The organism is Roseovarius confluentis, assembly GCF_002917925.1.
Classification (GTDB): Bacteria; Pseudomonadota; Alphaproteobacteria; order Rhodobacterales; family Rhodobacteraceae; genus Roseovarius; species Roseovarius confluentis.
Genome location: NZ_PPFE01000002.1, coordinates 335,042 through 659,300 on the forward strand (window position 1 = coordinate 335,042; position 324,259 = coordinate 659,300).

The 324,259-nt window shown below is 64.0% G+C and carries 292 protein-coding genes, 7 tRNA genes, 5 pseudogenes and 1 riboswitch (1 of these 305 only partly in view); of the genes and pseudogenes, 155 read left to right on the plus strand and 149 right to left on the minus strand.

Features of this window, described 5'->3' with window-relative positions:
• The 4 genes in view from C2I35_RS06515 to C2I35_RS06525 are tightly spaced (at most 28 nt apart) and all read left to right on the plus strand, a layout consistent with a single transcriptional unit that may run on beyond the window.
• Positions 1 to 752 carry the 3' portion of a formate dehydrogenase subunit gamma gene (locus C2I35_RS06515; protein ID WP_103762213.1) on the plus strand. It extends 481 nt beyond the left edge of the window, so 752 of the gene's 1,233 nt are visible here — the last part of the coding sequence; the start codon falls outside the window, past its left edge; its stop codon occupies positions 750 to 752.
• The gene (locus C2I35_RS06520; protein ID WP_103762214.1) at positions 753 to 2,051 is read left to right on the plus strand and encodes a c-type cytochrome; all 1,299 of its coding nucleotides are present in this window, start codon (positions 753 to 755) and stop codon (positions 2,049 to 2,051) included.
• A 28-nt stretch (positions 2,052 to 2,079) separates the two neighbouring features.
• Entirely contained in the window at positions 2,080 to 2,211 is a 132-nt protein-coding gene (locus tag C2I35_RS22585; protein ID WP_274592553.1) for a hypothetical protein, read from the plus strand.
• A gap of 3 nt (positions 2,212 to 2,214) precedes the next feature.
• Positions 2,215 to 3,597, plus strand: a complete 1,383-nt coding sequence (locus C2I35_RS06525; RefSeq protein WP_103762215.1) for a sigma-54-dependent transcriptional regulator — start codon at positions 2,215 to 2,217, stop codon at positions 3,595 to 3,597.
• A gap of 31 nt (positions 3,598 to 3,628) precedes the next feature.
• Here the strand turns inward: C2I35_RS06525 and C2I35_RS06530 are convergent, their stop codons facing one another.
• On the minus strand, positions 3,629 to 5,593 hold the full coding sequence (locus C2I35_RS06530; RefSeq protein WP_103762216.1) for a sensor histidine kinase: 1,965 nt from the start codon (positions 5,591 to 5,593) through the stop codon (positions 3,629 to 3,631).
• A gap of 368 nt (positions 5,594 to 5,961) precedes the next feature.
• Between C2I35_RS06530 and C2I35_RS06535 the strand changes: the two genes are divergently transcribed.
• The 8 genes from C2I35_RS06535 (at position 5,962) to C2I35_RS06570 (ending at position 12,713) form a co-directional block, all read left to right on the plus strand.
• The gene (locus C2I35_RS06535; protein ID WP_245890421.1) at positions 5,962 to 6,177 is read left to right on the plus strand and encodes a hypothetical protein; all 216 of its coding nucleotides are present in this window, start codon (positions 5,962 to 5,964) and stop codon (positions 6,175 to 6,177) included.
• Between the two features lie 5 nt (positions 6,178 to 6,182).
• Complete coding sequence (locus C2I35_RS06540; RefSeq protein WP_103762217.1) at positions 6,183 to 7,100, plus strand: 5-bromo-4-chloroindolyl phosphate hydrolysis family protein; 918 nt, start codon at positions 6,183 to 6,185, stop codon at positions 7,098 to 7,100.
• Between the two features lie 2 nt (positions 7,101 to 7,102).
• Complete coding sequence (locus tag C2I35_RS06545; RefSeq protein ID WP_103762218.1) at positions 7,103 to 8,299, plus strand: toxic anion resistance protein; 1,197 nt, start codon at positions 7,103 to 7,105, stop codon at positions 8,297 to 8,299.
• A 24-nt stretch (positions 8,300 to 8,323) separates the two neighbouring features.
• Positions 8,324 to 9,265: a DUF2927 domain-containing protein gene (locus C2I35_RS06550; protein WP_245890422.1), complete on the plus strand. Its 942-nt coding sequence runs from the start codon at positions 8,324 to 8,326 to the stop codon at positions 9,263 to 9,265.
• Positions 9,266 to 9,363: 98 nt separating this feature from the next.
• Positions 9,364 to 10,494, plus strand: coding sequence for an SPFH domain-containing protein (locus C2I35_RS06555; RefSeq protein ID WP_103762219.1), 1,131 nt, complete (start codon positions 9,364 to 9,366; stop codon positions 10,492 to 10,494).
• Positions 10,495 to 10,547: 53 nt separating this feature from the next.
• A complete protein-coding gene (locus tag C2I35_RS06560) occupies positions 10,548 to 10,934 on the plus strand; it encodes a hypothetical protein (RefSeq protein WP_245890423.1) in 387 nt (128 codons plus the stop codon).
• A 4-nt stretch (positions 10,935 to 10,938) separates the two neighbouring features.
• Positions 10,939 to 12,042 (plus strand): TFIIB-type zinc finger domain-containing protein, encoded by a 1,104-nt coding sequence (locus C2I35_RS06565; protein ID WP_103762221.1) that lies wholly within the window; start codon positions 10,939 to 10,941, stop codon positions 12,040 to 12,042.
• Complete coding sequence (locus tag C2I35_RS06570; RefSeq protein ID WP_103762222.1) at positions 12,039 to 12,713, plus strand: nitroreductase; 675 nt, start codon at positions 12,039 to 12,041, stop codon at positions 12,711 to 12,713. The genes C2I35_RS06565 and C2I35_RS06570 overlap by 4 nt, the downstream gene beginning before the upstream one ends.
• 10 nt (positions 12,714 to 12,723) lie before the next feature.
• On the opposite strand, the gene C2I35_RS06575 is transcribed toward C2I35_RS06570, so the two are convergent.
• On the minus strand, positions 12,724 to 14,622 hold the full coding sequence (locus C2I35_RS06575) for an acyl-CoA synthetase (RefSeq protein WP_103762223.1): 1,899 nt from the start codon (positions 14,620 to 14,622) through the stop codon (positions 12,724 to 12,726).
• 199 nt (positions 14,623 to 14,821) lie between these two features.
• Between C2I35_RS06575 and C2I35_RS06580 the strand changes: the two genes are divergently transcribed.
• Complete coding sequence (locus C2I35_RS06580; RefSeq protein WP_103762224.1) at positions 14,822 to 15,844, plus strand: Fe(3+) ABC transporter substrate-binding protein; 1,023 nt, start codon at positions 14,822 to 14,824, stop codon at positions 15,842 to 15,844.
• A gap of 159 nt (positions 15,845 to 16,003) precedes the next feature.
• Here C2I35_RS06580 and C2I35_RS06585 read toward each other — a convergent pair whose 3' ends face one another.
• A complete protein-coding gene (locus C2I35_RS06585; protein ID WP_103762225.1) occupies positions 16,004 to 17,569 on the minus strand; it encodes a 2-isopropylmalate synthase in 1,566 nt (521 codons plus the stop codon).
• Positions 17,570 to 17,832: 263 nt separating this feature from the next.
• Between C2I35_RS06585 and C2I35_RS06590 the strand changes: the two genes are divergently transcribed.
• Entirely contained in the window at positions 17,833 to 18,498 is a 666-nt protein-coding gene (locus C2I35_RS06590) for an SDR family NAD(P)-dependent oxidoreductase (protein ID WP_103762226.1), read from the plus strand.
• Entirely contained in the window at positions 18,492 to 20,021 is a 1,530-nt protein-coding gene (locus C2I35_RS06595) for a cryptochrome/photolyase family protein (RefSeq protein ID WP_103762227.1), read from the plus strand. Before C2I35_RS06590 ends, C2I35_RS06595 begins: the two co-directional genes overlap by 7 nt.
• A gap of 213 nt (positions 20,022 to 20,234) precedes the next feature.
• Here C2I35_RS06595 and C2I35_RS06600 read toward each other — a convergent pair whose 3' ends face one another.
• Positions 20,235 to 21,833 carry an MORN repeat-containing protein gene (locus tag C2I35_RS06600; RefSeq protein WP_103762228.1) on the minus strand — a complete coding sequence of 533 codons (1,599 nt, stop codon included), beginning with the start codon at positions 21,831 to 21,833 and terminating at the stop codon, positions 20,235 to 20,237.
• Positions 21,834 to 21,997: 164 nt separating this feature from the next.
• On the opposite strand from C2I35_RS06600, the gene C2I35_RS06605 reads away from it, so the two are divergent.
• From C2I35_RS06605 to C2I35_RS06620, 4 genes are all read left to right on the plus strand, one after another.
• The gene (locus C2I35_RS06605; RefSeq protein WP_103762229.1) at positions 21,998 to 23,656 is read left to right on the plus strand and encodes an NAD+ synthase; all 1,659 of its coding nucleotides are present in this window, start codon (positions 21,998 to 22,000) and stop codon (positions 23,654 to 23,656) included.
• 68 nt (positions 23,657 to 23,724) lie between these two features.
• The gene (locus C2I35_RS06610) at positions 23,725 to 24,258 is read left to right on the plus strand and encodes a hypothetical protein (RefSeq protein ID WP_146049977.1); all 534 of its coding nucleotides are present in this window, start codon (positions 23,725 to 23,727) and stop codon (positions 24,256 to 24,258) included.
• Positions 24,259 to 24,708: 450 nt separating this feature from the next.
• A complete protein-coding gene (locus C2I35_RS06615) occupies positions 24,709 to 24,915 on the plus strand; it encodes a hypothetical protein (RefSeq protein WP_103762231.1) in 207 nt (68 codons plus the stop codon).
• Positions 24,916 to 25,400: 485 nt separating this feature from the next.
• Complete coding sequence (locus C2I35_RS06620) at positions 25,401 to 26,066, plus strand: hypothetical protein (protein WP_211286115.1); 666 nt, start codon at positions 25,401 to 25,403, stop codon at positions 26,064 to 26,066.
• Positions 26,067 to 26,165: 99 nt separating this feature from the next.
• Here C2I35_RS06620 and C2I35_RS06625 read toward each other — a convergent pair whose 3' ends face one another.
• The 7 genes from C2I35_RS06625 to C2I35_RS06655 all read right to left on the minus strand — a co-directional run bounded on the left by C2I35_RS06625 (position 26,166) and on the right by C2I35_RS06655 (position 32,926).
• Positions 26,166 to 27,191, minus strand: a complete 1,026-nt coding sequence (locus tag C2I35_RS06625) for an extracellular solute-binding protein (RefSeq protein ID WP_103762232.1) — start codon at positions 27,189 to 27,191, stop codon at positions 26,166 to 26,168.
• A 31-nt stretch (positions 27,192 to 27,222) separates the two neighbouring features.
• The gene (locus tag C2I35_RS06630) at positions 27,223 to 28,029 is read right to left on the minus strand and encodes an ABC transporter permease (protein WP_103762233.1); all 807 of its coding nucleotides are present in this window, start codon (positions 28,027 to 28,029) and stop codon (positions 27,223 to 27,225) included.
• A complete protein-coding gene (locus C2I35_RS06635; protein ID WP_103762234.1) occupies positions 28,022 to 28,918 on the minus strand; it encodes an ABC transporter permease in 897 nt (298 codons plus the stop codon). The genes C2I35_RS06630 and C2I35_RS06635 overlap by 8 nt, the downstream gene beginning before the upstream one ends.
• Position 28,919: 1 nt before the next feature.
• The gene (locus C2I35_RS06640; RefSeq protein ID WP_103762235.1) at positions 28,920 to 29,981 is read right to left on the minus strand and encodes an ABC transporter ATP-binding protein; all 1,062 of its coding nucleotides are present in this window, start codon (positions 29,979 to 29,981) and stop codon (positions 28,920 to 28,922) included.
• Positions 29,982 to 30,043: 62 nt separating this feature from the next.
• Positions 30,044 to 31,489 (minus strand): amidase, encoded by a 1,446-nt coding sequence (locus C2I35_RS06645; RefSeq protein ID WP_103762236.1) that lies wholly within the window; start codon positions 31,487 to 31,489, stop codon positions 30,044 to 30,046.
• Positions 31,490 to 31,576: 87 nt separating this feature from the next.
• Positions 31,577 to 31,972, minus strand: coding sequence for a metallopeptidase family protein (locus C2I35_RS06650; protein WP_103762237.1), 396 nt, complete (start codon positions 31,970 to 31,972; stop codon positions 31,577 to 31,579).
• A 39-nt stretch (positions 31,973 to 32,011) separates the two neighbouring features.
• The gene (locus C2I35_RS06655) at positions 32,012 to 32,926 is read right to left on the minus strand and encodes an MBL fold metallo-hydrolase (protein WP_103762238.1); all 915 of its coding nucleotides are present in this window, start codon (positions 32,924 to 32,926) and stop codon (positions 32,012 to 32,014) included.
• A 138-nt stretch (positions 32,927 to 33,064) separates the two neighbouring features.
• Between C2I35_RS06655 and C2I35_RS06660 the strand changes: the two genes are divergently transcribed.
• Together C2I35_RS06660 and gltX are read left to right on the plus strand one after the other, a co-directional pair.
• A complete protein-coding gene (locus C2I35_RS06660) occupies positions 33,065 to 34,393 on the plus strand; it encodes an MFS transporter (RefSeq protein WP_103762239.1) in 1,329 nt (442 codons plus the stop codon).
• A 54-nt stretch (positions 34,394 to 34,447) separates the two neighbouring features.
• A complete protein-coding gene (gltX, locus tag C2I35_RS06665; protein WP_103762240.1) occupies positions 34,448 to 35,773 on the plus strand; it encodes a glutamate--tRNA ligase in 1,326 nt (441 codons plus the stop codon).
• 720 nt (positions 35,774 to 36,493) lie between these two features.
• On the opposite strand, the gene C2I35_RS06670 is transcribed toward gltX, so the two are convergent.
• Positions 36,494 to 37,084 (minus strand): gamma-glutamylcyclotransferase family protein, encoded by a 591-nt coding sequence (locus tag C2I35_RS06670; protein WP_103762241.1) that lies wholly within the window; start codon positions 37,082 to 37,084, stop codon positions 36,494 to 36,496.
• Between the two features lie 130 nt (positions 37,085 to 37,214).
• Positions 37,215 to 37,301: riboswitch (glycine riboswitch) on the plus strand.
• Between the two features lie 155 nt (positions 37,302 to 37,456).
• Between C2I35_RS06670 and gcvT the strand changes: the two genes are divergently transcribed.
• The 3 genes from gcvT (at position 37,457) to gcvP (ending at position 41,964) form a co-directional block, all read left to right on the plus strand.
• Entirely contained in the window at positions 37,457 to 38,581 is a 1,125-nt protein-coding gene (gcvT, locus tag C2I35_RS06675) for a glycine cleavage system aminomethyltransferase GcvT (RefSeq protein WP_103762501.1), read from the plus strand.
• A gap of 17 nt (positions 38,582 to 38,598) precedes the next feature.
• Positions 38,599 to 38,958 carry a glycine cleavage system protein GcvH gene (gene gcvH / locus C2I35_RS06680; RefSeq protein WP_103762242.1) on the plus strand — a complete coding sequence of 120 codons (360 nt, stop codon included), beginning with the start codon at positions 38,599 to 38,601 and terminating at the stop codon, positions 38,956 to 38,958.
• 153 nt (positions 38,959 to 39,111) lie between these two features.
• Positions 39,112 to 41,964 carry an aminomethyl-transferring glycine dehydrogenase gene (gcvP, locus tag C2I35_RS06685; RefSeq protein ID WP_103762243.1) on the plus strand — a complete coding sequence of 951 codons (2,853 nt, stop codon included), beginning with the start codon at positions 39,112 to 39,114 and terminating at the stop codon, positions 41,962 to 41,964.
• A gap of 348 nt (positions 41,965 to 42,312) precedes the next feature.
• Here the strand turns inward: gcvP and C2I35_RS06690 are convergent, their stop codons facing one another.
• The 3 genes from C2I35_RS06690 to C2I35_RS06700 form a co-directional block, all read right to left on the minus strand.
• Positions 42,313 to 43,188, minus strand: coding sequence for an inositol monophosphatase family protein (locus C2I35_RS06690; RefSeq protein ID WP_103762244.1), 876 nt, complete (start codon positions 43,186 to 43,188; stop codon positions 42,313 to 42,315).
• A gap of 94 nt (positions 43,189 to 43,282) precedes the next feature.
• Positions 43,283 to 45,784 (minus strand): ABC transporter permease, encoded by a 2,502-nt coding sequence (locus C2I35_RS06695; protein ID WP_103762245.1) that lies wholly within the window; start codon positions 45,782 to 45,784, stop codon positions 43,283 to 43,285.
• The gene (locus tag C2I35_RS06700; RefSeq protein ID WP_103762246.1) at positions 45,781 to 46,479 is read right to left on the minus strand and encodes an ABC transporter ATP-binding protein; all 699 of its coding nucleotides are present in this window, start codon (positions 46,477 to 46,479) and stop codon (positions 45,781 to 45,783) included. Before C2I35_RS06700 ends, C2I35_RS06695 begins: the two co-directional genes overlap by 4 nt.
• Here C2I35_RS06700 and C2I35_RS06705 point away from each other — a divergent pair.
• Positions 46,478 to 47,155 carry an arylesterase gene (locus C2I35_RS06705; RefSeq protein ID WP_103762247.1) on the plus strand — a complete coding sequence of 226 codons (678 nt, stop codon included), beginning with the start codon at positions 46,478 to 46,480 and terminating at the stop codon, positions 47,153 to 47,155. The genes C2I35_RS06700 and C2I35_RS06705 overlap by 2 nt on opposite strands.
• Positions 47,156 to 47,308: 153 nt before the next feature.
• On the opposite strand, the gene C2I35_RS06710 is transcribed toward C2I35_RS06705, so the two are convergent.
• Positions 47,309 to 47,872, minus strand: a complete 564-nt coding sequence (locus C2I35_RS06710) for a L,D-transpeptidase (protein WP_103762502.1) — start codon at positions 47,870 to 47,872, stop codon at positions 47,309 to 47,311.
• A gap of 117 nt (positions 47,873 to 47,989) precedes the next feature.
• Positions 47,990 to 49,156: an NAD(P)/FAD-dependent oxidoreductase gene (locus tag C2I35_RS06715; protein ID WP_103762248.1), complete on the minus strand. Its 1,167-nt coding sequence runs from the start codon at positions 49,154 to 49,156 to the stop codon at positions 47,990 to 47,992.
• 150 nt (positions 49,157 to 49,306) lie between these two features.
• Between C2I35_RS06715 and C2I35_RS06720 the strand changes: the two genes are divergently transcribed.
• On the plus strand, positions 49,307 to 49,630 hold the full coding sequence (locus C2I35_RS06720; RefSeq protein ID WP_103762249.1) for a BrnA antitoxin family protein: 324 nt from the start codon (positions 49,307 to 49,309) through the stop codon (positions 49,628 to 49,630).
• Positions 49,631 to 49,727: 97 nt separating this feature from the next.
• Positions 49,728 to 50,390 carry an REP-associated tyrosine transposase gene (locus C2I35_RS22725; RefSeq protein ID WP_425442893.1) on the plus strand — a complete coding sequence of 221 codons (663 nt, stop codon included), beginning with the start codon at positions 49,728 to 49,730 and terminating at the stop codon, positions 50,388 to 50,390.
• Between the two features lie 21 nt (positions 50,391 to 50,411).
• Here the strand turns inward: C2I35_RS22725 and ettA are convergent, their stop codons facing one another.
• Positions 50,412 to 52,067 (minus strand): energy-dependent translational throttle protein EttA, encoded by a 1,656-nt coding sequence (ettA, locus tag C2I35_RS06730; RefSeq protein ID WP_103762250.1) that lies wholly within the window; start codon positions 52,065 to 52,067, stop codon positions 50,412 to 50,414.
• 80 nt (positions 52,068 to 52,147) lie between these two features.
• On the minus strand, positions 52,148 to 54,001 hold the full coding sequence (locus tag C2I35_RS06735) for a putative bifunctional diguanylate cyclase/phosphodiesterase (RefSeq protein ID WP_170067137.1): 1,854 nt from the start codon (positions 53,999 to 54,001) through the stop codon (positions 52,148 to 52,150).
• A gap of 180 nt (positions 54,002 to 54,181) precedes the next feature.
• On the opposite strand from C2I35_RS06735, the gene C2I35_RS06740 reads away from it, so the two are divergent.
• The 3 genes from C2I35_RS06740 to C2I35_RS06750 all read left to right on the plus strand — a co-directional run bounded on the left by C2I35_RS06740 (position 54,182) and on the right by C2I35_RS06750 (position 57,107).
• Complete coding sequence (locus C2I35_RS06740) at positions 54,182 to 54,796, plus strand: nicotinate-nucleotide adenylyltransferase (protein ID WP_103762503.1); 615 nt, start codon at positions 54,182 to 54,184, stop codon at positions 54,794 to 54,796.
• 77 nt (positions 54,797 to 54,873) lie between these two features.
• Positions 54,874 to 56,376, plus strand: coding sequence for a D-alanyl-D-alanine carboxypeptidase/D-alanyl-D-alanine endopeptidase (gene dacB, locus C2I35_RS06745; protein ID WP_103762252.1), 1,503 nt, complete (start codon positions 54,874 to 54,876; stop codon positions 56,374 to 56,376).
• A gap of 170 nt (positions 56,377 to 56,546) precedes the next feature.
• Entirely contained in the window at positions 56,547 to 57,107 is a 561-nt protein-coding gene (locus tag C2I35_RS06750) for a helix-turn-helix transcriptional regulator (RefSeq protein WP_103762253.1), read from the plus strand.
• 15 nt (positions 57,108 to 57,122) lie between these two features.
• On the opposite strand, the gene C2I35_RS06755 is transcribed toward C2I35_RS06750, so the two are convergent.
• The 8 genes from C2I35_RS06755 to C2I35_RS06790 all read right to left on the minus strand — a co-directional run bounded on the left by C2I35_RS06755 (position 57,123) and on the right by C2I35_RS06790 (position 65,212).
• Positions 57,123 to 58,901 carry a TadG family pilus assembly protein gene (locus C2I35_RS06755; RefSeq protein WP_170067138.1) on the minus strand — a complete coding sequence of 593 codons (1,779 nt, stop codon included), beginning with the start codon at positions 58,899 to 58,901 and terminating at the stop codon, positions 57,123 to 57,125.
• Positions 58,888 to 59,322 (minus strand): TadE/TadG family type IV pilus assembly protein, encoded by a 435-nt coding sequence (locus C2I35_RS06760; protein ID WP_146049978.1) that lies wholly within the window; start codon positions 59,320 to 59,322, stop codon positions 58,888 to 58,890. Before C2I35_RS06760 ends, C2I35_RS06755 begins: the two co-directional genes overlap by 14 nt.
• A gap of 4 nt (positions 59,323 to 59,326) precedes the next feature.
• Positions 59,327 to 60,304 (minus strand): type II secretion system F family protein, encoded by a 978-nt coding sequence (locus C2I35_RS06765; protein ID WP_103762256.1) that lies wholly within the window; start codon positions 60,302 to 60,304, stop codon positions 59,327 to 59,329.
• Complete coding sequence (locus C2I35_RS06770; protein ID WP_103762257.1) at positions 60,297 to 61,238, minus strand: type II secretion system F family protein; 942 nt, start codon at positions 61,236 to 61,238, stop codon at positions 60,297 to 60,299. Before C2I35_RS06770 ends, C2I35_RS06765 begins: the two co-directional genes overlap by 8 nt.
• Positions 61,239 to 61,241: 3 nt before the next feature.
• Positions 61,242 to 62,906, minus strand: coding sequence for a TadA family conjugal transfer-associated ATPase (locus C2I35_RS06775; protein WP_103762258.1), 1,665 nt, complete (start codon positions 62,904 to 62,906; stop codon positions 61,242 to 61,244).
• Positions 62,903 to 64,111 (minus strand): CpaE/TadZ family protein, encoded by a 1,209-nt coding sequence (locus tag C2I35_RS06780; RefSeq protein ID WP_103762259.1) that lies wholly within the window; start codon positions 64,109 to 64,111, stop codon positions 62,903 to 62,905. The genes C2I35_RS06775 and C2I35_RS06780 overlap by 4 nt, the downstream gene beginning before the upstream one ends.
• An 88-nt stretch (positions 64,112 to 64,199) precedes the next feature.
• Complete coding sequence (locus C2I35_RS06785) at positions 64,200 to 64,412, minus strand: Flp family type IVb pilin (RefSeq protein ID WP_103762260.1); 213 nt, start codon at positions 64,410 to 64,412, stop codon at positions 64,200 to 64,202.
• A gap of 365 nt (positions 64,413 to 64,777) precedes the next feature.
• Positions 64,778 to 65,212: an Lrp/AsnC family transcriptional regulator gene (locus tag C2I35_RS06790; protein WP_103762261.1), complete on the minus strand. Its 435-nt coding sequence runs from the start codon at positions 65,210 to 65,212 to the stop codon at positions 64,778 to 64,780.
• 110 nt (positions 65,213 to 65,322) lie between these two features.
• Here C2I35_RS06790 and C2I35_RS06795 point away from each other — a divergent pair, with 110 nt between their 5' ends.
• The 3 genes from C2I35_RS06795 to C2I35_RS06805 all read left to right on the plus strand — a co-directional run bounded on the left by C2I35_RS06795 (position 65,323) and on the right by C2I35_RS06805 (position 69,885).
• A complete protein-coding gene (locus C2I35_RS06795; protein WP_103762262.1) occupies positions 65,323 to 66,453 on the plus strand; it encodes a type III PLP-dependent enzyme in 1,131 nt (376 codons plus the stop codon).
• A gap of 83 nt (positions 66,454 to 66,536) precedes the next feature.
• On the plus strand, positions 66,537 to 68,831 hold the full coding sequence (locus tag C2I35_RS06800) for a xanthine dehydrogenase family protein molybdopterin-binding subunit (protein ID WP_103762504.1): 2,295 nt from the start codon (positions 66,537 to 66,539) through the stop codon (positions 68,829 to 68,831).
• Positions 68,809 to 69,885 (plus strand): T6SS phospholipase effector Tle1-like catalytic domain-containing protein, encoded by a 1,077-nt coding sequence (locus tag C2I35_RS06805; RefSeq protein ID WP_103762263.1) that lies wholly within the window; start codon positions 68,809 to 68,811, stop codon positions 69,883 to 69,885. Before C2I35_RS06800 ends, C2I35_RS06805 begins: the two co-directional genes overlap by 23 nt.
• 75 nt (positions 69,886 to 69,960) lie before the next feature.
• On the opposite strand, the gene C2I35_RS06810 is transcribed toward C2I35_RS06805, so the two are convergent.
• The 3 genes from C2I35_RS06810 to metF all read right to left on the minus strand — a co-directional run bounded on the left by C2I35_RS06810 (position 69,961) and on the right by metF (position 73,064).
• The gene (locus C2I35_RS06810) at positions 69,961 to 71,010 is read right to left on the minus strand and encodes a phosphatase PAP2 family protein (protein WP_103762264.1); all 1,050 of its coding nucleotides are present in this window, start codon (positions 71,008 to 71,010) and stop codon (positions 69,961 to 69,963) included.
• Positions 71,011 to 71,154: 144 nt separating this feature from the next.
• The gene (locus C2I35_RS06815) at positions 71,155 to 71,652 is read right to left on the minus strand and encodes a PaaI family thioesterase (protein WP_103762265.1); all 498 of its coding nucleotides are present in this window, start codon (positions 71,650 to 71,652) and stop codon (positions 71,155 to 71,157) included.
• 545 nt (positions 71,653 to 72,197) lie between these two features.
• Complete coding sequence (metF, locus tag C2I35_RS06820) at positions 72,198 to 73,064, minus strand: methylenetetrahydrofolate reductase [NAD(P)H] (protein ID WP_103762266.1); 867 nt, start codon at positions 73,062 to 73,064, stop codon at positions 72,198 to 72,200.
• 101 nt (positions 73,065 to 73,165) lie between these two features.
• Here metF and C2I35_RS06825 point away from each other — a divergent pair, with 101 nt between their 5' ends.
• The 7 genes from C2I35_RS06825 to C2I35_RS06855 all read left to right on the plus strand — a co-directional run bounded on the left by C2I35_RS06825 (position 73,166) and on the right by C2I35_RS06855 (position 77,318).
• Positions 73,166 to 74,089: a LysR family transcriptional regulator gene (locus tag C2I35_RS06825; RefSeq protein WP_103762267.1), complete on the plus strand. Its 924-nt coding sequence runs from the start codon at positions 73,166 to 73,168 to the stop codon at positions 74,087 to 74,089.
• A 77-nt stretch (positions 74,090 to 74,166) separates the two neighbouring features.
• Complete coding sequence (locus tag C2I35_RS06830) at positions 74,167 to 75,051, plus strand: carbon-nitrogen hydrolase family protein (protein WP_103762268.1); 885 nt, start codon at positions 74,167 to 74,169, stop codon at positions 75,049 to 75,051.
• An 81-nt stretch (positions 75,052 to 75,132) separates the two neighbouring features.
• Complete coding sequence (infA, locus tag C2I35_RS06835; protein WP_005978431.1) at positions 75,133 to 75,351, plus strand: translation initiation factor IF-1; 219 nt, start codon at positions 75,133 to 75,135, stop codon at positions 75,349 to 75,351.
• Positions 75,352 to 75,365: 14 nt separating this feature from the next.
• On the plus strand, positions 75,366 to 75,953 hold the full coding sequence (locus C2I35_RS06840) for a Maf family protein (RefSeq protein WP_103762269.1): 588 nt from the start codon (positions 75,366 to 75,368) through the stop codon (positions 75,951 to 75,953).
• Entirely contained in the window at positions 75,950 to 76,972 is a 1,023-nt protein-coding gene (locus C2I35_RS06845) for a ribonuclease E/G (RefSeq protein WP_103762270.1), read from the plus strand. Before C2I35_RS06840 ends, C2I35_RS06845 begins: the two co-directional genes overlap by 4 nt.
• Complete coding sequence (locus C2I35_RS06850) at positions 76,969 to 77,163, plus strand: DNA gyrase inhibitor YacG (RefSeq protein ID WP_103762271.1); 195 nt, start codon at positions 76,969 to 76,971, stop codon at positions 77,161 to 77,163. The genes C2I35_RS06845 and C2I35_RS06850 overlap by 4 nt, the downstream gene beginning before the upstream one ends.
• An 80-nt stretch (positions 77,164 to 77,243) precedes the next feature.
• Positions 77,244 to 77,318, plus strand: a tRNA-Phe gene (locus tag C2I35_RS06855).
• 130 nt (positions 77,319 to 77,448) lie between these two features.
• On the opposite strand, the gene C2I35_RS06860 is transcribed toward C2I35_RS06855, so the two are convergent.
• The 5 genes from C2I35_RS06860 to C2I35_RS06880 form a co-directional block, all read right to left on the minus strand.
• Positions 77,449 to 78,804 carry a TRAP transporter large permease gene (locus C2I35_RS06860; RefSeq protein WP_103762272.1) on the minus strand — a complete coding sequence of 452 codons (1,356 nt, stop codon included), beginning with the start codon at positions 78,802 to 78,804 and terminating at the stop codon, positions 77,449 to 77,451.
• 5 nt (positions 78,805 to 78,809) lie between these two features.
• The gene (locus C2I35_RS06865) at positions 78,810 to 80,120 is read right to left on the minus strand and encodes a TRAP transporter small permease subunit (RefSeq protein ID WP_103762273.1); all 1,311 of its coding nucleotides are present in this window, start codon (positions 80,118 to 80,120) and stop codon (positions 78,810 to 78,812) included.
• A 79-nt stretch (positions 80,121 to 80,199) separates the two neighbouring features.
• Positions 80,200 to 81,300 (minus strand): TRAP transporter substrate-binding protein DctP, encoded by a 1,101-nt coding sequence (gene dctP / locus C2I35_RS06870; RefSeq protein ID WP_103762274.1) that lies wholly within the window; start codon positions 81,298 to 81,300, stop codon positions 80,200 to 80,202.
• Positions 81,301 to 81,480: 180 nt separating this feature from the next.
• On the minus strand, positions 81,481 to 82,446 hold the full coding sequence (locus C2I35_RS06875; protein WP_103762275.1) for an ABC transporter ATP-binding protein: 966 nt from the start codon (positions 82,444 to 82,446) through the stop codon (positions 81,481 to 81,483).
• Entirely contained in the window at positions 82,443 to 83,438 is a 996-nt protein-coding gene (locus tag C2I35_RS06880; RefSeq protein ID WP_103762276.1) for an ABC transporter ATP-binding protein, read from the minus strand. Before C2I35_RS06880 ends, C2I35_RS06875 begins: the two co-directional genes overlap by 4 nt.
• 191 nt (positions 83,439 to 83,629) lie before the next feature.
• Between C2I35_RS06880 and C2I35_RS06885 the strand changes: the two genes are divergently transcribed.
• Positions 83,630 to 83,842, plus strand: a complete 213-nt coding sequence (locus C2I35_RS06885; protein WP_103762277.1) for a hypothetical protein — start codon at positions 83,630 to 83,632, stop codon at positions 83,840 to 83,842.
• An 11-nt stretch (positions 83,843 to 83,853) separates the two neighbouring features.
• Here C2I35_RS06885 and C2I35_RS06890 read toward each other — a convergent pair whose 3' ends face one another.
• The 3 genes from C2I35_RS06890 to C2I35_RS06900 all read right to left on the minus strand — a co-directional run bounded on the left by C2I35_RS06890 (position 83,854) and on the right by C2I35_RS06900 (position 87,465).
• Entirely contained in the window at positions 83,854 to 84,810 is a 957-nt protein-coding gene (locus C2I35_RS06890) for an ABC transporter permease (RefSeq protein ID WP_103762278.1), read from the minus strand.
• On the minus strand, positions 84,810 to 85,796 hold the full coding sequence (locus C2I35_RS06895; RefSeq protein WP_103762279.1) for an ABC transporter permease: 987 nt from the start codon (positions 85,794 to 85,796) through the stop codon (positions 84,810 to 84,812). The genes C2I35_RS06890 and C2I35_RS06895 overlap by 1 nt, the downstream gene beginning before the upstream one ends.
• Positions 85,797 to 85,884: 88 nt before the next feature.
• Positions 85,885 to 87,465 (minus strand): ABC transporter substrate-binding protein, encoded by a 1,581-nt coding sequence (locus C2I35_RS06900; RefSeq protein WP_103762280.1) that lies wholly within the window; start codon positions 87,463 to 87,465, stop codon positions 85,885 to 85,887.
• 225 nt (positions 87,466 to 87,690) lie between these two features.
• Between C2I35_RS06900 and C2I35_RS06905 the strand changes: the two genes are divergently transcribed.
• The gene (locus C2I35_RS06905; RefSeq protein ID WP_211286116.1) at positions 87,691 to 87,831 is read left to right on the plus strand and encodes a DUF2256 domain-containing protein; all 141 of its coding nucleotides are present in this window, start codon (positions 87,691 to 87,693) and stop codon (positions 87,829 to 87,831) included.
• On the opposite strand, the gene C2I35_RS06910 is transcribed toward C2I35_RS06905, so the two are convergent.
• The 4 genes from C2I35_RS06910 to katG all read right to left on the minus strand — a co-directional run bounded on the left by C2I35_RS06910 (position 87,828) and on the right by katG (position 92,482).
• Positions 87,828 to 89,156, minus strand: a complete 1,329-nt coding sequence (locus C2I35_RS06910; RefSeq protein ID WP_103762282.1) for an ABC1 kinase family protein — start codon at positions 89,154 to 89,156, stop codon at positions 87,828 to 87,830. The two genes, C2I35_RS06905 and C2I35_RS06910, sit on opposite strands and share 4 nt — an antisense overlap.
• Positions 89,153 to 89,554, minus strand: coding sequence for a thiol-disulfide oxidoreductase DCC family protein (locus tag C2I35_RS06915; RefSeq protein ID WP_103762283.1), 402 nt, complete (start codon positions 89,552 to 89,554; stop codon positions 89,153 to 89,155). Before C2I35_RS06915 ends, C2I35_RS06910 begins: the two co-directional genes overlap by 4 nt.
• Before the next feature lie 2 nt (positions 89,555 to 89,556).
• Positions 89,557 to 90,111 carry a response regulator transcription factor gene (locus C2I35_RS06920; protein WP_103762284.1) on the minus strand — a complete coding sequence of 185 codons (555 nt, stop codon included), beginning with the start codon at positions 90,109 to 90,111 and terminating at the stop codon, positions 89,557 to 89,559.
• 151 nt (positions 90,112 to 90,262) lie between these two features.
• Positions 90,263 to 92,482, minus strand: coding sequence for a catalase/peroxidase HPI (katG, locus tag C2I35_RS06925; protein ID WP_103762285.1), 2,220 nt, complete (start codon positions 92,480 to 92,482; stop codon positions 90,263 to 90,265).
• A gap of 190 nt (positions 92,483 to 92,672) precedes the next feature.
• Between katG and C2I35_RS06930 the strand changes: the two genes are divergently transcribed.
• Positions 92,673 to 93,581, plus strand: a complete 909-nt coding sequence (locus C2I35_RS06930) for a hydrogen peroxide-inducible genes activator (protein WP_103762286.1) — start codon at positions 92,673 to 92,675, stop codon at positions 93,579 to 93,581.
• Here the strand turns inward: C2I35_RS06930 and C2I35_RS06935 are convergent.
• Both C2I35_RS06935 and C2I35_RS06940 read right to left on the minus strand, forming a co-directional pair.
• Complete coding sequence (locus tag C2I35_RS06935) at positions 93,575 to 97,831, minus strand: translocation/assembly module TamB domain-containing protein (RefSeq protein ID WP_103762287.1); 4,257 nt, start codon at positions 97,829 to 97,831, stop codon at positions 93,575 to 93,577. The genes C2I35_RS06930 and C2I35_RS06935 overlap by 7 nt on opposite strands.
• Positions 97,831 to 99,585, minus strand: a complete 1,755-nt coding sequence (locus C2I35_RS06940) for an autotransporter assembly complex protein TamA (protein WP_245890425.1) — start codon at positions 99,583 to 99,585, stop codon at positions 97,831 to 97,833. Before C2I35_RS06940 ends, C2I35_RS06935 begins: the two co-directional genes overlap by 1 nt.
• Before the next feature lie 416 nt (positions 99,586 to 100,001).
• Here C2I35_RS06940 and C2I35_RS06945 point away from each other — a divergent pair, with 416 nt between their 5' ends.
• Complete coding sequence (locus C2I35_RS06945) at positions 100,002 to 101,153, plus strand: AI-2E family transporter (protein WP_103762288.1); 1,152 nt, start codon at positions 100,002 to 100,004, stop codon at positions 101,151 to 101,153.
• 34 nt (positions 101,154 to 101,187) lie between these two features.
• On the opposite strand, the gene C2I35_RS06950 is transcribed toward C2I35_RS06945, so the two are convergent.
• The gene (locus C2I35_RS06950) at positions 101,188 to 102,114 is read right to left on the minus strand and encodes an isoaspartyl peptidase/L-asparaginase family protein (protein WP_103762289.1); all 927 of its coding nucleotides are present in this window, start codon (positions 102,112 to 102,114) and stop codon (positions 101,188 to 101,190) included.
• A 189-nt stretch (positions 102,115 to 102,303) separates the two neighbouring features.
• Here C2I35_RS06950 and C2I35_RS06955 point away from each other — a divergent pair, with 189 nt between their 5' ends.
• From C2I35_RS06955 to C2I35_RS06975, 5 genes are all read left to right on the plus strand, one after another.
• The gene (locus C2I35_RS06955) at positions 102,304 to 103,164 is read left to right on the plus strand and encodes a cyanophycinase (protein WP_103762290.1); all 861 of its coding nucleotides are present in this window, start codon (positions 102,304 to 102,306) and stop codon (positions 103,162 to 103,164) included.
• Complete coding sequence (cphA, locus tag C2I35_RS06960) at positions 103,151 to 105,793, plus strand: cyanophycin synthetase (RefSeq protein WP_103762291.1); 2,643 nt, start codon at positions 103,151 to 103,153, stop codon at positions 105,791 to 105,793. Before C2I35_RS06955 ends, cphA begins: the two co-directional genes overlap by 14 nt.
• 65 nt (positions 105,794 to 105,858) lie before the next feature.
• Positions 105,859 to 107,157, plus strand: coding sequence for an ATP-grasp domain-containing protein (locus C2I35_RS06965; protein ID WP_103762292.1), 1,299 nt, complete (start codon positions 105,859 to 105,861; stop codon positions 107,155 to 107,157).
• Between the two features lie 151 nt (positions 107,158 to 107,308).
• Positions 107,309 to 109,318: a CocE/NonD family hydrolase gene (locus C2I35_RS06970; RefSeq protein WP_211286117.1), complete on the plus strand. Its 2,010-nt coding sequence runs from the start codon at positions 107,309 to 107,311 to the stop codon at positions 109,316 to 109,318.
• A 615-nt stretch (positions 109,319 to 109,933) separates the two neighbouring features.
• Positions 109,934 to 112,570 (plus strand): phosphoenolpyruvate carboxylase, encoded by a 2,637-nt coding sequence (locus C2I35_RS06975; protein WP_103762293.1) that lies wholly within the window; start codon positions 109,934 to 109,936, stop codon positions 112,568 to 112,570.
• 488 nt (positions 112,571 to 113,058) lie between these two features.
• On the opposite strand, the gene C2I35_RS06980 is transcribed toward C2I35_RS06975, so the two are convergent.
• The 5 genes from C2I35_RS06980 to C2I35_RS07000 all read right to left on the minus strand — a co-directional run bounded on the left by C2I35_RS06980 (position 113,059) and on the right by C2I35_RS07000 (position 117,674).
• Complete coding sequence (locus C2I35_RS06980) at positions 113,059 to 113,478, minus strand: GlcG/HbpS family heme-binding protein (protein WP_103762294.1); 420 nt, start codon at positions 113,476 to 113,478, stop codon at positions 113,059 to 113,061.
• 63 nt (positions 113,479 to 113,541) lie between these two features.
• On the minus strand, positions 113,542 to 114,822 hold the full coding sequence (locus C2I35_RS06985) for a TRAP transporter large permease (RefSeq protein ID WP_103762295.1): 1,281 nt from the start codon (positions 114,820 to 114,822) through the stop codon (positions 113,542 to 113,544).
• Positions 114,822 to 115,364, minus strand: coding sequence for a TRAP transporter small permease (locus C2I35_RS06990; protein WP_103762296.1), 543 nt, complete (start codon positions 115,362 to 115,364; stop codon positions 114,822 to 114,824). Before C2I35_RS06990 ends, C2I35_RS06985 begins: the two co-directional genes overlap by 1 nt.
• A 108-nt stretch (positions 115,365 to 115,472) precedes the next feature.
• Positions 115,473 to 116,453 (minus strand): TRAP transporter substrate-binding protein, encoded by a 981-nt coding sequence (locus C2I35_RS06995; RefSeq protein ID WP_103762297.1) that lies wholly within the window; start codon positions 116,451 to 116,453, stop codon positions 115,473 to 115,475.
• Positions 116,454 to 116,486: 33 nt separating this feature from the next.
• Positions 116,487 to 117,674, minus strand: a complete 1,188-nt coding sequence (locus tag C2I35_RS07000; protein ID WP_103762298.1) for a pyridoxal-phosphate-dependent aminotransferase family protein — start codon at positions 117,672 to 117,674, stop codon at positions 116,487 to 116,489.
• A 401-nt stretch (positions 117,675 to 118,075) separates the two neighbouring features.
• Between C2I35_RS07000 and C2I35_RS07005 the strand changes: the two genes are divergently transcribed.
• The 4 genes and pseudogenes from C2I35_RS07005 to C2I35_RS07020 form a co-directional block, all read left to right on the plus strand.
• Positions 118,076 to 118,777, plus strand: coding sequence for a GntR family transcriptional regulator (locus C2I35_RS07005; RefSeq protein WP_103762299.1), 702 nt, complete (start codon positions 118,076 to 118,078; stop codon positions 118,775 to 118,777).
• A 133-nt stretch (positions 118,778 to 118,910) separates the two neighbouring features.
• Complete coding sequence (locus tag C2I35_RS07010; protein WP_103762300.1) at positions 118,911 to 119,687, plus strand: enoyl-CoA hydratase/isomerase family protein; 777 nt, start codon at positions 118,911 to 118,913, stop codon at positions 119,685 to 119,687.
• Complete coding sequence (locus tag C2I35_RS07015; protein ID WP_103762301.1) at positions 119,684 to 120,886, plus strand: CaiB/BaiF CoA transferase family protein; 1,203 nt, start codon at positions 119,684 to 119,686, stop codon at positions 120,884 to 120,886. Before C2I35_RS07010 ends, C2I35_RS07015 begins: the two co-directional genes overlap by 4 nt.
• A 162-nt stretch (positions 120,887 to 121,048) precedes the next feature.
• A pseudogene (locus C2I35_RS07020) lies at positions 121,049 to 121,180 on the plus strand (IS110 family transposase); the annotation flags it as partial.
• 201 nt (positions 121,181 to 121,381) lie between these two features.
• Here the strand turns inward: C2I35_RS07020 and C2I35_RS07025 are convergent.
• A tRNA-Cys gene (locus tag C2I35_RS07025) sits at positions 121,382 to 121,455 on the minus strand.
• Positions 121,456 to 121,531: 76 nt separating this feature from the next.
• On the opposite strand from C2I35_RS07025, the pseudogene C2I35_RS22410 reads away from it, so the two are divergent.
• The 4 genes and pseudogenes from C2I35_RS22410 to C2I35_RS07045 form a co-directional block, all read left to right on the plus strand.
• A pseudogene (locus tag C2I35_RS22410) lies at positions 121,532 to 121,956 on the plus strand (DDE-type integrase/transposase/recombinase); the annotation flags it as partial.
• Positions 121,957 to 122,134: 178 nt separating this feature from the next.
• A complete protein-coding gene (locus C2I35_RS07035) occupies positions 122,135 to 122,788 on the plus strand; it encodes a protein-L-isoaspartate O-methyltransferase family protein (RefSeq protein ID WP_103762303.1) in 654 nt (217 codons plus the stop codon).
• A gap of 74 nt (positions 122,789 to 122,862) precedes the next feature.
• The gene (locus tag C2I35_RS07040) at positions 122,863 to 124,248 is read left to right on the plus strand and encodes a TolC family outer membrane protein (RefSeq protein ID WP_245890426.1); all 1,386 of its coding nucleotides are present in this window, start codon (positions 122,863 to 122,865) and stop codon (positions 124,246 to 124,248) included.
• Between the two features lie 111 nt (positions 124,249 to 124,359).
• Positions 124,360 to 125,592: a hypothetical protein gene (locus C2I35_RS07045; RefSeq protein ID WP_103762305.1), complete on the plus strand. Its 1,233-nt coding sequence runs from the start codon at positions 124,360 to 124,362 to the stop codon at positions 125,590 to 125,592.
• On the opposite strand, the gene C2I35_RS07050 is transcribed toward C2I35_RS07045, so the two are convergent.
• On the minus strand, positions 125,589 to 127,016 hold the full coding sequence (locus C2I35_RS07050) for a cobyric acid synthase (RefSeq protein ID WP_103762306.1): 1,428 nt from the start codon (positions 127,014 to 127,016) through the stop codon (positions 125,589 to 125,591). The two genes, C2I35_RS07045 and C2I35_RS07050, sit on opposite strands and share 4 nt — an antisense overlap.
• Before the next feature lie 171 nt (positions 127,017 to 127,187).
• Between C2I35_RS07050 and C2I35_RS07055 the strand changes: the two genes are divergently transcribed.
• Entirely contained in the window at positions 127,188 to 127,763 is a 576-nt protein-coding gene (locus tag C2I35_RS07055; RefSeq protein ID WP_103762307.1) for a cobalamin biosynthesis protein CobQ, read from the plus strand.
• Between the two features lie 64 nt (positions 127,764 to 127,827).
• Here the strand turns inward: C2I35_RS07055 and C2I35_RS07060 are convergent, their stop codons facing one another.
• Positions 127,828 to 128,148: a DUF6280 family protein gene (locus C2I35_RS07060; protein ID WP_103762308.1), complete on the minus strand. Its 321-nt coding sequence runs from the start codon at positions 128,146 to 128,148 to the stop codon at positions 127,828 to 127,830.
• A 218-nt stretch (positions 128,149 to 128,366) separates the two neighbouring features.
• Here C2I35_RS07060 and efp point away from each other — a divergent pair, with 218 nt between their 5' ends.
• Positions 128,367 to 128,930, plus strand: a complete 564-nt coding sequence (gene efp / locus C2I35_RS07065; protein ID WP_103762309.1) for an elongation factor P — start codon at positions 128,367 to 128,369, stop codon at positions 128,928 to 128,930.
• Between the two features lie 48 nt (positions 128,931 to 128,978).
• Here efp and ygfZ read toward each other — a convergent pair whose 3' ends face one another.
• Positions 128,979 to 129,710, minus strand: coding sequence for a CAF17-like 4Fe-4S cluster assembly/insertion protein YgfZ (gene ygfZ, locus C2I35_RS07070; protein ID WP_103762310.1), 732 nt, complete (start codon positions 129,708 to 129,710; stop codon positions 128,979 to 128,981).
• 67 nt (positions 129,711 to 129,777) lie between these two features.
• On the opposite strand from ygfZ, the gene C2I35_RS07075 reads away from it, so the two are divergent.
• Positions 129,778 to 130,452, plus strand: coding sequence for a TIGR04283 family arsenosugar biosynthesis glycosyltransferase (locus C2I35_RS07075; protein ID WP_103762311.1), 675 nt, complete (start codon positions 129,778 to 129,780; stop codon positions 130,450 to 130,452).
• Positions 130,453 to 130,458: 6 nt separating this feature from the next.
• Here C2I35_RS07075 and C2I35_RS07080 read toward each other — a convergent pair whose 3' ends face one another.
• A complete protein-coding gene (locus C2I35_RS07080; protein WP_103762312.1) occupies positions 130,459 to 131,142 on the minus strand; it encodes a phosphatase domain-containing putative toxin in 684 nt (227 codons plus the stop codon).
• Between the two features lie 127 nt (positions 131,143 to 131,269).
• On the opposite strand from C2I35_RS07080, the gene C2I35_RS07085 reads away from it, so the two are divergent.
• Positions 131,270 to 132,466 carry a pyridoxal-phosphate-dependent aminotransferase family protein gene (locus tag C2I35_RS07085; protein WP_103762313.1) on the plus strand — a complete coding sequence of 399 codons (1,197 nt, stop codon included), beginning with the start codon at positions 131,270 to 131,272 and terminating at the stop codon, positions 132,464 to 132,466.
• On the opposite strand, the gene C2I35_RS22090 is transcribed toward C2I35_RS07085, so the two are convergent.
• From C2I35_RS22090 to C2I35_RS07095, 3 genes are all read right to left on the minus strand, one after another.
• A complete protein-coding gene (locus tag C2I35_RS22090) occupies positions 132,463 to 132,627 on the minus strand; it encodes a hypothetical protein (protein WP_170067139.1) in 165 nt (54 codons plus the stop codon). The genes C2I35_RS07085 and C2I35_RS22090 overlap by 4 nt on opposite strands.
• Positions 132,628 to 132,684: 57 nt before the next feature.
• Positions 132,685 to 133,791, minus strand: a complete 1,107-nt coding sequence (locus C2I35_RS07090) for a pyridoxal phosphate-dependent aminotransferase (protein WP_103762314.1) — start codon at positions 133,789 to 133,791, stop codon at positions 132,685 to 132,687.
• Positions 133,792 to 133,989: 198 nt separating this feature from the next.
• Positions 133,990 to 137,076 carry a valine--tRNA ligase gene (locus tag C2I35_RS07095; RefSeq protein ID WP_103762315.1) on the minus strand — a complete coding sequence of 1,029 codons (3,087 nt, stop codon included), beginning with the start codon at positions 137,074 to 137,076 and terminating at the stop codon, positions 133,990 to 133,992.
• Between the two features lie 237 nt (positions 137,077 to 137,313).
• On the opposite strand from C2I35_RS07095, the gene C2I35_RS07100 reads away from it, so the two are divergent.
• Positions 137,314 to 138,924, plus strand: coding sequence for a hypothetical protein (locus tag C2I35_RS07100; RefSeq protein ID WP_103762316.1), 1,611 nt, complete (start codon positions 137,314 to 137,316; stop codon positions 138,922 to 138,924).
• 40 nt (positions 138,925 to 138,964) lie between these two features.
• Here C2I35_RS07100 and C2I35_RS07105 read toward each other — a convergent pair whose 3' ends face one another.
• Positions 138,965 to 139,561 (minus strand): HD domain-containing protein, encoded by a 597-nt coding sequence (locus C2I35_RS07105; RefSeq protein ID WP_103762507.1) that lies wholly within the window; start codon positions 139,559 to 139,561, stop codon positions 138,965 to 138,967.
• 173 nt (positions 139,562 to 139,734) lie between these two features.
• Here C2I35_RS07105 and C2I35_RS07110 point away from each other — a divergent pair, with 173 nt between their 5' ends.
• Entirely contained in the window at positions 139,735 to 140,523 is a 789-nt protein-coding gene (locus C2I35_RS07110; RefSeq protein ID WP_103762317.1) for an inositol monophosphatase family protein, read from the plus strand.
• A 97-nt stretch (positions 140,524 to 140,620) separates the two neighbouring features.
• Here the strand turns inward: C2I35_RS07110 and C2I35_RS07115 are convergent, their stop codons facing one another.
• From C2I35_RS07115 to putA, 3 genes are all read right to left on the minus strand, one after another.
• Entirely contained in the window at positions 140,621 to 140,995 is a 375-nt protein-coding gene (locus C2I35_RS07115; RefSeq protein ID WP_103762318.1) for a GFA family protein, read from the minus strand.
• Positions 140,992 to 141,738, minus strand: a complete 747-nt coding sequence (locus C2I35_RS07120; protein WP_103762508.1) for a rhomboid family intramembrane serine protease — start codon at positions 141,736 to 141,738, stop codon at positions 140,992 to 140,994. The genes C2I35_RS07115 and C2I35_RS07120 overlap by 4 nt, the downstream gene beginning before the upstream one ends.
• Positions 141,739 to 141,967: 229 nt before the next feature.
• On the minus strand, positions 141,968 to 145,414 hold the full coding sequence (gene putA, locus C2I35_RS07125) for a bifunctional proline dehydrogenase/L-glutamate gamma-semialdehyde dehydrogenase PutA (protein ID WP_103762319.1): 3,447 nt from the start codon (positions 145,412 to 145,414) through the stop codon (positions 141,968 to 141,970).
• A gap of 123 nt (positions 145,415 to 145,537) precedes the next feature.
• On the opposite strand from putA, the gene C2I35_RS07130 reads away from it, so the two are divergent.
• The 3 genes from C2I35_RS07130 (at position 145,538) to C2I35_RS07140 (ending at position 146,724) form a co-directional block, all read left to right on the plus strand.
• Positions 145,538 to 146,008 carry an Lrp/AsnC family transcriptional regulator gene (locus C2I35_RS07130; RefSeq protein ID WP_103762320.1) on the plus strand — a complete coding sequence of 157 codons (471 nt, stop codon included), beginning with the start codon at positions 145,538 to 145,540 and terminating at the stop codon, positions 146,006 to 146,008.
• Between the two features lie 53 nt (positions 146,009 to 146,061).
• Positions 146,062 to 146,607, plus strand: a complete 546-nt coding sequence (locus C2I35_RS07135) for a tetratricopeptide repeat protein (RefSeq protein ID WP_103762509.1) — start codon at positions 146,062 to 146,064, stop codon at positions 146,605 to 146,607.
• A gap of 33 nt (positions 146,608 to 146,640) precedes the next feature.
• Positions 146,641 to 146,724: transfer RNA gene (locus C2I35_RS07140), tRNA-Leu, on the plus strand.
• Positions 146,725 to 146,973: 249 nt separating this feature from the next.
• On the opposite strand, the gene C2I35_RS07145 is transcribed toward C2I35_RS07140, so the two are convergent.
• The 8 genes from C2I35_RS07145 to C2I35_RS21825 all read right to left on the minus strand — a co-directional run bounded on the left by C2I35_RS07145 (position 146,974) and on the right by C2I35_RS21825 (position 153,550).
• Positions 146,974 to 147,594, minus strand: a complete 621-nt coding sequence (locus C2I35_RS07145; protein ID WP_170067141.1) for a tyrosine-type recombinase/integrase — start codon at positions 147,592 to 147,594, stop codon at positions 146,974 to 146,976.
• Positions 147,545 to 148,018 carry a hypothetical protein gene (locus tag C2I35_RS22095; protein WP_170067142.1) on the minus strand — a complete coding sequence of 158 codons (474 nt, stop codon included), beginning with the start codon at positions 148,016 to 148,018 and terminating at the stop codon, positions 147,545 to 147,547. Before C2I35_RS22095 ends, C2I35_RS07145 begins: the two co-directional genes overlap by 50 nt.
• Positions 148,015 to 148,218 carry a hypothetical protein gene (locus C2I35_RS07150; protein ID WP_103762322.1) on the minus strand — a complete coding sequence of 68 codons (204 nt, stop codon included), beginning with the start codon at positions 148,216 to 148,218 and terminating at the stop codon, positions 148,015 to 148,017. Before C2I35_RS07150 ends, C2I35_RS22095 begins: the two co-directional genes overlap by 4 nt.
• 284 nt (positions 148,219 to 148,502) lie before the next feature.
• The gene (locus C2I35_RS07155; protein ID WP_103762323.1) at positions 148,503 to 148,817 is read right to left on the minus strand and encodes a helix-turn-helix transcriptional regulator; all 315 of its coding nucleotides are present in this window, start codon (positions 148,815 to 148,817) and stop codon (positions 148,503 to 148,505) included.
• A 1,390-nt stretch (positions 148,818 to 150,207) separates the two neighbouring features.
• Positions 150,208 to 151,050 (minus strand): terminase small subunit, encoded by an 843-nt coding sequence (locus tag C2I35_RS07160; RefSeq protein ID WP_103762324.1) that lies wholly within the window; start codon positions 151,048 to 151,050, stop codon positions 150,208 to 150,210.
• 51 nt (positions 151,051 to 151,101) lie between these two features.
• Positions 151,102 to 151,797: a helix-turn-helix domain-containing protein gene (locus C2I35_RS07165; RefSeq protein ID WP_170067143.1), complete on the minus strand. Its 696-nt coding sequence runs from the start codon at positions 151,795 to 151,797 to the stop codon at positions 151,102 to 151,104.
• Between the two features lie 19 nt (positions 151,798 to 151,816).
• A complete protein-coding gene (locus C2I35_RS07170; RefSeq protein ID WP_103762326.1) occupies positions 151,817 to 153,217 on the minus strand; it encodes a replicative DNA helicase in 1,401 nt (466 codons plus the stop codon).
• 111 nt (positions 153,218 to 153,328) lie between these two features.
• Entirely contained in the window at positions 153,329 to 153,550 is a 222-nt protein-coding gene (locus C2I35_RS21825) for a hypothetical protein (RefSeq protein WP_146049980.1), read from the minus strand.
• A 470-nt stretch (positions 153,551 to 154,020) separates the two neighbouring features.
• Here C2I35_RS21825 and C2I35_RS07180 point away from each other — a divergent pair, with 470 nt between their 5' ends.
• The 5 genes from C2I35_RS07180 to C2I35_RS07205 all read left to right on the plus strand — a co-directional run bounded on the left by C2I35_RS07180 (position 154,021) and on the right by C2I35_RS07205 (position 162,365).
• The gene (locus tag C2I35_RS07180) at positions 154,021 to 156,777 is read left to right on the plus strand and encodes a class I SAM-dependent DNA methyltransferase (RefSeq protein ID WP_103762328.1); all 2,757 of its coding nucleotides are present in this window, start codon (positions 154,021 to 154,023) and stop codon (positions 156,775 to 156,777) included.
• A 1-nt stretch (position 156,778) separates the two neighbouring features.
• The gene (locus C2I35_RS21830) at positions 156,779 to 157,423 is read left to right on the plus strand and encodes a hypothetical protein (protein WP_146049981.1); all 645 of its coding nucleotides are present in this window, start codon (positions 156,779 to 156,781) and stop codon (positions 157,421 to 157,423) included.
• Positions 157,420 to 159,462, plus strand: a complete 2,043-nt coding sequence (locus C2I35_RS07190; RefSeq protein WP_103762330.1) for a DEAD/DEAH box helicase — start codon at positions 157,420 to 157,422, stop codon at positions 159,460 to 159,462. Before C2I35_RS21830 ends, C2I35_RS07190 begins: the two co-directional genes overlap by 4 nt.
• A complete protein-coding gene (locus C2I35_RS07195) occupies positions 159,455 to 160,639 on the plus strand; it encodes a GIY-YIG nuclease family protein (RefSeq protein WP_103762331.1) in 1,185 nt (394 codons plus the stop codon). The genes C2I35_RS07190 and C2I35_RS07195 overlap by 8 nt, the downstream gene beginning before the upstream one ends.
• A gap of 445 nt (positions 160,640 to 161,084) precedes the next feature.
• A complete protein-coding gene (locus C2I35_RS07205; RefSeq protein ID WP_103762333.1) occupies positions 161,085 to 162,365 on the plus strand; it encodes a DarT ssDNA thymidine ADP-ribosyltransferase family protein in 1,281 nt (426 codons plus the stop codon).
• Positions 162,366 to 162,409: 44 nt separating this feature from the next.
• Here C2I35_RS07205 and C2I35_RS07210 read toward each other — a convergent pair.
• Positions 162,410 to 162,550 (minus strand): annotated as a pseudogene (locus tag C2I35_RS07210) (integrase core domain-containing protein); the annotation flags it as partial.
• On the opposite strand from C2I35_RS07210, the pseudogene C2I35_RS22730 reads away from it, so the two are divergent.
• The 11 genes and pseudogenes from C2I35_RS22730 to C2I35_RS22590 all read left to right on the plus strand — a co-directional run.
• Positions 162,491 to 162,766: pseudogene (locus C2I35_RS22730) on the plus strand (hypothetical protein); the annotation flags it as partial. The pseudogenes C2I35_RS07210 and C2I35_RS22730 sit on opposite strands and share 60 nt — an antisense overlap.
• 6 nt (positions 162,767 to 162,772) lie before the next feature.
• Entirely contained in the window at positions 162,773 to 162,895 is a 123-nt protein-coding gene (locus tag C2I35_RS22305; protein WP_425442894.1) for a hypothetical protein, read from the plus strand.
• Positions 162,896 to 163,011: 116 nt separating this feature from the next.
• Complete coding sequence (locus C2I35_RS07220) at positions 163,012 to 163,494, plus strand: hypothetical protein (protein WP_103762334.1); 483 nt, start codon at positions 163,012 to 163,014, stop codon at positions 163,492 to 163,494.
• Positions 163,495 to 164,668: 1,174 nt separating this feature from the next.
• Positions 164,669 to 165,127: a curli assembly protein CsgF gene (locus C2I35_RS07235; protein ID WP_103762335.1), complete on the plus strand. Its 459-nt coding sequence runs from the start codon at positions 164,669 to 164,671 to the stop codon at positions 165,125 to 165,127.
• 71 nt (positions 165,128 to 165,198) lie between these two features.
• A complete protein-coding gene (locus C2I35_RS07240; RefSeq protein ID WP_170067145.1) occupies positions 165,199 to 166,113 on the plus strand; it encodes a CsgG/HfaB family protein in 915 nt (304 codons plus the stop codon).
• 157 nt (positions 166,114 to 166,270) lie between these two features.
• Positions 166,271 to 167,542 carry a hypothetical protein gene (locus C2I35_RS07245; RefSeq protein ID WP_103762337.1) on the plus strand — a complete coding sequence of 424 codons (1,272 nt, stop codon included), beginning with the start codon at positions 166,271 to 166,273 and terminating at the stop codon, positions 167,540 to 167,542.
• A 71-nt stretch (positions 167,543 to 167,613) separates the two neighbouring features.
• Positions 167,614 to 168,798 carry a hypothetical protein gene (locus C2I35_RS07250; protein ID WP_103762338.1) on the plus strand — a complete coding sequence of 395 codons (1,185 nt, stop codon included), beginning with the start codon at positions 167,614 to 167,616 and terminating at the stop codon, positions 168,796 to 168,798.
• A 73-nt stretch (positions 168,799 to 168,871) separates the two neighbouring features.
• Positions 168,872 to 169,477, plus strand: coding sequence for a hypothetical protein (locus tag C2I35_RS07255; RefSeq protein WP_103762339.1), 606 nt, complete (start codon positions 168,872 to 168,874; stop codon positions 169,475 to 169,477).
• 31 nt (positions 169,478 to 169,508) lie between these two features.
• Positions 169,509 to 170,120, plus strand: coding sequence for a hypothetical protein (locus C2I35_RS07260; protein ID WP_211286118.1), 612 nt, complete (start codon positions 169,509 to 169,511; stop codon positions 170,118 to 170,120).
• Between the two features lie 56 nt (positions 170,121 to 170,176).
• On the plus strand, positions 170,177 to 170,542 hold the full coding sequence (csgH, locus tag C2I35_RS07265; protein ID WP_146049983.1) for a curli-like amyloid fiber formation chaperone CsgH: 366 nt from the start codon (positions 170,177 to 170,179) through the stop codon (positions 170,540 to 170,542).
• Positions 170,543 to 170,716: 174 nt separating this feature from the next.
• Complete coding sequence (locus tag C2I35_RS22590) at positions 170,717 to 170,851, plus strand: hypothetical protein (protein ID WP_274592465.1); 135 nt, start codon at positions 170,717 to 170,719, stop codon at positions 170,849 to 170,851.
• A gap of 75 nt (positions 170,852 to 170,926) precedes the next feature.
• On the opposite strand, the gene metG is transcribed toward C2I35_RS22590, so the two are convergent.
• Positions 170,927 to 172,639: a methionine--tRNA ligase gene (gene metG, locus C2I35_RS07270; RefSeq protein ID WP_103762342.1), complete on the minus strand. Its 1,713-nt coding sequence runs from the start codon at positions 172,637 to 172,639 to the stop codon at positions 170,927 to 170,929.
• A 71-nt stretch (positions 172,640 to 172,710) separates the two neighbouring features.
• A complete protein-coding gene (locus C2I35_RS07275; protein WP_103762343.1) occupies positions 172,711 to 173,949 on the minus strand; it encodes an MFS transporter in 1,239 nt (412 codons plus the stop codon).
• 218 nt (positions 173,950 to 174,167) lie between these two features.
• Between C2I35_RS07275 and C2I35_RS07280 the strand changes: the two genes are divergently transcribed.
• Positions 174,168 to 175,433 carry an aminotransferase class V-fold PLP-dependent enzyme gene (locus tag C2I35_RS07280; protein ID WP_103762511.1) on the plus strand — a complete coding sequence of 422 codons (1,266 nt, stop codon included), beginning with the start codon at positions 174,168 to 174,170 and terminating at the stop codon, positions 175,431 to 175,433.
• Here the strand turns inward: C2I35_RS07280 and C2I35_RS07285 are convergent.
• Positions 175,421 to 175,942 (minus strand): hypothetical protein, encoded by a 522-nt coding sequence (locus tag C2I35_RS07285; protein WP_170067147.1) that lies wholly within the window; start codon positions 175,940 to 175,942, stop codon positions 175,421 to 175,423. The two genes, C2I35_RS07280 and C2I35_RS07285, sit on opposite strands and share 13 nt — an antisense overlap.
• Positions 175,923 to 176,627, minus strand: a complete 705-nt coding sequence (locus C2I35_RS07290) for a helix-turn-helix transcriptional regulator (protein WP_170067148.1) — start codon at positions 176,625 to 176,627, stop codon at positions 175,923 to 175,925. The genes C2I35_RS07285 and C2I35_RS07290 overlap by 20 nt, the downstream gene beginning before the upstream one ends.
• A gap of 720 nt (positions 176,628 to 177,347) precedes the next feature.
• Between C2I35_RS07290 and C2I35_RS22100 the strand changes: the two genes are divergently transcribed.
• The 4 genes from C2I35_RS22100 to C2I35_RS07315 all read left to right on the plus strand — a co-directional run bounded on the left by C2I35_RS22100 (position 177,348) and on the right by C2I35_RS07315 (position 184,411).
• Positions 177,348 to 178,913, plus strand: a complete 1,566-nt coding sequence (locus tag C2I35_RS22100) for a hypothetical protein (protein ID WP_170067149.1) — start codon at positions 177,348 to 177,350, stop codon at positions 178,911 to 178,913.
• Positions 178,914 to 179,022: 109 nt separating this feature from the next.
• On the plus strand, positions 179,023 to 180,957 hold the full coding sequence (locus tag C2I35_RS07305; RefSeq protein WP_103762347.1) for a hypothetical protein: 1,935 nt from the start codon (positions 179,023 to 179,025) through the stop codon (positions 180,955 to 180,957).
• Between the two features lie 32 nt (positions 180,958 to 180,989).
• Positions 180,990 to 183,038, plus strand: coding sequence for a type I secretion system permease/ATPase (locus C2I35_RS07310; protein WP_103762348.1), 2,049 nt, complete (start codon positions 180,990 to 180,992; stop codon positions 183,036 to 183,038).
• Positions 183,039 to 183,064: 26 nt separating this feature from the next.
• Entirely contained in the window at positions 183,065 to 184,411 is a 1,347-nt protein-coding gene (locus C2I35_RS07315) for an HlyD family type I secretion periplasmic adaptor subunit (protein WP_245890427.1), read from the plus strand.
• Between the two features lie 15 nt (positions 184,412 to 184,426).
• Here C2I35_RS07315 and C2I35_RS07320 read toward each other — a convergent pair whose 3' ends face one another.
• On the minus strand, positions 184,427 to 184,816 hold the full coding sequence (locus C2I35_RS07320) for a hypothetical protein (protein ID WP_103762350.1): 390 nt from the start codon (positions 184,814 to 184,816) through the stop codon (positions 184,427 to 184,429).
• The gene (locus tag C2I35_RS07325) at positions 184,817 to 185,437 is read right to left on the minus strand and encodes an ImuA family protein (protein WP_103762351.1); all 621 of its coding nucleotides are present in this window, start codon (positions 185,435 to 185,437) and stop codon (positions 184,817 to 184,819) included. It abuts the gene before it with no gap.
• A gap of 112 nt (positions 185,438 to 185,549) precedes the next feature.
• Between C2I35_RS07325 and C2I35_RS07330 the strand changes: the two genes are divergently transcribed.
• A complete protein-coding gene (locus C2I35_RS07330) occupies positions 185,550 to 186,593 on the plus strand; it encodes an aldo/keto reductase (protein ID WP_103762352.1) in 1,044 nt (347 codons plus the stop codon).
• A gap of 150 nt (positions 186,594 to 186,743) precedes the next feature.
• Here the strand turns inward: C2I35_RS07330 and C2I35_RS07335 are convergent, their stop codons facing one another.
• Positions 186,744 to 187,607, minus strand: coding sequence for a helix-turn-helix domain-containing protein (locus C2I35_RS07335; protein WP_103762353.1), 864 nt, complete (start codon positions 187,605 to 187,607; stop codon positions 186,744 to 186,746).
• Between the two features lie 106 nt (positions 187,608 to 187,713).
• On the opposite strand from C2I35_RS07335, the gene C2I35_RS07340 reads away from it, so the two are divergent.
• On the plus strand, positions 187,714 to 188,655 hold the full coding sequence (locus C2I35_RS07340; RefSeq protein WP_103762354.1) for a fatty acid desaturase: 942 nt from the start codon (positions 187,714 to 187,716) through the stop codon (positions 188,653 to 188,655).
• Between the two features lie 21 nt (positions 188,656 to 188,676).
• A complete protein-coding gene (locus C2I35_RS07345) occupies positions 188,677 to 189,582 on the plus strand; it encodes an EamA family transporter (protein ID WP_103762355.1) in 906 nt (301 codons plus the stop codon).
• 25 nt (positions 189,583 to 189,607) lie between these two features.
• Here the strand turns inward: C2I35_RS07345 and C2I35_RS07350 are convergent, their stop codons facing one another.
• The gene (locus C2I35_RS07350; RefSeq protein ID WP_103762356.1) at positions 189,608 to 190,324 is read right to left on the minus strand and encodes an NUDIX hydrolase; all 717 of its coding nucleotides are present in this window, start codon (positions 190,322 to 190,324) and stop codon (positions 189,608 to 189,610) included.
• A 28-nt stretch (positions 190,325 to 190,352) separates the two neighbouring features.
• Positions 190,353 to 190,790, minus strand: coding sequence for a DUF983 domain-containing protein (locus C2I35_RS07355; RefSeq protein WP_103762357.1), 438 nt, complete (start codon positions 190,788 to 190,790; stop codon positions 190,353 to 190,355).
• 248 nt (positions 190,791 to 191,038) lie between these two features.
• Between C2I35_RS07355 and C2I35_RS07360 the strand changes: the two genes are divergently transcribed.
• From C2I35_RS07360 to C2I35_RS07375, 4 genes are all read left to right on the plus strand, one after another.
• Positions 191,039 to 191,512, plus strand: a complete 474-nt coding sequence (locus tag C2I35_RS07360) for an EF-hand domain-containing protein (RefSeq protein WP_245890428.1) — start codon at positions 191,039 to 191,041, stop codon at positions 191,510 to 191,512.
• Between the two features lie 102 nt (positions 191,513 to 191,614).
• Positions 191,615 to 192,199, plus strand: a complete 585-nt coding sequence (locus C2I35_RS07365; RefSeq protein ID WP_103762513.1) for an RNA polymerase sigma factor — start codon at positions 191,615 to 191,617, stop codon at positions 192,197 to 192,199.
• Positions 192,196 to 192,588, plus strand: a complete 393-nt coding sequence (locus C2I35_RS07370; RefSeq protein ID WP_103762359.1) for a hypothetical protein — start codon at positions 192,196 to 192,198, stop codon at positions 192,586 to 192,588. Before C2I35_RS07365 ends, C2I35_RS07370 begins: the two co-directional genes overlap by 4 nt.
• A 2-nt stretch (positions 192,589 to 192,590) precedes the next feature.
• Positions 192,591 to 193,067 (plus strand): periplasmic heavy metal sensor, encoded by a 477-nt coding sequence (locus C2I35_RS07375; RefSeq protein ID WP_170067150.1) that lies wholly within the window; start codon positions 192,591 to 192,593, stop codon positions 193,065 to 193,067.
• Positions 193,068 to 193,090: 23 nt separating this feature from the next.
• On the opposite strand, the gene C2I35_RS07380 is transcribed toward C2I35_RS07375, so the two are convergent.
• Positions 193,091 to 194,482 (minus strand): diguanylate cyclase, encoded by a 1,392-nt coding sequence (locus tag C2I35_RS07380; RefSeq protein WP_103762361.1) that lies wholly within the window; start codon positions 194,480 to 194,482, stop codon positions 193,091 to 193,093.
• 86 nt (positions 194,483 to 194,568) lie between these two features.
• Between C2I35_RS07380 and C2I35_RS07385 the strand changes: the two genes are divergently transcribed.
• The 8 genes from C2I35_RS07385 to C2I35_RS07420 all read left to right on the plus strand — a co-directional run bounded on the left by C2I35_RS07385 (position 194,569) and on the right by C2I35_RS07420 (position 202,689).
• A complete protein-coding gene (locus tag C2I35_RS07385; RefSeq protein ID WP_103762362.1) occupies positions 194,569 to 194,853 on the plus strand; it encodes a DUF3572 domain-containing protein in 285 nt (94 codons plus the stop codon).
• A 21-nt stretch (positions 194,854 to 194,874) separates the two neighbouring features.
• Complete coding sequence (locus tag C2I35_RS07390) at positions 194,875 to 195,579, plus strand: HAD family hydrolase (RefSeq protein ID WP_103762363.1); 705 nt, start codon at positions 194,875 to 194,877, stop codon at positions 195,577 to 195,579.
• Positions 195,576 to 196,466, plus strand: a complete 891-nt coding sequence (locus C2I35_RS07395) for a DMT family transporter (RefSeq protein ID WP_103762364.1) — start codon at positions 195,576 to 195,578, stop codon at positions 196,464 to 196,466. Before C2I35_RS07390 ends, C2I35_RS07395 begins: the two co-directional genes overlap by 4 nt.
• A gap of 89 nt (positions 196,467 to 196,555) precedes the next feature.
• Positions 196,556 to 198,118 (plus strand): trimethylamine methyltransferase family protein, encoded by a 1,563-nt coding sequence (locus tag C2I35_RS07400; RefSeq protein ID WP_103762365.1) that lies wholly within the window; start codon positions 196,556 to 196,558, stop codon positions 198,116 to 198,118.
• Positions 198,119 to 198,221: 103 nt separating this feature from the next.
• Positions 198,222 to 198,815 (plus strand): heme NO-binding domain-containing protein, encoded by a 594-nt coding sequence (locus C2I35_RS07405; RefSeq protein ID WP_103762366.1) that lies wholly within the window; start codon positions 198,222 to 198,224, stop codon positions 198,813 to 198,815.
• The gene (locus C2I35_RS07410) at positions 198,812 to 199,861 is read left to right on the plus strand and encodes a diguanylate cyclase domain-containing protein (RefSeq protein ID WP_103762367.1); all 1,050 of its coding nucleotides are present in this window, start codon (positions 198,812 to 198,814) and stop codon (positions 199,859 to 199,861) included. Before C2I35_RS07405 ends, C2I35_RS07410 begins: the two co-directional genes overlap by 4 nt.
• Positions 199,862 to 199,940: 79 nt before the next feature.
• A complete protein-coding gene (locus tag C2I35_RS07415) occupies positions 199,941 to 200,954 on the plus strand; it encodes an NAD-dependent epimerase/dehydratase family protein (protein ID WP_103762368.1) in 1,014 nt (337 codons plus the stop codon).
• Positions 200,955 to 201,057: 103 nt separating this feature from the next.
• Positions 201,058 to 202,689 carry a SulP family inorganic anion transporter gene (locus C2I35_RS07420; RefSeq protein WP_103762369.1) on the plus strand — a complete coding sequence of 544 codons (1,632 nt, stop codon included), beginning with the start codon at positions 201,058 to 201,060 and terminating at the stop codon, positions 202,687 to 202,689.
• Between the two features lie 158 nt (positions 202,690 to 202,847).
• Here the strand turns inward: C2I35_RS07420 and C2I35_RS07425 are convergent, their stop codons facing one another.
• Positions 202,848 to 203,456 (minus strand): flavin reductase family protein, encoded by a 609-nt coding sequence (locus tag C2I35_RS07425; protein WP_103762370.1) that lies wholly within the window; start codon positions 203,454 to 203,456, stop codon positions 202,848 to 202,850.
• 95 nt (positions 203,457 to 203,551) lie between these two features.
• On the opposite strand from C2I35_RS07425, the gene C2I35_RS07430 reads away from it, so the two are divergent.
• Positions 203,552 to 204,037: a GNAT family N-acetyltransferase gene (locus tag C2I35_RS07430; RefSeq protein ID WP_103762371.1), complete on the plus strand. Its 486-nt coding sequence runs from the start codon at positions 203,552 to 203,554 to the stop codon at positions 204,035 to 204,037.
• A gap of 31 nt (positions 204,038 to 204,068) precedes the next feature.
• A complete protein-coding gene (locus tag C2I35_RS07435; RefSeq protein ID WP_103762514.1) occupies positions 204,069 to 204,857 on the plus strand; it encodes an EcsC family protein in 789 nt (262 codons plus the stop codon).
• Between the two features lie 45 nt (positions 204,858 to 204,902).
• Here the strand turns inward: C2I35_RS07435 and ptsP are convergent, their stop codons facing one another.
• From ptsP to C2I35_RS07460, 5 genes are all read right to left on the minus strand, one after another.
• Complete coding sequence (gene ptsP / locus C2I35_RS07440; protein WP_245890429.1) at positions 204,903 to 207,176, minus strand: phosphoenolpyruvate--protein phosphotransferase; 2,274 nt, start codon at positions 207,174 to 207,176, stop codon at positions 204,903 to 204,905.
• A 461-nt stretch (positions 207,177 to 207,637) separates the two neighbouring features.
• Positions 207,638 to 208,876, minus strand: a complete 1,239-nt coding sequence (locus C2I35_RS07445; protein WP_103762372.1) for an aspartate kinase — start codon at positions 208,874 to 208,876, stop codon at positions 207,638 to 207,640.
• Positions 208,877 to 209,018: 142 nt separating this feature from the next.
• On the minus strand, positions 209,019 to 209,663 hold the full coding sequence (locus C2I35_RS07450) for an SDR family NAD(P)-dependent oxidoreductase (protein WP_103762373.1): 645 nt from the start codon (positions 209,661 to 209,663) through the stop codon (positions 209,019 to 209,021).
• Between the two features lie 66 nt (positions 209,664 to 209,729).
• Complete coding sequence (locus C2I35_RS07455; RefSeq protein ID WP_103762516.1) at positions 209,730 to 210,191, minus strand: DUF1178 family protein; 462 nt, start codon at positions 210,189 to 210,191, stop codon at positions 209,730 to 209,732.
• Between the two features lie 78 nt (positions 210,192 to 210,269).
• Positions 210,270 to 210,740, minus strand: coding sequence for an NUDIX hydrolase (locus C2I35_RS07460; RefSeq protein WP_103762374.1), 471 nt, complete (start codon positions 210,738 to 210,740; stop codon positions 210,270 to 210,272).
• A 198-nt stretch (positions 210,741 to 210,938) separates the two neighbouring features.
• Here C2I35_RS07460 and modA point away from each other — a divergent pair, with 198 nt between their 5' ends.
• The 6 genes from modA (at position 210,939) to C2I35_RS07485 (ending at position 215,711) form a co-directional block, all read left to right on the plus strand.
• Positions 210,939 to 211,700 carry a molybdate ABC transporter substrate-binding protein gene (gene modA / locus C2I35_RS07465; protein WP_103762375.1) on the plus strand — a complete coding sequence of 254 codons (762 nt, stop codon included), beginning with the start codon at positions 210,939 to 210,941 and terminating at the stop codon, positions 211,698 to 211,700.
• The gene (gene modB / locus C2I35_RS07470; RefSeq protein ID WP_103762376.1) at positions 211,697 to 212,401 is read left to right on the plus strand and encodes a molybdate ABC transporter permease subunit; all 705 of its coding nucleotides are present in this window, start codon (positions 211,697 to 211,699) and stop codon (positions 212,399 to 212,401) included. Before modA ends, modB begins: the two co-directional genes overlap by 4 nt.
• The gene (gene modC, locus C2I35_RS07475) at positions 212,398 to 213,504 is read left to right on the plus strand and encodes a molybdenum ABC transporter ATP-binding protein (RefSeq protein WP_103762517.1); all 1,107 of its coding nucleotides are present in this window, start codon (positions 212,398 to 212,400) and stop codon (positions 213,502 to 213,504) included. The genes modB and modC overlap by 4 nt, the downstream gene beginning before the upstream one ends.
• 100 nt (positions 213,505 to 213,604) lie before the next feature.
• Positions 213,605 to 213,769 (plus strand): hypothetical protein, encoded by a 165-nt coding sequence (locus C2I35_RS22105; protein WP_170067151.1) that lies wholly within the window; start codon positions 213,605 to 213,607, stop codon positions 213,767 to 213,769.
• Positions 213,770 to 213,789: 20 nt separating this feature from the next.
• The gene (hemP, locus tag C2I35_RS07480) at positions 213,790 to 213,942 is read left to right on the plus strand and encodes a hemin uptake protein HemP (protein ID WP_371931639.1); all 153 of its coding nucleotides are present in this window, start codon (positions 213,790 to 213,792) and stop codon (positions 213,940 to 213,942) included.
• 104 nt (positions 213,943 to 214,046) lie between these two features.
• The gene (locus tag C2I35_RS07485) at positions 214,047 to 215,711 is read left to right on the plus strand and encodes an ABC transporter permease (RefSeq protein ID WP_103762518.1); all 1,665 of its coding nucleotides are present in this window, start codon (positions 214,047 to 214,049) and stop codon (positions 215,709 to 215,711) included.
• 143 nt (positions 215,712 to 215,854) lie between these two features.
• Here C2I35_RS07485 and C2I35_RS07490 read toward each other — a convergent pair whose 3' ends face one another.
• On the minus strand, positions 215,855 to 217,201 hold the full coding sequence (locus C2I35_RS07490; RefSeq protein WP_103762378.1) for a trimethylamine monooxygenase: 1,347 nt from the start codon (positions 217,199 to 217,201) through the stop codon (positions 215,855 to 215,857).
• A 103-nt stretch (positions 217,202 to 217,304) separates the two neighbouring features.
• Between C2I35_RS07490 and C2I35_RS07495 the strand changes: the two genes are divergently transcribed.
• A complete protein-coding gene (locus tag C2I35_RS07495) occupies positions 217,305 to 218,639 on the plus strand; it encodes an ABC transporter substrate-binding protein (protein WP_103762379.1) in 1,335 nt (444 codons plus the stop codon).
• A gap of 180 nt (positions 218,640 to 218,819) precedes the next feature.
• Here C2I35_RS07495 and C2I35_RS07500 read toward each other — a convergent pair whose 3' ends face one another.
• Positions 218,820 to 219,548: a FadR/GntR family transcriptional regulator gene (locus C2I35_RS07500; protein ID WP_103762380.1), complete on the minus strand. Its 729-nt coding sequence runs from the start codon at positions 219,546 to 219,548 to the stop codon at positions 218,820 to 218,822.
• Positions 219,549 to 219,642: 94 nt separating this feature from the next.
• On the opposite strand from C2I35_RS07500, the gene C2I35_RS07505 reads away from it, so the two are divergent.
• Positions 219,643 to 220,125, plus strand: coding sequence for a thioesterase family protein (locus C2I35_RS07505; RefSeq protein ID WP_103762381.1), 483 nt, complete (start codon positions 219,643 to 219,645; stop codon positions 220,123 to 220,125).
• Between the two features lie 187 nt (positions 220,126 to 220,312).
• Here the strand turns inward: C2I35_RS07505 and gatB are convergent, their stop codons facing one another.
• On the minus strand, positions 220,313 to 221,824 hold the full coding sequence (gene gatB / locus C2I35_RS07510) for an Asp-tRNA(Asn)/Glu-tRNA(Gln) amidotransferase subunit GatB (RefSeq protein ID WP_103762382.1): 1,512 nt from the start codon (positions 221,822 to 221,824) through the stop codon (positions 220,313 to 220,315).
• Positions 221,825 to 221,997: 173 nt separating this feature from the next.
• Between gatB and C2I35_RS07515 the strand changes: the two genes are divergently transcribed.
• Positions 221,998 to 223,233: a T6SS phospholipase effector Tle1-like catalytic domain-containing protein gene (locus C2I35_RS07515; protein ID WP_103762383.1), complete on the plus strand. Its 1,236-nt coding sequence runs from the start codon at positions 221,998 to 222,000 to the stop codon at positions 223,231 to 223,233.
• 355 nt (positions 223,234 to 223,588) lie between these two features.
• Here C2I35_RS07515 and C2I35_RS07520 read toward each other — a convergent pair whose 3' ends face one another.
• Positions 223,589 to 224,896 (minus strand): hypothetical protein, encoded by a 1,308-nt coding sequence (locus tag C2I35_RS07520; RefSeq protein ID WP_103762384.1) that lies wholly within the window; start codon positions 224,894 to 224,896, stop codon positions 223,589 to 223,591.
• A gap of 140 nt (positions 224,897 to 225,036) precedes the next feature.
• Here C2I35_RS07520 and C2I35_RS07525 point away from each other — a divergent pair, with 140 nt between their 5' ends.
• Positions 225,037 to 225,858, plus strand: coding sequence for a transglycosylase SLT domain-containing protein (locus C2I35_RS07525; RefSeq protein WP_103762385.1), 822 nt, complete (start codon positions 225,037 to 225,039; stop codon positions 225,856 to 225,858).
• A gap of 160 nt (positions 225,859 to 226,018) precedes the next feature.
• Here C2I35_RS07525 and pepN read toward each other — a convergent pair whose 3' ends face one another.
• Entirely contained in the window at positions 226,019 to 228,571 is a 2,553-nt protein-coding gene (gene pepN / locus C2I35_RS07530) for an aminopeptidase N (RefSeq protein ID WP_103762386.1), read from the minus strand.
• Positions 228,572 to 228,868: 297 nt separating this feature from the next.
• Between pepN and C2I35_RS07535 the strand changes: the two genes are divergently transcribed.
• Positions 228,869 to 229,645, plus strand: coding sequence for a gamma-glutamyl-gamma-aminobutyrate hydrolase family protein (locus C2I35_RS07535; RefSeq protein ID WP_103762387.1), 777 nt, complete (start codon positions 228,869 to 228,871; stop codon positions 229,643 to 229,645).
• A gap of 97 nt (positions 229,646 to 229,742) precedes the next feature.
• Positions 229,743 to 230,282 carry a flavodoxin domain-containing protein gene (locus C2I35_RS07540; RefSeq protein WP_103762388.1) on the plus strand — a complete coding sequence of 180 codons (540 nt, stop codon included), beginning with the start codon at positions 229,743 to 229,745 and terminating at the stop codon, positions 230,280 to 230,282.
• Between the two features lie 18 nt (positions 230,283 to 230,300).
• Here the strand turns inward: C2I35_RS07540 and C2I35_RS21840 are convergent, their stop codons facing one another.
• The 4 genes from C2I35_RS21840 to C2I35_RS07560 all read right to left on the minus strand — a co-directional run bounded on the left by C2I35_RS21840 (position 230,301) and on the right by C2I35_RS07560 (position 237,916).
• Positions 230,301 to 233,576, minus strand: a complete 3,276-nt coding sequence (locus tag C2I35_RS21840) for a Hint domain-containing protein (protein ID WP_146049985.1) — start codon at positions 233,574 to 233,576, stop codon at positions 230,301 to 230,303.
• A 223-nt stretch (positions 233,577 to 233,799) separates the two neighbouring features.
• Positions 233,800 to 236,625, minus strand: coding sequence for a Hint domain-containing protein (locus tag C2I35_RS22595; RefSeq protein WP_146049986.1), 2,826 nt, complete (start codon positions 236,623 to 236,625; stop codon positions 233,800 to 233,802).
• A 179-nt stretch (positions 236,626 to 236,804) separates the two neighbouring features.
• A complete protein-coding gene (locus C2I35_RS07555) occupies positions 236,805 to 237,161 on the minus strand; it encodes an MmcQ/YjbR family DNA-binding protein (RefSeq protein WP_103762389.1) in 357 nt (118 codons plus the stop codon).
• On the minus strand, positions 237,161 to 237,916 hold the full coding sequence (locus C2I35_RS07560) for an SDR family NAD(P)-dependent oxidoreductase (RefSeq protein ID WP_103762390.1): 756 nt from the start codon (positions 237,914 to 237,916) through the stop codon (positions 237,161 to 237,163). The genes C2I35_RS07555 and C2I35_RS07560 overlap by 1 nt, the downstream gene beginning before the upstream one ends.
• A gap of 431 nt (positions 237,917 to 238,347) precedes the next feature.
• On the opposite strand from C2I35_RS07560, the gene C2I35_RS07565 reads away from it, so the two are divergent.
• From C2I35_RS07565 to C2I35_RS07580, 4 genes are all read left to right on the plus strand, one after another.
• Positions 238,348 to 239,922: a Re/Si-specific NAD(P)(+) transhydrogenase subunit alpha gene (locus C2I35_RS07565; RefSeq protein WP_103762391.1), complete on the plus strand. Its 1,575-nt coding sequence runs from the start codon at positions 238,348 to 238,350 to the stop codon at positions 239,920 to 239,922.
• A 14-nt stretch (positions 239,923 to 239,936) separates the two neighbouring features.
• The gene (locus C2I35_RS07570) at positions 239,937 to 241,421 is read left to right on the plus strand and encodes an NAD(P)(+) transhydrogenase (Re/Si-specific) subunit beta (protein WP_103762392.1); all 1,485 of its coding nucleotides are present in this window, start codon (positions 239,937 to 239,939) and stop codon (positions 241,419 to 241,421) included.
• Between the two features lie 320 nt (positions 241,422 to 241,741).
• Positions 241,742 to 243,022, plus strand: a complete 1,281-nt coding sequence (locus C2I35_RS07575) for a DUF3422 family protein (protein WP_103762393.1) — start codon at positions 241,742 to 241,744, stop codon at positions 243,020 to 243,022.
• Positions 243,023 to 243,156: 134 nt separating this feature from the next.
• Positions 243,157 to 244,413 carry an MFS transporter gene (locus tag C2I35_RS07580; RefSeq protein ID WP_103762394.1) on the plus strand — a complete coding sequence of 419 codons (1,257 nt, stop codon included), beginning with the start codon at positions 243,157 to 243,159 and terminating at the stop codon, positions 244,411 to 244,413.
• Between the two features lie 94 nt (positions 244,414 to 244,507).
• On the opposite strand, the gene nusB is transcribed toward C2I35_RS07580, so the two are convergent.
• From nusB to ribB, 3 genes are read right to left on the minus strand one after another with little or no spacing between them, the layout of a single operon-like run.
• Positions 244,508 to 244,981, minus strand: a complete 474-nt coding sequence (nusB, locus tag C2I35_RS07585; RefSeq protein ID WP_103762395.1) for a transcription antitermination factor NusB — start codon at positions 244,979 to 244,981, stop codon at positions 244,508 to 244,510.
• Complete coding sequence (locus C2I35_RS07590) at positions 244,978 to 245,520, minus strand: 6,7-dimethyl-8-ribityllumazine synthase (protein ID WP_103762396.1); 543 nt, start codon at positions 245,518 to 245,520, stop codon at positions 244,978 to 244,980. The genes nusB and C2I35_RS07590 overlap by 4 nt, the downstream gene beginning before the upstream one ends.
• A 4-nt stretch (positions 245,521 to 245,524) precedes the next feature.
• On the minus strand, positions 245,525 to 246,676 hold the full coding sequence (gene ribB, locus C2I35_RS07595; RefSeq protein WP_103762397.1) for a 3,4-dihydroxy-2-butanone-4-phosphate synthase: 1,152 nt from the start codon (positions 246,674 to 246,676) through the stop codon (positions 245,525 to 245,527).
• 219 nt (positions 246,677 to 246,895) lie between these two features.
• Here ribB and C2I35_RS07600 point away from each other — a divergent pair, with 219 nt between their 5' ends.
• Complete coding sequence (locus tag C2I35_RS07600) at positions 246,896 to 247,231, plus strand: hypothetical protein (RefSeq protein WP_103762398.1); 336 nt, start codon at positions 246,896 to 246,898, stop codon at positions 247,229 to 247,231.
• 311 nt (positions 247,232 to 247,542) lie between these two features.
• On the opposite strand, the gene C2I35_RS07605 is transcribed toward C2I35_RS07600, so the two are convergent.
• Together C2I35_RS07605 and C2I35_RS07610 are read right to left on the minus strand one after the other, a co-directional pair.
• A complete protein-coding gene (locus C2I35_RS07605) occupies positions 247,543 to 248,337 on the minus strand; it encodes a COG3904 family protein (protein WP_103762399.1) in 795 nt (264 codons plus the stop codon).
• Positions 248,334 to 249,629, minus strand: a complete 1,296-nt coding sequence (locus tag C2I35_RS07610) for a hypothetical protein (RefSeq protein WP_103762400.1) — start codon at positions 249,627 to 249,629, stop codon at positions 248,334 to 248,336. The genes C2I35_RS07605 and C2I35_RS07610 overlap by 4 nt, the downstream gene beginning before the upstream one ends.
• Before the next feature lie 157 nt (positions 249,630 to 249,786).
• Between C2I35_RS07610 and C2I35_RS07615 the strand changes: the two genes are divergently transcribed.
• A complete protein-coding gene (locus C2I35_RS07615) occupies positions 249,787 to 250,236 on the plus strand; it encodes an MmcB family DNA repair protein (RefSeq protein ID WP_245890430.1) in 450 nt (149 codons plus the stop codon).
• A gap of 84 nt (positions 250,237 to 250,320) precedes the next feature.
• On the opposite strand, the gene C2I35_RS07620 is transcribed toward C2I35_RS07615, so the two are convergent.
• The gene (locus tag C2I35_RS07620; protein ID WP_103762401.1) at positions 250,321 to 250,506 is read right to left on the minus strand and encodes a DUF6324 family protein; all 186 of its coding nucleotides are present in this window, start codon (positions 250,504 to 250,506) and stop codon (positions 250,321 to 250,323) included.
• Positions 250,507 to 250,723: 217 nt separating this feature from the next.
• Between C2I35_RS07620 and C2I35_RS07625 the strand changes: the two genes are divergently transcribed.
• Positions 250,724 to 250,800: transfer RNA gene (locus C2I35_RS07625), tRNA-His, on the plus strand.
• A gap of 33 nt (positions 250,801 to 250,833) precedes the next feature.
• Here the strand turns inward: C2I35_RS07625 and C2I35_RS07630 are convergent.
• Positions 250,834 to 251,142 carry a DUF6476 family protein gene (locus tag C2I35_RS07630; RefSeq protein WP_103762402.1) on the minus strand — a complete coding sequence of 103 codons (309 nt, stop codon included), beginning with the start codon at positions 251,140 to 251,142 and terminating at the stop codon, positions 250,834 to 250,836.
• Between C2I35_RS07630 and C2I35_RS07635 the strand changes: the two genes are divergently transcribed.
• The 4 genes from C2I35_RS07635 to C2I35_RS07650 all read left to right on the plus strand — a co-directional run bounded on the left by C2I35_RS07635 (position 251,141) and on the right by C2I35_RS07650 (position 254,691).
• Positions 251,141 to 252,184, plus strand: coding sequence for an RluA family pseudouridine synthase (locus C2I35_RS07635; protein WP_103762403.1), 1,044 nt, complete (start codon positions 251,141 to 251,143; stop codon positions 252,182 to 252,184). The two genes, C2I35_RS07630 and C2I35_RS07635, sit on opposite strands and share 2 nt — an antisense overlap.
• Positions 252,185 to 252,351: 167 nt before the next feature.
• Positions 252,352 to 253,248, plus strand: coding sequence for an RNA polymerase sigma factor RpoH (gene rpoH / locus C2I35_RS07640; RefSeq protein ID WP_103762404.1), 897 nt, complete (start codon positions 252,352 to 252,354; stop codon positions 253,246 to 253,248).
• Between the two features lie 99 nt (positions 253,249 to 253,347).
• Positions 253,348 to 254,373 (plus strand): alpha/beta hydrolase, encoded by a 1,026-nt coding sequence (locus C2I35_RS07645; protein ID WP_245890431.1) that lies wholly within the window; start codon positions 253,348 to 253,350, stop codon positions 254,371 to 254,373.
• Between the two features lie 48 nt (positions 254,374 to 254,421).
• Complete coding sequence (locus C2I35_RS07650; RefSeq protein WP_103762405.1) at positions 254,422 to 254,691, plus strand: DksA/TraR family C4-type zinc finger protein; 270 nt, start codon at positions 254,422 to 254,424, stop codon at positions 254,689 to 254,691.
• Between the two features lie 89 nt (positions 254,692 to 254,780).
• Here C2I35_RS07650 and C2I35_RS22425 read toward each other — a convergent pair whose 3' ends face one another.
• The 3 genes from C2I35_RS22425 to C2I35_RS07665 all read right to left on the minus strand — a co-directional run bounded on the left by C2I35_RS22425 (position 254,781) and on the right by C2I35_RS07665 (position 257,834).
• Entirely contained in the window at positions 254,781 to 254,927 is a 147-nt protein-coding gene (locus C2I35_RS22425; protein WP_245890432.1) for a hypothetical protein, read from the minus strand.
• 96 nt (positions 254,928 to 255,023) lie between these two features.
• The gene (locus tag C2I35_RS07660; protein WP_103762407.1) at positions 255,024 to 256,844 is read right to left on the minus strand and encodes a M3 family oligoendopeptidase; all 1,821 of its coding nucleotides are present in this window, start codon (positions 256,842 to 256,844) and stop codon (positions 255,024 to 255,026) included.
• 105 nt (positions 256,845 to 256,949) lie between these two features.
• Complete coding sequence (locus C2I35_RS07665; RefSeq protein ID WP_103762408.1) at positions 256,950 to 257,834, minus strand: LysR substrate-binding domain-containing protein; 885 nt, start codon at positions 257,832 to 257,834, stop codon at positions 256,950 to 256,952.
• Positions 257,835 to 257,929: 95 nt separating this feature from the next.
• Between C2I35_RS07665 and C2I35_RS07670 the strand changes: the two genes are divergently transcribed.
• The gene (locus tag C2I35_RS07670) at positions 257,930 to 259,186 is read left to right on the plus strand and encodes a M24 family metallopeptidase (RefSeq protein WP_103762409.1); all 1,257 of its coding nucleotides are present in this window, start codon (positions 257,930 to 257,932) and stop codon (positions 259,184 to 259,186) included.
• A gap of 58 nt (positions 259,187 to 259,244) precedes the next feature.
• Here the strand turns inward: C2I35_RS07670 and C2I35_RS07675 are convergent, their stop codons facing one another.
• Positions 259,245 to 260,840: an ATP-dependent DNA ligase gene (locus C2I35_RS07675; RefSeq protein WP_103762410.1), complete on the minus strand. Its 1,596-nt coding sequence runs from the start codon at positions 260,838 to 260,840 to the stop codon at positions 259,245 to 259,247.
• Complete coding sequence (locus C2I35_RS07680) at positions 260,837 to 261,850, minus strand: ligase-associated DNA damage response exonuclease (RefSeq protein ID WP_103762411.1); 1,014 nt, start codon at positions 261,848 to 261,850, stop codon at positions 260,837 to 260,839. Before C2I35_RS07680 ends, C2I35_RS07675 begins: the two co-directional genes overlap by 4 nt.
• Before the next feature lie 101 nt (positions 261,851 to 261,951).
• On the opposite strand from C2I35_RS07680, the gene C2I35_RS07685 reads away from it, so the two are divergent.
• Positions 261,952 to 262,782, plus strand: a complete 831-nt coding sequence (locus tag C2I35_RS07685; protein ID WP_103762412.1) for a fumarylacetoacetate hydrolase family protein — start codon at positions 261,952 to 261,954, stop codon at positions 262,780 to 262,782.
• Here C2I35_RS07685 and C2I35_RS07690 read toward each other — a convergent pair.
• Together C2I35_RS07690 and C2I35_RS07695 are read right to left on the minus strand one after the other, a co-directional pair.
• Positions 262,706 to 263,725, minus strand: coding sequence for an alpha/beta fold hydrolase (locus C2I35_RS07690; RefSeq protein WP_342749718.1), 1,020 nt, complete (start codon positions 263,723 to 263,725; stop codon positions 262,706 to 262,708). The two genes, C2I35_RS07685 and C2I35_RS07690, sit on opposite strands and share 77 nt — an antisense overlap.
• Before the next feature lie 5 nt (positions 263,726 to 263,730).
• A complete protein-coding gene (locus C2I35_RS07695) occupies positions 263,731 to 264,018 on the minus strand; it encodes an SCP2 sterol-binding domain-containing protein (protein ID WP_057792812.1) in 288 nt (95 codons plus the stop codon).
• Positions 264,019 to 264,144: 126 nt separating this feature from the next.
• Here C2I35_RS07695 and C2I35_RS07700 point away from each other — a divergent pair, with 126 nt between their 5' ends.
• The 5 genes from C2I35_RS07700 (at position 264,145) to C2I35_RS07720 (ending at position 269,143) form a co-directional block, all read left to right on the plus strand.
• Positions 264,145 to 264,648, plus strand: a complete 504-nt coding sequence (locus tag C2I35_RS07700; RefSeq protein ID WP_245890433.1) for a tetratricopeptide repeat protein — start codon at positions 264,145 to 264,147, stop codon at positions 264,646 to 264,648.
• A gap of 26 nt (positions 264,649 to 264,674) precedes the next feature.
• A complete protein-coding gene (locus tag C2I35_RS07705; RefSeq protein WP_103762413.1) occupies positions 264,675 to 267,509 on the plus strand; it encodes a helicase-related protein in 2,835 nt (944 codons plus the stop codon).
• Positions 267,510 to 267,521: 12 nt separating this feature from the next.
• Positions 267,522 to 267,902 (plus strand): RNA-binding S4 domain-containing protein, encoded by a 381-nt coding sequence (locus C2I35_RS07710; RefSeq protein ID WP_103762414.1) that lies wholly within the window; start codon positions 267,522 to 267,524, stop codon positions 267,900 to 267,902.
• Between the two features lie 81 nt (positions 267,903 to 267,983).
• Positions 267,984 to 268,322, plus strand: coding sequence for a ferredoxin FdxA (gene fdxA / locus C2I35_RS07715; protein ID WP_103762415.1), 339 nt, complete (start codon positions 267,984 to 267,986; stop codon positions 268,320 to 268,322).
• 311 nt (positions 268,323 to 268,633) lie between these two features.
• Complete coding sequence (locus C2I35_RS07720) at positions 268,634 to 269,143, plus strand: CarD family transcriptional regulator (RefSeq protein ID WP_103762416.1); 510 nt, start codon at positions 268,634 to 268,636, stop codon at positions 269,141 to 269,143.
• 132 nt (positions 269,144 to 269,275) lie between these two features.
• Here the strand turns inward: C2I35_RS07720 and C2I35_RS07725 are convergent, their stop codons facing one another.
• From C2I35_RS07725 to C2I35_RS07745, 5 genes are all read right to left on the minus strand, one after another.
• Positions 269,276 to 271,204 (minus strand): cation:proton antiporter domain-containing protein, encoded by a 1,929-nt coding sequence (locus C2I35_RS07725; protein WP_103762417.1) that lies wholly within the window; start codon positions 271,202 to 271,204, stop codon positions 269,276 to 269,278.
• 230 nt (positions 271,205 to 271,434) lie between these two features.
• Positions 271,435 to 274,443, minus strand: a complete 3,009-nt coding sequence (locus tag C2I35_RS07730) for a hypothetical protein (RefSeq protein ID WP_103762418.1) — start codon at positions 274,441 to 274,443, stop codon at positions 271,435 to 271,437.
• Positions 274,444 to 274,573: 130 nt separating this feature from the next.
• Positions 274,574 to 275,875 (minus strand): O-acetylhomoserine aminocarboxypropyltransferase/cysteine synthase family protein, encoded by a 1,302-nt coding sequence (locus C2I35_RS07735; protein ID WP_103762419.1) that lies wholly within the window; start codon positions 275,873 to 275,875, stop codon positions 274,574 to 274,576.
• Positions 275,876 to 276,178: 303 nt separating this feature from the next.
• Entirely contained in the window at positions 276,179 to 276,580 is a 402-nt protein-coding gene (locus C2I35_RS07740; protein ID WP_103762420.1) for a hypothetical protein, read from the minus strand.
• The gene (locus C2I35_RS07745) at positions 276,580 to 277,581 is read right to left on the minus strand and encodes a GT-B fold glycosyltransferase domain-containing protein (protein WP_103762421.1); all 1,002 of its coding nucleotides are present in this window, start codon (positions 277,579 to 277,581) and stop codon (positions 276,580 to 276,582) included. Before C2I35_RS07745 ends, C2I35_RS07740 begins: the two co-directional genes overlap by 1 nt.
• A 107-nt stretch (positions 277,582 to 277,688) precedes the next feature.
• On the opposite strand from C2I35_RS07745, the gene C2I35_RS07750 reads away from it, so the two are divergent.
• From C2I35_RS07750 to C2I35_RS07790, 10 genes are all read left to right on the plus strand, one after another.
• On the plus strand, positions 277,689 to 278,171 hold the full coding sequence (locus tag C2I35_RS07750) for a hypothetical protein (RefSeq protein WP_103762422.1): 483 nt from the start codon (positions 277,689 to 277,691) through the stop codon (positions 278,169 to 278,171).
• Positions 278,172 to 278,301: 130 nt separating this feature from the next.
• Entirely contained in the window at positions 278,302 to 279,378 is a 1,077-nt protein-coding gene (locus C2I35_RS07755) for a coiled-coil domain-containing protein (RefSeq protein WP_103762423.1), read from the plus strand.
• Between the two features lie 3 nt (positions 279,379 to 279,381).
• Positions 279,382 to 279,543: a hypothetical protein gene (locus C2I35_RS22110; protein WP_170067152.1), complete on the plus strand. Its 162-nt coding sequence runs from the start codon at positions 279,382 to 279,384 to the stop codon at positions 279,541 to 279,543.
• Between the two features lie 5 nt (positions 279,544 to 279,548).
• Positions 279,549 to 279,791 (plus strand): hypothetical protein, encoded by a 243-nt coding sequence (locus C2I35_RS07760; protein ID WP_103762424.1) that lies wholly within the window; start codon positions 279,549 to 279,551, stop codon positions 279,789 to 279,791.
• On the plus strand, positions 279,788 to 280,912 hold the full coding sequence (locus tag C2I35_RS07765; RefSeq protein ID WP_103762425.1) for a hypothetical protein: 1,125 nt from the start codon (positions 279,788 to 279,790) through the stop codon (positions 280,910 to 280,912). Before C2I35_RS07760 ends, C2I35_RS07765 begins: the two co-directional genes overlap by 4 nt.
• 75 nt (positions 280,913 to 280,987) lie before the next feature.
• Positions 280,988 to 282,931, plus strand: coding sequence for an AAA family ATPase (locus C2I35_RS07770; protein WP_103762525.1), 1,944 nt, complete (start codon positions 280,988 to 280,990; stop codon positions 282,929 to 282,931).
• 18 nt (positions 282,932 to 282,949) lie between these two features.
• Complete coding sequence (locus tag C2I35_RS07775) at positions 282,950 to 283,318, plus strand: hypothetical protein (RefSeq protein ID WP_146049987.1); 369 nt, start codon at positions 282,950 to 282,952, stop codon at positions 283,316 to 283,318.
• 157 nt (positions 283,319 to 283,475) lie between these two features.
• Positions 283,476 to 284,864 (plus strand): DUF6638 family protein, encoded by a 1,389-nt coding sequence (locus tag C2I35_RS07780; RefSeq protein WP_103762427.1) that lies wholly within the window; start codon positions 283,476 to 283,478, stop codon positions 284,862 to 284,864.
• A 3-nt stretch (positions 284,865 to 284,867) separates the two neighbouring features.
• Positions 284,868 to 285,134: a hypothetical protein gene (locus C2I35_RS07785; protein WP_103762428.1), complete on the plus strand. Its 267-nt coding sequence runs from the start codon at positions 284,868 to 284,870 to the stop codon at positions 285,132 to 285,134.
• Positions 285,135 to 285,146: 12 nt separating this feature from the next.
• Positions 285,147 to 285,809 carry a DUF1523 family protein gene (locus C2I35_RS07790; RefSeq protein WP_103762429.1) on the plus strand — a complete coding sequence of 221 codons (663 nt, stop codon included), beginning with the start codon at positions 285,147 to 285,149 and terminating at the stop codon, positions 285,807 to 285,809.
• An 18-nt stretch (positions 285,810 to 285,827) separates the two neighbouring features.
• Here the strand turns inward: C2I35_RS07790 and C2I35_RS07795 are convergent, their stop codons facing one another.
• The gene (locus tag C2I35_RS07795; protein ID WP_103762430.1) at positions 285,828 to 286,688 is read right to left on the minus strand and encodes a hypothetical protein; all 861 of its coding nucleotides are present in this window, start codon (positions 286,686 to 286,688) and stop codon (positions 285,828 to 285,830) included.
• Between the two features lie 273 nt (positions 286,689 to 286,961).
• Positions 286,962 to 287,045, minus strand: a tRNA-Tyr gene (locus tag C2I35_RS22115).
• A gap of 107 nt (positions 287,046 to 287,152) precedes the next feature.
• Here C2I35_RS22115 and rlmB point away from each other — a divergent pair.
• The 3 genes from rlmB to C2I35_RS07810 all read left to right on the plus strand — a co-directional run bounded on the left by rlmB (position 287,153) and on the right by C2I35_RS07810 (position 288,981).
• A complete protein-coding gene (gene rlmB / locus C2I35_RS07800; RefSeq protein ID WP_103762431.1) occupies positions 287,153 to 287,935 on the plus strand; it encodes a 23S rRNA (guanosine(2251)-2'-O)-methyltransferase RlmB in 783 nt (260 codons plus the stop codon).
• A 27-nt stretch (positions 287,936 to 287,962) separates the two neighbouring features.
• Complete coding sequence (locus tag C2I35_RS07805; RefSeq protein ID WP_103762432.1) at positions 287,963 to 288,313, plus strand: hypothetical protein; 351 nt, start codon at positions 287,963 to 287,965, stop codon at positions 288,311 to 288,313.
• 194 nt (positions 288,314 to 288,507) lie between these two features.
• The gene (locus tag C2I35_RS07810) at positions 288,508 to 288,981 is read left to right on the plus strand and encodes a CoA-binding protein (RefSeq protein ID WP_103762433.1); all 474 of its coding nucleotides are present in this window, start codon (positions 288,508 to 288,510) and stop codon (positions 288,979 to 288,981) included.
• A 22-nt stretch (positions 288,982 to 289,003) separates the two neighbouring features.
• Here the strand turns inward: C2I35_RS07810 and C2I35_RS07815 are convergent, their stop codons facing one another.
• From C2I35_RS07815 to hisF, 3 genes are read right to left on the minus strand one after another with little or no spacing between them, the layout of a single operon-like run.
• Positions 289,004 to 289,294, minus strand: coding sequence for a Dabb family protein (locus tag C2I35_RS07815; protein WP_103762434.1), 291 nt, complete (start codon positions 289,292 to 289,294; stop codon positions 289,004 to 289,006).
• Positions 289,291 to 289,602, minus strand: a complete 312-nt coding sequence (locus tag C2I35_RS07820) for a phosphoribosyl-ATP diphosphatase (protein WP_103762435.1) — start codon at positions 289,600 to 289,602, stop codon at positions 289,291 to 289,293. The genes C2I35_RS07815 and C2I35_RS07820 overlap by 4 nt, the downstream gene beginning before the upstream one ends.
• Positions 289,599 to 290,363: an imidazole glycerol phosphate synthase subunit HisF gene (hisF, locus tag C2I35_RS07825; protein WP_103762436.1), complete on the minus strand. Its 765-nt coding sequence runs from the start codon at positions 290,361 to 290,363 to the stop codon at positions 289,599 to 289,601. Before hisF ends, C2I35_RS07820 begins: the two co-directional genes overlap by 4 nt.
• A 171-nt stretch (positions 290,364 to 290,534) precedes the next feature.
• On the opposite strand from hisF, the gene C2I35_RS07830 reads away from it, so the two are divergent.
• Positions 290,535 to 291,227 carry a hypothetical protein gene (locus C2I35_RS07830; RefSeq protein ID WP_103762437.1) on the plus strand — a complete coding sequence of 231 codons (693 nt, stop codon included), beginning with the start codon at positions 290,535 to 290,537 and terminating at the stop codon, positions 291,225 to 291,227.
• A gap of 164 nt (positions 291,228 to 291,391) precedes the next feature.
• Positions 291,392 to 291,844: a DUF302 domain-containing protein gene (locus tag C2I35_RS07835; protein ID WP_103762438.1), complete on the plus strand. Its 453-nt coding sequence runs from the start codon at positions 291,392 to 291,394 to the stop codon at positions 291,842 to 291,844.
• Positions 291,845 to 291,878: 34 nt separating this feature from the next.
• On the opposite strand, the gene hisA is transcribed toward C2I35_RS07835, so the two are convergent.
• Positions 291,879 to 292,601, minus strand: a complete 723-nt coding sequence (gene hisA, locus C2I35_RS07840) for a 1-(5-phosphoribosyl)-5-[(5-phosphoribosylamino)methylideneamino]imidazole-4-carboxamide isomerase (protein ID WP_103762439.1) — start codon at positions 292,599 to 292,601, stop codon at positions 291,879 to 291,881.
• Between the two features lie 138 nt (positions 292,602 to 292,739).
• Between hisA and C2I35_RS07845 the strand changes: the two genes are divergently transcribed.
• The gene (locus C2I35_RS07845) at positions 292,740 to 293,132 is read left to right on the plus strand and encodes a DUF2147 domain-containing protein (RefSeq protein ID WP_103762526.1); all 393 of its coding nucleotides are present in this window, start codon (positions 292,740 to 292,742) and stop codon (positions 293,130 to 293,132) included.
• Between the two features lie 124 nt (positions 293,133 to 293,256).
• The gene (locus C2I35_RS07850) at positions 293,257 to 293,616 is read left to right on the plus strand and encodes a DUF2147 domain-containing protein (RefSeq protein WP_170067154.1); all 360 of its coding nucleotides are present in this window, start codon (positions 293,257 to 293,259) and stop codon (positions 293,614 to 293,616) included.
• 3 nt (positions 293,617 to 293,619) lie between these two features.
• On the opposite strand, the gene hisH is transcribed toward C2I35_RS07850, so the two are convergent.
• The 13 genes from hisH to C2I35_RS07910 form a co-directional block, all read right to left on the minus strand.
• Entirely contained in the window at positions 293,620 to 294,258 is a 639-nt protein-coding gene (gene hisH, locus C2I35_RS07855) for an imidazole glycerol phosphate synthase subunit HisH (RefSeq protein ID WP_103762441.1), read from the minus strand.
• 4 nt (positions 294,259 to 294,262) lie between these two features.
• Positions 294,263 to 294,850, minus strand: a complete 588-nt coding sequence (gene hisB, locus C2I35_RS07860) for an imidazoleglycerol-phosphate dehydratase HisB (RefSeq protein WP_103762442.1) — start codon at positions 294,848 to 294,850, stop codon at positions 294,263 to 294,265.
• A gap of 145 nt (positions 294,851 to 294,995) precedes the next feature.
• Positions 294,996 to 295,070: transfer RNA gene (locus C2I35_RS07865), tRNA-Gly, on the minus strand.
• An 88-nt stretch (positions 295,071 to 295,158) separates the two neighbouring features.
• Positions 295,159 to 295,293 (minus strand): hypothetical protein, encoded by a 135-nt coding sequence (locus C2I35_RS22600; protein WP_274592391.1) that lies wholly within the window; start codon positions 295,291 to 295,293, stop codon positions 295,159 to 295,161.
• A gap of 167 nt (positions 295,294 to 295,460) precedes the next feature.
• The gene (locus tag C2I35_RS07870; RefSeq protein WP_103762443.1) at positions 295,461 to 297,032 is read right to left on the minus strand and encodes a GMC family oxidoreductase; all 1,572 of its coding nucleotides are present in this window, start codon (positions 297,030 to 297,032) and stop codon (positions 295,461 to 295,463) included.
• A 15-nt stretch (positions 297,033 to 297,047) separates the two neighbouring features.
• Complete coding sequence (locus tag C2I35_RS07875; protein WP_103762444.1) at positions 297,048 to 297,578, minus strand: gluconate 2-dehydrogenase subunit 3 family protein; 531 nt, start codon at positions 297,576 to 297,578, stop codon at positions 297,048 to 297,050.
• 91 nt (positions 297,579 to 297,669) lie between these two features.
• Positions 297,670 to 298,065, minus strand: coding sequence for a VOC family protein (locus C2I35_RS07880; protein WP_103762445.1), 396 nt, complete (start codon positions 298,063 to 298,065; stop codon positions 297,670 to 297,672).
• Positions 298,066 to 298,153: 88 nt separating this feature from the next.
• The gene (locus tag C2I35_RS07885; RefSeq protein WP_103762446.1) at positions 298,154 to 298,447 is read right to left on the minus strand and encodes a ribbon-helix-helix domain-containing protein; all 294 of its coding nucleotides are present in this window, start codon (positions 298,445 to 298,447) and stop codon (positions 298,154 to 298,156) included.
• Positions 298,448 to 298,574: 127 nt separating this feature from the next.
• Positions 298,575 to 299,393: a phosphodiesterase gene (locus C2I35_RS07890; protein WP_103762527.1), complete on the minus strand. Its 819-nt coding sequence runs from the start codon at positions 299,391 to 299,393 to the stop codon at positions 298,575 to 298,577.
• 113 nt (positions 299,394 to 299,506) lie between these two features.
• Entirely contained in the window at positions 299,507 to 302,950 is a 3,444-nt protein-coding gene (gene pyc, locus C2I35_RS07895) for a pyruvate carboxylase (RefSeq protein WP_103762447.1), read from the minus strand.
• Positions 302,951 to 303,151: 201 nt separating this feature from the next.
• Positions 303,152 to 304,162, minus strand: a complete 1,011-nt coding sequence (locus C2I35_RS07900) for a DMP19 family protein (protein WP_170067155.1) — start codon at positions 304,160 to 304,162, stop codon at positions 303,152 to 303,154.
• 43 nt (positions 304,163 to 304,205) lie between these two features.
• Positions 304,206 to 305,351, minus strand: a complete 1,146-nt coding sequence (locus C2I35_RS07905) for an alpha-hydroxy acid oxidase (protein WP_103762449.1) — start codon at positions 305,349 to 305,351, stop codon at positions 304,206 to 304,208.
• A 349-nt stretch (positions 305,352 to 305,700) separates the two neighbouring features.
• Positions 305,701 to 306,261, minus strand: a complete 561-nt coding sequence (locus C2I35_RS07910) for a hypothetical protein (protein WP_103762450.1) — start codon at positions 306,259 to 306,261, stop codon at positions 305,701 to 305,703.
• Positions 306,262 to 306,577: 316 nt separating this feature from the next.
• Between C2I35_RS07910 and C2I35_RS07915 the strand changes: the two genes are divergently transcribed.
• Together C2I35_RS07915 and C2I35_RS07920 are read left to right on the plus strand one after the other, a co-directional pair.
• Positions 306,578 to 307,036, plus strand: a complete 459-nt coding sequence (locus C2I35_RS07915; RefSeq protein WP_103762451.1) for a hypothetical protein — start codon at positions 306,578 to 306,580, stop codon at positions 307,034 to 307,036.
• Positions 307,037 to 307,180: 144 nt separating this feature from the next.
• On the plus strand, positions 307,181 to 309,526 hold the full coding sequence (locus tag C2I35_RS07920) for an ATP-dependent helicase (RefSeq protein WP_103762452.1): 2,346 nt from the start codon (positions 307,181 to 307,183) through the stop codon (positions 309,524 to 309,526).
• Between the two features lie 205 nt (positions 309,527 to 309,731).
• Here the strand turns inward: C2I35_RS07920 and C2I35_RS07925 are convergent, their stop codons facing one another.
• Complete coding sequence (locus tag C2I35_RS07925; protein WP_245890434.1) at positions 309,732 to 310,160, minus strand: MarR family winged helix-turn-helix transcriptional regulator; 429 nt, start codon at positions 310,158 to 310,160, stop codon at positions 309,732 to 309,734.
• Positions 310,161 to 310,265: 105 nt separating this feature from the next.
• Between C2I35_RS07925 and C2I35_RS07930 the strand changes: the two genes are divergently transcribed.
• Positions 310,266 to 310,694 carry an organic hydroperoxide resistance protein gene (locus tag C2I35_RS07930; protein WP_103762528.1) on the plus strand — a complete coding sequence of 143 codons (429 nt, stop codon included), beginning with the start codon at positions 310,266 to 310,268 and terminating at the stop codon, positions 310,692 to 310,694.
• Between the two features lie 171 nt (positions 310,695 to 310,865).
• Here the strand turns inward: C2I35_RS07930 and lipB are convergent, their stop codons facing one another.
• On the minus strand, positions 310,866 to 311,570 hold the full coding sequence (lipB, locus tag C2I35_RS07935) for a lipoyl(octanoyl) transferase LipB (RefSeq protein ID WP_274592706.1): 705 nt from the start codon (positions 311,568 to 311,570) through the stop codon (positions 310,866 to 310,868).
• Between the two features lie 67 nt (positions 311,571 to 311,637).
• Between lipB and C2I35_RS07940 the strand changes: the two genes are divergently transcribed.
• Positions 311,638 to 311,724, plus strand: a tRNA-Leu gene (locus C2I35_RS07940).
• Positions 311,725 to 311,885: 161 nt separating this feature from the next.
• Here C2I35_RS07940 and C2I35_RS07945 read toward each other — a convergent pair.
• The 13 genes and pseudogenes from C2I35_RS07945 to C2I35_RS08005 all read right to left on the minus strand — a co-directional run.
• Complete coding sequence (locus C2I35_RS07945) at positions 311,886 to 312,452, minus strand: PqiC family protein (RefSeq protein WP_245890435.1); 567 nt, start codon at positions 312,450 to 312,452, stop codon at positions 311,886 to 311,888.
• Between the two features lie 2 nt (positions 312,453 to 312,454).
• A complete protein-coding gene (locus C2I35_RS07950; protein ID WP_103762455.1) occupies positions 312,455 to 314,539 on the minus strand; it encodes a PqiB family protein in 2,085 nt (694 codons plus the stop codon).
• On the minus strand, positions 314,536 to 315,219 hold the full coding sequence (locus C2I35_RS07955; protein ID WP_211286119.1) for a paraquat-inducible protein A: 684 nt from the start codon (positions 315,217 to 315,219) through the stop codon (positions 314,536 to 314,538). The genes C2I35_RS07950 and C2I35_RS07955 overlap by 4 nt, the downstream gene beginning before the upstream one ends.
• The gene (locus C2I35_RS07960) at positions 315,189 to 315,818 is read right to left on the minus strand and encodes a paraquat-inducible protein A (RefSeq protein ID WP_103762456.1); all 630 of its coding nucleotides are present in this window, start codon (positions 315,816 to 315,818) and stop codon (positions 315,189 to 315,191) included. Before C2I35_RS07960 ends, C2I35_RS07955 begins: the two co-directional genes overlap by 31 nt.
• Positions 315,819 to 315,861: 43 nt before the next feature.
• Positions 315,862 to 316,533: a Dph6-related ATP pyrophosphatase gene (locus tag C2I35_RS07965; protein WP_211286120.1), complete on the minus strand. Its 672-nt coding sequence runs from the start codon at positions 316,531 to 316,533 to the stop codon at positions 315,862 to 315,864.
• Complete coding sequence (locus tag C2I35_RS07970) at positions 316,530 to 317,306, minus strand: cobalamin-binding protein (RefSeq protein ID WP_103762457.1); 777 nt, start codon at positions 317,304 to 317,306, stop codon at positions 316,530 to 316,532. The genes C2I35_RS07965 and C2I35_RS07970 overlap by 4 nt, the downstream gene beginning before the upstream one ends.
• Positions 317,307 to 317,380: 74 nt before the next feature.
• The gene (locus tag C2I35_RS07975; protein WP_103762458.1) at positions 317,381 to 318,802 is read right to left on the minus strand and encodes a 3'-5' exonuclease; all 1,422 of its coding nucleotides are present in this window, start codon (positions 318,800 to 318,802) and stop codon (positions 317,381 to 317,383) included.
• 1 nt (position 318,803) lies between these two features.
• A complete protein-coding gene (locus C2I35_RS07980; RefSeq protein WP_103762459.1) occupies positions 318,804 to 319,322 on the minus strand; it encodes a hypothetical protein in 519 nt (172 codons plus the stop codon).
• A 4-nt stretch (positions 319,323 to 319,326) separates the two neighbouring features.
• Positions 319,327 to 321,147: a DUF294 nucleotidyltransferase-like domain-containing protein gene (locus C2I35_RS07985; protein ID WP_103762460.1), complete on the minus strand. Its 1,821-nt coding sequence runs from the start codon at positions 321,145 to 321,147 to the stop codon at positions 319,327 to 319,329.
• A gap of 106 nt (positions 321,148 to 321,253) precedes the next feature.
• Positions 321,254 to 323,038: a sodium:solute symporter family protein gene (locus C2I35_RS07990; RefSeq protein WP_103762461.1), complete on the minus strand. Its 1,785-nt coding sequence runs from the start codon at positions 323,036 to 323,038 to the stop codon at positions 321,254 to 321,256.
• 3 nt (positions 323,039 to 323,041) lie between these two features.
• Complete coding sequence (locus C2I35_RS07995; protein ID WP_103762462.1) at positions 323,042 to 323,302, minus strand: DUF4212 domain-containing protein; 261 nt, start codon at positions 323,300 to 323,302, stop codon at positions 323,042 to 323,044.
• Between the two features lie 62 nt (positions 323,303 to 323,364).
• Positions 323,365 to 324,051: an adenylate kinase gene (locus C2I35_RS08000; protein ID WP_103762532.1), complete on the minus strand. Its 687-nt coding sequence runs from the start codon at positions 324,049 to 324,051 to the stop codon at positions 323,365 to 323,367.
• Positions 324,052 to 324,053: 2 nt separating this feature from the next.
• A pseudogene (locus C2I35_RS08005) lies at positions 324,054 to 324,259 on the minus strand (acetate--CoA ligase); the annotation flags it as partial.

The following is a 324,259-nucleotide window of genomic DNA, read 5'->3' on the forward strand; positions in this document are numbered from 1 at the left end:
CGGGGCGCACGGTCACGCGCTTCAAGTTTGTCGAGCGGTTCGCGCATTGGCTGATGGGCGGCTCTTTTATTCTTCTGGCGATCACTGGCCTGCTTGTGCTGATGGGGCGCAAGTTCATCATCCCGGCCTTCGGGCACGAGGCCTTCGCGACAGCCGCCGTGGCCTCGAAATGGATTCACAACAATGTCAGCTGGGCCTTCATGCTGGGCCTGATCCTGGCCTTCATCTTTTGGGTCGTCCATAACATCCCGAACAAGACCGACCTGAAATGGATCGCCGTGGGCGGCGGCATGTTCAAGAAAGGCGTCCACCCGCCGGCCAAGAAATTCAACGCCGGCCAGAAGCTTATCTTCTGGTCGGTGATGATCCTCGGCGCGTCGATATCAGTGTCGGGTCTGTCGCTACTGTTCCCGTTCGAGTTGCCGATGTTTGCCAAGACCTTCGTCATCCTGAATGACATGGGCCTGCCGCAGGCATTGGGCTTCGGCGCCCTTCCCGAGCAGTTGGCGCCCCATGAAGAGATGCAATACTCGCAATTGTGGCATGCCATCGTCAGTTTCGTGCTGATGGCCATCGTGATCGCGCATATCTATATCGGCTCGGTCGGGATGGAAGGCGCCTCGGACGCGATGGTCAGTGGCGAGGTCGAGGAACAGTGGGCGCGCGAGCACCACAGCCTGTGGCTCGACGAGGTGAAGCAGCGCGAGGATGAGCCGAAACCGGCCAACACCGCGACGACACCCGCCGAATAGATGCGCAGCCTGGTGCTGGCATGTGCGGGCCTGCTCGCCGTCGGTGCGCCGGCGGCGGCGCAGGAGTTTACCACGCTGAAAGGGCATGGCGGGCCGGTCATGGGGATTGACGTGAGTCCCGAGACGGGCCAGGTCGCCACGGCCAGCTTCGACAATTCCGTGGGCCTGTGGAAGGGCCGCGCGCCGCGCTGGCTGGAAGGGCATGACGCAGCGGTGATTACGGTGCGGTTCCTCGATGAACATACGGCAGCCTCGGGCGGCGACGATTTCGACGTGATCCTGTGGTCGTTGCCGGACGGCGCGGCGACGCGGCTGGAAGGCCACGAGGGCAAGGTCGCCGAGATCGCGCTGTCGCCGGATGGCGAAACGCTTGCGACGGCCAGTTGGGACGGTTCGATCGGGCTGTGGTCCCGCGACGGCGGTGCGGTGCGGTTCCTCAAGGGCCACAATGCGTCGGTCAGCGACGTGACGTTCAGCACGGACGGCACACGGCTTTATTCGGCTTCCGCAGACGGGACGATCCGCGTGTGGCAGGTAGAAGAACCGGACGGAGCGCCACGTGTGGTGGTGAATGCGGGCTTCGGGGTGAACCGGCTTGTCCTTGACCCGGACGACCAATGGCTGGCCTACGGCGCGGTCGATGGCGTGACGCGGGTCGTGGACCCGATGTCGGGTGAGACGATCCGGGATTTCTCGCTCGATCGGCGGCCGATCCTTTCGATGGCCTATCACGCGGCCAGCGGGCAGTTGGCCGTGGGCGACGGGCACGGGTTCATCATGATGATCGACACCGAGGGCTGGCAAATCGTGCGGGATTTCCGCGCCATGCGGCAGGGACCGGTCTGGGCACTGGATTTCTCGCCCGATGGCACGATGATATACGCGGGCGGGATCGAGGACGTGGCCTTTGGATGGCCCGTGGCGGACCTTGACGCGTTCGATCCGGCGGGCAGCACGCAGCGCAGCTTCCTGCGCGACCCCGAGGCGATGCCGAATGGAGAGCGGCAGTTCATGCGCAAATGCTCGATTTGTCACGCGCTGACCCCGCCGCCGTCTCGCAAGGCGGGGCCGTCGCTGCATGGTCTCTTCGGACGACAGGCAGGCAAGGTGCCGGACTACCCTTATTCGGAGATCCTGGACGGGTCTGATATCGTCTGGACCGACGAGACCATAGATGCGCTTTTCGACATCGGCCCGGATCACTATATTCCGGGATCCAAGATGCCGATGCAGCGCATCACCGCCAAGCAGGACCGGCAGGACCTGATCGATTACCTGCGCGAGGCCACGAAGCCGTGAACTGCGCATTGAAAGGGAGAACGGAGAAATGAAAGCGATGCTTTCCGCGTTTGCCGCCACGGCCATCATCGCCGTGGTCGCGTGGTACGGGCTGCACGAGGCGGGATTCTCTGCCGGTGAGCGCAATTCCGGGGAGTCGGTGCGGCTGGGAGACGAGTAAGGCATGTCGAAGCCCGCCGCCGCGCCAGCGCCCGGAGACCCGTCCGAAAAGGCGCGGGACGATTACGGCGAGAACCTGCAATTCGCCTCGGTTCTGGTGATCGACGACGAGCCGGGGATGCGAAACTTCCTGACCAAGATCCTTGAGCCGCGGGTCAAGCGGGTCGAGCAGGCGCGGTCGGCCGAACAGGCGGCGGAGATCCTGGACCTTGCGCATTTCGATCTGGTGATCCTGGACAACGTCATGCCGGGCAAGACCGGGTTGGACTGGCTAACAGAGCAGCGGCGCGTGGGGCTGTTCGCCGACACGATCATGATTACGGCCTATGCCGATCTGGACACAGCGATACGGGCGTTGCGGACGGGCGTGGCGGATTTCGTCCTGAAGCCGTTTCGCGCCAACCAGATCCTGAACGCGGTCGCCCGCGCGCTGGACCGCAAGTACCTGCGGCGCGAGAACTTTCTGCTGAAGCACGAGTTGAGCGAGGGCGGGCAGGCGGCGCGCGGGCGTCTGTTGGGCAATTCGCCGGCGATCCAGCAGGTGCGCGACGTCCTGGCCAAACTGGCGCCGACTCCGGCCTCGGTCCTGTTCACCGGGGCCAGCGGCACGGGCAAGGAGATCGCCGCGCGGACGCTGCACGCCATGTCGGACCGCGCCAGCGAGCCCTTCGTCGCGGTCAATTGTGCCGCGGTGTCGCCCGACCATATCGCGGAGGAGCTCTTTGGCGTCGTCGAGGGACGCGACCGCACCCGCGACGGGCTGTTCCTGCATGCCGATGGCGGCACGCTGTTCCTGGACGAGGTGGCGCAGCTGCCGGAACAGGTGCAGGCAGGTCTGTTGCGGGTACTGGAGGATCGTAAGATCCGACCCTTGGGGGCCGAGCGCGAGATCCCTCTGAACCTGCGGTTTTTCTTTGCCACCAACGCCGATTTGCAAGCCGAGGTCGATGCGGGCCGGTTCCGTGCGGACCTGTATCACCGCATCAACGTCGTGAACGTGGACATGCCGCCGCTGGCCGACCGCAGCGAGGATATCGTGGAACTGGCCGCGCTGTTCATGAGCGAGTTTTCCCGCGCGCTCGCGTTGCCGGCGCTGGATCTGAACGAGGAAATCCTGCTGAAGCTGAGCCGCTACGAGTGGCCCGGCAACGTGCGCGAGCTGCGCAACCTTGTCGAGCGGTCGGTGATCCTTGGCCAGTTCCCGGAAGAGTTCGCGGGCCATGGCACGGTGACCGGACAGGAGGCGATTGAGACCTTGGCGCTGGTGGAGCAGCGGCACATCATGAGCGTGCTGGACGCCTGCGACGGCAACCGGGCCGAGGCGGCGCGGCGTCTGGGTGTCAGCCGCAAGACGGTGGACCGAAAATGCGCCGCGTGGGATATCTGACCGGACCGGACCGGACCGGGCGCGGTGCCGGTTACGACTCGTCGGGATCCTCGGGTAGCCAGACGGTGAATTCCGCGCCGCCCGCATCGCGGTTGCGCACGGTGATAAGCCCGCCGGACTGGCGTATCAGGGTCTGGCTGACCGAAAGACCAAGACCGGTGCCTTCGCCCGGCTTGGTGGTGTAGAACGGGTCGAACACGGTGTTCAGACGCTCGTTCGCGATGCCGGGCCCGGTATCGGCCACCACGAGCGCAGTGCCGGACCGTCCGTCGCGCGCCTCGGCGCGGATCGACAGCGACAGTTCGCCTGGGCCGTCCATCGCCTGTACCGCGTTGACGACAAGGTTGATGATGACCTGCTGCAACTCTCCGGGATTGATGCGGACCGGAGGGGCGTCTTCGGCGCGATGGGTGGTGACGGTGACATTGCGACGCGAAATGACGTGATCGACCAGCACAAGGCAGTCGTCCAGTACGGCGGCGACATCGACATGCTCGGAGAAGGCGTTGAACTCGCTGGGGCGGGCGAATTGCAGCAGCTTGCCGACGATGGCGTTGATCCGGGCGATCTGGCGGTCGATCAGGTTTAGTTCTGTCATCAGCGGTGTAGCATCGTCGCCCAGTGTTTCGCGGATGACGTCGATATTGCCCTGGATGACCGCGACCGGGTTGTTGATCTCGTGCGCGACGCCGGCCGTGATCTCGCCGATTGAGGCCAGTTTCTCGCTCATCACGAGTTGCTGGTAGGTGGTTTCCAGCTTTTCGTTGGCGTCGCGCAGCTCGGCTGTACGGTCCTCGACCCGCGTGTTCAGTTCGTCCGCCCAGGAGCGCAGGGCGCGGTCGCGTTCCTGCACCTGGTCGAGCAATTCGTCGAGATGCGCCGCGACCTGGCCGATTTCGTCGCGCGAGGACACCGGCCCGATGCGCGCGTCGAGCTGACCGCCCTCGACGCGTTTCATGGTGTGGTTCATACGTTCGAGCGGCGAAAAGATGCCCCCGGCCATACGCAGGAACAATGGGATGGTCAGCAACAGAACACCGACGAAGGCCGAGAAAACAAGGATGAAGGCGCTGCGCTTTTCCGCGACGAAGGGTGCTTCGAGAAAGCCCACGTAGAGCATACCGACGCGGCGCGAAAAGCTGTCGGTCAGTGGCAGGTAGCCGGAGATGTACCAATCGTTAACTACGAAGGCGCGGTCGAGCCACGTGCGACCTTCGCCAAGCACCCGGTTGCGCACCACCGCCGAGACGCGGGTGCCAAGCGCACGCTCGCCTTCGAAGAGGCGCACGTTGGTCGAGACGCGCACGTCTTCGAGAAACAGGGTTGCGGTGCCCTGGCGCTCGACATCGGCGGCATCGTCGGACTGGTAGACGAGGGCGTTGATCGTGTCGATGAAATCGAGGTTGCGGTTGAGCAGGATGCCCCCGACCAGAACACCCGAGTCGCCAGCCGCGCGCAGGTCCGTCGCGGTGTGCACGACCATGCCGCGGTCCTCCACCACGCGGTCGGTGGGCACCGCGGCCTCGGTCGGGATGAGGGGCAGGCGCGCGCGCGCGGCCAGGGCCGGGTCTATACCGGCAAGCCGTTCGCCTGACAGGATGTCGATCTCGGTCGCGCTGCCGCCTTTCAGGGCGGTGGCGATGACCGGCCAGGTTTCGGCGGCGGCTTGGGCAGAGGGCTCCGGCAGGTAATAAAGGAAATCCAAGCCCAGCGCCCCGCGCTCGGTGTCGAGAAAACCGGCCATGCCGGAGCCGGGGCCGGCCATGGCCTCGCGGAACCGGGTCGACCGGGCCAGGGCGGCAACGTCGCCGCCCGTGGTTGCGAGGATCTGGTCGAGGTATTGCTCGGCGATGCGCAGATCGCTTTCGACATTGGCGATGAGAAGGTTGTCGTAGTTGGCGGCCCAGCGACTGACCGCAAACCACAACAGCAGCGGCAGCAGGACCACCAGCGGCAAAAGTGCCAGGATCAGAAGGCGCAGACGGACCGATGTCATGCCGGGGCGGGTCCCTTGTCGTTGTGCCCGGACTTTAGGCGATGGGGTGAAGGGCGTCCATTCCGGCAGCGCAGATCATTTGCTTACAGTTTTGATAAGGCCGATCGATTCCTTCGGGTCGCTCCAGTCGGATGCTAACCGCAAGCTCAAAGCCGAGCGGCGTACGCAATCCAAGCTGTGACGGCGGCGCAAATCTTTTGTCGAAAAAGATTTGCCAAAAGCTTTGACAAAGCTTTTGAGGCACCCCGAAAGGAGTGGAACCGTCGGGAACACGGGAAGCGGTTGCGATGTTTCCCCTAGCAACCCCCGAAGCGTTAACCTAAGTTTCGGGGTAGAAATGCGACATCGGGCGCGGGAGTCGGCACGGCATGACGCGACTTATCATGCTGGTATTCTTGATTGTTGCCGCGGTTGCACTGGCCGCGGTAGCGACGTCTGCTGTGGCGCGCGCGGCGCGTGATGCCGGCGCAGCCGGGCGTGACATCGTTGTCACCACGAAGGGAACAAGCATGCAGAAAATCGCCTACGTGGCCCTGTTCATCGTGATGCTGGGTGTCACCAGCGGCCTCTTGGGAGGGTTGTGACGCGCATGGCACGGAAGTTCGGCGGAAAATACAGCCCCGATGGCGGTGGCTCCGAGGTGGCGAAGCCGCGGGATACGTCGTCCTACCGTGGCGCGACGGTCGAACCAGCGGGCGCGCGGGCGAACCTGATGTTCGTGCCTGCCGCGTTGGTCCTGTTCACCTCGCTGACGTCGGGCGCGACCGGGCTGGCGCTTGGAGTGGTCTCCGCGGCAGTGCTGGCCCTGTCGGCGTGGCTGTTGCGCGACGGACTGAAGGCGGAGGCAGCCTATAATACACGCAAGGTGGCGCGACGGCCGGGCATCCCGCGCAAACTCTTCTCGTCGGTGCTGGCAGGGCTGGGGATTGCCGTGGCCGCCTACAAGGTCGAACCGGGGTTGGTGGCGCCGGTGATCTTCGGCGTGGTGACGGCGGCGCTGCATGTCTTTTCCTTCGGGCTTGACCCGATGAAGGACAAGGGCATGGAGGGCGTCGACAGGTTGCAGACCGACCGCGTGGCGCGGGTGGTCGACCAGGCCGAGACCTACCTGAGCGCGATGTCCGACGCGATCCGCCGCGCCGGGGACCGCACGGCGGAAGCCCGGCTGGAGCGTTTCCAGGTCAGCGTGCGCGACATGCTGCGCACCGTCGAGGACGATCCGCGTGATCTGACGGCGACTCGCAGGTACCTTGGCGTCTACCTGATGGGCGCACGTGACGCGACGGTGAAGTTCGCCGATATCCAATCGCGGGCGCCCGACCCGAAGGCGAAGGCGGACTACGTTGACCTGCTGGGCGACCTGGAGGCGAATTTCGAGGCCAAGACAAAGACGCTTCTGGCCGACAACAACAGCGATCTCGAGATCGAGATCGAGGTTCTGCGCGACCGGCTGGCGCGCGAGGGCCTCAGATACGACACGACCCAGGAATTTCAGGAAGGACATTGATCATGTCAGAAGACGTACGCACGAAGGCCGAGGCCGCCCTCGCGGAGGTGGAAGAAGTGAATCGCGTGGTGCTGCCCGAGCCGAAAGAAGCCGGGGCGGTGGTTGCCATGGCGGAAGCCGATCCTGCGGTGGGTGCCGAGATCCGGCAGCGGATGGACGAGATCGACATGGCCGACACCAACTCGATCGTGTCTTTCGGGTCGGCCGCGCAGGCGGAATTGCAGGAAATTTCGCAATCCATGCTGCAAGGCGTGCGCAACAAGGACGTGGGCCCGGCGGGCGACAGCCTGCGCGGCATCGTTACGACGATCCGGGGCTTTTCGGTCAGCGAGCTTGACGTGCGGCGCGAGCGATCGTGGTGGGAAAAGCTGATCGGTCGGGCCGCGCCCTTTGCCAAGTTCACCGCGCGTTTCGAGGACGTTCAGAGCCAGATCGACAAGATCACCGATGACCTGCTGAAGCACGAGCATATCCTGCTGAAGGACATCAAGTCGCTCGACCTGCTGTACGAGAAAACGCTGCAGTTCTACGACGAGTTGGCGCTTTACATCGCAGCGGGCGAGGAAAAGCTGAAGGAATTGGACGAGACCGACATCCCGGCCAAGGAGGCCGAGGTAAATGCAGCGCCCGAGGACGACCAGGTGATGAAGGCGCAGGAATTGCGCGACCTGCGCGCCGCGCGCGACGACCTGGAACGCCGGGTGCATGACCTGAAGCTGACGCGGCAGGTGACAATGCAGTCGCTGCCGTCGATCCGGCTGGTGCAGGAGAATGACAAGAGCCTTGTGACCAAGATCAACAGCACCCTGGTCAACACCGTGCCGCTGTGGGAGACGCAGCTGGCGCAGGCGGTCACCATCCAGCGCAGCGCCGAGGCCGCGGCGGCCGTGCACGAGGCCAACGACCTGACGAACGAGCTGTTGACCGCGAACGCCAAGAACCTGCGCGACGCCAACAAGACGATCCGCGAAGAGATGGAGCGGGGCGTCTTCGACATCGAGGCGGTCAAGCAGGCCAATGCCGACCTGATCGGCACGATCGAGGAAAGCCTGCAAATCGCCGACGAAGGAAAGGCGCGCCGGGCCAAGGCCGAGCAGGATCTGCAATCTATGGAAAAGGAACTGCGCGACACGCTGGCCGCGGCCAAGTCGCGCCGCGATGGTGTGGGCGAGAATACCGGAGGCTCGGTGCCGGCATGATCGGTTGGTGGTGGCTTGCGTAACTTGTACAGATATTTTCCCGGCGTCCTTGCGCTGGCCGGTGCACTTGCGCTGGCCGGGTGTGACGATGTCGTGTCCGAGGACCCCCCGACCAATCCCCAGGCGCGGCCGAACGCGATGGTGCGTGCGCCGCAGCCCAGCGGCCCGTCGGAGGCCAGCCAGGACCTTGCACGGTATTACAAGCGGCTTGAGAACGACCTTGTCATCCAGGGGCTGATGCGGCGGGATGGCGGCGGTGTCGACACGCCGTTCACCGACAACGATCTTCTGCGAAATTTCGTTCGGATCGGGTTTTTCGAGGAATACCAGCGCGACAAGGGTTTGCTGCCGTCCCAAAGCGGGCCGGTGGCGATCAAGAAATGGACCGGGCCCGTGCGGATCGGGGTCGAGTTCGGGCGTAATGTGCCTGCCGATGTGAAGGCCAGCGAACGCGCCCGGGTGGCCGCCTATGCCAGCCGTCTTGCGCGGGTCACTGGCCATCCGATCACGGTCAGCAATGCCTCGCCCAACTTCGTCGTGCTTTTCATGAGCAATGATGACAGGGCGCAATCGAGGGCGCGCGCGCTGGAAGTGATCCCGGCGATTGCCAAGTCGAACCTGGCGATCGTCACTAACCTGCCGCGGTCGACCCAGTGTTTCGTGATCTCCGCCGGGGTTCGAAGCGAGAACGATCTTGGCGTTGCATTGGCCTATATCCGGTCGGAGCTGACCGACCTGCAACGGCTGGCATGTATCCACGAGGAAATTGCGCAAGGTCTGGGCCTGACCAATGACAGCCCCCGGGCGCGGCCCTCGATCTTTAACGACGACGAGGAATTCGCGCTGTTGACGACCCATGACGAGATGCTGCTGGAGGCGCTCTACAATCCTGCGCTGAAGCCCGGCATGGGGCTGGAGGAGGCGCGACCCATCCTGCGGCGGCTGTTCGAGAAGGGTGCGTCGTGAGGGGCGTGACGACGAGAGATGTGGCGCCTCCGCCACTTGGGTTTATGATACACGCAGATGTCCGCTTGCCGGACGGGAACTAGCGCACGGAGATTACCATGGGCATTTTCGATTTTCTTTCAGGCGAATTTATCGACGTCATCCATTGGGTCGACGATACCCGCGACACGATGGTCTGGCGGTTCGAGCGGCACGGCCACGAGATCAAGTACGGCGCCAAGCTGACCGTGCGCGAGGGGCAGGCGGCGGTATTCGTGCACGAGGGGCAACTGGCGGATGTGTTCACGCCGGGTCTCTATATGCTCGAGACGAACAACATGCCGATCATGACGACGCTGCAGCACTGGGATCACGGCTTTCAGAGCCCGTTCAAGTCCGAGATCTATTTCGTCAACACGACGCGGTTCACGGATCTCAAGTGGGGCACGAAGAACCCGATCATGCTGCGCGATCCGGAATTCGGGCCGACCCGCATCCGCGCTTTTGGAACCTACAGCACGCGCGTCACGGACCCGGCGAAGTTCCTGACCGAGATCGTGGGCACCGATGGCGAATTCACGATGGACGAGATCAGTTATCAGGTCCGCAACATCATCGTGCAGAGCTTCAGCCGGATCATCGCGGGGTCTGGTATTCCGGTACTCGACATGGCGGCCAACACTGCCGATCTGGGCAAGCTGGTCGCCGCCGAGATTTCCGCCGTGGTGGCGGACTACGGGCTGACCATTCCGGAATTCTATATCGAGAACATCTCACTGCCGCCCGCGGTGGAAGAGGCGCTGGACAAGCGCACGTCCATGGGTCTGGCCGGAAATCTGGGAAAGTTCACCCAGTATTCGGCGGCCGAGGCAATGACGGCGGCGGCCAAGAACCCCGGCGGCGCCGGGGGTGGCATGGGTGCCGGGATCGGGGCCGGTCTGGGCATGGCGATGGCGGGTCAAATGGCCGGGCAGGGTGGCCCTTGGGGGCCAAGCGCTCATCAGCCGTCACCGTCTGCCTCGCCCGCGCCGCCCCCGCCGCCGGTCGAGCATGTCTGGCACATCGCGGAAAACGGCCAGACCCACGGACCCTATTCCAAGGCGGCTTTGGGCCGGATGGCGAGCGACGGCAAGCTGACTCGGGACAGCCATGTCTGGACCGCCGGGCAGGACGGATGGCTGAAAGCCGGTGACGTGCAGGAACTGGCGCAGCTCTTTACCATCCTACCGCCGCCGCCGCCCGGGGCGTGAGGGCGTTCAAGGCACGGCGGCTGACGACGCAGATTCTGCATTGGACGACCGGCGTGCTTTTGTACCTTTTATTGTCAGTCGATGACCGGATCTTCGGCGTGTTAGGCTGGACCTTTGTGGTCTCGGGCGGGGCGCTATGCCTGCTTTGGCTTTGCTTCGGTCTGCTGAACAAGGGGCCGGGCCCGGCGCTGGACGGTGTTTTGCGCACCGCGCATCCGTGGCTGAGCCGGGGCATGTACGTTCTATTGGCTTGGGCCGTGATGGCGCTGGCTGCCGGAGCGGTGGAGCGGCCCTTGCCGGGGCCGGAGGTCCGGACCGCCTTGCTGGTGCTGGGGGCGGCGGCGCTCTTTCACGCGATATTCCATCTTTGGCGTCACACGGCCTTGCGGGACGGCGCGCTGCGCCGCATCATCCCGGCCAAATTCCACAAGTACCTGTAGGCATATGCTCGATTCCCCGACCGTTGAACAACAACACCGCTTTCCCTGTGACCAGTGCGGCGCCGATTTCAGGTTTGATCCGCAGGCGGGCAAGCTGATCTGTGATCATTGCGGCAACGAGGCAGAGATGGAGCAGGCAGGCCCCTGGGCCGCGCCGCTGAAAGAGCTGGATTTCGGCGCGGCTATCAAGGGTGAACTGGACGCGTCGGAGATCGAGGAGACCCGCGTCGTGACCTGTCCCAACTGCGCCGCGCAGGTGGAGTTCGACGCGACGGTACATGCCGCCGAGTGCCCGTTCTGCTCAACACCAGTGGTCACGGACACCGGCACGCATCGGCATATCAAGCCGCGCGGCGTCTTGCCGTTCAGGGTGGATGAGCCGGCGGCGCGGGGCGCCATGACCGAGTGGCTGGGCCGATTGTGGTTCGCACCCAACGGGTTGCAGGACTATGCGCGAAAGGGGCGCAGAATGCAGGGCATCTATGTGCCCTATTGGACCTATGATGCCGACACGAAGTCCAGCTATACCGGCGAGCGCGGCACGGTCTATTACGAGACCAAGACGGTCATGCGCGACGGCAAGCGCGAGCAGGTGCAGGTGGCCAAGGTCCGATGGACGCCTGTGCGGGGCCGGGTGGCGCGGTTCTTCGACGATGTGCTGGTGCTGGCCTCGAAAACCTTGCCGAAACGCTACACCGACGCGCTGGAGCCTTGGGAGTTGGGCGAATTGCAGCCCTACAGCCCGGAGTTCCTGGCCGGGTTTCGCGCGGAGGGATATCAGGTGACGCTGGAGGACGGGTTCGTGCAGGCGCGGCAGATCATGGATGCCCGGATTGCGCGAGACGTTCGGTTCGACATCGGTGGTGATCGGCAGCGCATTCATTCGATCGACACGGCGGTCAGCGATGTGACTTTCAAGCACGTCCTGCTGCCCGTCTGGCTGGCGGCCTACAAGTACAGGGGCGAAACCTATCGCTTTGTCGTCAACGGTCGCAACGGCAAGGTGCAGGGCGAGCGGCCCTATTCGGCGATCAAGATCGCGATTGCCGTGGTGATCGGGGTCATCGTGGCGGCAGCGGTGGGTTACGGCGTGGCGATGAGCCAATGAGTGCGGACGGCGACGCCCTGAAGCGGCTGGTGCAGGCCCGCTATTCGTGCCGTGCCTTCAGGCCCGAGCCGGTGGCGGACGCGGTGATCGAGCGGATCGTCGACACGGCGCGACACACCGCGAGTTGGAACAACACGCAGCCTTGGGAACTCCTGGTGACGCGGGGCGCGGAGACGGAGGCGTTCCGGCAGGCCTTGCTGAGCGAGGTGCAGCCGGGAAAGCCGGGGCCTGATATGGACTGGCCAGAAAGCTATCCCGGCGAACTGGGCAAGCGGCGGCGGACCTGTGGCTATGCGCTTTACAACGCGGTTGGCATCGCGCGGGAGGATCGCGAGGCCCGGGCTCGGCAATCGATGCGGAATTTCGAGATGTTCGACGCGCCGCATGTGGCCATCCTGCATATTCCGCAAGTTTTAGGCCCCTATGGCGCGCTGGATGCGGGCGGGTTCCTGACCGCTTTCATGCTGGCGGCAACGGCGGAAGGGCTGGGAACCATCGCACAGGCGGCGGTCGCGGCCTATCCGGGCGTGATCCGGCGACATTTTGGCCTGCCGGAAGACCATGCCATTCTGTGCGCGATTTCCTTCGGCTATGCCGACGAGACGCAGCCGGTCAACCAGTACCGCACCGAGCGCGAAGACGTCGGTGCGATCCTGACATTCAGGGGCTGAGGCCGGACCTTCAGGCGGCGTCGGCCGTGCTCTTTGCGTCGGCCCACTCCCACGGGCGGGTAAATTCGCCAAGGCAATGCGAGATCGCCGCCTCGTCCGCCTCGCCGGTCTTCGACAGGCGGGCCACGAGGCCGCGTTTCTTGTCGTCGATCACCTCGGTCACCTCGGCGTTGATGCCGGCCTCTGCGAGCGCAGCGTTATAGACCCGGGTGATGGCCCGCTTGCGCAGGTCGGGCTTGAACACCTTGCCGACGGCGGTCTTGGGCAGCTCGTCCAGCACCTCGATATATTTCGGGATGGCGGCGCGTTCGTGGACGTGGATCTTGCAGTGCTCGCGCAGGGCCTCGGCGTCGACGGAGCCGCCGTCGACCAGTTCCACATAGGCGCAGGGCAGTTCGCCTGAATGCGCGTCGGGCTGGCCGATGGCACCGGCGCCCGCGACCTCGGCATGGGCCATAAGCGCCTCTTCGATATCGGCGGGGTCGATATTGTGCCCGCCGCGAATAATCAGGTCCTTGGCGCGGCCGGTGATCCAGAGGTAGCCGTCGCCGTCGATCCGACCGAGGTCGCCAGTGCGCAGGTAGACCTCGTGATGGTATAGGTCCTTGTTCTTGGCGGCTTCGGTATAGGTGTTGCCAGCAAAGACGCCCGGGTTGGCGATGCAGATCTCGCCCACCTCGTCAGGGCCGCATTCGGCGCCGTCGGTCTTGTAGATCTTGACGTCGGTGTAGGGCAGGGGCACGCCGACGCTGCCGACCTTCTTCTCGCCCGTGGGCGGGTTGCACGACACAAGACAGGTCGCCTCGGTCAGGCCGTAGCCCTCGATCACGGTCATGCCGGTGGCGGATTCGAAGCGCTTGAACAGTTCCAGCGGCATGGGGGCCGAGCCGGAGAAGGCGTTCTTCACCTTGGAAATGTCGGCATTCACCTTGCGCTGCATCAGCGCGGCGGTGGCGGTGGGCACGGTGATCACGAAGGTCGTGCCCCAGCGTTCCAGCAGTTTCCAGAAATTGTCGAACACGCCGTCGCCGCGATATCCGGCGGGGGTGGGAAAGACCACATGTGCGCCGGACTTGATCATCGCCATCAGGATGACGTGGCAGGCGAAAACGTGAAACAGCGGCAAAGGGCACATGATGCTGTCCTGCTCGTCAAACAGCAGGCGATGGCCGAGCCAGCCGTTATACACCATCCCGGAATACTTGTGCTGGGCAACCTTGGGCATGCCGGTGGTGCCGCCGGTGTGGAAATAGGCGGCGACGCGGTCGGCCTGTTTGTCCTCGAACGACAGCGTCTTGGGGTGCTTGCGCGCCTCGGCGTTGAAGTTCTTGACGTCGGCGTGATGATTGTCCGGGTTCTTGGGGCGGATCAGTGGGACGATCCAGCTTTTCGGGGGCGTCAGGTAGCTGACAAGGTCGACTTCAAGGACCGTGTGCACACGGGGCGCGTTGCGCACGGCTTCGGCCATTTTCTGGGCCACGTCGGTTTTCGGGAATGACCGCAGGGTCACGACGACGCGGGCGTCGGTTTCGCGCAGGATGGCGCCGAGCTGTTCGGGCTCGAGCAGCGGGTTGATCGGGTTGGCGATGCCCGCGACCATTGCGCCGATCGTGGCGATGGCAGTCTCAAGGCAGTTGGGCATGACGAGCGCGATCACGTCATCCTCGGCAATCTTCAGGCTGCGGAAGAGGTTTGCAGCCTGGCAGACACGCCCATGAAATTCGGACCAGGTTAGCGTCTGTGCCTTGTCGGTGGGCCCCGACAGAAGCTGATAACTGACGGCGGGGCGATCCGGGAAGGCGGCCGCGGTATCGGCCAGCATCTGGTGCACCGTCTTGGGCAGGTCGCGCGCCTCCCACGGCATTTCGTCCTGGATACCGATCACGTCCTGACGTGTGGAAAATGTCATGTTGTCTCCTCCCGCGGCGCGTCGTCATGCGCCCTATTCTCCCGTCAGGGCAGCATGATCACGAATTGCGGGGCGTGCAAGTTTTACGCTGCGTTTTCTTGCCGCTCCCCGGGTCGCCGAAAACGTCTCTTGACTCTTTTAGTCGGAAAATTCATCAATTGCTTACAAATTCACTCGGAAAAAGAAAGGCTTTTTCTTGATGGCTCATCTGACCTCTCGTTCTCTCGTTGCCGCGCTGGCGCTGACCGGTGTGGCTGTGCCTGCCGTCGCGCAGGAGGTGAACGTGTATTCCTCGCGTCACTACGACACCGACGAAGCGCTCTATGAGGCGTTCACCGAGGAAACCGGCATCACCGTGAACCGGATCGAGGCCGATGCGGACGAACTGATCGCGCGGCTGGAAGCGGAAGGCGAGAACAGCCCCGCCGACGTGCTGATCACCGTGGATGCGGGCCGCATGGCCCGGGCCGAGGAGCTGGACCTTCTGGCGGCCTACGAGTCGCAGACCATCGAGGACCGCATCCCCGACCACCTCGAGCACCCCGAGAATCTTTGGTACGGGATCGCGCAGCGCGCGCGGATCATCTATTATGACAAGGAAAAGGTGGAGAACCCGCCGCAGACCTACGAAGAGCTGGCCGATCCCGCGTGGGAAGGCAAGATCTGCATCCGGTCGTCCTCGAACATCTACAACCAGTCGCTGATGGCCTCGATCATCGAAACCCACGGCGAGGAAGCGGCCAAGGAATGGGCGCAGGGCATCGTCAACAACATGGCGCGGGACCCGCAGGGCGGCGACACCGACCAGCTGCGCGGAATTGTTTCGGGCGAGTGTGAAGTGGCGGTCGGCAACCACTATTACTTCGTGCGCGGCTTCGAATCCGACGTCGAGGGCCTGAGCGACGATATCGACAAGATCGGCTGGGTCTGGCCGAACCAGGACGGGCGCGGCACCCACGTCAACCTGTCCACCGCAGCCATGTTGAAGACGGCGCCGAACCCGGACAACGCCGTGAAGCTGATGGAATATTTCACCAGCGACACCGCGCAGACCAACCTTGCGACGGGCAACCACGAATACCCCGCCGTCGAGGACGCGCCCGGCACGGCGACCACCGAGCGCCTGGGTGAATTCAAGGCGGACGAGACCACGCCCACCGCGGCGTTCAGCCGGAATGCGTCCAAGGCGCAGGAACTGTTCAACGCGGTCGGCTGGGACTAAGAAATTCGAGCAGGCATGTCACGCGGCGTCCCCAATCGGGGGCGCCATTTTCGTTTGCTGGAACGTCCACTGAGGTTTCGGAGTATGCTCGGTTAAGAGCCGCGCGTCAGCCCCTTGCGCGGCTGCCCCGTCCGGCCTGATCCGGACGAGGCGTTTTGGTCAGCTCACGTCCTTGTAGCTGACTTCCTTTTCGTCCTCACCGAGTTTTGCACGGCGGGTCAGCAGACGGTTGAGGGCGTTGATGTAGGCCTTGGCACTCGCGACCACGGTGTCGGTGTCGGCGGACTGCCCCGTGGCGATGTTGCCGCCTTCCTCCAGCCGGACGGAGACGGTCGCCTGTGCATCGGTGCCCTCGGTCACGGCGTGGACCTGATAGAGCGACAGGTGCGCGTCATTGGGGTGCAACTCGCGCACGGCCTTGAAGGTGGCGTCGACGGGGCCGTCACCTTGTTGCGTCGCGGATTTCTCCTCGCCGTCGATGGTCATGACCATTTCGGCCTCGGCCTGGCCGCCGGTGCCGCAGACCACGCGCAGGGATTTCAGAACGAGGCGGTCATTCTCGGCATCCTCGCCGGCGGCGACCAGCGCGATCAGGTCCTCGTCGAACACCTCTTTCTTGCGATCGGCCAGTTCCTTGAACCGCACGAAAACGTCGCCAAGCTGGTTCTCGGCCAAGTCGATCCCAAGGTTCTTGAGCTTCGAGCGCAGGGCGGCGCGGCCGGAATGCTTGCCCATGACGATATTGGTTTCGGTCAGGCCAACATCCTCGGGGCGCATGATCTCGAACGTCTCGGCGTTCTTGAGCATGCCGTCCTGGTGGATGCCGGATTCGTGGGCAAAGGCGTTCTTGCCGACGATGGCCTTGTTGGGCTGCACCTGGAAACCCGACACGGTGGCGACCCGGCGCGACAGGTGCATGATCTTGGTGGAGTCGATGCGGGTGTGATAGGGGATGATGTCGTTGCGGACCTTCATCGCCATCACCACTTCTTCCAGCGCGGTGTTGCCGGCGCGTTCACCCAACCCGTTGATCGTGCACTCGATTTGCCGCGCGCCGCCTTCGACGGCGGCCAGCGAGTTGGCCGTGGCCATGCCGAGGTCGTTGTGGCAGTGGGTGGCAAAAACCACGTCGTCGGCGCCGGGCACCTCGGCGATCAGGCGGCGGATGAGGTCGGCACTTTCGACCGGCGCGGTGTAGCCCACGGTATCGGGGATATTGATCGTGGTGGCCCCGGCCTTGATCGCGATCTCGACCACACGGGCAAGGTAATCCCATTCCGTCCGCGTGGCATCCATCGGGGACCACTGCACGTTGTCGCAGAGATTGCGGGCGTGCGTCACCGTTTCGTGGATGCGCTCGGCCATTTCGTCCTTGGTCAGGTTCGGGATGGCGCGGTGCAGGGGCGAGGTGCCGATGAAGGTATGTATGCGCGGCTGGGCGGCGTGCTTTACCGCATCCCAGCAGCGATCGATATCCTTGAGATTGGCGCGCGCGAGCCCGCAGATCACGCTGTCCTTGGAGTTCTTGGCGATCTCGGAAACGGCCCTGAAGTCGCCCTCGGACGCGATGGGGAAGCCCGCCTCGATAATGTCGACGCCCATCTCGTCCAGCAGGCCGGCGATCTCCAACTTTTCGGCATGGGTCATGGTGGCGCCGGGGGATTGTTCGCCGTCGCGCAAGGTGGTGTCGAAGATCACCACGCGGTTATGTTCGGAATTGGTCATGTCATGTCTCGTGTTTTGGTCCTAAGCCTGTGGCGCGAAAGGCTACTCCTCTGAGCGGTCGCGCCGGATCAGGGCACGCTCAGAGGCGGCTTAGGAGCAGACGCGCGGAAAGGCAAGCCGCCGTGGCGGGGCTTGCGGGGCCGGAGATATGGCAGCGCGTAGACATAAGCAGAGCATAAGGACGATGGGTGGCTTTGAAAACCCCCGATCTGGCGACGATTTTCGTCTTGAAGCAGGTCGGTGGCCCGCTAGCTCTTGGCGACATGAAAGAAGCATTGGTGATAGGCGCCTCTGGCGGAATCGGGTCCGCGCTTGTGGCGGCGTTGGAAGAGCGCGAGGTGCGGGTGACCGGGCTGTCACGATCCGGCGACGGTTTGGATGTGACGGATGAGGCGTCGGTCGAGGCGCATCTGGGGGCGCTGGAGGGCGAATTCGACCTTGTTTTCGTGGCCACAGGCGCGTTGGAGTTGGACGGACGCGGGCCCGAGAAGTCATTGAAAGAATTGAGCGCCGAGGCGATGGAGGCGCAGTTTCGGGTGAATTGCGTGGGACCATCCTTGGTGTTGAAGCACGCGGTGCGGCTGCTGCCGCGTGACCGTGAATGCCGGTTTGCCGCCCTGTCGGCGCGGGTGGGGTCGATCGGAGATAACGGTCTTGGCGGGTGGTACAGCTACCGCACGGCCAAGGCGGCGGTGAACCAGATGATCCATGGTGCGGCGATCGAAATGAGCCGCACGCACAGGCAGTCGATCTGCGTGGCGCTGCATCCCGGAACGGTGGAGACGCCGCTGACCGAAAAGTTCGCGGGCGGGCACAAGACGGTTACCCCTCAGGACGCGGCGCAGAACCTTCTGGATGTACTGTCGGCCCTAACGCCCGAGAAGACCGGGCAATTCTTTGATTGGGCAGGGGAGCGGGTGCCGTGGTGAGGCGGCAGATCCTCGTGCTGGGGGACCAGCTGAGCAAGAACCTGTCGGCGCTGCGCGAGGCGGACAAGGCGAGCGACCTCGTGGTGATGGCCGAAGTGGCGGACGAGGCCAGTTACGTGGGCCACCATCCAAAGAAAATCGCGCTGATCTTCTCGGCGATGCGCCATTTTGCGCAGGAATTACAAGAGAGTGGCTGGCAGGTCGCCTATTCGCGGTTGGATGATGCGGATACGTCGAAATCCATCGTCGGCGAGCTGATGCGGCGCGGACAGGAGCATGACACGAGCGAGGTGATCGCGACCCAACCCGGGGAGTGGCGGTTGATCGAGGCGCTGGAGAATGCGCCGCTGACGGTGACGGTGCTGCCGGATGATCGGTTCGTGGCCTCGCTCGATGAGTTCAACACATGGGCCGAGGGGCGCAAGTCGTTGAGGATGGAGTACTTCTATCGCGAGATGCGCCGCAAGACCGGGCTGATGATGGACGGCGATGAACCGGCGGGCGAGAAATGGAATTACGACCACGAGAACCGCAAACCGGCCTCGGGCGACATGCTGCGCTCGAAACCTATGGCGTTTACGCCGGATGACATCACGGACGAGGTTCTGGACCTCGTCGAGAAGAAATTTGGAAACAATTTCGGGGCTTTGCGGCCGTTCACGTCTGCGGTGACGCGTGGCCAGGCGCTGCGGGCGCTGGATCATTTCGCCAAGAACCTTCTGGACTGTTTCGGGGATTACCAGGACGCGATGCTGCAGGACGACCGGTTCCTGCATCACTCGCTGTTATCTCAGTATTTGAACATCGGATTGCTGGATCCTGTGGAAATCTGCACCCGTGTGGAAGAAGAATGGAAAGCCGGGAACGTGCCGATCAATGCTGCCGAGGGCTTTATCCGGCAGATAATAGGCTGGCGGGAATACGTGCGGGGGATCTATTTTCGGGAAGGTCCGGACTATGTCACGCGCAATGCGCTGGGGCACAAGAGGGACTTGCCGTGGATGTATTGGGGGGGTGAAACGCATATGAACTGCGTCGCCCATGCCGTTGATCAGACACGGGAATTGGCCTATGCGCATCACATTCAGAGATTGATGGTGACGGGCAATTTCGCCCTTCTGGCGGGGGTGGATCCGCATCAAGTGCACGAGTGGTACCTGGCGGTTTACCATGATGCCTATGAATGGGTGGAGGCGCCCAACGTGATCGGGATGAGCCAGTTTGCCGATGACGGGATCATCGCGTCGAAGCCGTATGTGAGTTCGGGCAATTACATCGACAAGATGTCGGATTACTGTGGCTCCTGCGCCTATTCGGTGAAGGAAAAGACCGGCGAAAAGGCGTGTCCTTTCAACTTGTTGTATTGGGATTTCCTCGTGCGGCACCGGGAGAAGTTCGCCAGAAACCCGCGGATGGGGCAGATGTATGCCACGTGGGACCGGATGAAGGACGACCGCAAGGAGGCGGTTCTGGACGGGGCGAAACGCATCCTGGACAGGCTGGATGCGGGCGAAATCGTGTAAGGGTGCGACTCGAAGGTTAACGGCGCGGAAATCGGCGGATTCGGAACGTCGGTATTGCGTCGGTATCCGGGTGGTATGGCGACGGTGCGGTTTCTAGCGTTTTGCCGGGTTAACGGGGCGTGCGGAGTCGACGTTTGATTAACCGGGGCGCGCGTGGGTTTTCACCCACCCTACGAGGTCCCGGATCAGGTCCGGGACGGGCGGAGCGCGTGATTAGTTGCTTTCTTCGGTGGTCGCGTCGTCGGTCGTCTCGGCTTCGGCCTCCGTCTCGCCCTCGGCCGCGGTTCCGCTTTCGGCCTCGGTCGAGGTTCCCGCCGTGTCGCCGGTGTCAGATGTCTCCGCGCCGGTCTCTGCGCCGGAGGCCCCGGATGTGTCCTCGGGGACGGCCGGGGTCTCTTCCTCGGTGACCACGGTCGTCTGCTCGGCGAGAGCGCCGTCGGACCATTCGCCGGATGCCTCTTCGCCCGTGGCGTAGCGCATGGTGCCGGTGCCCTGCCGCTTGCCGTTCTCGAACGTGCCCTCATAGACGTCGCCGTTGGTGTAGGTCGCGACCCCTTGGCCCGAGATTTCGCCGTTCTGCCACTGACCGTCATAGACGAAGCCATCGGGCATCGTGATCTTTCCCTGGCCGTGGCGCTGGCCGTCGACGAACTCGCCTTCGTAGACCGTGCCGTCGGCATAGGTGGCCGTGCCTTGCCCGTGCCGCTGTCCATCCTGCCACGCGCCCTCGTAGCGGTAGCCGTCGGGATAGGTCATCACGCCCTGGCCGTGGTTCTTGGCGTTCTGGAATTCGCCCTCGTAGACGAGGCCGTTGGGATAGGTTGCCTTGCCCGTACCGTCGATCACGCCGCCGGACCACTCGCCCTCATACGTGGAGCCGTCGGGGTAGGTGACCTTGCCCTCGCCGTTGGCCAGATCGTCGCGGAACTGGCCTTCGTAGACCGAGCCGTCGGGATAGGTGACGGTGCCCTGGCCCGAGATCTTGCCCGCGACCCAGGACCCTTCGTAGCGGTAGCCGTCGGAGCCGGTGAAGGTGCCCTGTCCGTGGCGGCTGTCATCGGCAAACTCGCCTTCGTAGACATCGCCGTTGTTGTAGACCACGCGCCCCTGACCCTCGCGCCGGCCCGCCACAAGCTCGCCCTCGTAGACGTCGCCATTGGGCTGGGTCAGTTTGCCGGTGCCGTTGATCTGACCCTCGGCCCAGGTGCCTTCGTAGATCAGCCCGTCGGGCATGGTGAGCGTGCCTTCGCCGTCGCGGGCGCCGCGCTTGACCTGGCCTTCGTAGACCGCGCCGTCGGGATAGGTGATCGTCGCCATGCCTTCCTTGACGCCGTTCACCCAGTCGCCGTCGTAGATATAGCCGCCGGGGCTTTCCATTTTGCCCCGGCCGTGATGCTGGGCGTTGCGAAAGCCGCCCTGGTAGCGCACGCCGTTGGCATAGACCGCGACGCCCTCGCCGTTGATCTTGCCGTCCTCCCACGTGCCCTCGTAGGTGCCGCCGTCGGAGAAGGTGATCTTGCCCACGCCCTCGGGCTTGCCCTTGGCGAACTCGCCCTCGTAGACCGATCCGTTGGGAAAGCGCGCGGTGCCGGTGCCGCGGATCTCGCCATCGACCCATTCGCCGGAATATTCATAGCCATTGGGAAGCGTATATGTGCCGGTCCCGTGCTGAAGGCCGTTGCGGAACGTGCCCTCGTAGATGCCGCCGTCGTCATACTGCTTGGTCTGGACTTCGCCATCCTGCGACAGGGCGGGACCGGCCAGCCCAAGCATCGCGGCGAGGACGATAGATGTGACGGTTCTGCTTTGCATGTCGGCCCACTCACCCCGGTTCTGCGACAACCCCCCAATGGGTCCAAGAGAACGTAATTGACCCGGGCAGGGCTGACAACGGCTTTTCCCGGTTTCGGCTTTCCCTCGCGCGTCCATCTGCTAAATCACGGGGGAAGTGGGAATTGCGAGGGTTTCGAGGGCGTATGGCGGATCGGTTTCGCGTGACATTGGCACAGCTGAACGCCACGGTGGGCGACCTTGACGGGAACGCGGACCTGGCGCGCAAGGCCTGGGAGGCCGGGAAGGCCGCCGAGGCCGACCTTGTGGCGCTGCCCGAGATGTTCATCACCGGGTACAACACGCAGGACCTGGTGATGAAGCCGGTGTTTCACCAGGCGGCGATCGCGAAGATCGAGGAGCTGGCGAAGGACTGTGCGGTGGGGCCGGCGCTGGCCATTGGAGGCCCGGCGCTGGAAGGCGCGGAGCTGTACAACGCCTATTACATCCTGAAGGGCGGCAGCATCACCGCCTGCGTGCTGAAGCATCACCTGCCGAACGAGACGGTGTTCGACGAAGTACGGCTTTATGCGTCGGGCGACGTGATGGGGCCATATGCCGTGGGTAATGTGCGCATCGGCTCGCCCATTTGCGAGGACAGCTGGCACGAGGACGTGCCCGAGACGCTGGCCGAGACGGGGGCGGAGTTTCTGCTGGTGCCGAACGGCTCGCCCTATTACCGCGGCAAGCTGGCGCATCGGCACCAGTTGATGGTGTCCCGCGTGGTCGAGACGGGGCTGCCGCTGATCTACCTCAACCTGGTGGGGGCGCAAGACGACCAGGTGTTCGACGGCGGCACCTTTGCGCTGAACCCCGGCGGCAAGCTGGCGGTGCAGATGCCGCTGATGGAAGAGGACATCGCGCATATCGACCTCGTGCGCGGGGACGACGGCTGGCAGATCGAGAAGACCGACCTGGCGCATATCCCCGACACGCTGGAGAGCGATTATCACGCGATGGTGCTGAGCTTGCGCGATTACATGCGCAAGACGGGGTTCGGGAAAGTGCTGCTGGGCCTGTCGGGCGGCGTGGACAGTGCGATCGTCGCGACCATCGCGGTGGATGCGCTGGGGGCCGAGAATGTGCGCTGCGTGATGCTGCCGTCGGAATATACCTCGCAGGCGTCTTTGGACGATGCCAAGGCGTGTGCGAACGCGCTGGGTGCGCGGTATGATTTCGTGCCCATCGCCGAAGGGCGCGCGGCGATCACGAACACGCTGGCGCCCTTGTTCGAGGGCACCGAGCCGGGGATCACGGAGGAAAACATCCAGTCGCGGCTGCGCGGCCTGTTGTTGATGGCGCTGAGCAACAAGTTCGGGGAGATGCTGTTGACCACCGGCAACAAGTCCGAGGTGGCGGTGGGCTATGCCACGATCTATGGCGACATGGCGGGCGGGTACAACCCGATCAAGGATCTGTACAAGACGCGGGTGTTCGAGATCTGCAAGTGGCGGAACGCCAATCACCGCGAGTGGATGATGGGGCCCGAGGGCGAAGTGATCCCGGTCAACATCATCGAGAAGCCGCCCAGTGCGGAGTTGCGCGAGGACCAGAAGGACAGTGACAGCCTGCCGGATTACCCGGTGCTGGACGGTATCTTGCAGATCCTTGTGGACGAGGACGGCTCGATCGAGGATTGCGTCAAGGCGGGGTATGACCGCGCGGACGCGGTGCGGGTGGAGCATCTGATCTACATCAGCGAATACAAGCGCTTCCAGTCCGCCCCCGGCACGCGGTTGTCGAAACACGCGTTCTGGCTGGATCGGCGCTATCCCATCGTGAACCGGTGGCGGGACGGGGGTTAGGCCCGCCGGTTTTGCATGGCCGGGAGGTGTCTGTTACGATCCAGAAATATTATTTTCAGGAGGTTGATATGACACGCTTTTTTACCGCAATTGCCGCGATGATGCTGGCCGTGCCGGCGGGGGCGGCGGAGCTGAACGACGAGTACGAGGCCATAGGGACGATGACCGTCACGCTGGATGGCGAGGTTATGGAACTGGTCATTGCCTATGACATCGAAGACGAGGAAGCCTACGCCGAGCAGAAGATGATCATGGGGTCGTCCCTGTCGGTCAACGCCGTGGGGCAGACGGTCGGCGAGGACGGTTCGCCCGGACGGCCCATGGTGCAGGTGACGCTGCTGGAGCAGGGCGGAGAGATGCGGATGCTGTCGGCGGAGATATACGACGACCAGGGCTATGACGCGCCGTTGGCAATGGGGGCAGACGGCGGTGAAGGAACCTTGACCGCGTTCGAGATGACCGAGGACAACGTGATGACCGCGACGGTCGAGGGGACGTTCCTGCGGCTGACGAACTACATGGACGAGCCGCGCGTGGCCGACGGGGCCGAGCCTGTGGCGGCGACGATCAGTTACGAGGCGGAGCTGGCGCCGCTGGAGTAAGGGCGGCCCGGACTTGGGCCGCGCGCACAGCGTCAGGGTCAGGGGGCCATCGACGTGCGGGGTGGGCTCGAGGCTCTCGGAGTTGAAAGGCAACCACTCTTTATGCCTGGTTGCGCCGCGCGTGCCGCGCATGTGGTTGATGACAGCCGGGTTTCAATCCGGACACACGACATGCTTGCCGTTTGGGTACGGATGAACCGGACACAGGCAGGGTCCGATCCCCTTTGATCGTCGGACGGTTCAACGCTTGGCTCGAGGTGGCCCGACGTCCTCGACAGTAGCAGGTCCTTAAGCCGCCACCGCACTTTTGAAATGACGTGCGGCCCGGTTGTTCTGAGAATCGGTGTTATCGAGGGAAAGGAGACATAACCCCTGTCTGATGCGTCGTCCGAGGAATGGGACGTTCCCGCGCCCGAAGGCGAGGTCAAAACGATCGTTACCAGCTACGAGGTGGCGCAGGACAATATCGAGCGGGAGATCGGTTCGCTCTCCTTCGATATTCACAATCCGGTTTTCCTGGTTTCCTTCCTGACGGTCGTTGCCTTGGTGCTGTTGATCGGTGGCCGGCTTACGGCGTTTCAGGCGACGGTGAACGCCACGGGCATCGTTTTTCCCATCGTTCTGCTGTTCCTGTGCGGGACAGTTTTCAAGGTCTGAGCAGCGCGCCGCGGTCCCGGTGAATTGGCTGGCTGGTTGAAAAATGCCTAGTGAATTCTGCTTATTGTAGAGAAAAGCCGTTTCGGCGGCACCAGATGATGTGCAGGATATCGCCGGTTCCATCCGCGCAGGCGGTGGCGGGACGGCAGACGGAATCGGTGGGTGATTTCACGCCGATAGTTTTTTCGCCTGTTTAGAATCACTTAGTGGTTCTGGTCGGCGGAGCCTGCCGAAAGCCGCCGATTGTCAGGCCGCGGAATTGATTGAAAATTTGCGCTGTTCTAACCCAGATGACAACGCTCCCACGCCCAAATCGGGACTGCTGGAAAGCAGGAGGAGCAGGTGAGGGTGACCCGTGTACGAGGGGTCCATTCGCCGGTTAACCAGTGGTGTTTTCTTGCGAGTCAACCAGTCATTCCGAGTGGGGCCTGCGTGCCCAAAGTTTACCTATCGAAAACGGCAAGCTCTTAACAAGGAAGACAAAAATGGACTTCTCGCAACTGGTCGCCCTTTTCAGTTCCGATCCGCAGGCAACGGTGCGTACCGGGCTCAGGTTCGTTCACTTCATCGGCTTGGCATTGGGCCTGGGTGGTGCGATCCTGCTCGATCTCATGATGTTACGGTTCTTCGTCAGGGGCAGGATCATCAAGGAAACATCAGACATCTTCGAGTTCGCATCAAAGATCGTCAGCGCGGGGCTGTTCGTGCTGTGGATCACGGGCGTCGGGTTCCTGTTCCTATATGCCCTGACGAACCCCGAACTGCTGATGAACCCCAAGGTTCACGCCAAGCTGATGATCGTCACGATCCTGACGGTGAACGGCTTTTTCATCCACACGATCATCCTGCCGGGCGTCAAGCGGCAGATCGGCAAATCCCTGTTCACCGATATCAGTCCGCTGAAGCGGACAGTCTTCGTGACATCCGGGGCCATCTCGGCGGTGTCGTGGTTCCTTCCGGTGGCGCTGGGCGCCTTCCCGCAGCTGAACAACAACGTGCCGGTGATGGTGATCCTGACGGCCTACCTGCTGCTGATCGCCACCGCGGCGGTGCTGATGCACGGCGTGGTCTACATGCTGCACAAATCCGAATCCGAATCCGAGCCGGCGCCGGTCTTCCGTCTGCGTAACCCTGTGCGCAACCCTGTCTGAGCCAAGGAGGCCGGATGAGCCGGGAGGCAGAGGCATACTGCCGGTTGCAAGAAAAACGGGGGCCAATTGGCCCCCGTTTCCCGTCCCCCGTCGACTGGCTTATTTCTGCAGTTCGGTCCAGATCGCGGTGTAGAATTCCTGCGCCTCGGCGGGGCAGGCGGTGGTGAAGCGGCCCGCGGCCTTCAGCTCTTCGGGCACGACGATCTCGGGTGCGGTCTTCATGTCCTCGGGCATGAATTCCTCGGAGCCGTCGATGCCGTTGGCGTAGCGCGCAAAGGCCGACAGCATGGCCGCGTTTTCCGGCTCCATGATGAAATTCAGGAAAAGCTTGGCGTTTTCCACGTTCTGCGCGTCCGACAGGATTGCGGCGCTGTCCATCCAGACCGGGTAGCCCTCTTTGGGGTAGCCATAGGCCACATCTTCGTTGTTGTTGCGGGCGCGGAAGGTCGAGCCGTTCCAGTTGACCGAGGCCATGACGTCGCCGTTCGACAGCTTCTCGGTCATGCCGTAATCCATGCTCATCCACTTGGGCTTGGCCTCGATCAGCACGTCGCGGGCCTTTTTCAGCATTTCCTTGTCGGTGGTGCAGGGCTCGCCGCCGACGTAAAAGAGCGTGAGGTTCATCACGTCCTGCATTTCGGGCACGACGTTGACCTTGCCCACCAGTTCCTCTGGCGGGTCGAGGAAGATGGCGGAGGTGTTGATGTCGCCGTCATAGGCCGATTTGTTCACCGCGACGCCGGTCGTGCCCCATTGCCACGGCACGGAATATTCGCGGTTCGGGTCCCATTCGACGTTCTTCCACTGCTCGGAAATGTTGGCGTAGTTTCCCATCTCGGGGATGCCTGGCTGCATCAAGAGGTCCTTTTCGATATAGACCCCCATGTAGCTGTGGGTGGGCACCACGATGTCGAAGCCGTGGCCGCCGGCCTCGATCTTGGCGAGCGCGGTGGTGTTGCTGTCATAGTCCGTGATCGTGACGTCGATGTCGTATTCCTGTTCGAACTTCTCGATCATCTCGGGGCTGGTGTAGTTGCCCCAGTTGTAGATGTTGAGCGAGCCTTCGGCATGGGCCGCCCCGGCGAGCGCGATGGCCGCCACTGTGCATGTCAGATGTAGTTTCATCGTCTTTCTCCCTGTTGAGGTTTTGCGCGGGTTAGTCCCGCTTGCGGTTCAGTATAAAGAAGGCGGTCAGCAGAAGCACGGTCAGCGCAAGGAGCGCGGTGGAGATCGCGTTGACCTCGGGGGTGATGGCGCGGCGCAGCTGGCCCAGCATGTAGGTGGGCAGGGTGTCCTGCCCGGCGGATTTGACGAACTCGGTGATGATCACGTCATCGAGCGAAATGACGAAGGCCAGCATGGCGCCGGCGGCGATGCCGGGCATCATCAGCGGCAGGGTCACGTGGCGGAAGGTCTGCCAGGGCCGGGCGTAGAGGTCCGAGGCGGCGGTTTCAAGGGCCAGGTCCATGCCTTCGAGCCGGGCGCGGATCGGCAGGTAGGCGAAGGGCACGCAGAAGGCCGAATGCGCGAGGATGAGGTAGGCCAGCCCGGTGTAGCCGGTGGCGACCTTGATCGAGGCGAAGAAGATCAGGAGGGCGACGGCGGTCACGATCTCGGGCACCATCAGGGGCTGGTTGATCATCACGTAAATGAGCGTTTGCCCCTTGAAGCGGCCGCGGCGGGTGGTGCCGAGCGCGGCCATGGTGGCGACGGTGGTGGAGATGAGTGCGGCCGAGACGGCGATCACGAGCGAGCGCACGGTCGCCTCCTGCACCTGGGTGTTGTCCCAGGCCTCGACGTACCAGCGGACGGAGAAGCCGCCCCAGAGCGCCACGGATTCGGAATCGTTGAACGAGTAGATCACCATCGTGACGATCGGCGCGTAGAGCAGCACGAAGGTCGTGAGCGCGATGGCGGTGAAGCCGGGCAGGGTGGTGACGGAGAAGCTCTTGTTCCTAGCCATTGGAGTCATCCCTCGAGGTGACGCGGACATAGGCAAGCAGGGCGACGAGGACGATCATCAGCAGGAGCAGCGAGAGGGCCGCGCCAAGGGGCCAGTTGCGGCCCTGGCCGAACTGAAGCTCGATGAAGTTGCCGACCATCATGTTCTTGCCGCCGCCCAGGATGCGCGGCGTGACGTAGGCGCCCAGCGAGGGCACGAAGACCAGGATCGAGCCCGCGACGATGCCCGGTTTGACGATGGGCAGGATGACCCGGCGCAGCACCTTCATGCGGGTGGCGTAGAGGTCGTAGCCTGCTTCCACGAGGCGGAAATCGAAGCGGTCGATGGCGGCGTAGAGCGGCAACACCATGAGCGGCAGATAGACATAGGCCATGCCGATCAGCACGGCGGTGTCGGTATAGAGGATCTGCAAGGGGTCATCGATGATGCCGAAATTCATCAGGAAGGAATTCAGCAGGCCCTGGTTGCGGACCACTTCCATGATCGCGAAGGTGCGGATCAGCAGGTTTGTCCAGAACGGAATTGTGATCAAAAACAGCCAGAAGCCGCGTTTGTTGGGCGGGCGCGTGGCGATGAACCACGCGGTCGGAAAGCCGATGGCGAAGGCGATGAGCGTGGTCAGCACCGACAGTTTCACCGAGCGCCAGAAGATCGTCAGGTGCGCGTCGGCAAAGGTGACGGTGTCGTCGAAGATGTCCCGCTCGAAGAAGACGCGGAACCACGCCTCGGTCGTGAACTCCCAGACCACGCCGGAATATTCGCCCGGCTCGAGAAAGGCGTAGACCACAACGATCAGCAGCGGCCCGGCGGCGCCCAGGGCCAGCAGGATCAGCGCCGGGATCGAAAGGATCCAGCCGGTGCGTCCGCTGCCATGGGTGGTTCCCGCCATGCTAGTCCTCCAGCACCCGGACCGCGCCGGGGACGAAATCGAAGGCGACGGTCTGGCCTGCGGTCAGGCCGGTGTCGCCAGAGGGCGGGCTTTGCATCCGCGCGACGACCTCGGTGTCGTCGGACATGCGCAGGTGGCAATGGGTGTCGGTGCCGAAATAGACGGTTTCGGCCACGCGGCCCCGAAGCGCGCCGTCGCCGATGCGGACCTGTTCGGGACGCACGGCAAGGCTGACGTGGGCGCCTTGAGAGGCGGCGTCGAGGTTGTCCACGGCGATCACGTCGCCGGTGGGCAGGCGCACGCCGCCCGTCTCGACCGTGCCGGTCAGGACGTTGGTTTCACCGATGAAATCGGCGACGAAGCGATTGACGGGCTTGTTGTAGATCTCACGCGGGCCGCCGATTTGGAGGATCACGCCGTCGCGCATGACGCCGATGCGGTCGGACATTGTCAGCGCCTCTTCCTGGTCGTGGGTGACGAAGACGAAGGTGATGCCGGTCTCGGTTTGCAGGCGCTTGAGTTCCAGCTGCATTTCCTTGCGCAGCTTGAGGTCGAGCGCGGAAAGCGGCTCGTCCAGCAAGAGCACCTCGGGCGCGGGGGCAAGGGCGCGGGCCAGTGCCACGCGCTGTTGCTGGCCGCCGGAGAGTTGCTGGGGTTTGCGGTCTGCGAAGGCCTCCAGCTTGACCAGGGCCAGCATCTCGGCCACGCGGGCGTCGACCTGTGCCTTGGGCGTGCCCTGCATGGTCAGGCCGAAGCCGATATTGTCGGCAACGCTGAGATGCGGGAAGAGTGCGTAGCTTTGGAAGACCGTGTTCACGGGACGGTCGTAGGGGGCCATCGTGCTGATGTCCCGCGCGCCCAGCAGGATCATCCCGGATGTGGGCGATTCGAACCCGGCGATCAGGCGCAGAAGGGTGGTCTTGCCACAGCCCGAGGGGCCCAGAAGCGTGAAGAATTCGCCCTTGTTGATCACAAGGGAAACATCGTTGAGGGCGCGGACCTTCTTGTCGCCGGCACCGTATTCCTTGCGGGCCGATCGGGCCTCGACCGCGGCTTCGGTCATGCGTTGTCCCCCATGTTCATGACCTTAGTGTTTCCCGACAAGGCCACGACATTCAAGTATTTTCAGGTGTCGATACCGGGCAATGCCGGAATTTGATCAAACCATGGGCGGGCGCGTTCCAGATCGGCGCAGAGAGACATGAGCGCGGTGTCGGCCCCGAACCGGGCGGCGAGGTGGATGCCGATGGGCAGGCCGTCGGCGCCGCGGCAGAGCGGCAGGGAGACGGCGGGCTGGCCGGTGGCGTTGAAGGCCGCGGTATAGGGGGAGTAGGCGAAGATGCCATCCTCGCCCATGCGGTAGGCCACGTAATCCTCGGTGTCGTGGGCGAAGCGGCCGATGGCGGCCGGTGGCTCGGCCATGGTGGGGGTCAGCAGGATGTCGTGATCCTCGAAGAACGCGGCCATCTGGCGGCCATAGGCGTGCACGGTCTCCACGGCATCGAGGTAATCGGTGCCGCTGACGGTCTTGGCGTAGTCCACGGCGCCGCGGGCGACGCCTTCGAGATCGCCCAGGCGCAGGTCGCGGCCCCGTTTGGCCAGCGCCCGCCGCACCCAGGAGGCCGTGCCGCAGGCGACGATCTTGGTCCAGGCGTGCATCATGCCTGTCGTGTCGGCGGTGGGGCGGGCCGGGGTCACGTGGTGGCCCATCTCCTGCAGCAGGGCGGCGGCGTCCTGCACGGCGGCCTGGCAGTCGGGGTGGATGGCGTCGCCGGTGAGGGTGGTGTCGCAAAGGGCGATACGCAGGGGGCCGTTGGGCCGGTCGAGCGACTCGATGAAGGTGCAGGGCATCGGGGGCGCGACGTAGGGCGCGCCGAGGTCGGGGCCGCAGACGATATCGAGCAAGAGCGCCGTGTCGCGGACCGAGCGGGTGAGAAAGCCCTCGATCGCCATTCCCGCCCAGCCTTCCCCGGCATAGGGCCCGTCGGGGACCATGGCGCGGGTGGGCTTGAACCCGACGAGGCCGCAATTGGACGCCGGGATGCGGATCGAGCCGCCGCCGTCGCTGCCATGCGCGCCGGGGACGATGCCTGCCGCCACCGCCGCGCCCGAGCCGCCGGACGAGCCGCCGGGGGTGCGGGAGCTGTCCCAGGGGTTGCGGGTGGGGCCGCCATAGACCGCCGCCTCGGTCGCCGCGCCCACGCCGCCCTCGGGCGCGGCAGTGCGGCCGAAAGTAACGAGGCCCGACGATTCCAGCCGGTCGTAGATGGTGGAATTCATCTTGTAGCTGGTGTTGGCCAGAAGGCGGGAGCCGAGCGAGGCGGGATGCTGGGTGGATTCCGCGCCCATGTCCTTGAGCAGGAAAGGCACGCCGGTGAGCGGGCCCTTGGGCAGGCCGTCGGCGATCATCTGGCGGGCGGTGTCGGAATAGTCGTGCACCACGGCGTTGAGCGCGGGGTTCACGGCGTGCATCCGGGCAAGGGCGGTGTCGAGGAGGTCGTCTGGCGTGACCTCGCCCTTGGCGACGAGGCCGGCGAGGGAGGTCATGTCGTGGGAGCGGTAATCTTGCATGGGGTCAGAATGCACGGGGCGTGCGGGGGTGCAAGGGGATGTTGTGGGAGAGGTAGAGGTCCCGGGTCAGGCCCGGGACGGGGTTTGCTATTCCCACCAGCGGTCGATGCTGGCGATGTCGTCGTCGGACCAGCCGAAATGGTGGGCGAACTCGTGGACCGTCACATGGGCCACCAGATCGGCCAGGTCCACGTCGCCACGGTCGCGCCATTCCGCCAGGATGGGTTCGCGGAACAGCCAGACGATATCGGGGCCGGTGGGCTGGTCGAAAACCGACTTTTCCGTCATCGGGATGCCGTCATAGAGCCCCGTCAGCTCGGCTGGGTCGGTCATGTCGAGGCTGTCGAGCATCTCGTGATCCGGCCAGTCGGCGACGTGGATGGCGACGGCCCGCGCGGCCTCGGCAAAGGCCTGCGGAAAGCCCGCCACGGTGCGGCGGGCCACATCTTCCATCCAGTCGAGAGAGGTGTCGGGCGCGGGCATGGTCAGGATTTATGCTGCGCGCCCGAGAGGCGCAAGCGATCAGAGCCGCAGCTGGTAGGAGCTGGGCACGTAGGCGTAGCCGCTGTCCGATTTCTCGACGAAGCCGGTGGCGGGCCAGGGCATGTGATAGCCGACGAAGGGCATCTTCTCGGTGGCCAGCATGTCGAGGATCGTCTTGCGGGTCTGGGCGGCGGCGGATTTGTCCATGTCGAACTTCACCTCCCAGTCGGGATGGGCGAGGGACCAGACGTAATGATTGGCGAAATCGGCGGCGATCATCAGGCTTTCGCCTTCGCTTTCGATCAGGTGGACCATGTGGCCGGGCGTGTGGCCGAAGGCGGCCATGGCGGTATGGCCGGAAAAGCCCGCGTCGCCGTCGCCGATCATGCTGAACTGCTCGGCCAGCGGGCGGACCTTGGCCTCGAAGTTCTCGTCGCCGGCGGCGGCCCAGTGGTCGAACTCGGCCGATCCGGTGACGTAGGCGGCATTGGCGAAGGTGGGCGTGTCGCCGTTCATCAGCCCGCCGATATGGTCGCCGTGCATGTGGGTGATGACGACCGTGTCGATCATGTCGGTGCTGTAGCCCGCGGCCTCGAGCGCCGCGGTGGTGCCCTCGGCATTCAGGCCGGTGTCGAAGAGTACCAGCTCGGACCCGGTGTTGACCACGGTGGGGGTGAAGAAGAACTGCGCCTGATCGGTCGGAATCATCGCGGCTTCGGAGACGGCGTTGAACTCTTCTTCCTCGACATTCAGGCCGAAGATCGTGTGCGGATCGGGGCGGGTGGCCTCGCCTGCCAGCAGGGTCGTCACCTCGAACGCGCCCAGTTTGAACCGGCGGAAGGGGGGCGTGGCGGCGCCGAGCATGGGCGCGGTCGCCCAGGCGGGCAGGGCGGGCGCGGCGGAGAGGGCGGTGGCCGAGGCGATAAAGCCGCGGCGGGAAAGGCGGGTGGACATGTGAAACCTCCTGTTGTTGTCGCGCGAGAGGATAGGGCGCTGCGGGCGAAAGTCCCCTGCGACATGCCGCTTTCACGTGAATTTGAGGCGCGGCACCGGCGGCTTGGCGGCGGGCGGGCGGGGGGCTAGGCTTGGGCCATGTGGTCGATCCTGAAGCATCCCGTTTTCGCGCGGCTTTTCGCGGCCCAGGTCGTCGCCCTGCTGGGCACGGGCCTGTTGACCGTGGCGCTGGGCCTTCTGGCCTATGACCTGGCCGGGGGGCGCGCGGGCGTGGTGCTGGGGCTGGCGCTGACGATCAAGATGGTGGCCTATGTGGGCCTGTCGCCGGTGATGCAGGCGGCGGTCGAGGTTCTGCCGCGCCGCGCGGTGCTGGTGGGCGCGGACATGGTGCGCGCGGGCATTGCCCTGTGCCTGCCCTTCGTGAGCGAGGTGTGGCAGATCTACGTGCTGATCTTCGCGTTGCAGGCGGCGTCGGCCACGTTCACCCCGGCCTTTCAGGCGACCCTGCCCGACGTGTTGCCGGACGAGGGGAACTATACGCGCGCGCTGTCGCTGTCACGGCTGGCCTATGACATCGAGAACCTTGCGAGCCCGGCGCTGGCGGGGCTGCTTCTGACGGTAATGAGTTACAACTGGCTGTTCCTGGGTACGGTGGCGGGATTCTGTGCCTCGGCGCTGCTGATCCTGGGCGCAGCCGTGCCGCCGGTGGGCGCGGGGGTGGGGCAAAGACCGTTTCGCGAGCGGGTGACGCGGGGGATACGGATCTACCTGGCGACGCCGCGCCTGCGGGGATTGCTGGCCCTGAATTTCCTGGCGGCGGCGAGCGGGGCCTTCGTGCTGGTCAACACGGTGGTGCTGGTGCGGGGCAGCTATGGCGGGTCCGAGACCGACCTGGCGGTGGCGATGGGCTGTTTCGGGGCCGGGTCGATGGCGACGGCGCTGGCCCTGCCGCGCCTTCTGGACCGGGTGGAGGACCGGCCCGTCATGATGGCCGCCGCACTGGCGCTGGTGGCGCTGAGCCTGGTGCTGGCGGCCGGGCTGACGCTGGGCATGGGATGGGGCGCGATGCTGGCGGGCTGGGCCGGGATCGGGGCGCTATGGGCCGCGATCCTGACACCCTCGGGGCGGCTGTTGCGGCGCTCGGCCCATGCCGGGGACCGCCCGGCGATCTTCGCGGCGCAGTTCGCGCTGAGCCATGCGTGCTGGCTGGTGACCTATCCGCTGGCGGGCTGGGCGGGCGTGACAATCGGGCTGGGGCCGACGCTGGGCCTGCTGACCTTGCTGGGGCTGGGCGCGGTGGCGGTGGCGTGGCGGGTCTGGCCGCGAGACGCCGAGGGGGTGATCACGCATCGGCATCCCGACTTGCCGCCTGATCACCCGCATCTGGAGGCGCACGGACAGGGCGCGCGCCATGCCCACGAGGTGATCATCGACGATACCCATCACCGCTGGCCCACGCACGGCTGATACTGGACAAGCGCCCCCCCTTGTGACATTTGGCGCGGCAACAGGAGACACCCCATGACAACCACCCGTTTCGCGCCGTCCCCCACCGGGTACATCCATATCGGCAACCTGCGCACCGCGCTGATGAACTTCCTGATTGCCCGCAAGGCCGGGGGGACGTTCATCCTGCGGATCGACGACACCGATCCCGAGCGGTCGAAGCAGGAATACGTGGACGCGATCAAGGAAGACCTGGAATGGCTGGGCCTGACCTGGGACCGGGTCGAGCGGCAGTCGGAGCGGCTGGACCGCTATGCGGAGGCCGCCGACACCCTGCGCGGGATGGGGCGGTTCTACGAGGCGTTCGAGACGCCGACCGAGCTGGACCTGAAGCGGAAGAAACAGCTGAACATGGGGCGGCCGCCGGTCTATGACCGGGCCGCGCTGGGGCTGAGCGAGGAACAGAAGGAGGCACTGCGCGCCGAGCGGGGCGATGGCGTCTGGCGGTTCAAGCTGGATCACGAGCGGATCGATTGGGATGACGGCATCCTGGGCGACATTTCCATCGACGCGGCCAGCGTCAGCGACCCGGTGTTGATCCGGGGCGACGGGCAAGTGCTGTATACGCTGGCCTCGGTCGTGGACGACACGGAAATGGGCGTGACGCACGTCGTGCGCGGGTCGGATCACGTGACGAATACCGCGACGCAGATCCAGATCATCGAGGCGCTGGGCGGCAGCGTGCCGCAATTCGCGCATCATTCGCTGCTGACCGGGCCGCAGGGAGAATCGCTGTCGAAACGGCTGGGCACGCTGAGCCTGCGCGATCTGCGGGCGCAAGGCGTGGAGCCGATGGCGCTGTTGTCGCTGATGGCGCGGCTGGGCTCGGCCGATCCGGTGGAATTGCGGACGGACATGGCGGAGTTGATCGAGGGGTTCGACATCTCGCGCTTCGGCTCGGCACCGACGAAGTTCGATGCGAATGACCTGTTCCCGCTGACCGCGCGGGTGTTGCAGGGGCGCGACTTTGCGGACGTGAAGGCGCATATCGTGGCGCTGGGCGTGCCCGAGGACCAGGCCGAGCGGTTCTGGAGCGTGACGCGCGAGAACATCACCACGCTGCAGGACCTGGAAGGCTGGTGGATCATGTTCCGCGACGGGGCCGAGCCGGTGATCGACGACGAGGACCGGGAGTTCGTGGCCGAGGCGCTGGCGCTGTTGCCCGAGGGGCCGCATGACGGCGACACCTGGGGGCAGTGGACGTCCGTGGTCAAGGAACAGACCGGCCGCAAGGGCAAGGGCCTGTTCATGCCGCTGCGCAAGGCACTGACCGGGCAGAACCACGGGCCGGACATGAGCCAGGTGCTGCCGCTGTTGCAGGTGATCAAGGCGAAGGGCTGAAGGCTGGTCGTCGCGCGACGTCTGCTAGAGTGGGTGTCTATTGAGGCCCCGTCGACGTCCGGTGTTGGTCATTGTTGCCAAGCCCCCAGCCGGTTAACAGCCGCGAAGCGGCCCGGCCATCGTCAGCCCCTCCCTTGGGCTGGCGATTTGGCTGAGGCTGGGCGCAACGATCATTCCGAGGATGTATTTGGCAGGCATTAAATGCTTCAGAATTGCCGTCGGATCGCCACCCCAGAGGCTGACTGATTGCCTCCGTCGCGAACGGCGGCAAAGCCCGCATGGCAGACGCGCGGTTACGGCGCAGCGGATGGCCGGAGACCCTGTTTCGCCGCGTACCTGCCATCGCGAACGCTGCGCGTGACCCAGGTCAGACCCGCCTTCGGGCAAAAACGCGGCACCTTGGCGGCTGATCGGTGCTTCTTTGCCGATGCCCCGAGTTTTTGAGCAACACATCGATGCCGGTCTGCGCCGGGAGGCTTGTTGCCGGCCCTGATTCCACCTCATCAAGATGGTCTGCCAACACCGCTACCTGGGATCGAGATATGTCTAGCGCCATAGTACTGATCGGACTGCTGATCGTTGCCGTTCTGTTGTTCGCACTGCTGACGACGTCGGCGCGGGATCGCGTCTGACGGTTTCGCCTGTTGCATCGGCGGGGATCTCCCTGACGAGTGTCGTCGTGCGAGGTGGGGCAATGCCGACACTCGCGCGGGGTGCGGGTTAGTCCCTGAGCGGGCTGAAGGTCGACACCGGCTGCACCTTGGCGCCGACGCGATCCAGCATGTCGTTCACCAGCGCCGTCTCCTTGCGCTGAAGCTTTTGGTGGCGCGGGTAGAGCGGGCGGCGGCGGTCGTCGAGGATGGGGGCGTCCCAGCCGTCGGTCGTATCGAAGAAGCGCTGCACGCCGTCCTCGCCGAAGACATGCAGGTAGCCCTGGACCACCACGTCGATATAGCTGAGCAGAACCGGGCTGACGGCGTCGGGGGTCTGGTGCTGGCCGTCCTGGATGGCGAAGACCACGAGGTCGGCGTCCTCGGGCAAGTGGGTGCGGACCTGGTGGCGGGCGGGCACTCGTTTGTAGGCGCGCTCGCGCGCGTCGAGCGCAGCCCAGTCGGCACCGGGCACGCCGGCCACGAGGCCGTCGATCTGGGCTGTGGTGTCGGGCACGGCCGTGAGATACGCCACCTCGCGCAGCGTCGTCTTGCGCCAAGCACGCCGCCAGCCAGAAAGCTGTGCGGGGTGGGCATCTGTGTAGGCGTGGGTGCCGCGATTCACCAGGCTGCCATAGCCGAAGAAGAATCCGGGTTGCACGTGGGGTACCACCTTTCTCGATTGCCCTGATGTCAACAGGCGTGGGGGCAAAGGTCAATGGGGGCGACCAAACTGTGATCGGCGCCTGTCATTCTGCTTGCAGAGGTGCGGGGCGGTCACTACGCTACTAAAGTATCGGAACGGGAGAACCGGCGTTGCCGGTGCCGAAGGAGCAACCGCCCCGGAAACTCTCAGGCGCAAGGACCGGCCGATGGAAGACTCTGGAGAGATCGCGGGAAAACCCGCGGCGCCGAAGGGATAGCGATCTCAGGCGGAAGGACAGAGGGGGCATCGAACGCGTCATGCGAGACGCGGAACGGATGCCGGTTGCCCTGCCAGATGCGCCCGGTGCGAGATGCGAAGGAGAGCCACTTGGACGATCTGCGCGAGACGCCGCTGACGGGCCTGCACAAGGCGCTGGGCGCAAAGATGACCGGGTTCGCGGGCTATGAGATGCCGCTGCAATACGAGCGCGGCGTCATGGGCGAACACCTGCACACGCGGCAAAAGGCCGGGCTGTTCGATGTCAGCCACATGGGGCAGGTCCTGATCCGCCACGAAGCGGGATATGGCGGCGCGGCGCAGGCGATGGAGCGGCTGGTGCCGGTGAGCCTGTTGGGGCTGGGCGAGAAGCGACAGAGATACGGATTTTTCACCAACGAGACGGGCGGCATCCTCGATGATCTGATGCTGACCAACCGGGGCGATCACCTGTTGGTCGTGGTGAACGCGGCTTGCAAGGCGGATGATATCGCGTTGATGCGTGAAGGGCTGCCCGATTGCGAGGTGACCGAGGTGACGGACCGCGCGCTGATCGCGTTGCAAGGGCCGAAGGCGGTCGATGCGCTGGCGCCGATCGCCGCGGGCTGCGAGATCATGAAATTCCTGGATACCGGCATTTTCACCTCGGATTACGGGGAATTGTGGGTGTCACGCTCGGGCTATACCGGCGAGGACGGTTACGAGATTTCGGTGCCCAAAGCGCAGGCCGAACCGCTGGCGCGGGCGCTGCTGCTGCACGAGGCGGTGGAGCCGGTTGGCCTGGGCGCGCGCGACAGCCTGCGGCTGGAGGCGGGGCTGTGCCTTTACGGGCAGGATATCGACCAAGGCACCACGCCTGTGGAGGCGGGGCTGAGCTGGGCCATCCAGAAGGTGCGCCGCCGGGGCGGGGAGCGCGAAGGCGGATTCCCCGGCGCGGAGGTGATCCTGGACCAGTTGGAGAACGGCATGGCGCGGTGCCGCGTGGGGCTGCGCCCCGAGGGCCGTGCACCGATGCGCGCAGGCACGCAGATTTTCGGCAGCGAGACGGGCGGTGAGGCCGTGGGCCATGTCACCTCGGGCGCCTACGGGCCGAGCATCGAGGCGCCGATGTCGATGGGATATGTCGCGGCGAGCCACGCCTCGGCCGGAACTACGCTCTATGGCGAGGTACGCGGCAAGCGCCTGCCCGTGCGGGTGGCGGATATGCCGTTCACGCCATCAAATTTCAAACGCTGAGCATCAGGGAGACTTGCATGAAATACACCGAAGAACACGAGTGGCTGGACCAGGACGGGGATATCGTCACGGTCGGCATCACCAGCCACGCCGCCGAGCAGCTGGGCGATATCGTCTTCGTGGAGCTGCCCGAGGTGGGCGCCGAGGTGACCAAGGACGACGAGATCGTGGTGATCGAGAGCGTCAAGGCGGCCTCGGATATCCTGGCGCCGCTGGATGGCGAGATCGTGGAAGTGAACGAAGTGCTGGCCGACACGCCCAGCAAGGTCAACGAGGACCCCGAGGGCGACGGATGGTTCTTCAAGATCAAGCCGTCGGACACCTCGCCGATGGACGACTACATGGATGAAGCCGCCTACAAGGATTTCATCGACTGATCCGCGCCGCCGGGCGCAAAATTTTTGAAAAATTTTGGCAAAAATCTTTCGAAGATTTTTGTGCCTTCGGCGGGGATATTTAGAGCCAGAGGAAGCGGGGGCGGTGCGGCCGCCCCGGCACAATCTTTTGTCCGACACCCGGGAGTGCCTGCCATGCCGTTCGAGCCCACCGATTACCTGCCTTATGATTTCGCCAACCGGCGCCATATCGGGCCGTCGCCCGAGGAGATGGCCGAGATGTATGCCGCGTTGGGTGTGAAGGATCTCGATCAGCTGATCGACGAGACGGTGCCCAAATCGATCCGCCAGGCGGAGAAACTGGATTTCGGCAAGCCCAAGTCCGAGCGCGAGTTGATGCACGAGATGCGGATGGTCGCGAGTCAAAACAAGGTTTTGGTGAGCCTCATCGGCCAAGGCTATCACGGCACCGTCACACCGCCGGCGATCCAGCGCAATATTCTGGAGAACCCGGCGTGGTATACCGCCTATACGCCCTACCAGCCCGAGATCAGCCAGGGACGGCTGGAGGCGCTTTTGAACTTCCAGACGATGATCTGTGACCTGACGGGGTTGGAGGTGGCGAATGCCTCGCTGCTGGATGAGGCGACGGCTTGTGCCGAGGCGATGACCATGGCGCAGCGGGTGGCCAAATCGAAGGCGAAGGCGTTTTTCGTCGACCGGGATTGTCATCCGCAGAACATCGCGGTGGTGCAGACGCGGGCCGCGCCGCTGGGGATCGAGGTGATCGTGGGCGACCCGGAGAAGATGGAGGCGGACAAGGTCTTTGGCGCGCTCTTTCAGTATCCCGGGACCTACGGCCATGTGCGGGATTTCACGCCGCAGATGGAGGCGTTGCACGCCGAGAACGCGATCGGGATCGTCTCGGCGGACCCGCTGGCGCTGACCCTGCTGAAGGAACCCGGCGCAATGGGCGCGGATATCGCGGTGGGCTCGGTTCAGCGGTTCGGCGTGCCGATGGGCTATGGCGGGCCGCACGCGGCCTACATGGCCTGCAAGGACGCGATGAAGCGGGCCATGCCGGGGCGGATCGTGGGCGTGTCGGTGGATTCCCATGGCAACCGGGCCTACCGGCTGTCCTTGCAGACCCGCGAGCAGCATATCCGGCGCGAGAAGGCCACGTCGAATGTCTGTACCGCGCAGGCGCTCTTGGCCGTGATGGCGTCGATGTATGCTGTCTTTCACGGGCCGAAGGGCTTGCAGGCCATTGCGCAACGTATTCACCGCAAGACCGTGCGACTGGCCAAGGGGCTGGAGGCGGCGGGGTTCAAGGTGGACCCGCAGGTCTATTTCGACACGATCACGGTGGATGTGGGTCCGTTGCAGGCGGCGGTGATGAAATCGGCGGTGGACGAGGGGATCAACCTGCGCCGGGTGGGCGAGCACCGCGTCGGTATCACGCTGGACGAGGCGACCCGGCCCAAGAATATCGAGGCGGTCTGGCGGGCCTTCGGGATTGAGAAGGCGGACGAGGATTTTAAGCCGGAGTACCGCGTGCCCGAAAAGATGCACCGGAAGAGCGGGTACCTCGAGCATCCGATCTTTCACATGAACCGGGCCGAGACCGAGATGATGCGCTATATGCGGCGGCTGGCGGACCGGGACCTGGCGCTGGACCGGGCGATGATCCCGCTGGGGTCGTGCACGATGAAGTTGAACGCCGCCGCCGAGATGATGCCGATCAGCATGCGGGAATTCGCGCGGTTGCATCCGTTCTGCCCGAAGGACCAGGCCGAAGGGTACCGCGTGATGATCGACGATCTGAGTGCAAGGCTGTGCGAGATCACCGGCTATGACGACATGTCGATGCAGCCCAATTCGGGCGCGCAGGGAGAGTATGCGGGGCTGCTGACCATATCCGGGTATCATGCCGCGAATGGCGAGGGGCATCGCAATGTCTGCCTGATTCCGATGTCCGCGCATGGCACCAACCCGGCCAGTGCGCAGATGGTGGGCTGGAAAGTGGTGCCGGTGAAGTCGGCGGCGAACGGGGATATCGACCTTGACGACTTCCGCGCCAAGGCGGAGGCCAATGCCGCGAATCTCGCCGGCTGCATGATCACCTATCCCAGCACGCATGGTGTCTTCGAGGAAACCGTGCTGGAGGTGTGCAAGATCACCCATGATCACGGCGGCCAGGTCTATATCGACGGGGCGAACCTGAATGCCATGGTGGGGCTGTCGCGGCCCGGGGATCTGGGCGGCGACGTGAGCCACCTGAACCTGCACAAGACGTTCTGCATTCCGCATGGCGGGGGCGGGCCCGGCATGGGGCCGATTGGCGTGAAGGCGCACCTGGCGCCGCATCTGCCGGGCGATCCGCGCGGGCAGGACGACGGGCCGGGGCCGGTGTCGGCGGCGCCTTACGGCTCGGCCTCGATCCTGCCGATCAGCTGGGCCTATACGCTGCTGATGGGCGGCGAGGGGCTGACGCAGGCGACGCGGGTGGCGATCTTGAATGCCAACTACATCGCCAAGCGGCTGGAGGGCGCGTATGACGTGCTGTACCGGGGCCGCAACGACCGGGTGGCGCATGAGTGCATCCTGGACACGCGGCCTTTCGCGGACAGTGCGGGCGTGACGGTGGATGACATCGCCAAGCGGCTGATGGATTGCGGGTTTCACGCGCCGACGATGAGCTGGCCGGTGGCCGGCACGCTGATGATCGAGCCGACGGAATCCGAGACCAAGGCGGAGCTGGACCGGTTCTGCGATGCGATGCTGGCGATCCGCGAGGAGATCCGCGCCATCGAGGACGGCCAAAGCGACCGCGAGAACAATCCGCTGAAACACGCGCCGCACACGATGGAAGATCTCGTGCGGGACTGGGACCGGCCCTATAGCCGCGAGCAGGCCTGTTTCCCGCCGGGCGCGTTCCGGGTGGACAAGTACTGGCCGCCGGTGAACCGGGTCGACAACGTCTTTGGCGACCGGAACCTGGTGTGCACCTGCCCGCCGATGGAGGAGTATGCCGAGGCGGCGGAGTGACCATGTAATCAGGCGGCCTCCCGGAGGAGACCGCCCTTACTTTGGTACTGAAATCACTCTCTAAAATCCTTGGGTCGTGCCCGGGACAGGGGCGGGACCCTCGTTCGGAAGGTGGGAGAGCCCTTCGAACGATTGCCCATGGGTCGCGGCGGGGGCGCGACGGGTTCAAATTATTTTGCGGATGTGCAGAGGAGGGCGTGCAGAAGAGGTGTGGGGCTTGCGGGTTGCAAGCCGTGCCGCCAGCCGCGCTGCGTCTGACTGACGAGCGGGTGCGTGGTGCCGGAGGTCCCGGATCAGGTCCGGGACGGGGAGGCACCAGGCTTGCAGGTCTGGTGCGAAGGCTGAACGTTACGCGGAGTCGTCCTCGACCAGTATCGAGAACACTTCGTGCAGATTTTGCCAGCTGGCCTCGTTCGCGGCGGCAAGCAGGTAGCCGGTTTCGATGCCCGCGTTGTAATCGCGGCCGTCCAGCATCCGCACGACGCCGCCGGCGCGTTGGACGATCAGAACGCCCGCCGCGTGGTCCCACGGATTGAGCGTGGAAGAGAGCAGGAAATCGGCGTGGCCTTGCGCCAGCATCCGGTATTCATGGCACGAGCAGCGCAACGAGCCCGTGCGGCCGAATTTCGGGAGAAGCGGTGCCAGCTCTTCCTGCACCGCGCGGTCCATCAATGAGAAGTGAATGTAGCCCGAAAGGCTGTCGATCTCGCCGCCTTGCGAGGTCGAAACCGGGCGGGCGCGGCCGGTGGCGCGGGTCATCTGGGCGGCACCGTCCTCTTCGGCGGTGATGAAATCGTCCATCACCGGATCGTAGAGCAGGCCGAAGACCGGTTTGCCGAAGCGGGTGACCGAGACGATGACGCCGAACACCGCCAGACCATTGACGAAGTTCCACGTGCCGTCGACGGGATCGAGGATGAAGGCAAGTTCGGCCTCGGCCAGCTTGCCGCGCAGGGCAGGGTCGGCGGCGGCGGCTTCCTCACCCACGACGAGGGCGTGGGGGAACATTTTTTGAAGGCCGCGCGCGATCATGGCCTCGGCCGCGTGGTCGGCCTCGGTCACCAGGTCGTCGGGACCGGATTTCGAGGTGATGTCGGCGGCGGCAAGGTTGCGGAAGCGGGGCATGACCTCGGCCCGGGCGGCGCGGCGGACAAGGTTGACGAGCGCAGCCTTCTGCGCCTTTGTCAGCGGCGATGACACGGGGATGGGCAGGGTTTCCGTCATGGACGCTCCTTGTACGACTCGAAGGTGAGGGAATGCGGATTAAGTGCCACCGCGCGCGCCGGATCGCAACCGGATCGGGGTACGGGATGGGCGGTTATTCGCGGCTGCGCAAAACTTTTGCGGGGCGGGCCGAGATGGGGCCCAGGGCAAAGGCGAGGCCCGCCAGCAGGCTGATCAGTGCGCCGCCCGCGACGATGCCGAGTGCGGGGGGCCAGGCCACGGCGAAAGAGGTTTCCATCACGTAGTGGCTGACGGCCCAGGCGCCGGCGATGCCAGCACCGAGTGCGACGCTGCCCGCCGCTGCGCCGAGGAGCGCGGCGCGCAGGGAAAGACCCCAGAGGATGCGGGCGCGGCTGGCACCGAGCACCTTGAGGATCGCCGCCTCGTAGCTGCGGGCGCGGGCATCGGCGGCGGCGGCGCCGATCAGCACCATGAAGCCGGTGAGTAGCGTTGCGGCGGCGCCCCATGCGGTGGCCGAGGCGAGACTGCCCAGAAGGTCGCTGACGCGGGAGACGGCGTCGCGCACCGAGATGGCGGTGATGTTGGGGAACTGGCGCGAGAGGTCGCGGAGGATGGCGGTTTCCGATTCGGCGTTGGAGTAGACCGTGGCGATATAGCTGTGCGGGGCGTTCACCAGCGCGGCCTCGTTCAGGATCATGATGAAGCCCATGCCGGCGGTGGAAAAATCGACCTCGCGGAAGGAGGTGATTTCCGCCGTCAGGTCGCGGCCGAGGATGTTGAGGGTAATCTCGTCGCCAAGGCTCAGGCCCATCTCTTCGGCTTCCTCGGCGGCGAAGCTGACCTGGGGCGGGCCGGAGTAGTCCTCGGGCCACCAGTTGCCGTCCGTAACTGTGCTGCGGTCGGGCAGGGCGGCGGCATAGCTGACGCCGCGGTCGCCTTGCAGGACCCAGTGATCGCCGGCGACCTCGGCTGCGGGCTGGCCGTTGATCTCGGAAAGGATACCGCGAAGCATGGGGGCGGCGTCCACGCGGGTGACGCCGGTGTCGCTGTCGAGCCGGGCCGAGAAGTCGGGCATCTGGTCGCGCTGGATGTCGACGAAGAAGAAGCTGGGCGCACGGGTGGGCAGGTCCCGGGTGATGGCGTCGCGCAGGTTGCGGTCGACCTGGCCCACGGCGGCAAGGACCGACAGGCCGAGGCCGAGCGACAGGACCACGGCGCTGGCGGTGCTGCGCGGGCCGCCTATGGCGCCGAGCGCCCAGCCGAGCGCGGTGCGGCCCCGGGCCAGCGGGCGCATTTTGCGGGCGGCGGCGCGCAGGGCAAGGCCCGCGAGGGCCAGCACGACGAGGGCGGCGGCGATGGAGCCTGCCGTCCAGTAGGTCAGGGTCGCGTTGCCGGAGAACCATGCAGCGACCCAGACGAGAACCGCGACGAGGGCGGCGGTGGTCAGGATGAAACCCGCGCCGGGGATCGTGCCGGACGTGTCGGCGTCTCGGTAAAGCGCGGCAGGGCGGATATCTCGTGCCTGAGCGAGCGGCCAGAGCGTGAAGATGAGGATGGTGAGGGCGCTGTAGATCGCGGCCTCGGCCATGGGTCCCGGGTAGGGGGCGAAGACGGCAGGCACCGGCAGTTGCGCGGTGATGATGGGCGACAGCAGCACCGGCAGGCCGACGCCGAGGGCGAGGCCGAGGGTGATGCCAAGGGCGCCCAGAACGGCGACCTGCATCAGGTAGGTGAGGAAGATCGTGCGTTGGTCCGCGCCGAGACTGCGGAGGATGGCGATGGTCTGCGTCTTGCCCGACAGATAGGCGCGCAGCGCGGCGGAGATGCCGACGCCGCCGACGGCCAGACCGGAGAGGCCCACGAGGATCAGGAACGCGCCGAGACGCTCGACGAATTCGGCCACGCCCGGCGCGCCGTTTCGGGCGTCGGACCAGCGCATGCCGCTGCCTTCGAGGGCGTCCTCGGCCTCTGCCCGGGTGGCGTCGAGATTTGTGCCGGGGGGCAGGTCGAGGCGGTAATGCGAGGAAAAGAGCGTGCCGGGTTCGAGCAATCCCGCGCCGTCCAGCGCGCTGCGCATGACGATGGTGCGGGGGCCGAGGCCGAAGCCGCCGGTGCGGCTGTCGGGTTCCCGCTCGATCAGGGCGCGCAAGGTGAAAGATTTGGAGCCCAGCGTGACGGTGTCGCCGGGGGTCGCGCCAAGGCGGTCAGCCAGGGTGGGGTGCATGACGAGGCCATCATTCACCAGCGCCTCATTCAGGGGAATGTCGGGGGAAAGGCCCACCGTGCCCACGAGGGGATAGGCGGTGTCAACGGCTTTCACCTGCGTCAGGCTGCGTTCCTCTCCGAAGACGGCCATGGAGCGGAAATCGGCGATCTCGGAGACTTGCGTGGCGGTGTCTTGCATCCACGCAAGCTCGTCCGGGTTGGCGAAGCGGTAGGTCAGTTCGATTTCCGCGTCGCCGCCCAAGAGCGTGGCGCCTTCCTGGGCGAGGCCCTCGGTGATGCTCTGGCGGACGGTGCCGACGGCGGCGATGGCCGCGACGCCGAGGATCACGCAGGCAAGGAAGATGCGGAACCCGTGCAGGCCGCCGCGCAGTTCGCGGGCCGCAAGGCGTGCGGCGAGCCGGAGTTTCATGCGGTGCGGGCCTTGGGGGTCTGACGCTCGGAAAGGTGGCCGTCGCTGAGTTCGGCCACGCGGGCGCAGCGATCGGCAAGGCCGGGGTCGTGGGTGACGAGGACCAGCGTGGCGCCGTGGCGGTCCTGAAGACCGAAGAGCAGATCGATGATGGCGGTGCCGGTGGTGCTGTCGAGATTGCCTGTGGGCTCGTCCGCCAAGAGGATATCGGGGCGCGGCGCGGCGGCGCGGGCCAATGCCACGCGCTGTTGCTCGCCGCCCGAGAGTTGCGAGGGATAGTGGTTCAGGCGTTTGCCCAGGCCCACGGCGGTCAGCTCCTCCTCGGCGCGGGTGAAGGCGTCGGGATTGCCGGCCAGTTCGAGGGGGGTGGCGACGTTTTCCAGTGCGGTCATGGTTGGAATAAGGTGGAAGGACTGGAAGACCACGCCGATATGATCGCGGCGCAGGCGGGCGAGCGCATCCTCGGACATTGTCGTGAGGTCTTGGCCCAAGGCCGTGACCGTGCCACCGGTGGCGCGTTCCAGCCCGCCCATCAGCATCAGCAGCGAGGATTTGCCGGAACCCGACGGCCCCACCAGCCCGAGTGTGTCGCCGCGGTGGACATCGAGGCTGATCGCCTCAAGTATGTCGACGGGGCCTGCATTGCCTTGCAGCGAGAGTGCGGCCTCGCGTAGCGATAACACGGGGTCTGTCATGGGGTTCTGCCTGTCTGCTTTTCGTCGTTTCACATATGGGGTCCGGGCCTTGGCGGGCAAGGTTGCGGCGCTTGTTTTCCTTGGTTTACCGGCATTTGGTGAAGAGCCGGTGACGATCCTGGCGCTGGGTGACAGCCTGACGCAGGGCTACGGGCTGGCGCAGGACGACGGGTTCGTGCCGCAGCTGGAAAGCTGGTTGGAAGAGAACGACGTCGCGGCCGAGGTCATCAATGCGGGCGTGTCGGGAGATACCACTGCCGGGGGCGCATCGCGGGTCGAATGGAGCCTGACGCCCGAGGTCGACGCGATGATCGTGGCGCTGGGCGGCAACGACATGCTGCGCGGGTTGGACCCGGGCGAGGCGCGGGCGAACCTGAGGACGATCCTTGAGGTGGCCGAGGGGCAAGACCTGCCGGTGCTTATGGTGGGGATGCAGGCGCCGACGAATTTCGGGCCGGATTACAAGGCGGCGTTCGACGCGATGTACCCGGAGTTGTCGCAAGAGTTCGGCGCGCTTTATTTCGAGAGCTTCTTCAAAGGGTTGGGCGAGGGGGATCCATCCGAGCTGCAGGGGTATTTCCAGTCGGACGGGATTCATCCGAATGCCGAGGGCGTGGCCCGGATCGTCGAGGCGATGGGGCCGGCGGTCGCGGATCTGGCTGACCGGGTGGAGTGAGGTCGCGGGGCTTTCCTGCTTGGCCGGATCTCAGTCTGAACCCGAGGAAGCGGTCCCGGGTCAAGCCCGGGACGGGAAGTTTGGCGGCTGACGTTGGCGGCCCGTCGCTTGCGCGGGGCGCGACAAGCCGCGCCTTGGTTCCGCGCAGGTCTCTTAGAGAACCGTGACCACCGTGCCCAGCGGCACGCGTTCGTAAAGGTCGATCACGTGCTCGTTGATCATACGGATGCATCCGTTGGACACCGAGCGCCCGATCGAGCGGGGTGCGGTGGTGCCGTGGATGCGGAAATACGTGTCACGACCGTTCTGGAAGAGGTAGAGCGCGCGTGCGCCCAGCGGGTTGCCCTTGCCGCCCGGCTGGACGTAGTCGTTGCCCTTGAACTTGGCATAGGTCTTGGGCTCGCGCTCGATCATTTCCTGCGTCGGGCGCCAAGTCGGCCACTTTTTCTTGACGTCGATGGTGGCGCGGCCGGTGAACTCCAAGCCGGCTTTGCCGACGCCCACGCCGTAGCGGCGGGCGCGGCCCTGCTCGGTGATCAGGTACAGGAAATGCGCCTTGGGCAGGATCAGCATCTGGCCGGGGGCATACTGGGCCGAGATGTTCACATCCTGCGGCATGTATTTTGGAGCGATCTGGAACGACTGCGCGGCGGCAGGCAGCGCGGGCGCAGTGGCAGCCGCGGCCGCGGTGGCCACGAATTGGCGGCGATTCATCATGTTTTCTTCCCCTCGAAACGGCGGCATGTGGGTGTGGCGATATTCCGCCACATGAGCATTTAGAAATCAAAAACAAGTGAATGGCGGTAGGGCAAGCGATTCTGTGACCGTCAAGCGTCAGTTTCCCGAAGCTGCGGCAGAGAGGTAACGGATTGCCGCGCGCGGCAGGCGGAGACCGGTGCGGCGCAGGAGGGCCGGATACTCGATTTCGCCTGAAAGCAGGTGCATATAGTCGCGTTTGAGCGTTTGCGAGGCTGTAAAGGTACGGGCGAAGAACGGCTGCAGGCGCGCGGAGAAGATCAGCGGACGCAACAGGCGGGCCTGCGCGATCGCGCGGCGGATCGGCTTGGTCGCGGTCGTGTAGAGCGGAAGGGCGCGCTGGGCATCCCCTTGATCCAGCGCGGTTTTCGCGGCACGGGCGGCGAGGGCGCCGGAGTGGATGGCGTGGCCGATCCCCTCGCCGGTGATCGGGTCGACAAGGCCGGCGGCGTCGCCCGCGAGCAGGACATTGTCCTTGCCGGGGATGGGCCTTGGGGCGCCGAAGGGCAAAAAATGGCCTTTGACCTTGGCGGTCTGACCGGTTCCCAGCTTGTCCAGATAGGTGGCGAGGTGCGATTTCATGTCGGGGTTTTGGGCGTGAAGGCCACCCAAGCCTATGGTCGTGCTGTATTTTTTCGGGAAGGACCAGCCGTAGCCCCAGTCGGCGGCGGCAAAGTCGATGCGGATGGGCGTGGCCTCGGTCGGGGCTTGCGAGGGGCCTTCGACCTCCAGCGCGAAACCGATGGTGTCTTGGGAAAAAGGCTTGCCGAACAAGGCCTTGGCGGTGGGGCTTTGAACGCCGTCGGCGGCGATGAGGAGCTTGTAGGAGAGGGGTTCGCCCTCGGCCAGATTGACTTTATTGTTTTTGAAATCAAGGGCTTCGATGCGGTGACCGGTATAGTCGGCGGCCCCGGCGGCAAGGGCCTGTTTCAGCAGGTGATGATCGAAGTCCCAACGCATGGTGAGGTGCAGTGGCGGGACGTCCTGGAGGTCTCCAAGATATTGATCTTTCAGGTGAAATTCGAAATTCCGCCGTGTCTCGAAAAGGTCCGGGGTGATCTGCATGCCGAAAATGTCGGACAGATGCGCCGCACAGCGGCCTGTCACAAGCCCGCCGCAGAGTTTCTGGCGTGGAAACAATGCCTTGTCGACCAGCGCAACGCTCAGGCCAAGCGTGCGGGCCTGCATGGCGGCGGCGGTTCCGGCGGGGCCGGCGCCGAGGATGACAAGGTCGAAATCGGGCATCTTGGACAGGGGAGATAGAGCATCCCGAGGGGCGCGGAAAGACGTGTCGGTATCACGTCGGTATCCGGGTGGTAACGCGGCGGTGCGGTGGGGTTAAGTTCCGGTAAGGGTTTGGGGCGAGGATGCGGGCTCGCCACAGAGGAGCCCGCCATGCCCACCAAGACCGAACGCGCCGCCCGCGCCAGCCTGATGCAAAGCCTGATCTATCTGCAGCAGGAAAGCTGGATCCCCGACACGATCGCGGACGAGATCCCGGAGGCGTGGCACACGCTGGAGATGGACGTGCCGGTGGAGGAGCCGAAGGAGAAGGTGACGCTGTATCTGGACCGGTCAGTGGCGCGGTTCTACCGGGCGATGGGGAAGGGGTACCAGGGGCGGATCAACCGGCTGCTGGCGACGTATATGCAGATGCATCTGGCGAAGGAGGTGCGGTTGGAGGAGGTGTTGCGGGAGAGGGTTGGGATGGGGGAGTAGGGGAGAGGCAACCTTTTCTTAATCATGTTTCGTTCAGGGTTGGGGGATGTCTAATTACCTCCGACCGAACGTTCCCGGTGCAACGGTGTTCTTCACCATGACCCTTGCGGAACGGGGGAGCCGATTGCTGGTGGATGAGATCGCGCGTTTGCGTGCGGCGGTCCGGCGGACTCGGGTCGAGCGGCCGTTTCATATCGACGCCTGGGTGGTCTTGCCGGATCACCTGCATGCTGTTTGGACCTTGCCGGAGGGAGATCATGATTTCTCGACGCGGTGGGGCGCGATCAAGTCGCGGTTCACGCGGAGCCTGCGGGATGACTGTAGGGTGGGGTTCCACCCCACCTTGGCAAAGGAGACGGGACATGCGGTGGGGTGGAACCCCACCCTACGCCGGTCGGAGAGCAAGCGCCGGAAAAGGGATGCCGGGATCTGGCAGCGGCGGTTTTGGGAGCATCATGTGCGTGGCCCGGAAGACTACGATGCGGTGTTGCTGGATGAACCCGGTCAAGCATGGGTTCGTGGTAGAACCAACGGATTGGACGTATTCTTCGGTGCATCGGGACCTGGCATCCGGGCGTTTGAATCTCGGGTAGAATGCGTGGGTTTTCACCCACCCTACGTCATCCTCGGGTTTGATCCGAGGATCTTGGGGTCCGGAGGTCCCGGGTCGAGCCCGGGACGGCGAGGGAGCAGGTCAGTTCCCGGCAGATCGATGGGGTGGGCACGCATTTCCTGCGGAAACGCTTTCGCCCACTGGTGACATTTGGCCAGAGGCCAAAAGTCACCTCGCGAACTTCTTATGCTTGATCCTCTTCGGTTCTAGCGCGTCTGGCCCCAAACGTCTCTTCTTATCTTCCTCGTAATCCTCGAAGTTGCCTTCGAACCATTCGACATGGGCCTCGCCTTCGAAGGCCAGGATGTGGGTGCAGATGCGGTCGAGGAAGAAGCGGTCGTGGGAGATGACCACGGCGCAGCCGGCGAAGTCGACCAGCGCGTCTTCCAGGGCGCGGAGGGTTTCGACGTCGAGGTCGTTGGTCGGTTCGTCGAGCAGGAGGACGTTGCCGCCTTCTTTCAGGAGCCGGGCCATGTGGACGCGGTTGCGTTCGCCGCCTGACAGCAGCGAGACTTTCTTTTGCTGGTCGCCGCCCTTGAAGTTGAAGGATGAGCAATAGGCGCGGGAGTTCACTTGCGCGTCGCCCAGTTGGATGATTTCGGCGCCGCCGGTGATGGCCTCCCACACGGTGTCGTTGTCCTTGAGGTCGTCGCGGGACTGGTCGACATAAGAGAGTTCGACCGTGTCGCCGTAGGACAGCTCGCCCTTGTCCGGCTGCTCCTGCCCGGTGAACATCTTGAACAGCGTGGATTTACCGGCGCCGTTGGGGCCGATCACGCCGACGATGCCGCCGGGGGGCAGCGAGAAGGTCAGGTCCTCGATCAGAAGCTTGTCGCCCATGGCCTTTTGCAGGCCCTCGACCTCGATCACCTTGCCGCCAAGGCGGGGGCCGTTGGGGATGACGATCTGGGCGCGGGAGACCTTTTCACGCTCGGACTGGTTGGCCAGCTCGTTGTAGCGTTCGATCCGGGCCTTCTGCTTGGACTGGCGGGCCTTCTGGCCCTGCCGCATCCATTCCAGCTCGCGTTCGAGGGTCTTCTGCTTGGACTTGTCCTCGCGCTTTTCCTGTTCCAGCCGCTTGGCCTTTTGTTCGAGCCACGCGGAATAGTTGCCCTCGTAGGGGATGCCGCGGCCGCGGTCCAACTCGAGAATCCAGCCGGTGATGTCGTCCAGGAAATAACGGTCGTGCGTGACGATCAGGATCGTGCCCTTGTAGTCGATCAGGTGCTGTTGCAGCCAGGCGATGGTTTCCGCGTCGAGGTGGTTGGTGGGCTCGTCGAGGAGCAGCATGTCGGGCGCCTCGAGCAGCAGCTTGCAGAGCGCGACACGGCGCTTTTCGCCGCCCGAGAGTGTGCTTACGTCGGCGTCGTCGGGGGGGCAGCGCAGCGCCTCCATCGAGACGTCGACCTGGCTGTCGAGATCCCACAGGTTGTTGCTGTCGATCTCGTCCTGGAGGGCGGCCATCTCGTCGGCGGTTTCGTCCGAGTAGTTCATCGCCAGTTCGTTGAAGCGTTCGAGCTTGGCCTTGTGGGCGGCGACGCCGAGCATGACGTTTTCGCGCACGGTGAGGCTTTCGTCGAGTTGGGGTTCCTGCGGCAGGTAGCCGACCTTGGCGCCCTCGGCGGACCACGCCTCGCCGGTGAAATCGGTGTCGAGTCCGGCCATGATCTTCATCAGGGTGGATTTACCGGCGCCGTTCACGCCGACGACGCCGATCTTCACGCCGGGCAGGAAGCTGAGATGGATGTTCTCGAAACATTTCTTGCCGCCGGGGTAGGTCTTGGAGACGCCCTGCATGTGGTAGACGTATTGGTAGGCTGCCATGGTCCGTGCTCTTTTCGTAAAGGGGATACGTTGAGGCCCATGTAACCGCGCCGGGCGGCGAATTCAAACGGGATAACGCGTCAGGCGCGCGGGTGCAGGCGGGTGACGCGGGGGGTGTCCGGGCCCTTGTCGAAATCCGCGGGCAGGGGCAGGTTGGCGGAAAGCCAGGCGATCATGTCGTCGCAGGGCTGGGGATGGGCCAGCACGAAGCCCTGGATCGCGGGGCAGCGCGCGACGCGCAGGAGGCGCAGCTGCTCGGCGGTTTCGACCCCTTCGGCGGTGACATGGGTGCCCAGCTTGCGGCACAGCTCGATGATCGAGCGGACGATGGCGCGGTTGCGCGGATCGGTGGCGATGTTGGCGGTGAGCGAGCAGTCGAGCTTGATCTCGTCCACCTCGATTTCAGAGATATGGGCAAGGCCCGCATAGCCTGTGCCGAAATCGTCGAGCGCCACGCGGGCGCCCATGCGTTTGAGCCGGTCGACGGCGGTGGCGATGGTGCGGCCGCCGCCCTGGAGGATCGTGGTCTCGGTGATCTCGACGCAGATCTGCGCGGGCTTGAGCCCGCGTGATTGCAGCGCCCAGTCCAGCAGGCCTGCGTAGTTCACATCCGTGAGCGCCTCGGCGGAGACGTTGAGGGAGAGGGTCAGATCCTCGAAGCCGGCCTCGTGCAGGCGCTTGAGCGCGTCGAGCGACAGGTGCATCGACTGGTAGTCGAGATCGGCCAGCACGCCGGCGCGGCGGGCGGTCTCGAAGAACGCGCCGGGGGGCAGCTGGCCAAGGCGGGGATGGTTCCAGCGCAGAAGCGTCTCGCACCCGGTGATGCGCCCGCGCGTCAGGTCAAGCTGGGGTTGCAGGTGCACGGTCAGCTGCTTTTCCGTGGTGGCGAGGCGCAGTTCGCGGGCCATCCGGTTCTGCGCGATCTGAACCTGCCCCAGGGCGGGGGTGTAAAGCTGGACGCGGCTGCGGCCGCGGGTCTTGGCCTCGTAGAGGGCCTGGTCGGCGTGATGGATGAGGGTTTCGCCGTTTTCCTTGTTGTTCTGTGCCAGGCAGGCGCCGATCGAGAGGCCCACGCGGATTGCCTGGTTTTTCCACATCAACGGGTCGTCGGTGGCGCCGAGCAGCAGTTCGGCCCGGGTCAGCAGCGCCTCCTCGGTCGCCATGCCGAGGCAGACCAGCAGGAATTCGTCACCGCCAATGCGGCAGGCGAGGTCCTGCGGGCCGCAGAAGCGGCGCAAGAGGTCGGCCACGTGCAGGAGTGCGGCGTCGCCGGCGGCGTGGCCCAGCGTGTCGTTGATTTCCTTGAACTTGTCGAGGTCGAGATGCAGCACGCCGACGCGCCGCTCGGCCAGGGCGCGGGCCACGATGTCGGAGGCGAGGTATTGCGACAGCCGCTTGCGGTTGGCCAGCCCCGTGAGGTCATCGTGATGTGCGGCGTGTTGCAGGCGGGCCATGGCGCGGCGCAGGCCCTGTTCGGTCTCGACCGTGCCGGTCACGTCGCGGCAGGTGACGGCGATCTTGTGCCCCGTGGGCGTGGCCAGCAGCGTGAAGCTGTGCAGGTTCCAGAAGGTTTCACCAGTCGCGCGCTTGTGCCGGGCGAGGTGGTCGCGGTCGAAGATGGCGCTGTGGATGTCATAGCGGAAGGCGGCCACCTTGGCGGAGTCGACGCGGGCGCCGTCGGGCAGGACATGGGCCATGACCTTGATCCCGCGCACGCGGTCGAGAGAGGTGGCGAACATCGCCTCGGCGGCGGGGTTCATCCATTCGACGTGCCCTTCGATATCCTGGACGATGATGGCGTCCTGGGTCCGGTTCAGGAATTGCGGGCAGCAAGACAGATCGTCCACAGGGCGCGACGGGCCAGCCCTGTCCGCTGACGGACCCTGCGCCGCATCGGCGGGATGCGGGTGCGATATGTTGCTCTGCTCTGCCACGCCCATACTCTTGCGGTCCTCACCGAGAGCCGTCTTGCCACGCGGCGCTTAACATTCCGTGCGACTTCAAAGGCTAAATCCCTAAAATTGCGTCGAATCCCGGTGCAGGGGCGCGTGGCGAAAAGGCTGGACATCCCGCCACATCCCGGCGATTTCAGGGTCGACGCGAAGGGAGAGGACATGCGTGTGCGCTTGCCGATGACGCGGCCCGGCATGGTGATCGGGCTTTTGGGGGGATCGTTCGACCCGCCCCATGCGGGGCATGTGCATATCAGCCGCGAGGCGCTGCGGCGCTTTGGCCTCGATCGGGTGTGGTGGCTGGTGAGCCCCGGCAACCCGCTGAAGGCGCGGGGGCCGCAGCCCTTGGAGCGGCGGATGGCGGCGTGCCGGGCGCTGGTGGATCATCCGCGCATCCACGTCAGCGATTTCGAGGCGCAGGTCGGCACGCGCTATACCGCCGAGACGCTGGCGGTGCTGCAAAAGATGCGGCCGCATGTGCATTTCGTCTGGCTGATGGGCGCCGACAACCTGGCGCAGTTCGAGCATTGGCAGGACTGGCGGCAGATCATGGATACCGTGCCGATCGGCGTGCTGGCCCGGCCCGGGCAGCGCATTTCGGCGCGGATGTCGAAGCCGGCGCGGATCTATCGCACGGTGCGCATCCCGGCGCGGCAGTCGCGGGCGCTGCGCATGGCCGCCCCGCCGGCGTGGTGTTTCGTCAATGTCCCGATGAGCGCGCTGTCGTCGACGGCGCTGCGGGCACGGGGTGACTGGGGCGATCTTTCGGAAAGTTGATCGCACGCCCGCGACATGGTGCCGACAGGGGCGAATTGCGGATTGTGTGACCTGCCGCGCTTGGGTTAATTGGACCCATGCGTACGAACATTTCCCGACGGTTCCTGTTGACGACGGCGCTGGCCAGCCTGGCGGGCGGCGCGATGGCCGATGCGCCCAAGGTGTCGCTGCGCCCGCAGCTGCGCCCCGAAGGCGGCGCCGAGGCGGCGCGCATTCGCTCGGTTCCGAGCGTCGACGCGCTGATCGAGCGAGCCAAGCTGGGCGGGGACGTGGGGTTCGCGGTCATCGACGTGAAGTCCGGCAAGCCGCTGGAAGGCGTTGGAGCAGGCGACGGTATGCCGCCCGCGAGCGTGATGAAGGCGATTACCGCGCTTTACGCGCTGGAGACGCTGGGCGAGGGATACCGGTTCGAGACGCGGCTGATCGCGACCGGGCCGGTCAAGGACGGGGTGCTGGACGGCGACCTGGTGCTGGCGGGCGGCGGCGACCCGGTGCTGGACACGAATGGCCTGGCCGACATGGCCGCGCGGCTGAAGAAGGCCGGGGTGACCCGGGTGACCGGCAAGCTGCGGGCCTGGGCCGGGGCGCTGCCCTTTACCCGGTTCATCGACGACGAGCAGCCCCTGCACGTGGGCTATAACCCGTCGCTGTCGGGGCTGAACCTGAATTTCAACCGGGTGCATTTCGAGTGGAAGCGGTCGGGCGGGGATTACACCGTGGCGATGGACGCGCGGTCGGACCGCTATCGCCCGTCGGTGCGGGTGGCGCGGATGCGCGTCGCGAACCGCAAGGGGCCGGTCTATACCTACGAGGACGCGGGCGACCACGATGCGTGGACAGTGGCGTCGGGCGCGCTGGGCAATGGCGGGTCGCGCTGGCTGCCGGTGCGGCGGCCGGGGGATTATGCCGCCGAGGTGTTCACCGCGCTGGCGCAGGCGCAGGGCGTGACGCTGAGTGCGGGTGAGGTCTTTGAAGGCACGCCCGAAGGCAAGGTGCTGGTCAGTCACCTGAGCGAGCCGCTGGTGCCGATCCTGAAGGAGATGTTGAAGTATTCCAACAACCTGACCGCCGAGCTGGTCGGGCTGACGACCAGTGCCGCGCGGCTGGGCCGGCCCGCGGACCTGGCGGCCTCGGGCGCGGAGATGAGTGCCTGGGCACAGGAGACGCTGGGCATGACAGGGGCCAAACTGGTCGATCATTCGGGCCTGGGCGAGATGTCGCGGGTGACGCCGCTGGGCATGGCGCGGGCGCTGGCGCGGGTGCACGGGGACGGGCGGCTGAAGCCGATCCTGAAGCCGTTTCTGATGCGCGACAGCCAGGGCGGCATCATGCGGGACCATCCCGTCAAGGTCGCGTCAAAAACCGGGACGCTGTATTTCGTCAGCACGCTGGCAGGATATGCGACGGCGCCGGACGGCACCGAGCTGGCCTTTGCGGTCTTCACCCATAACGCCAAGCTGCGCGAGCCGATCGACAGCCGGTCGGACGTGCGCCCGCCGGGCGCGTCCAGTTGGAACCGGAGGGCCAAGCAGCTTCAGCAGGGGTTGATCGAACGCTGGAGCGTGATGTACGCGGGCTGAGCCTGATCCTTGGGCCGTGACGCTCGACGGTTGTGGTGACGGCGGGGCGCAGGTCTGATGCGTGAAAAAATCCCTAAAATTGTCGATATTCCAGAAACAGTTACCTCAAATTTGCCTTAATTCGAGGCAACGTTGACGCCGGAAATCAGCGCGAACAGGAGTAGCGATTAATGCAACGTATCTGGGTATTCGGATCTGTCCTCGTCACCGTCATTGCGGCCCTCAAGACCTTGCTGGTCGTTCATTTCGCCTTTGGGGGCGTCTCGGGCGCGCCGAGCCTGGTGGTGTTGTCGGGGCTTTTCGCGCTGTTCTTTGCGCTGACCGCGGTGGTGGCCTATGTCGCCTGCACGCAGCTGACCCGGCACGTGGTGCAGAAGCGCCGTGAAAAGCTGGCCCCGGGGATGAGCGAGCCCGTCGCCAAGGAAACCGTCATCTTGCGCCACGCGCCGGACTGGGGGCTGTCGCAGGCCGAGGCGGACGTGGCGATTTTCGTGGCCAAGGGATTTTCCAACGGCGAGATCGCGGACATGCGCGGCAGCGCGATCACCACGGTGAAATCGCAGTTGGGCCGGATCTATCAGAAATCCGGCCTTGAATCGCGCTACCAGCTGATTGCCTTCGTCACCGACGAGGTGGTGTCGATGGCGCGCGAGGCCGAAGAGCCCGCCGCGAAGATCAGCACCAAGGATGCCCTGCCGCTGGTCGGGCGCCGCAAGCAGCACGCGGCCTGATACCGCCGCCCGGCATTACTGGACCAACCGGATGAGTTCGCAGTGATGCCCGGTCAGGGTCAGCTCGCCCGATCCGAGCTCTAGCCCCACACTCGCCAACACGCTGTCCACCACGCCATCGACCGGCGTGGTGAGCGCGGCCAGAAGCTGGGCCGGAAGGTTGGCCAGCAGGGTGTTGACGACCGGGGCCGCGAGGCCGGTGACAAGGCCCTGCTGATCGGGCTTGATCCGGAGTTCCGTGTTCTCGGACGACAGGAGCGTGCTGACGGCGTTGGTCACCAAAAGTTCCGAGCCGTAACTGCGCTCGGTGTCGCCGCTAGCCACGTCGCCATGGGTGAATGTGATGCGGTCGGTGTTCGATCTGCCGACGGCGACGTGGCTGCGGGCCTGGACCACGAGGTCGGCCAGCACCAGGTCGGGCAGCAAAGGCACCGGGATGGCGATGCGCACGGTCAGAAGATCGGCAAAGCCGAGGCTCGCGGGATCAACGGGCGCGGTGGCGCTGGTGCCTGCGGGCAGGGTGCCGAGGTAGAGCGCGGCGACAGCGGTGCCGTTTTCCGGGTGCAAGGGCGTATGTGACACCAGGAAGGACGCGGCAGGGTCGGACGGGCGCGAGGCGCTACAGCTGATTTCGTCCAGCGTGGCGGTGGCGCCGGCGAGTTCCACGTAGAGCGGCACGTGCAGGTCGGTGGCGGTGACCTCGGCGGCCAGCCCGGTCAGCAGGCCGGGATCGGCGTCGATATCGAGGCCAAGGCGCGCGGCGGCGCGGTGCAGTTGCACGCCTTCCTCGCCCAGGGCGACCCAGCCCGATTGCGCGGGCGGCTCACCGGCGGTCAGTTGCGCGTCGACGCCGACGATGCCGGCGCCGTCGAGGTCCAGATCCAGAGAGGCGGCGTTTATATCTTCGCTGGCAACCACGGCCTTGACGATATCGAGGGCCGTGACGTCGATTCCGATCAGGAAATCGGTGGCGGTGAGACCAAGGCGGGTGTCGATGCCGCCGATGACCGCGGCCACGTCGATCTGTTGGCCCGCAGCGGCGCTGGCCAGCCCGGTGAGGCTGCCGGCGAGGGCGGGCGGCAATTCGGCGGCCAACGCGTCGAGCAGGGTGTCGGCGGTGGTGACGCGGTTCAGCACCTCCGCCGGGTTGCGGGAGGGGCCGCCGGTGAGCCCGTCGAGGGTATCCAACAGGGTGCCGAGATTGACCCGCGCGTCGGCCAGAAGGGCGAGATCACCCACCCCGATCGCGGCGCCGACGCCGTATTCCGCCGTCAGCACGGCATCGAGCGCGGCGGGGTCGAGATCGGCCAGATGGCTGTTCAGTGAAAAGCTGGCCGCGCCGGTCCGGGTGGCCATGGCGGTGCGGCTGAGGTCGACGGTGGGCGTGCCACTGAAGATCTGGGCGAAATGGAGCGGTGACGCGTCGCTGAGCGTGACCTGGGCGGCGTTCACGACGTCTGTGTCGTCGTCGAGCGGCATGAACCGCTCGGTCCGGGGAATGGCGGGGTTGCGGAAGTAGCGCCCGGTTTGCAGCTCGGTGAGCGTGGAGGCGGCGCGGTCATTTTTGGTTATGGCGTCGATGGCGCGGTCTTGCGCGGCGGAGGCGTCGGCGACGGCGCTCATCGCGCCGAGGTCGCTGGCGGCCTGAAGCCGGGCGCGGTCGCGGTAGAGCGCGGCGACGTCGACGCCGAGCGCCACGAAGCCGAAGAGCACGGTCAGCATCAGCGACACGATGATGGCGACGACGCCGGACTCGTCGCGCCGGAAGCGGGCAATGCGGTCAGTAAGCGACATAGGCCCGCCCCTTGATGGTGTCGATCCCGAGGCCGAGAAAGCCGTTGGCCGCGTCGAGCAATGTGCCTTGGGCGGCATAGGTGACGTTGACGGTGATGCTGCCCATCGCCGCGCCGGAATAGGCGAGCGAGGTGGAGAGCGCGTCGTCCGTCAGCAGGGGATAGCGGGTGGCGCCCTCGGCCAGATACGCGGTGGCGATATCGCGCCGCTCGGTCTCGTCGAGGCCCGCGACCGAGGCGCGGGCGGCCCCGGCGGCCAGCTGGTGCACGGAATGGCTGACGCCCATGTAGAAGCCAAGGGTGATGATGCCGAGGATCAGCGCGAAGAGGATCGGTGCGATGAGCACGAACTCGATCGCGACGGCGCCGGTGGTGTCGCGGGCGAAGCGGCGGGCGGCGATGGTCAGGGAATGCGTGGTCATGATCTCAGCGCCCCGCAAGGATGTTGTCGAAGATCGAAAGCCCGGCGGGCCCGACCAGCACCACGAAGACCGCCGGCATGATGCAGAAGATCAGCGGGATGGTCATCAGGACGGGCAGGCGGGCGGCCTTTTCCTCCATCGCGATCAGGCGGTTGGCCCGCTGTTCCGACACGAGGTTGCGCATGGCGCGGGCGAAAGGTGTGCCGTAGGTGTCGGACTGGTCCAGCGCCTGGGTGAAGATCGCGATCTCGGGCAGCGGCACGCGCGCGCGCAGCTTGTCATAGGCGGTGCGGCGGTCATTGGTCATGGCGATTTCGGCCACCAGTTGGCGGGTCTCTGCGGCAAGCTCGGGGGCGCTGCATTGCAGTTCGCGGGAGACGCGGTGCAGCGCCTGCTGCGGGCCTTGGCCCGCCTCGGACGCGATCACCAGCAGTTCCAGCAGGTCGGGAAAGCTGCGGCGGATTTGGCCCATGCGGGTGCGGCGGCGGGAATCGACCACCATGTCGACGCCCATCGACATGCCGAGCGCCACGGCCAGGACAATGGCCGAGGGGATGAGCGCAGGCATGCCGATGGGATAGACGGTCACCACCCAGACACCACCGGACAGGAAGGCACCGACGGGCAGGACCGTTTTCAGGAAAGCGTAGATCAGAAGGGTCTCGCGGCCCTGGTAGCCGGCCGAGCGCAGGTCGGCGGCGGTGTCGCGTGCCTCGCCGCCGAGGATCGCCGACAGGCGTTCGCCCATGCGCAGGACCACCCGGCGCAGCGCCGAGCAAATCCCGGCCAGCGCGCCGGACCGGCGGGCCTTCCCCGGCGCGGCGCTGCGGGGGGCAAGGGCCTCGCCGTTCGCGCGGCGCAGGCGCAGCATCAGGACGGCGCGGCGGCGTTCGGTATCGACCAGAGCGCCAAGGCCGAAGGCCACCAGAATCAGCCCTGCGAAGGCCATCCAGGACAGGATATCTACCGTGGACTCAGACATCCGCGCGCCCCATCCGGGCCATCACGAAGACCCCGAGTGCCACGCTGGTCAGCGCGCCGGCCGCCATCACCTGGCCGCGCGGATCGGTGAAGAGCGGCTGGAGATAGGCGCCGTTCAGCACGAAGAGTGCCAGCGCGATGCAAAAGGGCAGGGCCGCGAGGATCATGGCGCTGGCGCGGGCCTCGGATGACAGGGCCCGTGCCTTCTTGCGCAGCTTGCGGCGTTCGCGCAGCTGTTCGGCGAGGTTTTCCAGCGTCTCGACAAGGTTGCCGCCGGAATCGGCCTGAAGGGCGGTGGCCACGGCGAAAAAGCCAAGCTCGGCGGTACGCAGGCGCTGGTAGAGCGCCGCGAGGCTGTCCTGAAGGGACGTGCCGAGGCAGATCTCGCCATGGGTGCGGGCAAATTCGGCCTGCACGGGGCCGGTGGTGGTCTCGACCACGATGCGCAGGGAATCCGCGATGGGCCGTCCGGCACGCAGGCCGCGGGCGAAGATGTCGAGCGCATCGGGCAGCCCTTCGGTGAAGGCGGCCTGGTAGCGGGCGAGGGCGTGGCGCAGCACGGCCAGCGCAAGCAGGACCGGCAGGACCACGGCGAGCACCAGCGCGATGAGCGGGTTGAGCCCGGCGTAAAGCACCGCGAGGCCGTAAATTGCCAGCGCGGCGATGGCGATCTGGATGCAGATATCGGTGGGCGTCAGCCGCAGGCCGGTCTGGGCCAGAAGCGCCTCGATCCGGGGGGTGAGGCCGGTGATGTCGGGCGTGTCACGATTGGCCCGGCGCGGCTTTTTGGACGCCGCGGGGGCGGGGCCGGCGAGGCCCCGCTGCATCCGGGCCTGGTGACGGCGGCGGGTGCGGTCGGCATGGACCAGCGCGCAGAGCACGAGGGCGGTGAAGGTGACGATGCTAGCGGTGAGGACGATCAGGAACAGGCTCATGGGTTATCCTCTCAGCACGGCGTCGAGGTCGGCGCTGACACCGTAATCGGCGGCGCGGCCGGCGAATTTGGGGCGATAGCCGGAATAGCGGTAGGTGCCGCGCACTTCGTTGCGGGTGCTGTCGGGGTCGGTCTCGAAGGTGAAGAGATCCTGGAGGGTGACGACATCGCCTTCGAGCCCCGCGACCTCGGATATCGAAGTGATGCGGCGGGTGCCGTCGCGCATCCTGGAGATCTGGATCACCAGCTGCACCGCATCGGCCAGCTGCCGGCGCACGACGCCCGAGGCCATGTCGAAGCCCGCCAGTGCGGCCATGCTTTCGATCCGGGTCATCGCTTCGCGCGGGGAGTTGGCGTGCAGCGTGCTCATCGAGCCGTCGTGGCCGGTGTTCATGGCTTGCAGGAGGTCCAGCACCTCGTCGCCGCGGATCTCGCCGATGATGATGCGGTCGGGGCGCATCCGCAGCGCGTTGCGCACCAGCGTGCGCATGGTGACCTCGCCCTTGCCCTCGACATTGGGCGGGCGCGTCTCGAACCGGACGACATGCGGTTGCTGGAAGCGCAGTTCGGCGGCATCCTCGATGGTGACCAGCCGTTCGGTGGCGGGGATGAAGGCCGACAGCGCGTTCATCAGCGTGGTCTTGCCCGAGCCGGTGCCGCCCGAGACCAGCACGTTGAGCCGCAGGTAGGCGGCAAGTCCGAGAAAGCCCGCCATCTGTTCCGACAGGCTGCCGTTTGCCACCAGCGTTTCCATCTTCATCGGGTCGGCGGGGAACTTGCGGATGGTGATGGTGGGGCCGTCGATGGCGAGCGGCGGAATGGCGACGTTGACGCGGCTGCCGTCCTTGAGGCGGGCATCGACCATCGGCTGCGCCTCGTCGATGCGGCGGCCGACGGCGGCGACCATGCGGGAGGCCACGGCGTGGACATGGGCGTTGTCGCGAAAGCGCGTGGCGGTCAGTTCCAGCTTGCCGCGGCGTTCGGCATAGACCCGGTCGGGGCCGTTGACCATGATGTCGGTCACGGTTTCATCCGCCAGCAGGCGTTCCAGCGGGCCGAGGCCCAGCATGTCGGCCAGCACGGCCTGGACGAGGTCGGCGACCTCGCGGCCGTTGAGGTGCATCTTGCGCTGTTCGGACAGGCCGTGGATCGCGTCGTGGATGCGGCTTTCCTGCTCGGGGCGGGGCAGGCCGGCCACCTCGGTGAAGTCGAGCACGTCGGAGAGCGCCTGGATCATTTCGCCGGCCATGGCGGAGATGTCGGAGGCGGAGGCCGCGGCGGCGTTGACGGACTCGACCAGCGCGGGAAGTTTCGGCTCGGGCGCGGGGCGCGGTGCGGTATCGGACGCGCGGGGCGGTGCCGGGGCATGGGCCTCGGCATCGGCAGGAGTGTCGGCCGGGGCGTGGGCCGAGGCCGGTGGCACCGCGGTGGGCTGCGTCGCAGCCGCGGTGCGCGAGGGCGCGTCGCCGCCCAGTTCGGCCACGGCCTGCGCCAGGAGGGCGCGTTGGTGGGAGAGGGGGATCGGCGTCCCGGCGGCCTCGACCACGAAGGTCAGCGCCGTGTTCACCTTTTCCTCGACCGACAGCCCGTCGGCGTCGATGTGGCGTGCGATGTGCAGCACCCGGTCGAGCGCGGCCCGATTGTGATGCTCGATAACCTCGTGTTTCATCCGAACAGTCTCTTGCGGGGTTTGCGCAGGGCCGTGGCGGCGCTCGCCGGTTGCATGGCGGCCTCGAAGACGGTGCGCACGGCGCGGGACCAGGGCGCGCGCGGTTGCAGCGTGACGAGCGGCTTGGCGGCCTTGTGCGCGCGGGCCAGCGCCGGGGCGCAGCAGGGCAGCGTCGCGGTGAGCGGCATCTGAAGCGTCCTGGCGATGTCCTTGGGGCGCAGACCCGCGTCCTTGCGGGTGTCCGACAGCACGGCGAGGATCGGCAGGTCGGGATTGTCAGCCCGGATCCGGGCCGAGAGGCGGCTGGCGGCGTTGACCCCGGCAAAGCCCGCGGGCAGCACCAGCACCAGCCGGTCAAGCGTGCCGATCACGTCGGGCTGGCGCAGGGCAAGGCCGCGCGGCAGGTCGACGATGACGGTGTCGAACGCCTCGCGCAGGCGGGGTAGGAGGGCGGCGATGCCGGGCTCGTAGGCGGCGGCGGCCTGGTCGCCGCGCACCTGGCCGGAATAGAGCGACAGCGTGTCGCTTACCTGGTCCATGGTCGCGCCGATGAAGGTGGTGTCGACGCGGTCGGGGGCGCGCAGGGCGTCGAACAGACCGCGGGTTTCATCGCGGTCGAGGTCGATGGCCTGGCTGCCGAATTCCAGATCGGCATCCACCAGCGCGGTATTGCGCGCGGCACCCTTGGGGGCGGCGGCGTGGGCGGCGAGATTGAGGGCCAGAAGGCTGGCCCCGGTGCCGCCCTTGCAGCCGAGAACGCCGATGGTGAGGCCCCGGGACGCTTCGGGCGACGGCGTCGCCGGTGCGGCGACGGGGCCGGGCGTGGGGGCGTTGGTGGCGGCGAGGATGTCCGATGCGTTTGCCGGGAGGCAGAAATAGTCGCGGGCGCCGGCCTGGCGCAGGGCGCGGTAGGTGGCGATGTCGTCGACAGTACCCAGCACGATCACGCCGATACCGGCGCGGGCCAGTTCCTCGACGCATTCAATGGCCATGGGCAAGCTGATCTGGCCCATCTCGGCCAGGATGCATTTCACCGGCGAGGCGTCGGTCAGGAGGCGCGCCGCGCCGCTGAGCCCGCCGCCATGGATCGCCTTGGCCATCTGGCCGCTCTCGGCCAGGACGGCGCGGGCCGTGGCAGCCCCGGTATCGGTGCAGACATAGGCCTGAAGCGCGGGGGCGACGCCGTCTTGGGTATCGAAAGGCATGGGGCGGTCTCCGGGTAGCGGTGGGGTTGGGAAGGTGGATCGGGTGCGTGGAGCGGCCGACCGGGATCTGGCCGCTCCGTCGCGCGGCTCAGGTGCCGCCGCTCGTACCTTGGGCTTTTTCAAGCTCGGTGTTCATCGTTTCGAAGCCGGTGTTTGTGTTGGTGCCGAGCGTGGCGACGGTACCGACGATCACGGCGCCCACGAGTGCGGCGAAGAGGCCGTATTCGATGGCTGTGGCGCCGTCCTCGTCACGGGCGAAGGTGCGGGCGATGGTCTTGATGGATTTGCGTGCGATGGTCATGGTCGTGTCTTTCCGTGGTTTTGAACAGGTTTGTGGATGCGGGCCGCAACGACCCTGGTGTGCCCCGACACTGACGCCTGCCGGGACAATCCGAAATCCTCCCTCGGTCGGTGGGCGGGTTTACGACCCCATCGTCGGAAGGTCGTCCGACCAAGGTCGTACGGGTTTCGGGACGCAATGTGGCCGCTTTGTGGCGGTGCGGGCGCGCGGGTGATCCGGCGCCCGGAGGGTAGGATGCGGCGACGCGGGACGGTGTGCTGCGCCAAGGGGAAAAGTGCCCCGGTGGGCCGCAAAAAGGGGCGGTTCGTGGGCGGTGATTCGACTCTCGCGGCAGGTCCCGGGTCAGGCCCGGGACGGGGGATGGCCTAGCGGCTGCGGTCGAGCTTGGTCGCGAGGTGAATGAGCGATTCCGAGCCGCGCACGCCCTTGGCGTCGCCGATGCGGTCGAGCGTCTCGTCGAGTTCCTCGGTGGTTTCGGCCTCGAGCGTGACGATGAGGTCGAAGCGCCCGGACGTGGTGTGGACGCGGCGCACGCCGGGCAGGGATTGCAGGCGCGAGAGCACGGTGGGCTGGCTGCGGGCCTCGATCTGCACCAGCGCGGTCGCCCGCAGGGGGGCGCGGCGCGCAGCGTTGAGGCGCAGGGTATAGCCCAGGATGATGCCGGAGGTTTCCAGCCGGTCGAGCCGCGCCTGTACCGTGGTGCGTGCAAGGCCCAGCCGGCGGGCGATGGTGGCGACAGGAATGCGGGCGTTTTCCTGCAGGAGGGCGATCAGGGCCTCGTCAAGTTCGTCTGTTTGCATGATTCCCTCGGCGTTGTGCCGAAATTATACTGCATAAAGTGCAATCTGACCTGACAAAATCACCACGTTTCGCGGCACACTATGGAAAAGACGACCCGAGAGGCAGAGCGATGCAACATCAGACATCCCCGTGGGACACGCCCGTGGCGCATCTGACGCGCCAGAAACCCGATGCGCCGGTGCTTTATTTCAGTCCCGAGGTCCTGCAGGCCACCGCGCGGCGGTTCCTGACCGGCTTCGGCGGGCTGGTGACCTATGCGGTCAAGGCCAACCCGGGCGAGGAAGTGCTGGCGAACCTGGCCGCGGCCGGTGTGCGGGCCTTCGACGTGGCCAGCCCGGCGGAGATGCGGGCGGTGCGAAAGGCGGCGCCGGATGCGGTGCTGCATTACAACAACCCGGTGCGATCGGCGGCCGAGGTCGAGATGGCCGCGAAGATGGGCGTGGCGTCTGCTTCCGTGGATTGCGCGTCGGAGCTGGACAAGCTGGCGGGCCTGCCGCGCGACATCGAGGTGACGGTGCGGCTGGCGCTGCCGGTCAAGGGTGCGGCCTATGATTTCGGCGCGAAGTTCGGGGCGGGGCCTGACGCCGCGGCGGGGCTTTTGCGCAAGGTGGCCGATATGGGGTTTCGCCCCGGCCTCTGCTTTCATCCCGGCACGCAATGCGGCGATCCCGGCGCGTGGGGCGCCTATGTGCGGGCCAGTGCGGAGGTGGCGCGGGCCGCCGGTGTGACTTTGGAGCGGCTGAACGTGGGTGGCGGGTTTGCCGCGCATCGGTCGGGCGTGGCGCCGGACCTGGAGGCGATTTTCGATCATGTGGCGGAGGTGACCCAAGACGTGTTCGAGGTGCCGCCCCGCCTGGTCTGCGAGCCGGGGCGGGCGATGGTGGCCGAGGCGTTCACGCTGGCCGCACGCGTGAAGGCGGTGCGACCGGACGGGAGCCTTTTCCTGAATGACGGCATTTACGGCGCGCTGGCCGAGGCGCGGGACATCGACGCGCTGACGCGGGTGCGGGTCGTCAGCCCGGACGGGCGGTCGCGCGGGGGCGCCCCGGTGACGCGGGTGGTGTTCGGACCGACCTGCGACAGCCTGGACCGGCTGCCCGATCCGCTGGCCTTGCCGGGGGACGTGGCCGAAGGGGATTACGTTCTGTTCGAGGGGATGGGGGCCTATTCGCGGGCGCTGGCGACGCGGTTCAACGGCTACGGTCCCGAGGGGCCGGTGACGGTGGCGCGCCTGATCTGATCGGGGGTGGACACCGCGCCGTCGGGCGTTAGGGTCGCGGTAGATTTCCCGCGCAGAGGTGTCCCCACATGACCGAGCAGCGCATGGCCAAGTTCGGCCGCTCTCAGCCCGTGAGCCGGATCGAGGACCGGCGGTTTCTGACCGGGGCCGGGCGGTACACGTCCGATCTGTGGCCGGAGGGGTGTTTGCGGGCCTATCTGTTGCGGTCGGTCGAGGCGCATGCGGACATTTCGGTGGATGCGCAGGCGGCGCGCGAGGCGCCGGGCGTGCGTCTTGTGCTGACGGCGGACGATCTGGCGCAGGCGGGGATCACCGAAGGGATGCCGGCGCTGTTGGTGGAAAACCGGGACGGCAGCATGGGGGCGGCACCGAAGCGGCCCCTGCTGGCCGAAGGGCGCGTGCGCTTTGTCGGGGAGGCGATCGCACTGGTGGTCGCCGAAAGCCTGGACGCGGCGCGGGATGCGGCGGAGTTGATCGAAGTCGATTATGACAGCCTGCCGGTGCACCTGGAGCGGGCGCCGGGCGGTCAGGCGCTGCATGACGCGGCGCCGGAAAACCGGGCGTTCGATTTTGGCATGGGCGACGCGGACGCGGTGGAGGCGGCGCTGGCCGGGTCGGCGCATGTGGTGCGGATGCCGCTGGAGGACAACCGGGTGATCTCGAACCCGATGGAAACCCGCAGCGTATTGGCGCAGATGGAGAAGGGCCGTCTGCACATCGCCTATGGCGGGCAGAACGTCTGGAACACCAAGGCGCACGCGGCACGGATCCTGAAGATGGCGGAGGACGATATCCGGGTCACGATCCCGGATGTGGGCGGTGGCTTCGGCACCAAGGCGCCGGATTATCCTGAGACCCTGCTGGTGGGACAGGCGGTGCGGATGCTGGAGGCGCCCGTGGCCTGGGTGGCGGACCGGACTGAGGGGATGCTGTCGGACACGGGCGCGCGGGACCTGGAGCATGACCTTGTGATGGGGTTCGATGACGATCTGCGGATCACGGGCTACCGCGTGGATACCAGGATGAACCTGGGCGCCTATAACAGCCCGCTGGCCCAGAACATCCAGACCAACCTGTTCGCCAAGGTGATGATGGGGGTTTTTGATATCCGCGCCGCTTACCTGCATGTCGAGGGGTTCTACACCAACACCACGCCGGTCGATGCCTATCGCGGGGCCGGGCGGCCCGAGGCGATCTATGCGCTGGAGCGGCTGATGGACCACGCGGCGCGGGAATTGGGCGTGGATGTGTGGGAGCTGCACCGGCGGAATTTCATCCGTCCCGGGCAGTTTCCCTATACCACCGCCTTTGGCGAGACCTATGACGTGGGCGATTTCGCGCGGGTGCTGGACAGCGTCGCGCGGCACGCGGACCGCGACGGGTTCGCGGCGCGCCGTGCGGCAAGCGAGGCGCGGGGCAGGCTGCGTGGGATGGGCTTGTGTTTCTATATCGAGAGCATCCTGGGCGACCCGGCGGAGGGCGCGCAGATCGAGTGTACCGAAGAGGGCGTGCGGCTTTACGTGGGCACGATCTCGAACGGGCAGGGGCATGAGAGCGTCTATGCGCAATTCCTGAGCGACCAGACCGGGGTGCCGGTGGAGCACATCGAGATCGTGGCCGGCGACACCGACCGGATCGCGCAGGGCGGCGGCACGGGCGGGTCACGCTCGGTGACGGTGCAGAACAACGTGACGCTGGTGACGGTGGACGCGATGGTTGACGCGTTCCGGCCCTACCTGGCCGAGAAGATGGGCGTCGATGCCGACGCGGTGGAGTTCGACCACGAAACGTTCCGCGCACCGGGATCGAACCAGACGCCGACGCTGCTGGAGGCCGCCGCGTGGGCGCGGGCGGACGGGCGCGACGATTTGATGAGCCACAAGAAACGCGCGGAACTGGAGGCGCGGTCCTTTCCCAATGGCGCGCATGTCTGCGAGGTGGAGGTCGATCCCGAGACCGGCGCGGTCACGGTCGCGCGCTACACGGTGGTCGACGATTTCGGGAACCTCATCAACCCGATGCTGGTGGAAGGCCAGATCCATGGCGGCGTGGTGCAGGGCATCGGGCAGGCGCTGTGCGAACGGGTGGTCTATGACGCGGACGGGCAATTGCTGACGGCGAGCTTCATGGATTACGCGATGCCGCGGGCGGACAGCGTGCCGATGATCGGTTTCGACACCGAGCCGGTGCCGTCGACCACCAACGTGATGGGCATGAAAGGCTGCGGCGAGGCCGGGACCGTGGGGGCGATGGCCGCCACGGCGAACGCGGTGTTCGATGCGCTGCAGGGCCGGGGCGTGCGCCGGGCCGACATGCCCTTTACCCCGCACCGCGTCTGGATGATGTTGAACCGTGATGAGCTGGACGAAACGCGTTAGCCGGGCTGTCCGGCGGCTGGTTGGCCTGACCCGTGGCGAGCGGGCGCGGATCAAGCATGGTCCGCGCGGGGCGGTGACGCATGTGATCATCCTGGACGGCACCATGTCCTCGCTCGATCCGGGGCTGGAGAGCAATGCGGGACTGACCTTCAAGCTGTTGAACGAGGAGGTGGGGGCGGCGCTGTCGCTGTATTACGAACCGGGGGTGCAGTGGCCGGACTGGCGGCGGACCGGCGACGTGATGCTGGGGCGGGGCATCAACCGGCAGATCCGCCGGGCCTATGGCTATCTCGCGTCACGCTATCGGCCCGGCGACCGGATTTTCCTGTTCGGGTTCTCGCGCGGGGCCTATGCCGTGCGGTCGCTGGCCGGGGTGATCGACCGGATCGGGCTGTTGCGGGCGGAACACGCGACCGAGCGGCAGGTGAGGACGGCCTATCGCCATTACCGCGACGAGGCCAGGAGTACGGCTGCGGCGGCCTTTACCCGGGAACTGTGCCACGAGACCTCGCAGATCGAGATGGTCGGGGTCTGGGATACGGTGAAGGCGCTGGACTGGACCGGTCCGCTGATCTGGCGGCTGCTGACGCCGAAGAACGCCTTTCACAGCCATGCGCTGGGGCCGCATATCCGGCACGGCTATCACGCGCTGGCGCTGGACGAGACGCGGCGGGTCTATACGCCCGTGATGTGGGAAACCGGACCGGGACGTGCCGCGGGCGAGGGCCGGGTCGAGCAGGTCTGGTTCCGCGGCACTCATGGCGACGTGGGCGGGCAGCTGGACGGGTTTCACGCGGCACGGCCGTTGTCGAATATCCCGCTGGTCTGGATGCTGGAACGGGCGGAGGCGCATGGGCTGACCCTGCCCGAGGGGTGGCAGGCGCGGTATCCGACGGATGCGCAGGCGCCGTCGGTCGGCAAGTGGCGGGGCTGGGGGAAGATATTCCTGTTTCGCAAGGCCCGGGTGGTGGGGCAGGATCCGTCCGAGCGGCTGCATGAGAGCGTGCAGGGCCGCGCCGCACCGGATGCCCCGGATGCGCAGGCGGTGACGTAGGCGGGGGCAAAACTTTTGAGAAAAGTTTTGGCAAATCTTTTCTGAAAAGATTTGGTGCGAGGTGTCAGGCGGCGGCTAATACGCCTCGTGACGCGCCAGCTTTCGGGCCAGCCACCAGCATGCGACGGCGACCGCGGCGCCGACGTAGCCGTCGATTGCATAATGCCAGGCGAGATGCACGGACCCGATCATGGTGACCACGGCGAAGGCGGTCAGAGCCCAGCCTACCCATCGGTTCAGGCCAAACCCGAAAACGGCCATCAGGACCGCCGTCGCAACGTGCATGCTGGGCATGGCGGAAATACCGCTGATGCCGCGACCGTCCCGATAGGCGTCCAGCAGCATCTGGTGCACATCGAGCGCCCAGACAGGGCTGGTTTCGGCAAACTGGTGAAGTGTGCCGACAAGCGGCTTGAAATCTGCGCCGAACCCGAAAAAGTCATAATAAACCGGGCCGACAGACGAAAAGACCGTCGCCATGACGTTGCCGCCGATGGTCCAGGTCAGGACGTAGGCGATCAGGAAGGTATGACGCAGGGCCGGCTGGCCTTTCCAGAAGCAGCACATGAAAACGATGAAGTAGAGAAGAAAGAACCAGAAATGGTAGGCCGCGTTCAGGACGGTCGTCAGAAAGGGCGTGCCGAACACCTGCATCACCAGAACATAAGGATCGTATCCGCCATGCATGGCACGGTCCAATCCGGCAAAAAGCGGGTCCCATGAGAACGGATTCATCACGGGAATGGTTTCCTTGAGAAAGGTAAAGCTGCCGCAGAACACGGAGATCGACAGAAGGGCTGCACCGCCCGCCACCAGGCGTTCCGGATCGAGCAGCGTGTCGCGCGCATCTGCGAGAAACCGTCGTGCAGGGTTCGGGGGGCGGACCCAGATGGCGAGGTGGAAGAAATGCGCAAACATGATCAGGATCATGAAGACCGGCACAAGTACCTTGAAGAGCAGCATTAGGATCGGCACCGCGCTGGCGCGAAAGGGAACCCCGAGAAGCAGGCTGACACCGAGCGCCGACATCACGTGAAAAAGCGACAGTGAGATCAGGACGCGGTGCGTGCTGATGGCGCGGAGGAAGAGGTCGCCTCGCGCAGCAACATTTACAATCGTCGTCATTGAGCGGCCTCCACGCCAGATCTTGAAAAAGCGTGTAGCTGCGTAACAGGGCGTGTGTTTGGCTAGATTTTGCCGATTTGACGGCGGGCCGGGTGAAAGCGTCGGTGAAGGGTCACGAGCGTGCGCTGAAGGAAGGCCGCCGGATCACGCGGCGTCCATGATCAGGCAGGTGGTGCTCCCGGTGGCATAGAGCTTGCCATCGTTCTTGCCGCGCAGTTCACCGACCGCGGTGGCGGTGCGGCGGCCGCCGTGCCGGGTGGTGCCGGTGGCCACCGCGGCCATCCCCATGGGCAGGGCGCGGGTGAGGTTCACCTTGTATTCAAGTGTCGTGTAGACTTGGCCCTTGTCAAGCAGGGTCATCACCGCGCAGGCCATGCAGGAGTCGAGGATCGCGCCGTACCAGCCGCCATGCACGCCGCGCATCGGGTTGAGGGCGCCGAAACCGGGGGTGCCTTCGAACACCACGCGGCCCATATCGGCGGAGAGGGCGGTGAAGCCGAGCGTGGCGCCGATGGGCGGGGCGGTCAGGCGGCCCGCGATCATGTCGCGCATGAAGTCGAGGCCCGAGCGGGACAAGAGCGCGTCCATGTCGGGCATCTGCTCGAGCGATGTGGCGGTGAAGGGGCTGGGCGTGTCTGTCATGGCGGCACGCTAATCCCGGCACCGGGCGTGGACAAGCCCGCCCCCGGCGGCGGGGCATGAAAGCATCACGGCTTTCGCAGGTCGTGGCTGTGATGGAGGGTCCGCATTTTGATGCGCAGAAGGTTTGCGGTGCTTGTCGCGCAGCCTGACAAAGGTCGGCTGTGCGGACATGAAAGGCATTTGATCTAAGGCCCGAGCGCGGAATCAGGCCGCAGGCCCCGCGCCATTGACGGGCCGCCCCCACGGCCCGGCGATTGGGTGAAGTTCGGTGCATCGCTCAATTCTGTTTCGGATTTGGCTTGGATAAAACGCTGCCGAACGACCGTCGGATCGCCGCGCCGCGGCCCGTCAATGGCGCTCGAAGCTATAGATCACACTTGTCTCACCTTGGGCTCGATCCTGACATTCGAGCACGGGTCAAGCACGCGCCGCATTACCTGCGTGCCTGACAGGTGTGCACGAAAAAGCCCCGCCTTCCAGGGAAGGCGGGGTCAGGCTATTGCGACTGCCCCAAGAATGGGGAGGTCACAGGGATCGGGGGTGTATCAGGCGACGTCGCGCAGCGCGACCTTGGGCGTGATGCCGAGCGCGTGACAGACGTCGCGGGTCAGTTCGGGGCGGTTGAGCGTGTAGAAATGCAGGTGCTCGGCCCCGCCGTCGATCAGCTCGCTGCACAGCTCGGTGGCCTGCGCCGTGGCCAGCAGCGTCTCGCGGTCGTCGCGGGCGGCCTTGGTGAACGCCTCGTCGAGCCATGCGGGGATCTTGGTGCCGCAGGCGGCGGCGAAGCGCTTGGTGCCGGCCCAGTTCTCGATCGGCAGGATGCCGGGGGTGATGGGCGCGTCGATGCCCGCAGCGACACAGGCATCGCGGAAGCGGAAGAACGCTTCGGTGTCGAAGAAGAACTGCGTGATCGCCTCGGACGCGCCGGCGTCGATCTTGCGTTTCAGGTAGTCGATATTGGCCTGGGCATCCGCCGCCTCGGGGTGCACCTCGGGATAGGCGCCGACGCGGATCTTGAAGCGGTTCATGTCGGCCAGCGCCGAGATGAGTTCGCAGCTGTCGGCAAAGCCGTCGGGATGGGGCGTGAAACCGTCCGACCCCTTGGGCGGGTCGCCGCGCAGGGCGACGATCTCGTTCACGCCGGCATCGGCAAAGTCCTGGGCGATGGCGAGGGTCTCCTCGCGCGTTGCCTCGACGCAGGTGAGGTGCGCGGCGACGTTGAGGCCGCTGGACTTGTGCAGCGTGGCCACGGCATCGCGCGTGAGTTCGCGGGTGGTGCCGCCGGCACCGTAGGTCACGGAGACGAAGGTGGGGTCCAGCGGCGCCAGTGACTGGACGGTGTCCCAGAGGCGGAACGAGGCCTCCAGCGATTTCGGCGGGAAGAATTCAAAGGAAACGGTGGGGGTGCTCATGACGGATATCCTGCAATCTGTTGTTGGGTCTCTTGTCGCAGGTGCGCGTATGTGAGACAACTTCATAAAATTCATGGTTTGAATGAGGCTGGCTAATATTCATGCATATCGACTTTCGTCATCTGCGCACGATCCGGGCCATTCACCAGGCCGGGGGGCTGGCCCGCGCGGCGGAGCTGTTGCACATCACGCAGTCCGCTTTGTCCCATCAGATCAAGGGTTTGGAGGATCAGGCGGGGGTCGAGCTGTTCGTGCGGCGCTCGAAGCCCTTGAAGCTGTCGGCGGCGGGCCTGCGCCTGTTGCGCGTGGCCGAGAAAGTGCTGCCCGAGGTCGAGGCGCTGGAGGCGGAATTCAGTGGATTGCGGCAGGGAAGCGCGGGGCGGATGCATATCGCCATCGAATGCCACGCCTGTTTCGAATGGCTGTTCCCGGTGCTGGAGCGATTCCGGCAGACCTGGGCGGAGGTGGATATCGACATCCGACCGGGCCTCGCGTTCGACGCGCTGCCGGCGTTGCAGAAGGAAGAGGTCGACCTTGTGGTGTCGTCGGACCCCGAGGACCTCGATGGCGTGATCTTTCAGCCGCTGTTCGACTACGAGCCGCTGTTCGTGGCCTCCAGCCAGCATGTGCTGGCGGCCAAGGATTTCGTCGAGGCGGACGATTTCCGGGACGAGACGCTGATCACCTACCCGGTGGACCGTTCGCGGCTGGATATCTTCACCGAGTTGCTGACCCCCGCCAAGGTCGAGCCGCGCGCGGTGCGGCAGATCGAGCTGACGGCTGTGATCCTGTTGCTGGTGGCGTCGAACCGCGGCGTTGCGGTGCTGCCCGACTGGGTGTTGCGGGAACAGCGGACGAGTTCGGAATACGTCACGCGGCCGGTCACGAAGGATGGTCTGACCAAGCGGCTGTACGCGGCGATCCGCGAGGACGAGGCGGACAAGCCCTACATGGCGCATCTTCTTCGTCTGGCGCGGGAGATTCCGCTGCGGATGCAAAGGCCGGTGGAGACGGTCGCGGAGTGAGCGCGCGATTCCGGTGATGCGGCGCGGGGCCGGGGCCGGTAGGGTGGCGCCGAATCCGATCTGGAGAGTGAAGTGCGATGAAGATTGCGAGTGCGGCCTATCCGATGGACGCGTTGGACAGCTGGCAGGCCTATGCCGACAAGATCGAGGCCTGGGTGGCCGAGGCCGCCGGGCAGGGCGCCAATCTGCTGATGTTCCCCGAATATGCCGCGATGGAGCTGGCGATGCTGGCCGGGCGCGAGGTGGCGACGGACCTGGAGCCGTCACTGCGGGCGGTGTCGGACCGGATGCCCGAGGCCGACGCGCTGCATTCCAGGCTGGCGGGGCAGTACGGCGTGCATATCCTTGGCGGCTCGGCGCCGGTCTTTGACGATGCGCTGGGCTCGCGTCCGGTGAACCGGGCGGCGTTCTTTGGCCCCGGCGGGGGCAAGGGCGTGGTCGACAAGCAGATCATGACCCGCTGGGAACGCGAGCCCATGGCGTGCGTGGGCGGCGGGCCCTTGAAGGTGTTCGACACCGCGCTGGGGCGGGTGGGCGTACTCATTTGTTATGATTGCGAATTTCCGCTTTTGGGGCGTGCGTTACAGGATGTTGATATCCTGCTGGTGCCGTCCTGCACCGAGACGCTGGCCGGGTACTGGCGGGTGCGGATCGGGGCCATGGCCCGCGCGCTGGAGCAGCAATGCGTGAGCGCCATGTCGTCGCTGGTTGGGCCTGCCGACTGGTGCGAGGTCTGCGACGTGAACACCGGCGCGGGTGGCGTATTCGGCCCGCCCGACAGGGGCTTTCCGCCCACGGGCGTGCTGGCCGAGGGCGTGCTGGACGCGCCGGGATGGACCGTGGCGCAGGTCGATCTGGAAAAAATCGCGCAGGTGCGGGCGGATGGCGGGGTGCTGAACCGCACCCACTGGGCGGAGCAGGCGGGCCGTGACGGCGCGCCCACAGTTGAACGGCTGCAATGATATTTGACTTGAAAACCTTGGGGAATAGGGCCATTTAAACGCCTGTCCTGCAACCGGCAGGGCGGAAACCAAGGAGAGACCATGGCCAAGGAAGATACGCTCGAATTTCCAGGTGTCGTGAAGGAACTCCTGCCGAATGCGACATTTCGGGTCGAGCTAGAGAACGGCCATGAGATCATCGCCCACACGGCAGGCAAGATGCGCAAGAACCGCATCCGTGTTCTGGCAGGCGACAAGGTTCAGGTGGAAATGACACCTTACGATCTGACCAAGGGTCGGATCAACTACCGCTTCAAATAGCGCGAACCGCAGGTTTGCGCAGCCCCAAGCTCATCCTTGGGTCCGGTAGCCCGCGACGCCGAGATCTGCTGGCGCAGATCGGTGTCGTGGCAGATGACGTGCGCCCGCCGGATATCGACGAGACCCCCGAAAAGGCCGAACTGCCGCGCCCCTATTGCGTGCGCATGGCGCGGGAAAAGGCCTTGGCCGTCGAGGCCGGGACCGACGATATCGTCCTCTCTGCCGATACGACCGTGGCGCTGGGCCGGCGCATCCTGGGCAAGCCCGCGGATGCAGGCGAGGCCGAGGCGTTCCTGCGCAAGATGTCGGGGCGGCGGCACAAGGTGGTCACGGCAGTGGCCGTGCGGCGCGGTGACCGCATTTGGGAGCGCGACGTCGTCAGTGACGTCAAGATGAAGCGGCTGGATGACGACGAGATCGCGTTCTACCTGGCCAGCGGCGATTGGCAGGGCAAGGCCGGGGCCTATGGCATCCAAGGACCTGCGGGCGCGTTCATTCCGTGGATCCAGGGATCGTTCACGGCCGTTGTGGGCTTGCCGTTGAAGGAAACGGCGGGGCTGCTTCTGGCGGCCGGGTATCCGGTCTGGAAAGGGAAAACATGAAGGGACGCGTGGTGGCGCTGGGCCAGCTGGGCGCATTCGAGGCGGCGGCGCTGATGGAGGATGGCGTACTGTCCGACCTGCTGGTGGACACCGACCAGCCGCGCCCGGGCACGATTTATCGCGCCGTGATCGAGCGGCCGGTGAAGGGGCAGGGTGGGCTCTTCGTGCGCACGCCTGACGGCAATGGGTTCCTGCGCCAGGTCAAGGGGATGAGTGCTGGGGGCACGGTTCTGGTGCAGGTGACGGGCTATGCCGAGCCGGGCAAGGCGATCCCGGTCACGGCCAAGGTGCTGTTCAAGAGCCGCTTTGCGATCGTGACGCCCGGCGCGCCGGGGATCAACGTGTCGCGGGCGATCAAGGACGACGACCTGCAGGACCGGCTGATGCTGATCGGCAAGGACGTGATGGCGGGCGACGACAACGGCCTGATCCTGCGCTCGGCCTGCGAGAGCGCGGACGAGGACGCCGTGGCCGAGGACGTGGCGCGCATGGCCGAGTTGGCCCGCGCGGTCATGGCCGACGCGAGCGGCAAGCCGGAGAAACTGGTCGAGGGGTCAGGGCCGCACGAGTTGGCCTGGCGCGACTGGCCGGAGCCGGAGATCTGGGACGAGGACGGGCAGGCGTTCGCGCATCACGGGGTGTTGGATGCGGTCGAGACGCTGGGCTCTCCGCGCGAGGACCTGCCGGGCGGCGCCAGCATTTATGTCGAGCCGACACGGGCGCTGGTCGCGGTGGATGTGAACGCGGGCGGCGACACCTCGCCGGCAGCAAGCGTGAAAGCCAACATGGCCGCCGCGCGGGCCTTGCCGAGGGCCTTGCGGCTGCGGGGGCTTGGAGGGCAGGTGGTGCTGGACCTGGCGCCGATGCCGAAGAAGGACCGCAAGACGTTCGAGGCCGCCCTGCGCGCTGCGTTCCGCCGCGACACGGTGGAGACGGCCCTTGTGGGATGGACGCCCCTTGGGCACTATGAGTTGCAACGAAAGCGCGACAGGCTGCCGCTGCCGAAAGGTGTGATATGAGTTGCCCGATTTGCGGGGAAGACACGGTGAAGAAATACCGCCCCTTCTGTTCCGAACGCTGCGCCAACCGTGATCTAGGCGCGTGGCTTCGCGGGGATTATGCCATACCTTCCAGCCGGTTGGACGATGCAGAGGAGGTCGCCGACGCACTGGAAGAGGCGCAGGACGCGGGCTCGGGAAAACCCCACTGAAAAGTGGCAAAAACCCACTGGACAGTCGCGTGGCCCTCGCCTAGAAAGCCGGAACCCGAACGGTGCGCCCGTTCACCCGTGCCCGGGTAGCTCAGGGGTAGAGCAGTGGATTGAAAATCCTCGTGTCGGTGGTTCGATTCCGCCCCCGGGCACCACTTCTTCCAGATTTGGCAGAATGATATGCTCATTGGTCGCGTCGCGTGGCAATTGGCGTGTCATGGATGTGAAAACGGCCCCCGCAGTGCGGAGGCCGTTTGAGAGGGCCAGCCGAGTTTCGGCTCGGTATCAGCCGTAGATCAGCCTGGGCAGCCAGGTGATGATCTGCGGGAAGACCATGCAGAGCGCCAGCCCGACGATTTGCAGAAACAGGAAGGGCAGGGCGGATTTGAAGATGTCCGTCATCGGGATTTCCGGCGGCGCCACCCCGCGCAGGTAGAAGAGCGCGTAGCCGAAGGGCGGCGACAGGAAGCTCATCTGCATGTTCACGAGGTAGAGCACGCCGAACCACAGAACCAGATCCTCGGGGCTGTCGAGGCCGAAGGCGGCGGCGCCCAAGGCCTTGATGATCGGCACGAAGATCGGCACGCAAAGGAGCAGGATGCCGACCCAGTCGAGGAACATGCCCAGGATCACCAGCAGGATCTGCATCAGGATCAGGATGCCCCAGGGGCCAAGGCCGGTGGCCGCCAGCGCGTCCTGCACGAATTGCTGCCCGCCTTCCAGAACGTAGAGGCCGACGAAGATCGTGGCGCCGAACATGATCCAGATGACCATGGCCGAGGCCTTGAGCGTCGTGGTGCAGGCCTCGCGGATGGTGGGCCAGTCGAGTTTGCGGTGGATGGCGGCGACGATGAATGCGCCGAAGGTGCCGATGCCGGCGGCCTCGACCGGGGTGGCGACGCCGGAAAAGATGATGCCCAGCACCACCGCGACCAGCGTGATGGGCGCGGCCATCTTGCCGATGAGCTGCATCTTTTCGCGGTTCGACACGCGTTCCTCGACCGGGATGGCAGGGCCGAGGGCCGGATTGATGTAGCTGCGCACGACGACGTAGGCGATATACATGCTCGAGAGCATCAGGCCCGGGATGACCGCGCCGATGAAAAGCTCGCCCACCGATTGTTCGGCCACCACCGCGTAGATGATCGCAAGGATCGACGGCGGAATCAGGATGCCCAGCGTGCCACCGGCCATGATCGAGCCCATGGCGATCTTGGGGTCGTAGTGACGTTTCAGCATCGCCGGCAGGGCGATGATGCCCATGGTCACGACCGCCGCGCCGATCACGCCGACCATGGCGGCGAGGATCGTGGAGGCGATGATCGTGGCCGCGGCCAGCCCGCCCTTCAGCCCGCCCATGACCTTGTAGATCACGTCGAACATGTCGTTGATGATGCCTGCCCTTTCCAGCATGGCAGCCATGAAGATGAAGAGCGGGATCGCCGAGAGCTGATAATTGGTCATCAGCGGGAAGATACGGCTTGGCACGATGTTGAGCGCGCGTTCATCCCCGAGGATGAACAGGAACACGCAGGCCAGGCCGCCGGTGACGAAGGCCAGTGGCAGGCCCGCCATGAGCAGCGCCAGAAGGCTGCCGAACATGATGAGCGTGAGCCACGCGATGTCGATTTCAATACCCATGAGCCTCAGTTCCCCCGTGCGATTTCACGGATGTCTTTCGACAGTTTCGAGATGCCTTGCAGGACGAGCAGCAGCCCGCCCATCACCATGACCCATTTCATCGGCCAGAGCGGCACTTCCCATTCGTTGAAGCTGATCTCGCCCCAGCGGATATTGGGATCGGTCCACTGGTTCAGGCCGAAGCCCGAGACCATCTCGCCAAAGGTGATCTGGCCGCGTGCCCAGTCGGAGACGACCGCGTTGCCGGAGGGCACGGCGATGGCGTCCATGGCGAAGATCCATGAGGTGACCAAGAGCGTGCCGGCGAAGATGAAGAAGAAGATCGAGGTCAGCAGGTCGACCCACGCCTTGTTCTTTTTCCGCATCGGGGCATAGAAGATATCCACGCGCACATGGGTTTCGGTGAGCATCGCGTAGGCGCCGGCGATCAGGTACTGCATCCCGAACATCAGGTACATCGCCTCGTGCGCCCAGTTGGTGGGCGAGCCGAAGACGTAGCGGGCCAGAACCTCGTAATAATAGACGAAGACGGCGATGACGGCCCAGTAGGCCACGAATTCGCCGCAGAAGAGCGATAGGCGGTCGATCCAGTTCTCGGCGTAGTCGCTGTCGTGCTTGGGGCCTTCTTCCTGCTCGTGGGCGGCGAGGGCCTTTTCGGTCTCGGACACCTCCTCGGGCGGGATCTTTTCATTGGCGCGACGCACCAGCATGGGCATCAGCAGAAGGTCGATCGCCAGAAGCGCCAGAAGCGCGTAGAAGCCATAGCCCGCGGCATTGTCCCACCAGGCGCGGGTACGGAACGCCTCGATCTGTTGCGGGCGGATCTCTTCCAGCGTGGTCTGGGCTTCTTCGAGGCGGGCGGCCCCGCTGTCGAGCGTGTCCTTCGCCCGGTCCAGGCGGCGCTCGGCGGCGCGCTGGGTAAAGCTGCCATCCTCGGCCTCGTCATAGGCGGCCTGAAGGTCGGGCAGTTCGGCGCGGGCCTCTTCGACGCGGCCCTGTTCGCGGTCGATCACCCTTTGGGCCACGCGCAGCTCGTTGTCGAAGCCCGACAGGATCGTGCGTGCGTCCTGCGTCTGCGCGTTGGCGTAGAGGATGAACAGGAAGATCGGGATGAAGACCAGGCCCCACAGGCTTTTGAGATAAAAGCGGTGCAGGCCGAGGATGCCGCCGGTGACGGCGATCATGTAGGCCAGCGGCAGGGTATAGCGTTTCTCTTCGGGCTGTGGTCGGCGCGACAGGATCATCGCGATGATGGGAAAGACGATCAGTCCCACCCAGTACAGCCAATGCGGCAGCGTGAAGCTGAGCCCCGGCATTGCGGTCCTCACTCGTTGAAAGCGTTGGAAAATGCCGCCCGGGAGTATGAGACACCCGGGCGGCGGATGGGTCGGGGGATCAGAGCTTGAGCTCGAGTCCCTCGGTCAGGGCCGGGTCGACATAGCCCAGCGAACCGGACTGCATGTAATCAAGCTGAATCTTGAACACGCGTGCGGCCTGCGGATCGCGGTTGGCGTAGTCGAACCAGATCGGCACGGCGACCTCGGTCATCAGGGCCACGTCGTCCTGGCTGAGGCGGGTGACCTCGGTGCCGTCTGCCTCGAACTTTTCCCAGGCTTCCTGGTCGGCGGCCTGGATCGCGGCGTGGTGCATGTCGGAATAGACGTGGGTTTCCATCTCGACGAATTGCTTCATCTCGGGCGAGAGGGCCTCCCACGCGTCCATGCCCACGGTGATGTCCATGGTGTCGACCGGTTGGTAGAGCGACATGAAGCCCGGAGGGCCCATGACGATGTAGTCGGTGACCTGGCTGAAGCCGAGGGCATAGTTCACGGCGGGACCCACATAGTCGGCCACGTCGATGGTGCCCTTTTCCAGCGCCGGGAAGATTTCCGAGCCGGGCAGAACGGTGGTCTCGGCGCCGATCTCGTTGAAGATCTCGGCGACCATGCCGCCGGGCAGACGCATCTTGCGGCCCGCGAAGTCGTCGATCGAGCGGATCGGAACCTTGGAGTGGATGATGTTCGGGCCGTGGTGCACGGGGCCGACGAAATGCAGGCCTTGCGCCGCGTAAAGTTCGCGCGCGATGTCGATGCCGCCAAGGCCATAGTAGAACACGTCAAATTCATGCGGGTTGCGCATGCCGAGCGGGATGGACGTCAGGAACGTCGCCGCCGGAATGATGCCCTGGGCGTAGATGGTGAAGGGGTTCACGGCCTCCAGAACGCCGTTCTTCACCGCGTCGTAAAGCTGGAAGTCGCCCACGACGTCATTGGCGCCGAAGGGTTGGAACGTCAGTTCGCCGCCGGTTTTCTCGGCGATGGTGCCGCACCAGTCGCGGAAGATCTGAAGCCCGGCGCCGCCGGGCCAGCTTGTCTGGATTTTCCAGGTCGTGCCGTTGGCCTGTGCGCCCGCAACATGGGGCGCGGCCAGAGTGGCGGCACCCGCACCGGCAATCGTGCGCAGCGCGTTGCGCCGCGTGGTCAGTTTGTTGGTCATGTATTTCCTCCCATTCGTGCCGGTCCTGTATTTTCAGGTTTCCGACGCGTCCGAGCGTAATGGCAAACCGGCAAATTGGTAAAGTGATTTTTCCAATATGTGGTAAAGGCCCACTATGTCCGGCCTTGAAAACAAGGTCTGGCGCGCGGTCCGGAGGGGACGCCTCGGCCTTCGGGCCGATTATTCCGCCCGGTGGCAGGCGACGCGGGTCTGGCCCAGAAGGCGCATCTCGGGGCGTTCTTTGCTGCACCTGTCGATGGCGATGGGGCAGCGTGGATGAAAGGCGCAGCCCGACGGCGGGTTGATCGCGTCGGGGATTTCGCCCTTGGGGGGATCGACCTCGCGCCCGAAGGCATCCATGCGGGGGGCGGCGTCGAAGAGCATCTGGGTGTAGGGATGCTTGGGGTCGGTGAAGAGCGCGTCGCGCGGCGCTTCCTCGACCAGGCGGCCAAGGTAGAGCACGCCGATGCGGTCGGCCATGTGGCGCACCACGGTCAGGTCGTGGCTGATGAAAAGATAGGTCAGTCCGAATTCCTCGCGCAGGTCGGACATGAGGTTCAGGACCTGGCTTTGCACCGAGACGTCGAGCGCCGAGGTGGGCTCGTCGCAGACGATGATCTTGGGTTCGGACGCCAGCGCGCGGGCGATGCAGATCCGCTGGCGCTGACCGCCCGAGAATTCGTGCGGGTACTTGGAGGCGTCGGCGGCGGAGAGGCCGACCTGCTCCAGCAGGCGTTCGGCCAGTCCGGCGGTGTCGCCGCCCTTGGCCGCGACGGGTTCGGCGATGATGTCGCGCACCCGCCAGCGTGGGTTGAGCGAAGCGAAGGGATCCTGGAATATCATCTGGATCTCGTCGCGCACCGCTTCGATCTTGGCGGCGTCGGTCTCGGTCGCCAGATCGGTGTCGTTGATCTTCACGCTGCCCTCGGAGGGCGGGGTGAGGCCGACGACAATCTTGCCGATGGTGGACTTGCCAGAGCCGCTTTCGCCGACGAGGGCATAGACGCTGTTTTCCTCGATATCGAAGGAGACGTCGGAGACAGCCGTCAGATACGCCTTGTTCAGCCGCTCGATCACGCGGTTGAGCCACGGTTTCGAGACGTCGAAGCGGCGGGTGAGGTTGCGGATGGAGATCAGGGCGCTCATGCGACGGTGTCCTCCTTTTGCGTGGTGCCGAGCGGGAACCAGCAGGCCGCGCGGCCGTCGCAGGCCTCGATGCTGGGGCCGGGCTCTCGGCGGCACTTGTCCTGCGCATATTCGCAGCGCGGGTGGAAGGCGCAGCCGTCGGGCAGGGCGCCAAGGCGGGGCATGGCGCCGGGGATCTGTTTCAGGCGCTTCTGCCCCACGCTGGCCAGCGGGGTCGAGGCCATGAGGCCCGCGGTATAGGGATGGTGGGCGTTGGTGATGACCTCGCGTACCGGGCCAAGTTCGGCCAGGCGGCCGGCATACATGACGGCGACGCGGTCGGCGGCCTCGGCGATGACGCCCATGTCGTGGGTGACCAGCATGACGGCCACGCCGCGTTCGCGGCAGAGGCGTTTCAGCAGCGCCACGATCTGGGCCTGGACCGAGACGTCGAGCGCGGTGGTGGGCTCGTCGGCGATGACCAGTTCGGGCTCGGCGCAGAGAGCGAGGGCGATGACGACGCGCTGGCGCATGCCGCCGGAAAACTCGTGCGGGTAGCTGCCGATGCGGGCGGAGGCGGCGGGGATGCCGACCTCGTCCAGCGCCGCGATGGCGCGTTTGCGGGCCTCGTCCTGCCCGACGTTCAGGTGCTCGGTGATGGTCTCGGTCAGTTGGTCGCCGATGGTCAGGAGCGGGTTGAGCGATGTCAGCGGGTCTTGAAAGATCATGCCCATATGCTTGCCCCGCAGGCGGCGCAGCTTGCTGCGCGGGATGTCGTGGATGGGCTCGCCTTTCAGCAGCACCTCGCCGCCGGTGATGCGGGCGGGCGGGTCCAGCAGGCCGATCACGGCGTTGCCGGTCATGGATTTGCCCGCGCCGGATTCGCCCACCACGCCCAGGATCTCGCCCGCGCGGATGTCATAGCTGACCTGATCCACTGGGCGCAGGATGCCGTGGCGCGTGGGGATTTCCACGGTCAGGTCGCGAACGGAAAGGACGGGCGTGTCGGTCATGCGGTGCTGCCTTTTGCGATCTGCCGTGCCTGTTGTGCGGCGCGGACTGCCTTAAAAGCGGGCGATATTTTGCAATTGCAGCACTTTTGCTGCGGTGCGGCGTGGTTTTGGTGTGGCGTCGTGGGACTCCGCGTTAATCTGGGAGCAACCGAAGTCAGGGAGGAATATCGAGCAAAGAAAGGAGGCCATGCATGTGCCTTTCCAATGAAGCTTTTGCCTTGTTCCTCAACATGATCGGTACGGGCATTTTCACGATCGAGGGCGCGACCGTGACGGTCCATGCCACCGAGGGTGATGTCACCTGGCACGAGGTGGTCGATGAATGGTGCACCGCCGCGCCTTACACCGAAGCGCGGTTGCCGTTTACGACCGCGCCCCTGAAGCAGCCCTTCACCATGCGCTGAAAGCGATTCGGTCATCTCAGCCTCGGGTTCAATGCGTCGCGCAGCCAGTCGCCCAGCAGGTTGATCGACAGCGCCAGCGCCAGCAGGGTGCCGGCGGGGAAGAGCAGGATCCACCATTCGCCGGAGAACATGAACTCCTGTCCGATGCGGATGAGCGTGCCGAGCGAGGGTTTCGTGGGCGGGGCGCCGACGCCGAGGAAGCTGAGCGTGGCCTCGGCGATGATGGCGAGGGCCAGCGAAATCGTGGCGATGACCAGCACCGGGTTGAGCACGTTGGGCAGGATATGCTTGAGCATGATGATGATGGGCGAGCGGCCGATCAGGCGGGCGGCCTGGACATATTCCTTGTTCTTTTCCACCAGAGTCGTGCCGCGCACGACGCGGGCGAACTGCACCCAATCGGACAGGCCGATGGCGAGGATCAGCACCCAGAGCGCCATCTGGTCGCGATAGGCGGGCGGCGTGATGCCCTTGGCGATGCCGAAGATCAGCATGGCCACAAGGATCGCCGGGAAGGTCAGCTGCACATCGGCGATGCGCATGATGATCGTTTCGGTCCAGCCGCCGACATAGCCCGCGATCAGCCCCAGCGTGATGCCGATCAGCATGGCGAGGAAGACCGCCGCGAAACCCACGAAAAGCGAGATGCGCATCCCGTAGAGGATGGTCGAAAAGACGTCGCGGCCCTGGTCGTCGGTGCCAAGCAGGAAGGTGTCGCCGGTGAAGGCGTTCGCCTCGCCCGGCGGCGTGAAGCCGTTCATCAGGTTCAGCGAGGCCGGGTTGAACGGGTCAAACGGCGCGATGAGCGGTGCGAATACGGCCGAAAGGATCAGGATCAGCACCACCGCGAAGGAGGCGATGGCCACCGGCGCGTGCCGGAAGGACCACATGAAATCGCTTTCCCAGATGCGGCGGAAGCGGCTGTCGCGCACTTTCGGCGCCGGGGTCGTGACGGGTGCATCGGTCATCAGTGGCCTCCTGCAGCGCTGCGATCGACGCGCAGGCGCGGGTCGATGGCGAAATAGAGCATGTCGACGATGAGGTTGATGCCCACGAACATGACCGAGATCATCATCAGGTAGGCGGCCATCACGGGGATGTCGACGAACTGGATCGCGTTGATGAAGAGCAGGCCGACGCCGGGCCACTGGAACACGGTTTCCGTGATGATGGCGAAGGCGATGATGGAGCCCAGCTGAAGCCCCGTGATGGTGATGACGGGCACCAGCGTGTTCTTCAGCGCGTGGCGGAAGTTGATCGAGCGTTCGCGGATGCCGCGGGCGCGGGCGAAGCGGATATAGTCCATGCGCAGTACCTCGAGCATCTCGGTGCGCACCAGCCGCATGATCAGGGTCATCTGGTAGAGACCCAGTGTGATCGCGGGCAGGATGAGCGCCTGAAGCCCGGATTTGGTCAGGAACCCGGTGGACCAGCCGTTGACGAAGGTCACCTCGCCGCGCCCGAAACTGGGCAGCCAGCCAAGCTCGACCGAGAAGACGTAGATCAGCAGGATGCCGATCAGGAAGGTGGGCAGGGAGACCCCTATGAGAGAGGCGGTCATGATGATGTTGGCCGAGATCCCGCGCCTTCGGATCGCGGTGTAGATGCCAAGCCCGATGCCGCCGATGAGCGCAAGAAGCCCCGAGACGAAGGCAAGTTCCAGCGTGGCGGGCAGGCGTTCGATCAGGATGTCGGCCACGGGCCGGCCCTGCCGGTAGCTGAGGCCGAAATTGCCCTGAACGGCGTTGGTCAGGAACTTGTAGTATTGCACGGCGAAATTCTGATCGAGGCCGAGTTCGGAGCGCAGACGCTCTATATCGGCGACGGTGCGTTCCTGTCCCAGCATGTTATCGACCGGATCGCCGACGAAGCGGAACATGGCGAAGGCCACGAGGCCCACCACGAGTAGCACGAGCACGGACTGGGCCACGCGCCGGATGATGTAAGCTAGCATTTTTTGCCCCCGAAGCGGTCGTCACGCACGGTTGTTTTGCTGGCTGTGACGGCAGGCGGGCGGCCCCGGAAGGCCGCCCGCGATTGGCTTAGTTCATCTCGAAGAACTTGAACTTGGGATCGTCCTCGGGGCTGACTTCGGTGCCGACCGCATCGGTCATGCCCCAGTTCAGCACCTGGTGGTGGATCGGGATGTAGAGCTGTTCCTCCTGAACCACCTGCCAGATCTCGTTGATCGTGGCGTTGCGCGCCTCGAGATCGGTTTCCGAGGCAAGGCTGACGATCTTGGCGTCGACATCCGAGTTGGAGAAGCCGGTGCCGTTCCAGCTGCCGCGCTCCTCGCCGCGGGTATGAACGAGGAAGTTGAAGATGTATTCCGAATCGTAGGTCGGAACGCCCCAGCCCAGCATGTAGAAATCCGTCTCGCCGTTTTCGATGAGCGGGAAGTGCTGTGCCTTGGGCTTGGCGTCGAGGTTCACGGTGACGCCGATTTGCGCGAGCATCCCGACGGCGGCCTGGCAGATCGCCTCGTCGTTGACGTAGCGGTCGTTCGGGCAGTCGAGCTGGATGCTGAAGCCGTCGCCATAGCCGGCCTCTTCCATCAGGGCCTTGGCGCCTTCGATGTCGGTGGTGGCGCTGCTGTCCATCTCTTCGTTCCAGCCGTTGACGAAGGGCGGGGCGATCATGCCCGCGGGCTGCGACTGGTCGCGCATGACGACCTGCTTGATGGCGTCGCGGTTGATCGCCATGGACATCGCCTTGCGCACCTTGGCGTCGGCCAGCGGGTTGGCGCCATCGACGTCGTCATTCTCGATATCGTCGGCGCCCATGTTCATGCCGAAGAAGATGACGCGGTTCTGCGGCGCGGTCTTGACGACAAGGCCGTCGGTGTCGCCGACGCGGCCAAGGTCCTGTACGGGCACGTCCTGGATGAAGTCGACCTCGCCCGACAGAAGGGCGGCCACGCGGGTGGCGGCGTTCTGGATCGGGGTGTAGATGATCTCGGTCACGTCGAGGGGGAACTCGTCCTTGCCCCAGTAATTCTCGTTCGCTTCCAGCACGGTGCGCACGTCGGGCTCGCGGCTGACGAGGGTGAAGGCGCCGGTGCCGTTGGTATTGGACGAGGCAAAGGTGGTTTCGCCGCTGGCCACGTCCTGAACTGCGACGGCGTCGTTTTCCTCGGCCCAGCCCTTGTCCATCATGAACAGGTTGGTGAGGTTGGCGGGCAGGATCGGGTTGGGACCGTCGGTGACGAATTCCACGGTGTGGTCGTCAACTGCGCGGACCTCGGTGATCGAGGTCAGCAGTTCCTTCATCGCCGATGTTTCGGACTGGGCGCGGTTGATCGAAAAGACCACGTCCTCGGCGGTGAAGTCGGCGCCGTCGTGATAGGTGACGCCCTGGCGCAGGTTGAAGACCCACACGTTCGGGTCGCCTTCCTTGGGCGCCCAGTCGGTCGCCAGCGCGGCCTGGAACTCGCCCGAGTGGTCGCGGATGATCAGCGGCTCGTAGATCTGGTGCGAGAGGGTATGGGTCGGCCCCTCGTTCTGGGCGTGGGGGTCGAGCGTGAGCGAGTCGCCCGCGCGGGCCCATCGCAGCGTTTCGGCCGAGGCACCGGTCATCGCCGTGGTGGCGAGCAATGCGGCGGCAAGGACTGTCTTGGTTTTCATGAATATCTCCCTGGATATCGCCCGGGTTGATCCTCGGGCTGATCCCGAAAACATAACTTAGTGGTCCGGCGCTGCAAGCCAACGAATGGGCAGATGCCTTCACGTCACTTGAAAAACGGAAGGGCAAACCGCCGAGACGGGCGTTTGCCGGGATGACCGCGCGGCGTTTCGGTCTAGCTTTCGAGGCGAAGCCAGAGTGGCAGGGGGCGTGCGAAAGCTGTGAAAATGCGACGGAAATCGGATTTGCCCACGAAGGTCTGCGCGACCTGTGGACGGCCGTTCACGTGGCGCAAGAAATGGGAAAAGGTCTGGGACGAGGTGCGCTATTGCTCGGGACGGTGCAAGCGGGCGCGGCCCAAGGTTTAGGCGAAGCGTTCGAGGATCCGGTCGAGATCGACCCGGGCGCGGAGCCGCTCGGCCAGAAGGTAGCAGCCCAGCACCTTGCGTTGCAGCAAGAGCGTGTCGGTGGGCGGCGCGTGGATGTCGACCTGTTCATCGGCCACGAGCAACCCCTCGCGGCGCAGGCGGGCCAAGAGGCCGCAGGTCGCGAAATCGAGCGTGCCGCCGTGGCGCAGCGGTTCAGCGGCGATGCCGAAGAGGCGCAGGATGTGGGCGCGGTCGATGTCAGACGTGTCGGCGCCGACGAGACCGATGGCAATCATCGCATCCCAGGCCGCGGCATCGTCACCGGTCAGCGCAGCGTTGAAAAGGGCACGGTAGCTGTCCACGCGCCCGGCGTCGAATTGCAGCGTCGCGCCGAAATCCAGCAGCACGATATGGCCCGTGTCGGGCTGGTATCCGTAGTTGGCGAAATTTGGGTCGGTCTGCATGTCGTGCAGTTCGAACAGCTCTCGCAAGGTCAGGGTTACGAGCGCCGTCGCGATGCGGTCGCGGGTGGGCTGGTCCAGTTCGGACGCGGTGTCGATGCTTTGGCCATCGACGTAACTCATGGCGAGGATGTCGCGCGTGCTGAGGTCGTCGTGGACGGCAGGCAGGACGAAATCGGGGTCATCCGCGAGATGGGTGCGGAAGCGGTTGATGGCGACGGCTTCGCGCGCGTAGTCGGTTTCCTCGTGCAGCTGAGCGGCGGCATCGGCAAGTAGGCGGTCCGTGTCGAAGCTGGCGGGCATCATGCCGGACCGGCGCAGGATCAGGCCGAGGTTGCGCATGTCGCTGTCGATGCTGTCGCGGATGCCGGGATATTGCACCTTGATCGCGAGGTCGCGGCCGTCGCGGGTCTGCGCACGGTGCACCTGTCCGATGGAGGCGGCGGCGATGGGGTGCACGTCGAAGCGTTTGAAATGACGCAGGAAATCGCGGCCCCAGTTGGCGGCAAGCACTTTCTTCAGCTGCGAGGGCGGCATGAACTGGGCGTCGGCGCGCAGGCGGGCGAGGATCTTGGCCAGCTCGGGCGGAAGCATGTCGGCGGTTTCCATCGACAGAAGCTGGCCCGCCTTCATGGCCGCGCCGCGCATGTTCGCAAGATGATCGGCCACGCGGGTGACTTTGGACGGTGTCATCAGCAGGTCTTGCAGGCGGGGCTTGCGGCCGCGCATCAATTGCCACCCGCCGCGGGTGGCGACGTTGCCCGCCAGGACCGTGGCCATGCCGCCGGTGCGGGCCATGCGGTTTAATCGCCCGGTCGGGATGCGGGCGGCGCGTTTTTGGTCGGGCGGGTTCTGGTCGTTCATCGCGTGCCTTCGGCGCGTCGTTCCAGCCGCGGCCCAAGCAGGCGCACCAGCGCGGGGCGCAGGCGCAGGAAGGCGCGATAGGCCAGCTCGGCGACGGGTACGATACCGGGGATGCGCGACAGCTTGGCGAGATGGCGCCAGCCGGGCAGGCGTTTCCAGACCTCGAAGAAACCCGCGGCGCCGGAGACCAGTGTGCCGTCGGGGCGGCGGGTGTGAAACCGGCCCATGGCCGCGTCGCGATCGAGGTCCGGTGCGGGGTCCTCCTGGCTGCGCGAGATATCGGTGAAGGCGATGCGGTCTGCCCGGTCGCGTTTCTGGTAGAAACCGACTTCGGCCCGGCAAAGCGGGCAAGACCCATCGTAGTAGACCGTCAGCCGGGTATCTTCCGCACCCTGCACGATCAGCCCGGGTCCTTGCCCAGTTCGGGCTCGCGCTTGAGAATACGCTGAAGCGTGCGGCGGTGCATCTTGAGCAGTTGTGCCGTCTTGGTGATGTTGCCGTCGGTGCGCTCCAGGAAGCGTTCGATATGTACGCGCTTGGCCTCTTCGGGCGAAATCGGGTTTTCGGGCGCCGGGGGCTGAACCCCTTCTGCGGCCAGCAGGGCGTCGACGATCTCGTCCCCGTCGGCGGGCTTGGCCAGGTAGTCGATGGCGCCGAGCTTGACTGCCGCGACGGCAGTGGGTGTGTCACCGTAGCCGGTCAGGACGAGGGCGCGGGCGGAGGTACGCTGTTTCTTCAGCATCTCGATTACCTCGAGCCCCGAACCTTCGCCGAGATGCAGGTCGATGATAGCGAAGGCAGGTTGTCGCGCGTCGATCGCGGCGGCGGCCTCGGCCACGGTGCCAGCCGGAATGGGATCAAAGCCGCGGCTGGCCATGACCTTGGACAATTGCTCGCGGAAGACGTCGTCATTCTCGACGATCAGGAGCGTGGTGTCTTTGGGTAGCTTTGTCATATCATCCTCTCTTGCACGTGCTACGTGCGCGGGACAGGGTTGGATGACTGCCGGGGGCGGGGTGCGACAGTTTGCGCAGGGGCGCCGAAACGCCGACGGCGCCCCGGGATGATCCGGGGCGCCGTCTGTTTTTCAGCATGGCATCAGGCCCTTAGCCCGGTTGGACCCGGTCGGCATCCATGACCTTGGCCCATGCCTTGACGAAGTCCTTGACGAACTTGCCGCCATTGTCGGCCTGTGCGTAGACCTCGGCTTGCGCCCGCAGTTGCGAGTTCGAGCCGAAGACGAGATCGCAGCGGGTCGCATCCCACTTCTTGTCGCCGGTCTTGCGGTCCTTCCCGACGAAGGTCATGCCCTTGTCGTCGGTGGCTTCCCAGACGGTGCCCATGTCCATCAGGTTGACGAAGAAGTCGTTGCTGAGCGTGCCGACACGGTCGGTGAAGACGCCGTGCGCGGTGCCGCCGTAATTGGTGCCCAGCATCCGCAACCCGCCGATCAGAACGGTCATCTGCGGTGCCGAGAGGCCCAACAGATGCGCGCGGTCGATCATCAGTTCCTCGGCCGAGACGGTGAAGTCGCCGGAGAGGTAGTTGCGGAAACCATCGGCCTGCGGCTCCATGATCTCGAAGGACTCGGCGTCGGTCATCTCGTCGGTGGCGTCGGTCCGGCCCGGGGTAAAGGGCACGTTGACCTCATGACCGCCGGCCTTGGCCGCCGCCTCGACAGCGGCGTTACCGCCCAGAACGATGAGATCGGCCAGCGAGATCTTCTTGCCGCCCGAGGCGGACGCGTCGAAGTCGGCCTTGATGCCTTCGAGGACCTTCAGGACCTTGGCCAGTTGCTCGGGCTGGTTGACGTCCCAGTCCTTTTGCGGAGCAAGACGGATGCGGGCACCATTGGCGCCGCCGCGCATGTCCGAGCCGCGGAAGGTCGAGGCCGAGGACCATGCCGTGTAGGCCAGTTCGGAGACCGACAGGCCGGAATCGCGCAGCTTGGCCTTGAGGCTGGCCACGTCGGCGTCATCGACCAGCGGGTGATCGACCTCGGGCACCGGATCCTGCCAGATCAGCACTTCGTCCGGCACCTCGTTGCCCAGATACATGGAGCGCGGGCCCATGTCGCGGTGGGTCAGCTTGAACCACGCGCGGGCGAAGGCGTCCGCGAACTCGTCGGGGTTGGCATGGAAGTGGCGCGAGATTTTCTCGTACTCGGGGTCCATGCGCATCGCCATGTCGGCCGTCGTCATCATGATGTGCTGATTGTGCTTCGAGGGGTCCTCGGGGTCCGGGGCCATGTCCTCGGGCTTCTGGTCCTTGGGCTGCCATTGCCATGCGCCGGCGGGGCTTTTGACCAGTTCCCACTCATAGCCGAAGAGCACGTCGAAATAGCCCATATCCCATTGTGTCGGGCGAGGCGTCCATGCGCCTTCGATGCCCGACGTGATGGCGTCGCGGCCTTTGCCGGAGCCGTAGGTGGAGAGCCAGCCAAAGCCTTGGGCCTCCATCGCGCCGGCCTCGGGTTCGCTGCCGACATGCGATGGATCGCCCGCGCCATGTGCTTTGCCGAACGTGTGGCCGCCGGCCGTCAGCGCGACGGTTTCATAGTCGTTCATCGCCATGCGCGCGAAGGTTTCGCGGATGTCGCGGGCCGAGGCAAGGGGATCGGGCTGGCCGTCGGGACCTTCGGGGTTCACGTAGATCAGGCCCATCTGCACGGCGGCAAGCGGATCTTCCAGCTTGCGGTCGCCGGAATAGCGGCTGTTGGGTTTGTCGGAGGTGGCGAGCCACTCTTTTTCCGAGCCCCAGTAGACGTCTTCCTCGGGCTCGAACACGTCCTTGCGGCCGCCGCCGAAGCCGAAGATCGGGCCGCCCATGTCCTCGATCGCCATGTTGCCGGCGAGGATCATCAGGTCTGCCCAGGAAATGGCGTTGCCGTATTTCTGCTTGATGGGCCAGAGCAGGCGGCGGGCCTTGTCGAGGTTGCCGTTGTCGGGCCAGCTGTTGAGCGGGGCAAACCGCTGGGTGCCCGAGCGCGAGCCGCCGCGCCCGTCGGAGGTGCGGTAGGTGCCCGCCGAGTGCCACGCCATGCGGATGAAGAAGCCGCCATAGTGACCATAGTCGGCTGGCCACCAGTCCTGGCTGTCGGTCATGAGCGCCTTGAGGTCTTTTTTCAGCGCCTCCATGTCGAGGCCCTTGAAGGCTTCGGCATAGCTGAAATCGGGGCCCATCGGGTCGGATTCAGGGGTGTTCTGATGCAGGATCTTGAGGTTCAGCTGGTTCGGCCACCAATCGCGGTTGGATTGGACGCTGAACCGCGTCGCACCATGCATGACCGGGCATTTGCCGGAGTTTTCGAGATCGTTGCCGTCCATTGAGTCTCTCCCAGGGTTTGCTGTCTGACTGTGCCCGGATGCGTGTGATCCGGGGCCGATTGCTTGTTTAAAAGACGTAAGCATTGCCGCGCGCGATGCAACGCGGGAATCGCTTTCACAGGGCGAAGCATAGCAAGGCATTTCAATGAGAATAAGTTGCATTTATTGATTGGATTGATAAATCTTTCTTATGAAAAATCTCTCGCTGAAACAGTTGCGCTATTTCGAGGTGCTGGCCCGGACGGGCCATTTCGGGCAGGCCGCCGAGATTTGCGCGGTCACCCAGCCGGCGCTTTCGGTGCAGATCAAGGCATTGGAGGCGTCGGCAGGGGCGGCGCTGTTCGAGCGCACGACGCGCGAGGTGCGGTTGACCGGGTTCGGGGTGGAGTTCGCGGAGCGGGTGCGCGAGATCCTGCGGTCGGTCGACGAGCTGTCGGACCTTGCGCGCAAGGCGCAGGAGGGGTTGAGCGGGCGACTGCGGCTGGGGGTCATCCCGACGATCGCGCCCTATCTTCTGCCGCGGTTCCTGACGCGGCTGAACGGGGCGTTTCCCGATCTGGACGTGCAGGTGCGCGAGAGCATCACGCCGCGCCTGATCGCGGAGCTGGGTGAGGGCGGGCTGGATCTGGCGCTTGTCGCGCTGCCGGTGTCGGAGCGGTCGCTGGAAGAATACCCGGTCTTCGAGGAACCTATGGTGCTGGTCCGCCCCGAAGCCGAGGCGGATGCGCCGGTGCCGGACGTGACGACCCTGCACATGCGGCGCCTGTTGCTGCTGGAGGAGGGGCATTGCTTTCGCGACCAGGCGCTGGCGTTTTGCAACATCCCGGGCGGCGGGCCGCGCGACGGGCTGGAAGGCACGTCGCTGTCGACGTTGGTGCAGATGGTGGGTGCGGGGATGGGGATCACGTTGATCCCCGAAATGGCGGTGCCGGTGGAAACCCGGTCGGCGCCGGTCTCGGTGGCACGGTTCCGTGGGCCGCAGCCGATGCGGCAGGTGGGCATGGTCTGGCGCAAGACCAGCCCGCTGGCCGAACGGTTCCGGGCGATCGCGGACCTGCTGGCGCCGGATACGTCTGAACCGTCAGTGGACGCTCAGTAGTCCTTCTCAAAAAAGATGCCGACGCCGGTGTTGCCGGTGGTGCTGGTCGAGCCCTTGACCGTCAGGTTGCGCCCGATGTCGAGGTTGAGGTTGATCTCCTGGTTGCCTTCGCTGTCGGCGGTGACCTCGGAGTAGAGGTTTTCCGACAGGTAGGCGCCGGCGGTGACCTGTGTCGCGCCATCCTCGGAAGTCGACACGTCGAGATCGCTGAGGCCGAGGGCGCCGCGAATGTCCAGCCCGCCGGAGCGCTGGCCCGAAAGCGTGGCGGCGGCGGCGACAAGCTGGGCTGCCTGGAAGGCCGAGATGTCTTCGAGCCCACGACCGAAGAGCAGCCGCGCGACGGCCTCGTCCTGGGGCAGGTCGGGGACGGATTCGAACGAAACGGAAGGCGCGCTTGCCAGCCCCTCGATGATGGTGCGCACAAGGATGCCATCATTTTCCGTCTCGGCCACGAAGCGCAGGTAGGGGTCGAGCGCGCCGCGCAGGTCGATGACGCCTTCGGTCAGGTCGAGGCGGCGGCCCAAGATGTCGAGCCGGCCCCGGATCAGTTCGAAAAGGCCGCTGGGCACGACGTCGGCGGTGGTGCCCTGAAGGCGCACGCGGCCACCCAGTTCGGCGTCGAGGCCGCGGCCGCGCACGAAGATCCGGTTTGGTGCGTTGATGACAAGGTCCAGGGGGAAGGCGACGGGATTGCCGCCGCTGTCCTGCCCGATGATGCCGGCGCGGGCGCGGGTTCGGCGCACGTCGGCGGGTTCGCCCACATGGGTGATCTCGGGAATGTCGCCCGGGGTGCGGGTGCCGCTGCCCGAGGGCACGCGCAGTTCGGTCCGGCCCAGGTTGACCGTGCCGCCGATCGTGGCGCCGCCGGTGAGCGGGCCGTTGATGCCGACCTGACCCGACAGGGTTGTCGTGTAGAGGTCGGGATCAGTGACGACGAGATCGTTGAGCGCGGCTTCGAGATTGGCGTTGAACGGGGCCGACAGGGTGATCGGCCCGCGCACGCGGAAATTGCCGCCGGTGCCCATCGAGGCGGTAATGTTTGTTTCGGCCCGGCCCGAGGCCAGGCGGACAGCGCCGGTGATGCCGGTGATGGCGGTCGAAAGGGACGGCAGGGCGAAGCGGCCGTCCGATACGTTGACCACGCCCGAAAGGGAATTCAGCGCGGGCGGGCCGTTGACGCTGAGGTCGAAATTGGCAAGGCCGACAATGGACCGTGGCGCCAGGAACGGGTTGGCCAGCGCGAGGGGCGCGGAGCCGTTCACGTCGAGATCGAGGCTGTTGCCGTAGCTGTTGATCGACCCGTTCACGCGTGCATTGATGCCGCCGGGGCCGGTGGCATCGAGCGACAGGCGGATCCGTTCGCCGGCCCGGTCGACGATGGTGATCGTGCCGTTGGCCGAAACCGCGCCGGGGAAGGCGGGCACGAATATGCCGAGGTCGGCCAGCCGGGCCGACAGGTTGACGGGCGCGCCGGGGCCGCTGCCTTGGGCGTCGACGGTCACGCGGGGCGTCTGGATCTCGATATAGCGGATGCCGGGCGCGGACTCGCCCAGTGCGACGGAGGCGCGGGCGTCGATACTGCCGGCGATCAGTTGATCGACCTGGGCGATGCCGGTGCGCAGGTTGGAGCCATCGATCTCGGTCGTGATGTCGAGCGTGCGGCCGCGAACCTGGCCGGAGCCTTCGAGCGTCATGTCGAGCGTGCCGGTCAGCGGGCGGTTCAGGAGCGGCGCGAGGCGTGACAGGTCGCTGGCATTGAGCGTCATCTGGCCTTCGACCGGCAGCAGTGCATCCTCGGGGAAGGCGGCGCCGGTGGCCGACAGGGTCGTGCCTGCGCCGGAGGCCTCGAGCCGCGAGATGGTGACCGCGCCGCCCTTTTCCCAGGTGGCGGCGGTGTCGAGCGTGGCGGGGCCGGACATGCGCGGTTCGATCCGGGCGAGGTCGGCGATGGCGGCCTTCAGGGTCAGCTCGCCATCGTCGGAGTCGAGCCGGCCCGAGGCGTCGGCCTCGAGCGCCGGGGTGCGCACCGAGAAGCGTTCGAGCACGGTGCCGTCGGTGTCGCGCTGTGCGGCGATGGACACTGTGCCCGCGCCGTTCATCAGCGCGTCGACGCGCGGCTCGCCGATTTCCACGTCATTGGTTTCGGCGTCGAGCACGATGTCGAACGCGCCGCCGCGGATGCGTCCGGAGCCTTCGAGCACAACGGTCGCCGCGCCGTCCAGATCACGGCCCGCGAGTTGGGCAAAGCGCGACAGGTCCTGCGCGGCGAGGGTCACCTTGCCCTCGGCGGGCAGGTTCGGGTCTTCGGGGAAGACCGCGCCGCTGCCAGTGAGCGTGACCTCGGCCAGGGTGGCTTCGAGCGCGGAGATGTTGAGCGCGTCGCCGGTGCTCCAGTTGACCGATGTCGTCAGCGTGGCCGGGCCGGACAGCGTGGGCTCGACTTGCGCGACGTTCTGCAGCCGTGCCTCGATGTCCAGCTGGCCGTCATCCGCGTCGAGTCGGCCGGAAGCATTGGCGGCAAGGGCCTGTGTCTGGATCGTGAGGCGTTCAAGCACGGTGCCGGTGGTGTCGCGGCGCGCGACCAGCGACAGGGTGCCCTGGCCGGTCATGAGCGGGTCGAGGCGCGGTTGGCCGATGGCCAGATCGTTGGTTTCGGCTTCGAGTTCGATATCGAATGACCCGCCCAGAAGCGTGCCTGTGCCTTCCAGCGTGGCATTGGCGGCGCCGGAGATATCCTGGTTCGAAATGGCCGCAAAGCGCGAGAGGTCGGCGGCGTTCAGAGTCGCGCTGCCGGTGAAGGGAAAGCCGTCTTCGAGGCTCTCGAGTTCACCGTTGGCCGTGAGGGTGACGTTGCCGCTTTCGACGTCGAGCGCGTCGATCACAAGGGGCTGATCCTGTTGCCAGTCGAGGGTCATGCTGCCCGCCGGCGCGGCGCCGATGGCCTCGGCCAGCGCGGGGTCGGAATGATCCACGCCTTCGGCATTGAAGGTGATGTCGCCGGAAAAGGATCTGTCGGGTGCATCCGTGATCTGGCCGGTGCCCGAAAGGGTGGCACGGTCCAGTTGCACTCCGTTATCCTGAACGAGGTCGACGATCTGCATTTCGGCCTGCCACGCGTCGTCCTGTGCGGCATCGAAGCTGGCGGTGAGCCGGGCATTCTGAAGCGTTGTCGGCGCGCCGGAGATCGGAAGGCGCACGACATCGCCCTCGTCGCTGCCGATGCGGCCCTCAAGCTGGAGCGTTTCGGGCCAGCCGGAGGCGGAAAGCGCTAGGTTGCCCTGAAGCTCCAGCGCCTCGGAGGCGAGAGCCAGTTCGTCGAGTACCAGCCGACCGGTTGCCTCGGTCTGGCCGGAGACGGCGAGGCTTGTTGCTTCGCCGAAGAAGGGTTGGAACTGTTCTTCGAACAGCGGGCGCAGGTCGCCATCAAGGTCTGCGGCGAAGGTGTAGCCCTGGGCATCGTCGCCGTCGATGGCGCCGACATTCACGGTGCCGCCAAAGCGTTCCTGGCCATCGGAGCTGAGCAGGATGCGTGCGGAGAAATCCGACAGGGGGGCGTCGCCGGTCACCTGCAGACGCAGGGCGGGCGTATCCGGGATGCCGAGCAGGGTGGAGACGATGCCTTCGGGGCCTTCCTCGAAATCGAGATCGAGTGCGAGGACGCGGGTTTCGTTCGCAAAGGAGCCTTCGAAAGTCAGGCTGTCCTGCCGGTCCAGCCGCTGGATGGCGAGGTTGGCGGCGCCCTGACCGTCGGCCAGGTTGACGCTGCCTTCCAGCGACAGCCGGGCCGGTTCGCCAAGCACGGACTCCCCGAGTTCCACACTCTCTATCTGGACCAGTTCGACATTCACCGACACGGGCAGTTCAGGCAATGAGAACTGTGTGGCCTCGGCGTCGTCGGTGCTGACGGTTTCACCGCCGGCGGGCAGACGTTCGAGGATGACTTCGGCGGCAGTAAGCTCATCGACCTCCAGCCGGCCGCGCAGCAGGGCGGACCGGGACCAGACCAGCGATGCGTCGCGAAGGGTCAGCCAGACGCCATTCTCGTCGGCGATTGTCAGCTGTTCGAGCGTGGCATTGGACGAAAGAGCGCCGCGAAACCCGGTGACATTTACATCGCGGCCCGCGCCGGAGAGGTTGTCCTGCAGCCAGTTCTCGATGAAGGACTTGTCTTGTTCCTCCTGATCCTGGGCCAGCAGGGGCGTCGAGATCGCGAAGGTGAGAATGAGAAGGAAAGAAAGCAGTAGGCGCATCAGAATGCCTGTCCAATACCGATGTAGAACTCGTAATCCTCGCCCGCGTCGCCGTCGAGCGGGGTGGCCACATCAAAGCGGATCGGGCCAATGCCGGTGTCGTAGCGGATGCCGAAGCCGGCACCGGAATGCCAGTCGCCGTTGTCGCTGCCGAAGCTGTCGCGACCGACAAAGCCGGTGTCGGCAAAGCCCACAACCTGCCAGGCGTCGGCTACCCGGGCGCGTACCTCGCCAGAGAACGCGAGGAACGAGCGGCCGCCGCTGGTGTTGCCGCCGCCAAGATCGACGCCGAGCGACTGGTAGGGCTGGCCGCGCACCGTGTTGGAGCCGCCAGAGAAGAACAGCATGTCGGGCGGCACGTCCACGAGCGATGCGCCGGTGACCGAGCCGACCTGGGTGCGCCCGGCCAGCACGATCGTGTCGTTTTCGCCGAAGCCCACGTAGGTCCGCGCGTCGGCATAGAGGCGGAAGGCCGGGTCGCCCGCGTCGAGCGCAAGAAACGGCGTGGCCTCCAGCCCGACGTAAAACCCTTCCCTGGCGTCCAGCGGGTCGTCGCGATTGTCGAAGGTCAGCTTGCCCGGCAGCAGCAGCAGTTCGTTGGTGCGCGAGCCGAGGTCGTCGTCGATCTCGGCATATTGATAGGCGATGCCGATCTCGCCTTCCAACTCGTCCGAGAAGATGTGCGACACGCCGCCGCCGATCTCGAAGGTGCGCTGGCGGTATTCCTCTTCGTCCAGTTCCTCGGCCCGGGCCTGGAGAAAGGCGGTGGTGTCGGGCGTGAAGGTGGCGGGGCGCTCGAACCGGGCGGAGAGGCGATAGTCGATGCCGCCCGAGTCGCCGCCTATGCCGCCGACCTCGCCTTCGATTCGCAGGCGTTCGGCGCCGCCAAGAAGGTTACGGTGGAGCCAGAAGCCGCTGAGCGTCAGGCCTTCGAGCGAGGCGATTTCGGCGCCGAAGCCGATGCGGCGGGGCTTGGCGTCGATGACCTCGGCCTGGATATCGAGCGTGCCGTCGGGGTTGGGCACCTCGGCCTCGTTCAGCACGACCGAGCGGAACGCGCCGGTGCGGCGCAGGCGCTGGCTGGCATCTTCGAGTTCCTCGGGCGAAAAGACCTTGCCCGAGGGCAGGCCGGCGATGGCGCGGATGCGGTTGGCGCGCACGGCGCTGGGGCGGGTGATCACGAGGTCGCCGAAGCGCAGCTGTGGGCCGGGGGACAGGCGGATTTCGGATGCCAGTGTCGAATTGCGGTGGTCGGCGGTGATCGACTGGCCGTCGAGTTCGACCTTGGCGTGGCCGGCCTCGCGCCAGCCGGTGACGCCCGCCTCTGCCGTTCTGCGGATGACGCTGGCGCCGGCGCGCTGACCACGGGCATACCCCTCGGGCAACTCGGTTTCAGGGGCGACCGGGCCGATGGCAGCACGGGAAAAAGTGAAAGGTGTTCCGGGTTGCACGATCACGTCGACACGGTTCACGCGGCTGGGCCCGGCGATGGGCGAGATGTCGGCCGCCTCGCGCCCGTCGACGCGGATGCTGACCACGCCGCCGTAATAGCCCGCGTCGTAGAGCGCGCCAACCATGCGGGCGTAATCAGCGCGGGCGGCGGCGAGGATGTCCTGCGCCGTGGCGTCCTCGGTGCCAGCGGTTTCAACGGAAAGCGAGGACCTGCTGAGGTACTCGACCAGGTCCTGCGGTGCTCCCCGGACCTGGACCGTGGCTTCGACCGCCAGCACGGGGCGGATCAACAGCAAGGTCAAGATGACTAACCAGGGCGCGACGCGACGACATTCGAACAACAGGCAGCTCCGTTTCCGGGGCCCGCAGCGGGCCCAAGGCGTGACTATGGGCAGAATGCGTCATGCGCCAGTGCCGCGCTGCGCGTGTCCCCCATCCGCGAACAAACTAGAACGGGGACAGCGTCATTCCCAGCAAGAAAGTTCATTTTCAAGGCGATCGGGCGCAAACTCTTCCGTGATCGGCAAGATTTCTCCGAAGTGATGTTGACGCGGGAGTATCCGGACGTCCCTGTTCTTTCCCGGTAGGCGCGTGATGGCGTATGGTCGGCAAACGCCGTAACGCGCGGTATCGACGCAGCGCCTTTGCGGCCGGCTGGAGGTGCGATTGGAGCAAAACGCGCAGGGCAGGGCGATTGCTCATAGCCGCAAGAGGGAATATGACGTCAGGTAAGATAAGAGAACTCGAGCCGTTGAAAGGGCACTTGGGGGACACGCAGAAATATTCTCAGGTCCGGACGGTGGCGTTGGTGATCATCGCCTTCGCCGTGGTGCTGTTCCTGCTGGTGCAGGCCCGCTTCATCCTGATTTCGCTGGCGGTGGCCGTGATCCTGTTCACGCTGACCTCGGACGTGATCCGGCTGATCGCGCGGCAGAGCATCGGGCGGTTCCGCATTCCCAACTGGCTGGCGTCCATCGTGGCGCTCTTGCTGATCTCGACGGCGCTGCTGCTGTTGTCGTCGATCATCCTGGCACAATTGAACACGGTCCTGGGCACGACGCTGTCCTATGCCGAGCGTGCGCCGTCGGCGGTGGCGTCGCTGTTCGCGTGGATGGGCGAGGACGTGGAACGGGCGGTGCTGAACTCGCTCAACAGTGTCGAAGTGTCGGGATACGTGCGGACCGTGGCCGGGCAGGCGGGCAGCCTGATGCAGGGCACGGTGCTGGTCATCCTCTTCTTCGGCTTCCTGTTCGCGGAGCGGATATGGTTCGGGACCAAGATGTCGAACTTCTTTGACGACCCGGCGCAGGCGGAGCGGGCGAACCGGATCTTCAACTCGATCATTCACCGGGTGAATTATTACCTGCTGATCAAGTCGCTGGTCAGCCTGATCACCGGGGCCATGGTGTACGCAGTCGCGACGTTCTTCGGGATCGAGCTGGCGCTGTCACTGGGCATCCTGACCTTCATCCTGAACTACATTCCCAATATCGGGTCGATCGTGGCCACCGGCATGGTGGCGCTGGTGGGCTATGTCGAGACGGGCGAGGCATCGGTGACGGCGGGGCTGTTCGTGATGACCGGGATCATCCAGTTCGTGAACGGCAACGTGATCGACCCGTGGCTGATGGGACGGGCGCTGCGCTTGTCATCGTTCGGGATCATCATCAGCCTGGCGTTCTGGGGCGCGGTCTGGGGCATTCCGGGGATGTTCCTGTCGGTACCGATCATGGTGATGCTGCTGGTGATTTGCAGCCATGTGCCGCAATTGCGGAAGGTGGCCGTGCTGCTCTCGCGCGAAGGCCTGCCAGAGGACGACCGCGAGTTGGACCGGCTGAACGAGGAGATCGAAAGCCGGAGGGCCTCCTGAGGCAGGCGGACAGCGTCGCGCGCGGAGGGCCCGATCAGTAGATCAAGGTGTCGCGGCTCCTACCTTCGACCGACTGCCCGCGATACATGCCTTCGCAGTTGAAGGGCATGGTGACGGTGCCGTCCGCGCCGATGGCAATGAGACCGCCCGATCCCCCTATCGCCACGAGATCCTGCATCACCACCTGCGCCGCAGCGTCGGTGACGGTCTGGCCGGCCAACCGGATGCGGGCGTCGATTTCATGTGCGACGGACAAGCGGATGAACGCCTCGCCATCGCCGGTGGCGGAGACCGCGCAGCTTTCGTTGAGAGCGAGCGTGCCGGCACCGATCAGGGGGCTGTCGCCGATGCGTCCGGCGCTCTTGGCCGTCATGCCGCCGGTGGAGGTGGCGGCGGCGAGGTTGCCCGCGCGGTCGCGGGCCACGGCGCCAACAGTGCCGTGACGGCGGGAAGGGTCGTCGTCGAGCGTGCCGTCGGCTTCCATCTGCAAGGTCTCTTGCAGCGTGTCCCAACGTTCCTGTGTGAAGAAATAACGCTCTTCCTCGAACGGCAGGCCGGCCTCGCGGGCGACGTCGTGCGCGCCGTCTCCGGCCATGAGCACATGCGAGGTATGTTCCATGACCGCACGGGCGGCATCGATCGGGTGGAGCGGGCCGCAGATACCCGCCACGGCCCCCGCACGGCGGTCGCGCCCGTCCATGATGGCGGCGTCCATCTCGTGTGTTCCTGCACGGGTAAAGACGGCACCGCGCCCGGCATTGAACAGCGGCTCGTCCTCCAGCGCGCGCACGGCGGCGGCGACGGCATCGAGCGCGGTGCCATCGGCCGCCAGCACCGACTCACCTGCCTCCAGAACGCGGGCAAGCGCGGCATGGCAGGCCGCTTCACGCTCTGCGCTCATTTCCGATCGGGGCAGAACCCCTGCGCCACCGTGAATTGCCAGTGCGAATCCGTCAGCCATTTCTCGCTCCTGCGTTGTTTTCTGCCGTTTTGGCGGGCTTTGGTTGCCGAGAATCCCACATAACGCGGGATTCGTGACGTTGCGACCGCTTTTGCAGTTGCGGGGCTTGGTTAACGTGACATTCTTGTGAACGGGATGGTAACATCCACAACATATAGATAAGAATCCAGAGATGGATGGAGTTACTCGATGGATATGTCCGTGAAACCGAGGCCCCGGGGCAAACTTGTCGCAATTGGTGGCGCCGAAGACAAATCGGCGAAGGCGGCCATTCTTGGACGAGTCCTGAAGTTGTCATCTGCCGAGGCGCCGGTGGTCGGTGTGATCACCACCGCCAGCAGCATCCCCGATGAGGTCTTCCCAGCCTACGAGGAGGCGTTCAACGCGCTGGGCGCCGCCGAAGTGCTGGATGTGCGCATCCGCGAGCGGTCCGACGCCGACGATGCCAAGATGGTCGAAATGATCCGCAATTGCGACGTTCTTTTCATCTCGGGCGGCGACCAGATGCGTCTGACCAGCATTTTCGGCGCCTCGGCGGCGCTGGAGGCGATCCGATCCATTTACCACGAGGGCGCCGTGATCGCCGGGACCAGCGCCGGCGCGGCCTGCCAGTCGACGACCATGGTTTATGGCGGCAGCGCTATCGACAGCCTTCGCAAGGGCGCGGTCAAGATGAGCGCCGGCTTCGGCCTGATCGAAGGGGTCATCATCGACACCCATTTTCTGGAACGCGGCCGCTTTTCGCGGCTGATGGAAGTGGGGGCCACCAACCCCGAATACCTGGGGATCGGGTTGGGCGAGGACGCCGCAGTATTGTTCGAGAACGGTGTAATTAAGGCCTTTGGGCCCGGTCACGTAATCCTCGTTGACAGTTCGAGAATATCCAGTTGCAATGTATTTGATCTATCAGACGGTGAGGCGGTGAGCGTCCACAACGTCGTGATGCATGCGCTGGTCGAGGGTGATGGATACAACCTGGCGGACCGGCAGGTCCTGAGTGCCAAACAGCTTGGGGCCGAGAGCCTGGAGCTGAAGGATGCGTATACTTGAACACCGTGCGCTGCGCGGACCGAACTACTACAGCCGCTACCAGTCGATCTATATGCGGCTGGACATCGAGGAACTAGAAGACCGGCCGAGTGACAAGGTCGATGGTATTGCAGACAAGCTGCAAGCGCTCATTCCCACGATCTATGAACATCGTTGCTCGGTAGGAGAGGCCGGTGGGTTCTTGTCCCGGGTGAAAGACGGCACCTGGGCCGGTCACATGGTCGAACATGTGGCGATCGAATTGCAGAACCTGATCGGCTTTTCGGTGGGCTACGGCAAGACCGTCGATAGCTACGACAAGGGCGTGTACCACGTTGTCTACCGCTATCGCGACGAAGCGAGCGGACTGGCCTGCGGCGAAGAGGCGGTCGAGATCGTCCAGGCGCTTTACGACGGCAAGGACGTGGACCTTGAGCCGGTGATCGATCGGCTGAAAGAGGTGCGGGACGCGAACGCGCTGGGACCGTCGACCGGGTCGATCGTGAACGCCGCGAAGGCGCGCAACATTCCCTGGTACAACCTGACCGAGGGCACCAGCTATACCCAGCTTGGCCACGGCGTGAAGCAGCGCAAGTTCCAGGCCACCGTGACGGATGCGTCGGGGATCATCGGACACTCGATTGCCGACGACAAGGAATGGACCAAGCAGGTGCTCGACGATGCCGGCGTGGCGGTGCCCAAGGGCTACATCTGCTACTCCTGGGACGAGATCAAGGATGCCGCCGACTGGATCGGCTGGCCGGTCGTCACCAAGCCGCTGTCGGGCAATCACGGGCGGGGCGTGACCACGGACATCACCAACGAGGAAGAGCTGAAATCGGGCTACGAGGCCGCGCTGGCGCGCTGTCGCGACGATTACGGCGCGGTCATCGTAGAGAGCTATATCAAGGGCGAAGATCACCGCATTCTGGTGGTCGGAGGCAAGATGATAGCCGCCGCCCGCCGCCGTCCGGCGCATGTCGAAGGTGACGGCAAATCCACCATCCAGCAGCTGATCGACAAGGAAAACGAGGACCCGCGCCGCGGTGTGGGGCACGAGAACCTGTTGACCCAGATCATCGTGGACGAACAGACGATGCGCCTGCTGGAGCAGGCCGAGCTGACGCTCGACTCCGTTCCTGCCAAGGGCGACATCGTCTATCTGAAATCCACCGCCAATATCTCGACCGGCGGCACCGCGACGGATCTGACCGACGAGGTGCATCCCGAGATCAAGTTCGCGATGGAACGGATCGGACGGATTGTCGGTCTGGATATCATCGGGATCGACATGCTGGCCGAAACCTTGTCCAAGCCGCTGGACCAGCAATCGGCCGGGGTGGTCGAGGTCAATGCGGGCCCCGGCTTTCGGATGCATATGGCGCCCACGCACGGCACGCCGCGGCCGGTGGGCGAGGCCGTTGTCGACATGCTGTTCCCGGACCCGACGGATGACGGGCGCATCCCGATCACCGCGATCACCGGCACCAACGGCAAGACCACGACGACGCGCCTGATCACGCATATCCTGCGGCAGGCGGGCAATTCGGTGGGCATGGGCTGTACCGGTACGATCGAGATCGACAATCACGTCATCCTGCGGGGCGACTATTCCGGCCCCGCCGCCGCACACGCGGTGCTGCGGGAACCAACGGTAGAACACGCCGTGCTCGAGGTTGCGCGCGGCGGGATCATGCGCCGGGGGCTCGGGTTTGACGAATGCGATGTGGGCGTTCTGCTGAACATCGCGTCGGACCATCTGGGCGAGCGCGACATCCACACGCTGGAGGAACTGGCGCGGTGCAAGACCGTGGTGGTCGACGCCGTCAAGAAGATCGGCGGCTTCTGCGTGCTGAACGCCGACGATCCGCTGGTGATGGACCAGGGCACCTACTGGGCGCGGGGCGAGATCATCTATTTCACGATGGACCCCGAAAATCCGGACCTCAAGCAACACCTGGCCGACCACAAGATGGTCATCACCGTGCGCCAGGGCCGGATCGTGCTGTTGCGCGGCCAGGTCGAGGTCGAGGTGGCGGCGGTCAACGACGTCCCGATTTCCTTCGAGGGGCACGCGCCCTTCAACGTGCAGAACGCCATGGCGGCCACGGCTGCCGCGCTGGCGCACGGTCTGGAGATCGACGATATCCGCGCCGGGCTGCTGAGCTTCCACCCGACACCGGCGCAGATGCCGGGGCGGACCAACTATTTCGAGGCCGATGGCGTCAAATGCCTGATCGACTATGGCCATAACGTTCCGGCGCTGGAGGCGCTGGAACCGCTGGTCAACGGCCTGGGGCAGCAGCGCAAGATCGCCGTGGCCACGGCCCCGGGCAACCGCCGGGACGAGGACCTTGCGGCGCTGGGCGCGCAACTGGCGAAGATGTGCGATACGGTCTACATTTACGAGACCGATGCGCGCGGGCGCAGCGAAGGCGAGACCGCCGGGCTGATCGAGAAGGGCGCGAAAGACGCCGGATCCGCCGGGATGGTCGAGCTTATCATGGACGAGCAAGCCGCGATGGATCGTGCCATCGGTGACGCGAAGCCCGGTGATTTCCTGTTGCTGCTCGTCGACGACATCGAAGGTGCGACAGAGCGCCTGAAAGGGCGCAGCTACGGAGCGCAGTCGGACCTGGGCCAGACCTGAGCCAGCGTTGCGCAATCGAAAGGGAACAACGCCGGCTCAACGGCGTTGATAACCGAGGGAGTGATATGACAAAAAACGTTTTCGTCGTTGGAATGAACGAACTTAATGCGGCGCGGTTGAAGCGCCTTCGCGGCGTCGAGGACGTGAATTTCCATCCGTTGCTCACCTCCGCGGAAGTCTCCGACACCCAGATTTTCGACATTCCCGACATGCTGCGTCGGGCCGAGGAGACACTGGATGCGTTCGACGGCTCGATTGATGCTATCGTGGGCTATATCGACTTCCCCGTGTCCACCATGCTGCCGCTTCTGTGCGAGAAATACGGTACGCGGAACGCATCGCTGGAATCGCTTCTGAAGTGCGAGCACAAGTATTGGTCGCGCAAGGTCATGGCCGAGGTTATCCCCGATCATACGCCCAACTTCACCGCTTTTGACCCGTTCGACGACGAGGCTCTGTCCAAGATTGGCGAGGCGGGTCTGCGTTTTCCGTTCTTCGTGAAGCCGATCAAGTCTTCCGGCTCGCGTCTGGGCTTTCGCATCGACAGCCCCGAGGACTTCGCCTATGCGACCGAAGCCTTTCGCGCCGAGATCAACGAGATTTCCGAGCCATTCAATTATATCCTGAACAAGGCGAACCTGCCCGAAGACGTCAAGACGGTGGAAGGGCATTACTGCATGGCCGAGCGGGTGATCGGCGGGCGGCAATGTACCGTCGAGGGCTATGTGCATGACGGCGAGGTCGTGCCCTACGGCACGGTGGATTCGATCCGTTATCCGCAGGTTCTGAGCTTTTTCTACTATCTCTACCCGTCCACCCTGCCGCCGCGCATCCAGGAACAGATGGCCGAGATCACCAAGACGGTGATGAAGCACATCGGCTATGACAATGCCGGCTTCAATATCGAGTATTACTGGGACGAGGTGCAGAACCAGATCTGGCTGCTGGAGATCAACACGCGCATCGCGCAATCCCACTGCGACCTTTTCGAAATGGTCGACGGGGTCAGCCACCAGCAGGTGACGGTCGACCTTGGCCTGGGCCGCAAGCCGGACATGCCGAAGGGCGAGGGGCCGGAAACCGTCGCGGCGGAATTCTTCTACCGGGTGTTCTTCAATGACGCGACCGTGGCCCGTGCGCCGTCGCGCGCCGAGGTGGAGGTCGCGGCCGAGCAGGTGGAGGGGACACGCATCACCTCTTACGTCAGCAAGGGGTCCAAACTGTCGGAACTGCCGGAGCAGGACGCCTACAGTTATGCGGTGGCGTCGGTCTGGATGGGCGCGCAGAAACAATCCAAGCTGCTTTGGAACTACGAGCAGGTGATGAAGAAGCTGAACTACGAGTTCACGGATATCGTGGAATAAGCTGACAGGAGATCCCGCCGGCATCCCGCTCAGAACGAGATCCCGGGTCAGGCCCGGGATGGGGCGCGTTGGTTTCATCGGCTGGACATCCGCCGGCGCGGGCGGTACGCGGGCTCGGACACCACGTCGCCCCTAGATCCGAGCGTTTCTCATGATAATCGACCATCCGCTGCCGCAGACGATCCGCGAAATCGAGCATCTGGAAATCCCCATGCCGGACGGCACGCGGCTGGCGGCGCGGGTCTGGATGCCGGAGGGCGCCGAGGCAGCGCCGGTGCCGGCGATCCTCGAATTCATCCCCTATCGCAAGAATGACAAGACGCTCGAGCGTGACCATGCCCGTGCGCCCTGGATGGCGGCGCAGGGCTATGCCTATGTGCGCGTCGACCTGCGTGGCACGGGCGAGTCCGAAGGGTTGATGACGGACGAATATACCGAAGAAGAGCTGCAGGACGGCTGCGACGTGATCGCGTGGATCGCCGCGCAGGACTGGTGCGATGGCGGCGTCGGGATCGTCGGCATTTCGTGGGGCGGGTTCAACGGCCTGCAGCTTGCCGCGCTGCGGCCCCCGGCGCTGAAGGCGGTGGTCACGATCTGTTCGACCGACGACCGCTATGCCGATGACATCCACTACATGGGCGGCACGCTGCTGGGCGATCACCTGTCCTGGGCATCGGTGATGTTCGGGATCAATACCCTGCCGCCGGACCCTGCGCATGTGGGCGACCGCTGGCGCGGGATGTGGGAAGAGCGACTGGACGGGTCGGGCCTGTGGCTGGAGAACTGGATGCAGCACCAGACACGGGACGCGTTCTGGAAGCATGGATCTGTGTGCGAGGATTTTTCGGATATCGAGGTGCCGGTCTATGCCGTCAGCGGCTGGGCCGACGGCTATTGCCGGGCGGTGTTCCGGCTGGTGGAGAACCTGAAGAGCCCGGTGAAGGGGCTGGTGGGCCCGTGGTCGCATCGCTATCCGCATCTGGGCGAGCCGGGCCCGGCCATCGACTGGCTGACTGAAGAAGTGCGCTGGTGGGACCAGTGGATGAAGGGGCGGGACACGGGCATCGCGGATGAGCCGAAGCTGCGTGTGTTCCTGCAGGATCACGCCCGGCCACAGACGCATTATGACACGCGGGAGGGCGTCTGGATCGACGAGCCGGCCTGGCCGTCGCCCAACGTGGAGCGCCGCGCGTTTTCGCTGACTTCCGACGGGGGGCTTGGCGCGGAGGGGCCACAGGACGCGCTGGACATTTGCTCGCCGCTCTGGGTCGGGCGGCATGGCGGCAAATGGTGCTCTTACGGGCATCCCGGGGATCAGCCAGGCGACCAGCGGCGCGAGGATGCGGGCAGCCTGACGTTCCAGACGGCGCCCTTGACCGAGGATTGCCACATGGTCGGCGATCCGGAGCTGACCCTGACGTTCGAGGTGGACAAACCGGTGGCGCAGGTGGCCCTGCGGTTGATGGACGTGGCCCCCGACGGTGCGGCGACACGGGTGAGCTATGGCTTGCTGAACCTGACGCATCGCGACAGCCACGAGCATCCGGAAAACCTGGAACCCGGGCGCAAGTACACGGTGCGCGTGCCGATGAAGCATGTCGCGCAGACCTTCCGCGCGGGGCATCGTATCCGGCTGGGCGTTTCGACCAGTTATTTTCCCGTTGCCTGGCCCGCGCCGGAGCCGGTGACCCTGACCATGCTGACGGGAGAGTGCGTGCTGGAACTGCCGATGCGCAAAGACGCGCCCGAGGCGGTCGATGCCTTCGGCGCGGCCCGATCGGCCGAATTGCTGGAGTTGGACGTGACACGTGCGCCGGGCGCGACCTGGCGCCTGGGCGAGGACGTCGACACCGGAATGCTGAGTATCGAGGTGACCGACGACGAGGGAGCGGCGACGATCCGGAGTCAGGGGTATTTCCATGCGGCCGCGGCCAAGGAACATTACACGATTTTGCCCGAAGATCCGACTTCGGCCACCGGCGAGGTGACGTGGACTCACGAGATGGCGCGCGAGGATTGGAGCGTGAAAACCGTCACCCGGACACGAATGACCTGCACCGCCAGCGATTATCTGATCACGGCGCGGCTTGAAGCTTTCCTGAACGGCGATTGCATCCGCGAGCTTGACTGGGACGTCCGGATTCCGCGCGACCATAATTGACGGCGGCGTAAGACCGGCGAGCGCGTTCATCGCGCCCGAGGTTGTTTACCAGTTGATCGAATGCCCGCCGTCTTCGTCGAGCCGTTACGGGGGCTAGATGGTTGTTGCCGCTGGAGTCGGAGCGGTGGCGCATGCTCATCCGCTTTGCCGCGAAAGCAGATACCGGATTTTGTATAGGCTGAGCATGGGCCGGCCTTGTGTCGGGGCAAGAGCACTCGAACCGAGTTGCGTCGCCTGAAGAGACTACACACTCAAGTGTAGGTAGTCAGACGCGGGGGCACTGTGGCACCTTGCCGGGGCACATATTCTCGCCGGGCAGGTGGATTCACGTTGGGTTCTGTCGGAATCCGCAGGCCAATGTACGGACATGGGCAGTAGCCTCACGCGGAGGAACAGGGCGCCATTGCGCTAAAGTCAGGTGAAACGTGTGGCAGGAGAGCGTGTGGGACGGCTGGTGAGCGATACCAAGGGAAGGGAAGTCATGTACGGCATGCGGCTAAGCGAAAGCATCTGTTTCAGGACGTGTGAACATATCATCGGGTGCTGTTTCGCAAGGCCTGGCGGGCGTCACGTGCATGCGGGTCGCCGTTTGCGCGAAAACCGGGACATAGACTGATGCCTTCGGTTTTGCTGAACGCCGCCTGCGGTGTCACCGACAGTGACGAATCCTATGCCGCCGACCTGCGCAGGGAGCTTTTCGATCTTTGGGGCAACGTGCTGACGCGGCGCGCGCCGCATGTGGCCGAGTGGGCGCATAGCGACACTGAGCACGTGATTCCAGCAGGGCCTGGTGCCGTGCCCTATCTTCAGGCGCTGAACATCTGGTTTCAGCTTTTGCGGATCGTGGAGGAAAACGCCGCGATCCGGGACCGGCGCCACGTCGAGACGCAAAGCGGGGCAGAGACCGTTCCCAGCAGCTTTGCCCAGGCGCTGGCGCGTGAGGATCTGACGCGGGAACGCTTTGCCGAGATATCGCAAAACCTGTCTGTCGGCCCAACCCTGACGGCGCATCCGACCGAAGCCAAGCGTGTCACGGTGCTGGAGATCCACCGCAGGATCTATCGCAATCTGGTTTCATTGGAGGCGCAACGCTGGACCAGCCGGGAACGCGCCGCGATCCTTTCAGATATCGAGTGCGAGATCGACCTGCTGTGGATGACGGGCGAGTTGCGGCTGGAACGTCCTGATCTTAGCGACGAGATCGAATGGGGGTTGCAGTTCTTTCGCGACGGGATCTTTGACGCCGTGCCGCAGGTGTTCGAGCAATTCGAGCAGGCCGCCACGAACAGGTTCGGGACACCTGACGCGGTGTCCCCCTGCATCCGCTTTCATTCCTGGATCGGCGGTGACCGGGATGGCAACCCGAACGTCACCGCCGACAGTACCGCCCACGCGCTGAAACGGGCGCGCGACGCGGTGATGGACATGTACAAGGGGCATCTGCGGATTGCGGCCGAACGCCTGAGCATCAGCAACAGGATCGTGCCGCTTGATCCGGAGGTGCAGGGCGGGCTCGAGCGTCTTGCCTCGGTATCGCCGACGCATGATCGTAACCCCAACGAACTGTTTCGCCAGGCGATGTCGGCGATCCTGCATCGGTTGGAATCATATCGGCATATCAGCCATTTCATTGCCGACCTGGAAATGATCGAAAACGCACTTGAGTCAGTCGACGCGGGGCAGTTGGCGCGCCGCTACATTCGCCCGATCCGCTGGCGGGCCTCGGTTTTCGGATTCAGCATCTTTACGCTCGATATTCGTCAGAACTCCACGGTGACGACGGACACCATCACCGAAATCTGGCGGAGCCGGGATGATGGCGAGGTGCCGGAATATGGCGACCCCGCATGGTCGAAGCGGCTTCGGGCCGAGTTGGCGGAACCGCAACTGCCCGAGCCCGACCAGAACGCGTTGTCGGATCAGGCTGTTGAGCTTCTCAAGCTGCTGAACCTGATGTCGAAGCGGCAGTACGGCCCGGACCCGGCGGCGGTCGGCCCGTTCATTTTGTCCATGACCCGCTCCTCGGACGACCTGCTGGGGGTATTCCTGCTGGCGCGGTACGCGGGTTTTGGTGCTGAGACGCTGGAGCTCAAGGTCGTGCCATTGTTCGAGACCATCGAGGACCTGAGGGCGGGGCCGGATATCCTTGTCGACCTGCTGAAGGTGCCGCTGGCAAAACGCAGCCTGACGCGGGACGGGCCCTTGATCGAGGTCATGCTTGGCTATTCCGACAGCAACAAGGACGGCGGCTTTGTGTGCTCGACCTGCGAACTGGACCAAGCGCAGCGCAAGATCACGCGGGTCCTGGCGTCGCAGGGTCTGAAGCCTGTCTTCTTTCACGGGCGCGGCGGATCGGTCAGCCGGGGCGGCGCCCCGATGGACCGCGCCATCGCGGCCCAGCCGACAGATACCGTGAACGGCAGGATGCGTCTGACGGAGCAGGGCGAGGTCGTATCGGCCAATTATGCCAATCGTGGCACCGCGGCGGCGCATCTTGAGCTTCTGGCCTCGAGCGTTCTGAAACATACGGCGGATGCGAACGATCCGCCCCGTGCGCCGGAATTCAACGATGCGCTGGATGCGCTGTCGGGCCTGTCGCAGACCGCCTATTCCACGCTGCTGCACATGCCCGGCTTCATCGACTATTTCCAGCAGGCCAGCCCGGTAGAGGAGCTGGCCATGCTGAAGATCGGCTCGCGGCCTGCGCGTCGTTTCGGCGCGGCGTCGCTGGATGACCTGCGGGCCATTCCATGGGTGTTCGCGTGGTCGCAGAACCGGCACCTGATCACGGGCTGGTACGGGTTCGGCTCCGCTATCGAGTCGTTTCGAAAGTTCCAGGGCACCCGTGGCGAGGAGACGCTTCGCGCCATGTTCGAGAAAACCAAGCTGTTCCGGCTGATCGTGGACGAGGTGGAGAAATCACTCTTTCAAAGCGACCTCGACATCGCCTGGGAATATGCGTCGCTGGTTACGGATGACGACACCCGGAAGCGTGTCACGGACGCGGTCCGCAAGGAATATGCGCTGGCCTGCGAGGGGATCACCTTCCTGACCGGCCAGAAGACCATCGCCGAGCGTTTCCCGCGCATGAGAGCCCGCTTTGACCGGATACGCCCCGGTCTGGACCGGATCAATGCGCTGCAGGTGTCATTGCTGCGCGATGTACGGTCCCGGGATGAACCGAACCGGGTCTCGATTCCGTTGCTTCAATCCATGAACTCGATTTCTTCTGGCCTTGGGTGGACCGGCTAGGCCTATATCTGGCCGGCTGCCGGTGCCGTGGACATCTCGAGTGGGCCTGTCACCGTTTGATGCCACGTCTTCGACAGCATTTGCTGCACCAAAGAAGGTTAGCTATGGGTGAATTCCCGGGTACCCATGCCAAACTACGAGTGCGGTTTGGGATAGGCATTCAAGAAACTTGAGCGCTCAAGTGAGACTACGGGCGGAGAGCGGTTGTTCGCTGCGCGGTGCGTTTACGTCAGCCTGGCGGCAAAGCCAGCTATTGGCCGCAGTTCACCACTGGATATTATTAAAGAACATTTGGTGGGGTTTTCACTTCGAGACGAATGCCGGTAGGGGAATATCAATTCTCTGAGGATATGGCGCCCGACAGCCCCACCTGGATAGGTTTCGATCCCGTGGAGGCGTTTTGCTTTGAAGCCGGAGGTGTCTGGCCCAGGCCTTGCATTGCCGCACCGGAAACACCCTCTCGTCGGGCTGCGAACACCAGAGTTGGTTCAACCTGTTTGCGCAGTCAATCCATGAACGTTTATGGCGGACACGGCGCATGCTTCATCGTTATCCGATGAATCGCCTGTGATACCAATGGCCCCGATCAGCTTCTCGTCACGGTAAATCAGGACACCACCGGGAACAGGAACCAACAGGCCTTGGTTCAGTGCGTTCATGGCATCAATGAAGAACGGTTGTTCCTGTGCCCGCGTGTACAGCGCTCGGGATCCGAGGCCCATTGCCACTGCGCCTTTCGCCTTGCCCTGTGCGATCTCGGGTCGCAGGTTGCTGGTGCCGTCCTCGCGTTGAAGTGCAACAAGATGCCCTCCGGGATCTATGACGGCAATCGTGAGGGGTTTCATGTCATGCGCGCGCCGATACTCCAAGGCAGAGACGATCAGTGCATTTGCAAGTTCAAGGTTCATGTCAACATCTCCTCAACGTCTCGCCGGCTTGCAAGGTGATGCAAGCCGGCGAGACCTTCGCCCTCAATTGTAGAAATAATCCACCAGGAAGAGCGGAATCGATGGAATGTATGTGCACATCAGGAGCACGGTGAGCAGGACGGCGACGAAGTAGATGTTGACCTTGCTCACTTCCCATATGTTCGCCCGCGCCACCGCACATGCCGTGATCAGAACACTGGCGACGGGTGGCGTTTGTTGCCCGATGGCGAGGTTCAGCGTGACAACAAGGCCAAAGTGAATCGGGTTGATATCAACAGCTTCGATCAGCGGAATGACAATTGGCACGACGAGAATGATCGCGGCGGCCGAGTGCAGGAAAAAGCCGATGACGAGGAAGAAAAAGTTCAGGATCAACAGGATCAGCCACTTGTTTTCCGTGATGTTCAGGATCCCCGCCGCCAGTTCCTGAGGATATTGTGCGCGCGTCAGAAACCCGCCCATCACCACGGATGCCGCCACGAGCAGCATGACGACGGCCGTCTGCATGCCGCCGTCGAGCATCGACTGCTGCAGGTGTTTGAGATCTACCTGACGGTACCAAAGGCTAATCGCGATGGCCGCCAGAACGGCAAGGCCCGCGGCCTCGGTCGCCGTGACGTACCCGCCGAAGATGCCGCCGAGGATGATGACCGGCAACGCGAATGTCGGCAGCGCATCGACGAATGTTTCCCACACGCGGCGGCCCGAAAACGCCTCTTCGCGGGGCAGGTCGTAGCGGCGCGCGAAGTAATAAGCGACGCCCATCAGGCCTGCCGCGCCCATCACGCCCGGAACCACGCCGGCCACGAAAAGCTGCTCGACCGAAACATTGGCGGAGGTTGCGTAAAGGATCATCGGGATCGACGGAGGAATGATGATCGCAAGCGATGCGGAAGACGAGGTCACCGCCGCGGCCAGCGCGCCCGAGTATCCCCGTTTTTTCATCTGCGGGATCAGCACCGACCCCATCGCCGCGACGTCCGCGACGGCCGAGCCGGAGATTTCGGCAAAGAACAGAGACACGCCAATGTTCACATGGGCCAGCCCGCCCCGGATGAAGCCGATCAGGGCTGCCACGAAATTGATCAGCCGGTCGGTGATGCCCCCCGCGTTCATGATCGCGCCGGCCAGCACGAACATCGGGATCGCGATAAGAGAGAACTTGGTCGCGCCACCATACATGTCCAGCGCGACATTCACGAGCGAGTTGGTGCCCTCGAGCACCAGAAGCCCGCCGATCGCGGACACGGCCAGCGCAATCGCGATCGGCACGTTCAGACAGATCATCACGACCATCGCGATGAAGATACCGAGCATCAGCATCAGGCGTTCCCCGCTTTCTTCATTTCTGTTTCGACCTCTTCTTCGATATCGGCATGTTCGAGCGACACGCCCGCGGCCGTTTTGCGCCAGTAGTCAGGCAGGCTCAGCGCTTGGCATATCAGGAAAAGAATCGCGCCGATCGGGATCACCGATTGGGTAAAGCTGACCGGCACCCATGTGACCGATACAAGCGACATGCCCCCGAGGATCGACAGTACCGTGAAGCCCGCCCAAGCCAGCAGGATGAAAAAGCCGGCGGTGATGGCCTCGGCCAGCGCGACCGCCCACATGCGCGCAGGCATCGGGATCGCCAGCAGCACGGTATCGAACCCGATATGGCGACGTCGCAACGCGGCCAGCGCCGAGCCGTAATAGGTGATCCATGCCAGCAGGATGGCGGCAATCTCATCGTACCAGGCCAGGCTGGCCCCCAGAAGACGGTAGATCACCGCGACGACAACAACTGCGGTCAGGATGACCATGAGGAAGACCAGAAAGTACTCCAAGGCACTTTCAAAGAATTTGCGCAGTGATTTGAACATGATTGGTCCCTGCCGGGCAACGTACCCGGTACTGTTACATCCGACGTGTGATGAACTCGTGCAGCAAGGTATGCAGGGGGCCGCTGACGGCCCCCTGCGCATTCGGGGTCAGGAGCCGGACGCGAGGCTCTGAATTGTCTCGATCAGTTCCGCACCGCCCTCGACAGACGTAGAGAACTCTTCGTAGATCGGCGCTGAGGCATCGATGAAGGCCTGGTTGTCGGCCTCGTTGACCTCGACGCCGGCCTCGCGGATTACCTCGAGAAGCTCGGTCTCCAGCTTCGCCGCGTGCTCATAGACAAAATCCTGCGTCTCGGCACCGCACGCCTCGAGTTCGGCGCGCACATCTTCCGGCAGCTTCTGCCACTGGTTTTCGGCAACGAGGACATAACCCGGCGTGTAGACGTGCCCCGTGATCGACAGGTACTTCTGCACTTCCTGGAACTTCGCTGATGCGATCTGAGCGTAGGGGTTTTCCTGCCCGTCGATCACGTTGGTCTGCAGCGCGGTAAAGACTTCCGAGAACGCCATCGGCGATGGGTTCGCGCCGTAAAGCTGGAACATCTTCACACGCCACTCGCCGTTCGGCGTGCGCAGCTTGACGCCTTCCAAGTCCTCAGGCTTGTTGATCGGACGAATGTTGTTGGTGATATGGCGGAAACCGTTCTCGAAGTAACCGATGATCCGGTATCCCTCGCGCTGCGCCGCCGCCTGGAATACGTCACCCAGTTCGGCCTGAATGCGGCGCATGTGATCGCGGTCCTTGACGATGTAGGGCATCTCGAAAACGCCGAATTCCGGCGCGACCGACGACATCACCGACGACGGCAGCGAGAAATCCACCTGTCCGAGCTTCAGCTTCTGCAGCAGCTCGCGGTCCTTGCCCAGCTGGCTGGCGCCGAAAGTCTGCACTTCGGCCTTGTCGCCCAGCTTGCCGTTCGCGCACTCGGCAAAGGCATCCGCGGAGGCCTCGAAGAGCGATCCGGGGTTGCCGACATGGCCGAAGCGCAGTGTCAGGTCCGCGGCGGTTGCCGCCAATGGCATGGCGATCGCGGCCACGCTGGCCAGAATAGTTGCTTTGATAGTCATAGGTTCTCCTCCCTAAATGCTCCTCCCAGAGCGTTATTCCGCGGCAAACCGCGTCTTGTCGGATTCCTTCAGGTGGTCCATCGCCGCTTGCGCGCCTCCAGACTGGTGCGGGACGCCGGCTTTTCCCAGCCCCATTTCAACACCGGACAGCGTTGCCATCAGCATCAGGTCGTTGAAGTCACCCAGATGCCCGATGCGGAACACCTTGTCGGCCACTTTCGACAGGCCATTGCCGAGCGAGATGTCATAGTGTTTCAGCGTTGTTGCGCGGAACGCATCGGCAGAATGCCCTTCAGGGACCATCACCGCGGTCAGGACCCCGGATTCCTGCCCCTGCCGGGCACAGAGGACCTCGAGGCCCCATGCTCGCACCGCCGCCCGCGTCGCGGCGCCATGGCGCGCATGGCGGGCAAAGACGTTGTCCAGGCCTTCCTCGTGCAGCATGTCGATTGCTTCGTTCAGACCGTAAAGCAGGTTGGTGCCGGGCGTGTAGGGAAAATACCCCGTTGCGTTCGGCCCGACCATGTCCTGCCAGTCCCAATAGCTGCGCGGCATGGTCACAGACTTGGCATGCTCGAGCGCGCGCTCGCTCACGGCATTGAAACTCAGCCCCGGTGGAAGCATCAGCCCCTTCTGCGAGCCCGACACGCAAACATCCACCCCCCATTCGTCGAAGCGGAAGTCGATTGAGGCGAGGCCCGAGATCGAGTCGACCATCAAAAGCGCCGGATGCCCCGCCGCGTCGATCGCCTTGCGCACTTCAGCGATGGGCGAAACCGACCCCGTCGAGGTCTCGTTATGCACCACGCAGACCGCCTTGATCTCGTGGCCCTTGTCCTCGCGCAGGCGCGCCTCGATCCGGTCGGGCTCGGCCCCGCCGCGCCAGTCGCCTTCCAGGAACTCCGGCTCCAGCCCGATCTTGCGCGCCATCTTGTTCCACAGCATCGCGAAGTGCCCGGTCTCGAACATCAGTACCTTGTCGCCGGGCGACAATGTGTTCACCAGTGCCGCCTCCCACGCGCCGGTGCCCGAGGCCGGGAAGATGAATACGTTCTGTTCGGTCTTGAAGATGCTCTTCATGCCGTCCAGCGCCCTCTTGCCGACATCGGCAAAATCGGGACCGCGATGATCGATGGTTTGCTGTCCGATCGCCTTCAGTATCCGATCGGGAACAGCACTTGGGCCGGGGATTTGCAGGAAGTGTCTGCCAGCTTGGCGCATCGCAACTTGTCCTCCGTGGCGCACGTTGGCCGACGCTAATTTGTATTGCACGAACGTAATTATGAACTCATAATTCAGTCAACAAAAAAGTTCCGCGTTCAGGATCACGCCCGGAACAGGGAGGAAAATCAGAGTTGCATGCGTGAAAACAGCCGTCTTTCAAGCTGCCTGAGCGCTGCCGTCGAAGGTTCTGCAATGGCCAATGACGCGGCGCGCGCACGCTGTGCAACGGACGCATCAATCTACCAGACGTTTCCGGACGCGGTGCTTGTCCCCCGCAGCGTGAATGATATCGGGGCCATCAGGGACATCACCCGCGAAGAAGCCGTGCCGGTGCTTCCGCGCGGCGGCAGCACGCCTCGCGCTTGCCGGAGCAGGTCATCGATCATTAGGAGGCCTTCATGAGCTTGGGAGGAAATATCACCCGCCAGACCCTCCATCAGGAACTGGTTGAACGATTGCGCAACTTGATCGTGGAAGATGCCCTCAAACCGGGCGAGAAGGTGCCCGAAAAGGACCTTTGCGAAACCTTCGGCGTCTCGAGGACGCCGTTGCGCGAAGCGCTCAAGGTGCTCGGCTCCGAGGGGCTTGTCATCCTGCAGGCAAACCGGGGCGCGCGCGTTGCCGAGGTGACGCGCGCGGAGATCGAGAGCACGTTTCCCGTCATCGCGGCGCTGGAACAACTCATCGGCGAGATGGCCTGCAGCAACCTCAGCGAGGCCGAGGTCCAAGGCATCGAGAAAAGGCACGCCGCGATGGTCAGTGCATACAAAGCCGGAAATCGCAAAACCTACTTCAAGGCCAATCAGGACATCCACAACGCACTGCTGAAGGGCGCGCGAAACGATATCCTGGAACTGCACCACCGTATGCTCGGCGCACGCATCCGCCGAGCACGGTTTATGGTCAACCTGTCGGAAGAGCGCTGGGCACAGGCGATCGAGGAGCATGAGGAGATCATGGAGAAACTTCGCAACCGCGATGCGAAAGGACTTGGACAGGTAATGAAGACGCACATGATGAACAAGTTCGCGGCGCACCTGAAGGCGTTGGGCTCTGGCGTTCTCGACGTCGACACGCCTGAAACGCCGGCCCCGCGATGACAGCGCCACCTTCCGAACCGAAAGAGCAAGCGCCGCGCCGCCGCCACCCTCGGCCCGCCGACCTGCTCACACCCCGCATGCTGCTCGATTTCCGATCAGCAAATCCCCGTAATTCCGTGGAGACCTTCTCAAGATGACAAACGAACTTCACTCCCAGCGTCGCGACAACACGCTCTGGATCGCTTTCAACCGGCCCGAGGCGCGCAATGCCCTGACCTTCGCCATGTACGAGGAATTGGCCGACATCTGCGCCAACGTTCCGACAGACGGATCGGTGCGCGCGGTGGTCATCCACGGCGCAGGCGGCAAGGCCTTCGCGGCGGGCACGGACATGACGCAGTTCCGCGGCTTCAAGACGGCGCAGGACGCGCATGACTACGAGAACGAGATCACCCGCATCCTGACCGCCGTGGATACTTGTCCCGTGCCCACCGTGGCTGCCATCCACGGCGCTTGTACCGGCGGTGGTGCCTCGATCGCCGCGGCCTGCGACATCAGGATCGCGAGCGCGCAGCTGAAGTTCGGCTTTCCCATCGCCCGGACGCTGGGCAATTGCCTCAATGCCGGCAACCTCGCCCGCCTGAGCGAGCTAATCGGCGCCGGGCGCGTCCGCGAGATGATATTCACCGCGCGCCTGATGACCGCCGACGAAGCCCTGGCGACCGGCCTCGTTTCCGAGGTCCTTTCCGATGAAGAGGCTCTCCTGCAGCGTGCCCAAGCACTGGCCGACCACCTGGCTGACATGGCGCCGCTGACCCTGAGGGCCACGAAGGAGGCGATGCGCCGCAATCGCGAGGCGCTCGCTGTGGAGGACAAGGACCTTATCGCCATGTGCTACATGAGCGAGGATTTCAAGCACGGGCTGGAAGCCTTCCTGAACAAGACCAAACCCGAGTGGAGTGGAAAATGAGCAACCAAGGTCCCCTTGCCGGCATGAAAGTCATCGAACTGGCGCATATCATGGCCGGCCCTGCTTGCGGCATGATGCTCGCCGACATGGGCGCCGACGTGATCAAGGTCGAAAAGCCGGACGGCGACGACAGTCGCCGTTTTCTGCCGCCCGACATCAACGGCGAAAGCGCCGCCTACCTGATGATGAACCGCAACAAGCGCGGCATCGCGCTGAACCTTAAAGAACCGGATGCTATCGCGGCCCTGCGCAGACTTCTCGAAAGTGCCGACGTGGTGATCGAGAACTATCGCCACGACACGATGGAGCGGCTTGGTCTTGGCTATGAAAGCCTGCGCAAAAGCAATCCGAAGCTGGTCTATTGCGCAATCTCCGGGTTTGGGCGCACTGGTCCCTATGCCGAGCGTGGCGGCTTTGACCTGATCGCGCAGGGCATGTCGGGCCTGATGTCGATCACGGGCGAAGGGCCGGGCCGTCCACCGGTCAAGCCGGGCGCGCCGATTTCAGATATCACCGCTGGTTTTCTAGCGGCCCTGGGGTGCGTTTCAGCCTATTCGCATGCCCAAAAGACGGGCGAAGGACAGATGGTTGATACCTCGCTCTTCGAGGCGGGTATCTCCCTGACGTACTGGCAATCCGCAATCGCTTTCGCCACAGGCGAGTCGCCGGGCGCACTCGGTTCGGCCCATCCGCTCAACGCGCCTTACCAATCGTTCCGCACGCGCGACGGCTGGATCAATGTGGGCGCCGCCAACCAGCGCAACTGGATGCGCCTGCTCGAGATCCTCGACGCGCCCGAACTCGGCAGCGATCCCCGATTCGAGACCAACCACGCTCGTATGCAAAACCTGCAGGAGCTCGTTCCGATTCTCGAAAGCCATTTCGTACAGCAAGACACGAAAGACTGGCTGGACCGGATGGAGGCCGCGGGCCTGCCCGCGGGGCCGGTGATGACCATCTCCGAGATGCACCGCGACCCGCAGGCCCTGGCACGGGACATGATCGTGGAAACCGATCATCCGGAGGCCGGCGCGGTCAAGGCCATCGGGCTTCCGATCAAGTTCAGCGGCACCCCGGGCGCCGTTACCATCCCGGCGCCCACGCTCGGTCAGCATGGCGCGGAAATCTTGACCGAGCATGGGTATTCGCAAGACGAGATCCGTTCGCTCGAGGGGAAAGGGGCGCTTATCGTGTCGTAGTTGCTTGATCGAGTTTGCGCTCGCTACTGGTCGCGGCAATCGCGGGTTCAGGTTTTCTTTGGGACCTTCGCCGCAATCACCAGGAATGTCCGGCAATGGGATGTACCGGCTGCTTCACCGGCAGGTTCAGCTTTGCCTGCTTCTGCCAATTGGAGAAGTAGCATGGTGAAAAAAGACTTAAATGGGCTGATGTCGATCGGCATCGATATCGGCAAGGACACATTTCACATCGTGGGTTTCGATACGTCTGGGCACCGGGTTCTGCGCAAGCAGATCAGGCCACTGACGCTGGCAGCAACTTTTGAGAAGCTGGCCGCGCTGTATTGTTGGATTTGCCAGGATTTTGTGGAGAGCGTTTTCGCCGGCGGAAACCGACGCGGTATTGCGAAAGCTGGCGGATGCCAAAAGGGGCAGAGCATGAACAAAAGTGTAAACGATACTGTAAACGCTGCTGCCTGCGCTCACGTCGAAATATACTAAGTCATTGATATTAAATGGAGGCGAGTACCGGAATCGAACCGGTGTACACGGATTTGCAATCCGCTGCGTCACCACTCCGCCAACTCGCCATCCGTGGTGGGCCGTCTGGCCTGAAATGCTTGCTTAGTGTTTCGTCGGCGCGATGTCCAGACCTCCTGTGCAAGGTCGATAAGCGATCGGATGACATCGCGAATGGTCACGCATACGCTGGTCATGGTGATTTGGCTAAGGGGCAGGCCGAAAAAGCTCCTGCATCGTTCCGACCAAGGCAGCCAATACACGAAAGAACCATTTCAGCGCCTGATGGCGGATCACGGTATCATATGTTCGCCGCTCGGCGGCATGCCTTGTATACGCCTGCCCGGCAATGGATGAGCCGTTTCGTAAAAGTCCGGGACAACGCGGGGACGGAGAGCGTTTTTTTGTCGCAGAAAACAGAACGGAACAGGCGCAACGCTTACAATACCAGGAACCACGCTTGTGCATACGTCTTCGAAGACATCAAACGACTTTTCAATCCCAAGCTTCGGCACTCGACTATCGGCTATCCAAGCCCTGTCAACCTGAAGGAGCGGGCTATGAAAGCTTAAGTCGCCGTCCACGAAGCCGGCGGCAGACCCGTACGACAGACCTGGCTGGGGGGTGTTTTGCCGACTGTTTCCTGAACGGGGAAGGTGTGATCTGTACCGCTCGGTTTAAGCCCATTGTGAGGGGCGAGGGTTTGTGGCAAAACGTTAGGCAGGATTCTTCAACTACAGGGAAGACCAGATGACCGATTTCGCCGCGCGCCGGACCATGATGGTCGATACCCAGGTGCGCCCCTCTGATGTCACCAAGTTTCCCATCATCGACGCCATGCTGTCGGTCGCGCGTGAAGCATTCGTGCCCCGTCACCTGAGAGAGGCGGCCTATGTCGGGGAGAATATCGACCTTGGCGGCGGTCGGGTTGCCCTGGAGCCGCGGACGCTGTCCAAGATGCTGGATGCATTGGATATTCGTGCCGACGAATTGGTGCTCGATCTGGGGTGTGGCTATGGATATTCATCTGCCGTTGCCGCCCGCATGGGTGAAGCCGTGGTTGCCGTCGAGGAGATCGGGGACATGGCCGAGGAAGCCCGTGGGATCCTGTCGGAGCAGGGCTCCGACAACGTGATTGTTCACGAAGGTCCGTTGGCGGACGGTGCGGCGGAACATGGCCCCTATGACGTGGTGATGGTTCAGGGCGCGGTCGAACACCTGCCGGAAGCGATCATTGACCAGATCAAGGAAGGCGGGCGCATCGCCTGCCTTTTCGCAGAGGGCGGACTGGGCGCGGTGCGCGTGGGCTACAAGATCGACGGAGAGATGAATTGGCGGTTTGCTTTCAATGCCGGTGCGCCCGTTCTGGCGGGCTTCGAACGGCACGCGGCGTTTACCCTATGATCGGGCGAGGGCAAGCCGTGCAGAGGCCGGAAACGACAGCGAAAAACGCCCCCTTCCCGATGGTGAGGAAGTGGATGGCGGCCGGAATTCTTGTGCTGGCGGGCGCAACGGCGCTACCGGGTGCTGCGAAATCCGAGACGCTGGGTCAGGCGCTAGCCTGGGCCTATGAGCACAGCGGCCTGCTGGAGCAGAACCGTGCGCTGTTGCGGGCGGCGGATGAGGATGTGGCGCAGGCCGTCGCCGGGTTGCGGCCGATCATCAACTGGACGGCCGACACCACGCGGGACTTCGGCGAGGGCCGGGGCAACAACCTGATCAATACCACGCGCGATGTGACGTTCAGCACCGGCGTTACGCTGGAACTGTTGCTGTTCGATTTCGGTCAGACCCGGTTCCAGATCGACGCTGCAAAGGAGACTGTCCTTGCCACGCGGCAATCGTTGCGCAGCATCGAGCAGCAGGTTTTGTTGCGGGCCGTGGCGGCCTTTTACGACGTGCAACGCAATCGCGAGTTCGTGTCGCTGCGCCAGAACAACCTGCGCCTGCTGCGGCAGGAGTTGCGGGCTGCCCGCGACCGTTTCGAAGTGGGCGAGGTGACGCGCACCGACGTGGCTCAGGCCGAAGCGCGTGTCGCCAGCACGCAAGGGGAACTGGCCCAGGCGCAGGGCAACCTTGCGCAGGCGATCGAGGAATACATTGCCGTGGTGGGCCGGTCGCCGGGAGCGTTGCAATCTCCGCGCCAGCTGCCGAACCTGTCCGGCGGGGTCGAAACCTCGAAGAACATCGCGGTACGCAACCATCCCGACATCCTGGAGGCACAGCGCCGGGTGGCATCGGCTGATTTGACGATCCTGGCCGCCGATGCCGCGATGAAGCCGCGGTTTACCGCACAAGGCACGCTAGGCGTCAGCGAAAGCCTGGACAACAGCGATTACAACCGGTCGGGCAGTTTCGGGCTGAACATGCGGGCGCCGATCTACCAGGGTGGGCTGCTGAGTTCGGCCAAGCGGCAAGCGCAGGCACAGCGTGACGCGGCCCGAGGCAACCTTCACGTTGTGCGCCGCGCGGTCGTGCAGGACGTCGGCAACGCTTTTGCCATCTTGCAATCGGCCCAGGTTGTGCGTGAAGCCAGCCGTGAGCAAGTGCGCGCAGCACAAGTTGCGTTCCGTGGCGTCCGCGAAGAGGCGACGCTGGGCGCGAGGACGACGCTGGATGTGCTGAACGCCGAGCAGGAACTGCTCGACGCACGCAGCAACCTGATTTCAGCGGATGTCGACGTGGCCATCGCGGCTTACCAGGTACTTTCGGCCATCGGCCAATTGACGGCGAAGGACCTGAACCTGAACGTGCAGACCTACGACCCGGCGGCCTATTACAACCTGGTCAAGGATGCGCCGGTGCCGCTGAGCAAGCAGGGCAAGCAACTGGACCGGGTTCTGAAATCGCTTGGACGTAAATGACCGCCAAGCGGGCCCGGAGCGGCGGAAGCGCCTAAAAGGCGGCGTTCTAAAATGTTGTGCGAATATGCAGCAGCCGCTACAGTGACGCACAGGCAAGAATGGTAGTTGAGCATGTCTGATCCCGTCTCGAATGCGGAAATCGAAGACGTTTTGTCTTCTATTCGTCGGCTCGTATCCGTCGACAAACCCTCTGTTTCGAAGGACGCGAGCCCTGATCGTGCAGCCGAGGCCGAGAAAGCCACGAACCATTCTCTCCAAGATCACGGGCTGCCCGATGATGCCGCGCCCGTCAAGCCGGACGAGGCTGCGCCCAAAGGCGATGCGCGGCTGGTGCTGACCCCGTCGTTCCGGGTTGAGCCAGAAGATCAGAAGGACGACGCGGACAGCGCCGAGCATGACGTGAAAGCGCCAGAGGACGAGGACCCGCAGCATCTGACGCTTGGGCAATGGCAGGTCGATCCCGAAGATGCCGAGGCTGGGGCGCTAGAGCAGTCGGATGAAGGTGACCCGGATGACGACCACGAAACAACGCAGCCGGAGGCTCTGAGCGATCTGTCGCCCGAAGAGAGCGAGGAGTCGCCGCAGGGTGACGACGCGCAGCTGAAAGAGTGGCTGACCGCAGAGGGCGACATGGCCGCGTCCCCTGACGCTTGGCAAGACGAGAAGGAGGCGCCTGGCGACGGGCCCGAGGACCTGTCCGACGAGGATGATGATTTCGAAGCGGCGGCGTTCGCGGAAGATGTGGATGTCGCGCCCGGTGAGGCCGGCGTTGCCGCCGAAGGCGAATGGTCCGGACGTGAGACCGTGGGCTCAGAGCTTGAGGCGCGGATCGCGGAGGTCGAGGCCGCCGTCGCCGCGCGCGATGATCAATGGGAGCCGGATGGCGCGTCCGAAGACGCCTATGCGGGGGGGCAGACTGAACCGCTGCCTTGGGAAGATCATTTAGAGGCGGCCGTGCCCGTTTTCACGTCGCGCATGATGCATAAAGAGCCGGCGGATGCCGCCCAGGACGCGGGCGAGCCAGATGCTGACATGACCTTTGCGGAGCCGGACATGGCGTCCGGCCAGACCGCGCGCCCCGAGCCAGAGGCGGAGAAGGATGAGGGGCAGGCCTCGCACGCGCGCAAGTCCGGCACCGTCGAGGCAGAGAATGCCGGAAACGACAATAGCTGGTACCGCGAGGATACCGACGCGGTCCTGGACGAGGACGCGCTGCGCGACCTGGTGAGCGAGATCGTGCGGCAGGAATTGCAAGGCACGCTGGGTGAACGGATCACGCGCAACGTTCGGAAACTGGTACGGCGCGAAATCCACCGCGCGATGATGGGCCAGGACCTCGACTAGCCCCTGGGTGTTTCGGCCAGATCCAGAATCATATCTACGTTCAGTGTGTTTTCCAGGTGATCGGCCAGCGCGTCGAGCGCCGCCTCGACAGACATGTCGAAAGCGATTTCTGATCGTTGCCCGAAACCGGCGAGGAAAGCTGCGCGGAACGTGTCTGAAGCGAAAATCCCGTGCATGTAGCAGCCCATGATGCGGCCCGAGGGATCGGCGGCGCCCTCGGGGCGGCCGTCGATGGACAGCCAGGCCCGGGCACAATCGGAACCTTCCGTGCGGCCCATGTGGATCTCGTAGCCTGTCAGCGTTTCGCCTGTCGGCAGGTAGGTGGCTCTTGCCTGCGACAGGTGCTTCTCGGGACCCAGGACGGTTTTGCAGTCCAGATGGCCAAGGCCGGCAACGGTTCCAGCCGTGCCTTCGATCCCCTCTGGGTCGGACACCGAGCGGCCCAGCATCTGATAGCCGCCGCAAAGCCCGAGTACATGCCCGCCGCGACGGATATGCGCGGCAAGGTCTATGTCCCAGCCATTGGCGCGGAAGGCGGCAAGATCGGCGATGGTGGATTTGCTGCCGGGGATCAGCACGAGATCTGCATCGCCCGGCAGGGGGCGGCCGGGCGCAATGATCTCGACGCTGACTTGCGGCTCGCAAGCGAGCGGATCGAAATCGTCGAAATTGGCGATGCGATCGAGCTGAGGTACGGCCACGCGCAGCCCGGCGCCGGCGGACGGGGCGATGTCGATCACGTCTTCGGCAGGCAGGCGCCAGGCGTCGTGGAACCACGGGATGACGCCCAGCGAAGACCAGCCGGTGCGGGCGGCGATCTGTGCGAGCCCGTCGTCGAACAGCCGGGGATCACCATGGAACTTGTTGATGGCAAAGGCCTTGATGCGCGCTGCGTCGGAGGGCGCGAGCACCGCTTGGGTGCCGACAAGCTGGGCGATGACGCCGCCCCGCTCTATGTCGCCCACGAGGATGACGGGCAGGTCGGCGGCTTCGGCGACGCCCATGTTGGCGATGTCCGACTGGCGCAGGTTGATCTCTGCCGGGCTTCCCGCGCCCTCGACCAGGATCAGATCGGCAGTTCCACAGAGCCTTCGAAAACTGTCCATGACCAGAGGCAGGAGAGGCCGGGGATCGGTGCATCGTTGCCCGTGTACAATTACCTGCATGTCGCCCTCGGCCTGAGGCTTGAGCAGCACAGGGTTCATGTCCGTGTGGGGCGCGCGACCACAGGCCCTGGCCTGCAATGCCTGGGCGCGGCCGATCTCGCCGCCATCTTCAGTGACAGCCGCGTTGTTGGACAGGTTCTGTGGCTTGAACGGGGCGACGGACAGGCCGCGGCGCAGGCAGGCCCGGCCCAGACCGGCGACGATCAGGGACTTGCCTACATTCGAGGCGGTGCCCTGGATCATGATGGATTTTGCCACGGTGCCTCTCCATAAAGCGTTTCGCCTTTTACCTGAGCCAGCAGCGAAAGGCGAAACGCCTGCAACGATTGGCTGTTGTGCTGCGTTTCGCGATAAGCTGTGACACAGGGTTATCGCGAAACGCTTTAGTTCGTGCACAGGGGTACGGTTGCACCGGCGGGGAGGGAAGAGATGAACACGCCGGCCCACGTGATATTCGCGGCGGCGGCCTTTGCCCGACCGTTTGATCGGCGGCGCACGGTTGCCGCTGTGGCCGGCGGGCTGGCGCCTGATCTGTCGCTTTACGTGATGGTCGCGGTCTCGCTTTACCTGCTGGGGCTTGATCCGGGGTATGTTTTTGGCACGCTTTACTTTTCCGACGCGTGGCAACAGGTGTTCCGGATCGACAATTCGGTTCTTGTCTGGGGCCTGGGGCTGGTATTGTCGTGGTGGTGTGGCGCGCGGAACGGCATGGTGTTTGCCGCATCAGGCCTGATGCATCTGGCGCTGGATTTGGCCTTGCACCACGATGACGGACGGCCGCATTTCTGGCCGCTGACCGACTGGGTGTTTCAAAGCCCGATCAGTTACTGGGACAGGGCGCATCATGCCGGGGTGGTCGGGCCGATTGAAATGGGCGTGTCGGCGGTGCTGTGCGGCGTTCTGATATGGCGGTTTCCCAGTTTGCGGTCGCGGCTGTTGATCGCGGTGTTGGCGGGGTTGGAGCTTTTCCCGCTGTTCATCTGGGCCTTCGTGTTCGCCACGTAACCGTTGGAAACGAAAGAGCCCTGCCGCATCGGCAGGGCTCTTTCACTTTGGGGTTTGTCGCGTGTCAGGCGGCTTCGGCCTGCGCGGCGGCATTGCGACGCTCGCTTTCCTCGCGCGACAGGGCAACCGAGGTGCGCACACCTTTGCCCACGAAATCCATCAGACCGGTCACGACACGTTCGTTCGGGTCGATCCCGGCGCAGGACAACACCTCGCGTCCATCGCGGGAACGGGCCCAGCGGGCGATCTGTTCCGGCCCATTGCCATACTTCTTGTCGTCGGCAATGGCGTCGTCCAGAGCAGCCAGTACGACGGCTGCGAAGAGTTTGCGGGCACGGTTGCCTTGTTCAGCGTTGAAAGCCGTACCGTCAACGAAATCTTTCATGTTTCGTCCTTGTTTTTATTGCTCTTGTGCTTCAGGCGTGACGCCGGTTATGGAGAGTTTTTTGCGATTCGGATAGCCCCCAATCACATAACACCCTTGCATTTCCCGCATGGCTGGCTGCGCTTGCAGCACGATATGTCGTCGTCTTGCACGTCATCGCTTCGCTAGATATAGGGTTGGACTAATATCGATCAACCTCTTGTCATGGTTTCGTCACAATGCCCAAAATCAACGGAAACGAAATACGTCCCGGTAACGTCCTAGAGCACAATGATGGCCTTTGGAGTGCCGTCAAAGTGGATCACGTCAAGCCCGGCAAAGGCGGCGCGTTCGCCCAGGTGGAGTTGCGCAACCTTCGTAACGGATCAAAGCTTAACGAACGGTTTAGAAGTGCTGACAAAGTCGAGCGCGTCCGGCTGGAGCAAAAGGATCAGCAGTTCCTTTATGAGACGGACGGGATGCTTGTCTTCATGGATTCAGAGACTTACGAGCAGATCGAACTGCCTGCCGAGCTTTTGGGTGAGCGCCGTCCCTTTCTTCAGGACGGCATGACGATCACCGTCGAATTTTACGAGAACGAGGCGCTGAACGCGACTTTGCCGCAGAAGGTGAACTGCCGCGTGGCCGAGACCGAGCCTGTGGTCAAGGGGCAGACGGCCGCCAACAGTTTCAAGCCGGCGATTCTCGACAACGGAGTAAAGGTGATGGTGCCGCCTTTCGTCGGCCCCGACGAGGAAATCGTCGTCAACACCGAAACGATGGATTACGCCGAACGCGCCTGATCCTCTGGCGCACCGCCTGCGCCGGGCCGGCTGCGTCGAGACGTCGCGTCACTCGGGCAGGGTGACGGTCGCCGATCCCGCCTGCATCGCGCCTTTCGCACGATTAAATCGCAGATAGGCGATGGCGCGGTCGCCCGATTGGGTGAACAGCGTGCCCACGTCCTTGCCGTCCGCGGTGATCGGCGTGCCGACCGGGGCGCTGCCATCGAGCGCAACGGATGAGAGGCCCTTGCGCAGTTCGGTCTTGTGCTTCATTCGCGCGGTCACTTCCTGCCCGACATAACACCCCTTGCGGAAATCGACGCCGTTCAGTCGCTCGAACCCGGCCTCGAGGATGAAGGTATCAGGCGTCAGCTCGACATTCGTGCGGGGAATGCAATGCGCCACGCGGATGGCCTCGAAATCGCTGCCGTCATCGCCTGCCTCGGCACCGTAAAGGCGCCAACCGAGGGCAGGGTGGCGCGGATCGGCAAAGGCACCCTCGGGACGCTCGCCGGTCCCACGCCAGACGGCAAGGTCGGTCTGCGTGATCTGCACATCGGCGCGCAGCTTGTACATGTTGAGCCGTTGCAGCAGCCCGTCGGCCAGGCTTTCGTCGACGTCGAGCAGGATCGCGCCGTCCCACGGGACCAGAAGGAAGTCGGCGAGGTATTTGCCCTGCGGTGTCAGCATGGCGGCATAGACCAGACCCTGGTCCAGTTTCGCGATGTCGTTGGTGACCAGCCCCTGGAGAAAGGACCTGGCCTCGGCGCCGGTGATTTGAAATATCTTGCGGGTCATCGGGGGCCTCGTCTTTGTCATGGGCGTCATATAAGAAACCGGCAATGAAATGACAGGGTTTGCAGCGATGCGGGCAAAACTTTCCGTGGTGATGCCGACACTGAACGCCGAGGCCGGGCTGGCGCGGTCGCTGCCCGCGCTGGCCGAAGGGCTAGAGGCGGGGCTGATCCGGGAACTGGTAATCTCTGACGGGGGATCGGAGGATGCCACGAGCCAGATTGCCGAGGCCGCGGGCGCGGTGCTGGTCACCGGCGCGGCGTCGCGCGGCGGGCAATTGCGGCGGGGCGTGCGCGTGGCGCGGGGCGAGTGGCTGTTGGTGCTGCACGCGGACACGGGTTTGCCGCCGGGTTGGCCGGAGGTCGTGAAGGCGCATATCGCAAACGGGCAGGGACCGGCGGCGTTCCGGCTTTCGTTCGATTCGCGGGGGCTGATGCCGCGGGTCGTGGCAGGCTGGGCGAACCTGCGTAGCAACGTTTTCGGGCTGCCCTATGGGGACCAGGGGCTGTTGCTGTCGCGGTTCGACTACGATGCCGCCGGAGGTTATCCGGACATCCCCCTGATGGAGGATGTGGCCCTTGCAAGGGCGCTGGGGCGGCGGATCACGCTTTTGCCCGCGACGGTGACGACCAGCGCGGAACGCTACAGGCGCGACGGGTGGCTGCACCGTGGTGGGCGGAACCTGTGGTTGTTGATGCGCTACCTCGGCGGGACCCGGCCCGAGGACCTGGTGCGGCGGTACTGAATGCGCTCAGAACCAGGGTTTGTTGTTCGCTTGGTAATCGGCTTGCAGGGCCAGGTGGTCGTATTCGGTCTTCAGCCAGTCCTCGAACGAGATGGGCGTCTTGGCATTGCGGGCCTCATAGACGTCGAAGATATGGTCGAGCGTGCCTGTCTTGGAGCGCCGCACGTGCAGGTAACGCAGGCCAAGCTGGCGGCGGGCGACGTCGAGCGGTGCCCCTTCGATCACCAGCAGGTAGATCGCCGAGGCGAGTCCGGCACGATCGGCGCCCGACTTGCAGTGCATCACGAACGGCTTTTCCAGTGTCCGGAATGTGTCGATCAGCGCCAGCAGGTCCTCGGCGGGGGGCGCATGACGGGCCTGGAGGCTGATGCTGACGAGATCCAGGCCAAGGTCGCGGCAGGTCTCGACCTCGGTGAAGTAGTGGGCCGAGGGGTAGTCGCCGCGCAGGTTCAGAACGGTGTTGATGCCCTGTTCCTTCATCTTCGTGAATCGCTTCATCGTCGGGTGGTTGGAGCGGTAAACCCCCGGCGCGATTTGAAAGAAATTGGTCCAGACGCCGCGCAGGATCTCGTGGTCGAACCACAGGTTGTAGATGCGTGCCCGGCGGCGGTTTTCCGGCGTCGACAGGTCTGTGTTGTAAGAGGCGCGCAGGTTGCGCTCCCATTCGGTGATCCGCTTGATGAACTTCATGAAGACCCTTCGCCGTCTGCGATGACGCCCCCATGTAGGGGCAGGCCGCGCCCATGGCAAGCAAGCGCGATTGACGGCGCTTGTGATGCGGCTAAGTTGCACGCAATTCTTGAGATGGAGACGTGTGATGAGTGGAGCCGGCGGACGCCCTTACCTGGCCATTCCCGGCCCTTCGATCATGCCCGACCGGGTGCTGCGGGCGATGAACCGCGCCTCGCCCAATATCTATGCCGGCGAGTTGGTGGACATGATGCCGAAGCTGGTGGCGGACCTGTGCGGCGTGGCGCGGACCAAGGGACATGCCGCAATCTATATCGGCAACGGACACGCCGCGTGGGAAGCGGGCCTGGCAAACACGGTGCAGCCCGGGGAAAAGGTGCTGGTGCTGGCGACGGGACGGTTCGGGCACGGCTGGGCCGAGGTCGCAGAGGCGCGCGGGATCGAGGTGCAGATGCTGGATTTCGGACGGCAGGCGCCGGTCGATCCACAGACCGTCGAGGACGCACTGCGAGCGGATAAAGCGCATGATATCAAGGCGGTTCTGGTCACACATGTGGACACGTCCTCGTCGGTGCTGAACGATGTGGCCGCGGTGCGCGCGGCGATGGATGCGGCGGGGCATCCGGCCCTGCTGGCCGCCGACTGCATCGCTTCGCTGGCCTGTGACAGGTTCGAGATGGACGCCTGGGGCGTCGACGTGATGGTCGCGGGCAGCCAGAAAGGGCTGATGACGCCGCCGGGCTTGGGCTTTGTCTTTTTCAATGAAAAGGCTTCGGACGTGCGCCGGACGGTTCCGCGCGTCAGCCGGTATTGGGACTGGGGGCCGCGGACCGAGCCGGAGCTTTTCTACCAGTATTTCGGCGGTACGGCGCCGACGCATCACCTGTATGGCCTGCGCGAAGCCCTTGATATGCTTGGCGAAGAAGGCATCGAGGCCGTCTGGGCGCGGCATGACCGGCTGGCCCGCGCGGTCTGGGCCGCGTGCGAGGCGTGGGGCGCGGAGGGGCCGCTGAGGCTGAATATTCCGGATGCGGCGCATCGTAGCCGGGCCGTGACGTCACTGGCGATCGGCAAGCCGTTGGGCGAAGAGCTGCGCCAATGGGTCGAGGTGCATATGGGCGTCACGCTGGGGATCGGGCTGGGCATGCAGACCGAGGAGGACCCGCGCAGCACCGGTTATTTCCGGATCGGGCATATGGGCCACCTGAACGGTCACGCGCTGCTGGGTGTGCTGGGGGCGGTCGAGGCGGGGCTGACTGCGCTGAATATCGCGCATGGCGATGGTGCGGTGCAGAAGGCGGCGCAGGTTCTGGCCGCGGCCTAGGCGTTCGAACGGCTGAATCGCGTGATCAACAGGTTCAGCCCGTAGCCCACGGCCATGACCACGGGCAGGCCGAACATGATCCACAAGGCCATGAAAATCCAAAGCAAATTGACCAGCCCCATGACCAATGCGGCATTGGTATAGTTCGGTGCTTCTTGCATCTGGCCACGTCTCATACACGTGATTTTAGTGCAGGAAATGTTGCTGTCAGTTAAATTTTACGAACGGGCCGCCGCCAGCGCTTCGGGCAGGGCCTGTGCCAGCAGGTCGAGATCCTGCGGGCGCCCACAGCTGATGCGGATGCATCGGTTTAGCGGGGCGACACCCGGCATGCGCACGAAGAGGTCGCGTTCGATCAGTTCATTCAGGACCATGCGGGCGAAATCGCAATCGTGGCCACAGTCGACGGCGACGAAATTGGCCGCCGAAGGCAGGCTGTGCAGGCCGTTGGCGGCGGCGATCTCGGCGATGCGGTCGCGGGCCTCGGACATCCATGCGACCGTCTTGGTCAGCCACGCCTCGTCCTGCAAGGCCGCCAGTGCACCGGACTGGGCGATGCGGTTGACGCCGAAATGGTTGCGGATCTTGTCGAAGCTCTGGATCAGGTCAGGCGCGCCCATGGCATAGGCGATGCGGGCCCCGGCGATGCCGTAAGCCTTTGAAAAGGTGCGCATTCGGATGACGCGCGGGTCGTCTATGTCCAGCTCCGGCGCGGTGCCGTCGGGGGCGAATTCGATATAGGCCTCGTCGAGCATCAGAAGGCAGCCTTGGGGCAGATCATCGAGCGCGGCGCGGATCAGCGCGCCATCGTGCCATGTGCCCATCGGGTTGTCGGGGTTGGCGAGGTAGACGAGTTTCGCACCGACCTCTTTCGCCCTAGTAAAGAGCGCGGTCGGGTCTTCGTGATCGTCCTTGTAGGGAACCTTGTGGAGCTCCCCGCCGAAACCCGCGACGTGGTAGTTGAAGGTGGGATAGGCGCCTTGGGACGTGACGACGGCATCGCCGGGTTCGACCAGCAGGCGGACAAGATACCCCAGAAGGCCGTCAATCCCTTCGCCCACAACGATATTTTCAGGGGCTATACCGTGGTGCGCGGCCAGCGCGTGGCGCAGATCGTGGCTGGTGGCGTCGCTGTATTTCCAGATGTCGTGGACTGCCTCCTGCATCGCCGCGATGGCCTTGGGCGAAGGCCCGAAGACGTTCTCGTTGGCGCCGAGACGGGCGGCGAAGGGCGTGCCAGTTTCGCGCTCGCGGACCTCGGGGCCGACAAAGGGGACCGAGGCGGGCAGGGCGCGGACGATATCGGTATAGCGTGGGCCGGTCATGCGGAGAGGTAACGTCAAACCTGAGCCGGGTGCAAGGCGAAGGGTGGAGAGGTCAACGCTCGAAACCCGTGTCGGTATCGCGTCGGTATTTGGGTGGCATCGCGTCGGTGCCAATTTCCGGCACCCGGAAAAGTTAACGCCACGCCCGGGGCGGGCGTGGCGTTATGAGTATTTTAAGCAAGAAAAAGCCGGGATTTGTCAGCCCAGTTCGGCCAGCCGGTCGAGGGCGGCGCGCAGCTTGCTTTCTTCCTCTTCCCGGGCGGCGAGGTTTTCGCGGGCTTCCTCGACCACCTCCTCGGGGGCGCTTTCGACGAATTTGGGGTTGTTCAGCCGGCCGCGCAGGCCGCCCAGTTCCTTTTCCAGCTTGCCGAGGGTTTTTTCCAGCCGCGCCTTTTCCTCTGCCACGTCGATGACGTCGGCCAGGGGCAGGCCGAAGCTGGCGCCCTCGGCGGGGATGGTGATGCAGCCCTTGGGGAAGCTGTCGACGACTTCCAGCGCCTCGATCCGGGCAAGGCGCTTGATCATCGTGGCGTTGTTGTCCCAGGCAAGGCGCGCGGATTTCGAGAACTCGGTCACGAGGAGTGGCGTGTAGAGTCCCACGGGCACGTGCACTTGCGCGCGCGCGGAGCGGACCGAGTCGATCAGGGCGATGACCCAGTTCATCTCGGCATCGGCCTCGGCGTCGATCAACTCGTCGCCATAGGTGGGCCAGTCGGCGTGGATCAGCATGCTTTCGCGCTTGGCCAGTGTGCCCCAGAGCTCTTCGGTGATGAAGGGCATGATGGGGTGCAGCAGGATCAGGCACTGGTCGATGACCCAGGCCATGGTGTCTTGCGTCTCACGCTTCACCTCGCCCGTGCCGTCGAGCAGGAGCGGCTTGGAGAATTCCACGTACCAGTCGCAGACCGTGCCCCAGACGAAGGCATAAAGCGTGTTGGCGGCATCGTTGAAGCGATACTGCGAAAGGGCCGTATCGACGAGCGCCTTGGTCTTGGCGGTTTCGCCGAGAATCCAACGGTTTACGGTCTGTTTCGGCTGCGGGATCGCGCCGGTGCTGCCGACCGCCTCGTTCATTTCGGCGAAACGGGCGGCGTTCCAGAGCTTGGTGCCGAAATTTCTATATCCTGCAATGCGTTGCGGCGACAACTTCAGGTCGCGGCCCATGGCCGCCATGGCCGTCAGGGTGAAGCGGACGGCGTCGGCGCCGTAATCGTCGATCAGTTCCAGCGGGTCGAGCACATTGCCAAGCGACTTGGACATCTTCTTGCCCTTCTCGTCGCGCACCAGCGCGTGGACATAGACGTCCGAGAACGGCTTTTCGCCCACGACGGCGTATTGCATCATCATCATCCGGGCGACCCAGAAGAAGATGATGTCGAAGCCGGTGACCAACACGCTGGTGGGAAAGTATTTTTCCAGCTCGGGGGTCTTTTCGGGCCAGCCCAGTGTGCCGATGGGCCAGAGGCCCGACGAGAACCAAGTGTCGAGCACGTCGGGGTCGCGCCAGACCGGGTAGACGAGATGCGTCGGGTCCTGGCTGGCGGTGTAGTCGGCGAGGCTGGAGGCAAGCTGATGCAGGGCATCCTCGCGGTCCTTCGCCTCGACCACGGTCATGGATTGCAGGGGCGTGGGCAGGTCGGTGAGCTGCGCCGCGAAGGCTTGTGCGGTGGCCTCGAAATCGTGGCCGCATTCCATCAAAGGTGCGAAGTGGCTTTCGTTGAGAACGTCAAGCATTTCAACAAGATCGAGGGCCCCGTCGCCTTCGGCATCGCGGAAGTCCGGTGCGGCAAGGTCGAACCCGTACCAGACCGGAATCTGGTGCCCCCACCAGAGCTGGCGCGAGATGCACCACGGCTCGATGTTTTCCAGCCAGTTGAAATAGACCTTGCGGTCCTGCTCGGGCAGGATGGTGACCTCGCCGGATTTCACCGCCTCGATGGCGGGGCCGACGATCTTGTCGGTGGCGACGAACCACTGATCGGTCAGCATCGGCTCGATCACGACCTTCGAGCGGTCGCCAAAAGGCTGCATGATCGGCTTGTTTTCCACAAGCGGCACGGTCTCGCCTTGATCATTTTCAACATTGACCGCGAGACCCTCGTCGGTGATCTGCCGGACGACCTTTTCGCGCGCCTCGAAGCGATCGAGGCCCCGCAGATCGTCGGGGACGAGATTGATCGTGTCGGCCTCGGCCTCGGTCAGGGTGCGCTCGCCCTTGGCCACGGCCATGGCGATCTCTGCCATCCTGGCGTAAGGCGCGCCGTCGTCGCGCATCGCGCCCTTGGTGTCCATCAGGCGGTACATCGGGATGCCGCCGCGCTGCGCCACGCCGTAGTCGTTGAAGTCATGCGCGCCGGTGATCTTGACCGCGCCCGAGCCGAAATCGGGATCGGGATAGTCGTCGGTGATGATCGGAATGAGGCGGCGATGCTCTTTCGGTCCGACCGGAATTTCACAGAGTTTTCCGACGATTGGCGCGTACCGTTCATCTGACGGGTGAACCGCCACCGCGCCGTCGCCCAGCATGGTCTCAGGCCGCGTGGTGGCGATGGAGATATAGTCGCGCTCTTCCTCGAGGGTAACGTTTCCGTCCTCGTCCCGCTCGACATACGTATAGGTCGCGCCGTCCGCGAGGGGGTACTTGAAGTGCCACATGTGGCCCGGGGTCTCGATATTCTCGACCTCGAGGTCTGAAATGGCAGTTTCGAAATGCGGGTCCCAGTTGACCAGCCGCTTGCCGCGATAAATGAGGCCCTTCTCGAACATGTCGACGAAGACCTTGATGACCGCGTCGTGGAAATTGCCCTCCTCGCCCTCGGGGGCCGAGGGGGCGCCGGACATGGTGAACGCCTCGCGCGACCAGTCGCAGGAGGCGCCGAGGCGCTTCAGTTGCCCGATGATGGTGCCGCGCGACTTGATCTTCTGCTGCCAGACGCGCTTTTCGAACTCCTCACGGCCCATTTCCGTGCGCGTGGGCTCGCCATTCGCGGCCATGTCGCGCTCGGTTACCATCTGGGTGGCGATGCCGGCGTGGTCTGTGCCGGGCTGCCACAGCGTGTCGAAGCCGCGCATCCGGTGCCAGCGGATCAGGATGTCCTGCAACGTGTTGTTGAAGGCATGACCCATGTGCAGCGACCCCGTCACGTTCGGGGGCGGGATCATTATGGAATAGGTCTCGGCCCCTAGCTTGGCGTTGGCGCCGGCCTTGAAGGCCCCTGAGGTTTCCCAGGCTTCGGAGAGGCGCGGTTCGGCCTCGGCTGCGTTGAAGGTCTTTTCCATCGCCATGATGCGGGTCCCGTGATCGGAAAATGAGGTCTTGGCCGGAATACCCAAATGGCAGGGCGAGGGAAAGACGCGGGCGGCATTTTCTTGGGGTGCGGCGCGGCGGGGTTGGGCGGAACAATCTAAAGGTAAACAAAAAAATCAAAATAAACCTTAGCGGGAATCGCTGACTTACGTAAGGTTAGCCCATTGGTGCGAGTGACAGATGGGTTCATTTCAAGCAAACGAAGGGTTTTTCAGATGATGATAACGAGATTCACCGGACCGTCGGCCATTCTGGCCGCAGTTGCGGGACTGGCGGCGCTGCCGGTTCAGGCGCAGGACGGGCCGAACGGATTGCAGAAATTCATGCTGTACCGCAGTTTCGTGCAGGATGCCGACACCTGCGCGGTCACGGTCGAGAACGGCACGGCCGCAATCGCCGGGATCAACGCGGTGTCGGGGGCGGCGACCTGTCCCGATGCCTTTGCATGGGCGCAGCTGACCAACGCGGTGGCCGCCGAGTTCTGGACCTGGGGGATCGACCAGACGATCTGGCCCGAGAGCCCGCTGCCGCTGTGCAGCGCGGAGGTGACCAGCAATTGCTGCGATCCCGACGCGGCGCCGGTGCAGGGGGATCAGCCGACTCAATGCCCGGTTTTCAGGGCGGATTATGATCCGATCAGCCCGCTGCCCGCGACGCCCAACGGCAAGCCGGCGCAAGGGGTGATCAATCACAGGGGCCTTGTGCCCGCCGACGAGATCGACCCCGGGCGGCTGCTGCGGGACCTGGAGCTGGAGCTGGTGTTCCGCAACAAGTCGATGACCGACTACATCTATCGAAACGACCTTTATTCCCGCGAGGGGCTGGGCGCGCGCAACCGGGCGCAGAACGCGGCGATCAAGGCGGGCGACATCGCGGGCGCGCATGCGCTGGAGGTGCGATTCCCGATCGACGCGGTGATGGTGAAGGCGGATTTCCTGCACCAGGATATCCTGATGGACCAGGGTCTTATCCAGGATATCGACGGCAGCGACGTGCCGAACAACCCTGATTATCCCTACCTGACCGTCTACCTGGACGGCGATGGCGGGGAAGAGCAAGTGCCGGGCTATTACTACATGCTGGCGATGACGAACGCATCGAAGGACCTGCCGACGTGGCACTGGTACGCGATGGAGCATGTCGCCAACCAGGGACGCTGTGATTACATCGGGTGCAATGACAGCTTTGGCTACGACGCGAACCCCACGGCGCAGGCGGGCGCGAATTTCGGCACCGGGTTCATCCCGCCGAAGATCGAGCTGAACGACGACAAGGTGACGGGGAATGACCCGCTGTTCGTGAGTGGCGAGGTCTATGACCCAGCCGAGACGGGCGAGGAGATCACGGCGGAGTTGCAGGCGCTGTTCCAGGAGATGGGCATCGCCACGGCAGCCACCGATCCGGACCCACGGACGATCAGCGCCGAGGATCCGGCGTGGAAGAACTATCGCCTCAAGGGCACCCAGACCTCGTTCACCACGGCGACGGGGCTCCCGACGGGCACCGGCGCCACGATCACCGAGGGCGGGTTCGTCAATTCGGCCAGCTGCACGACCTGCCATTCGCAGGCGGCGGCGGACGAGGACGGCACCTCGACCCTGGCCGGTGTGGGCGCGGGCTGGCGGCCCAACCTGCTGGGCTATCAGCAGGTGGAAATGGGCACGCCCAATCCCAGCTGGTTCTACGGCGTGGGCGGACCCACGGTGACGGCGACGCAGGTGGATTTCATCTGGGGCATCCTGAACGCTGCCTGCCAGGACCCGGCGGGCAACCACGGGACCTGCACCAGCTATCCCGACGCGCCGACGATCGCATCGACGGACTAGCGCGCCAAGGTCGCGCCCCGGGTGACGGGGCGCGACGGTTTCAGCCGCGTTCGGCGGCTATCTCCGGATTGACCAGCGGTTCGCGCGCGCCGGGGCGGATGACGTCCGGGTCGTAGGGCGTGCGGGCGAAGACCTCTTCGACCATGGGCGCGAAAAACTCGAGCGGCAGGGTGTCGTAGCCGGGATCGAACGAGGCCTGGTCCCAGCGTTCGCAGAATTCGGCGCAGTCGTCGAAATAGGCGTGGCCGGCGTGGCGGTCGCGCTTGTTCGGGTCGGCGCCGTCGAGGTGGTGGCCGTAGTATAGCATCTGGAAATCGCCATGGGTGGCGACGCACCATGTGACCTGTTCGCGCACGAAGGGTTTCAGGATCGTGGCGGCGTATTCGTCGTGATTGTAGGGCGCGTAAATGTCGCCGATATCGTGCAGTAGCGCGCCCACGACCCAGTCGATATCGGCCCCGTCGCGCCAGGCACGGGTGGCCGATTGCACCGAATGGCCCAGCCGGGTGATCTGGTAGCCTGACAGGCTTTCGTCCAGTTCGACCAGCGCCTTGAGCAGGCGCTGCGCGGTATGCTTGGTGTGGTCGATCTCGTGGGCGGTCAGGAATTCGTAATCTTCCCTGGTGCCGTCCTTCATCTGGGTGAAGCTGACCTTGTCCAATACGCCGGACCTCCTTTGCTTTTGCCGCCATGCTAGGCGCAGGGCGCGGGAGTGGAAAGGGGGGGGGGGGCGCGCTGGCGCTTGCGGCCTCTTGCGGTGCGCGACCGGCGCGCGTATACGCGCGGCCTGACCCCAAAGGAGCCCGAGACATGCCCGGCAGTGCCAATCTCAACATCATGCTGAAAGCCGCACGCAAGGCGGGGCGGTCGCTGGTCAAGGATTTCCGCGAGGTCGAGAACCTTCAGGTCAGCATGAAGGGCGCGGGCGATTTCGTCAGCCGCGCCGACATCGCGGCCGAGGCGATCCTTAAAGAAGAGCTGATGGGCGCGCGGCCGACCTATGGCTGGCTGGCCGAAGAGGGCGGCGGCGAAGAGGGCAAGGACCCGACGCGGCGCTGGATCGTGGACCCGCTGGACGGGACGACGAATTTCCTGCACGGGCTGCCGCATTGGTGTGTTTCGATCGCGCTGGAGCACAAGGGGCAGGTCGTGGCGGGGGTCATTTTCGACGCCGCCAAGGACGAGATGTTCCTGGCCGAGAAGGGCGAGGGTGCGTTCATCAACGAAAAGCGCCTGCGGGTGTCGGGCCGGTCCAAACTGATCGAGTCGATCTTTGCCACCGGCGTGCCCTTCGGCGGGCGCGGCGACCTGCCTGCGACGTTGCAGGACCTGGCGCGGCTGATGCCGACCTGCGCGGGCGTGCGGCGCTGGGGGTCGGCGGCGCTGGACATGGCCTATGTCGCGGCGGGCCGCTACGAAGGGTTCTGGGAGCGCAGGCTGAACGCCTGGGACATTGCGGCGGGTGTCATCATCGTGAAAGAGGCCGGCGGCTTCGTCGAGTCGCTGACGCCCGGGGGCGAACTGTTGGAAGACGGGAACGTGGTCTGCGCCAACGAGGCGATTTTCGACAAGTTCGCCGGGATCATCCGCAATACCTGAGGCCGGTCTAGAGCGTTTCCTGGACACACTGGATCGCTTTTCACTGCCTCTTGAGAGGCAAAAAGCGATGCATGTTTCAGACTGACCCGGAAACGCCTTAGGTCTTTTTCGCGTCCGAGGGGTGGTTGACGCCGTCTTTCCACGGGATCGGCTCGTGGTCTGCCGGGTTCTGGCCGTCGATGCAGCCGAGATTGACGCCGTACTCGGTTGGGTCCGAGCGGCGCTGGTGGTGCGTGTAGATCCCGCAGGTCTTGCAGAAATAGTGCTGCGCCGTGCCGGTGCCCCAGGTGTAGAGGCTGAGGTTGTCGGCGCCTTGGGTGATGGTGAGGCGGGACAGGGGCACGCTGATATTGGGGGCCGCGCGGCGACGGCAGTACGAACAGGTGCAGCGCATCGCGCCCTGGATGGGCCCGTCGATATCGACGGTGAAGCGCACGGCGCCGCAATGGCAACTGGCCGTGTGCAGGGTCATTTGCGTGTGACCTTGGGGATGTTCGTGCGGCTGAGCTTGTATTTCGCTTCCGGGTGGGGCGGATGGCCCTCGGTGCGGTCCCAATAGGCGGGGCCGCCGCGGCGCAGGAAGAGCGGCAGGGTCAGAATGAGCCCGGCCACGAAGCCGCCCGCATGGGCCCAGTAGGCCACGCCGCCATCATCCGCGCTGCTGCCGGCGCCGCCGAAAAGCTGGAAGAAGAACCAGAGGCCCAGCATGATCCAGGCCGGGACCGAGATGATGCGGATGATGAAGACGAGAAAGATGAAGATGTCGATCTTGGCCTTGGGGAACAGGAGCAGGTAGCCGCCCATCACCCCGGCGATGGCGCCCGAGGCGCCGACCGTGGGCACCTGGCTGAGCGGCGCCGAAACGAGTTGCGCGCCGCTGGCGGCAAGCCCGCAGGCGAGGTAGAAGAGGAGGTAGCCCACATGGCCGAATTCCTCTTCCATGTTGTCCCCGAAGATCCACAAAAACAGCATGTTGCCGGCAAGGTGCATCCAGCCGCCGTGCAGGAAGGTGGAGGTGATCAGCGTGCTGTAAGTGCCTTCGCTGGTGACCCGCGCCGGGACCATTGCCCAGTCGTAATAGAACACCATCAACGCGCGCGGATCGCCCGAGAGCGCGGGGAAGTAACTGAGGAAGATCCCGATATTGAGGATCATCAGCCCGTAGGTGACGAATGGGATACGCCCCGAGGGGTTATGGTCGCGTATGGGGATCATTGACGCAAGGTGGCCGCGCGCCGCGGGAAGGTCAAGCGCGCGCGTGCGGCCGGGCGGGCAGAATTTGCGCAAATTCTGATTTGGAAAATTTGTATTTTCCAATCCATTTTCTGCGCAGAAAATGGGCGCGGTGGTCTTGGCGAGGTGTCATACGTCATATCCCGCGCCCGTGGCGGGCGGCGGGATATGAGTATTTTCAGCAAGAAAAAGCCGGGGCGCCGGCCTTTGCTCAGGCGACGCCACCCAGAAGGGCCGCATTGCCGCCTGCCGCCGTGGTGTCGACGCAAACAAGGCGTTCGCCCATGACGTGGCCGGTATCGGGCAGGCCGGTGATCAGCGGCAGGATCGGGCCATTGCGCTGGCTGAGCGCCGATGCATAGGCACGGGCCGTGTCGGCGTCACCCCACCAAAGCGCGCCGGAGAAGCCCGAGAGCGTGGTGAGGGCATCCGGCTCGACTTTGCCGGTGGTACGCAGGGCGCGGCCGCCCAGGGCCTCGACGGCCTTGGCCTGCGCCTCGGCCATCTCCTTGGTCGGGCCGAGGCAGAGGAGCGGCGGGCGGGCGTGGGCCGTCAGGCGGTTGGATTCGCCGGTGGGGCCGGGCAGGACAATGGCCTCGACCGGGTCGGGCGTGTGGCCCTTGGCGGCCTTGTCGAGCGCGGATTGCACAGCCTTGGCGTCCATGTCTTTGTCCCAGGTGGCATCCGTGTGATCCGCCGGACGGGACGTGTAGCGCGCGAGGTAGTTGGGGCCGCCCGCCTTGGGGCCGGTGCCGGAAAGGCCTTCGCCGCCAAAGGGTTGGCTGCCGACGATGGCGCCGATCTGGTTGCGGTTGACGTAGATGTTGCCGGCGTGCACCGCCTCGGTCACGTGCTGGACGCGGTCGTCGATGCGGGTCATCAGGCCGAAGGTCAGGCCATAGCCGGTGCCGTTGATGGCGCCGATCACCTTGTCGAGGTTGCGCGACTTGAAGGTGGCCATGTGCAGGACGGGGCCGAAGATTTCGCGCTGCATGTCCTCGATCCCGTTCACCTTGATCAGCGTGGGCGCGATGAAGCAGCCGGAATTGGGCGAGGGGATCTCGTGGATGAGGCGGCCGTCGGCGCGGGCCTGTTCGATATGGGCGGCGATGCCGTCGCGGGCCTCGGTGTCGATCACGGGGCCGACATCGGTCGAGAGTGACCACGGTTTGCCCATGGAAAGCGCGTCCATCGCGCCGGTGAGCATTTCGGTAAAGCCCTCGGCCACGTCCTCTTGTACGTAGAGGCAGCGCAGGGCGGAGCAGCGTTGGCCCGCCGACTGGAAAGCGGATTCGACGATCGCCTGCACGGCCTGTTCGGGCAGGGCGGTGGAATCGACGATCATGGCGTTGAGCCCGCCGGTTTCGGCGATGAGCGGCGCGCCGGGGGCGAGGTTCTTGGCCATGGTGGCGCGGATCTTGAGCGCGGTTTCGGTCGAGCCGGTGAAGGCCACGCCGCCGATGCGGGCGTCAGACGTGAGCGCCGCGCCCACGTCGCCCGCGCCGGGCAGGAGTTGCACGGCGGTTTTCGGCACGCCGGCCTTGTGCATGAGCGAGATGGCGTAATGGGCGATCAGCGGAGTCTGCTCGGCCGGTTTGGCGAGCACGGCGTTGCCGGCAGCCAGGGCGGCGCTGATCTGGCCGGTGAAGATCGCCAGCGGGAAGTTCCACGGGCTGATGCAGGTGAAGGTGCCCACGGGCGGGTCCTGCGGCGCGTTGGCGGCGTAATAGCGCAGGAAGTCCACGGCCTCGCGCAGTTCGGCCACGGCGTCCATCGGGGTCTTGCCGGCCTCGCGGGCGAGGATGGCGAAGATCTCGCCGAAGTTTTCCTCGTAGAGGTCGGCGGCGGCGTTGAGAATTTTCGCGCGTTCCTCGATAGAAGCGTCCCACGGCGTGGCGTCGGAAAGCGCGGCCTCGATGTCGGCCTTGCTGGCCGTGGCGACGGTGCCGGGGCTGTCGAACGGGTCGGCGGGGTTGGAGACCGTTTCGGGCTCTTCCGGGGCCGCTTTGCCCGCGATCAAGGGGGCTGCATCCCACGTGGCGTTGGCGAAGGGGCCGCGCGCGGCCTCGATCACGTCGAGCGTCGGCTGGTGCTTGAGGTCGAAGCCCTTGGAATTGGGGCGCTCCGGCAGGAAGAGTTCTGGCCCGGTGGGCAGTTGCGGGCGGTCGTCCTTGTACGCCTCGAACGGGTCGCGGGCGACGGTTTCGGGGGCCACATCCTCGTCCACGATCTGGTTGACGAAGCTGGAGTTGGCGCCGTTTTCCAGAAGGCGGCGCACCAGATAGGCCAGCAGGTCGCGGTGGGCGCCGACGGGGGCGTAGATGCGGCAGTTGGTGCCGTGGTCCTTCATGACGATGTTGTGCAGCGCCTCGCCCATGCCGTGCAGGCGCTGGAATTCGAAGGTCTCGGGGCCCTTGTCCATTTCCTTGGCCATGTCGAGGATGGCGGCCACGGTGTGCGCGTTATGCGTGGCGAATTGCGGGTAGATGTGATCGGTCATCGACAGGAGCTTGCGCGCGTTGGCGATGTAGGAAATGTCGGTGGCCGGTTTGGAAGTGAAGACCGGAAAGCCGTCGATGCCTTCGACCTGGGCCTGCTTGATTTCGGTGTCCCAGTAGGCGCCTTTCACCAGGCGGACCATGATGCGGCGGTTCAGCTTTTGCGACAGGTCATGCAGGTAGTCGAGCACATGGGAGGCGCGTTGCCCGTACGCCTGGACCACGACTCCGAAACCGTCCCATCCGGCGAGCGATGGCTCGGAGAGCGTGGCCTCGATCACCTCGAGCGAGAGCGACAGGCGGTCGGCCTCTTCGGCGTCGATGTTGAGGCCCATGCGGGCGGATTTCGCGAGGATGGCGAGAGAGCGCAGGCGGGGCATCAGAACGTCCATGACCTGATGCTGTTGCGCGACCTCGTAGCGGGGGTGGAGCGCCGAAAGTTTGACCGAGATGCCGGGGTTCTTGCGGATTTCCTTGTGCGTGCAGGCGTTGGAAATGGCGCTGATCGCGCGGGAATAGGCCAGGTGATAGCGGATGGCGTCGGCATCGGTGCGCGCGGCCTCGCCCAGCATGTCGTAGGAGTAGGTGTAGCCCTTCTTCTCCATCTTCGCGGCGCGGTCCATGGCGGACTCGATGGTCTCGCCCAGCACGAACTGGCGGCCCATTTCGCGCATGGCGCGGCCGACGGCGGTGCGGATGACGGGCTCGCCCAGGCGGCGGATGGCGCCGCGCAGGTGGCCGACGGGGCCCGGATTGTCGTCCTTCAGCACCTTGCCGGTCAGCATCAGTGCCCAGGTCGAGGCGTTGACTAGCGGCGAGGTGGAATGGCCCATGTGCTTGCCCCAGTCCGACGGCGCGATCTTGTCCTCGATCAGGGCGTCGATCGTGTCGGCGTCGGGCACGCGCAGGAGCGCTTCGGCCAGGCACATCAGCGCGATGCCCTCGTCGGTGGACAGGCCGTATTCGGCGAGGAACACCTCCATCAGCCCCGGGTCCGACTGGTTGCGGATGCGGCGCACGAGGTCGGCGCCGGATTTCGAGATGCGCACGCGGTCCTCTTCCGTGAGCCCCGCCACCTCGGTCAGGCGGGCGACGGTTTCGGCCTCCTCGGCATAGGTGGTCTGGTCGATCACACGGCGCAGGTCGGAATCGTAGGGCATTGCGGTCCTCTTGCTGGGGGGTGGCGGTTTGGACTAGTGTATCACTGTATTTCTGATCTGATTTCCCGATTGGTGTGGTTGCGCGGGATAAACGGACGGTAATTCACCGGGAGGACAAGTCAAATGGATGCAAGCGAGCTGGATCAGTTCGACAAGGCGATTCTTCGCGTGCTGGTTGCGGAGGGGCGGATCAGCATCACCGAACTGGCGGGGCGGATCGGCTTGTCGAAGTCGCCGACACAGGCGCGGCTGCGCAAGCTGGAGCGAGACGGCGTGATCTCGGGGTACCGGGCGCTGGTGGATCCGATCCGGCTGGGGCTGGACCACGTGAGTTTCGTGGAGGTCAGCCTGACCGATACGCGGGAAAGCGCGCTGGCGGAGTTCAACGCGGCGGTGAAGCGGATCCCCGAGATCGAACAGGTGCATCTGATCGCGGGGAATTTCGATTACCTGATGAAGATCCGGACACAGGACATGCAGGACTATCGCCGGGTGCTGGCCGAACAGATCAGCACCTTGCCGCATGTGTCGAAAACCTCGACCTACGTGGCGATGGAGGCGGTGAAGGAAAACGCGTTTTCCGAGGTGTTCTGAACCGGGCGGATTTGCGCGTTGATTTTGCGGGCGTGGGGCGCATCATTGATCCCATGAGACATTTGCTGATTGCCTGCGTGCTGGCCGGTCCGACCTGGGCCGAGACGTGCCCTGACGCGCCCGACCATGGGGCGGAGCTGTCGCGGCTGATCGAGGCGGCGCAGGATGCACCGGACGAGGCGGCGGGCCGCGCGCTGTCGGACGAGATGTGGGCGCTTTGGGCCGAGGCGCCGGACGACAAGGCGCAAGGGCTTCTGGACGAGGCAATGGCGCGGCGCGAGGCGTATGACTATGACGCGGCGATGGCGGCGGCGGAGGCGCTGGTGGCCTATTGTCCGGACTATGCCGAAGGGTACAACCAGCGGGCCTTTATCCATTTCCTGCGGCAAGATTTCGAGGCGGCGCTGACCGATCTGGAGCGGACGCTGGAATTGCAGCCGCGCCATGTAGCGGCGCGGACCGGACAGGCGCTGACCCTGCACGCGCTGGGCCGGCCGGGTGAGGCGGCACTGGCCCTGCGAGAGGCGCTGCAGATGAATCCGTGGCTGGGCGAACGACATTTGCTGCCGGTGCTGGAACAAAGCGAAGAAGAGTTGTGATCGCGACGCCTGCACGCTACGACGGGAACCTGAGCCCGCGTGGTGGAATGGTAGACACAGGAGACTTAAAATCTCCAGCCGCGAGGCGTCCCGGTTCGAGTCCGGGCGCGGGCACCACCTTGATGTTATTGAAAAAAGCACTTCGCTGCAAATGCCGTCGCGGACCGGCTCTAGGGGGGTGTCACACACTGGTGTCACACATTCAGGTTCCGTTTCCGTTCCGTTCCGCCACTCGATTTTCGCGCAGCTCCACGCGGATTTTGCCCCGGCATGGCCCGTTTTGCTTATCGGCGCGCTTCCCCCCCCCGCAGTTTATGCACGTCACCAAGGGGCGGAACTTGCGGTGTGCGAACCAACGGTGTCGCATCATGTCCTCCGTTCCTGCGCGGCTTTCGACAGCGCGCGCTTGCTGGCGCGCTTGCGGTAATAGGCCACCATCTGCGCGCTCTGGCCCGTCACGGCCTGTATCTCTGCGTCTGACGCGCCGGCTTCTGCCAGTTCGACAATCGACAGCTTGCGAAGGCCGTGAAGGCTGTATTTTTTCGCGTGCTCGCCCAAACTGTTGCGCCACTTGCGGAACGAGGCTTCGACTGCGCTATACCCCAGCGGCTCGGTCAGGTTCTTCGCCAGTACGTAGTGGCCCTGCCGGGGCAGCCCCTCGATGAAGGTGCGCAGAGAATCGGGGCAGTAAACCTCAAGCTCCTTATCGCCCTTCTCGTCATGCACAATCATCCACTCGCCCTGAAACTGGTCGCGGCGCATGGTGATGGCGGCATTCGGGCGCTGCCCGGTACCAAGGATGAGGCGCGCGGCGATCTGCAAACGCTCGGGCGCGGTGTCGAGATGGTTGACCATCCACTCGGGCCACGGCTCGTATTCTCGGGCTGGCTTGTATGCGCTTCCCAGCTTTTTCGCCGGGTTCGCTCCCAGCGGCCAATCAAGCTCCGTGGCGGCGTAATTCCCAAAGAAGGGATATGACCTGTGCATACCCCTTTGCTTTACGTGGCGCCTCAGCTGCGATCGCTCCGACAGCGGCGCGGACGGCCTGCCGTGTGGTGTCGCGCATGTCCTTGCCGCCATTTTTTTCCAGCAGGGCTTCCATCGTGCGCCGGTAATTTCGTTTGGTCCCGTCAGACAGTTTTTGCTGGATCGTCGGGTCTTGGCGCCATGCTTCGATGCACGCGCGCCAAGTGTATTTGTTGGGTGTGGCCTGCGCTTCATGTTTGCCGGCTTGCGCCAGCCAGTAGAGACGATCCAGCTCCTTTGGATCGTTTTTCCAATCTAAGCCTACTGAGCGGGTCCGCACCTTGCCATCTTCCGTCCAGGTGGTGCGATGGTAGGGACGCCAGCGGCCTTTCTGGAAGCGCCAGACAAGGCGTGGCTTTGTGATCCGTGGCTTGGACGGCTTCATAGCTCAAATTCCTGTTCGGGTTTGGACGCATCACGATCCACCACGGCTTCGAGCATGTCCACCAGCCAGCGTTTGTGCCCGCCGATCAGGCAGGGCTGGGGCAGGGCCCCAACTTCGACCAGCCGACGAAACTCGGGCGCTGAAAGGTCCAGCATTTTGGCGGCTGTGGTGTCTTTGACGGCAATGCACCAATGTTTCATTGCGGGCTCTTTCAGTAAAAATGAGGTAAGCTTATAGATATATATTGCAAATAAGTGTTAAAGTGCAACTCCTAACATCTCATCATGCACTCTCGAATTTTTCGCATCATGAGAGCTTGAAGAGGTTTAAAGCGCATTCCGAAAGTATAAATAAGTAATTGAAAACAGCATCTTGATGCGATTTTGAGGCGGCTGAGCAGAGCGGGCACCACAAAGATTCTTTAACTTGCAGGGTCAGTAATGCGCAGTCTTGCAAGCTACCAAATGGTTTGCTCCTATCTGGCTCACTCTTCCTCTTTGAATGTGGGATGAGCTGCCGCCCGTGCCGTATACAGCCATTCTCTCCGTCGCTCTGGCGGCAATGACCTGAATGCTTGCAACAGCTCTTCTTCATCGCGTGAGCTCGGCGCTTCGAAGTCGACCAAATCCACCGGTTTCACGCCAAGGACGTCGGCAATTTTCATCTGTAGTTCAGTTGTAAGCCGACGCTCGCCACGCTCGATTTGTGCGAAGTAGGGCTGCGACAGACCCACCTTGTCGGCCACTTCTTTTTGAAGCAGTCCCGCCGCTTTGCGGGCATCCTTAATCTTTAATCGCATTCCTGTCTCCGGTCAGACGTGAGCGTATGAAAACCCTATTGATGGTTTTGCCGGCATCGAAGCCTTAACTTACGATCATGCCAGTATTTCTGCACCCTAGCTTGGGCGAGTGCAAACGTGTTGTCCTGTTCCGTTCAATGGACTAGGCGGTAGCCGCACCTCGCAGGATTTCATTGCAAATTGCAATAAGGTGCAAGTGAGCCTAACGAAGTCAGGAACTTCCTTCCTCGAAAGTTTTAGCGTGTTACGCGAACGTATGTCAGCTCTGTGGCGAGCTTCGATGGTTATGCGCACTGACCTGCACCCCTGAAAAATCCTCGATTCGGGGTTGGAGGATTGGCAGCTCCTGAGCGTTACCTGTTCATTTTTACTTTAAGTAGTGAGGATACCTTTTCAAAAACTCAATTGGTATCATTGAGCCTCGGGCTTTGACCTTATCTCCACTTCTTTCACACAATTCTCGAAGGTACTTAGCTACTCCCCCCTCGTGACTGCTGTTTTCCTTCGTGTAGAAGCTCTTACAAGCTATTCGGAAGTTTGCACCCTTCGACTGATGTTCACACTGCGCACAGACAAACTCAGATCTCATCAAGTGAAATAAACCATCGCCATCAACAATAGAATTTGCGTATGATTTAATACTTACTTCTAGACCCTTGCACTCTGGACAGCCAAACTGAGCAATAGCGACATAGCTTCGTCCGTTCCAGTCGTGTTCTAAATCCGAAGTTATCATCTTTTTGGGCCCACATGTTGCTCCTTATTCTACATCGTATCCATCAGTCGCGCGAAAAAACCTGTCTTACGCCTAAGCAATTTTGCAACGCTACACACGGATTGAGGTTGCGGGTAACCCGTCAGCGACCATTCTAAATCTGCCTTAGGACTTATCTGACACCTATCGCGTGGCTTCATCATGCAGGTAGGATGCTATCCGACGTTGCACTAAGTACTCGACCTTGCTGAATGTCATTGTGCCACCGCGGCACGACGGTATCTTGGCGTCACGCAGTGCCGCATATAGCTTATGTGTGGCAGTTCTTGGATTATCCGCGCGGTACCTTTGATAGAGTTCAGCGGCGGCTCTCACGAACTGCTTGGAGTAAGAAGTGGCGAAAGTCGTTTCAGGGTGGAACGGCGGAACGTACTCACCTGAGTATTGGCGACAGACTTCGAGGAGCTCGGCCTCAGATTTCTCTTTTTTGGCCATGAACTATCCTCCGATTTCAGCCTCTGATTTTCTTACAAAGGCTTAATTGTGGTTTGCGGGCAGATATTTTTCAACCAGCGCCAGCAAGATAGCAGAGTTAATTTCCAAGCCGTACTTGGAACTGCACCCCGCAAACTGATACCTCCGGCGTCAGCCGGTTTGTCGTTTGCCGCCGCTTAATTAGTCCAGTTCGTCGAGGCGGTGCGCATTCTCGCGGACGTAATTGGGTGTGAGCGGCTCTGAAGCGGCGCTGATAGCGCGAGCAGCGGCGATCAAATCCTCGGACACGCCCAGCTTCACTTCATCTTTAAACATTTGCAGATGACGCGCGACCTGTTCGAGCGCCTTCGCTCGATCCGCGATCTTGATCTCGATACCGTCCTTGGTCTGCTTCACGCCCTCATACAGCGGATGTGAAAGAGCCTCGCGGGTATCGGCCACCACGACCTCTACAATGCCTTCGCCGGCGCATTCCGGGCACTCTGGATTGGGATTTGCTGTCTGGTCGAAGCCATAGCCGCCCGCGTCTGTTGGCAGGCCCGGGATTCTGTCACCAGCATCAACCTTGCGCCCGACCTCAACGAGCTTGTCAGGATCGTCTGTACCGAATTGTTTGCGGATTTCCTTGTCGTAGACTCCCCTGAACTCCCGAACAGTCTTCCACTGGTATTCATGGTCGACCCCGTGACAATAGCGGCAACAACGACGCTCGACGCGGACCAGTTCATTCACGTCAGCAGTGGCTTTATCCCACAAGCGTTGGAGAACGTCAGTTACTTCGATTTTCAGCTTTTGTGCATGTTCACGGCACAGCTTGTTAATTCGAGCCTTGATGTGAACATTCGTGAGCAGTCGGTATCCCTGCTCCTTTGCCGTTCGCTCCGAGTATCCAGCGCGGATCGCTGCTTGCGCGGCATTTCGATCCTTGAGGTATTCGGAGCAAAACGCGTCACGTTTCCAGGTCAGCCCGGACGGCGCGAGATTTCGTGTCTTGTTGTCGATAGTCTTTTTGCTCTTTGACATAGGGCGATCTTTCTAAGTTCGACTGCGCAGAGTTTACCTGCCAGGTCTTCTCTAGTCTTCTTGGGCCAGCGCTATATACTTGGATATTCGAGGATCCGCGTTAGCGCCAGTTTGGTCTTCATCGAGCCACCGGTGCCCGTTCAGATAAGTCGTCGGATGAATATCACTGGCTGTCGGGTTATTTTTCCTCCAGGACGTGGCCCAGCTGTAGACGTTCTCAATGGCCTTGATCTTGTTCAGCTTGGAGAGTCGCTTGAACGCTTGCGCAGCTTTTTGCTTTCCCTGCTTTTTAAGCGGCCACCTTTCCCAAAAATCTGAAAAGCATGGATCACCGTTGTGGTGATCTTCATTTTGACGGTTTTTGACGGTTCCTGACGGTTCGGGTGCAGCTCCTGCGGGGGTAGGGCGCATCTGCTGCGGGGGGGCTCGCATTTCCTGCTGGGGTGCAGAAACTGCGGGGTGCAGCTCCTGCGGGGGTCTAGCTGCTGCGGTTTGCGTGACGCGAGCTGGATAAACGATGAAGAGATTGCATCCCTTCGGACCTGCATTCTGATCGATGCGCAGCTTTCCCACTTCACACAACCGCTTGACTGCTGTCTGCACAGTACGCTCAGAAAAACCGGTCCGCTTCACCAGTCTCGCAACAGAAGGATAACAATATCCCTGATCGTCGGCATGATCGGCGAGGGAAATTAGAATGAACTTTTCGGTCGGTGAAAGCTCTTCATCATCCCAGACTTCGGACATAACTCTTATGCTCATAGCTTTACTCCCAAATCAGGTTCAAAGCAGGATTGAAGTGAAGCTTCGCTGTTCCGATAGCGCCCTGGCGCTGCTTCGCAATAATGATTTCGAGGCGGTTGCGCTGCGCCGCCATAGCTTTTTCCCAAGCAGCGTGTGTCTCGTGATCTTTCGGATCAGGCTCATCCCGTTCGAGATAATATTCATCGCGGTAGCAGAAGAGGACCCCATCAGCGTCCTGCTCAAGCTGGCCGCTTTCTCGAAGGTCCGACATTATGGGGCGTTTGTCATCGCGCTGCTCAAGCGCACGCGACAACTGCGACAGGGCGATAACAGGAATATCTAATCCCATGGCCATGCCCTTTAAGGCAAGACTCACATCAGTAATCTGTTCGTACCGAGTTGCCGCCTTTGAGCGGAGAAGTTGCGCGTAATCTACGATCACGAGTGGTATCTTTTCCCCATCCATTCGGCGCAGTGCTTGTTTGACACCAACCTGCAAGAGACTCGTGTCCTGATACTCACTGGGAAGGAAAGTGATAGGCAGATAAGTCACTTCATGAATGACCTTCTCCAAGGCGTCACGCTGCTTTTCCGAGAAATTCCCTGAGCGCAGATTTGCGTATGACACTGCCGAGGAAGTTCCGCCGGTCGCTTCGGACAATGCCCGCATCGCCATCGCCTCGGGTGTCATTTCAAGGCTGGCAATTACGACAGGGTGCCCAGAACGAGCAGCATTCAGTCCTATGGAAAGTGCGATTGCCGTCTTACCCATCGAAGGGCGTCCGCCGAGGAGCCACATTTCGCCAGGAGCGAACCCGGGAACAAAACGATCAAGTGAGTTAATCCCCGAAATAACGCAGCGACGCTCTTCGCCGCTGTAGGCGGCGTGTATTTCCTTCAAAGCGCCTTCGACAGCCTGCATCATCGAGACAGGTCTGACACGGCTTTCAGAGGCAGTGAGCGTCTGAAAACGGGCTTCCATTTGCGCAGCAACATCAGATGCGCTCAAGTCGCCGTCAGCGATGCCGTCTTTGGCATCGTGCATGATTTCGAGCAGTTTGCGTTTGGCGGCAGCCTCGGCCACGATCTCCGCGTAATCGCCCATTTGCGATGGGCAGATTGAACAACCTGCCAATTTGACGAGGTAGCCGACACCACCAAGCGGCTCCATTCTTTCTTTCAGCTCTTCCGATATGCTGGCTTTGACCGTGACGGATGAAACGAGCTTCTCTGCTTTTTCCAAGTTTCGGCATACTCGGTAAATTTCGGCATGAACGGGTTCGTAGAAAATGTCGGTGCCGCCTAACGATTCAACGGGTCCACATGAATGATTGAGAAGTATTGCACCGAGGATAAATTGCTCTGCCTCTACGAAATGCGGTTCTTCTTTTTCTCTTTGGATTTGGGTGGTGATCTTGTTCATGCGTCACCGCCTGCATTTTTCTTCAACCTTTCTGCGAGATCGCCGATAGACTGCCAGTTTTCCGACTTTTCAAGAGGCTTGACCGGGTTGTTAGGTTCCTGACTCATGAGATCAGTCCCCATCCGCAACTTGTTGTTTGCGGCGATAGGCGCCCAGCAAGACCCGCGTGGTGCCGCCAAAGCGGACAACTGGCCAATCTCCGTCGCGCACACGGCGCCAAGCGGTGGACATGGAGACGTCTTCGAGAGCCGCGATTTCGCGCACACGCACGCGCGCACCATCTGGCAGCTCTTGGATTTCACGGAGACGTTCAGGGGAGACTTTTTTCAACATGATGGAGCTTCCATGCTTCGGCACCGTCAAAAATGACGGACGCCTTGGGTGGAAGCCGCACATCATGCGCAGCAAGTAGACACAAAATACAGTGTCGTGCGCTACCCCGCAACACCAAATGCGGTTGGCTTCGTAAGTTTCTATTCTGCGGTTTAATTCACCGACGCTCTGAGATCGTCCGCCTAAAGCTCAAGCAAAACGGGTATATGCACAGACCTACGATTTAATTTGAAACATCTCTTTCGTTACTTCGAAAAAATGAGATTTCTGTTGTTAGTTACTGGTTTTGTTTCGCTCTTAGGGCGTGCTAGCGTCTCGGGAAGTTTTATTGCTCGCAGCAATAGAGGCTTTGGGAAATAGCAACGCATGAGTGCAGAAACCAAATCGCTTAGATCGTTCGTACACTCGGTCGCTAGGCTTTTTCGTCCATACCTCCTCGCTTCAGGTGCTAGCGAGATTAAGGTCTACTCATGAACGCCGTTGAAATTGAAGAAGCGATTTCCGCGCTTGCCGAGGCGCCGTTTGACGCAGAAAAGTTCCCTTTTATCTTCCTCGAAGCCTTCGGCAACAAAGCCACCACCATCAAGCGGCTGCGAAGCGGCACTTCGAACAAGTCCGACATCGGCGGCGTTCTCCAGACGGGCAATATCCACATCAAGGTCTGCGCCAAAGGAGAGGTCTCCGACACGATCCGCGAACTGCGGGAGAGCCCTGCAACCAAGAACAACCGCAATCGCGTCAAGTTCATCCTAGCCACGGACGGCGTCACTCTCGAAGCCGAGGACCTCGTGTCAGACGTTGCGCCAATCGTCACGCCCTTTGAAGACTTTCCCGAACATTTCGGCTTCTTCCTGCCACTGGCCGGCATCTCGACCGTCAAACAAATCCGCGAGAGTGCCTTCGACATCAAGGCAACGGGGCGGCTCAACCGGCTCTATGTTCAGCTCTTGAAAGACAATCCCGAGTGGGGCACCGCCGATCGCCGCCACGACATGAACCACTTCATGGCGCGGCTGATCTTCTGCTTCTTCGCCGAAGACACCGACATCTTTGAGAACGACGATCAATTCACCTCTACGGTCGAGCAGATGAGCGCACCGGACAGTTCGAACACCCATAAGGTGATCAGCTCGCTCTTCTTGGCCATGAACACTAAGAGGGCGCACCGCGCAGCCGCAGGGCTGCCCCGATGGGCCAGCGGTTTTCCCTATGTGAATGGCGGGTTGTTTTCTGACAGCGTGGACGTGCCGCGCTTCTCCAAGATTGCGCGGTCCTACCTGCTTCACATCGGCAACCTTGACTGGAAGAAGATCAATCCTGACATCTTCGGCTCGATGATCCAGGCGGTCGCCGATGACGAGGAGCGAGGCGCCCTTGGGATGCACTACACGAGCGTCCCGAACATCCTAAAGGTATTGAATCCGCTCTTCCTCGATGACTTGCGCGAGCAGCTTGAGGAGGCGGGCGACAACGCGCGCAAGCTTCTTAATCTGCGCAACCGCATGGCCAAGATCAGGGTCTTTGATCCGGCCTGTGGCTCCGGCAACTTTCTCGTGATCGCCTACAAGGAGATGCGAGCGATCGAGGCCGAGATCAACAAGAAGCGCGGCGAGATTGACCGGCGCCCCGCGATCCCGCTGACGAATTTCCGTGGAATCGAGCTGCGTGACTTTTCGGCAGAGGTCGCGCGTCTCGCTCTGATCATCGCCGAGTATCAGTGCGACGTGCTTTATCGCGGGCAGAAGGAAGCCTTGCAGGACTTCCTTCCGCTCGACGCCATGAACTGGATCACCTGCGGCAACGCCTTGCGGCTCGACTGGCTGAGTATCTGCCCGCCAACCGGCATGGGAGTTAGGGTGCACGGCGATGACCTTTTTAACACGCCATTGGATCAGGCCGAGATAGACTTCGAGAATGAAGGCGGAGAAACCTATATTTGTGGGAATCCTCCGTACTTAGGGTCAAAATGGCAGTCGAAAGAACAGAAAGATGAACTAAAGGAAATTTTTGACAATAAGACGCGCTCCTGGAAATCTTTGGATTATGTTGCAGGATGGTTCATGAGAGCTGCTGAATATGGCCTGCACACACCTTCGGCCACCGCGTTCGTTTCTACAAACTCAATATGCCAAGGCGTACAGGTGCCTATATTATGGCCGCTAATATTTTCAACTGGCCATGAGATTAAATTCGCGCACACAAGCTTCAAGTGGTCCAACCTAGCAAGTCACAATGCTGGTGTTACCGTTGCGATAATATCTATCGCGCGTGAGTTCTCAGGGTCTCCTACTATTTTTTCTATTGTCGAAGGTGAAACAGTCGCGAAGTCCGTTTCAGATGTCTCGGCATATCTTGTTCCTGGTCGAGGAATAAATATTCAGCCATCGAGAAAGCAAATATCCGGCTGCGCCTATATGGACCTAGGTAACATGCCGAAAGACGGTGGGCATCTCTTGCTCTCTGCCTCCGAGGCCGACTGGCTTGCCGAAAACGACGAGGTTGCTCGAAAGTACATCTTGGACTTTGTTGGCTCACAGGAGTTCGTAAAAGGTATTGTCCGAAGCTGCCTTTGGATTGAGGATGAACAAGTCGCTGATGCAGTTAAGTCACCCGAAATATCCAGAAGGCTGGATGGGGTCCGAAAAATGCGTCTGGACAGTGCGGCGGATTCTACACGCTCCTTTGCCGATCGGCCCCATAAATTTAAACAAATTCAGGGAAGGGGTTTAGAAAGGACAATAGTAGTTCCCAAAGTAACTTCTGAAAAACGCCCTTACCTTCCTGTAGGGCTACTTTCTCAGCACACAATTGTCTCAGACAATGCTTTCGCCATATACGATGAGCCAATTTGGAATATGGCGCTTATAGCATCGCGGGTGCATTGGGTTTGGGTGTCTACCGTTTGTGGACAGCTTGAAACGCGAATCCGCTACTCGAACACCTTAGGGTGGCACGCTTTCCCGATTCCAAAACTCACTGAGAAAAATATGGATGACCTGACCCGCTGCGCCGAGGACATCCTTCTAGCGCGCGAGGCGCATTTCCCTGCGACCATTGCCGATCTCTACGACCCGGAGAAAATGCCTGACGATCTTCGCGTCTCGCATGAGCGCAACGACGAGGTGCTGGAACGCATCTACATTGGTCGTCGGTTCAAGAACGATACGGAACGCCTCGAAACGCTTTTCGAACTGTACACCAAGATGACTAAGAAGGGGGCGGCGTAGGATGGTCAAACGGCGTGCTCACACTCGAACTAACAGCTACGGCACCACCTTCCAAGTTCGTGAACACGACTTCGCGCCGGGAGCCAGCGAGCACGAATACAAGCTTAGCTGGAAGCACGGGCAAGCACGGATCAACGGCTCTACAACCTATCAGATGCCATGTCCAAAATGCGCAAGACCGGTTTTTTACTATCGGAATGAGCATGGAAGTCGCGTCTTCTTCGACAAGCTTGGAATCCCTTGGCCTAAACATCCCTGCATGTTGGACAAAGACGCCAGTACCCTTCCTTTGGCCTTTGCAGAGATGGTTCCAGTTTCGGAGTCGATGTTATGGGATTCAGTAAATACGCTTGATTTGAACTCGCACCACAACGCCAACCTATTGGCAGAAAAGCTCGGGCGAGAAGACCCGCAGGTCGCTCGCCTTAGAGAAATGCGCAAGAAACGCAAGCAGGAGGAGGAAAAGCGCGCAAGAAAGGCGGATAAACTTAAGAAGGCCGAGGAGAAACGCGAGGACAAACTGCGGAGAAACAAGGCAAAGTGGGAAGCTGAGGGAAAGCCGATGCGAAACGCTGATAGCAAAGTGCAAATTGTTCGGAAGAAGCCTGGCAGACTGCGACTGTCGCCAAGAAAGGGATCTGAATGAAAAACGTTCCAGCCGTTTCAGTAACCTACGCGCAGACCGGCAGCTCCACCCAATCGAATGAGCTTGGCATGCGCCCGATGCAAGAACGGGCGTATGAAAAGCGTGGTGAGCAGTATCTTCTGATCAAGTCACCGCCCGCTTCGGGCAAGAGCCGCGCGCTCATGTTCATCGGGCTGGACAAGCTCCACAATCAGGGGCTTCGCAAGGCGATCATCACGGTGCCGGAGAAGTCAATCGGATCGAGTTTCGCGGATGAGTCGCTGTCTAAGTTCGGATTCTGGGCCGACTGGCATGTCGAGGCGAAGTGGAACCTTTGCAACGCGCCGGGCTCCGAGCGAAGCAAAGCGGATTCTGTGGGGTCGTTTCTGAACAGTGCCGACCAAGTGCTGGTCTGCCCGCACGCGACCTTCCGCAACGCGGTCGAGAAGTTCGGCGTGGAGGCGTTCGACGACTGCCTGGTGGCCGTGGACGAGTTCCACCACGTCTCGGCCAACCCCGACAACAAGCTAGGCGCGCAGCTCGCCGAGCTGATCGCCCGCGACAAGGTGCATGTCGTGGCCATGACGGGATCGTATTTCCGGGGCGATGCTGAGCCCGTGCTTTTGCCCCATGACGAGGCGCGCTTCGAAACCGTCACCTATACCTACTACGAGCAGCTCAACGGCTACACTTATTTGAAGACGCTCGACATCGGGTACTACTTCTACACCGGCGCCTATGCCGACGACATCTTGAAGGTCCTCGACCCGGACGAGAAAACGATCATCCACATCCCTTCCGTCAATTCGCGGGAGAGCACTAAGGACAAGATCAGGGAGGTCGAGCACATCATCGAGGAGCTCGGCGAGTGGCAGGGCACCGATCCCGCCACCGGCTTCCAGCTTGTGCAGCGGCCCGATGGCCGCGTGCTCCGCATCGCCGATCTGGTCGATGACGATGCCAAGCGCGAGAGGGTCTCGACCGCGCTCAAGGACCCAACCCAGAAAGACAACCGCGATTATGTAGACATCATCATCGCCTTGGGCATGGCCAAGGAGGGCTTCGACTGGGTTTGGTGCGAGCATGCCTTGACGGTCGGCTACCGCGCCAGCCTAACCGAGATCGTGCAGATCATCGGCCGCGCCACCCGTGATGCAAAGGACAAGACCCGCGCCCGCTTCACTAACCTGATCGCCGAGCCCGACGCCTCAGAGGAATCCGTAACCGAGGCGGTGAACGACACGTTGAAGGCTATCGCTGCGAGCTTGCTCATGGAGCAGGTGCTCGCGCCTCGCTTCAACTTCACCCCGAAGGCCGTAGCTAGCGGACCGCAGGAGGGCTTCGACTATGGTGAAGGTGGCTATGATCCCGAGAAGTGCAATGTCGGCTTCAACGAGGAGTCGGGCCAGTTCCAGATCGAGATCAAGGGTCTGGCGGAGCCGAAGAGCAAAGAGGCCGAACGTATCTGCCAGCAAGATCTGAACGAGGTTATAGCCGCATTTGCCCAAGACAAGACCGCAGTTGAACGCGGCCTCTTCGATGAGGAGCTGGTGCCCGAGGAGCTAACGCAGGTCCGCATGGGTAAGATCATCAAGGACAAGTGGCCCACGCTCGACGAGGACGATCAGGAGGTTGTGCGCCAACACGCCATCGCTGCGCTCAACTTGACCCAGAAGGCCAAGGAAGTGGCCCTCGAGCATGACACTCAGGAAGAACAGGCCGCCAACACGGCCCTGATCGACGGCGTGCGCAAATTCGCCATGGACGTTCGCGAGCTCGACATTGACCTGATTGACAGGATAAATCCGTTTAGCGAAGCCTATGCGATCCTGGCCAAGACCATGAGCGAGGAGAGCCTCAAGCAGGTCGCCGCGGTCATCTCGGCCAAGAAAGTGCAGCTCACCCCCGAAGAGGCGCGCGATCTCGCGCGGCGGGCGGTGAAATTTAAGCAGGAGCGCGGGCGGCTTCCCTCAATTACATCGCCGGATGCGTGGGAAAAGAAGATGGCAGAAGGCGTTGCTTTCCTCGCCCGCATGAAGGCGGAGGCCGCCAATGCCTAAGCAATTTACTGATGAAGATGATGCATTGCTCGCCGAGCTGGGCGTCGAGGTCGAAGAAAAGAAGGTGCCCACGCGCACCCCTCGTGAGGAACGGATAATCGCTGGCTTTGAAGAGATACAGCGATTTGTGGAAGAGCATGGGCGATCCCCGCAGTATGGCGACAATAGGGACATCTTCGAGAGGCTTTACGCCATTCGCCTCGACCGCATCCGAGCCCAGGCTGATTGCCGAGAGCTGATCGCGCCGCTCGATCATCAAGGATTGCTAGATGGCGGCGAGGCCGCGATTTCCGATGACGAAGAGCTCGACGATGATGCGTTGCTCGCCGAGCTCGGCATCGAAGGCTCACCGATAACCGAATTGAAGCACGTCCGGTCAAACGCGGAGAAGAAGGCTGCCGAAGAGATAGCGGGTCGGGATAAGTGCGAAGACTTCGAGACCTTTAAACCGCTTTTCGAGCAGGTGCAGAAGGAGCTCGACGCCGGCCTACGTGAGACCCGCCCATTTGAGATGAAGGCCGAGATCGAAAAGGGTCGCTTCTTCATCGTTGGCGGTCAGAAAGCTTACGTTGCCGAAAAGGGCGAAACCACTCTTACAGAGCAGGGCCGTACAGATGCGCGACTGCGGGTGATCTTCGACAATGGCACCGAGAGCAACATGCTCATGCGCTCATTGCAGCGAGCCTTGAACAAGAATGAAGCGGGCAGGCGGATCACTGACCCGACCGCGGGTCCCTTATTCTCGGATCAGACCATCGAAGGAGATGAGGCCAGCGGCACGATCTACGTCCTGCGGAGCCAGTCCGATCATCCGATGGTAGCAGAACACCGAGACTTGGTTCACAAGATCGGAGTGACCAATATGTCGGTCGATAAGCGCATCGCCGGCGCTCATCTTCAAACGACCTTCCTCATGGCGAATGTCGAAGTCGTGGCCACCTATGAGCTCTACAACATCAACCGCACCAAGCTGGAAAACCTGATTCACCGCATCTTTGCCCCGGCGCGGCTAGAGATCGAGATCATGGATCGCTTCAGCAGGCCAGTTGTCCCGCGCGAGTGGTTTCTTGTGCCGCTCTTCGCGATCGACGAGGCCGTGGAGAAGATCAAGGACGGGACGATCTCGGGCTATGTCTACAATCCGAAGGAAGCAAAATTATCAAAAAGGGCAGTTTAATGAGTGAATTAAATAGGTGCTTCAAGCGCCTGGATTATTATCTTGATGGGCTTTTGCACTTCATAGATTTAGGCGACATTGCGCTTCCCGACATCAGCGACCGTATCCGATGGAGCAGGCAAGGCACATCGTCGAGATTGTAACCGAGATCAATGCGGTCGAGGTCACATAGCGTGTCGTCTGAATCCAATGCGAGTAACCTTCCAACGCAGGATGAGCTTGAGCGGATTTTCGTGAACAATCCTGATTTTGTGCAGATCGAAAGCTATCTGAACCGCTTCAAACCGATCCGTGTCATGGGCACGAAACGGATGGAAATCAGGCACTCAACTATCCTAGCTTGGCTACTGAACCCGACAGACACCCATGGTCTACGGGGAGTAGCGGGTCTAGCCATTGAGCAGCTCATCGCGAAAGCTGGTAGAGATAGTTTGGAGTACTTGACGTGAAATGGCTGATAATTTTTGGTGGGATCATCGTTCTGTTGGCCTTAGTAGAAAAATTAAAGTTGTTTGGTGCTCCCCGTGATCCCAAGAGCTCGGACGACAGGCCACTTACTACCCGCGAAACGGCTGCTGGAATGGCCGCTGCGGGTGGTCATCTTCTCAGATCAGCGAATGAGGCAACGAACAAATTTTCTTCTGCGATACAACAGGCGGAAGAAATCAGTCAAAAGTTACGTGATGATGCCAAAGCTGACCTTGCGCATCTGGAAAGTCCTCTTGGTCAGAGCCTTTTATGTCGCAAAGCTTGGCTAAGTTCTTTGATGAAAGTCTCCAAGCATCGAATTGAACTCCAAGAAGAACTCGACGCTGATCCTGAATTTGCTAGAGAATTTGAGAAAGTCAGACAAGAGTTTAAGAAGGCCGCTAACGAGAAAAACGCTGGCAACCCTGCTCCAGTGAGTGCAAACGGCACCAGAGACACGTTAAGAGAATTGGGTTTTTGGGGCTTGCCGGCGGACCTTCGCATGATCTCAATTCCCTTTCTTTGCCATTTTACCCGTATTGAAAATCTTCCCTCTATACTTGAGCATGGGATTGTTCCGGTTGCTCTATGCCCTGAACACGGAATCAAACCGATAACTAACGACAATGCCCGCTTCGATAGAAGAACCCAAACTTCTTCTCTTTCTGTAGGTCACCCAAATGCACGAATGCTGCGCAAATACCGCCAGATCGATCCTAATAGCGATTGGGTCGTACTTGCGGTCAATGTTGCAATAGCCCTAAGCCTTGACACCCTATTCTGCCCTCATAACGCAGCCGATGCGAGGGTCAGCCGACTTCCAGATGCTGACCTGCTTGCGAACAAAGCTTTTCAGCGAATGTTCGAGAGACCACAACATTACACAGGCAGGGCAGGACTTAATCAACCGACGGATGACCAAGCTGAGATTCTCATTCCTCGGGTCATCCCCCCATCAGAGATCCAGGGCGTTTTCTTTCTTACCGGGAACGGCTGGGCGGAACACGCACCAGCTTGCGGGAACCGTGCAATATTTGATCCTAAGCAGAGTGAGGCGATTTTCGGCAGGCGTGTCAACGGAAGCCTTAACCATAACGCGCGAATAATGCGGGGTTTCGATCGTTTTATTGAAGAGATTACAGAGGACATTGAGGGCGATCCAAGATTGGTGAAATCTTTGAACGAGCTAATCAGGGAGCAAACTCAGCGCGATAGCACACCCGGGCTCATACAGGCTTTAAGCTGGTACCGGCGTTGAGGGTAAATGTATAAATACTGGCCTGCTCCCCTTGGAGTCCGCGTTCATAGGTTAGCTCTGTTCAGGTTTTGGTCCTCTTCTGACCGTTGGTGATACTCCCGCGGGGTGAGCCCGTCGAGGCTCGAATGTGGGCGGTGTTGATTGTACTCGTCGCGCCATGGCGCGATCATGCGGCAGGCATACTTTCGACGTGTCAAAGCGCCGATAACTCGCGTCCAACCCTTTATAGGAGTGATCGCAGAAAGCATCTGCAATACGGTCCGGCACTGTCGGCTCAGCCTTCCGAGAAAACTCATTTACGGAGTTTCGAAAGCCGTGTGTCGTCCACTCTGGGTCAAACCTTTTTAACATTGTCAGAATCGCCTTATCGGTCAGGTGGCCGATATATCCAAAGCTGGTTGAAGGTCTTGAAGAAAGACAAGCGGGTGATCTTCTCAGCTGCCGCCCATGCACAGCGCGCCGCAAATTTTTTGCACGGCTTGCAGCCGATGATCGATGAAGAAAATCACGAAGACGGAGTCGTCGTTTAAGGCGGCTACAAAAAGGAAAATTTTGCGTCCGCCTCTGGGCGGGCGCAAGTCCGATGTTTCGCCAGTTGGTTTCCGAGTTAGAATGACATCAAAATGCGCGCGCAGGAGGAATCACGATGGGCCGCAATACCTATCTCGGCGGCAGTACCATCGAGTCGGCACGCACTGACGCAAACCACCTCGACAACACCACACCGCAGCGCATCCCGGAAGAACCAGATCGGGCGAAGCCAATGATCGTACCGCTTGACCGCGATCTCTCCGTAGAAGTGGCGATGTGGGATTTCGATACCGTTGCTGCCTGGCTCGCAGGCTTCGATCATGCTTTCCGGCATGGCGATCTGACAGCGATCCCGAAACTTGAAGCAGGTGATGCGGAATACGAGAACTACCTCCTGCGGATCGCAAACCGCCTCATGGAAAACCGCAAGTTCCAGAGGGTTTCCGGCCATATTTCGATCCAGCGGAATGGTAAGCTTGGCTGGAGGCGCGACGAGTTTCGCAGCTTTGTTGAAGGCGTCAAACACTCGGCGCAGGAAATCGACGCGGAAATGCCTGAACTGTCACCGGAACTCACGCGCTTCCTGGACGGAGAATAGCCGAGCCTCTCGAAATGAGAGCGGCCGGCCGGCGAGACCTGACCGCTGAAAGTTAGAAGCCTTGGCCACGCGTGGCCAGCTCATCTTCGATATTGCGCAACGATTGAAGCGAGTTGCGACGTCGTTCAAAGCCGCGCGGGGCGGCTGCGAATGCATTGAAAGCCTAACGTAGAGGCGTGTCACACTTTCCCCCTTTGTTCACGGCATAAATGTGTGACACGGATAGGTCCAAGTCTTTGAATCTGCGTGCTTTCGATAAGACTTAAAATCTCCAGGCCGAAAGGCCGTGCCGGTTCGAGTCCGGCCGCGGGTACCACCTTGATGTTATTGGGAAAAACTCTTTACTTCAAATGCCTTGGCTAGAGGGGTTGTGGGGAGTGTCTCTATAGCTTTCACCTGGCGGAATGTGGGCCAGCCGATCAACGTGTGCGGAACCGAGCTTTGGCGCAGCATGATTGCGGCATGGCGCAACGACTCCTACCATCACCGCCCGCATAAGAGCCTCGACGGGCTTGCCCCGCGGGAGCATCATGTTCGAAGCCATCGCCGAAGGCTGCGATCTATATTCGCCTCAAGAATGTTGGAGCAATTACAAGACTGTTGGTTGTGGTTCGGGGTGAAGGTCGAACTCTTGTCAATGCATCGGACGCGCTGGAATGCAGTCAGACGTTTGCGAGACCGATTGATTCGACCAGACCTAATCCTGCAGCCGATAAAGCCACAATTCTGCTCGGCTTCACGATGCGCTTTTGTATAGCGAGGTGGCCGCGCTTCTATCTGAGCTAGAATTTTTCTTAACGAAGTCTTCCTTAAAGTGTTGTTGTGAAAAGATTTCGTTCGAGCCTCATTCGGCCGTGATGATTATGTGGACGGTTCACAAGTACTTCACTTCAAAACGAAATTTCCCACCTGTTACTCGATTGACATATACAGTCGCTTCGAGGTGATTCAAAAATGTCACGTATTTCGGATTGTCCTGAATGCAGCACCCAATTGTTTTCCTACAAAGGTTGAAAACTTAACGAATTTCATTAATGGTTTGTCAAAATGTGTCGACTTTGTGCCAGTAAGATTTTGGTTTTTGATTATTTAATGTGCGGTCTTTTAACGATCTCGTCGTAAGAAAACGATAATTTAGCGACGATCATAGGCCGCAACGTCTGGGGGGGCGGAATTGGGGTTTGTCTTGGTGGTTCCAAAGCTTTTACTGAAGCGCGCTGCGGTTTTGTTCGCTCTCGTTGCGAGTGCCGGGTCGGCGCTTTCTCAAGATCTCGTTTTCGAGTTCAACAATCCATCTTTTGGCGGCGACTCTTTCAATTCGGCGCACCTGCTTTCGCTGGCGGATATCCAGAACCAGCATGTCGATGATGGAGGCACCGTTGGTGTGACGGGCAACTCGCAATCTGACCTTTTCGTCCGTCAGCTTCAGAGCCGCTTGTTGTCGTCGCTTTCGTCGGGCCTTTCGGAGGTGATCACGGGTGCCCAGCCTGGGGATTCCGATACGATCGTCATCGGCGACCAAGAGATTTTTTACGAACGTACGCTGGATAATATCAGCGTGCGGATAACCAATTTGCTCGACGGTTCCAGCACAGAGATCGTGCTGCCCGTTGTACAGACCGCGCTGAATTGATGAAGTTAAAGGGCGAATTTGAAAGTATGCTGGGTAAGGCGAAAGTTGTTCTCGCTAACGGATGTCTCATCATGATGGCGCTCTTGGCATCGGGTTGCACCTCCTTCCAGGAGTTGGGTCGTGAAGAGCCGACGCTGCCGCAGATCACTGCCACGCGCAGCACACTGCTCGATATGCCGCCGCCGGACAACCGCGTTGACATCGCCGTCTACGATTTCGAGGATCAGACAGGTCAGTTCAAGCCGTCCGATACCGTGCAGACACTGTCGAAGGCCGTGTCGCAAGGCGGGGGCGCCGTCCTGATGAAAGCTCTGCGCGATACTGGCAACGGGAACTGGTTCCGCGTCGTCGAGCGCAGCAACCTCGACAACCTTTTGCAGGAGCGTCGCATCATCCAGGAGATGCGTCAGATCTATCTGAAGGAGAAGGAAATCAACCCCAAGGCTTTGCCGCCCATGCTGTTTGCGGGCGTGATCCTGGAAGGCGGGGTCGTGGGCTATGACACCAACGTTCTGACCGGGGGGGCCGGCGCCGCGTTGCTTGGCATCGGGGCAAGCGGAGAATACCGCAAGGACACGATCAGCGTGAACCTGCGCACCGTCAGCGTGAAGACCGGCGAAGTGCTGGCCTCGGTTGTGGTGCAGAAATCGATCCTTTCCACAAGCGTTGGCGCAAGCGTTTTCCGCTATATTGATGCGGACGAGATCCTGGAACTCGAGGCCGGGGTAACTTCGAACGAACCGGGCTTTGTCGCATTCAGGCGTGCGATCGAGTTGGCTGTTTTCTCGCTGATCCTGGAAATGGCTCACAGGGATTACTGGACATTCAAGAACCCCCGCGCCGGTCAGCGTTTGATAAGACAATATTTGGAGAACGACGGACGGATCAGACCCTCTGCCGTCACAGATCAAGAATACAGCGGCCTACGAACGCCGCTAAAACAATCGGGCGCTACATCGACGCCTGACAATAAAAAAATAACCTGAGCAGAGATGAATGTCGTCCCGACAGGGGCGAAACGAGGAGGCGTGGCGTCCGCTTGGCTGGACACCTGAGACACCACGCCTTGATTAGAGGTCGCATTTCGCGACCACCAACCCGGCACCAAAGGTACCTTTGGTGCTTTTAGAGGAGGTTTACCTCATGAAAAAGCACTTTATCACAAGTGTATCCCTGCTTGCGCTGACTTTTGCTGGCCAGGCTTTCGCAAATGACAGCACGATCGACCAGATCGGCCTCTCGAACACCGCAAATGTCGACCAGACCGGCGGCAACGAAGGCGTCTCGGCCATCTCGCAGGACGGCAGCGGCAACCTTGCCGAGGTGACCCAGTCCGAAGACCCGAACGGCATTCCCGGCTTTCAGATTCCGACCAACATGGCGACGATCAACCAGCTGGGTGGCAACGCCCGCGCCCGGATCGAACAGTCAAACCCGGACCAGCCGAACTCGCCGACCAACACGGCGTCGATCGACCAGAACTCGAACGGTACGCAGCAAGTTCCGCCGGATGGCATCCCCTCGGGCTTCAGCCTGAACGGCCGCATCATCCAGGACGGCTCTGGCAACGACTCGAGCATCGTGCAGTCGGGCAATCCGAACCAGCCGCCGAGCGACGGTGCCGGCTCGGGCGTGACCGCGCGCAACGACCAGATCGGTCAGGACAACACCTCGACCGTGTTGCAGAACGTGTTTGACCAAGATGCCAACCCGTTCACCGATGCCAACGTGTACCAAGACGGTGTCGGCAACGCGTCCAACGTGCAGCAGCGTGGCTCGGCCGCACTGGTTGACGTGTTCCAGATGGGTGAAGGCAACTTCTCGGACGTCTCGCAAGGACCGAACAGTGAGATGACCGCCTCGGTCACCCAGAACGGTGACAACAACAGCAGCGAGATCACCCAGCGCGCGCGCTCCGTCACCGCTACGGTCGAGCAAACCGGCACGGGGGATAGCTCGACCATCGATCAACTCGGGCAGAGCCGTTTTTCCACCGCGACCGTCACGCAGAGCGGAACGGGCAACACCAGCGATGTCGAACAGACCAACACCAGCTCCATGGCGTCGGTCACACAAAGCGGCACCAGCGGCATGAGCACCATCAACCAGTCTGATGGCGAGGGTGCTGAGGCGACGCTCACGCAGTCCGGTACGGGCAACCTGAGCACGATCATGCAGCAGGGTGATTTCCAAACCGCGATGGTCGATCAGTCGGGCAACATGAACGAAAGCATGATTACCCAGTCCGACGCGAACCAGATGGCAAGCGTCACGCAAGCCAGCGATGACAACTGGAGCTCGATCGCGCAATCGGGTGACGGGAACACGGCCACCGTCAGCCAGATGGTGACCAGCGGCAACATGTCGAACATCACGCAGACGGGTACCGGCAACACGGCTACGGTCAGCCAATAAGCTGATCAAACGCATCCCGCGCGGGCAATCGCGCGGGGTGCTCATCAATCCTTTTTCAATGGAACAGAAAAATGAAAAACCTTCTTCTGACCTCGGCCATGACCATCGCCTTCACGGCGCCGGCCTTTGCCAATGACAGCACCATCGAACAGATCGGTGCGACCAATACCTCTACCGTCACCCAGACAGGTGGCACCGGTGGCTCTTCCACCATTTTCCAGAACGGTGACAATGACGTCGCCGACGTGACCCAGTCCGACGGCGGCGGATCCGGCACAAACATCGCAGACATCGACCAGCTTGAAGGCTCGGGCACCCAGACCGCGTCGATCACGCAAGACAACGCGGCAAACGGTGCGGCGAACACTGCGACGATCCTTCAGGACTCGACGCAGGGCGGGAACACTGCCGGCATCAACCAGAGCGGATCGGGCAACACGGCATCGGCCCAGCAGGGTCCGGGCGCGGCGACAGTCACGATTCCGATCGTAGGTACATTTCCGGCCAACCCCGCCGATATCACCGACAGCACGGCTGATATCACGCAAACCGGCACGGGGAACGCCGCCAATACGACGCAGATCGTCGGAACGAACGGCGGCTCCAACAACCTCGCCACCATCGGCCAGGACGGCGACGACAACATAGCGTCCATCAACCAGGGCAGCGGAACCGGGTTGCTTAACCCGGCGTCGACCGACAACGACAACACTGCCGACATCTCGCAAACCGGCCTTGGCCACAACTCGGTCATCGAGCAGGGTGGCGAGTCCGGCTTTGCATCGAACGTTCAGGCGGGTGCCGACAACGCATCGACGATCACCCAATCGGGCGGCCTGCCTGGGCTGGGCAATACTGCGAACGTCACGCAAGATGGCGAGCGCAATACCAGCACGGTCACGCAGTCATCGGCAAATGGCGATCTGCCTGCCGTGCCCTCTGGCGCAACCGCGACCGTCACCCAGCTGGGCGACGACAACATGAGCACGATCAACCAGGCGCCGCTTGGCGGTCACCTGGCGACCGTGATGCAGACGGGCGACGGGCATTCGAGCCTGATCAGCCAGGACGGCTTGATCAACGTCGCCTCGGTGACTCAGGGCATGTCGGATAACACCAGCGAAATCGCGCAGACCGGTCCGAGCATCGTCGGTCCGCTGGGCAATACCGCGACGGTCAACCAGACCGCTACGGCCGGCAACTTCTCGGGCATCACGCAACAGGGCATCGGCAACAGCTCGAATGTGATGCAGTAACCTGCGCAGATGTGCTAAACTCACGCTGTCAGGCCTTCGGGCCTGGCGGTACCTTGCAGCAAGGTAGGACACCATGACCCGAACGACATACCTGTGCGCCGCCTGTCTTTTCCTGTGGCCAAATCTGTCCTTCGCCCAGGATAACCTCGACCAGATCAACCTGTCGGGGGAGGTGACGATTGACCAGATCGGCACGGACAACTTGGCGGAGGTGACCACGGATAGTGGCTCGAGCGTTCTGGCCATCGATCAGCGCGGTGAGGATCAAAGTGCACTTATCCGCCTGAGCGGTTCGAACAACCAAGGTAACATCGCACAAAGCGGTTTTGGCAACATTGCCGAAGTGCTGATCAACGGCACCGTCAACTCGTTTAGCATCAGCCAGTCCTCGACGAACAACCCGGTCTCGGATCGCAACGAGGCGACGCTGTCACAGGTCGGATTGAATAACGTGGCGTTCCAGACCCAGATCGGCGAGAACAACGCGATGACCCTTCGGCAGAATGGCGCGGACAACAGCGCGGACATGCTGCAGGAAGGGCAGAACAACATTATGGAACTCAATCAGTTTGACAGCAACAATGTTGCAAACCTTCAGCAATACGGCAACGGCGCGCCTCCGATTATCGTGACCCAGACCGGCGGCATGGTCGCGAATATTACACAGACGGGGAATTGAAACCGTGCGCGGTCTTCTGACAGCGCACATGATGTTTTGGCTGACCGCGGGTGGGGGGATCGCTCAGGATCTTCCGGAACTGTCCCAAGATCTTTCGTCGATAGATCAAGTCCCCGAGGTCGTACCCAACCCTGAACTCTCCTCGGATCCGGCAGGTCAAAACGATGTTCCTGGGCAGTACATTGCGCAGGAAATCGAGGCGGCGCAGCCGTACGGCCAAGCGGAAATCGATCCAGCCAGCGCATCCGATTCCGCGGAGGAGACCGACATTCTAGTAATGACACCTGGTGCGCCGGAAGCCGACCCATCCGAGGCGACAGCCAACAACGCTCGGTCAGACACTGTCGGTTCGGATGCAAACGCGGAGGAGGAGGCAGCATTCGAAGACGCATTGGACGCCGCTATAAGCGCGTGGGAGGCGGAGCAAGCGGAGCAGGCGCGCGCGTCGTCGCGAACGCCCGCGACGGCACCTGCGACAGACGATAGCGAATGCGAAGAACAGTCAGGCGCAACCTTGTCGACCAACGCCAAATGTCCTCTCACGACTTACCGTTCTCCGCGCTCTGGCTCAGAAAACAGTGACGGAATAATCGTGACCAAGGACGATGGCGTCTACCTGCAGGTGAAGCCAGGAAGCCAATAGATGACGAACTTAGGCCAAGCCTGCAATCGGGCATCGCCTATCCAAGGAGAAAGTCAATGAAAAGACATTTTTTTACCTTACCGATCCTGCTTGCGTGGCCAATGGTTTGCGGTGCTGAAGAGCAAAGGCAGGCATGGATCGAACTGTCTGAAGTCGAGGGTTTGGTCCAGATCGAAGTGTTTTCTCATCTAGAGGAGGGCATGAGCGGCAAGTACACCCTCGAGGTCGTGAAGGAAGGTCCGAGCGGTAGGTCGGTCAACAAGCAGGGCGGCAACGTGCCGAGTTCGGATGGGACGGCGGTCGGACCGCTGTCGATTTCGCGCGTTTCCGTGGAGCCGACTGCGACTCTGCAGGTCACACTCAATGTGACAGACGCATCGGGATTAACTTATCAGGACACAAAATCTGTGGCTGGGGATTAGTTGCCTGCGACCTGAGCATAAAGGCCGCTGAGGAGGTCCTTTCCGCGCTTCACAAAAGGTTTGACATAAGCCGACGACATCAACGGAACATCCCGCCTGACCCAATCGGACGAGGCGGTCCGAAAGGTCGCCGACCGCGTCCGGGAGCCGCCGGTCGGCGATGGCGAGGCCGAGTTGCAGGCCGCGTACGCGCATCTGTCCCAAGGTTTTGGCAACTGGAAGCGCAAGCGGCCTAAAATAAAGGTCGTACCGCGGCTGGAGGCGAAACAGTCCTTCGTGCTGCCGGAACGTTTCGTCGGCCTGTTCTGAGCGGGCGGGGCGTGGTGCCAAAAGCTTTGAGAAAGCTTTTGGCAAATCTTTTCAGAAAAGATTTGGCCCTGGGCGTCAGGTGCGGGTGCCGGCGAAGCGCGCGGCCCATTCCTCGCGCTGGTTGTCGGTGATCTTGGCGAAGAGCACGTCCGGTACGGTGAAGGCGTGGCCGGGTTCCAGGCTTTCCAGCGCCGTGTGCACGTCGTCGGGCCAGTGGCAATCTTCGGTTTGCATGGCTTGCAGCATCGCGGCGGAGGCGTCGGGGATGAAGGGGGCCGAGAGCACCGCGTAAAGGCGGATGAGGTTGAGTGCGAGGCGGATCTGCATGGCGGCGCGGTCTGGGTCTTCCTTGAAGGTCGACCACGGCGCGGCGGTTTGCAGGTACTCGTTGCCCGCGACCCAGATGGCGCGCAACTCGGTTGCCGATTTGCGCACCTCGATGGCTTCCATGTGCGCCTCGTAGGCGCGGATGCGGGTGGTCAGCGTGTCGATCAGCGCGGTCTCATCCGGGCCGTAGCTGCCCGCCTCGGGGACCTCTTCGCCGAACTTGGAGCGGCAGAACTTGGTCACGCGGGAAACGAAATTGCCCAGCACGTCGGCGAGGTCCTTGTTGACGTTCGCCTGGAAGTTCTCCCAGGTGAATTCGGCGTCCGAGCTTTCGGGGGCGTGGGACAGGAGCCACCAGCGCCAGTAATCCGCCGGCAGGATGTCCAGCGCCTGGTCCATGAAGACGCCGCGCCCGCGCGACGTGCTGAACTGGCCGCCGTCGTAGTTGAGGTAATTGAACGACTTGATGTAGTCGACCAGCTTCCATGGCTCGCCCGACCCGAGGATCGTGACCGGGAAGCTGAGCGTGTGGAAGGGCACGTTGTCCTTGCCCATGAACTGGGTGTAGCGGACATCCTCGGCGCCCTTGTCGGTGCGCCACCAGCGTTCCCAGTCGTCGCCCTTGCCCGCCTCGACCCATTCGGCGCCGCAGGCGATGTATTCGATGGGCGCGTCGAACCAGACGTAGAAGACCTTGCCTTCCATGCCCGGCCAAGGCGCGTCGCCGCGCTGAACCGGTACGCCCCAGTCGAGATCGCGGGTGATGCCGCGGTCCTGCAGGCCGTCGCCGTCATTGAGCCATTTCTTGGCGATGGAGGTGGTCAGCACCGGCCAGCCCTGCCGCGTGTCGATCCACTCTTCCAGCCGGTCCTTCATCTGGCTCTGGCGCAGGTAGAGGTGCTTGGTCTCGCGCATCTCGAGGTCGGTTGAGCCGGAAATGGTCGAATGAGGGTTGATCAGGTCGACGGGGTCGAGTTGCTTGGTGCAGTTGTCGCACTGGTCGCCGCGGGCACTCTCGAAACCGCAATTGGGGCAGGTGCCTTCGATATAGCGGTCTGGCAGGAAGCGGCCGTCGGCGTTGGAATAGACCTGTTTCTCGGTCACTTCCTCGATCAGGCCGGCCTCAAAGAGCTTGCCGGCGAAATGCTGGGTGAGCTTGCGGTTCTGCTCGGACGAGGAGCGGCCGAAATGGTCGAAACTGAGGCGGAAGCCCTGGCTCAGCTTGTCCTGTACCTCCCACATCTCGGCGCAATAGTCGGCGACTGGTTTGCCCGCCTTGGCGGCGGCCAGTTCAGCGGGTGTGCCGTGTTCGTCGGTGGCGCAGAGGAACAGAACCTCGTGTCCCCGGCCGCGCAGGTAGCGGGCGTAGAGGTCGGCGGGCAGCTGGGAGCCGACGAGATTGCCGAGATGCTTGATCCCGTTGATGTAGGGGATCGCTGATGTGATCAGGTGGCGGGCCATTGCGAGACGTCCTTGGAGGTTTGGGCGTTCGTGTAACGCAATGGCGCGGCCTGTGCCAGAGGCGGTTGGCGTCAGGGATCGGTGCGCGTGTCATCCTCGCGTGCGGTGCGCGTGAGTCGTCCGATCAGGAAGGATGTGCGGGGCGACCAGACATAGCGGGTGCGGGTGCCCGCGCTGGGGCGGGCCACCATCCGCACGAGGCTGAAGACGATGAGGACTGCATGGGCGACAGCGATCATGACAAACATCGCCTGCGGGCCGAAGCGGTCGATCAGGGCGGAGGCCACGAAGGGCGCGGCGATGGCGCCGAGAGCAAAGAAGAACATCAGCGCCGCCGAGAGTTCTACGCGCTGTTCGGAGGTGGCGAAGTCGTTGGCGTGGGCGGCGGCGACGGAATAGATCGGGAAGGCGGTGAAGCCGAAGAAGAAGGCGGCGATCATGGCGCCGTTGGGCGAGACGGTCCCGGCCAGCGCGGTGACGATGCAGCACAGGATGGCGGCGACCGAGAGCCCGATCATGACGTGGCGGCGGTCGAACTTGTCGGCAAGCCAGCCCGCAGGGTACTGCGCCAGTGCCCCGCCGAGGACGAAGGCGGCAAGGAACCACGCGATCTGATCGAGTGCGAGGCCGACCTGCTGACCGTAGAGAGGCCCGACCATGCGGAAGGTCGCACTGGAGAGCGCCGCGACGATCACGGCGGCGGCGGCGAGTGGTGAGCATTCGACCGCCAGCATGGGGCGCAGGCGGGGGGCCTTGGGCGTTTCGGGCTGGCGCACGGTGGTCAGCGTCAGCGGCAGCAGCGAGGCGCAGCAGATGATGGCGAGCAGGTTGTAGGAGACGTAGGACGCAGGCTCGAGCACCGAGATCAGCATTTGCGCGACGAGCGAGGCGCCCATGTCGGCCACCCGGTAGATGCCCATGGTGCGCCCGCGCGTCTCGTTGGTGACCTTGGCTTGCAGCCATGCCTCGACCACCGTGTAGCACCCGGCGATGCAAAGGCCCGAGGCGACGCGCATCAGCGCCCAGGCGATGGGGTCGATGATGATCATGTGCATCAGAAGGCCGATGGCGCCTGCGGCGGTGAAGGCGGCGAAGGCACGGGAATGGCCGACCGAGCCCATCAGACGCGGCGCGAACCAGCAGCCGATGAAGAAACCGAAGAAATGCGCCGAGCCGAGAAAGCCGATTTCCTGGGTGGAGAAGTCGAGCGTGATGCCCGACAGGGCATCGAGCGGCGCCACGCCGCCGGTGGACAGCTGCAACAGGATGACCGATAGGAAAAGGGCCGCGAAGGAGATGATCATGCGCATGGGTGCAGATTGGCATGGCGCGGCGCGGATGTCCTGCCGCGTTTTCGACAGACCGGGGTCGTTTTCGGCGCATGCGGGCGGATGGCCTTCGTGACATGCTGCGGATGGGGCAAGTGCCTGATTTTGCCGCGTTCGTCGGCCGGGATGCAGGCGACTTGTGCGCGATGAGAGAATCCCGGCATATGGCGCAAAAGCCCGCCAGGAAGACAGGAGACGTCATGATCGAGCAAAACCCCGATCTTATCCACGCAATCCGCGACCGGTTCGCCCATGTGGACCGCTGCCCGTTCCAGGGCGAGCGGATATTCTTCGAGAACGCGGGCGGGGCTCTGACGCTGAAAAAGGTGGTGGAGACGTCAGGCTTCTATGCCGCGATCCCGGACAATCCGGGACGGGCGAATCCGGCAGGGCAGGGAACGCAGACTGTCATCGACAAGGCGAAGGCGGACCTGGCGGTGTTCATGAACGCATCCTCGGGGCAGTTCTTTGCGGGCGAAAGTGGCACGGAGCTGCTGTTTCGGATGATCCGGACGGCCTGTGTGAACGCGCCCAAGGGCTCCAAGGTGATCGGGTCGTCGATCGAGCATCCGGCATCGCGCAGCGCGGCGCGGCGCTGGGCCGAGATGGCGGGGCTCACGTATGTCGAGGTGCCGCATGACGACTCGACAGGCATGGTCACGGCAGAGGCCTATGCCGAATGCATGACGCCGGATGTCGCGGTGGCGACCATCGTGCATGCGTCGCCGGTGACGGGGATGGGCATGGACGTGGCGGCGATCAGCGCGGCGATCCGGGCGGTGGCGCCGGAGGCGGTGATCATCGTGGACGGCATCCAGCACGCGGCGCATGGGCAGTTGGACCTCGACAGCTATCAGGCCGATGGATACGCGATTTCGCCTTACAAGGTGTTCTCGCGGCACGGGTTCGGCATCGGGTGGGTCTCGGACCGGCTGGCGGTGATGCCGCATGAGCGGCTGATCGGCTCGCCGGAAGACGCTTGGGAGTTCGGAACACGGGATGCGGGATCTTATGCCACCATCTCGGACGTGGTGGACTATTTCGACTGGCTGGGCGGCGAGGTTTCGGAGGAGATCGACCCTCGCCGTCGGATCGAGGCGGCGGGGCGAGCCATTCGCGCCTACGAGACGCACCTGACGAACGCGATGATCAACGGAACGGGCAACCTGCCCGGGCTGCGCGACATGGATCACGTCAGCATCTTGGGCGGGGCGGACAACCCGGCGCGCGAGGGGCTGGTGTCGGTGGTGGTCGCGGGCGTGCCGTCGGCCGAGGTGGTCGAGCGGCTGAACGCGCAGGGCATCCGCACGCATATCCGCAAGGACGATCATTACAGCGGCAACGTGCTGAAACCGCTGGGCCTGAGCGACTGTATCCGGATTTCGATGTGCCATTACAACACCGAGGCCGAGGTGGCGCGGTTGCTGACCGCGCTGCGCGAGATCGGGGACAGTCAGAGCGGGTAACCGAAGGTCGCGACGGTTTGCCAGATGTCGAGGTTGAGCCGCCGCAGGCGGTCGATCGAGGCGTCGATCCGCGCGACCTCTTGTGCGTCCGCGACTTCCTGCTTGCCGACGAGGATGCGGTCCTTGCGGTCGGCGATGCGCATCATGATCGTATTGAGCGGCCCGCCATCGGGGTTGAAGGAATAGATGCAGTGGTTGAACTTGTTGCGCAGGGTGGCCTCCTTGCGGAACCGCGCGGTCAGCGACAGCACCGCGTCGCGCTGGTCGGCCGGGGTGTGGCCCAGCTTGGCCAGCCTGTCGACAAGATCGAGTCGGGCGCTGGTGGTGTTGAGGGTCAGGAAGATGACCATCGCCACGTCCTTGTCGGTGTCGGCCAGCCCGGCAATGAGGTGGATCAACAGGCTTTCGGTGTTGGTCCAGTTGAAGTTGAGCTGGCCCACGCGCAGGAACATGTCGCGCAGTGCCTCTTCGTGCGCGGGCTGCGCCGGTTCAGAGCCTCGACGTGGCATAGAGCATCGCCGCCTCGGTGCGGTTATGGACGCCCAGCTTGGAAATGATGTGATGAATGTGCAGCTTGACGGTGTTTTCCGACAAGCCCAGCTGGGCCGCGATTACCTTGTTCTGTCGGCCGCGGGCGACATGTTCGAGCACCTCGATCTCGCGTCCTGTCAGCCGATCGAGCGCCGAGACGGCCGTGCCTTTGTCGGGCTTTGCCGGCGTCATGTCTTCGCCGCCGGCACGGGCGGGCGGATCGGTCGCCGTCAGCGTCGCCGACGTCAGCAGTTCGGGCGTCACGTAGGAATGCCCTGAAAGACAAAGCTTGAGCATCGAGATCCACGAGTCGAAATTCAGGTGCACCGGAAAGAAGCTGGACACGACAGTGGGATAGAGCGGGCTGGTGATCAGCGACCGGCTTTTGTCCGCATCGCCGTAGGCGCAGGCGATCTTCGCGCTGGATTGATTGCAGACCCAGGTTGCCAGATTTTCATCCAGCTTTTTCGCCGCAGATTGATCGAGCACGACGAGGCACAGACGATCCCGCCAGGACGGCAGCATCTCTACAAGCTGGTCCACGGAGTCGAAGCGTTTCACGGCGGTTCTGTCGATCTCGGCCTCGGTGACCCGGCAGAGCCTTTCGGAAAAGCTCTGATTGGCCGAAACCAATGCAATGACCGAATGCGTTTTGCGTTCCAATTTCAATAACTCTTTGGCGCGACCTTCGCGCGGTTCGGAAAAATGTTGCATGACAGTGCTCCCCCCGAAGTCGTCATCTTAAGGCACTGGTCGATAAATTTTTATCAACTGATCAAATGAAGAAAGTAATACGGCTAAACCTAGCACTATTGTCAGGCTGGCACAAATATTAGTCGAAAGAGCGCTTCGGCATATATCAATCGGTTTGTTTTCGGCCGTCGGTCTAGATCGTTTGAATGAGATCGGACGCCGCAGGACTACTCCGATTGTTGCGCAGGCACTGGACTGAATAGCCGGAACGGGCGAATCAATGCCATGCCAGACTTATGAAAACAAAAGAAAAAAATTGGAATCCAACTGGATTAACCAAGATTGACGGGTGTTTTCGACGTCCGATTCTCCCTCATCTTCGGTCGTGCACGACACCGTGCAGACAGGATCGGGGGATCCATCTTTAGCTGACGGACACGGCCGCACGGGGCGCCCGCAAATGTGGGACCGCATCTGCCCCATGCGCCATTGACCGGCACGCGAGACTGCCTCCGAAGAAAGGACAGGGTGAGGACCGGACCATTTCACGTCGTATAACGCGGGGCGTCCTAGACCGAGATTTCGTCGCGGCCCCCCGGATTTTTTCAACAAACAGATCCAATCGCATCCGGACGCATGTCACTTGTTAGAGAGCGGTGACCCTCGGATGCTCCATTCGGAGAAAATCCAATGTCAAAGAAAAATCAATACCTCTTCGGCCTTCAGGGCCAGGGCCAGCTTCAGGGCCAAGGTCAAGGCCAAGCTCAGGGGCAAGCCCAAGGCCAAGGCCAGGGTCAGGACCAGCACCAGTCAAGCCACAATGAGAACGTAAACCTCAGTGGTAACGGCAACGGCAACCTGAACGGCAACGGCAATGCCAATGGCAACCTGAACGGCAATGGCAACGCCAATGGCAACGTGAACGGCAACGCCAATGGCAACGTGAACGGCAACGCCAATGGCAATGTTAACGCCAACGCCAATTACAACCACAACGACGCGACCAACAATGCCACCAACACCGCCACGAATACGGCGACCAACGTCAGCACGACAGACGTCAAGGTGAACGTGGATGTCGGTCTGGAAGGCCTGCCGTCAGACGATGATTTTGCCGATTTCGACCTGTCAGGCGGCAGCTCGACCGGTGATATCATGATGGCGACCAACGGCGGTCACGTTCATGCCGTCTATGGGGCCGGCAACGACATCGTTCTGAAAGACGTGCTGGAAGACGCGCTGAACGGCGCTGGCAATGATGCCGGAACGATCATCGCTCAGTCCGCAACGCTGACCGACAACGACAAGGTCGACAACGCGCAGGTCCAGAACAGCGGCAACTTCCAGCAGAACGGCAACGCGACAGGCGGCACGGCGACGTCCGATGAAGGCATCGAGACCCAGCCAACCGGCGGCGGCGGCGGGTCCGGTGCGCTTTCAGCCGGCGGATGGGGCGGTGACGCCGCAGCGCTTGGCGGAATCGCGGCGGCTGACGGCGGTCAAGGCGGTCACGGCGGCTTCGCGGCCTCCGGCGGTGGCGACGGTGCCGCCGGTCTTGGCGGTGGACTTGGATCCATCGGCGTGGGCGTCGGTGTCGGCGGTGAGACCGGCAACGGCGGCGACGGCGGTGACGGCGGCAACGCGGCCTCTGGCGCGATCGGCGTGAACGACGCCGATGGCGGTGGCGCGGCGGGCCTTGGCGGCGGACTGGGCCTGGGTGGCCTTGGGCTGGTGCCGGTCGGCCTGGGTGCCGGGATCGGCCTTGGGGCCGGCGGAGACGGCGGAGACGGCGGCAATGCCGGGTCCGGCGCCATCGGTGCCTCCGACGCGGATGGCGGCAACAGCGGCGGCGCGAACGGGCTGGGCGCTGGCATGAGCACCGGCCTGGGCGTTGGCCTTGGTGCCGGCGGTGACGGTGGCGCTTCGGCGGCGCTGGCAGGCGGCGGCGGTGCCGGCTTGGGCGGTAAGGCCTTTGGTGGTGACGCTGGTGCCATCGGCGGCTTTGGCGGCGCGGCCGGCAAAGCGATGAACGGCGATGGCGGCGCGGCCGGACATGGCGGCCTCTGGGGTTCGAACAACGGTGACGACGGCTTCGTCAACGGCCTGAGCGAGGCGCAGGCCTCCGCGGTTGTCGACACCTCGGCGTTCAACCAGAGCATCGTTCAGGGTGCCAACATCCTTGGCAACACGGTCGACATGACCGTGGTCGGCGGCTCGCTGACCTCGACGCTGGTGGGCGAAGACGACACCGTCTAAGGCCCTGGCACGATACTGAAAACGGCCTGCGCGGTGGGCATCGCGCAGGTCACATTTCAAACCAGAATAGTAGGTCTGGTCTTCGATCTCTGACGAGTAGGAAGAACAAATGGCCTTTGATTTTACAACCGAAGCAATTGCCCATTTTATTGGGGCGTTCAACCAGATCATCGAAGAGGCGCGGTTGCGCACGGATCACGATCCGTTCGACAACGTCGGACCTGACTATGGTCTTGGAAACGGCCTTAACACGATCACGATCAACCTGTCGGCGCCGATGCAACCCGTCGCCGTCGATACCGGTATTTCCTACAGCATTCAGTTGCTGCCGCTGCCAGAACCATTCACGCCGGTTTCGGTTTTCATGCAGACCGGGGCCGATTCAGGTTTGCCGTTTTTGATCGGTGGCCTGCCGGTGGTACCGCAATCGATGACGGGGGTGCCCTTCGGATATGCGGCGCAGCCTTTCGTGGTGTCGCCGCCACCGCCGCCGCCTTCTTATGCGACGGTGGTCTATCAGCAAAATCTCCTGGCGGATTCCGACAGGCTGTTGGGTGGAGATACCGTGGCGGAACTGCCTCAAGAGGCGGCGGCCTTGGCGCTGGACTGGCTGGTGGAGGAAGGCACGGCGCTTGCCGGTCCGGATATTCCCGAGGTCCCGGAAAGCGGTGCCGATATCGCTGTGACGGGCCACGAGGTGTACGCCAGCGCTACGGCCTTTGTCCCCGATGGGCCGGAAGAGGCCCAGGTGGTGGCGCTGACCGGAGAGGACGCCGCCGGGATCCACGTGGACGGAGAAGAAAGCGAGACGCTGCCCGATCTGACCGAGGTGTTGCCGGTTCTGCCCGAAGCGGATGACGACACCGGACCGGCGCATGACGTGATCACCGGCGGCAACACGGTGGTCAACGAGGGCTACATTTCGTTTTCGCTGGCAGAGGCGCCGGTGATCGCCGTGATGGGCGACAGCCTGTCGCTGGTCAGTATCAGCCAGACGAACGTGATCAGTGACCTGGATACGGTGAACGGGATGTTGCGGGGCGCGGGCGGCGCCGACAACGTCGTCAGTAGCGTCGCGTCATTCCTGAGCACCAGCTCGGAGCCTGAGAGTGACGACGGGGACGGCGCGGAGGAGGACGGTACGGTGGAGGACGACGCGCCGGTCTTTCCGTCGATTGCGTCAGTGGTGCGGATCGAGGGAGACGTTGTCAACTTCAACTACCTGTACCAGCAGAACATGGTGGACGACGACGATGTCGTGAGCATGGAACTGACCGCTTCGAAGACTTTTATACAGAGCGGCGGCAATCTGACTGTGAACGCCACCAGCCTTTTGGAACTGAGTTATATCTATGATTTGATCGTTGTGGGCGGCGATATCATCAACGTCAGCATCATCAACCAGATGAACGTGCTGCTGGACGACGATTTCATCACCTATCCAGAGGACGAGGGCTGGGACGTGACCAGCAGCGGCAACGTGCTGTGGAACCAGGCCAGCGTAAATTCGATCGGCATCGACATTTATCAGGCCATGTCCGACGAGTTCGCGGCGCTTGGTGACAGCCTTGCCGCGGGGTCGGACGCGGTGTCCGGCAGCATCCTGAGGCATGAGGCGTTCGAAGGGCAGGACGAGGTTCTGAGCGTTCTCTACATCGAAGGCGACCTGATCAGCCTTCAGGTCGTCGATCAGGTCAACATTCTGTCGGATGTCGATCAGGTGCACGTCAGCGCGCAGGGCGATGCGGCGGCGATCGCCGGGGCGAACGCGTTGATCAACATCGCGGCGATCTCGGAATTTGGCATCGACTCGGAGGTCCAGGTGGGCGGCGAGGTCTATTCCGACGCGCTGATGCACCAGGCGGGCCTGATCGTGGAAGAGGACAGCCCGCTTTTGACCCAGGAGGGCGGGCTGGTGACCGAGGCGGTCGCCTTTTTGATGGATGACGTGGATCAGCAGGCCGAGGACGCGGACGGTGGATACTGCGGTTACGCCGCCGGCGACGATATGGGTGGCGATCCGATGGGGGGACTGCTGGTTTGAGCGAAAGCATTTTGAACAAGAGATATTGAAACATGGATAGTGACACATCACGGGCCGCGCATGGGGCCTCTGCCACCGCTCACGAAAAGGATCGCACCGGGGGGAGGGACCTTTTAACGCTTTCGCCCGACCTGCGCGTGCCCGGAACAGGGACGCCCGCCGCCGGCGGGCCCGATCCCGCCCCCGAAACCGTTGACGCATCGCCGGCTCCCGTGATCGATGCCAAGCGGGCGAACGAGGTTTCGCCCGCGCGCGATGTCCCGAAACCGCTTGTCCCCAAAGGCGGTGAGGGCGGCGGTGCCAATGGTGGCGGGGGCGGGGCAGGCTTTCACAAGCGGTCCGGGCCGGTAGATTTCAACCAGGACCTGAAATCCGGCATGGTGGCGGTGCGCCGGAATCTGTCCGTGGTGATGTTGTTCAGTTTTGCGACCAACATCCTGATCCTGGCGATTCCGGTCTACCTGTTCCAGATTTCGGACCGCGTGTTGACCAGCCGGTCGGTGGACACGCTGATCATGCTGACGGGCGTCATCGTCGGCGCGGTCGTTCTGCAGGCGTTCTTCGACGCGATGCGGCGCTTCGTGCTGATGCGCACGGCGGTCGAACTGGCCGCGCGGCTGGGCGCGTCGATCCTGAGTGCCGCGGCCCGGGCGGCGCTGGCCAGCAACGGGCGCGAGTACCAGACGCTGGGCGACCTGCAGCAGCTGCGCGGCTTTCTGGTGTCGGGCACGCTAATGGCGTTTCTGGACGCGCCGTTCGCACCGCTGTTCGTGCTGGCGATCTTTCTCATACACTTTCACCTCGGGCTAATCGTGGTGGGCACGGCGCTGCTTTTGCTGGTCATCGCGTTGATCAACCAGCGGGCCACGTCAGGGCCGTTCACGGTGGCCAACCGGCACCAGAGCGCGGCCAACATGCATCTCGACTCGATGTCGCGGAACAGCCAGATCATCAACGCATTGGCGATGATCCCCGAGGCGGTGTCGATCTGGGGGCGCGACACGGCGGCGTCACTGACCGCGCAGGTGCGCGCGCAGGACCGCAACATCACCTCGGCGGCGTTCTCGCGCGGGGTGCGGCTGTTGACGCAGGTGGCGATGCTGGGCTGGGGCGCGTACCTGGCCATCGACGGTCAGCTGACCGGCGGCATGGTGATCGCCGCGTCGATCATCGCGGGCCGGGCGCTGGCCCCGATCGAGGGCGCGATCGAGGGGTGGAACCAGTTCATCCTGTCGCGCGCGGCTTTCGGCCGGATTTCCGAGCTGCTGAAAGCGTCGCCGCTCAACCACGACCGGCTGGTGCTGCCGCGGCCCGAAGGGCGGCTGGACGTGGAGCGCCTGCTTTACGTCCCGCAGGGCACCAAGAACGTCGTGCTGAACGGTATCAGCTTCAGCCTGGCGCCGGGATCGTCGCTGGCTGTGATCGGCAATTCGGGCGCGGGCAAGACCACGCTGGGCAAGATGCTGGTGGGGGCGGTGCTGCCAACCTCGGGCTGTGTGCGGCTGGATCTGATGGACCTGCGCAACTGGGACCAGCGACAGTTCGGCGAGAGCATCGGCTATCTGCCGCAGGACGTGCAGCTGTTTCCCGGCACCATCAAGGACAATATCGCGCGGATGCGGGACGATGCCACGGACGATCAGATCTATCACGCGGCACAACTGGCGGACGTGCACCAGATGATCGCCAACCTGCCGCATGGGTACGAGACGGTGGTGGCCGCCGATGGCGCGCCGTTGTCGGGCGGGCAGAAACAGCGGATCGCGCTGGCGCGGGCGTTCTTCGGCAATCCGCGGCTGCTGGTGCTGGACGAGCCCAACTCGAACCTCGACGTGGCGGGCGACCAGGCGCTGGCGCGGGCGCTGCAGCATGCCAAGGCGCAGGGGATCACGGTGGTCGTGGTCACGCAGAAACCGTCGCTGCTGGCGCATGTGGACAAGATCATGGTGCTGGCGGGTGGCGCGGTTTCGATGATCGGCCCGCGCGAACACGTGCTGCAGTCACTGTCGGGCAATCCGCAGCCCGCGCCGGACCCCGGGACCGCCCCGGCGGCGGCGCCAGCCGCGGCTGCACCGGCCTGACCCCAGTTTGAACGGAGGATTTCATTGTGAGCCGCATAAAAATGCAGACCTTACCCGTCGAGACACGCTGGTTCGCAGAGGTGCCGCGCTCGATCCGGCGATTCACCTTTGTCGGCCTGACCGTAATGCTGACATCCTTCGGCGGTTTCGGGGCGTGGGCCTTCAAGGCGCCACTGGCGGCGGCGGTGATCACCCAAGGGTCGTTCGTGGCGATCGGCAACAACCAGTTCGTGCAGCACCTGGAAGGCGGCATCATTCAGGATATCCTGGTGTCCGAGGGCGAACAGGTCGCGCAGGGCCAGGCGATCATTCAACTGGACAAGACCGCGGCGCAGGCCAAGCTGCGCGAGCTGTACCTGCGGCGGGCGCGGCTGGAAACGGTGGCCGCGCGGCTCTTGGCGGAATACAGCGGCGCCGACAGTTTCGAGGTGCCGCCCTTCCTGGCGGGGGGCGCAAACGATCCGGCGGTACAGCAGATCTTGAGCAATCAGCGTCTGAACTTCGACTCGTCCAAGGCCAAGATCGCCAAGGATATCGGCCTTTTGGAAAGCAACATGCTTGCGCTGAACAGCCGCAAGGAGGGGTTCCTTGCGCAGCAGGATGCGCTGGAGCAGCAGATCGCTTTCCTGAAGGAGGATATCGCCGCGCAATCCGCCCTGTTGGACAAGGGGCTGACCCAAAGATCGCAATTGAACTCGCTGTACCGGGCGCAGGCCGACGGGCTGGGCCAGATCGGGCAGTTGCAGGCGGAACTGCACGAGGTCGACGCCCTGCTGGCCAAGCACGAGCAGCAGATCGAGCAGGTCGTGGTCGAGCATCGCAAGGCCGCGCTGGACGAGCTGCAGTCGGCGGAAAACGAACTGGACACCGTGCGCGAGAACTACAATCGCGCGCTGGAGGTGCATGCGCGGTCCTCGATCGTGTCGCCGGTGGCGGGGACCGTCGTGCGGATGACCTACAACACGCCGGGCGGGGTGATCGAGAGCGGCAAGACCATCGCAGAGATCCTGCCTGCCGACGCGCCGCTGATCATCGAGACCAAGTTGCCGCGCACCGATATCGACAGCGTCAAGATAGGCCAGCCTGCGACCGTGCGGCTGGTGGCGCTGAACCAGCGCACGACTCCGGTGCTGAACGGGACGGTCTATTACGTGTCGGCCGACGCGCTGCCCGACGAGTCCGAGCTGATGCCACAGGAGGTATACCTGGCGCGGGTGCGGATCCCGCCCGAGGAGATTGCGCGGGTGCGCAACTTTGCCCCCACGCCGGGGATGCCGGCGGAGGTGATGATCGAGACCGCCGAGCGGACGTTCTTTGAATATCTCAGCAAGCCGATCACGGATTCCATGTCGCGGGCGTTCCGCGAGCAATAACCCGGCGGGGCGGCGTTACGGGCCCGCGCGGCAGTCGGGCGCTTCGACCGCGTGGCGTGCGGTGACGCGCCCGGTGAAGTGGTCGGTCTGCACCCGCAGGCAGATCCGGTCGCCGGGCGCGAGCAGCGGGGTCAGGCGGTTCGGGGTGACGAGCGGGAAATGCCGTCCCGCGTCGGTGGTGGCGGTATAGGCGGGGCGGGTGCCGAAATCGGTCTCGACCTGGGTGATGCTGTCGATCCGGCCGGTCATGAAATCGACGCTGGCCGGGATGCGCACGAAGAAGACGACCAGCATTGCAACCACGCCCAGAAAGAGCAGGACGGCCCCCCACCAGGCCCTACGGCCCAGCAGGTCGCGCCAGAGCGCGGCGGTGAGGCCGGGCGTTTTGCGTTTCTCGTCTGTCACTTAGGCAGGATTGCCAGTTTCCTTGCAGGGATCAAGCGCAAAGCCGCCCCTGGCGCGGGTCACGGCCCATGTTGCCGGGGGCAGGGTGCGGGCGCGACGGCGCGAGAGGGTCCAGCCCAGCCGCCCGGGTGTATGGGCGGGGGCCATGTGCCAGCGGCTTTCGACGCCGGGGGCGCCGCCCTCGCCGGGGGTAAGAATGAGGCCGAGGGGCGCGCCGGAGCCTTCGGCCGCGCCGGTTTCCGCGGCGAGATGCAGGCGGCGGACCTGGGTGAGATTGGGCAGGTCCGGGAGTTCGGCAACGGCCAGCGGCACCGCGCCGGAGCGCAGCACCTCCTCGAGGCACCACAGCAGGTCAATGGGCTGGCGTGGCGACAGGAAGGTGAAGCGTTCGGGCCCCACCAGCGCCACCATGCCATCGGGGTTGAGCCGGTCGGCGACCCAGTCGGGGGCGATCCAGAACACCGGGCCTTGCGTGGCGGCGGCCGCCAGCATCGCCGCCATGTGCCGCGCCGGGCCGCAAAACTCGTGCAGGCGCGCGGGGGTCAGGGCCATCTCGCCCAGCACGGTGACGGCGGTGCGAGTACGGTGGCTGCTGCGGCGGGTGAGCAGGGTGGTGTCCATGGCATTCAATGTAGTTTGTTCGCTCTTTGTTCTCAATCTCGAAATACGGGGTGACGCCCGCGTCAGAGCCGCTACATATGGGGCTTTGACGACAGGCAAGACGGAGCGGGACATGCAGCGCAGGCAATTGGGACGGACGGGAATCGAAGTGAGCGCGCTTTGCCTCGGCTCGATGACATGGGGCAGCCAGAACACCGAGGCCGAGGGGCACGCCCAGATCGACCGGGCGCTCGACCGGGGCGTGGATTTCATCGACACCGCCGAGATGTACCCGGTGAACCCGGTCGCGAAGGAGACCATCGGGCGCACCGAGGAGATCATCGGCACCTGGCTTGCCCGGACGGGGCGGCGCGGTGACGTGGTGCTGGCCACCAAGCATTCGGGCGAGGGGATGCAGCACGCGAGGGATGGCGCGCCGATCTCGTCAGAGACCATCCCCGGGGCCATCGAAGGCTCACTGAAGCGATTGCAGACGGACGTGATCGACCTGTACCAGTTTCACTGGCCCAACCGGGGCAGTTACATGTTCCGCCAGAATTGGACATTCGACCCCTCGGGGCAGGACCCGGCCGCGACGCGGGCGCATATGGAAGATGCGCTGGGCGCGCTGGAACGCGAGGTCGAGCGGGGCACGATCCGGGCCTTCGGCCTGTCCAATGAGAGTGCCTGGGGCACGGGCCAGTGGCTGCGCGTCGCCGACGAGATGGGCGGGCCGCGGGTGGCGACGATCCAGAACGAGTATTCGCTGATGTGCCGTCTCTTTGATACCGACCTGGCGGAGCTGAGCGTGAACGAGGATGTGGGGCTGCTGGCCTTTTCGCCGCTGGCCGCCGGGCTGTTGACCGGCAAATACCAGGGAGGTGCGGTGCCCGAGGGGTCGCGTCTGACGCTGAACGAGACGCTGGGCGGGCGCAAAGGGCAGAGAGCCTTTGCCGCCGTGGACGCCTATCTGGAGGTGGCGCGGCGGTTTGGCCTCGATCCGGTGCAGATGGCGCTGGCCTGGTGCCTGACGCGGCCGTTCATGACCTCGGCCATTTTCGGGGCGACATCATTGGAACAATTGGACGTGGCGCTGGGGGCCGCGGAGGTGACGCTGTCGGACGAGGTGTTGGAGGCGCTGGACGCGACGCACAAGGCGCATCCGATGCCCTATTGAAGGGTGGCGGTGGGTTTTCACCCACCCTACGCGGTTTTCGAATGACGGGGTCTTTGTGGCGGGCGTTGCCGGGGGCTTTGCCCCTGCGGCGAAACGGTGTTTCGCCGCTCCCCCAGGATATTCCTGGCCAGAAGAAGAGGCGGGGTGGCCCTAGTCCGGGGCCTGTGCCCAGCAGTGGCGGATGTGGGCGGGCAAATCGCGGGCGCCGACGGAGGCTTCGCGGATGAGGGCGTCGAAATGCAGGGTCAGCGCCTCGACCCGTTCGGTGTCGCGGAAGGCGAGGTAGTTGCGGCCGATATAGAGCACGGCGAGCAAGGGGCCGAAGACGGTGATCGGCGCCGAGTAGAGCCGGCGGGCGTCGAACAGGTAGAGGCGCAGGCGGGGGTAGAGCTGTTCGGTGATCTCGAGCAGGTAGTCGACCTGGCCCTGGCGGATGTCGCGGGGCAGGCCTGCGTAGTAGCCTTCGCCGGCGATGAAGCTGTGCATCTCGAAGAGTGGCAGGGCGATTTCATAGTCCGACTGGGTGCCGCGCATCCAGGCCAGACGATCCTCGGAGGCGCCGATGGCCTGTTCGGTGGAGCGTCCGAGATGAGGCGCGTACTCCCATTCCAGCAGCGCGCGGGTTTTCAGCATGTCAGGCAGGCCGGCGGGGACATGGCGGATCTTGTAGCCCGCCGCCTCGCGGTGCCAGGCGAAGATCTGTTCGTCGACGAGCGCGCGGGGTGCTTCGGTCAGCGAGAGCGTGTTGGCGAGGATGTCGGCGGCGGTTTCGGGCCGGTCGGTGAGGCCCAGGAGCCAGTCGGCGGAGACACCGAGGGCACGGGCGCATTCGCCCACCACTTGCGCATTGGGCAGGCGGGCGCCGGTGCCCTTGAGCAGTTGCGAGATCGTCGAGCGGTCGACGCCGACGCTGCGGGCGAGGGCGCTTTGCGAGGTGCCGCGCAGGCGCAGCGCCTCGTTGAGGCGGGTGCGGAACAGGGTGGCGCGGTCGCGTTTGTCGGATTTCTGGATCATATGTTGGATTTTATCAACAAACGAGAGGTTTGTTAACCATTCTCTGACTGCCCCCCTGACAGGATCTGTCGTAACGGTTTTGTGAAGGACGAATATTGGGGACAAGATGAAAGTGGAATTCGAAGGCGGCGCCGGGCCGGTGCCGAGGCCGGGCGCGCGGACGCTCGCGGACGTGGAATGGCCGACATTGGGACTTTTGGCGGCCTGTTACGCGGCCTGGGGCGTGGCGCTTTTCTGGCTGGCAGGGCTGTGGCTGCCGGCAGGGGTTGTAGTGGCGGCGATCGGGATCACGCTGCATTCGTCGCTGGTGCACGAGATGATCCACGGGCATCCGACCCGAAACGACCGGGTCAACGAGGTGCTGGGGTTTTTCAGCCTTGGGCTGTGCGTGCCCTATCGGCGGTTCATGGAACTGCACCTTGCGCATCACCGCGACAGCCTGCTGACCGATCCCTATGACGATCCGGAGTCGAACTACCTGGACCCGGAGGTCTGGGTTCGGCTGCCGCGCTGGTTCCGGGCGGTGCTGCGGTTCAACAACACGCTGTTGGGGCGGATGATCGTGGGGCCGGTGCTGGGACAGGTGGTGTTCATGCGCGCGGACTGGGCCGCGATCCGGGCCGGGGACCGGGGCATTGCGCGGGCCTGGGTGTTGCATGGGCTGGGCGTGGCTGGGGTGTTGGCGATCGTCGCGGTCTCGCCGATGCCGGTCTGGGCCTACCTCGTCAGCGCCTACCTGGCCTATGCGGTTTTGAAAATCCGCACCTTCCTGGAGCACCGGGCGCATGAGCGCGCCAGCGGGCGCACGGTGGTGGTCGAGGATGGCGGGCCGCTGGCGTTTCTGTTTCTGAACAACAACCTGCACGTGGTGCATCACATGCATCCGAAGGTGGCATGGTACCGCCTGCCGGCGATGTGGCGGCAGAACCGGGAGACGTACCTGCGGCGCAATGGCGGGTATTATTACCGCTCTTACGCCGAAATTTTCGCGCGGCACCTGTTGCGGGCGAAGGACCCGGTGGCGCATCCGCTCTGGCGGAGGAAGTAAAACGCGGGCAAGAGGGGATCCATGGTCGAACCGTGGATCCTTCTTTCCATCATGGCGGCGTTTTTCCAGACGCTGCGCTTCATGTTGCAGAAATCGCTGAGCATGGGGACGTTGAGCGCCCTGGGCGCGACCTTCGCGCGGTTCGCCTATGCCGCGCCGATGGCCGCGCTACTGGCAGGGGGCTATGCAATGTGGTCGGGGCAGGGGCTGCCAGCGGTGGGCGGGCGTTTCTGGATCTACGTGCTGAGCGGCGGGCTGGCGCAGATCCTGGCGACGTGGTGCGTCGTGCTGCTGTTTGCAGAGCGGAACTTTGCGGTCGGGATCACCTTCAAGAAGACCGAGGTGGTGCAGACCGCGATGATGGGGTTGATCGTGCTGGGCGACCGCATCAGCCTGCCGGGGCTGGTGGCGATATTCCTTGGGCTGATCGGCGTGCTGGTGTTGTCGGACGTGCCGGGCGGCGCGGGCGGCTGGTGGCGGCGGGTGACCAGCAAGGCGCCGCTTCTGGGGCTGGCTTCGGGCGCGTTTTTCGCCGTGTCGGCGGTGACGTATCGCGGCGCGACGCTGGAGGTGGCCAGTGACGACGCGTTCCTGCGGGCGATGGTCGCGGTGGCGGCGGTCACGGCGGCGCAGAGCCTTGGCATGGCGGCTTATCTGCGCTGGGGCGAGCCTGGGCAGTTGGCCCGTGTCTGGGCGGCGCGGAGCCGCGCGGTGTGGATGGGGGTGACGAGCCTTCTGGGCAGCGTCGGCTGGTTCACGGCCTTCACCTTGCAGAACGCGGCCTACGTGTTCGCGGTGGGGCAGGTGGAGGTGATCTTTTCACTGGCTGCCTCGGTCCTGTTCTTTCGCGAGACAGTGACGCGACGGGAACTGGTCGGGATCGTTCTGGTGAGCGCCAGCATCCTGTTGCTGGTGCTGCTGGGGTAGCGGCGGCGCGCGTAAGTCGGGCCGTTCAATCAGGCAGCGGCGCGCCGTAGAGGCGTTTGAACAGGTTGCTTTCGTCGTCGTTGCGAAAGAACGGCACCGAGGCGGGGGGCGCCGGATCGTGGGCGCGGGCCTCGATCTCGGCCAGCACGACCTCGGTGATGAAGGGCAGGTCATAGTCGTGTCGGGCCGTGGCGAGAGGCACCCATTGAAGGTGGCTGAGTTCGTCGCAGGCGGGCGAGAAATCGTCCGGGTCGGAGGTGAGCGCCCCGGCGTCGACCAGGAAGAAGCGAGCGTCGAATCGCCTGGGGCGGCCCGGCGGGGTGATGGCGCGGAAGACGAACTGCAAAGCGGAGGCATCGGGAACGTGGCCGGTCGCGGCGAAACTTTCCCAGTCGGCGGGGGGTGGGCCGGACCAGTCGCCGGGTTGGCCGAGAACCTGCCCGGTTTCTTCCCAGAGCTCACGGATCGCGGCGGCAGCCAGCGCGTGGGAGCGGTCGGTCTCGCTGTCGTCACGCAGGCGGGCGGCGCAGCCGTCGGGCATCGGGCGGGCCAGCGGGATCGCGGCGTCGCCCGCATCCACTGCGCCGCCGGGAAAGACGAACTTGTTGGGCATGAAGACCGCCTTGGCGCCGCGCTGGCCCATCAGCACGCGCGGTTGCGTCATGCGGTCGCGCAGCACGATCACGGTCGCCGCGTCGCGGATGGCGCTCTTGTCGGAATGTTTCGGGTATGTTGCGGTCATCGGGTCCTGTCCTTCGGGGCCGAAGGGATCAGGTGTCGTCCCCGAAGCCGTGCATCTGGCGCGCCCACTGGAAGCCGACGATTGCCCCTTTCAGCCGGGGCAGAAGGTAAAGCGAGAGCGTGACGCAGCCAATAGCGAAAATGGTGAACAGCACCAGCGGTTCGGGCCGCCACGTCGTGAAGGTGACGTGCAGAAGCGGGGCCATGAGGTGCCCGACCAGAAGGATTGTCAGGTAGGCGGGGCCGTCATCGGCTCGGGCGTGACTGAGATCCTCGCGGCAGACCGGGCAGCTTTTGCGCAGCTTGAGATAGCTTTTCAGGATCGGGCCCGAGCCGCAATTGGGGCAGGTGCGACGAAACCCGCGAAAGACCGCGGGCCACAGGTCGCGTTCATTGGAGTCCTGTCCTTCGGGCGTGGTGTGCGCCACGGAAGCGGACGTGTGGGTGTCGTGATCGGTGCTGGTCATGTGCCCTCGCGCGTGGATGGCTGTAGACCTGCGCTTTCGGAGGCAAAATTGGAAGGTGACAGGCTGTCTGTGCGTCGGGATGTCGCAAAGAATGGCTTTGGTCTGCCCGGAAAAATGTCGAAGCCGCGCGACGGAAGGCGCGGGGGCCCGCGTTTAGACTGTATGATCGCGATGGCAGGCGCGGTCGCAAAGCAAAGGCGCGGCCGAAGATCGCGCCGCAACGAACCTGTCCGAGATGGAGCATGAAGATGAAGAACCTGATGATCATGAGCGCCCTTGGCATGTCGATCGCACTGGGTGGAGCCGTGCCGGGCATGGCCGGGTCGGGCGAGGGCAAGGGCCCGCGGCATTCGTTCGAGGACCTGGATGCCAATGGCGACGGTCAGCTGACGCGCGAAGAGATGCAGGCGCATATGAAAGCACGGTTCGATGCCGCCGACACCGATGGCGATGGCGTGATGAGCCTTGAGGAGATGCAGGCCCGGGCGCAGGAACGGGCGGCCAAGCGGGCCGGCAAGATGATCGAACGGCTGGACACCGACGGCGACGGCGGCGTGAGCTTCGAGGAAGCGCAGGCGCGGCGGGGCGGCAAGATGTTCGACCGGGCGGATGCGGATGGCGACGGCGCGATCAGCAAGGCCGAGTTTGACACCGCGCGCGAGAAGATGCGCGAAATGCGCGCCAAGCATCACGGCAAGAAGAAAGAGCAGAACGCGGAGTAATCCGCGCGATCCCGCCCCGGTCACGTTCGCAAGACTGGCCGGGGCGGGGTGTTTCGGCCTAGAACCGGACGCGAGTAACGGGGCAGGATGTACGACAGGGACATGACGATGCCGCTGGACGACCTGAACGACGTGGCCGACGAGGCGCTGCTGGTGCTGTTCGCCAATGGCGATCGGGCGGCGGCGCGGACGTTGACCTTGCGGTTGAGCCCGCGGGTTCTGGCCCATGCCTACCGCCTGCTCGGCAACCGGACCGAGGCCGAGGATGTCGCGCAGGAGGCGCTGCTGAGGCTGTGGCGGGTGGCGCCGGACTGGAGGCAGGGGGAAGCGAAGGTGACGACCTGGCTGTACCGGGTGGTGGCGAACCTGTGCACCGATCGTTTGCGCCGGGGCTGGCGCACGCGACCGCTGGAGGCGGCGGGCGATCCGCAGGACAGCAGGTCGAGCGCGGCAGAGGACATGCAGGAGCGGGCCCGGGCCGACGCGCTGCAGGTCGCGCTGCGCGAACTGCCGGAGCGGCAGAGACAGGCGGTGGTGCTGCGCCATATCGAAGAGCTTGGCAATCCGGAGATTGCCGGGATCATGGGGATCAGCGTCGAGGCGGTGGAAAGCCTGACGGCGCGGGGAAAGCGGGCCCTTGGCGACGTGCTGCGGGGGCGAAAGGATGAACTGGGGTATTCGGAATGAGCAAGACGGGCAAACCTGACGATGAGCTGAGCGCGGCCTTTGCCGCCGCGCGCCGCACCGCGCCCGAACCGGATGCCGATTTCCTGGCGCGGGTGCTGGGCGATGCGGAGGCGGTGCAGGACGCTCTGAAAGAGGCGGAGGTGGCAGAACGCAGCGCGCCACGGCGGCGCGGGGCGCGCGCCTCTATTGGGTGGCGCGGTGTGTTCCGGGCATTGGGCGGCTGGCCCGCGGTCACCGGGCTGAGCGCCGCTGCCATCACCGGGCTGTGGTTGGGCGCGGCGCCGCCGGATGGGGTAAGCGCCACGGCGCAGCTGGTCTGGGGCGAAGATATCACCCTGGCGCTGCAGCCCGACATCGGAACTGAACTTTTCCCGGACGAGGAGGGATGAGCATGAGCGACGAGACCGAAACCGGGCCGCGCACCGGGGCGCCGCGCTGGATGCGCGTACTTCTGGTGGTGTCGCTCGCGCTGAATTTGCTTGTCGTGGGGGCCGCGGCCGGGTTCGCGATCAAGGGCGGGCCGAAGATGCGCGGCGGCCCCCCGGGGGGCATGGGCGCGATGCACCGGGCGCTGAGCCAGGAGGAGCGCAGTGACCTCAAGAAGCAGATGATCCGGAACTTTCGCGACAGGACAGACGAACGCGAGGCGTTTCGGCAGGAAATGGCCGGACTGGTCGCGCTGCTGCGCGCCGAAGAGTTCGACCCCGCTGCCGCGGCTGACAGGATGACGCGGGTGCGGGCACTGTTCGATGACCGTGTCGCCGCGGCGCAGACGCTGCTGATCGCCTATTGGGGCGAGATGAGCCCGGAGGACCGCGTTGCCTATGCCGATCGGCTGGAGCAGGAATTGCAGCGGCGGCGTCGCTGAGGCCGGTGCCGGTGTGTCCCCGGTCAGGCGGCGGATAACTGGGAAAACGTGACGGTATCGCGCCCGCCGGACTTTGCGGCATAAAGCGCGTGGTCGGCCTCGGCCACCATCGCCTCGGGGTCGAGCCTGTCCCCTTGGTGCGCGGGGTTGGCCACCGTGGCGCCGATGCTGACGGTCAGCGAGACGGGCGTCTCGACACCGGGCAGGGCAATCCTTGTCTGTCGCACGGTATGGCACAGGTGCATGGCCATGGCGCGGGCGGCCGCGATCCCCGACTGGGGCATCAGCACCAGGAACTCCTCGCCGCCGATGCGCGACAGGCTGTCGCCGGGGCGCAACGCGTCGCGCAGAGCGTGGGCGATGCGGGTCAGGACCCGGTCGCCCGCGGCGTGACCGTAGGTGTCGTTGACCGCCTTGAAGTGATCGAGGTCCGCAACCATCACCGCGAAGGTTTGCCCGCTGCTGCGGGCCGTGTCGATCATCCGGGTCATCTGCGACAGGCCGTAGCGGCGGTTGTAAAGCCCGGTCAGCGGGTCGGTGACCGCCGCATGCAGCCCGGTGCGCAATCGGGCCTTCTGCATGTCGTCGGCCTGTTTCGCCCTGAGCAGCTTGTCCAGGCGCAGGGTGATCTCGCGCGGGTCGGCGTTGTGGGCGGCAACATCGTGCACCCCGAGGTCCAGCACCTTGGCGGCCAGCGCGTCATCGGCGGGGTCGACCAGGGCAAGCACCCTTGACTGGCGGGTCTGCGGTGCGCTGCAAAGCTCGGCCAGATGGACCAGATCGGGCTCGGTCGCGCGTGCGGGCAGGAAAACCAGCAGAACGTCGGGCGATGCATGCATTCTTGTGAGCAGACCGGACTGGCCGGTGCGGAGCATTTCGAACCGGTGCGGGGTGGTTTGGGCGAGGCGGCGACACATGGCCTGGTCTCGCGCGGCGCCGGTATGCAGCGTCGCGATCAGGCCTCGCGCGGCGAAGCCCGCCTGCGCCTCGGCGAAACCAAGTGCCTCGGCGGTGTCGTTGATCAGATCAAGATCGGCCTCGACCGGGGCGTGGCGCGACATCGAGCGCAGTCGCGCCAGCAGCGTCTTCTCGCAAAAGGGTTTGGGCATCACGTCAGCCGCCCCGGCCTGCAGCAGGTCGATCCGAAGCTGTGGTGTGCCGGTGGAGGTCAGGACCAGCACCGGCAGCTGGGCACAGCCGGGCAGGGCATGGATGTCGCGGATCAGGTCGCACGCGTCACGGTCGGGCAGATCGTCGGACATCAGGACCGCCTGCGGCTTGTCGCGCAGGATCGACGCGACCGCCTCTTTCGTGGTGCCGACCTGCGCAACGCTGAAATAGGCCGCCGACAGCTTGACCTTCAGCACGATGCGATTGGTCGCGAGACCATCGACGATGAGAATGGTGCCTGACATGTGCCGAGGCCTTTCCGACTTGTCCTTTCCGATGGCTAGACTATCCCTGTGATTAGTTAAGAAAACCTTGCCGGGAGTTAATCAATATGGCCGACCAGCGAGAAGCCGCCGAGACTGTCGCGCTCAAGGCGTTGGGCTGGATCGCAGGTCACGAGAACCTGCTGGACGTGTTCATGGGGGCCACGGGGGCAGGGCGGGATGATCTGCGCGATGGTGCGCAAGATCCGGATTTTCTTGCCTCTTTGATGGATTTTATCCTGATGGACGACGCGTGGATCATGGAGTTCAGCGAGGCCGCGAATGTGCCGCCCGAGGCGGTTGTCGAGGCCCGCGCGGCCCTTCCGGGCGGGATTCAGACCCATTGGACATGAATTAATTTTGAGGACCATAAGGTGAACAAACCCGCAAGAAAGATTGATGGGCTGCTCTTTGACAAGGATGGTACGCTGTTCGATTTTCACACCACCTGGAGCACCTGGGCCGGGGGACTGATCGAAGATCTTGCCGACGGCGATGCGGCTGTCAGGGCCAGGCTGGCGGCGGAAATGCATTACGACCTTGGCGCCATGCGTTTCGCGCCGACAAGCCCGATCATCGCGGGCACCAACCGCGAGGCGGCGGAATGCGTGGCGCGGGCGCTGCCGGGGCGAGAGGTGGCCGACCTGGAACTTTACCTGATGCAGACCTCGGCCACCGCGCCGCAGGCCGAAGCGGTGCCGCTTGCGCCATTCCTGTCTTCGCTGAAGGCAGAGGGCATCGCGCTGGGCGTTGCCACGAACGATACCGAGTATGGGGCCCGCGCCCATCTGGGCGAAGCCGATGTCACCGGATTCTTCGATTTCATCGCCGGGTTCGATTCCGGCCACGGGGCCAAGCCGGACCCTGGGCCGTGCCTGGCGTTCGCCCGTGCAGCCGGTCTGGACCCCGCGCGCGTGGCGATGGTGGGTGACAGCACCCATGACCTGATTGCGGGGCGTGCGGCGGGGATGCAGACGATCGCGGTGCTGACCGGACCGGCATGCTCGGACGAATTGCGCCCCCATGCCGATGTGGTCCTGACTGATATCGGGCAAATCCCGACCTGGATGACAACGTGAGCGCAGGTTTGTCCCGGGGCATTCTTCTGGCGCTTTTCGGCACGCTGGTGCTGACGCCCGATGCGATGCTGATGCGGCTGTCGGGCATGGAAGGCTTCCAGATGACCGGATGGCGCGGGCTTTTCATGGGCACGATGATGGTGCTGGCCTGGGCCGGTATCAGCCGGGACAGGGCGGGCGATATCGCCCGGCTGATGAGCGGGCCGGGGCTGTTGATCGTGGCGGCGCAGGTGCTGAACTCGATGCTGTTCTGCCTTGGCATCGCCTCGGCCCCGGCGGCGATGGTGCTGATGGGGGTGGCCGCGGTGCCGGTCTTTTCCGCGCTGCTGAGCCGGGTGGTGACCGGCGAGTCGACATCGGCGCTGACCTGGGCGGCCATCGCGGCGGTGATGACGGGGATCGGCATTGCGGTTCTGGGCGGCGGGCATGGCGACGTGGCGCTGAACCGGGCTGCTGCGACGGGGGCGATCTTTGGCCTTGGCGTGGCGTTCGTGCTGGCGCTGAACTTCGTGACGGTGCGCGCAAGCCCCGAGTTGCCGATCCTGCTGGCCATCGGGGTCGGCGCGTGGATCGCGGGTGTGATCGGCTGGTCGCTGACCGGCGTGGAGGCGATGTTCGAGGGCCGGGTCTGGGCCATGGCGATCACCGGGGGCGTGGTGCTGCCCGTGTCGTTCTTCATGCTGTCGCTGGCGGCACGATACACGCTCGCGGCCAATGTCAGTCTGCTGATGTTGCTGGAAACGGTGCTGGGTCCGCTGTGGGTCTGGATCGGCGTGGGCGAGCGGCCGACAGTGGCGATGCTGGTCGGCGGTGTCATCGTGGTGGGCAGCCTCGCCATTTACCTGTCGATCCTGCGGCGGCGGTCGGCGCTGATCGTGCCGAGATAGTTCACCTGCGACAGGTTCTGTCGCAAAGCGGCAAACGAGCGGGCCCGCGCGGTGATTGCATGGAAGGCAGCCTTTCGAGGAGACTCACCATGGCAGAGACAGCCACACGCAGGAAACGCAGCGGCGGACGGGCCGGAAACGCGACGCGACGGGGTACGGCCGTCATCGAGCAAATGCCATGGAACCCGCCGATCAACATCGACCGGCCGGTCGAGCCGTTGACGGACGAGGGCATCCAGGCAATCCACGATGGCGCGATGCGCATCCTCGAAGAGATCGGGATCGAGTTTCTGAACCCCGAGGCGATCGAAATCCTGCGCGGCACCGGCGGTTGCGACATCAACGGCGAGAATGTGCGGATGAGCCGCGATTTCGTGATGGAGATGATCGGCAAGGCGCCGAGCGAGTTCACCATCACCCCGCGCAACCCGGATCACGCGATCACGATCGGGGGCCGGCACCTTAATTTCGGCAATGTCTCGTCGCCGCCCAGCTATTGGGATATGGGCATAGGCCGCAAGGTGACGGGCACGCGCGAAATGTGCGCCAACCTGCTGAAACTCAGCCAGTATTTCAACTGCATCCACTTTGTCGGCGGTTATCCGGTGGAGCCGCAGGACGTGCATGCCAGCGTGCGGCACCTGGATGTGCTCTATGACAAGCTGACACTGACCGACAAGGTCGCGCATGCCTATTGCCTGGGCCGCGAACGGGTCGAGGACGTGATGGAGATGGTGCGCATCGCCGGCGGCCTGACGGACGAAGAGTTCGAGGCCAGCCCGCACATGTATTCCAACATCAACTCCACATCGCCGCTGAAGCATGATTTCCCGATGCTGGACGGCTGGGTCCGGCTGGCGAAGCGGAACCAGGGGCTGGTGGTGACGCCCTTTACGCTGGCGGGCGCAATGGCGCCGGTGACGATGGCGGGCGCCGTGGCGCAATCGCTGGCCGAGGGGCTGTGCGCGATCGTGCTGGCGCAGGCGATCCGGCCCGGCGTGGGCTGCGCGATCGGCACGTTCACCAGCAATGTCGACATGAAATCGGGCGCGCCGGCGTTCGGGACGCCGGAATACATGCGCGCGACGCAGATGACGGGGCAACTGGCGCGGTTCTATGGCCTGCCAATGCGGGCCTCCGGCGTGTGTGCGGCAAACATCCCCGACGGACAGGCGGTGTGGGAAACCTCGAACAGCCTGTGGTCGGCGGTGCAGTCGGGGGCGCACATGGTCTATCACGCCGCCGGCTGGCTGGAAGGCGGGCTGATCGCCAGTCCCGAGAAATTCATCATGGACTGCGAGATATTGCAGCATATCCAGCGCTACATGGACCCGCAGGTGACGGCGACAGGGCCGGACGAGATTGCCGTGGAGGCGGTGCGCGAGGTGGGCAACCAGGGGCATTTCTTTGGTATTCAGCACACGCAGGACCGATACACGACCGCGTTCTATCAGCCATTCCTGAGCGATTGGCGCAATTTCGAGGCGTGGGAGGCGGCGGGTGGCGTGTGGACGCCACAGCGCGCGCACCAGGTGTTCCGGGACATCATCGCGAGCTTTGAGGCGCCGCCGATGGACGAGGGCATCCGCGAGGAACTGGCGGCCTTTGTCGCGCGGCGGAAGGAGGAAGGCGGCGCTCCGACCGATTTCTGAGCGCCGTGCAGACCCGGCCGGTCAATTTTTTAAAGACAAATTGAAACGTTCAAGGCTTCTTAATTCGGTTGTGCAAACGCTTGACCGAATTCGGGAGCACAGGATGCATGGGCTGATCAACCGGGCCATAGAATTGTTTTTGCGGGATACCTACGGGCATGAGGCTTGGGAAGAGATCGCGCGCGGGGCGGACCTTGCGCCGCCGGAATTCGAGGCGATGCTGGATTACCCGGACGCGCTGACCGGCGATGTACTGGTGCAGGCCGCGCAGCTTCTGGACAAGGCGGAGGCCGAGATCCTGGAGGATATCGGCACCTACCTGGTTTCGCACCCCACCTCCGCCGCGCTGCGACGGCTGTTGCGGTTCTCGGGCGCGGATTTCACCGATTTTCTGCATTCGCTGGACGACCTGCCGGCGCGGGCGCGGCTGGCGGCGCCGCAGCTGGACTTGCCGCCTGTTGCGCTGGTGGATCGTGGGCAACAGGTGTTCTCGGTCACGGTCGGGAAACGGGGGACGGCGGGTTTTGCCTTCGGTCACGTTTTGCTGGGGCTGTTGCGGGCCATGGCGGATGATTATGGCGCCCTGGTTCTGCTGGAGCACAAGGGATGCCGCGATGGTGTCGAGACCATTGATGTTCAACTGTTGGAGGCGGCGTTTGCGATCGGGCGCAGTTTCGTGCTGGGCGCCGCCGGATGAGGCCCGGTGCGATCGCGAGCCTTGGGGCGCTGCTGGACGTGCTGTGCCCGATGCATCTGATCGTGGATGCCATGGGGCGCATCACGCACGCGGGTCCGACGGCGAGGAAGGTTTTGAATACCAAGGGTCTGATCGGGTGCGATTTCCTCGATCTGTTCGAGGTCAGGCGCCCGCGGCTGGAGCCGGGTGTGCCGGGGTTGCGCGCGGCGGCGGGGCGGCGGCTGCATTGCGTATTGCGCGGTCCTGTCGAGACCGAGCTGAAGGGTGTCGCGGTGCCGTTGCCCGAGGACCGGGCGCTGGGCCCGCCGGGTGGCGTTATCGTCGATTTGTCCTTTGGGATCGGCGTGATGGACGCCGTGGGCCGCCACGACCTGCGAAGCGCGGATTTTGCGGTGACGGACCTGGCGGTGGAAATGCTGTACCTGGTCGAGGCCAAGGCGGTGGTGACCGATGCCTGGCAGAAACTGAACCAGCGGCTTCAGGGCGCGAAGGCGGTGGCCGAACAGGAGGCTCATACCGATACGCTGACAGGCCTGGGCAACCGCCGCGCACTGGAGCCCGCGATACGTCGGCTGACCGAAAGCGAAGAAGCGTTTACGCTGATGCATCTCGATCTCGATTTTTTCAAATCGGTGAATGACACCCTGGGCCACGCGGCCGGCGATCACGTGTTGCGGCGGGTCGCGCAGATCCTGCGCGAAGAAATCCGCAAGGGCGACACGGTGATCCGCGTGGGCGGCGATGAATTCGTCCTGATCCTGGTCGGGTGCACCTCGGAAGAGGAGCTGTCGCGCATTTCCGGGCGGCTGATAGAGCGGCTGGAAGAGCCGGTCGCCTTCAACGGCGAGGTTGCGCGGATATCCGGCAGCATCGGCACGACGCGCAGCGGCACCTATGCCACGCCGCGGCTGGCGGTCATGATGGACGATGCGGATCTTGCGCTTTATGCCGCAAAGCAGGCAGGCCGGGGGTGCCACAAGGCTTTCGCGCCCGCGCTGCGCAAGGCAGTGGAATCACGGCCCGGGGACGCGGTGACCCCTGTCTGAGGCTCCCCGGGTCTTGTGCGGCCCGGCGGTGCCAGCTAACGAATGACCGGCGGAACGGGGCAGCGGGGACGACACGCGCATGACACGGGTTTTCATCACGGGAACGGCCGGTTTCATCGGATACCACCTGGCGCAGCTGCTGCTGGACGAGGGGATGGTCGTGCATGGCTTTGACGGCATGACCGATTATTACGACGTGTCGCTGAAGGCGCGGCGGCACCAGATGCTGTTGCAGTCACCCAATTTCACCGCGACCGAGGCGATGCTGGAAGATGTCGCGGCGCTGGACAGCGCCGTGGATGCCTGTGCACCGGATATCATCGTGCATCTGGCGGCACAGGCGGGTGTGCGCTACAGCCTGGAAAACCCGCGCGCCTATATCGAGGCGAACGTGGTGGGCACCTTCAACGTGATGGAGGCGGCAAAACGTCACGAGGTGCGGCACCTGCTGATGGCCTCGACCAGTTCGGTCTACGGGGCCGAGACCGACATGCCCTATACCGAGACGCAGAAGGCCGACACGCCGATGACGATCTACGCCGCCACCAAGAAGGCGACCGAGGCGATGGGGCATTCCTATGCCCATTTGTGGAACCTGCCGACAACGATGTTCCGGTTTTTCACGGTCTACGGGCCTTGGGGTCGGCCGGACATGGCGCTTTACAAGTTCGTGGATGCGATCCTGGAGGGGCGGCCGATCGACGTCTACAACCACGGCGAGATGTACCGCGACTTTACCTATGTCACTGACCTGGTGCGCGGAATCCGCCTGTTGATGGACGCGCCCCCGGTGCGACCCGAAGGCCCAGAGGCGATTGCCGAGGGCGACAGCCTGTCGCCCGTGGCGCCCTATCGCGTGGTCAATATCGGAAATTCCAAGACGGTGCGCCTGACGGATTTCGTCGATGCCATCGAGGCGGTGCTGGGCATGACCGCCGAGCGCAACCTGATGGAGATACAAAAAGGCGACGTGCCGGCCACCTGGGCCGATGCCAGCCTGTTGCAAAGCCTGACGGGGTACAGCCCGGATACCGACGTGCGCGACGGGGTCCGCCAGTTCGTGGCCTGGTTCCGTGAATATTACGACAAGTAATTTCGCTACGTTCATGGCCGGGTTCTGAAATTGGCAATGGTCAATCGCGCGGGTTCGCGTTAGGGGGACGCTCGCGCAGAGACACCCAATCAGGATAGCCCCCGTGAAACGCACCTTGCTGGCCGACTGGGCCAAACGCTTCGATTTGTCCGAGTTGAGCCTGACGCCCGGAGAGAGGCTGAGCGTGTCACGGTTGCGGATCGAGCTGTTGGCCGGACTGACCGTTGCGCTGGCGCTGGTACCCGAGGCGGTGGCCTTTGCCTTTGTCGCGGGTGTGCATCCGCTGGTGGGTCTTTACGCGGCCTTCATCGTCGGCCTGATCACCGCTTTGATCGGCGGTCGGCCCGGCATGATCAGCGGGGCGACGGGCGCGCTGGCCGTTGTCATGGTGTCGCTGGTCGCGCAGCACGGGGTGGAATACCTGTTTGCCACGGTGGTCCTGATGGGGATCTTGCAGATCACGGCGGGGGTGCTGCGCTGGGGCAAGTTCATCCGTCTTGTGCCGCACCCGGTGATGCTGGGCTTTGTCAACGGCCTCGCCATCGTGATTTTCCTGGCACAGTTGGGCCAGTTCAAGGTGCCCGGCACGATGGAAAACACGGGCCACGGCATGAGCGGGGGCGAATGGCTGTCGGGCGCGCCGCTATATACCATGCTGGCGCTGGTGGCGCTGACCATGGCAGTGGTCTGGCTGATGCCGCGGTTGACCAAGGCGATCCCGGCGCCGCTGGCCGGGATCGGGCTGGTGGCCGCGATCGTACTGATCTTCGGGCTGGACGTGCCGCGGGTGGGGGACCTTGCCTCGATCGAGGGCGGGTTGCCGGCCTTTCATATCCCGACCGTGCCGCTGACGCTTGAGACGTTCGAGATCATCCTGCCCTACGCGGTGATCCTGGCCGCGATCGGCCTGATCGAAAGCCTGCTGACGCTGAACCTGGTGGGCGAGATGACCAACCGGCGCGGTGGCGCCAGCCAGGAATGCATCGCGCAGGGCGTGGCCAACACCGTGACCGGCTTTTTCGGCGGGATGGGCGGCTGTGCCATGATCGGGCAGTCGATCATCAACGTGAAATCGGGTGGGCGGACACGCATCGCGGGGATTTGCGCGGCGGTGTTCCTGCTGATCTTCATCCTGTTCGCCGCGCCGCTGATCGAACAGATCCCGCTGGCCGCGCTGGTGGGCGTGATGTTCATGGTGGTGATCGGGACCTTTGCGTGGAACTCGCTGCGGATCCTGCGCAAGGTGCCTCTTTCGGACGCGCTTGTGATCGTGCTGGTGACGGTGGTGACGGTGCAATACGACCTGGCCATCGCCGTCGTCGTGGGCGTGATCGTGTCGGCGCTGACCTATGCGTGGAACAACGCCAAGCGCATTCACGCCATCACCGGCAAGGAGATGGACGGCACCAAGGTATATCGTGTGCAGGGCCCGCTGTTTTTCGGTTCGGCCAGTGGTTTCGTGGAACTGTTCGACCTTGAGAACGACCCAGACAAGGTGATCGTGGACTTTGCCGAGAGCCGGGTCGTGGACCAGTCGGCGCTACAGGCCATCGAGGCGGTGGCGGGCAAGTACCTGGCTGCGGGCAAGCGGTTGCAGCTGCGGCACCTGACACGGGATTGCCACCGCATGCTGAAAAAGGCCGGGCACCTGATGGTCGATAGTGATGACGACCCCGATTACGGGCTGGCCGTGGATTACGATGTGAAGACCGGGGTTCTTGGCGGGGGGCATTGAGGATCTGCCGGTCCGGGGCGCGTGGGTTTTCACCCACCCTACGCAATGTCGAATCCCGGACTTGATCCGGGATCCCTTTGTCATCGAGGTCCCGGGTCAGGCCCGGGACGGGGTCGTGTCCTTGATTTGAGCGCGGATGCGACGCGCGGCCGGTCCCTTTAGCTTTCGCCCGGACGCGCGATGGCGAATTTCTCGCGCACCACCGTGTAATCCTTGTAGCCCATCCGGGCCAGCGGGTTGAAGCTGAGCACGTCGAAGATGCCGTCCTTCAGGCAATCGTCACGCATGTAGACGCCTGTGACCTCGCCGAACACCACCTTGTTGGCCTTGCCGGGCAGGTCGACGATCTGCGTCAGTTTGCATTCAAGCGCGGCGGGGGCGGCGGCCACGCGCGAGCATGCTATGGTTTCGCAGGCCGCCCGCTCGATGGCGGCGTCGGTGAACTCGTCGGTCTCCATCGGCCAGGGGCCCGAGGTCTGGTTCATCGCGTCGCGCAGGGCATATTCCACGATGTTCACGCAAAAGACGCCGGTGTCGCGGATATTGGCGACGCTGTCCTTGGTGTCGCCCCGGTCGGGCTTGGCGGAAGTCGAGGAGAACATCACCTGCGGCGGCACGTAGGCCACGGCGTTGAAGAAGGAATAGGGCGCGAGGTTTTCCGAGCCGTCGCTGCCGCGGGTGGAGATCCAGCCGATGGGGCGGGGCGCGACGATGGCATTGAACGGGTTGTGCGGCAGGCCGTGGCCGTCTTCGGGGCGGTAGAACATGGGCGTCCTTCGGGGCTGTTTGCGATTGCGTTTGGACATAGGCCTAACCGCGTGCTAGGCGACGATCCACCTGTTTTTCGAAGGATAAAGCGCCTGTGTACAACCTGCGCCAAGAGACACGCGAGGATTGGTGGGAGGTCGAGGCGCTTTACGACCTGTGCTTCGCGCCGGGGCGCGAGGCGCTGTCGTCCTACCGTCTGCGCGAGGGCGTGGCGCCGGTGGCGGCGCTGTGCCTGGTGGCGCGGGATGCGGATGGCATCCTGGCCGGGGCGATCCGGGTCTGGCCGGTGCGGATCGGCACGGCGCGGGCCTTGCTGGTGGGGCCCATCGCGGTGCACCCGACACGGCAGGGCGAGGGGCTGGGCGGGTACCTCATTCGCGAGGCGTTGCGGATCGGGCACGAGGCCGGCTGGGACCGGGCGATGCTGGTGGGCGATGCGCCCTATTACGAGCGGTTCGGTTTCAGTCGGCTGGACAAGGTGAAGATGCCGCCGCCGACCAATCCCGAGCGGGTGCTTGGCATGGAATTGATCCCCGGTGCATGGGAGGGGATTGTCGGCAAAGTCACGCGTGCCGCTTGAAAAAGCGGGCGCGGTGACCGATCTTTTCACCATGGTCAAGAAAACCTATTCCGAGATCCTGCCGGCGGCGATAGATGCGACCGCGGTGGAGGCGCGCCTGAAGGCGCTGGCCGAGCGGCACCGGCGGGCCGGAAACGTCGGCATCCAGGTTCTGAACATGGTCGGCGGACAGGCCGAGGGGCTGTTGTCACGCCTGCCGGTGCCGGTGCGATCGCGGCTGGACGACAGCACCGAACGGGCGCTGCGGATGGCGATGGAGACCGCGCACCGTTCGCGTGGCTATTTTCCGGACAGTCCCGGCTGGCTGAGCCGCGCGATGACAACGGCGATGGGCGCGGCGGGCGGCGCGGGCGGGCTGCCCACGGCGCTGGCAGAACTGCCCGTCACGACCACGGTGCTGTTGCGCGCGATCCAGGATGTGGCCGCGGAATACGGCTTCGACCCGGACGAGCCGGGCGTGCAATATGACTGTATCAAGGTCTTTGCCGCGGCGGGGCCGCTGGACCATGACGATGGCAGCGATCTGGCGTTTCTCAGCACGCGGGTTGCGGTGACCGGCAAGGCGGTCCAGGCGCTTGTGGCAAAGGTCGCGCCAAGGCTGGCCACGGTGCTGGGCCAGAAGCTGGCCGCACAAACGGTGCCCGTGCTGGGCGCGGCGGCGGGGGCGGCGACGAATTATGCTTTTACCAGCTATTACCAGCAGATGGCGCATGTGCATTTCGGGCTGCGCCGTCTGGCGATAGAGGCCGACCGCGATCATGCAGAGCTGCTGGAAGACTTTCGCGACCTTGTGGAACTTCCGAGCGTCAAGCGGGCCTGAGGATCGGGGCCGGGCCCGAGAAAATTCGTACGAATTTTCTGAGCCTCAGAGCTTGCCCTTGAGATAATCCATCACAGCCGGGCGCACGGATTGGTCGCCCGCGTTGCGCACGCCGTCGATCACCGCGTAAAGCTCGCCCAGGTCGATGCGACGCAGGATGGATTTCACCGGCCCGATGGAGGCCGGGCGCATCGACAGGCTGCGCAGGCCGATGGCCGCCAGGCAGGCGGCCTCGACCGGGCGGCCGGCATCCTCGCCGCAGAAGCTGAGCGGGGTGTCGTGTGCCTCGCAGCGTTTCACGATGGATTCGATGAAGCTGAGAAAGCTGACATTGAGCGTGTCATAGCGCCGCCGTACCAATTCGTTCTCGCGGTCGGCGGCGAAGAAGAACTGCTTGAGATCGTTGCCGCCGATCGAGAGGAAATCGACTTCCCGGTAGAAGGAGTCGGGTGCAAAGGCCAGCGATGGCGTTTCCAGCATGGCGCCCACCTCGATCTCGGAGGGCAGGGGATGGCCGAGGATACGCTCGCGTTCCAACGCCTTGTTCATCTCGGCATTGGCGGCGGAAAACTCCTCGCGCTGGGCGACGAAAGGGAACATGACCGACAGCGGTCGGCCCTTGGCGGCGCGCACGAGCGCCTGAAGCTGCATGCGCATCACGCCGGGCTTGTCGAGCGCCACGCGCACCGCACGCCAGCCGAGCGCGGGGTTGGGCTCGTCCACCACCTTCATGTAGGGCAGCACCTTGTCCGAGCCGATGTCGAGCGTGCGGAAGCAGACGCGCTTGCCTTTGGCGGCGTCTATGACGTGGGCATAGAGCTCGCTCAGTTCCGACCGGCGGGGCATGTGGGCGCGCACGAGGAACTGAAGCTCGGTACGGAAAAGGCCCACGCCCTCGGCGCCGGAGCCTTCGAGGCTGGGCAGGTCGGCCATGAGGCCGGCGTTCATGTGCAGCGCCAGCCGGGTGCCGCAGAGTGTTTCCGCCGGCTTGTCGCGGATCGAGGCGTAGCGTTCCTGGGCCTGCGCCTGCATCGCCATCTTGTCGCGGAAGGCGGTGACGACGTTGTCGTCTGGGCGCAGGTGCACGATGCCCTGGTCGCCGTCGACCATGACGAAGTCACCGTTCAGCGCCTCGTTGGTGATGCGGCTGGCGTGGATCACAAGCGGGATGGCGAGCGCACGGGCCACGATGGCGGCGTGCGATCCGACGGAGCCTTCCTCGAGCACGATACCGCGCAGACGGCGGCCATAGTCCAGCAATTCGCCGGGGCCGATATTGCGGGCAATCAGGATCGGGTCGTCTGGCATTTCCGCGCCGGTTTCCGCGCCTTGGCCGGTGAGGATTCGCAAGAGACGGTTGCTGAGGTCGTCCAGGTCGTGGAGCCGGTCGCGCAAATACGGATCGGTGACCTGGGTCATCCGGGCGCGGGTGGTGGATTGTTCCTTTTCCACCGCGGCCTCGGCCGAGAGGCCACGTGCGATGTCCTCCTCCATCCGATTCATCCAGCCCTTGGAATTGGCGAACATGCGGTAGGCTTCGAGCACCTGAAGCTGTTCCTTGTCGCCGGTGGCCGCTGTGCTGAGCATGCGGTCGACACCGACGCGCAGGGCGTCCACGGCTTCTTCGAGGCGCTCCAACTCGCGGGTGGGGTCCTCGGCGATCGGGTTAGTGACCACGACGCGGGGTTCGTGCAGCCAGACATGGCCTTGGGCCGCGCCTTCCTGGGCGATGCCGCCGCGGAACAGCACCGGCTGTTGGTGACGGGCCGACATGGCCGCGCCCTCGCCGACGAAGGCGCCCAGTTCGGCCATCTCGGCGATGACCATTGCGACGACCTCGACGGCATAAAGCTCTTCGTCGGAGTATTCGCGGGACTGCTTGGACTGCACGACCAGTACGCCCAAGGTTTCGCCCAGCCGCTGGATCGGCACGCCCATGAACGAGCAATAGGCCTCTTCCCCGGTCTCGGGCATGTAGCGAAAGCCGCGTGCGCCGGGCGCGTCGTCGGTGTTGACGACATTGCCGGTGCGGGCCACGCGGCCCACGAGACCTTCCCCGAGCTTCATCCGGGTCTGGTGCACGGCGTCGCGGTTGAGACCCTCGGTGGCGCACAGCTCGAGCGTCTGCTCGTCGCGGAAAAGGTAGATCGAGCAGACCTCGGTGCGCATTTCCTCTGCGATAAGCGTGGTGATCGCGTCCAGCCGGGCCTGTCCGGCGGCGTCCTCGGCCATGAGCGCGCGCAGGCGCGAGAGCATCTGGCGGCTGTCCGTCTCGATCTGATCGCCGGAAGGTGTCATGGCGTTCGGAAGCCTTTCCATGGGGCCGTTCTGGCCGTGAGCCGGGACGTTTAAATCACAGGTTGCGGGTATTGTGAAATGGCAATGTCACCCGGTGGCGCGCGGGGCGGTAAAGCCCGGGCAAGTGCCCGGATATCGTGATTGTTTTGCCAGCTCGTCTTGGTTAAGCGCTTGGAACGAACCTTCGTTCGCCAGACAGGCAAGGTCCCTATGCCGATACCATTGCCGCGACGCGGATCGCCGCAGCACTATGTTTTCGCAGGCATTTATTTCGTCCTGTTCGTTCCGGTGGCGAGCGCGGTCATGTCGCATGATCCGTCGGTGAGCCCGACGGGGCGTGGTGCCGAGCTTGAGCGGTTGATCGGCGTGATGCTGGACCGGCTGGGCGAGGCGACAACCGTGCTGGTGTTCGCCGGGCTGGCGTCGGTGGGTGTGCTGTTTCACCTGGCACTGGCGCGGCGGCCCCGAGGCCGCGCGCGGGGTCAGGCGGTCTTGTCCAGCTCGAACGCGTCGTGCAGCGATTGCACGGCCAGTTCCATGTACTTGCGGTCGATCAGCACCGAGATCTTGATCTCGGAGGTCGAGATGACCTTGATGTTGATTCCCTCGTCCCGCAGCGTCTGGAACATCTTGGCGGCGACACCAGACTGGCTGCGCATGCCGATGCCCACCGCCGAGATCTTGGCCACGTTGGTGTCTGCCACGAGGTCGTGAAAGTTGATCTCGCCGCGGTCCTTGGCGCCCTGCAGGGCCTTCTCGGCACGCGCCACCTGGTTGGTGGGGCAGGAAAAGGTCATGTCGGTGCGACCTTCCTCGGAAATGTTCTGAATGATCATGTCGACGTTGACGCCCGCATCCGACAGCGGGCCGAAGATGGCGGCGGCGATGCCGGGGCGGTCGGCCACCGAGATCAGGGTCATCTTCGCCTCGTCGCGGGAATAGGCGATGCCGTTGACCACGTTTGATTCCATGATTTCCTCCTCGGCGCAGACCAGGGTTCCTGCGTCGTCCGATTGTTCCTCGAAGCTTGATAGCACGCGCAGGCGCACGTTGTAGCGCATCGCCAGCTCGACCGAGCGGGTCTGAAGGACCTTGGCCCCCAGGCTTGCCAGCTCCAGCATCTCCTCGAAGGCGATGCGGTCGAGCTTGCGCGCCTTGTCGGTGATGCGCGGGTCGGTGGTGTAGACGCCGTCGACGTCCGTGTAGATGTCGCAGCGCTCTGCGCCGAAGGCGGCGGCGAAAGCCACCGCTGTCGTGTCAGAGCCGCCCCGGCCCAGCGTGGTGATGCGGCCCTCGGGGCTGATTCCCTGAAAGCCCGCGACCACGGCCACCTGCATGCCTTCGCCGAACTTGGCGTTGATGTTGTCGGTGGGAATTTCCTCGATCCGGGCGGCGGAATGGGCCGAGTTCGTCTTCAGCGGCACCTGCCAGCCCTGCCAGCTGCGGGCCGGAATATCCATTTCCTGCAAGGTCAGCGCCATGAGGCCGGCGGTGACCACCTCGCCCGAGCTGACGACGGCGTCGTATTCGCGGGCATCGTACATCGGCGAGATCTCGTCCACCCAGCCCACCAGTTCGTTGGTGCGCCCGGCCATGGCCGAGACGATGACGATCACGTCGTATCCCTTGGCCACTTCGACGCCGACACGTTTCGCCGCCCGGCGGATGCGGTCGATATTGGCCACCGAGGTGCCGCCGAATTTCATCACGAGCAGGGGCATGGCTGCGTCCTTGGGTCAGATCGCAGGTGCTTTACGCGCGTGCGCGGCGAAGGGCAAGAGCCGAGCGTGCGCGCCGCGCGCCCAAGAAAATTCGTACGAATTTTCTTGGGCGCTTTCTGTGTCAAAGAAAATGCGGCCTAGATCAGTACGGGTGATCTTTACCATCCCAGGTCTGGAAACATCCGGTGGTCTCGAGATCCAGCGCGTCGAACCGCTGAACCAGCCCGGATGCGGCCTCGTCCATGGAAATGTCGGCGCTGTCGCCGCCCATGTCCGTCCGCACCCAGCCGGGATGATAGATGCCCACGGCCAGCCCCAGCGGGGCGAGGTCCGTGGCGAGGTTGCGCCCGAGGTTCAGTGCCGCGGCCTTGGAGGCGCGATAGATGTAACTGCCACCCGGGGCGCGTTCGTCACTGGCCATCTGGCTGGAGATGATCGCGATCTTGCCTGCGTGGGCGGCCTGAAGACAGGGCAGAAGGGTCTGCACCGTCAGGAACACGCCGGTGACGTTCGCGGCGAAGCTGTCGGCCCACATCTTTGTCGGATACCCGTCGGGCAGCGCCTCGCCCTTGTCCAGGTAAACGCCCGCATTGCAAACCAGCAGGTCAACCGGCGTGCCGTCAAGCCGTGCGGCGAAGGCGCGGTGACTGGCGGGGTCGGTCACGTCCAGCGTGTGGTCGGACCCGGGGTCGCGCGAGGTGCCGGTGACGGTTTCGCCGCGCTGACGGAACCGCTCCGCCAAGGCGGCGCCGATCCCGCGGTTGGCGCCTGTGATCACGACATGCATGGGACGTCCTTTTGCAGTGAAAGTGAAAACCCTTGCCTCACGGGAGAGCGGAGACAAGGCAAAAGATCAATTCGCTTTGCGGCGCGGCACGAAAGGCAGGGGCAAGACGGGCACGCCATCGTCGATCAGCTTGCGGGCCTCCTCGGGCTTCGCCTCGCCGTGGATGGCGCGGTTGGGGGTCAGGCCATCATGCATGTCGCGGGCCTGCGCCGCGAATTCGAGGCCGACATATTCCGAGTTTTTCTCGATCCGGGTTCTGAGTGCGGCAATGGCTTTGCCACGGGGATCGGTCGGGGCCGAAAGGCGCGATGGTCCAGTGTCGGGGGCGGCCGATGTCGGGGCCGGTGCCGGGACGGCGTCGCGGCTGGCGCGGACGCTGGGGGCCATCAAGGCCTTGGTCACCGACTCCGAGCCACAAACGGCGCAAGAGACCATACCGGCGGCGTGGAGCTTGTCGTACGCTTCGGCAGACTGGAACCAGCTTTCGAACTGATGATCGTGAATGCATTTGAGGGTGAATTTGATCACCTGATTGCTCCGCTGCGAAACCATCCGTGAAGATAGGCGGAATGCGGTAAAAATCAAGCAGGGCGAGCGATTTATCCGTCAGAGGCGATGGGGGTCGAATGACTTCAGGAGGTGCGCCAGTTCCGGCTCGCCGACGCGCTTGGCGGCTTTCTTCAGGCTCATCCAGCGACGCTTGCGCTGACCGGCCTCGGGGAAGTCGTCGACCAGTGCATGGACTTTGACGGGATAGACCAACACGACGCACGGCAGCTTGTCGACCGCGCCGACGCCCTTGGAATAGGAAAACAGCGCAAGACAGGGGCCGGTGACCTTGCCGCGCACGCCGGCCTCTTCCCAGGCTTCGCGCAGGGCGCTTTCCCCCGGGGTCTTGCCTTCCATCGGCCAGCCCTTGGGAATGATCCAGCGGCCCGTGCGCCGCGAGGTGATCAGCAGGACCTGCGGCTTGCCGCCCTTCATGCGGTAGCACAGCGCGCCGAACTGGCTGCGCACATCGCGCTTGTCCGCGATCCGCAGCGAGAGTGGAAGCTGATCTTTGCCCTGTAAGGTCATCGGGGTATCTCTGGTGCCCACCTTCTCAGGTCGGAACGTATATACGTAGTATTAACATATTTATCGCTGATTCACATGAAATTTCTATGATGGTCTCAAAAAACATTCCGGTCCGTGTCGGCGGGGGCATGTCCCATGCAATAGACGGGGCGTTGGGCAGGTCTTGTGTCGCATCCGCAAGTGCAGGATACTTGCGCCATGATACGGATTTTCGGCGTTTTCACAATCATTTGCGCGACCCTTGCCAGCGCCGGGGCGGCCCGGTCCGACGCGCCGGTGACGATTTTCGCGGCGGCGTCGTTGCGCGGCGCGCTGGAGGCGGCGCTGGACGGGTCCGGGATCGACGTCCGCGTGTCCTATGGCGGGTCGGGGACGATGGCGCGGCAGTTGGCGCAGGGCGCCCCGGCGGAGGTGGTGATTCTTGCCAACGTGGCCTGGATGGATTGGCTGGAAGAGAATGGTCACATTGCGGTCTCGACGCGCACGGACCTGTTGGGCAACCGGCTGGTGCTGGTGGGGCCGCGCGGCGCGGCGGATCTGGGCGAGCTGAATGCCGACACCCTGCGCGAGCGTCTGGACGCGGGGCGGCTGGCCGTGGGGCATACGGAGGCGGTGCCGGCCGGCATCTACGCCCGGGAATGGATGCAGGCGGGTGGTTTTTGGGATGCACTGCGCCCCCAGCTGGCAGAGACGGACAATGTCCGCGCCGCGCTTGCCCTGGTGTCGCGCGGCGAGGCGCCGTTGGGCGTGGTTTATGCCAGTGATGCGCAGGCCGATCCGGGGGTACGGGTTCTGGCCCGGATCGACCCGGACTTGCACACGCCTATTGTCTATCCCATGGCACTGGTCACGGGGGCCGACAATGACGGCGCGCGGGCCGTGCTTGAGCATCTGGTTTCCAAAAGAGCCGGTGACGCCTTTGTCGCGCATGGCTTTTCGCGTGTCGGGGACGCGCCATGACCCTTGGCCTTGGCGAGGCTGAGTGGGCCGCGCTGACGCTGTCTCTGAAAGTGTCGGCATGGGCCGTGGCGATCAGCCTGCCCCCGGCTGTCGCGGTGGCCTGGGTGCTTGCCCGGAAGAGGTTTCCGGGCAAGGCGCTGCTGAGTGCGATGGTGCATCTGCCGCTGGTTCTGCCACCGGTGGTGACCGGGTACTTGCTTTTGCTGACATTCGGGACGAACGGTTTCGTCGGCCGGGTGCTGGCGGACTGGGGAATCGTTCTGGCCTTTCGCTGGACCGGGGCGGCGCTGGCAGCGGGGATCATGGGATTTCCACTGATGGTGCGGGCGATCCGGCTGGCGATCGAGGCGGTGGACCCCAAGCTGGAAGCGGCGGCCGAGACGCTGGGCGCGGGGCGGGCGGCACGGTTTCGCACGGTGACGCTGCCGCTGATCGCGCCGGGGATCCTGGCGGGGGTTGTTCTGGGGTTTGCCAAGGCGATGGGAGAGTTCGGTGCGACCATAACGTTTGTCGCCAACATCCCTGGTGAGACCCAGACGTTGCCATCGGCGGTTTACGCCTTTCTACAGGTGCCGGGCGGCGAGGCGGCGGCGATCCGTCTTGTCGTGCTGGCGATCGTCGTGGCACTTGGCGCGGTCCTGGTGTCGGAATGGCTGGCCCGGCGCGTGGCGCGACGCATCGGGCAGGAAGCGCCGCGATGAGCCTGAGCGTCGAGATCGGGCATCGGTTTCCGGGGCTGGACCTGGATGTGGCGTTCGAGGCTGGCGCCGGGGTGACCGCGCTTTTCGGACCATCGGGCGCCGGGAAGTCCAGCGTCGTCAATGCCATCGCGGGGCTGCTGCGGCCCGATGCCGGGCGGATCGCGCTGGCCGACACGGTGTTGTTCGACGCCGCGCAAGGCGTGCATCTGCCGGCGGCGCGACGGCGTATCGGCTATGTCTTTCAGGACGGACGGCTGTTTCCGCATATGCGCGTCGGGGCCAATATCGAATACGGGGCGCGGTTCGCGCCGGGGGGGCTGGACCGGGCAGAGATGAAACGGGTCGTGGCGCTGTTGGGGCTGGAGGCGTTGCTGGTGCGCCGGCCCGGCACGCTGTCGGGCGGTGAAAAACAGCGGGTCGCGCTGGCGCGGGCGTGGTTGTCGCGGCCGCGCTTGCTGTTGATGGACGAGCCGTTGGCGGCGCTGGACGAGCCACGCAAGGACGAGATCTTTCCCTATCTGGAACGGCTGCGCGACGTGGCGCAGGTGCCGATCGTCTACGTCTCGCACAACCTGGCCGAGGTGGCGCGGCTGGCCGACGACCTGGTGGTGATGCAGCGTGGGCAGGTGGTGCTGTCGGGCAGGGCCGAGGCCGTGTTGAGCGACCCCAAGGCGCTGCCGCTGGTGGGAATCAGGGAGGCGGGCGCGATCCTGCCTGCACATGTGGCCGAGCACGGGACCGACGGGTTGAGCCGTTTGACGTTGTCGGGGGGCGAGCTGTTGTTGCCCGGGGTGGTGGCGCCGGAGGGCAGCACGATCCGGCTGCGGGTGCTGGCGCAGGATGTTCTTCTGTCAAAGGCGGCGCCCGAGGGCCTGTCGTCGCACAATGTGCTGCCTGTCGTTGTTTTGGCGCTGCATCGCGGAATGGGGCCGGGTGTTGCCGTTCAGTTGCGCGCGGGCGAAGATGTATTCTTGGCGCGGATAACGCAAAGGGCGGCGACCGAGATGGGGCTTGAGCCTGGCATGACATGCTTTGCGATCCTGAACGCAACCGCGATTCCGCGTGGCAGCATCGGCGGCGCGGCGGGTGTGTCGCCGGGTTGAAATCCGACCGTTGACTTTTCTGACTAAATCAATCAGAAATATCTAAAGCCAGCCTGCAAGGTCAGCCATCCCCCGAAATCGCAAGCAATGGAGCGCGATCATGCGTGTGATGCCTCACCCCGAAAGTGCTGGCCGAGAGCCGCGGCAAAAACTGTTGCCGGAACCCCGTTCCTTCACCCTTCTCGAAGCCGCAATGACAAGCGGGCTGTGCCTTGACCTTATGCTGGAGCGGCTGTTGCAGACCGCCGGGGAGCCGGGGGCATGATCCGCGCGCAGACAAAGGAGATGCCGCAGCTTGTTGCGGCAAGCGAGGCGGGCGACACCGCGCATGATGCCCGCGAGCTGACGCGCGGGCAAACGACCGCGCAGATCACGCTGGATGGCAAGGTCTACACTTTGCGGATCACGCGCGCGGGCAAGCTTATCCTGACGAAGTGACGTCCCGGCGCCGGGCCGGGTAAACCATTATCGTCAGGTTTCTGCTGGCAAGTTCGGCCCGGATGTGGCAGCGAAAGGCGGTCGTTTTCAAGGGGACCCGCCGGATGTCCGAAAGCTTGCTGCATCGCCTGGCCTGGATCATCGTCGCGCTCTGCGTGGCGCCTATCCTCGCGTCGGCGCTGGCGGCGTTCACCGGTGATCTGGATACGTGGCGCAACGTGCTGTCCAGCGTCCTGCCGCGATACACCGCGACGACGCTGATCCTTGTGATGGTGGTGGGCGTGTCCACGGCCGTGATCGGGTCGGTCACCGCGTGGTTGGTGACGGTCTATCGCTTTCCCGGGCATCGCTGGCTGGAGATCGCGCTGGCGCTGCCGCTGGCCTTTCCGGCCTACGTTCTGGCCTATGCCTATACCTATCTGCTGGACCATCCTGGCCCGGTTCAGACGCTGCTGCGCGACGTCACGGGATGGGGTCCGCGCGACTACTGGTTTCCCGAAATCCGAAGCCTGGGCGGTGCGGCGCTGATGCTGATCATCGTACTTTATCCTTATGTCTACCTGCTGGCGCGGGCGTCGTTCCGGCAGCAATCGTCGAACGCCTTTCTTGTGGCGCGGACATTGGGGCAGTCCCCGATGAAGGCGTTCTGGCGCGTGGCGTTGCCCATGGCACGGCCTGCCATCGCGGGGGGTGCGCTGCTGGCGGTGATGGAGACGATTGCGGACTATGGCACGGTTGCCTTCTTCAACGTGCAGACCTTTGCCACGGGAATCTACCAAGCGTGGTTTTCGCTGGGGGACCGGCCCGCGGCGGCGCAACTGTCGCTGTGCCTGCTGATGTTCGCCCTGCTGGTGGCGGGGTTGGAGCGGGCGCAGCGGGGCCGGGCGCAGACGGCAGGCCGGGGCGCCCGGTTCGAAGCGCTCGAGAAGCCGCGCCTGACGGGCGGTGCGGGATGGATCGCGACGATGATCTGTGTCGTTCCCGTACTCTTGGGCTTTATCGTGCCGGTAATCATGCTGGGGACGATGGCCGTCGGCTCGGGCCAGAACCTGTTCGCGGCGCGTTATATCGGGTTCATGCAGAACTCGGTGGTGCTTGCCACGGTGGCGTCGGTTCTGACGGTGCTGGGCGCGATCCTGATCGGCTTCCGCGCCCGGACCCGCCCCACAAAGGGCAGCAAGGCGCTGGTGGTTGGCGCCGGGCTGGGATACGCGGTGCCGGGGGGCGTCATCGCCGTGGGGCTGATGGTGCCGATGGCCGCGCTCGACAACATGATCGACAGGTTCATGGAAGGTAACTTCGGGATCGACACGGGGCTTCTGATCACCGGGTCGATCTGGTTGATGGTGCTGGCCTGCATGACGCGGTTCATGGCCGCGGCCCTGAACGCCTATGACAGCGGCATGGCGACGGTGCCGGGGCATTTCGATGCCATCGGGCGGTCACTGGGGCAGTCGGGGCCGAAGCTGTTGATGCGGGTGCATCTGCCGGTGGCGCGGTCTTCGGTGCTGACGGCGCTCTTGATCGTGTTCGTGGACGTGATGAAGGAATTGCCCGCCACGCTGATCCTGCATCCGTTCAACTTTCAGACGCTTGCGGTACAGGCGCACCGGCTGGCCGCGGATGAACGGCTGCACGAGGCGGCGGTGCCGTCACTGGTGCTGGTGGCGTTCGGACTGTTGCCGGTGATCGTGCTGTGCCGGTCTATCGGACGTGAGGAGCCCGGGCGCCGGGCGGCGCGACTGGGGGCTGCGGTCAAAGCTGGGTAAAGCGGTTTCGCCGCGGGCTGCGCCCGCACCGACCGGGGCGAGAGGCGCTGCCTCTCGCGCTCTCCGGGATATTTCTGGCCAGAGGAAGAGCCGTGCCAGCGAATGCGCCGGCCCGCGGCATGGCGAGCCGGCGCATAATCGGTTCAGCTTGTTTGCAGGTAGCTTTCGAGGCTGTCGTCCAGCGCGTCCTTCCACGGGGTGTGGTGCGCGGGCGCCTGCTTGTTGGTCATGGGCGAGACATAGCCGTGGTCGCGGAAGGCCATGATGTCCTTCTTCTTGTGCTTTTTCCAGGCATAGAACTGCTGGCAGGCCATCTCGAGGTCAAAGCTGGGATAGTCGGTTTCGGCGATCAGCTCCTCGATATAGTCGCCCTGGTAGCGGATGCAGGCGTAATCGTCCTCGAGCGCGTCCTCGTCGGCCTGGCGTTTCTTCCAGTCGGCCTCCATCGTGGCTTTGTCGGGCAGGGCGATCTTGCCCATGATGCAGTCGCGCACCCACCAGGCCTGGGCGTCGAACATGTTGAAGGTGAACCACTGGTCCTGCATGCCGAGGTAGAACATCTTGGGGTTCTCGATCCAGACGACGCCCTTGTAGAGATCGTCGGACGCCAGCCGGTTGGCGGTCTTCAGGCGCAGGTCGTCGGGCAGGAACGGGAAGTGGTGCTTGTAGCCGGTGCACAGGATGATGGCGTCCACCTCGCGGGTGTGACCGTCGGAGAAATAGGCGGTCTTGCCGTCGACCTTTTCCAGCGCCGGAACCTCGTCCCAGTTGTCGGGCCAGTCATAGCCCATGGGGCCGGAGCGATAGCAGGTGGTGATCGAGTTGGCGCCGTATTTCCAGCATTGCGAGCCGATATCCTCGGCCGAGTAGGAGGAGCCCATCAGCAGGATGTCCTTGCCCTCGAACTCGCGGGCATCGCGGAAGTCGTGGGCGTGCAGGATGCGGCCGTTGAACGTGTCGAAGCCCGGGTAGTGGGGCACGTTGGGCGTGGAGAAGTGGCCGGTGGCGACGATGACGTTGTCGAACTCTTCCGTCGTTTCCTTGTCGGCCTTGGAATCGCGGGCGGTGATCGTGAACTTCTCGGTCTTGTCGTCGTAGCGCACGTCGCGGACCACGTTATTGAAGCGGATCCAGTCGCGCACGCCGGCCTTTTTCACGCGGCCCTCGATATAGTCGAAGAGCACGGCGCGGGGCGGGTAGCTGGCGATTTCCTTGCCGAAATGTTCGTCGAACGTGTAGTCGGCGAATTCCAGACCTTCCTTGGGGCCGTTGGACCACAGGTAGCGGTACATCGAACCATGGCAGGGCTCGCCATCCTCGGCGACGCCGGTGCGCCAGGTGTAGTTCCACAGGCCGCCCCAGTCGCTTTGTTTCTCATAGCAGACGATGTCGGGGATCTCGGCGCCCTTGTCTGCAGCGGATTGGAACGCGCGCAATTGCGCCAGTCCGGACGGTCCCGCGCCGATGACGGCAACTCTTTTCTTGGCCATTCTATTTTATCTCCCTAGATTGGTGTGGACCAATTATTGACTTTGGTTCTTTTGGTTCCTTTTACTAAGCCAAAGACTGGACCAGTCTGTCAAGGATTCCTTAATGGAGCGTGCGGTGGCCGCGGAAACATCTAGTTTTGCTCAAAGATTGGCCCTTTCGGGGGTGATGCCACGCCTGTCGGTGGGCATGGCGCGGACGGTGGATATCGGTTTTCTGGCGCCATTGTCGGGCCAGGCCGAAAGCTGGGGCCTGCCCGGATTGCAGGGCTGCCGCATCTGGGAGCGGTGGTTGAACAACGCGGGCGGCGTACTGATCGGGGGGCGGCGTTACCCGATCCGGATTCATGCATTCGATTGTGGAGAAAGCGTTGACGCGGCGCGCGAGGGGGCGCAGGCGCTACTGCGCGAGCATGACATCAAGCTGATGATGATGCTGGGCGGGGACGCCTATCGCGCCGTGGGCCAGAGCCTGATGGACAAGCGGATCCTGACTTCGACCCTGTTGCCGTCGGACCTGTCGCCGGACGCGCCCTACCTGATCGCGCCGTCGGAGGTGCATCCGGTCTACGTGGTGACCGGCGTGGAGTGGCTGAGAAGGCAACGCCCGGAGCTGAAGACCGTTGCGCTGTGCGCGCAGCAGGACGGGATGGGCCTGCCGTCGCTGGCGACCTACCGCGCGGCGTTCAAGGCAGCGGGAATCGAGATCGTGCACGAGGTGCAGTACCCCGCAGAAGGCGCGCCGGCGGAGAACGTGGTGGGGCCGATGCTGGCCGCGAAACCGGACATCCTGTGCTGGTGCACGAGCTATACGCCGATGGTGCACGCCATGACGGAATACGCGCATGCCAAGGGATTCAAAGGACAAATCCTGTCCTGCACCTGCGATCACTACGACCGGCTGGTCGAGCGGCTGGGTGCGGATTTCATGGAGGGGCTGGTGTTCCAGTTTCCCGATTTCGACGATCCGGCGTTGAGCGAGAAGGCGTTTTTCTTCAACCAGCCGAATGCGTTTTACGAGGAATACAATGCGCTTTACCCCGACAGCTGGACCGCGGTGAGCTGGGAATATGCGGCGATCCTGGATATCTGGCATGCCGCCGTGGAAAAGGCCGACAGCGTCGCGCCGGCAAGCGTGCTGGCGGCGATGAAACAACTGGGCGAGGTGACCCACGCCTTCGGCCCCGCCGAGTGGTGGGGGGCGGAGGTGTTCGGGATCGACAACGCGCTGGTCGGCGACTGGCCGGTGGTGCGGATCGAGGAAGGGCGAGCCCGGGTCGTGGCGTTCGGATCGGTGCCGGGATGGCTGCGGCGGTACGAGGATCTGCTGCGTGCCGAGATGCAGGACCTTGGGCAGATGTGGCAGCAGCGGTTGTCTTATGAGCGGGTGCTGGCGCTGGGGGCGCGGGTGGTGCAGGACGAGGACGCGACTCAAAGGTAAACGCGATCCGAACCCCGAAAACCCGCGTCGGTATCGCGTCGGTATTTCCGACTGTATTGCGTCGGTGCGATACTGCGACCCCTTGGTGTGAACAGGGCGCGCGGCGCAAAAGTTTTTTGAAAACTTTTGCGAAGACTTTTTGAAAAGTCTTGGCCCTGCGTTAACCGGGGTTAATGCGCGTCAATCGTCTTGCAGAAGCAGTTTCTGTTCCTCGACGAGATGCAGCTTGATGAACTCCACCGCCTGGCCGACATCGCGCGAGGCGATGGCGTTGTAGAGCGTGTTGTAGCGTTTCTGGTACTCCTGCATCCGGCGCGGCGTGAGCGCGCGGCGGCGCAGGCGGGTGCGATAGCTTTCGTGGTAGGTGTCGATGGCCAGCCGGTAGCACGAGGCCAGAAGCGCGTTGCCGGTGCCTTCGGCGATCTGGATGTAGAGCTGTTCCTCGAGCGCGATGAAGGCGTCGATATCGGTGGTCACGGTTTCGATCCGCGACAGGGTTTCGGACAGTGCGGTAAGCATGCGCGGCGTCATGTTCACCACGGCCAGCCGGACAATCTCGGGTTCCAGGATGCCACGGACGACGAGGTGATCGAGGGGGCTGGTCTCGCCGGCGACGGAATCGGGCGAGGGGACGGTCTGGGGCGTGGAACGGTAGGTGACGAAACTGCCGGCCCCGGGGCGGCGGCGGATCACGTCCTGGCCTTCGAGCACGTCGAGCGCCTCTCGCACGGTGTTGCGGGCGACGCCCAGTTCGGCGGCCAGTGTGCGCTCGGACGGCAGGCGGGTGTCGCGGGGATATTCCTCGGACTTGATGCGTGCGAAGAGCGTGTCGACGACGATCTGCACGGTGGCGCCAACCGGGTGGGCGAGGCGCAGTTCGGGGGCGGTGTCTTCGGTTTGTGTGCTCATCGGACCAGACCAATTTCGGTGTAACTGGTATAAATTGGTCTGGTGGGCGCGTAAAGCGTGGTCATGCCCGCCACCCGCGTGATATGCGGGGCGCATGAGCGAACCTGCACCTTTCCTGTCCAGCTTCCAGACCGTCGAGGCGGACTGGATCGACTATAACGAGCATATGAACATGGGCTATTACACCGTCCTGTTCGACCGCGCCGCCGACGAGGCCTATGCCGAGATCGGTTTCGGGCCGGACTATCGTGCCGCCAGCGGGTGCACCACCTATACGGCGGAGTTCCATGTGCGCTATCTGCGCGAGCTGAAGTTGGGCGACCGGGTGCAGGGCGCGTTTCGCATCCTCGATCACGACGAGAAGCGATTTCACAGCTTCCAGGAGCTGATCCGTGAGGATGGTACCGTGGTGGCCACGGGCGAGGGGGTTGCGCTGCACGTGGACCAGTCGGGGCCGAAGGTGGCGCCGATGCCGGGTGAGCTTCTGTCGCGGTTGCGCACGGTGGCACAGGCGCATGCGACATTGCCGCGCCCCGAGGCGGCGGGACGTGGCATCGGATTGCGGCGCCGCGGCTAGCGTCGGCTCCCGGTGCCGAGGGTCTATGTCAGAAAAGCTTCGTAGAATTTTATCGCAGAATAGCGCATGGTGACCGACGGCTTTATCGGCGTGCCCCGGGCGCGATCTGGCGGTGCTGTGGTGTAAGGCCCAGAAAATTCGTTCGAATTTTCTGGGCTCTGGAATTTTCGTATGAAAATTCCGGGGGTCAGAGCCCGAGCTTCTGCGCCACGATCTGGTTGACGGCCTTCGGGTTGGCCTTGCCGCCCGTGGCCTTCATCACCTGGCCGACGAACCAGCCGGCGAGCTTGGGGTTCTGCTTGGCCTTTTCGACCTGCGCCGGGTTGTCGGCGATGATCTGGTCGACCGCTGCCTCGATCGCGCCGGTATCGGTGACCTGCTTCATGCCGCGCTCTTCGACGATTTTTTCGGGGTCTCCGCCCTCGGTATAGACGATCTCGAAGAGGTCCTTGGCGATCTTGCCCGAGATGGCGTCGGAGGCGATGAGATCGACGATGCCGCCCAGCTGCGCGGGCGACACCGGGCTTTCGGTTATGGCGTGGTCGTCCTTCTTGAGGCGGCCGAAAAGCTCGTTGATGACCCAGTTCGCGGTCAGCTTGCCGTCGCGGCCCGCGGCGGCTTCCTCGAAAAAGGCGGCGTTTTCATGCTCGGCGGTCAGGACGTTGGCGTCATATTCCGACAGGCCGAAATCCTTGACGAAGCGGGCCTTTTTCTCGTCGGGCAGTTCGGGCAGGGACGCGGCGATGTCGTCGATCCAGCCCTGTTCGATTTCCAGCGGCAGGAGGTCGGGGTCAGGGAAGTAGCGGTAATCATGCGCCTCTTCCTTGGAGCGCATCGAGCGGGTTTCGTTCTTGTCCGGATCGTAAAGCCGGGTTTCCTGGTCCACCTTGCCGCCGGATTCCACGATGGCGATCTGGCGGCGGGCCTCGACGTCGATGGCCATCTGGATGAAGCGCATGGAGTTCATGTTCTTGATCTCGCAGCGGGTGCCCAGATGAGAGAAATCGCCCGTTTCACGGTATTTCTCATACGCCCCCGGCTGGCAGATCGACACGTTGACGTCCGCGCGCAGGTTGCCGTTCTGCATGTTGCCATCGCACGTCCCGAGATAGCGCAGGATCTGGCGCAGCTTGCTCACGTAGGCGGCGGCCTCTTCGGGGCCGCGGATATCGGGCCGGCTGACGATTTCCATCAGGCACACGCCGGTGCGGTTGAGATCGACGAAGGACATGGCGGGGTCCATGTCGTGGATCGACTTGCCCGCGTCTTGTTCCATGTGGATGCGTTCGATCCGCACCAGGCGGGCGATGCCGGGCTCCATGTCCACGAGGATTTCGCCTTCGCCCACCAGCGGCTCGTAAAGCTGGGAGATCTGGTAGCCCTGCGGCAGGTCGGGGTAGAAGTAGTTCTTGCGGTCGAAGGCGGATTTCAGGTTGATCTGCGCCTTGAGGCCAAGGCCGGTACGCACGGCCTGTTCGACGCAGAATTCGTTGATCACGGGCAACATGCCGGGCATGGCGGCGTCGACGAAGGCGACGTTGGAATTTGGCTCGGCGCCAAAGCGGGTGGAGGCGCCGGAAAAGAGCTTGGCGTTCGAGGCGACCTGGGCGTGGACCTCCATCCCGATGACGAGTTCCCAGTCCTGTTTCGCCCCGGCGATCACCTTGGGTTTCGGGGTCTCATAGGTCAGGTCCAGCATGTCTGCGCGCTCCGTTCAAGGTATCAGCGCGGTTCTAGGCCAGAGCGGAGGCGCGGGCAAGGGCGTCTGCGCGACGGGCTTGGCGGAAGTGCGGTTGAGCGTTAGACTGGTCGCATTGATTTAAGGTTGTGCCGGTTTTTTCGCCAGAATTCTTTTAAGCACAAAGGTCGCCCATGCCGAAAAACATCATCCTGCTCTGCGACGGGACGTCGAACGAGATTGCCCGCAACCGGACCAATATCCTGCGGCTTTACGGCTGTCTGAAGAAGGACGAGCACCAGCTGGTGTTCTACGATCCCGGGGTGGGAACTTTCGGGGCGGAAAACGCCTGGCTGTCCTTCTGGCGCCGGGCGGTGGAGGTCTTTGGGCTGATCACGGGCTGGGGGCTGGATGCCAACGTGAAGGAGGCCTACCGCTTTCTGGTGGAGCATTACGATGACGGCAAACGCGAGAACGGGACCGACGAGGAGCCGGACCGCATCTATATCATCGGGTTCAGCCGGGGCGCCTATACCGCCCGGGTGCTGGCGGGTTTCATCCACGCGCTGGGGCTGATCGACGCGCGGAACCTGAACCTGCTGAATTATGCTTACCGGGCCTACAAGAATATCGGCCGGACGACGGGACGGGACGTGACCGACGCGCGGGAGCCGGAGCGCAACCCCTTCGCCGAGGTGCGGCTGTTCGAGCGGATGCTGCGGCCGCGGCGGCCCGCGATCCGGGCGCTGGGCCTGTTTGACACGGTGGGGTCGGTGATCGAATGGAGCGCGCGATTGCCGCGCATCCGCAACCATGCGCATGTGTCCGAGAATCCTTCGGTGCGGTCGGTGCGCCACGCGCTGGCGATCGACGAGCGGCGGACGATGTACCTGCCGACGCCCTGGCCCGGGGGCGGCGAATACTGGGGCAGCGCGTTCCGGCCCCGCGACGAGAGCAAGATCGCGCCGCAGGACGTGGACGAGGTATGGTTTTCGGGCGTGCATGGAGATGTGGGCGGCGGCTATCCGGAAAAGCGCAGCCAGTTGGCGAAATTTCCGCTGGCCTGGATGATCGACGAGCTGCGCCCGCTGGGGGTGACGTTCAAGGAGTCCACGGTGCGGCGGCTGGTTCTGGGAGACGATCCGGACGGGCGGTACGTCGCGCCCGACCCGCTGGCGCGGCCGAACGAGTCGATGACGTTGGGCTGGAAGCTGGTGGAGTTCCTGCCGTTCTACAAGACGCGCTACAGCCTGAGCCGGCGCAAGACGTTCCTGGGGTTCTACCTGCCGCTCTGCGAGTACCGGCATATTCCCGAGGGCGCGCGGGTGCATGCCTCGGTTTTCGTTCGGCGCGGGACGAAGGCGGATTATCAGCAGCCCAATATCCCGGAGGATCACGTGGTGGTGGGAGAGGTGGAGGGGGACGCCTGACGGCATGGAATAACGGAACGGGTCCTTGGTCGTCTAACAATGTTGCATCTCCACCGCGAAGGCGTCGAGATTACGAATTGCGGTTGTGCGGATTTCGCTGCCGTTCGCGACGGAGGCGAGCGTCAGCTCCTGGGGTGGCGATCCGACGGCAATTCGGAAGCGCTTTATGCCTGCCAGATACATCCTCGGAAGGATCGGTGCGCCCAGCCTCAGCCAAATCGCCAGCCCAAGGGAGGGGCTGGCGATGGCCGGGCCGCGTCGCGGCTGTTAACCGGCTGGGGTTTCGAGACCCGTGTCTCACAAGGGCTCATAACCGATCTGCCGGAGATGCAGCGACGATCCCGCCCATAAGCTCTCAGAGCGCGGGCAGGCGGTACATGCCCTGGCGCGAGAAGGTGAGCGAGGAGCCATCGGCGATATGTCCGGCGAAGCGCGCGGCGATGATACGAAGGGCGGTCTGGCGGCCCTTGGCGATGAGCGCGCGGCGCGACGGCAGAAGTGGCGCGTGGCCCGGCATCAGGAGTGTCTGGGACCAGATCAGCGGGTGCAGTTCCTGCAGGTGATGTTCGAGGATCCAGTCGACGCAGTCGTGGATCTCGGCCCTCGTGCGGTCGGCATGGGGCGAGAGCACCCGGTCGCCCGCGCCGGGCGCCATGGCGATGGCGCAGAAGGCGGCAAGAAGATTGATGATGTGCTGGTCGTCCTTGCGGGCGAGGATGTCGCGCAGCCCTTCGATGAAGAAACCGGGTTCCAGCAAGTCCAGCGCGCGTGGCTCGAGGGACAGGGCGTCGAGATAGGCCCAGGTATAGGCACCGGCGCCCCAGGTGTCTTCGGTGCCCGCGGCGATGCGGCGGGCGGCGACCTCGAGTGCGTTGACCCCGCCGGCATAGGGCGGGAGGATGTGACGCCCCATGGCGCGGATATGGCGGTGGCCGGCGGGGTCGAGCCCGATCAGGGCCTCGTATTCCTCGGCCACGCGGCGGCCGCGCGTTTCACAGGCGGCGATCAGGGCACAGCGGGCGGCGGCGATCGAAGGCGCGTCGATGGCGGGGCCGTCATAGGGCTCCAGTATGGCGTCGGCGCTGGCGATATGCCGGGCAATGGCGCGGGCGGCGGCAGCGGGGTCGTCGCGCGCCGCGATATTGCGCCACGCCCAGGCGATGTCGATATGCGCGAGCGCCACGACGAGGGCCGACGGGTAGTCGCCCGGCATCTCGTCCAGCACCTCTTCCAGCGCCTCGATGGCGTCGTCGGGCGGGTGCTGGCCGTCACGCAAGGCGTCCTCGGCGGCGGCGACGATATCGCTGCGCGCGCCGGCGGCCAGCAGCAGCGAGGCGGTCTCGCCCCCCGAGGTGGCAAGGCGGGTGTGATCGGCATACTGGATCTTGTCCGACAGGGTATCCCAAGACTCTTGCCGGGCCAGTTTCTGGCCGCGGTCCTGGTGTGTGGCGCGGGCCATTTCCTCGTCCGAGACGGGCAGGGACGGGACGATGATGCGCTTGGCCAGGGAATCGATATCCTCGGCCGCGCGACGCGGTGTCGTCCCGGCGCGGGCCGGGGCGCCGCGCGGGGCGAACCACCTGCGCAGGCCGCGCGGCGCCTTGGCGGAATGGGGGCGGGTCGCGCCGTTCTGCGCGCCGTCATGTCGGGGCTGTCGTGCCATACTTCGGCCTGCTCGTTATGTCAGGGTCTTTCTGACCCGGCAATCCGGCCAAAAAGCGGCACTGCTGCGGAGACAAGAGGGAATTTGCCTATCCCCCTTATGTTCTTGATTCGCAGGGGGGTTCGGGGCAGACTGCGCCGATGCTCAGGTTTGCTGCCTTCTTTTTATGCCTGTGCTTTCAGTCACTTGCCGCGACCGGAGAGGACGCGGTTTTCCTGAAGGACGGCGTGGTCACGCGGATATCCCCCCCCGCGCGCGACGGAAACCTGCCGCGCACGCGGTGGGAGCATAAAGGCGATTCCAAGCTCTGGACACGGGCGGCGCTGGCCGCGCTGAAGGATCACGGCAGGCCGCTGACCGAGATCGTGCCGCGCGACATCGGCGACTGGTGCCCGGCCTATCCCGATGCCGGCCCTGCGCAAAGGCGGGCCTTTTGGGTCGGCTTTCTGTCGGCACTGGTGAAACACGAGAGCACCTATCGTTCCTACGCCGTGGGTGGCGGCGGGCGGTGGTACGGGCTGACGCAGATCCTGCCCTCGACCGCAAGGCTTTACGGGTGTCGCGGACGGAGCGGAGGCGATTTGAAGCACGGGCCGACGAACCTGAGTTGCGCGATCCGGATCATGACCAAGACGGTGGCACGGGATGGCGTGGTGTCGCGCGGGATGCGCGGCGTGGCCGCCGACTGGGGGCCGCTGCACAGCCGGAGCAAACGGCAGGACATGATGGCCTGGACGCGGCGGCAGACCTATTGCAAGCCGATGAGCAGCGTGCGCCCGCAGGCCCGGCCCGATGACCTTGTGGTGGTGCGCACCTTGCCCGCGCCCGAACCGGAGGCGATCGGGACCGAGCCCGTCGTGCAGGACTTGCCGGAGGTGGCCGGGGGCGAGGCCGCCGTGAAGGAACTGCCGGCGGCCGCCGATGCGGCGCCCGAGCCGCAGCCGATTCCGGTTATCGAGTAGCCCCTGATCGCTTGATGCGGACGGCGCGGCGGATCTCGTCGAGCCTCTCGCGCTGCTTGGCGTTGAGATCGCCATTGCTGGGCTGCGCCGAGGTGGTGATAACCGACAGGAGCGGCTCGAAACCGGTCTGCCCTTCAAGCTTGTAGAGCTTGCGCGAAGGTCAGGTGCCGCGGATGCGGGTCACCATTTCGGTCGTGTCGGGGCTGAGGTCGGGCGTGGCGAGGATGCGGTCGAGCTGGGACTTGATGAGGCCCTGGCGGGTGTCGTCGTAGCGCCGCCACGTCTCGAAGGCCGAGCACATCCGCGCGGTGGTTTGCGGGTTGAGGGGGTCGAGCTTGATCAGCCAGTCGGCCAGAAGTTCGTAGCCCGCGCCCGAGACGTGGTGAAAGCCTGCCGCGTTCATCGTGAGCGCGCCGAGTGTGGCGCGGAAGCGGTTGGGATTTTTCATCGTGAAATCAGGGTGTTCGGTGAGGCGGGCGGCCGTTGCGGCGGCATCTTCGGGGGCGGCGTGGACGACCTGCATCATGAACCACTTGTCGATCACGAGGCGGTCCTGCTGCCACTGGTCATAGAAGGATTTCGTGGCCGCATCGCCCTTGCCGGCCTGAAGCAGGCAGGAGAAGGCGGCAAGTTGTTGCGTCATGTTGTCGGCGGAATCGAACTGTTTCTGCGCCTGCGTGCCGCCGTCGAGCCGGTTGATGAGGCTGAGCGCGGCGTTGGCGAGCGACCGTGCGCCGGATTGCTCGGCGTCGGGCCGGTAGGGCTCGGACACCTGGAACTGCGCGTAAAGGCGCGTGGCGGTGTCCTGCATCCGCTCGGCGCGGGCGTGGCGCAGGGTTTCGATGGCGTCCCAGATCGCCTGCGGGTCGGGCGTGGTGCCGGTGTCATGGAGCGTCTGGGCGAGGTCGTCCTGGCTGGGAAGGCCGAGGGCCAATGCGCGGAAGGCCGGGTCGAGGCTGTCGTCGCGGGCCATGGTGTGCACGGCGTCGATATAGGCCTCGTCGGGCGCAGCGCCGTCGCGGATCATGGCGACGAGGGCGTCGCGGGCAAGGTCGCGGCCCGCTTCCCACTTGTTGAAGGGATCGGTGTCGTGGGCGAGCAGGAAGGCGCGTTCGTCGTTTGTGGTGTCGCGGTCGACGATGACGGGCGCGGAGAAGCCGCGGAGGATGGAGGGGACGGGTTTCGACGACAGGCCGTCGAAGGTGAAGCTTTGCTTGGTTTCGGTCATTTCGAGCACTTTTGTGGGCTGCACCTCGTCGCCGTTCGGCGAGAGGAGACCGACGGCGATGGGGATGACACGCGGTGGCTTGTCGTCCTGTCCCGGGGTGGGGGGCGTCGATTGCTCGAAGGTGAGGGTGTAGGTGCCGTCTGCATAGTCTTCGGACACGGCGACGCGAGGGGTGCCGGCGTCCTCGTACCAGCGCTTGAATTGGGCAAGGTCGCGGCCTGTGGTGTCCTCGAACACCTTGAGCCAGTCCTCGATCGTGGCGGCGTCGCCGTCGTGGCGGGTGAAATAGAGATCGAGAGCCTTGTAGTAGGCCTCGTCGCCGACCAGCGTCTTGAGCATCCCGATGAGTTCGGCGCCTTTTTCGTACACTGTGGCAGTGTAGAAATTGTTGATCTCGACAAAGCTGGCGGGGCGGACGGGGTGCGCGAGCGGCCCGTTATCCTCGCGGAATTGCCGCGCGCGCAGGGTGATGACGTCGTCGATGCGCTTGACGGGTTCCGAGCGCATGTCGGCGGTGAACTGGGCGTCGCGGAAGACGGTCAGACCTTCCTTCAAGCAAAGCTGGAACCAGTCGCGGCAGGTGATGCGGTTGCCGGTCCAGTTGTGGAAATATTCGTGCGCGATGATCGCCTCGATCCGCTGGAAATTCATGTCGGTCGAGGTTTCGGGGCTGGCCAGAACGGCGGAGGAGTTGAAGATGTTCAGGCCCTTGTTTTCCATAGCGCCCATGTTGAAATCGTCGACCGCGACGATGTTGAAGATGTCGAGGTCGTATTCGCGGCCATAGGTGTCCTCGTCCCATTTCATGGACTTCTTGAGAGCTTCCATGCCGAAGGCGCATTTGTGTTCGTCACCGGGGCGGACCCAGATGTTGAGGTCGACGTGCTTGCCGGACTTGGTGGTGAACGTGTCGGGGTGGTTGATCAGGTCGCCCGCCACGAGCGCGAAGAGATAGGCAGGCTTGGGCCAGGGATCGTGCCATTCGGCAAAACCGTCACCGGACCCGCGGGGGTTGCCGTTGGAGAGCTTGATCGGCGCGTCGCCTTCGATGCGGACATCAAAGGTGGCCATCACGTCGGGGCGGTCGGGGTAATAGGTGATCTTGCGAAAGCCCTCGGCCTCGCACTGGGTGCAATACATGCCGTTCGACATGTAGAGACCTTCGAGGGCAGTGTTCTCGATAGGCGCGATTTCGACCTCGGCCTCCCAGGTGAAGGGGGCGTCGGGGGCCTGCATGGTCAGGCCGCGGGGCGTGATGTCGGGCGTGACCTCGGCCCCGTCGATGCGGGCGGAGATGAGCGTAAGGTCCTCGCCGTCGAGGCGCAGGGGGCCGCCGGGGCCGTCGGGGTTGGGACGGAAGGCGATCTTGCTGATCACGCGGGTTTTTTCCGGGTCGAGCCGGAAGGTGAGCGAGACGTGATCCACCAGGTGCGCGGGGGGCGTGTAATCGGCAAGGTAGATGGCTTGCGGGGCGGCGTCTTTCATCGCGTATCTCTCCGGCTGTGCAGGGTTTGCGCGGAGGGTAGGGCGATGCGGCAGGGGAGGCAACGCGGAAACGGGGGCGCTGGTACAGACGGACGCGCCTTGGCCCCCCTCGCGCCGGGATGCAAAGTGGCGCGTCGGGGGGGGTGCCTCCGCCTGCGCCTTGAAACTAGGCGGTGCGGGTTTGGAATTGATTAACGGGGCGGCAAATTTGCAGTCCCGCTTGTGCGCATGTTGAGGTTTTCTTATCTGTGCGGGATATTATCCTTAGGTCGTAATCGCAGCAGGTGAAGGATAGACATGACGCGCCCCGTGATCGGCATTATCGGCAACAGCTACTCCATCGACGACCGCTATCCCGTACACGCTGTGGGGCGGATGAATTCCGAGGCGGTGTCGGACGTGTCGGACTGTATCCCGATGCTGGTGGCGAGCGACCCCGCGCTGGTGAGCGTCGAGGAATTGATGGAGATCTGCGACGGGTTCGTTCTGACTGGCGGGCGGCCCAATATTCATCCCGAAGAATATGGCGAGGACGCCACGGAGGCGCATGGCGCGTTTGACCGGGAGCGCGATGCGCTGACCCTGCCGCTGGTGCGGGCCTGCGTGGCCAGTGGACAGCCGATCCTGGGGATTTGCCGGGGATTCCAGGAGGTCAACGTGGCGATGGGCGGGACGTTGCATCCCGAGATCCGCGAATTGCCGGGGCGTGACAACCACCGGATGCCGCCTGACGGCACGCTGGAGGAAAAATTCGCGCTGCGCCACGAGGTGAGCTTTGTCGAAGGCGGCGTTTTCCATCGGCTGATGGGGTCCGAGAAGGTGATGACCAACACGCTGCACGGGCAGGGAATCATCCGGGAAGGCAAGAACGTCGTGATCGACGGTTATGCCCCCGATGGTACGCCCGAGGCCGTCTACATCGAGGGCGCGCCGGGCTTTGCGCTGGCGGTGCAGTGGCACCCGGAGTGGAATGCGGCGAACGACCCGGTCAGCCGGTGCCTGTTCGAGGCGCTGGGCGATGCGGCGCGCGCGTGGCAGGCCGGGGAGCGCGGGCCGGCGCTGCGCTCGGCCTGAGGCCCGTTAAAGCAGGTCCGGGACATTGATGCAGGACAAGGCGCGCGCTGTGGTGCCGTGAGACGATCCTTTCCGTTCCAGATGGGAGGATCCTGCGATGAACATCCTGATTGCCTATGCCACGACCGAGGGGCAGACCCGGAAGATATGCCGCTTTTGCGCCGACCTGCTGATCGAGGCGGGACACAGCGTGGAGCTGTTGCAGGTCAGAGGGCGGACCCGTGACCTTGACCCGGCGCGTTATGACGCAAGCCTTCTCGCGGCGTCGGTCCACTTGGGACGGTTTCAGAAGGACATGATGAAATTCGCAACGCAGCACGGCGCGGCGTTGAGCGCGCATCCGTCGCTGTTTTTGTCTGTGTCGTTGGCCGCCGCAGGGGACGACGCGCAGGATTGGGCCGATCTGGAGCGGATCGTGGCGGCGTTTTGCGACGACACGGGGTATCGTCCCGCCGAGGTGGAACAGGTGGCGGGTGCGTTTCGATTCACGGAGTATGATTTCTTTCGCGCCTGGGCGATGCGCTACATCGCGGCGGTAAAAGGCGAAACGGTCGATCCGCATTGCGACACGGAATACACCGATTGGGATGGCTTGCGCCGGGTCGTGACGGCATGGGCCAAGGCTGTGACGGCCTAAAACATATTGCGAAACGCCTCAGTAATGCGGGCCGTCGGTGTCTTCGATCAGCAGCGCGGCCTCGTGTTTCTTCAGGCAGGGACGGGCGGTTTCCAGGTGGTGTCCGGGCGCCGTGCGCAGTTCGGGGAAGAGGGCGAACAGTTCCTCGCGGGCGGCCTCTTCGATGGCGCCCAAGCCAACGTCGCCGGCGTGGAAGCTTTCCGTGGCGAAGCCCTCGGCGTAGATGACCTCGTGGTGGTCGAACATCAGGTGGATATAGGTGACCTCGTCGCGGGGCTGGCGCAGCACGTCGCGCCCGTCGACGAGGTGCTTGGCGGGAACCAGAACCTCGGACTCGCCAAAGAGAAGCTCGGCGCGATAGCCGGTGTAGAGGATGCGGTGCTGGGGTGACACCAAAAGGCCCTTGCGCGCGGGGTCGAGCGCGTTGGCGCCGACGCGGATGGGGGCGAAGCGACCGTGGCCCTGCACGGTGCGTTTGCCGATCCAGCGGATCGGGCGCAGGCCCTGGTCGCGCGTCACGACCATGTCGCCGGGTTGCAGGGTTTCGATCGCGCGGTCGCCATGGCTGGTGAGGATCATCGTGCCGGGGGTGAAGCAAATGATGTTCTCGATCTCGGAGAAGGTGACGGACGTGCCGTCGGCCATGGTGAAGCTGCCCGACATGCCGGTGCCGGGATCGCTGTCGGAGAAAGTGATGTCGTTCCGGCCCACGTCCGGGGTGAGGATCAGCGTGTCGCCATTGGTCTCATTGCCTTCGCCACCCGTGATGGAAATGGCGCCGTTGCCGGTGCCGGTGGTGTCGAGATCCCGAAGCGTGAAGGTGTCGTCGCCGTCGCCGCCGGTGACGGTATCGCCCTGATCGACGATAATGCTGTCATTGCCGGCACCCGCGTCGACGCTGTCGGCACCGTCGCCGCCGTCGATGCTGTCGTTGCCGTCTCCGCCGGTGATGATGTCGGCGTCGAGGCCGCCGTCGATCACGTCGTGTCCTTGACCGCCCGAGATCGTGTCGTCGTCGTCCTGACCAAAGATCGTGTCGTTGCCGTCGCCGCCAAGGATGCTGTCGGCGTTGTCGCCGGGGTTCTGGTCGGTGCCGTCGTTGGGCAGGTTGTAGAGCGGGTAGTAGGGATAGAGCGGATTGGAGGCCGAGACGTCGCCGTAGATCAGGTCGTCCTCGGTGCCGCCGTCGATGGTGTCGCGCCCGGCATTGCCTTCGATCAGGTCCGCGCCCGCGTCGCCGGTGATGCTGTCGGCGTCGAATCCCGCGTCGATGGTATCGTTGCCCGCGCCGCCGGTGATGACGTCGTCGTCGTCGCCGGTCAGGATGCGATCATTGCCGAGGCCGCCATCGACGGTGTCGCGGTCATCGAACGGGTCGGGATCCGAGGCGTAGTTCAGGCCGGGATTGCCGGGATCGGTATAGCCGGTGTCGGGCAGGCCGTAGCCGTCACCGCCGCGGCTGTCGATAAGGTCGTGGCCATCGCCGCCGCGCAGACTGTCGCTGCCGCCTTGCCCGTAGAGGGTGTCGTTGCCGGTGCCACCGTCGATCTGGTCGTCGCCGGTGCCGCCCCGCACGGTATCGTCTTCGGCACCCCCATGGACGGTATCATTACCCGCGCCCGCCATGATGGAATCGGCATCCGTGCCGGTGGCGTTGTCGGCAGCGTCGACGGCGTCGCCTTCGGGATCGCCGGTATAGCTTGCGTCGATACTGTCTGCGCCTGCGGTGCCTTCGACGATGTCGTCGGGTGCGGGGACGCCCATTGCGGCGAGTGCGTCTTCATCCGACAGGTCGGCGGGGGCGATGCCGACGAGCACGATGCTGTCGCCGCTGGGCAGGCTGAGCAGGGCGTTGCCGAATCCGTCGTCCCCCACGGTAATGTCGCGGGTATTGAGCTGGTTGCCGTCGGTGTCGGTCGCGCCGGAGAGATCCAGTTGATCCTGTCCCGTGAAAGTCCCGTCGCCGTTGTCGACCGGGCCTTCGAAGCCGGTCACCGTGTCGGCGCCGTTGCCGTCGGAGACAACGACCGTGTCGGTGGCGGTGTCGCCCGCGCCCAGGTCGATGCTGTCATCGCCCGCGCCGCCCGTGACGGTGTCGGCCCCGGCACCCGCAAAAACCGTGTCGTTGCCGTCCCCGGCGGTCACCAAGTCATTCGCGCCGGTGGTTTCGGTCGTGGCGTAGAGTTCGACCGAGTCGAGTGACGCGCCCTCGGAATCGCTGGCCCCGGCGCCGCGGAATTCCAGCGTGCCGGTGCCGTCGCCCGCCCCGCCGACGAGGTTGTAGGTGTAGGTCTGCCATCCGCCATCGGGGAGATCGATGCTGTCGATCAGCTGTCCGTTCCAGTAGACGTCGATCGTGTTGTCCTGCGCCGTGCCGTCATCGGCGTTGGACAGATCGCCCGCGTCGAAACTGAGCTGGTAGATCCCGTCAGGCTGAAGGCCCGTGACGGTCTGGGAGATCACGAGTTGCTGGCCCGCGTCGCCTTCCATGTCGAGCCAGTTGGCGCCATCGGTGGCGGTGAGCCCGCCGCGCCCGTCACTGTGAAAATCGACGGAGCTGCCATTGGCGTCGGTCCAGCCGGGGACGGTGCCGCCGGCGCCCTGGAAGCCGAAACCCACGGGGGTCATGCCGGTGGTGTCTTCGAAGGAGCCGTTGACGATCAGGTTGGGGCCTGTGGGCACGAAGTCATCGGCCGAGATGCGGTCGTTGCCGGTGCCGCCCAGGATGGTGTCGGCGCCGTCACCGCCGAAGATGTGGTCGTCTCCGGCTTCGCCGTTCAGCCGATCATTGCCGGAGCCGCCGTCCAGCGTGTCGTTCCCGCCGGTGCCGAAGACGGTGTCGTTGCCGCCCTGGGCATGAACGCGGCTGCCAGTGCCTGTCGAGTTGATGCCGGGGGCATCGTCGACAAGGTCGTCGCCATCGCCCGCATGAACGGTATCGGCGCCGTCGCCATAGGTGATCGTGTCGTTGCCGGTGCCGGTCGTGAGGGTTTCGGAGCCCGCATCGCCGGTGACGGTGTGATCGCCGTCGCCGAAAGTCAGTGTTTCGAAATGGTCCAGCAGGGTGCTGCCGCCCAAGCTGGCGTCGGAGGCCCCGCCATAGCCCGCCTCGCCCACGGTGAAGGTCGAGGCGCCGTCGGTGAGGCTGATCCGGCCCGTCGCCTTGTCGATGTCGATGGCATAGGGTTCCGGCAGGGCGGAGAAATCCAGCGTGTTGCCGCCCGCGGATTCCGAGACCGCCGCCCAGAAGGCCGGGTCGTTCCAGTTGGCCGTGGTGACGGTGTAGGTGGTCATGGTGCGCGCCGCTGGCGCCGCGCACGCGGGCGCGATGCCTCACGCAAGGCCCCCGGACGGGGGCATCTGTTAACCCTGATCACCATTAATCCTACTCGATCCGCTTAGTCGTGGTCGGTTCGTTTGATGTCCGACGTTGGGAGCGACATTAGAATCCGGGCTTGGCCTGAATTCGGATGGAATGTGGCGAGAGTAAGATTTTTCCTTAAAATTAAGTGATTTATCACGCCGCCATTACAAGCGCGGCACGTGGTTCAACCAAGAGGCGCGCCTCATGCGCGCGCAGGCACAGCCGGGCGGTGTCACCATAGGCCGAGAGATCGCCCCGCAGGTGCGGAAAGGCGCGGAACATGTCCTCTCGGGAGGCATCCGAGAGCGCACCGACGCCCACATCCGCGGCAAGGAAGCTTTCGGTTGCGGCGCCCTCGGCATAGACGATTTCGTGCTGGTCGAGCATCATGTGGAAATAGGTGACAAGGCTGCGTTCGGCGATGCGCACATCTTGTCCGTCGACAAGGTGCTTGGCCGCCACCAGAACTTCGCTTTCGCCAAAGAGCAGCTGGCTGCGGTAGCCCGAGAACATCAGCCGGTGCTGCGGTGAGACCAGAAGCGGTCGGCGGGCGCCTTGCATGATGGTGGAGTTGACGGCGATGGGAGCGAACTTGCCGCGGCCCTCGACCGTGCGTTGACCCAGCCAGCGAATCGGCTGTGGGCCGTTGTCGCGCGTGATGACCAGGTCGCCGGGGCGGAGCGTCTCGATAGCGCGTTCGCCTTGGGGTGTCAGGATGCGTGTGCCGGGGGTGAAGCAGATGATGTTCTCGATTTCCGAGAAGTTTACCGTGGTGCCGTCGGCCAGCGAGAAATTGCCCGAAAGGCCGCCCGCGCCGTCATCGGTGTCGGTAAAGGTGATGTCGTCGAAGGTGACATCGGGCGTGAGTTGCAGCGTGTCGCCGTTCGTCTCGTTGCCTTCGCCGCCGACAATGGTGATGGTGCTGGACCCGGCCTCGCCCAGGTCGCCCAGCACGAAAAGGTCGTCGCCGTCACCGCCAAAGGCGCTGTCGCCTTCGGCCAGGTACATCTCGTCGTCGCCGAGGCCGCCATAAAGGCTGTCGGCGCCGGTGCCGCCGATCAGCGTGTCGTTTCCGCCGCCCCCGAAGATAGCGTCGTTGCCGGCGCCGCCGCTGAGGCTGTCGTCGCCGCCGGAAGCCGCGGCCGGTCCCATGACCTGGCTGCTGTCGGCAAGGGCCTCGGTGGTGCCGCTCGGGCTGGTGACCTGTCCCGAGATGACTTCGCCCCCGGCATTTTCCCAGTGTCGCACCTCGATGGTGTATATGCGCCCCGCCTCCAGTTCGACGGTGCCCGAACGGGTTGTCGCGCTCTGGTGGAAGTCGTTGTCCATGAAATCGGCCGTGCCGCCACCCTGGTTGGTGAAGGTCAGGGGGTCGCCGTTTTCATCCAGCAGCCGGATGGTCGAGCCGTCGTCCGAGGTTGTCGAGAACGTGTAGGTCCCGTCTTCGGACGCCAGGAACTGCGAGGTGTAGATCACGCCGAAGTCATTGGCGTCGCCGGTCGTGCCGCGGGCCTCGTGCACGAGGGTTGCCGAATTGAACCCATCCGATTGACCCGAGCCGACCAGCGTTCCCGACTCGATGTCGAAGGCCTGGCCGTTGGCATCGGAGAAGTCGTGGTTGTAGACCTGATAGTCCCATTGCCCTGCGGCCGGTGCGTCGTCGCCATAGATCAGGTCGTTGCCGTCGCCGCCTGTGACGGTATCGGAGCCGCCCTCTGCATGGATCGTGTCGTTGCCGGAGCCGCCGTCGATGCTGTCGTCGCCGGGGTCGCCCTCGCCGATCTGGTAGTCGGCGTCCACCCGGTTCGCGCCGATGGTCGCGTTGTCGCTGTCGACGCTGTTTAGCGTGATCGACTCGATCGGCTGGCTGGTCAGGATCGTGTTGTCGGCGTTGTTGCTCAGTTCGGGCAGCATGAAGACGTCGCCGGTGGTGGTCTGGATGACCACGGCGGTGAAATCCTGTGAAGACCCGTCGACGAAGGTGACGGTGGCGCTGTAGACCAGGCCGGAATCGATCTGGTAGCTTGTGCCGCCGATGACGATGTTCTCGGGTGTCTGGCCGTTGTCGTTGTCCTGCAGCGTGCCGTCGCTGTTGCTGTCGAAGGTCTGGGCGTCGAGGAACTGCTCGAAGAGCGGGTTGCCGGCGTCGCCGTAGGTCCCTTGAAGGGCGGTGGCGTTTTCGCTGGCGGTATTGGTCTCGGTCGGGTCCACATCGGGGGCGGAGCCGAGGCTGATGACGGTGAAGGTGCTGCCCGGCGTGTTGGTGCCGCCGATCGAGCTGGTCTCGCGCGGATCGCTGTCGCCATAAATCAGGTCGTTGCCGTCGCCGCCCAGGATCGTGTCGTTGCCGGACCCGCCATAGACGGTGTCGTCGGCGAGACCTGCCACGACGCTGTCGTTGCCCGCGCCGGCATGGATGAGGTCGGCGTTGAGGCCCGCGCCGGTGCCGTCGCCGCCGTCGGCCACGTCGCCCTGCGGGTCGCCCGTGTAGCTGCCGTCGATGGTGTCGTCGCCTTCGGTGCCGTCGACGATCTGGTCGGTATAGTCCTGCGCGTTGAAGGCGATATCGCCCGCGGCGGCGTTGGGGTTGCTGTCGTAAGCCTGCACCTGGTAGCTGCGGCCGGCCACCAGCGGCACCTCGGACAGGGTGTAGAGTCCGGCTGCGGCGCCGTTCTCGACGTCGAACTGGATGACCTGGAAGGTCTGGCCGGTAACGGTGTCGCGCAGGGTCCAGACAAGTTCGGCATCGACAGTGGTGTTGACGGAGGTGTCGTTGCCCAGCGTGACATCGGCCGTGGCGGTCTCTCCGCCGGCGCTGTCGTCGTCGAGCGTGAATTCCTGAATCCCCGTCTCGTTGTCGGTGATGACGGCAGTGCCGGCAGCGGTGCCGGGACCGCCCCAGGTGAAGGTGCTGCCGGTACCGGTCGGGATGTTGCCGGCCGGGTTGTAATCGTAGAAATTGACCTCGTACGTGGCCATGGTCTTCCTGCCTTCCTTTGTCAGTCCGCGGTCTGTGCCGCGTGACCCCCGGCGCGTCTTTTGCTGCTCTGTCGCCGGTTGTTTCCAGAATGGATACAGAGTGTCCGTGGCCGGAAAGCGGGGGGTTTTAGGCGAATTTTAGGTGAATTAAGGCAAGATCTGGACGTGGTGTTTCAGGCTCAAATGCCCAGTTCAGCCCTTTTTTTCCTGGTCAGCTTGGCGGTCACCAGGTCGTAGGACAGAGCAAGATGCTCTTTCAGGCTGTCATCCGAAAGGCCGGGATCATCGTGGACTTGCAGCCACTTCATCCCGCGCGAGGCAAGGTAGGGGGCCGGGCGGATACCCGGCTGATCCTGCAGGACCTCAAAGGCGATGTCGGTGGCCTTGAACGTGTAGGCGTCGCGGCCGTCGTTCCACCCGGCGATGGCAAAGACCTTGCCGCCGACCTTCCAGACGTCGGCGTTGCCCCATTGCACGACATGGGCGGTGGCCGGCAGCGACGCGCAGAAGGTCATGAACGCGTCGCGGGGTAGCATCAGACCTGGCCGCCGGCGATCTCGATGGTCTGGCCGTTCACGCTTTCGGAGCCCGGGCCGCAGAGCCAGGTGACGGCGGCGGCGACCTCTTCGGGCAGAATGAGGCGCTTGTGGCGGTTGGCGTCGACCATCATGGAGCGGGCGGTGTCGGCATCGACCCCGGCGCGGGTGCTGATGGCGTCGACGTTGCGGGTGACGATGTCGGTGTCGACATAGCCGGGGCAAACCGCGTTGAAGGTGAAGGGACTGCCCATGTAGTCCTCGCTGAGGGCGCGGACGAGGCCGATCAGGCCGTGTTTGGAGGCGGAGTAGGCGGCGGCGCCCTTGAGCCCCCTGAGGCCCGCGATGGAAGAGATCGCCACAACGCGGCCCCAGTCGGTGCCTTTCATCGAGGCCATGGCGCTGCGGATGGTCCAGAACGCGCCGTCGAGATTCGTGGACATTGTGCGGTGCCAGAAATCGGTGTCGGTTTTCGACAGGCTGCGGCCTTCGGCGATGCCGGCATTGGGCACGCAGACCTGGATGGGCCCGCGTTCGGCAACGGAGGCGGCAATGCCTTCGACCACGCTGGCCTCGTCGCGCACGTCCATGACCTGGGCGTGCAGGCCGTGGGAACTGGCGGCCTCTTCCAGAACCTCGGGGCGGCGGCCGGTGATGGTGACGTCTGCGCCGCTGCTTTGGAGCGCGCGGGCGATGGCGAGGCCAATGCCGGTGCCGCCGCCGGTGACAAGAGCGTGTTTTCCTGTAAGCGTCATGAGCGCAACTGTGCCGCAGGGCGCGCGGCTTGCCAAGAGCCGCGTTGGAAGGACTGGCAAGGCAAACTGGTATACTCTATACCAGTTGTCGGGCGATTCCGAAGAGGCAGCTGTGTGGCTATGATGCTGGGATGGATCTATGTACCTTGCGAGAAGGCGACCGGCGCACGGGGTGTATCCGGGCCGGCGGTGGTCGGTCTGGCGGGGTTCGCTCTCGGCGGGGACCGGCGCGGCTGGCTGCGACGAAAGTTTCGAATGAATTTTGCGCGATACTGTGAAAAGACACGATGGTGATTTGACAGGATGCGACAATCGCTACATTTCAAGCGGGTAAAAATTGTGTGATAAGCCGTGCCCGACCATTAGGGTTCAGAAAACGACAGGCCGAGAGGCCGCCACATGTGACCGTCAGAAAACGGGGGGAGTGAAAGTTGAAGATCGGAACACCAAAAGAGGTGATGGAGGGTGAGGCGCGCGTTGCCATGACGCCGGACTCGGCCCTGCAACTTCAGAAACTGGGCCATGAATGCGCCATCGAGACCGGAGCGGGAGAGCGCGCGGGTTTCACGGATGCGGATTACAAGGAGGCCGGTGTCGAGATTATCAAGTCGCCCGCAGCCTTGTGGAAAGCCTGTGACATCATCGCCAAGGTGCGCGTTCCCACGGATACCGAGGTCAAGCGCCTGACCAAGGGCCAGACCCTTATTTCCTTCTTCAACCCGGGCGGGAACGAAGAGCAGATGAAGATCGCCGCCGAGAAGGGCGCGACCGTCATCGCGATGGAATCAGTGCCGCGGATTTCCCGTGCGCAGAAGATGGATGCGCTGTCGTCCATGGCCAATATCGCCGGCTATCGCGCGGTGATCGAGGCCGGCAACAATTTCGGCCGCTTCTTCACCGGCCAGGTAACCGCCGCGGGCAAGGTGCCGCCGGCCAAGGTGCTGGTGGTCGGTGCCGGTGTGGCGGGGCTTGCCGCGATCGGCACCTCGACCAGCCTGGGCGCGATCACCTATGCGTTCGACGTGCGGCCCGAAGTGGCCGAGCAGATCGAATCGATGGGGGCGGAATTCGTGTTCCTCGATTTCGAGGAAGATCAAAAGGACGGATCGGAAACCGGCGGCTATGCCGCGCCGTCCAGCCCCGAGTTCCAGGAAAAGCAGCTGGAAAAATTCCGCGAGATGGCGCCCGACATGGACATCGTCATCACCACGGCCCTGATCCCCAACCGGCCCGCGCCGGTTCTGTGGACCAAGGACATGGTCGAGATGATGAAGAACGGTTCGGTCATCGTGGATTTGGCCGCCGAGCGCGGCGGCAACTGCGAGCTGACCCAGAAGGACGAGAAGATCGTCACCGACAACGGCGTGACCATCGTCGGTTACACCGACTTCCCCAGCCGGATGGCGACGCAGTCCTCGACTCTTTACGCCACCAACATCCGTCACATGATGACCGACCTGACGCCCGAGAAGGACGGCAAGGTCGTGCACGACATGGAAGACGACGTGATCCGGGGCGCCACTGTGACGCATGGCGGCGAGATCACCTATCCGCCGCCACCGCCCAAGGTGTCCGCCATCGCGGCGGCCCCGAAGAAGGAAAAGCCAAAGGAACTGACGCCGGAAGAGAAGAAGGCGCAGGAGGTGGCGGCCTTCAAGAAACAGACGATGAACCAGGTGGGCCTGCTGGGTGTCGGCGCGTTCCTGGTGCTGCTGGTCGGCACCGTGGCGCCGGCGAGCTTCATGCAGCACTTTATCGTCTTCGTGCTGTCGGTCTTTATCGGGTTCCAGGTGATCTGGGGCGTGGCGCACAGCCTGCACACGCCGCTGATGGCCGTGACGAACGCGATTTCGTCGATCATCATCCTGGGCGCGCTGATGCAGATCGGCTCGACCTCCTACCTCATCACGCTGCTGGCCGGGCTCGGCATCTTCATGGCGGCAATCAACATTTTCGGCGGCTTCCTGGTGACACGGCGCATGCTCGCCATGTTCCAGAAATCGTAAGGGGGTAAGGGACGATGGATTTCGGATTTACCATTGCGGCCTATGCGGTCGCGGCAGTTCTCTTCATCCTCAGCCTGGGCGGTCTGTCCGGGCAGGAAAGCGCGAAACGCGCGGTGTGGTACGGCATTGCCGGTATGGCGATTGCCGTTCTGGCGACGCTGATCGGCCCCGGGGCGGGGCTGTGGCTGGTGTCGCTGATCATGATCGCGGGCGGTGCCGTGGTGGGCTATCAGCTGGCCACCAAGGTGCAGATGACGCAGATGCCCGAATTGGTGGCAATCATGCACTCGCTCGTCGGCTTGGCCGCGGTCTTCGTGGGCTTCAACGCCGATATCGAGCTGGGGCGCGTGGCGGCGCAGTTTGCCGATGCGGGCCTGCCCTTCCCGCGGCCCGAGGAAGTGACGGCGGAAGGCGTGGCCTTTGCCAAGCAGTTCACCGGGTTCGCCGCGATCGTCGCCAAGAAGACGGCGGTGGAAGTGTCGATCCTGAAGGTCGAACTGGTGCTGGGCATCTGGATCGGTGCGGTGACTTTCACCGGGTCGGTGATTGCCTATGGCAAGCTGGCCGGCAAGGTCGACTCGGCGGCCACGAAGCTGCCGGGCGGGCATATCCTGAACGCGGCCGCCGCGGCGCTGTCGCTGGTGCTGGCGATCATGTACCTGAGCGGGTCGGGCAGCTGGACGCTTGTTGTGCTGACGCTGCTGGCGCTGTTTATCGGCTATCACCTGATCATGGGGATCGGCGGCGCGGACATGCCCGTGGTGGTCTCGATGCTGAACAGCTATTCCGGCTGGGCGGCGGCGGCTATCGGCTTCAGCCTTGGCAATGACCTCTTGATCGTCGTGGGCGCGCTTGTGGGCTCCTCGGGTGCGATCCTGAGCTACATCATGTGCAAGGCCATGAACCGGTCCTTTGTCAGCGTGATCCTGGGCGGTTTCGGCGGCGCGGGTGGTCCGGCGGCGGAAGTCGAGGGCGAACAGGTGCCGATCGATGCCGACGGCGTGGCCAACGCGCTGAACGAGGCCGACAGCGTGATCATCGTGCCGGGCTATGGCATGGCGGTGGCGCAGGCGCAGCAGGCGGTCAGCGAACTGACCAACAAGCTGCGGGCGCAGGGCAAGGAAGTGCGGTTCGCCATTCACCCCGTCGCGGGGCGTCTGCCGGGGCATATGAACGTGCTTCTGGCCGAGGCGAAGGTGCCATATGACATCGTGCTGGAGATGGAGGAGATCAACGACGATTTCCCCGACACCGACGTGGTGATCGTGATCGGCTCGAACGACATCGTGAACCCTGCCGCGCAGGATGACCCCAACAGCCCCATCGCCGGGATGCCGGTGCTGGAGGTCTGGAAGGCCAAGAACGTGTTCGTGTCCAAGCGCGGTCAGGGCACGGGGTATTCTGGCATCGAGAACCCGCTGTTCTACAAGGACAACACGCGGATGTTCTATGGCGACGCCAAGGATAGCGTGACGGCGTTGTTGTCGAAGATCGGGTAATCGCCGTTCGTTTGGAATTGGAGAGGGCCCGCCGGTTGGCGGGCCTTTTTCGTTGGGCCCGAGGCAGAGGTCCCGGATCAGGTCCGGGACGAGGGATGTATTGTCGCGGTGGGTTTGAGGCGCGTGGGTTTTCATCCACCCTACGAGGGTCGCTTGATTTCCCGCGTCGGGATGGATGATGATGCAGGTGCCATTGCAGATGGCTAAATTTGCGCCAGTATACCGTTGCATTCCGCTAAGTCATTGAAAGCGCATTTAAAACTATTTTCATCCCTGGGCCGTATCGCTAATGTCCCCGGAAACGACAGGACGCGAGAGCCATGCCGCCAATTGAAGATCATCCGCTGCGATTCGAGCTGTCCAACGAACTGCACGCGCGGCCGTTTCCCAATCTGAGCGCGCCGGCGACCGGCGTGTTCCTGGCGATCAAGCGGGTCGAGGGGGCGGCGGCGCGGGACAGGGGCGATGACCTAGCGCATCTGACGGCGCTGCTGGACCGCTATGGCGCGGCGCATCCCAAGCCGGGTGCCTCGCATTATTCGGGCGATATCGGCAAGCACCATCTGAAGTGGGAGCGGCATACCGAGTTCGTCACCTATACCGCGTTCCGCGACGGGGTCAGCGACAGGCCCTTCGATCCGGCGGATTTCGAGGTGTTTCCCGCCGATTGGTTGAGCGGGGCGCCGGGGCACCGGATGACCTCGGCCATGGTACGGATCGAGACGCAGAAGGACGAAGATACGGTGCGCCAAAACATCCACGACTGGTTCGTGGCCGACAGCGTGGCCGTGGCGCGGGTCTTGGATGACAGTGCGATCATCGCGGGGGATTTCCGGATCGACCCGGCGGGGCATCTGCGGTTCATGGTCAATGCCTCGGCCGATATCGGCACGCGGCGGATGGGGCGCGTGGTGCAGCGTTTGTTCGAGATCGAGACCTACAAGACCATGTCGATGCTGGGCTTTGCCCGGGTGGGCGAGATGCGGCCCGACATGGGCGCGCTGGAAGAGCGGCTGACGCATCTGATCAGCAACATGCCGGGCGGGTCGGTGGCCGCGGAGGACACGCTGGACGACCTGCTGGAGATCTCGGCCAAGCTGGAGGGGATGGTGGCGCGGTCGTCCTATCGCTTTGGCGCGACCTCGGCCTATGAGCAGATCGTGAAGCAGCGCATCACCGTGCTGCGCGAGGAGCGGTTCAACGGTCGGCAGACCTTTGGCGAGTTCATGATGCGGCGCTATGATCCGGCCATGCGCACGGTTCTGTCTACCAAGGAAAGGCTGGACGCGATGTCGGACCGGGCGATGCGGGCGGGCGAACTGCTGCGGACGCGGGTGGACGTGGAGCGCAGCGCACAGAACCAGGACCTGCTGGAGAGCATGAACCGCCGGGCAGACATGCAGTTGCGCTTGCAGCGCACGGTCGAGGGGCTGTCGGTGGTGGCGATCAGTTACTACGCGGTGTCGCTGGCGGGGTACGTGCTCTACCCGCTGACCGAGCCGACGGGGCTGTCGAAGGAGATGCTGACGGCGATCGTGGCGCTGCCGGTGGTGGCGGCGGTGTGGTGGATGATCAAGCGGGTGCGCGAGAAGTTGGACTAGCGCCGTGGGTCTTGCCAACCCGACGCGGTGTCGCGGGGCGAAGCCAAAGCGGCGTCGGTGGGACGACGGAGGTCGGCGAAGCTGACAGGAGTGGCGAAGGGGCACAGGGGCTGCCGAATCGAAAGGGGCACGTGATGTTTCAGGCTTTTGCGGGGATCTGGGCGCTGCTGATCGGGATCGTGCTGATCATGCTGGGCAACGGCATGCATTTCACGCTGATCGGTCTGCGCGGGGATATCGAGGGGTTTTCCTCGGGCGAGCTGGCGGTCGTGACATCGGGCTATTTCGTGGGGTTCCTGCTGGGGGCACGCTATGCGCCGCGCCTGATCCGCCGGGTCGGGCATGTGCGGGTGTTCGCGGCACTGGGCAGCTTCATGTCGGCCGGACTGATTGCCTTTCCGCTGCTGGCCGAGCCGTGGGCGTGGACGCTCTTGCGCGTATTGATCGGGTTCGCCATGTCGGGGATCTATGTCACCGCGGAAAGCTGGCTGAACAACGCGGCCACGAACGAGACGCGCGGCAAGATCCTGTCGGCCTACATGATCGCGCAGACGCTGGGCATCATCGGGGCGCAGGGGCTGCTGAACCTGGGCGAGACGGCGGGGGCGTCGCTGTTCATCGGGGCGTCGATCCTGGTGTCGGTGTCCTTTGCGCCGATCCTTCTATCCGTCACGCCGGTACCGGCGGCGGAGGTGATCCGCGCGATGCCGTTGCGCGAGTTGTTCACGGGTTCGCCACTGGGCACGGTGGGGATTTTCCTGCTGGGCAGTCTGTATGCCACGCAATCGGGGATGGGCGCGGTCTATGGCGCGCAGATCGGGATGGGCAAGGGCGAGATCGCGCTGTTCATCGCGATGCTGTTCGGCGGCGCGCTGGTGCTGCAATACCCTATCGGCTGGCTGTCGGACCGAATCGACCGGCGCAAGGTGATCTTCGGCGCGGCGGCACTGGGGGCCGCGTTCTGCCTGCTGGGGTGGGCCATGGGCGGCACGTACTGGCCGTTGATGGCGGCGGCGTTCCTGACCGGGGGCGTGACGACGCCGCTGTATTCGCTGCTGCTGGCCTATACGAACGATTTCCTGCCGGTCGAGGACATGGCGGCGGCCTCGGGCGGGCTGGTTCTGACCTTCGGGATCGGGGCCATCCTTGGCCCGTTGGCGGCGGGCTGGGTGATGGACGTGGCGGGGCCGTCCGCGTTCTGGCTGGTGCTGGCGGCGGCGTTCGCGGCGATTGCGGTCTATGCCGCATACCGGATGACGAAGCGGGCGGCGACGCCGGTGGAGGAGACCGAGAGTTACCTGGGCGTGCTGCCGGCCTCGTCGGCCTTCGTGGTCGAGGCGGCGGGCGCGTGGTCGGCCGAGCAGGGTGAGGACGACGACAAGGACAATTGAGGTGCGCGCCGAGGTGGGGTGAAACCCCACCCTACGTCGGCATTTGAGGTCCCGGATCAAGTCCGGGACGGCGCAGGGAGTGGCCTCGGCCCGGTCAGAACGCTTCGGGTTTGGCCTCGCGCGCCATGTGGTCGAGCACCGCGTTGACGAAGCTGCCTTCCTTGCCCTCGGGATAGAAGCTGCGGGCGACATCGACGAATTCGTTGATGACGACCTTGACCGGCGCTTCGCCTTCGAGGAATTCCGCCCCCGCGGCGCGGAACACCGCCCGCAGGGTGGGGTCGATGCGCGCGATGGGCCACTTGGCCACCAATGCGCGGTCGGTCATCTGGTCGATCTTGGATTGCCAGTTCACGGCTTGCTCGACCAGCTTGCGGAAGAGGTCGATATCGCCGTCGGCCATTTCGATGCCTTCCTCGAATTCCTGTCCAAAGCGGAAATCGAGGAATTCGCGGATGATCGTCTCGTAGGACTGGCTGGAATGCTCCATCTGAAAGAGCGCCTGCACGGCGTAGAGCCGCGCGGCGGAGCGCATCTTGCGTTTCTGGTTGCCGGATAGTTCGGTCATGCGGTGGGGTTGTCCTTGAGCTCGCCTGCGAGCTTGTATTCCTCGGCGTCGGGCATGAAGCCGACGCCCTTGCGGGTGCCCCACTTGCGGGTGAGGGCGATAAGGTGCAGGGCGGCGGCGGCGGCGCCTGCGCCCTTGTTCATCTGCTCGGGATCGGCGCGTTCCACGGCCTGATCGCGGTTTTCGACCGTAAGGATGCCGTTGCCGATGCAAAGACCCTGCAGGCCAAGCAGGGTGATGCCGCGGCTGGAATCGTTGCAGACCGTCTCGTAGTGGGTGGTGGCGCCGCGGATGACGCAGCCAAGCGCCACGTAGCCGTCGAAGTTCGACAGGCGCTCGGCGATGCCGATGGAGGTGGGGATTTCCAGGGCGCCGGGGACCTCGATGAGGTCGAAAGTTGCGCCCGAGGCTTCGATCTCGGCGCGGGCGCCTTCGATCATCATGTCGGCGATGTCACGGTAGAAGGGGGCCACGACGATCAGCAGTTTTACCGGCTTGTCGAACGTGGCGCGGGGCAGGGTGTATTCGGTTCCGGCCATGGCGTTATCCTTCGCTGAGGGGGTGCGTGCCGACGATGCTGATGCCGTAGGCGTCGAGCCCGAGGTAGCGCGTCTTCGGGCTGTCGGTCACGAGGATCAGTTCGTGCAGGCCCATGGTGGACATGATCTGAGCACCGAGACCGGTCTGCTTGATGGTGCGCGGCGTGTCGTCCTCTTCCATTTCCGAGGCGAGGCTGGGCCGGGGCTGGCGGAAGAGGAAGACGGCACCGCGGCCTTCGCGGGCAATGATGTTCATGGCGCGGGGCAGTTTGCCGGTGGGACCTTCGGATTTGGCGTCAAGGCCGATGCCCAGCACGTCCTCGAGCGCGTTGAGCGCGTGGGTGCGGGCCAGCACGGGCTTGCCGTCCGTAATGTCGCCCTTGGACAGAACAACATGCTCGGTATCGGTGATCTGGTCGGCAAAGATGCGCATGTCCCATTCGCCGCCATGGGACGAGTTGACGGTCTCGCGCCGGACCTCGCGCACGAGGTTGTCGTGCTTGTGGCGATAGGCGATGAGGTCGGAAATGGTGCCGATCTTCATGCCGTGCGTCTTGGCGAACTCCACGAGGTCGGGCAGGCGGGCCATGGTGCCGTCGTCCTTCATGATCTCGCAGATCACGCCGGAGGGGTTGAGGCCGGCGAGCCGGGAAATGTCGACGGCGGCCTCGGTATGGCCGGCGCGCACGAGCACGCCGCCGTTGCGGGCGCGCAGGGGAAAGACATGGCCCGGCGTGGCGATATGGGCCTGGGTGTTCTGCTCGTTGATCGCGGTCGAGATGGTCAGCGCGCGGTCGGCCGCCGAGATGCCGGTGCTGACGCCCTCGCGCGCCTCGATGCTGACGGTGAAGGCGGTTTCGTGCCGCGACGAGTTGTTCACGGCCATCATCGGCAGGCCAAGGCGGTCGATGCGCTCGGAGGTCATGGGCAGGCAGATGAGACCCTTGCCGTGGGTGGCCATGAAGTTGATGACTTCGGGCGTGGCGAATTCGGCGGGGATCACCAGGTCGCCTTCGTTCTCGCGGTCCTCGTGGTCGACGAGGATGAACATGCGGCCCGCGCGCGCCTCGGCGATAATCTCTTTGGTGGGGGAGATCGCGGAGCGCAGTTCGGCCTCGACGGGCCCGGGTTTTTCGAAGGCTTGGGTTTCGGACATCTGGCGCCTCTGGGGTTACAGGCCCGCCAGATAGCGCAGGGGTGTGCGGAAGGCCAGAGGGGATGTCGGGTTATGGTGTCTGGCTGACGCGTTCGGGCGCATGTGACGGACGAGATGTCGCGGCGGAATGGCAACGATCAACCGGTGATGCCGGGGCTTTCCCTTGAGGATGGGGGCCAATGTGCTACTATTAAAGGTGAAGCGCAAAGGAGTCGTCCAATGCCCAAGCTCATCCGCATGTATATCGTGAACGTCGCCATCGGCTTCGGCCTCGCGGCGGTGTTCGTGGGGATGTTGCTGTGGTTCGATATCGCGAACCTGTGGCATCTGGTCAGCCATTCCGACAAGGGTTGGCTTGCGGTTCTGCTGCTGTGGGTGTCGAACGGGATTGTCTTTGCGGGCGTACAGTTCGGCATCGCGGTGATGCGGATGAAGGATGACGACGATGATGACGGCCCCGGTGGCGGGTTGCGCCAGCATGTCATGCGGCAGGATCATGCGACCATCCCTGTGCGCGCGGGCCAAGGCGAGCGTCCGTTCTGGAGCAAGCGGTAGAAAGCGTATCCGGTTTGAAAGGCTGAGAGGCGCACGGCGGGTTGCGTTGGGTGCCGCATAGACGTTGCGGCGCGTGGGTTTTCGCCCACCCTACGTGGCGGCAAAAGGTGTGACGGGCCCGCACGCAACCGTTTGGTTATCTCATTCCCGAGGACCTGTATATACAGGTGGGCGCCGGGTAACCGGACCAGGGCCCGGACAGAGCCAGCTCCCTCGGAATTGCTTAAGGCCACCGGAATGCAACCGTTCACGAGAAGGGCAGCACCCGTCACCAGACTGAGGTAAGGCGTCGGGGGCGGTGCGGCAAGGGGCTATTCCGAAGCATCCGAAATAAATCCGTAGTCGCGCAGCTGCTTGGGCAGGAGCACGTAGATCTCGTCGGGCGGGGTGGCGAGCGCGTGGGTCATGACCATCGGATCAATTCCCATCTCGTCGAGATAGAGCATGACCTCGCCCTGGCCGGCCTGGATATCCTCGACGGCGAAGGAGGCGGGCAGGATTGTGCTTTCGCCGAAATAGTGCTGGTGGACGCCGACCTGCGCCGCGTCGTCGATATCGCGGGTGGCCCCACCGACCAGCATGTAGGGGCAGGCGGAGAAGCAGTATTCGCCGGAGAGCATTTGTGTCGTGAGGCCGGTTTCGCGGAAATGGCGCCCGAGGGCCAGCGCCTCGGTCACGGTGCCGCCGGGGGATTGCAGGATCAGGGCTTCGGGCGTGGGTGTGCTTTCCTCCAGCCGCTTCATGATGCGGTCCGCGTCGCCGGGCGCGATGCCGCCTTCGAGGCGGTAGGTGGTGCCGTCTTCCTGTGTGAGCACAAGCCGTTCGGGCAACTCGCCCGGGTCGCGCGCGGGGCGCGTGGCGGGGCGGTCACGGTCGGGGCGGAAGAGGCGGCGCTGGTCACCGGGGCGCACGGGTTCGGTCAGCCGGGGGGCGTCGGGAGCCATGCCCGGCAGCCGGAAACCCGACGCGCTGACATCGCCCAGCACCAGCATGGCGCCGATGCCGATCTGAAAGATCAGCGCGCCGGTGAGGATGCGGGCCACGGGCGGGCCGTGTTTGGATTTGGGCTTTTCGGTCGGGCCGTTCCCGGTGTCGTCGTCGCTCATGGCGTGGTTCCGGTGATGCGCTTGACCTTGTTGCGGTCCTCGCGCGTGTCATCCTCGCCGGGTTTGCGCGGGGCGGGCGTGTCCTCGATTTCATGCGCCACGGCGATGGCAGCGCGCAGTTCGGCCACGGTCATGGAGTCCTCGATATCGGTGCCGTCGCGCATCGAACGGATCATGCCGTGGGTGATCGACAGGATCAGCACCAGGACGGCGGGCAGAAGGTCGATGGCGATGGCCCCGGCCCAGGAAGGCACGAAGTTGCGGGCATAGAGGATGACCGCGTCGGCCGACGATATGGGCGTGTATGTGACCTCTGCCGCGGGTTCGAGTGCGGCCACCTCCTGGGCGGCGTTTTCCAGGGTGGCGGCGCGCTGGCCGAGGACTTCGAGAACGGAGGTGATGGTGGCAGCCTGGTCGCCGCGCCCGGCCTCGGTGCGGCTGTCGAGCTCTGGCAGAACGACGGAGGCCGAGAGATCCTGTGCGGCGCGCTCCACCAGTGGCGCGACGGTAAGCTGGCGCATCTGGGTGATGAGGCCCTGCAGGCGCACGGCGGCCTCGGAAAACTCGACCGAGCGGGCCTCGACGGGCCCGGGCTCGACCGTCAGAGCGCGCATGCGGCTGAGAATGGTATTGCCCTCGGCGAAGGCGGTATCGACGAGCGGTGTCTGTTCGGCGATCTGTTCCTCGAGCGCGGCCAGTTCGGCGGATTTCTGGCGCAGCACGCGAAAGACGGCGCCACGGCCGGCGAGACCCGAGAGGTTGCCGGTGGCTTCCTGTTCGCTGAGATCCTCGAAGGATTGGCGGACGCGGGCGACGTCGCGGCCCAGGGCCTGTCCGGTGAGGGCAATCTCGTGGGCGCGTTCCAGGCTTTGCTGGTAGTCCTGCACGGTCTCTGCCAGGTGCTGTTCGACGGCAGCCGAGCCCGCCAGCGCGGCGGCGTTGAGCCAGCTGGACATGGCGATGATGGCGACCGAACCGAGGCCCATTGCGCCCAAGAGCCCAACGCGGGCGCGGGCGGAGGTGACAGCAGGGAAGAGGCGCAGAAGGTAGGACCAGAAGACGAAGATGCCGACCGAAACGGCGACGGAATAGGCCAGCGCCGCGAAGGTGGACATGGCGCCGGTGTCGTCCAGCAGGGAGGAGACGCCGAGATAGGTGTAGATGCCCGAAGCCACGGCCAAAACGCCGAGGGCGGTGCCCGAGAAGGTCTCCAGCCAGTCGATATGACCTTCGAGATCGCGGGCATAGCGGGCGCCGCGGGTGCGGGAGGAGTCTGTTTTCGGATCGGGCATGGCGCACCTTTTTGCAGCGAAAGAGGGGCGCGAACGTGCCAGACCCCGGGGACATCACTATGAAATGGTTAATCAATCACACAAGACAAGCCTGCGTGATAAGCAATTCCCGTGCAGGGGGTTGTCAATGTTCACGTATTGTTCATAAATTGGCGTCATGCAGGACCATGTCAGCGAGATAATTGCGATGCAGCCCGGCCAGCTTTTGGCGCGGGGCGTGTGTCGGCATCTGCTGGGCTACGATTTCGCAACGGTGGAGGAATTTTCGCCCGAGCGGGGCAAGCGCGTGGACGTGATGGCGCTTGGACCCAAGGGCGAGATCTGGGTGGTGGAGTGCAAGTCGAGCCGTGCGGATTTCACGTCGGATCTCAAGTGGGATGGCTATCTTGAATGGTGCGACCGGTATTTCTGGGCGGTGGACGAGGCGTTTCCGACCGATCTGTTGCCCGAGGGCACGGGACTGATCATCGCGGATGCTTATGACGCGCAGATCATCCGGATGGCGCCGGAGCACAAGCTGGCCGGCGCGCGGCGCACGGCGCTGACGCGACGCTTCGCGCGGCAGGCGGCGCTGCGGTTGCAGGGCGCGCGCGACCCGGGGCTTTGAAGGGGCCGTTTTCTTGCAAAGAAAACGGAATAGAAAATGGGTATTTTCTATTCCAAAATTTTCGCAAATTTTGGGTGCGCGCGGCTAGCGTTTCGCTTCGGCGGCCTTGGCGGCGGCGAGGATTTCCTCGGCGATTTCGCGGGCCTCGTCGGGCTCGAAATCCATCGGGATTTCGGTGGGGCCTGTCATGATGAACAGGCGGACCATGCCCTGGTCGGTGGGGCCGATTTGAAGATTCGCCTCGATGTCGCGTTCGTCGTTGATGCCCATGGCGGCCTCCTATAGCGATTCCGGGTCAGTCTGAAAAATGCATCGCTATTTTGCGTTCGCAGAGACAGCGAAATGCGATTCAGTGTTTCCCGGAAACGCTTGAATATTCGCGATGGCCTAGCGCCTTGGCCGCGCGAAGGCAAGCGGGTTGGAATGGGCGAGATCGTGTCGAAGAGGCTTGCAATCGCGGGCCGGGAAAGTTAAATCCGTGCCGCGTGCCGCCTTAGCTCAGTTGGTTAGAGCGCCTGATTGTGGATCAGGAGGTCCCCCGTTCGAGCCGGGGAGGTGGTACCATCTCCCTTTTTCGGACTGGTAATACCCGCGCGGCTAGTCCGTCGTGACCTCGATGGTCTGGCGCAACTCGCCCGTGGTCTCGTCGAAAATCAGGATCGTGTCGGCTTCGGTCACAACGGCGTACCAGCCATTGGCGCGGGTGAAGGCGGTGGGCGTCGTGCCGTCGGGCAGAGTGATCACCTTGGGCAGGGCCGGGTCGGAGGCACCGGAGAACTTGGTGACAAAGAGCGCGACGATCACTAGAAACCCGAGAATCATCACGCCCGTCAGGACGGTCACGAGGGTGCGCAGGTAGCGCACCATTTTGGGGTCCAGCGACGGCGGCTGAGGAGTGTCGTTCATGGGCGCAGCCCCCTTGCAAACCAGTGTCACCGTGCGGATCGGGGCCGATCCGCCGCCGCGCCTTGATAAGGCGTTGGCGCGCGATGTGCCAGAGGCAGCGTCGCTGTCGCGTACGCGGCTGGCAAGGCTGATCGCCGAGGGCGCGGTGCGGGTGGGCGGTGCGGTTGTGGCGGACCCCAAGGCGAAGGTGGCCGAGGGAGATATCGTCGAGATCAGCGTGCCCGTCGCGGTTGAGGTGGACGTCGTGGCGCAGGAGATCGCGCTGGACGTGGTGTTCGAGGATGACGATTTGATCGTGATCAACAAACCTGCGGGGATGGTGGTGCATCCGGCGCCGGGCAGCCCGGACGGAACGCTGGTGAACGCGCTGTTGCACCATTTCGGCGGCACGCTGTCGGGCGTGGGGGGCGAGAAACGGCCCGGCATCGTGCACCGGATCGACAAGGACACGAGCGGCCTGCTGGTGGTGGCGAAGTCCGATCGGGCGCATCACGGTCTGGCCGCGCAATTCGAGGCGCATAGCGTGGAACGCAAGTACCTGGCGGTGGTCCACGGGGTGCCGGATGCCGCCGATCCGCGGCTGCGCGGCGTGCGCGGGGCCAGTTTCGAGTCGGGCAACATCCTGAAACTGACGACGCAGCTGGCGCGGCACAAGACCGACCGGCAACGGCAGGCGGTGTTGTTCGAGGGTGGGCGGCACGCGGTGACGCGGGCGCGCGTTGTCACCCCGTTCGGCGCTCCGCCGCAGGTGGCGCTGATCGAGTGCTGGCTGGAGACGGGGCGTACGCACCAGATCCGGGTGCATATGGCGCATGCGGGGCATGGTCTGATCGGCGACCCGGTATATGGCGGCCGGCGCAAGCTGAACGCGCGGGCGCTGTCGCCGGGCGCGCTGGAAGCCGCGCAGGTGTTCCCGCGACAGGCGTTGCATGCGGCGCTGCTGGGGTTCGAGCATCCGGGTACGGGGGAGATGCTGCGCTTTGAAGCGGCGCTGCCGGGGGACATGGCCAACCTGCTCCAGGAACTGGGCGCGCCGGCCTGACGTTAATATGACAGCACAGCACGTGTGCGTGAGCAAACGTCACATCACTGGAAAACCGGGCCGGTTTGATTCATACATAATTAAACCATTCGGTTCACCTGTCTTGAATCCGGGCTGATGGCTGCCCATATGGATGTTAAGACGATAAACATTGGAGGGTCACAGGGTTGAGCAATTATGCAAATCTTCCTGCGCCATCGCCCGAAGCCGGGCTGAACCGGTATTTGCAGGAAATCCGGAAATTTCCGCTTTTGGAGCCGGAAGAGGAATACATGCTGGCCAAGCGCTGGGTCGAGGAACAGGACACCGATGCCGCGCACCAGATGGTCACCAGCCACCTGCGCCTGGCGGCGAAGATCGCCATGGGCTATCGTGGCTACGGCCTGCCGCAAGCCGAGGTGATCTCGGAGGCGAATGTGGGCCTGATGCAGGCGGTCAAGCGCTTTGACCCCGAGAAAGGCTTTCGCCTGGCCACATATGCGATGTGGTGGATCCGGGCCAGCATCCAGGAGTACATCCTGCGCAGCTGGTCGATGGTCAAGCTGGGCACGACAAGCGGGCAGAAGAAGCTGTTCTTCAACCTGCGCAAGGCCAAGGCCCGGATCGGTGCGCTGGAGGACGGAGACCTGCATCCCGACAAGGTGAAGCAGATCGCGACCGACCTGGGTGTGACCGAGGACGAGGTGATCAGCATGAACCGCCGGATGTCCGGGGGCGACGCGTCGCTGAACGCCACCGTCGGTACCGAGGGCGAAGGCACGATGCAGTGGCAGGACTGGCTGGAGGACGAGGATGCCGACCAGGCCGGTGACTACGAGAAGCGCGACGAACTGGAGGCGCGGCGCGAACTGCTGGCAGAGGCGATGGACGTGCTGAACGACCGCGAGAAGGATATCCTGACGCAACGGCGGCTGAACGAGAAGGCCGTGACGCTGGAGGATCTGAGCGGGCAGTACGATGTCAGCCGCGAGCGGATCCGCCAGATCGAGGTGCGGGCGTTCGAGAAACTGCAGAAGCGCATGCGCAGCCTTGCCGCCGAGAAAGGGATGATGGCCACGGCCTGATTTTGCGACACATCGGTACGGTCACGAAAATTGGCCCCTTCCGCATGGCGGAGGGGGCCTTATTGTTTCCGGTGAGTCGGAAACGAAAGGGGACGTCCGTTGCGTACGCTGTCGATACTTTGTGTGACCGTGCTGGCCGCCTGTGCGCCGCGCCCTGCCGCGGAATACGCACCGACGGTGCCCGAGGCGCATCTCCAGACGCTCTATGTGGCCACGCAAAAGGCGCTGGACCATACCGGGTGGACCTTTGGCGCGAAACGCACGGGCCAGATGCGCTATTTCCGGGCCGATATCTCGATCCCGCCGACGCATCGGCCGGGCCATGTGGAATGGCCCGAGGGACCGCCGGATGCTGCGACGGATTTCGTGGTGGCGGCGACGGATGTCTACCCGTCCGGCGCGGCCTTTGTCGGGGATGTGAAGGCAGCGCGCCCGGGGCGGGAAACCCAGGTTTTCGTGCATGGCTACAACGTGACGCTTTCCGATGGTCTGTACCGGCTGGCGCAGATGCGCGAGGATTTCGAGGTGGCCGAGCCGTCGGTGCTGTTCGCCTGGGCCTCGGCCGGGGACCCGCGGGGGTATGTCTATGACCGTGACAGCGTGCTTTATGCCCGGGACGACCTGGAAGACCTGCTGGCCCGGCTGACCAGCGGGCCGGGGGACCGGGTGACATTGCTGGCGCATTCCATGGGCGCGCACCTGGTGATGGAGGTGATGCGGCAGGCGGCGCTGAAGGGGGACCGGCGTCTGCTGGACCGGATCAGCGGCGTGGTGCTGATGTCGCCGGATATCGACCCGGATATCTTTCGCAGGCAGGCAGAGGCGATCGGGGAGTTGCCACAGCCGTTCCTGATTTTCGTGACGCAGCAGGACCGGGCGCTGAGCCTTGCCAGCCTGATAACCGGGCGCAAGAAGCGGCTGGGCGTGATCGACGGGCCGGAGGCGGTGGCGGGCCTGCCGGTCAAGGTGATCGACTTTACCGCGCTGGCGGATGGCGAGGGGCTGGACCACGCGGTGGCGATCACCTCGCCTTCGGCGATTTCGGTGCTGAACGGGATGCTGGAGCAGGCATCCTTGGGCCGGGCCTCATTCGAGGACTACATGGTGCTGACCGCGCAACCGTGACACGGAGCCTGCGGCATCCTATATTTGCCGTTCAGGAGGATTTTAACCATGGCCGGTGGATGGGCGCGCGACGGCGCGGTGAGTGAACAGATCGAAGCCTCGATCGAGGATGAGTTGGCGCGGATGAAGGCCGCGAAACGCCCCGTGGGCGAGAGCCTGACGCATTGTGCCGAATGCGAGGAAGAGATCCCGCAGGCGCGGCGCGAGGCGTTGCCGGGCGTGAAGCTGTGCATCGATTGTAGCCAGGAGCGCGACGGCGCGCAGCAGGCGCGGGGCGGGATCAATCGGCGCGGCTCGAAAGACAGTCAGCTCAAGTAGTCGGGTGTTGCTGGGGGCTCTGCCCCCCACGGCGAAACCGCGTTTCACCGCTCCCCCCGGGATATTTTTGGCCAGAAGAAGAGGTGCGCTCAGCGCCTTGGTGCGCGGCCGGTGAGGCGGCGCCAGAGAGGGGTCACGTCGAGCGCGGCCACGGCGACGCCGAGGGGGATCATCCAGAAGCCCAGCACCGGCAGGAAGCCGAAGATCCCGCCGATGATGAGCAGGATGCCCAGCACCAGCCGCAGCCCCGGGGGCACGCGCGACCGGATGCGCACGAGGGCGCGTTTCAGGCGGTTGCGCAGGCTGTGGGGGCCGCGGGGACGGGGCAGGGTCTAGTCCTCCATCGCCTCCAGCTGGTCGATGAAGCCGGAGATCATCGACAGGCCCTTGTCCCAGAAGGCGGGGTCCGAGGCGTCGAGGCCGAAGGGGGCCAGAAGCTCCTTGTGGTGCATCGAGCCGCCCGCCTTGAGCATGTCGAAATACTTGTCCTGGAAGCCGTCGGGGTTTTCCTCGTAGACCGCGTAGAGCGCATTCACCAGACCGTCGCCGAAGGCGTAGGCATAGACGTAGAAGGGCGAGTGGACGAAGTGGGGGATATAGGCCCAGAAGGTTTCGTAGCCCTCCATGAAGTCGAAGGCGGGGCCGAGAGATTCGCCCTGCACGGACATCCAGAGGGCGCCGATGTCCTCGGACGTCAGCTCGCCGCCGCGGCGGGCATCGTGCAGTTTGCATTCGAAATCGTAGAAGGCGATCTGGCGGACAACCGTGTTGATCATGTCCTCGACCTTGCCGGCGAGCAGGACCTTGCGTTCGGCGTTGTCCTTGGCCGCATCCAGCAGTTTGCGGAAGGTCAGCATCTCGCCGAAGACCGAGGCGGTTTCGGCAAGGGTGAGGGGGGTGGAGGAGAGAAGTTCGCCCTGTTCGGCGGCCAGTACCTGGTGCACGCCGTGACCGAGTTCATGCGCGAGGGTCATGACGTCGCGCGGTTTGCCGAGGTAGTTCAGCATGACGTAGGGGTGCACGTCCGTAACGGTGGGGTGGGCAAAGGCGCCGGGGGCCTTGCCGGGCTTGACGGCGGCGTCGATCCAGCCCTTGTCGAAGAAGGGCTCGGCCAGGTCGCCCATGCGCGGGTCGAAATCGGAATAGGCGTCCATCACCATGCCGCGGGCGGTCGGCCAGTCGATCTTGCGCGGCGCTTCCATCGGCAGGGGGGCGTTGCGGTCCCAGACCTGCATCCGGTCGAGGCCGAGCCATTTGCGTTTCAATTCGTAGTAGCGGTGGCTGAGCTTGGGGTAGGCGTCGACCACGGCGTTGCGCAGGGCCTCGACCACCTCGGCCTCGACATCGTTGCTGAGGTGACGCGAGGTCTGGGCGGTGGGCATGCCGCGCCAGCGGTCGATGACCTCTTTCTCCTTGGCGGTGGTGTTGTGGACACGGGCGAAGGTGCGGATGTTGGCCTGGAAGGTGCGGGCAAGCTCGCGCGCAGCGGATTCGCGTTTTTCGCGGTCCTGTTCGGTGAGCAAGTTGAGGGTGGACTCAATGCCCAGTTCCTCGCCATCGACGTCGAACGTGAGGCCCGCGATGGTTTCATCGAAGAGCCGTTCCCAGGCGTCACCCACGACGCCGAGGTCGTGCAGGAATTTCTCCAGCTCGTCGGAAAGCTGGTAGGGTTTCATCGCCTGGATGCGGCGGATGACGGGGGCGTAGCGGGCGAGATCGGCGTTCTCGGCATACATCGCTTTGAGCATGTCGGCGTCGAGCCGGTTTAGCTCGAGCGTGAAGAACACCAGCGGCGTGGTGTAATTGGTGATCTTCTCCTGGCAGTCGGAGAGGAACTTGGCCCGCTCGCCATCGGTGGTCTGCTGGTAATAGCGCAGGCCGGAGAAGGACATGATGCGACCGGCGATGGAAGAGATCTTTTCGTTGCGTTGGATGCATTCGAGGAGGCCTGCAGCGTCGAGATCGGCCAGCTTGCCTTCGTAATCGGCAGCGAAGTCGGCGCAGGCCTGTTCCAGCCAGTCGAGATCACGCTTGAGTTCGGGCGCGTCCTGCCCGGTGTAGAGGTCGTCGAGGTTCCACTCCGGCAGGTCGCCCAGGTTGTCGGAGCCGGAGGCGGCGTTGACGTCGAAGGCGGGTTTGGGAAGCTGGAACATGCGGATCTCCTGAAATGCGTGGCTGGCCAAGACATAGGGGTCGGGGCGGGCAGGCTCAAGCGGCGGATTGGACGCGGGGTCGATTGGCGAGAGTCGCGGCGCGCCTCAGATGGTGTCGGATCCCACAAGGGCACGGTGCAGGAGCAGGGCATTGGGCAAGAGCGGCGCGGTTACGCGGTGGTTCAGCCAGTAGCGGCGGGTGGTGGTCAGGGTGTCGTCGCCAACGGCGACCAACTGGCCGCTGCTGACGAGGGTGTCGAGCATCGGCACGCTGGCCAGGGCGATGCCATCCCCGGCCAGGGCGCGGCCGATGCTGTGGCCGTAGCTGCGGCAGGTTTGGACCGGGCGCGCGAAGAGGGGAGAGCCGGGCTTGCGGTCGTGCCATATGCGCCAGTTGATCCAGTCGGGCGCGAGGCGGGGATAGTCCAGCAGCGGCAGGTCGGGCCGGTCGGAAAACGTGGACGCGATGGCGGGCGCGGCGGCTGGAATGATCGTCTCGTCAAAAATCGGCGTGCCCGTCCAGCCAGTGGGCGGGGCCTCGCCGTAATGGATGGCGAGGTCGAGCGTGTCCGCGGTAAGGGTCGAGGGATCGTCGGCGGTCAGCACATTGACATTGCAGGCATCCGAGCTGGTGGCGAAGGCCTGGAGCCGGGGATAGAGCCAGAACATCGAGACCGCGCCGTTGGCCGCGATCCGGAGTGTGCCGGTGTCGGTGACGCGCGCCGTATCGAGGGACGCCGTCAGGTAGTCGAGCGCGAGGCGCACGGGCTCTTCCAGTCGGTGGGCGGTGTCAGTGGGCACCGCGTGGCGCGCGCCGCGGTCGAAGAGCGGCGTGCCGAGCCAGTCCTCGAGCTGGCGGATGCGTTTGCTGACGGCTGCCTGGGAGACCATGAGCTCGGGGGCGGCGGCGGAGAAGCCGCCCCGTTTCATCACGGTGTTGAAGAAGATGAGACTTTCCAGAGGGGGAAGGTCTCGACGGTTCCGATTCATTCCTTGAGGTTATCCAAGAGCGCGAGAATTTCCAGCGTTTTCGAAGTGCATTGGGTCGGGTATGGAATGCATGACTTCAAGCCGAGGAGGGTGACATGGCGGAACTGGACTGGCACGCGGAGCGGGCTGACCTTGCGGATCTCGCCCTGCTGGACCGGGTGCCGGAGGACGAGGGGATCGACCTTGCGGCGGTGCGCGGCTACCGGTTGGGCCGGGTCAGGGCGGAGATGCGGAAGCGGGATATCGCGGCGGTTTTGTTGTCCGATCCGGTGAACATCCGCTACGCCACTGGGGCGCGGAACATGCAGGTGTTCAGCCAGAGAAACGCGCCGTCGCGGTACCTTTTGTTGACTGAAAACCGCTCGATCCTGTTCGAGTTCACCGGCTGTGCGCATTTGGCCGACGGGCTGGAGACGATCGACGAGGTGCGCGCGGCGCGTACAGCGAGTTTCGTGGCGGCCGGGCCGGATATTGCCAGGCGGGAACGGGCCTGGGCCGTCGAGATGGCGGATCTTGTGACCTCGCTGGTGGGCAAGGGGGCGACGCTGGGAATCGAGCGGTTGAATGCCGGCAGCGCGATTGCCCTGCGCGATGCAGGGCTGCGGATCGTGGATGCGCAGGAACCGGTCGAGATGGCGCGCGTGATCAAGTCGGCGGAAGAGATGAAATGCGTCAATGCCTCGCTGCGGGCGACCGAGATCGGCGTGGGTAAGCTGCGCGAGGCGATCCGGCCGGGGATGACCGAGGCGGAGCTGTGGTCGGTGCTGCACCAGTCGGTGATCGCGCAGAACGGGGACTACGTGGAGACCCGCCTGCTGAATGCCGGGGAGCGGACCAATCCATGGTTTCAGGAGACGACGGATAACGTGATCGGCACCAATGAGTTGATCGCGCTGGATACCGACGTGGTGGGGTGCCACGGGTATTACTCCGATTTCTCGCGCACCTTCCATTCCGGGCCGGGCTGGCCGAGCGCCACCCAGCGGGAGCTTTACAAGGTGGCCCATGAGCAGGTGCATCATAACATGGGCATCCTGCGGCCCGGCATGACGTTCCGCGACTATGCCGATGCAGCCTGGGATATTCCGGAGCAGTATTACGCCAACCGCTATTACCTGTCGGCGCATGGCTGCGGGATGACGGGAGAATATCCGTATCTCTATCACCACGGGGATTTCCCGGATGCGGGGTATGACGGGGTGATCGAACCGGGCATGACGCTGTGCGTCGAGAGTTATATTGGCGCGGAAGGCGGTACGGAGGGCGTGAAGCTGGAGCAGCAGGTTCTGATCACGCAAACCGGGGTGGAGCTGTTGTCGCGCTTTCCATTCGAGGACGATCTGTTGCGGTGAGGGGGTCGAGATTCTTCGTACGAAGAATCTTGGCGGAGAAAATTCGTACGAATTTTCTTTATCCGTAGTGGGCCAGCATGTCGTGAAGGTCTTCGAGTGAGTTGGCCTCCTGCACCGGCTTGTCGTGGCGCCAGCGTTTCATGCGGGGGAAGCGAAGCGACACCCCGGACTTGTGGCGGGTCGATTCCATGATCCCCTCGAACGCGATCTCGAAGACATGCTCGGGTTTGACCTGCCGCACCGGGCCGAAGCGTTGCAGGGTGTTTTTGCGGACCCATGCGGTGATCTTGCGGAACTCGGTGTCGGTGAGCCCGGAATAGGCCTTGGTGAACGGCACAAGGTCGTTGCCGTCGCGCACGGCGAAGGTGAAATCGGTGAACAGGTTGGCGCGCCGGCCGTGGCCCTGTTGAGCGTAGATCATCACGGCGTCGATGGTCAGGGGATCAAGTTTCCATTTCCACCAATCGCCTTTCTTACGACCGGAGTGGTAGGGCGAACCCTTGCGCTTGAGCATGAGGCCTTCGGCGCGCGCGTCCCTGGCTTTCGCGCGGATCTCGCGCAGATTGTCCCACGATTGGAAGGAGATGAGCGGGGACTGGCGGATGGGCGCTTCGGGTGCAAGGTCGTGCAACATGGCCTCAAGCCGGGCGCGACGCTCGGCGAAGGGTGTGTCGCGCAGGTCGGTTCCGTTTTCCTCCAGCAGGTCGTAGGCGTAGAGGATGACCGGGGCGTCCTTCAGCAGTTTCTTCGGCACGGCCTTGCGGCCGATGCGTTTTTGCAGGGCGTTGAAGGACATCGGGCCATCGGCCTGCCAGGCCAGGATTTCACCGTCGAGCACGGTCCCGGGAGGCAGGTAGTCGCGGGCGCGGGCAAGTTCGGGGAAACGGTCGGTCATCAGTTCTTCGCCGCGGGACCATGTGAAGTGCTCGCCCCCACGCAGAATTAGCTGACCGCGGATGCCGTCCCATTTCCACTCGGCCAGCCAGTCGGCGGGATCGCCCAGCGACTCGGGTTCCTCGTCATCAAGCCCGTAGGCGAGACAGAAGGGATAGGGGCGCGATAGGTCCGCGGTGGCGTCATGCGCCTCGATCAATGCGTTCCAGGACGTGCTGTCGGGGGTCCAGTCGCCCATGAGGCGGTGGGCCAGTTCCGCCTCGTCCCGGTCGGTGGCCTGCGCCAGGGCGCGGGTCATCAGCTTGCGCGAGATTCCGATGCGGAAACCGCCGGTCAGAAGCTTGTTGAAGACGAGACGTTCATGAGGCTGCATCTGGTCCCAGGCGTCGAGGATGGCGGTCTTGCGGGCGTCCTCGGTTTCATGGTCGAGGGCGCGGAGGCGGCCGATCCACGTGGACAGGCTGTCGTCATGGTCGCGCGCCGGGGGCGGCAGGACGAGGGCGATGGTTTCCGACAGGTCGCCGACGATGGGATAGCTTTCCTCGAAGAGCCAGAGCGGGATGCCGGCGCGTTCGGCGGCCCATTCGCGCAGTTTCGTGGTGGTGATGGCGCGGCGGGGGCGGCGGCCGGAAAACAGCGCGACGGTCCAGAGCTTGTCGTCATCTGGCGCGGTGCGGAAATAGTCGGCCAGCGCGGCGACCTTGGTGTTGGTCTTGGTGGTCTGGTCGAGGGTGGTGAAGAGGGCTGTGAAGTCTTTCATGCCGCGCCCTCTGCGTCGTCCGTGGCATCCAGGGACTCGCCGGTAAACTCTGTGGGGACAACCTGGGCATTCCAGCCATTCTCGCTCAGGTATCGCGCGAAGATATCGGTGTAACCATGTGTTGCATATATATTTTCCGCACCCGATGACTTGATCGCATCAAGCAGGCCGGGCCAGTCGGCATGGTCGGACATGACGAACCCGCGATCGACGGCACGGCGGCGGCGGACGCCGCGCAGGCGCATCCAGCCCGAGGTGAAGCCGGTGGAGGCCGGACGGAAGCGGCGGGCCCATGTGCTGCCAAGGGCCGAGGGCGGCGCGAGCACGAGGGCGCCGGGGTGATCCTTGGCCTTGAGGTCGGGCGTGACGTGCTGGGTGTCCGGCAGAGCGAGCCCCTGATCGCGTAGGACCGCGTTGGTGTTTTCCACCGCGCCGTGGGTGAGGATCGGGCCAATCGAGGGATCGAGCAGAGACAGGACACGTTGCGCCTTGCCCAGTGAATAGGCTCCAAGGAGCGAGAAAGTGCCGGCGGCGGCATTGGTGGCCCACCAGTCGTTGATTTCACGCGCGGCGTCCTCTTCCGGCGTCCAGGTGAAGACCGGCAGGCCGAAGGTGCATTCGGTGATGAAGCTGTGGCATCGCACCGGCTCGAACGGTTCGGACAGGCGGTCCGCTTCGGTCTTGTAGTCGCCGGAGACGACCCAGACCTCGCCATCCACCTCGACCCGGATCTGGGCGGAACCTGGAACGTGGCCTGCGGGGTGGAAGGACACATGCGCCCCGCCGATCTGGCGCGTTTCGCCGTAATCCACCGTGTCGAGGGTGATTTCGCCCAGGCGGTGCCGCATGACGGGCGCGGCGGCGGCGGTCGAAAGATAGCGGGCGTGGCCGGGCCGGGCGTGGTCGGCGTGGCCATGGGTGATGAGCGCCCGGTCGACGGGGCGCCACGGGTCGATGAAGAAATCTCCGGCGGGGCAGTAGATGCCCTGAGGTTTGAATTCCAGAACCATGTCGGGGAATTAGCGTGCCGGCGCGCGCAGGCCAGAGGATGAATGCTTGCCGTGACGAACAGGCCCGCTATCGTCGGGTGAAACGAGACAGGGGACGAAGAATGCGGTTCGTGAGATACGGGGCACCGGGGCGGGAACAGCCCGGAATGCTGGACGCCGAAGGGCGGGTGCGGGACCTGAGCGGCGTGATGGCCGAGATTTCCGGTGCCGCGCTGGGAGCGTTGCCGAAGCTGGACCCCGAAAAGCTGCCGCTGGTGGACGGGACGCCACGGCTGGGGCCGCCGGTTGCAGGAATCGGCAAGCTTATCGGGATCGGATTGAATTACAGCGATCATGCCGCGGAGATCGGGATCGAGCCGCCGGCCGAGCCGGTTGTCTTCATGAAAGCCACTTCCAGCATCGTGGGACCGGATGACGATGTGGTGCTGCCGCGCGGATCGACCCATGCGGATTGGGAAGTGGAACTTGGCGTGGTGATCGGGCGCGAGGCGAAATACGTGAGCGAGGCCGAGGCGCTGGATTACGTCGCGGGCTATACGATCGTCAACGATGTGTCCGAGCGGCATTTCCAGACCGAGCGCAGCGGGCAGTGGACCAAGGGCAAGAGTTGCGACACGTTCGGGCCGATCGGGCCGTGGCTGGTGACGCCGGACGCGGTGGGCAACGTGCAAAGCCTTGATATGTCCGCGGATGTGAGCGGGGAGCGGATGCAGACCGGCAACACTTCGACGATGATTTTCACGGTGGCGCAGATCATCGCGCATCTGAGCGAGGTCATGCGGCTGGAGCCCGGAGACGTCATCGCCACCGGCACGCCGCCGGGGGTGGGGATGGGGCGCAACCCCAAGCGTTACCTCAAGCCTGGCGACGTGATGGAGTTGGAGATCCGGGGGCTTGGGCGTCAGCGCCAGACGGTGCGTGCCGATCCCTGACGCTCGCGTAGAAGTCGATCAGCTTGCCGATAAGGGCGTCGCGGATCTGTGGCGCTTCCTGAAGTACCTCGTGACGGGCATCTTCGGCGATTTCCAGTTCGCCGCCGGGCCAGCGTGACATGCGGTCATGAACGCGGGAGACGTCGACGATATCCTCGTCCGACCCAAGCAGGCACAGGCAGGGCAGGTCGGGGGACGGGCGGCGCCACATCTGGCGCGTGCCCATCAGCGATTCGTAGAGCCAGCGCAGGGACGGGCCACCGATGGTCAGTTCCGGGTGCGCGGTAACCTGGGCGATCATGTGCTGGTAGCTTTCGACGTCGGTGGTCAGGCGGTTCTTCTCGAACGGTTCGACCAGCACGTAGCTTTGGGGCGAGGTCCCGGGGGCGTAGACATGGTCGAAGCCCACGCTGCGGCTGCTCCATCCCAGTGACCAGGCAACCGGGCGCAGCGCAGCCGAGATACGGATGCCCCACATCGGCGCGGAAAAGGACGCGCCCGCCACGGGCAGACCGTCCATCACCGATTTGAGCGCGATGCCGCCGCCCATGGAATGGCCCAGAACGAACCACGGTTTCGGCAAGTCGAGCTTTTGCGCGGCGTCAACCATGGCGGCGACGTCGTGCTGGTAGTCGTCGAAATGCAGGACGTGGCCCGACATCTTGTCTTCGATCAGACGGTCGGCCAAGCCCTGACCGCGCCAGTCGACGACCAGCGTGGTCAGGCCCGCGGCGGCGAATTGCCGGACGGTGCGGCCGTATTTCTCGATATACTCGGTACGACCGGGAAAGAGCAGGAGCGTGCCTGCGCTTTCGCCCGAATCGTCCTGCGGACGCCAGAGCCCGAGCCGGATGCGCACCCCGTCGGCAGTGTCGCACCAGAAGGCGCGGCCACCGTCGGGGCCATCGGCAATATCGGAGAAGAAGGGCGCGTCCGTCAGCATGGGGGTTACGACAGGACCGAGCCGAGTTTCATCGCGGTGCCCATGTCGCCGTCGACCGACAGCTTGCCGGACATGAAGGCGGCGGTCGGGTCGAGATCGCCTTCGAGGATGGACTGGAACGTGTCGGCGTCGGCGGTCATGGTGACGTCGGTTTCGTCATTGCCTTCGCGCACGCCGGATTCGTCGATCACGATGGAGCCCTCGTTCTCGATCACGAACTTGGCGCTGCCGTCGAAGCTGCCATTCATCTTGGCGGACAGGGCCTCGACCGCGGATTTCGTTACGTCGCTCATGTCAGTTCCTCCAGATTTGATCGACCGGGGGCTTTGATTCCCGGCCATGCGCGCTAAACTGGGTACGTTATGGGCGTTATGAACCGACTTTCCAAATATATCGTCGCGGCAGTTTTGCCGTTAGTCATGTTTTCCTTACCCGCGGCGGCGCAGGATTCGGCGCTCGACCCGCTTTTCGAGCAGTTGAAAGAGGCCGAGCCACAGGAGGCCAACCGAATATCCAAGGAAATCGAGCTGGCCTGGACGCGGTCGGGCTCTGCCACGGCGGACCTGCTGCTGAAACGGGGGCGCGATGCATTGGAGGCGGGCGATACCAAGGCGGCGATCGAGCATTTCACGGCGCTGACCGATCATGCGCCGGATTTCGCCGAAGGGTTCCACATGCGGGCGATGGCCTATGCTGATGCCGAGAAGTTCGGGCCCGCGCTGGCCGACATCGAACGGGCGCTGACGCTGAACCCGCGACATTACAACGCCATCGCAAGCCTTGGCGGGATCCTTTACCACGTCGAGAACTATGAGAAGGCCAAGCAGGCATTCGACCTTGTGCTGGCGTTGCATCCGCATCATCAAGACGTGGAACAGGTCTTGCCGTTGGTCGAACGCGAAATCGGCGGCCGGGACCTGTAAGCACGAGACGACAAGGGGCAAAGCCCATGGGCGAGCAGTCGAGGATCCTGGCGGTCCTGGGCCCGACGAATACCGGGAAGACCCATTTCGCGATTGAACGGATGCTGGGCTACCGCACCGGCGTGATCGGGTTGCCGCTGCGCCTGCTGGCGCGGGAGGTCTATGACAAGATCGTCGCGGTGCGCGGCCCGTCGGTGGTGGCGCTGGTCACCGGCGAGGAACGGATCGTGCCGCCGCGGACGCAATACTGGGTCTGTACGGTCGAGGCGATGCCCGAGGGGATGGGTGCGGATTTCGTCGCAGTGGACGAAATCCAGCTATGTGCCGACCCCGAACGGGGGCATGTCTTTACTGACCGTCTTTTGCGGATGCGGGGGCAGAAAGAGACGCAGTTTCTGGGCGCCCATACCATGCGCGGCGCGATTTCGGCGCTGGTGCCGGGGGTGGAATTCGTCGGACGCGAGCGAATGTCCCAACTGACCTACACAGGTTCGAAAAAGATAAGCAAGATGCCCGCACGCTCGGCTATCGTGGGATTTTCAGTTGAAAATGTATATGCTTTCGCCGAGCTCTTGCGCCGTCAGAAGGGCGGTGCGGCGGTCGTCATGGGCGCGCTGAGCCCCCGGACACGCAATGCGCAGGTGGATCTCTATCAGAATGGCGACGTGGATTACCTGGTCGCCACCGATGCCATCGGGATGGGGCTGAATCTGGATATCAACCACGTCGCGTTCTCGTCCCTGACGAAGTTCGACGGGCGGCGGATGCGCAATCTTGCTCCCAATGAACTGGGCCAGATCGCCGGGCGTGCGGGGCGGGGCATGACCAGTGGCACGTTCGGGGTGACGGGCGAGGCGCCGGAGCTGCCGGACGACATGGCACAGGCGATCATGGATCATCGCTTTACCCCCATTCGCAAGCTGGAATGGCGCAACGCGGCGCTGCAATTCGGGTCGGTCGACGCGTTGATCGCCTCGCTGGAGCAAAAGCCCGAGGATGACTGGCTGGCCCGCGCCCGTGAGGCGGATGACCTTGTCGTGCTGCGCACGCTGGCCGAAGATGCCGAGATTGCCGCGCGGGCCAGCGACGGGGCGTCGGTGCGGCTTTTGTGGGATGTGTGCCGGGTGCCGGATTTTCGTGGGATCAGCCACGCGGAACATGCGGGGCTGCTCGAGCGTATATTCAGTGACCTGCATGAACATGGCCGCGTCAGCGAGGAGTGGCTGGCCGGGCACGTGGCGCGGATCGACCGGACGGACGGGGATATCGACACGCTCTCCAAGCGTTTGGCATATATCCGCACATGGACCTATGTTGCCCAGCGAAAGGGCTGGGTCGGGGACGAAAACCATTGGCGCGGAACGACCCGCGCTGTAGAAGACCGCCTGTCGGACGCGTTGCATGACGCGCTGACGCAAAGATTTGTGGACCGGCGCACCAGCGTGCTGATGCGCCGGCTCAAGCAGAAGGACGCCATCGTGGCCGAAGTGAATGACAAAGGTGAAGTGACCGTCGAAGGCGAATTCGTCGGACGGTTGGAAGGGTTCCGGTTCCGCCAGGACAAGACGGCGGGCGGACAGGAGGCCAAGGCGGTCGCGCAGGCCAGCCTTCAGGCGCTGGCGCCGCATTTCCATCTGCGGGCGGACAAGTTCTACAACGCGCCCGACACCGAGATCGATTTCACTGAACAAGGCGGCCTGATGTGGGGCGAAAGCGCCGTGGGCAAGTTGGTGGCGGGTGCCGATCCGTTGAAACCACAGGTCGAGGCATTCGTGGACGACACCGCCGGGCCCGAGGTGATGCAGAAGGTGCAGCGCCGGTTGCAGCATTTCATCGACCGCAAGGTGGCGACGCTGTTCGAGCCGTTGCTGAACATTCAACGCGACGAGGAGCTGACAGGGCTGGCGCGCGGCTTCGGGTTCCAGTTGGTGGAGAATTTCGGGATCATCCCGCGCGGCGAGGTGGCCGACGAGGTCAAGGCGCTGGATCAGGATGCCCGTGGGCAACTGCGCAAGCACGGTGTGCGCTTTGGCCAGTTCACGATTTTCATGCCGCTTCTGCTGAAACCCGCGCCGACGCGCCTGCGGCTGGTGCTTTGGTCGTTGAAAATGGGGCTGCAGGAATTCCCCGAGGCGCCGCCGCCGGGGCTGGTTACGGTGCCCGCGGGCACCAGCGCGCCGGGCGGATATCATTCGATGTCGGGCTACCGCGCTGCCGGTGAACGGGCGATCCGTATCGACATGTTGGAGCGGTTGGCTGACATGCTGCGCTCCGAGGACAGTCGGGGAGGCTTTGAGGCCAACGCCGACATGCTGTCGATCACCGGCATGACGCTGGAGCAATTTGCCGACCTGATGCAGGGCCTTGGTTACAAGGCGGAGCAGGGCGAGCGTGAAAAGGTCAAGCCGGTGGATGCGGCGCTGGACGACGCGCCGGAGCCGTCCGAGGCCGGCGCCGCGGAGGAGGCGGACACGGCGGAGGATGCTGTCGAGCAAATTCCCGAGGACGGGCTGGCGCCGGTGACGGAAGTGCCGCCCGAAGCCCCGGAAGTCGAGGCGGATATTCCCGAGGTGTCCGAAACCGAAGTGCCGTTGGGCGAGGTGCCGGACGCTGCCAAGGACGAGACCGAGATGGAGGTCTTTTACACCTTCACATGGGCCGGGCGCGCGGCGAAACCCCGGGGCGAGGGCCGCGGCAAGTCGCAGGGCGGGAAGCCCCGTCCCAAAGGCGGTAAACCCAAGGGCAAGCCGCGCCGTGAGGAGGGGGCCAAGAGCTTTTCTTCCAAGCCCGCGAAGAAAGACAAGATCGACCCCGACAACCCGTTCGCAGCGGCCCTTATGGGGCTGAAGGACAAGTCCTGACATGAGCGACGCATGAGCGATCCGGGCCAGCCGAAGATCCGGCTGGACAAGTGGCTGTGGCATGCGCGGTTTTTCAAGACCCGCAGCCTGGCCACGAAATTGGTGACCGGCGGGCATGTGCGGGTCAACGCGCAAAGGGTGTCCAAGGCGTCTTCGTCGGTGCGGCCCGGGGATGTTCTGACCTTCCCGAAAGAGTACGACATCCGCGTGATCCGCATCCTTGCGGTGGGCGAACGCAGAGGCCCTGCGCCCGAGGCGCAGGCGCTGTATGACGACCTTGACCCGCCAAAGCCCCGGGACAGGTTGGCCGAGCCGCACACCCCGCGATACGAGGGCAAGGGGCGCCCGACGAAAAAGGACCGACGCAAGATAGATCGTGAAACGCGTTCGTGAGCCGCGATTGCGCGTCTGGCGCTTGAATGATCCGCCGGACTGGATTACGTGACCCTGAACAGATCAGGACCGGGGCGAAAGATGACCTATATCGTCAATGACAGTTGCATCGCGTGCAAATACACCGACTGCGTCGAGGTGTGCCCCGTGGATTGTTTCTACGAGGGTGAGAACATGCTGGTGATCCACCCCGACGAATGCATCGACTGTGGCGTGTGCGAGCCTGAATGCCCGGCAGACGCGATCCGTCCCGACACCGAGCCGGACATGGAGAAATGGGTGGAGTTCAACCGCAAATACTCTGAAATGTGGCCGGTGATCGTAACCAAGAAGGATCCGCTGCCGGAGGCGGACGAGCGCGACGGGGAAGAGGGCAAGCTGGAGAAGTACTTCTCGGAAGCGCCGGGCGAAGGCGGCTGAAGGCGCTTCGTTCAGATTAAACCGATTCGTTTGATCAAACGATCAGGGCCTCATGTTTTGCCTGAAGAGATCGCTGTAACACCCTGACGTTTAAGGTGTAATCAGCCTGATGCGTAGAGGCCGCTTTCTGTGGCCCGTTTTTTGTGATACACTATCGTTACAAATGTAGACACCGCCCATATATTATCCATCTGCCCGCGCTGACGCATGGGAGGTGGATTTCTTTGTGCTTGACGCCAGACCCTGATGGCCCGCCGCCCCGGGAGATGCTCCGCCAAGTTTGAACTGGGAAGCTTGCGAGGAAAACCTGAATGAGCAAATCGAAGAAGTCCGAGTTTCGCCCTGACGATTACGTTGTGTACCCTGCGCACGGCGTTGGCCAGATCATGTCGATCGAGAAGCAGGATATCGCCGGGATCGAACTGGAACTGTTCGTGATCTCGTTCGAAAAGGACAAGATGACGCTGCGGGTTCCGACCCACAAGGCGACCGAAATCGGCATGCGCAGCCTGTCGAGCCCCGACGTGGTGTCGAAGGCGATGACCACGCTGAAAGGCAAGGCCAAGGTGAAAAAGGCGATGTGGTCGCGCCGGGCGCAGGAATACGAACAGAAGATCAATTCGGGCGACCTGATCGCGATTGCCGAGGTGGTGCGCGACCTGCATCGCACGGACGACCAGCGCGAGCAGAGCTATTCCGAGCGCCAGTTGTACGAGGCGGCGCTGGAGCGTCTGACCCGCGAAGTGGCCGCCGTCAGCGGTGGCGACGAGGTGCAGGCGGCCAAGGAAGTCGACGAGGTCTTGATCTCGCGCGCGGCCTGATACGGATCGGAAATTGAAGGGAAAGGCCGTGCCGAAGGGTGCGGCCTTTTCTTTTCTGCGCTGATCGGAGAGATCCCGGATCAAGTCCGGGATCGCATTTGATGACCATGTATGCGCAGGTAAAACGCCAGCCTATGCTTCCTTGCGGTCGTTGGAAATGTCGTCTGCGGCCTTCTCCTCGAGCTGTGACAGAAGCATGGTCTGCAATTCCGCCTCCAACTCCTTGGCGCGCTTGATATAGGCACCGTTCTGGATGGTTGGAATGTTGGGGTCCCACAAGGCGGCGAGGTCGCGGACAGAGTCGCGGTCGTGGTGGTAGAAGGTCTTTTGCAACTCTGCTGCCTCGAACTCCGTGAGCCCCATGTTTTCCAGCACATAGCGCCCAGCCCGGAGGGAGCTGTCGAAAAGTTCCCGCACGATGTCGTCTGCGCCGGCCTTGTAAAGGCGGAAGACGTGGGTGCGGTCGCGGGCGCGGGCCACGATATGCAGGTCGGGCCGCTCGCGCCGGGCAAAGGCCACGAGGCGGGTGGTGGCGTCCGCGTCGTCGAGCGCGGCCACGAGCACCTTGGCATCGGCAAGACCAGCCGCGTGCAGCAGGTCGGGCCGGCCGGGATCGCCCAGAAAGCCCTTGATGCCGAAGCGGCGCATCCGCTGGATCGCGGCAAGGTCGTGATCGAGAACGACCGTCTCGAACCCCGAGGAGCGGACCATGCGGTTGACCACCTGCCCGAAGCGACCGATGCCGGCGATGATCACGGGGCCTTTTGCGTCGATCTCGTCGGGTTCCTGGGCCTCGGACGGATCGATCATGCGGGGGGCCAGATAATCGTAGAGAATGAAGAGCAGCGGCGTGATTAGCATGGAAATGGCGATGACCAGCAGCAGCGTCTCGCGCAGTTCGGGCGGGATCACGTTGTTCTGACCCGAGAAATTGATCAGCACGAAGCCAAACTCGCCTGCCTGGGCAAGGCCCAGCGTGAAGAGCCAGAGGTTGCGCCCCTTAAGGCCGAAGATCCGGCCCAGCCCGTAGAGGATGCTGCCCTTGATCAGGATGATGGCAAAGGCCAGCCCCATGATCGTGAAGAACGAGGCGAAGAGGATCGAGAAGTTGATGCCCGCGCCCACGGTGATGAAGAAGAGGCCCAGAAGCAGGCCCTTGAAAGGCTCGATATCGCTTTCCAGCTCGTGCCGGAACTCGGACGAGGCAAGGACGACGCCCGCGAGGAAAGCGCCGAGAGCGGGTGAGAGACCCACGAGGTTCATCACGAAAGCGATGCCCACGACGATCAACAGCGCCAGCGCGGTATACATTTCGCGCAGACGGGCGTGATGGATGAAACGAAACACCGGGCGGGTGGCGTAGACGCCGAAGATGATGATGCCGGCCACCGCGCCCAGTGTCAGAAGGGTCACGCCCCAGGCGGGCAGGCTGTCAATCATGGACTGCGCAACCTGGACCGGCGCGCCTCCGTGGTCGCCCTCGGCGGTGTGGCCCTCGTCAGCCAGCCGTTGCAGGGTTTCGCCCAAGATCATGTCCGGCGTCTTGGGCAGGGCCAGAAGCGGCAGGAAAGCCAGCATCGGGATGACGGCGATGTCCTGTGTCAGCAGAACAGAGAAGGTCGATCGCCCGCCGCCGGTTTGCATAAGGCCCTTTTCCGACAGGGTTTGCAGAACGATGGCGGTCGAGGACAGCGCGAAGACCATGCCGATGGCCAGCGCCACGGACCACACCACGCCGAGCGCCATGCAGCCAAGCATCACCGCTGCAGTGGTCAGCGTGATCTGGAGGCCCCCCAGTCCGATCAGCTTGTGCCGCATGTCCCAGAGCGCTTTGGGTTCCAGCTCCAGCCCGATGATGAAGAGCATCATGACCACGCCGAACTCGGCGAAATGCTGCAATTCCTCGGCGTCGTGGCCGCCCAGGAGGCCGGGAATGTGGCCGATGGCGATACCGGCGGCGAGATAGCCAAGAACCGAGCCCAGCCCCAGCCGGGCGGCGAGCGGCACCGCGATCACGGCGGCGGCGAGGAAAACGGTGGCCTGAAAGAAAAACCCTTCCATGGGACTCCTGCGAAGTTTTCGGGAGTGGGGCGACGCGCCGCCACGGTCAGAGTATGCGTTGCGGGTGACACTTGTGCAAACGGCTTGGCACTGGATCGGAACGTGGCCGCTGTTTTTTCAGCCACTGGTCCATTCGGTGCGCCTTTTGCCGATGTTCAGAGTATATAAAATAGCGGGTGTGCCTTGCTTTTCGGGCAAACCAACTATGCGACTGTCAGTCGGGGACGGGGTCAGCCGCGCGGCATGGTGAGCGTGACCGAGCGCCCAGATTTCACGTAGCGCAGTTCGCTGGTTCCGATGGCGGCGACGCGCCCGCCGTCGAGCCGGTCGCCGACCTTGACCTTCTTGTAGCTGCCATTCGCCAGCCGCACGAGGGCGCGGCGGTTGGAGTTGCTGCCGTAGACGCCGATCAGGTTGACCCGGCGCATACGCAGCGCGTTCTTTTCAGTCGCGGCGCGGGCGACCGTGGTCGGCGTCGGGCCGCTGGGCGAAATGCGCTGATTGCGGGGCACGGCAGCGGCGGCGGTGCGGGCTTCTTGCTGTTCGGCAAGGCGCTTGCTGCGCTGGACGATGCGGTCGAAGTTGCGGGGACGGACGTTGGGCTTGACCGACACCTTGACCGCCTGGGCCGTCGCCCCGGCAAAGGGGTCGGGGGCGGGAACCGCGGCAGCGGCCTGGACCGCGGCGTTGACCGCCTCGGGGTCGGGCGAGACTGCCTCTGACGTGGCCGCCGCAGCTGCTTCGGCGGCAGTGGAGGCGGCGGCCTGTTCTGCCAATTGCTGGGCGCTTTGAGGGCGCAGGCGGGGGCGCAGGGAGGCAAGCTCGTCCCGGGTGCGACCGCCGAGCGTTTCGCGCTGATTGGTTTCGGCAAGGTCGCCGGGGCGGACGCGGGGACGCAGCGCGGCGATGCGTTCAAGCGCTTCGATGCGCGCGGCGGCCTCGGCCGGGTCCTCGCCCGGCTGAGCAAGGGTTTCTGCCGGGCGGTCAGGGGGCACGAGCGCGGGTTGACCGGCATAGACCAACACGCCGTCGGGGCTCGTTGCGCCTTCGGGGGTTGGCTGAACGAGGCCGCGCGTGTCCATGGTGAACATGGTGTCGGCGGCGGCCGGATCGGCGGGGGTGTCGGGGCGTGTGTCGCCGCGCAGGCTTTCGGGGGCGGGCAGGGCGACGGCGTCCTGTTCGACGACTTTCGGATCGATCGAGGTAAGGTAGAAATCGTCGAGCGTTTGTGCTCCGGGATCGGAGGGCGCGTCCGGGGCGCGTTGCCAGATGCCGGTGACGGCGTAGCGGGTGCGTGCCTGCTGATCGGTCAGTTCGGCCGGGCTTGGCTCTGGCTGCGGGTCGGCGCGGGTTGGCTCTGCGCCGTCGGAGGTGACGCCGGGCAAGGCGGCGAGAACGCTTTCGCCGTCCTCTTCGGCCTCGGTTTCGGGCGCGGTGGCGGTGTCGCCGGGCGGCAGCTCGGCGTCGGGGGTGGCGGCGATCTGTTCCTGGGGATCGGGATCGCCGCGCAAGACACGAGAAATGCCGTCTTCGAGGAAGATCGAGGCCCAGGCGGCCACACCTACGAGGAAGATCAGCAGAACGGCGGTGAGGATCAGACCGAGGAAGCGCGGCTTGCCCCCGACGGAGGCGGATTTGCGCGCGCCGAAGACCGTCATGCGTTGGCGTTCCTGCTCGCGCTGGGCCTCGGGAGTGGGCCGCGTGGCGGTGCGCGCGGCTTGACGCTTGTCGGGCTTGGGGGCCTTTCGGCGGGAGAAGAAGGAGAGCGGGCCGGAGGGCGGCGCGGCGGAGGGGGACGACCTCGCAACTGCGGGTGCCGCGAGGGGGGCATTGGGCGTATCATCGGGAAGATCGAAAGGCGCCGGGTCGGTGCGGTCGGCCATGAAGGCCGGCGGCGGGGGAATGTCGGCGCCATCGTCAGGGTCATCGGGGACAGGCGCGGCCGCCACTCCGTCGTCCTGAGGCAGGTCGTCATCCGCCGGGGCGAGACGGCTGTCGTCGGAGGGACGCAGCGATGCGCCGATTCGCGCGGCGGCGTCCGCCGGCAGTGCGTCTTGAGGCCTGCCGGTTACCTTGGCCGCGGCGGTGTCGGCGGTCGGGGGCGGTGCCGCGGTAAGCGTGGGTTCGGCGCGGGGCGCCTCGCTGGGTGGTGTTTCGTGGGACGCGGTCGCGGCATCGCGTGTTGCACCGGTCAGGCGGCGCGGTACCGTGGGCAGCTCGTCGCGCCGGGCGCGGATCGAGCTGAAGGCGACGGCTGGCGCGGCATCGGGCGCGGGCGGGTCGGCGGGCTTTTCCGCGACAGCCTCGGCACCTTCGTTCTGCGTTTCAGGGCCAGTGTCCTTGGGGCTGGCCTGTGTGACAGCATCCTCGTCGCCAAGCCCTGGTGTGGGGCTTGGGGGAATGTCCGGGTTCGGTGTCGGCGTCGGTTCGGGCGGGATGTCAGGCACCGGATCGGTGTCGGGCTCGATCTCGGGGTCCGGCGCGGGGGGCGTGCCGGGTACGGGCGGAACCTCGGGTTCGGGCTGTGGCGGAAGGTCCGGCTGTGGCGCAGGCGGTACCTCGGGCCGTGGCGGCGGCGGGAGGTCGGGTTCGGGCGTTGGCGGCACCTCCGGATCGGGCGATGCGCCGGCTTCGGGTGCGCCTTCGAGGTCGGCCTCGGGTGCGGCGTCCGCCGTTGCGGCGGGCATGGGGGCGATGCCGATGACGCGGATCGCGGCGGTGTCGCGGTCGATGCGCCCGCCTTCAGGCAGAAGGGAGGGTGCGGCTTTGGTTTCGCCGAACCATGGCTCGCCAACGAAATCGCGGCCCTCGGGGACAGCGACGAAACAAAGCGGGTTGAAACCGTGTTCGGTGGCGAAGGCCTCGGCCTCGGTCAGGGTTTCGCGGGCGACGGCGGCGACATGCACTTGCCCGGCGGAGATCGACCAGTCATAGGCCAGATCATCGACCGCGTAGGGTGTCGCCCCGTTGAGCGCGCGGTGTACGGCAGAGGCGATCTCGTCCGGTTCGAGCCCTTCCGAGTCGAACTGAATAAAGCGTATCTGGTCGTTGGGGACGACCAGCTTGGAGCGGATAGGATTGCTGTCGAGGTCTTCCGCTCGCTGGCGGAGGTCCGAGAGCGCGCCGGTCAGGTCCGTGTTGTCGAGGCTGACCTCACCCACCATGTGCCAGCCGGGGAAGGCACGATGCAGAAGGCTGATGCCTTCAAAGGACAGGGTCAGGGCAAAATTCGGTTTCATTTACAACGCTCTGGCACCACGGACCCGGCAGGGGGCTCCCCCTGCCGCCATTGGATTCTACAGCAGCTTACCGCCGAGGGAAAGGCAAACACCGATCACGAATTTCGCGATCGGCGGAGACCCCCGGCGGTCAGGCGCTGGCCTTGGCCAGAGCCTGTTCCAGATCTGCGATGATGTCGTCCGCATCCTCGCAGCCGATCGAGATACGCACCACGTTGGGCGCCGCCCCGGCCGCCGTCTGCTGTTCCGGGGTCAGCTGGCGGTGGGTGGTGGAGGCCGAGTGGATGATGAGCGAGCGGGTGTCGCCGAGGTTGGCGACGTGACTGAAGAGCTCGAGATTGTCCACCAATTTGACGCAGCCCTCGTAGCCCGATTTCAACGCGACGGTGAAAAGCCCGCCCGCGCCCTTGGGGCAGACGGTCTTGACGCGCTTGTGATAGGGCGAGGATTTGAGCCCGGCATAGGTGACCGCCTCGACCGCGTCGTGCTTTTCCAGCCAGGCGGCGACGGTTTCGGCGTTCTCGACGTGTTTCTGCATGCGCAGGGACAGCGTCTCGATCCCCATCAGGGTGTAGTGCGCGGCTTGCGGGTTCAGCGTCATGCCGAGATCGCGCAGGCCGATGGCGATGCCGTGGAAGGTGAAGGCGAGCGGGCCGAAGGTCTCGTGGAACTTCAGGCCGTGATAGGCGGGTTCGGGTTCCGAGAGGGACGGGAACTTGTCGGAGGCGGACCAGTCGAACGTGCCGGAATCCACCACGACGCCGCCGGTGACGGTGCCGTTGCCGGTAAGGAACTTGGTCATGGAATGCACGACCAGCGTCGCGCCATGTTCGATCGGGCGGCAGAGGTACGGCGTGGCCGACGTGTTGTCGACGATCAGCGGCAAGCCGGCGGCATCGGCGACGTCGGCCACGGCGCGCAGGTCGGCGATGTGGCCGCCCGGGTTGGCGATGGATTCGCAGAAGACGGCGCGGGTGTCATCGTCGATGGCCGCCTTGATGGCGTCCATGTCGTCGATATCGACGAACTTGGCCGACCAGCCGAAGCGCTTGATGGTCTGGCTGAACTGCGTGACCGAACCGCCGTAGAGGCGGGTGGAGACGACCACGTTCTTTCCCGGACCCATTAGCGGGAAAAGCGCCATGATCTGGGCGGCGTGCCCCGATGAACAGCAGACGGCGCCGGCGCCTCCCTCGAGCGTGGCGACGCGTTCCTGAAGCACGGCCACGGTGGGGTTGGTCAGGCGGGAATAGATGAAGCCGACTTCCTGAAGGTTGAACAGGGCGGCGGCATGTTCGGCGTCGCGGAACACGTAGGCGGTCGACTGGTAGATCGGCGTCTGGCGCGCGCCTGTGGCCGGGTCGGGCCGGGCGCCGGCGTGGATTTGCAGTGTGTCGAAGCCGAACTGGTGGATGCGGTCGTCGTCGGACATGGAAAGCCTCCCTTATGGCGTTTGTCATTTGGGTAAGCGATGGCGGGACGCAGGACAAGCGTATTGCGTCCGGGCCGGGGGTGGCCTGCCCATGCGGGCACAGCCGCTGACGGGGCGAAAAAGGCCGGTGCCGCATATTGGGGCCTAGGACGGATTGAGTATTTACGGCAAGAAAAAGCCGGGGCGTGGCTAAAGCGTTTTGCGGTAAACTTGGATCACAACTTATCGCGAAACGCGGCACAACGGCCAATCGTTGCACGCGTTTCGCCTTTCGCTGAAGGCTCAGGTCAAAGGCGAAACGCTTTAGCCCCGGGGGGTGCGCCCGTAACGGCCCCTTAGCGCGGGCGCGGTGCCGGTGAGCAGGTAGAAAGCGCTTTCGACGATGCGTCGCAAGAGGCTGCGCGGGCGGGGGGGCGGCAGGTCGTCCTCGGGTGTGAGGTCGAATGTGTCGGGATCGAGCAATTCGACCTGCTCGGTTTCGAGCGCATCGAGAAAGGCCGCGGCCTCGATGGCGCGCGAGGCCTCGACCATGACCGGCACTCCGCCAAGGGCCACTGACAGATATTGCACATTGGAAAGCGTGTGGAAGCCCGGCACGAAGACGCGGAAGCCTGCGCCCTCGAGTGCGGCGACCACCAGCATCGCATCGGACGGGCCGAAGACTTGGGCGATGCGGGTCAGACCGGGGGCGTGGCCGAGGGGCATCAGCGCATCCAGAAGCCGTTGCGGCGAATGGTGTTTCGGATTGCCTGCTCCTTGCGGGGCATGTTCTCGCGGTCGAAGAGGTCGCGCACCTTGTGGCCGCGGCCGTGGTAGATCATGAACTTGATGGCGTCGTGGTTCTTGAGCAGTTTCTTGACCGGGTTGGGGGCGCTGATCTCTTCCAGCAGGGTGACGACATCATCGTTCTCGCGGGCGTAGAGCAGCGGCAGCAGGCGGTAATGGCACGACACCTCGCCGTCGAGCAAACCGGCGGGCAGCGTGTCGCGACCGCCGCCGAGGGAATGAATGACGAGCGGTAGCGCCACCTGGTCGAGCCAGGGGTCGAGAGACTGGCAGACCAGTTCGGGGGGCGGGTCGTCGCGGATCGCCAGCGCGTAGTCGAGGAAGCGCTGACCGAAGACATGCGGGCATTTGTAGAAGAAGAAGCCGGCGTTGAAATAAAGGTAGCGGCGCCAGTATTCGTCGGGCAGCGACGTGTCGAGCGACGATTCGAAATCAAGCCCGAACTTGTCGTAGAGCGACTTCCACGTTTGGGTGTAGCCGGGACCGTAGAGCTGGATTTCGGGCCATGTGCCTTCGCGTTTCAGGGAGGCGGTGGGGCGGTCGAAATCGAAGGGCACGCGGGAGAGGTCGCCGGTGATCAGAGTGTCGGTGTCGAAGAACACGAACGGCTCGTCCTTGGGCAGGGCGGTCAGGCATTCGATCTTGTTGCCGTAGGGATAGGCGTGGCCGAAATGCTTCGTCTCGAAGGGAACGATCTCGGCGCCATAGCTTTCCAGCAGGGCGCGGATGTCGCCGCGCATGGTCGGGTCGTTCTTCCACAGTGGGCCGGGCTGAGGCTCGGCCACGAAAAGGCGGCCGGAAAATCCGGGGCTGCGGGCGCGCAGGGAGGCGGCGAAGAGCACGGCCTCGAATTGAAGCCGCCCGGCGTGGCCGACAACCACGATATTGAACGCTTGGTTTTTCGCTTTTGTCGCGGCCATAATCCGGTCACGCCTGCCTGAACTGCCCTTTCGGGGCAGTATAGGCGGTGCGGTGCGGTTGCGCGAGAGGCAGTTGCGCAGATTTTTGAAAGGAAAGGTATTTTCGGATGATCGACTGGTTTTTCATTGGCCTGGCCGTGGCGCTGGGCGGGCAGCCCGGCGGGCAGGAAATGGCTTCGACGGGATCGGCGGAGGCACCGTCTTCGAGCGCTTTCGAAGCCGAGGATCAGACGCCCACGGGCAAGTTCACCACCGCGACCGAGATCAAGCCCATCGTCGAGGCGACGCGCGGCAATTGGGTCGCGGTGCGAGAATACGATGGTCAGGATTGGCTTTACCTGACGCATTTGCTGAGCTGGCGCTGCGGGATGCACCAGATGCGTGTCGGCGTGAATGGCGGGCCACTGGAAACCTGGGAAATGCCACCCTGTCAGCTAGAGACTGCGACACCCAACGCCATCACGAGCGAAACGGTCCTCTACCGGACGTTTCCGCCCGGGTCGGTCGACAGCGTCGAGATCGAAATTCTCTACGATGATCTGGACACAGCGGCGGGTGCGTTCGGGCGGAAAGAGGTTTTGATGCCCTGAGCACGCACGTCTTTCTTGCTCCGCGCCAAAGGTTTTGCGAAAACCCTAAAGAGCGGGCGCGCCTTCAAATCAGCCATGGCGTACCTATATTGATGTTAAGGTAATTAACTTTACTTGAAAGGGAACGGTGATGGCGAATTTGGACGCGCAGGTGCGCGAAAGTCAGGAACAGGTCGCATCAGCGCAGGCGAAGATTGCCGAACTGACCAGCAAGATCGAAACCGCGCGGTCCAAGATCAAGGGCGGCGAGGATGCGAGCCTCGATATCGAGAACGCGACGCTGGACGAGGTGCACGCGCATACCGAGACGATGAACGCAAACATCGCCGAGCTGATCATGGGGCTGGACGACGTGACGGCAGGGTTCTCGCGCGATTTCGACGAGATGCGCAACAAGACGGGCTGGGAAAGTTTCGTCGGCATTTTCAGCCGGCACAAGGCCGACAGCATGCGCCAGGACCGCATTCGCACCGCCAGCATCGACGACAAGTTGCAGGACCTGATCTCGAAATCAGACATCATCGTGCAATTGCTGGAAGGTCAGCTGCGCACGCTGGAAGAGCACAAGGTGAAGGTGGAAACGAACCTGTCCGAGACGCTTGACGAGCGCGAGGCGACGGTGGGCGAACTGGAAACGCTGCGCGCGGATATCCAAGGAATGGACCCCAAGATCATCGAGCTGGAAAACAAGATCGCCAACGAGACCGACGCGGCGGCACGCACCAAGCTGGAAAGCGAGCTTGCCGAGATGAACGCCAAGTATAACGAGATGGTGCAGCAGGAGCAGGTCAAGCTGGCCAAAAGTCAGACGCTGGAGCGGTATATCGAGAAGGGCAAGACCTGGGTCGACAGCCTCCAGAACCAGGCGGCGACGCAGATGGTGCTGATCAACAAATTGCAGACCGACACGAAACAACGTGTCGTGCTGTATGATGCGCTGACCAAGTCGTTGAAAACCGCGCAGCAGCAGGATGTGGCACACCGGATCAACGAGATCGGCGTGCAGACCGACCAGGAGGCGCAGAGCGCCATGGCCGGGATCGGCGCGGCCACCAACCAGAAGATGGCCGACATGCTGGAGGCGCACGAAGATCACATGGTCTTTGCCCGCGAGGTGCTGGAGGCCAAGGCCAAGGCGGACGAGCGGTTCGCGCGGCGGTTCTCCAAGATCATCGAGAAGCACGACGCCAACGCGTATGGCGGCTAAGGCATGGGGCTGGGAACGCTTGCCATTGTTCTGTCGGTCGTCTGCCTCGTGGTGTCGTTTGTCTTTACCGTTCCGGCTTGGGTGAACCTTGTCGGTGTGGGATTCGGAGTTGCGGGTCTGTTGCTGATCAGCCGGTCGCGCCGCGATGGTGGCAACGGGTCGTGAGTGCGATGTCCAAAGAGCGTATATCCGGCCTGGTTTTACTTTTCGGCATCGTGGTGTCGGGTGGCATGGCACTGGGCGGCTACAGGTTGGGACATGACGAGATGATGGCCTGTGGCGTCATCGGGATGATCGTTCTGGCGGTCTGGGCCTTCGTGAAGCCCGGCGCCGGGTCTGGCGATGCGGGCTACTCCAGCTTTGATAGTGACGGAGCTGGTGGGTCGGGTGACGGTGGCGGGGGAGGTGAATGACCGCCGACGCCCTGACATCTGACCGCGCTGCGCTGACCGACCTCTTCGCGTCGCGGCGCTACTTCGCCAAGTTCGAGCGGATCACGGCGCATCTGAATCGCGTGGCCGCCGTGATGCAGGCCGAAGGTAATCTTGGCAAGCAGGAGGTCGAGGTCCTGACCACCTATGTTCAGGGGATCGCCTATACGTTCAAGGCGCTGAGCATGAAATACCTGCTGGTCGGGCGCGATACCGGGCAGTTTTTCGGCTCTCTGGCGATGGACGTGGAGGAAAGCGGTTTTCCCATGTTCTCGGAATTGATGGTGATGGCCAACGACGCGGCGCAGGCGCGGCGGCACCTGGACGGGATGCCGGATACCGAAACGCTGAAGCGCGAGATGGTCGAGCAGATCATCTCGGAACGGACGATCCCGACGCGGCTGCAATTCGCGCTCTCCCAGCGGCTTTATTACGAGGAAATGCTGCGCGGACACCTTTTCTGGGCGCAGAACGATCCGCAGATCCAATGGGTGAGCGGGCTGGACGAGCGGCGGCGCTACCTGTTGCACTGGGCGGTCTATGACAGCCAGGTGAACCTGCCGACGATCTACTTGATGGAGGTCGAGGATACCGGCCGCGCGCCACTGGGCAAGGACGAGCGGCGCTGGCCGGAGGTGCAGGCGCATCTGATGGCGCAGAGCTTGGGCGGTCTGAAACTGCTGACCATCGCCAAGGGGTTCGACGAGAGTTTCGACGATTTGCATCCCAAGAGGATGCGGCGGTTTCACGTCGGACCGATGTACAGCGACGCCTTCACCCGCCAGAGCGGGCCGCTGCGCGAAGTGTTGGCGCAGGCTGACGCACCCGTTGGGCAGGACTGGGCGCTGGCTTGGACGGATGAGGTGCTGGAAAGCGAGCGCGTGATCGAGGAGCGCGCGGGCTGGTTCGGGACGGTGGAGCGCGAGGTCTTCGCGCTGGACCCGTTTTCGGGGCAGGGGGCGGAGACCGGGGCAACGCGGATGGAGCGCAGCATCATCCTGCCCGAGCGGCCCTACCAGGTTCTGGCCGAGAAAACGCCGCCGGGGTTTTCGTCGGTCACGAAGTACGTGGTCAGCCCGGGGGGGCGGGTGCTGCGGTATTGATGTGCGGTGGGGTGAAACCCCACCCTACGCCAGATTTGTAGGGTGGGTTTCAAACCCACCATTCGGGAGAAGAAGATGAGCCTGACGGCAGACACGATGGAATTGCGCGAAGAGGATATCGCCAAGCATTACGCGGCAGCGGCGGCGATGCTGGCGGGGTTCGACCACACACCGCGCATCGCCAAGCCGGGCGACGCGCCGCAGGAGGAAAAATCGGCCGGGTTGGGCACGCGGCGGCGGTTCCGGACGACGACGCCGGGGCTGGTGACACGCTCGACCGCGCGGCCTGAGGGCGTGCACCTGGTGGAGCGGATCGAGGCCGCCGACGGCGACGACCCGCTGGTCAGCCCGATGCAGGCCACGGTGCTGCACGGCTTGCGGCGGGCGATTGCCGTTGCTCTGGCAGTGGGCGAGCAGTTTTCCGACGCCACGGGGCTGGCCGATTTGCGGCGGGCGAACCTGGCCGGGTCGCTGGGCGCGGACCGCAAGACCGAGTTCACCGAGCTTCTGGGTGCCGAGGCGCTGGCGGTGGGGCATGTCTTCGCCAATGCGACGGCGTTCCTGCTGGCGCCGCTTGGCAGCGAGGTGAGCGTCGAGGTGGGCGAGGTTGAGGAGGTTCTGACAGACAATTCTCAACTGGCTTTGCATGGTGCGTTGTGGGAGCTGGACCAGGATATCGCCGCCCATGCCGGAGACGATGCGCGGCTGGTGGCGACGGTCAGCGCCTTTGCAGAGCAGTTGATGGAGAAGACTGCGCTGCGCGCCCAGAATGCCGGGCGGCTGGGCGCATTCACCGGCGCCAGCTGGCGGGTGGAGGCGGATGACTTCACCATTCGCGGGTTCGAGCCGGCGGCCAAGGGCAAGTCCAGCACGCTGACCATGACCTTCAAGCAGCCGCACGAGGTGGTGGGCAACCATATCGCCAAGTACCAGGCGCTGAAGCTGTCCAAGATGCTGATGGCCTATGATTTCGACCGGCGGCTGAATCCGTTCGCGGAGCTGGGCGGGTTCATCTTTACCTTCATGGGGGATGGCAAGCCGGGCACGGGCAAGACGACGCTGATCCAGATGATGGCGGGGCTGATCAAGGGCTATTGCGACAACGCAGGCTATCCGTTCCGGTATCAGAACCTGAGCACCGAGAGCATCGACAGCTATCAGGGCAAGTCGGCGCAGAATGCCAAGGCGTTCATCAACACCGTGATCGACCCCGGCGTGATCGGGTTCGGGACGATCGACGATATCGACCAGCTGGCGGGCAAGCGCGGCGACCGGCAATCGAGCGCCGGGCAGCTGGAGATCACCGCAGTGCTGATGGAGAGCTTTGCCGGGGCCAATACAGTGGTGCGGGGGAATTGCACGTTCGGTATGTTCTCGAACTACCCCGAGAACGTGGATGACGCGCTGCGCCAGAGGGCGGGGGCGCGGTTCCTGGTGGACGGGCCGCAGACGCGGGAGGATTACATCGATATCCTTTACCTGCTGATGGGAAAGAACCACGACATTCCGCTGGGCCAGCACGAGGTCTATGCCGCGCAGGAGATCAAGAAGGCGGTGGCGGCGTCGTTCGAGAGCCACGCGCGGCCGCATGAGAAGGGACTGATCCGGGTCTATGAGCGCGTGGAGAAGGATATCGGCAAGTTGGACACGATTGCCAAGCTGGGGACGTACCTGAAGGGTATCCAGGAGGCGGATGAGCGGTTCACGGGCCGTGCGATCAAGAACATCACCGACGCGGTGAAGGTGCGGGCGATGGATTTCGAATTGCCGGACGAGTGGATGGAGAAGCCCGACCTGTTCCTGTTCAAGTCCTATGAGGAAAAGAAAGGGATGATCGAGGAATTACGCCAGCCGATCACGGTCGAGATGGTTGTTCAGGAGATCAATCGGTACGCGGATTCCGAGTTCCGCTATGCAGACAAGTCGGACGAGGTGGCAATCGAGACCATGGTGCGCGATTTCGGTCGGACGGAGGAGGCGAAGCGGCGGTACCTGGCGGAGAAGGAGGGCGGTGCGTGAAAACACGCGCCCGACGGCATGAACGATACGAGCGTGACATTGATGAACACGGGCCTGCCTCTGCTGATCATAGGCGGGTTTGCGGCTTTGTTGCCGTGGCTATTCACGCCGCGGGAAACCCGGTCGCACGGCCGGGTTCTGGTGTCGGTCGTAGCGTCGGCGGGTTTGATGCTGGGGCTGAGCGCGGTTGTTTTCGCACTTTTCGACAAGCGGAGCCTGCTGGGTGGGCAGACGCTTGCCGGGCAGGGCGCAGTAGCGTGGATGTACCTGCGGACCTCGCTGGCGGCAGTAGTGGTGTGGGGTCCGGTTCTGGTCTTCATCTGGCTGAGCCTGGCGCAGCGCGTGGAGCGGTTGCGGGACCGCGATATCGTGCGGGGAGAGGCTTGATGGACGCGCGTGCAATTATTTCAGGCACCCGTCCCGGGCTTGAACCGGGATCTCACACTCGCAGCCGCGAAGAGGCCCCGGATCGGGTCCGGGGCGCGGGGGTGTTTGTGACGGGCCGGGGATGGTGGGTTGGAAACCCACCCTACGGAGGTGGTGCATGGAACGTCTGATCAGATCCGGCCTGATGTTCGGCAACCTGGTGCATGTGGCGAGCCCGGCGCTGGTGGAGCGGTATAATCGCGCGCTGAAGCATCTGACGGGCAAGACCACCAGCCTGACGGATTTCTACGTCGATATCTCGGGCTATTCGCCGGAGGTTGGGCATGAGCTGGGCGATGACCTCTACCTCAACCATGCGGGGGTGAACCGGCAGTTCATCCTGCTGACCACGGAGCAGAAGCGCGCGCCGCTTCTGAATGCGCAGTTTTCGACATCGCGCGGCATCCTCAAGCAGTTCATCGAGGAGAACGAGCCGGCGCTGTTCGCGCTGACCGCGCGGGATGCGGTGGCGGGCGAGTTGGTGAACTCGGTCTATGACATGTCGAGCCCCGCGCGGCTGTTCGATATCCGGCGTATCAAGATCGAGGCGGATACCACCAACGGCGCGCTGCGGCAGGCCGAAAAGCTGGATGAAAAGGTCGAGCGGTTCATGTCTGAAGAGGACGCGTGGTTCGACGACGTGCTGATTGCCGAGATGATCGAGCTTGCGGGGCAGACCGGTGACGTGCTGCGCAATCCCATTGATCTGAAGGAAATGAGTTTCGAGCAGCGCAATTACTGGACCAGTCACTTTGGCGGGGTGTACCTGTTTCAAGACTTGGAACTGCCCGGTGTGATCTGTGCGCAGGACAAAACGCCGTTTGAGGGCGGCCGGATCGATTATGTATTCGACATGTCCGACCGCAATCGGGTGGCCAGTTTTCTTGACCTCAACGGCCTGGTGGAGCCGATCGTCAAGGCGCGCGGCATCGACGCGGCGGCGATCCTGCGGCAGAAGATGGATTTCGTGCTGGTCGACGCGCTGGCCGGGGAAGGCGTGGAACTGGCCGGCCGCACCCGGGCCGAGATGCGCCGGCTGGCGCGGCGGCATTCGGACCTTCTGCCCGAAGAATTCCATACGCTGAACGCGCTGCTGAACTGGGCGGAGAATGGCGGGCCGTGGCCGGTCATCACTTCGGACAACCCGGCCTATTTCTATACGCTGCGGGCGGCGGCGCACAAGGACGCGGAACTGGTCAACATGCTGCTGGCGGAACTGGCGCCGAAGGATGTGCGGCAGCTGTTCATCTGCCACAAGAGCCTGTTTTACCGCCGTTACGAGACATGGGCGGACACCAAACGGGCCTATGTCGTCGATGTCCTGCTGAACGAATACCAGGTGGACAAGCTGGGCACGCGCGCGGCACTCTTTGGCCACGAGGCGCCGATGGAAGAGCCCGCGCCGCCGAAAGCGCCCGAACCGGCGTCGGACCTGGAGGCGGTCGTGGCGCGGGTCGGCCCTTGGGGGCCAGTGACGCGCCGGGCGGGCACGAAGGGAAAGGGATAGAACATGGCGGCACTGGCACGGCTACTGATCATCGGGTTCATCGTCTGCACGATCCTTTACGTGGTGCTGTCGCTCTATTCGCGCAGCGTGCGAAAGGCCAAGCTGCGCGAATGGTGGGAAGAGGAAGGCCGGCCCGGCGACCGTGACGCCTATATCGAGAAGGGGCTGGAAGACTATGACGGCTCGCTGCGGCGCAAGCTGATCCTTGGTGTTTACGTGGTGCCCTTCAGCATCGTGGCCGCGATCATCTATTTCACGAACTTCCACTGAAGGGGCGGCGCGATGGTGTACCTGAAATGGCTTTTCTGGGCGGTGTTCTGGGTGCTGGTGGCGGCGTTCTTTCACTATACCCTTCCGCAGACCGATATCGTGCGCGTCACGGATACTTATGAAAAGCGGATCGATTTCGGCGAGAATAGCCTGTTCTGGGCCAGTCCCGATGCCGGCAACGACGCCACGGCAATCAACCGCGACGTGTTCTTCATCCAGACGGTGCGGGCGGATGGCAGCACCATGGTCTATCGCAACGAGGACACAAGCTGGGGCTGGCCGCCCTATTTCAAGTTCGACACGTCCAATTTGCAGGCCGAGGCGGCCGACCTGAAATCGACCTCGGAAGCGCCGCGCTGGGCCGCGTTGAAGCATTACGGGTGGCGCAACGAGTTCCTGTCGATCTTTCCCAACGGGGTGAGCATCTGGCCGGTGGCCGGGCCGGATGTGGGCAAGCCCTTTCCGTGGCTGAATATCCTGATACTCGCGGTCTTCGGGCTGGTCGCCTACGGTGTCTGGCGGCTGTGGCGGCGGTTCCGGGCGCGGCGGATCGATCCGGTCTGGGACGGGGTCGAGGCGCGGTTCGACGCGGCGGGCAATGCCATCGAGGACCGGCGCGGACGGGTCCGGCGCTGGCTGGATACCTGGCGGCCCAAGGACAAACGCCGGGGCTGAAAGCCGGACCCCGCGGCCTTAGGCGGCGTGGGTGCGCCCCGCGTCGGAAGCGCGGCCTTCGTCGGAGACGCGCATCGAGTCGGAAACCCATTGAGGCAGCACCAGCGGCGCCAGTGGGTTCGGCGCGCCGCGCAGCACGTTCTCGCGCAGCCGGGCGACCATGTCGGATCGTTTCGACTGGCTGCCTGACATGATGTGCAAGAGCGCCTCGACTTGCATCGCATCAAGTGGTGGCTGTGGTGGCGCGGGATGCAGGTTGAATGGCGCGGGATCGAGCCCGATATCGCGCAGGAAACTGCGCAGGTAGGTCTCTGGCCCCAGCTTGATCCGCTCGAACTGGCGCGACTTCACCTGAATGTCCGGGTGCAGCCCCGCGAGCTCTTGTTCCAGCGACGGAAAGTTGATCGAGTTGAAGTTCACGCTGCGGCAGAACTGTTCCAGCGGCATGGCGACCTGGTTCTGGCGGATCGCGTCGGAATAGAGGCTGAGCAGGTAGCTTTCGGCGTTGCGAGTGTAGAGCAACAGGCGCGTGTCCCCGAGCTGCAGGCCGGCCTGGGCGTGTTGCAGATTGGTCGCGGCCTGCGGGTAGAAGCCCGGGTGGGCCTCGTCCCACATCAGGCTTTGGATCATCGAGGGACCAAGGCGGTGCTCGTCGGAAATGAGAACCGTTTCGGCGCCGGCCTCGTTGGCGGCCCGCGTGATGGCGGTGTTTGTGGCTTCGAAATGGCCGATCTCGTTCGGGAGCGAGCCGGGCTTGTGCCGGCGGCGGATCATGCGCACTTGACGGCGCAGAAGTTTGGGGGTTTCGGCGTTCACGTAGAAGACGCCCTGGGCCCGCAACTGGTCGAGATTGGCCGAAAGGTTTTGCTGCAACAGCATGGACGCCGTCCTGTGGACGCCCAGATGGATAACGTATTTCATGGACCTGCCCGGTGCCTGTTTTGTATTTTTTTATGACCATAGTGTAGCGCATGTGGTGGAATCGCGCAATATTTCGCCGATGCAATCCAGTGCCGATCATCCTGCGAATAATCGGACCGGCTGCGGCGCGGGGCAGGGCAAAGATTATTCTGCGAATAATCTGGCGTGTCGGACAGCCGCAGCGGCCTGCTGCGCGGCTTTGCTTCTGCCGGCTGGACAAAGGTGGGGAAGTGGTGGGCGACCTAGGAATCGAACCTAGCGTGCGTCTCCGCGAGGGAGTTACAGTCCCCTGCCACACCTTGCGGCCTGTCGCCCACTGAGGCGCGTGTTTAGAAGCGGGCCGTTGCCCCGTCAACCGGAAAATCGCTTGCGATTGTGACGGTGCGGGGCCATTGTCCGCCGCCTGTGAAGGAGGCCCCCGGATGGCAACGAAGAAACCCAAGTGGGTCGTGGAAAAGGAGCAGGCCAAGAAGGCGTCGGCGGCGGAAACCGTGTGGCTGTTCGGGCTGCACGCGGTGCGCGACGCGCTAGAAAACCCGCGCCGCGAGAAGCTGCGGCTGGTGGTGACGAAGAACGCTGCCGACAAGCTGTCGGACGCCATCGCGGCCTCTGGCATGGAGCCGGAGATGGCCGACCCGCGCAAGTTCAGCGCACCGCTGGATCCGCAATCGGTGCACCAGGGTGCGGCGCTGGAGGTGAAGCCGCTGGACTGGGGGGCGCTGGAGGATGTCTGCCTTGGCGACGGGGTGCGGCCGCCGCGCGTGTTGTTGCTGGACCGGGTGACGGATCCGCATAACGTGGGCGCCATCCTGCGCTCGGCCGAGGTGTTCGGCGCCTCGGCGGTGATCGCGCCGCGGCACCATTCGGCGCCCGAGACCGGGGCGCTGGCCAAGACCGCCAGCGGCGCGCTGGAGCGGCAGCCCTACCTGCGGGTGCGTAATCTGGCCGACGCGATGAGCGCGTTGCAAGGCATGGGATACCTGGTTCTGGGTCTTGACGGCGAGGCCGATGAGACGGTCGAGGAGGCGCTGGTCGGGATGCAGGACCGGCCCGTGGCGCTGGTGCTGGGGGCCGAGGGGCCGGGCCTGCGCCAGAAGACGCGGGAGACCTGCGACAAATTGGTGCGGATCGCCTATGCGGGGGCGTTCGGATCTCTCAATGTCTCAAATGCCGCGGCGGTGGCCTTATATGCATCCAGAGGATAACCGACTGGGATAACAGACGGAGGCGGAATGGGCCGGAAGATTGCGACATGTTGTTACTGCGGAACGCGGGCGGTGCTGGTGCTGGACGAGGGACGGCATGAGTTGGCCTGTGGCGCTTGCGGGGCACCGCTGCACGACATGAAGATGATGCCGGTGTCGCGAGACAATGCCCAAGAGCGCAAGGGGGCGCCACGCGGCGCGCAACCCGGCAAGAAAGTGGACATGCGTCGCGATGGCCGCCCCGTGGCGCCGCGACCGGACTGGAAGGGCGATGCGGGACCGGACCGCCCCAAGCGGCGCGGGAAGCGGAAGCGCAAGCCGATCCTCGGCCGGGTTCTGGACGAGGTCTGGGACGTTCTGGAAGATATCATAGACTGAGAACGGCGGATTTTTACCGACTGTTCACACCTAATTTACAACCTCTTTATATCTGGAATTCAGTACCTATCTGAATGTCAGGAAGCGCCGAACTGGAACTCCGGTGCTTCTTTTCACTGTCCCTCGTTCCGCGACTGGCGCCCGGGTTTGCCCGGGCGCTTTTTTCTTTTGAAGCGGCAGTCTAGTGTGAGGCCATGAACGAGCCATACAAAGATTCTGACCTTCGGGACATCTTGAAGCGGACCAAGCGGATCGCGGTGGTTGGCGTGTCCATGAAAGAGGTGCGCCCGAGTTTCTATGTCGCCCGCTACCTGAAGCTGAAAGGGTTCGACGTGGTGCCGGTCAACCCCGGCCACGCGGGCCAGACGGCGTTCGGGACGACCGTTCTGGGGTCGCTGGGCGAGATCGAGGGCGGCGTGGACATGGTGGACATCTTTCGCCGGTCCGAGCATGTGCCGCCCATCGTGGATGAGGCTCTGGAGCGGTTTCCTGATCTTCAGACGATCTGGATGCAGATCGGCGTGTGGCACGAGGACGCCGCCGAGAAGGCGCGGGCGCGTGGCGTGGACGTGGTGATGAACCGTTGTCCCAAGATCGAATATCAGCGCCTGTTCGGCGAGTTGCGCATGGGCGGCTTCAATACCGGTGTAATCTCGTCAAAGCTGTAGGCGCCCCGGTCGGGCCTGCCGGTCAGCCCGCGACGACGTCGGCCGCGATGCGCATCTCGCGCAAGGGTCGGACCCGGCGGATGGCTTCCTCGTAGACGGGATGCGCCTTGTAGGCGGCAAGATCGGCCTCGGTCCTGAACTCGGCGTAGACCACAAGATCGACCTCGGCCCCGGTCAGGGTGTCGGCATGAAGGTTTTCGCCAACCTCGAAATGGGTGGAGTAGGGAATGGTTCCGAGCGTTTCGAGACCGGCGCGGATTTCGCCGAGATTATTGAGATCGCGAGCGGTGAAAAAGACGATGTGGCGGATCATTCGGAGCGGGAAGCCTTTTCTGCAAGACCGGACCGCGACTGGCGCGTGGCCAGTTCGGCCATGACATCGGCGACTGACACACCGCGGCTGTACAGCATGACGAGCAGGTGAAAGAGCACGTCGGCGGCCTCTGAGGTGAGGCCTTGCGCATCGCCTTTCACGGCCTCGATCAGCGCCTCGATGGCCTCTTCGCCGAACTTCTCGGCCACCTTCTCTGGGCCCTTGGACAAGAGCTTGGCTGTCCAGCTGTCCTCGGGCGAGGCGCTGGCGCGGGCGGCGACGATCTTTTCCAGGTCTTCGAGGGTCATGCGCCGATCCTCATGGGGATGCCGGCCGCGGCCATGTGGGCCTTGGCCTCGGCGATGGTGTGATCGCCGAAATGGAAGATGGAGGCGGCCAGCACGGCGGATGCGCCGCCCTTGGTCACGCCGTCGACGAGGTGATCGAGGGTGCCGACGCCGCCCGAGGCGATGACGGGGATCGAGACCGCGTCCGCTATGGCGCGGGTGAGGGGCAGGTTGAAGCCCGAGCGGGTGCCGTCGCGGTCCATCGAGGTCAACAGGATTTCCCCGGCGCCCTTGTCCTCGACCAGCTTGGCGAATTCGACCGCATCGATGCCGGTGGGTTTGCGCCCGCCATGGGTGAAGATTTCCCATTTGCCGGGGCTGACCGTCTTGGCGTCGATGGCCACGACGATGCATTGGCTGCCGAACTGATCGGCCGCAAGGCGGACCACGTCGGGGTCGGAGACGGCGGCGGAATTGAACGAAACCTTGTCGGCCCCTGCCAGCAGCAGCGCGCGCACATCCGCCACGGTACGGACGCCGCCGCCCACGGTGAGCGGGATGTAGCACTGCTCGGCGGTGCGGGTGACCACGTCGAGCATCACGCCGCGGTTTTCGTGGGTGGCATGGATGTCGAGAAAACACAGCTCGTCGGCGCCGGCGGCATCATAGGCGCGGGCCGCATCCACGGGGTCGCCCGCATCGCGCAGGTTGACGAAGTTCACGCCCTTGACCACGCGGCCGTCGGCCACGTCGAGGCAGGGGATGATGCGGATCTTGAGCATGGGCCGTCCTTTCGCGCCTGCCTTCTAGCGCGGGCGGCGGGCGGTGCCAATGGGGGTTAGGGCGCCCACGCGGTCGGGCTGTCATTTTTGAACCCCGCCGGGGGGATGGGCGACGGATAGGTGTCGGCGCGGTGCTGCGCCTTAACCCCAGCATTCCGAAAGGACCAAGCCATGATGTCTTTCAAATCCACGCTCGCCATGCTGTCGCTGGCCACGACCGCAGCCGTCGCCGCGCCCGCCGCGCCGGCGCAGGCCGAGACCATCACCTGCCCGCACAGCCAGATCCGGCGCGAGGTGACCACGGCCCTTCCGGGGGGCTGGTGGAACACGCCGATCGTCAACTCGCTGACCGAGGCGCGGGTCGCCAATATCGGGGGGCGTGCCGCGTTGCAGTGTATTTACGGCCCGGCAGGATCGATCCAGCGCTATGCGCCGGATGGCGCGACCTGCCGGGTGAGCGGGCGACAGTTCGAGTGCAACAGTGGCGCGGCCTCGGGCGCTGGCGCGCGGACCTTCTCGACCGGGCCGCTGGATATCCCGCAGACCTGGACCGCGGACCTTGACCGTGGGGCGGTGGGTCGCGGCAGTGGCGTGGACATCTGGTTCCAGGCCGAGACGGCGGAGCTGCTGTACCTGGCGCCGCGCAACGGGGCGCAGCTTGGCGTGGGTGACCGACGCAACCGGGGCTTTGACGGCTGCCGGGGGGCGCGGTTCAGCGCGAACCGGGTGTCGCTGCGGGATATTCCGGTCGGGTCCTATATCTGCGCCAAGACCAATGAAGGGCGGATCAGCCAGTTCCGGGTGAACGCGGTGTCGGGCGGATCGCCGAAGACGCTGAAGCTGGGCTACACGACCTGGCAGTAAACACGCCATTCCGAGACAGCCAGCACCCGGCGGTTTGCCGGGTGTTCGCGTATGTTCAGACAGAGGCTCGGCAGGATCGGGCCGATCACGCGAATGTCTGTTTCCACGCGACGCGGTCGGCTTAGCTATATGGAGGGACAGACCCCTTGCAGGAGATACTCGAAATGAAACGATTTCTGACCCTTGCCGCGTTGACCTTCATGGCCAGCCCCGCCCTGGCCGATGACGACCTGATGAAGGTTCAGGCCAGCGGTGACGTGGCCAGCACGATGGACGCGCTGAAAGCGGCGGTGGAAGGCGCGGGGGCCAAGGTTTTTGCGCGGGTGGATCATGCCAGTGGCGCCGAGGGCGTAGGCATGGAACTGGCCCCGTCGCAGGTACTGATCTTCGGCAATCCGAAGCTGGGCACGCCCGCGATGCAGGACGATCCGCTTGCGGGGTTGTATCTGCCGATGAAGATTCTCGTGTACGAGGACGCGAATGGGCAGGTCTGGCTGGCTTACGAGGACCCGGAGGAGATGTTCGATGAACTCGACGGGATCGACGATGACGCGGAGTATATCCAGACGATGACTGGTGCGTTGGGCAAGTTGACCCAAAAGGCGGCCGGCGGCTGACCCGCTCGCCCCGCTCTTGCGTGCGGGTCTCGTGTCAGGCGGAGAGGGTGCGCAGGGCCTCTTTCAGGTCCAGCGCCCCATCATAGAGCGCGCGGCCCGAGATCGCGCCGTTGAGCGGCGCGCCGCAATTCTTCAGCGCGACGAGATCGTCGAGGGACGACACGCCGCCCGAGGCTATGACCGGGATCGAGACGGCGTTGGCCAATGCCGCCGTCGCCTCGATATTCGGACCCTTCATGGCACCGTCGCGGTTGATGTCCGTGTAGATGATCGCGGCGACGCCCGCGTCCTCGAATGACCGGGCGAGGTCCGTGACCATGACATCGGTTTCCTCGGCCCAGCCCTTGGTCGCCACGCGGCCATTGCGGGCGTCGATGCCCACGGCCACCTGGCCGGGAAACGCCTGTGCCGCCTCGCGTACCAGCGCGGGGTTTTCGACCGCCACGGTGCCCAGGATAACGCGGGCGAGCCCCTTGCTGAGCCAGCGTTCTATCGTCGCCATGTCGCGGATACCGCCGCCAAGCTGGGCCGGGACCTGCGTGCGTTCCAGTATCGCCTCGACCGGGGCGGCGTTGACCGGCTCGCCCGCGAAGGCGCCGTTGAGGTCGACGAGGTGCAGCCAGTCGCAGCCCGCATTGACGAACTCCATCGCCTGTGCGGCGGGGTCGTCGTTGAACACGGTGGCCTTCTCCATTTCGCCCTTGAAGAGGCGTACGGCCTGGCCGTCCTTGAGGTCGATGGCGGGGTAGAGGATCATGGGTGGTCATCCGGGCAAAGGGCTTTGCCGCGATGTGCCATGACGGGACGGCGTTTGCAACGCGACGTGGCGTCAGGCTTGATCGTGGTGGCGCTCGGGCCGCATGCTGCGCGTCATCATTTGCGGGAGGAGATACGCATGAGAACGATGACACTGGCCTTCGTGGCTACCCTTATGAGCGCCGGCGCGGCCTTTGCCGCCGATCCGCTGGAAGGCTACTGGCGCACGGCCAAGGACGACAACGGTCATTCCGGGCTGATCCACGTCAAGCCCTGCGGCGCGCAACTGTGCGGCACGCTGGTGAAGGCCTATAATGGCCAGGGCCAGGAAATCCAAAGCGAAAACGTGGGTCGAAACATCATTTCGCAGACCGTTCCCAAGGGCAATGGCAGCTACACCGGCAAGGTCTACAGCCCGGACCGTGGCAAGACCTATAACTCCAGGCTTCAGATGAACGGCAACGCTTTGAAGGTGTCGGGCTGTGTCTTGGGCATCTGCCGCGACGGCGGAACGTGGACAAAGGTGAAATAAGCCTTTTCCTGCCGATAAGGCGAACGTGATTGAACGATTTGGCCGGGGCACACGTCTTACCTGTATTATTTTGAAATCAGGTAGGAAGGAGGCCCGGCCAATGCGTATGGTTATGTCTTTTGCAATGTTGATTGGAACCACGGGCGCGGTATTGGCTGATCCGGCGATGGGCACGTGGCAAACCGAGCCCGACAAGAAGGGCATCATTGCCCATGTGAATGTCTACGACTGCGGCAACGCCGTTTGTGGCGAGATCACCCGCACCTTCAATTCGCAAGGGCAAGAGATCAAGGCCGCGAGCCTGGGTCATACGGTGATCCGCAATGCCACGCCCACCGGCAACGGCAAGTATGAAGGCCGCGCCTGGATCCCGGCACATCAGCGCGAATACCCGGCCGGCATGAGACTTCAGGGCGACCGGATGACCGTGCGAGGCTGCATGGGCCCGATCTGCATGTCGCAGAACTGGACACGGATCCAGTAAGCCTCAGGGCGCCCAGGTCAGGAAATTGCGGATGATGCGCAGACCGGTGGCCTGGCTTTTCTCCGGGTGGAACTGGGTGCCGACGAGATTGTCGCGGCCGACCACAGCCGTCACCGGCCCGCCATAATCCACATGGGCGATGCGCTGGTCGAGGTCCGAAACCTCGAAATGGTAGGAGTGGACGAAATAGGCGTGGTCGCCGGTGCTGACGCCGTCCAGCACGGGATGGGGAAAGTCGATCACAAGGTCGTTCCAGCCCATATGCGGTACCTTCATCGACGGGTCCGCGGGCGCGATCGGACCGACCGTTCCGGCAATCCAGTCAAAGCCGTCTGTCTCGGTATATTCCAGCCCTCGCGTGGCCAACATCTGCATCCCGATGCAAATTCCCATGAACGGGCGGCCTTTGGTCACGACGGCCTCCCGCATCGCCTCGAAGAGGCCGCGATGGTCGTAAAGTTCTTTCCGGCAGGCAGGAAAGGCGCCGTCGCCGGGCAGGACGATACGGCTGGCACGGCGCACCGTGTCGGGGTCGGACGTGACCACGACCTTGTCCGCGCCCACCTCGGCCGCCATGCGCTGAAACGCTTTTTCGGCCGAGTGCAGGTTGCCGGACTCGTAATCTACGATAACGGTTGTCATGGGGTCAGAGCGTGCCCTTGGTCGAGGGGATGGCATCGGCCTTGCGCGGGTCGATTTCCAGCGCGTCGCGCAGGGCGCGGGCGACGGACTTGAACGCGGCCTCCGCTACGTGATGGCTGTTGATCCCGTGCAGCGCGTCCACGTGCAGAGTCAGCCCGCCATGGGTGCTGAAGGCCTGGAAGAACTCTCGGACCAGCTCGGTGTCGAATGTCTTGATCTGGGCGGTGGGCATGGCGACGTTCCACACGAGGTAGGGCCGGCCGGAAATGTCCAGCGCGGCGCGCACCAGAGCGTCGTCCATCGGCAGCAGGCAGGCACCGTAACGGCGGATGCCCTTCTTGTCGCCCACGGCTTGCGTCAGCGCCTGACCGAGCGCGATTCCCACATCCTCGACCGTGTGATGGTCGTCGATATGCAGATCGCCCTTGCAGCGGATTTCCATGTCGATCAGCGCGTGGCGGGCCAACTGGTCCAGCATGTGGTCGAAGAAGCCCACCCCGGTCTGGTTGTCATAGGTGCCGGTGCCGTCGAGGTCGATCTTGACGGAGATATCGGTTTCCGCGGTCTTGCGGGTGATGCTGGCGCTGCGCATGGGTGCGTCCCTGAGTGTTTGCCGCGCCGTTATAGGCGGGGTTGGCAGGCGCGCCAAGGGGGCGAAGTGGGGTGGGGAAAACGTGGTGCCGATTGGCACTTGGACCGGTGTTCTACCGGCCCAATCGATCAACTTGGAGAGAAATTGGAGCGGGCGATGAGATTCGAACTCACGACCCTTACCTTGGCAAGGTAATGCTCTACCCCTGAGCTACGCCCGCGTCCTTGGGTGAGGCGGAGATATAAAGTCTGGCGCGGCCCTGCAAGGGAAAATCGCAGTGGCTGCAAATTTTTTTGCCCCGCGTCCGGTCAGGCGCTGTAGCGCAGGATCAACTCGACATAGATCAGCGTCGAGGCCAGCAGCAGAAAGGCGAGGAATAGGGCGCGGCGCCGCTTGGTGGGCGGCGAAGGGACATCTTGGTCCTGATCGTGCAGTCCGGTCACGTCACATCTCCTTCAAGAGAGGGCGCCAAAGGCAGCAAAGTGCAATCAAAAGTAGTGTGTATGACAGGGTGCGGCAAGAAAAACCGTCCGAGGCCCGCCTTTGGGCGGAAACACGCACCCGGGCGAGCGCTGGGCCCGCCCGGATACCTGACCCGGGGAGATGCGGGTCAGATATTGCCGGCGGACAACTCGCCGGCGATGTGGTCGGCTTGGCGGATGGCCAGGGCGACGATGGTCAGGGTGGGGTTTTCCGCCGCCCCGGTGGTGAATTGCGAGCCGTCGGAGATGAACAGGTTAGCGATGTCGTGGGTCTGGCCCCACTTGTTGCAGACGCCGTCCTCGGGGTTTTCCGACATGCGGTTGGTGCCGAGGTTGTGCGTGCTGGGGTAGGGCGGTGTCGGGAACGTGCGCGTGGCGCCCACCGCGTCATAGATCGCCGTCCCGCGGTCGTATGCATGGTTGCGCATGGCGATGTCGTTTGGGTGATCATCGAAATGCACGTTCGCCACGGGCAGGCCGAACTGGTCCTTCACCTCGGAGTTGAGCGTCACACGGTTCGTGGACTGGGGCATGTCCTCGCCCACGATCCACATGCCGGCCATGTTCTCGTACTCGTCGAGTGCCGTGGTGAATTCACGCCCCCATGCCCCCGGATCGAGGAAAGCCGCCATGAAGGGCAGGCCGAGCGACAGGGTTTCCAGTTCGTACCCGCCAACGAAGCCGCGGCTCGGGTCGTGTTTCGACTCGTCCTGAATGATGCCCGCCATGGTCGTGCCCCGCCACATCTTCACCGGCTTGTCGAACACGGCGTAGACCGAGCCCGTCATGTGCCGCATGTAGTTTCGCCCCACCTGATCGGAGCTGTTGGCAAGACCGTTCGGGAACATGTTGGAGGCCGAATTGAGCAGCATCCGGGGCGATTCGAACGAGTTGCCCGCGACGCAGACGACGCGCGCCTTCTGCATCTGCAGATCGCCGTTCTCGTCGAAATACTCGACGCCGGTGACCTTGCCCGCCTCGTTGTGCAGGATGCGGGCCACGTGGGCCTTTTCGCGCACTTCGAGATTGCCGGTGGCCTCGCCCTCGGGGATGTCGGTATAGGCCGAGGACCACTTGGCGCCCCATTTGCACCCCTGAAAGCAGAAGCCGGTCTGTTGGCACATCAGGCGGTCCTGGTCGTCGCGGCTGTTGATCGCCATGCGGCCGGTATGGACCTCGGTGTAGCCAAGCTTTTTCGCGCCGGCCTCGAACACCTTGTAGTTGTTGTTGCCGGGCAGGCCGGGATTTCCATTGGTGCGCGTGACGTTCAGCTTCTTCTCGGCCTTGTCGTAGTAGTCGTCCATCTCGCGCGGGTCGATGGGCCAGTCGAGCAGCGATGCCCCCTCGACTTCGCCGTAGTTCGTGAGCGCCTTCCATTCGTGATCCTGGAAACGGATCGAGGCGCCGGCCCAGTGGGTGGTTGTGCCGCCCACGGCCTTGACGATCCAGGCGGGCAGGCCGGAGAAATCCTTGGCCACGCGCCAGTCGCCCGACGTGGTGCGCGGGTCGAGCCAGGCCAGTTGGCCGAAGCTTTCCCACTCGTCGTTGACATAGTCTTCTGGCAGATACCGGCCGCCAGCCTCGAGAGCGACGACACTCACACCCTTCTGCGCGAGTTCGTTGGCCAGGACCCCTCCGCCCGCGCCGGTGCCGATGACGACGACGACGCTGTCGTCGGTAAGTTCAAATGGTGCAGTCATTGATTGAATCCTCCCTCAGCCGATCCAGGCGATGTCGTCGAAGCCGCGGTTGATATAACCGCCCTTGGAGAAGCTTTCGCCCTCGTAGCCGAAGACCGGCCAGACCGCTTTCTGGTTATAAAGCCCGGTCACCAGACCGCCCCGGATGCGTTGGAAGAAAGGGTCGTCCTCCATCGAGCGCAGCACGTCGACGCGGTCGCGTTCCCAGCCAATATCGGCGTACTCGAGCTCGTGCATATTGCGCGCGGCATCGTTCAGCGCGTCGATGCCCGCGGTGATGGCGTCGACTTCCTCGGGCTTGTCGTAGCCCTTGACGGCGGCCACGTAGTATTCGTCGGCGATGCGGTCGTGCGGGTAGATATCGCGCGCCATCTGCACGAGCGTCGCAAAGGTTTCGGGCTTCAGCGCGTCCATTTCGGTGGCCCAGGCGCCACCCGCGCCTGCCACGTAGCTGGAGCCGAGCACGAAGGCGCCGAAGGCGGTCGTGCCTTTCAGCAGGTCGCGCCGGGTCAGCCGGCGGAGTTGTCTTGTCTGGGTACTCAACATCTTGTCCTCCCTAGATGCGGCGTGAGTTTTCGTGATTGGTGTTTGACCCGGCCCCGGGACACGCCATGCCCGAAGCCGGTTGTCGCGGGCGTTACTTGAAGCGCCCGGCGCGTTGCAGCACCTCGATTTCGTAGCCGTCGGGGTCTGCGACGAAGAAGAACTTGCCGACAAGTTCGCCGTCGGGGGCGAATTCCACGATCTTGCGCGGCTCCAGCCCGGCCTGGGTGAAGCGGGCGTGCTCGGCTTCCAGATCGTCGACGGACACGGCGAAATGGCCGTAGCCATCGCCAAGATCGTAGGGCTCCTCCCGCCCCTTGTTGACCGTCAGTTCAAGCTCGAATTCGGATTCGGAATTGCTGAGATAGACCAGCGTGAACTTCTCGAAATCCAGGCGGTCCGCGATCTCCAGCCCGAAGGCTGTCTTGTAGAACTCAACCGACCGCGCCTCGTCGAGGACGCGGATCATGCTGTGAATGGCTTTTGCCATGGGCTTCTCCGACTTTGTGAATGGTCGAAGAAGTGTACCAAGCGCCCGGTGGGTGGGGGTAGTAAACCGTTACTACAGGCGCTTTAGGTTACTCTGCGGCGATGCGGGTTTCAGGCTGGGTCGCCTGATTGTCCTGCCAGACAAGGCAGGTGCAGCGCAAAAGCGAGGTGAAATTCTTGGGCTCGCCATGCAGTTCCAGCACTTCGCCATGCAGTTTCGACACGAAGGCCGGGGTGGAAATGTCCTCGTTCGCGGCGATGTCGTCGAGAATCCGCCAGAAGGATTTTTCCAGCCGGATGCTGGTGCTTTGGCCGTTGAGGCGCATACGTCGGGTCTCGAGTTCGTATCTTTCCGGGTCCTGCCCGGCAAACATGCGGCACATGTCACGTCCTCCCTAATGTCATCATGCCAATTCAGGAACTCCATGATTGCCTATTCCTTCGGGTACGGGAAGGGGCACTTTGGTCCCGCACGCAACGAAAGGCACACCGGGACAAGCTGACTGGCGGCTAGTGGTCGTAACAGACCCCTGCTGCGGGCGGGAGGGTGAAGTCCTCGGTATGGACGACGATACCCTCCGGTGTGAGCAGCAGAAGGCCGTATGCACCCGGCTCGTCGATCGACAGGCTGGGATCCTGGAAGCCGAGTGCCATGGGCATCTGGTGGCAGGGGCTCTTGAAGATCGCGGTGGGGATGCGGTTGCCCGCGCCGGTGGCGAAACCGCCTTGGATGGTGCGGTGGATATGGCCTGCGACGATCTGGTGCACCGTGTCGTGGCCTTCCAGCCGCGCGGCCAGCTGTCGGCGTGATTTCAGCCCGATCCAATCCATCCCGCCGAACCCGGTCAGGATGGGCGGGTGGTGCATGAAGAGTATGACCCGGCGGCGTCCGGCCCCGGCGATGGCGGTCTCCATCCAGTCAAGCCGCGTGTCGCACAAAAGCCCGCTATGGGTGTCGTCGGCGTCTTCGTTGAGGGTGTCGAGCAGGATAAGGCGGGTGTCGTCGAGGTCGATCACGTCCTGCACGAAGCCATCAGGCGTTTGCGGCGTGTCGGGAAAGATCGCGCGAAAGGGGCCGCGTCGGTCATGGTTGCCCAGCATCAGAGAGACCGGGATGCGGGCCTTGGACAGCTCGGCGTGAAGGCGTTCGTATTCGGGCGCGGTGCCGTGATGCGTGAGGTCGCCGGTGATGACGATTCGGGCGGCGTCGGGATGATTTTGCTGCGCATGGGCAAGCCCTTGGGCGAAGCGCTCGGCGGGGTCGATGCCGATGATCGTCTCGCCCTCGGGAAGAAAGTGGATGTCGGTGAAGACGAGTATTTTCTGCATGACAGCCCCGGTTCGGATCGGCGCAGCTTTGTCGGATTCGCGGAGTTTGGAAAGAGGGCTGTTGGGCGGGGCAGGGCGGGTCGCGGCGCGCTGCGCGACCCGCCCCTTGTTGATCATTCCAGTTCGACCAGCAGGTCCTTGGCGTCGATCTGGGCGCCGGGCTGGACATGCACGGCCTTCACGGTCGCGTCGCGTTCGGCGTGCAGGCCGGTTTCCATCTTCATCGCCTCGATGGTCAAGAGCAGGTCGCCGGTCTTGACCTGCTGGCCCGCGCTGACCGCCACGGTGGCCACGGCGCCCGGCATCGGAGCGCCGATATGGTCGGCATTTCCGGCCTCGGCCTTGGGCCGGGCCTGCACGGTTTCCTTGACGCGGCGGTCCGGCACGCGGATCGTCCGGGGCTGGCCATTCAGTTCGAAGAACACCCGCGCCTCGCCGTCCTCGTGGGTTTCGCCCACGGCCACCAGACGGATTTCCAAGGTCTTGCCGGGGTCGATCTCGGCCGAGATTTCCTCGGCCGGTTCCATGCCATAGAAGAAGGTCCGGGTGGGCAGGGTGCGGACGGGACCGTAGACTTGGTGGCGCTCCATGTAGGCATCAAAGACCTTGGGATACATCATCGCGCCCATCAGGTCCTCGTTGTCGATCTCCTCGTCCTCGAACTTGTCCTGCAGTTCCTTGTGCCGCGCCTCGAGGTCCTCGGGCTCCAGCAGGGTGCCGGGGCGGACGGTGATGGGTTTTTCGTCCTTCAGCACCTTGCGCACGATGTCGTCGGGGAAACCACCGGGGGCCTGGCCCACGTAGCCTTTCATCAGCGTGACCACGCTTTCGGGAAAGCTGACCTCGGTCTTGGGGTCGAGCACGTCTTCGCAGGTCAGGCCCTGGCTGACCATCATCAGGGCCAAGTCGCCGACGGTCTTGGCGATGGGGGTCACCTTGATCACGTCGCCGAACATCTGGTTCACGTCGGCATAGGTGCGGGCAATCTCGGGCCACTTGGCCTCGAGCCCCAGAGACCTGGCCTGGGCGCGCAGGTTGGTGAATTGGCCGCCGGGCATTTCGTGCAGGTAGACCTCGGAGGTGGGCGACTGCATGGCGCTCTCGAAGGCGGCGTAATGCTCGCGCACGTTTTCCCAGTAGATCGAGATCTTTCGGATCGCGTCAATATCGAGCCCGGTGTCGCGGTCGGTGTGGCGCAGAGCCTCGACAACGGACCCCATGGTGGCCTGTGATGTGTTGCCGGACAGAGCATCGATGGCGCAGTCTACGGCATCGACGCCCGCATCCGCGGCGGCGAGGATGGTGGCCGAGGCCACGCCGGCGGTGTCGTGGGTGTGGAAGTGGATGGGCAGGCCGATCTCTTCCTTCAGGGCCTTGAAGAGCACAGTGGCGGAGGCCGGTTTCAGAAGGCCGCCCATGTCCTTGATGCACAGGATGTGGGTGCCGGCCTCTTTCAACTCCTTGGCCATGTTGAGGTAGTACTTGAGGTCGTACTTGGCGCGGTTCGGATCGAGGATATCGCCCGTGTAGCAGATTGCCGCTTCCAGAACCTTGTCGGCGTCGCGCACCGCATCCATCGACACCCGCATGTTCTCGGTCCAGTTCAGCGGGTCGAAGACGCGGAAGATGTCGACGCCACTGTCGGCGGCCTGTTTGACGAAGGCCTGCACCACGTTGTCGGGGTAGTTGGTATAGCCCACCCCGTTGGAGCCGCGCAGCAGCATCTGGGTCAGAAGGTTGGGCATGCGTTCGCGCAGGTCGCGCAGGCGCTGCCACGGGCATTCGTCGAGGAAGCGGTAGGCCACGTCGAAGGTCGCGCCGCCCCAGCATTCGACCGAGAAAAGTTGTGGCAGGTCATGGGCGTAGTTCTCGGCGATGCCGATCATGTCGATCGACCGCATCCGCGTCGCCAGCAGGGATTGGTGGCTGTCGCGCATGGTGGTGTCGGTCATCAACACCTGTTTCTGGGCTGCCATCCAGTCGGCCACCGCCTGAGGGCCGTCGCGGTCGAGGATCTGCTTGGCGCCATCCTGGATCGTCTCGTTCTTCGGCTTCGGCGCGCGGGGCAGGGCGAGATCCTCGCGCGGTTTCACGCGGCCCTGCACCTCGGGGTGGCCGTTTACCGTGATGTCGGCGATGTAGGTCAGCACCTTGGTGCCGCGGTCGCGGCGGGCGGCGAAATCGAACAGCTCGGGCGTCGTGTCGATGAACTTCGTCGTGTATTCGTTGCTGAGGAACGTGGGGTGTTTCAGCAGGTTCTCGACGAAGGCGATGTTGGTGCTGACACCCCGGATGCGGAACTCGCGCAGGGCACGGTCCATCCGGGCGATGGCGCCTTCGGGTGTTTGCGCATGGGCGGTGATCTTGACCAGTAGGCTGTCGTAGTACCGCGTGATGACCCCGCCGGAATAGGCCGTGCCGCCGTCGAGACGGATGCCCATGCCGGTGGCTTCACGGAAGGCGGTGATGCGGCCGTAGTCGGGAATGAAGTTGTTCTGGGGGTCCTCGGTGGTGATCCGCGTCTGGATCGCGTGACCGTTGAGGGTGATCTGGTCCTGCGATTTCTTGCGCGTGGCTTCCTCGAGCGTCTTGCCCTCGGCGATCTTGATCTGGGCCTGCACGATATCGATGCCGGTCACTTCCTCGGTGACCGTGTGCTCGACTTGAACCCGGGGGTTCACCTCGATGAAGTAGAACTCGCCGGTGTCCATATCCATCAGGAACTCGACCGTGCCGGCGCACTCGTAATTCACGTGCTTGCAGATCTTGTAACCAAGCTCGCAGATTTCCTCGCGCTGCGCGTCAGTCAGATAAGGAGCGGGGGCGCGTTCGACGACCTTCTGGTTGCGGCGCTGGACCGAGCAGTCGCGCTCATAGAGGTGGTACATGTTGCCATGCTTGTCGCCGAGGATCTGGACCTCGACGTGCCGGGCGCGGATGATCATTTTCTCAAGGTAGCCTTCACCGTTGCCGAAGGCGGCTTCGGCCTCGCGCCGCCCTTCGCGGACCTTTTCCTCAAGCTCGTTCTCGGATTCGATGGGGCGCATGCCGCGCCCGCCGCCGCCCCAGGAGGCTTTGAGCATCATCGGATAGCCGATCTCGGAGGCTTCCTTGCGGATCTTGTCCATGTCCTCGCCCAGCACCTCGGTGGCGGGGATGACGGGCACGCCGGCCTCGATGGCGACGCGGCGAGCGCTGGCCTTGTCGCCCAGGGCGCGCATGGTTTCGGCCTTGGGGCCGATGAAGGTGATGCCGTTCGCCTCGCACGCATCAACCAGCGCAGGGTTCTCGGACAGAAGGCCATAGCCCGGGTGGATCGCGTCGGCGCCGGATTTCTTGGCGACGCGGATGATTTCGTCGATGCTGAGATAGGCTTGAACCGGCCCCAGCCCCTCGCCGATGCGATAGGCCTCGTCGGCCTTGAAGCGGTGCAGGCCCAGCTTGTCTTCCTCGGCATAGACAGCGACGGTGCGTTTGCCCATCTCGTTGGCGGCGCGCATGATGCGGATGGCGATCTCGCCCCGGTTGGCAATCAGTATTTTCTTGAACTCGGCCATGGCCTGTCCTCCCGTCGTGTCGTTCGCTGCGGTCGCGCAGCATTGTTTGCGCCGCAGTGCAGCGTCGCGCCTGTTTTTAGGTTTTGCAAGAGGATAGCGCAATCCGCCACAGTAGGTACATCTACCGGCGGGCGATTTTCTTGGCCAGGCGGGTAGGATTGCTACCCGTTCGGACAGCACAGCTCCAGGTGCCCTTCAAACCTATCGCGGCCAGTACCCTTCGCGTTGCGCAAGGTCTTGAAGCGCATCGTAAATGGCGCCGTCATCGACGATCCAGGTGGCGTCGTACAGCGCGTTGTCCTGCGGTTGGCCAAAGTCTCGCATGATTGCGCGCCGGTCATCGGTACTGCGCGGGTATGGCGCCGGGAAAACCGCCAGCGCCTTTTCCGCGGCCTGCGCATGTTCGGGCAGGCCGAGACGGCTCAGGGCAGCAATCATGTCGGGTGCGAGGGCGCCGGTGGAGTTGAAGATATACTGGTGGAAGCCGCCATTCATGCTTTCGAGCATGAGCATGTGGATCACGTAGAAATCGGCGATCGTAGGGGGCACCCGTGTCAACGCATCAGGGTCTGGGTCGAATGCGTTTCCGACAGGAACGCAGGCTGCCAGTTCGTCGAGCATGAAGTACAATTTTCTGTCGTCGGGAGCGTTGCTGCGCCGCGCCATGTAATCGTCGAACGACGGGTCATCGGACAGAAGCACGGCGGCTTTCTGCAACAGACCTGGTCGGGCGCTTTTGAATCTGTGAGACTGCTCGCGCAGAGCCTTGTCCAGCAGGGCATCGCGGATTTGTCCGCGCCCGTCGCTCCACTGCTCATAGCGGTTCCGCGCGGTCGTGTCCCAGACAGGGAAGGCGTCGCGGGTGGCGCGCAAAGCCGCGGCGTGATCGTGCAGATCGTGTCGGTCGAGCGTTTCCAGAAACACGTTGAACAACCCGGCGTGGTCTGTCGTAGTCAATGTCAGCATTGGCACTGTCGCTGTGGTCGACCAGTCGAGACGGGCAAGGATCAGCGCGTCACGTTCGGCCTGCGACTTGCCCGCCAGATTGCCCAGAACGTTGCGGTGGGTCTGGGCGAGATGGGCCTCGGATCCGAACTCGGCACCGCTCGTGTCATTAAAATCGTACTGGAGTGCGATAGCCGCGCTTTGCAGCACGTCGTCGAGCGGGTAGACCAGCGAATGAGGAGCGGGACAGGTGTGTTCCTGGGCCATGCCGAGTGCGGGTATTGATAGAAAAGCTATGAATACGAGAGGCTTATGCATCATCGTCAGGCAGCAGGCGGGTCGGGGCGTCCTGTGGGCGGACGAGGCCGAGCTGCCCCATGTTGGCTTCGAGATCGGACTTGAGGATGTGCACGAGATGGGCCGGGCCGTCGCGCCCTAGGGCCGCGAGGGCGTAGTGCCATGCCCGTCCCATCATGACGAAATTTGCCCCGAGCGCCAGAGCGCGCAGGATATCCAGACCGCCCTCGACACCGCCGTCGAGGATGATCGGCAGGTCGGTGGCGGCGCGGATGCGGGGCAGGGTCTCGATCGTCGCCGGGGCGGCGTCGAACTGGCGGCCGGCGTGGTTGGAGATCCAGATGGCGTCGACGCCTTCGGATTGCAGCCGTGGCACATCGCGGTGGTCCTGCACGCCCTTTATGATCAGCGGGCCGTCCCAGTGCTCGCGCAGCCAGGCGAGATAGCTCCAATCGGGTGAGGTGCGCAGCAGGTAGCCGGCATGTTTGTTGGATGGCAAGCCCTTGGTTTTGGGCGCATAATCGTCGATGAAGCGCATCCGGGGCATGCCGCGTCCGGCCATCCCCATGGCCCAGGCGGGACAGGTCGCGATCTGGGCCAGGATGCGGGGTGTGATCCGGGGCGGCTGGGTCAGGCCGGAGCGGACCTGCCGCTCGCGGCGCGAGCCGACGGGCACGTCGACCGTCATGACGAGGGTGGAAAACCCTGCCTTTTTAATGCGTTGGATCATATCAATGCGAATGTCCGGATCCCGCGGGGGATAAAGCTGGAACCACGCGTTTTCGCCGATCGAAGAGCTCAGATCCTCGGGCTTCTGGCTGGCCACGGTGGACAGCGTGTAGGGAAGGCCAGCACGGGCGGCGGCGCGGGCGAGGAGTTGTTCAGCGCCGGGCCAGATCATGCCTGACATGCCCAGGGGAGCAATCCCGACAGGCAGGTTAAACTTCTGACCCAGAAAGGAAGTTTCGAGGTCTGGGGTGATCTCTCCATGCAGGATCGATGGCATGAGGCGCACCGCGTCGAACTGCGTTTTGTTGCGTCGCGTCGTGGCTTCGGAGCCGGTGCCGCTGTCGAGGTATTCCCACACGAAATGCGGCAGTCGGCGGCGGGCGCGGGTACGCAGATCGGAGATGGCTGGGAAGCGGGCATCGAGCGACATGGTAAAGCGATAGCAAGCCGCGATGCGGCCGGGAAGCTAAATCTGCGGCGAGGATGGTTAACGGTGCCATTCACTGCACGAAACCGCGTCGGTATCACGTCGGTATCCGGGTGGTATGACGACGTTGGAAATTTTCGCATGTCCCGAGGTTCATGCGCCGTACGGTGTGCAACAGTCGGGATGCTGCAAAAGTGGGAAAATAATCAACGTGCGGGCGTCGCGTTGACTGTGACGGCGCTCGGCAGGGCGAGGTTCCGGAACAGGTCCGGAACTCGACGAACATGAAAAACCGCCGCCGTCCCGGGGGGAGGCGGCGGCGTTTCCAAGCCTAGCTGTGATTGCGTAGCTCTTACAAGTTGCGCGCTTCCTCGACAGCTTCCATGCAGGCCTGCTCGTCACCGGCTTCGAGCGCGGCTTTCGCGGTTGCAATGGCATCCTTGGCCTCTTGCGACATCTCGGTGTCCGAGCCGCTCGTGGCGCTTTCGTCGCTCATGCCGTCCTGCTGATCGGCGGCGTCCTGTCCAGAGGTGGCGACGGAGGATGTATCGGCGTCGAGCGGTGCGGTATCGCCGTCCTTGACGATCTCGCCGTCGGCTTCCGCGGTGTCGCCCGAGGCATTGTCGTCGGAATTCATGTCCGAGGCGTTTGCCGAGAGGTCCGTGTCGGAACCGGTGTCGGACATTTCCATGTCCGAACTGCTGTCGGTGCCTTCCATGCTGTCCGAAGCATCGGCGCTTTCTTCCGAACCTTCGAGCGGGGCGAGGCTGCCGTCCTTGGAGATGCCATTTTCGGATGCCATCCCGGACTCGCCGGTCAGTTGTGCCAGTTCTTCCTGGCAGTCTGCCAGGGCGGGGCCGGAAAGTCCGGCAATGGTGCAAATTGCGAGCACGCTTGTCATCTTGCGGTTCATGGGGTGTCCTCCTCTTTCTCCATTGCCTTTCCAACGGGGGACGCCGTCGGTTCGTTCCAACCGGCGCCGTACGGAAAGCGGGATTGCGCCGATCCGATCTGGGTAAACGGTTCGCGCCATGGGTGAAAATTCGTACGAATTTTCGTGGGGGATATTCTTTGTGCGAAGGAAATGGGACGGTCGCGGGCGTTAATCTTTATTGAGAAATGTTGTTGCGGGAGCGCCCGGTCGGTGTGACTGAAATCGTGGTGTATGGTTTCACGGTCGCCGTGTTAACCTTTTGTTAACGATTTTCGAGCGCGAGAGGGCGAGGGGAATGGGTGAGGTCGAACTGGCGGCGTTGTTGTGTGCGTTTCTGGCCGGAAGTGCCGAGGAGCAGAGGCATTATTTCGATGTCGCGGGGATGAAGCGATACGTGCGTGTGGATTGCGAGACCGCGGATCATGTAATCGAGCTGGGTTTGGATGGCAGCTCCAGCGCGCGGGATTCCGTGCACCAGGCGCTGTTCGCGCAGCATCTGACGGGCAAGCAGCCTGTGGTGATCCTGATCGACCGGGACGGCTATGAAGGCCGGTTCGAGCACGAGATGCGCCATGTGAGCAAGGCGGCGGGCGTGCTGTACCTGCGGTGTTCGGAAGGGGCGATCCAGCGTTGGGCAGCTACGTCCGGCATGCGGCAGGGGGCTGCCGGGATGGATGACCTGCCGGGGCCGGACGCCGTTGCGGCCACTTGCGATTTGCAGGCGTTGCGGCGGGAAAGGGGCGCAGGCTCGTAGGCGGAGCGCGTGGGTTTTCATCCACCAAAGGTGGGTTTTCACCCACCCTACGCGGCGTTAGGCGGTGTGAATAAGTGTTAACGGGTTGGAACACAGTGTGAACATTGGCTTTTCCTCGGGGAGCGGCTTCGCTATTGTTTCGCCATGAGCAGTTTCGACGAATCCGATGCCTTCGAGCGTGCCTCGCTGGCCACCCGCGCGATGGCGGCCCGTCCGGCGCCGTACCTCGACGATCTGAACCCCGAGCAGCGCAAGGCGGTGGAGGCGCTGGAGGGGCCGGTCCTGATGCTGGCGGGTGCGGGCACGGGCAAGACCAAGGCGCTGACCACGCGCATGGTGCATCTTTTGAACACGAATACCGCTAGGCCGAACGAGATTCTGGCCGTGACCTTTACCAACAAGGCGGCGCGCGAAATGAAGATGCGCGTGGGACGGATGATGGGCGAAGCGGTCGAGGGGATGCCGTGGCTGGGCACGTTCCATTCGATCTGCGTGAAGCTCTTGCGCCGGCATGCGGAACTGGTGGAACTGAAATCGAACTTCACCATTCTGGACACCGACGACCAGCTGCGGCTGCTGAAGCAGCTGGTGGCGGCGGCGAATATCGATGACAAGCGCTGGCCCGCGCGGATGCTGGCAGGGATCATCGACCAGTGGAAAAACCGGGCGTGGACGCCCGAGCAGGTACCTGCCGCCGAGGCGAGCGCCTATGACGGCAAGGGCGTGGCGCTTTACCAGCAGTACCAGACCCGGCTGCGCGAATTGAACGCGGTGGATTTCGGTGATCTGCTGCTCCATATGGTCACGATTTTCCAGACCCATGACGACGTGCTGGAGCAGTACCGGCGCTGGTTCCGCTATATCCTGGTGGACGAGTATCAGGATACCAACGTGGCGCAGTATTTGTGGCTGCGGCTCTTGGCGGGCGGGCACAAGAACATCTGCTGCGTGGGCGATGACGACCAGTCGATCTATGGCTGGCGGGGCGCAGAGGTGGGCAACATCCTGCGGTTCGAGACGGATTTTCCGGGCGCGACGGTGGTGCGGCTGGAGCAGAATTACCGCTCGACGCCGCATATTCTGGCCGCCGCAGGGGGAGTCATTTCCGGCAACAAGAACCGGCTGGGCAAGGAGTTGTGGACGCAAGCCGAGGAGGGCGAGAAGGTGCGCCTGATCGGTCATTGGGACGGCGACGAGGAGGCGCGCTGGGTTGGCGAGGAGATCGAGGCGATGCAGCGGGGCACGCGGGGCATGGCGCCGATGAGCCTCGATCACATGGCGATCCTCGTACGGGCGTCGCACCAGATGCGGGCCTTCGAGGACCGGTTTCTGACGATCGGGATGCCGTATCGCGTGATCGGCGGGCCGCGATTCTATGAGCGGATGGAGATCCGCGATGCCATGGCTTATTTCCGGCTGGTGGTCAGCCCCGCCGACGATCTGGCCTTCGAGCGGGTGGTGAACACGCCGAAGCGGGGCTTGGGCGACAAGGCGCAGCAGAAGATCCAGGTGACGGCGCGGGCGAACGGCGTGTCGTTGGTGGAAGGGGCTGCGATCCTCTTGGAAGAGAAGGGGCTGACCGGCAAGGGGGCTGCGGAGCTGGGCAAGCTGCTGGACGGTCTGCGGCGCTGGGGGCGGCTGGTGGGCGACAAGGATGTCAGCCATGTCGAATTGGCCGAGATGGTGCTCGATGAGACCGGCTACACCGAGATGTGGCAGATGGACAAGACGCCCGAGGCGCCGGGGCGGTTGGAAAACCTCAAGGAACTGGTGAAGGCTTTGGAAGGTTTCGAGAACCTGCAGGGGTTCCTGGAGCATGTCAGCCTGATCATGGACAACGAGAGCGAGGAGCAGGGCGAGAAGGTCAGCATCATGACCTTGCACGCCGCCAAGGGGCTGGAGTTTCCGGCCGTGTTCCTGCCGGGCTGGGAGGATGGGTTGTTCCCGAGCCAGCGGAGCATGGATGAAAGCGGGCTGAAGGGCCTGGAGGAAGAGCGCCGGCTGGCCTATGTGGGCATCACGCGGGCCGAGGAGGTGTGCACGATTTCCTTTGCGGGGAACCGGCGGGTTTACGGGCAATGGCAGAGCCAGATGCCCAGCCGGTTCATCGACGAACTGCCGGAGGACCATGTGGAGGTGCTGACGCCGCCGGGGCTGTATGGCGGGGGCTATGGGGCTGCGGGCGGAGGCCTGGGGTCGATCGAGTCTCGGATGGCGGAGGCCAATGTCTACAACTCGCCCGGCTGGAAGCGGATGCAGGCGCGCAGCCAGCAGCGGCCCATGAGCCAGCCGCAGGAAGCGCGGGACATGGTGATCGATGCGCAGGCCGTGAGCGCGCACGAAATGGGCGAGCGGGTGTTTCACCAGAAGTTCGGCTATGGCGCGATCATCGGGATCGAGGGCGACAAGCTGGAGATCGATTTCGAGAAGGCCGGGGTCAAGAAGGTGGTGGCCCGGTTCGTGACCGGAACGGATGATATTCCGTTCTGACGGGGTGGGGTTTCAGGGGGTCCGGTGGCAGACAGGAGCGCGTTTCACGCGCGCAGGATGTCTCGACACCGCCAAGTGCGGTGGCTCGGGTCCGTTGGGGATGTGACGCGTCGTGCTGGGCGTGGCCTGCGTGGCAGGCCGGGGCCTCCAGCGGGGATATTTTTGGCCAGAGGAAGAGAGGGCGCGCCGGGATGTGCGCGGGGCGTCAGGCGGGGTCGAGCCGGTCGCGCAGGGCGAGGATCTCGTCGCGCAGGCGGGTGAGGTCATCCATGTCCATGCCGGTTTCGCGGGCGATGCAGTCCGGGATATGGGCGGCGTCGGCCTGAAGCGCGCGGCCCGGTTCAGTGAGATGCACACGAACCTGGCGTTCGTCGGCCGCATCGCGTTCGCGGCGCAAAAGGCCGCGGGTTTCCAGGCGCTTGATCAGCGGGGTGAGCGTGTTGGATTCAAGCTGCAACTCGCGGCCCAGGGCGCCAACGGTGCGGGAATCCTCGGACCAGAGGGCGCTGAGCAGGAGGTATTGCGGGTAGGTCAGGCCAAGCGGGGCAAGGAGCGGCTTGTAGGTCTGCTGCATCCGGTGCGCGGTGGAATAGAGCGCGAAGCACAGCATGTCGGGTGGGGGAAGGGTGCTCATTGCGCCAAGCTATGTCGTGCGCGATTTGATCGCAAGCATTGACAGGTGCAGATATCGACATATGTATCGTGTACGATTTAATCTTGAGCGATGAAAGGAGTCCTCATGTCGACCGATATCAAGTACTGGACCGAGGCCCATGCCACCGGGGGTGGCCGCGAAGGGGTGGCGCGTCTGAAAGACGGCATGCTGACCTTCACGATGGACACGCCGGAGGCGCTGGGCGGTGCGGGCAAGGGGCACAACCCCGAAGAGTTGTTCGCGACGGGCTATGCCGCCTGTTACCTGGGCGCGATGCGCTTTGCCGCGCAGAGCGAGAAGCTGGGCGAGGTGCCGAAGGATGCATCCGTGGATGCCAAGGTCGGGATCGGGCCGCGTGACGATGGCGGGTTCGGGCTGAAGGTCGAGCTGAAAGTGAAGATGCCGGGCGTCGATGAGGACACAGCGAAGAAGATCATGGAGCGCGGGCATTTCATCTGTCCGTATTCCAACGCGACGCAGGGCAATATCGAGGTGAAAACCGAGCTGGCCTGACGGCCGGCGATACTGTCCGCGTAGGGCCCGGGCGAAGCAAGACCGTGAATCGCGCTTTGTCCGGGTCTTTTCGTGTGTGGGTCAGAGCGTTTCCGGGAAGACCTGCATCGTTTTTCGCTGCCTCTTCGAACGCCAAAAGCGATGCATGTTTCGGATTGACCCGGAAACGCTTTAGCCGAAGACTTGGGAAAAAGTCTTTTGCAGGGCTACGTCCACGTCGCCCATGGTGACCGGCAGGCCGAGATCGACGAGCGACGTGACGCCGTGGTCCGTGATGCCGCAGGGGACGATGCCGGTGAAATGGCTCAAGTCGGGTTCGACGTTGATCGAGATGCCGTGAAAGCTGACCCATTTGCGCAGGCGGATGCCGATGGCGGCGATCTTGTCCTCGGGCTTTTGCCCCGTGGCGGTGAGGGGCTTGTCGTCGCGCACGACCCAGACGCCGACGCGGCCCTCGCGGATTTCGCCGGTGACGTTGAACTGGTCGAGCGTGGCGATGACCCAGGTCTCCAGCTGCTGGACGAAGGCGCGCACGTCGCGGCCGCGCTGGCCCACATTCAGCATGACATAGACGACGCGCTGGCCGGGACCGTGATAGGTGTACTGCCCGCCGCGTTTCGTGGGGTAGACCGGGAAGCGGTCCGGATCGGTGAGGTCGGCGGGCTTGGCGGAGGTTCCGGCGGTGTACATCGGCGGATGCTCCAGCAGCCAGATCGCCTCGTTGGCGTCGCCCCGCGCGATGGCCTCGGCGCGGGCCTCCATCTCGGTGCAGGCGGTCTCGTAGTCGACGAGGCCGGGGGAGGTGATCCAGTCTACCATCGGCGTGCTTTGGCAGGTGGCGCGGATTTTGTCAAAGCCGTGGTTTTTGGCCTTCACAAGCCGGGCGCGATTGCCTATACGGCGGCTCACCAAGGCGATCCCACGGGGCGCCTTTCGGTCACGGGCGGTCGTGGCGGAATTGGTAGACGCGCAGCGTTGAGGTCGCTGTGAGCTAACACTCGTGGGGGTTCGAGTCCCCCCGACCGCACCATTCTTACTTGGCCTGCCGCCTTCGGCTATTTGAGGCCGGCTTGGGTCGAGGTCGAACCTCTCATCACTTTCAAAATATTTAGTACCTGCCGCGCGGCGTGAGGCCGGGGCGCGCGTGCAGAAGCAATTTTACCTTTCCCGTGGTGTCGACCGGGATGTGGCTTAGCGCAGGCCCTCGCGGGCGATAATGCGCGACAGGTCCAGCACCAGTTGGCCGCGGGCGCGGGCGAGTGCGGGCGTGCCGCCTTCGGGATCGTAAGGCACGGCAAGCTGGAAGAGGCCGGAGCGTTCGCGGCGGCCATCGGGGACGCCGACGAAATACTGCCCCGCGCCGCGGAAATTGCCGTCGGCCCCTGCGACGAGGCTTTCGAAGCGGACTTCCAGCCGGGCGTCGGGCAGTTCCTCGAATGGCCAGGGTTCGGACGCGACGCGCGCGCCGGAGAGGCGGGCTAGGTTGCGGGCGATTTCAAGCGCGACGGCGCGTTCGGGCGAATCGGCCCAGCGAACATTGGCGTCGGTCACAAGCTTGCCGTCCTCGTCCTCGACCGCGATCTCGTCGGCGGCGGCATAGGCGGGCAGCGACACTTCGCGCACCTCGACGGTGCGAAAGGAGATGCGGATGGAATCCGATACCTGCGGCGGCGCGACCGGGTAGAGATCGGCCGTAGGCCCGCCACAGGCGGCGGTCAGCAGGGTCGCGGCGATGATGGCGGGTGTGCGGAGCTTCATGGTCATCTTCCTCGGATTAGCGCGCTGGGATTGCGTTCCAGCATGCGGGCCAGCGACGTCAGGGCGTCCGCGGCCTGGGATATGTCGCGCAGGGCGCTTTGCGCCTCGCGGCTGAGCGTGTCGCCCTTGTTGTAGCCGGCGATGGTGACGCTGGCCTGATTGAGCACGTTGCCGAGCCGTTCGACCAGCGCCGGCAGGTCCTCGGTCGAGGTGGCGACGGCGTCGGCGGCGCGGCGGGCGGAGCCGAGCGTGGCGTTGAGATTGGTAACCGCGCCGCCTTCGCGGAGCTCGGTCAGGGTGGCGTTGATCTCGTTGAGGGCCGCGCTCAGGTCGGCGGGCAGCTGGCGGGCGGCCTCGGTGTCGAGGATGCCTTCGGCGGCGGCGGCCAGCTCGGTCAGCTGGTTGGCCAGATCCTCGACCGGCAGGGCCTCGGCCTTGGCGGCGACGGCCTCGATCTGTTCGACGAGGGCCGGGATGCCCTCGACCGAGGTGGTCACACCTTCGGCAGCGTCGGCGGCGGCGTCGACGGCATTGACGAGGCGCGAGGCGAGCTCGGTTTCCTCGATCTCGGCGAGAAGGGACTCGAGGCGGGTGACGGACGCGTTGAGTGCCACGGGAATGTTCTGGACATCCTCCGATGCGACGATCGTGCGGATCTCGGACAGGATGGCGCGGACCTCGCCGGGGGTTTCCTGAAGATCCTCGTTGCCCACGAGCGCCTGGGCACTGTCGAGGAAGTCGATGGCGCTGCCCAGCAGTTCCTCGATCGGCAGGTTGTTGATGCGGTTGACCACGCCCTCGACCGTGGCGGCGGCATCGACGATGTCGCTTTCGGTGGTGGGGATGATCGGCAGGGCATCCTCGGGGGTTTCCAGCGTCTGTGGTTCGGCGTCGTCGACCTGCACCAGGTCGATCTTGAGCCCGCCGGTCAGAATGCTTGCATTGGTCAGCCGGGCGCGCAGGCCGCCTGCGACGCGGTCCGCGAGAAACTCGCGGGCGGTCTCTGGCGTGACGTCGTCCTGCAGGCCGAGGCGGGCCGGCTGGATCGCCAGCACGACGCTGAGGCGCACGCGGCTGTCGCCGAATTCTTCCTCGTCGATCACGCCGAGCACGCTTTGGACTTCGCCGATCTTGAGGCCGTTGATTTCCACCGGGGCGTCGACGGCGAGGCCCGAGACGTTCTCGTCGAACACGACGCGGGCTTCCAGCGTCTCGACATCGGCGGCCTGGAAGAGGCTGTTGCGGGCCTCTTCCTCTGTGGCATAGACCTCGAACACGGTGCCGTTGTCCACCGGCTCGCCGCCCGAGACGAAGGTGTCGAAGGTCAGCCCGCCGCTGACCAGCGTGGCGATCGAGGAAAAGTCGATTTCGGCGCCCTGCGGTCCGACGGAGAAGGTGAAGCCGGAGGTTTCCCAGAACCGGGTTCTGGAGGAGATGAGGCCGGTGTGTTGCTCGTAGATCAGCGCCTCGGCCACGGCATAGTTGCCCTCGGGCGAGATGCTGGCCTTGCCGACGCGGCCCACTTCGATGCCGCGGAAGGTGATCGGGCTGTCGTCGGTCATTGTGCCGTCGGGAGTGGTGCGCATGACGATTTCCAGACCGTTTCCTCCGGGACGGAAGAGCGGCGCATCGGTCAGCCCGTCGAAGCTGGTTTGCGGCGTGCCCGGCTTGCTGTCCCAGGTGCCTTCGATATAGACGCCCGACAGCACGGTATCGAGGCCGGTGATGCCGCGGGCCGTGACCTCGGGGCGGACGATCCAGAAGCTGGCGGAGACGTCGATGAACGCGGCCACGTCCTTGTCGACGCGCACGGCGGCGACCACGGAGGCGAGATCTTCGGAAAAGCGCACTTCCTCGACCACGCCGACGGCAACGTCGCGATAGCGCAGCTCGGTTTCGCGTTCGGCGATACCGGCACCGTTCTCGAACCTGATCTCGATCACGGGGCCCCGCTCGCTGTAGGTCTGCCAAGCGACGGCGAGGGCAATCACGATGGCGAGTACCGGGATGATCCAGACGATCGAGACACGGCTGAGGCGCGACTTGCGCTGGCGTTCGACCTGCAAGGGAGGAGGTGTGTCGCTCATGTGGCGGTCCGGTCCGACGTGGCGTTGCTGTCCGACGTGTCGGGCGCATCGGGGTTGCCGGATTGGACGTCCCAGATCATCCGGCTGTCGAAGGCTTGGGCAGAAAGCATGGTGAAGATAACCGATAGGGCAAAGAACAGGCTGGCGCGGCCGGGTGTGATCGCGGCCAGTGTATTCAACTGCACCAGCGACGACATGATAGCAACCACGAATATGTCGATCATGGACCAACGGCCAATGTATTCAACCACTTCGTAGAGAAGCTGGCGCTGGTGCATGGATATGCTGGAGACGCGCAAGACCGAGATGGCAAGAAAGGCGATGGCCAGAAACTTGGCCACGGGGATGGCGACGCTGGCGATGAGGATGATGAGCGCCACGCCGGGCGAGCCGTAGTGAAAAAGCTCGATCGCGCCGCCGACGATGGTGTCCTCCTGCACGGTCAGAAGCGTGCGGGTTTGCAGCATCGGGTACATGTTGGCGGGGATGTAGCAGAGGAAACCCACGATCCAGTAGGCCCAGACCCGTTGCAGGCTGGTGGTGTCGCGGGATTCCAGGTGCTTGCCGCAGCGGCCGCAGGTTTCGGTTCCGGCGGGCCAGACCTTGGTGCAGCGGGTGCAGGCGACGAGGCCCAGCTCGCGGGCGCTTTTTATGTTTTCGGTTTTTCCAGCGAGTTCCATACTGACCACCTGCACAGGAAATTGTCCTGAACCACAACAAGAAAGACCAAGGCGCAAAACATCCAGAAGGCGGGCCCGAAGCCGACATCGGCAAGGTCCGTGATCTTGACCAGGGCCACCGCGCAACCGATGGCGAAGATCTCGGCCATGGACCAGGGCCGCATCGCCTCGGACAGGCGGAACGCCTGCGTGGCGCCGCGCGCCGGGGGGCGGTCCAGCACGATGGGGACAAGCACGTAAATCGACAGAAGCACGCGCGCCAGCGGGATGAAGACGATCAGCGCCGCCGTGGCCAGCGACAGCGCGATGAGGGGGCCGTCGCTGAAGGCCAATGCCGCGTCGAGGATCGAGACGGAGTTCGACGTGCCCGCCGCCGTGATCGTCAGGAACGGAAATACGGTGGCCGCGACAATCAGGATCGCCACGGTGAGCGACAGCGCGATTATCTGGAGCCCGGCCTTGCGCCGGGGCGTGATCAGCGCCGTGCCGCAGCGCGCGCAGCGCGCCCGCTCGCCGACATCGGGCCGGCGCAGGCTGTAGGCCGCATCGCATTGCGGGCAGACGATCATGTCGTCGAGGGGTAGAGGGGTCTCGCGCATAGGTACGATACGTAGCTTAACTTGGCCTTTGGCAAGCTGCAAATCATCCGCGGAGCAGACGAAAATCGGTATACGCCATGCCGTCGCGCTGAATGGTCGCGCCGCGTTCGAGCGACAATGGCGCGGCAAAGCCGGGGGCATTGGCGACGAGCGTGTGGAATTCGCCGTTCTCGCCGCAGGGATCGACGGTGTCGGGCCGGGCCGACAGGAAGGCGGCATCGAAGCGGGCGCCGCACAGCGTGGTGGGCAGGCGGGACGTGTCGGCGGCGACCACGAAGGCCTCGAGCCCGGCTGCCAGCATGTCCTGGGCAAGGCGGGCGGTGTCGTGGCCCCAGATCGGGTAGTGGCAGGTCACGCCGAGGGTCGCCATCTGCGCGGTGCGCCAGTCGCGGATGTCCTGAAGGAAGAGGTCGCCGAAGACCCAGTCGGTGACGCCCTCATCCGCAAATTGCGTTGCCACGTTGCCGGTGAGCGTCATGAAGGCGTCGTTGGGCGCGGGGTCGGGCAGGTCGATTTCCACCAGCGGCAGGTCAAGGGCCGCGGCCTGGGCGCGGACGATGTCGCGCTGGCTGCCATGGGTTTTGACGCGGTCGTCGGCGGCGCTGAAATTGCTGACAAGGGCGACGATGTCGAGCGCACCCTGGGTGCGGGCGACATGGAGCGCCATGGCGGCGTCCTTGCCGGAACTCCAGGACAGGACGGCCTTGCGGCTCATGCCAGCGCCGCCACGATCGCGTCGAGCCCGTCGGTCAGTGCCGCGGGGCCGGGTTGCAGGATGAGGGGCGACTTGATCTCGAAGATGCGATTGTCCCGGACGGCCGGAATGGCGTCCCAGCCCGGGCGGGCGGCAATTTTCTCGGGGCGCACCTTCTTGCCGCACCATGAGCCGATGATGATGTCCGGCGCGGCGGCGATGACCTGATCGGAGGTGACGAAGCGGTCGCGGGCCTTGTCCTTGGTCGCCAGTTCGGGGAAGGCGTCTTGCCCGCCGGCGATCTCGATCAGGTCCGAGACCCAGCCGATGCCGGAGATCATCGGCTCGTCCCATTCCTCGAAATAGACGCGGGGGCGCGGCTTGCCGCTGGCGTTGGCGGCGATCTGTGCCAGCCGGTCGCGGTAGTGATCGACCAGTTGGGCGGCCTTGGCCTCTTGCCCGACGGTGGCGCCCAAGTGGCGGATCATGGCCAGGATGCCGTGCAGGTCACGCTGGTTGTAGCCCATGACGGCGATGCCTTCGCGCAGAAGCGCGGCGGCGATGTCGGCCTGAAGGTCGGAGAAGGTCAGAACGAGGTCCGGCTGGAGCGCGAGGATCTTGGGGATGTCGGCAGACGTGAAGGCCGAGACGCGGGGCTTTTCCTGCCGCACGCCCTTGGGGCGCACGGCATAGCCCGAAACGCCGACGATGCGGTCCTGTTCGCCCAAGAGGTAAAGGGTTTCGACGGTTTCCTCGGTCAGGCAGACGATGCGTTCGGGAGGGAAGGTTTTCATGGGCTGTGATCCGCGCGGTTGGGTCCGGGCACGGTGCTATCACAGATGGCGGGGGTGTCCATCCGGATCGCGGATCAGCCGTGCGAGGTATTGAGATCCTGGATCAGGCGGCCATGGCGGCGGGTCTCGGTGATGACTTGCCCGAAGGTGGTCAGGCCCTTGCCCTGAAGCAGGGGGATGAGTTTCACCAGCGCCTGTGCTGTTGCCTGGGCATCGCCAAGCGCGGTGTGGCGCATCTCGGGGGGGATGGTCACCCCGAGGCGGTCGCAGAGGGCGTCGAGGGAATGTTCGGCGGTGGTGCCAAAGACCACCGCCGACAACAGCACGGTGTCGAGCACGGGGTGATCCCACGCGACACCCATCCGGTTGGCGGAGCGGCGGAAGAAGGCGATGTCGAAGGGCGCGTTATGCGCCACCAGCACGGCGTCGCGGGCGAAATGGTGGAAATCGCGGCCCACGGTGCCAAAGTCTGGCGCGCCCTGCACGTGGTCATCGGTGATGCGGTGTATTTTCGTCGAGGCGGGCGGGATCGGGCGCCCCGGGTCGATATAGGTGTCGATGACCTCGCCCTCGACGATGCGGCCGTTGAGGATGCGCACCGCGCCAAGCTGGATCACGCGGTCCTCGGTGGGCGACAGACCGGTGGTTTCGGTGTCGAACGCGACGCAACACAGGGTGTCCAGCGGGGCGTCCAGGATATCGCAGGCCTGGGCGGTCTCCATCAGGGCGAAGTCATAGACCAGCGGGCGGGCCCTGGTGGGGTCGACCTCGGTTTCCTGCGTGTCGAGAAGCAGCATGTAGCCACCTTCGCCAAGGGGTTTCAGGCGGACCTTGTAGCGTCGGGCGCCGGAATGGTCGTGCAGCTCGGTCGAGGTTTCGGCCCCGGTCCGGGTCAGTTGGTCCTGCGCGGCGGCAAGGCTGGCCGCGTCGAAATAGTCCTTGAGCGGCGCCTTGAGGCGGGGCGGGGCGATCTGGGAGAGGATGTCGGCGGCTTGCCCGTCATAGAGCACGATTTCCTGGGCCGGGTTCACCAGGATGGTGGCGACGGGGATTTCGGTCAGCAGAGAGGTGAGGCGCTTGGCCTCGGTGCGCAGGCGTTCGGTTTCGCGGGCGACCTGTGCGGCGGTGTCCATGACGCCCGCGCCGAGCGTGCGGGTGACGGCATCGGCGGCAGGGGCGAGATCACCGAGATATTTGGTGCTTTCGGGGCAGAGCTCCGTGTCGACGCCGGAATGGGCGCGCAGGCGGAGGTTGGCGGACAGCATCTCGATCGGCTTGGCGAAGTTTTCGTCGAAGAGCAGCCAGACGCCCACCAGAAGCGCGGTGTTGAGAAGCGCGAAGGCGATGAAGGCGGTGAGGAACGGTGCGGTCGGCAATGTGCCGCCGGCCCGCGACCAGCCGAACCAGAGCGCTGCGCCTGCCAGTGCCACCGCGCCCGCCGCCAGAAGGCAGAAGAAGAGGAAGATGCGCAGGCGGAGGCTGAGCCGGGTGAACATGTCAGGTCTCGCAGACGATGCCGAGCAGCGGATCGTCCTCGGGCAGGGGTTGCCAGTCGGCGTCGCGGACGCTGCCATCCTCGGCGAAGTCCGCGCCGTCGATCAGCAGGGCCGAGCGGTTCTCGGTGCAGTCGAAGAGGACAGGTGCCTTGTTGACCGGCGCCCAGCGGCCGAAGAAGTAGATGTCGGCGATGGTCTGGCCGGGCTGGTTGGCATTGCGCCGGGCGTTGCCGGTATCGACGGCGGCGAAGCGTTCGGTATAGGGCCAGATCTGGGTCCAGGGGCGAATCCAGCTTTGCTCGTCGATCGTGACGGCGATTTGCATGCCTTCGGGCAGCGCTTCGGCGGTGCGGTCGTACCAGGTGTATTCGTTGGAAATGGTCGCGGCGATCATGCCGAGACCCGCCGCCACGGGCGTGAGCCAACGCGGCAGGCGACGGCCCAAGGCGATGTTGACGATCATCAACAGCCCTGCGGCGGCGACGCCCGCGAAGATGGTGGCGATGAGTTCTATGAACATACGTCTACCCTAACATGCCTTTGCCCGACGATACCGAGGATTGCATCGTCTTGACCACGACAAAGGCGTCGCGCAGGTGGCTGCGTTCGAAATCCGAGAGGGTGGAGGGGTCGAGGAAGTTGTCGGGCAGGTCGCCCGCCTTGACCTGTGCCGCCTGGTGGTCGAGCCGCATGGTGGCGATAAGGTCGTAGGCATCCAGCAGGTCGGCACCGCCCGAGGTGGAGAGGTGACCGGCGGCCTGGGCGGCCTCGAGCCGGGCGCGGGTGTTGACCTGCCGCAACTGGCCTTGCAGCGCATAGATGCGGCCGAGGTCGGTCACCGGCACGACGCCGTTATGCTTGAGGTCGATGCGACGGCGATGCTCGCCCGAGCGGATGGTGGCCAGCCCGCGCAGCAGGCCCAGCGGTGGTTGGTGCTTGATCGAATTCGAGATCATGTGCGCGGTGAAGATCGAGTTCTTCGCGGCCTTCGCGAGCGTGTTGGTTTGCAGCGATTCAAAGAGCGTGGTGTCGCCACCGATGGGGCGCAGGTCGAACATGACGCTGGCCAGCATCTGCGCCTCGGGGTTGGGGCGGGCGATCCAGTCGTCGAAATAGCTGCGCCAGACGCGCAAGGGTTGGCACCATCGCGGGTTGGTCGCCATCATGTCGCCGGGGCAGTAGAAGTAGCCGCAGGTATCCAGACCGTCGCTGACGAATTTGGCGAGGCTGTTGAAGTAAGGCATGTGGGCGTCGGTGGCGTCATCCGACAGGATCAGGCAGTTGTCCTGATCCGAAACGCCTGTCTGTTCCTGCCGGCCTTGGGAGCCGCAGGCGAGCCAGAGATAGTGCGCGGGCGGGGGGCCAAGGTTTGCCTCGGCCAGGGTGAGCAGGCGGCGGGTGACGGTGTCCGCGATATCGGTGATGAGCCGCGTAACCACGTCATGGCGGTTGCCCGAGCCGACAAGCTGGGCCAGAAGTTGCGGGATCTCGGCGGTGACACGGGCCATGGCGGCGGCGTCGTCTGCGCGGGCGATGCGGCCCACGAGCGCGCCCGACGACAGCGCCTGCACGCGGGTGAGGTCGGTCTGGGTGACGATGCCGACCAGTTGCGTGCCGTCGGTGATGGGCACATGGCCGATGCCGCGTTCCATCATAAGGTGCAGCACATCGGTGCCGAGCGCATCGGGTTCCAGCGTCATGGGGCTTTGGGTCATGATGCCGGAGATGGGGGCGGCGGGATCGGTGCCTTGGGCCACGACCTTGCCGTTCACGTCACGCACGGTGAGAATGCCGCGCAGGTCGCCGCCTTCGGTGATGCAGATCGACGAGATATGGTGATCGTGCATTCGCGCCGCCGCGTCGCGGATCGGTGTGTCGGGCGTGCAAGTGAGCGGGTCGCGGGTCATCAACTCGGCCACGCGCAAGGTCGTGAGGTCCTTGCGGTCGCTGCGCGCCGGGCGGCGCCGGTCGAAGAACCGCGCGACCTTGGCGGAGGATTTGATGAGGGCGAAAAGGGCGTCCGCGGGCATCACGATCAGGGTGGCGTCGGAGCGGGCGGTGGCGGTGCGGCTGGCGACATCCTCGCGCAGAAGCGCGCGTTCGCCAAAGGAATTGCGGGGGCCGAGCAGGGACAGCTGGACGTCTGCCTCGTCCTTTATCTCGATTTCGCCGGTGACGACGATGTAAAGGCTGTCGACAGTGTCACCCAGGTTGAAGATGTCCGCGCCGGCGGCAAAATCGGCGGCGTCGCAGCGCGTGGACAGGTCATCGAGATCGCTGTCATCCAGGCTGTCATAAGGGTGAACGGAGCGCAGGAACTGCGTCAGTTCGCTCGAAAGGGGCATGGTCGGAGCCTCTTGAGGGGGTGGTCGGGCCCACCTTGGCGCGGGCCGGACCGAAGTTGAAGCGAAAGCCCCGCCGCCACGTGTCGCGGCGGGGCCATCGTTGATCTTAGTGGCCTTCGACGGCGGCGCCGGCGCCACGGGGGACGCGGACGCTTTCGACGAGGTCCTTGATCTCCTGCGGGGTCTCCTTCGTGATGCTGGCGACGAAGAACGCCACCGCGAAGTTGACCGCAGCCCCGATTGCCCCGAAGGAGGTCGACTTGACCGGACCCAGAAGCGGATCGGCATCGGTGAAGATGTTGGTGTCGGGAATGAAGAACCAACCCTTGTGCAGGAAGATGTAGAGCAGCGTCACCGTGAGACCTGCCAGCATGCCTGCGACCGCGCCGGTGTTGTTGATGCGGGTCGAGAAGATCCCCATCATCAGCGCCGGGAAGATCGAGGCCGCCGCAAGCCCGAAGGCGAGCGCCACCGTCTGCGCGGCAAAGCCCGGCGGGTTGAGGCCCAGAAGGACCGCCACCACGATTGCCGCGGCCATCGAGACACGTGCCGCCATAAGCTCGGATCGTTCGGACATGTTCGGGGTCAGCTGACCCTTCAGCAGGTCGTGCGAGACGGCCGAGGAAATGGCCAGCAGCAGACCCGCCGCCGTGGAGAGCGCGGCGGCAAGGCCACCGGCAGCCACGAGACCGATCACCCAGCCGGGCAGGTTGGCGATTTCCGGGTTGGCGAGCACCAGGATGTCCTGGTTGAAGTTCGTGAGCTCGTTACCCTGCCAACCGTTCGCCTCGGCCTTTTCCTGAAGCTCGGCATTGGCATCGTTGTAGTACTGGATCATGCCGTCGCCGTTCTTGTCTTCCCAGCCCAGGAGGCCGGTCGCCTCCCATGTGGCCATCCAGGCGTATTCGGGCGAGGATTCGATCTGCTCGACGCTGACGGCGGCGCCGTCGGTGCCGTTGGGCCACATCAGTTCCGAGATGTTGAGCCGCGCCATCGCGCCCACGGCCGGGGCCGTCAGGTAAAGCAGCGCGATGAAGACCAGCGTCCAGCCGGCGGACCAGCGGGCGTCGGACACGCGCGGCACGGTGAAGAAGCGCATGATGACGTGGGGCAGACCGGCGGTGCCGATCATCAGCGACAGGGTGAAGAGCACCATGTTGATGGTCGAGCCATGCGCCGCCGTGTATTCGGCAAAGCCGAGATCGGTCACGATCTGGTCCAGCTTGGCCAGCAGCGGCTCGCCATCCGACGTATCGCCGAAGAGGCCGAGCGCCGGGATCGGGTTGCCCGTCAGTTGCAGCGAGATGAACACGGCCGGGATCGTGTAGGCCAGGATCAGCACGCAGTATTGCGCCACCTGCGTGTAGGTCACGCCCTTCATGCCGCCGAACACGGCGTAGGCGAACACCACGCAGGCCCCGATCATCAGACCCCAGAAGGCATCGATTTCGAGGAAGCGGCCAAAGGCGATGCCCACGCCCTGCATCTGGCCGATCACGTAGGTGATGGAGGCCACCAGCAGGCAGATCACGGCCACGAGGCGCGCGGTGGGCGAATAGAAGCGGTCGCCGATGAACTCGGACACGGTGAACTTGCCGAACTTGCGCAGGTAGGGAGCAAGCAGCAGGGCCAAGAGCACGTAGCCGCCCGTCCAGCCCATCAGGAAGGACGAGTTGTCATAGCCGGTGAACGCGATGAGGCCGGCCATCGAGATGAAGGACGCTGCCGACATCCAGTCGGCCGCGGTGGCCATCCCGTTGGTGACCGGGTGCACTCCGCGCCCGGCGGCGTAGAAATCCGCGGTCGAGCCCGCGCGGGCCCAGATCGCGATGCCGATATAGAGCGCGAAGGAGGCGCCCACGAACAGCAGGTTGAGAGTAAACTGATCCATGACTTACACCTCGTCCACGCCGTATTCACGGTCGAGCTTGTTCATCCGCCAGGCGTAGAAAAAGATCAGCGCCAGGAAAACGAGGATCGAGCCTTGCTGGGCGAACCAGAAGCCAAGGTCGGCGCCGCCGACCTCGATGCCCGAAATGAGCGGGCGCAGGACGATCCCGAACCCGAAAGAGACCAGCGCCCAGATAACGAGGCTGATCAGGATGAGACGCACATTGGCTTTCCAGTACTGTGCGCTTGTTTTGTCCAGAGACATTTTGGGGTCCCTCCTCCTAGTGAAATGGCCGGGCCGCGTCATGCGGCCCGACCGGCGTTTCGTCATGTCGCCCGTTGCGACAGGACGGTGTCCAGCTGGGCGGCGATCTCGTCGATCGGGCCCATTGCGGGCACGCGGGAAAGCGCGCCCTTGGATTGGTAATAGTCGATCAACGGCGCGGTCTGGGCGTGATACGCCTCCAGCCGTTGTGCGACGGTTTCGGCGTTGTCGTCGGCGCGGCGGATCATCTCCGTGCCGCCGCAATTGTTGCAGATGCCGGGCTTGGCCGTGGGCTTGAAGCTGTCGTGGTAGCCTTCGCCGCAGGCGCCGCAGGTAAAGCGGCCCGAGATGCGGTCGACCATGGCGGCATCGTCCACTTCGAGGCTTATGGCGGCGTCGATCTTCTGGCCGGTCTCGGTCAGAAGGGTGTCGAGCGCCTCGGCCTGTACGGTGGTGCGCGGGAAGCCGTCCAGGATGATACCGGCCGCGCAATCAGGCTCGGCCAGGCGGTCGCGCAGGATGGCGATGACGATATCGTCGCTGACCAGATTGCCCGCTTCCATGACGGCCTTGGCCTCGCGTCCTGCCGGGGTGCCCGCGGCGACGGCGGCACGGAGCAGGTCGCCGGTGGACAGTTGCACGAAGCCATTCTTCTCTTCCAGAAGGCGGGCCTGTGTGCCCTTGCCGGCGCCCGGCGGCCCGAGCAGGATCAGGACCGGGGCGGTTTGGGGTCTCTTTGCGCCGTCCATGATCATTCCCCCTTGTTCATTCTGTTGTCGATGAGGTCGTCGACGACGGAGGGGTCTGCGAGTGTGGAGGTGTCGCCGAGGGCGCCGTAGTCGTCCTCGGCGATCTTGCGCAGGATGCGGCGCATGATCTTGCCGGAGCGGGTTTTCGGCAGGCCGGGGGCCCATTGGATCAGGTCGGGCTTGGCGATGGGGCCGATCTCGGAGCGGA

Coding starts and splice junctions, on each gene's coding strand:
- C2I35_RS06945 (WP_103762288.1), top strand. CDS start 100,002: ATGACGTCAGGTAAGATAAGAGAACTCGAGCCGTTGAAAGGGCACTTG.
- C2I35_RS07680 (WP_103762411.1), bottom strand. CDS start 261,850: ATGGTTCTGGAATTCAAACCTCAGGGCATCTACTGCCCCGCCGGAGAT.
- C2I35_RS06600 (WP_103762228.1), bottom strand. CDS start 21,833: ATGCAAAGCAGAACCGTCACATCTATCGTCCTCGCCGCGATGCTTGGG.
- nusB (WP_103762395.1), bottom strand. CDS start 244,981: ATGACCGAACTATCCGGCAACCAGAAACGCAAGATGCGCTCCGCCGCG.
- C2I35_RS07920 (WP_103762452.1), top strand. CDS start 307,181: ATGAGCAGTTTCGACGAATCCGATGCCTTCGAGCGTGCCTCGCTGGCC.
- C2I35_RS07280 (WP_103762511.1), top strand. CDS start 174,168: ATGATCGAGCAAAACCCCGATCTTATCCACGCAATCCGCGACCGGTTC.
- C2I35_RS07485 (WP_103762518.1), top strand. CDS start 214,047: ATGTCCGAAAGCTTGCTGCATCGCCTGGCCTGGATCATCGTCGCGCTC.
- C2I35_RS06815 (WP_103762265.1), bottom strand. CDS start 71,652: ATGACAGACACGCCCAGCCCCTTCACCGCCACATCGCTCGAGCAGATG.
- C2I35_RS07015 (WP_103762301.1), top strand. CDS start 119,684: ATGAGCAACCAAGGTCCCCTTGCCGGCATGAAAGTCATCGAACTGGCG.
- C2I35_RS07165 (WP_170067143.1), bottom strand. CDS start 151,797: ATGTCCGAAGTCTGGGATGATGAAGAGCTTTCACCGACCGAAAAGTTC.
- C2I35_RS07975 (WP_103762458.1), bottom strand. CDS start 318,802: ATGTTCACCCGGCTCAGCCTCCGCCTGCGCATCTTCCTCTTCTTCTGC.
- C2I35_RS08000 (WP_103762532.1), bottom strand. CDS start 324,051: ATGGACGGCGCAAAGAGACCCCAAACCGCCCCGGTCCTGATCCTGCTC.
- C2I35_RS07760 (WP_103762424.1), top strand. CDS start 279,549: ATGTCCAAAGAGCGTATATCCGGCCTGGTTTTACTTTTCGGCATCGTG.
- C2I35_RS06570 (WP_103762222.1), top strand. CDS start 12,039: ATGAGTGCGGACGGCGACGCCCTGAAGCGGCTGGTGCAGGCCCGCTAT.
- C2I35_RS07540 (WP_103762388.1), top strand. CDS start 229,743: ATGAACATCCTGATTGCCTATGCCACGACCGAGGGGCAGACCCGGAAG.
- C2I35_RS07615 (WP_245890430.1), top strand. CDS start 249,787: ATGCAGGACCATGTCAGCGAGATAATTGCGATGCAGCCCGGCCAGCTT.
- C2I35_RS07080 (WP_103762312.1), bottom strand. CDS start 131,142: ATGAAGTTCATCAAGCGGATCACCGAATGGGAGCGCAACCTGCGCGCC.
- C2I35_RS07710 (WP_103762414.1), top strand. CDS start 267,522: ATGAGCGATCCGGGCCAGCCGAAGATCCGGCTGGACAAGTGGCTGTGG.
- C2I35_RS06780 (WP_103762259.1), bottom strand. CDS start 64,111: ATGCCTTTCGATACCCAAGACGGCGTCGCCCCCGCGCTTCAGGCCTAT.
- C2I35_RS07570 (WP_103762392.1), top strand. CDS start 239,937: ATGGATTTCGGATTTACCATTGCGGCCTATGCGGTCGCGGCAGTTCTC.
- C2I35_RS07880 (WP_103762445.1), bottom strand. CDS start 298,065: ATGGCAAAAGCCATTCACAGCATGATCCGCGTCCTCGACGAGGCGCGG.
- C2I35_RS07055 (WP_103762307.1), top strand. CDS start 127,188: ATGAACACGCCGGCCCACGTGATATTCGCGGCGGCGGCCTTTGCCCGA.
- C2I35_RS06555 (WP_103762219.1), top strand. CDS start 9,364: ATGGGCATTTTCGATTTTCTTTCAGGCGAATTTATCGACGTCATCCAT.
- C2I35_RS22595 (WP_146049986.1), bottom strand. CDS start 236,625: ATGGCCACGTACGAGGTCAATTTCTACGATTACAACCCGGCCGGCAAC.
- pyc (WP_103762447.1), bottom strand. CDS start 302,950: ATGGCCGAGTTCAAGAAAATACTGATTGCCAACCGGGGCGAGATCGCC.
- C2I35_RS07660 (WP_103762407.1), bottom strand. CDS start 256,844: ATGTTCCAGCTTCCCAAACCCGCCTTCGACGTCAACGCCGCCTCCGGC.
- C2I35_RS07720 (WP_103762416.1), top strand. CDS start 268,634: ATGAGCAAATCGAAGAAGTCCGAGTTTCGCCCTGACGATTACGTTGTG.
- C2I35_RS07930 (WP_103762528.1), top strand. CDS start 310,266: ATGTCGACCGATATCAAGTACTGGACCGAGGCCCATGCCACCGGGGGT.
- C2I35_RS06860 (WP_103762272.1), bottom strand. CDS start 78,804: ATGGGTATTGAAATCGACATCGCGTGGCTCACGCTCATCATGTTCGGC.
- C2I35_RS07630 (WP_103762402.1), bottom strand. CDS start 251,142: ATGAACGACACTCCTCAGCCGCCGTCGCTGGACCCCAAAATGGTGCGC.
- C2I35_RS07525 (WP_103762385.1), top strand. CDS start 225,037: ATGCTCAGGTTTGCTGCCTTCTTTTTATGCCTGTGCTTTCAGTCACTT.
- C2I35_RS07095 (WP_103762315.1), bottom strand. CDS start 137,076: ATGGCGATGGAAAAGACCTTCAACGCAGCCGAGGCCGAACCGCGCCTC.
- metG (WP_103762342.1), bottom strand. CDS start 172,639: ATGGCCCGCCACCTGATCACATCAGCGATCCCCTACATCAACGGGATC.
- C2I35_RS06975 (WP_103762293.1), top strand. CDS start 109,934: ATGCCTTCGGTTTTGCTGAACGCCGCCTGCGGTGTCACCGACAGTGAC.
- modA (WP_103762375.1), top strand. CDS start 210,939: ATGATACGGATTTTCGGCGTTTTCACAATCATTTGCGCGACCCTTGCC.
- C2I35_RS07365 (WP_103762513.1), top strand. CDS start 191,615: ATGACGATGCCGCTGGACGACCTGAACGACGTGGCCGACGAGGCGCTG.
- C2I35_RS06805 (WP_103762263.1), top strand. CDS start 68,809: ATGAGCTGGACGAAACGCGTTAGCCGGGCTGTCCGGCGGCTGGTTGGC.
- C2I35_RS07305 (WP_103762347.1), top strand. CDS start 179,023: ATGGCCTTTGATTTTACAACCGAAGCAATTGCCCATTTTATTGGGGCG.
- C2I35_RS06845 (WP_103762270.1), top strand. CDS start 75,950: ATGAAGGGACGCGTGGTGGCGCTGGGCCAGCTGGGCGCATTCGAGGCG.
- C2I35_RS06645 (WP_103762236.1), bottom strand. CDS start 31,489: ATGCAAGATTACCGCTCCCACGACATGACCTCCCTCGCCGGCCTCGTC.
- C2I35_RS06580 (WP_103762224.1), top strand. CDS start 14,822: ATGGCTCATCTGACCTCTCGTTCTCTCGTTGCCGCGCTGGCGCTGACC.
- gcvH (WP_103762242.1), top strand. CDS start 38,599: ATGAAATACACCGAAGAACACGAGTGGCTGGACCAGGACGGGGATATC.
- C2I35_RS07250 (WP_103762338.1), top strand. CDS start 167,614: ATGAAAAACCTTCTTCTGACCTCGGCCATGACCATCGCCTTCACGGCG.
- C2I35_RS07965 (WP_211286120.1), bottom strand. CDS start 316,533: ATGAGCCGCAAGGCCGTCCTGTCCTGGAGTTCCGGCAAGGACGCCGCC.
- C2I35_RS06765 (WP_103762256.1), bottom strand. CDS start 60,304: ATGTCTGAGTCCACGGTAGATATCCTGTCCTGGATGGCCTTCGCAGGG.
- C2I35_RS07590 (WP_103762396.1), bottom strand. CDS start 245,520: ATGGCCGGAACCGAATACACCCTGCCCCGCGCCACGTTCGACAAGCCG.
- ygfZ (WP_103762310.1), bottom strand. CDS start 129,710: ATGACCCGCAAGATATTTCAAATCACCGGCGCCGAGGCCAGGTCCTTT.
- C2I35_RS06755 (WP_170067138.1), bottom strand. CDS start 58,901: ATGTCGCTTACTGACCGCATTGCCCGCTTCCGGCGCGACGAGTCCGGC.
- C2I35_RS06970 (WP_211286117.1), top strand. CDS start 107,309: ATGATAATCGACCATCCGCTGCCGCAGACGATCCGCGAAATCGAGCAT.
- modC (WP_103762517.1), top strand. CDS start 212,398: ATGAGCCTGAGCGTCGAGATCGGGCATCGGTTTCCGGGGCTGGACCTG.
- C2I35_RS06530 (WP_103762216.1), bottom strand. CDS start 5,593: ATGACATCGGTCCGTCTGCGCCTTCTGATCCTGGCACTTTTGCCGCTG.
- C2I35_RS07700 (WP_245890433.1), top strand. CDS start 264,145: ATGTTTTCCTTACCCGCGGCGGCGCAGGATTCGGCGCTCGACCCGCTT.
- C2I35_RS07060 (WP_103762308.1), bottom strand. CDS start 128,148: ATGAAAGATTTCGTTGACGGTACGGCTTTCAACGCTGAACAAGGCAAC.
- C2I35_RS07945 (WP_245890435.1), bottom strand. CDS start 312,452: ATGAAGCTCCGCACACCCGCCATCATCGCCGCGACCCTGCTGACCGCC.
- C2I35_RS07750 (WP_103762422.1), top strand. CDS start 277,689: ATGATCGACTGGTTTTTCATTGGCCTGGCCGTGGCGCTGGGCGGGCAG.
- dacB (WP_103762252.1), top strand. CDS start 54,874: ATGCGTACGAACATTTCCCGACGGTTCCTGTTGACGACGGCGCTGGCC.
- pepN (WP_103762386.1), bottom strand. CDS start 228,571: ATGAAAGACGCCGCCCCGCAAGCCATCTACCTTGCCGATTACACGCCC.
- C2I35_RS07745 (WP_103762421.1), bottom strand. CDS start 277,581: ATGGCCGCGACAAAAGCGAAAAACCAAGCGTTCAATATCGTGGTTGTC.
- C2I35_RS06890 (WP_103762278.1), bottom strand. CDS start 84,810: ATGACCGATGCACCCGTCACGACCCCGGCGCCGAAAGTGCGCGACAGC.
- C2I35_RS07190 (WP_103762330.1), top strand. CDS start 157,420: ATGAAAAACGTTCCAGCCGTTTCAGTAACCTACGCGCAGACCGGCAGC.
- C2I35_RS07600 (WP_103762398.1), top strand. CDS start 246,896: ATGCCCAAGCTCATCCGCATGTATATCGTGAACGTCGCCATCGGCTTC.
- C2I35_RS07160 (WP_103762324.1), bottom strand. CDS start 151,050: ATGTCAAAGAGCAAAAAGACTATCGACAACAAGACACGAAATCTCGCG.
- C2I35_RS07450 (WP_103762373.1), bottom strand. CDS start 209,663: ATGCATGTCGTGATCACAGGCGCCAACCGCGGGATCGGCGCCGCCTTG.
- C2I35_RS07875 (WP_103762444.1), bottom strand. CDS start 297,578: ATGTTGAGTACCCAGACAAGACAACTCCGCCGGCTGACCCGGCGCGAC.
- C2I35_RS07255 (WP_103762339.1), top strand. CDS start 168,872: ATGACCCGAACGACATACCTGTGCGCCGCCTGTCTTTTCCTGTGGCCA.
- C2I35_RS07670 (WP_103762409.1), top strand. CDS start 257,930: ATGGCGGAACTGGACTGGCACGCGGAGCGGGCTGACCTTGCGGATCTC.
- C2I35_RS07330 (WP_103762352.1), top strand. CDS start 185,550: ATGCAGCGCAGGCAATTGGGACGGACGGGAATCGAAGTGAGCGCGCTT.
- C2I35_RS22100 (WP_170067149.1), top strand. CDS start 177,348: ATGTCAAAGAAAAATCAATACCTCTTCGGCCTTCAGGGCCAGGGCCAG.
- C2I35_RS07345 (WP_103762355.1), top strand. CDS start 188,677: ATGGTCGAACCGTGGATCCTTCTTTCCATCATGGCGGCGTTTTTCCAG.
- C2I35_RS06620 (WP_211286115.1), top strand. CDS start 25,401: ATGGACTTCTCGCAACTGGTCGCCCTTTTCAGTTCCGATCCGCAGGCA.
- csgH (WP_146049983.1), top strand. CDS start 170,177: ATGAAAAGACATTTTTTTACCTTACCGATCCTGCTTGCGTGGCCAATG.
- C2I35_RS06535 (WP_245890421.1), top strand. CDS start 5,962: ATGACGCGACTTATCATGCTGGTATTCTTGATTGTTGCCGCGGTTGCA.
- C2I35_RS06695 (WP_103762245.1), bottom strand. CDS start 45,784: ATGAAACTCCGGCTCGCCGCACGCCTTGCGGCCCGCGAACTGCGCGGC.
- C2I35_RS07990 (WP_103762461.1), bottom strand. CDS start 323,038: ATGGATCAGTTTACTCTCAACCTGCTGTTCGTGGGCGCCTCCTTCGCG.
- C2I35_RS06750 (WP_103762253.1), top strand. CDS start 56,547: ATGCAACGTATCTGGGTATTCGGATCTGTCCTCGTCACCGTCATTGCG.
- C2I35_RS07360 (WP_245890428.1), top strand. CDS start 191,039: ATGAAGAACCTGATGATCATGAGCGCCCTTGGCATGTCGATCGCACTG.
- C2I35_RS07835 (WP_103762438.1), top strand. CDS start 291,392: ATGAAACGATTTCTGACCCTTGCCGCGTTGACCTTCATGGCCAGCCCC.
- C2I35_RS07765 (WP_103762425.1), top strand. CDS start 279,788: ATGACCGCCGACGCCCTGACATCTGACCGCGCTGCGCTGACCGACCTC.
- C2I35_RS06965 (WP_103762292.1), top strand. CDS start 105,859: ATGACAAAAAACGTTTTCGTCGTTGGAATGAACGAACTTAATGCGGCG.
- C2I35_RS07740 (WP_103762420.1), bottom strand. CDS start 276,580: ATGCCCCTCGGCCACGCCCCCGGTCTGACCCGCATCGCCCAAGTCTTC.
- hisF (WP_103762436.1), bottom strand. CDS start 290,363: ATGCTCAAGATCCGCATCATCCCCTGCCTCGACGTGGCCGACGGCCGC.
- C2I35_RS07115 (WP_103762318.1), bottom strand. CDS start 140,995: ATGACCCTGCACACGGCCAGTTGCCATTGCGGCGCCGTGCGCTTCACC.
- C2I35_RS07775 (WP_146049987.1), top strand. CDS start 282,950: ATGAACGATACGAGCGTGACATTGATGAACACGGGCCTGCCTCTGCTG.
- C2I35_RS07460 (WP_103762374.1), bottom strand. CDS start 210,740: ATGACCTTACAGGGCAAAGATCAGCTTCCACTCTCGCTGCGGATCGCG.
- C2I35_RS07010 (WP_103762300.1), top strand. CDS start 118,911: ATGACAAACGAACTTCACTCCCAGCGTCGCGACAACACGCTCTGGATC.
- C2I35_RS06885 (WP_103762277.1), top strand. CDS start 83,630: ATGTGCCTTTCCAATGAAGCTTTTGCCTTGTTCCTCAACATGATCGGT.
- C2I35_RS07910 (WP_103762450.1), bottom strand. CDS start 306,261: ATGAACCGCAAGATGACAAGCGTGCTCGCAATTTGCACCATTGCCGGA.
- C2I35_RS07815 (WP_103762434.1), bottom strand. CDS start 289,294: ATGATCCGCCACATCGTCTTTTTCACCGCTCGCGATCTCAATAATCTC.
- dctP (WP_103762274.1), bottom strand. CDS start 81,300: ATGACCAACAAACTGACCACGCGGCGCAACGCGCTGCGCACGATTGCC.
- C2I35_RS07785 (WP_103762428.1), top strand. CDS start 284,868: ATGGCGGCACTGGCACGGCTACTGATCATCGGGTTCATCGTCTGCACG.
- C2I35_RS06705 (WP_103762247.1), top strand. CDS start 46,478: ATGGGGTTCTGCCTGTCTGCTTTTCGTCGTTTCACATATGGGGTCCGG.
- C2I35_RS06930 (WP_103762286.1), top strand. CDS start 92,673: ATGAAAAATCTCTCGCTGAAACAGTTGCGCTATTTCGAGGTGCTGGCC.
- putA (WP_103762319.1), bottom strand. CDS start 145,414: ATGCCCTACGATTCCGACCTGCGCCGTGTGATCGACCAGACCACCTAT.
- C2I35_RS07795 (WP_103762430.1), bottom strand. CDS start 286,688: ATGCTGTTGCAGCAAAACCTTTCGGCCAATCTCGACCAGTTGCGGGCC.
- ribB (WP_103762397.1), bottom strand. CDS start 246,676: ATGTCCGAAACCCAAGCCTTCGAAAAACCCGGGCCCGTCGAGGCCGAA.
- C2I35_RS06905 (WP_211286116.1), top strand. CDS start 87,691: ATGCGACGGAAATCGGATTTGCCCACGAAGGTCTGCGCGACCTGTGGA.
- C2I35_RS07240 (WP_170067145.1), top strand. CDS start 165,199: ATGATGGCGCTCTTGGCATCGGGTTGCACCTCCTTCCAGGAGTTGGGT.
- C2I35_RS06775 (WP_103762258.1), bottom strand. CDS start 62,906: ATGAAACACGAGGTTATCGAGCATCACAATCGGGCCGCGCTCGACCGG.
- C2I35_RS06545 (WP_103762218.1), top strand. CDS start 7,103: ATGTCAGAAGACGTACGCACGAAGGCCGAGGCCGCCCTCGCGGAGGTG.
- C2I35_RS07620 (WP_103762401.1), bottom strand. CDS start 250,506: ATGGGCATCAACGACGAACGCGACATCGAGGCGAATCTTCAAATCGGC.
- C2I35_RS07335 (WP_103762353.1), bottom strand. CDS start 187,607: ATGATCCAGAAATCCGACAAACGCGACCGCGCCACCCTGTTCCGCACC.
- C2I35_RS06900 (WP_103762280.1), bottom strand. CDS start 87,465: ATGAAAACCAAGACAGTCCTTGCCGCCGCATTGCTCGCCACCACGGCG.
- C2I35_RS07580 (WP_103762394.1), top strand. CDS start 243,157: ATGTTTCAGGCTTTTGCGGGGATCTGGGCGCTGCTGATCGGGATCGTG.
- C2I35_RS07425 (WP_103762370.1), bottom strand. CDS start 203,456: ATGTTCTACCGCCCCGAAGACGGCCACGGCCTGCCGCACAACCCGTTC.
- C2I35_RS07890 (WP_103762527.1), bottom strand. CDS start 299,393: ATGCAGAAAATACTCGTCTTCACCGACATCCACTTTCTTCCCGAGGGC.
- C2I35_RS06865 (WP_103762273.1), bottom strand. CDS start 80,120: ATGCCGGGGCTCAGCTTCACGCTGCCGCATTGGCTGTACTGGGTGGGA.
- C2I35_RS07635 (WP_103762403.1), top strand. CDS start 251,141: ATGGGCGCAGCCCCCTTGCAAACCAGTGTCACCGTGCGGATCGGGGCC.
- C2I35_RS06635 (WP_103762234.1), bottom strand. CDS start 28,918: ATGGCGGGAACCACCCATGGCAGCGGACGCACCGGCTGGATCCTTTCG.
- C2I35_RS07985 (WP_103762460.1), bottom strand. CDS start 321,147: ATGCCCCTTTCGAGCGAACTGACGCAGTTCCTGCGCTCCGTTCACCCT.
- ptsP (WP_245890429.1), bottom strand. CDS start 207,176: ATGGAAAGGCTTCCGAACGCCATGACACCTTCCGGCGATCAGATCGAG.
- C2I35_RS06800 (WP_103762504.1), top strand. CDS start 66,537: ATGGCCAAGTTCGGCCGCTCTCAGCCCGTGAGCCGGATCGAGGACCGG.
- C2I35_RS06700 (WP_103762246.1), bottom strand. CDS start 46,479: ATGACAGACCCCGTGTTATCGCTACGCGAGGCCGCACTCTCGCTGCAA.
- C2I35_RS06565 (WP_103762221.1), top strand. CDS start 10,939: ATGCTCGATTCCCCGACCGTTGAACAACAACACCGCTTTCCCTGTGAC.
- cphA (WP_103762291.1), top strand. CDS start 103,151: ATGCGTATACTTGAACACCGTGCGCTGCGCGGACCGAACTACTACAGC.
- hisH (WP_103762441.1), bottom strand. CDS start 294,258: ATGACAACCGTTATCGTAGATTACGAGTCCGGCAACCTGCACTCGGCC.
- C2I35_RS07805 (WP_103762432.1), top strand. CDS start 287,963: ATGGGCCGGAAGATTGCGACATGTTGTTACTGCGGAACGCGGGCGGTG.
- C2I35_RS06980 (WP_103762294.1), bottom strand. CDS start 113,478: ATGAACCTTGAACTTGCAAATGCACTGATCGTCTCTGCCTTGGAGTAT.
- C2I35_RS06585 (WP_103762225.1), bottom strand. CDS start 17,569: ATGACCAATTCCGAACATAACCGCGTGGTGATCTTCGACACCACCTTG.
- C2I35_RS07045 (WP_103762305.1), top strand. CDS start 124,360: ATGTCTGATCCCGTCTCGAATGCGGAAATCGAAGACGTTTTGTCTTCT.
- C2I35_RS07445 (WP_103762372.1), bottom strand. CDS start 208,876: ATGCCCCTGCTCGTGATGAAATTCGGCGGCACCTCGGTGGCCAATATC.
- C2I35_RS07350 (WP_103762356.1), bottom strand. CDS start 190,324: ATGACCGCAACATACCCGAAACATTCCGACAAGAGCGCCATCCGCGAC.
- C2I35_RS07675 (WP_103762410.1), bottom strand. CDS start 260,840: ATGAAAGACTTCACAGCCCTCTTCACCACCCTCGACCAGACCACCAAG.
- C2I35_RS07810 (WP_103762433.1), top strand. CDS start 288,508: ATGAACGAGCCATACAAAGATTCTGACCTTCGGGACATCTTGAAGCGG.
- C2I35_RS07415 (WP_103762368.1), top strand. CDS start 199,941: ATGACACGGGTTTTCATCACGGGAACGGCCGGTTTCATCGGATACCAC.
- C2I35_RS07915 (WP_103762451.1), top strand. CDS start 306,578: ATGGGTGAGGTCGAACTGGCGGCGTTGTTGTGTGCGTTTCTGGCCGGA.
- C2I35_RS07755 (WP_103762423.1), top strand. CDS start 278,302: ATGGCGAATTTGGACGCGCAGGTGCGCGAAAGTCAGGAACAGGTCGCA.
- C2I35_RS06660 (WP_103762239.1), top strand. CDS start 33,065: ATGTGGTCGATCCTGAAGCATCCCGTTTTCGCGCGGCTTTTCGCGGCC.
- C2I35_RS07100 (WP_103762316.1), top strand. CDS start 137,314: ATGATGATAACGAGATTCACCGGACCGTCGGCCATTCTGGCCGCAGTT.
- C2I35_RS06910 (WP_103762282.1), bottom strand. CDS start 89,156: ATGAACGACCAGAACCCGCCCGACCAAAAACGCGCCGCCCGCATCCCG.
- C2I35_RS06830 (WP_103762268.1), top strand. CDS start 74,167: ATGAAGATTGCGAGTGCGGCCTATCCGATGGACGCGTTGGACAGCTGG.
- C2I35_RS07845 (WP_103762526.1), top strand. CDS start 292,740: ATGAGAACGATGACACTGGCCTTCGTGGCTACCCTTATGAGCGCCGGC.
- C2I35_RS07120 (WP_103762508.1), bottom strand. CDS start 141,738: ATGATCCCCATACGCGACCATAACCCCTCGGGGCGTATCCCATTCGTC.
- C2I35_RS06920 (WP_103762284.1), bottom strand. CDS start 90,111: ATGACAAAGCTACCCAAAGACACCACGCTCCTGATCGTCGAGAATGAC.
- C2I35_RS07105 (WP_103762507.1), bottom strand. CDS start 139,561: ATGAAGGACGGCACCAGGGAAGATTACGAATTCCTGACCGCCCACGAG.
- C2I35_RS06790 (WP_103762261.1), bottom strand. CDS start 65,212: ATGCAAACAGACGAACTTGACGAGGCCCTGATCGCCCTCCTGCAGGAA.
- C2I35_RS06825 (WP_103762267.1), top strand. CDS start 73,166: ATGCATATCGACTTTCGTCATCTGCGCACGATCCGGGCCATTCACCAG.
- C2I35_RS07435 (WP_103762514.1), top strand. CDS start 204,069: ATGGTCAAGAAAACCTATTCCGAGATCCTGCCGGCGGCGATAGATGCG.
- metF (WP_103762266.1), bottom strand. CDS start 73,064: ATGAGCACCCCCACCGTTTCCTTTGAATTCTTCCCGCCGAAATCGCTG.
- hisB (WP_103762442.1), bottom strand. CDS start 294,850: ATGCGCAGCGCCAGCATCACCCGCAAGACCGCGGAAACCGATATCTCC.
- modB (WP_103762376.1), top strand. CDS start 211,697: ATGACCCTTGGCCTTGGCGAGGCTGAGTGGGCCGCGCTGACGCTGTCT.
- C2I35_RS06715 (WP_103762248.1), bottom strand. CDS start 49,156: ATGCCCGATTTCGACCTTGTCATCCTCGGCGCCGGCCCCGCCGGAACC.
- C2I35_RS21830 (WP_146049981.1), top strand. CDS start 156,779: ATGGTCAAACGGCGTGCTCACACTCGAACTAACAGCTACGGCACCACC.
- C2I35_RS06955 (WP_103762290.1), top strand. CDS start 102,304: ATGGATATGTCCGTGAAACCGAGGCCCCGGGGCAAACTTGTCGCAATT.
- C2I35_RS07725 (WP_103762417.1), bottom strand. CDS start 271,204: ATGGAAGGGTTTTTCTTTCAGGCCACCGTTTTCCTCGCCGCCGCCGTG.
- C2I35_RS06640 (WP_103762235.1), bottom strand. CDS start 29,981: ATGACCGAAGCCGCGGTCGAGGCCCGATCGGCCCGCAAGGAATACGGT.
- C2I35_RS07090 (WP_103762314.1), bottom strand. CDS start 133,791: ATGACCGGCCCACGCTATACCGATATCGTCCGCGCCCTGCCCGCCTCG.
- C2I35_RS07610 (WP_103762400.1), bottom strand. CDS start 249,629: ATGCCCGATCCGAAAACAGACTCCTCCCGCACCCGCGGCGCCCGCTAT.
- C2I35_RS07950 (WP_103762455.1), bottom strand. CDS start 314,539: ATGAGCGACACACCTCCTCCCTTGCAGGTCGAACGCCAGCGCAAGTCG.
- C2I35_RS07995 (WP_103762462.1), bottom strand. CDS start 323,302: ATGTCTCTGGACAAAACAAGCGCACAGTACTGGAAAGCCAATGTGCGT.
- C2I35_RS07275 (WP_103762343.1), bottom strand. CDS start 173,949: ATGCGCATGATCATCTCCTTCGCGGCCCTTTTCCTATCGGTCATCCTG.
- C2I35_RS07325 (WP_103762351.1), bottom strand. CDS start 185,437: ATGGACACCACCCTGCTCACCCGCCGCAGCAGCCACCGTACTCGCACC.
- C2I35_RS06655 (WP_103762238.1), bottom strand. CDS start 32,926: ATGTCCACCCGCCTTTCCCGCCGCGGCTTTATCGCCTCGGCCACCGCC.
- C2I35_RS07155 (WP_103762323.1), bottom strand. CDS start 148,817: ATGCGATTAAAGATTAAGGATGCCCGCAAAGCGGCGGGACTGCTTCAA.
- C2I35_RS21840 (WP_146049985.1), bottom strand. CDS start 233,576: ATGACCACCTACACCGTCACCACGGCCAACTGGAACGACCCGGCCTTC.
- C2I35_RS07260 (WP_211286118.1), top strand. CDS start 169,509: ATGTTTTGGCTGACCGCGGGTGGGGGGATCGCTCAGGATCTTCCGGAA.
- C2I35_RS07780 (WP_103762427.1), top strand. CDS start 283,476: ATGGAACGTCTGATCAGATCCGGCCTGATGTTCGGCAACCTGGTGCAT.
- C2I35_RS06935 (WP_103762287.1), bottom strand. CDS start 97,831: ATGCGCCTACTGCTTTCTTTCCTTCTCATTCTCACCTTCGCGATCTCG.
- C2I35_RS07705 (WP_103762413.1), top strand. CDS start 264,675: ATGGGCGAGCAGTCGAGGATCCTGGCGGTCCTGGGCCCGACGAATACC.
- C2I35_RS07820 (WP_103762435.1), bottom strand. CDS start 289,602: ATGACCCTCGAAGACCTGGAAAAGATCGTCGCCGCCCGCGCCAGCGCC.
- C2I35_RS06540 (WP_103762217.1), top strand. CDS start 6,183: ATGGCACGGAAGTTCGGCGGAAAATACAGCCCCGATGGCGGTGGCTCC.
- C2I35_RS07370 (WP_103762359.1), top strand. CDS start 192,196: ATGAGCAAGACGGGCAAACCTGACGATGAGCTGAGCGCGGCCTTTGCC.
- C2I35_RS06950 (WP_103762289.1), bottom strand. CDS start 102,114: ATGGCTGACGGATTCGCACTGGCAATTCACGGTGGCGCAGGGGTTCTG.
- C2I35_RS07075 (WP_103762311.1), top strand. CDS start 129,778: ATGCGGGCAAAACTTTCCGTGGTGATGCCGACACTGAACGCCGAGGCC.
- C2I35_RS06520 (WP_103762214.1), top strand. CDS start 753: ATGCGCAGCCTGGTGCTGGCATGTGCGGGCCTGCTCGCCGTCGGTGCG.
- C2I35_RS06995 (WP_103762297.1), bottom strand. CDS start 116,453: ATGACTATCAAAGCAACTATTCTGGCCAGCGTGGCCGCGATCGCCATG.
- C2I35_RS07850 (WP_170067154.1), top strand. CDS start 293,257: ATGTTGATTGGAACCACGGGCGCGGTATTGGCTGATCCGGCGATGGGC.
- C2I35_RS07400 (WP_103762365.1), top strand. CDS start 196,556: ATGGCAGAGACAGCCACACGCAGGAAACGCAGCGGCGGACGGGCCGGA.
- C2I35_RS22585 (WP_274592553.1), top strand. CDS start 2,080: ATGAAAGCGATGCTTTCCGCGTTTGCCGCCACGGCCATCATCGCCGTG.
- C2I35_RS07040 (WP_245890426.1), top strand. CDS start 122,863: ATGGCGGCCGGAATTCTTGTGCTGGCGGGCGCAACGGCGCTACCGGGT.
- efp (WP_103762309.1), top strand. CDS start 128,367: ATGCCCAAAATCAACGGAAACGAAATACGTCCCGGTAACGTCCTAGAG.
- C2I35_RS07145 (WP_170067141.1), bottom strand. CDS start 147,594: ATGCACAGGTCATATCCCTTCTTTGGGAATTACGCCGCCACGGAGCTT.
- C2I35_RS06525 (WP_103762215.1), top strand. CDS start 2,215: ATGTCGAAGCCCGCCGCCGCGCCAGCGCCCGGAGACCCGTCCGAAAAG.
- C2I35_RS07195 (WP_103762331.1), top strand. CDS start 159,455: ATGCCTAAGCAATTTACTGATGAAGATGATGCATTGCTCGCCGAGCTG.
- C2I35_RS06990 (WP_103762296.1), bottom strand. CDS start 115,364: ATGTTCAAATCACTGCGCAAATTCTTTGAAAGTGCCTTGGAGTACTTT.
- C2I35_RS06985 (WP_103762295.1), bottom strand. CDS start 114,822: ATGCTGATGCTCGGTATCTTCATCGCGATGGTCGTGATGATCTGTCTG.
- C2I35_RS07380 (WP_103762361.1), bottom strand. CDS start 194,482: ATGTCAGGCACCATTCTCATCGTCGATGGTCTCGCGACCAATCGCATC.
- C2I35_RS07310 (WP_103762348.1), top strand. CDS start 180,990: ATGGATAGTGACACATCACGGGCCGCGCATGGGGCCTCTGCCACCGCT.
- C2I35_RS06720 (WP_103762249.1), top strand. CDS start 49,307: ATGCCCACCAAGACCGAACGCGCCGCCCGCGCCAGCCTGATGCAAAGC.
- C2I35_RS07665 (WP_103762408.1), bottom strand. CDS start 257,834: ATGAATCGGAACCGTCGAGACCTTCCCCCTCTGGAAAGTCTCATCTTC.
- infA (WP_005978431.1), top strand. CDS start 75,133: ATGGCCAAGGAAGATACGCTCGAATTTCCAGGTGTCGTGAAGGAACTC.
- C2I35_RS07245 (WP_103762337.1), top strand. CDS start 166,271: ATGAAAAAGCACTTTATCACAAGTGTATCCCTGCTTGCGCTGACTTTT.
- C2I35_RS06850 (WP_103762271.1), top strand. CDS start 76,969: ATGAGTTGCCCGATTTGCGGGGAAGACACGGTGAAGAAATACCGCCCC.
- C2I35_RS07150 (WP_103762322.1), bottom strand. CDS start 148,218: ATGAAACATTGGTGCATTGCCGTCAAAGACACCACAGCCGCCAAAATG.
- C2I35_RS07410 (WP_103762367.1), top strand. CDS start 198,812: ATGAGGCCCGGTGCGATCGCGAGCCTTGGGGCGCTGCTGGACGTGCTG.
- C2I35_RS22090 (WP_170067139.1), bottom strand. CDS start 132,627: ATGCAAGAAGCACCGAACTATACCAATGCCGCATTGGTCATGGGGCTG.
- C2I35_RS06650 (WP_103762237.1), bottom strand. CDS start 31,972: ATGCCCGCGCCCGACACCTCTCTCGACTGGATGGAAGATGTGGCCCGC.
- C2I35_RS07555 (WP_103762389.1), bottom strand. CDS start 237,161: ATGCTACCCCGCGACGCGTTCATGACCTTCTGCGCGTCGCTGCCGGCC.
- C2I35_RS07375 (WP_170067150.1), top strand. CDS start 192,591: ATGAGCGACGAGACCGAAACCGGGCCGCGCACCGGGGCGCCGCGCTGG.
- C2I35_RS07685 (WP_103762412.1), top strand. CDS start 261,952: ATGCGGTTCGTGAGATACGGGGCACCGGGGCGGGAACAGCCCGGAATG.
- C2I35_RS07535 (WP_103762387.1), top strand. CDS start 228,869: ATGACGCGCCCCGTGATCGGCATTATCGGCAACAGCTACTCCATCGAC.
- C2I35_RS07980 (WP_103762459.1), bottom strand. CDS start 319,322: ATGTTCATAGAACTCATCGCCACCATCTTCGCGGGCGTCGCCGCCGCA.
- C2I35_RS22110 (WP_170067152.1), top strand. CDS start 279,382: ATGGGGCTGGGAACGCTTGCCATTGTTCTGTCGGTCGTCTGCCTCGTG.
- C2I35_RS07490 (WP_103762378.1), bottom strand. CDS start 217,201: ATGGCCAAGAAAAGAGTTGCCGTCATCGGCGCGGGACCGTCCGGACTG.
- C2I35_RS07830 (WP_103762437.1), top strand. CDS start 290,535: ATGATGTCTTTCAAATCCACGCTCGCCATGCTGTCGCTGGCCACGACC.
- C2I35_RS07130 (WP_103762320.1), top strand. CDS start 145,538: ATGGATGCAAGCGAGCTGGATCAGTTCGACAAGGCGATTCTTCGCGTG.
- C2I35_RS06610 (WP_146049977.1), top strand. CDS start 23,725: ATGACACGCTTTTTTACCGCAATTGCCGCGATGATGCTGGCCGTGCCG.
- C2I35_RS07695 (WP_057792812.1), bottom strand. CDS start 264,018: ATGAGCGACGTAACGAAATCCGCGGTCGAGGCCCTGTCCGCCAAGATG.
- C2I35_RS07650 (WP_103762405.1), top strand. CDS start 254,422: ATGGCCGGTGGATGGGCGCGCGACGGCGCGGTGAGTGAACAGATCGAA.
- C2I35_RS07735 (WP_103762419.1), bottom strand. CDS start 275,875: ATGTCCGACGACGACCGCATCCACCAGTTCGGCTTCGACACACTGCAA.
- C2I35_RS06770 (WP_103762257.1), bottom strand. CDS start 61,238: ATGAGCCTGTTCCTGATCGTCCTCACCGCTAGCATCGTCACCTTCACC.
- C2I35_RS07110 (WP_103762317.1), top strand. CDS start 139,735: ATGCCCGGCAGTGCCAATCTCAACATCATGCTGAAAGCCGCACGCAAG.
- C2I35_RS07180 (WP_103762328.1), top strand. CDS start 154,021: ATGAACGCCGTTGAAATTGAAGAAGCGATTTCCGCGCTTGCCGAGGCG.
- C2I35_RS07925 (WP_245890434.1), bottom strand. CDS start 310,160: ATGAGCACCCTTCCCCCACCCGACATGCTGTGCTTCGCGCTCTATTCC.
- C2I35_RS07690 (WP_342749718.1), bottom strand. CDS start 263,725: ATGCTGACGGACGCGCCCTTCTTCTCCGATATTGCCGATGGCCCCGAC.
- C2I35_RS07000 (WP_103762298.1), bottom strand. CDS start 117,674: ATGCGCCAAGCTGGCAGACACTTCCTGCAAATCCCCGGCCCAAGTGCT.
- C2I35_RS07500 (WP_103762380.1), bottom strand. CDS start 219,548: ATGAGCACACAAACCGAAGACACCGCCCCCGAACTGCGCCTCGCCCAC.
- C2I35_RS06740 (WP_103762503.1), top strand. CDS start 54,182: ATGCGTGTGCGCTTGCCGATGACGCGGCCCGGCATGGTGATCGGGCTT.
- rlmB (WP_103762431.1), top strand. CDS start 287,153: ATGGCAACGAAGAAACCCAAGTGGGTCGTGGAAAAGGAGCAGGCCAAG.
- C2I35_RS07135 (WP_103762509.1), top strand. CDS start 146,062: ATGAGACATTTGCTGATTGCCTGCGTGCTGGCCGGTCCGACCTGGGCC.
- C2I35_RS22105 (WP_170067151.1), top strand. CDS start 213,605: ATGCGTGTGATGCCTCACCCCGAAAGTGCTGGCCGAGAGCCGCGGCAA.
- C2I35_RS07170 (WP_103762326.1), bottom strand. CDS start 153,217: ATGAACAAGATCACCACCCAAATCCAAAGAGAAAAAGAAGAACCGCAT.
- C2I35_RS07900 (WP_170067155.1), bottom strand. CDS start 304,162: ATGGCCCAGGAACACACCTGTCCCGCTCCTCATTCGCTGGTCTACCCG.
- C2I35_RS07560 (WP_103762390.1), bottom strand. CDS start 237,916: ATGACGCTTACAGGAAAACACGCTCTTGTCACCGGCGGCGGCACCGGC.
- C2I35_RS06630 (WP_103762233.1), bottom strand. CDS start 28,029: ATGGCTAGGAACAAGAGCTTCTCCGTCACCACCCTGCCCGGCTTCACC.
- C2I35_RS07035 (WP_103762303.1), top strand. CDS start 122,135: ATGACCGATTTCGCCGCGCGCCGGACCATGATGGTCGATACCCAGGTG.
- C2I35_RS07005 (WP_103762299.1), top strand. CDS start 118,076: ATGAGCTTGGGAGGAAATATCACCCGCCAGACCCTCCATCAGGAACTG.
- C2I35_RS06605 (WP_103762229.1), top strand. CDS start 21,998: ATGGCGGATCGGTTTCGCGTGACATTGGCACAGCTGAACGCCACGGTG.
- gltX (WP_103762240.1), top strand. CDS start 34,448: ATGACAACCACCCGTTTCGCGCCGTCCCCCACCGGGTACATCCATATC.
- C2I35_RS07515 (WP_103762383.1), top strand. CDS start 221,998: ATGCCGAAAAACATCATCCTGCTCTGCGACGGGACGTCGAACGAGATT.
- C2I35_RS07770 (WP_103762525.1), top strand. CDS start 280,988: ATGAGCCTGACGGCAGACACGATGGAATTGCGCGAAGAGGATATCGCC.
- C2I35_RS07505 (WP_103762381.1), top strand. CDS start 219,643: ATGAGCGAACCTGCACCTTTCCTGTCCAGCTTCCAGACCGTCGAGGCG.
- C2I35_RS07885 (WP_103762446.1), bottom strand. CDS start 298,447: ATGTGCCGCATGTTTGCCGGGCAGGACCCGGAAAGATACGAACTCGAG.
- C2I35_RS07355 (WP_103762357.1), bottom strand. CDS start 190,790: ATGACCAGCACCGATCACGACACCCACACGTCCGCTTCCGTGGCGCAC.
- ettA (WP_103762250.1), bottom strand. CDS start 52,067: ATGGCAGCCTACCAATACGTCTACCACATGCAGGGCGTCTCCAAGACC.
- C2I35_RS06810 (WP_103762264.1), bottom strand. CDS start 71,010: ATGACGACGATTGTAAATGTTGCTGCGCGAGGCGACCTCTTCCTCCGC.
- C2I35_RS07085 (WP_103762313.1), top strand. CDS start 131,270: ATGAGTGGAGCCGGCGGACGCCCTTACCTGGCCATTCCCGGCCCTTCG.
- C2I35_RS07405 (WP_103762366.1), top strand. CDS start 198,222: ATGCATGGGCTGATCAACCGGGCCATAGAATTGTTTTTGCGGGATACC.
- C2I35_RS06710 (WP_103762502.1), bottom strand. CDS start 47,872: ATGATGAATCGCCGCCAATTCGTGGCCACCGCGGCCGCGGCTGCCACT.
- hemP (WP_371931639.1), top strand. CDS start 213,790: ATGCCGCAGCTTGTTGCGGCAAGCGAGGCGGGCGACACCGCGCATGAT.
- C2I35_RS07495 (WP_103762379.1), top strand. CDS start 217,305: ATGGAGCGTGCGGTGGCCGCGGAAACATCTAGTTTTGCTCAAAGATTG.
- C2I35_RS06880 (WP_103762276.1), bottom strand. CDS start 83,438: ATGACCGACACGCCCGTCCTTTCCGTTCGCGACCTGACCGTGGAAATC.
- gcvP (WP_103762243.1), top strand. CDS start 39,112: ATGCCGTTCGAGCCCACCGATTACCTGCCTTATGATTTCGCCAACCGG.
- gatB (WP_103762382.1), bottom strand. CDS start 221,824: ATGCTGGACCTGACCTATGAGACCCCGAAACCCAAGGTGATCGCCGGG.
- C2I35_RS07220 (WP_103762334.1), top strand. CDS start 163,012: ATGGGCCGCAATACCTATCTCGGCGGCAGTACCATCGAGTCGGCACGC.
- C2I35_RS06895 (WP_103762279.1), bottom strand. CDS start 85,796: ATGCTAGCTTACATCATCCGGCGCGTGGCCCAGTCCGTGCTCGTGCTA.
- fdxA (WP_103762415.1), top strand. CDS start 267,984: ATGACCTATATCGTCAATGACAGTTGCATCGCGTGCAAATACACCGAC.
- C2I35_RS06590 (WP_103762226.1), top strand. CDS start 17,833: ATGAAAGAAGCATTGGTGATAGGCGCCTCTGGCGGAATCGGGTCCGCG.
- C2I35_RS06795 (WP_103762262.1), top strand. CDS start 65,323: ATGCAACATCAGACATCCCCGTGGGACACGCCCGTGGCGCATCTGACG.
- C2I35_RS06625 (WP_103762232.1), bottom strand. CDS start 27,191: ATGAAACTACATCTGACATGCACAGTGGCGGCCATCGCGCTCGCCGGG.
- C2I35_RS07520 (WP_103762384.1), bottom strand. CDS start 224,896: ATGGCACGACAGCCCCGACATGACGGCGCGCAGAACGGCGCGACCCGC.
- C2I35_RS07955 (WP_211286119.1), bottom strand. CDS start 315,219: ATGGAACTCGCTGGAAAAACCGAAAACATAAAAAGCGCCCGCGAGCTG.
- C2I35_RS07870 (WP_103762443.1), bottom strand. CDS start 297,032: ATGACTGCACCATTTGAACTTACCGACGACAGCGTCGTCGTCGTCATC.
- C2I35_RS22095 (WP_170067142.1), bottom strand. CDS start 148,018: ATGAAGCCGTCCAAGCCACGGATCACAAAGCCACGCCTTGTCTGGCGC.
- C2I35_RS07960 (WP_103762456.1), bottom strand. CDS start 315,818: ATGCGCGAGACCCCTCTACCCCTCGACGACATGATCGTCTGCCCGCAA.
- katG (WP_103762285.1), bottom strand. CDS start 92,482: ATGGACGGCAACGATCTCGAAAACTCCGGCAAATGCCCGGTCATGCAT.
- C2I35_RS07790 (WP_103762429.1), top strand. CDS start 285,147: ATGGTGTACCTGAAATGGCTTTTCTGGGCGGTGTTCTGGGTGCTGGTG.
- C2I35_RS06690 (WP_103762244.1), bottom strand. CDS start 43,188: ATGACGGAAACCCTGCCCATCCCCGTGTCATCGCCGCTGACAAAGGCG.
- hisA (WP_103762439.1), bottom strand. CDS start 292,601: ATGATCCTCTACCCCGCCATCGACCTCAAGGACGGCCAGGCCGTACGC.
- C2I35_RS06785 (WP_103762260.1), bottom strand. CDS start 64,412: ATGACCATCGCACGCAAATCCATCAAGACCATCGCCCGCACCTTCGCC.
- C2I35_RS07730 (WP_103762418.1), bottom strand. CDS start 274,443: ATGAAACCGAATTTTGCCCTGACCCTGTCCTTTGAAGGCATCAGCCTT.
- C2I35_RS06760 (WP_146049978.1), bottom strand. CDS start 59,322: ATGACCACGCATTCCCTGACCATCGCCGCCCGCCGCTTCGCCCGCGAC.
- C2I35_RS07970 (WP_103762457.1), bottom strand. CDS start 317,306: ATGAAAACCTTCCCTCCCGAACGCATCGTCTGCCTGACCGAGGAAACC.
- C2I35_RS07285 (WP_170067147.1), bottom strand. CDS start 175,942: ATGCCACGTCGAGGCTCTGAACCGGCGCAGCCCGCGCACGAAGAGGCA.
- C2I35_RS06875 (WP_103762275.1), bottom strand. CDS start 82,446: ATGAGCGCCCTGATCTCCATCCGCAACCTCACCCGCCGCTTCGACGTC.
- C2I35_RS21825 (WP_146049980.1), bottom strand. CDS start 153,550: ATGTTGAAAAAAGTCTCCCCTGAACGTCTCCGTGAAATCCAAGAGCTG.
- C2I35_RS07605 (WP_103762399.1), bottom strand. CDS start 248,337: ATGAGCGACGACGACACCGGGAACGGCCCGACCGAAAAGCCCAAATCC.
- C2I35_RS07340 (WP_103762354.1), top strand. CDS start 187,714: ATGAAAGTGGAATTCGAAGGCGGCGCCGGGCCGGTGCCGAGGCCGGGC.
- C2I35_RS07905 (WP_103762449.1), bottom strand. CDS start 305,351: ATGTCGCTCGATGCCCGCTTCCCAGCCATCTCCGATCTGCGTACCCGC.
- C2I35_RS07385 (WP_103762362.1), top strand. CDS start 194,569: ATGGCCGACCAGCGAGAAGCCGCCGAGACTGTCGCGCTCAAGGCGTTG.
- C2I35_RS22725 (WP_425442893.1), top strand. CDS start 49,728: ATGACCCTTGCGGAACGGGGGAGCCGATTGCTGGTGGATGAGATCGCG.
- C2I35_RS06575 (WP_103762223.1), bottom strand. CDS start 14,622: ATGACATTTTCCACACGTCAGGACGTGATCGGTATCCAGGACGAAATG.
- C2I35_RS07575 (WP_103762393.1), top strand. CDS start 241,742: ATGCCGCCAATTGAAGATCATCCGCTGCGATTCGAGCTGTCCAACGAA.